General features: G+C 48.7%; 397 protein-coding genes and 3 tRNA genes (1 of these 400 cut by a window edge). 231 read left to right on the top strand and 169 right to left on the bottom strand.

The window, feature by feature from the left end:
- The first annotated feature begins 102 nt into the window (after positions 1-102).
- Together BLU99_RS03780 and guaA are read left to right on the top strand one after the other, a co-directional pair.
- Positions 103-840, top strand: a complete 738-nt coding sequence (locus BLU99_RS03780; RefSeq protein WP_091899814.1) for a nucleotidyltransferase family protein — start codon at positions 103-105, stop codon at positions 838-840.
- A 1-nt stretch (position 841) separates the two neighbouring features.
- On the top strand, positions 842-2,452 hold the full coding sequence (gene guaA, locus BLU99_RS03775) for a glutamine-hydrolyzing GMP synthase (protein ID WP_091899813.1): 1,611 nt from the start codon (positions 842-844) through the stop codon (positions 2,450-2,452).
- Between the two features lie 8 nt (positions 2,453-2,460).
- On the opposite strand, the gene BLU99_RS03770 is transcribed toward guaA, so the two are convergent.
- From BLU99_RS03770 to mscL, 10 genes are all read right to left on the bottom strand, one after another.
- Positions 2,461-2,829, bottom strand: coding sequence for a hypothetical protein (locus BLU99_RS03770; RefSeq protein WP_143065707.1), 369 nt, complete (start codon positions 2,827-2,829; stop codon positions 2,461-2,463).
- Entirely contained in the window at positions 2,826-4,283 is a 1,458-nt protein-coding gene (locus tag BLU99_RS03765) for a hypothetical protein (protein WP_091899811.1), read from the bottom strand. The genes BLU99_RS03770 and BLU99_RS03765 overlap by 4 nt, the downstream gene beginning before the upstream one ends.
- Positions 4,284-4,301: 18 nt before the next feature.
- Positions 4,302-6,005 (bottom strand): SLC13 family permease, encoded by a 1,704-nt coding sequence (locus tag BLU99_RS03760; protein ID WP_091899810.1) that lies wholly within the window; start codon positions 6,003-6,005, stop codon positions 4,302-4,304.
- A gap of 85 nt (positions 6,006-6,090) precedes the next feature.
- Positions 6,091-6,561: a CYTH domain-containing protein gene (locus BLU99_RS03755; RefSeq protein WP_091899809.1), complete on the bottom strand. Its 471-nt coding sequence runs from the start codon at positions 6,559-6,561 to the stop codon at positions 6,091-6,093.
- A 4-nt stretch (positions 6,562-6,565) separates the two neighbouring features.
- Positions 6,566-7,210: a hypothetical protein gene (locus tag BLU99_RS03750; protein WP_091899808.1), complete on the bottom strand. Its 645-nt coding sequence runs from the start codon at positions 7,208-7,210 to the stop codon at positions 6,566-6,568.
- Positions 7,211-7,255: 45 nt separating this feature from the next.
- Positions 7,256-8,095 (bottom strand): lamin tail domain-containing protein, encoded by an 840-nt coding sequence (locus BLU99_RS03745; RefSeq protein WP_091899807.1) that lies wholly within the window; start codon positions 8,093-8,095, stop codon positions 7,256-7,258.
- A gap of 37 nt (positions 8,096-8,132) precedes the next feature.
- Positions 8,133-9,494: an OprO/OprP family phosphate-selective porin gene (locus BLU99_RS03740; protein WP_091899806.1), complete on the bottom strand. Its 1,362-nt coding sequence runs from the start codon at positions 9,492-9,494 to the stop codon at positions 8,133-8,135.
- Between the two features lie 64 nt (positions 9,495-9,558).
- Positions 9,559-11,121 (bottom strand): helix-turn-helix transcriptional regulator, encoded by a 1,563-nt coding sequence (locus tag BLU99_RS03735; RefSeq protein ID WP_091899805.1) that lies wholly within the window; start codon positions 11,119-11,121, stop codon positions 9,559-9,561.
- 15 nt (positions 11,122-11,136) lie between these two features.
- On the bottom strand, positions 11,137-11,784 hold the full coding sequence (locus BLU99_RS03730) for a DUF47 domain-containing protein (protein ID WP_091899804.1): 648 nt from the start codon (positions 11,782-11,784) through the stop codon (positions 11,137-11,139).
- Between the two features lie 310 nt (positions 11,785-12,094).
- Entirely contained in the window at positions 12,095-12,478 is a 384-nt protein-coding gene (gene mscL, locus BLU99_RS03725; RefSeq protein ID WP_091899803.1) for a large conductance mechanosensitive channel protein MscL, read from the bottom strand.
- A 279-nt stretch (positions 12,479-12,757) separates the two neighbouring features.
- Between mscL and gap the strand changes: the two genes are divergently transcribed.
- The 7 genes from gap (at position 12,758) to BLU99_RS03690 (ending at position 21,757) form a co-directional block, all read left to right on the top strand.
- Positions 12,758-13,783 (top strand): type I glyceraldehyde-3-phosphate dehydrogenase, encoded by a 1,026-nt coding sequence (gene gap, locus BLU99_RS03720; protein WP_027451058.1) that lies wholly within the window; start codon positions 12,758-12,760, stop codon positions 13,781-13,783.
- 521 nt (positions 13,784-14,304) lie between these two features.
- Positions 14,305-14,883, top strand: coding sequence for a DUF5025 domain-containing protein (locus BLU99_RS03715; protein ID WP_091899802.1), 579 nt, complete (start codon positions 14,305-14,307; stop codon positions 14,881-14,883).
- Positions 14,884-15,034: 151 nt separating this feature from the next.
- Positions 15,035-15,967: a tRNA (adenosine(37)-N6)-dimethylallyltransferase MiaA gene (gene miaA / locus BLU99_RS03710; RefSeq protein WP_176771025.1), complete on the top strand. Its 933-nt coding sequence runs from the start codon at positions 15,035-15,037 to the stop codon at positions 15,965-15,967.
- 44 nt (positions 15,968-16,011) lie between these two features.
- Complete coding sequence (locus tag BLU99_RS03705) at positions 16,012-16,947, top strand: diacylglycerol/lipid kinase family protein (RefSeq protein ID WP_091899801.1); 936 nt, start codon at positions 16,012-16,014, stop codon at positions 16,945-16,947.
- A gap of 168 nt (positions 16,948-17,115) precedes the next feature.
- The gene (locus tag BLU99_RS03700; protein WP_176771024.1) at positions 17,116-19,065 is read left to right on the top strand and encodes a glycogen debranching enzyme N-terminal domain-containing protein; all 1,950 of its coding nucleotides are present in this window, start codon (positions 17,116-17,118) and stop codon (positions 19,063-19,065) included.
- Between the two features lie 12 nt (positions 19,066-19,077).
- Positions 19,078-20,346 (top strand): glycosyltransferase family 4 protein, encoded by a 1,269-nt coding sequence (locus BLU99_RS03695; protein ID WP_091899799.1) that lies wholly within the window; start codon positions 19,078-19,080, stop codon positions 20,344-20,346.
- 28 nt (positions 20,347-20,374) lie between these two features.
- Positions 20,375-21,757, top strand: a complete 1,383-nt coding sequence (locus BLU99_RS03690; RefSeq protein WP_091899798.1) for a glycoside hydrolase family 57 protein — start codon at positions 20,375-20,377, stop codon at positions 21,755-21,757.
- Positions 21,758-21,778: 21 nt separating this feature from the next.
- On the opposite strand, the gene BLU99_RS03685 is transcribed toward BLU99_RS03690, so the two are convergent.
- Complete coding sequence (locus tag BLU99_RS03685; RefSeq protein ID WP_091899797.1) at positions 21,779-22,579, bottom strand: tRNA threonylcarbamoyladenosine dehydratase; 801 nt, start codon at positions 22,577-22,579, stop codon at positions 21,779-21,781.
- Between the two features lie 983 nt (positions 22,580-23,562).
- Between BLU99_RS03685 and BLU99_RS03675 the strand changes: the two genes are divergently transcribed.
- On the top strand, positions 23,563-24,063 hold the full coding sequence (locus BLU99_RS03675; RefSeq protein WP_091899795.1) for a hypothetical protein: 501 nt from the start codon (positions 23,563-23,565) through the stop codon (positions 24,061-24,063).
- A gap of 228 nt (positions 24,064-24,291) precedes the next feature.
- Here BLU99_RS03675 and BLU99_RS03670 read toward each other — a convergent pair whose 3' ends face one another.
- Genes BLU99_RS03670 through BLU99_RS03650 form a run of 5 tightly spaced genes read right to left on the bottom strand, consistent with a single transcriptional unit; the run spans position 24,292 to position 29,342 of the window.
- Positions 24,292-24,888, bottom strand: coding sequence for a response regulator transcription factor (locus tag BLU99_RS03670; protein ID WP_091899794.1), 597 nt, complete (start codon positions 24,886-24,888; stop codon positions 24,292-24,294).
- Between the two features lie 10 nt (positions 24,889-24,898).
- Positions 24,899-26,056 carry a sodium ion-translocating decarboxylase subunit beta gene (locus tag BLU99_RS03665; protein WP_091899793.1) on the bottom strand — a complete coding sequence of 386 codons (1,158 nt, stop codon included), beginning with the start codon at positions 26,054-26,056 and terminating at the stop codon, positions 24,899-24,901.
- A gap of 22 nt (positions 26,057-26,078) precedes the next feature.
- Positions 26,079-26,531 (bottom strand): biotin/lipoyl-containing protein, encoded by a 453-nt coding sequence (locus BLU99_RS03660; protein WP_091899792.1) that lies wholly within the window; start codon positions 26,529-26,531, stop codon positions 26,079-26,081.
- A gap of 42 nt (positions 26,532-26,573) precedes the next feature.
- Positions 26,574-27,593: an OadG family protein gene (locus BLU99_RS03655; protein ID WP_091899791.1), complete on the bottom strand. Its 1,020-nt coding sequence runs from the start codon at positions 27,591-27,593 to the stop codon at positions 26,574-26,576.
- A gap of 57 nt (positions 27,594-27,650) precedes the next feature.
- Complete coding sequence (locus tag BLU99_RS03650) at positions 27,651-29,342, bottom strand: putative transporter (RefSeq protein WP_091899945.1); 1,692 nt, start codon at positions 29,340-29,342, stop codon at positions 27,651-27,653.
- 228 nt (positions 29,343-29,570) lie between these two features.
- On the opposite strand from BLU99_RS03650, the gene mutA reads away from it, so the two are divergent.
- The 4 genes from mutA to BLU99_RS03630 are packed head-to-tail and all read left to right on the top strand — an operon-like array spanning position 29,571 to position 35,693.
- Positions 29,571-31,436 (top strand): methylmalonyl-CoA mutase small subunit, encoded by a 1,866-nt coding sequence (gene mutA / locus BLU99_RS03645; protein ID WP_091899790.1) that lies wholly within the window; start codon positions 29,571-29,573, stop codon positions 31,434-31,436.
- Between the two features lie 19 nt (positions 31,437-31,455).
- Positions 31,456-33,621: a methylmalonyl-CoA mutase gene (gene scpA, locus BLU99_RS03640; RefSeq protein WP_091899789.1), complete on the top strand. Its 2,166-nt coding sequence runs from the start codon at positions 31,456-31,458 to the stop codon at positions 33,619-33,621.
- Positions 33,622-34,650, top strand: coding sequence for an NAD(P)/FAD-dependent oxidoreductase (locus BLU99_RS03635; RefSeq protein ID WP_091899788.1), 1,029 nt, complete (start codon positions 33,622-33,624; stop codon positions 34,648-34,650). It abuts the gene before it with no gap.
- Positions 34,647-35,693 (top strand): NAD(P)/FAD-dependent oxidoreductase, encoded by a 1,047-nt coding sequence (locus BLU99_RS03630; protein ID WP_091899787.1) that lies wholly within the window; start codon positions 34,647-34,649, stop codon positions 35,691-35,693. The genes BLU99_RS03635 and BLU99_RS03630 overlap by 4 nt, the downstream gene beginning before the upstream one ends.
- 148 nt (positions 35,694-35,841) lie before the next feature.
- On the opposite strand, the gene pgk is transcribed toward BLU99_RS03630, so the two are convergent.
- A complete protein-coding gene (pgk, locus tag BLU99_RS03625; protein WP_091899786.1) occupies positions 35,842-37,113 on the bottom strand; it encodes a phosphoglycerate kinase in 1,272 nt (423 codons plus the stop codon).
- A 180-nt stretch (positions 37,114-37,293) separates the two neighbouring features.
- Here pgk and queC point away from each other — a divergent pair, with 180 nt between their 5' ends.
- A complete protein-coding gene (queC, locus tag BLU99_RS03620; protein WP_091899785.1) occupies positions 37,294-37,950 on the top strand; it encodes a 7-cyano-7-deazaguanine synthase QueC in 657 nt (218 codons plus the stop codon).
- On the opposite strand, the gene radA is transcribed toward queC, so the two are convergent.
- On the bottom strand, positions 37,947-39,371 hold the full coding sequence (gene radA / locus BLU99_RS03615; RefSeq protein WP_091899784.1) for a DNA repair protein RadA: 1,425 nt from the start codon (positions 39,369-39,371) through the stop codon (positions 37,947-37,949). The two genes, queC and radA, sit on opposite strands and share 4 nt — an antisense overlap.
- A 127-nt stretch (positions 39,372-39,498) precedes the next feature.
- On the opposite strand from radA, the gene BLU99_RS03610 reads away from it, so the two are divergent.
- Together BLU99_RS03610 and BLU99_RS03605 are read left to right on the top strand one after the other, a co-directional pair.
- The gene (locus BLU99_RS03610; RefSeq protein WP_091899783.1) at positions 39,499-40,419 is read left to right on the top strand and encodes an ABC transporter substrate-binding protein; all 921 of its coding nucleotides are present in this window, start codon (positions 39,499-39,501) and stop codon (positions 40,417-40,419) included.
- The gene (locus BLU99_RS03605; protein WP_091914727.1) at positions 40,416-42,605 is read left to right on the top strand and encodes a tetratricopeptide repeat protein; all 2,190 of its coding nucleotides are present in this window, start codon (positions 40,416-40,418) and stop codon (positions 42,603-42,605) included. The genes BLU99_RS03610 and BLU99_RS03605 overlap by 4 nt, the downstream gene beginning before the upstream one ends.
- Here the strand turns inward: BLU99_RS03605 and BLU99_RS03600 are convergent.
- The 6 genes from BLU99_RS03600 to BLU99_RS03575 form a co-directional block, all read right to left on the bottom strand.
- Positions 42,565-43,731, bottom strand: coding sequence for an acyltransferase family protein (locus BLU99_RS03600; protein WP_091899781.1), 1,167 nt, complete (start codon positions 43,729-43,731; stop codon positions 42,565-42,567). The two genes, BLU99_RS03605 and BLU99_RS03600, sit on opposite strands and share 41 nt — an antisense overlap.
- Positions 43,732-43,734: 3 nt before the next feature.
- A complete protein-coding gene (cls, locus tag BLU99_RS03595) occupies positions 43,735-44,973 on the bottom strand; it encodes a cardiolipin synthase (RefSeq protein ID WP_091899780.1) in 1,239 nt (412 codons plus the stop codon).
- Between the two features lie 67 nt (positions 44,974-45,040).
- Positions 45,041-48,814 (bottom strand): two-component regulator propeller domain-containing protein, encoded by a 3,774-nt coding sequence (locus BLU99_RS03590; protein WP_091899779.1) that lies wholly within the window; start codon positions 48,812-48,814, stop codon positions 45,041-45,043.
- A 16-nt stretch (positions 48,815-48,830) separates the two neighbouring features.
- Positions 48,831-49,778 carry a KpsF/GutQ family sugar-phosphate isomerase gene (locus tag BLU99_RS03585; protein ID WP_091899778.1) on the bottom strand — a complete coding sequence of 316 codons (948 nt, stop codon included), beginning with the start codon at positions 49,776-49,778 and terminating at the stop codon, positions 48,831-48,833.
- 21 nt (positions 49,779-49,799) lie between these two features.
- Positions 49,800-50,561 carry a 3-deoxy-8-phosphooctulonate synthase gene (kdsA, locus tag BLU99_RS03580; protein ID WP_091899777.1) on the bottom strand — a complete coding sequence of 254 codons (762 nt, stop codon included), beginning with the start codon at positions 50,559-50,561 and terminating at the stop codon, positions 49,800-49,802.
- Positions 50,562-50,618: 57 nt separating this feature from the next.
- The gene (locus tag BLU99_RS03575) at positions 50,619-52,955 is read right to left on the bottom strand and encodes a mechanosensitive ion channel family protein (RefSeq protein ID WP_091899776.1); all 2,337 of its coding nucleotides are present in this window, start codon (positions 52,953-52,955) and stop codon (positions 50,619-50,621) included.
- Between the two features lie 132 nt (positions 52,956-53,087).
- Here BLU99_RS03575 and BLU99_RS03570 point away from each other — a divergent pair, with 132 nt between their 5' ends.
- The 20 genes from BLU99_RS03570 (at position 53,088) to BLU99_RS03475 (ending at position 75,159) form a co-directional block, all read left to right on the top strand.
- Complete coding sequence (locus BLU99_RS03570) at positions 53,088-53,954, top strand: hypothetical protein (protein ID WP_091899775.1); 867 nt, start codon at positions 53,088-53,090, stop codon at positions 53,952-53,954.
- A gap of 149 nt (positions 53,955-54,103) precedes the next feature.
- Positions 54,104-55,405 (top strand): glycoside hydrolase 5 family protein, encoded by a 1,302-nt coding sequence (locus BLU99_RS03565; protein WP_369807692.1) that lies wholly within the window; start codon positions 54,104-54,106, stop codon positions 55,403-55,405.
- Positions 55,406-55,442: 37 nt separating this feature from the next.
- Positions 55,443-56,114 (top strand): hypothetical protein, encoded by a 672-nt coding sequence (locus BLU99_RS03560; protein WP_091899774.1) that lies wholly within the window; start codon positions 55,443-55,445, stop codon positions 56,112-56,114.
- A 181-nt stretch (positions 56,115-56,295) separates the two neighbouring features.
- Positions 56,296-57,621 carry an acetylxylan esterase gene (locus BLU99_RS03555; RefSeq protein ID WP_091899773.1) on the top strand — a complete coding sequence of 442 codons (1,326 nt, stop codon included), beginning with the start codon at positions 56,296-56,298 and terminating at the stop codon, positions 57,619-57,621.
- A 35-nt stretch (positions 57,622-57,656) separates the two neighbouring features.
- Entirely contained in the window at positions 57,657-58,772 is a 1,116-nt protein-coding gene (locus BLU99_RS03550) for a glycoside hydrolase family 26 protein (protein WP_091899772.1), read from the top strand.
- 24 nt (positions 58,773-58,796) lie between these two features.
- Positions 58,797-59,990, top strand: coding sequence for a glycoside hydrolase family 130 protein (locus BLU99_RS03545; RefSeq protein ID WP_091899771.1), 1,194 nt, complete (start codon positions 58,797-58,799; stop codon positions 59,988-59,990).
- Between the two features lie 39 nt (positions 59,991-60,029).
- Positions 60,030-61,424 carry an MFS transporter gene (locus BLU99_RS03540; RefSeq protein WP_091899770.1) on the top strand — a complete coding sequence of 465 codons (1,395 nt, stop codon included), beginning with the start codon at positions 60,030-60,032 and terminating at the stop codon, positions 61,422-61,424.
- Positions 61,425-61,440: 16 nt separating this feature from the next.
- Positions 61,441-62,718 carry an AGE family epimerase/isomerase gene (locus tag BLU99_RS03535; protein WP_091899769.1) on the top strand — a complete coding sequence of 426 codons (1,278 nt, stop codon included), beginning with the start codon at positions 61,441-61,443 and terminating at the stop codon, positions 62,716-62,718.
- Positions 62,719-62,779: 61 nt separating this feature from the next.
- Positions 62,780-64,294 carry an alkaline phosphatase family protein gene (locus BLU99_RS03530; RefSeq protein WP_091899768.1) on the top strand — a complete coding sequence of 505 codons (1,515 nt, stop codon included), beginning with the start codon at positions 62,780-62,782 and terminating at the stop codon, positions 64,292-64,294.
- Positions 64,295-64,433: 139 nt separating this feature from the next.
- Positions 64,434-64,784 carry an NADH-quinone oxidoreductase subunit A gene (locus BLU99_RS03525; protein WP_091899767.1) on the top strand — a complete coding sequence of 117 codons (351 nt, stop codon included), beginning with the start codon at positions 64,434-64,436 and terminating at the stop codon, positions 64,782-64,784.
- Entirely contained in the window at positions 64,775-65,542 is a 768-nt protein-coding gene (locus BLU99_RS03520) for an NADH-quinone oxidoreductase subunit B (RefSeq protein ID WP_255397427.1), read from the top strand. The genes BLU99_RS03525 and BLU99_RS03520 overlap by 10 nt, the downstream gene beginning before the upstream one ends.
- On the top strand, positions 65,539-67,149 hold the full coding sequence (locus BLU99_RS03515) for an NADH-quinone oxidoreductase subunit D-related protein (protein ID WP_091899766.1): 1,611 nt from the start codon (positions 65,539-65,541) through the stop codon (positions 67,147-67,149). Before BLU99_RS03520 ends, BLU99_RS03515 begins: the two co-directional genes overlap by 4 nt.
- Positions 67,150-67,190: 41 nt before the next feature.
- The gene (nuoH, locus tag BLU99_RS03510; RefSeq protein ID WP_091899765.1) at positions 67,191-68,279 is read left to right on the top strand and encodes an NADH-quinone oxidoreductase subunit NuoH; all 1,089 of its coding nucleotides are present in this window, start codon (positions 67,191-67,193) and stop codon (positions 68,277-68,279) included.
- 9 nt (positions 68,280-68,288) lie between these two features.
- Positions 68,289-68,834, top strand: a complete 546-nt coding sequence (locus BLU99_RS03505) for a 4Fe-4S dicluster domain-containing protein (protein WP_091899764.1) — start codon at positions 68,289-68,291, stop codon at positions 68,832-68,834.
- 4 nt (positions 68,835-68,838) lie between these two features.
- On the top strand, positions 68,839-69,357 hold the full coding sequence (locus tag BLU99_RS03500) for an NADH-quinone oxidoreductase subunit J family protein (protein ID WP_091899763.1): 519 nt from the start codon (positions 68,839-68,841) through the stop codon (positions 69,355-69,357).
- A 3-nt stretch (positions 69,358-69,360) separates the two neighbouring features.
- A complete protein-coding gene (nuoK, locus tag BLU99_RS03495; protein WP_091899762.1) occupies positions 69,361-69,669 on the top strand; it encodes an NADH-quinone oxidoreductase subunit NuoK in 309 nt (102 codons plus the stop codon).
- Between the two features lie 32 nt (positions 69,670-69,701).
- Complete coding sequence (nuoL, locus tag BLU99_RS03490; protein WP_091899761.1) at positions 69,702-71,693, top strand: NADH-quinone oxidoreductase subunit L; 1,992 nt, start codon at positions 69,702-69,704, stop codon at positions 71,691-71,693.
- Between the two features lie 4 nt (positions 71,694-71,697).
- Positions 71,698-73,218: a complex I subunit 4 family protein gene (locus tag BLU99_RS03485; RefSeq protein ID WP_091899760.1), complete on the top strand. Its 1,521-nt coding sequence runs from the start codon at positions 71,698-71,700 to the stop codon at positions 73,216-73,218.
- Between the two features lie 18 nt (positions 73,219-73,236).
- Entirely contained in the window at positions 73,237-74,667 is a 1,431-nt protein-coding gene (locus BLU99_RS03480) for an NADH-quinone oxidoreductase subunit N (RefSeq protein WP_091899759.1), read from the top strand.
- A 51-nt stretch (positions 74,668-74,718) separates the two neighbouring features.
- Entirely contained in the window at positions 74,719-75,159 is a 441-nt protein-coding gene (locus BLU99_RS03475; protein WP_091899758.1) for a DUF5362 family protein, read from the top strand.
- A gap of 175 nt (positions 75,160-75,334) precedes the next feature.
- Here BLU99_RS03475 and uvrA (BLU99_RS03470) read toward each other — a convergent pair whose 3' ends face one another.
- Positions 75,335-78,199 (bottom strand): excinuclease ABC subunit UvrA, encoded by a 2,865-nt coding sequence (gene uvrA, locus BLU99_RS03470; protein ID WP_091899757.1) that lies wholly within the window; start codon positions 78,197-78,199, stop codon positions 75,335-75,337.
- A 3-nt stretch (positions 78,200-78,202) separates the two neighbouring features.
- On the bottom strand, positions 78,203-78,892 hold the full coding sequence (locus tag BLU99_RS03465) for a gliding motility-associated C-terminal domain-containing protein (RefSeq protein WP_091899756.1): 690 nt from the start codon (positions 78,890-78,892) through the stop codon (positions 78,203-78,205).
- Positions 78,893-79,621: 729 nt separating this feature from the next.
- On the opposite strand from BLU99_RS03465, the gene BLU99_RS03460 reads away from it, so the two are divergent.
- Genes BLU99_RS03460 through BLU99_RS03440 form a run of 5 tightly spaced genes read left to right on the top strand, consistent with a single transcriptional unit; the run spans position 79,622 to position 85,759 of the window.
- On the top strand, positions 79,622-80,983 hold the full coding sequence (locus BLU99_RS03460; protein WP_091899755.1) for a PBP1 and LysM peptidoglycan-binding domain-containing protein: 1,362 nt from the start codon (positions 79,622-79,624) through the stop codon (positions 80,981-80,983).
- 31 nt (positions 80,984-81,014) lie between these two features.
- Positions 81,015-81,863, top strand: coding sequence for a porin family protein (locus tag BLU99_RS03455; RefSeq protein WP_369807691.1), 849 nt, complete (start codon positions 81,015-81,017; stop codon positions 81,861-81,863).
- Positions 81,864-81,870: 7 nt separating this feature from the next.
- Positions 81,871-83,400, top strand: a complete 1,530-nt coding sequence (locus tag BLU99_RS03450; protein ID WP_091899754.1) for a peptide MFS transporter — start codon at positions 81,871-81,873, stop codon at positions 83,398-83,400.
- On the top strand, positions 83,394-84,809 hold the full coding sequence (gene nhaC / locus BLU99_RS03445) for a Na+/H+ antiporter NhaC (protein WP_091899753.1): 1,416 nt from the start codon (positions 83,394-83,396) through the stop codon (positions 84,807-84,809). The genes BLU99_RS03450 and nhaC overlap by 7 nt, the downstream gene beginning before the upstream one ends.
- A 20-nt stretch (positions 84,810-84,829) precedes the next feature.
- A complete protein-coding gene (locus BLU99_RS03440) occupies positions 84,830-85,759 on the top strand; it encodes an endonuclease/exonuclease/phosphatase family protein (protein WP_091899752.1) in 930 nt (309 codons plus the stop codon).
- A gap of 59 nt (positions 85,760-85,818) precedes the next feature.
- Here BLU99_RS03440 and BLU99_RS03435 read toward each other — a convergent pair whose 3' ends face one another.
- The 6 genes from BLU99_RS03435 to yidC form a co-directional block, all read right to left on the bottom strand.
- Positions 85,819-87,600: a phosphoethanolamine transferase gene (locus BLU99_RS03435; protein WP_091899751.1), complete on the bottom strand. Its 1,782-nt coding sequence runs from the start codon at positions 87,598-87,600 to the stop codon at positions 85,819-85,821.
- A 3-nt stretch (positions 87,601-87,603) separates the two neighbouring features.
- Positions 87,604-88,965, bottom strand: a complete 1,362-nt coding sequence (locus BLU99_RS03430; protein ID WP_091899750.1) for an MFS transporter — start codon at positions 88,963-88,965, stop codon at positions 87,604-87,606.
- A gap of 8 nt (positions 88,966-88,973) precedes the next feature.
- A complete protein-coding gene (locus BLU99_RS03425) occupies positions 88,974-90,437 on the bottom strand; it encodes a DUF1846 domain-containing protein (RefSeq protein WP_091899749.1) in 1,464 nt (487 codons plus the stop codon).
- A gap of 37 nt (positions 90,438-90,474) precedes the next feature.
- On the bottom strand, positions 90,475-92,133 hold the full coding sequence (locus tag BLU99_RS03420) for an MFS transporter (RefSeq protein ID WP_091899748.1): 1,659 nt from the start codon (positions 92,131-92,133) through the stop codon (positions 90,475-90,477).
- Positions 92,134-92,254: 121 nt separating this feature from the next.
- Positions 92,255-94,426 (bottom strand): dipeptidyl-peptidase Dpp5, encoded by a 2,172-nt coding sequence (locus BLU99_RS03415; protein ID WP_091899747.1) that lies wholly within the window; start codon positions 94,424-94,426, stop codon positions 92,255-92,257.
- A 1-nt stretch (position 94,427) separates the two neighbouring features.
- Positions 94,428-96,317 (bottom strand): membrane protein insertase YidC, encoded by a 1,890-nt coding sequence (gene yidC, locus BLU99_RS03410; protein WP_091899746.1) that lies wholly within the window; start codon positions 96,315-96,317, stop codon positions 94,428-94,430.
- Positions 96,318-96,440: 123 nt separating this feature from the next.
- On the opposite strand from yidC, the gene BLU99_RS03405 reads away from it, so the two are divergent.
- Positions 96,441-97,619: a DUF3078 domain-containing protein gene (locus BLU99_RS03405; protein ID WP_091899745.1), complete on the top strand. Its 1,179-nt coding sequence runs from the start codon at positions 96,441-96,443 to the stop codon at positions 97,617-97,619.
- Positions 97,620-97,668: 49 nt separating this feature from the next.
- Here the strand turns inward: BLU99_RS03405 and BLU99_RS03400 are convergent, their stop codons facing one another.
- The gene (locus tag BLU99_RS03400) at positions 97,669-98,058 is read right to left on the bottom strand and encodes a DUF1573 domain-containing protein (protein ID WP_091899744.1); all 390 of its coding nucleotides are present in this window, start codon (positions 98,056-98,058) and stop codon (positions 97,669-97,671) included.
- Between the two features lie 141 nt (positions 98,059-98,199).
- Between BLU99_RS03400 and aspS the strand changes: the two genes are divergently transcribed.
- The 3 genes from aspS to BLU99_RS03385 all read left to right on the top strand — a co-directional run bounded on the left by aspS (position 98,200) and on the right by BLU99_RS03385 (position 100,809).
- Positions 98,200-99,978 (top strand): aspartate--tRNA ligase, encoded by a 1,779-nt coding sequence (gene aspS, locus BLU99_RS03395; RefSeq protein WP_091899743.1) that lies wholly within the window; start codon positions 98,200-98,202, stop codon positions 99,976-99,978.
- 118 nt (positions 99,979-100,096) lie between these two features.
- Entirely contained in the window at positions 100,097-100,411 is a 315-nt protein-coding gene (locus BLU99_RS03390) for a winged helix-turn-helix domain-containing protein (RefSeq protein ID WP_091899742.1), read from the top strand.
- 59 nt (positions 100,412-100,470) lie between these two features.
- The gene (locus BLU99_RS03385) at positions 100,471-100,809 is read left to right on the top strand and encodes a hypothetical protein (protein WP_091899741.1); all 339 of its coding nucleotides are present in this window, start codon (positions 100,471-100,473) and stop codon (positions 100,807-100,809) included.
- Here the strand turns inward: BLU99_RS03385 and BLU99_RS03380 are convergent, their stop codons facing one another.
- Genes BLU99_RS03380 through BLU99_RS03360 form a run of 5 tightly spaced genes read right to left on the bottom strand, consistent with a single transcriptional unit; the run spans position 100,810 to position 105,864 of the window.
- Positions 100,810-101,934, bottom strand: a complete 1,125-nt coding sequence (locus BLU99_RS03380; RefSeq protein WP_091899740.1) for a glycosyltransferase family 4 protein — start codon at positions 101,932-101,934, stop codon at positions 100,810-100,812. It lies immediately after the preceding gene.
- Positions 101,931-102,521, bottom strand: coding sequence for an acyltransferase (locus BLU99_RS03375; protein WP_091899739.1), 591 nt, complete (start codon positions 102,519-102,521; stop codon positions 101,931-101,933). Before BLU99_RS03375 ends, BLU99_RS03380 begins: the two co-directional genes overlap by 4 nt.
- A gap of 12 nt (positions 102,522-102,533) precedes the next feature.
- A complete protein-coding gene (locus BLU99_RS03370) occupies positions 102,534-103,718 on the bottom strand; it encodes a glycosyltransferase (RefSeq protein ID WP_091899738.1) in 1,185 nt (394 codons plus the stop codon).
- Positions 103,715-104,830: a glycosyltransferase family protein gene (locus tag BLU99_RS03365; protein ID WP_091899737.1), complete on the bottom strand. Its 1,116-nt coding sequence runs from the start codon at positions 104,828-104,830 to the stop codon at positions 103,715-103,717. The genes BLU99_RS03370 and BLU99_RS03365 overlap by 4 nt, the downstream gene beginning before the upstream one ends.
- A complete protein-coding gene (locus BLU99_RS03360) occupies positions 104,827-105,864 on the bottom strand; it encodes a glycosyltransferase family 2 protein (protein WP_091899736.1) in 1,038 nt (345 codons plus the stop codon). The genes BLU99_RS03365 and BLU99_RS03360 overlap by 4 nt, the downstream gene beginning before the upstream one ends.
- A 135-nt stretch (positions 105,865-105,999) precedes the next feature.
- On the opposite strand from BLU99_RS03360, the gene BLU99_RS03355 reads away from it, so the two are divergent.
- From BLU99_RS03355 to BLU99_RS03325, 7 genes are all read left to right on the top strand, one after another.
- Complete coding sequence (locus BLU99_RS03355) at positions 106,000-107,151, top strand: glycosyltransferase family 4 protein (protein ID WP_091899735.1); 1,152 nt, start codon at positions 106,000-106,002, stop codon at positions 107,149-107,151.
- 3 nt (positions 107,152-107,154) lie between these two features.
- Positions 107,155-108,180, top strand: a complete 1,026-nt coding sequence (locus BLU99_RS03350) for a glycosyltransferase family 2 protein (protein ID WP_091899734.1) — start codon at positions 107,155-107,157, stop codon at positions 108,178-108,180.
- 10 nt (positions 108,181-108,190) lie between these two features.
- The gene (locus BLU99_RS03345; protein ID WP_091899733.1) at positions 108,191-109,045 is read left to right on the top strand and encodes a glycosyltransferase family 2 protein; all 855 of its coding nucleotides are present in this window, start codon (positions 108,191-108,193) and stop codon (positions 109,043-109,045) included.
- Positions 109,042-110,166, top strand: a complete 1,125-nt coding sequence (locus BLU99_RS03340; protein ID WP_091899732.1) for a glycosyltransferase — start codon at positions 109,042-109,044, stop codon at positions 110,164-110,166. Before BLU99_RS03345 ends, BLU99_RS03340 begins: the two co-directional genes overlap by 4 nt.
- 95 nt (positions 110,167-110,261) lie before the next feature.
- Complete coding sequence (locus BLU99_RS03335) at positions 110,262-111,023, top strand: glycosyltransferase family 32 protein (RefSeq protein ID WP_091899731.1); 762 nt, start codon at positions 110,262-110,264, stop codon at positions 111,021-111,023.
- A gap of 12 nt (positions 111,024-111,035) precedes the next feature.
- Positions 111,036-112,100 carry a glycosyltransferase gene (locus tag BLU99_RS03330; RefSeq protein WP_091899730.1) on the top strand — a complete coding sequence of 355 codons (1,065 nt, stop codon included), beginning with the start codon at positions 111,036-111,038 and terminating at the stop codon, positions 112,098-112,100.
- Positions 112,097-113,248: a glycosyltransferase family 4 protein gene (locus BLU99_RS03325; protein ID WP_091899729.1), complete on the top strand. Its 1,152-nt coding sequence runs from the start codon at positions 112,097-112,099 to the stop codon at positions 113,246-113,248. Before BLU99_RS03330 ends, BLU99_RS03325 begins: the two co-directional genes overlap by 4 nt.
- Positions 113,249-113,252: 4 nt before the next feature.
- Here the strand turns inward: BLU99_RS03325 and BLU99_RS03320 are convergent, their stop codons facing one another.
- Together BLU99_RS03320 and BLU99_RS03315 are read right to left on the bottom strand one after the other, a co-directional pair.
- On the bottom strand, positions 113,253-114,554 hold the full coding sequence (locus BLU99_RS03320) for a sialate O-acetylesterase (protein WP_091899728.1): 1,302 nt from the start codon (positions 114,552-114,554) through the stop codon (positions 113,253-113,255).
- A 27-nt stretch (positions 114,555-114,581) separates the two neighbouring features.
- Positions 114,582-115,322 carry a polysaccharide deacetylase family protein gene (locus BLU99_RS03315; RefSeq protein ID WP_143065705.1) on the bottom strand — a complete coding sequence of 247 codons (741 nt, stop codon included), beginning with the start codon at positions 115,320-115,322 and terminating at the stop codon, positions 114,582-114,584.
- Positions 115,323-115,474: 152 nt separating this feature from the next.
- Between BLU99_RS03315 and BLU99_RS03310 the strand changes: the two genes are divergently transcribed.
- Positions 115,475-116,191: an IspD/TarI family cytidylyltransferase gene (locus BLU99_RS03310; protein ID WP_091899726.1), complete on the top strand. Its 717-nt coding sequence runs from the start codon at positions 115,475-115,477 to the stop codon at positions 116,189-116,191.
- On the opposite strand, the gene BLU99_RS03305 is transcribed toward BLU99_RS03310, so the two are convergent.
- The 4 genes from BLU99_RS03305 to BLU99_RS03290 are packed head-to-tail and all read right to left on the bottom strand — an operon-like array spanning position 116,183 to position 119,813.
- On the bottom strand, positions 116,183-117,205 hold the full coding sequence (locus BLU99_RS03305) for an acyltransferase family protein (protein ID WP_091899725.1): 1,023 nt from the start codon (positions 117,203-117,205) through the stop codon (positions 116,183-116,185). The two genes, BLU99_RS03310 and BLU99_RS03305, sit on opposite strands and share 9 nt — an antisense overlap.
- A complete protein-coding gene (locus BLU99_RS03300; protein ID WP_091899724.1) occupies positions 117,202-118,113 on the bottom strand; it encodes a hypothetical protein in 912 nt (303 codons plus the stop codon). The genes BLU99_RS03305 and BLU99_RS03300 overlap by 4 nt, the downstream gene beginning before the upstream one ends.
- A gap of 1 nt (position 118,114) precedes the next feature.
- Complete coding sequence (locus BLU99_RS03295; RefSeq protein ID WP_091899723.1) at positions 118,115-119,572, bottom strand: MBOAT family O-acyltransferase; 1,458 nt, start codon at positions 119,570-119,572, stop codon at positions 118,115-118,117.
- Position 119,573: 1 nt separating this feature from the next.
- Positions 119,574-119,813, bottom strand: coding sequence for an acyl carrier protein (locus tag BLU99_RS03290; protein ID WP_091899722.1), 240 nt, complete (start codon positions 119,811-119,813; stop codon positions 119,574-119,576).
- Between the two features lie 108 nt (positions 119,814-119,921).
- On the opposite strand from BLU99_RS03290, the gene BLU99_RS03285 reads away from it, so the two are divergent.
- Positions 119,922-120,947, top strand: coding sequence for an acyltransferase family protein (locus BLU99_RS03285; RefSeq protein WP_091899721.1), 1,026 nt, complete (start codon positions 119,922-119,924; stop codon positions 120,945-120,947).
- On the opposite strand, the gene BLU99_RS03280 is transcribed toward BLU99_RS03285, so the two are convergent.
- The 3 genes from BLU99_RS03280 to BLU99_RS03270 are packed head-to-tail and all read right to left on the bottom strand — an operon-like array spanning position 120,934 to position 123,768.
- A complete protein-coding gene (locus BLU99_RS03280) occupies positions 120,934-121,821 on the bottom strand; it encodes a UbiA prenyltransferase family protein (RefSeq protein WP_255397426.1) in 888 nt (295 codons plus the stop codon). The genes BLU99_RS03285 and BLU99_RS03280 overlap by 14 nt on opposite strands.
- A 16-nt stretch (positions 121,822-121,837) precedes the next feature.
- Positions 121,838-123,019: a glycosyltransferase family 4 protein gene (locus BLU99_RS03275; RefSeq protein WP_091899720.1), complete on the bottom strand. Its 1,182-nt coding sequence runs from the start codon at positions 123,017-123,019 to the stop codon at positions 121,838-121,840.
- Positions 123,020-123,024: 5 nt separating this feature from the next.
- The gene (locus BLU99_RS03270) at positions 123,025-123,768 is read right to left on the bottom strand and encodes an alpha-1,2-fucosyltransferase (RefSeq protein ID WP_176771022.1); all 744 of its coding nucleotides are present in this window, start codon (positions 123,766-123,768) and stop codon (positions 123,025-123,027) included.
- Positions 123,769-123,993: 225 nt separating this feature from the next.
- Here BLU99_RS03270 and BLU99_RS03265 point away from each other — a divergent pair, with 225 nt between their 5' ends.
- Complete coding sequence (locus BLU99_RS03265) at positions 123,994-124,917, top strand: SGNH/GDSL hydrolase family protein (protein WP_091899718.1); 924 nt, start codon at positions 123,994-123,996, stop codon at positions 124,915-124,917.
- Positions 124,918-128,001: 3,084 nt separating this feature from the next.
- On the opposite strand, the gene trpA is transcribed toward BLU99_RS03265, so the two are convergent.
- Genes trpA through trpB form a run of 7 tightly spaced genes read right to left on the bottom strand, consistent with a single transcriptional unit; the run spans position 128,002 to position 134,644 of the window.
- Positions 128,002-128,781, bottom strand: a complete 780-nt coding sequence (trpA, locus tag BLU99_RS03260; protein ID WP_091899717.1) for a tryptophan synthase subunit alpha — start codon at positions 128,779-128,781, stop codon at positions 128,002-128,004.
- Between the two features lie 9 nt (positions 128,782-128,790).
- Entirely contained in the window at positions 128,791-129,474 is a 684-nt protein-coding gene (locus BLU99_RS03255; protein WP_091899716.1) for a phosphoribosylanthranilate isomerase, read from the bottom strand.
- Positions 129,471-130,277, bottom strand: a complete 807-nt coding sequence (gene trpC / locus BLU99_RS03250; RefSeq protein ID WP_091899715.1) for an indole-3-glycerol phosphate synthase TrpC — start codon at positions 130,275-130,277, stop codon at positions 129,471-129,473. Before trpC ends, BLU99_RS03255 begins: the two co-directional genes overlap by 4 nt.
- A 23-nt stretch (positions 130,278-130,300) precedes the next feature.
- Complete coding sequence (gene trpD, locus BLU99_RS03245) at positions 130,301-131,299, bottom strand: anthranilate phosphoribosyltransferase (RefSeq protein ID WP_091899941.1); 999 nt, start codon at positions 131,297-131,299, stop codon at positions 130,301-130,303.
- 38 nt (positions 131,300-131,337) lie between these two features.
- Positions 131,338-131,901 (bottom strand): anthranilate synthase component II, encoded by a 564-nt coding sequence (locus BLU99_RS03240; protein WP_091899714.1) that lies wholly within the window; start codon positions 131,899-131,901, stop codon positions 131,338-131,340.
- Positions 131,902-131,959: 58 nt separating this feature from the next.
- The gene (locus BLU99_RS03235; protein WP_091899713.1) at positions 131,960-133,381 is read right to left on the bottom strand and encodes an anthranilate synthase component I family protein; all 1,422 of its coding nucleotides are present in this window, start codon (positions 133,379-133,381) and stop codon (positions 131,960-131,962) included.
- A 54-nt stretch (positions 133,382-133,435) separates the two neighbouring features.
- Entirely contained in the window at positions 133,436-134,644 is a 1,209-nt protein-coding gene (gene trpB, locus BLU99_RS03230; protein ID WP_091899712.1) for a tryptophan synthase subunit beta, read from the bottom strand.
- Positions 134,645-134,922: 278 nt separating this feature from the next.
- Between trpB and BLU99_RS03225 the strand changes: the two genes are divergently transcribed.
- Positions 134,923-135,336, top strand: coding sequence for a PaaI family thioesterase (locus BLU99_RS03225; protein ID WP_091899711.1), 414 nt, complete (start codon positions 134,923-134,925; stop codon positions 135,334-135,336).
- Between the two features lie 22 nt (positions 135,337-135,358).
- Here BLU99_RS03225 and BLU99_RS03220 read toward each other — a convergent pair whose 3' ends face one another.
- On the bottom strand, positions 135,359-136,345 hold the full coding sequence (locus tag BLU99_RS03220) for an ROK family protein (RefSeq protein WP_091899710.1): 987 nt from the start codon (positions 136,343-136,345) through the stop codon (positions 135,359-135,361).
- Between the two features lie 148 nt (positions 136,346-136,493).
- Here BLU99_RS03220 and BLU99_RS03215 point away from each other — a divergent pair, with 148 nt between their 5' ends.
- From BLU99_RS03215 to rpe, 9 genes are all read left to right on the top strand, one after another.
- Entirely contained in the window at positions 136,494-137,159 is a 666-nt protein-coding gene (locus BLU99_RS03215; protein ID WP_091899709.1) for a LysE family translocator, read from the top strand.
- Positions 137,160-137,188: 29 nt separating this feature from the next.
- Complete coding sequence (locus BLU99_RS03210; protein WP_091899708.1) at positions 137,189-137,734, top strand: DUF4924 family protein; 546 nt, start codon at positions 137,189-137,191, stop codon at positions 137,732-137,734.
- Positions 137,735-137,736: 2 nt separating this feature from the next.
- Positions 137,737-138,597 (top strand): dTDP-4-dehydrorhamnose reductase, encoded by an 861-nt coding sequence (rfbD, locus tag BLU99_RS03205; RefSeq protein ID WP_091899707.1) that lies wholly within the window; start codon positions 137,737-137,739, stop codon positions 138,595-138,597.
- Positions 138,598-138,642: 45 nt separating this feature from the next.
- Positions 138,643-140,232 (top strand): peptide chain release factor 3, encoded by a 1,590-nt coding sequence (locus BLU99_RS03200; protein ID WP_091899706.1) that lies wholly within the window; start codon positions 138,643-138,645, stop codon positions 140,230-140,232.
- Complete coding sequence (locus BLU99_RS03195) at positions 140,232-140,840, top strand: L-threonylcarbamoyladenylate synthase (RefSeq protein ID WP_091899705.1); 609 nt, start codon at positions 140,232-140,234, stop codon at positions 140,838-140,840. The genes BLU99_RS03200 and BLU99_RS03195 overlap by 1 nt, the downstream gene beginning before the upstream one ends.
- A gap of 6 nt (positions 140,841-140,846) precedes the next feature.
- Entirely contained in the window at positions 140,847-142,652 is a 1,806-nt protein-coding gene (locus BLU99_RS03190; RefSeq protein WP_176771021.1) for a chloride channel protein, read from the top strand.
- A gap of 14 nt (positions 142,653-142,666) precedes the next feature.
- Entirely contained in the window at positions 142,667-143,674 is a 1,008-nt protein-coding gene (gene fmt, locus BLU99_RS03185; protein WP_091899703.1) for a methionyl-tRNA formyltransferase, read from the top strand.
- A gap of 105 nt (positions 143,675-143,779) precedes the next feature.
- A complete protein-coding gene (locus BLU99_RS12245) occupies positions 143,780-143,917 on the top strand; it encodes a hypothetical protein (RefSeq protein ID WP_176771020.1) in 138 nt (45 codons plus the stop codon).
- 4 nt (positions 143,918-143,921) lie between these two features.
- On the top strand, positions 143,922-144,575 hold the full coding sequence (rpe, locus tag BLU99_RS03180; protein ID WP_091899702.1) for a ribulose-phosphate 3-epimerase: 654 nt from the start codon (positions 143,922-143,924) through the stop codon (positions 144,573-144,575).
- 28 nt (positions 144,576-144,603) lie between these two features.
- Here rpe and BLU99_RS03175 read toward each other — a convergent pair whose 3' ends face one another.
- A complete protein-coding gene (locus BLU99_RS03175) occupies positions 144,604-145,200 on the bottom strand; it encodes a sigma-70 family RNA polymerase sigma factor (RefSeq protein ID WP_255397424.1) in 597 nt (198 codons plus the stop codon).
- A 177-nt stretch (positions 145,201-145,377) separates the two neighbouring features.
- On the opposite strand from BLU99_RS03175, the gene BLU99_RS03170 reads away from it, so the two are divergent.
- Positions 145,378-147,312 carry a sugar phosphate nucleotidyltransferase gene (locus tag BLU99_RS03170; RefSeq protein ID WP_091899700.1) on the top strand — a complete coding sequence of 645 codons (1,935 nt, stop codon included), beginning with the start codon at positions 145,378-145,380 and terminating at the stop codon, positions 147,310-147,312.
- Positions 147,313-147,349: 37 nt separating this feature from the next.
- On the opposite strand, the gene rfbA is transcribed toward BLU99_RS03170, so the two are convergent.
- The gene (gene rfbA / locus BLU99_RS03165; RefSeq protein WP_091899699.1) at positions 147,350-148,222 is read right to left on the bottom strand and encodes a glucose-1-phosphate thymidylyltransferase RfbA; all 873 of its coding nucleotides are present in this window, start codon (positions 148,220-148,222) and stop codon (positions 147,350-147,352) included.
- 109 nt (positions 148,223-148,331) lie between these two features.
- Here rfbA and BLU99_RS03160 point away from each other — a divergent pair, with 109 nt between their 5' ends.
- The 8 genes from BLU99_RS03160 (at position 148,332) to eno (ending at position 157,912) form a co-directional block, all read left to right on the top strand.
- Positions 148,332-148,952 (top strand): hypothetical protein, encoded by a 621-nt coding sequence (locus tag BLU99_RS03160; protein ID WP_091899698.1) that lies wholly within the window; start codon positions 148,332-148,334, stop codon positions 148,950-148,952.
- Positions 148,953-149,065: 113 nt separating this feature from the next.
- Positions 149,066-149,362: a hypothetical protein gene (locus tag BLU99_RS03155; protein ID WP_091899697.1), complete on the top strand. Its 297-nt coding sequence runs from the start codon at positions 149,066-149,068 to the stop codon at positions 149,360-149,362.
- 11 nt (positions 149,363-149,373) lie between these two features.
- Positions 149,374-149,679 carry a cell division protein ZapA gene (locus tag BLU99_RS03150; protein ID WP_091899696.1) on the top strand — a complete coding sequence of 102 codons (306 nt, stop codon included), beginning with the start codon at positions 149,374-149,376 and terminating at the stop codon, positions 149,677-149,679.
- A gap of 51 nt (positions 149,680-149,730) precedes the next feature.
- Entirely contained in the window at positions 149,731-151,272 is a 1,542-nt protein-coding gene (gene rny, locus BLU99_RS03145; protein WP_091899695.1) for a ribonuclease Y, read from the top strand.
- A 222-nt stretch (positions 151,273-151,494) separates the two neighbouring features.
- Positions 151,495-151,896, top strand: a complete 402-nt coding sequence (locus BLU99_RS03140; protein ID WP_091899694.1) for a heavy-metal-associated domain-containing protein — start codon at positions 151,495-151,497, stop codon at positions 151,894-151,896.
- Positions 151,897-152,094: 198 nt separating this feature from the next.
- Positions 152,095-155,064: a SusC/RagA family TonB-linked outer membrane protein gene (locus tag BLU99_RS03135; protein ID WP_176771019.1), complete on the top strand. Its 2,970-nt coding sequence runs from the start codon at positions 152,095-152,097 to the stop codon at positions 155,062-155,064.
- Positions 155,065-155,085: 21 nt separating this feature from the next.
- Positions 155,086-156,504, top strand: coding sequence for a RagB/SusD family nutrient uptake outer membrane protein (locus BLU99_RS03130; protein ID WP_091899692.1), 1,419 nt, complete (start codon positions 155,086-155,088; stop codon positions 156,502-156,504).
- Between the two features lie 100 nt (positions 156,505-156,604).
- Positions 156,605-157,912: a phosphopyruvate hydratase gene (gene eno, locus BLU99_RS03125; RefSeq protein WP_091899691.1), complete on the top strand. Its 1,308-nt coding sequence runs from the start codon at positions 156,605-156,607 to the stop codon at positions 157,910-157,912.
- 100 nt (positions 157,913-158,012) lie between these two features.
- Here eno and BLU99_RS03120 read toward each other — a convergent pair whose 3' ends face one another.
- From BLU99_RS03120 to BLU99_RS03100, 5 genes are all read right to left on the bottom strand, one after another.
- Positions 158,013-159,158: a Rid family hydrolase gene (locus tag BLU99_RS03120; RefSeq protein ID WP_091899690.1), complete on the bottom strand. Its 1,146-nt coding sequence runs from the start codon at positions 159,156-159,158 to the stop codon at positions 158,013-158,015.
- 65 nt (positions 159,159-159,223) lie between these two features.
- Positions 159,224-159,889: a hypothetical protein gene (locus BLU99_RS03115; protein WP_144006082.1), complete on the bottom strand. Its 666-nt coding sequence runs from the start codon at positions 159,887-159,889 to the stop codon at positions 159,224-159,226.
- Position 159,890: 1 nt separating this feature from the next.
- Positions 159,891-161,660: a di-heme oxidoredictase family protein gene (locus BLU99_RS03110; protein ID WP_091899688.1), complete on the bottom strand. Its 1,770-nt coding sequence runs from the start codon at positions 161,658-161,660 to the stop codon at positions 159,891-159,893.
- An 84-nt stretch (positions 161,661-161,744) separates the two neighbouring features.
- Complete coding sequence (locus BLU99_RS03105; RefSeq protein WP_091899687.1) at positions 161,745-163,073, bottom strand: imelysin family protein; 1,329 nt, start codon at positions 163,071-163,073, stop codon at positions 161,745-161,747.
- Between the two features lie 26 nt (positions 163,074-163,099).
- The gene (locus tag BLU99_RS03100) at positions 163,100-164,404 is read right to left on the bottom strand and encodes a hypothetical protein (RefSeq protein ID WP_091899686.1); all 1,305 of its coding nucleotides are present in this window, start codon (positions 164,402-164,404) and stop codon (positions 163,100-163,102) included.
- Between the two features lie 205 nt (positions 164,405-164,609).
- On the opposite strand from BLU99_RS03100, the gene BLU99_RS03095 reads away from it, so the two are divergent.
- Together BLU99_RS03095 and BLU99_RS03090 are read left to right on the top strand one after the other, a co-directional pair.
- Entirely contained in the window at positions 164,610-165,572 is a 963-nt protein-coding gene (locus BLU99_RS03095; protein WP_091899685.1) for a LuxR C-terminal-related transcriptional regulator, read from the top strand.
- Between the two features lie 649 nt (positions 165,573-166,221).
- Positions 166,222-167,241, top strand: coding sequence for a glycoside hydrolase family 18 protein (locus tag BLU99_RS03090; RefSeq protein ID WP_091899684.1), 1,020 nt, complete (start codon positions 166,222-166,224; stop codon positions 167,239-167,241).
- 278 nt (positions 167,242-167,519) lie between these two features.
- Here BLU99_RS03090 and BLU99_RS03085 read toward each other — a convergent pair whose 3' ends face one another.
- From BLU99_RS03085 to BLU99_RS03020, 13 genes are all read right to left on the bottom strand, one after another.
- The gene (locus BLU99_RS03085; protein WP_255397423.1) at positions 167,520-169,058 is read right to left on the bottom strand and encodes a carboxylesterase/lipase family protein; all 1,539 of its coding nucleotides are present in this window, start codon (positions 169,056-169,058) and stop codon (positions 167,520-167,522) included.
- Positions 169,059-169,312: 254 nt separating this feature from the next.
- A complete protein-coding gene (locus tag BLU99_RS03080; protein ID WP_091899683.1) occupies positions 169,313-170,311 on the bottom strand; it encodes an acyltransferase family protein in 999 nt (332 codons plus the stop codon).
- Positions 170,312-170,321: 10 nt separating this feature from the next.
- Entirely contained in the window at positions 170,322-171,872 is a 1,551-nt protein-coding gene (locus tag BLU99_RS03075; protein WP_091899682.1) for a hypothetical protein, read from the bottom strand.
- A 19-nt stretch (positions 171,873-171,891) separates the two neighbouring features.
- On the bottom strand, positions 171,892-172,884 hold the full coding sequence (locus BLU99_RS03070) for a glycosyltransferase family 2 protein (protein WP_176771018.1): 993 nt from the start codon (positions 172,882-172,884) through the stop codon (positions 171,892-171,894).
- The gene (locus BLU99_RS12240; protein WP_176771017.1) at positions 172,881-174,431 is read right to left on the bottom strand and encodes a lipopolysaccharide biosynthesis protein; all 1,551 of its coding nucleotides are present in this window, start codon (positions 174,429-174,431) and stop codon (positions 172,881-172,883) included. The genes BLU99_RS03070 and BLU99_RS12240 overlap by 4 nt, the downstream gene beginning before the upstream one ends.
- Positions 174,432-175,604: a glycosyltransferase family 2 protein gene (locus tag BLU99_RS03055; RefSeq protein ID WP_091899678.1), complete on the bottom strand. Its 1,173-nt coding sequence runs from the start codon at positions 175,602-175,604 to the stop codon at positions 174,432-174,434. It lies immediately after the preceding gene.
- The gene (locus BLU99_RS03050) at positions 175,601-176,743 is read right to left on the bottom strand and encodes a glycosyltransferase family 2 protein (protein WP_091899677.1); all 1,143 of its coding nucleotides are present in this window, start codon (positions 176,741-176,743) and stop codon (positions 175,601-175,603) included. The genes BLU99_RS03055 and BLU99_RS03050 overlap by 4 nt, the downstream gene beginning before the upstream one ends.
- A 6-nt stretch (positions 176,744-176,749) precedes the next feature.
- The gene (locus BLU99_RS03045) at positions 176,750-177,640 is read right to left on the bottom strand and encodes a glycosyltransferase family 2 protein (protein ID WP_091899676.1); all 891 of its coding nucleotides are present in this window, start codon (positions 177,638-177,640) and stop codon (positions 176,750-176,752) included.
- Between the two features lie 26 nt (positions 177,641-177,666).
- Positions 177,667-179,196, bottom strand: a complete 1,530-nt coding sequence (locus BLU99_RS03040) for an O-antigen ligase family protein (RefSeq protein ID WP_091899675.1) — start codon at positions 179,194-179,196, stop codon at positions 177,667-177,669.
- Positions 179,197-179,201: 5 nt separating this feature from the next.
- The gene (locus BLU99_RS03035) at positions 179,202-181,379 is read right to left on the bottom strand and encodes a GumC family protein (protein ID WP_091899674.1); all 2,178 of its coding nucleotides are present in this window, start codon (positions 181,377-181,379) and stop codon (positions 179,202-179,204) included.
- Positions 181,380-181,399: 20 nt separating this feature from the next.
- Positions 181,400-182,353, bottom strand: a complete 954-nt coding sequence (locus tag BLU99_RS03030; RefSeq protein WP_091899673.1) for a TolC family protein — start codon at positions 182,351-182,353, stop codon at positions 181,400-181,402.
- A 23-nt stretch (positions 182,354-182,376) separates the two neighbouring features.
- Entirely contained in the window at positions 182,377-183,585 is a 1,209-nt protein-coding gene (locus tag BLU99_RS03025) for a sugar transferase (protein WP_091899672.1), read from the bottom strand.
- 16 nt (positions 183,586-183,601) lie between these two features.
- The gene (locus tag BLU99_RS03020; RefSeq protein ID WP_036912994.1) at positions 183,602-183,967 is read right to left on the bottom strand and encodes a response regulator transcription factor; all 366 of its coding nucleotides are present in this window, start codon (positions 183,965-183,967) and stop codon (positions 183,602-183,604) included.
- A 194-nt stretch (positions 183,968-184,161) separates the two neighbouring features.
- On the opposite strand from BLU99_RS03020, the gene BLU99_RS03015 reads away from it, so the two are divergent.
- Together BLU99_RS03015 and xylA are read left to right on the top strand one after the other, a co-directional pair.
- Complete coding sequence (locus BLU99_RS03015) at positions 184,162-185,655, top strand: xylulokinase (protein ID WP_091899671.1); 1,494 nt, start codon at positions 184,162-184,164, stop codon at positions 185,653-185,655.
- 32 nt (positions 185,656-185,687) lie between these two features.
- The gene (xylA, locus tag BLU99_RS03010) at positions 185,688-187,010 is read left to right on the top strand and encodes a xylose isomerase (protein WP_091899670.1); all 1,323 of its coding nucleotides are present in this window, start codon (positions 185,688-185,690) and stop codon (positions 187,008-187,010) included.
- A gap of 105 nt (positions 187,011-187,115) precedes the next feature.
- Here xylA and BLU99_RS03005 read toward each other — a convergent pair whose 3' ends face one another.
- The 7 genes from BLU99_RS03005 to mltG form a co-directional block, all read right to left on the bottom strand.
- Entirely contained in the window at positions 187,116-188,303 is a 1,188-nt protein-coding gene (locus BLU99_RS03005; protein WP_091899669.1) for a GDP-L-fucose synthase family protein, read from the bottom strand.
- A complete protein-coding gene (gene gmd / locus BLU99_RS03000) occupies positions 188,300-189,385 on the bottom strand; it encodes a GDP-mannose 4,6-dehydratase (protein WP_091899668.1) in 1,086 nt (361 codons plus the stop codon). Before gmd ends, BLU99_RS03005 begins: the two co-directional genes overlap by 4 nt.
- 9 nt (positions 189,386-189,394) lie before the next feature.
- Positions 189,395-190,462, bottom strand: coding sequence for a mannose-1-phosphate guanylyltransferase (locus tag BLU99_RS02995; RefSeq protein ID WP_091899667.1), 1,068 nt, complete (start codon positions 190,460-190,462; stop codon positions 189,395-189,397).
- 80 nt (positions 190,463-190,542) lie between these two features.
- The gene (locus BLU99_RS02990) at positions 190,543-191,181 is read right to left on the bottom strand and encodes a DedA family protein (protein ID WP_091899666.1); all 639 of its coding nucleotides are present in this window, start codon (positions 191,179-191,181) and stop codon (positions 190,543-190,545) included.
- Complete coding sequence (locus BLU99_RS02985) at positions 191,178-192,605, bottom strand: tetratricopeptide repeat protein (RefSeq protein WP_091899665.1); 1,428 nt, start codon at positions 192,603-192,605, stop codon at positions 191,178-191,180. Before BLU99_RS02985 ends, BLU99_RS02990 begins: the two co-directional genes overlap by 4 nt.
- Positions 192,606-194,384 (bottom strand): glutamine--tRNA ligase/YqeY domain fusion protein, encoded by a 1,779-nt coding sequence (locus BLU99_RS02980; RefSeq protein WP_091899939.1) that lies wholly within the window; start codon positions 194,382-194,384, stop codon positions 192,606-192,608.
- An 87-nt stretch (positions 194,385-194,471) separates the two neighbouring features.
- Entirely contained in the window at positions 194,472-195,497 is a 1,026-nt protein-coding gene (gene mltG / locus BLU99_RS02975) for an endolytic transglycosylase MltG (RefSeq protein ID WP_091899664.1), read from the bottom strand.
- 103 nt (positions 195,498-195,600) lie between these two features.
- On the opposite strand from mltG, the gene BLU99_RS02970 reads away from it, so the two are divergent.
- Together BLU99_RS02970 and BLU99_RS02965 are read left to right on the top strand one after the other, a co-directional pair.
- Positions 195,601-198,267, top strand: coding sequence for a 4-alpha-glucanotransferase (locus BLU99_RS02970; protein ID WP_091899663.1), 2,667 nt, complete (start codon positions 195,601-195,603; stop codon positions 198,265-198,267).
- A 17-nt stretch (positions 198,268-198,284) separates the two neighbouring features.
- Positions 198,285-198,932 (top strand): HAD family hydrolase, encoded by a 648-nt coding sequence (locus tag BLU99_RS02965; RefSeq protein WP_091899662.1) that lies wholly within the window; start codon positions 198,285-198,287, stop codon positions 198,930-198,932.
- Here the strand turns inward: BLU99_RS02965 and BLU99_RS02960 are convergent.
- Positions 198,927-199,526: a riboflavin synthase gene (locus BLU99_RS02960; RefSeq protein ID WP_091899661.1), complete on the bottom strand. Its 600-nt coding sequence runs from the start codon at positions 199,524-199,526 to the stop codon at positions 198,927-198,929. The two genes, BLU99_RS02965 and BLU99_RS02960, sit on opposite strands and share 6 nt — an antisense overlap.
- A gap of 419 nt (positions 199,527-199,945) precedes the next feature.
- Between BLU99_RS02960 and wecB the strand changes: the two genes are divergently transcribed.
- Positions 199,946-201,004 (top strand): non-hydrolyzing UDP-N-acetylglucosamine 2-epimerase, encoded by a 1,059-nt coding sequence (wecB, locus tag BLU99_RS02955; protein ID WP_091899660.1) that lies wholly within the window; start codon positions 199,946-199,948, stop codon positions 201,002-201,004.
- A 59-nt stretch (positions 201,005-201,063) separates the two neighbouring features.
- On the opposite strand, the gene rbr is transcribed toward wecB, so the two are convergent.
- The 3 genes from rbr to BLU99_RS02940 all read right to left on the bottom strand — a co-directional run bounded on the left by rbr (position 201,064) and on the right by BLU99_RS02940 (position 204,148).
- Positions 201,064-201,606 carry a rubrerythrin gene (gene rbr / locus BLU99_RS02950; RefSeq protein WP_091899659.1) on the bottom strand — a complete coding sequence of 181 codons (543 nt, stop codon included), beginning with the start codon at positions 201,604-201,606 and terminating at the stop codon, positions 201,064-201,066.
- Between the two features lie 104 nt (positions 201,607-201,710).
- Positions 201,711-202,322 (bottom strand): response regulator transcription factor, encoded by a 612-nt coding sequence (locus BLU99_RS02945; RefSeq protein ID WP_091899658.1) that lies wholly within the window; start codon positions 202,320-202,322, stop codon positions 201,711-201,713.
- Between the two features lie 56 nt (positions 202,323-202,378).
- Positions 202,379-204,148, bottom strand: coding sequence for a tetratricopeptide repeat-containing sensor histidine kinase (locus BLU99_RS02940; protein ID WP_176771016.1), 1,770 nt, complete (start codon positions 204,146-204,148; stop codon positions 202,379-202,381).
- A 357-nt stretch (positions 204,149-204,505) separates the two neighbouring features.
- Here BLU99_RS02940 and BLU99_RS02935 point away from each other — a divergent pair, with 357 nt between their 5' ends.
- The 4 genes from BLU99_RS02935 (at position 204,506) to BLU99_RS02920 (ending at position 207,853) form a co-directional block, all read left to right on the top strand.
- Positions 204,506-204,895, top strand: a complete 390-nt coding sequence (locus BLU99_RS02935; protein ID WP_091899656.1) for an outer membrane protein — start codon at positions 204,506-204,508, stop codon at positions 204,893-204,895.
- 248 nt (positions 204,896-205,143) lie between these two features.
- Positions 205,144-206,451, top strand: coding sequence for an OmpA family protein (locus BLU99_RS12385; RefSeq protein ID WP_091899655.1), 1,308 nt, complete (start codon positions 205,144-205,146; stop codon positions 206,449-206,451).
- 28 nt (positions 206,452-206,479) lie between these two features.
- Positions 206,480-206,896 carry a magnetosome magnetite crystal formation protein family gene (locus BLU99_RS02925; protein WP_091899654.1) on the top strand — a complete coding sequence of 139 codons (417 nt, stop codon included), beginning with the start codon at positions 206,480-206,482 and terminating at the stop codon, positions 206,894-206,896.
- A gap of 39 nt (positions 206,897-206,935) precedes the next feature.
- Positions 206,936-207,853 (top strand): hypothetical protein, encoded by a 918-nt coding sequence (locus BLU99_RS02920; RefSeq protein WP_143065704.1) that lies wholly within the window; start codon positions 206,936-206,938, stop codon positions 207,851-207,853.
- 3 nt (positions 207,854-207,856) lie between these two features.
- On the opposite strand, the gene BLU99_RS02915 is transcribed toward BLU99_RS02920, so the two are convergent.
- Positions 207,857-208,894 carry an asparaginase gene (locus BLU99_RS02915; protein WP_091899652.1) on the bottom strand — a complete coding sequence of 346 codons (1,038 nt, stop codon included), beginning with the start codon at positions 208,892-208,894 and terminating at the stop codon, positions 207,857-207,859.
- A 96-nt stretch (positions 208,895-208,990) separates the two neighbouring features.
- Between BLU99_RS02915 and uxaC the strand changes: the two genes are divergently transcribed.
- Together uxaC and BLU99_RS02905 are read left to right on the top strand one after the other, a co-directional pair.
- Complete coding sequence (gene uxaC, locus BLU99_RS02910) at positions 208,991-210,397, top strand: glucuronate isomerase (protein ID WP_091899651.1); 1,407 nt, start codon at positions 208,991-208,993, stop codon at positions 210,395-210,397.
- Between the two features lie 6 nt (positions 210,398-210,403).
- A complete protein-coding gene (locus BLU99_RS02905; protein ID WP_091899650.1) occupies positions 210,404-211,300 on the top strand; it encodes an RluA family pseudouridine synthase in 897 nt (298 codons plus the stop codon).
- Between the two features lie 145 nt (positions 211,301-211,445).
- On the opposite strand, the gene BLU99_RS02900 is transcribed toward BLU99_RS02905, so the two are convergent.
- The gene (locus BLU99_RS02900) at positions 211,446-212,081 is read right to left on the bottom strand and encodes an HD domain-containing protein (RefSeq protein ID WP_091899649.1); all 636 of its coding nucleotides are present in this window, start codon (positions 212,079-212,081) and stop codon (positions 211,446-211,448) included.
- Positions 212,082-212,152: 71 nt separating this feature from the next.
- On the opposite strand from BLU99_RS02900, the gene menA reads away from it, so the two are divergent.
- Positions 212,153-213,064 (top strand): 1,4-dihydroxy-2-naphthoate octaprenyltransferase, encoded by a 912-nt coding sequence (gene menA, locus BLU99_RS02895; RefSeq protein WP_091899938.1) that lies wholly within the window; start codon positions 212,153-212,155, stop codon positions 213,062-213,064.
- Between the two features lie 4 nt (positions 213,065-213,068).
- On the opposite strand, the gene BLU99_RS02890 is transcribed toward menA, so the two are convergent.
- The 4 genes from BLU99_RS02890 to uvrB all read right to left on the bottom strand — a co-directional run bounded on the left by BLU99_RS02890 (position 213,069) and on the right by uvrB (position 218,322).
- The gene (locus BLU99_RS02890) at positions 213,069-215,402 is read right to left on the bottom strand and encodes a putative porin (RefSeq protein ID WP_091899648.1); all 2,334 of its coding nucleotides are present in this window, start codon (positions 215,400-215,402) and stop codon (positions 213,069-213,071) included.
- Positions 215,399-215,572: a hypothetical protein gene (locus BLU99_RS12235; RefSeq protein ID WP_176771015.1), complete on the bottom strand. Its 174-nt coding sequence runs from the start codon at positions 215,570-215,572 to the stop codon at positions 215,399-215,401. Before BLU99_RS12235 ends, BLU99_RS02890 begins: the two co-directional genes overlap by 4 nt.
- Positions 215,569-216,183: a DUF4468 domain-containing protein gene (locus tag BLU99_RS02885; protein WP_176771014.1), complete on the bottom strand. Its 615-nt coding sequence runs from the start codon at positions 216,181-216,183 to the stop codon at positions 215,569-215,571. The genes BLU99_RS12235 and BLU99_RS02885 overlap by 4 nt, the downstream gene beginning before the upstream one ends.
- Before the next feature lie 111 nt (positions 216,184-216,294).
- Positions 216,295-218,322, bottom strand: a complete 2,028-nt coding sequence (gene uvrB, locus BLU99_RS02880; RefSeq protein WP_091899646.1) for an excinuclease ABC subunit UvrB — start codon at positions 218,320-218,322, stop codon at positions 216,295-216,297.
- Positions 218,323-218,440: 118 nt separating this feature from the next.
- Here uvrB and BLU99_RS02875 point away from each other — a divergent pair, with 118 nt between their 5' ends.
- The 5 genes from BLU99_RS02875 (at position 218,441) to BLU99_RS02855 (ending at position 222,616) form a co-directional block, all read left to right on the top strand.
- A complete protein-coding gene (locus BLU99_RS02875; RefSeq protein ID WP_091899645.1) occupies positions 218,441-219,268 on the top strand; it encodes an outer membrane protein assembly factor BamD in 828 nt (275 codons plus the stop codon).
- Between the two features lie 35 nt (positions 219,269-219,303).
- A complete protein-coding gene (locus tag BLU99_RS02870; RefSeq protein ID WP_369807690.1) occupies positions 219,304-219,429 on the top strand; it encodes a hypothetical protein in 126 nt (41 codons plus the stop codon).
- On the top strand, positions 219,386-219,721 hold the full coding sequence (locus BLU99_RS02865; protein ID WP_091899644.1) for a DNA-directed RNA polymerase subunit omega: 336 nt from the start codon (positions 219,386-219,388) through the stop codon (positions 219,719-219,721). The genes BLU99_RS02870 and BLU99_RS02865 overlap by 44 nt, the downstream gene beginning before the upstream one ends.
- 11 nt (positions 219,722-219,732) lie before the next feature.
- Positions 219,733-220,194, top strand: a complete 462-nt coding sequence (locus tag BLU99_RS02860; RefSeq protein WP_091899643.1) for a DUF4293 domain-containing protein — start codon at positions 219,733-219,735, stop codon at positions 220,192-220,194.
- A gap of 115 nt (positions 220,195-220,309) precedes the next feature.
- On the top strand, positions 220,310-222,616 hold the full coding sequence (locus tag BLU99_RS02855; RefSeq protein WP_255397421.1) for a glycoside hydrolase family 3 C-terminal domain-containing protein: 2,307 nt from the start codon (positions 220,310-220,312) through the stop codon (positions 222,614-222,616).
- Positions 222,617-222,702: 86 nt separating this feature from the next.
- On the opposite strand, the gene BLU99_RS02850 is transcribed toward BLU99_RS02855, so the two are convergent.
- Positions 222,703-225,408 carry a valine--tRNA ligase gene (locus tag BLU99_RS02850; RefSeq protein WP_091899641.1) on the bottom strand — a complete coding sequence of 902 codons (2,706 nt, stop codon included), beginning with the start codon at positions 225,406-225,408 and terminating at the stop codon, positions 222,703-222,705.
- Positions 225,409-225,519: 111 nt separating this feature from the next.
- Here BLU99_RS02850 and mazG point away from each other — a divergent pair, with 111 nt between their 5' ends.
- The 8 genes from mazG to BLU99_RS02810 all read left to right on the top strand — a co-directional run bounded on the left by mazG (position 225,520) and on the right by BLU99_RS02810 (position 231,326).
- Entirely contained in the window at positions 225,520-226,377 is an 858-nt protein-coding gene (gene mazG, locus BLU99_RS02845) for a nucleoside triphosphate pyrophosphohydrolase (protein ID WP_091899640.1), read from the top strand.
- A 19-nt stretch (positions 226,378-226,396) separates the two neighbouring features.
- Complete coding sequence (locus BLU99_RS02840) at positions 226,397-227,089, top strand: lipocalin family protein (RefSeq protein ID WP_176771013.1); 693 nt, start codon at positions 226,397-226,399, stop codon at positions 227,087-227,089.
- Between the two features lie 8 nt (positions 227,090-227,097).
- Positions 227,098-228,012 (top strand): ribonuclease Z, encoded by a 915-nt coding sequence (locus BLU99_RS02835; RefSeq protein ID WP_091899638.1) that lies wholly within the window; start codon positions 227,098-227,100, stop codon positions 228,010-228,012.
- A 121-nt stretch (positions 228,013-228,133) separates the two neighbouring features.
- Positions 228,134-228,403 (top strand): T9SS type A sorting domain-containing protein, encoded by a 270-nt coding sequence (locus tag BLU99_RS02830; RefSeq protein ID WP_143065703.1) that lies wholly within the window; start codon positions 228,134-228,136, stop codon positions 228,401-228,403.
- Between the two features lie 2 nt (positions 228,404-228,405).
- Complete coding sequence (locus BLU99_RS02825; RefSeq protein ID WP_091899636.1) at positions 228,406-229,923, top strand: L,D-transpeptidase family protein; 1,518 nt, start codon at positions 228,406-228,408, stop codon at positions 229,921-229,923.
- A gap of 14 nt (positions 229,924-229,937) precedes the next feature.
- On the top strand, positions 229,938-230,489 hold the full coding sequence (locus BLU99_RS02820; RefSeq protein ID WP_091899937.1) for an RNA polymerase sigma factor: 552 nt from the start codon (positions 229,938-229,940) through the stop codon (positions 230,487-230,489).
- Between the two features lie 31 nt (positions 230,490-230,520).
- Positions 230,521-230,868 (top strand): hypothetical protein, encoded by a 348-nt coding sequence (locus tag BLU99_RS02815; RefSeq protein ID WP_091899635.1) that lies wholly within the window; start codon positions 230,521-230,523, stop codon positions 230,866-230,868.
- 11 nt (positions 230,869-230,879) lie between these two features.
- Positions 230,880-231,326 carry a hypothetical protein gene (locus BLU99_RS02810; RefSeq protein WP_091899936.1) on the top strand — a complete coding sequence of 149 codons (447 nt, stop codon included), beginning with the start codon at positions 230,880-230,882 and terminating at the stop codon, positions 231,324-231,326.
- Positions 231,327-231,329: 3 nt separating this feature from the next.
- Here the strand turns inward: BLU99_RS02810 and nth are convergent, their stop codons facing one another.
- Positions 231,330-231,980 (bottom strand): endonuclease III, encoded by a 651-nt coding sequence (gene nth, locus BLU99_RS02805; protein ID WP_091899634.1) that lies wholly within the window; start codon positions 231,978-231,980, stop codon positions 231,330-231,332.
- A 185-nt stretch (positions 231,981-232,165) separates the two neighbouring features.
- Between nth and BLU99_RS02800 the strand changes: the two genes are divergently transcribed.
- Complete coding sequence (locus tag BLU99_RS02800) at positions 232,166-235,279, top strand: glycoside hydrolase family 2 TIM barrel-domain containing protein (RefSeq protein WP_091899633.1); 3,114 nt, start codon at positions 232,166-232,168, stop codon at positions 235,277-235,279.
- Between the two features lie 205 nt (positions 235,280-235,484).
- Positions 235,485-235,958, top strand: a complete 474-nt coding sequence (locus BLU99_RS02795; protein WP_091899632.1) for a hypothetical protein — start codon at positions 235,485-235,487, stop codon at positions 235,956-235,958.
- A gap of 73 nt (positions 235,959-236,031) precedes the next feature.
- Here the strand turns inward: BLU99_RS02795 and BLU99_RS02790 are convergent, their stop codons facing one another.
- On the bottom strand, positions 236,032-236,922 hold the full coding sequence (locus tag BLU99_RS02790; protein ID WP_091899631.1) for a glycosyltransferase family 2 protein: 891 nt from the start codon (positions 236,920-236,922) through the stop codon (positions 236,032-236,034).
- A 69-nt stretch (positions 236,923-236,991) separates the two neighbouring features.
- Between BLU99_RS02790 and BLU99_RS02785 the strand changes: the two genes are divergently transcribed.
- From BLU99_RS02785 to BLU99_RS02770, 4 genes are all read left to right on the top strand, one after another.
- Positions 236,992-238,413, top strand: a complete 1,422-nt coding sequence (locus BLU99_RS02785) for an MBOAT family O-acyltransferase (protein ID WP_091899630.1) — start codon at positions 236,992-236,994, stop codon at positions 238,411-238,413.
- Positions 238,414-238,428: 15 nt separating this feature from the next.
- The gene (locus BLU99_RS02780; protein WP_144006081.1) at positions 238,429-239,280 is read left to right on the top strand and encodes a hypothetical protein; all 852 of its coding nucleotides are present in this window, start codon (positions 238,429-238,431) and stop codon (positions 239,278-239,280) included.
- A gap of 134 nt (positions 239,281-239,414) precedes the next feature.
- Complete coding sequence (locus BLU99_RS02775) at positions 239,415-239,993, top strand: 30S ribosomal protein S16 (protein ID WP_091899628.1); 579 nt, start codon at positions 239,415-239,417, stop codon at positions 239,991-239,993.
- A gap of 66 nt (positions 239,994-240,059) precedes the next feature.
- Positions 240,060-241,217, top strand: a complete 1,158-nt coding sequence (locus BLU99_RS02770; RefSeq protein ID WP_091899627.1) for a glycosyltransferase — start codon at positions 240,060-240,062, stop codon at positions 241,215-241,217.
- On the opposite strand, the gene BLU99_RS02765 is transcribed toward BLU99_RS02770, so the two are convergent.
- Together BLU99_RS02765 and BLU99_RS02760 are read right to left on the bottom strand one after the other, a co-directional pair.
- Entirely contained in the window at positions 241,176-242,141 is a 966-nt protein-coding gene (locus BLU99_RS02765; protein WP_091899626.1) for a glycosyltransferase family 2 protein, read from the bottom strand. The genes BLU99_RS02770 and BLU99_RS02765 overlap by 42 nt on opposite strands.
- Before the next feature lie 10 nt (positions 242,142-242,151).
- Positions 242,152-243,129: a glycosyltransferase family 2 protein gene (locus tag BLU99_RS02760; RefSeq protein WP_176771011.1), complete on the bottom strand. Its 978-nt coding sequence runs from the start codon at positions 243,127-243,129 to the stop codon at positions 242,152-242,154.
- 260 nt (positions 243,130-243,389) lie between these two features.
- Here BLU99_RS02760 and BLU99_RS02755 point away from each other — a divergent pair, with 260 nt between their 5' ends.
- Positions 243,390-244,892, top strand: coding sequence for an oligosaccharide flippase family protein (locus tag BLU99_RS02755; RefSeq protein ID WP_091899625.1), 1,503 nt, complete (start codon positions 243,390-243,392; stop codon positions 244,890-244,892).
- Position 244,893: 1 nt separating this feature from the next.
- Here the strand turns inward: BLU99_RS02755 and BLU99_RS02750 are convergent, their stop codons facing one another.
- From BLU99_RS02750 to rlmD, 3 genes are read right to left on the bottom strand one after another with little or no spacing between them, the layout of a single operon-like run.
- Entirely contained in the window at positions 244,894-246,045 is a 1,152-nt protein-coding gene (locus tag BLU99_RS02750) for a porin (RefSeq protein ID WP_255397420.1), read from the bottom strand.
- Positions 246,046-246,075: 30 nt separating this feature from the next.
- Entirely contained in the window at positions 246,076-246,558 is a 483-nt protein-coding gene (locus BLU99_RS02745) for a pyridoxamine 5'-phosphate oxidase family protein (RefSeq protein WP_091899624.1), read from the bottom strand.
- A gap of 23 nt (positions 246,559-246,581) precedes the next feature.
- On the bottom strand, positions 246,582-248,015 hold the full coding sequence (rlmD, locus tag BLU99_RS02740; protein WP_091899623.1) for a 23S rRNA (uracil(1939)-C(5))-methyltransferase RlmD: 1,434 nt from the start codon (positions 248,013-248,015) through the stop codon (positions 246,582-246,584).
- 207 nt (positions 248,016-248,222) lie between these two features.
- Between rlmD and ppdK the strand changes: the two genes are divergently transcribed.
- Positions 248,223-250,943: a pyruvate, phosphate dikinase gene (gene ppdK, locus BLU99_RS02735; protein WP_091899622.1), complete on the top strand. Its 2,721-nt coding sequence runs from the start codon at positions 248,223-248,225 to the stop codon at positions 250,941-250,943.
- Between the two features lie 376 nt (positions 250,944-251,319).
- Positions 251,320-252,660, top strand: a complete 1,341-nt coding sequence (locus tag BLU99_RS02730; protein WP_218128531.1) for a tyrosine-type recombinase/integrase — start codon at positions 251,320-251,322, stop codon at positions 252,658-252,660.
- Between the two features lie 59 nt (positions 252,661-252,719).
- On the opposite strand, the gene BLU99_RS02725 is transcribed toward BLU99_RS02730, so the two are convergent.
- Positions 252,720-253,181 (bottom strand): helix-turn-helix domain-containing protein, encoded by a 462-nt coding sequence (locus BLU99_RS02725; RefSeq protein WP_255397419.1) that lies wholly within the window; start codon positions 253,179-253,181, stop codon positions 252,720-252,722.
- A 511-nt stretch (positions 253,182-253,692) separates the two neighbouring features.
- On the opposite strand from BLU99_RS02725, the gene BLU99_RS02720 reads away from it, so the two are divergent.
- From BLU99_RS02720 to BLU99_RS02675, 9 genes are all read left to right on the top strand, one after another.
- Positions 253,693-256,836, top strand: a complete 3,144-nt coding sequence (locus BLU99_RS02720; protein WP_091899620.1) for an efflux RND transporter permease subunit — start codon at positions 253,693-253,695, stop codon at positions 256,834-256,836.
- A complete protein-coding gene (locus BLU99_RS02715; RefSeq protein WP_091899619.1) occupies positions 256,833-258,047 on the top strand; it encodes a TolC family protein in 1,215 nt (404 codons plus the stop codon). Before BLU99_RS02720 ends, BLU99_RS02715 begins: the two co-directional genes overlap by 4 nt.
- An 18-nt stretch (positions 258,048-258,065) precedes the next feature.
- A complete protein-coding gene (locus BLU99_RS02710; protein ID WP_091899618.1) occupies positions 258,066-259,211 on the top strand; it encodes an efflux RND transporter periplasmic adaptor subunit in 1,146 nt (381 codons plus the stop codon).
- 58 nt (positions 259,212-259,269) lie between these two features.
- Positions 259,270-260,217, top strand: coding sequence for a GNAT family N-acetyltransferase (locus tag BLU99_RS12380; protein ID WP_255397418.1), 948 nt, complete (start codon positions 259,270-259,272; stop codon positions 260,215-260,217).
- A gap of 1,107 nt (positions 260,218-261,324) precedes the next feature.
- Complete coding sequence (locus BLU99_RS02700) at positions 261,325-262,107, top strand: PhzF family phenazine biosynthesis protein (RefSeq protein ID WP_091899617.1); 783 nt, start codon at positions 261,325-261,327, stop codon at positions 262,105-262,107.
- Positions 262,108-262,441: 334 nt separating this feature from the next.
- Positions 262,442-263,305, top strand: a complete 864-nt coding sequence (locus tag BLU99_RS02690) for a hypothetical protein (RefSeq protein ID WP_144006080.1) — start codon at positions 262,442-262,444, stop codon at positions 263,303-263,305.
- Between the two features lie 54 nt (positions 263,306-263,359).
- Positions 263,360-263,965, top strand: coding sequence for a GNAT family N-acetyltransferase (locus tag BLU99_RS02685; protein WP_091899614.1), 606 nt, complete (start codon positions 263,360-263,362; stop codon positions 263,963-263,965).
- On the top strand, positions 263,962-264,294 hold the full coding sequence (locus BLU99_RS02680; RefSeq protein WP_091899613.1) for a DMT family transporter: 333 nt from the start codon (positions 263,962-263,964) through the stop codon (positions 264,292-264,294). Before BLU99_RS02685 ends, BLU99_RS02680 begins: the two co-directional genes overlap by 4 nt.
- A gap of 21 nt (positions 264,295-264,315) precedes the next feature.
- Positions 264,316-264,816 (top strand): GNAT family N-acetyltransferase, encoded by a 501-nt coding sequence (locus BLU99_RS02675; RefSeq protein ID WP_091899612.1) that lies wholly within the window; start codon positions 264,316-264,318, stop codon positions 264,814-264,816.
- A gap of 71 nt (positions 264,817-264,887) precedes the next feature.
- Here the strand turns inward: BLU99_RS02675 and BLU99_RS02670 are convergent, their stop codons facing one another.
- Positions 264,888-265,088, bottom strand: coding sequence for a helix-turn-helix transcriptional regulator (locus BLU99_RS02670; protein ID WP_176771009.1), 201 nt, complete (start codon positions 265,086-265,088; stop codon positions 264,888-264,890).
- Positions 265,078-265,581: a hypothetical protein gene (locus BLU99_RS02665; RefSeq protein ID WP_144006079.1), complete on the bottom strand. Its 504-nt coding sequence runs from the start codon at positions 265,579-265,581 to the stop codon at positions 265,078-265,080. Before BLU99_RS02665 ends, BLU99_RS02670 begins: the two co-directional genes overlap by 11 nt.
- Before the next feature lie 472 nt (positions 265,582-266,053).
- Between BLU99_RS02665 and BLU99_RS02660 the strand changes: the two genes are divergently transcribed.
- The 5 genes from BLU99_RS02660 (at position 266,054) to BLU99_RS02640 (ending at position 270,325) form a co-directional block, all read left to right on the top strand.
- Positions 266,054-266,509 carry a GNAT family N-acetyltransferase gene (locus BLU99_RS02660; protein WP_091899610.1) on the top strand — a complete coding sequence of 152 codons (456 nt, stop codon included), beginning with the start codon at positions 266,054-266,056 and terminating at the stop codon, positions 266,507-266,509.
- A gap of 922 nt (positions 266,510-267,431) precedes the next feature.
- Positions 267,432-267,893: a VOC family protein gene (locus tag BLU99_RS02655; RefSeq protein WP_091899931.1), complete on the top strand. Its 462-nt coding sequence runs from the start codon at positions 267,432-267,434 to the stop codon at positions 267,891-267,893.
- Between the two features lie 115 nt (positions 267,894-268,008).
- Positions 268,009-268,818 carry an MBL fold metallo-hydrolase gene (locus BLU99_RS02650; RefSeq protein ID WP_091899609.1) on the top strand — a complete coding sequence of 270 codons (810 nt, stop codon included), beginning with the start codon at positions 268,009-268,011 and terminating at the stop codon, positions 268,816-268,818.
- 139 nt (positions 268,819-268,957) lie between these two features.
- Positions 268,958-269,452 (top strand): flavodoxin FldA, encoded by a 495-nt coding sequence (gene fldA, locus BLU99_RS02645; RefSeq protein ID WP_091899608.1) that lies wholly within the window; start codon positions 268,958-268,960, stop codon positions 269,450-269,452.
- A 180-nt stretch (positions 269,453-269,632) separates the two neighbouring features.
- Positions 269,633-270,325 (top strand): class I SAM-dependent methyltransferase, encoded by a 693-nt coding sequence (locus BLU99_RS02640; protein WP_091899607.1) that lies wholly within the window; start codon positions 269,633-269,635, stop codon positions 270,323-270,325.
- A gap of 101 nt (positions 270,326-270,426) precedes the next feature.
- Here BLU99_RS02640 and BLU99_RS02635 read toward each other — a convergent pair whose 3' ends face one another.
- The 5 genes from BLU99_RS02635 to BLU99_RS02615 all read right to left on the bottom strand — a co-directional run bounded on the left by BLU99_RS02635 (position 270,427) and on the right by BLU99_RS02615 (position 275,830).
- Positions 270,427-271,593 (bottom strand): DUF1302 family protein, encoded by a 1,167-nt coding sequence (locus BLU99_RS02635; RefSeq protein WP_255397417.1) that lies wholly within the window; start codon positions 271,591-271,593, stop codon positions 270,427-270,429.
- Positions 271,590-272,366, bottom strand: a complete 777-nt coding sequence (locus tag BLU99_RS02630; protein WP_091899606.1) for an outer membrane lipoprotein-sorting protein — start codon at positions 272,364-272,366, stop codon at positions 271,590-271,592. The genes BLU99_RS02635 and BLU99_RS02630 overlap by 4 nt, the downstream gene beginning before the upstream one ends.
- Positions 272,367-272,389: 23 nt before the next feature.
- Positions 272,390-274,744 (bottom strand): efflux RND transporter permease subunit, encoded by a 2,355-nt coding sequence (locus BLU99_RS02625; protein ID WP_091899605.1) that lies wholly within the window; start codon positions 274,742-274,744, stop codon positions 272,390-272,392.
- Positions 274,745-274,748: 4 nt separating this feature from the next.
- A complete protein-coding gene (locus tag BLU99_RS02620; protein ID WP_091899604.1) occupies positions 274,749-275,381 on the bottom strand; it encodes a TetR/AcrR family transcriptional regulator in 633 nt (210 codons plus the stop codon).
- 230 nt (positions 275,382-275,611) lie between these two features.
- Positions 275,612-275,830: a hypothetical protein gene (locus BLU99_RS02615; protein WP_091899603.1), complete on the bottom strand. Its 219-nt coding sequence runs from the start codon at positions 275,828-275,830 to the stop codon at positions 275,612-275,614.
- A gap of 164 nt (positions 275,831-275,994) precedes the next feature.
- On the opposite strand from BLU99_RS02615, the gene BLU99_RS02610 reads away from it, so the two are divergent.
- The 3 genes from BLU99_RS02610 to BLU99_RS02600 all read left to right on the top strand — a co-directional run bounded on the left by BLU99_RS02610 (position 275,995) and on the right by BLU99_RS02600 (position 277,953).
- On the top strand, positions 275,995-276,774 hold the full coding sequence (locus BLU99_RS02610) for a ZIP family metal transporter (RefSeq protein WP_091899929.1): 780 nt from the start codon (positions 275,995-275,997) through the stop codon (positions 276,772-276,774).
- Between the two features lie 120 nt (positions 276,775-276,894).
- A complete protein-coding gene (locus BLU99_RS02605) occupies positions 276,895-277,392 on the top strand; it encodes a hypothetical protein (protein WP_091899602.1) in 498 nt (165 codons plus the stop codon).
- Between the two features lie 36 nt (positions 277,393-277,428).
- Positions 277,429-277,953, top strand: a complete 525-nt coding sequence (locus BLU99_RS02600) for a hypothetical protein (RefSeq protein ID WP_091899601.1) — start codon at positions 277,429-277,431, stop codon at positions 277,951-277,953.
- A gap of 19 nt (positions 277,954-277,972) precedes the next feature.
- Here the strand turns inward: BLU99_RS02600 and BLU99_RS02595 are convergent, their stop codons facing one another.
- The 3 genes from BLU99_RS02595 to BLU99_RS02585 form a co-directional block, all read right to left on the bottom strand.
- Positions 277,973-278,656 carry an alpha/beta fold hydrolase gene (locus BLU99_RS02595; RefSeq protein WP_218128530.1) on the bottom strand — a complete coding sequence of 228 codons (684 nt, stop codon included), beginning with the start codon at positions 278,654-278,656 and terminating at the stop codon, positions 277,973-277,975.
- Between the two features lie 18 nt (positions 278,657-278,674).
- Entirely contained in the window at positions 278,675-280,342 is a 1,668-nt protein-coding gene (locus tag BLU99_RS02590; protein WP_218128529.1) for an ATP-binding protein, read from the bottom strand.
- Between the two features lie 766 nt (positions 280,343-281,108).
- A complete protein-coding gene (locus BLU99_RS02585) occupies positions 281,109-281,687 on the bottom strand; it encodes a hypothetical protein (protein ID WP_091899599.1) in 579 nt (192 codons plus the stop codon).
- Positions 281,688-281,993: 306 nt separating this feature from the next.
- Here BLU99_RS02585 and metE point away from each other — a divergent pair, with 306 nt between their 5' ends.
- Complete coding sequence (metE, locus tag BLU99_RS02580; protein WP_091899927.1) at positions 281,994-284,264, top strand: 5-methyltetrahydropteroyltriglutamate--homocysteine S-methyltransferase; 2,271 nt, start codon at positions 281,994-281,996, stop codon at positions 284,262-284,264.
- Positions 284,265-284,267: 3 nt separating this feature from the next.
- Here the strand turns inward: metE and BLU99_RS02575 are convergent, their stop codons facing one another.
- Genes BLU99_RS02575 through BLU99_RS02565 form a run of 3 tightly spaced genes read right to left on the bottom strand, consistent with a single transcriptional unit; the run spans position 284,268 to position 286,840 of the window.
- Entirely contained in the window at positions 284,268-284,999 is a 732-nt protein-coding gene (locus tag BLU99_RS02575; protein ID WP_091899598.1) for a hypothetical protein, read from the bottom strand.
- A complete protein-coding gene (locus BLU99_RS12415) occupies positions 284,996-286,057 on the bottom strand; it encodes a redoxin domain-containing protein (RefSeq protein WP_091899597.1) in 1,062 nt (353 codons plus the stop codon). Before BLU99_RS12415 ends, BLU99_RS02575 begins: the two co-directional genes overlap by 4 nt.
- A gap of 27 nt (positions 286,058-286,084) precedes the next feature.
- Entirely contained in the window at positions 286,085-286,840 is a 756-nt protein-coding gene (locus BLU99_RS02565; RefSeq protein WP_091899596.1) for an SDR family NAD(P)-dependent oxidoreductase, read from the bottom strand.
- A 459-nt stretch (positions 286,841-287,299) separates the two neighbouring features.
- On the opposite strand from BLU99_RS02565, the gene BLU99_RS02560 reads away from it, so the two are divergent.
- From BLU99_RS02560 to BLU99_RS02535, 6 genes are read left to right on the top strand one after another with little or no spacing between them, the layout of a single operon-like run.
- The gene (locus tag BLU99_RS02560) at positions 287,300-288,802 is read left to right on the top strand and encodes a 2-isopropylmalate synthase (protein ID WP_091899595.1); all 1,503 of its coding nucleotides are present in this window, start codon (positions 287,300-287,302) and stop codon (positions 288,800-288,802) included.
- A gap of 4 nt (positions 288,803-288,806) precedes the next feature.
- Positions 288,807-290,195, top strand: a complete 1,389-nt coding sequence (gene leuC / locus BLU99_RS02555; protein ID WP_091899594.1) for a 3-isopropylmalate dehydratase large subunit — start codon at positions 288,807-288,809, stop codon at positions 290,193-290,195.
- Between the two features lie 7 nt (positions 290,196-290,202).
- Positions 290,203-290,799 carry a 3-isopropylmalate dehydratase small subunit gene (gene leuD / locus BLU99_RS02550; RefSeq protein ID WP_091899593.1) on the top strand — a complete coding sequence of 199 codons (597 nt, stop codon included), beginning with the start codon at positions 290,203-290,205 and terminating at the stop codon, positions 290,797-290,799.
- Positions 290,778-292,352, top strand: coding sequence for an alpha-isopropylmalate synthase regulatory domain-containing protein (locus tag BLU99_RS02545; RefSeq protein WP_091899592.1), 1,575 nt, complete (start codon positions 290,778-290,780; stop codon positions 292,350-292,352). Before leuD ends, BLU99_RS02545 begins: the two co-directional genes overlap by 22 nt.
- Positions 292,349-293,416 carry a 3-isopropylmalate dehydrogenase gene (leuB, locus tag BLU99_RS02540; protein ID WP_091899591.1) on the top strand — a complete coding sequence of 356 codons (1,068 nt, stop codon included), beginning with the start codon at positions 292,349-292,351 and terminating at the stop codon, positions 293,414-293,416. The genes BLU99_RS02545 and leuB overlap by 4 nt, the downstream gene beginning before the upstream one ends.
- Positions 293,413-294,090, top strand: coding sequence for a tetratricopeptide repeat protein (locus BLU99_RS02535; protein ID WP_176771008.1), 678 nt, complete (start codon positions 293,413-293,415; stop codon positions 294,088-294,090). Before leuB ends, BLU99_RS02535 begins: the two co-directional genes overlap by 4 nt.
- A gap of 12 nt (positions 294,091-294,102) precedes the next feature.
- On the opposite strand, the gene BLU99_RS02530 is transcribed toward BLU99_RS02535, so the two are convergent.
- Genes BLU99_RS02530 through BLU99_RS02520 form a run of 3 tightly spaced genes read right to left on the bottom strand, consistent with a single transcriptional unit; the run spans position 294,103 to position 296,174 of the window.
- On the bottom strand, positions 294,103-294,747 hold the full coding sequence (locus tag BLU99_RS02530) for an MBL fold metallo-hydrolase (RefSeq protein WP_091899589.1): 645 nt from the start codon (positions 294,745-294,747) through the stop codon (positions 294,103-294,105).
- A gap of 2 nt (positions 294,748-294,749) precedes the next feature.
- Positions 294,750-295,376 carry a 16S rRNA (guanine(527)-N(7))-methyltransferase RsmG gene (gene rsmG / locus BLU99_RS02525; RefSeq protein ID WP_091899588.1) on the bottom strand — a complete coding sequence of 209 codons (627 nt, stop codon included), beginning with the start codon at positions 295,374-295,376 and terminating at the stop codon, positions 294,750-294,752.
- 6 nt (positions 295,377-295,382) lie between these two features.
- Positions 295,383-296,174, bottom strand: a complete 792-nt coding sequence (locus tag BLU99_RS02520) for an RsiV family protein (RefSeq protein WP_091899587.1) — start codon at positions 296,172-296,174, stop codon at positions 295,383-295,385.
- 105 nt (positions 296,175-296,279) lie between these two features.
- Here BLU99_RS02520 and BLU99_RS02515 point away from each other — a divergent pair, with 105 nt between their 5' ends.
- Together BLU99_RS02515 and BLU99_RS02510 are read left to right on the top strand one after the other, a co-directional pair.
- Entirely contained in the window at positions 296,280-296,945 is a 666-nt protein-coding gene (locus BLU99_RS02515) for an HAD family hydrolase (protein ID WP_091899586.1), read from the top strand.
- On the top strand, positions 296,942-298,117 hold the full coding sequence (locus BLU99_RS02510; RefSeq protein ID WP_091899585.1) for an MFS transporter: 1,176 nt from the start codon (positions 296,942-296,944) through the stop codon (positions 298,115-298,117). The genes BLU99_RS02515 and BLU99_RS02510 overlap by 4 nt, the downstream gene beginning before the upstream one ends.
- A gap of 14 nt (positions 298,118-298,131) precedes the next feature.
- Here the strand turns inward: BLU99_RS02510 and BLU99_RS02505 are convergent, their stop codons facing one another.
- The 8 genes from BLU99_RS02505 to BLU99_RS02470 form a co-directional block, all read right to left on the bottom strand.
- Entirely contained in the window at positions 298,132-300,906 is a 2,775-nt protein-coding gene (locus BLU99_RS02505) for a PD-(D/E)XK nuclease family protein (protein WP_091899584.1), read from the bottom strand.
- A 36-nt stretch (positions 300,907-300,942) separates the two neighbouring features.
- Positions 300,943-304,170 (bottom strand): UvrD-helicase domain-containing protein, encoded by a 3,228-nt coding sequence (locus BLU99_RS02500; protein WP_091899583.1) that lies wholly within the window; start codon positions 304,168-304,170, stop codon positions 300,943-300,945.
- Positions 304,164-306,185 carry a DUF5686 family protein gene (locus BLU99_RS02495; RefSeq protein WP_144006077.1) on the bottom strand — a complete coding sequence of 674 codons (2,022 nt, stop codon included), beginning with the start codon at positions 306,183-306,185 and terminating at the stop codon, positions 304,164-304,166. Before BLU99_RS02495 ends, BLU99_RS02500 begins: the two co-directional genes overlap by 7 nt.
- Positions 306,186-306,187: 2 nt before the next feature.
- Entirely contained in the window at positions 306,188-309,067 is a 2,880-nt protein-coding gene (gene uvrA, locus BLU99_RS02490) for an excinuclease ABC subunit UvrA (RefSeq protein ID WP_091899581.1), read from the bottom strand.
- A 32-nt stretch (positions 309,068-309,099) separates the two neighbouring features.
- The gene (locus tag BLU99_RS02485; RefSeq protein WP_091899580.1) at positions 309,100-310,539 is read right to left on the bottom strand and encodes a tagaturonate reductase; all 1,440 of its coding nucleotides are present in this window, start codon (positions 310,537-310,539) and stop codon (positions 309,100-309,102) included.
- A gap of 625 nt (positions 310,540-311,164) precedes the next feature.
- Complete coding sequence (locus tag BLU99_RS02480) at positions 311,165-312,751, bottom strand: mannitol dehydrogenase family protein (protein ID WP_091899579.1); 1,587 nt, start codon at positions 312,749-312,751, stop codon at positions 311,165-311,167.
- A 34-nt stretch (positions 312,752-312,785) separates the two neighbouring features.
- Positions 312,786-314,039 carry a mannonate dehydratase gene (gene uxuA / locus BLU99_RS02475; protein WP_091899578.1) on the bottom strand — a complete coding sequence of 418 codons (1,254 nt, stop codon included), beginning with the start codon at positions 314,037-314,039 and terminating at the stop codon, positions 312,786-312,788.
- A 75-nt stretch (positions 314,040-314,114) separates the two neighbouring features.
- Positions 314,115-315,578, bottom strand: a complete 1,464-nt coding sequence (locus BLU99_RS02470) for a glycoside hydrolase family 10-like protein (RefSeq protein WP_369807689.1) — start codon at positions 315,576-315,578, stop codon at positions 314,115-314,117.
- A gap of 110 nt (positions 315,579-315,688) precedes the next feature.
- On the opposite strand from BLU99_RS02470, the gene BLU99_RS02465 reads away from it, so the two are divergent.
- The 24 genes from BLU99_RS02465 to BLU99_RS02350 all read left to right on the top strand — a co-directional run bounded on the left by BLU99_RS02465 (position 315,689) and on the right by BLU99_RS02350 (position 340,793).
- Positions 315,689-317,146: a carbon starvation CstA family protein gene (locus tag BLU99_RS02465; RefSeq protein WP_091899576.1), complete on the top strand. Its 1,458-nt coding sequence runs from the start codon at positions 315,689-315,691 to the stop codon at positions 317,144-317,146.
- A gap of 26 nt (positions 317,147-317,172) precedes the next feature.
- Positions 317,173-317,667 carry an outer membrane beta-barrel protein gene (locus BLU99_RS02460; protein WP_091899575.1) on the top strand — a complete coding sequence of 165 codons (495 nt, stop codon included), beginning with the start codon at positions 317,173-317,175 and terminating at the stop codon, positions 317,665-317,667.
- A gap of 38 nt (positions 317,668-317,705) precedes the next feature.
- On the top strand, positions 317,706-318,554 hold the full coding sequence (nadC, locus tag BLU99_RS02455) for a carboxylating nicotinate-nucleotide diphosphorylase (protein ID WP_091899574.1): 849 nt from the start codon (positions 317,706-317,708) through the stop codon (positions 318,552-318,554).
- 8 nt (positions 318,555-318,562) lie between these two features.
- The gene (locus BLU99_RS02450; RefSeq protein WP_091899573.1) at positions 318,563-320,284 is read left to right on the top strand and encodes a C69 family dipeptidase; all 1,722 of its coding nucleotides are present in this window, start codon (positions 318,563-318,565) and stop codon (positions 320,282-320,284) included.
- Between the two features lie 26 nt (positions 320,285-320,310).
- The gene (locus BLU99_RS02445; protein ID WP_091899572.1) at positions 320,311-321,123 is read left to right on the top strand and encodes a hypothetical protein; all 813 of its coding nucleotides are present in this window, start codon (positions 320,311-320,313) and stop codon (positions 321,121-321,123) included.
- Positions 321,124-321,258: 135 nt separating this feature from the next.
- On the top strand, positions 321,259-322,125 hold the full coding sequence (gene map, locus BLU99_RS02440) for a type I methionyl aminopeptidase (RefSeq protein WP_091899571.1): 867 nt from the start codon (positions 321,259-321,261) through the stop codon (positions 322,123-322,125).
- Positions 322,126-322,139: 14 nt separating this feature from the next.
- Complete coding sequence (gene tsaD / locus BLU99_RS02435; protein WP_091899570.1) at positions 322,140-323,165, top strand: tRNA (adenosine(37)-N6)-threonylcarbamoyltransferase complex transferase subunit TsaD; 1,026 nt, start codon at positions 322,140-322,142, stop codon at positions 323,163-323,165.
- 22 nt (positions 323,166-323,187) lie between these two features.
- Positions 323,188-323,703 carry a CinA family protein gene (locus BLU99_RS02430; RefSeq protein ID WP_091899569.1) on the top strand — a complete coding sequence of 172 codons (516 nt, stop codon included), beginning with the start codon at positions 323,188-323,190 and terminating at the stop codon, positions 323,701-323,703.
- Between the two features lie 117 nt (positions 323,704-323,820).
- Positions 323,821-324,084 (top strand): 50S ribosomal protein L28, encoded by a 264-nt coding sequence (gene rpmB / locus BLU99_RS02425; RefSeq protein WP_013063140.1) that lies wholly within the window; start codon positions 323,821-323,823, stop codon positions 324,082-324,084.
- Positions 324,085-324,088: 4 nt separating this feature from the next.
- The gene (rpmG, locus tag BLU99_RS02420; protein WP_091899568.1) at positions 324,089-324,280 is read left to right on the top strand and encodes a 50S ribosomal protein L33; all 192 of its coding nucleotides are present in this window, start codon (positions 324,089-324,091) and stop codon (positions 324,278-324,280) included.
- A gap of 12 nt (positions 324,281-324,292) precedes the next feature.
- A complete protein-coding gene (locus tag BLU99_RS02415; protein WP_072289871.1) occupies positions 324,293-324,451 on the top strand; it encodes a DUF4295 domain-containing protein in 159 nt (52 codons plus the stop codon).
- Between the two features lie 103 nt (positions 324,452-324,554).
- Positions 324,555-325,514, top strand: coding sequence for a signal recognition particle-docking protein FtsY (ftsY, locus tag BLU99_RS02410; RefSeq protein WP_091899567.1), 960 nt, complete (start codon positions 324,555-324,557; stop codon positions 325,512-325,514).
- Positions 325,514-326,812, top strand: coding sequence for a 30S ribosomal protein S12 methylthiotransferase RimO (gene rimO / locus BLU99_RS02405; RefSeq protein ID WP_091899566.1), 1,299 nt, complete (start codon positions 325,514-325,516; stop codon positions 326,810-326,812). The genes ftsY and rimO overlap by 1 nt, the downstream gene beginning before the upstream one ends.
- A gap of 5 nt (positions 326,813-326,817) precedes the next feature.
- A complete protein-coding gene (locus tag BLU99_RS02400) occupies positions 326,818-327,105 on the top strand; it encodes an HU family DNA-binding protein (RefSeq protein WP_091899565.1) in 288 nt (95 codons plus the stop codon).
- On the top strand, positions 327,105-328,697 hold the full coding sequence (locus BLU99_RS02395; RefSeq protein WP_091899564.1) for an HU family DNA-binding protein: 1,593 nt from the start codon (positions 327,105-327,107) through the stop codon (positions 328,695-328,697). The genes BLU99_RS02400 and BLU99_RS02395 overlap by 1 nt, the downstream gene beginning before the upstream one ends.
- A gap of 140 nt (positions 328,698-328,837) precedes the next feature.
- Complete coding sequence (locus BLU99_RS02390; RefSeq protein WP_091899563.1) at positions 328,838-329,833, top strand: AAA family ATPase; 996 nt, start codon at positions 328,838-328,840, stop codon at positions 329,831-329,833.
- 32 nt (positions 329,834-329,865) lie between these two features.
- Positions 329,866-330,735 carry a DUF58 domain-containing protein gene (locus BLU99_RS02385; RefSeq protein WP_091899562.1) on the top strand — a complete coding sequence of 290 codons (870 nt, stop codon included), beginning with the start codon at positions 329,866-329,868 and terminating at the stop codon, positions 330,733-330,735.
- Entirely contained in the window at positions 330,735-331,805 is a 1,071-nt protein-coding gene (locus tag BLU99_RS02380; protein ID WP_091899561.1) for a BatD family protein, read from the top strand. The genes BLU99_RS02385 and BLU99_RS02380 overlap by 1 nt, the downstream gene beginning before the upstream one ends.
- Before the next feature lie 9 nt (positions 331,806-331,814).
- Positions 331,815-332,813 carry a vWA domain-containing protein gene (locus BLU99_RS02375; protein WP_091899560.1) on the top strand — a complete coding sequence of 333 codons (999 nt, stop codon included), beginning with the start codon at positions 331,815-331,817 and terminating at the stop codon, positions 332,811-332,813.
- A 1-nt stretch (position 332,814) separates the two neighbouring features.
- On the top strand, positions 332,815-334,500 hold the full coding sequence (locus tag BLU99_RS02370) for a VWA domain-containing protein (protein ID WP_091899559.1): 1,686 nt from the start codon (positions 332,815-332,817) through the stop codon (positions 334,498-334,500).
- A gap of 116 nt (positions 334,501-334,616) precedes the next feature.
- Positions 334,617-337,157: a BatD family protein gene (locus BLU99_RS02365; RefSeq protein WP_091899558.1), complete on the top strand. Its 2,541-nt coding sequence runs from the start codon at positions 334,617-334,619 to the stop codon at positions 337,155-337,157.
- Between the two features lies 1 nt (position 337,158).
- A complete protein-coding gene (locus BLU99_RS02360) occupies positions 337,159-337,881 on the top strand; it encodes a phosphatase PAP2 family protein (RefSeq protein WP_255397413.1) in 723 nt (240 codons plus the stop codon).
- Positions 337,878-339,140 carry an S-adenosylmethionine:tRNA ribosyltransferase-isomerase gene (locus tag BLU99_RS02355; protein ID WP_091899557.1) on the top strand — a complete coding sequence of 421 codons (1,263 nt, stop codon included), beginning with the start codon at positions 337,878-337,880 and terminating at the stop codon, positions 339,138-339,140. The genes BLU99_RS02360 and BLU99_RS02355 overlap by 4 nt, the downstream gene beginning before the upstream one ends.
- A gap of 180 nt (positions 339,141-339,320) precedes the next feature.
- A complete protein-coding gene (locus BLU99_RS02350) occupies positions 339,321-340,793 on the top strand; it encodes a hypothetical protein (protein ID WP_144006076.1) in 1,473 nt (490 codons plus the stop codon).
- Positions 340,794-340,849: 56 nt separating this feature from the next.
- On the opposite strand, the gene BLU99_RS02345 is transcribed toward BLU99_RS02350, so the two are convergent.
- The 4 genes from BLU99_RS02345 to BLU99_RS02330 all read right to left on the bottom strand — a co-directional run bounded on the left by BLU99_RS02345 (position 340,850) and on the right by BLU99_RS02330 (position 342,957).
- Positions 340,850-340,921 (bottom strand) — tRNA-Glu (locus BLU99_RS02345).
- 30 nt (positions 340,922-340,951) lie between these two features.
- Positions 340,952-341,038, bottom strand: a tRNA-Ser gene (locus BLU99_RS02340).
- 108 nt (positions 341,039-341,146) lie between these two features.
- Positions 341,147-341,473, bottom strand: coding sequence for a hypothetical protein (locus BLU99_RS02335; protein ID WP_144006075.1), 327 nt, complete (start codon positions 341,471-341,473; stop codon positions 341,147-341,149).
- Positions 341,474-341,496: 23 nt separating this feature from the next.
- On the bottom strand, positions 341,497-342,957 hold the full coding sequence (locus tag BLU99_RS02330) for an aminoacyl-histidine dipeptidase (RefSeq protein WP_091899554.1): 1,461 nt from the start codon (positions 342,955-342,957) through the stop codon (positions 341,497-341,499).
- 88 nt (positions 342,958-343,045) lie between these two features.
- Here BLU99_RS02330 and BLU99_RS02325 point away from each other — a divergent pair, with 88 nt between their 5' ends.
- Together BLU99_RS02325 and BLU99_RS02320 are read left to right on the top strand one after the other, a co-directional pair.
- Positions 343,046-343,252, top strand: a complete 207-nt coding sequence (locus tag BLU99_RS02325; protein WP_091899553.1) for a hypothetical protein — start codon at positions 343,046-343,048, stop codon at positions 343,250-343,252.
- Between the two features lie 22 nt (positions 343,253-343,274).
- Positions 343,275-343,895: an OmpH/Skp family outer membrane protein gene (locus tag BLU99_RS02320; RefSeq protein WP_091899552.1), complete on the top strand. Its 621-nt coding sequence runs from the start codon at positions 343,275-343,277 to the stop codon at positions 343,893-343,895.
- 169 nt (positions 343,896-344,064) lie between these two features.
- Here BLU99_RS02320 and BLU99_RS02315 read toward each other — a convergent pair whose 3' ends face one another.
- From BLU99_RS02315 to BLU99_RS02305, 3 genes are all read right to left on the bottom strand, one after another.
- Positions 344,065-345,921: an endo-1,4-beta-xylanase gene (locus tag BLU99_RS02315; protein ID WP_091899551.1), complete on the bottom strand. Its 1,857-nt coding sequence runs from the start codon at positions 345,919-345,921 to the stop codon at positions 344,065-344,067.
- A 148-nt stretch (positions 345,922-346,069) separates the two neighbouring features.
- Positions 346,070-349,642, bottom strand: coding sequence for a pyruvate:ferredoxin (flavodoxin) oxidoreductase (nifJ, locus tag BLU99_RS02310; RefSeq protein WP_091899550.1), 3,573 nt, complete (start codon positions 349,640-349,642; stop codon positions 346,070-346,072).
- Between the two features lie 83 nt (positions 349,643-349,725).
- Positions 349,726-350,916 carry an ATP-binding protein gene (locus tag BLU99_RS02305; protein ID WP_091899549.1) on the bottom strand — a complete coding sequence of 397 codons (1,191 nt, stop codon included), beginning with the start codon at positions 350,914-350,916 and terminating at the stop codon, positions 349,726-349,728.
- Positions 350,917-351,041: 125 nt separating this feature from the next.
- Here BLU99_RS02305 and BLU99_RS02300 point away from each other — a divergent pair, with 125 nt between their 5' ends.
- Positions 351,042-352,091, top strand: a complete 1,050-nt coding sequence (locus tag BLU99_RS02300; RefSeq protein WP_091899548.1) for a hypothetical protein — start codon at positions 351,042-351,044, stop codon at positions 352,089-352,091.
- Between the two features lie 97 nt (positions 352,092-352,188).
- On the opposite strand, the gene BLU99_RS02295 is transcribed toward BLU99_RS02300, so the two are convergent.
- From BLU99_RS02295 to BLU99_RS02270, 7 genes are all read right to left on the bottom strand, one after another.
- Positions 352,189-354,873: a glycosyl hydrolase gene (locus tag BLU99_RS02295; RefSeq protein WP_091899547.1), complete on the bottom strand. Its 2,685-nt coding sequence runs from the start codon at positions 354,871-354,873 to the stop codon at positions 352,189-352,191.
- An 89-nt stretch (positions 354,874-354,962) separates the two neighbouring features.
- Positions 354,963-355,394, bottom strand: a complete 432-nt coding sequence (locus tag BLU99_RS02290) for an acetyl-CoA carboxylase biotin carboxyl carrier protein (RefSeq protein ID WP_091899546.1) — start codon at positions 355,392-355,394, stop codon at positions 354,963-354,965.
- A 5-nt stretch (positions 355,395-355,399) separates the two neighbouring features.
- Complete coding sequence (locus tag BLU99_RS12220; RefSeq protein WP_176771007.1) at positions 355,400-355,549, bottom strand: hypothetical protein; 150 nt, start codon at positions 355,547-355,549, stop codon at positions 355,400-355,402.
- Between the two features lie 31 nt (positions 355,550-355,580).
- A complete protein-coding gene (locus BLU99_RS02285; protein WP_091899545.1) occupies positions 355,581-357,146 on the bottom strand; it encodes an acyl-CoA carboxylase subunit beta in 1,566 nt (521 codons plus the stop codon).
- A gap of 24 nt (positions 357,147-357,170) precedes the next feature.
- Positions 357,171-357,581 (bottom strand): methylmalonyl-CoA epimerase, encoded by a 411-nt coding sequence (gene mce, locus BLU99_RS02280; protein WP_091899544.1) that lies wholly within the window; start codon positions 357,579-357,581, stop codon positions 357,171-357,173.
- A gap of 149 nt (positions 357,582-357,730) precedes the next feature.
- Entirely contained in the window at positions 357,731-360,049 is a 2,319-nt protein-coding gene (locus tag BLU99_RS02275) for a TonB-dependent receptor (RefSeq protein ID WP_369807696.1), read from the bottom strand.
- A 171-nt stretch (positions 360,050-360,220) separates the two neighbouring features.
- Positions 360,221-361,006, bottom strand: a complete 786-nt coding sequence (locus BLU99_RS02270; RefSeq protein ID WP_255397412.1) for a flavodoxin family protein — start codon at positions 361,004-361,006, stop codon at positions 360,221-360,223.
- A gap of 271 nt (positions 361,007-361,277) precedes the next feature.
- On the opposite strand from BLU99_RS02270, the gene BLU99_RS02265 reads away from it, so the two are divergent.
- The 7 genes from BLU99_RS02265 (at position 361,278) to BLU99_RS02235 (ending at position 366,295) form a co-directional block, all read left to right on the top strand.
- Positions 361,278-361,925: a hypothetical protein gene (locus BLU99_RS02265; RefSeq protein WP_091899542.1), complete on the top strand. Its 648-nt coding sequence runs from the start codon at positions 361,278-361,280 to the stop codon at positions 361,923-361,925.
- An 11-nt stretch (positions 361,926-361,936) separates the two neighbouring features.
- Positions 361,937-362,404 (top strand): NfeD family protein, encoded by a 468-nt coding sequence (locus BLU99_RS02260; protein WP_091899541.1) that lies wholly within the window; start codon positions 361,937-361,939, stop codon positions 362,402-362,404.
- A 61-nt stretch (positions 362,405-362,465) separates the two neighbouring features.
- Positions 362,466-363,419 carry an SPFH domain-containing protein gene (locus BLU99_RS02255; protein WP_091899540.1) on the top strand — a complete coding sequence of 318 codons (954 nt, stop codon included), beginning with the start codon at positions 362,466-362,468 and terminating at the stop codon, positions 363,417-363,419.
- Positions 363,420-363,537: 118 nt separating this feature from the next.
- Complete coding sequence (gene dapA, locus BLU99_RS02250) at positions 363,538-364,425, top strand: 4-hydroxy-tetrahydrodipicolinate synthase (RefSeq protein WP_091899539.1); 888 nt, start codon at positions 363,538-363,540, stop codon at positions 364,423-364,425.
- 5 nt (positions 364,426-364,430) lie between these two features.
- Positions 364,431-365,312, top strand: coding sequence for an AraC family transcriptional regulator (locus BLU99_RS02245; protein ID WP_091899538.1), 882 nt, complete (start codon positions 364,431-364,433; stop codon positions 365,310-365,312).
- 120 nt (positions 365,313-365,432) lie between these two features.
- Positions 365,433-365,506 (top strand) — tRNA-Arg (locus tag BLU99_RS02240).
- Between the two features lie 78 nt (positions 365,507-365,584).
- Positions 365,585-366,295 (top strand): sigma-70 family RNA polymerase sigma factor, encoded by a 711-nt coding sequence (locus tag BLU99_RS02235; RefSeq protein ID WP_091899537.1) that lies wholly within the window; start codon positions 365,585-365,587, stop codon positions 366,293-366,295.
- Positions 366,296-366,312: 17 nt separating this feature from the next.
- Here the strand turns inward: BLU99_RS02235 and BLU99_RS02230 are convergent, their stop codons facing one another.
- The 6 genes from BLU99_RS02230 to BLU99_RS02200 form a co-directional block, all read right to left on the bottom strand.
- Positions 366,313-368,217: a glycoside hydrolase family 97 protein gene (locus BLU99_RS02230; protein WP_255397411.1), complete on the bottom strand. Its 1,905-nt coding sequence runs from the start codon at positions 368,215-368,217 to the stop codon at positions 366,313-366,315.
- Between the two features lie 217 nt (positions 368,218-368,434).
- Positions 368,435-370,489, bottom strand: a complete 2,055-nt coding sequence (gene htpG / locus BLU99_RS02225) for a molecular chaperone HtpG (RefSeq protein WP_091899536.1) — start codon at positions 370,487-370,489, stop codon at positions 368,435-368,437.
- Between the two features lie 118 nt (positions 370,490-370,607).
- Positions 370,608-372,389, bottom strand: coding sequence for a 30S ribosomal protein S1 (gene rpsA, locus BLU99_RS02220; RefSeq protein WP_091899535.1), 1,782 nt, complete (start codon positions 372,387-372,389; stop codon positions 370,608-370,610).
- Positions 372,390-372,618: 229 nt separating this feature from the next.
- Entirely contained in the window at positions 372,619-373,956 is a 1,338-nt protein-coding gene (locus tag BLU99_RS02215; protein WP_091899534.1) for an NADP-specific glutamate dehydrogenase, read from the bottom strand.
- 292 nt (positions 373,957-374,248) lie between these two features.
- Positions 374,249-375,175 carry an NAD(P)H-dependent oxidoreductase gene (locus BLU99_RS12335; protein ID WP_218128528.1) on the bottom strand — a complete coding sequence of 309 codons (927 nt, stop codon included), beginning with the start codon at positions 375,173-375,175 and terminating at the stop codon, positions 374,249-374,251.
- An 86-nt stretch (positions 375,176-375,261) separates the two neighbouring features.
- Positions 375,262-377,565 (bottom strand): NADP-dependent malic enzyme, encoded by a 2,304-nt coding sequence (locus BLU99_RS02200; RefSeq protein WP_091899533.1) that lies wholly within the window; start codon positions 377,563-377,565, stop codon positions 375,262-375,264.
- A 118-nt stretch (positions 377,566-377,683) separates the two neighbouring features.
- Here BLU99_RS02200 and BLU99_RS02195 point away from each other — a divergent pair, with 118 nt between their 5' ends.
- The gene (locus tag BLU99_RS02195) at positions 377,684-378,304 is read left to right on the top strand and encodes a TetR/AcrR family transcriptional regulator (RefSeq protein WP_218128527.1); all 621 of its coding nucleotides are present in this window, start codon (positions 377,684-377,686) and stop codon (positions 378,302-378,304) included.
- A 44-nt stretch (positions 378,305-378,348) separates the two neighbouring features.
- On the opposite strand, the gene BLU99_RS02190 is transcribed toward BLU99_RS02195, so the two are convergent.
- Entirely contained in the window at positions 378,349-379,848 is a 1,500-nt protein-coding gene (locus BLU99_RS02190) for a DUF4301 family protein (protein ID WP_091899531.1), read from the bottom strand.
- 215 nt (positions 379,849-380,063) lie between these two features.
- Between BLU99_RS02190 and BLU99_RS02185 the strand changes: the two genes are divergently transcribed.
- Both BLU99_RS02185 and BLU99_RS12135 read left to right on the top strand, forming a co-directional pair.
- The gene (locus BLU99_RS02185) at positions 380,064-382,160 is read left to right on the top strand and encodes a RelA/SpoT family protein (RefSeq protein WP_091899530.1); all 2,097 of its coding nucleotides are present in this window, start codon (positions 380,064-380,066) and stop codon (positions 382,158-382,160) included.
- A 20-nt stretch (positions 382,161-382,180) separates the two neighbouring features.
- The gene (locus tag BLU99_RS12135) at positions 382,181-382,459 is read left to right on the top strand and encodes a hypothetical protein (protein WP_144006074.1); all 279 of its coding nucleotides are present in this window, start codon (positions 382,181-382,183) and stop codon (positions 382,457-382,459) included.
- 7 nt (positions 382,460-382,466) lie between these two features.
- Here the strand turns inward: BLU99_RS12135 and BLU99_RS02180 are convergent, their stop codons facing one another.
- Positions 382,467-383,444, bottom strand: a complete 978-nt coding sequence (locus BLU99_RS02180) for a GNAT family N-acetyltransferase (RefSeq protein ID WP_091899529.1) — start codon at positions 383,442-383,444, stop codon at positions 382,467-382,469.
- A gap of 85 nt (positions 383,445-383,529) precedes the next feature.
- Between BLU99_RS02180 and BLU99_RS02175 the strand changes: the two genes are divergently transcribed.
- The 7 genes from BLU99_RS02175 (at position 383,530) to BLU99_RS02145 (ending at position 390,839) form a co-directional block, all read left to right on the top strand.
- Positions 383,530-384,057, top strand: a complete 528-nt coding sequence (locus BLU99_RS02175; protein WP_091899528.1) for a nitroreductase family protein — start codon at positions 383,530-383,532, stop codon at positions 384,055-384,057.
- A gap of 6 nt (positions 384,058-384,063) precedes the next feature.
- Positions 384,064-384,582, top strand: coding sequence for a KdsC family phosphatase (locus tag BLU99_RS02170; RefSeq protein ID WP_091899527.1), 519 nt, complete (start codon positions 384,064-384,066; stop codon positions 384,580-384,582).
- Positions 384,583-384,602: 20 nt separating this feature from the next.
- Positions 384,603-385,184: a Maf-like protein gene (locus tag BLU99_RS02165; protein WP_369807688.1), complete on the top strand. Its 582-nt coding sequence runs from the start codon at positions 384,603-384,605 to the stop codon at positions 385,182-385,184.
- A gap of 9 nt (positions 385,185-385,193) precedes the next feature.
- Complete coding sequence (locus BLU99_RS02160) at positions 385,194-386,828, top strand: NAD(P)/FAD-dependent oxidoreductase (RefSeq protein ID WP_091899526.1); 1,635 nt, start codon at positions 385,194-385,196, stop codon at positions 386,826-386,828.
- An 87-nt stretch (positions 386,829-386,915) separates the two neighbouring features.
- Positions 386,916-387,536 (top strand): cytidylate kinase-like family protein, encoded by a 621-nt coding sequence (locus BLU99_RS02155; protein ID WP_091899525.1) that lies wholly within the window; start codon positions 386,916-386,918, stop codon positions 387,534-387,536.
- Positions 387,537-387,627: 91 nt separating this feature from the next.
- Entirely contained in the window at positions 387,628-390,075 is a 2,448-nt protein-coding gene (gene pheT / locus BLU99_RS02150; protein ID WP_091899524.1) for a phenylalanine--tRNA ligase subunit beta, read from the top strand.
- Positions 390,076-390,113: 38 nt separating this feature from the next.
- On the top strand, positions 390,114-390,839 hold the full coding sequence (locus tag BLU99_RS02145) for a YebC/PmpR family DNA-binding transcriptional regulator (protein ID WP_091899523.1): 726 nt from the start codon (positions 390,114-390,116) through the stop codon (positions 390,837-390,839).
- Between the two features lie 35 nt (positions 390,840-390,874).
- Here the strand turns inward: BLU99_RS02145 and BLU99_RS02140 are convergent, their stop codons facing one another.
- Positions 390,875-391,264 carry a hypothetical protein gene (locus tag BLU99_RS02140; protein ID WP_255397410.1) on the bottom strand — a complete coding sequence of 130 codons (390 nt, stop codon included), beginning with the start codon at positions 391,262-391,264 and terminating at the stop codon, positions 390,875-390,877.
- Between the two features lie 103 nt (positions 391,265-391,367).
- Here BLU99_RS02140 and lepA point away from each other — a divergent pair, with 103 nt between their 5' ends.
- Together lepA and BLU99_RS02130 are read left to right on the top strand one after the other, a co-directional pair.
- The gene (lepA, locus tag BLU99_RS02135; protein ID WP_091899522.1) at positions 391,368-393,149 is read left to right on the top strand and encodes a translation elongation factor 4; all 1,782 of its coding nucleotides are present in this window, start codon (positions 391,368-391,370) and stop codon (positions 393,147-393,149) included.
- Positions 393,150-393,213: 64 nt separating this feature from the next.
- A complete protein-coding gene (locus tag BLU99_RS02130; protein ID WP_091899521.1) occupies positions 393,214-393,816 on the top strand; it encodes a Crp/Fnr family transcriptional regulator in 603 nt (200 codons plus the stop codon).
- A gap of 49 nt (positions 393,817-393,865) precedes the next feature.
- Here the strand turns inward: BLU99_RS02130 and BLU99_RS02125 are convergent, their stop codons facing one another.
- The 15 genes from BLU99_RS02125 to BLU99_RS02060 all read right to left on the bottom strand — a co-directional run bounded on the left by BLU99_RS02125 (position 393,866) and on the right by BLU99_RS02060 (position 412,438).
- Complete coding sequence (locus BLU99_RS02125) at positions 393,866-395,329, bottom strand: ATP-binding cassette domain-containing protein (RefSeq protein WP_091899520.1); 1,464 nt, start codon at positions 395,327-395,329, stop codon at positions 393,866-393,868.
- On the bottom strand, positions 395,316-395,894 hold the full coding sequence (gene ruvC, locus BLU99_RS02120) for a crossover junction endodeoxyribonuclease RuvC (protein ID WP_091899519.1): 579 nt from the start codon (positions 395,892-395,894) through the stop codon (positions 395,316-395,318). The genes BLU99_RS02125 and ruvC overlap by 14 nt, the downstream gene beginning before the upstream one ends.
- Positions 395,895-395,897: 3 nt before the next feature.
- Positions 395,898-396,911, bottom strand: coding sequence for a hypothetical protein (locus BLU99_RS02115; RefSeq protein ID WP_144006073.1), 1,014 nt, complete (start codon positions 396,909-396,911; stop codon positions 395,898-395,900).
- 17 nt (positions 396,912-396,928) lie between these two features.
- Positions 396,929-397,063, bottom strand: coding sequence for a hypothetical protein (locus tag BLU99_RS12375; protein WP_255397409.1), 135 nt, complete (start codon positions 397,061-397,063; stop codon positions 396,929-396,931).
- Between the two features lie 125 nt (positions 397,064-397,188).
- Complete coding sequence (gene feoB / locus BLU99_RS02110; RefSeq protein WP_091899517.1) at positions 397,189-399,609, bottom strand: ferrous iron transport protein B; 2,421 nt, start codon at positions 399,607-399,609, stop codon at positions 397,189-397,191.
- Positions 399,610-399,707: 98 nt separating this feature from the next.
- Positions 399,708-400,640 (bottom strand): SGNH/GDSL hydrolase family protein, encoded by a 933-nt coding sequence (locus BLU99_RS02105; protein ID WP_091899516.1) that lies wholly within the window; start codon positions 400,638-400,640, stop codon positions 399,708-399,710.
- A gap of 1 nt (position 400,641) precedes the next feature.
- A complete protein-coding gene (locus BLU99_RS02100) occupies positions 400,642-402,108 on the bottom strand; it encodes an MBOAT family O-acyltransferase (protein ID WP_091899515.1) in 1,467 nt (488 codons plus the stop codon).
- 4 nt (positions 402,109-402,112) lie between these two features.
- The gene (locus tag BLU99_RS02095; RefSeq protein ID WP_091899514.1) at positions 402,113-402,355 is read right to left on the bottom strand and encodes an acyl carrier protein; all 243 of its coding nucleotides are present in this window, start codon (positions 402,353-402,355) and stop codon (positions 402,113-402,115) included.
- A 45-nt stretch (positions 402,356-402,400) separates the two neighbouring features.
- On the bottom strand, positions 402,401-403,120 hold the full coding sequence (locus BLU99_RS02090; protein ID WP_091899513.1) for an SDR family NAD(P)-dependent oxidoreductase: 720 nt from the start codon (positions 403,118-403,120) through the stop codon (positions 402,401-402,403).
- Between the two features lie 4 nt (positions 403,121-403,124).
- The gene (locus tag BLU99_RS02085; protein ID WP_091899512.1) at positions 403,125-403,547 is read right to left on the bottom strand and encodes a MaoC/PaaZ C-terminal domain-containing protein; all 423 of its coding nucleotides are present in this window, start codon (positions 403,545-403,547) and stop codon (positions 403,125-403,127) included.
- Positions 403,544-405,280, bottom strand: a complete 1,737-nt coding sequence (locus tag BLU99_RS02080; protein WP_091899511.1) for an HAD-IIIC family phosphatase — start codon at positions 405,278-405,280, stop codon at positions 403,544-403,546. The genes BLU99_RS02085 and BLU99_RS02080 overlap by 4 nt, the downstream gene beginning before the upstream one ends.
- 68 nt (positions 405,281-405,348) lie before the next feature.
- On the bottom strand, positions 405,349-406,077 hold the full coding sequence (locus BLU99_RS02075; RefSeq protein WP_091899510.1) for an ABC transporter ATP-binding protein: 729 nt from the start codon (positions 406,075-406,077) through the stop codon (positions 405,349-405,351).
- Between the two features lie 110 nt (positions 406,078-406,187).
- Positions 406,188-409,577, bottom strand: a complete 3,390-nt coding sequence (gene secA / locus BLU99_RS02070) for a preprotein translocase subunit SecA (protein ID WP_091899509.1) — start codon at positions 409,575-409,577, stop codon at positions 406,188-406,190.
- A 124-nt stretch (positions 409,578-409,701) separates the two neighbouring features.
- Positions 409,702-411,231, bottom strand: a complete 1,530-nt coding sequence (locus BLU99_RS02065) for an alkaline phosphatase family protein (protein WP_091899508.1) — start codon at positions 411,229-411,231, stop codon at positions 409,702-409,704.
- Entirely contained in the window at positions 411,221-412,438 is a 1,218-nt protein-coding gene (locus BLU99_RS02060; RefSeq protein WP_255397408.1) for an Lnb N-terminal periplasmic domain-containing protein, read from the bottom strand. Before BLU99_RS02060 ends, BLU99_RS02065 begins: the two co-directional genes overlap by 11 nt.
- A 104-nt stretch (positions 412,439-412,542) precedes the next feature.
- Here BLU99_RS02060 and BLU99_RS02055 point away from each other — a divergent pair, with 104 nt between their 5' ends.
- The 34 genes from BLU99_RS02055 (at position 412,543) to BLU99_RS01890 (ending at position 446,008) form a co-directional block, all read left to right on the top strand.
- Positions 412,543-413,823 carry a hypothetical protein gene (locus BLU99_RS02055; protein ID WP_091899507.1) on the top strand — a complete coding sequence of 427 codons (1,281 nt, stop codon included), beginning with the start codon at positions 412,543-412,545 and terminating at the stop codon, positions 413,821-413,823.
- A gap of 6 nt (positions 413,824-413,829) precedes the next feature.
- Positions 413,830-414,483, top strand: coding sequence for an LPS export ABC transporter periplasmic protein LptC (lptC, locus tag BLU99_RS02050; RefSeq protein ID WP_091899506.1), 654 nt, complete (start codon positions 413,830-413,832; stop codon positions 414,481-414,483).
- Positions 414,483-415,775 carry a hemolysin family protein gene (locus BLU99_RS02045; RefSeq protein WP_091899505.1) on the top strand — a complete coding sequence of 431 codons (1,293 nt, stop codon included), beginning with the start codon at positions 414,483-414,485 and terminating at the stop codon, positions 415,773-415,775. Before lptC ends, BLU99_RS02045 begins: the two co-directional genes overlap by 1 nt.
- Before the next feature lie 99 nt (positions 415,776-415,874).
- On the top strand, positions 415,875-418,010 hold the full coding sequence (locus BLU99_RS02040; RefSeq protein ID WP_091899504.1) for a SurA N-terminal domain-containing protein: 2,136 nt from the start codon (positions 415,875-415,877) through the stop codon (positions 418,008-418,010).
- A 352-nt stretch (positions 418,011-418,362) separates the two neighbouring features.
- Positions 418,363-420,855 (top strand): SLBB domain-containing protein, encoded by a 2,493-nt coding sequence (locus BLU99_RS02035; RefSeq protein WP_091899503.1) that lies wholly within the window; start codon positions 418,363-418,365, stop codon positions 420,853-420,855.
- 319 nt (positions 420,856-421,174) lie between these two features.
- The gene (locus BLU99_RS02030) at positions 421,175-422,254 is read left to right on the top strand and encodes a GumC domain-containing protein (RefSeq protein WP_091899502.1); all 1,080 of its coding nucleotides are present in this window, start codon (positions 421,175-421,177) and stop codon (positions 422,252-422,254) included.
- 126 nt (positions 422,255-422,380) lie between these two features.
- Positions 422,381-422,602: a DUF2188 domain-containing protein gene (locus BLU99_RS12420; protein ID WP_091899501.1), complete on the top strand. Its 222-nt coding sequence runs from the start codon at positions 422,381-422,383 to the stop codon at positions 422,600-422,602.
- Between the two features lie 5 nt (positions 422,603-422,607).
- Positions 422,608-423,201: a hypothetical protein gene (locus BLU99_RS02020; protein ID WP_091899500.1), complete on the top strand. Its 594-nt coding sequence runs from the start codon at positions 422,608-422,610 to the stop codon at positions 423,199-423,201.
- A gap of 219 nt (positions 423,202-423,420) precedes the next feature.
- A complete protein-coding gene (locus BLU99_RS02015; protein WP_091899499.1) occupies positions 423,421-424,902 on the top strand; it encodes a lipopolysaccharide biosynthesis protein in 1,482 nt (493 codons plus the stop codon).
- A gap of 11 nt (positions 424,903-424,913) precedes the next feature.
- Positions 424,914-425,318, top strand: coding sequence for an FAD synthase family protein (locus tag BLU99_RS02010; protein WP_091899498.1), 405 nt, complete (start codon positions 424,914-424,916; stop codon positions 425,316-425,318).
- 7 nt (positions 425,319-425,325) lie between these two features.
- Positions 425,326-426,153, top strand: a complete 828-nt coding sequence (locus tag BLU99_RS02005) for a LicD family protein (protein WP_091899497.1) — start codon at positions 425,326-425,328, stop codon at positions 426,151-426,153.
- An 18-nt stretch (positions 426,154-426,171) separates the two neighbouring features.
- Complete coding sequence (locus BLU99_RS02000; protein ID WP_091899496.1) at positions 426,172-427,356, top strand: EpsG family protein; 1,185 nt, start codon at positions 426,172-426,174, stop codon at positions 427,354-427,356.
- A gap of 35 nt (positions 427,357-427,391) precedes the next feature.
- The gene (locus tag BLU99_RS01995; protein ID WP_091899495.1) at positions 427,392-428,111 is read left to right on the top strand and encodes an IspD/TarI family cytidylyltransferase; all 720 of its coding nucleotides are present in this window, start codon (positions 427,392-427,394) and stop codon (positions 428,109-428,111) included.
- Between the two features lie 8 nt (positions 428,112-428,119).
- Positions 428,120-429,151 carry an NAD-dependent epimerase/dehydratase family protein gene (locus BLU99_RS01990; RefSeq protein ID WP_091899494.1) on the top strand — a complete coding sequence of 344 codons (1,032 nt, stop codon included), beginning with the start codon at positions 428,120-428,122 and terminating at the stop codon, positions 429,149-429,151.
- Positions 429,151-429,975 (top strand): LicD family protein, encoded by an 825-nt coding sequence (locus BLU99_RS01985; protein WP_091899493.1) that lies wholly within the window; start codon positions 429,151-429,153, stop codon positions 429,973-429,975. Before BLU99_RS01990 ends, BLU99_RS01985 begins: the two co-directional genes overlap by 1 nt.
- A 9-nt stretch (positions 429,976-429,984) precedes the next feature.
- Positions 429,985-431,298: a phosphoenolpyruvate mutase gene (gene aepX / locus BLU99_RS01980; protein ID WP_091899492.1), complete on the top strand. Its 1,314-nt coding sequence runs from the start codon at positions 429,985-429,987 to the stop codon at positions 431,296-431,298.
- Between the two features lie 15 nt (positions 431,299-431,313).
- On the top strand, positions 431,314-432,255 hold the full coding sequence (locus BLU99_RS01975) for an alkaline phosphatase (protein WP_091899491.1): 942 nt from the start codon (positions 431,314-431,316) through the stop codon (positions 432,253-432,255).
- Positions 432,256-432,262: 7 nt separating this feature from the next.
- Positions 432,263-433,402: a phosphonopyruvate decarboxylase gene (gene aepY / locus BLU99_RS01970; protein ID WP_091899490.1), complete on the top strand. Its 1,140-nt coding sequence runs from the start codon at positions 432,263-432,265 to the stop codon at positions 433,400-433,402.
- Positions 433,402-434,133, top strand: coding sequence for a metallophosphoesterase family protein (locus tag BLU99_RS01965; RefSeq protein WP_091899489.1), 732 nt, complete (start codon positions 433,402-433,404; stop codon positions 434,131-434,133). Before aepY ends, BLU99_RS01965 begins: the two co-directional genes overlap by 1 nt.
- Positions 434,130-435,128, top strand: coding sequence for an NAD-dependent epimerase/dehydratase family protein (locus tag BLU99_RS01960; protein WP_091899488.1), 999 nt, complete (start codon positions 434,130-434,132; stop codon positions 435,126-435,128). The genes BLU99_RS01965 and BLU99_RS01960 overlap by 4 nt, the downstream gene beginning before the upstream one ends.
- Entirely contained in the window at positions 435,125-435,880 is a 756-nt protein-coding gene (locus BLU99_RS01955) for a DUF6564 domain-containing protein (protein WP_255397407.1), read from the top strand. The genes BLU99_RS01960 and BLU99_RS01955 overlap by 4 nt, the downstream gene beginning before the upstream one ends.
- Complete coding sequence (locus tag BLU99_RS01950; RefSeq protein WP_091899487.1) at positions 435,877-437,055, top strand: hypothetical protein; 1,179 nt, start codon at positions 435,877-435,879, stop codon at positions 437,053-437,055. Before BLU99_RS01955 ends, BLU99_RS01950 begins: the two co-directional genes overlap by 4 nt.
- An 18-nt stretch (positions 437,056-437,073) precedes the next feature.
- Complete coding sequence (locus tag BLU99_RS01945) at positions 437,074-437,871, top strand: LicD family protein (protein WP_091899486.1); 798 nt, start codon at positions 437,074-437,076, stop codon at positions 437,869-437,871.
- 24 nt (positions 437,872-437,895) lie between these two features.
- Positions 437,896-438,522, top strand: a complete 627-nt coding sequence (locus BLU99_RS01940; protein ID WP_091899485.1) for a PglD-related sugar-binding protein — start codon at positions 437,896-437,898, stop codon at positions 438,520-438,522.
- Between the two features lie 52 nt (positions 438,523-438,574).
- Positions 438,575-438,805, top strand: a complete 231-nt coding sequence (locus BLU99_RS01935) for a phosphopantetheine-binding protein (protein ID WP_091899484.1) — start codon at positions 438,575-438,577, stop codon at positions 438,803-438,805.
- Positions 438,805-439,845: a ketoacyl-ACP synthase III gene (locus BLU99_RS01930; RefSeq protein ID WP_091899483.1), complete on the top strand. Its 1,041-nt coding sequence runs from the start codon at positions 438,805-438,807 to the stop codon at positions 439,843-439,845. Before BLU99_RS01935 ends, BLU99_RS01930 begins: the two co-directional genes overlap by 1 nt.
- A 1-nt stretch (position 439,846) precedes the next feature.
- Positions 439,847-440,599, top strand: a complete 753-nt coding sequence (locus BLU99_RS01925; RefSeq protein WP_091899482.1) for an SDR family NAD(P)-dependent oxidoreductase — start codon at positions 439,847-439,849, stop codon at positions 440,597-440,599.
- Complete coding sequence (locus BLU99_RS01920) at positions 440,599-441,357, top strand: SDR family NAD(P)-dependent oxidoreductase (protein WP_091899481.1); 759 nt, start codon at positions 440,599-440,601, stop codon at positions 441,355-441,357. Before BLU99_RS01925 ends, BLU99_RS01920 begins: the two co-directional genes overlap by 1 nt.
- Before the next feature lie 14 nt (positions 441,358-441,371).
- On the top strand, positions 441,372-442,775 hold the full coding sequence (locus BLU99_RS01915) for an AMP-binding protein (RefSeq protein WP_091899480.1): 1,404 nt from the start codon (positions 441,372-441,374) through the stop codon (positions 442,773-442,775).
- 147 nt (positions 442,776-442,922) lie between these two features.
- Entirely contained in the window at positions 442,923-443,162 is a 240-nt protein-coding gene (locus tag BLU99_RS01910; RefSeq protein WP_091899479.1) for an acyl carrier protein, read from the top strand.
- A gap of 13 nt (positions 443,163-443,175) precedes the next feature.
- A complete protein-coding gene (locus BLU99_RS01905; protein WP_091899478.1) occupies positions 443,176-444,234 on the top strand; it encodes a ketoacyl-ACP synthase III in 1,059 nt (352 codons plus the stop codon).
- 65 nt (positions 444,235-444,299) lie between these two features.
- On the top strand, positions 444,300-444,443 hold the full coding sequence (locus BLU99_RS12410) for a LicD family protein (protein ID WP_091899477.1): 144 nt from the start codon (positions 444,300-444,302) through the stop codon (positions 444,441-444,443).
- 101 nt (positions 444,444-444,544) lie between these two features.
- The gene (locus tag BLU99_RS01895) at positions 444,545-444,907 is read left to right on the top strand and encodes an acyltransferase (protein WP_091899918.1); all 363 of its coding nucleotides are present in this window, start codon (positions 444,545-444,547) and stop codon (positions 444,905-444,907) included.
- 9 nt (positions 444,908-444,916) lie between these two features.
- The gene (locus BLU99_RS01890) at positions 444,917-446,008 is read left to right on the top strand and encodes a sugar-transfer associated ATP-grasp domain-containing protein (RefSeq protein WP_091899476.1); all 1,092 of its coding nucleotides are present in this window, start codon (positions 444,917-444,919) and stop codon (positions 446,006-446,008) included.
- Between the two features lie 69 nt (positions 446,009-446,077).
- Here BLU99_RS01890 and BLU99_RS01885 read toward each other — a convergent pair whose 3' ends face one another.
- From BLU99_RS01885 to BLU99_RS01860, 6 genes are all read right to left on the bottom strand, one after another.
- A complete protein-coding gene (locus BLU99_RS01885) occupies positions 446,078-446,524 on the bottom strand; it encodes an N-acetylmuramoyl-L-alanine amidase (RefSeq protein WP_091899475.1) in 447 nt (148 codons plus the stop codon).
- A 516-nt stretch (positions 446,525-447,040) separates the two neighbouring features.
- Entirely contained in the window at positions 447,041-447,517 is a 477-nt protein-coding gene (locus tag BLU99_RS01880) for an HU family DNA-binding protein (RefSeq protein WP_176771005.1), read from the bottom strand.
- Between the two features lie 361 nt (positions 447,518-447,878).
- Positions 447,879-448,058: a hypothetical protein gene (locus BLU99_RS01875; protein WP_143065693.1), complete on the bottom strand. Its 180-nt coding sequence runs from the start codon at positions 448,056-448,058 to the stop codon at positions 447,879-447,881.
- A 174-nt stretch (positions 448,059-448,232) separates the two neighbouring features.
- Positions 448,233-448,943, bottom strand: a complete 711-nt coding sequence (locus BLU99_RS01870) for a DUF6371 domain-containing protein (protein ID WP_091899473.1) — start codon at positions 448,941-448,943, stop codon at positions 448,233-448,235.
- A gap of 37 nt (positions 448,944-448,980) precedes the next feature.
- On the bottom strand, positions 448,981-450,093 hold the full coding sequence (locus BLU99_RS01865; RefSeq protein ID WP_176771004.1) for an AAA family ATPase: 1,113 nt from the start codon (positions 450,091-450,093) through the stop codon (positions 448,981-448,983).
- Positions 450,086-450,421, bottom strand: a complete 336-nt coding sequence (locus BLU99_RS01860; RefSeq protein WP_144006072.1) for a hypothetical protein — start codon at positions 450,419-450,421, stop codon at positions 450,086-450,088. The genes BLU99_RS01865 and BLU99_RS01860 overlap by 8 nt, the downstream gene beginning before the upstream one ends.
- Before the next feature lie 388 nt (positions 450,422-450,809).
- Here BLU99_RS01860 and BLU99_RS01855 point away from each other — a divergent pair, with 388 nt between their 5' ends.
- From BLU99_RS01855 to BLU99_RS01790, 14 genes are all read left to right on the top strand, one after another.
- Entirely contained in the window at positions 450,810-452,120 is a 1,311-nt protein-coding gene (locus BLU99_RS01855) for a glycosyltransferase family 4 protein (protein ID WP_091899470.1), read from the top strand.
- The gene (locus tag BLU99_RS01850; RefSeq protein WP_091899469.1) at positions 452,117-453,079 is read left to right on the top strand and encodes a glycosyltransferase family 2 protein; all 963 of its coding nucleotides are present in this window, start codon (positions 452,117-452,119) and stop codon (positions 453,077-453,079) included. The genes BLU99_RS01855 and BLU99_RS01850 overlap by 4 nt, the downstream gene beginning before the upstream one ends.
- A 76-nt stretch (positions 453,080-453,155) precedes the next feature.
- Positions 453,156-454,433, top strand: coding sequence for a glycosyltransferase (locus tag BLU99_RS01845; protein ID WP_144006071.1), 1,278 nt, complete (start codon positions 453,156-453,158; stop codon positions 454,431-454,433).
- A 119-nt stretch (positions 454,434-454,552) separates the two neighbouring features.
- Complete coding sequence (locus BLU99_RS01840; RefSeq protein WP_091899467.1) at positions 454,553-455,161, top strand: sugar transferase; 609 nt, start codon at positions 454,553-454,555, stop codon at positions 455,159-455,161.
- A 332-nt stretch (positions 455,162-455,493) separates the two neighbouring features.
- Positions 455,494-456,585, top strand: a complete 1,092-nt coding sequence (locus BLU99_RS01835; protein WP_091899466.1) for a nucleotidyltransferase family protein — start codon at positions 455,494-455,496, stop codon at positions 456,583-456,585.
- Positions 456,586-456,646: 61 nt separating this feature from the next.
- Entirely contained in the window at positions 456,647-456,991 is a 345-nt protein-coding gene (locus BLU99_RS01830; RefSeq protein WP_091899465.1) for a hypothetical protein, read from the top strand.
- Entirely contained in the window at positions 456,972-457,472 is a 501-nt protein-coding gene (locus BLU99_RS01825) for a DUF2335 domain-containing protein (protein ID WP_091899464.1), read from the top strand. The genes BLU99_RS01830 and BLU99_RS01825 overlap by 20 nt, the downstream gene beginning before the upstream one ends.
- A gap of 301 nt (positions 457,473-457,773) precedes the next feature.
- Positions 457,774-457,998: a DUF3791 domain-containing protein gene (locus tag BLU99_RS01820; protein ID WP_091899463.1), complete on the top strand. Its 225-nt coding sequence runs from the start codon at positions 457,774-457,776 to the stop codon at positions 457,996-457,998.
- Positions 457,995-458,474, top strand: coding sequence for a DUF3990 domain-containing protein (locus tag BLU99_RS01815; RefSeq protein WP_091899462.1), 480 nt, complete (start codon positions 457,995-457,997; stop codon positions 458,472-458,474). The genes BLU99_RS01820 and BLU99_RS01815 overlap by 4 nt, the downstream gene beginning before the upstream one ends.
- Positions 458,471-458,686: an RNA-binding protein gene (locus tag BLU99_RS01810; protein WP_091899461.1), complete on the top strand. Its 216-nt coding sequence runs from the start codon at positions 458,471-458,473 to the stop codon at positions 458,684-458,686. Before BLU99_RS01815 ends, BLU99_RS01810 begins: the two co-directional genes overlap by 4 nt.
- Before the next feature lie 265 nt (positions 458,687-458,951).
- Positions 458,952-459,479, top strand: a complete 528-nt coding sequence (locus BLU99_RS01805; protein ID WP_091899460.1) for a hypothetical protein — start codon at positions 458,952-458,954, stop codon at positions 459,477-459,479.
- A 51-nt stretch (positions 459,480-459,530) separates the two neighbouring features.
- Positions 459,531-460,394 (top strand): DUF2589 domain-containing protein, encoded by an 864-nt coding sequence (locus BLU99_RS01800; RefSeq protein WP_091899459.1) that lies wholly within the window; start codon positions 459,531-459,533, stop codon positions 460,392-460,394.
- Between the two features lie 25 nt (positions 460,395-460,419).
- Positions 460,420-461,199: a hypothetical protein gene (locus BLU99_RS01795; protein WP_144006070.1), complete on the top strand. Its 780-nt coding sequence runs from the start codon at positions 460,420-460,422 to the stop codon at positions 461,197-461,199.
- 47 nt (positions 461,200-461,246) lie between these two features.
- Positions 461,247-461,373, top strand: the 5' portion of a protein-coding gene (locus BLU99_RS01790; RefSeq protein WP_255397406.1) for a DUF2589 domain-containing protein. It continues 446 nt past the right edge of the window; only the first 127 of its 573 coding nucleotides appear in the window; its start codon is at positions 461,247-461,249; its stop codon lies off the right edge, out of view.

Below are 461,373 nucleotides of genomic sequence, written 5' to 3'. Positions count from 1 at the left end.
TACCATCAAAGATGGCGAAATTACTTTGTTTCAGAAAAAAAGAAAACGAGTTTCTTTGTTTTGCGCTCGACTTTTCGTAATTTTGCAGGCAAATTGCGGAAGATGAAGCAAGCGATGATTTTTGCGGCTGGGTTGGGCACTCGTCTCAAGCCCCTTACCGATGCGATGCCAAAGGCGTTGGTAAGGGTGGACGGACAGCCCCTGCTCTGGCATGTCGTTATGAAACTGAAAGCCGCCGGCTTTGAGCGGATCGTGGTCAACGTGCACCATTTCGCTCAGCAGATCATCGATTATCTGGAAGAGCAGAATCTCTTTGGGATAGATATCCGGATCAGTGATGAGAGCGACGGTCTGCTAGAGACGGGCGGGGGTATCAAGAAGGCTCTGCCGCTGTTCGACCCGTTAGAACCTGTTCTTATCCATAATGTCGATATCTTCAGCAATGTCGATCTGGCCGCGCTTTATGCGTTTGCCAAAGAGCATGAGCCCGATGCGCTGTTGCTGGTGAGTCGCAGGAAGACCAAACGCTACCTGCTCTTCGACGACGAGTATCTGCTGGATGGGTGGACGAACATCGAGACTGGTGAGGTGCGGAGCCCGTATCCGACTCTCGACACGACCGCACTCAAGCAGTTGGCTTTCTCGGGTATCCATGTGATTTCGCCGAAGGTTTTCTCTCTCTTCAGTGAGATGCCTGATCGCTTCGGCATCATTGATTTCTATCTGAAGTATTGTCACCAGCGCGCCTTCCTCGGCTGGGAGAAAAGCGACCTGCGTCTTCTTGATGTCGGCAAGCTCGACTCTCTGCATGAAGCAGAAATTTTCATTAACAACTTATAATATGACACAGAAGATTATTATTTTGGATTTCGGCTCACAGACGACCCAATTGATCGGTCGTCGTGTGCGTGAGCTGGACACCTTCTGCGAGATTATGCCTTACAACAAGTTCCCGAAGGACGATCCGTCGGTGATCGGTGTGATCCTGAGTGGTTCACCGTACTCGGTGCACGACCCGGAGGCATTCAAGGTGGACCTGAGTCAGTTTATCGGCAAGCTGCCTGTACTGGGTATCTGTTATGGCGCGCAGTTCATCTCCCATACGCTTGGCGGGAAAGTGGAGAAGGCCGACTCTCGTGAGTATGGTCGTGCGAACCTCCAGACGGTGGACACGACGAACCCTCTCTTCAAGGGCTTCGACCAGCACTCACAGGTATGGATGAGTCATGGTGACACCATCACCGCCATTCCCGAGAACTTCGAGGTAATCGGCTCTACGGCTGACGTCAAGAATGCGGCTTTTGCCAGTAAGCAGCAGCCAGTCTGGGCTGTGCAGTTCCATCCCGAGGTGTTCCACACCCTGCAGGGCACACAGCTGCTGAAGAACTTTGTGGTCGACATCTGCGGTAGTCGTCAGGAGTGGAGTGCAGCCTCGTTCGTCGACTCGACGGTGGCAGAGCTGAAGGCTCAGTTGGGTAACGATCGTGTGATCCTCGGCTTGTCGGGTGGTGTCGACTCCTCTGTGGCAGCCGTGCTGCTGAACCGTGCCATTGGTAAGAACCTGACTTGTATTTTCGTCGATCATGGTATGCTCCGTAAGAACGAGTTTACACAGGTGATGGACGACTACAAGGTGCTCGGTCTGAACGTGATTGGTGTCGACGCTTCGGCGAAGTTCTTCGGTGATCTGGCTGGTGTGACGGACCCTGAGCAGAAACGTAAGATTATCGGTCGCGACTTTGTGGAGGTGTTCAACGCAGAGGCGAAGAAGATTACCGACGCCAAGTGGTTGGCACAGGGTACGATCTATCCCGACCGTATCGAGTCGCTGAACATCACAGGAAAAGTGATCAAGAGTCACCATAACGTGGGCGGACTGCCGAAGGAGATGCATCTGCAGCTCTGTGAACCGCTGAAGTGGTTGTTCAAGGACGAGGTGCGCCGTGTGGGGCGTCAGCTCGGTATGCCAGAGCATCTGATCACCCGTCATCCGTTCCCAGGCCCGGGCCTGGCTGTCCGTATCCTCGGTGATATCACACCCGAGAAGGTACGTGTGCTCCAGGATGCCGACGATATCTATATCCGCGGTCTGCGCGATTATAAGGTAAAACTCTCTGGTGAGGAGGCCCGTAAGGTCCTGGCTGCAGGTGTACCTGCTCAGATGACTGATGGTGAGATCGAGGTGTCGCTCTACGACCAGATCTGGCAGGCAGGAGCAATTCTGCTCTCTACTGTACGCAGTGTGGGTGTGATGGGTGATGAGCGTACCTACGAGCATCCCGTGGCCTTGCGCGCTGTGACCTCGACTGATGCCATGACGGCCGACTGGGCTCATCTGCCTTACGACTTCATGGCTAAGGTGTCGAACGAGATTATCAACAAGGTGCGTGGTGTGAATCGTGTTTGCTATGATATCTCGTCGAAGCCACCCGCAACCATCGAGTGGGAATAGTCAACTGGCTATTTCAGTCTGACCTCGATGTTCCGTCGCCTGAAGGCAAAGAGATTCTGACGGAGTTGGGTATCGGACTTATTAATGGAGAAATTCTTCTGTGACCGTTGCTGGATGCTCGGAACACGGAATGAGATAGAAGACCGGTCTTTGCTGTAAGTATATGGCAGAGGCTGGTTTTTCTCGTTGAGTAGGATTAGTGTGTCGCTGATGCTGATATCGAGCCATTGACGGATGGTGTCAAGGGCGATGGTGACCTCTCTGTTCTCCAGGGGCTGGTCGCTGCTGTTGGAGATCAGAATATTGACAGAGTTTTGGTTGTCGCATGCCGCCAGCATGACGGCGGACAGTATGAATAGGAGTATCTTCTTTCTCATCTTATCTCTTTGATTTTGTGTATGCCCTTCCTGCTCATGCACACACGATAACGATAGAATCGGGTGGTGTTCTCGTACTTGAACTGGATGATGAGGTTCAGGTAATACACTTTGCGTCCTTCGGCCGGCACGTACTGGCCGTCGCCCTTGTTGGCACACAACGGGACCTTGGGGTTATCCATCTTACGCATGAACTCAGAGAGGTTGTAGCGTACGATATCGTTGATGCCACTGAGCGGATAGGGTGACAGACGGTTGACGGCCTTCTGGTTCAGGTGGATACGCTTACGATACTGGATGACCTGTTCTTCTGTTCCTCGGCCGATGACTAGCGGCGAGTGCCTGTTGCGCATCTTCCTCACAGGCGATGATATCTTCTCGGGTGTCAGGAAGTCGAACCCTTCCTTACACCAGCCCACCTTGATGTCGCCCACGCGGATGCCAATTTTATAGTCGAACAGACGACTGCTCAGACGGGTGGCGAAGTAGATTCGCACCAACTCCTTGATACGGTCCTTGAACATATAGCTGATGACGAGGGCGATGAAGAAGGGGAGGGTGAAGTTGCCATAGGTCTGTTGGAAGGCAAACGAGATGACTGTTGCAAAGACCATCGACAAACCAGCCGCCAGACTGAACACCATCTGCTCGAGGAAGACGGCATTGCGACGTTTGTGGGTGGGCAAGTAGAGGTTACTCTCGATATACTTCTTGAGTTGACCAGCGTGATAGACGAACTGGGTATTGCTCTCGTCGTCTTTCTCTTCGACGCAAAGATAGCCGACGCGCTGACGATAGCTGTGCTCGTTGTCGAGCACCTGACGGATTGAAGGCTCTAGTGTCGTGTAGCTCTCTGGGGCCTCGGAACGCAGTCGCTCGATAAGGCGCGACACATGCTGTTCCACAACGTTAGACATGAACTCGTCGCCGTAGTGGAAGTAGAGCATCTGCTGACTGGGTACTGGTCGTTGCTCCATCTCCTTGCCGAGTGTGCGATAGATATCGAAGATCTTCGATATGCTCTCCAGAGCATCCTTGCAGTGGGCCTCGCGGAGCGTCCCTTTCTCGTTGAGCGCGTTTCGGAACGTGTCGCGGATGCTGCTTTTGAAGATCGAGGCATACATCTTAATCTCGCGTTCGTAGTTCTTCTGCTCTTTCTCGTCGGGCTGCCGATGGAGCGCCATGCACACATCGCTCAGGCGACGGTAGGGCAGGCACGTGGTCGAAGCCAACTCGTCAAGATGGTAGAAAGGGGTAATCAGTCGTATATATGACAGTATGTCACGATAGAAATTCTCCTTCAGATAGGTGTGACGGTTTACACCCAGAGTCTCTGGGATATAGATCCATGTGTTCATCTCGAAGTCATTATATGTGGCTCCGTTAGAGGCCTTATAGCCCACCTTGAACTCGAGGGTATTCCTGTCGTGTATCTTTGGTTGAATATCTATCATGGCAAAACTGTTGGATGGTTAGAAAAATACGCCGCTGGTGTAGCCGAACCACTTCAGAACGGTCTCACCCCATAGGATAATGGTGAGCCAGCTGATGAACATCATGGTGATGCCGAACTTGAAGGTGTCGCTCCAACTATACTGATTCGTGGTGTAGAGCAGGGCGGCAGGCTTACTGTTGAACGGGAGCACATAGACATGGCCTACGAGCATGGCTACGGGAAAGGCGAGACTCATAATCGGATAACCGTTCTTCTGTGCCACGCCGATGGCTATCGGCACGAAAATAAGCGTGAGCATCGTCTTTGACTGGAATATCAGTGAGAAGAGCAGCATACCAGCGGTCAATATCAGGTAGAGTACCCAGAACGGTGTCTCGGCAGTGATGCCGAGACTATTAAACAGTGCGTCGATCAGAGTGCCGGGAAGTCCTGTGGCGTCGAGTCCGGCTCCCAGAGTATATGCTCCAGCGGAGAAGAGTAGCAGGTGCCAAGGGATATCCACGTCGTTCCATTTCACCACGCCAATGCCTGGTAGCAGCGCTACGACGGCGCCCATGAAGGCAACGGCCGTCTGGTTGATGCCGTGCTGCTTGTCGGTGGCCCAGAGGATAAGTACGACAACGAAGATGGCGACGGCTTTCCACTCGTCGGCGCGCATCTTACCCAACTTCTGCAGTTCCTCGCGCAGACGCTCCATGCCTCCTGCAATCTGAGGCACACGCTCCTCCTTTTTTAGAGGGAAGAAGATCTTTGCACCCATGAACCAAGCTACGAGGATGAGAAATACGCTCATGGGGAAGGCAGCCTTGAACCAATCCTGATAGCTGAACGAGCCGATGCCCATGGCGCCGGCGATGAGAGAGCCTGCCAGGAGGGTGGCGCCTGATCCTGTCAGAAAGGCGTTGGCGCCGAGGTTGATCTGGAACAGGTTCTGTAGGATGAGGTTACGGCCGAAGTTATTCCTGTGGTCTCCACCTGTGGCACCATAGATGGCTGCCACCACCATGAAGATAGGTAACAAGATAGCAGCCTTTGCTGTGGTGGCGGAGATGAAAGCCGAGAGCACCAGGTTGATGATGATAAAACTGATCATGATGCCTCCTGCATTCTTGCCGAACTTTAGCACGAACCACAGGGCAAAGCGTTTGGCAACCTGTGTCTTGACAAGCATGCTCGCCAGAATGAACGAGAGAATGTTCAGCCACATGACAGGGTGTCCCAACTGGGCATAGGCAGTCTTGTCTGTGGTGATGCCCGTGAGCACGATACCCAGTATCACCATCAGTGAGGTGAGGTAATTTGGAATAGCTTCTGTGATCCATAGGATGATGGCGGCTATAAAAACTGCCAGCATGGCATAGTTGATACGTATGAATTTCTGATGGGCTGTCTCTTGTGCCTGTTCCTTCAGTTGCGGAGAGACCTCTTGGGCGGTCTCGCCCATCGTGAGCTGTTTCATGGTGGCGTTAGCCAACTGGTCGTAACGGCTCATAGCCGATTCCGTTAGGGTAGTAGTAGTCTTGTTGGTGTCGATCCTGTCCACAAACGGGATATCCACCACCCAGTAGATGAGAATGAATGCCAGTAGGGCGAGTGGTGCGCCAATGCGCTGCAGCACCCGCTCGAAACCGGACTTCTGCATCTTAGGCAGTTTCTCGATGCGGTAGTTGTTCATGTCCAGCGGATCGAACGCTGTATGGGTTTGGATGTCGTTGTTCATAATTGTCAGTTGAAAAGAATAGAAGAGGGGTGGGCTCCAGCTTGAGAGAGCCCACCTCCCTCAGGTCGTTAGAAGAATCTGGTGCTTATTTCCAGTTCTTGTACGGGTTCTTCATGAGCATGGAGTTGTAGAAGCGTACATCGCCTGTTACCTCCTCGCCCAACCATGCTGGACGATTGAACTCGGCCTGCTCGTCGGGCAACTCGATCTCTGCCACCGTCAGTCCTTCGTTGTCACCGTAGAACTCATCCACCTCGAAGGTGAACTCACCGTTCTTTACCAGGTAGCGCGTCTTGTCGATGACACCTGGCTCACATATCTTCAGCAGTTCGCGGACCTCCTCCACGGGGATTTCCTTCTCCCACTCATAGCGGCTGGCTCCACTCTCGTTGCCGATACCTTTGATGGTGATGAATCCCTTCTCGCCCTTCACTCTGACACGAACGGTGCGCTCGGGTACTGAACTGAGATAGCCCTGAGTGATGCGAGTGCTCTTGAAAACTTCGCTTTTGAAATCACCTTTTACAAGGAATTTACGTTCTATTTCCTGTGCCATGATCTTAGTTTGCTAAAGGTTTCTTAATCATTCCAATCACTCGCTTGATAGCCTGTAGGTAGTTGATGTTCTCGACACCCTCCAGTCCTACGTCGGCAATGGTCTTCTTGATGTCCTCAATCTCGGTTGACTCCGAGTTGATGGTCTTCACCAGAGCACCGTTGATATAGACGTCGCCGGTCTCGCAGATGGTGTCGTTCACCATATAGCCAAAACGTACCTTCTCGACCTTCACAGCCTCGAGGTCGGGGTGAGCATCGATGATGCTGAGAAATTCCTCGAGAGTGTATGTAGGCTTGTCGAGCTTCGGCAGGCCATTCACCTTGAAGGCGGGGAATACATCGTTCTCCAGCACTTCCTTGGCGATAGGAAACTCACCCTTCATCAGCGGGTTCCACTGCTCCAGGCCGTCTACGCTCTGTACGAAGGTCTTGATGTCCATTTTTCCGTCACGGATCTTGGTGTTATTCACGTCATTGGTGCGGCTTACGATATAAGTCTCTGTGCTGTGACGCTCCCATACTTTCTCGGGAACAGGTACGCTGAGGCGTGCCATGCGCTTGGCGGCGTCGCAGAAGCAACGGCCGAAGCTGCGGAATTCAAAACGCGGTTTAGAGATCTCGCCGATCTTCAATTTGTCTTTTTCCATAATGTTTTTTAACTAATAAAATGTGATTTTGGTATTATGATAATTTTACTGTACTATAGTCGCATCGTCCTCTCCGGCAGTGGCGTTCTTCTCACCGCAAGTGGGATCGGCAATCTTCCATTTGCCCTCACCGTCGGGGATACGGCTCCAAGAGCCTTTCACCTTCTCAAGTGACTGACTGCCCCATTCGGCTTCCTTTTCTCCACGCTGGAACTTGTCGATCAACTGTCCGCTGGGGTCAAAGAGCTCGATCAATACAGACTTCTTGTTGGAGAAACCGCTGCTGATACCGCGCTCGGTGGTACCCTTGGCTCCGATGATGGCAAACACACCGTGTGCAGGAATCACTTCGCCCTCGATACCTGTCCATGACAGTTTCTCGTCCTTGTTGATGGTGATACCCTTCAACTTGATGGGGAACTCACTCATGTTATACAGTTCGATAAACTTACCCTCATCGGTATCGGCGGCTCCGTAGAGCTCGTTCAGACGCAGTTTTGTGAAGTCAGTGGGGGGATCGCCGACCACATACTCACGTTCTGGAGAGGTGGTAGCGTAACCAGCCTCGTTGACAACGGTCACGGTGTACTTGACGGTGGTACCGTCGGCCTGAGCTGGTATCACACCTGTATAGGTCGTGCCGTTGCCGGTCATGGCAACCTCATTGGCACTGCCGCCATTGAGCGTGTAGGACAGTGTTACAGTCTTCGGTGCCTGGAGACCAGAGAATGTGGCGCTCACGGTTACAGCATCGTTGGAGGTCGGTGCTGCCACATCGGCAGTTACCGAGTCAATATTTGAAGGGCCTTCATAGACCTCATCTTCTACGCATGCAGCCATCAGCGACATGGTGGCGAGCACGAGCATATATTTTATTGTCTTCATGATTTTCTCTTTTTAATGTTATTATTGATGTCATGACTTAGAAATTGATCTCGAAACGTACTGCCAGGGTGTTGTATTTGATACCTCCCTTGCCCTTGGGCTCTGTGACCTTGGTGAAGTCGGCGGTCGGTTTGCCGGCGGCATCATGACCGACAATCAGCTTACCCTTTCCGTTGGCATAGCGGTCATTAATTGAGCGCATGTAGTTCAGTACCATCTTGACAGAGTTTCCGAAGTAGAAGGTCAGACCTGCTGTATAGTTCTGGCCAGAGCCTCCGTAGATGTTCCGATCGTTCAGGTCGAGATAGTCGTAGCGCAGACCGAGTTCGATGTCACCCCATTTCTTACCTGGAGCGATTGATGTGAACTCACCCTCTGCCACGTTGAAGTGCTGCTGACCGCCGAGGAGCAGAAAACCTACTTGTGCGTAGTAACCGCCGAAATCATAACCCTCGCCAGGTACGGCTACGTGGGTGTTGATCCACTCAGTCTGGTATTTCATACCTTTGTAGTAGCCGGCCGACTCAATACCATAGAGCCACTGGTGGTGCACGTTAGGGATGACATCCGTGTCGATATACTTCTTACGGTTGATGCTTGTAGAGTTACGGGTGCTGAAACGCATGCCACCGTAGTCGGAAGCAGCCTCGTCGGTCTTAGGTGTACGGTAGGAACCTTTTCCTGCAAGGTAGACTCCCATGGTGCGCTCTTGGTTGTAAGGCATCCATCCGATCTTTGAGGTGATGGAGTAGCCCTGGCTGCGCCCGAAGTCCTTATTGTTGGTCTGTACATTCTCAGCTGCCTCTGCTCCTTCGATAGCCTGAAAGAAGGTTCCGATAGATGCACGGAAGTGGTCGCGCAGATAGGCAGCCTGGAAACCCAGATGGCGCGATGGCGCAAGTGCCTGTGCAACCATTGGACGCTCGATGAACTGCAGGTAGCGTGAGGTCGTAGTGCGCTCCATAGAGAAGTCTTCTTTGAAGTTACCCATCTTTAATTCGACGTTCTTCAGGCCGTCGTACTCGATGATAGCATCTTTGAGTTCAAAGACACCGTCGGCCATATCCATGTCGACTTCACCGTACCAGTCCTTTGTAATCTGTGCCTTAATGGCAAAACGCACACGACGGGTGCTCACGCCGTTTCCGATCTTGTCGAAATCGGAACCTGCGCCCCAGAAGGAGGCTCCGTCAACCTGTACGCGGTTGTCCATCCACAGTTTGTAGCTTTGGTCTTTAGACTCCATGACCAGAATGTTGTTGCGTGCTTCTGTATGCAACTCCTTCCTGTCGACCGCCACACCATACTGGTTGTAGCGTACTTCATCGTTCTCCTGAGCCGACATGCTGCCGCTTATCAGTAGCAAGGCTCCTAAAGTCAGAAATGCAGTTTTTCTCATAATTGTTGTTGGATTAGTGAAATAATATATATTTGGTCGTTAGATAAGTTTGACATTGGAATGATCACAGCATCTGCAGATAACTCACCAGGTTCTCCCCGCGGTCGAGTTGCAGTTTTTTCCGCAGGCGATAACGGTTTATTTCGATACTCTTCGTCTCCAGGTTCACAATACTGGCAATCTCCTTGCTCGAGAATCCCAGTCTGAGAAGGATGGCAAGTCTTCGCTCACGCTCTGAAAGATTCGGACAGCGCATCTGCAGACGGCATACAAAATCGTGGTGCATCTTCTCCACATCCTGATAGATCTTTTCCATCTCTGGTGGGTAGCGCAGCGTGTCTTTCAGGTCGCGATCGATATCGGTCAGCGACTTCTTGATGCTCTCTATGCTGTTCTCTTGGATGAGGCGTCTGAGACGGGTACCCACCTCGGTCATATATTCGCGTTGTTGTTGCACGAAGAGCGACAGATCAATGAGCTCTCTGTGCTTGAAATCAATCTCGCGTGTCATGCTGTCAAACTGTGAGGTGACAGCCATCACATCCAGACGGTTCATCTCATGACTTACCTCATCGCGGTGTCTTAGCTCATCGCTGAGCATCCGACTGACATACTTGTTCTTTTTATATTGTACGTAGTAGAGTCTGATCATCGAACAGACGAGCACGGTAAACAGCGACGCTGCCCAGAAGATGTAGGGACGGGCATAGAACCATCTCATGCCTGCTCCGATCAGGAAAGCCAGCAACGGTGAGGTGACGGCTATCGACACGATGTTCATCACACTCCGGCTTTCCTTCTCCCGTTCCAGAATGAGAGTGTTGCTCTCTTTCAGCAGGTTGGCCGACACAAGCACAGGGGGAAAGAATCCTGTGGTAAGTGGTAACAGGGTGTTCATGATGGTCATCACCAGAGTTTGTGCATAGAGCGATGATACGTGCCTGGACATTCCGTTGCTATGTGAGCGTTGGTAGACACATCTGACGATGGGACTCAGGCATACCACACTGGCGGCCACTACAAACAGCCACAGACACCAGTTGCCGGCATGACCTCGATACAGGGGCGTGAACAGTGAGTCGATAAACAGGCCGTAGTTACAGGCCAAGGCGATGCCTCCCAGAATCAGCCCTACATAAGCAATCCATTTGGTGTAGAGTTGTTTCATCAGAAGGTGCATGTTGCTCTCTTCGATATAGCTGCGTATCATCGAATGGAAAAGTACGGAAGCAGCCATACTTAGTAGGGGAGCGATGATGATGGATACCATGATGGTAGCCCAGATGATGCTGTCGGCATGCCCTTCTTGTGTGTATTTCATGGCCAGCAGCACACCCCAGAAGATGGTGACAGTGGAATACGGTCTGTTGATTGTCGACATGAGTACGAGAGTGAGCACCATAGATACTAGAACGGTGATCACCTCGCCCATGCCTGCCATAAAATAGCTGTTCTCATGCAGAATAATCAGTCCTGTACCTGTCGACATCGCCACGAGCAGACAGATTAGGAACGGCCACACCCTCAAGATATCTGCCACGTGGATGTCGGAGAAGCTGTTGGCAAGCTCCTTCCATCCGAGACAGAAGCATATCGATAATATGAGGATGATGGCAATGATCAGCATGAGCGAAAAGGATTTTTAGTAACGCTGTTTAACTGCCAGTACCGACAACAGGTCGGCGGCCTTGACGGCCTCCTCGGCTATTTGTTCTACATGGAGCGTGAAATAACGCAAGTGTATTTTCTGACTGAGTTTAAAGTTTTCCATCTCGTGGAACACCTTACGCTTGATGGCCTGAGCCAGTTTCTCCACCTCTTTTTCATAGAAATAAATGGTGTGAATCTTTTCCGTCAACTGCTGCGGCGAACGGAAATGATCGCGGATAGCCTGTGCCACGATTTCCACAGAGAGCGAAACCAACTCCACCAGCTTCAGGAACTCGATGTTCAACTCAGAGGGGAAGAAAGGAATCTCAATCTCATATTGCACTAGGTTCTTATAGAGCTGTCCTACAATCATGTCCATGTGCTCCAACAACTGCAGAATGTCGATACGGTTCTCGGTGATGAGGGCATAGGTGTAGAGACTGTTCTCTATACCGCGACGCATGTCTGTAGTGTTGTCGCGAATAGCGGTGATCGCCTGGATATTACCATTGAAAGCATCCTTGTTTCCTTCCAGGTAGTTCCTGATGCCGTTCTTATAAATCAGTACGCACTCGTCCATCTTATCAATGAACTGGTCGAGGTCTGCTACAATCTGTTTTACTTTGTTTCGTCCAAGCATATGCTGCTAAGTTGATGAGTTTGAAAAACGGTTTCTAATTACTGGGTACAAAGGTAGTGAATAGTTTTGAAACTACAAAATCTGATATAGAGTTCGAAAAATAGCTGTGTTAAGGAAATGGAGAGTTGTGGATATGTGCTAAATTATTAAGACTTAATGTTTTATAAATTTTGCATGTATTGTGTTTTGAGTGCCGTAAAAATGTGTTTGTAGAGTTTTTGTATAATTCAAACAAGGGTGGATGTGGCTAAAAAAGAAGGACTGCATCATCGCCATGATGCAGTCCTTGTGCTTATTGCTGTCCGACAACTTACTTGTTCTTCAATAGGTCGCGGATCTCAGCGAGCAGTTCCTCCTGAGATGGACCCTTCGGTGCCTCGGGAGCTGCAGGTTCTTCCTGCTTGCGGTTCAACTTGTTCATGCCTTTAATCATCAAGAAGATACAGAATGCGATGATGACGAAATCAATGACACTCTGAACAAACTGGCCATAGGTGATGTTGGCATCACCGATAGTTGCCTTCAACCCGGTAAAGTCAATACCGCCAGTCACGATACCAAGGATAGGCATCAGAATGTCGTTTACCAGACTCGTAACAATCTTTCCAAACGCGCCGCCGATGATGACACCGACTGCCATGTCCATCACATTGCCTTTAACGGCAAACTCCTTGAATTCTTTAATAAATCCCATAATTTAATAGTTTTAATGTTTAACGTATCGCTTGGCTTTGCCGGTTGGCTCGGCCAATAATGATTGAATTGTAATCTTCGTTTTGCAATCGTCCGTGTAAAAGCACCGATTTGGGAGCTTTTTACTTTTAGGTTTTCACTTTTTGCTTCTTTTTAGTTAGATTTCATGTGCAAATATAGAAAATATTTCGTAACTTTGTGCCCGAAAACGAGAAAAAGTGCAAAAATGCACTAAAATTAGTAAGGATTAGGTATAAACCCTTTAAATATTTAATGTAAAATGACAAAAGTAGCAATTAACGGTTTTGGCCGTATTGGTCGTCTCGCATTCCGTCAGATGTTCGAGGCTGAAGGTTATGAAGTAGTAGCTATCAACGACTTGACAAGTCCTAAGATGCTCGCTCACCTGCTGAAGTATGATACCGCTCAGGGTGGTTTCTGCGGCAAGTTCGGTGAGAACAAGCACACTGTTGAGGCTGGTGAGGATTTCATCGTAGTTGATGGTAAGAAGATCACTATCTATGCTATTCCTAACGCTGCTGAGCTGCCTTGGGGTAAGCTGGATGTAGACGTTGTTCTGGAGTGCACAGGTTTCTACACATCTAAGGAGAAGGCTTCTGCTCACCTGACTGCTGGTGCTAAGAAGGTTGTTATCTCTGCTCCTGCTGGTAACGATCTGCCTACTATCGTTTACAATGTAAACCACAAGACTCTGACTCCTGCTGACACTGTTATCTCAGCTGCTTCTTGCACAACGAACTGTCTGGCTCCTATGACCAAGGCTCTGAACGACCTTGCTCCGATCCAGAGCGGTATCATGACAACCGTTCACGCTTACACTGGCGACCAGATGATTCTCGACGGTCCTCAGCGCAAGGGTGATGTTCAGCGTGCTCGTGCTGGTGCTCAGAACATCGTTCCTAACTCAACTGGTGCTGCTAAGGCTATCGGTCTCGTTATCCCCGAGCTGAACGGTAAGCTGATCGGTGCTGCACAGCGCGTTCCGACTCCTACAGGTTCTACCACCATCCTGCACGCTGTTGTTAAGGGTGATGTAACTGTTGAGAGCATCAACGCTGCCATGAAGGCTGCTCAGAACGAGAGCTTCGGTTACACTGAGGAGAAGCTCGTTTCTAGCGACATCATCGGTATGAAGTTCGGTTCTCTGTTCGACGCTAACCAGACCATGGTAAGCAAGATGGAGGATGGTAACTCACTCGTACAGGTTGTTTCTTGGTACGACAATGAGAACTCTTACACTTCTCAGATGGTTCGCACCATTAAGTACCTCGCTGAACTCAAATAAGCAGCGAGAGCAAACGAAAGTTTGTTTTCAGTTTGCCGAGTCGCGTATTTGAGTCGATGAAGTCAACTGAAATAATCTCATAGAGATATCAAATCCTTAAGCCGTCCGATTCCGTCGGGCGGCTTTTTTTTTTGATTAGCTGTCTGTTAAATAGTACAAATTATAGGGGGGGGGTAATGTTAATTTGCTTTACTTTGTTTTGTAATTAGCGAATAGTTATTTAATTTTGCATAACAAAATAAAGAGGATAAACCTTTTTCATGAAATGGCGGGTAAACTGATGACGCTTTTTATGGTGGTCACATACATCAATGATGAAGTATAAACGGAGGTTATGCTGAAAATCCGGAGAAACAGAGTAAGCATATTGTATTATTAACAAACAATTATCAATCAAAAATGATGGGAAATTTAAGAACGGCTTTTGCTGTGCCAACTTTTAAAATACGTATACTTTATACAGGGATGATAGAAATGATGGTTGTTCCAGTAACTGTTAGATGATATAAATATTTCAGTCGATGAAGATAAAAGTTATATTATTGTTGATGGCTGTGGCGGTCATGTCGTCATGCCATAGTGATTTTGAAGATGATGGTAAGGTGAAATATCTCCGTTTCGGATATATTGAAGGGAATATAGGTGACTCTTATGTCAATCTATATAACACAGATGACGATTGCGATAGAGTAGGATGGTCATGGCGTGAGGAAAGGTCTAGTCTAGAATCTGCTAATTGGGGAGTTACACTTCAATCTTCTTCTTCGTCAGTATCACGTATATTCTTGCGTCTCTGTTCCTTGCATAGGGGAGAATACAATATTAAAAGGTCGTTTGACGACGTGTATAATGATTCATCCGAAGACAGATATCTTAATAGCGGTTTTGAATTGGAGATTATTAATAATGGTGACACAATAATCTATGGCCCCAAAAGGGAGAACCCTTTTCTCGTGTATGTCACTGATGTGAGATATGATCCGTATGGTTTTGGCTATGACCTGTCAATTGTAGAAGGTTATATGAACGGCGTTCTTTATAACAGAGAGAATCCTTCTGACAGTATTGTATTCGATCATGTAAGGTTTGGGTTTCACTGATGGCAATGCTTTCAGATAATCATTAACTTAAGCCGTCCGATTCCGTCGGGCGGCTTTTTTGTACTTTTTATTTGGTTCTTTCCTTGATTTCAGCTATCTTTGCATCCGATAGGCAGTGCCTGTAGTGTCGTAAATGATGAACGAGAAGAAAATGATAACGATATTAGGTCCGACGGCATCGGGGAAGACCACGGTGGCGGCTCATCTTGCGGCCCTCGTCGATGGCGAGATTATCTCGGCCGACTCACGACAGGTGTATCGGCGGATGGATATCGGCACGGGAAAAGATCTGGCCGACTATCGTCTGCCTGCCGCCGATGGACAGGAGCCAGTCGTCATTCCCTATCACCTGATTGACATACGGGAGCCTGGTACGAAATACAACCTGTTCGAGTATCAGCAGGATTTCTTCGATGCCTATCAGGATATCCGTAATAGAGGGAAGATGCCCATCCTCTGTGGTGGAACAGGACTTTATATCGAGGCCGTGCTGAAAGGCTACCACCTCTCGCCTGTGCCTCAGAATCCCGAACTGCGAGAACGTTTGGATGGGAAACCACTCGCAGAGCTTACGAAGATGCTTGTGGAACTGAAGTCGAAGACGGGCTCGAACATGCATAACACGACGGATGTGGACTCCTGTCAGCGAGCCATCCGCGCCATCGAGATCGAGACATACAACCTGCAGCATCCGACACCGCGACGCGAGTTGCCACCTGTTGAGTCGCTCATCATCGGTATCAGCATCGATCGTGATGCGCGCCGCGAGAAGATCACCCGTCGACTGAAAGCCCGTTTGGAGGAGGGAATGATCGACGAGGTACGTGCACTGCTCGATGAAGGCATCCCACCGGAGGATCTGGTCTATTACGGACTGGAGTATAAGTTCGTGACGGAGTATCTGACGGGTAAAACCACCTACGATGAGATGTTTACCCAACTGGAGATCGCCATCCATCAGTTTGCCAAACGGCAGATGACCTGGTTCCGAGGGATGGAGCGGCGAGGCTTCAAGATCAACTGGATCGATGCGACCCTTCCCATGGAGGAGAAGATGGCTCAGATCCTAAAGCTCAATGTTTAATCGACAATCATCAATGTTCAATCATCAATGTTCAATAGTATAACATGGCAGTAGAACCAACAAGATGGGCTATCCTGTATTGCCCGAAAGCAGGCATCTCCAACAAACGTAAGCGTTGGGAGAAGATCCAGAAGGTGCTCGACGAGCGCAAGGTGGAGTATGACTTTGTCCAGAGTGAGACGGCCAATAGTGTAGAACGCCTCATGCGGATGCTGATCAGCAACGGCTATAAGACCATCATCATCGTTGGCGGCGACTCCGCGCTCAACGATGCCGTTAACTGTCTGATGGCAGAGGAGAAGGCTGTGCGCGACAGTATCGCACTGGGCGTGATACCCAATGGCATCATGAACGACTTCGCCCGTTTCTGGGGTTTCGAGGAAGACAAGATCGAGCAGACCGTCGAATGGCTTCAGAAGCGTAGGATACGGACGATCGACCTGGGCTGTATCCGTTATCAGAACGCGAAGGGCGAGCGCTGTCACCGTTATTTCCTGAACTGTATCAATATCGGTATGACGGCCGACATCATGAACCTGCGTCGCCAGACCCGTCGCTTGTTCGGCTCACGCACGCTGTCGTTCATCTCGTCGCTGTTTGTCATGCTGTTCCATAGGATGGAGTACAAGATGAAACTGAAGATCAACAACGATGTGATTGAACGCAAGGTGATGACCATGTGCGTGGGCAGTGGTCCAGGCTATGGACAGACCCCCAACGCCGTGCCCTATAACGGCATGCTCGACGTGTCGGTGGTCTACCATCCCGAGGTGGTCCAACTGCTCGAGGGACTATGGCTGTTGGTCACTGGCCGCTTCCTCAACCACCGCAGTGTGCATCCCTATCGCACCAGGGAGGTGCTTGTCGACTATGCGAAGCGGGCGATGGTGGGTATCGACGGTCGTTTGATGAAGACACCGAAGGGCTCTTATCGCATCGATATCGAACAAGAGGTTATCAACTTCCTTATACCAGAGTAAAAACCAGAGGGCAGGCTGTGCCCTCTGGTTTTTACTTCATAGATACCCTCTGGTTTCTTAAAATAAGTGTTAAATCATATCGAACGCTTTGTCGACTGCGTAAAAATACCTACCTTTGGAAAATTAATGACTAATACAACAATAATTAAATACCTTTAGACAGGAGCTATGAGCTATTTACGATTAGAAAAGGCCGTGATGACCAACCTGCAGGAAAGTCTGCGTCGTGAATTCCTCCGGACTAACCGTTCCGGCGCCTATAGCAGTTCAACGCTTGTTGACTGCAATACGCGCAAATACCATGGTCTGCTGGTAGTTCCCGTACCCGAGCTTGACGACGAGAACCATGTGCTACTCTCCTCGCTCGACTGTACGGTCATTCAGCACGGAGCAGAATTCAACCTCGGACTACACAAGTATCAGGGCAACATCTTCAGTCCTAACGGCCATAAATACATCCGCGAATTCGATGCCACCATCGTGCCTACGACGACCTATCGTGTCGGAGGTGTCGTGCTGAAGAAAGAGGTGATCTTCCAGCACTACGAGGACAGCATCCTCATCCGCTATACCCTGGTCGAGGCCCATTCGGCCACCACCCTGCGCTTCCGTCCGTTCCTGGCCTTCCGTTCCGTGCGTCAGTTCACCCACGAGAATGCAACAGCCAGTCGTGAGTACAGTCAGGTGGACAACGGCATCAAGACTTGTATGTATGCCGGCTATCCCGACCTCTTTATGCAGTTCTCCAAGAAGAACGAGTTTATCTTCCGTCCCGACTGGTACCGCGGTATCGAGTATCCGAAGGAGCAGGAGCGTGGCTATGCCTCCAACGAGGACCTGTATGTGCCTGGCTATTTCGAGATGCCTATCAAGAAAGGCGAGAGCATCGTCTTCTCGGCCTCTACCTCGCAGATCAAGACCTCGACGCTCATGGCGCTCTTCGACAAAGAGGTGGCTCAGCGCGTGCCGAGAGATAACTTCTACCACTGTCTGGTCACTGCCGCCCATCAGTTCCATAACCGTCAGCCCAACAACGACCGTTACCTGTTGGCGGGCTATCCCTGGTTCAAGTCGCGAGCCCGCGACACGTTCATCGCCTTACCAGGACTCACCCTGTCGATTGGCGAGCGCGACTACTTCGAGTTGGTGATGAAGACCGCCGAGAAGGGGCTCCGTGAGTTCATGAAAGGTAAGCCCCTGACGGTGAAGATCTATGAGATCGAACAGCCCGATGTGCCCCTGTGGGCCGTGTGGGCTATCCAACAATATGCCAAGGAGGCTGGGCGCGACGAGTGCTTCAAGCGCTATGGCAAACTCCTGCAGGATATCATCCATTACATCATCGACGGCGGTCATCCGAACCTCCGCCTCGACGAGAACGGCCTGCTCTATTCGAATGGTCGCGACCGTGCCGTCACATGGATGAACTCCACAGCCAACGGTCGTCCTGTGGTGCCGCGCTCAGGCTATATCGTCGAGTTCAACGCCCTCTGGTATAACGCCCTGAAGTTCTGTGCCTCGATGGCAGCCGAGAGGGGCGATGCCGAAGGTGCTGCCGGCTTGGAGCAGCGTGCCGACTTGGCCAAACGCTCGTTTGTCGATACCTTCGTCAACGAATATGGCTATCTGCTCGACTATGTCGATGGTAACATGATGGACTGGAGCGTGCGACCCAACATGATCTTCGCTGTGGCGCTCGACTACTCACCGCTCTCACAGGAGCAGATGAAGAGTGTGGTCGATATCTGTACCCGTGAGCTGCTCACACCGAAAGGACTGCGCTCCTTGTCGCCTAAGAGTGGCGGCTATAATCCCATCTATGTGGGGCCGCAGACCCAGCGCGACTATGCCTACCATCAGGGTACGGCCTGGCCTTGGCTTGGCGGCTTCTATATGGAGGCCTGTCTGAAGCTCTACAAACGCAGTCGTCTGAGCTTTATCGAGCGTCAGCTCGTGGGCTATGAGGACGAGATGGACTATCATGCCATCGGAACCATCAGCGAACTGTTCGACGGTAACCCGCCGTTCAACGGGCGCGGTGCCATGTCGTTTGCCATGAACGTGGCCGAGATCCTGCGCACGCTGAAGCTCATGGATAAGTATTCATATCAAAAGTAAGGAGGAACGACGATGAAAGTATTGATGTTTGGTTGGGAGTATCCTCCTCATGTGTTTGGTGGACTGGCTACCGCGAACTACGGTATCTCTGAGGGCCTGAAGGCCCAAGGCGATATCGAGACCGTGCTCTGTCTGCCTCATCCCTTTGGCGACGAGAGTCAGCATGCCTGTCGTATTGTTGCCATGAACGCCGTTCCTATCGTATACCGTGATGTCGACTACGACTACGTGAAGCAGCGCGTGGGCAACATCATGGACCCCGATTATTATTTCAGGCTCCGCGAGCATATCTATGCCGACTTCAGCTACATGAACGTCAACGATCTTGGTGCCATGGAGTTTGCCGGAGGTTATCCGGGCAACCTGCACGAAGAGATCAACAACTATTCGATCATTGCTGGACAGGTGGCACGAACGGAGCAATTCGATATCATCCATGCCCACGACTGGCTTACCTTCCCTGCCGGCATCCATGCCAAGCAGGTGAGCGGCAAGCCTCTCTGCATCCATGTCCATGCCACCGACTTCGACCGCTCACGCGGTAAGGTGAACCCCACGGTCTACTCGATCGAGAAGAACGGTATGGACTGGGCCGACTGTATCATGTGCGTGTCGGAGCTGACCCGTCAGACGGTCATCCAACAGTACCATCAGGATCCGCGTAAGTGCTTTACGGTCCACAATGCCGTCTATCCCCTGCCGCAGGAGTATCAGGATATTCCGCGCCCCGATCATACAGGCAAGGAGAAGGTGGTGACCTTCCTCGGACGAATCACCATGCAGAAAGGTCCCGAATACTTCGTTGAGGCTGCTACGATGGTGCTCCACCGTACCCGTAATGTTCGTTTCTGTATGGCGGGCTCAGGTGATATGATGGACGCGATGATCCATCTGGCCGCCGAGCGTGGCATCGCCGACCGTTTCCATTTCCCCGGCTTTATGCGAGGCCGACAGGTGTACGAGTGCCTGAAAGCCTCCGATGTATATGTGATGCCCTCCGTGAGTGAGCCTTTCGGCATCTCTCCCTTGGAGGCCATGCAGTGCGGCACTCCCTCGATCATCTCCAAGCAGTCGGGCTGTGCCGAGATTCTCAACAACTGTATCAAGGTCGACTACTGGGACATCCATGCCCTGGCCGATGCTATCTACTCGATCTGCCACAACGACTCGCTCTTCCAATACCTCAAGGAGGAAGGGCAGCGCGAGGTCGACCAGATCACCTGGGAGAAGGTTGGCCGCTGGATACGTACCCTCTATCTCAGAACCCTGGGGTGGGAATAATTAAACATAGAATAAAGAATTAAGAGTTATGAAAACGATTTGTTTATATTTCGAGATACATCAGATTATTCATCTGAAGCGTTACCGTTTCTTCGATATCGGTACCGATCATTATTACTACGATGACTATGAGAACGAGCGTAGTATCACCGACATCGTAGAGCGTAGTTATATGCCCGCCCTGAATGCCCTTCACGAGATGATCCTCGAGAACGGCAAGTACTTCAAGGTGGCCTTCTCCCTCTCGGGCACAGGCATCGAGCAGTTGGAGATGCATGCCCCACAGGTGCTTGAGAAACTGCAGCAGATGAACGAGACAGGTTGCGTGGAGTTCCTTGCTGAGCCCTACAGTCACGGACTGTCGTCGCTCGCCAACGAGGAGACTTTCGCCCGCGACGTGAAGAAACAGGCTGCGAAGATCGAGGAGATGTTCGGTAAGAAGCCCACCGTCGCCCGTAACTCGTCACTTATCTACAGCAACGATATCGGTGCACAGATTGCCGCCATGGGCTTCAAGGGTATGCTCACCGAGGGGGCCAAGCACGTACTCGGCTGGAAGTCGCCCCATTATGTGTACCACTGTCAGAATGCTCCCAGTCTGAAGCTGTTGCTCCGTGATATCGAACTGTCCGATGATATCTCCCTGCGCTTCAATAACTCCGAGTGGGACGGTTATCCGCTCTTCGCCGACGACTATATCGACCGTATCGCTCGCATGCCCGAGGAAGAGCAGATCATCAATATCTTCATGGAACTCTCCGCCCTGGGTATCGCCCAGCCCCTGTCGAGCAACATCCTCGACTTCATCAAGGCATTGCCGGCCTGTGCCAAGGCCAAGGGCATCACGTTCTCCACGCCCACCGAGATCTGCAAGGCCTGCAAGAGCATCAGCGAGCTCGACGTTCCCGACACCCTGTCGTGGGTCGACGAGGAACGTGACGCCAGTTGCTGGCTCGGCAATGCCATGCAGCGCGAAGCCTTCGAGAAGCTCTACTCCGTGGCCGACCGTCTGCGCATCGCCGACGATCCGCGCATCAATCAAGACTGGGATTATCTGCAGGCTTCCAACAATTTCCGCTTCATGACTACTAAGCCCTCTAATGTGGGACTCGACCGTGGTATCTACAGTGGACCGTTTGATGCCTTCACCAACTATATGAATATCCTTGGCGACTTCATCAACAGGGTGAACGCTCTCTATCCGCTCGATATCGACAACGACGAGCTGGAGAGTCTGCTCACGACCATTAAGAATCAGGGAGATGAGATAGAGATGAAAGACAAGGAGATCACGCGCCTCAAGGCTCGTCTCGAAAAGCTCCAGTCCTCTGCCGCCAAGAAGCCTGCCGCTAAGAAAACCGCCGCTCCTAAGAAAGCTGTAGCTAAGAAGTCAGCCGCCAAGAAAGACTGACGCGACGGCGCTCAGGCGTTCCTATTGATTATTGATATCCTCCAGCACCAGTCCGCCCAGCATGAAGCCGAAGATGGCGGTGATGTGAGCCATCGTACCGTTGATCTGTGCCTTCGCCGAGCACCACTCGTGGTTGAGTAGGGTGGGGTCGCCAGGCCCCGCTTTCGTCTTCGGACACACACACTGCTCCGTGCCGCAGGTGCCGTTGTGACCGCGGTTGGTCAGCAGTTCATCGCTGTACACACACTGGAACTTACGCTTGGGATACAGCCCCTGACTCTTGAACTTCTTACGGAGGGCTCGCGCCAGTGGGTCGCCCTTCACCTTCCAGAACTCCGTTACCTTGATGCGTGTGGGGTCCATCTTCAGGGCAGCCCCCATCGACGAGAAGAACTTCGCTTGTGTCTGACAGGCTAGACGGATAAGCAGCGCCTTATCCTTTAGTGAGTCGATGGCATCGATGATATAGTCGTAGCTGTCGAGGTCGAACGCGTCGGCCGTCTCTTGGGTGAAGATTTTCTGCAGTGCGTTGATCTCTGCCGACGGGTTGATGGAGAGCAGTCGTTCTTTCAGGGCTTCCACCTTCACCTGTCCGATGGTCTTGGTCGTCGCCATCAGTTGTCGGTTGATATTGGTGATGCACACGCGGTCACTGTCCACGATTGTCATCTGTCGGATGCCGCTTCGCACCAGACACTCTGCGCACCACGATCCGACACCCCCCACGCCGAAGATGATGACCCGTTGCCGGGCGATCTTCTCCATGGTGTCGTCGCCGAGCAGCAGCTCACTTCTCCTGAATATCGCATTCTCTATTGCCATCGTTCTTGTATTTTGGCTGCAAAGGTACATCAAATCGTCTGAAAAACCAAAGACTTTTGTGCTTTTCCTTTCTCCCCGCCACAGCCCCAATGCCCTCCATGCTCCCTGAGCCCCCTCCCTCCGCGGTCCCTGAGCCTGTCGAAGGGCCGAAGAGGCACGTCAAATCATCGAAGGGCCGCTCCCTGTGCTTCGACAAGCTCAGCACCCGCATCGCATTCTAACGGTCCCTGAGCCTGTCGTAATCGACCTTTGGTCGCTTGGCTTGTCCAAGAAGGGACTATCACGATATATTTTTACAAATACTCCCTCATAACTCGCGTGGCGGTCAGAAACTTCATCTGAGCCCTGTACACGCGATTTTTGGGTTGTTTGTGTATTTGACTGATAATAAGCGAGTTAAGTTTATTCACGAAAGGGGTGGCATCTTTCGTTCAAAGAGATAGGCCCCATGAGTCATTCAGATAGGGTTTACGAGTGAAAGAGATAATCCCTTATAGGGTATAGAGATGATCCCTTTCTCTCGTAAGTGCCATTCCTTACAGTCGTGGAGATAATCTCCTTGACTGTAAGAAGCCGGGGCTACCCAGAATACCCCCTCTCTCTACACCGAACAGGGCAAAAAGGGACTAAAGAAGCCCCTTGTTTTTTCTAGTTTGCAACTTCAGACGAACACTTTTTTCGGCACTTTTTCAGGACAAAACGAAGGTTGTAACTACTCTAATTCAACAGACCTTGACGGAAATATGAAGACTTCTAGAGCCGCAACGGAATACTTTTCTTGTATCTAAAGTCCTATCACATAGGGTGATATATAACTTTTATCATCAAAGATTTGGTTCGATACGAGGAATTTGTTATCTTTGCGGAGTAGAACTTAAAACAATAGTCTGACATCAATAATAACTATATAACCAATCCCTTGTTGTTTTATACAATGAGAAATAAAATGAATAACTATGATTATAAATCGTGTTTGGACCGAGATGTATAAGGCAAAGAGCTACCTCTTGCAGATTGAATTGTATAACGATAAGAAACGCAGGTTTAACAGAGTTGCGTCGTTATTGATTGTGTTAGCTTCTGTTATTTGTGCTTCAACAGCATCGTTCTCTGAATGTAAATGGGCAACCATCATCTCAGCCGTCATAGCTGCTGTTTCTGCCATTATAAAAGAATGTTTGCCTCTTCTGATGCAGTCTGATGAAGAGCTAAAGAAGATGGATAATATATATGACTTTTATAAAGGTTATTTGCAGAAACTCGAGAAACTCTTCATGGAGCGGTACGATCCCAATACTGATGTAGATGATGTGAAAATGACTGCTCGATTTGACGAGATAGTAAAGACAGAAGGCAGCAACGAGTCTGAGCTAAACTGTTTGTGTCGTAGCTTAACAAAAAAAGAGGAAATGAAGATCCAAGAGCTTACTGATAGATATTTTGATCGGATTTATAATGATGTCTACGATAATAACATACAGTAAAAAGAAATATGGGAACAAGAACATCTGATTCGGAGAAACGCCCAACGCCTCCTAGAAGAAAGCTGGTGAATGTTGAGCCAAAGAAGCGACCTCCTGTAGCTCCTCAGAAGTAGTTGCTTGGGTTAAGAATCTTGGCTTTTATACAAGTAGTAGGCAGTTAGGAAACTGCCTACAACTACGTGTTATTTAAAACGATAGACTCTACTAAGAATGGTGGTAGACTTCGTTTTAGATCTTGTTGATGTCGACGTAGCCGTGCATGACGGCATAGATGGTAAGGGCGCTGACACTCTTCATGCCGAGCTTCTCCATGATGTTCTTACGATGGGTGATGACGGTGGACAGACCGATATGCAGACGGTCGGCAATCTCTTTGTTGATATATCCTTGTACGATGAGCGACATGACCTCGATCTCACGGTCGGAGAGGATCTTACGGGTGAGGATGTCGGGCATCGGCGGGAGGTTCTCACCGTGGCCGTGCGCGTGCTGCTCGAGCATGAGCAGCGCACGCACCAGGTCGGACTCAGGCACATTGATGCAGAGGCTGTGGAACTCGGACAGCTGTGACATACTGTCGAGCGAGAGCGTGAGCACAATGGTCTTCCGTCTGCGCTCGGCGAAGAACGCCTTGTTTTCGAGCACGATGTTCATCGCGGCAAAGTAGTGGAAGTAGCTGTCGGGACTGTTGGCCTCAAGCTCGGAGAACGAGCCGAAGGTGTCGACCGTCATGATGGGCATAACGGTCTGGAGCATCTGCTTCAGACCCATGGCCGCCAGAGTGTTGGGGTCGATGATTGCTATCTTCGGTCTACCTTGCATCATGGTGGTTATTCTATGAAAGGAAGCCGAGCAGAGCGCCGGCAGCTACGGCCGAGCCGATGACACCAGCCACATTCGGACCCATGGCATGCATGAGCAGGAAGTTGTGGCGGTCGTACTCGAGACCGAGGTTATTACTGATACGTGCGGCCATCGGCACAGCACTCACACCGGCATTACCGATCAGCGGATTGAGCTTCTTACCTTCTGGCAGGAAGAGGTTCATGATCTTGACGAAGCATACACCGGAGGCGGTGGCTATCATGAAGGCCATGGCACCGAGGGCGAAGATCTTGATGGTGTTCATCGTGAGGAACTCGCTGGCCTGGGTGGAGCAGCCGACGGTAAGGCCGAGCAGCATGACCACGATGTCGTTGAGGGCAGCGCCAGCGGTCTTGGCCAGACGGGTGGTCTTTCCACTCTCCTTGAGCAGGTTGCCGAAGAACAGCATACCCAACAGCGGCAGGCCGGAGGGCACAATGAACGTGGTGAGCAGCAGACCGATGATGGGGAAGAGGATGCGCTCGGTCTGTGACACCTCACGGCCGGGCTTCATCTTGATGACGCGCTCTTTCTTCGTGGTGAGCAGGCGCATGATGAACGGCTGTATCACTGGCACGAGGGCCATATACGAGTAGGCGCATACGGCGATGGCACCCATGAGGTTGGGCGAGAGCTTACTCGACAGGAAGATGGCGGTAGGACCGTCGGCACCACCGATGATGGCGATGCCTGCTGCCTGTGAGGGTTCGAAGCCCATGGCCAGCGCTACCATATAGGCACCGAAGATACCAAACTGTGCGGAGGCGCCGATGAGCATAAGCTTGGGATTGGCCAGCAGCGCTGAGAAGTCGGTCATGGCACCGATGCCGAGGAAGATAAGGGGTGGATACCACCCTTGTCGTACGCCCTGATAGAAGATGTTCAGCACGGAGTTGTCTTCGTAGAGACCGATCTCCAGTCCGGCATCAGCGCGGAAGGGGATGTTACCCAGGATGATACCCAGTCCGATGGGTACCAGCAGGAGTGGTTCAAAGTCTTTCCTGATGGCGAGCCAGATGAAGAAGGCTCCCACCACAATCATGATGAGGTTCCCGACGGTGGCATTGGCGAATGCCGTATAGGTGAGGAACTCATGGAAGTTCTGTATGATAAATTGTCCGAGATCCATGTGAGTAGACTATTGATTAATGCTATCCGATGGTCATGAGGACGGTGCCTTCCATGACACTCTCGCCCTGCTTGACGGTGATGGATGTGACTGTTCCCTCGTACTCAGACTCGATATTGTTCTGCATCTTCATGGCCTCGAGCACCAGCACGACATCGCCGCGCTTGACACTGTCGCCCACGGCTACCTTCACGTCGGTGATGGTGCCTGGCAGTGGGGCCTTGACAGCCGAGCCTGTACCTGCTGCCATCGGCTTACTGGCGGCAGGAGCCACCTCGGGAGCCACGGCCGGACGGGCCACGGGCTTGGGAGCCTCGACATGCACCTTCTTCAGGGTGCTGGCGGGGTTGATGGGCTGTTTCATCTCCACGTCAAAGAGGATGCCGTTGACATTCACCTTGGCGATGTTGCCCTCTACTTCTTCTATCTCAACGTCGTAGTCGACGCCTTGTACTCTATATTGATACTTGTTCATCTTTTCTGCTATAATCTGTAAAACTATAAAAACTGCGATACACTATCTCATATCCGGGGTCGTTGGAATCACCGGCGCCGTGTGATCCTGCGGTTGAAGCGGATCGTGGAAGTGGGTCATCTGGGTGTACTCATAGCTCCAGTCGGTTTCTTTCGACTTGATGGTGATGATGCCACTCTCCACATCGTGCACATCGTCCTGGTACTGCTTGAGTGCCAAGGATATGACAGCGATATAGACTTCTTTGTCGATACCCTTGGTTTTAAGACCATCCTGCAGGAGATTGCCCGTGGCATGTGCGAGGTCGTGGGTCACCTCGACGGTCTTCGTGACAGCCTTGATGGGCTGGGTGTTGACGACCTTGCGCGCCGTATCGATATGTCGCATGATAAGGCCGAAGAGCCAGAAGAACACGAAGAGTACAGCCAGACAGAAAAACACGATGCCCATGGCCAGCAGTGTGATGCCGAAGCCGTGGGGATCGTCGCGCTTCAGCTTGGCATCCTTGGTCTCGTCGGTCTTGATGAAGTTCTCAATGCCTGGAGTGACATTGTCGGCCGACTTCACGCTCCAGCCACTGGCATGGCGTGCGTAACTCTGGTCGGCGACCAGTGCCGGGATGCTTACCGAGTCGATAAGCTCGGTGGCGTTGCCGTTGTAAAGCGCCAACCATACGGGTTCGGAGATGGGCATTGGGAGTGAGAGATGCAGCTTACCCTGTGCAGGGTTGGAGTTGCAGAAGAAGACAAGATGCTGCCGACCGCCAATCTGTGTGCGGGGATCACCACTGGGGATGACGCTCATACGTTTGATGCGCTCGGGAACACTCATCTGCGGGTCTAGGACGGAGCGGTCGGTGGTGAAGTACATGCCACGGATGTTATAGGTGGTGAACGAGGTGTTCTCCAGCTCTATCCATGCTTCACGACTGCCGTATTCGTCCACGACGCTGGCAGTGTTATTGGTCAGCACCTCGTTGATCCGGATGTTCTTGGCTCCCTGAGCAAACATCCCCGAGACACTGAGCAGCGCACCGCCGAGCAGTAGTAATGTTTTTTTCATTCTGGTTTTTGTATTATTATATAAGTTATTGTTTTTTGTGTCAGTCTGTTCAGCACCCTAGCCACAGAAGAACAGGACGATGATCTGGGCGGTGAAGATGCGAAGGAACATAGCCAGCGGATAGACCGTGGAGTAACCTACGGCCGGGGCCTCCTTAGAGCAGATGCTGTTGGCATAGGCCAGGGCAGGGGGGTCGGTATAGGTACCAGCAATCATACCTGCGATGGTGAAGTAGTTGAAACGGTAACGGAGGCGTGCGATGGGGCCGATGATCAGGATAGGGATGATCGTGATCAGGAAACCTGTGAGTACGAACAGCAGTCCGTTGCCTTGGATGACCGTCTCGAAGAAGTTGGCACCTGCCTTGATGCCTACCGAGGCGAGGAAGAGTACCAGTCCGATCTCTCGCAGCATCATATTGGCCGAGGTGGTCGTATAGGTGACCAGGTGAATCTTATAGCCATAGCGGCCGATGAGGATGGCGATGATCAGTGGACCGCCAGCCAGTCCGAGCTTCACGGGCACAGGCATGCCGGGGATGACCAAGGGCAGGGAACCGAAGATCAGTCCGAGGAAGATGCCCACGAAGATGGTGGCGATGTTAGGTGCCTCGAGGCGGCGGATGCTGTTACCCATCTTTCCGGCTACGCGGTCGACGGCATCCTCGGGACCAACGACCATGATGCGGTCGCCCACCTGCAGGGGTAGTGCGGCTGAGGCAAAGAGATCCATGCCATGACGTGTCACACGGGTGACGTTCACACCATGCACACTTGAGAAGTGCATGGATGCCAGGGTCTTGCCATTCACCTTCGGGTTGGTAATAAGAATGCGCTTCGATACGAGCGGCTGGTCTTGTTGCTCGAAGTCGATATCGATGATAGGACCGATGAAGGCGACGATGGCCTCGTAGTCGGCCTCGGCGCAGACGATCAGCATCTGGTCGCCCACATGGAACACCGTGTCACGGTTGGGTATCGAGAGCTCACCGTTATGTACGATGCGAGAGCAAACGAAGTCACGGTTCAAGAAGTCATGTACCTGCAACAGGGTCTTGCCCTCCAGATATTTGTTGGTCACCTCGAGGTGCATCTTATAGGGCTTTCTGTTGACATTGGTCTCCTCCATGCATTTCAGTTGGGCTTCCTCCTTCTCGAGCTTCACCTTGCAGATGTACCTTATTAATATGGTGGCACCGATGATGCCCAGCACACCAAGGGGGTAGGCGCACGCATAGGCCGATGCGATCTGGGGTGCTCCTTGCGGGAACACAGAGGTGAGCGCCTCGTTGGCAGCACCGAGTCCGGGGGTGTTGGTCACAGCACCATAGAGCGTTCCAACCATCATAGGCAGGTTGGTCACGTCGCTGGTATCGAAGAACAGATAGTAACAGGCGAACATCACCACGATGTTCAGCAGAATGGCGATGGCAGCCAGTCCGTTGAGCTTGATGCCGGCCATGCCGAAACTCTCGAAGAAGCCCGGGCCTACCTGCATACCAATCATGAAGACGAAGAGGATCAGACCGAAGTCCTGTACAAAGGTGAGAATAGGTGTCGGGGCTGTGAAGCCGACATGTCCGGCGATGATACCGGCGAAGAGAACGAAGGTCACTCCCAGGGAGATACCGAACAACTTAATCTTTCCTAAATAAACACCGATGGCGATGACGATGGCGTAGAGCAGAACAATATGCGCTACGGAATCTGTGGCCGTAAACAGGTCCTTCAACCATTGAAAAGAATCCATATCCAATTACTAACTTTTACTAATCCCAAATTTGACTGCAAAGTTACTTAAAAAAATGCGCATGACAAGTATTTTATATATTAAATATTGAATAAAAACTGATTTTTTATTTCTTTCACAATTCATTGTGGTTAATTGCTTAAATATTTCGTAACTTTGTAGCCTAATAGTAATAGTAAGCAAGAACCAATTTAAAACTTAAAACAAACTTATATATAATTTATACGTATGATGGAAAACAAAGAGAAGCTCTTTACCGAGTTTACGGCGCCGACAACCCAAGAATGGCTCGACAAGATTGAGGTCGACCTGAAGGGTGCCGACTTCCAGAAACGACTGGTATGGAGAACAAATGAAGGTTTTAATGTGCAGCCCTTCTATCGCCGGGAAGACCTGGCGAACCTGAAGACCCCCGACGCACTCCCGGGTGAGTTCCCGTTCGTGCGGGGTAACAAGAAGGACTCTAACGAGTGGTATGTCCGTCAGAATATCGAGGCTAGTGACCCGAAGGCCGCCAATGCCAAGGCTCTTGACATCCTGAACAAGGGAGTCGACTCGCTAGGATTCCACATCCCTGGCAAGATCGTGTCTATGGAGACGGTATCAACGCTGCTCGAGGGTATCTATTGCGAATGTGTCGAGGTGAACTTCTCGACCTGTCAGCGTCACTCGCTCGAACTCGCTGAGATCCTGAAGACCTATTGGCAGAGGAAAGGCTACGACAAGGAAAAGATCGTTGGCTCTATCGAGTGGGACCCCATGAAGAAGATGGTACTGAAAGGAAAAGATGTATCCGCAGTATTGGCGTTCGGTCCTAAACTGGCAGAGTCGCTCAAGGAGTATCCTCATTTCCGTGGTATCGTAGTTCATAGTGATGCACTCAATAATGCCGGTGCCTATATCGTTCAGGAGTTGGGCTATGCACTGGCCTGGGGTAATGAGTATCTGCAACAGCTCACGGATGCCGGAGTCGATGTGGATCTGGCAGCTAAGAGCATCAAGTTCAATATGGGCGTTTCCGAGAACTACTTCATGGAGATTGCCAAGTTCCGTGCCGCCCGTCTGCTCTGGGCTCAGATCGTGAAGCAGTATGAGCCGAAGTGCGACTGTGCTTGTAAGATGATCATCAATGCGACCACCTCGACATATAATCAGACACTGTTTGATTCGTACGTGAACCTGCTGCGTTCGCAGACAGAGGCTATGAGCGCTGCCTTAGGGAGCGTGCACTCGATGGTAGTTACTCCGTTCGACGCGCCCTACGAAGAGGCCACGGATTTCTCGGAGCGTATTGCCCGCAACCAGCAGTTGCTGATCAAGGAGGAAAGTCATTTCGACCGTATCGTCGACCCGTCGGCAGGCTCTTATTATATCGAGCACCTTACTGATGCGTTGGCCACCGAGGCCTGGAAGATCTTCCTGAAGGTGGAAGATGAGGGTGGTTTCCTTGCCGCTGTGAAGGCCGGCACCATCCAGGATGATATTAACGCCACGAACGTGAAGCGTCATGGCGATGCTGCTAAGCGCAAGGAGTTCCTGTTGGGTACCAACCAGTTCCCTAACTTCACAGAGAAGAGTGAGGGTAAGCGCGCCTATCATCATGTGTGCGGTTGTGGTGGCGCTCATCATCATGGCGGGGATAGCGTTTCGCTGAAGACGATCGAGAGTACCCGTCTGGCGGCTGACTTCGAGGACCTGCGCATCCATACCGAGGAGACGAAGGTGCCTACAGCCTTTATGTTGACTATTGGTAATCTGGCCATGCGTCAGGCTCGTGCACAGTTCTCGTGTAACTTCCTCGCCTGTGCTGGTTACAAGGTCATCGATAATCTCGGTTTCAAGACCGTTGAGGAAGGTGTCGACGCGGCGCTCGAGGCTAAGGCTGATATCGTGGTAATCTGCTCTTCGGATGATGAGTATGCCGAGTATGCTATCCCAGCCTTTAAGTATTTGGACGGTCGTGCGATGTTTGTCGTGGCTGGTGCTCCTGCTTGCATGGAGGACCTGAAGGCTGCCGGCATCGAGAACTACATCCATGTGAAGTGTAATGTCCTCGAGACTTTAAAAGAGTATAATCAGAAACTTGGTATCTAAAAGAATAGGAGATTGAATGATGCGTAAACAATTTAAAGATATAGATATCTACGCGGGCATCAAGGCTCAGGATGGTGCCAAGTGGATTAAGGATAATGGGATCGTAGAGAACTGGAAGACGCCCGAGCATATTGAGGTGAGACCGGTCTATACGAAGGAAGACCTCGAAGGGATGGAGCACCTCGACTTCACAGCCGGTATCCCTCCCTATCTGCGTGGTCCGTACTCGATGATGTATCCGTTTAAACCGTGGACTATCCGACAGTATGCCGGATTCTCAACGGCCGAGGAATCGAACGCTTTCTATCGTCGTAACTTGGCTTCTGGCCAGAAGGGTCTGAGTGTTGCCTTCGACCTGCCGACCCATCGTGGCTATGACCCCGACAACGCCCGTGTAGTGGGTGATGTGGGCAAGGCTGGTGTGAGTATCTGCAACGAGGAGAACATGAAGGTGCTCTTTGGTGGCATCCCTCTCAACAAGATGTCAGTGTCGATGACCATGAACGGTGCCGTGTTGCCCATCCTGGCCTTCTACATCGTGGCTGGTCTGGAGCAGGGCGCACAGCTCGAGGAGATGGCTGGTACTATCCAGAACGATATCCTGAAGGAGTTTATGGTGCGTAATACCTATATTTATCCCCCTGCCTTCTCGATGAAGATTATCGCCGATATCTTCGAGTATACCTCACAGAAGATGCCGAAGTTCAACAGTATCTCGATCTCGGGTTATCACATGCAGGAGGCAGGAGCTACGGCAGATATCGAGTTGGCCTACACCCTGGCCGATGGTATGGACTACCTTCGTACGGGTGTGAATGCTGGCATCGACGTGGATGCTTTTGCACCGCGACTGAGTTTCTTCTGGGCCATCGGCATGAACCACTTCATGGAGATAGCCAAGATGCGTGCAGGTCGACTGCTGTGGGCGAAGATCGTGAAGAGCTTCGGTGCCAAGAACCCGAAGTCGCTGGCACTGCGTACCCACTCGCAGACATCTGGTTGGTCGCTCACCGAACAGGATCCCTTCAATAATGTGGGACGAACCTGTATCGAGGCCATGGCTGCCGTACTGGGACACACCCAGTCGTTGCATACCAATGCCCTTGACGAGGCTATCGCACTGCCTACCGACTTCTCGGCTCGTATCGCTCGTAATACTCAGATATACATCCAGAACGAGACAAAGGTCTGTAAGCAGATCGATCCGTGGGCTGGTAGCTACTATGTTGAGACCCTGACCAATGAACTCGTACATAAGGCTTGGGAGCATATCCAGGAGATCGAGAAGTTGGGCGGTATGGCCAAGGCTATTGAGACCGGTCTGCCCAAGATGCGTATCGAGGAGGCTGCAGCTCGTACCCAGGCTCGTATCGACTCTGGTGTGCAGACCATCGTTGGTACTAACAAGTACCGTCTGGAACATGAGGATCCAATCGATATCCTTGAAGTGGACAACACCGCTGTGCGTAAGCAACAGGAGGAGAGTCTGAAGGAGGTGCGCAGCAAGCGCGACGAGGCTGCCTGTCAGGCAGCCCTGAAGGCCATCACCGACTGCGTACGTGAGTTCAGCGAGGGTAAGAAGAGTAAGAGCAACCTGCTCGACCTCGCCGTCAAGGCTGCCCAGTTGCGCTGTACGCTAGGTGAGATCAGTGATGCCTGCGAAGAGATCGTAGGCCGTTATAAAGCAGTAATCAGAACAATTTCAGGTGTGTATAGTTCAGAATCAAAGAACGACAGCGACTTCGAGTTGGCTTGTAAGCTGACTGATGAGTTCGCAGAGAAGGAAGGTCGTCGTCCTCGTATCTTCATCGCAAAGATGGGACAGGATGGGCATGACCGTGGTGCTAAGGTTGTGGCCACCGGCTATGCCGACTGTGGTTTTGACGTGGATATGGGACCGCTGTTCCAGACGCCCGCCGAGGCGGCTCGTGAGGCTGTGGAGAATGATGTGCACTGTGTGGGTGCTTCTTCACTCGCCGCTGGTCATAAGACGCTCATCCCGCAGTTGATTGAGGAGTTGAAGAAATTGGGTCGTGAGGACATTATGGTTATCGCCGGTGGTGTGATTCCTGCCCAGGACTATGACTTCCTCTATAAGGCTGGCGTGGCTGCCATCTTCGGTCCTGGTACCTCTGTGGCGAAGGCTGCCGTCGAGATGATGAAGATATTGTTAGACAAAGAATAAATGAAGCATGTAGATGTACTGATTGTCGGAGCCGGTCCAGCCGGCTCCGTTTGTGGATACCTCCTTAAGAAGGCGGGGGTTGACTGTCTGGTGGTTGATCATGCGACCTTTCCTCGGGATAAGGTCTGTGGTGGTGGACTCAGTTCGAAGACGTGTCGTCTGCTCGACCAGTTAGTGCCGGGTCTCCATTATGATTATAACACAGTAGGACATATCCGTCTTTCTATTGACAACAAGGCGCATTGCGAGTTTGATACCAAGGAGCCCCTCCGTATCGTTCAGCGTAAGCATTTCGACCATGATTTGCTGAAGCAGTACATATCGGTTGGTGGCGCCTTTCAGCAGGCTGCGTTCGAGCGTTTTGAGGAACAGAACGGGCAGATTGTTGCCAGACTGAAATCGGGAGAGGAGATTGCCTGTCGTTATCTGGTGGGGGCCGATGGCTCGAACAGTCGTGTGCGCCGCTGTCTGAAGCCTGATACTGAGCGTGGTATCCTCGCGATGGAACAGTATGTCGAGAAAAGCGGAGACAATGGTGTCGATGTGGTTTTGTCGCAGTCGTATGACACTGGTGGTTATTTCTTCCGTTTCCCCAATAAGGCGTTTGATGTGGTGGGCTTCGGTGATGTGTCGACCACCCCGGAGAAATTCCGTAAGGTGATGCAACTGAACAATATCGCAGATGGAAAAGCGCGTGGTGCCTTCATCTATCTTTCCAACGATTATCCCATGCATGATCATGTGATCCTGATAGGTGATGCCGGTGGATTTGCAAACCGTTGTACCTGTGAGGGACTATTTGATGCCTTCAGAACCGCCCGGAATGCTGCGGAGGCTATTACCAGTGGACGGTCTTTCCGTGAGGTGAATGCTCCTATATTTAGGAAAATGAAGAAGGAAGAGCGATTGGGCAGGGTCTTCTTCAGTTCGTTTGGCTTCGCCATACTCAGGTGGTTGTGCGGTCATCCTGGATTGGTAAGGTGGGCCTTCGAGGCAAAGATGAAACGAGAAACTTTTTTTAAGAAATGAAGAATATAGACGTTTTGATTGTTGGAGCCGGTCCTGCCGGTTCGGTATGTGGTAGTCTGCTGAAGCAGGCGGGTGTTGATTGTGTGATCGTTGATCAGGCAACGTTTCCACGCGACAAGGTGTGTGGTGGCGGACTGACTGTGAAGGCTTGGCGCCTGCTCGACCAGTTGTTGCCAGGCATCAAGTATGATTACCGTCCTATCTACCGTATGCGTTGCCAGTTCGAGAACGATCCCGTGTGCGAGTTCCATTCTGAGTATGAGATCCGTATGACGCGCCGTAAGGACTTTGATTATACACTGCTGCAGTATTATATGAATCATGGCGGTGAGCTCATCAAGGGTTCCTTCGCCCGATTCGAGCAGCAGACCGATGGTCGTATTCTCGTCACCCTGAAATCAGGTGATCAGATCTCCTGTCGTTATCTGGTAGCCGCTGATGGTGCCAACAGTCTTATTCGTCGTCAGATGACCGGAGCGCCGAAGTTGCATGCTCTCTTTCTCGAGCAGTACAACGAGGGAGAGACTGATGACGATGTGTTCGTTCATTTCTCAAATAATTACAAGCCCGGCGTGTTCTATAAGTTCTCCAGTAAGGGGCGCGATATGTATGGTTTCGCAGCGTTGGAGTCGAACGAGGACTTCCCTCGTCATAGAGAGAAGTTCCGTGAGGCCCTGACAACCTTCGGCATACCTGTAGGACGCATCCGTGGCGCCTATATTCCTTTGAATACTGTACAGTCGACTGTTGATAATGTCATACTTATCGGTGATGCCGGCGGCTTTGCCAACAAGTTGACAGGTGAAGGACTCTACGATGCTTTCAAGACAGCCGCCAATGCACAGCGTGCTATAGTTGAGAATAAGCCTTTCACCGAGACCAATAAAGAGGTGTTCCGTAAGATGGAACACCAGGTGAATGTCTTTAAGTTCTTCTTCAGTCCTTGTGGCTGGCGATTGATCCGATGGGGTATGCATCATCCTCGTCTAATCAAATGGCTCTTCGATGCCAAGATGAAACGTGAGACATTCCGTAAGAAATGAGAACTCCGTTCATCATTCAAACTAAAAGATAAAGTATCTATAGGTGTACAGAACTCGGCAGTCGCCTTAGTTTCCCCCTTTTTAAAAGTATGATGGCTGCAAGCCATAAGCGCTGCAGCCATCATTATTGTTATTAAAGAGTTTCTTATTACTCGCCCTTAATAGCGGCTACGCCGGGGAGAACCTTACCCTCGATGGCCTCGAGCAGAGCACCACCACCAGTAGAGATGTAAGATACCTGGTCGGCCAGACCAAATTTGTTGACACAAGCTACAGAGTCGCCACCACCGATCAGTGAGAACGCACCTTCAGCTGTTGCCTTAGCGATAGCCTCACCGATGGCACGTGAACCTGCAGTGAAGGCGTCGCACTCGAACACACCAGCAGGGCCGTTCCATAGGATTGTCTTAGCACCCTTGATAGCCTCGGCAAATGCCTTCTGGCTCTCGGGACCAGCGTCAACACCCTCGAAACCTGCGGGAACCTGGTTTGCAGGGCAGGTGATGATCTGAGCACCCTCCTTGACACTCATCGTGCCGAAGTCGAGACCGTTAGTAGCGGTGCAGTCAGAACCCAGAACGAGCTCAACACCGTTCTTCTTAGCCAGCTCCTCAACACCCAGAGCTACATCCAGTTTGTCGAGCTCAACGATTGAATCACCAATCTCACCATTGTGAGCCTTAGCAAAGGTGTAGGTCATACCACCGCAGAGGATGAGCTTATCAACCTTACCGAGCAGGTTCTCGATGATACCGATCTTAGAAGATACCTTAGAACCACCCATGATAGCAACGAAAGGACGCTTGATGTTAGAGAGAACGGCATCAACAGCCTGAACCTCCTTCTCCATCAGCAGACCCAGCATCTTGTTGTCAGCGTCGAAGTAATCAGCGATAACAGCGGTAGAAGCGTGCTTGCGGTGAGCTGTACCGAAGGCATCCATTACGTAGCAGTCAGCGTAGCTGGCAAGCGTCTTTGCAAACTCTTTCTGGCTGGCCTTCATAGCCTTCTTAGCCTCGTCGTATGCAGGATCAGCCTTGTCGATACCTACAGGCTTACCCTCTTCCTCAGGATAGAAACGAAGGTTCTCGAGCAGCAGAGCCTCACCCATCTTCAGAGCCTTAGCAGCATCTGCAGCCTTAGCGCAGTCGGGAGCGAAAGCAACAGGGACACCCAGTGCCTTCTCAACAGCCTCGCGGATCTGACCGAGTGACTTCTTTGCATCTACCTTACCTTTGGGCTTGCCCATGTGGCTCATGATGATGGTAGCACCACCGTCGGCCAGAATCTTCTTAAGAGTGGGGAGGGCACCGCGGATACGGGTGTCGTCAGTGATCTTACCATTCTCATCGAGGGGTACGTTAAAATCTACACGTACGATTGCCTTCTTACCGGCAAAGTTGAATTCGTTGATTGTCATAGCTGTGTATAATTTAATTAATGTGAACTACTCAATTTTAATGCGCGTGCAAATTTACGACATTTAATTGATAATTAACGATTGATAATGGATTATTTAAGTCTTTTTTGCGTACCTATAATAATAATGTAAGGCGGAGTTGACAAAAACTAAGAAAAAAGCCGTAACTTTGCGGCCGGAATGAAAAAAGACACGATTATCATACTGAGTGGTGGCATGGATTCTGTGACACTGCTCTACGATCAACAGGAGCGTATCGCCTTGGCTGTTTCGTTCGACTATGGGAGTAATCATAATGCTCGTGAGATACCCTTTGCCAAGTTACATTGTGAGCGGTTAGGCATCAAACATGTGGTGATACCTCTCGACTTTATGGCGCAATATTTCAGAAGTTCGCTGCTGGAAGGTGCAGAGGCTATACCTGAAGGGCATTATGCAGATGAGAACATGCGTTCGACAGTTGTGCCCTTCCGCAATGGTATTATGCTTGCCATCGCTGTGGGTATGGCAGAAAGTAACGGACTTCGCTTTGTGATGATGGCCAATCATGGAGGAGATCATACGATCTATCCAGACTGTACGCCTCAGTTCGTGGAAGCCTTTGATGAGGCTTCTCGGGCTGGTACATTTGTAAATGTCGGATTGCTCACGCCATTTGTTAACTGGTCGAAAGGAGAGATTGCCCGTAGAGGTAAAGAACTCGGCCTTGATTACGCGGAAACGTGGAGTTGCTATAAAGGCGGCGAAAAACACTGTGGAAAGTGCGGCACATGTGTTGAGCGGAAAGAGGCCTTAGCCGATGCCGGCATTGACGATCCGACCGTATATGAAGGCTAGCCGAAGAGCAGGCGAAGGGCTTCCTCGACCTTGCGGACAGGGTGAAGGGTGATGTGGTATTTTTTTGCATCTATCCCCTGCATATTATACTTCGGAATAATCATATCGCTGAAGCCGAGTTTCTCGGCCTCGGCGATTCTTTGTTCGATACGGTTGACAGGACGGACCTCTCCAGAGAGGCCAACCTCACCAGCCATACACCAACCGCTTTCGATGGGTGTGTCAACATTCGAAGAAAGAACGGCAGCGATGACTGATAGATCAATGGCCAGATCTGTCACCCTAAGGCCACCTGCGATGTTGATGAACACATCCTTTTGCATGAGCTTGAAACCCACACGTTTCTCGAGGACAGCCAAGAGCATGTTCAATCTTCGTTGATCAAAGCCTGTGGCAGAACGTTGGGGAGTACCGTAAGCTGCTGTGGAGACGAGGGCCTGTGTCTCTACTAAGAAAGGTCTAACACCTTCGATGGCTGAGGAAATGGCGATTCCTGATAATCCTTCGTGATCTTGTGTGAGCAGTAGCTCGGAAGGATTGCTGACTTGCCTTAGTCCGTTCTGCTGCATTTCATAGATGCCTAGTTCGGAAGTTGAGCCGAAACGGTTCTTCATAGAACGGAGGATACGGTACATGTAATGCTGGTCGCCTTCAAACTGAATAACGGTATCGACGATATGTTCCAGAATCTTTGGACCAGCCAGTGTGCCTTCCTTCGTGATGTGTCCGATCAGGATGACGGGTACACCACTTGACTTTGCAAAACGGAGTAAGGCAGAAGCACACTCACGCACCTGGGCGATGGATCCAGCTGAAGATTCCACATCTTCGGTCATGATGGTCTGGATGGAGTCTATAACGACAATCTCAGGTTGTTCTGCTTTGATATGATCGAATATATGCTCAAGGGAGTTTTCACAGAGAATGAGGAAGTTGTCAAGACCATTAGACAAATTGTCGGCAGATGTCCTGTTTGTCGTAAGACGATTGGCGCGCATCTTTAGTTGGTGTGCACTCTCTTCTCCGCTGACATAGAGAATTCGCTTATCAGGCATGCTGAGCATCGTTTGGAGGGATAGGGTGGACTTACCGATGCCTGGTTCACCACCCAGAAGGATAATACTCCCAGGAACGAGTCCCCCACCGAGTACACGATTTAATTCTTCGTCATGCATGTCGATTCGAGGATCGTCATGATTGGAAATGTCCTTCAGACGAAGCACGTGGTTCCCTTGTGTATGGGACTGTACACCGCTTCGGAGCGAGGCTGCAGCAGAACGTGCAGCCTGCGTACCCGTATCATTGGCTATCCGGATTTCCTTGAACGTGTTCCATTGTCCGCATGATGGACATTTGCCTATCCACTTTTGCGACTCTTGGCCGCAGTTAGAGCATACGTATGCAATCTTGTCTTTTGCCATAGTATTGCAAAGATAGATATAAAAGTGAAGACAGAACCATAAAGATATGATGTTTTTCTCCTTTTTAACTTTTCTTTGTGTCTTTGTGTCTTTTTGTTCCATATAAATGTTGTATCTTTGCAAACTAATGAAGAGACTTGTTATAGGTATTTTGACAGTATTGATGCTCATAGGTTGTGGGCAGTCATATGAGGAGACAAAGCGTCTGTCACGGCAGCAGCGTCTTCAGTTGGCGCGTGAGGACTCAGCTGCGTTGAAGATTGCTGTGATGCCTACACTTGACTGCCTGCCTGTTTTTGTCGCCAAAGAGTGTCATCTTTTTGATTCGGCTGTGGACATTCGTTTGAAGCGGTTTGCTGCTCAGATGGACTGCGACACAGCGCTTTTGCGAGGTAGGGTGGAGGGTGCTTTCACAGATTTGGTCAGAGCCGAGCGGATGATTAAAAGCGGGATGCCCTTGAAGTATGTTTCTTCCACAAATGCCTATTGGCTCTTGATTGGCAACAGACAGTCACGTGTGACCCAATTGAAACATCTTGATGATAAGATGCTTGCTATGACACGCTATTCTGCCACAGATATGTTGGGCGATCTGGCGGTCGATAGTGCCAGACTAAAGAGCGAGCGTGTTTTCCGTATACAGGTCAATGATGTGAATGTTCGTCTGAAGATGTTGGAGAATAATGTGATGGATGCCTTGTTGCTGACGGAGCCTCAGGCCACGCAGGCGTTGTTAGCTAAACATAAGGTATTGCTTGATACACGAAAACTTGACTTTCATCTTGGCGTTGTCGCCTTCCGCAAGGAGGGTATGGATCATCCGAAACGGAAACAGCAGATAGAAGCCTTCATGAAAGGCTATCGTGCAGCCTGTGATTCCATCAACCGAATGGGAATTGGTCATTATAGACAAATCGTAAAGAAATACTATGGTATTTCCAATCAAACCTTGAAAGCCCTTCCAGATACTTTGAAATATACATATGCTCTTCCTCGAGAGAAGGATGTTGAGAAAGTCAGGGAATGGCTTCATAAAAAACAGCTATGATACAGAATGAAGCGCTCAACTTGGTTCTAGACCGTTTGATAGAGAGAAATCTCGGTGAAGCAATACAGGCAATGGAGTCTTTTCTTTCCGTTCATCCTCATCAGGTGAACACTGATAGGCTTTTCGCCATTAAGACCGATTATCAGACGATGGTTGACTATTGGCGAAAGGGTTTCAAAGATCCACAGTTGAATTCCCTTTATGATAAACTGTTGCAACGGATGTATGTGCTCTATACAAATATAGCCATCAGCTATGCTATTGGTCATTCCTCATTCTTGTCATCAATCCATATGCGTGTGCATATATCAGCTAGAGATTGGTCTCCTCAGGTTATTAGGGAAGAATTGGAGTCGTTTGTGTCGGATGTTGCCATGCTAAGTCTGGAGACAGGTCGCATGTCACAAGATAGTCGTAGGGAGATATATGTACGGCATCAGCAGTTGATGGCGGGACTCTTTGATTTCATTCTGACATCCTCGGTGTGGTCTGACGGTTTTGCCGGAGCCATGGAGGGTATTCTTCTTTCACCGACTGTCGACACGAATGATCAGCAGTTGATTGTTAGTGTAATCATGCTTTCTCTCATAGAGCATTTTGATATGGCGAAATTCCGTTTGTTGGTGCATGTCTATCAGCAGACAACGGATGAGGCTGTCAGACAGCGTGCTCTTGTCGGATGGGTATTCGCCTTAAATGAAGAGATCGGACGGGAAATATACCCAGAGCAAATATTTTTGGTAAAGGAGTTGCTTAAGGATGAGAACTGTTGTCGGGAGTTGACGGAGTTGCAGGAACAGATGATCTACTGTATTAATGCTGAGAAAGACCATCAGACGATTCAGCAGGAGATCATGCCAGACCTGTTGAAACAACAGAAGATACAGGAGTCTATCGGTGGAGTTGATCATATTGATGATGAGGCTCTCCATGATATTCTTTACCCAGAAGAAGCCGAGCAGACCATTGAGAATATAGAAGCCAGTTTCCTAAAAATGCAGGAGATGAAACAACAAGGATCGGACATCTATTTCGGTGGATTCTCGCGAATGAAACGATTCCCCTTCTTCCAGGAGCTCTCAAACTGGTTTGTGCCGTTCTATATTGATCATCCGGATATTGCCTCTGCTGCAGAGAAAATGCAAGGACTTCGATTCCTACAAGATATGATGACGAAAGGCACGTTCTGTAACAGTGATAAGTATTCTTTTATGCTTGCATTTGAACAGGTGATGGGACAGATTCCACCACAGGTGCGTAAGATGATGGAGCGTGGCGAATTACCTTTAGATGATTTTGGTGAGGAAGACATTCATAGTTCTGCGTACATCCGTCGTATCTATTTGCAGGATCTTTATCGTTATTCCAGAATATATCCGAAACGTAGTGAGCTTACTGATGTTTTCGGTCAGGACAGTGGAGGGTATCTTTTCTTCGCTAATCGACTGTTCTCGAATACCCCATTAGAAGAACACTTTAGTGAAGTGGTTTCTTTCTTGATCAAGAAGAATAGAAACTACGATGCTTGTCGTTTGCTGAAGAATTATGGAGAGCTTCGCCGTGATTTCCGATATTATATGATGGCAGGCTATCTTGCCCAGAAAGGCTATGATGTGGTTGCAGGAAGTAAAGTAAAGAAGACTGATCCGGCGGAATATTATGCGAAAGCTCTGCTACAGAAACCAGACCACGAGCGTGCGCTTTTCGGGTATATGCGTGGGCTGATAGCATCGGAGCATTTTGTGGAAGCGTTGGATGTCTGCAATAGACTGTTAGAACTCCGATCAGATAAACGTATCTATCTATCCTTTAGGGCCTTGTGCCTTTTGCGACTTCAACGCTATGAAGAAGCTCAACAGCAGTATTTCCGTCTGAACTATGAGTATCCAGATGATCTAGAAGTTCGTAGGTCATTGGCATGGGCTCTGACATGTAATGGAAAGTATGATCAAGCTGATAAAATATATGATCAACTGATATCTACAGATGATTATAAGCATGTCGACTTGTTGAATTATGGCTATTGCTTATGGTTTGGGGGGCATGTAGACAAAGCTGTTGATTGTTTTCGTCGTTATTTGAAAGAGACAGAAAAAAGTTCGGATGCGATCCTTGAGGAGCGTCCGCTGATACTGGCCAAGGGTATCACAGAGGCAGAGATCCAGATGATGCTCTACTTGCTTTGATTTTCTCTCTTATGATCTCGCTAAGTTTAGTGAAAAAAAGAGGTATTCCAACACCGGCAATCGTGTAGAGAATCCAGAATAAATCTTGTTGTGAATAATCATGAATGACCATGTGACATCCAATTTGTTGGGTGTCTAGGTGGTAATACCATATTTTGATGAGACTAACTGTTTTATAGGCGACGATATGGAAGATGAAGATGTTGAGTGTATGGTCTCCGGTATACACTAGAAACCGTTTCAGCCATCCTTCATGCCTATCAAGCCAACGGCTGATATTATATGTCATAAGGAAACCGAGGATGGCGGGGATCGGAAGGGAAAGAAATTGAACGTAGGTAGATCGCCAGTTCATATTTGCTGTCAGGTGTTTTGAGAACATAAAGACGATGAGTGCAAACAGAAACGTAGAAAGAACGGACATGTAGTGTCTGTCCATAAACGTCCGATATCTGCTTACATATTGTCGGAAGATAAACCCGCAGCCGAAGAAGAAGCACCCCATCATGTCACGGTAGCCGCCTTGTACAAGTGTTACAATCTTCAAACCCTCGTATGTCTTCCATCCACAGAGAAATAGTAATACCAGACAAACAATATATGGAGTCAGGTCGGACATCTTAATTCTTCCGAACCAACGGGATAGTTTGGTGAGTCCTGCATCTGTCACCTTATATATAATAAGATAGAGAATGCTGGCAACAAATAATCCTCGGAAGAACCAGAAAGCGCCGCAGAGGAACTGATCGTAACCTCCCATGGATGAAATAATATGCCATAGATTTTGTTGCATCTGATGCCATGTATAGGGATGAGTGACACCCCCCATCTCATTGCCGAATTTCTCATTGAGGATACCAATGTCGAACATCCAGTTATGAATAATCAAGAAGAATACCGACCACTTGACGAAAGGCAAGTACAATCCTTTGATACGCTTCTTGATAAATTCCGCTTCATTATTTAAGTATTTCAATGAAAAGAAGAAACCGGCAGTGATGAAGAACAACGGCATGTGGAACTCAAAGATAAACTTACAGAGCGCTCCAGGGGCCTCGGCATGCGCAACGACCATAAGGATGATAGCGACGCCTTTACAGATGGATATGGTGGTATCGCGACTCATATGTTATAGAAATGGTGTTAGCATATGACCAAGCCATCCGCGGATTTTCTGCCATCTCGTGCGGCATTTCTGCCACTCATCTTCTGATAGATAGACACTTTTACCCGTGTCTTGTATGAACTTATCCTCAAGTTCACGGGTAATTGCTTTATCGATAATGAGGGCGTTTATCTCATAGTCGAAACGCAGACTACGTGCGTCAAGGTTGGTGCTTCCAACTGTGCAGAAGAGACCGTCAACCATCATAATCTTGGAGTGGTGAAAGCCAGGTTGGTAACGCCATATATGTGCGCCTTCCTTGATAAGCTTGTGAGCATTATATAAAACAATATCCGGTACGAGTGGAATATCATTTTTTGCGGAGATGAGAATATCTACCTTAACCCCTCGTTTAACTGTGCGCTTGAGTGCCTTCATAATCGATGGCGTAGGGACGAAATAAGGGTTGATAATCTTAACGGAGTCTTTTGCCTTATCCAGAGCGTCGATGTAAAAACGACGCATGATCTTGTTTGAGATGTGCGGCTCACGGTTGGCAATGCCCACCATCTTATCTCCTGCAGCCTTTCCTCGGAAATACTGCTCATCAGTAATATCCTCTTTGGTCACTTTCTTCCAAATGCGACAGAAAATGTCTTGTAATTCATTGACAGCTGGTCCCTCAATGCGACAGTGCATGTCACGCCATTCACCTACTTGTTCTGTACCCACGATGTAATAGTCGGCCACATTCATACCGCCTGTATAGGCAACCTCACCATCGATAACAACAATCTTCCGATGGTCGCGCGGCCATATGTGATTAAACCACGGGAAACGAATAGGGTCGAATTCGTAGATGTTGATGCTGTCTGCATGTAATTTGCGTAGGTGCTCTTTCCTTAACGGTTGGTTATTGGAATCGTTTCCGAAACCATCGAATAGGGCACGTACTTCCACTCCTTCCTTGCGTTTCTCTTTTAAGATGTCGAAGAGCAGATTTGCAATGGAGTCGTTGCGAAAATTGAAATACTCCAGATGGATGCTTTTCTTTGCCTGTCGTATGGCGGTGAACATATCATCGAACTTCTCTTTTCCAGACATCAGAAGATGTACGCTGTTATGATGTGTAAAGACAATACCTTGTTGGCGCATCTTCTCTACTATGAGGGAGTCGCTACTTTGTGCATTCGCTATGTTATAGGAAAAAAGAAGAACGATGAATGATAGACAAATCCTCTGTGTCAGCTTTTCTCCTCGCATTCTAAAAAAACAATTATCATTCATTTCCCTTCATTGACGGTGTTGTCTGTGACAGACCAGAACCGTATTATTTCCTATGCTTTAGTCTGTATTCGAGTGGTGTCATACCAAACTTCTCCTTGAAGATATTGATGAAGTTCTCGGCAGTCATGAAACCTATGTTCGAGGCTAATTCACTCATATTGATATTTGTACGTTTCAGCAATATACATGCATGCTTTAGACGCATATCACGCACCAATTCCGCAGGTGTCTTGCTAGTTAGGTTACGGACTCTGTGGAAGAAAGGTACACGTCCCATGCCCATAGCAGTAGCCATTTCCTCAAGGCTAATCTGACCACGGCTCATATTTTGCATCACATACTGCTCGATGTTCCTTAGCAGTTGCTGATCCATGGCATCCAGCATGGAGTAATCTGACAACGTCTGTTCCTCTCCATACTCCTGTTCCTCAGTGACTTGGGTGACTAATTGACTTTCTGTTCGTTTAATGATTTTGGTGTCAACCTTGTTCATAGGATCGTCAGCATCTGCTTCACCATCGTCTTGGGGAGAGTATTCCCCAATGCTATAACTTTCTGTCGCAGTAGTCATACTTGAGTTCCTATCTTCCAACATACGGGTCTCTGCTCCTTCAATCAGGTTGCTATTCATCTCTATGGGACCAAGACCAAGGAGTTTGTTCAGACGAATAGAAGCCTCCTGTAGATTAAAAGGCTTGGCTAGATAATCATCAGCAGAGAGGGTGATATTCTGAGAACGCATATCTTGCGGTGTGAGAACACCTTCTGTCATCAGTACGAATTTGATATTCTGGGTTTTCATGTCCATCTTCAACTGATTACAGAGATCGCTACCAGTCATTCCTTTCATGTCTTGTTTGCAGACAACGATGTCACAACGCATTTCATCTAAGTCGGTGGCTGCTTTCTCAATGTCATCGTATGCGTGGAAGTCGTAGACATACTGTAGACGTGCGGTGGCAAACTTCAGAAACTCTTCATTGTCGTCAATCATCACCACAGTGAACTTCATTGTTGGCGTGTCAAGGGCGGCACGTGATCTGCCGGCATCTGACGTGAGCGTCTGATTGATAATCTCGGGTAATTCGATCTCTCCTCTGCCGTTAAGTTCCAAACGGTCTTGAACAGTATTCTTGGCTCTCTCCTCAGGATTCTCAAGGTTGGTTTGCATATCACTTACGCGGGTGATGATTTGTAACATCTGGGAGTGAAGCGCATTCAACTGCTCTTTCTCCTCTAGCGATTTCTCTTTTTCTGAGAGGTTGCCGATAATAGAGGTCATTCGCGCCATCGGTTGTCGTAGATCCTCGCTAGCTGCCTTAATCTCCTCTCTCTGTAGGGTGAGTTCGCGGATTACTGCTTTTTTCCTGGCCTTGATGACTGCCAGTTGTTTGATGCCAATACGCCAGAAGTAGATAACGACTAGAGCAAGGATGATGTATGCAAGAATCATCCACCATGATAATAGCCAGTGTGGTTCGATAATTATTTCCAGTCTGCGTTCCTGGTTGCTGACGGCACCTTCTGCGCTGATGGCCTTTACATGGAGGATATATTTGCCACTTTTCAGGTTTTTGAAGGTAACGCCATGTGTTAAAGCGTTTCCATTGCGCCAGTCCTCATCTTTACCTTCCATCCAATACATGAACTGGAGACGCTCGCTCTGGTTGTAGTTTCCTGCAGCAAATTTTATCGTAAACGTGTTCTGGTTGTGCCCAAGAACAAGTTTATTGGTCTCGTTAAGTGCCTGGGGCAAGACAATCCTTTCATTGTATTCGTGACCAGTAAGGATCTCTTCTTCACCGATGAATAATTGTGTCAGCATGACGCGTGGAAGGGCATCGTTATCATCAGATGTTTTCTGAAGCACCCAGTTTACACCATAGAGACCGCCCAGAAGCACATTGCCATCTTGTCTCGTAAGTATAGATCCCGGATTGAACTCGTTGCTTTGCAGACCATCTGCCGTAGTATAATTATATAGGCCGTAGTTATTCGAACCATCTTCATGGTTACGTTGTACGACGATACGGCTGACACCGCTGCTTGTCGTTACCCATATACTATGGTTCTTATCTTCTGCGATACCACAGATGTTATTGTTACATAACCCTTGCTTTTCAGTCAGGTAGTTCAGAGTATCATTCTCCAGATTCAATATATTCAGACCTTCGCGAGTGCCAATCCAAATCAGTCCACGTGAGTCTTGGAGTACTTGTGTGATAAAATTGTTTGTAAACGATTTTGTGTTTGTTGTATTTCCTGTAAGGACTGTCTTATCGGTTGTGGAGAGGTTCAAAATAACCAATCCTTCAGATGTGCCTATATAAAGATCGTTAGATTTTCCATGATGGTTGTAGTACAAACTCGTGATGTTATTCGTGTTGAGTTTACCGTTCTCCCGAGTATATGAGGAGAAAGTGTTCATCCGAGGATTATATACCTGAAGACCGCCGTTAGTGGCAATCCATAGGTTGCCAATTTTGTCTGTGCAAAGTGCATTGATATGATCATCAATCAACGTGGAGGTACTGTCTTTTGCCAGAGAATAGATAGTGGACGTTCCATTCTTGATTCGAGTCAGACCATTACGTTTCGAACCCACCCATAGACTTCCGTCTGGAGTCGTTGCCATAGTGGCCACCTTTTTGCTGGCCATTACACCCTCATAACCTATAACGCCTTTGTCGCTTGTTCCATACCAGATGGTTCCATTCGCATCTTGTGCAATGGCTGTGATATCACCGTTCAGGTTTGATCCAAATCGGTAGATGTAGTTGCCAGAGTATGCCACACCTGATTTTTCTGTACCGACCCATATTAGGTCCGTATCATCTACATATACACTCTGGATGCTAATCTTCTCCTTGATCCACTGACTGTCATTAATGTTCCGTGGTTGTACCGCTTCCACAACGTGGGTATGAACATTCATTTTAAGCAGTCCGAGTTGATCGGAGCCAATCCAGATGTTTCCGTTACGATCACCGGCCATACCATTGATATTACGATCTACTCCGACTCCGGTCAGTCCTAACTGGTCACCGATAGAGGTGTCCCATGAATCTGTACCCTTATTGTACATCGCCAAAGTGCCTTGTCCGTAAAGCCATATATTATCCATTTGGTCGGCATATGCCCTCAGCGACTTGTTTTTACGTCGTTTGAGTGATGCAAGCCCTTGAGTGGCCCAGACAGTATGTTGTTGATGCATGACATCGCAGCATACCATGCGTCCATCATCGTAGACAATAATCGCTCCGTCGCGGCATTCGCTAATAGAGCAGATGACACCTTGCGGAACACCATGAGCATCGTCGGTATAGCCAAACTCATAAAGAAGTTGTTGTTGTTGGTTATAGCATACAACACCTTTGTTGGGGATGGCTCCCCATAGGTTCTTGTGTCGGTCGATAAAGACAACGCTAGGGATAGTTTCAATACCCATTCTTGCGAAAGACTGTTTCATGTCACGCTCAAAGCTTTCGGTTTGCGGGTGATAGATACAATAGCCAGAAGAAGTTTCTACTAATAGGTTCCCGTCGAGAGTTTCTTGAATGGAATTAATATAACTATCGTTAAGCGAAGAGCCGTCCTGTGAGTCGCTTTGAAAGTTCTTGAACGTATAACCGTCGAAACGATATAAGCCTGCCGGCGTTCCGAACCAGACATAGCCTCGTGAATCTTTCAATATGCAGTTTACTTGACTAGAAGTCAGACCGTCATGTGCGTCTAGCGTTTTGAACAGATGGTCGGCTATAACTGCCAAGGGCAGGAAAAGTAAAAGGATTAATAATATTTTCTTGGTTGTTTTCATAAGGCTCGTTTTCGTGTTATATCATACAAGAGTAGTGGTCGACGACTCCAAGCAAATGTTCGTCGTTGTCGGTGACCAGTACAGAGTGTACTTTATATTTGTTCATGATTTGCTGTATCTCTGTAATCTTTGTGTCAGGTCTGACTGTCTTTGGTGTGCGTGTCATAATGTCCTCAACGGTACGGCCAAAGAATTCTGCCTGCCATTTCTCCATTGCACGACGGATATCACCATCGGTAATCAGACCAACGATCTTGCCGTTTACCTCAGCGATTCCAAGTCCAAGTTTCCCCTTGCTGACCAGAATGATAGCCTCTCCGAGATGCATCTCGGGAGGAAGTATGGGCATGTCGTCTGAACGCATCACGTCTTGCGCAGTTGTCAAAAGTCGTTTCCCCAGTTCTCCTCCGGGATGGAATTGGGCGAAGTCATGCGGTTGGAAGTTTCTTTTTTCAATCAAGGCTACAGCAAGCGCATCACCCATGGCCATCTCTGCCATAGTAGAACTTGTAGGCGCAAGGTTAAGAGGGCATGCTTCCTTTTCCACGCGGACGTTCAGATGACAGGTGGAGTATTTGGCTAATAACGATTCGGAATTTCCACTCATGCCGATGATCGGGATATGCATGTGTAAAACCATCGGAATGAAACGCAGCAACTCATCAGTCTGTCCGGAGTTTGATATGGCTAGAACTACGTCTTCGGGTGTCATAACACCTAAATCACCGTGAAATACATCTAATGGATTAATGAAGAATGAAGGAGTACCGGTACTTGATAGGGTAGCAGCAATCTTAGCTCCGATATGGCCACTTTTGCCGACACCTGTTACGATTACCTTGCCTTTGCATTCGTACATTAGCTGTACAGCCATGTCAAAACTGTCACTGAGTTGCTCAATCAGTCCTGTTACGGCTGCTGCCTCATCCTTAAAACACTGTATCGCGTACTCTCTAGTTGTCATCTTCTTCGTCTTCCCTTTTTGTTACTCTACAATCTTTGTAATCAAATCCTCTAGTTTGTCCAATTCCAACATGTTAGCAGCATCACTTAATCCTTCGTCAGGAGAGGGATGTACCTCAAAGAACCATCCGGTCGCCCCAAAAGCCTTTGCTGCTAACGCCATCTGTGGCACAAATCTGCGGTCGCCACCAGTCTTTCCGTTGCTCCCTCCTGGCCGCTGTACGCTATGGGTACAATCCATAATGACAGTTGGTACAATCTCTAACATATCGGGTATATTACGGAAATCCACCACAAGGTTATTGTAGCCCATCATGTTACCACGTTCTGTTAACCATACCTCTTGAGCTCCAGCGTCTTGTGCTTTTTCTACGGGGTATCGCATGTCCTTTCCACTAAGAAACTGTGCCTTCTTGATGTTGACCGTTTTCCCAGTTTTTGCAGCGGCCACAAGCAGATCAGTTTGCCGGCAAAGAAAAGCTGGTATCTGTATGACATCGCAAACCTCGCCTGCAAGTTTGGCTTGCCAACTCTCGTGAATATCGGTGAGAATCTTTAGGCCATATCTTGATTTGATATCAGCCAACATCTGCAGCCCACGCTCTATGCCGGGGCCCCGGAAAGAATGAATAGAGGTTCGATTGGCCTTGTCAAAGGAGGCTTTAAATATGATGTCAGTGCCCAATTTGGCATTGATATCCTGAAGCTTGCGCGCCACAGTGCTCAGTAGCTCAGCCGACTCGATGACGCATGGTCCTGCAATAATCGTTCTCTGATTACTCATAATGATGATGCAAAAATAAGTATTTTATCTAAATCTACCAAACAAATTGACTGTTTTTTAATCTTTTACCAGATGGATGTCACGTTGTGGGAACGGGATGCTGATGCTGTTTTTGTTCAATGTCTCGTAGACACATTTCAGTACATCACTCATCACGTGTGTTTTTTTCGTAGCCTCGGCCCAGACTAAAAGTTTGAAGTTGATGCTCGAATCGGCCATCTCTGATACAACTGCTTTTGTTTCCTTAGAGGCATCCATCCAAGGGTGATTCATCGTATTGACGGCATCCTCGACCAATTGAGTCACTTCCTTTAGGTTTGAACCATATGCGACACCGAAAGGAATGACTGCAAGTACATACCCATGGTTACGAGTCAGGTTCTTGTAGTTCTTCGCAAACAGTTGGGAATTCTGAAAGGTGATAACCTCTCCGGATCGTGCTTCCACGACAGTTGAGGTATAGCTGATAGAACTAACTTTCCCCATAGTTCCATCGACCTCAATCCAATCACCTACTTTGATACGACCTGCCATGAGTGAGGCGCCGTAATAGATGTTTTCGATGATATCCTTGGATGCGAAACCTATACCGGTTGATAGACCTCCAGAAATAGCGAGTAGCCATGCGACACTAATATGCAGGACGGAGAGTGAAATCATCAACCATATTCCCCATACGAGTACTTGAATCACATTTCTCCCCATTACTTCTTTCGAGGCAGCTGTTGACGGGTCATCTGTTTCATAATGGATACGTAATAAGGCGAGGATGGTGTGGGCAATGTAACGGAAGAGAAACCACAACGTGATGACCATCGAGAGTTTTAGGATGCTCACTTGCAAATTCGTCATGTCTATAAAACTGTATTTGAAGATCTGCCAGCAGAGCTCACTCAGATTGAACACCTTCGCTGCCCAGTAGATACTTAACATAATAGAATTCACGCTCAAAGCAGGCATTACTACCTTTTCGACAAATAGATAGGCCCATGTCTGTGTGATGGGTTTCTTGTCATATCCTTTGCGTTTTGCAAAGATTTCAATGTATTGGCTGACACAGGTAATAGTTAGGATACAGGTTAACTGCATGATCCACCATATCAGTAATTGTACAGCCAGTAATGTATATCCGGCCCAGGAGCAACATACAGATGCAATGAAGACAACGAGGGAGATATAAGTATAGAAAATGTCCGACTTGGGAATGTTTTGATTGTGTTTTCTGATGACCAACCATTGCCAGACTGCACACGCGAGCAATATTGGAGGTAATGCAATGTTTACTAACTCGTTGGGAATAAGAATGATGCGGCATCCGATAACGATAAACCCTACAGCGATTAAAGGCGCATAGATACGAAAGGCGCTACCTATCTGTTCACCTTTTACACGGAGTAGCAATGAGATAAGAATTACACCAAGCAGCCATGCGTATTCCACCAATAGGTTTGATGCCATAAGAATGAAGTTTTGAGTGGAGTTGCTCATTAGTAATCCTTGTATCACCGCGAAGGTGATGGTGGTGGTAGCCATGATGATGGCGGCCTGCTTCTTCTTAAACTCCTCAGTCTTAAACCGCTTTGGTAAGAGAAAACGGAAAAAGAGCTGGTTGAGGACTATGGCAACGATGACATAAAAAGCTATGGCGATAAATAGTCCGAATATCCACCGTGAACTCCATTGAGAATTGTCATCGTTATTGATTGTATATTTCTTTTTGACAGTTTCTGTCATAGAACTCCAGCGCCGTCCGAGGTTGTTTAATAGCGTGGGATAGCTATCGCTACCATTGATGAAGATGCTCCGCTGAATATCTGTGTAACGGTTTCTGGCATAATCATTCAGTTCGCTGAGGCGCCGCTCTGTCTGTTTGTAGAAGTGGATGTTGCGCTTTAGTTGTTGCTCGCCATCAGCTAGCATCGAACGGATGTTTTTGGCTAGAACTAGACATGAATCACGCCGCTTAGAGCCGTAGGCAGTTGTCATCATCTCTGGCATCGCCTCCAAACGTTTCACAAGACTATCGTATCGCGCAAGTTCTGCTCCGCTTTTCTCTAAGAAGGAAGTGAAGGGAATCTGGTTTTTGTGAAAGTCCTGATACTGTTTTGTGGCTTCGTGACAAGCGTATGTCATGTCGAATACGTTATCCTGTTGCTGTGAATAGAGCATTAGCGCATTCTGGTCTGCTTGTTTCATCGTTAACAGCAACTGGGTGATAAGCTGCTTGGCACGTACCTTTCGTACAGCACTCCGAGCGGTCAGCTCGTCGTTGTATTGTTCCAGTTCTTTCTGTAAGATTGATAGCGTCTGTTCGAGATCTTTCTCTTTCAGAACGGCATGGGTCTCTATACCGATAGACAATAGAAGTAGTAATATGGCTAAGAAACGTTTCATTTGATTAAAATGTTGTTTAGTTATGCAAAGATACGAAAAAAACTTCTTAATTCTGAAAAATAAGATTATTTATGGGGGAATTTAATGTATTTTTGATTACTTTTGCATCATAATCCTTATAATAGATTGAAAATGATACTGATTGCAGACAGTGGAAGTACAAAGACGGACTGGGCATTCGTACCTTCGGATGCGGACAGCCTTGAGATGTCATATCGCGTCTTTAGTACGCAAGGCATTAATCCATTTCATCAATCACAGGATGAGATATCTTCTATTCTTCAGGAAGAGTTGGTTCCTCAACTTCCTGAAGGAAAGGAAACCGTGACGAGCGTAAAATTTTATGGTAGTGGTGTGAGACCAGAATTTGAGATGCCGATGGTGCGACTTCTTCGTCAGTCGTTTTTATGTGCAGAGGATATTGAGGCACATAGTGATTTGTTGGGTACTGCTCGTAGCTTGTGTGGATGTAATGAGGGGATTGCGTGTATTTTGGGAACGGGTGCGAATTCCTGTTTGTATGATGGAAAGATTATTGTTAAGAACACTTCGGCTCTTGGTTATATCCTTGGCGACGAGGGAAGTGGCGCTGTGATTGGAAAGCATTTTTTGCATGCACTTTATATGGGCCTGTTGTCAGAAGAAATTAAGTCCCAATTTGAAAAACAGACAGGACTATCTTTGGCCTCGATTATTGATCGTGTCTATCGCCAACCTATGGCGAATCGTTTCTTGGCCAGTCTTTCAACGTTTATTTATGATCATCTTGATAATCCCGACATACGTTCACTTGTCGTTACGAGTTTTACAGACTTCTTCCGTTATCATATCTCACCATATAATCGTCATGATTTGCCTGTTTCATTTATTGGTTCAATTGCATGGTACTATCAGAAGGAATTATGCGAGGCGGCAGCCAGTCAGGGTTTCGTCGTAGGACAAATTCAAAAGAGTCCGATGGCCGGCTTATTGCGTTACCATAGGAAAACTCTTTCATGAAATGCCATCTGCTCGTTTTTCTAATGTGGTTTATAATACTCTTTGAGCGATTTCTGACACTCAATGCTCATTTGTCGTAAGTTTTATTATAATTATTTGGTTTTCTGAAGAAAAATGTGTATCTTTGCCATTGAATTAACCAGCCAATAATGATGAAACTGAAACTGTTCGTTACAATACTCTTTTTTATGGCGTTTGTGGCCTGTCGTGGACAACAGGGAGAACGTAGTGATTTCGTACGTGTGGCGAATGGACATTTTGTGAAGAACGGAAAACCCTATTATTACGTGGGTACTAATTTCTGGTACGGGGCAATTCTTGGCTCCGAGGGGCAAGGCGGAGATCGCGTGCGGCTCTGTCGGGAACTCGACTTTATGAAGTCTGTGGGAGTCGATAATCTTCGTATTCTTGTTGGAAGCGATGGGGAACGTGGGGTAACAACGAAGGTAGAGCCGACACTACAGGTGAAGCCTGGGGAATATAATGATACGATCCTTGCAGGTCTCGACTTCCTATTGCAAGAAATGGCTAAACGTGATATGGTGGCGGTTCTTTATTTGAATAACTCATGGGAGTGGAGTGGTGGTTATAGTTTCTATTTGGAACACGCGGGCGAAGGGCGGCAGCCACGCCCCAATGAAGATGGCTATCCTGTTTTTATGAATGCGATGACAAAATATGCAACCAACCAGAAAGCGCACGAATTGTTTTATGATTATGTGCGTTTTATCCTTGGTCGGACGAATCGCTATACAGGAGTGGCTTATAAGAATGATCCAGCCATTATGTCGTGGCAGATTGGTAATGAGCCGCGTGCTTTTTCTAGGGAGGCGTTGCCTGCTTTCGAGAAGTGGCTTGCCGAGGCTTCTTCTCTCATCCGTTCGCTTGATTCAAACCATCTGATTTCTATCGGTAGCGAGGGCGCGTGGGGCTGTGAAGGCGATTTCGATTGTTGGGAACGTATAAGTTCGGATGCCAATATTGACTATTGTAATATTCATCTGTGGCCTTACAATTGGGGCTGGGCGAAGGCTGATTCTTTAATTGAGAACTTGCCAAGGGCAAAAGAGTACACCCAGAAGTATATTGAACGTCATTTGGAGATATGTGCACGAATAGGGAAGCCTTTGGTGATGGAAGAATTTGGTTATCCACGTGATGATTTTCAATTCGCGTTGGGCACACCTACTAAAGGGCGTGATGGATTCTATGAGTACGTATTCTCACTGGTGGCTGATAATGCAGAAAAAGGTGGCTATTTCGCAGGCTGCAATTTCTGGGGGTGGGGTGGATTTGCTAAGCCCCAGCATTATGAACAGTGGCAGGTTGGTGATGACTATACGGGAGATCCTGCGCAGGAGGCTCAGGGACTGAATTCTGTTTTCACAGGTGATACTTCTACGTTGTCGGTTATTAAGTCACAAGCAGATAGGATGAAAAAGATAGAATAGTTATCAACTATAATTGTATTACATAAAGCAACTGCGTATGAAAAAATTATTTACCCTGATCGTTGTTGTGTGTCTTGCGACATATGCAAATGCACAGGAATGGGCTGAACAAGCTAAAGTGGAAGATACTCCGTTTGGTCTGATATCAGATCAGAATGTGAAGAAGAAAGCCACTCGTTCATTTGATGGGATTATATCTGCGGTTCTATGGGAAGGAGAATGCGTGTTTAATAATTCCCCGAATGAGGTTGGTATATGCATTGATGCAGAGGAATTCTCTCATGTTGCGGTTGGTGATGCTTTGGAGCTTGTATATTCTACATCATCTGTCGACATGGAGAATTGTTGTCAGATCAAGATGGTCAGTGCTAGTGTGGATGATGCCTTGGAAGGCAATGCTTCTGAGTTGAATGACAGAGGGTATGTCGTTGTTGAGGAGGGTTCGACGTTGTATGATATCATATTAACAGAGACCGATGTTGCCAATTTGAAGAAGAATGGATTGCGTGTAAGTGCCGACAATCTCGTGGTATCTCAAATCAATCTGATTAAATTGACTTCTTCTATTAAGGTTGCAGCCTCGGAATTTATACCGGCGAAAAAGAAAAAGAAGAAAACAAGTGTCAGTTATAATATGTCGGGTCAAGTGGTCGACGAAAATTATAAGGGTATAGTTATCCAGGATGGTGTAAAAATGGTAGTAAAATGAAATCCTTTAGTTCTTTGAGGTAGTTGAATACTATAGGCAAAAGACGAAGAAAACCGACTCTCTTTGTCTTTTGCCTTTTTAGTAAAAAAGTACTATAAATAGATAATATATTATTCTGCGTTTCGCTGTTTTTTGCGTAACTTTGCACCCGACAATTTGAAAGCTCAAAACTGTACATATAATGAAAAGACTGCTTGCTATTTTTCTTTGTTTAGCGACGTTGGGGAATCTGTATGCTCAGATTCGTGGTAATAATATTGTTGTGACTGTGCAACCAGACCATAGGGACTGGACTTATCAAACTAATGAGAAGGCAACATTTGTGATTAATGTGCTCAAATCTGGAACGTTACTTGATAATGTGAGTGTCGATTATGCTACCGGACCAGAGATGTATCAGAATGTCAAGAAGAACGTTGTCTTGAAAAATGGAACATTGAAGTTGACCGGCTCCATGAAGCAGCCTGGCTTTTTCCGTGTTGACGTGGTGGCTCATGTCAATGGCAAGAATTATAAAGGAGCCTGTAGCGTAGCCTTCTCACCAGAAAAACTGCAGCCGTCGACAGTCTTCCCACGCGATTTCTGCGATTTCTGGGAGAGTGCCATCCGTGAAGCACGTAAGACAGACCTGAATCCAACGAAACGGCTATTACCAGAGCGTTGCACAAAGGATGTGAACGTATATGAAGTTTCCTTCAATAATGAACGATGGGGGGTGCGTACCTATGGTATTTTATGTGTGCCCGTTAAAGAAGGCCGTTATCCTGCGTTGCTTAGAGTTCCTGGAGCAGGCGTGCGACCATATGCAGGCGATATTTATACGGCCTCTCAGGGAGCTATTACGCTCGAAATCGGTATACATGGCATCCCGGTAACAATGGAACAAGGAGTTTACGATGATTTGGGAAACGGTGCTCTTCAGGGGTACTGCGAGTATAATATGGAATCGCGTGAAAAACATTACTATCATCGTGTGATTATCGGTTGTATTCGTGCTCTTGATTACATTGCCGAATATACGCCGTGGAATGGACAGGAGCTGGGTGTGACAGGCTCCTCTCAGGGAGGTTTCCTGACATTGGCAACTGCAGGATTGGATCGACGTGTGACCTTTTATGCCCCTGTGCATGCGGCTCTCTGTGATCATACTAATTCGTTGCGTGGTATCGCATGCGGTTGGCCTCATTACTTTTATGGGAAACCCAATATTAAAGGATATCGATTACCCAATGAGCGTGACATAAGAACTACGCTTGACGACCAGATAGAGACCTCACGTTATTATGATGGTGTCAATTTTGCCCGTTTGATTACTGACAAACAGAAAGGATGGTTCTCTTTTGGTTATAATGATGACGTTGTGCCGCCTACAACGGCATGGGCCACTTATAACACAGTAAAAGGGCCCAAAGAAATCTCACCATATCAGGCCACATGGCATTTCTGGTATCAGGAACAATGGGATGAGTGGGAAGAGTGGCTATTGAAACAGATGAAGTTAAGATAGTATGTATATTCGTGGATTTATGAAGTAAGAATGATATGAAAAAGATTTATGTTATATCGATTATAGCGTTTGCTGTGACAGCTTGTTCTGCAGCGAAGCAGTCTGAACAGGAGAAGACAAAGGGTCAGCGGTTAATGGAACGCCTTGATACCCTTCGTCAGAGGGGATATATGTTTGGTCATCAGGATGATCCCTTTTATGGTCTGACATGGGAATACCAAAAAGACTCAAGTGATGTAAAAAATGTTTGTGGCGATTATCCTGCAGTGATGGGATTTGAACTGGGTGGTATCGAAATGGGTGACAAGAAAAGCCTTGATAGCGTTCCTTTTACGAAAATCACAGAGGAGATCATCAATCATTATAATCGTGGGGGCATCATTACTATTAGCTGGCATCCACGTAACCCGTTGACCACGATAGATGGAGGTGGTTTGGCTGGACAGAAGTTTCCTGAGGGTACTGCATGGGATATCAGTGATACAACTGTTGTGAGAAGTATTCTGAAGGGAGGAGAAAAATATGATCTTTTCCAGATCTGGATGCAACGCTTGTCTGATTTCCTTGCCACACTAAAGACGGAAGATGGTGAGAGAATACCCGTTATATTCCGCCCATGGCACGAGAATACCGGCTCTTGGTTTTGGTGGGGTGAGAGACTTTGTTCTGCGGAGGATTATAAGGCTTTGTGGAATATGCTTCAGGATAAACTAGATGCTGACGGATTTGATAATCTACTTTGGGCATACTCGCCGGGTATGGCTCCAGATCTCACGCAGGAGAAGTATTTAGAGCGTTATCCTGGCGACGATCGTGTCGGCTTGGTTGGTATCGATGGCTACCAGTGGGGTTCCAAGAAAGATTTTATAGCCCAACTGGATATGAATCTTACGATGCTCACGAGGTTTGCTGCAGAGCACGGTAAGGTAGCCGCTTTAACGGAATGTGGTTTGAAAAATCTCACTGACCCGACGTGGTGGACATCAACGCTTACTCCTGTACTTGATAAGCATCAGATAAGTTACTTCCTCGTGTGGCGTAATGCACGGCATGAGTGGTTCGGACCTTCACCGTCGAAGCCTGATGCAGTCTTTTTTAAGGAAATGTACGATAAGAAGAACGTTCTTTTCTTAAAGGATATTACAGAATAATCAATAGAAAATAGAGATAAGGAAATGACAGAATTTGAAAAGAAAGTAGCAGCCCTGCGAAAGCGTCATGAGGAACTCCTGAATCGTAAAAACGAGGTTATGGAGTGGGACTGTTCGAATTCACCATTCTGCTATGCGGAGAATGGCATTTATGAGAAGTATAAGAACCCTGTTTTGACAGCTGCACATATCCCCTTGGAGTGGAAATATGATTTTAATGAAAAAGATAATCCGTATCTGATGCAGCGTATTATGTGTAATGCGACATTAAACTCGGGTGCCATCAAGTGGAACGACAAGTATCTGCTTATCGTCCGAGTGGAAGGAGCGGATCGTAAGAGCTATTTTGCGGTTGCAGAATCGCCCAATGGCATCGATAATTTCCGCTTTTGGGAGGAACCTATTACCATGCCAGACGACGTGATTCCTGCAACCAATATTTATGATATGCGCATAACAAAGCATGAGGACGGTTGGATTTATGGCGTATTCTGTGCAGAACGCCATGATGATTCACAGCCAGGCAATCTCAGTGCTGCCACTGCCACTGCTGGTATTGCTCGTACAAAAGACTTGAAGACCTGGGAGCGCCTGCCAGACCTGAAGACAAAGAGTCAACAGCGTAATGTGGTACTCCATCCAGAATTCGTAGATGGCAAGTATGCCTTCTATACTCGTCCGCAAGACGGTTTTATTGATACCGGTTCAGGTGGAGGCATTGGGTGGGCACTGATCGATGATATTACCCATGCGGAGGTGAAGGAAGAAAAGATTATCAATGCGCGTCACTATCATACGATTACGGAAGTGAAGAACGGAGAAGGCCCGCATCCCATCAAAACCCCGAAGGGTTGGCTTCACTTGGCTCATGGTGTACGTGCTACGGCTGATGGTCTGCGTTATGTGTTGTATATGTATATGACCTCGTTGGACGACCCCACAAAGGTTATTGCACAACCGGGTGGCTATTTCCTTGTACCAGAAGGTTATGAGTATCTCGGTGATGTGATGAACGTGGCTTTTGCAAATGGTTGGATTGCTGATGAGGATGGACGGGTATTCATTTACTATGCCTCTGCTGATACACGTATGCATGTGGCAACATCAACAATCGATAGGCTAATTGATTACTGTATGAACACACCAGAGGATGGCTTGACGACCGCCGCTTCTGTTGAGACAATCAAAAAACTGATTGCCAAGAATCGCAACTCGTAAATTCAAATCATAAACTGTCAATCAAAACACATTATCAAAATGGCAAAGTCTAAGTTAATTGAAAAAATCGGTTATGGCTTCGGCGATATGTCGTCGTCGACTTTCTGGAAGATCTTTTCCTATTATCTTCCTTTCTTCTATTCGAATATCTTCGGGCTGTCGCTCTTGGATGCCGGTGTCCTCGTGCTAATTACTCGTATATGGGATGCGGTCTCAGATCCGATGATGGGTATTATCGCCGACCGTACCAATACCAAGTGGGGTAAGTATCGCCCCTTCCTGCTTTGGGTGGCTCCGTTGTTTTCCATCTGTGGTATTCTCTTGTTTACGACTCCGGACTGGAATTACGGTGCGAAACTCATCTGGGCATATGTTACTTATATCATGATGATGACTGTCTATACGGGCATTAATGTACCATACGGTGCTATGCTTGGTGTGATGACCGACGACTCAAATGAGAAGACCGTGTTTTCTTCTTTCCGTATGTTCTTTGCCTATGGCGGATCGTTCCTCGCCCTGTTTCTGTGGGAGCCGTTGACGAATATGTTTGGTGGCTACAATACTGCTAACGGGTGGTTCTGGGGAATGGTTGTTGTCGCCTCGGCCTGTTTCGTGATGTTCATTCTGTGTTTCCTCCTGACTAGGGAACATCTGAAGACCATCTCGACAGTGAGCGTTGGTTCAGACTTTAAGTCGCTTCTCTCTAATAAGCCGTGGTGGTTGTTGATAGGTGCCGCCTTGTGCTCTAATCTTTTCAATACAGTCCGTGGAGCCACGGTTGCCTATTTCTTCCAGGATATCATAGGCCCGGATGTTAATTTGGTGTTCTTCACGATTTCCTTCCTCTTCTACGCAGGCCTGTTCCTTGGTATCGGTGAGGTGTCTAATATGGTTGGTGTGGCACTCTGTGTCCCCATCGCTAATAAATTAGGAAAGAAGACAACCTTTATCTTTGTGAACGCAGCCTTGGTTGTGCTCAGTATCGCTTTTTTCTTTGTACCATGTACACCTGGCGGTTTCTGGACAATGTTGATTTTGCAGATTGTCATAAGTGTCTTTACTGGTATCATGTCGCCGCTGATTTGGAGTATGTATGCTGACGTCAGTGACTATGCAGAATTGAAGAATAAGACAGCATCTACGGGCCTGATTTTCTCTTCTGCTTCTATGGCGCAGAAGTTTGGTGGTGCCATCGGTGGTGCGGCTGTACTCTGGTTGCTTTCTGCCTTCGGCTATGTTACAGATGTAGATCAAGTGGCAGCCTCTGTGGCGCAACCCGAAAGTGCTTTGATGGTACTTCGCTGGCTGATGAGCTTTATCCCTGCTGCTGTCGCACTGATTGCAATCCTCGTAGCCTGGTTCTACCCATTAACGACGGAGCGTATTGAAGAGATTAATACGGAACTGAAAAAGGTCCGTTCCATAGAATAAATATAAAAGCCAAACAATGTGTTTTAAAATGATGAGCGTGGAGATGCAGGATGTTCTACAGCAGAACATCCTGCGCTTCTGGCTCGATAAAATGGTTGATATCGAGAATGGCGGCTTCTATGGCCGTATTGACGGACATGGTATACTACACCCTGAGGCAGAGAAAGGTGCTATCCTCAATGCCAGAATCTTATGGTCGTTCTCTGCTGCTTATCGGGTGATGGGCTGTCCGGAGTATTTGGAGGCTGCAACGCGCGCCAAACGGTATTTCATCGATCATTTTATTGATCCAGAGTATGGTGGGGTGTATTGGAGCGTGGATTATAAGGGACAGCCTCTTGATACAAAGAAACAGTTCTATGCCATTGGCTTCGCCATTTATGGCTTGTCGGAATATGCTCGTGCAACTGGTGATCAGGAGGCGCTTGACTATGCGCTTCAACTTTTTGACTGTATAGAAGAGCATGCATACGATCCTGTTTATAATGGTTATATTGAGGCATGTACACGGGAGTGGGCTGAGATTGCCGACATGCGGCTCTCGGAATATGATGCCAATTATCCGAAGTCCCAGAACACACATCTGCATATTATTGAACCGTATGCCAATCTTTATCGCGTATTGAAGAGCCAGTATCCTGATAACCCCGATACATTAGGGGGCAGTGTTTTCGCACCGCAATACGGCCCTATGGCTTATTACGAGGATGTTATCCGAGTCGGACGCGCATTGCGAAACATTATAGGCATCTTCACGGATAAGATTCTTAATCCAGAGACACATCATTTAGACCTTTTCTTTGATATGGACTGGACGCGTGGTGCTGGGCATTTGGAGAGCTATGGACATGATATCGAGTGCTCATGGCTGTTGCATGAGGCGGCCATTGTACTTGGCGACTCGGAGGTCCTGGCAAAGGTTGAACCCATTGTGCAGATGGTCGCAAAAGCATCGGAGAAAGGTTTGCGCCCTGATGGTTCGATGATCCATGAGGCAAATCTTGATACTGGACATGTCGATGATGATCTTCATTGGTGGGTACAAGCAGAGAATGTGGTCGGTTGGTTTAACCTCTATCAGCATTTCGATGATCAGGATGCCTTGGAAAAGGCACAGCGTTGTTGGGATTATATCAAGAAACAACTGATTGATTACGACAACGGTGAGTGGTATTGGAGCAGGCATGCCGATGGTTCACTTAATACCGATGATGATAAGGCTGGCTTCTGGAAATGCCCATATCATAACAGTCGTATGTGTCTGGAGCTGATTGAACGTACTGCGGAGATGTAGAAAAGTTTTTCTCGTAAAGAAATTGTTTTATAGAAGAATTCTTCGTATATTTGCACTCGTTATGAAAAAGTTACTACTATTAATTGTGATGATGTGTGCGGCAGCTCAGCTACCAGCACATAATGAATTCGGAGAACGACCGAAACTTGTTGTTGGAATTGTAGTGGATCAGATGCGATGGGATTACCTGTCGCGGTATTACGACCAATTTCAAGATGATGGTTTCCGAAGGCTGATAGACAAGGGCTTCTCTTGTAATAACTGTCTTATCAACTATGTGCCGACGGTGACAGCTATCGGACATACAAGTGCTTATACGGGAACGACACCGGCATTCCATGGTATCTGCGGTAATAATTTCTTTATAGATGGCGAACCCGTCTATTGCTGTGCTGATCAGACCGTGGAACCTGTGGGAACTGATAATGCAAAGCGTGGTAAGATGTCACCACGTAACCTGCTTTCTACGACCATTGGTGATCAACTTAGGATGCATACCGATTTCCGTTCGAAGGTTATAGGTGTCAGTTACAAGGACCGTGCGGCAATTCTTCCTGCCGGTCGCTCGTCGGATGCCGCTTTTTGGCTTGACATAGACAATGGCCAGTTTATCACCAGTACTTACTATATGGGGGAGTTGCCAGAGTGGGCGAAATCCTATAACCGGGAACTGAAAAAGAATAAGCGTATGCAGGAACTTGGAAAGAGAATCGGTTATGATCCGTTGTGCGGTACGATAACAACGGAGATGGCGATTGCGGCTCTGCAGGGAGAAAAGCTCGGTAAAGGTGAGGTGACGGACATGCTCTGCGTGAGTTATTCGCAGACGGATGTGATTGGTCATGAATGGGGCACACGCGGAGAGCATACCGATGGCGCTTATCTGCAGCTTGACAGAGATATTGCCCGCCTATTGAAAGCTCTTGACGATCAAGTCGGTGAGGGTAATTATCTTGTATTTCTGACCGCTGATCATGGTGCTGCGCACAACTATCAATATATGGAGGATCATAAGATGAATGGCGGTGCGTGGAAAGGTGACATCGAGATGTTTGGAAGTGGCCTGGAAGGGTATCTTAAGGAGACGTTGGGTGCTGACTTATCCGTCATCAACAGTGTCAACAGTTATCGCGTATTTCTAAACAAGAAACGTATAGTAGAATTAGGTTTGGAAGTACAGAAGGTTAAGGATGCTATTATTGGTTATGCGCGCCAGATGCCCCATGTGCAGTTTGTGATGGACTTTGAGAAGGTGAATACCTGGAGTGTACCCGATATTATCCGGAGCCGCGCCCTGCTCGGTTATCATCCCCGTCGTTCAGGTGATATACTGCTGGTGCTTGAAGCAGGATATTATGAGTTCTGGTCGAGTTCCTCTAAGACAGGTACAACGCATGGCGAATGGAATCCGTATGACGCACATATACCTCTGTTATTCTATGGCTGGAAGGTAGATCATGGATCAACAAGTCGTGAGGTGCATATCACGGATATTGCACCGACTGTATGCCAGATGTTACATATCCAGCAACCGAATGCGTGTATCGGTGAGGCAATTCCGGAAGTGGTAAGATAAGAAGAAAGATTTTTATAAATATTCGGAAGATTTACAAATATTATTTGTACCTTTGCAGCGATTTTGCGGCAAAGGTACTTTTGTATCTGTGTAACTGCTTAAGAACGAGGACAATATTGTTATAATAGTATAATTACTTATGAATTTTACTTTGTTGATTACCGTCTTGTTGACGGCTTTAACATTGGTGGTAGGGGCTTACGTTGTTGCCAAATTGATAGGACCACGATCCTACAATAAGGTGAAAGGTGAGCCCTACGAGTGTGGTATCCCCACACGAGGCACGTCATGGTTGCCTCTGAGCGTGGGATTCTACCTGTTTGCCATCCTATTCTTAATGTTCGACGTGGAGACAGTCTTTCTGTACCCGTGGGCAGTAGTCGTAAAAGACTTCGGTGCTCTTGCATTATTGAGTATTGGATTCTTTATGGTAGTATTGGTGTTGGGCCTGGCATATGCTTGGAAGAAAGGAGACTTGGAATGGAAGTGAGAAAGCCGAGAATCAAGAGTATTCCCTATGAGGAGTGGAACGACAATGCCTCATTGGAGAAGATCATCGAAGAACTCCATGAGGGAGGCGTTAACGTCGTTACAGGTTCTCTCGACCAATTGATTAACTGGGGACGAGCAAACTCGCTGTGGTCATTGACCTTTGCCACCTCTTGCTGTGGTATCGAGTTCATGGCCTGTGGCTGTGCCCGCTATGACTTTGCCCGATTTGGTTTTGAGGTGACTCGTAACTCTCCTCGTCAAGCTGACTTGATTATGTGTGCCGGAACGATTACTCATAAGATGGCGCCTGCTTTGAAGCGTCTATACGATGAGATGGCCGAGCCGAAGTATGTGATTGCTGTCGGTGGCTGCGCTATCAGCGGTGGCCCCTTCAAATCGAGCTATCATGTCGTAAAGGGTATCGAGGAGATCGTACCCGTTGATGTCTTTATCCCTGGCTGTCCTCCACGTCCTGAAGCTATTATGTATGGCATGATGCAGCTTCAGCGTAAAGTGAAGATTGAGAAGTTCTTTGGTGGTGCCAACCATAAGCAGACTCAGGAAGAGCGTGAGCTTGGCGTATCCAATGAAGAGCTCACATTCCGTCATAAGCTTGGTGATCATCGTCGTGAACCAATTGTGGTAACCGATGTCCCCCAGGATTTTGTTGAAGAGATGAAAACTGCGAGTGAGCAGGTTCGACCAGAGGTCAACCCTGCCCCGACAGAAGTAAAAGTAGAGGAGGACAAGGCATGAAATTAGAATTTCTATCATTCGATTTTGACAAGTTCGCCTCTGAGATGCAGAACTTGAAAGAGAAGAAACACTTCGACTACCTTGTTACCATTGTCGGAGAAGACTTTGGTGAAGAGGGACTCGGATGTGTCTATATTCTCGAGAATACTGATAACCATGAGCGTTGCTCGGTAAAGATGCTTGCCAAGACACAGATCTGTGGCGATGGCATGTCTTCCAATGGTACTGGTGTGACCGATGGTCAGTTGATCCCGTATATTCCTACTGTGTCAAACATCTGGCATGTCGCTGATCTGTTGGAACGTGAGGTCTATGATTTCTATGGGATAGTGTTCCTTGGGCATCCCGATATGCGCCGTCTGTTCCTTAGGAGTGACTTCAAGGGCCATCCTTTCCGTAAGGATTGGCAGTTTAATGATGAGTACACCCTGGAAGATGACGTTGAACCGGATTATGGCTTGGAGTATTATCTTGACAAGGATGGCCATCTCCAGTCTAAGCAGAATAAGCTTTTCGGTCCCGATGACTATGTTATTAACATCGGTCCGCAGCACCCTTCTACTCATGGTGTACTCCGTCTGCAGACAGTGCTCAACGGTGAGACGGTAAAGCGTGTATATCCACATCTTGGTTATATCCATCGTGGAATCGAGAAGATGTGTGAGAACATGACTTATCCCCAGACACTGGCATTGACCGATCGTCTGAACTACCTCTCTGCTATGATGCACCGTCATGCTTTGGTCGGTGTTATTGAGGAGGGCATGGGTGTCGAACTCACAGACCGCATCAAGTATATCCGCACCATCATGGATGAGCTTCAGCGTCTTGATTCGCATTTGCTGTATGTCGGTTGCTGTGCTCAGGATATGGGTGCTCTTACTGCATTCCTTTACTCTATGCGAGACCGTGAGCATGTGCTCAACTGCATGGAAGAGACGACGGGTGGACGATTGATACAGAACTACTACCGTATTGGTGGTCTTCAAGATGATATTGATCCGAACTTCGTGAAGAACGTGAAGGATCTGGTGAAATACATGAAGCCTATCATTCAGGAGTATGTTGATGTGTTCGGTGATAATATCATCACCCATAACCGTTTTGAGAAGGTCGGTCCTATGTCGCTTGAGGATTGTATCTCATATGCCGTGACGGGTCCTGCCGGACGCGCTTCTGGTTGGAAGAATGACGTTCGTAAGAACCATCCGTATGATATGTACAGTCAGGTGGAGTGGGAGCAGATCACGATGACCGGTTGTGACACGATGGATCGTTACACTTGTCACATTCAGGAGATGTACCAGAGTCTCCACATCATCGAGCAGCTCATCGACAATATCCCCGAGGGCGACTTCTATGTAAAGCAGAAGCCTATCATCAAGGTACCTGAGGGACAGTGGTATTTCTCGGTAGAGGGTGCCAGTGGTGAGTTTGGCGTATATCTCGATAGTCGTGGTGACAAGAGTCCATACCGTTTGAAGATGCGTCCGATGGGACTCTCGTTGACGGGGGCGCTCGATCCGATGTTGCGCGGACAGAAGATTGCCGACCTCGTGGCTACGGGTGCTGCTATTGACTTTGTTATTCCTGATATTGACAGATAGTCGGAGGATTGAAGAATTAAGAATTGAAAAATTGAAGTAATATGTTCGACTTTTCTATAGTTACACAATGGTTCGACGCTCTCCTTCGCGATACACTCGGTCTGGGAGATTTTCTGTCGATATTGATAGAGTGCGTACTGGTAGGTGCTGGTATCCTTGTGGGATATGCCCTCATCGCCATCGTACTGATATTCATGGAGCGTAAGGTATGTGCCTATTTCCAGTGCCGTCTGGGCCCGATGCGAGTTGGTTACTGGGGTTTGCTTCAGGTATTTGCCGATGTCTTGAAGATGCTCATTAAGGAGATCTTCTTCGTTGACAAGGCCGATAAGTTGCTTTATGCCGTGGCTCCGCTCTTGGTGATCATCGGTTCTGTTGGTGCCTTCTCGTTCCTTCCGTGGAATAATGGTGCTACAGTGCTTGACTTTAATGTGGGTATATTCCTGCTCACTGCCATTTCTTCGATTGGTGTGGTTGGAATCTTCCTTGCTGGCTGGGGTTCAAACAATAAATACTCTGTGGTCAGTGCCATGCGTGGTGCCGTACAGATGATTTCTTATGAAATGTCACTTTGCCTCTGTCTGATTACAGCTGTAATCCTGACGGGTACGATGCAGATGTCTGGTATCGTAGAGGCACAGACCGGTCCTTTCAAATGGCTGATCTTCCAGGGACATATTCCCGCTATCATCGCCTTCCTCGTGTTCCTCGTGGCAGGTAACGCAGAGGCAAACCGTGGTCCGTTCGATATGGCTGAGGCTGAGAGTGAGTTGACCGCTGGACACCACACCGAGTATTCGGGTATGGGCTTCGGCTTCTTCTACCTCGCAGAGTTCCTGAATCTCTTTATCATCGCAGGTATCGCTGCTACGGTATTCCTTGGTGGTTGGGCTCCTATTAACATCGGTGTTGATGCTTTCGACACTGTCATGAACTACATTCCTGGCATTGTATGGTTCATGGGTAAAGCCTTTGCTTTGGTTTGGGTACTGATGTGGATTAAGTGGACGTTCCCTCGTCTGCGTATTGACCAGATCCTGAAGTTGGAGTGGAAGTATCTGATGCCGCTTGGTCTTGTCAATCTTGTGTTGATGACTGTCATCGTGGCTCTTGGATGGTATATTAAATAAGGTATAGCAATGGAAGATAATAAATCATATTTCGAAGAAATCGGACATGCTGTCAAGACGTTGGCTACAGGCATGAAGGTTACTTGGAAGGAATATTTCAAGGACTTCTTCACCAACAAGTCAACAGAGCAGTATCCCGAGAACCGCAAGACCACACTTCACGTGGCTAAGCGTCATCGCGGTCGTTTGGTGTTCAAGCGCAACGAGGATGGCAGCTACAAGTGCACGGCTTGCACATTGTGCGAAAAGGCCTGTCCTAATGGAACCATCAAGATTACTGCTCACATGGCAGAGGATCCGGAGACGGGTAAGAAAAAGAAGGTGCTTGACGACTATCTGTACGATCTGGGCGACTGTATGTTCTGTCAGCTTTGTACGAACGCCTGCAACTTCGACGCAATCGAGTTTACAAATGATTTCGAGAATGCTGTGTTCAATCGCAACAGTCTGGTGCTCCACCTCGACAAGGAAGTCTATGAGGGTGGGTCTCTGCCCAATCTGCTTGACGGTGGTGCACCGCTGACAATCGGTAAGTTTAACACCAAAACGAAGTAACGATATGGCAAACTATGTAATGTTTCTCATTCTCGCCGTTGTCATACTCGGTTCTGCCGTGATGTGTGTGACGACGAAGCGTATCATGCGAGCCGCAACATTCCTGTTGTTTGTGCTCTTTGGCGTGGCAGGTCTTTATTTCCTGCTCGACTATACGTTCCTTGGTGCTGCTCAGATATCAGTATATGCCGGAGGCGTGACAATGCTCTATGTCTTCGCCATCCAACTGGTGGGTAAGCGCTCTCTTCAGGGACTCGTTGAACGGATGAAGGGCAGTCGTGTCATCTATGGTGCGATGCTCTCGCTGGTAGGTCTGGCTACCGTCCTGTTCGTACTGCTTAAGAACAAGTTTATGTATGCTGCCTGTCAGGTAGCCGATGTGGAAGTGCCGATGAAGGAAATCGGTATGTCGCTGCTCGGTACTGACAAGTACCAATATGTACTCCCCTTCGAGTTCATCTCAGTATTCCTGCTGGCATGTATTATTGGTGGTTTGGCAATCGCAAGAAAGGAGGAGAAGTAAGTTATGGTACCCGTACAGTATTATTTTATTCTCAGTGCACTGCTGTTTTTCATCGGTGTCTATGGCTTTATCAGCCGTCGTAATCTGATTGCGATGCTCATCTCTGTGGAGTTGATCCTCAATGCCGTAGAGATTAATTTCACTGCATTTAACCGTCTGTTGTTCCCCGGACAGCTCGAGGGCTTCTTCATGTCGCTCTTCGGTATCGGTGTGGCTGCAGCGGAGACGGCCGTGGCCATCGCCATTATTATCAATGTGTATCGCAACTTCAACAGCGATAATGTGGATAGTATTCAGAATATGAAACGATAGTTAAGGAGTTAAGAAGTAAAGACGTTAAGATTATGTTTAGTTACACGATATTTATTATGCTTCTGCCCCTGCTCTCGTTCATCGTTCTGGGCTTGGCTGGCATGAAGATGAAGCACAAGGTTGCTGGTCTGATCGGCACCTGTTCGCTTGCTCTCGTAACGATACTCTCTTATCTCACGGCTTTCCAGTATTTTGGAATGGATCGTGTGGATGGGGTTTATCAGACGGTTGTTCCGTATAATTTCACTTGGCTGCCGTTGGGCAAATTACATTTCGACTTGGGAATCCTGTTGGATCCAATCAGTGTTGTGATGCTGATCGTCATCTCTACGGTATCGCTGATGGTTCATATCTATTCATTCGGCTATATGCACGGTGAGAAGGGCTTCCAGCGTTACTATGCTTTCCTGAGTCTGTTCACGATGTCAATGTTGGGCTTGGTGCTTGCCACGAACATCTTCCAGATGTATATGTTCTGGGAACTTGTGGGTGTCAGCTCGTACCTGCTGATAGGTTTCTATTATCCGTTGAAGCCTGCTATTGCAGCCTCAAAGAAGGCCTTTATCGTGACTCGTTTTGCCGATATGTTCTTCCTGATCGGTATTCTGATGTTCGGCTATTTCACAGAGTCGTTCAGCTTCTCGTTTGCAGGGCATGGGGCAAATGTCGTTATGGGTGCGGGCACCACACCGTTTATTCCCGTGGATATCGTAAGGGCCCTGAGTGCAGGAGCCTTTATCCTTCCGACAGCTCTTACGCTGATGTTCATTGGAGGTGCTGGTAAGTCTGCCATGTTCCCGTTGCATATCTGGCTGCCTGATGCCATGGAAGGTCCGACACCTGTGTCGGCACTCATCCACGCTGCAACGATGGTGGTGGCAGGTGTGTTCCAGATTGCCCGTATGTTCCCGCTTTGGATCACCTTTGCGCCTCAAGCGCTGAGCATTGTGGTTTGGGTCGGTGTATTCACGGCGTTCTATGCAGCAGCAGTAGCCTGCGCGCAGAGCGACATCAAACGTGTGCTTGCCTTCTCGACCATCTCTCAGATCGCATTTATGATGGTGGCTCTGGGCGTGAGTCTGCCAGGCCATGGAACCATCTTTGACGATCATGCTCAGTTGGGTTATATGGCAGGTATGTTCCATCTGTTCACGCATGCCATGTTCAAGGCCTGTCTGTTCCTTGGTGCAGGATGTATCATCCATGCTGTCCATTCGAACGAGATGGCGCTGATGGGCGGTTTGCGTAAGTATATGCCTATCACTCATGTGACCTTCCTCATCTCCTGTCTGGCTATTGCAGGTATCCCGTTCTTCTCTGGTTTCTGTTCGAAGGATGAGATTATCACAGCCTGCTTCAGTTACAGTCCGGTGGTTGGTTGGATCATGACGGGTATCGCAGCCATGACAGCTTTCTATATGTTCCGTCTGTACTATGGTATCTTCTGGGGTACGGAAAACAAAGAGGCTCATGCACATCATACACCACATGAGGCTCCTTCATGTATGACTATACCTCTGATTGTGCTCAGTGTGATCACTGTTGGTGTCGGTATCTATTCCACGTTGGCAGGTTTCCTCGGATGGGGTGGCTCCTTCGGTAGTTTCGTATCTTCGACGGGAAAGGATTACACCATCCACTTTGATACACAGATCGCTGTTACCTCAACGGTTATTGCCATCCTGAGTATATGTCTCGCTACTTATATCTATAAAGGGGAGAGTCAGCCGATTGCTGACCGTCTGTATAAACAGTTCCCAAGATTGCATCGCGCAGCCTATAAACGCTTCTATCAAGACGAGATATGGCAGTTCGTTACGCACCGAATTATCTTTGCGCTCGTTTCTACGCCTATCGCCTGGTTCGACCGTCATATCGTTGATGGTACGTTCAACTTCCTGGCATGGGGTGCTAACGAAGCCGGTGAATCCATCCGTCCTTGGCAGAGTGGCGACGTGCGCCAGTATGCCGTCTGGTTCCTCACGGGTACGGTTGCATTATCATTAATCCTTTTATGCATCTAAAGATATGAGTATATTAAGTGTTTTCGTATTGATTCCCGCCCTGATGCTTCTGGGATTATGGCTTGCCAAGAATCTCAATCAGGTGCGTGGCGTGATGGTGGCAGGTGCATCGTGTCTGCTTGCCCTCTCCATATGGCTGACCATCTATTTCGTTCAGCAGCGTGCGGCAGGTAACTCTGCAGAGATGTTGCTGACATATAGCGTGTCCTGGTTCAAACCACTGAACATTGCTTATTCGGTGGGCGTCGATGGTATCTCGGTAGTGATGTTGCTGCTGTCGAGCATTATCGTGTTCACAGGAACCTTTGCCTCATGGCAGTTGAAGCCCATGACTAAAGAGTATTTCCTTTGGTTCACCCTTCTCTCGACGGGTGTGTTCGGTTTCTTCATCTCAACAGACCTCTTTACGATGTTCATGTTCTATGAGGTGGCCCTTATCCCGATGTACCTCCTGATAGGTGTCTGGGGCTCTGGTCGTAAGGAGTACTCTGCCATGAAGTTGACGCTGATGCTGATGGGAGGTTCTGCTCTGCTGATCCTCGGTCTGCTGGGCATCTACTTCTTTAATGGCCAGTACAGTGGCTCATACACCTTTGAGTTGACCACGATCGCAGCCAATCACTGCATCCCCGGTCACATCCAGAACATCTTCTTCCCGTTTATCTTTATCGGCTTCGGTGTGCTGGGAGCTCTGTTCCCGTTCCACACATGGTCACCCGACGGTCATGCCTCTGCGCCTACCGCCGTGTCCATGCTCCATGCTGGTGTGCTGATGAAGTTGGGAGGTTACGGCTGCTTCCGTGTGGCTATGTATCTGTTGCCTGAGGCTGCTCAGGATCTCTCGTGGATCTTCCTGATCCTGACCACTATCTCGGTCGTCTATGGTGCACTGTCTGCCTGTGTGCAGACCGACCTGAAGTATATCAATGCTTACTCTTCAGTGTCTCACTGTGGACTGGTGCTCTTCGCTCTTCTGATGATGAGTCAGACGGCTGTGACGGGTGCTATTCTCCAGATGCTCTCCCATGGTCTGATGACAGCCCTCTTCTTCGCACTGATCGGTATGATCTACGGTCGTACTCATACTCGTGATATCCGTGAACTGGCCGGCTTGATGAAGATTATGCCTTTCCTCTCTGTCGGCTATGTGATTGCCGGTCTGGCCAACCTCGGTCTTCCCGGTTTCTCTGGCTTTATTGCTGAGATGACTATCTTCGTCGGCTCGTTTGGAGCTCATCCGCTCTCTGGCGATCCCAACACGTCGTTCCGTATGGTTGCCACCATCATCGCCTGTATGTCGATTGTCGTTACGGCTGTCTATATCCTGCGTGTGGTTGGTAAGATCCTTTATGGTGAGGTAGAGAACAAGCACTACCTTGAGCTCACCGATGCTACATGGGATGAGCGCGTCGCAGTGATCTGCCTGATCTTCTGTGTGGCTGGTCTGGGTTGTGCACCTTTCGTGTTCAGCGATATGATCTCACCGGCTGCTGGTACGATCCTTCAGTCAATAGGTGTAATGTAAAAAAAGGAGGACTAAGATATGAATTATAGTGAATTCCTGAAAATGATGCCTGAGGCCTTCCTGGTTCTCTCGCTGATCATAGTTTTCTTTGGAGACTTCTTCCTGACGAAGGTAAAGGTTAAGGGATACCTCCTGCAATACCTGACGGTAGGCATGCTGGCCGTTACGGCAGTGGCAACGCTGGTATGTTCAGATCCTGTCACAGCATTTGGCGGATTGTATGTCAGCTCGCAGGCTGTCAATGTCATGAAAGTCATTCTCGCTTTTGGCACGATCATCGTCTGCATCATGGCCCAGCCATGGATTGTCAAGTCGGCCATGAAATTGGAGGGCGAGTTCTATATGCTGGTGCTGAGCACCCTGCTGGGTATGTTCGTCATGATGTCGAGCGGCAACTTCATGCTGTTCTTCCTCGGACTTGAGATGGCTTCGGTGCCCATGGCCTGTATGGTCGCTTTCGATAAGTGGAAGAAGGATTCTGCCGAGGGCGCTGCGAAGTATATCCTGACCGCCACATTCTCCAGTGGTGTGATGCTCTATGGCATCTCGTTTATCTATGCTGCTACAGGCACTCTCTATTTCGACGATGTGGCTGCAACGATCACCGCTTCTCCATTGGCGATTATCGGTCTTGTGTTCTTCTTCAGCGGATTGGGCTTTAAGATCTCACTCGTACCTTTCCACTTCTGGACGGCCGACACCTATCAGGGAGCGCCGACGCCTGTGACTGGTTATCTGAGTGTCATCTCTAAGGGTGCCGCTGCTCTCACGCTGTGTATCATCCTGATGAAGGTGTTCCAGCCGCTGGTAGCTTATTGGGAGTATCTGCTCTATATCGTGATCGTGCTCTCTATCACCGTGGCCAACCTGTTTGCCATCCGTCAGAGTGAGCTTAAGCGCTTCATGGCGTTCAGCTCTATCTCACAGGCCGGCTATATCATGCTTGCTGTGGTGGGCAACGGACAACTTGGTGTGGCTGCGCTGACCTATTATGTGCTTGTCTATATCGTTGCCAACATGGCGGTCTTCACCGTCATCAATGTTGTTGAGAGCAATCACAACGGACGTACTGATATGGCTGCTTATAACGGATTCTACCAGACCAACCCCAAGCTGTCGTTCCTGATGACACTGGCCTTGTTCTCTCTGGCAGGTATCCCGCCGTTCGCAGGTATGTTCTCGAAGTTCTTCGTGTTCATGGCTGCTGCTCAGCAGGGTAGTGCCGCTGCCTATTTCGTGGTGTTCATCGCACTGATCAATACGGTAGTGTCACTCTACTACTACCTGCTCATTGTGAAGGCCATGTATATCACCAAGACCGACACACCGCTGCCCGCTTTCCAGAGCGACCTCAGCACCAAGACGGCCCTGGCCCTTTGTACTGCGGGCATCGCCCTCTTTGGTATCGTCAGTTGTATCTATGAGTGGATTGCTGCCGCAGGGATTTAACCGCGAAAGTGAGTTGTCAACCATTAATATTAACAACTAGACATTAAGACTATGAATGAAGAGACGATGAATCCTGGAATGACGGGAATGTTCGTGAACCAAAGTATGAAGGACGACCTGCTGTGCTCTGCCAAGTGGATGGCGTTCCTTTGCATCATTGGATGCATTGGCGTTGTGCTGATGATCATCCTCGGCATTATCATATTAGCTGTTGGCTCTGCTAATTCAGTCATCGGGGCAGGCGCGGGTTTCCTCTACTTGATTCTCGCCGCCATCTACATCTACCCCCTCATCAAGGGCTTCCAGTTTGCCAACGGCACGAAGGCTGCCTGCCTCACTGACAATGCCAGTCAGTTGGCCCGTGGCTTCTCTGGCCTGAGCGCCATGCTGAAGTTCTTCGGCATCATCACGATTGTCATTCTGATTATCTACGCGATCGTGTTTATCGGTGCCTTGATCTTTGGCGCAGCCTTGATGAAGTCGTCTATTTAACGTAAGATACATCTTGTCCACGCCGAGGAACGCTAGTTCCTCGGCGTGACTTATATTCATCTCTAAAAGTAAAACAAGTTGTTTTTCTTTTGCAATCTAGTATCCTTTGTATCGTTAAGCAGATTCTTTAGGTTCTCATCCCTATAAAGTAATGCTTTCAATAGGCTTTTGTCTATTACTTAAGGAACTGCGGGGTGTAGCCTTTCTTCGACTTGGCAATCTGTTCCGGGGTGCCGACAGAGAGAACCTGTCCACCCTTACGACCGCCTTCCGGTCCCATGTCGATGATCCAGTCGGCCAGCTTGATGACATCGAGGTTATGCTCGATGATGATGACGGTGTTACCACGGTCCACCAGTTTCTGGAGCACATCCATCAGAATACGGATATCCTCGAAGTGGAGACCCGTCGTCGGCTCGTCGAGGATGTAAAGGGTCTTGCCGGTATCCCGCTTCGACAGTTCGGTGGCGAGCTTCACGCGCTGGCTCTCTCCGCCGGAGAGGGTGGTGGACGACTGCCCGAGCTTGATGTATCCCAGTCCGACATCCTGTATGGTCTTGATCTTACGGAGGATATCCGGTACGTTCTCGAAGAACTCCACGGCCTGGTTGATGGTCATGTCGAGCACGTCGGCGATCGACTTGCCCTTGTAGCGCACCTCGAGCGTCTCACGATTATAGCGTTTGCCATGACATTCCTCGCAGGGCACCTGGATATCCGGAAGGAAGTTCATCTCGATGGTCTTGTAACCGTTACCGCCACAGGCCTCGCAGCGCCCACCTTTCACGTTGAACGAGAAACGACCAGGCTTATAGCCTCGTATCTTGGCTTCGGGCAGGTTGACGAAGAGGCTCCTGATATCTGAGAAGACACCCGTATAGGTCGCCGGGTTGGAACGCGGCGTGCGCCCGATGGGCGACTGGTCTACGTTCACCACCTTGTCGATATGCTCCAAGCCCTCGATGCGATCGTAGGGCATGGGACGTTTCAGGGAACGGTAGAAATGATGTGAGAGGATGGGCTGCAGCGTCTCGTTGATAAGTGTGGACTTACCCGAGCCGCTGACACCTGTGACGAGGATGAGACAGCCGAGAGGGAACTCCACGTCGACGTGCTTGAGGTTATTGCCCGTGCATCCCAAAAGACGGAGACGCTTGCCGGAGCCCTTACGACGCTGCTGTGGCAGTTCGATCTTCTTCGTTCCGTTGAGGTATTGTGCCGTGACGGTATCGGTCTGCAGCATCTCCTGTGGGGTGCCTTGGAACACCACCTCACCGCCCTTGCGCCCGGCACGGGGACCGATGTCAACGATATAGTCGGCATTCAGCATCATGTCCTCGTCGTGTTCCACCACGATGACGGTGTTACCTAAGTCGCGGAGTTCCTTGAGCGACCTGATGAGTCGCTCGTTGTCGCGCTGATGCAGACCGATCGAGGGCTCGTCGAGGATGTAGAGCACGTTGACGAGTTGTGAGCCTATCTGTGTGGCAAGACGGATGCGCTGACTCTCACCGCCTGAGAGCGAGGCCGACTGGCGGTTGAGCGCCAGATAGTCGAGTCCGACCTCAAGCAGGAAGTCGAGTCGTGTCCGTATCTCCTTCAGTATCTCTGTCGCAATCTGCTGTTGCTGGTGGTCGAGGTGCTCCTCTACATGGTCAAGCCACTCACGCAGTTCGGCGATATCCATCGAAGCGAGCTCGGCGATGTTCTTGTCCCATATCTTATACGACAGTGCCTCTCTGTTCAGACGCTGACCGTGGCACTCGGGGCACTCGCACTCGGCGAGGAACTGGTCGGCCCATTTCTGTCCGGCGGCGGAGTCGTCGTTGTCCATGACGTTGCGCAGGTATTTGATGATACCGTCGAAGGCCACGAAGTAGTCGCTGGACGTGTGTACCAGTTCTTTGTCGATGCGTACGTTCTCGATAGCACCGTAGAGCACCTCACTGAGTGCCTCGTCAGAGATATCCTGAATAGGAGTCTTGAGACTATAGTCGTATTTCTTCAGAATGGCGTCGATCTGCCAGAAGATCATCTGGTTCTTGTATTTGCCCAGTGGAACGATACCGCCGTCGTGGATGTTGACCTTGCGGTCGGGGATCACTTTCTTCAGGTCGATCTGGTTGATGACACCCAGTCCTTTGCAGTGAGGACAGGCGCCCTGTGGTGAGTTGAAAGAGAAGTTATTGGGGGCGGGGTCGGAATAGCTGATGCCTGTCGTAGGACACATCAGTCGTTTGGAAAAGTACTTCACCTCTCCCTGTCCGCTTCCCTTGGAAGCAGCGTCGGTGACATCGAGGATCATGATCAGACCGTCGCCCTGTTTCATGGCGATGGCAACAGACTTCTTGAGGCGTTCCTCAGACATCTGAGCTCCACCTCCTTCGGAAGAGATAGCGGGGAGGCTCAGCTTATCGATGACCACCTCGATATCATGGTTCTTGTAGCGGTCCACCTTCATGCCTCTGACAATCTCCTTCATCTCGCCGTCTACCCGTATGTTCAGGTAGCCCTTGCGGCGCATGGCCTCGAAGAGCTCGCGGTAGTGTCCCTTACGACTGCGGACGAGTGGGGCCAGGATAAAGATCTTCCTACCGGCATAGTCGTGGATGATCATGTCGAGCACTTTCTCCTCCGTATATTTCACCATCTCCTCACCGGTGGCGTAGCTATAGGCCTTACCGGCCCTGGCGAAGAGCAGACGCAGGTAGTCGTATATCTCCGTCGTCGTGCCCACCGTGGAGCGCGGGTTCTTGTTGGTGGTTTTCTGCTCGATACTGATGACGGGCGACAGTCCTGTGATCTTATCCACGTCGGGGCGCTCCAGTCCTCCGAGGAAGTTACGGGCATAGGCAGAGAAGGTCTCGATATAGCGCCGCTGTCCTTCGGCATAGATGGTGTCGAAGGCCAGTGAGGACTTGCCGCTTCCGCTGAGTCCTGTGATGACGGTGAGAGACTGGCGCGGAATCTCTACGTCGATATTCTTCAGGTTATGTACACGGGCACCGTATACGTTGATCTTATCGTCTTCTCTTCTCATGTCTTAGTTCGTCGTCGTTCTTTCAGTATATCCCCTCAGCAGGTTCACGTCTCTGCGGATATGATAGGTCCGTCCGTCGGCCCCCTTGGCCTTGACGAGTACAAAGTATACGCCGTCTTTCACATCCTTCCCGTGGTAGGTGCCGTCCCATCCGTCGGCAGGGTCGGTCCACTCGTAGAGTTTCTGTCCCCAGCGGTTGAAGATGTAGGCATGGAACTCCACGAGACTCTGGTAGTCCTTAGCCTTGTAGATGTCGTTGATGCCGTCGCCGTTAGGTGAGAAGGCGTTGGGGAACGAGAGCTTACTCTCGCTGACGGTGACACGTATCACGACGGAGTCGAGACGCTCACCGGTGTCCCCCTTACTGACCAGGAGGGTGACTCTTGTCGTACCCGAGGTGGTGAAGGTGTATTGTGTGTTCTCCTCGTAGCGTACCATCAGATCCTTGGCCTCTCCCTCCATGCGGAAGTGCCACTCATAGGTGGGCGAGTAGTCTTCCATGGCGGTCGGATTGGCGCGGAAGGTCACCGTCAGCGGCGCCTGTCCTGCGAAATCCGTCGTTGTCTCCGTCTCCGTCCCGTCATCGTCGGTATAGATGGCCGTTGGGGCCACGGAGGGACGACTGCTCTGAGCTGGGCAGACGAAGGGGATCATAGCCGCGAAGAGGGGTAGGATGATCTGTCTTATTCTCATGTTTATGATAGTCAATTGAACGGCAAAGATACGAAGAAATGTGGGAATATGGAAGGATTTTTAGTTTTTTTCGCCCGACTATTTGATAAATAGGTGGACGGTTGTGGTGTCTGTGGCAACGACCAGACAGTTGCGGGGTGATGCCGCCTGCTCGTTACTCGTCGCCTGATTGTCAAGAAAGAATGCCTAAAAAAGTGCCCGTCTGAAGTTGTAAACCAGAACAGCCAGGGGGCCTCTTTTATCCTCTTTTTGCCCTGTTTTGGCGTATCCGGAGTGGAGAAGGGGACTACTTGGGGTACCCCCGGCATCTTACAGTCAAGGAGATAATCTCCACGACCGAAAGGAATGGCACTTACGAGAGAAGGAGATTATCTCTTATAGGGTATAGGGATCATCCCTTTCACTCGTGAACCCTATCTCCACGACTCATAGGCCCTATCTCCTTGACTGTAAACTCCTACCTCTGTGCGGTATTTGTGTAACTGGCTTATTTTCAGTCGAATACGGAAATGGTTCAAAACTCGCGCCTACGACCCGCACTTCGCCGTTGATGACCTTGGCGCGAGTTATGAGCGTCGATTTGTCAAGATAATTACTGTTGTCGTCAAGCGATATGATGGCCTGTGGGAACACTGTTTGGTCAAAAGATGCTAAATAATTCCTAATTCTTAATTCTCAATTCACAATTATTTTGTACTTTTGTAGGCGGTAAGGATAAAACTTGGATTTATGACTCGACTATTAAGATATTGTTTGCTGTTGGTGACTTTCTTCCTGGCTGTCGGCATTGCGTCGGCACAAGTGACGGATTCCATACGTGGCTTGCACAAGGTGAAGAAGAAGGAGACCATCTTCGGCATCTCACGGATGTACGGTCTTTCTATCGAGGAACTGATCCAGGCCAACCCTGAGATGAAGACACCTGGCTACGAACTGAAGAAGGGAACCGTCTTGCAGATTCCATATCCCGGTAAGGCGGCGGTCGCCTCCCAACCAGTCCAGTCGACCTCTAAGAGTCGAGCCGACGATGTGCGCGATCGTGCCATCCGGTTGGGCGTGATGCTCCCCTTGCATGATCTCAATGGCGACGGCAAGCGGATGACGGAGTATTACCGTGGTGTGTTGATGGCCTGCGACAGTCTGAAGAAATTGGGTATCTCGGTGGATGTGCATGCATGGAACGCGGCCGAGGATGCCGATATGCTGAAGATCCTGAAGGACAAGGCGGCAGCGGAGTGTGACCTGATCATCGGTCCGCTCTATTCCAAACAGGTGGCCCTCCTGTCGGATTTCGTCCAGGAGCATGATATCCGTCTGGTGATTCCGTTCTCGATCAATGCCCCACAACTCGCGACCAACCGCAACATCTTCCAGGTGTGGCAGTCGCCGACGGAGATCAACGAGACGACGATCACCCGTTTCATGGAGCGCTTTAAGAAATACCATCCCGTCATCATCGACTGCAACGATTCGACGAGCAGGAAAGGGACGTTCACGACAGGACTGCGCCGACAACTTGAACAGCGTGGCATCGTCTATTCCCTCACGAGCCTGAAGTCGGGCGAGGAAGAGTTCTCGAAGGCCTTCAGTCGTAAGGAGCGTAATGTCGTCATCCTGAACACGGCCCGCTCGCAGGAGTTGGGTGTCGCCTTCGCCAAGCTCAACGGTCTGAAGCATACCTATCCGGAACTGGAGATCTCGATGTTCGGCTATACGGAGTGGCTGATGTACAACCGTGCGCATCTGGAGAACTACTACAAGTTTGATACTTATATCCCCTCGGTATTCTATTATAATCCAGTCTCGCCGGCCACACAACGGTTCCAGCAGAAATACCGTTGGAACTTCCATGCCGACATGCAGAGCGTGCAGCCACGCTTTGCCATCACAGGCTTCGACCATGCCTATTTCTTCCTGAGAGGACTGAACAAGTATGGCATGAAGTTCAATGGGGCAAAGGGTATGTTCGGCTATCTGCCTATTCAGACAGCCTTACAGTTCGAGCGTTATGGCAATGGTGGTCTGCGCAACAGGACATTCCTCTTTGTTCACTATACGCCAGACCATGTGATCGAGACGATTAACTACTAACTGACGGGAGTCAAGGAACGCATTCTGTTTTATGAAGATAGTATTTGAGAAAATGATAGTGGGAAGATGGAAGCTGGTCATGCTGACGTTGGTCTTCGCTTTCCGCTCTTCACTCATCACGTCGTATGCCCAGGTCGGCGAGTATCGTACCGACTTCGCCCTGGGTGTGAACGGCGGATATGTGATGAGTAATGTGTCTTTCGTTACGAAGGTCCCACAGGGATTGTTAGGGGGCCTGACCGGCGGACTGACCGCCCGTTATACGTGTGAGAAATATTTCCATAGCATCTGTGCCGTCGTGGCGGAGGTGAACTATGCGCAGATAGGCTGGAAGGAGAAGATCCTGACGATGGACGACATGCCTGTGCCCTTGCATACGGACGAGACGCAGTCGCTGAGATACTCACGGAAGATGACGTACGTGCAGGTGCCCCTCCTGGCTCGTATGGGTTGGGGACGTGAGCGGAACGGTTTTCAGGGCTTCTTCCAGATAGGACCGCAGATCGGCTTCTATATAAAGGATGAGGTGGATGCCAATTTCGATGTGCGCCAGCCGGCGTTCGATCCAGGCAGGGACTACCCCAGGGAACAGAATCCGGAGTACCAGTACTATGGCAAGCGCGCCTCGCAGGTCGTGGCGCAGGATACCATGACGGTGAAGAACAAGTTTGACTACGGCATCGCCGTAGGTGCTGGTATGGAGTACAGTCATCGTCATCTGGGGCATTTCCTCATCGAGGGCCGTTATTACTATGGACTGGGGAACATCTATGGTGATTCGAAGCGTGACTACTTCGGACGGTCGAACTTCGGCAATATCGTCATCAAATGTACCTATCTGTTTGATATCGTCAGAACAAAAAACACTAAAATAAAATAATTAAAACATGTTCGAAAATCAACCAAAAGGTTTATTCGCGTTGGCATTGGCCAACACAGGTGAGCGCTTCGGCTACTACACGATGCTCGCCGTTTTCGCATTGTTCCTCCGTGCAAACTACGGACTCGATGCTGGTTGGGCAGGGGAGATCTACAGCGACTTCCTAATGCTCGTCTATTTCCTGCCTATCGTAGGCGGTTGGCTGGCCGACCGTTACGGCTTTGGTCGGATGGTGACCATCGGTATCCTCATCATGTTCGCAGGCTACCTGTTGCTCTCAGTGCCCTTGGGCGGTGATACGCTGGCACTGGTCGTGATGCTGGCCGCATTGGTGCTCATCGGTCTGGGTACTGGTCTCTTCAAGGGAAACCTCCAGGTGATGGTGGGCGATCTCTATAATGATCCGAAGTATGCCTCGCAGCGTGACTCGGGCTTCTCGATCTTCTACATGGCTATCAACATCGGTGCACTCTTTGCTCCGACGGCGGCCGTGCGCATCATGGAATGGGCCCAGCAGAACCTCGGCACAAGCGTCAACGACTCTTATCACTTTGCCTTTGCCGTGGCATGTGCCTCACTGATCCTCTCTATTGCCATCTACTATATCTTCCGTGGAACCTTCCGTCATGTGGAGGGCGGCACGAAGAAGGAGGGGGTGCAGGCTGAGGTCGAGGAACTGTCGAAGGAGGAGACGAAAGCGCGTATCGTGGCTCTCTGCCTGGTCTTCGCGGTGGTTATCTTCTTCTGGATGGCTTTCCATCAGAACGGTCTGTCGCTGACCTATTTCGCCGATGAGTTCACGGCTAGGACGTCGACAGGTGTCGAGAGTATGGCCTTCAGCGTGTGGAACCTCGTGGCCATCATCTTTATCGTCTATGCCCTGTTCTCACTGTTCCAGTCGAAGACTGCTAAGGGTAAGGCCATCTCTTTCGCTGTCATCGTGGTGGCTGTGGCCTTCCTGTTCTTCCAGTACGATGCGACGACGGGGCAGATCGTTGCTGTCTCGGCGCCTATCTTCCAGCAGTTCAACCCCTTCTATGTGGTGGCTCTGACACCTGTCAGCCTCGCCATTTTCGGCAGTCTGTCGGCCAAGGGTAAGGAGCCCTCAGCACCGCGTAAGATCGCTTATGGTATGGTTGTGGCCGGACTGGCTTACTGTCTGATGGCTGTCGCCTCGTTCGGACTGCCGATGCCGCAGACGACTGTTGGTGCCGACGGTGAACCCGTGGCCGTGCATGTGGCTGATGTCACACCGCAGTTGCTCATCTATACTTATCTGATCCTGACATTCGCCGAGCTGTTGCTATCGCCGATGGGTATCTCTTTCGTCTCGAAGGTGGCTCCTCCGAAGTATAAGGGTCTGATGATGGGTGGCTGGTTCGTGGCTACCGCCATCGGTAATAAGCTGGTTGGTGTGGGTGGCTATCTGTGGGGTAATATTCCTCTCTGGGCCGTATGGAGTGTCTTTATCGCACTCTGTCTCATCTCCGCCGTCTTTATGTTCTCCATCATGAAACGACTTGAGAAGGTGTGCTGAGCCTGATACCCTTTTTAGTGCTCGTCGCACTCATAACATGTTGCGTTGCCGTTTTCGGTAACGCAACATTGGATGGTGCCAGTCAGGTATCCCTGCTGGTAGCCTCGGCTGTCAGCGTGCTCGTAGGTCATTTCTCCAAGCGACTGGAATGGGAGAACCTGGAGAAGGAGGTGACGGACAAGATTGCCAGTTGTACACCGGCGATCATCATCCTCCTGCTGATTGGTGCCATCGGTGGCACGTGGATGGTATCGGGCATCGTGCCTACGATGATATACTATGGTATGCAGTTGATCCGTCCTGAGGTGTTCCTCGTGAGCAGCAGTGTGCTCTGTGCCTTGGTCAGTCTGATGATAGGCTCGTCATGGACCACTGTCGCCACAATCGGTGTCGCACTGATGGGCATCGGCAAGGCGCATGGCTTTGATGACGGATGGATAGCTGGCTCGATCATCACTGGTGCCTACTTCGGCGATAAGCTCTCGCCGCTGTCGGATACTACCGTACTGGCTGCGAGCGTGTCGGGGACACCGCTCTTTACCCATATCCGGTATATGCTCTATACAACGGTTCCCACCTTCTGTATATCTCTCTCCGTCTTCCTGATAGCTGGTCTGACGATGGATGTCTCCGGACATGGAAACGTGTCAGAGTTCATGGATGGTCTCCAGCGTACCTTCATCATCTCTCCGTGGCTTCTGGTCGTACCTGTGTTGACAGGTATCATGATCGCACGTCGCTGGCCGTCGATGGTCGTGCTCTTCCTGGCTATCCTTCTCGCTGTCGTCGTCGCCTTGATCGTCCAGAGACCGCTCGTCCATTCCATCTCCGGATCGGTTGATGGTGGTCTGCTGGCTTCGTACAAGGGTATGATGCAGGTGTGCTATGGCAGCACAAGCATCGAGACGGGTGTGCCGATGCTTAATGATCTGGTGCATACAAGTGGTATGGCGGGTATGATGCCCACGATATGGCTGATTATCTGTGCCCAGACCTTTGGTGGTGCTCTCACGGCTACGGGACAGTTGCAGGATCTGATGCGGAGGGCTTTACGTTTCGTCAAGGGGGCAGCCTCGCTGGTGGCCTCCACAGTGGGTACGGCGCTCTTCTGTAATATCGCCACGGCCGACCAGTATCTGTCGATCATGCTCTCCAGTTCTATGTTTAAGGATACCTATCGGGAGAGGGGGTATGAGTCGCGTCTGCTGAGTCGTAGCTGTGAGGATGGTGCGACGGTCACTTCCGTACTTGTACCATGGAATACCTGTGGTCTGACGCAGAGCACGGTGCTGGGTGTGGCCACACTGACTTATCTGCCTTTCTGCTTCTTTAATTATCTTTCTCCTCTGACGAGCATCGTCGTTGCCGCCTGTGGATGGAAGATACGTCGGACGAATAATAATCATTAAAAACGATATCGAGTATGTCAATGTTTCTTGGTCTTCTTCTTTCTTCATTCCTCACATTGGTGGAGTATAATGTGGAGAACCTCTTCGATACGCATCATGACGAGGGAAAGGATGATACGGAGTATTTGCCGGATGCCACCCGACAGTGGACGGAAAAGCGTTATTGGAAGAAGTTGGACTGTATAGGGAAGGCTATCCTCTCTTGTTCTGAAGAGGGCATACCCGACCTGGTGGCCTTATGCGAGGTGGAGAATGATGTGACGATGCACGACCTGACTAAACGCTCTCTCCTTCGGAATGCGGGGTATGAGTATGTGATGACTTCGTCGCCCGATGCCCGAGGCGTGGATGTGGCACTGCTCTATTCGCCTTTCACGTTCTCTCTGATCAACTCGTACGGCATCGGTGTGCCGACGATAGAGGGCATGAGACCGACTCGTGATATCCTCTATGCCTGTGGCCAGTTGGTCTCGGGTGATACCTTACATGTGTTCGTGGTCCATGCGCCCAGTCGTCATGGGGGAGAGAAGGCCAGTCGACCGTTCCGACTGCATGCTGCTGATTGTCTGTTGCAGTCGGTGGATTCTATTCGTGCTCTCTCTCCGAATGCTTCAATCGTCATTACAGGCGATTTCAATGACTACCATGATTCTCCTGCTTTGCAACGACTGTATCAGCACGATCTGAGGAACATCAGTAAGGGGGCTTCTGCCCGTTACGGTGTGGAGGGTACCTATCGTTACAAGGGGGAATGGAACAGTCTGGATCATGTGGTGGTATCTCCTGCCGTAGCGGCTAAGGTGGATGCGGCATTCATCCAGTCGGAGAAGTTTTTGTTGGAAAAGGATAAGTTCTATGGCGGTTATCTGCCACGTCGTACCTACAAGGGCATGAAGTATCAGAAAGGGTATAGCGACCATCTGCCACTGGTTACACGATTCCGCTGGTAGCAGACGATCACATAAGATACAGACGAATCAAGGCCCTATGAAGTAGGGCCTTGATTCGTTTATAGTGACAGCATGTTATACGCTTTCGTCTGTGGAATGAAATCCGGACTCAGCAGGTCGCGCTCTGCTTGGTATGACTTGGTCTTGATACCTGCCAGATGGAATAGCATATGACAGACATTATCGGTTGTGAACTCCCGGTCGGCTGCCTGCATGATCGTCTCCCACTCGGTCTTGTGTGACTGCTTCCATTTCTCTGAGCACCATACGATGAAGGGGATCTCTATCTGGTTCCGGATCAGTTCGGGGGTTATCTTGTCCTGACTGAGGATTTGTCGACCGTAGAAGTCACGGTAGTCATAGATCTCTTCACCGTGGTCGGGGAAATAGACCAGCAGTGCGTTGGTCTCCTTCACCATGGTCATGATCTGATGGATGACCGCATCGTTATAACGTGTGGCATTGGCGTATTCGGCGATACGCTGACGACTCTCGTCGTTGAGGTAGGGCGCATCGTCTTTGACATCCTTGGCCGTGAACACCTGATATTCCGGCACGTGAGGATACTGTGTGGTAGCGAGGAAATGCTGACCTCCCAGATGGAAGATGATCAGGTTCTGTTTCCCCAGTCTGCCTTTGGTCTTCTTCTCGAAGTCGGTGATGAGTCCTCCATCATAGGGCGCCCCCGAATCGTTGATAGCCGTATAGGATAACTGTTGGATACGCTCGTTGAACATCACGGAGTTCAGGGTAAAGGCCCAGGCTGCGTCGGGATTCCACTTGTACTGGTTGTCCCAGAGCCACACGTCGTATCCTGCATTCTTGAAGATGGCAGGGAAGTACGGGAAGTCATACCAGCGTTCAGCCTCATGGACATTGTTGCAGCAGAGCACGTTCTTGATGACGATACTGGTCATGTTGTGTGGTGACTTGACACGGTTGAAGGCACAGAGTCTGTCGTTAGCCTGTTCTTCGCATTGATACGGTGTCGTGTCAAGGGGGTATCCGTAGAGTGAGGCATGGTGCTTATTGTAGGACTCGCCGATGACGACGATGATGTTCAGGGAATCCCCGTTCTCACAGCTGACATCCTTGATGGCGTTCTCTGTTGCGGCAATCATATTGTCAAGGTCCTGTCCTGCCAGATGGATGGCATTCAGCGAATAGCACAGATTGGGCATGGGCATACCATAGCGGAAGGGGATGTTCATCAGCCATCGTTCTGCCTCATAGGTGTTTCTGCATCTTATAAGACCGGCATATCTCCCGATGGCTGTGGCTCCGCAGATAACGCCTGTGAGCAAGAAAACAGTCAGCAGACATCTGACGACAGGCAGGTCCAGTCTCTTACTGATCACTTTCTTGAAACGCTCTCCGATGATGATCATCGTCAGCACAATGACGAAAGCGCCAACGGTCTTGAGCATGCCGTCAGTCATCATATAGGTCTTGAAAAAGCCTGAGACCTCCTTCGTGTTCGTCTCAAACATCAGAAGAAGGATCTTTGGCGAGATGTCTGTTCCAAAGGAATACCTCAGGTAAAAGTTCACGATATAGACAACGAACAGTATGACGTACAGGAGAAGATGGATACGGGTCTTCCTGAGAAGGTAACATACGACGTTGATGAGGTATGCCATGAAGATCATCTCCGCATAGCCCGACAGAATGTCGCAAGTCTTATACTCGTGGTAGAGGTGCTGATAGTAGAGAAGGTCGAAACCGCCCAGCATCAGGATGGAAAGAACAAAGAGGGTGATATTCCAATAGACAGGGGTCGTAATACTGGTGATTCCTTTTGTACAGATTTGTTTGATGGTTTGTATGAGCTGATGATTCATGATTCAAATTTGTTTCTGGATGTTAGGCTGTTGTAGACCATATCCTTTCTTTCTATCGACAAACAGCATGGTCACGGCTGTAAGGGCAGCACCAAGTGCTGTGAAACCGAAGATAAGCATCGAAGTCGTATATGTCGGATCGGTCTCGTTGGCGCGTCCTACACAGACAGGGATGATTGTTCGTCCGAAGTTCTGGATGAAGAAGATCATCGAATAGGCGGTGCCGAGACATTTCATGGGGATGATCTTTGGTACACATGGCCAAAGCGCAGCGGGAGCCAGTGAGTAGCCGATGGAGAGAATCACCATCAGTGTGATGGCGATGGCGCTGCTGTGCATGGGGAGCGAGAAGCCGAAGTGGACGGCGGTCAGCATGAGGGCACCTGTGATGACAAGTGTCACGCCTTTTCCATAGCGGTCGTAGATGAGTCCGAAGAGGGGTGTCATCAGGATCGTTCCGAAGGGGGCTATTGATGAGAAGAAACCAGCCAGATCTGCGTCCACGCCATACTTGATCACCATCAGTTTGGTGGAGAACTTCAAGAACGGTGATACGGCGGAGTAAAAGAGTACGCAGAAGAGTGTGATCAGCCAGAATCCCGGATTACGCAAGGTCATGCCGATATCGGAGAAATGGAACTCGTCGCTGCTGTCCTCGGATCTGACAGATAATCCGGCATCGTCGGATCTGTCGAGTCGACGGTCCATCACACAGAACACAAGGAAAGCCAGTAGTCCGATGATCAAAAAGGCCAGACTGATCAGCAAGGGCATCGAGAGCGTGAAATGGCGCGCTATCGGAGCAGAGATGCTGAGCGCGGCGGCCGTTCCCAGTCGGGCCATCGCCAGTTGGATGCCCATGGCCAGGGCAAGCTCATGACCTGTGAACCAGCGTACCATCGCCTTGGCGACAGTGATGCCTGTCATCTCGTATCCCACTCCGAAGATTGCGAAGCCGAGACTCGCCACCATCACGGAGAGCGGAAAGGTAGAATGGAAAAAGGTGAATTGTGCCTGACCGAAGTCGACCGTCACCGCATAGATCTTGATGATGGTACCGATGGCCATCAGACTACAGGCGAGGACACCAGTAAAGCGGATGCCCATCTTGTCGAGAATCAATCCCGAGAAGAACAGCATGAGCAGAAAGACGTTGATCAGTCCGCTCGATCCGGAGAAGAATCCGTAGTCGCTAGGTGTCCATCCAAGACCGCCTGCCTCTTTCGGTAATTCCAACAACGTTTCCAGTGGCGACATGACGTCGTTTACGAAATAGCCCATCATCATGGCTGTTGCTACAATGAGCAGGACAGTCCATCGTGCCATGGGCGAGTCGTTGAGTCGTTGTCGGATTACCTCGGTCACGGTTGTCGCTATTTCTTCTTAACGGGGTCGCAAGTCAGATTACAGCCAAGCTTCTTGAAGATCTTGCGATCTACCTCTGAAAGCATGACCGTGGTGTGTACTTGACAATTGCGAAGCTTCGGCAACTGAGCCAAAGCCTTACGGCAATTCTCATCGTGAGTGGAGAGGACACTGAGTGCTACCAACACCTCGTCAGTATGCAAACGCGGGTTCTTACCACCCAGATATTCTATCTTCGTCTTCTGAACGGGTTCGATGAGACTCTGCGGAATGAGTTTTGCCTCGTGGTCGATCTCTGCCAGATACTTGGTGGCATTGAGTAGAAGAGCAGCACTGCAACCAAGAAGTGGCGTCGATTTGGCGGTGATGATGGTACCGTCCTCAAGTTCGATGGCTGCTGCCTGCAGACCAGTCTCCAGTTTCTTCTCGTAAGCAGCTGTCGTGACAGGGCGGAAAGCAGTGGTTATCTTCGCCTGATTGAAGAGCATGCGGATCTTGTTAACCTCACTCTCGTTGTCTGCGCCATCAGCCATCTTGTTGGTCGCATCGTAGAAACGACGGATGATTTCTTCCTTGGAGGCTTTGCAGCACACTTCATCGTCGCTGATGCAGAAGCCGATCATATTGACACCCATGTCTGTCGGCGACTTGTAGGGATTCTCACCATAGATACCCTCGAAGAGCGCATTCAGTACAGGGAAGATCTCAATATCGCGATTGTAGTTGACAGCCGTCTTCCCGTAGGCTTCCAGATGGAAGGGGTCGATCATGTTCACATCGTTCAGGTCGGCAGTGGCTGCTTCATAGGCGATGTTCACAGGATGCTTCAGCGGCAGGTTCCATACAGGGAAGGTCTCGAACTTGGCATAGCCGGCTCGGATGCCGCGCTTGTTCTCATTGTATAGCTGCGAGAGACAGGTTGCCATCTTACCGCTACCAGGACCAGGAGCAGTCACGATCACCAGCGGACGGGTGGTCTCTACATAGTCGTTCTTTCCAAAACCTTCATCAGATGCGATGAGCTCCACATTATGCGGGTAACCGTCGATGGGGTAGTGGATATACGACTTGATGCCCTCGCGCTGCAGACGGTGACGGAACTGGTCGGCAGCATGCTGACCGTTGTAGTGGGTAATGACAACTGAGCCTACCATGAAGTTACGACTCATGAATTCATCACGCAGACGGAGCACATCCTCGTCATAGGTGATGCCCAAGTCGGCACGTACTTTGTTCTTCTCAATATCCTCTGCACTGATAACAATGAGGATTTCGATGCTGTCGCGTAACTGAGCCAGCATGCGTAGTTTTGAGTCGGGCTTGAAACCTGGTAATACGCGTGAGGCGTGATGGTCGTCGAAGAGCTTACCACCTAACTCCATATAGAGCTTGCCGTCAAACTGAGCAATGCGCTCTTTGATATGCTCAGATTGTATCTTGAGATATTTGTCGTTGTCGAAACCTATTTTCATAATAGCAGTGTATCTATGTGTTGATGTATTCCCTTGTTTACTCCGTGATGTTCGGAAGCTCCAGACCGATGCCTTTCTTACGGTCCACTACCTTAAGGACCAGCCCCAGGAGCAGGGCTGCCACACCCAGTGAGGCGAGCATGACGAGTGGAGCCGTATAATCGTAGCTGACAGCTGCCACATCGGGAGCAATCGTACCGTTCTTCACTCCCTCGACAATCTGCGGGTTGGTCTGGTCGAGCACCTTGCCGATGAGCAGGGGGAACAACCACAGACCGATGTTCTGAATCCAGAAGATCAGGGCATAGGCAGAGCCAATGACCTTAGCGTCAACCAACTTAGGCACTGAGGGCCACAGAGCGGCAGGCACCAGAGAGAACGAGGCACCCAATACGAGTATCGTCGTGTAGGCGATGATGATACCTCCCACGGCACTGTCCTTGAACATCGGCAGTACGAAAGCAAAGGTGAGGTGGCAGGCGATGAGCAGGAGCGATCCCAGTACCAGCATGGATGCAGCCTTTCCGTGATGATCAAGGTAGCTGCCCAGAATCGGGGTGATGAGCACGGCCAGCAGTGGGAATACTGCGAAGATGCTCTCTGCCGACTGGCGCATGAAGCCCATATAGCAATAAGTGATAAGTGCTGCGATTGACAAACCTAGCAAACCGTACTTCAGGTTGGCTTTCTTCTGGAAGTTTGAGGCGAAGCCGGCTGCGGCCACGACTAGCATGATCACATACTGGAAGATTGTTACGCTCGATGAGGCCCAGAACGAGTCGGCGTCAGGTGCCGTGAGTGTGAGGTTACACTGAAGCATATTCACGGCGTACTTCTGGAAGGGGAAAATAGCGGAGTAGTAGAGCACACAAAGCAGTGCCACGATCCAGAAGCCCATGTCGGTCAGTATCTTGCCAAGGTCCGAGATCTTGAAGGGGTCGTCCTTCTCTTCGGCCTCACCAGTCTGAGCGTCAAGTTTCTTGTCCATGAAGAAATAGACGATCGACATGATCAGAGCAATGCACATCAGTACGACACCGAAGGCGACGCTGCGGCTGACGCTGACCTCACCGCCCAGACGGGCAAAGAACGGAGAGAAGATCATACAGGTGGCTACACCCAGACGGGCCAGAGCCATCTCGGATCCCATGGCCAGAGCCATCTCACGGCCTTTGAACCATTTCACGATACCGCGGCTAACGGTGATGCCTGCCATCTCACAGCCACATCCGAAGATCATGAAGCCACAGGCCGCAAACTTAGCTGAGGCAGGCATACCCTCGTAGAAGGGCGATACACCCAACTCATCGAAGACGGGGATGTAGTTGAGGTTGTTGTTAAACCATGTCTCAAGTCCACTTCCCATGAACGCCTCCGTCACCGCATACCATTTCACGCATGCACCAACGAGCATCACTGCGGCAGAGAGTACGGCTGTAAAGCGCACACCCATCTTGTCGAGGATGATTCCTGCGAAGATCAGGAAGAATACGAATACGTTGAGGAAAACCTCTGAACCCTGCATGGTTCCAAAGGCAGTGGAGTCCCAACCGCGAGTCTCTTGCATCAGGTCCTTGATGGGTGAGAGGATATCCATGAAGATGTAGGCACAGAACATGGCTAGTGCCAGAAGAAGTAGCGCTGTCCAGCGCATGGCTGCAGAGTCGCGCAGTGTTTTTTGAATTGCTTGAGTCATTATTCTATTACTTTATATTTTGCATCTATCGGTTTGCTCCGGGGAAACTCCCACTTTGCTCCGGGGAAACTCCCACTTTGCTCCGAGGAAAGTCCCACTTTGCTCCGAGGAAAGTCCCACTCTACTTTAACCAACGATCGAGCCAGTTGAAGAACGTGCGCTGCCAGAGTATACCGTTCTGTGGCTTCAGCACCCAGTGGTTCTCGTCGGGGAAGATCAGCAACTCTGCCGGTATGCCACGCATACGGGCGGCATTGAAGGCACCCATTCCCTGGTTGTAGACGATACGATAGTCTTTCTCGCCGTGGATACACAGGATAGGCGTGTCCCATTTGTCGACAAACTTATGGGGTGAATACTCGTAGGTACGTGTGGCATTAGCGGTCTGATCCTGGTTCCAATAGGCATCGTCGTATTCCCAGTTGGAGAAGAATACCTCTTCTGTGTCGGTATACATCGACTCCAGATTGAAGGCACCGTCATGGGCGATGAAAGCCTTGAAACGCTTGTCGTGGTGACCAGCGAGATAGTAGACGGAGAACCCTCCGAACGAGGCACCCACGGCACCCAGCTTGTCTTTGTCGACATAGGGCAGGTTGTTAGCCGCATCATCGATGGCAGCGAGATAATCTTTCATGCACTGACCTGTCCAGTCGCCAGAGATCTGCTCCAGCCATTCCTGGCCGAAACCAGGTAGTCCGCGACGGTTAGGAGCTACGACGACATAGCCGTGGGAAGCCATGATCATGAAGTTCCAGCGATAGCTCCAGAATTGTGATACGGGACTCTGTGGACCACCCTCGCAGAAGAGCAAGGTGGGGTATTTCTTAGACTCGTCGAAGTTGGGTGGCAGGATAATCCACGTGAGCATGTCTTTGCCATCGGTAGTCTTCACCCAACGCTGTTGAACGGTGGGCTTGCCGAGTTGGTCGAGGATATGCTTGTTCTCGAAGGTGAGTTGCGTGACAGTGGTCTTCTCTGGCTTCTTAAAGGATGGCGTTACCACATAGAGGTCGGCAGGTGCTGTGTAAGAGTGGCGCTCCATGAGCAGCTGACGGCCATTGTTCATCAGGTGGATGGATCCGAAGTCGGCCCAAGTGTTGGTGAGTTGTTTCATTTCACCTTTCCAGTTGACGGCATAGAGATTCTCTGTGGCATGCCATACGCCGATGAAGTAGATCATCGCATCCTTAGAGTCGCTCCATACGAACTCATCGACGTTTGAGTCGAACGATTCCGTGAGATAGCGCTTTTCACTTGTAGCGAGGTTATAGCAGCACAGACGGTTACGGTCGGCCTCATAGCCGTTGCGCTCCATCGACAGCCACGCGATATACTTGCCGTCGGGCGAGAACTGGGGGTTGGTATCGTAGCCTACATTGTTCTTCAGGTTCTCCTCCGCATTGACCTTCTGGTATTTCATCGTCTTGGTAGGGTCGATCTCCGGCTCTACATATCCCTCCGGCTTGCAGAGGTTCTTTGTCTCTCCTGTACCTATATTAAATAGGTAGATGTCGGAGTCGGTGGAGATGGCGTAGTTGATGCCTGTCTTTTTGCGGCAGGTATAGGCGATGGATTTCGAGTCGTTGCTCCATGCCAGTTGCTCAATCCCTCCGAAAGGCTCCATCGGGCACTCGTAGGGCTCGCCCTCAAGGATGTCTATACCGTCTTTGATGCCTTCGGCAGTCACGTCAGCCACAAAGGGGTGTAGAATACTTTCCACATAGTGGTCCCAGTGACGGTACATCAGATCGGTTACCAGTCGGCCCGACGCCTTGGGCAGATCATCCGGGTTCTTCTTGATGATCTCGTTGAAGTCGATCGAGTGGAGCAGAATGACCTTACTGCCATCGGGTGAGAACTTGAAACCTTCGATGTCCTTGGATGTGTTGGATATCTGCTTGCGTTCAGAGCCGTCGGCATTCATCACCCAGAGCTGGCCATCGCACAAGAAGGCAATCTTGCCCTGATACCATGTGGGATCGGTCTCGCTCTTAGAGCCCGTGGTCAGCGTGGTGTTACCTGTACCATCGGCATTGATAACTGCAATCTTCTGTTGGCTCTTGTTGGCCTTGACGCTGTAGTAACCGATCTGGTATACAATCTGCTTACCGTCGGCACTTGCCTCTGCACTACCGATGCGCCCCATCGCCCATAGGGCCTCGGGGGTCATCAGGTCAGTTGACAACTTGATATTCTGTTTTCCGATTTTCACGTCGTCTTTTGCTTTTGAGGTGAGAGGGTGTAGTGTGAGTAATGCGAACAGAACTACGAGGGTTGATATCTTTTTCATGTTATTTTTTCTGTTGGTTCATGCGTTGGCGCTGCATCTCTTCGGCCTGCTTCTGCATGGCTTCGAGGCGAGCAGCGAGTCCGCTGGTTTTCTTTGTCGGATTATTCTTGTTCTTCTGATAGTTGGCTTCCAGAATGGCAAGTAACTTCTCGTCGTTGGTCGTCTTGCGGAGCACCCACATGATGGCTGCCGAGAGGAACAGCGAGATGAAGTAGTAGAAGTTCAGACCAGAAGAGTAGTCGTTAAGCAGGTAGAACATGAAGAGGGGCATGAGGTACATCATCCACTGCATCATCTTCATCTGCTCGGCTTGCTGACCAACCATCTGGTCTCTCTGCTGGCGCATTGTCATATAGCTGTAGAGCACGTTGGCCACACAGAAGAGAATACAGGTCAACGACAGATGGTCGCCAATACCCCAGATATGGGTGCCCCATTCCACGATAGGATCATAGGTCGAGAGATCATCAATCCAAAGGAAGGACTGACGACGCAGTTGGATGGCGTTTGGCACGAAGTTGAACATCGCAATCCAGATGGGCATCTGGATGAGCATGGGCAGACAGCCACTCAGGGGCGAAACACCATACTGAGAGTACATCTGCATCATGGCCTGTTGCTTCTTCATCTGGTCTTCGGGCTTGTCGTACTGCTTGGTTGCCTCGTCGAGTTTCGGCTTCAGCACACGCATCTTGGCGGATGACATATAGCTCTTCTTGACCATTGGGAAGGTAATAGCCTTCAGCAACAGGGTAATCAGAATCAGTACGATACCCATCGAGAAGCCCCATGAGGTCAGCCAGTCAAACACATAGATCGTGAAGAAACGGTTGATATAGCGGAAGAGTGGCCATCCGAGATAGACAAGTTGTTCCAGATCGAGGTCTTTGCCGAAGGCACTCTGTTCCTCTACATCCTTGATCAGACGGAAGTCGTTAGGACCAAGATACATCTCAAACTCAGACGGACGCACGCCAGAGGGGTCGAAGGCGGTTTTCATTTTAGCGCAGAACTGCTTCAGATAACCTGATCCCTTTTCCTGGGGAATACTTGTCATCAGTGAGTTGGCTGCGAAGTCGTCTTTTGCAATCAGGGCGGCAGAGAAGAACTGATTCTTGAAGGCTACCCAATCGAGCGACTTCTCGATCTTCTCGTCGATCTTCTCTGACGTCTCGCTCAGATAGTCGGTTCCTCCCTTACTTTCTTTATAGGTGAGGGTAGAGTAGCGGTTCTCGAACGTGAAACCTTTTTCCTGTTGACGTGCGAGGTCAGTCCACTCAATATCCATCTCTTTGTAATTAGGTGCAAAGATGCCGTTCAGTCCCTTAACCTGTAGGGAGAAATGCAGCAGATAGTCTTTGCCAAGCGTATAGTCGAGCACAAGACTGCCACCGTTGCCTGTCTGTGCCGTCATCGTTACCGTTGAGTCGGAAATGTTTGAGGGTGTGAAATATAGATCTTGTGTGATGATGTTCTCCGACTTGCCAGCCAACATGAAATTCATCTGCTGGGTCTTCTCGTCGAAGAGGGTTACATCCATTTTATTGTCACGGTCTTCGAAGCCTTTGATGACTGCCTTCGAGATGGTGCCGCCCTTGGTGCTGAAAGTCAGCTCAACCTTGTCGTTCTTGAGGATGACAGGCTGGTTGGTACCTTTAAGGGCAGAGAAGAAGATGGCCGTGGAATCGTCCGTGATTTCGGCCTCAGCCTGCGCTTTGTGCTCGGCCTCGCTGGCCTTCTGCTGCTTGACTGCGTTATCCTTGATGGCTGCTGCAATACTGTCTTGTTTTCGTGCGGCCTCGATCTCCTCGGCCGAGGGCTGGTTGTACCAGCTGAACCCGATTAATACCAAAGCGATGAGCACGAACCCGATAATGGTGTCTTTATTCATTGTTTATTCGTTTATGTTTTGCTTAATTTATATATTTACACAATAAATCAAGGTGCAAAATTACGAAAAAAATGCGAAAAGTATGCAATCGATAAAGAAAAAAATGTAACTTTGCAAATAGTTATGCGAAAACTAATATTATTCTTTGCGGCAGTCTCTGTGCTCAGCGCAGACGCCGCGCAGCCAAACGACACTCTGGACGGACGTTATTACCGTCTGTTCGCACCGTTGACGTTTTATCACAATGTAGCCGACAAGACGTTGGCTTTGAACTCGGAGTCGGCAGGTAAGGATGCTGTCATTGATGAGGTTGACGCTGCCCTGCTGAACATCTATCTGAATCGTCCGGATCTGGTAAGTACCACTGAAACGGAATTGCAAGAGACTGGTAATATCCGTGAAGATGTGTATACACCGATAGAGAATCAGGTTGAGTTTGTGGAGAAGGTCGAGGCTCCTGTTATTGATGCGCCAGAAGAGATTCTTGACACATTGATGGTTCAGAAACCTAAATTCTGGACCAAGAAGGGTGACGGGTTCCTTCAGTTCATGCAGAACTATGTATCTGGCAACTGGTATAAGGGTGGTGAAAGCAATTACTCTATGGTTGGCGCCCTAACGTTGGAGGCAAATTACGATAATAAGAATAAATGGAAGTGGGATAACAAACTGGAAATGAAGCTTGGCTTCCTCCGTTCTCGAACAGACTCGCTCCACAAGTTTAAGGCTAACGAAGACCTGCTTCGTTTTACAAGTAAATTGGGACTTGAGGCCGCTAAGAACTGGTATTATACGCTCCAACTGCTGGCGTACACGCAGTTTACCAGGGGATTGAAATCTAACGATCCCTTTACCTACTCGGATTTCATGTCACCATTCAACCTGAACCTGGGTCTTGGTATGGACTACAAAGTTGAGAGCAAGAACAAACGACTGACGGGAACGATCAACCTCTCTCCGCTTGCTGTTAACTATCGTTATGTGGGACGTCTCCCCCTTGGACCTAGTTATGGCCTGAAGGTTGGTAAGCATACCTTGCTTGATTTCGGTTCTCAGTTGACGGCCGACTTGGTATGGAAGATGAATGAGAATGTCACATGGAAGTCAAGACTCTATGCCTTCACTTCTTACAAGCGAGCAGAGATCGAGTGGGAGAATACCTTTGAGTTGCGCGTCTCGAAGTATATCACAGCCAATCTGTTCCTCTTCCCGCGCTTTGACGACGCAGGCGTGTATGACAGTGATTTAGGCTATTGGCAGTTTAAGGAGTACAGTTCGTTAGGTTTCACCTATGCGTTCTGATGCTAAGTAGATAAGCAAACAGCCCACCAGTTGGTGGGCTGTTTCTAATTTATTTGGCTTCTGTCATATCGCCTTCAATGTAGAGCCTTGTCATCTCAACGGCTCCGTTGGTTCTCACCGTGATGGATTTCTTAAAATGACCTGGGAATTTACCCGTTCCGTTGTATGTCACTTTGAGCTTTCCTTGTTCTCCGGGTTTGACGGGAGTTTTCGTGTATTCTGGTACTGTACATCCACAACTGGCAACAGCCTGATTGATAACAAGAGGCTGTTCGCCTACATTGGTATAGATGAAGGTGTAGGTCACGACAGGATTTTTTTCAGAGAAAGTTCCGAAGTCGTGAGTTAACTTTTCGAATTTGATCTCTGCAGGTTTCTGTGCAAATGCGGCTGTCATTCCGCATAAGAACATCATTGTCAATACAATTAGTTTCTTCATCTCTGTATGGTTTTTTAATTAAATTCGGTGGCAAAGATAATAAAAAATTGAGAAATAAGAAATAAGAATTAAGAATTATATTTGCTACTTATCATTTTTTTATGTAATTTTGCACCTCAAAAGAATAAAAATAGTTTAAATATGTATAGAAGCAAGACGTGTGGAGAGCTACGGCTTTCCGATGCAGGTAGTGTCGTGACACTCGCTGGCTGGGTACAGCGTAGTCGAAAGATGGGAGGTATGACATTTGTCGACCTTCGTGACCGCTATGGTATTACGCAGCTGGTTTTCAACGAGGCCGTAGATGCAGAGCTTTGTGAGCGCGCGAACAAACTTGGCCGTGAGTTCTGTATTCAAGTAAAGGGAGAGGTCAGTGAGCGCCAGAGCAAGAACCCAAAGATGCCGACGGGCGATGTGGAGATTCTAGTGAAAGAACTGAATATTTTGAGTGAGAGTCTCACACCCCCCTTTACGATTGAAGATAATACCGATGGCGGAGACGATATCCGGATGAAGTATCGTTATCTCGATCTTCGTCGTGCTGCTGTCAGAAAGAATCTCGAGTTGCGTCATCGTATGACAATCCTGATTCGTAACTTCTTGGATTCAAAGGATTTCATTGAGGTTGAGACTCCGATTCTGATTGGTTCTACACCAGAAGGTGCACGTGATTTCGTAGTGCCTTCTCGTATGAATCCTGGGCAGTTCTATGCTTTGCCACAATCACCGCAGACATTAAAGCAGTTGCTGATGGTGAGTGGTTTTGATAGGTACTTCCAGATTGCCAAATGCTTCCGTGATGAAGATTTGCGTGCGGACCGTCAGCCTGAGTTTACACAGATCGACTGTGAGATGTCTTTCGTGGAACAGGAGGACGTGCTCCAGTTGTTCGAGGATATGGCTCGTCACCTGTTTAAGGAGGTTCGTGGTGTCGAACTGCCGCCTTTGCAGCGTATGACATGGCATGAGGCGATGCGCCGTTTCGGCTCTGACAAACCAGACCTCCGCTTTGGTATGGAGTTCGTCGAGCTGATGGATGTTCTCAAAGGAACGGGATCATTCCCAGTATTCAACGATGCTAATTATATCGGTGGTATCTGTGTGCCTGGTTGTGCGAACTATACCCGCAAACAGTTGGATCAGCTTACTGACTTTGTGAAGCGTCCGCAGGTCGGCGCCAAGGGACTCGTATATGTGAAGTTCAATGAGGATGGCTCTGTCAAGTCAAGCGTAGAAAAATTCTATGAGCCGGAAGTATGGGCAAGATTGAAGGAGGTGATGGGTGCCAAGGACGGTGACTTGGTATTGATTCTTAGTGGTGATAATGCCAATAAGACCCGAGTGCAGCTCTGCACGCTGCGTTTGGAGATGGGTGACCGTCTTGGACTTCGTGACAAGAATCAGTTCGTCTGTCTGTGGATTGTAGATTTCCCGCTCTTTGAGTGGAGCGATGAGGAGCAGCGTCTGATGGCTACGCATCATCCGTTTACGATGCCGAACCCCGATGATATACCTCTGCTTGATACGGCTCCGGAAAAAGTACGTGCTGTTGCCTACGATTTCGTCTGCAATGGCGTGGAGGTCGGCGGAGGATCACTTCGTATTCATGATGGAAAGTTGCAGGAGAAGATGTTCCAGATCCTTGGTTTTACACCAGAACGCGCGATGGCTCAGTTCGGTTTCCTTATCAATGCCTTCAAGTATGGCGCACCTCCTCATGCAGGTCTCGCTTTCGGCCTTGACCGTTTTGTCTCATTGATGGCTGGTCTCGATAGTATTCGTGACTGTATCGCCTTCCCGAAGAACAACAGCGGACGTGATGTGATGTTAGATGCTCCAGGCGAATTGGACCCCAAACAACTAGAAGAATTACAACTGAAATTGGATCTGCAATCGTCGGTTGACATACATCAAGAATAGGCTGCGTTTTGCTAAAAAAGCCTAAATATCAATAACTTGTCTGAAATAATAGTGGTATTTTTGCACACGAAAAATTTATGAGGAGTATTCACTTCAATACGAATTAATTTTTTTAACTATGGCAGAAAAGAAAGCAACAGCTAAGAAGGCTACTGAGACAAAGGCAGCCGCAGCTAAGAAAACCACAACTGTAAAGAAAGCAGCTGCTCCTAAGGCAGCAGCCAAAAAGTCTGTTCTCGCAGTGAATGCGGAGAACATCGGTTTCAAGGCAGGAGATGTTTATCAGGCACTGGCAGCAGCAGGAAAAGCACTTACCGTGAAGGAGATTGCAAAGGCTGCGAAGATTTCAGAGGAGGAGACTCTTCTCGGTCTGGGTTGGCTCTTTAAAGAGGGCAAGCTCGTTAACGCCGGGGAGAAGGTTACATTAGCTTAATCCGTTAACGTACTATAGAAAAGGTCGGTAAGTTCGTGTTACCGGCCTTTTTTAATCACATGACATACGACAGACAGATACTTCAAATCCTTACCGATGTTGGTGACAAGGGCATTAGCGTACAGCTGTTGGCCAAGCATGTTTATAACCTGAACTCTTCCTTGTTCTATACCCCGGATTTGGAGAATATCCATTCTTATGTCCAACAGTATCTTCTCAAGAACTCAAAATCTTCTTTATCTCTGATTGAGAGCATGGATCGTCGTGGATATTACCGCCTGAACATCCAGAATAATCAGGATGCTCGACAGTTGATGATTGATTTTAAACGGGAATCAAGTTCAGAGGAAAAAGAGGAGAACTCGCCGAAAGACCTCTCTTTGGATCTGTTCCTCTGATTATAACTGCTTATATACCTTTTCGTAGACACTCAGAAGCATCTCTGCCGTTTGTCGCCAAGAGAACTGTTCCGCACGTCTGATACCTATATCTTCTTGCTTTCTGTAAAAAAGGTCATCCTCTTCTAACTGTATCATCTTATTCGCAATCTCATCGGAATCTTCTGGATTGACGAGAATAGCATCAGGGCCTCCGATCTCTGGCATGGATGAAGTGTTGGATGTTATGACAGGAGTACCACAGGCCATCGCTTCCAGAAGGGGAATCCCGAAGCTTTCTCTGAGAGAGGTGTAAAGGAATGCAAAAGCATTATTGTATATATACGGCAGGTCATTGTTGACAATGTAGCCAGGAATGACTACTCTTCGCCAGATATTCTCGATATGGTTTTTCTCAATAATTGCCTTCAAGTACTCATTATCTAGGTCGGCCATCAAAAGTTTGCGTTTAACATTCGATCTCTCCAGATATTTGGAATAAGCGATTAGTGTCCTTTCGGTGTTCTTCTTAGGGTCTGTATTGCCAAGGAAAAAGAAATAACCTTGAACGTCAATATACTTCTTGTATACCTGATTGAGGTCCTGAATAGGTTTGAACCAATCATTATAACCATTATATATCATCACCATCTTTTTCTGAGGAATACCCAGTCTTGATACAATATTGTTCATCTCGTAGTTTGATACGGTGATGATACGCCTGCATTTTTTGAGAATGCGAGGTACGACCAATCGTCTGTAAAGCCATCCCATATTCTGATAGAAGGACTTGTTCGACTTGTCACGAGGCTCCATGAAAATGATATCATGAAGCGTGAGTATGAGAGGTATACGACACCAGATCGGAGCAGTGTTGCTTGTACAGTGTAATATGTCTAGGTTCCACTCCTTGACTGCTCTTGGTAATGAAAACTGTTCCCATAATGGATAGAAGCTGCCACCTATCTCAATGATATGAACATGCTTCGATTCTTCCAAGCATTTGTCTTCGCCAGGCGCGACAAACACGAAATATTCATTCTGGGTGTCTATTTTCTGTAGTTCCTTGATTTCTTGCAGAACCACATAATCCATCCCGTGCTTGTTCTTCCTGAAGATACGTTGCGCTTCAATACCTATTCTCATATCTGTTTGATGATTTTTGCAGGGATACCAGCTGCTAGTGAATGTGGTGGAATATCCTTCGTTACAACAGCACCGGCTGCAATGACAGAGTGTCTGCCGATTGTCACTCCTGGCAGAATAACTGCATTGGCACCAATCCAAGTATCGTCTTCTATTATAACTTGATTAGTGCAGACTCCTTGTTCATCGATTCTTTTCTGTGGATCTGAAAAGATGTGGTTGAGAGCTGTGACGGTAATCCCCTGGGCCAAATTAACGTGACTGCCAATGATGACGGGGCCAATGATGGTATTATGCAGACCGATACGAGAGTAATTGCCGATATTCACGTCACCCACGGCGTTGTTAATGCATGCGAACGACTCAATGACAGAATAATCTCCCAAACTGAACCTCCGATAAGGAGGGGTGTCCATTCTGACGGAGCGATGGATCACGGAATGTCTGCCTCGGTGCTGATATAAGGGCGCGAACAGTCTGATATACCATCGTGGACGGGTTTCAACCTGATTCATGATGAACCAGGTCATTAGCTTCTTGAGTTTCGGACTAGCTTTCAATCTCTCTCTGATTCGCTTGTTGTCCATAGGCATATGTTATTAGTTGTTGATATTTTCGATGAGTATTTTCCACTGTCCAATAATCTGGTCGATGTTAAATTGCTGGGCAATCTTGATGGCCTCTTCTGATTTTGATGGCCAGTCAATATGTGTGGCTTCTTCTAGTTGCTGTGCCAAAGAATCAATATCTCCATTTTTAAAATAGAGACCGAAATCACCCATGATTTCCAGACTTGTTGGCAGGTCTGAGGACACGACTGGTAGTCCGTGCGCCATGGCTTCAACGAGAACAAGTCCGAAGCCTTCCCATCTGGAACTGAGCACATAGATTTGAGCCTGGCTATAATAATCTTGTATGCGGTTCGTGAAAGGATGGATGGTGACTCTATCTTCTAAGTGAAGTTCTTGGATTAGCTCTCTGTACATTTCCTCTTCAACACCCTCGCCAACCAGATCTAGATGCCACTCTGTATTCTTTTGGGCAAACAGGTGAAAAGCTTTGATCAGTAGGTCGTATCCTTTATGTCGTCGTGAGAAGCGGCCAACAGACAGGAAGGTCTTAGAGTTTCCTACAGAACGCTTGTCAGGTATCAATGTTAAGGGATTATAGATGACGGTTGGCCGGAATCTTCTATCATATCGCTGATACGAGTCGGCATCATGATGGCAAAGCAGGATTACATCATCCAACTCTCTGAACTGGTATACATAGTGGCGTTTCCGCTTTGCTCCGATGTAGATAAATGTATCACCGAATAGAGCCTCGAAAGAGTTGTGAATCCAACCGATAGTCTTAACTCCTGGCAGTTCCTTCTTGATGGTTGCCAATCTTCCTGCTAAAGGCGCATGGACACCGATAATAACTTGATAGTTGCCTTGTCTTAACTCTTCTGTCAGTGCTTGGCGGAGTTCATAAGGGAAAGAACTTCTGGCATAAAGATTGGATGCCCATTTGGAACTGGGACGGAGTTTCATGTAAAGTCCGCTATATGCTTTGCAAATTATATTCTTGTATCGTTTGACAGTCGGATATGTGAAGAAACGAAAGTGAATGTCAGTATCATTCAATTCATAGAGCGACAGGTCTTTGGCTTCTGGCTTGTCGAACGTGACGATAGTCACATCGTAGGTTTTTGCCAATTCTTTGGCAATCACAGCAGTAACACGTTGAACACCTCCGATACTGAATATGCTGTCGACTAGAAAACAGATTCTCTTTCTCATCCAAATATCTCCTTAATTACGTGTCTCATCTGATTCTCCCACGATAGATCTTGGATAGAATCGCGAATGGCCTGAGGCGACATTCTTAACTGACGATAGAATCGAACAAGTTCATTGATGTCAATAGCAGACTCGTCGGCAGGCGCTTTCATAACGAACGGCTTGCAGTCAAAGTCTTGATCTGTTTCGGAATAAACAAACGGGATTCCTCTGGCTGCATATTCCCGATTCTTAAGTGTTTTGATGCTCTGGATTCCAACACGATGTCGTCCAAGACTACCGATGCCGAAGTCGCATGAGTCAAAAATACGGTCAAGTTCCTCTCCATGTTTCTTTCCGTGCAGAATCACATATTCATCCATCTGTAAGTCGGAGACTGTCTTCCTGAATTCCTTTTCTCCCTCAGCAGAGTAGAAGTATCCAACCACATGGAAGCGGACGATATAAGCAGGCTGTTGTGCGTAATAAACGGCAAGTCCTTTTACGACCCTATCGAAACCATGCCATCCGTGGATCTCAGCAACACCTATCAGATTCAATGATTTATTTGTGTCGTTTTCTGCTGTCTTAACCTTTACATTGCGGAAGTCAATGCCATTGGAGATTCTGATCGTCCGCTGTCCAAAGATCCTCTCATCGTCAGAGAATGTGATGATGGCATCCAAATGCCTGGCCAGTGAATGACGGAAAACCTTGTCAAGGAAGATCAGATTGTCCATTCCTTGTGCATGGTACTCTGTGTCATAAGGATATGTCGGAATCTCCAAGACAACCTTCATGCCAGCCTGCTTCATACGCTTCACCATTTTGATGGTGAATGGATTCGCATTATGATTCGAACGAATGTAGACAAAGTCGATATGTGAGTTGATAGCATATTTTACAATTGACGCGAACTCCGTTCTTTTAAGGATCTTGCTGATTGTACTATTGCCATAGTCTGCAATGACCGTATTGTCCACTATTCTTTTCTTAGAAGATGACTCGTCCATATAGCAGAGATGTACTTCCATGCCGCATGTCCTAAGTGCATCGACCTGGTACGAAACCTTTTTACTGATTCCATTATTGGGGTCAAATCCGTGGAATATGAGAAACAGGACTTTTTTCATAGCAGGTGTTTGTATTTGGCAATGACAGTGATGATGAAGACGGTAAGCCATCCTGGCAGGACTCCTAGTACGTAGAATGCGAGATTGGCCATCTTATATCTCTTGAAGGTCATAATCTCTAATAGAGAGGCAGGATGTTTCATCGCGTCTTTGATCGTTTTGTTTGTCAGAGCAGGGGTGATGATCTTCCTGTTTTTGATAAGTCCGGAAACGATATATAGCATCTGCGTCATACTCCTGGCGCATCTGGCTTCATAGTAGGGTTTCCCCTTCAAGGATTGGTTTTTGTTCTTGACGTAAGTGTAGATATCTATGAACTCCATAATCTCTTGCAGATTGATGGTATTTCTTCCTTGAAGGTTCGATAGGGAGTTATTTCGGATTACGTAATAGTAGGTGACATCAGGGAGTAATATGGCTTTAGTTACTAACGGCACCATGTCAGTACTGAAAATCACGTCTTCATGGAAACGACTTTGAGGAAATTCAAGCTGTTGTTCTTTTAAGAAACTGACAAGAAATAACGTGTTCCAGATATAATTCCGCAGGTTCTCATGGAGATTCTGGAATGCATAGGAGGCCAGTTCGTCGGTTTTGTTGAAAACCTTATATGGCTGTGAGAGGTAGCTGAGTTCAACGTTAGTGTTTATCGTCTTGACTGAACCATAAACGACCTCTGCCTGATTTTTTTCTGCTTCTGCATATAGCTTCTGTATACAGTCTGGGGTGATATAATCGTCGGAATCCACAAATAGCAAATACTTGCCTTGTGCTTTCTTGATAATCAGGTTTCTGGACATGCCAATACCCAGATTCTTTGATTGGGTGTGACAAAAGATCTGCTGTCCTTTGGGATGGGTCTCTTGTAGTTCTCTGATGATCTCCATCGTTTTGTCTGTGCAGCAGTCGTTGACAACCAGAATTTCCAGATTGCCGTCAAATGTCTGATTCAATATCGATAGCAAGCATTTCTGGATGTAATGCTCAACATTGTAGACGGGTATTCCGACTGTTACATCGTAAGTTGTTCCCATTTTAGACAGTAGCCGTTTTGATTTTATTGTGCTAAGGTAGCCATTTTTTTGATATCCCCCAAATAATCTGCCTGATTTTTTTGTTTTTCCGATAATAATTAGTACATTTGCGATGTATTCATAATCTGATGGAGGATGAAAAATCCCAAATATAAGATCGTATATTGTACACCTGCCTTGTATTCTGCTGGAGGGGTAGAGCGAATTGTTTCATTCAAGGCAAGCTACTTCGCGGAGCATCTCGGACACGATGTGACGATAATTGTGACGGAAGGGAAGGGACGTTCGTCATTCTTTCCTCTATCTGATCAAGTAAAGGTCGTTAATCTGGAACTGGGTTTTGAAGAACTTTGGACGGCTTCGTTCTTCAAGAAGGTTATTCTATATCTCCATAAACAGTGGAAGTTCCGACGCATGCTGAGGGCAGAACTGATGCGTATCAGACCTGATTTTACGATTAGCATGCTTCGTCGTGAGATTAATTTCATAACAGGTATCCATGATGGCAGTAAAAAGATTGGAGAACTGCACGTCAACAGATCGAATTATCGTAACTTTGAGGCAAATGATACGAATCTTCTTAAGAAAGTCTTTGCCAGAATATGGATGGGTAGTTTGGTTGAAAAGCTGAAAAAATTGGACAGACTTGTCGTTCTGACAGAGAAAAATAAGGACGCATGGCCGGAATTGTCAAATGTTGTAGTTATTCCTGATCCTTTGCCCATTCAGTCTAAAACTTCAGCAGATGTGCATACAAAGAGGGTGATAACCATCGGACGCTATGCCTATCAGAAAGGCTACGATATGCTGATTCGTGCCTGGGCGGAAGTTGAGAAACGGTTCCCGGATTGGCAATTGTCTATTTATGGCATGGGAGATCAGTCGTCGTGCCGACAACTGATTTCTGATTTAGGAGTTGATCCCCAGCGCTGTCTGTTGAATGGTGCTGTTTCTGATGTGTGTCAGGAGTATATGAATAGTTCTGTCTTTATTTTGAGTTCTCGCTTCGAGGGTTTCGGTCTAGTCTTGATTGAGGCGATGTCTTGTGGGCTTCCTGTCGTTTCCTTTGATTGTCACACAGGACCTGATGAAATTATTTCTGATGGTCATGATGGTTTCCTTGTGCCAGCCAATGATATTCATGCATTGTCGAAGAAACTGATGGCTCTGATGGGGGATGAAGAACTGAGACGTCGTTTTTCGGAGAATGCTCGTTTGAGCTCCAGGAAGTATGATGCGGATAAAATCGCATCTCAGTGGACTTTATTATTCTCTCAGTTGAAATAGAAAATGAATTACGACGTGACCATAGGAATCCCAGTCTATCAGGCAGAGGCATATTTGACTCAGTCTTTGTTGTCTGCCTTGAATCAGTCGTATGCCTCGATAGAGTTCTTGGTCGTAGATGATGGTTGTACGGATCGTTCGATGGATGTCGTTCGTAAGTTCCAACGAGAACATTCCCGGGGGGATGATATACATATCCTGTCACATAAAACGAACAGGGGGGTGGCAGTCTCAAGGAACAGGATTATTGAGAAGGCCCAAGGTATTTTCCTGTATTTCATGGATGCCGATGATACTATCGACGAGAATTGCATTTCACTTTTGATGAGTCAGGTCCGGAAATATGATGCAGAGGTTGTTTTCGGTTCATATGAAAAGATAGAACTGTCAGGCCATAAGTCTTTATATTTGTATCCTTCACTTCTGTTGCTTGAGAAAGATCAGTTGGCCGATTATGCCTATCGCCGGTATGGGGGAATCCAGGCTTCTGCGTGCAACTTCGTGGTGAAATTGGCGTTGTTGTGTGAGAAACGACTTCGCTTTATCGAAACGAATTATTGGGAGGATATGGCATTTGTTCTTGATTTGATAACAGAAGTCTCCCGTGCAGTCTTGCTACCTAATGTTACCTACTGCTATCGTTGTCGAGAAGGTTCTCTTTCGCATTATCAGAAGAGAGAGATGATAGAGAAACGAGAGATTATACAGAATATGGAGACGATTGACTATCTGAAGAGATCCTCCCTACGCTTATGTGATAAAGAATATTATCCCCGTCGGTGCTATTATGTCGTGATGACGGACTTGTATATGGCTTGTCACATTATCAGGTATCGAAGACATATAAGTCCTTCGGTCTCAAATCGTGAGGTGAGGGATATGCTTTCACATCCGGCTTCTTTTCGCCAGATATGTTCTTTTCGTCAGATGCGCATGCGTAATCTGCTATTATATGTGTTGGGTAAACTTCCGCCCTCTCTATGTGTGGCTACTGTATGGTGTATAAATCAATGTAAGAGACAATCTTAATTTTTTTTGTATGGCGTGGTATGATAAATATCTTTCAATTTACGGGAAGTCTTTTGACAAAATGCCTGACGATGTGCTTGACGATATCAAGACTCGTCTAGCCCAGAAGCAGAGCGAAAATCCTCTCGTATCGATAGTGGTCATTGCCTATAACGAAGAGAGACGACTAGCCGCCTGTCTGTGGTCTTTGAGTGAAATGACATCCCAATATCCAATAGAGATTCTTGGTGTAAATAATAATTCTGGAGACCGGACAGAGGAAGTCTATCAGCGTGTAGGACTGCCTTATTTCAACGAGACCCGACAGAGTCCAGGCTTCGCTCGACAATGCGGGTTGACGCATGCCCGTGGAAAGTTTCATTTCTGTATAGATGCGGATACACTCTATCCGCCTCGATACATTGATCTGATGATGTCGAAGCTGATAAAACCAGGTGTTTCCTGTGTCAGTTCTTTCTGGAGTTTCTTCCCAGATGAGAACCATTCCTCATTTGGACTGTTCCTTTTTGAACTGGTTCGGGATGCTTTCTTATATGTGCAGCATTTTAAACGTCCAGAGCTATGTGTCCGTGGGATGGTTTTTGCCTTTAATACGGAGTATGCCAGAAGTGTCAAAATCCGAACTGATATCCGCCGAGGTGAAGACGGATCCTTGGCGTTGTCATTGAAACCGTATGGAAAAATTGCCTTCCTTTATCACCGAAAAGCCCGTCCTGTGACTGGATACGGCACGATAGGTTCTCATTCGTTATGGCAGAGTTTTGTCCAACATGTCAGAATACAGAGTAGAGGTATTACGCGCATTTTTTCCAAACAAGACCATTATGAGGATAGAGAGGATAATCTACTAAATCCGCAACCATGAGAATCATGTATGTAAACGATGCTCTTGCCATCTGGGGAGGATTGGAGAGAGTGTTGATAGAGAAAGCAAATCTCCTGGCAACTCTGGCGGACTATGAGGTGTGTCTTGTAACCTTGAACCAAGGAAGCCACCAATTGCCTTATCCGATAAATCCTAAGGTCCGTTTCTATGATCTTGGAATACAACTCCATCGGCAGTACCAAAATCATGGACTGGTGAGACTTATCAAACGGTTAAGACTAAACCGTATGTACAAGCAACGTCTGCGTCAGAAAATACAAGAAGTATGTCCGGATGTTATTGTGTGTACAAGAGCAGAGTTGGTAAGCACTATTGTCAAGGTAAAGGGTGATATACCTTTGGTGTATGAGTCACATACCTCTCGTCGTGCCCATGAATTTCTTGGCTCAGATTTCTATACCCGTTTCAAGGTGGCTTGTAACAATCGTGATGTCAAGGCTGCTCAGATGGTGGTCGCCTTGACGGAGGGTGATGCAGAAGACTGGCGGGAGATCAATCCTCGGGTTTGTGTGATTCCGAATATGGTGACGCTTAATAATACGGATTCATATAGCGATTGTCAAGCGATGTCTGCAATCTTTGTGGGACGTTTTTCTACCCAGAAGGATATATCAACTCTTTTGCGGATATGGAAGAAGATACATCAACGATGTCCCTACTGGCAACTGCATTTGTATGGAGGATATGGAGAGGAGCAGGACAGATTGTTGCCTGTGATAAAAAAGATGCAAGCGAACATTGTCGTTCATGATCCTACTCCGGATATCTTTAATCGATACAAGGAGAATTCAATCCTTTTGTTGACCTCCCGCTTTGAGCCTTTCGGTTTGGTCCTTCCTGAGGCCATGAGTTGTGGCCTGCCTGTTGTCGCCTTCGATTGTCCGTACGGTCCGGCAGATATTATCTCAGACCGTATTGATGGTTTCTTGGTTCATGACCGTAGTGAAGAGGAATTCGTTGAAAAGGTTTGTTTGTTGATGGAGAACTCTGGCTTGAGACAGAGGATGGGACAAGCGGGGATCTTGTCTTCTCAACGGTATAAGGCCGATCGTATTTTGCCACTTTGGAAAGAGCTGTTTGAACACCTGTCTCGGAAATAGTGGTATTTGGCTTAGTAAAATTTGCTTGAATAAAAAAATGTTTGTATCTTTGCCAGTAGAATTAGAAAAGGAATGATACTTTAACTGAAAGCCTTATGATACCGAAGATCATACATCTCTGTTGGTTAAGTGGTGACCCATATCCTGCTAAGATCGCTAGATGTCTCAAAACGTGGGAGCAACATCTCCCAGATTATGAGGTTATCCTATGGGATACGAATCGGTTTGACCTGAATTCTTCTATTTGGGTGAAACAGGCTTTTGAGAAGAAAAAGTATGCTTTTGCGGCAGACTATATCCGTTTCTTTGCTTTGTATCACATGGGTGGAATCTATTTGGATTCCGATGTGGAGGTGCTTAAGAGTTTTGACGACTTGCTTGATCTCCCTTATTTCATGGGAGCAGAGAAAGCGCAGACCCCAGAAGCGGCTATCATGGGCGCCGAGAAGGGATGCGACTGGATAAAGGCTTGTCTGGACTACTATACAGATCGTCCGTTTATCAATGAAGATGGAAGCCTGAATATCCAGACTGTTCCTGATATCATGATCAGGCAGATAGAGCGGATCAAGCCAATACGTGTGCTCTCATTGGGCGATAGTTTGAACATCCGCAAATTGGATATGCAGAGGGAGGTGTTGGAGTTTAACGACGCATTCTTCTCACCGAAGGTCTTTGATTCTCGTGAGGTAGAGATAACTCCTTATACTTATGCCATCCATCATTATCAGAACTCTTGGTTCTCACCAAAGGCGAAAGCCTATTATCGTGCTCGTGCTTTCCTTGTCAAACTGTTTGGGCAGCGTCTCGTCCGTAAGGCGGAAGTTTTCTTGATGCCGTGGAAGTTCAAGAAATAATCTCATAATTGTATGGAAGAACAATATGACAACTCAAAGAATAGCATGCCTCTAGTTTCTATAGGTATGCCGATATACAATGTGTGCTCCTTTATAGAAAGGAGTTTGCTTTCTGTTTTAGATCAAACATATGATAACATAGAGATATTGGCCGTGGATGATTGTGGGTCTGATAACTCTATGGATATTGTAAAACATTTGCAAATTGAACATCCAAGAGGATCGGCCATAAGGATAATTCGTCATAGTGAGAATAAGGGACTCGGGGAGGCTCGTAATACCGCGATTGACCATGCAAGTGGTAAGTATTTGTACTTTATTGATTCTGATGATTATATTGAACCCGAGACCATCAGTATTATGGTCCCTGAGGCAGAGAAACATCATGCAGATGTAGTGCATACGGTTGCTAGGACTGTGTACGATAAGACGCATCGAGTTGAACATTCTTTCCCCGAACAACCATATAGAGTGTTAAAAGGGAAAGATGCTTTCGCAGATTTTGTCTGTCAAGATCATAGACGCCATGTAAGTTTTACGTCATGGAATATATTATTCAGCATAGAGTTCATAAGGAAAAATAATCTTCATTTCTACCCTATAACATGTGAGGATATCCTTTTCTTTTATGATTATTATCCATTAGTGGAAGTAGCTGTCTTAATGCCAAATGTTACATATAATTATTTAAAACGAGAAGGATCTATCATGGATAGCGCTAGAGGGGGACGGATACCTGTAAAAAGTATAAAAAAGTGGTTTGAAGCAAATCGTATTATGCTAGAACACTCTTTTCAATATGTTGACCGTCCTTTCTATTGTGTCCATTGTGCAAGGATGCTTAAACAAGATTTCCGTGCTGTCTGTATAGCTCTAAGACATCGTAAGCGATTTGATGGGAAACTAACAGATAAAGAAATTTGCCAAAACCTACGTCATCCTTCCAATTACGCGCAAATCCTCAAATTTAAGCGTTATCGGCTTGTCAATTTGTTCTTCAAGATTCTGGGTTCATTGCCTGTCTGGATGTGTGTACGACTATCTTATATAATCGGTAAGGCAATTCGCTGGATATGAGGTTGTTGATTATACATCGGTCATTTGCACTGGTCGGTGGCGCGGAACGCGTGATTATCGACAAGGCGAACTACATGTCTAATCATGGACATCAGGTCATGTTGGTGTCGTATGAGCAGGGAACACATCTTGTGCCATTTCAGCTAAACCCTTCGGTCCTGTTAAAGGATCTGGATTGCCGTTTCTTTACCTTATCTAGATTCCCGATTCCTTTACGATTATACCATTTCTTTCATCTGAAGCATCAGTTGAGGAACGCGTTGAGGGAGACCTTCAAAGATTTTCAGCCAGATGTTGTGGTGTTGGCGTCTGATTGGCAGTTCCTGATAAATGTGGTCTTGGATGCAGCACAGTCGATACCTGTTATCGCTGAATTCCATAATGCATATGATTTTATCACTAAAAAGATTGGTAATACAGGTAATGGTATTATTGTAAAACTGACAAGGTTCTATTATCGACATTTCTTGGATCAGTTCCGAAAGTGTGCCCATCTGGTGGTACTGACAGAGAATGATGCACAGCATTGGAGAAAACATTCTGACCATGTAACGGTTATCCCTAATCCTGTAACACATTATCCGGAAGTGGTAGATGATGTGCCAAAAGAGGAGGGACGTATCATCTGTGTGGGACGATTGAATGGACAAAAGAGAATCGACAGACTCATTAGCGCTTTTTCAATGATAGCCGACAAATATCCGAAGTGGCATGTGGATATATACGGTGAGGGTGATCTGAAAGCGGCCTTGGAAAGGCAGATTCAAGAAAGTCATCTCCAGGGACGTGTGGTCATACATGAACCCGTGAAGACCATATATGAGGAGTATAAGAAGAGTCAGATGCTGGTTCTTAGCTCAGAGTATGAGGGGCGCCCGCTGGTATTGATAGAAGCGATGGCATGCGGTGTTCCTTGTGTCTCTTTTGACTGCCCATCTGGTCCGAGGGAGATCATAGAGGACGGTGTGACTGGTTTGTTGGCTGAGAAGGGGCATGTGGCGGATCTTGCGAAGAAGATAGAATGGATGATAACCCATGATCAAGAGCGTAAGGCGATGGGTGAGAAAGCTTATGCGGCAGCAACGGTATATAAACCGTCTGTCATCATGAAAAAGTGGGAGGTCTTTTATGAGAGTGTCGTGAAATAGTCTGTCACTTTTTTTGTTTACCCATTATCTCAAACTGGTAGCACCAGTGATGTTGGGGGTATCGTTTCCCTTGGATGCTGATGGAGTCGTTATCGCCTTGCGAGTCGCGTAGATTTCCTCTTGGTCCAATCTTCCAACCACTCTTGTTACGTTCACCATTGATAGCGTATCGGATCTTACACCCAATAGGCGACTCTTTGCATTTGATGACGATTGTGTCGCGATCCAATCTGACTTCAGAGATGATGTCCGTATTGTCATTTCGTATAACATTGAAACCATAGTTGGCTACTTTCGTGACGTTATTTGTGTCTATGCAAAGTGGGGGATGGGGTACCTGAAAAAGAATGCGGATGTCATGACCATTGATAATTGCTTCGGTGGGAACCACACCTGTATTTCTTTTCTCCTTGCGTAGAATACCCAGGACCGATCTGGCCGCAAGGTTGCCGAGTCTCTTCTGACCTATGGCGTCGATATGTAGCACATCCCTTACGAAAGAATATGGGTAGGTTGGTCCACTTGCCCATACGAGCGTGTCATCCCTGACAAGTTCCATGAGTGCTTCTGGCGTACGCGCCTCTGTACCCTCATAGTGATTGGGCATGTATCGCTCTCCCTTGGTGATGACATTTGTTTGGTAACAGATCATACGTACATCTTCTTTCTGCTGGGTGATATGCTTAATATCTGTGTTAAGGTTATGGTACATCTGTCTGAACACTTTCTTATAGTCGTAATCGGGGTAGTTGGCAATATCCGACTCTCCCTGCATCCAACAGATGGCAGGAACAAAGAACTCCCATCCCTTTTCCTTCGCTTTCTTGTAGGCATGTGCAACTTCACTAATGAACTTGTTGTAAGGTTCAGATGGTTTCATCAGATCCGATATGGTGTTCATTCCATGGCCTCCCGGGAAGATACAGATAAGAGTATCTACCCCTAGCTGACGGACCAATGTCTCTGCCATGCCATATACAGATAACTCAAAGGCTTTCTTGTCATAGTGGAGAAGCCTTTTGATGTTTTGCTTTAATATACTACTGTGGTCATAATAGCCGAACGCATGGTCCAGGTTCTCTGTGACGATTCTTCCGTTGTTTCTAATTCTTAGACTGTCAAAGTCTGTTATTCTGACGGCCTCTTCTCCCAAAGCGAGGCTCTGCCCATATACAGGAATACATAGGACAACACGCTGTATGTCGTTTGTCTCTTTCCTGTTGAAATGTTGATAGACGAGGAATCCTATAAGGATTATGCTTGCAGTTATGAGGAACTTGTGGACGTATCTTGTGTTAATGTGCATCGGAGTTATGTTGTTAAATTATGTATGTTATTGGAATCCCATATCTTGTGCCATCTTCAGAATGGTCTTGGTCTTCTCCTTTGAGAACTCCTCCGGATGTGATGAGTGTGTCCCTATGACCGCAAAGGCTCTGCCTTCTTTGGCGCGAAGCAGGAGGCGTTTTACCTCCAAAGGATCCGTGTCTTTTGTAATGAAGATGCGCCCTATCTGGAAGACGCTTGTATCAGGGTTGATGATATGAGCCCCAGTAACCATCTGATAGCCTTTTCTCTGAATAGCTTCCCTGATATTTCTTGTGTTACAACCATATGGAGGGACAACAATCCTGATCTTCTTCATGTCAAAACCTCTCTGTTTCATATACGACTCGCAGAGGCCTATATCGGCCAGTATGCTGTCTACAGACCATTCTTTCCATCGATGGTGTTTGTAGCCGTGAATGGCTATTCCAAACCCTTCCCGCTGCCAAGCAACTAAAGTGTCGCAGATGGCCCGACTCGTCTTCATTGGAATCATAGCGTATGTCGCTTTCATACCAAGTTCATCGCAGATGTCTTTGATCTCATATATCCCATCTCCTGCATCGTCATCAATGAGTAGAAGCTTTGGACTTGCGTCCGCTATCTGACAATGTATATAATTGATGGCAGAAAGATATACTGTTTGCTTGGTCCAATCACCCATGATGATAGGAGCACGCAGATAGAGAAATGCTGCTATGAGAATGATTCCTCCTGTTGTGAGGATTGTCCAATGCTTGGGTTTCACTTTCTGATATGTGGTATGTCTTTACGATTCATTTTCCTGCAAAAATAGGGATTAATATTGAATCTTCCAAATGGTTTTATATGTTTTTCCCCGTATCTTATGGAGAAACAAAGAAAAATGCGTATCTTTGTCGCGACAAAAGTCAAACGGTTATGAATATAGGACTTATAATTGCTGGCGGATCAGGTAATCGGATGGGGCAGGAGATTCCCAAACAGTTTATGCATGTCGATGGTGCCCCAATCATTATCCATACATTGTTGTGTTTCCAACAACACCCCGATATAGGAAAGATCGCTGTGGTATGTCTGAGAGGGTGGGAGACGGTGTTGCAGAGTTATGCAAACCAGTTTAACATCACGAAACTAGCTCATATATTTCCTGGCGGAAATTCCGGTATGGAGTCCATCCATAATGGTATCTATGGTTTGAAGGAGGCAGGTTATGACGATAATGATCTTGTGTTGATTCATGATGCAGTCCGTCCCCTGCTCTCCCAGGAGATTATTAGCAGCAATATCGCTACCTGCAAGGCCTATGGCTATGCCGTGACAGGTATCAGATGTCGGGAGGCGATTTTGGAGAGTTCTGATGGCTTTTCTTCTATGACCACTATTCCTCGCGATACACTCATCCGTACTCAGACCCCTCAGACTTTCAGTCTGAAGAATATTATTGCGGCACATGAAGAGGCTAAGGAAAAGGGTATCACCGATTCTGTTGCCTCATGTACTTTGTGTGCGGAATTAGGTGGCCGGGAGATGCATATTGTCCCAGGATCGGAGAAGAACATTAAGGTTACGACTATTGAGGATTTGGAGATTCTCAAGGCTTTGATGCACACGTCGAAGGACAAGTGGTTAAAATAATCCCTTTGCGTCTTTTTTCCCCAATAATATGGGGAAGTGTCGCTTTGCAATCACGATAATGGGATAGAGCACTGCCAAGATAATGATGGTGACAGGAAGGGCTGTATACCAGTGATAGCAGATGTTTCCAGAAAGCCCGAGCAGATGTTTGAGAATGAGATTGGTCAGACTGACAAGTGGGTAATGGAGACCAATGATGACCAATGTACCGATGGAGAGATTGATGACGATATTTGCTTTGTACCTATCCAGAAGCAAACAGCCGTAAAGGGTCCCGAACAGAAATAGTAGGTTCACTGGGTAGAATAGGACGATATGCAACAGAAAGTTGCCTTCATGCAGGTGCCAGAAGAAAACAAGGAAACTTAGTGAAAAACAACCCAGACACATCAGTAGATCCCTCTTGAAATGACACTGACGGAACATCTTTCTTTGTCCCATGACATAGCCGATATAGTAATAGGGCAGTCGACTGAAGATGCCAATGGGTGTGAGGTTCGGTAAAAATTCGTATCTCTTATTAGCGGCGTAGAGAATAACGGAGAGAAAACATAGCGTGATCATAATCGCATGTAGATGCCGTCCTTTCCTGCACCAGTCGATTAGAAGATGCATGAATAGGATAGCTGGCAGGTACCAAAGAGAACCGTTCAAGGGTTCTGTAAAAGAGTTTTCGTGTTGGAACAGCAGGGCGCCGAGGATGGGACGCATAGCATGGAACAGATCAGGCATCCCTCCATTTTGCAGATAGAATCTGACCAGCCAGAAAGGGTAGACGAGTGCATTATACAGGAGGTAGGGGAGAATAAGGCTTATCCAGTATTTGTGCCAACGATCTTTCGTACTCTCCCTGTCCTTCTTTAAGTAGCCTGATGCCCAGAAAAATACGGTAATGATGGTTGCCTGGAGAAAGCGATAGTAAAACCACTCTTGAGACTGGGGCAAATGACAGAATACGACGGTACATACAGCCATGCATTTTCCCCAATCAATCCAGTTGATGCGCTCCCTCATAAGTTGTCAGCCCTTAGTCGTTCCTTCAATTCATTGCATAGTTGTTTGGAGAATTTCTCCGCACCTTGTCTGTTGAGATGACCAAAATCATAGAATAGTTCTGCGTGTCCCACGTATGCACTATCCCTAAAGTGGTCTATGATGGGGATGCCGTTTGCCTGCGCCAGTTCCTTAGGGAAACGATATATATCTTCCTGCGAACATATATACATGGGCGAAACGGTTATAAACAGCTTGATATCCTTTGACTTACAGTCTTGAATAAACCTTTTCATCAGTTGTGCTTTCTCTGAACTGATAGGGTATGGGTATTCTTCTGCTTTAACACCAGTGGTGTCGAGTGTTCCGTCCAACGGTTTCCAACCTTTCAGACTCCTGTCCATGGAACCATGACTGCCAGTAATTAGGTTAGGCAGGCTTCCAGTATATCTGTAGACCATAGACAGACGGTAAGGCCAATAATTCCCAGAGAGTTTCAGCATCTCGTCACAGGTTTCACTCATCCCACAATATGGGGCCAACGATCCAGCCCGCTCTTTTCCCGAGTAGGGCGTGTTCAGCCAGTCGCAGGGATGAATCTCGAAGACGATGATCTTGGGGGTATAGCGAGATAGGATATTCCCCAGCAATCCATAATGATAGTAGATATTTTTAATGCCCCAGTCGGCGGCATTGTAACATGACATCTGGAGTCCCTTCTCAAAAACCGAAGGTATGAAATGGTGCAGACATCTCGAACTGCCGATGAAGAGCAACGAGTCGTAGGTGCTCTCGTTCGAATAACTAATCTTGTACTCGTCTGTCGCATTCGATTGCCGATACAGATATCCCAACGCAGTTCCCAACGCACGATCCATAATAAAGAACAGACAGGCGATGATGACGATATGTATGAGTAGCTTTTTCATTTTAGAACTGGAAATAAATGAACTGGTTATTGTCGAATACACCGAAGAGCAGGATACAGACGATCTCAAAAGCCATCGTTAATTCATACTTCCATTGGTCCATCACTCGCGGAAGGGGAATTGTCGTCTTGGGGAACCATTCTTCTTGGATATCTGTATATATCAGGGCGATTGTGCAAAAGGCTGCATTGCACATTGTGGCCATATCTATAAATAGACCACCCGACCAGTGTGAGAAGATACAACTCCAAATGTTGAAGAACTCAGAGAGGGTCGACGAATGGAAGAACATTAAACCAAAGGCAACGATCAGGTATAGTCCTGCCATCTTCAACACGTATGGCTGAGTGGGCCAGCCATGTGAGTTGACCTCAATTTTCCTTTTTTTGAAAAATGCACCGTTTCTCATCAGAGGGATATACCAGAGTCCTTGGTAGATACCGAAGATGAGAAAGGTCCAGTCGGCACCGTGCCACATGCCAATAAATGCCATGTTAAGCATAATGGCGATGATGGTGCCGTTGACACCCAGTTTTCTGTATTTAATGTTCAAAGGCAGGAACACATAGTCTGTCAACCAACTCGTCAGTGACATGTGCCATCTGCTCCAGAACCCTGCTATGTCTGTGACGAAAAATGGCCGTTTGAAGTTCTCTGTCACCTTGAATCCCAGTATCAGTGCGACACCAATAGCCATCTCACTGTATCCGCCGAAGTCGGCATACATTTGGAGCGGATATAGTAATGATGCAAAGATGATGGATATCGTAGAATGGTGCTCGTAGTTGTTCCAGATAGCGCTCACATAAATGTCCAGCCGGTCGGCGATACACATTTTCAGAAACATTCCCCATAGGACTCGTCTGAAGCCAAGTGTGAAGTTGTCCGGGTTAAAGACTCGTACCTGATTAAGTTGCTTGAGGAAAGGCTTGGGACGGTCGATAGGGCCGGATAGGATTGTCGGAAAGAAAGCGATGAAGTTCGCGAAGCATATGAGGTCTTTTTCCTGATGAATCTTACCGTTGTATATGTCCAGCACGTAGCTCATCAACTTGAAGGTGAAAAAACTTAGACCTATGGGGACAACCAGGTGTAGCGTTGTCCAACTAAGGTGTAGTCCTACGGCTGAGGATAATGATACAATGGACTCTGCAAAGAAATTGAGGTATTTGAAATAGAACAGAGCACCGATGCCGATGACTACTCCCGCGTTGGTCAGTATGGCAGCCTTACGCTCGTCTTCCTTGTCAAGATAATGACTGACGCCCTTGCCGAGAAACCAGAATGCAAGTGTCAGAGCTGCTAGTCCTCCTGCCATCTTGATGCCCACCTGTGAATAGAACCAATACGAGCAGCCCAAAAGAAAAAGATTCTGCAGACTTCTCTTTGTCTGGCATATATAGTAGATGACCAGAATAATCAAGAAAAACCACAAGAAAGACAGAGAGTTGACTACCATCTTAGATTCTCTTCATGATACTGTCTATCAAGTCACCAACGTTTTCCCATGAGAGGATTTCGCGTGAGCTGAACTCAATGCCGAATACATTTTCAATGGCAGCAACCAACTGAACATGACTGAGCGAATCCCAGCCTTCTACGTCTTCAGCTGTCGCCTCGTCGTATAGTTCGATATCGCTCTGTCCCAGCTCTTCACGGAATATCTCTTCCACACGTTTTAATACTTCATCTCTTTCCATATGCTTGTTGGGTTAATATGAGTAAGGAAATCTTTTGCCATGCAAAAATAATATTTTTTGGTGAATTAACCAAATCTTAGATGTCTTATTTGTATCTTTGCAGTCAGAATGGCAACGCAACGGATAAGGTATATTGATGCAATGCGAGGGTTCACGATGATCCTCGTCGTGTTTGCGCATGTCTGCCATTTCTGCTTGGGCGATTCTAGAATGGGCTATAACACGGTATTCATCCTCTTCCGTTTGCCGTGTTTCTTTATGCTAAGTGGTTGGCTGTTTGAACCTGTTGCCCGTTATCCTTTCATGACGAATGTCCGCCATAAGTTCATGGTTCAGATTGTTCCTACGTTTATCTTCCTCATGCTCTTGGCCCCTCCGCCCTTGTTCTTCCATCAATTGGGTGCATTGAAGGGTGGCTATTGGTTCACGTTTGTGCTCTTCGAGTTTTTCATTCTGTATATGCTTTCAATTCGATTGGGCAGAAGGTGCAGTCTCCTAATGCCTTTGGCAATCAGTGTGGGAGCATACTGCTATGCTCGTTATTATAGCAGTATACAGTCATCGGCCGTTGGCATCCAAGCCTCTATGGTCAGTGTTCTTGGTTTCTTGAGTGTTGTCTTGTGGCGCTTCTTCTTCTTTTTCGCCATCGGTGCATGGATGAGGCGACATTTCGATGCTTTTATCTGCTGGACAAACAAGCCCGTTGTCTTTCTGACTATTGCGGTTGTATTCTGTGTCGTTGCCTCTTCGCCACATCTGTCAGATATGTGGTACGAAATGCTCCGATTCTATGTCGGAGGTATCTCGGGCATGTGGCTAGTGTTCACCTGTTTCCGTCTTACCTGTTCATGGCTTGAGCGTATACGTCTATCCAGGCCATTGCAGTATGTGGGACAACGGACGCTTGACATCTATCTGCTTCATTATTTCTTCCTGCCTCGATTCCTAATGCCATATGCAGATCGACTGCAAGCCTTTGATAGCCGACTTGTCGAGTTCGTGGCGATCATGGTCATCTCACTTGTAATTTTGGCACTCAGTCTACTGGCTAGCCGCATCATTCGCCTCAGTCCTTTTCTGGGGCACTATCTCTTCGGAGTGAAGTATGCGAAAGAACAGCCTATAGGTAAATGATGATGAAGAACGACGCAATCCAACCGATGATGCAGAATTGAATGAAATGATCTTTCACCAGAGCCTTCGTCGGACTACCGCTTAATCCATAGACAATCATGTTCTGCAGGTAGCGTAGCAGTCCTGCCAGCACCCATCCGCTTGTCAGATAGACATAGCGAGTTCCCATTCGTGCGATTACTTCTTCCGACATGGTATACATGATGTAGCACACCATCGTAATTGCGGCGATGATTGCTGTTGCCTCGTTGATGAATGTCTTGTTATAGCCTGTAATGCTAACCCTCGGCTTTGTGCCCGTCTGCTCGAAGATACGATAATCGTCGTTACGTTTGGTAAAAGCGAGGAACAGTGTGACGAGGAAAGTCATCATCACAAGCCAGTGCGATACCCAGATGTCAGTTGCCAGTCCTCCGATGAGTACGCGCATCACGAAACCGATGGCGATGATTGATACATCGACGATGGCATACTGTTTCAGACGAACACAGTAGGCGATGTTCATGAGCCAGTAGGCGATGATGATACCATAGAGAAATGGGGCATTCTGACTCTGTATGAGTGTCAGCAGAGCAAAGGCGCTGATAGTGCAGAGAATCATCATCGTATATCCGCCGCTTGTCGATACAGCTCCCGAGGCTATCGGACGCTTACATTTCTTAGGATGCTGACGGTCGGCCTTTACATCCTGCAGGTCGTTGAAGCAGTAGATGGAACTGGAAATAAGGCAGAACGAAACGAACACGATGAACGTGGGCCAGAAGAATGCTTCTTTCAGCAGGTTACTACTAAAGAAAATAGGTGCGAACACGAACCCGTTTTTGAGCCACTGCAGAGGCCGAAGCAGTTGAATATAGGATTTGATTTTTTTCATGTCAGGTGGTCATTTGTCATTTTTCTATTGCAGTGAAGAATTGTTGGGCGAAGGTGTCCTTGTCGAAGAGCCTGGCATGCTCAATGGAAGCCTGCGCCATTGCCGCCCGTTTCTCAGGATGGTCATAGAGATCGAGAATGGCTGAAGTTAGGTGATCGACGAACTGATCGTCTGTGTCGAGCAGTATGGCATTATGTTCTGTTACTTCCTCTGGGATGCCGCCGCGTCGTGTAGCGATGATAGGCAGTCCCATCGCCTGTGCCTCCAGAACGGTAGTTGGGAAAGGGTCGTCCCAGACAGAGGGGATGACTGCCGCGTCAGCCAGTCGGATGTAATCCGGCACCTGCGAGTAGGGTATGAAACCCGTAAAGATAATCTGATTCTCAATATCCTTCGTCTTCTTCTGCAACAGGTTGATATATGAATCGTTGATGCCCGTATTGCCATAGAACGTGCTGCCTAGGACAAGCAGTCTGATATGCGCATACTCCTTCAGTCTGAGCATGGCATCAACTAATTCACTGATTCCCTTCTCTTTGTTGATCCGTCCACTGAACACAATGACGAAATCGTCATCGGAGAGTCGAACATCTTTCCTGCTGATTTCTCTTTTCGTGATTGGAGAGAAAGCCTTCAGGTCGATGCCGTTATGCACGGTGACACACTTGTTGTCTCCTGGAAGGATGGCCTGGACACACCTTGTGATATGGTCAGACACAGATACAATCACAGATGCCGCATCGTAGATCTCTTTGGCTTTAGGAGAGTTATAGCTTAATTTCTCGTTGTGAAGGTGGTAGACTAGCCTTGCTGTCGTCTCATCCTTTAGTTTAAGCGCATAACCAGGTCGGTTCTCTAGAACGATGAGGTCGTAGTGTCGCTTCTTGAGATGTCGCAGGGCCTGATCAAGGAAATATTCGATGGCGTAGTGGTAGTATTCCTTACCATGCGTTTTCTGGTAGATTTTCTTTCTGATCCTTGCAAAGAGGGAACGAACCTTGATATACACATAGTGGTTCACTTCTGATTTCTGGGCGGGATGCTTCTTTACATCAGGATGCCACACACTGTAGATGGTGATATCGTGAAGCCTATGCTGATTGTTATATGCCAGATAGAAGTCTATCAAGTTCTCTACAGCTCCTCCTTGTACGGCAGGAACGGGTAGGATGCCAGATGTCAGGATCGCGATTTTCATATGATCTACCAGTCTAAGATCTCTTTGCCGTTTTCAAAATGGAAGAAGTCGATAATTTTCGAAAAACTGTCCTCCGTGAACTGCTGTTCTCTGGTCTCCAGAAAACAAAGAGGTACTTCACCGATAAATGAAGCCCAACGGGAGTAGCTGCTGAAGGGACCGATGATACGGTCGCATATCGAGAGCGTATATAGATCAAGGATGGCGCCAGACGGCTCTTTACCGAAGCGACGACAATAGCAGTCCGGGAACATATCCATCGCGAAATCTTCATTGCTGCTAATGAAGAAGGCGACCTTTTTATTTTTGTATAACTTTTGAAGTCGTAGCATGAACTGGTGATAATCCTCCAATTCGTAGAAAAATCTTCCCTGGTTCCATGTCGCATAGTCTCCACGACGGATATGTACGCCAACGACCATATCGGCGGATTGCCTCATCTCACTCATCAGCCATTCCGCCTTGCTGGTGATATCGTCGTGAGGACGGAAAATGTGCTGAAGTTCATGTTTTGTCTGTTCTAGATAATGGGTGTCAGTTCGTGTACTCCATCCCTTGGTGCATCCGAAGAATTTGAATATCCGGTCCCATCGCTCGTTGTGCGTTACCTTCCAGGTCAGTCCCTTGTAATTATTCCAGCCATTGCCTCTCTCGAGATACCACTTATGGTATAAGGGGAAGTAGATGAATGGGCAGTGAAGCAGGTTGGGAAAGTCCTCGATTGTCCAGTCGAAGAAAAGAATAACCATTCTTTTCCTCTCGGCAATGCATCGTGCAATGGAGGTTACATATGTCCAAAGCCTATTGCACGTCTGTCCTGGAGCATCACAGATAATTCTCATGACCGTTGTACATTCTTTACATTTTCTGCAGTGCAAATATAGGATAATCTGTTGGATTATACAAGAAAAAGTAGTGTTTATTTGGGATATATAGAAATAAATCACTATTTTTGCAGTCAAACATCAGATGACATGAAGACATGTAGGATCTTCGCCGTTGTGATCTGTGCTGTCGTGGCTTTGGTACTCATCTTTGGCCTTCTATATCTACGATGGCGACATCTTTGGGCTCTTGACGAAGCTCGTCCTGCCTATGAGATGATCCGTCACCACGACGATACGTTGAGGGTAGTCATGATAGGGGATAGCTGGGCTGGACTGCATCAGACGATGATGGGCGACACTGTTTTTCAGGCTCTTTTGTCTCGTGAGGTTGGCAGACCTGTCCTGTTCCGCTCATCAGGCAAGGGAGGTGAGAAGAGTCGTGGCATCTATCATCTGATGTTTCAGGATGATGGCTATGGCACCCGTCCGTTGTTGGTTGAGCATCCCGACTTCTGCATTATCTCTGCCGGCATAAATGATGCAGCTGCCAATCTTGGGCCTCGTCAGTACTGCCATTATTATCGTCTGATACTCACTTTTTTATTGGATCATCAAATCCGTCCTGTCGTCTTGGAAATGCCAGATGTCGATATCTGGCATATCTATGGGGGAAAACCTATGAAGGATAGGGTGGGCGACTTCCTGAAATCCGTGATGACGGACTGTCGTATGTACAGTGTCACGGCATATCGCGAAGCCCTATTCCAGATGCTTAACGATGAGGCTCTGATGGATCAGATCGTTTATATTCCTGTGTCACGATGGAATAGAAATGGTCTGGGCATCAATCAATCGCTATTCATGGACGATCTGATTCATCTGAACCTCCGTGGTTACGAATTGCTCGATCTCTCTATCGCCAATGCAATAAAAGAATCTATTCTGAGGTTACTATGTACCAGTCACCATCGGGAACAGACTTGTAGCCTGTCAGCACGTAGTTGGTGCCAGCACCCTCTGCAGCATTGTTGGCAGGATCGAACTTGTAGAACCGGCCCCCCAGTACGGTAATCTTCGCAGCACCAGTATTCTGGTTCGTATCTTTATTGGTGCGGTTGGCATCAAAGCAGTTGAGGGTGAACTTGCTGCCGTCGGCATTGAACTCGCCACCATTGATGGTCAGATTGCCAGTATATACGTAGAAGAGCTCACCCTTTTCCAACTGACTGAACCTACCTCCGTTGACAACGCATGTGGGAATGCCGTCGTAGAGGGAACCGCTGGATTTCTTACCGCGCTCTGTCCAGACCATACGCGTTGGCGCGACATATTCTGCATTCCCGTTGAATGTCAGACTGGTGTTCGTGGCACTGGATGTCTTCATATAGCACATCGCATCTGTCGTCACATCGGAGGTCACCTTACCATTGCCTGTGAATGTCAGTCTACCACCATTGAAGAGATAGATGTTACTATAGAGCTTGGACTTGTCAGCAGAATTGGTGCCGAAGTTGTAACGTCCAGTAAACTTCAGATGATAACCGTTTAGGTTGATAGTCACATCATAGCCAGAGCCAAAGGAGAGATAGTCCTTACTGTCGATGTCGTTGTTCAGTTTGATGTTTATGACAGTATTCTTTTTAATGTAGTAGGCATAGTTATATGCCGCCTTGATGTTAGGGAAGGTATAGTATGTTCCAGTCTCTCCGTCGAGAGATAAAGAAACACGGCCTTCTTCAGGGTCAGAGGTTGGTGAAATTTGGTAGATACAGTCATATGTACCTCCTATGGTATTTATCTCTCCCCACCGAAGACCTTCATCGGCTGTCAGGAACACATTGATGTCTTTTTCCAACTTAATATTGTCAATGTTTCCTCCTGGGACCAGATTGAACACCTGGGCATTCGAACTGCTGGTTTTGATAGTCAGTGTCTTTGTCTTGTAGCTTACATCTGAGAGGATGCCTTGGTTTAGGGTACTCCAGATAATCTCCTTTAATGGCTCGTTGGTGGTTAAGGACTTGATGCCACAACCTGAACTGCCATATTTGCAATCGATGATAGCATTATCTGTGTTAACAACGAGATCGTCGACCATACCGTAGATCTCAGCACCGGCAGAGCCAGAGGAGAGATGAAGTTTTTTGATACTGTTACTGCCGCTATAGGTCATCTTTAGCATCGATGGGGAGCTATGTGTCACTGAGCCTGTTACTTTACATTTCGTCATGGTGGTCGTTCCACCTGTAATGATCATTGTACCGACGGTGACAACTTCCGCTTTGGAATCTTTGCTGCCAAGGGTGATGTCGTGGGCGGTTGTGATGACATCGATAAGGTTGTCCTTGTTGGTGGCGGTGATTGTTGTACCCATTGTGGAGTTGTTGATGATATTGTCCACCTTGCCACCATCAATGATGATGTTACCACCGTTAATGCTTAGGTTCTCCACTCTTACACCATGGCCAATGATTAGTGTATTGGTGGCGGTGGTGGCAGTGATTGACTTGTATACCGTGGTCGAGCCCGATGATTCCAGAGCCACAGTTGTCTTAGGCAGACTGATATCCAGACTGACGTCAGAAGCATCGGGCTGTGTAATGGTCAGACTATTCTGTGCCTCGCTAGAGTCGCTGGAAGAGTTGTCCGTGATAACCAATGGACTGGTAACGGATGTGCCGACAATCGGTTGAGCGAAGTTCAGTCCGATAGATGCGTTCCCGCCGATGTTTGGTATGGCGATGGTGTTGTCTCCATTTCCAGATTCTATACCACTTTCGGAGGCGCTGGTGATATTTACCTCAATCTTCTCACCATTTCCTATGGTACTGATTTTATCGCTGATCTCAGAAGGATATCCTGCTGTTATATCCACGTAATTCACTTCTGCGCGATAGAGTTTGCCACGTGCGAACTCACGGCTTGTCCACGACTTGATGTCTCTGATCTCACCATGAACCTTTGCCTGTAGCTTCAGATCATAGGTGTTGGCAGGGATTGGTATGAACACTATACGGTTCTCCTGACTGGTCGTCTCTGGAAAGGTCACCTTCACTTGCTTAGCACCTCCGGAGACATAAGATAGCTTGGGCAGGGATGTTTCCGACAGACTGCCCGAGGTAAACGTACCTGAGAGGAACTGTGTGGATGACGATAAAATAATGTCCGATGTCCCCACAGGGAGGTTCTTGAATTTAATCCTGATCATAGCTGCCAGATGGTGGAACGCTAGGGAAGTATTCCACGATGCCCACATTGGAATGACTGTCTTCATCAGTTCTTTTTCGTCAACCGTCTGCGAACTGTAGGCGATTTCATTGGGTAGCGTCATGGTCAACTTCTTCGATGACAAAGCATCGACATTAGAGGCTGGGAAGACGGCATATGCCTCTGTGCCGTTTTCAATCACTGGTGCCCCTGCATAGGTGAAGCTGGCGCTCTGCTTGCCACTGTCTTTCGCTTTAATGTTCCATGTCTCGTCCTTAGAGCCGTCGCTGTTGAACACTTTAATAGCATCCTCACTGGTCCACACGATATTAACATCGTCGACAGCGGCACGAGTGGTACTCCCATTGTCGATAGTTGCTATGATACTCTTACAGATTAGAGACTCTTTAGAGAGTCTATCTTCGTTTGCGCATGCTGTTGCTAGCATGGAGATCGCAATTGTGAAAATGATTTGTGCGTATTTCCTCATGTCGTTTGTGGTTGGCGTTGTTTAGATATCTTCTGGATCAAAAGGATCGGCCGTACCGCTACCAGCTAATAGCTGCGGGTAGTTCTCTGTCTCATAAACCTTCATGCAAGGTCTTTCGTACTTTTTCTTTATCTCTTTCATTTTAATGATGTAGGTTTATTAATTAGCATAATGAATGATCAGATTTTAGGTCTTTTAAAGGACTGATGCAAAGGTATATAAATAATTTCTAATAGCCAAAACATATGGGTCTTTTTTGAGAATAAATGCATAACAACATATATTCAAAGGTTGCTGATGGCTTTCTGATTCCCGATGGACTCCATTCTGTCCAGAATTCAACTCCGACAAAAATATTTCTAACGGTGCTCCAGTGTCGTAGCATGGTTGTAGATTATAGAAAGGATACTCCAACTGAAGATATGAAATAGTTGTAGGCAGTTTTTTACTGCCTACAACTATTTCTCGAGGGCTTCGAATAGACGATCGAGGGCCTCATCGGCATTGCTGCTCTCATTCAGCAGAGTGACAAACTTCGAACCGATGATGGCACCATTCGCATTCTGTTGGGCAGCCTCGAGGGTCTGCTTGTTGGAGATTCCGAAGCCAATCATACGGGGGTTGCGCAGATCCATTGCATTAATACGACGGAAGTAGTCTTGCTTGGCATCGTCGAAGCTCTTCTGAGCACCCGTGATGGCAGCTGATGAGACCATATAGATGAAACCGTCGGTGTGGTTGTCGATGAAACGGATACGATCCTCGGTGGTCTCAGGAGTGATGAGCATGATGACGCGCAGGTCGTACTTATCGGCGATGGGCTTCACAATATCTTGATAGTCTTTGAAGGGCAGGTCTGGGATGATCATGCCACTGACACCACTTTCGACGCAGCTTTGGCAGAAGGCCTCGAAACCGTATCGAAGGATGGGGTTGAGGTAGCCCATCAGCACCAGAGGTATCTCCACCTCGTCTTTGATGGCCTTCAGTTGGGCGAAGAGTGTCTTGAGGTTCATTCCGTTCTTCAGGGCCTGAGTAGCGGCTCCTTGGATGACGGGACCGTCGGCAAGAGGGTCACTGAATGGAATACCCACCTCAATCATTGCGATACCACGGCGCTGCATGGTCTTAATCACCTCGCCAGTACCCTCGAGTGTGGGACATCCGGCGCAGAAATAGAGCGAGAGAAGCTTGCGATTCTTGCTGTTTGCGAAGAGTTGATTGATCTTGTTTGTCATATTTTTTATTTACTTTCTTATTTCTTCAACGAATGTTTTGAGCTTGTTGATGTCTTTGAGGCCTGGGACAGTCTCAAAGCGTGAGTTGAGGTCGATACCGATGCAGTGCCCTATGTTTAACTTCCCGTGTTCCAAAAAGCTGTCACTGACGTGATTGTCGTGGAGGAATGAATATACTCGTTCGGCGTCTTTGGGACCGATGCCGCCACTGAGGATATAGGGCGTGGTACCGTGGTAGTGGACGAGTATGCTCCAGTCGAATTGCTCACCATTGCCGCCCACCATCTTTCCTTTTGTGTCGAAGAGGAAATAGTCTGCGAGACCGGCATAGGACTCCGTGAGTAGAAGATCATCGACCGTGGCGATGTTGAATGCCTTGATGATCTTGATGGTAGAAACACTGCCACAAGTGTTACGGAGGTCGCGAAGGAACTCGGGATGCTCACTACCATGCAACTGGATGATGTCCAATTGGTAGTTGTGTATGTGCTGACAGATATCTTCGAGACTGGCGTCGACGAATACACCCACCTTCTTGACATCCGTAGGCAGGTAACTCGGCGGGGTCGCCACATAGCGCTTCGACTTCGGCCAGAAAATCATTCCGAGCCAGTCAATGCCGAGGGCCTCGACCTCGCGAATATTCTCGGTCTCGCGCATGCCGCACACTTTGATGATGGGTCTGCTAGTCATAGCTGTGAGATGAAATTGCTGAGTGACTGTCCCGGATCGACGGTCTTCATGAAGGTCTCTCCGATAAGGAAACCACGGAAGCCCGCAGAGCGGAGAGCGCGGACGGTAGTAGGATCGGAGATGCCACTCTCACTGATGAGAACGGGGGCAGAGGTGCCATCGCATGCAGTACAAAGTTTATCGGCAAGACGGAAGGAGGTCTGCACATCAGTGATGAATGTGCCGAGATGGCGGTTGTTAATGCCGCACATGTCGGGCTCCAACTCGGCATACTCCAACTCGGCTTCGGCGTGTGTCTCGAGTAATACTTCGAGTCCCAACTCGTGGGCGATGGTGAGCAGTGATCTGCACTCCAGCTTTGTCAAGTCGGCTGCAATCAGTAGTACGGCACTAGCTCCGCAGAGACGTGCCTGAAATAACTGGTACTCGTCGATGATAAAGTTCTTGTAGAGGATGGGGATGGTGACACCGGCTGTCCGGGCTGCCTTAATAAAAGCGTCGCAGCCTCCGAAGAATTGCTCGTCGGTGAGTATGGACAAGGCTGCAGCACCATGCTGCTGATAGCTTAGGGGGATGATTTCGGCCTTCCCCTCTTCCTTAATCCAGCCCTTTGACGGTGAACGACGTTTGAACTCGGCGATGATGCCGGATGAGGACTCCCTGAGGGCGGTTGCCATTGATGCGGGACGGAAGTCGAGCAACGGTTCTACCATACGGTGTATATCGTGCTCGCTTAATTGCTCTTTGAAGCGCTTGACCTCCTCACGTTTGTGGGCTATGATTTCTTCTAAGATATCTGTCATGATACTTTCTTGTCTGTGATGGGTTATGAGTTCAACTCAACGAATTTCTTGAAGGTCCTGAGGGCTGAGCCGCTGTCGATAGACTCCTTAGCGATGGCAACACACTCCTCAATGCTCTTCTGCCCCTTTTCGAGCACTTGAATGGCAAAGGCGGCATTGGCAAGCACAATATTCTTCTGGGCAGGCAAGGCACGGTTCTCGAGCACACTGTCGAAGATGGCGGCTGCCTCTTCCTCTGTAGCACCACCAACCAGTTCCTCTGGCTTAGCGATGGCGAAGCCTAGATCCTGTGGTTTGAAGATACGCTCATACTGATTGGTGGTTACCTTGAAGTCGCCGGTGAGAGAGATCTCGTCGTAGCCGTCGATGGAGTTAACAATACCGTAGTCGATGCCAATCTTTTGGTATACCTGATGATAGAGGCGCATCTGGTCGAGGTTAGCTACGCCGAGTAACTGACATTGCGGCTGACTGGGGTTAACCAGTGGTCCCAGTAGGTTGAAGATGGTGGGGAATTGCAGAGCCTTGCGGATAGGTCCAACGAACTTCATGGCCTTGGCGAAGAGCTGTGCATGTAGGTAGACGATACCAGCCTCGTCGAGACTACGGTTCAGACGGTTCACGTCGTCTGTGAACTTGATGCCGTGGTGCTGGATTACGTTTGAGGCTCCGCTGACGGAGGTGGCAGCGTAATTGCCGTGCTTGGCCACCTTGTAGCCAGCGCCAGCGATGACGAAGCAACTCGTCGTGGAGATGTTGAAGGTGTTTTTACGATCTCCACCTGTGCCTACGACGTCGATGTAACGATCGGCGTTCAGAATAGCGGGCACACCCGTCTCGAGGATGCCGTCGCGGAAGCCGAGAAGCTCGTCGACCGTCACGCCACGCATCTGCAGGGCTGTGAGCAGTGCTGTAATCTGTTCTGTGGGATACTCACTCTGTGTGATGCCAATCAGAATGTTCTTCATTTCTTCACGAGACAGTTCCTCGTGGTTTAGCATCCTGTTCAGGATGTCTTTCATTGTCTGTGCCATATCTTTTATTTTTATTTCTTTTTCTTTTACAGGAACAACCAGTTTTGGAGCATTTTCCGTCCGTCTGGGGTGAGCACACTCTCGGGGTGGAACTGTATGCCTCGTATGTTTAGTGTCTTGTGACGTAGTGCCATAATCTGTCCCTCGTCGCTCTCAGCGGTCACTTCCAGACAGTCGGGCAGTCCATCCTTGGCCACCACCCACGAATGGTAGCGGCCCATCGTGATGCGCTTGGGCAGTCCGCTGAAAATCTCGTCGTTGCCAAATTGGGTGCCTTCGGTGGCTACACCATGGTACACATCGGAGAGGTTTTCCAGACGTGCACCGAACACCTCACCAATGGCCTGATGGCCGAGGCAGACGCCGAGAATGGGCTTCTTGCCAGCATAAGTGCGGATGACATTGAGTAGCAGGCCTGCCTCGGATGGGATACCAGGACCTGGCGAGAGGATAATCTTACTATAGGCCATAAGGTCGGAGAGCTCGAACTGGTCGTTGCGTACAACGGTCACCTCGGCTCCCAGTTCCTTGACCAGATGACTCAGATTATAGGTGAATGAGTCGTAGTTGTCTATAATTACTATCTTCATATTGGTTCGTTTTTTCTCTCACAGATTATATTAATCGCAATCTTTTGCCTTTTGTTTTTTAAAGGTTTTCTGCTTTAATAATCGCATTCCTTAATGCTCCTAGTTTATTGTTAACCTCTTGTAGCTCGTATTCTTCGTTGCTTTTGGCCACGATGCCACCGCCAGCTTGGAACCATAGTTCTCCGTTGCGTGATACGAACGTGCGGATGGTGATGGCTTGGTTCAGAGAACCATCCAATCCGATGTATCCGATGCAGCCACCATAGGCACCACGGTTGTGTGGCTCGTATTCTGAGATAAGTTGCATAGCGCGCACCTTAGGTGCGCCAGAGAGCGTGCCGGCAGGGAAGGTGTCGATGAAAGCTTTGATAGGATCGGCGCCCTTGTCGAGTTCACCGCTGACACGACTCACGAGATGAATGACATGAGAGTAGTACTGCAGATCCTTGTAAAAGTCAACCTTTACGTCGTGGCAGTTTCTTGAGAGGTCGTTGCGGGCCAGGTCGACTAGCATGACGTGTTCGGCATTTTCCTTTGGGTCGTTACGCAGAAACTCAGCTCCTTGACGGTCGGCCTCTGCGTCACCTGTACGCTTCGTTGTACCAGCGATGGGGTCGATGTAGGCTTTGTACATTGAACATTGATCATTGCTCATTGAACATTTCTCGATGCGACAGTGGGTCTCGGGCGAAGAGCCGAAGATGCGGAAGCCGCCAAAGTCGAAATAGAATAAATAAGGTGAAGGGTTAATACTGCGCAGAGCTCGGTAGAGCTTGAAATCGTCGCCCTCGTACCTTTGAATGAATCGTCGTGAGAGTACAATTTGGAAAACATCGCCTCGTAGACAATGTTTGATGCCCTTGCGGATATTGGCCTTGTGCTCTTCGTCGGTTAGTGGCGAGGTGGTCTCACCTATGGGGTGGAATTCATAGGCTTGTACGTTGGTCTTGTTCATTTGTTTGTAAATGGTGTCGAGTTCCTGCTCATCGCCCAACGTGACGATAGTAAGCTGGTTGTTGAAGTGATCGAACACGATGATATCCTTGTAGAGAATATATAGCATGTCGGGGGCATCGTTCTTCTGCTGGGTCTCGTCTTTTACGGCGATGTTCTCAAAATAGCGTACGGCATTGAATGAAGTGTAGCCATAGAGCCCGCAGATGTTGGCATGATCTCCCTCTACGTGGATGGTGTCAATGAGTGCGTGGATGGCTTTGTCAGAGCGGTATTCTGCATCTACGTGGTGTTGCTCGGTATGTCCGTCGGGGAAGGTGATGGTCGACTCTCCATGACCGATGGCGACACTAGCTATCGGGTTGATGCCGATAAACGAGCGGGAGTTGTTGGAGTCGTGGTAGTCGGAGCTCTCCATCAGGGCACTCTGGGGGTAGATGTCGCGGAGTCGCATATACACACCTACTGGGGTATAGAGATCCGCAAGGATGGTCTTCGATGTTGTGGTATAATGAAAAGTACTCATAGTCGTCTTTTTTCTTAGTATCTCAGTTTCTTCTGTTGAATGATTCTTTATTCATTAGAAATTGCCGTATTCTTTCGCCATAGCCTTGTTGCTGAGGTAGGTCTGTACATCCTTGTCGCCACGCCCGCTGACAGTAAGCACGACCAGATCGTCGGGCTTGAAAGTCAGTTTCTTCAGGGCTGCGATGGCGTGTGCACTTTCGATGGCAGGTATGATACCCTCCATGCGAGTCAGTTCATAGCCACCGTAGACAGCCTCGTCGTCGTTGATGCTGAGCACTTTCGTACGGCCTTTCTTCGCCATGTTACAATGCATGGGACCAACGCCGGGGTAGTCGAGGCCGGCCGAGATTGTAAAGGCCTCCTGTATTTGACCATCCTCATCCTGCATGACAAGCATCTTCGCACCATGCAGGATACCTGTTACCCCCTTGTGGATGGTAGCAGCCGTGTGGTCTGTCTGCCAACCGTGTCCGCCCGCCTCTGCTAGTACAATCTTCACACGCTCGTCGTCGACATAGTGGTAAATTGTGCCAGCGGCATTACTGCCGCCACCGATGCAGGCGATGAGATAGTCGGGATAGTCACGACCTTCTTTCTCTTCCAACTGCCATTTGATCTCTTCGGAGATGACGCTCTGCATCTGTGCCACAAGGTCGGGGTATGGGTGTGGTCCCATAGTCGAACCCACGATATAAAAGGTATCGGCAGGATGACAACACCAGTCGCGGATGGCAGCGCTACAAGCATCAGAGAGTGTCATGTTACCAGTGCGGACGGGATGAACCTCGGCTCCCAGCATCTTCATGCGTTCCACATTTGTGTGTTGCCGTTCCACGTCTGTCGCGCCCATGAACACTTCGCACTTCATATTCATCAGCGCACAGACGGTTGCTGTGGCTACACCGTGCTGTCCAGCACCTGTCTCTGCGATAATACGCGTCTTCCCCATCTTTTTAGCCAATAATATCTGTCCGATGGTGTTGTTGATCTTGTGCGCACCAGTATGGTTCAGGTCTTCACGCTTCAGATAGAGTTTACAGCCATATTTCTCACTCATTCGCTTGGCATAGTAGAGTGGTGAGGGACGCCCCACATAGTCTTTTAACAGGGCGTGGTACTCTTTCTTGAACTCCTCTGACTCGATGATGGGGCGATAGGCCTCCTGTAGGTCGTGTACGCACTTGTAGAGAATCTCTGGCACATAGGCACCACCGAACTCTCCGTAAAACCCTTTCTCATCTACAAGATAATTCTCTTTCATATATTTGGTTGTTTTTGTGATTGACATTAAAAAAGCTCGCCGCTGTCGCGACGAGCCTTTTGTATCTGTGGTTGAATAACATATACGGCTATCAGCCTCGCGACGTTTTTGATCTCGAGCTCTGCCACCACCAATAGTTATTCATCATTTTCATTTCAGAATTTCTTTTTTCTGGCTGCAAAGGTATATATATTTCTGTTTCTGTGCAAACTTTTCTGCGTTTTTTTTAATAAAATGAAAGAAATAGCTTAATTTTGCCGACAAATTCTTAGTTGACGATGACTTTAAAAGATTTTTTGGTACAGGGTGACCGTTTCGCAGCGGACAACGGCTGTATATTAAAAGAGGTTCGTGAAGGGTATGCTTGTGCGGAACTCATCGTGACATCACATCATCTGAACGCAGGAGGTGTTTGTCAGGGGGGAGCATATTTTACATTGGCTGATATTGCACTTGCCGCTGTTATGAACAGTCGGGGCGCGATGACCTTCGGTATAGAGAATCATATCGTGTTCCTGAAAAGTGCCAAGGAGGGTGATACGCTCATTGCTGAGGCCACGGAGATCTTCAACCATCATAAGATTCCCTATGTTGAGGTACGCGTCACAAACCAAAACGGTGATCTCTGTTGCGTACTTACGGGATTAGCCTACAGAAAAGCCGTCGACTTGAATGTCGACGGCCTGAAGTAATATCGGAATGTCCAGATGATTCCTATTGGATTTCCCAACCAATGGCGGAAGCACCAAGCACAGCAGCGCTGGCACCGTCTAGGCCACTCACGAGGAACTGTGCCTTGTTCTTAAATATCTTCAGCACATGCTCGTTATATGCCTCCCGGATAGGTTTCATGATGAGTTCACCTGCCTTCACCATACCTCCAAAGAAGATGAAAGCCTCTGGTGATGAGAAAGCAGCGAAATCGGCACAGGCCTCACCAAGCATATGACCCGTGAAGTCATAGATTTCCTTGGCCAGTTCGTCGCCCTTGCCAGCAGCAATACTTACATCGAGAGAGGTAATCTTCTCTGGATCAAGTTCGCGGAGTAGACTGGGGCGCTCTGTCTTCGATAATAACTCACGAGCCGTGCGAGCCACACCTGTAGCGGAGCAGTAGCATTCCAGACAACCCTTACGGCCACAGCCACACATGCGACCTTCCTCGCCGCGTACCATCGTTACATGCCCCAACTCACCAGCAAAGCCGTCGTGACCATAGAGCAGTTGGCCGTTGACCACAATACCTGATCCTACACCTGTTCCGAGGGTAATCACGATAAAGTTCTTCATGCCACGAGCCACACCGTATACCATCTCGCCGATGGCGGCAGCATTTGCGTCATTGGTCAATGCTACAGGGATTCCATTCAATCGTTCGCTGAACATCTTGGCCAAGGGCACTACACCGTCGTGAGCCCAAGGTAGGTTGGGGGCGAACTCGATAGTACCGTTATAGAAATTGCCATTAGGAGCGCCGATACCCATCGCCTTAATCTTCTCGATGCCGCCAACCTGGTCTATAATCACCTGCAGCACATCTACGCAGGCGTCAACATATTCTTCCACCTTCTCGTAGCTGCCCGTCTTGATGGCTGTGGTCGCCTTGATATCTCCACGCGCGTCTACAATACCGAATACAGAGTTTGTGCCTCCCAGGTCTAAGCCGATGACATACGGCTTCATAACAGTTTGATCATTCATATGTATTTTAAGTTTTATTGTTTATTGATTGTCTCTTCACGATTTCTATCGCAAAGTTACGTAAAATCTGTCAAACTCTGTGATATTTTACGGAAATTAACCATGAAATTTGTTTTTTCGGGCATTTCTTTGTATCTTTGCACTCGTTATGCCGTTTCATGTACCAATTAACATATTGGACTTTATTTTCAAGGGGATGATGATTGGCGTGATTGCCTCTGCCCCGATGGGTCCTGTAGGTATCCTTTGCGTACAGCGTACGCTGAATAAAGGACGCTGGTTTGGTCTTGCCACTGGGGTGGGAGCCGCAGTCAGTGATATCATCTATGCCGCCTTCGCAGGATTCGGCATGTCGTTTGTCATGGATCTGATCAATAACGATCAGAATCGTTTCTACCTACAGATCGTGGGAAGTGTGATGCTACTCTGCTTCGGTATCTATACCTATCGCACTGATCCGACGCGGAAGATGCACCAGTCGGGACAACAGAAGGGTACGCTCTGGTATAATACATGGACTGCCTTCCTCGTCACGTTCTCTAATCCACTGATTATCTTCCTCTTTTTGGCGATGTATGCACAGTTTGCGTTTGTGCTGCCGAATCATCCGTTCGAGATGCTCGTGGGGTTTGCCAGTATCGTGTGTGGTGCCCTCCTTTGGTGGTGGGGCCTGACGTGGTTGGTAGATAAGATTCGTACTAAGTTTGATACCAATGGCATCAAGATCATCAACCAAGTTATTGGCGTGGCTGTGATTATCGGAAGTGTTATCATGCTGCTTGGTACGACCACGAATCTTGTGAGATTCTTTTAAGAAATAATAAGAAAGTAAAAAAGAAAAAAGTGTTTATTGCACAGGAACTGAGGAAAAAGAATATTGCCGAATATCTGTTGTATATGTGGCAGATTGAGGATACGATACGTGCATTTGACTGTTCATTGCGCAGGGTTCGTGATGAGTATGTGGCTCGTTTCGACTATAGTGACGAGCAGAAGGAGGAGGAGACCGACTGGTTTGGAAACTTAATTAGGATGATGAATCAGGAAGGTTGCCGTGAGAAAGGTCATCTGCAGATCAACAAGGTGACAATGCAGATGCTGACAGACTTGCATAACCAACTGCTACAGTCGACGAAGTTTCCATTTTATAATACTGCATATTATAAGGTCCTACCGTTTATTGTCGAGTTGCGCAATCGCGGGGCCGACAAGGAGGAAAATGAATTAGAGACCTGTCTAAATTCATTATACGGTGTGATGATGCTACGTCTGCAGAAGAAGGATATCTCGCCCGACACACTACATGCAGTGAAGGAAATATCGACATTCGTGGGCATGCTCTCTGACTATTACAAGAAGGACAAAGAGGAAGGACTGAAGTTCGAATAGACATGAAGATACTGGTGACGGGCTGTAAAGGCCAACTGGGAAACGAAATGCAGCTGCTGGAGGAAAAGAACCCCCAGCACCTCTATTTTAATACGGATGTTGAAGATCTCGATATTACAGACGAGGTGGCAATTGAACGTTATGTTGACGAGCATGAGATAGATGGTATCGTTAACTGTGCTGCCTATACTGCTGTCGATAAGGCCGAGGAGAATCCTTCCATTTGTCGTATGTTGAATGCGACCGCTCCAGGTTTTTTGGCTGCAGCGGTGGAGCGACGCGGTGGATGGATGATACAGATATCTACCGATTATGTGTTTGATGGCACAGGTCATCAGCCTTATGTGGAGACTGATCCGACATGTCCTGACAGCATCTATGGCACCACGAAGTTGGAAGGAGAGCAAACCGTGATGGCAACATGCCATCGAACGATGATTATCCGTACGGCGTGGCTCTATTCCGCTTTTGGCAATAACTTTGTAAAGACGATGATTCGTTTGGGCAAGGAGCGACAGGAGTTGGGCGTGATCTTCGATCAGGTCGGGACACCGACCTATGCGCGCGACCTGGCGGTGGCTATCTTTGCTATTATCAATCAAGGAGTTGTGCCTGGCATCTATCACTTCTCGAATGAGGGCGTGATTTCCTGGTATGACTTCGCGAAGGCGATACATCGTATAGCTGGCATTACTGACTGTGAGGTCCGGCCGTTGCATACAGTCGATTATCCCACACCAGCCAGACGACCGCATTACTCTGTGCTTGACAAGACGAAGATCAAAGAGACCTATGGCATCAGCATTCCTTATTGGGAAGAATCACTTGCTGACTGCATGAAAGATATAACGAGAGAATTATGAATCAAGTTCCGAGCTTGCTCGTCTGAACATATATAAAAAGAAAAAATGCGTGAAGAAATAGGAAGAAGAAGGACATTTGCGATTATCTCGCACCCTGATGCAGGTAAGACAACGCTGACGGAGAAATTCCTGCTGTTTGGTGGACAAATACAAGTGGCTGGAGCTGTCAAGAACAACAAAATCAAGAAGACGGCTACTAGCGACTGGATGGATATTGAAAAACAGCGTGGCATCTCGGTTTCAACCTCTGTGATGGAGTTCGATTATACCCCTCAGGGCTCGGATATCGAATATAAGGTGAATATTCTCGACACTCCTGGACACCAGGACTTCGCGGAGGATACCTTCCGCACGCTGACTGCCGTTGACTCGGCTATCATAGTGGTCGACGGTGCCAAGGGTGTGGAGACGCAGACTCGAAAGTTGATGACAGTCTGTCGTATGCGTAAGACTCCTGTCATCATCTTTATCAATAAGATGGACCGTGAGGGACGTGACCCCTTTGATTTACTTGATGAGCTGGAGCAAGAGCTGGAGATCAAAGTGCGACCGTTGAGTTGGCCGATTAATCAAGGCGCAAAGTTCAAAGGTGTGTATAATATCTACGAAGAGAAACTCGATCTCTTCACACCTGATAAGCAACGTGTGACTGACAAGGTTGAGGTGGATATCAACAGTGTGGAGTTGGACGAACGGGTAGGTGAGGAGAATGCAGCCAAACTGCGTGAGGACTTGGAACTGGTAGAGGGGGTATACCCCACATTCGATGTGGAGTCATATCGTGAGGCGGAGGTTGCCCCTGTATTCTTTGGATCGGCATTGAACAACTTCGGTGTGCAGGAACTGCTGAACTGCTTCGTGGAAATTGCACCGAGTCCACGGCCAACAAAGGCCGAGGAACGTAATGTGCAGCCTGAGGAACCGAAATTTACTGGCTTTATTTTCAAGATTACCGCGAATATTGACCCGAACCATCGCTCGTGTATCGCTTTCTGTAAGGTCTGTAGCGGACAGTTCCGCCGCAACCAGCCTTATCTACATGTGAGACAGGGTAAGACGATGCGTTTCACCTCGCCTACGCAGTTTATGGCGCAGCGTAAATCGACAGTCGATGAGGCTTGGCCTGGAGATATCGTAGGACTCCCAGATACTGGTGGAATATTTAAGATCGGTGACACACTGACGGAGGGAGAACAGTTACATTTCCGCGGTCTGCCCTCTTTCTCTCCGGAACTGTTCAAGTATATCGAGAACGACGATCCGATGAAAGCCAAGCAGCTTCAGAAGGGTATTGACCAGTTGATGGACGAGGGCGTAGCACAGTTGTTCGTCAACCAGTTCAGTAATCGAAAGATCATCGGAACGGTAGGACAATTGCAGTTCGAGGTTATCCAGTACCGACTAGAGAATGAGTATAATGCCAAGTGTCGTTGGGAACCTGTGCACCTGTATAAGGCTTGCTGGATCGAGAGCGACGACGAGGCGGAACTGGAGAATTTCAAGAAACGGAAGTACCAGTATATGGCTAAGGACAAGGAAGGACGTGATGTGTTCCTTGCTGACTCTGGATATGTGCTTTCTATGGCACAGGAGGACTTTAAAAATATTAAGTTCCATTTCACAAGTGAATTCTAATGAAGATAGAAGAAGATATCAAAAAAGCAGTAGAGACGATGCGTAAGGGTGGAGTGATACTCTATCCGACAGACACAGTCTGGGGCATTGGTTGTGATGCGACGAATGCAGAAGCTGTCAAGCGGGTCTATGAGATCAAACAGCGTGACGATTCGAAGGCTCTGATCTGTCTGGTAGACAGCGATGCTCGTATGCAGCGCTATTTCAGACATGTACCTGATGTAGCGTGGCAGTTGATCGACAGTCTGAAGGATGATACTCCAATGGCAAAGAACGCTTCTCCGTCGACGAAGCCAACGACACTGGTGCTCGATGGAGCTATTAATCTGGCTGAGAACCTGATTGCGGATGATGGTAGCGTGGGTATCCGCATCACTAACGAGCCATTCTCAAAGGAACTCTGCTATCGTTTTCAAAAGGCTATCGTGTCGACCTCGGCAAACATCAGTGGGGAACCTGCTGCCCAGAACTACTGTGATATCGATCCTCATATTCTGGAGGCTGTCGACTATGTGTGCTGGAGTCGTAGACAGGAGCATAAGCCTCATACACCATCGTGTATCATCAGACTGCGTGAGAACGGTGAGGTTACAGTCATAAGGAAGTAATAGAACGTGGATGCAACGATAAGTGACAGAAGACCCAAGTGGCTTCAACGACTGCATGAGTGGCGTGTGGAGCATGTCAGTGAGAAGATGTTTATGATCATCCTCGCACTTGTTGTGGGTTTCTTTGCTGCCGTTGCCGCTTTCTCCTTGCATTGGATTATCAACCAGATAGTGCTCTTGCTGACGAGCTCGTTCGAGAAGTCGCATGCCAACTGGCTCTATCTGGTCTACCCCGTGGTGGGTATCTATCTCACATCACTCTTCGTGAGGTATATTGTTAAGGATAATATTTCACATGGAATCACGAGAATACTCTATGCCATATCGACCAACAAGTCGCGACTGAAGTCACATAATTGTTGGTCGTCGGTGATTGCTTCGGCCATCACCATCGGCTTTGGCGGTTCTGTTGGAGCAGAGGCCCCGATTGTACTGACGGGTTCGGCCATCGGGTCAAATCTTGGACAGTTGTTCCATCTTGATCGTAAGATGTTGATGACCTTGGTGGGATGTGGTGCGGCTGGTGCTATCGCAGGTATTTTCAAAGCGCCTATAGCGGGATTAGTTTTCACGCTTGAGGTGCTGATGATTGATATGACGATGTCGGCTTTGTTGCCAATCCTCGTCTCATGTGTGACAGCCACATGTTTTACCTACATCTTCAGTGGTGATGCATCTCTGTTCACCTTCCATCTCGACAACGAATGGTCCATACAACGTGCTCCTGCGTATATTCTGTTGGGCATCGCCTGTGGAATTGTATCACTCTACTTTATTCGGATGATGGGAGCCTGTGAGGATGTGTATGCTCGATTCAAGGACCATCCGCATATCAAACTGGCCATCGGCGGAACGATGCTGAGTCTGTTAATTTTCCTATTCCCTGCTCTGTATGGTGAGGGTTATAGTAGCATTAATCTGTTGTTAAATGGACAGACTGAGGCCGATTGGGATAGAATACTGAACAACTCACTCTTTTCTGGACAGGGATCGTTGCTGATTCCTTACATTGCATTGGTACTTCTGACGAAGGTGTTTGCCACCTCGGCTACGAATGGTGGTGGTGGCTGTGGTGGTACGTTTGCCCCCAGTCTTTTTATAGGTTGTTTTACTGGTTTCCTATTCTCCCGCCTGTGGAACATGCAACAGATTGGCGTTTATATTCCGGAGAAGAATTTCTCACTATTGGGTATGGCTGGCGTGATGTCGGGTGTGATGCATGCACCCTTGACGGGTATCTTCCTGATAGCGGAACTTACAGGTGGTTATAGTATGTTTATGCCGCTGATGATCGTCAGTGTGTGTGCTTATCTGACCATTATTATTTTTGAGCCTCACAGCATCTATGGCTCGCGTTTGGCCAAACAGGGAAAGTTGCTCACTCATCATACCGACCATGCAGTACTGACGCTGATGAACCTTGACAGTGTTATTGAGCGCGATTATCTGGCTGTCAGTCCTGATATGGAATTGGGACAGATTGTGCATAAGATCAGTCGCAGCCATTCCACTGTACTTCCCGTGATTGATGGGGCGGGGACACTTCTGGGCGAGATTGATATCATGAAGATTCGCAATGTTGTGTTCCGTATAGAATTGTATCATCATTTCACGGCCTCCCAGTTGATGAGAGACCCTAAGGCTACCTTGAGCGATGATGCTCCGATGGTCGATGTAATGCGCATCTTCGATCGGACAGGAGCCAATTGGTTACCTGTCTTCGATGCACAGGCTCACCTGAAGGGTTATGTCTCGCGGCAGCGTATCTATACGATGTACAGGAAGATGGTGGCCGATATGAGTGAGGATTGATAAAGGGAAATAGAATGGAGAAGAAGGATTTACGAATAGTGTTTATGGGAACACCAGAGTTTGCGGTGGAGACACTGAAGGCTCTGGTGGAGAACGATTATCATGTGGTGGCAGTTGTGACTCAGCCCGACAAACCTGTTGGTAGGCATGGTAGCGTTTTACAACCATCCGCTGTGAAGCAGTATGCCGTGGAGCATGGAATACCAGTGTTACAACCAGTGAAGATGAAGGATCCTGCATTCGTGGAAACTCTCCGCAGTTTTCATGCCAACCTTCAGGTGGTCGTAGCCTTCCGTATGCTACCTGAGGTGGTATGGGATATGCCGGAGTATGGCACTTTCAATGTGCATGCTGCGTTGTTACCCCAGTATCGAGGGGCGGCGCCTATCAACTGGGCTGTCATCAATGGTGAGACCCAGACAGGTGTCACAACCTTTTTCCTCGATAAAAATATAGACACTGGTCGTGTGATTATGCAGAAGCCTTTCGATATTCCTGATACTGCAGATGTCGAATATGTCTATGATGGACTGATGCACCTTGGTGCGGAGATATGTCTGGATACCTTGGAACGACTCTTGGTTGCCGACGGTCATCTCGAGAGTATACCACAGGAGCAGTTGATCACTGCAGGTCAGGTGCTTCGGCATGCTCCAAAGATCTTCAAGGAAACCTGTGATATCGACTGGAATTTGCCCGCCAAGCAGATCTATGACTTTATACGTGGACTTTGTCCTGTACCATCAGCATGGACCACGTTATGCGATAGCACTGGCAGGCAGACTACGCTGAAAGTTTTCAAGGCAATGGTTTCGGATATCGTCCGTCCTGTTGATCCAGGAACTGTTGTTGTTGAAGGAAAGAAACTCTATATTGCAGCCAGGACAGGAAAACTCTTGCGCATTGACGAACTTCAGTTAGCAGGCAAGAAGAGGATGACGGCTATGGACTTCCTGAATGGCAACAAAAACATTACCGAAGCCCGCTGTATCCATACTAGTTCTGAGACTGAGACTGTATAATAGAACTTTCCCGTTTGATCTGTGACATAAAAAAAGAGAAATATATAATAAAGTAGGTGGTGTGTGCGTTTGTAGGATAGAGAACATCATATAAAGTGATTGCCTATGAAGCATTTTACTCCCGATGACGCGCTGTTGAACTTCGGAGGAAACCTGAAGCCTAGGGAACAGACGCTTATGCTAATCCGACAGGTTGCATACACCTATCGTAAGAACATTAAACAGGCATGTAGCCTAAACTGAGAAAATGGCATTAGTATCACCTTCATTACTCGCTGCCGACTTCCTGCATCTCGACCGCGACATCGACATGATTAACAGGAGTGAGGCCGATTGGCTTCACCTTGACGTGATGGACGGCTCGTTCGTCCCAAACATCTCCTTCGGTTTTCCTGTGCTGGAAGCTGTTGCCAAGGTTTGTAAGAAACCGCTTGATGTACATTACATGATTGAACGCCCAGAACGCTATATCAGTCAGACTGCTAAGTTGGGGGCAATGATGATGAATGTTCACTATGAGGCATCCACCCATATCCATCGTACGATACAGGAGATTCATGATGCTGGTATGAAGGCTGGCGTGACCCTAAACCCTTCGACACCTGTATGTGTGCTCGAGGACATTATTGGTGATGTGGATATGGTGCTGCTGATGAGTGTCAATCCGGGGTTTGGCGGACAAAAGTTTATCGAGAATACTATCGATAAGGTGAAACGCTTGCGTCAGATGATTACCGAGCAGCAGTGCCAGACGCTGATTGAGGTCGATGGTGGTGTACAGGGCGAGACTGCTCCCCGGCTGGTTGCAGCGGGTGTTGATGTGCTCGTCAGCGGTAGCTATGTCTTTAAGGCTCAGAATCCTGAGCAGATTATTCATGATCTAAAGGCTTTTAGACGTTAGCCTTTGCTTTTGCGATTTACCATTGGTTTTATTCCAGCGTTAGATTCATACCATACTGGTGACTGAGCTTGCGAAGGTTCATCAGTGCATAGCGCATGCGACCTAACGAGGTGTTGATGCTGACATGGGTCTGCTCGGCGATTTCTTTGAAAGACATCTCTTGGAAAAAGCGCATGAAGACCACTTCGCGTTGTGGCTCCGGAAGTGCTTTCATCAGTCGGCGAACATCACTTAGTACCTGAGCATTGCTTATTTGTCCCTCTCGGTTTCCTTCCAGTATTGAACTGCTATTTAGGTTGCTAAGGTCGTTCTCTTTATTCAGATCCACGACCTTACGCCCCTTCTGGGCTCGATAATGGTCGATAATCACGTTGTGTGCTATCCGCGTGACCCACCAGATGAATTTTCCCGACTCGGCATATCTTCCGCCCTGCATCTTTGTAATCACCTTCAGAAAGGTCTCCTGAAAGAGTTCATTGGCCAAATCCTCGTCTTTCACCACATACATGATGTAGTTGAAGACCTTGTCTTGGCTTCTGGAAAGCAACTCGTCGAACGCACTATTATTACCATCGATATAAGCTAATGCCAACTCTTCGTCGGACATCCTTTTTGTTGTACTCATACGAAATCATTTTGTATTGAGTAGAGTTGTTTCGATAGGCAATAATATTTTGTATAAATGGTGTTTAATGGCAGCAAAAGTATGCATTTTTGTCGAAACAGCCAAGAAAAAACAAAAAAAAGTTGTTATTTTACTCACTTATTATTACCTTTGTGACATAAATAACCCAACAAACATATGATAAAGCTTTTTGTTCCAGGTCGCTTGTGCCTGTTTGGAGAACACACAGACTGGGCAGGACATTATCGTACGATGAATGCCGACATCAAGCCAGGTGCTGCTATTGTGACAGGTATAGAACAGGGTATCTGTGCTGAGGTGGAGAAATCGAGTATCTTTGAGATGTACAGCACTGCAGGAGAGATTGATGACGTATGGCAGGACTTCTCATGCCGAATGGACGAAGGGGAGTTGAAGCGCATCGCCAAGTCGGGTTCCTTCTTCTGCTATTGTGCTGGGGTCGCCTCTTATATGCTGGAATGGTATAAGGTGGGGGGCGTGCGCATCCGTATCACCTCAATGACTCTTCCCATGAAGAGTGGGCTGTCTAGTTCTGCGGCCATCTGTGTGCTCGTCGCTCGCGCCTTCAATCTTTTATATAATCTCAACCTGAACACGTTGGGTGAGATGAATATCGCTTATTTAGGTGAACTCCGTACCAGTAGTCGTTGTGGTCGTCTCGATCAAGCCTGTGCCTTCGGTGTGAAACCCAACCTGATGACTTTCGATGGAGACGAGATTGAGGTGCGCTCATTGAATGTTAAGAAACACCTCTATTGGGTGTTCGCTGATCTCTGTGCCGAGAAGGATACAATCAGGATTCTGTCGGACTTAAACAAAGCCTACCCATTTCCGAGTAACGAGGCGGAAAAGGCAGAGCATGAGGCTCTCGGGTCGCGTAACTTGGAGATTGTCAATCGGGCTGTCAATTATATGGCAGAAGGCAAGGCCGAAGAACTCGGACGACTGATGACCGAGGCAGAGGCTTTGTTCGATGCCCAAGTTGCTCCGATGTCAGTTGCTCTTTGGTCACCAAAACTCCATGCTGTGTTGAACGATCCTGTTATTACACCGATGGTGTGGGGTGGCAAGGGTGTTGGTTCACATGGCGATGGGTCGGTGCAGTTCCTGGCTCGTAGCGAAGAAGACCAGTTGCGGTTGGCCGACTATCTGAACAAACAAGGGATGAAGGCTTATACGCTGACCCTTAAACCTGTACATACCGTGCGTCGTGCCATCATTCCAGTAGCAGGTTTTGGTACTCGCCTCTATCCTGCTACACGTGCCCTGAAGAAAGACTTTTTCCCGATACCATGTCCTGATGGTATGGTGCGTCCGGTGATTCTGATCTTATTAGAGGAGCTGGTGCAGAGCGGCATTGAAGAAATCTGTCTGGTACTGGGCTCCGAGGAAGAACGCAGACAATATGCCGACTTCTTTGAACATCCCCTGTCCGATGATCATCTACAGAAGCTCAATCCCGAGGCTCAGGAGTACGAGAATCGCATTCTTGATATAGGCAAACGCCTCCGTTATGTGTACCAGCGAGAGAAGCGTGGCTTCGGTCATGCCGTCTATCAGGCCGCACAGTTTGCTGGCAACGAGCCTGTGCTGTTGCTGTTGGGAGACACCCTCTATCGTAGCGACAGCAATAAACCTTGTGCCTTGCAGATGGTCGAGGAGTATGAACGCTACAACTCGCTTTTGGTCAGTATCCACACGGTTCCTTTGTCGGAGGTCAGCCACTATGGTATCCTGCACGGAGTATGGGAAGACAAGGAACGTACAGCCCTGAGTGTCGATGTCATCAATGAGAAACCGAAGCCAAGCTATGCCGAGGAATTTTTGGGTGTTCGCAATAATAATGGTGAGAAAGAATATTACAGTGTGTTTGGACAATACATCCTCACTCCGGAGGTGTTTGAGCAGTTGCATTTGGATATCATGAAGGCTGAGATGGACAAGGATTATTCCCGTGAAATCGAACTTACATCGGCTCTCGAAGCAGTGCGCCAGCATAGTGGGATGATGGGCGTTCGCTTGAAGGGACGTATGTATGATATGGGTAATCCTGCAGCACTTGTCCGTGCTGTCACGGAGTTCTCCAAATAAAGATAAAGGCTCATCAATTGGTGAGCCTTTATCTTATCTACTTGATCAGATTCAGGAGATATCTGCCATATTCGTTCTTGGTCATCGGCTGGGCTGTCGCCCGAAGTTGTTCTTCTGTGATCCATCCCGACTTGTAAGCAATCTCCTCTAAACATGCGACCTTTAGTCCTTGGCGCTTCTCGATGACCTCGATGAAAGTCGATGCTTCCGAGAGTGAGTCGTGTGTGCCAGTGTCGAGCCAGGCAAAGCCTCGCTGTAGTGTCTGTACCTTCAGTATCTTCTGTTCCAAATAGGCCTGATTCACTGTTGTGATCTCCAGTTCGCCGCGAGCACTTGGCTTAATGTGCTTGGCTATCTCAACGACACTGTTCGGATAGAAATAGAGTCCTACCACAGCGTAATTCGACTTCGGATGCTCAGGCTTCTCCTCGATGCTAAGACAGTTCCCCTCGTCATCAAACTCAGCCACACCATATCGCTCGGGATCGTTCACATAGTAACCGAAAACAGTCGCCAGTCCTTTCTGCTCGGTTTGTCGCACACTCTCACGAAGGAGTCCTGTAAAACCGGAACCATAGAATATATTATCACCTAGCACCAGACAGACACTGTCGCTGCCAATGAAGTCCTCACCGATGATGAATGCCTGTGCCAGTCCGTCTGGCGAGGGCTGTTCAGCATATTCGAAGTGCACTCCAATCTCATGGCCATCACCTAGCAGACGCTTGAACCCTGGCAGGTCGTATGGGGTGGAGATGATGAGGATCTCACGGATACCAGCCAACATCAGAACCGAGATGGGGTAGTAGATCATCGGCTTGTCGAAGATAGGAATCAGTTGCTTACTGATTCCTTTTGTGATGGGATAGAGGCGTGTACCGGAACCCCCAGCTAATACGATTCCTTTCATGTGTAAAGATGTTTATGGCGCAAAGGTAATAAAAAATAGGAATCAAGAGATAAGAATTAAGAAAAAAGTTGTACCTTTGCAAGTGTATTTAATATCTAATAGAGATTATATGGGACTTTTTAATAAATTATTCGGAAAGAAAGATGAACAGAAGGCCGGTGGCATGGAAGACTTCATGACCCTGATTCGCGTGTACTTCCAGGCTGCTATGGCTGCTGATCTCGGCATTACGAACATGGCTGCGCTGCCAGACCTGCGTGTGTTCAAGACCACGTTGAAGGTACCTACAGTGAACAATAAGCTTGGCGTGGGCGAACGGAGTCGTTGTAAGAACATGCTGAAGACCATGTATGGCATGGAAGATGAGTTTTTCAAGGAGATCGACCAGAGCCTGCGCAAACACTGCAAGAAAATTCAGGATGCACAGACATACTTGTTGCAGTTCCAGGGTTTTACGCAAGATATCATGATGCTTACCGGTAACTTGATGAAATTCAAACTCCGTTTGCCGGGCTTCATGAAGAAGGCTCTTTACAGTATGACAGAGAAGACCGTCAATGATATCTTTAACAAGAATAACTTCTCGGACGCTGGTGTTCTCAAGGCTGTGGTCGCTGTTCGCGAGTACAACCGCCGATTGGGTTTTTCGCAGAAGTGGGTCACTGATTTTGTCTATAAAGTGGTGATGTTGGCAAAGAAAGAGCCAAAACCATCGACCACTGAGCAATAAAGAGTGGAAAACGGAGTGAAAAGTTAAAAAAAGGAAAATATTGTATACTTTTCTCTTTTCACTTTTTACTTTTCACATTTTCTTCATAACTTTGTATTGCAAATAGTTACGTGATGAGCCAAAATGAGAACACTTTGACAACGTTCGAGACGCGCGTGCGACAAATGATCCTCCGTTTTCAAGAATTGAGAAAGGAGAATGAAGAATTGCATACGCTCATCGGTAAAAACGAACAGGACATCCAGGAACTGCGTGCCAAGTTGACTCAGGCGGACAATGACTATAACTCACTGAAGATGGCCAAGATGATGGAAATCACCGATGGCGATTTGGAGCACGCAAAGGCGCGACTAGCTAAGTTGATCCGTGATGTGAATAAGTGCATTGCAATCCTCAGTGACGAACAGTAAAGGCGTAAGCAATGGCAGAAGTAAACAATGAGAAATTAAATATCCGGCTGCATGTCTACGATGAAGAGATTCAGGTAGCAATCAAGCGTTCCGATGAGGAACTCTATAGAAAGGCAGCTAAGCTCATTACTGACCGATATAATGCCTATGCACAGGCATATAATGGTCGGAAGGGTGAACATACGATCGCGTTGATGACGCTGATTGATATCGCCTTGATGTATGAGCGGGAGCACGGAAAGAATGATACAGCTCCTTATGACGGTATTCTCGAAAAGTTGACTTCTGAGATTGAGGAAGCGCTGAAAGACAAGTAGTGGGTGAGCCTACCTTGGAGAAGAGAATATCGTATTAACAATATATTTTATATGGACCTAATTATTACATTATTGATTGCTGCCGGCGCTCTTGTTTTAGGAGGAGTCGGTGGATATCTGGTTTTCCGTTATGTCATTAAGGGAAAATACAATGAGATGATTGACGCTGCTGAGAAAGAGGCGACGGTTATCAAAGAAAAGAAACTACTCGAAGTGAAAGAGAAGTTCCTGAACAAGAAAAGCGAATTGGAGAAGGAAGTGCAGCAGCGCAACCAGCATATCCAGCAGAGTGAGAACAAACTGAAGCAGCGCGAGATTTCACTGAACCAGCGTCAGGAAGAACTGGGTCGCCGCAAGGGTGAGCTCGACAACCAGCAGGTTCGCATCGACAACGAGAAGAAACTGTTGGCTGTGAAAGCCGAGGAGCTGGAGAAGATGCAGCTCAAGGAGCGTGAGAAGCTCGAGGAGGTTTCAGGTCTGAGTGCAGAGGAAGCCAAAAACCGTCTGGTTGAGGCCATGAAGGATGAGGCTAAGACTGCTGCTGCCAGCTATATTAATGAGATTATGGACGAGGCTAAACTCAATGCCAATCAGCAGGCCAAGAAGATTGTAATTCAGACTATCCAGCGTGTGGCAACTGAGACAGCCATTGAGAACTCCGTCAGCGTGTTCCATATTGACAACGACGAGGTGAAGGGTCGTATCATTGGTCGTGAAGGAAGAAATATCCGTGCTCTCGAAGCTGCCGCTGGTGTTGAGATCGTAGTAGATGATACTCCCGAGGCTATTGTCATTTCAGGCTTCGATCCTGTTCGCCGTGAGGTTTGTCGTTTGGCTTTGCATCAGCTGGTCAGCGACGGACGTATCCACCCCGCACGTATTGAGGAGGTGGTCGCCAAGGTAAAGAAACAGCTTGATAACGAGATTATCGAGACAGGTAAGCGCACAGCCATCGACCTTGGAATCCATGGCTTGCATCCTGAACTCATCCGCATCATCGGTAAGATGAAATACCGCTCTTCTTATGGTCAGAACCTCTTGCAGCATGCCCGCGAGACAGCTAATCTCTGTGCTGTGATGGCCTCAGAGTTGGGCTTGAATCCGAAGAAGGCTAAGCGTGCAGGACTGTTGCACGATATCGGTAAAGTGCCCGATGAGGAGAGCGAGTTGCCTCATGCTATCTATGGTGCTAAGATTGCAGAGAAGTTTAAGGAGAAACCCGATATTTGCAATGCCATTGGCGCTCACCATGATGAGATGGAGATGCAGACCCTGCTGGCTCCGATTGTTCAGGTGTGCGATGCTATCTCAGGTGCTCGTCCAGGTGCCCGTCGTGAGATTGTAGAAGCATATATCAAGCGACTCAATGATCTCGAGGCAATCGCCATGAGCTATCCTGGCGTGACGAAGACCTACGCCATTCAGGCTGGTCGTGAGCTCCGCGTTATTGTTGGTGCCGACAAGATGAACGATGCCGAGTCGGAGGCTCTCAGCGCCGATATCGCAACGAAGATACAAAACGAGATGACCTATCCTGGACAGGTAAAGATTACGGTGATTCGTGAGACGCGTTCGGTGGCTTATGCGAAATAAAAGGACTCATCCTATATAATTTTAAAAGCGGAATCTGCAGTGATTCCGCTTTTTTTGTTTCTTTACCTTATAATGATTAATAACAACTTGTGATACAGTCTATTTTATGCCTACCCAAAACTGATGATTTTGATATCTAGCTCTTGTGTCACTGATTTTTTCTGTTTAACTTTGCGGCCGATTTAATCAACCCAGTTAGTTAATTATCTAATTTATTTTGAGATGAGAAAGATTGTTTTAATGATGTTTGCCAGCATGCTCGTGGGGAGTATGATGGCTGGTAATGTGAATTTCAAGGTGACCAACATGCATTGTGGCAACTGTGCTAAGCGTGTTGAGAAAACACTGAAGGCCAACGAGGCTGTCAGTGAGGTCAAGGTCAATTTGGAGAAGAAGGTTGTTACAGTCGCTTTTGATGAGCAGAAAACGACAACAGATGATTTGCTAAATGCATTGACCGATGCCAAATTCCAAGCTGAAGTTGCTAAAGGTGGTTGTAATCATCACGCTAACAATGCTCAGCAGGAAGGTAAGGGCGGTTGCGGTCATCATGGTGGCGAGGCTCAACAAGGAGGAAAAGGTGGTTGTGGGCATCACGACAAGAAGGCTGAAGGCGACCAATAACTCTTTCCTTTATTCACAAATCAAGGCACCATCCTATTACAAGCTACGCCAATAGAACGCAATAGTGATGGTGCCTACTTAATTGATATAAGCATGGCAAAAGTAAATGTTTTTGCTGAGGTAATAAACTGTTTACCTCAGAAATCATCGCTATTTTTGATATTATTAACGACGCTTTTCTTTTTTTGTCCTAATCTGATGGCTAGGACAATCGTCGGCACTATTGTTGAGAGTAGTGAGAAACCATTGGTGGGAGCAACCGTTATGGTGATTAATTCCAAGAATGGCACGGTGACAGATATTGCTGGAAACTTCCATCTGAATCTGGAAAATCAGAATACTCCAGTAATATTAGTTATTAGGTATCTGGGTTATAAGACCCGTGAGATACGAATCTCTAATACTGCGGTGAAGGATCTGGGAATGATTGTGTTGGAGGAAGAAGGCTATTCGCTCAACGATGTGATGGTGATAGGATACGGACAGCAGTCGCGTAAGAAACTGACAGGCGCTGTTTCGAAAGTGAGGGGCGAGGAGGTCGCAACTTCCACCCAGGATGCCCCGATTCTTGGTCTCCAAGGTAAGGTCGCCGGTGTGTATGTGGAGCAAGCTTCTGGTGTTCCTGGAGGTGGTAATTCAGATTTTCATATCCGAGGTCAGAACACGTTATCAGGCGTAAAGAAACCGTTATATGTCATCGATGGAGTGCCCTTTAACTCCTATCCGAAAGATAATTCTGTGGTAGCTTATACCGGTACAGGTGTACTGGGTACTCCCGATGAGCTGGCTTTGCTGAATCCAGATGATATCGAGAGTATCGATATCCTGAAAGATGCTGATGCGACTGCCATCTATGGCACGCGTGGTTCCAACGGTGTGGTACTGATTACAACGAAGAAAGGTAAGGAAGGTCGCGTGAAAGTAAGCCTTAACATGAGCACCACCGCCCAGTTTGTCTGCAAGCGTCTCGACTTTCTCAGTACAGAGGAACTTCTGGATTTGCGTCGTAAGGCATTCGAGGCCGACAAGGCCAAGGGTTATGTGACAGATGCCGATTTGACACCAGCAAAGTTTCCTGATCTGACACTCTGGGACCAGCATGCCGATTACGACTGGCAGGAAATCCTGATGGGGGATACAGCTTGGGGCACGGATATTCAACTGAAAGTGTCAGGTGGAAATAAGAATACAACATTCCTCGTCAGTGGCGCCTATTATAACTCGGGTACAGTTGGAATTGGTGATGATGACTATACGCGTTGGACAGGACGCTCGAACATCCAGCATCACAGTGAAGATCGGCGTTTCACTCTCGATACAGACTTCTCTGTTACGAAACTGGCGATGAAAGCTGATGCTTCTGGAAATGGTTTCTCATATCTGAATACGATACCCAATACACCACCTTATGATGAAAACGGTGAGCCATATTGGTTACCTGACAATTCTAATTTCTCTTCACCGCTCTCAATGCTTAATTACGATGGAAGAAACGATGTCACCTCAATGAATGCCAGTTTTAATAGTAGCTACCGTTTCTGGAATCAGTTGACTGCCAAGGTGTCACTGGGCTATAGCTATAATTCGGGCAGTCAACACAACCTGTATGAGCGTACGTATTATCATCCGACGAAGAATAATCAGTATAATCAAGCACGATACTTTGACCAGAATAGCAGTACGTTTATCATAGAGCCGCAACTGACATACGGATGTAATATCATAAAGGGTAAGGCCGACTTCTTAATAGGGGCTACCTATCAGCGTTCTGATACGCATGTGCTGTTTTTCTATGGTCAGAAGTATCCTGGTGATATCTTTCTAAAGGATGCAAATTCTGCTTCCCTGATCAATATGCACAAGAATCCAGCGACACAGACAAAAAGTGCTTCACTGTTCGGTCGTATCACTTACGACTATAAGGACCGCTATCTGTTTAATGGCACTTTCCGCCGCGATGGAAGCTCTCGTTTCGGCGTCAATCATCGCTATGGCAATTTCTACTCTGTCGGTCTTGCCTGGCTATTCAGCAACGAGGCAATTATCAAGAACAAACTCAATTGGTTTAGCTATGGAAAACTGCGAGTATCGCAGGGGAGGACGGGTAACGACGGTATCGGCGACTATCAATACATGACCAAGTATAAATCCAGTCAGTATCCTTATGAGGGTAATGTGGGAATTAAGCCTGAAAATCTGGCCAACAAAAACTTGCGATGGGAGACTACCGATAAGTTTGATGTAGGTTTAGAACTTGGATTCTTCGATGATCGTTTCTTGCTGACTGTTAATTATTACAAGAATACGAGTAAAGATCTGCTCACGCGTGAATATCTTCCTACGCAGACAGGCTTTACTTACTTCATGTCAAACCTTAATGCGGAGATCGTGAATAAAGGATGGGAGTTTGAACTGAACACCCAGAACATCAAAACAAAGAACCTCCGATGGACCACCCAGTTGACGCTGACCATCCCTCGTAATCGACTCGCTAAATTTGAGAATTTAGAGAACTCTGGCTATTATAATACCTATGCTATCGGCCAATCCGTTAATGTCATTCGTGGTTATAAGTATCTCGGTGTGAACAACCAGAACGGAATGCCAGAGGTGGAGGACGTGAATCATGATGGTAAGATTACCAGTGCTGATGACTATCAGAATTTGGGCGATAAAGATCCGCGTTATTATGCAGGATTGAACAATACCCTGCAGTGGAATGGTTTTACGTTGGATGTCAACTTCTACTATCGTAACAAACCGCTCCAGACAGGATACCTTTGGCGCTTCTATTATCCGATAGGTATGGGATATAATGTGACTCATGAGATGGCAGAGAACTACTGGACCACACCAGGTGTAGATGCGAAATACCCAGGACTGACCACCAGTAGTGCCAGCGATATCTACAATGCCTATTACCGTTACCTTTCCTATAGCGATGCGGCCTATAGTAATGCCAGTTATCTGCGTCTGCAGAATGTGCGATTATCCTACGACTTCCCCCAAAAAGCGATTCGCTCACTGGGCATGAGTGCGCTGCAGTTCTATGTGCAGGGGAAGAACCTATTGACCATCACCGATTACGATGCATACGATCCTGAAACGGGTGATGCATCTATGCCGGCAGTCCAGTCGGTCGTATTCGGTCTGAATGTCACTTTCTAATCCAATAAAACAGAAAACGTTATGAAAAAGAAAAGTATAGCACTATTGTTGCTTGCTGCAATGACAATGATATCGTGTGAGGATATTCTCAACATTGACTCACCAACAGATTCTTTGACTGCCGATGTAACATTCAGTACACCAGAAGGTATCCGTACAGCAGCGATGGGGTTCTTCACTAGCAACTATCACACAAACATAATGTACTATCAGGCGCTGGAACTCTATGTCAGCGAGTTCTGCGATGAACTGAAGGCCCGTGATGTCACAATGGCCGAGTATTATCAGTCTTCCTATAGTGCCTCGACGTCGAATATTGAGAGCATGTGGACAAAACTCTATGAGAGTATCTATATTTCCAACGACTTCCTTATTCATGTGGAGGGTTCGACTGTTATTCCTCAGAAGGAGTTGGATATCTACCAAGGTGAGGCACTCTTCTTCCGTGCTTTAGATTACTTTTATTTGGTGAATCTCTTCGGTGATGTGCCTTTGTTGACAACCAGCGATGTGAGCGTGACGAGTGCGGCAGGACGAACACCGAAGGCCGAGGTCTACCAGCAGATTATTACCGACTTGCAGAATGCCCAGCGTATGTTACAGGGCTCGACCAATGGCAATACCCGCATCACGGTAGATGCGGCCACAGCCTTGTTGGCACGTGTCTATCTTTATCTTGAACAATGGGATAAGGCCATTGCAGAGGCAAATCGTATCCTGCCTGTCGTCGATGGTGGACAGAGTAATAAGTATCAGTTGGAAACGATTGATCGTGTGTTTAAGTCAAATAGTAGTGAGACGATTATGCAGTCTAATCAAGAGGGCTTCAGTGGTACGGGAAGCTATATCGGATATACCAGCATTGGTAATCTCTTTCTGCCTAATCCGCGAGTCACCTATACTAATTACTATTTCAGTGATGAGCTGGTGAATGATTTACGCTCGGTGCCCGAGGATCTGCGAAATGATTGGATAGGCGAGTTGCCGGGCAGTGGTGGTGTCATCTATTATTACCCCTATAAGTATAAGAACCTGAATACTCCAGGTTCTTCCGCAGACTATGAGTCTTATGTCATTCTGCGCCTGGCTGAAGAGTATCTTATTCGTGCTGAGGCTAACGCTCATCTTGGTAAGACCGGGGCTGCCATTAGTGATATCAACAGAATCCGTAAGCGTGCGGCCCTCTCCGACTATACGGGAGGCACATCGCAGAATGATGTACTGAAGGAAATTGAGGTACAACGCCGCAAGGAGTTTTTCCACGAACAGGGTCACCGTTGGTTTGATCTGAACCGTACAGGTCGTACCGATGAGGTGTGCAGGAACATCGGATACAAAAAGGCCAACTGGAAAGCGTATAAGTCGCTGTTGCCTATCCCCGAGCATCAGATAGGACGCAATCGTAACCTGACTCAGAATCCTGGTTATGAGGATATATAAAATGGTCATTTCTAGGTATTTCGCATGTCATATATTATCTGTACCTTTGCAACCGCGAAAGCGCATTGTGTAGTTATATATAAATAAGGTATAAAAGATTATGAAGATTGAAAAGATTCATGCAAGAGAAATCCTCGACTCAAGAGGTAATCCGACTGTCGAAGTAGAAGTAACACTTGAGAATGGTGTGATGGGCCGGGCCGCCGTGCCTTCTGGCGCATCAACAGGTGAGAACGAGGCTTTGGAGCTTCGTGATGGTGACAAAGGACGCTATCTTGGAAAGGGTGTACTGAAGGCTGTCGAGAATGTGAACACGGTGATTGCACCTGCTCTGAAGGGCGATTGTGTATTGGAGCAGCGTGCCATCGACTATAAGATGCTGGCTATCGATGGTACACCTACGAAGTCGAAGCTGGGGGCCAATGCCATTCTTGGCGTGTCACTGGCTTGTGCTCAGGCAGCTGCTCAGGCATTGAATATCCCCCTTTATAGGTATATTGGTGGCTGCAACGCCTATACGCTTCCTGTTCCAATGATGAACATCGTAAATGGTGGCGCTCACTCTGCAGCTCCCATCGCATTTCAGGAGTTCATGATTCGTCCGGTAGGAGCTAGCACAGAGAAAGAGGCTATCCGTATGGGTGCTGAGGTTTTCCACAATCTGGCTAAGTTACTAAAGGCTCGTGGTCTCTCTACTGCCGTGGGCGATGAAGGTGGCTACGCTCCTAACTTCGATGGCATTGAGGATGCGCTTGACACCATCGTCGAGGCTATTAAGAAAGCAGGATACGAGCCGGGCAAAGATGTGAAGATTGCCATGGACTGTGCTGCTTCAGAGTTTGCTACCTGTGAGGATGGCAAGTGGTTCTACGACTATCGCCAACTGAAGAATGGTGCCAAGAAGGATCCTAACGGCAAGAAGCTCTCTGCCGATGAACAGATTGCCTATCTGGAGCAACTTATTACAAAGTATCCTATTGATAGTATTGAGGACGGTCTTGACGAGAACGACTGGGACAACTGGGTGAAGCTGACAGAGAAGATCGGCGACCGTTGTCAGTTGGTGGGGGATGATCTGTTTGTAACCAACACCAAATTTCTGGAGAAAGGTATCAAGATGGGGGCAGCCAACTCTATTCTGATCAAAGTGAATCAGATTGGTTCGCTCACGGAGACACTGGAGGCTATTGAGATGGCTCACCGTCATGGTTACACCACAGTGACCTCTCACCGTTCTGGCGAGACAGAAGATACCACGATTGCTGATATCGCTGTGGCCACCAATAGTGGTCAGATTAAGACAGGTTCGTTGAGTCGTACAGACCGTATGGCCAAGTATAACCAGTTGATCCGTATCGAGGAGGAGCTTGGTGAGCAGGCTACCTATGGTTATCAGCGTCTGAAGTAGAATAAGATATAAACAACTTTTTTTGTATAAATCATTGACAATGAAAAATGCGGATAGGCTGTGAAGTCTGTCCGCATTTATTATTGAATGATAAAGGATGTTAGAACTTAGGCAAGGTAGGAATGTCAACCGCCTTCACGGCCATGCATTCCATCTCAATGAGCCAACCGGGACGACATACGGGTGCGTGGACGATGACGTAGGGCGTGCCATGGAACCGCTCCTCGAAGAGTGCCTTCACCACTTGGTAGTCTGCCGTGTCACGTAGGTAGACCACCATCTCGCTCACCTCCTCGAAGGTGCAATCAGCTTCGGCCAACAGAGCCTCCACATTCTCCCACATTCGATGGGTCTGCTTCACGATATCCTTCGGGTACATGATCTCGCCTTTGTTGTTGATGCTTGCCGTACCAGAGATAAAGACCTGTCGGCGGTCGGCATAGTCGATATAGGTGCCGCGCTCAAACGACACTCCATAGTCGCTGGTGCGGTTCAGATGCGTGGATGCATAGAGAAAATGACGCTGCTCGGGTTGCAGTCCGGCGATGGCGTAGTTGTCCATCTGCGAGAGCACGTTCGGATCCTGTTGACGTCCGCCGATGCCTGTTGACGAGATAAAGTGCGTGTTCACTGTCAGTCCCTGCGTGAAGAAGAACTGGTTGCGTGCGCGCACCACACCGCCGTAGTTCAGGTCGATATCGTTGACGAAGAACCATGTGCGGATACAGTTGTCTTTCAGCGTGCACCCCTCTTGTAGCAGTTGCATGTTATATTCATTGAACAGCAGTCGGGTCTGATACTCCGAGTTGGCAGCCATGTTATGGGCGCTACCGTTCCACAGGTGTCGGAAGTCTCCATGCTTAACTTCATAGAGCCCGCTCTCTCCGATGCAAGTCTGCACACCCGTCATTAAGTATACCCACAGTGCGATCTTCGTCCCGTCGAGGGGAGCCTGTTCGATGATACTTTTGGCACAGTCAGTCACGTCACCGATGATCACAGCATCGGCCTGATTGGCTGCGTCGCTGAGGAAATAGCGTTTAAACACAGCCTGTGCGCCCTTCATGGGTCCGTCAAGTAGTTGACTATAAGCATTGAATATCTCCTCCAATTGTTCGCTGAATGGCAAACATGGTGAGCTCACGTGTATCATCGCATGATACTCCTTTACCTCTGTCCCGTTGTCGAAACAGAAGATATCGGTCGTCGTATGCTTATCAGTGATATGAGTTAGGTTTTGATTCATTGTTTTGTCTTTGGGGTGCAAAATTAATAAAAAAAGAGGGAATATACAAATTTTATTTGTACTTTTCAGTTTGTGCATCGTTTGTGATGCTTATGACGGACCGATATGACAAGCGGTAGGGCGAGAAAAAGAGCGATGAGTACAATCAGGTAAGGCGAGGTCAGACTGACCTTCCGACCGTTGCCTCCATACTGGCATTGGTACTGTATCATGCGGTCGATGCACTGGTCGGCATATTCCCAGTTACCTGCCTGTACCTCTCCGTTGAGGCGAGCAAACACCTCGTGCATGTACTTCCTGTGCTCCATACCCACTGTCTCTGGAATCGAGTCGGTGGGTGCATACCATACGGTCTGTCCGTTGGCGCTCAAGTGGGGGAACACCCGCAGTGTCCGTCCGCTGTGCAGTTCTTCCACGAGCATCTGTCCCTGTGCGTTGCCATAGAGCAGAGGTTCCCCCGACCAGTCGTCGTAGAAGAAAACGAGTCCTGAGAACACCTGCTCGGCTGTATAGTCGCCATATCTTGTCTCGCCACATAGCATCGTGGTGAGATGTTCTGCGTACAGACTCAGAGGGTAGATGCTGCCCTTGCCATCGTTGACGAGCAGGCGGCAGAACCGTTTTGCTTGTTCCTTAGGCATGACCCTTGGTGCTGCATTCATGACAACTGACCCTGCTAGAAGCAGGGCCAGTATCAGGAAATGTCGTATGATGTGTGTCTGTGTGTGCATATCAGATCGACTCGAGGAATTTCACGACCGCGTTGCGGTCGGCCTTAGGTAGGTTATAGAACTTCTCTGTTGCACGATAGGCATCCGATTGCTTGCTGTACCCGTGCCACATGATGGCCTCGATAAGTGTGCGTGCCCGACAGTCGTGCAGACGGTCGTCGGCACCAGTTAACTGACGTGACAGTCCGCGTCCCCAGAGGGGTGTCGTACGGCACCAGCCTGTTCGTATGTCGTTTTTCATGAATAGTCGGTGCTGTACCATGTCGGTGTATGGCCAGATGGTCTGGTTTGCATATTTCGGCAATAGCTTGGTGTAGTCGCCATCCGCCGCCAGACGGTTTGCGTCGGCATACGCTTTGATGCTTGCGTCTACCCACATGTTGTCGGCACCTGTTTTCCAAGACGGACGGTGGCACTGGGCGCAGCCTATCTCCGAGAACAGTTTCTTGCCCCGTTTCACGGCCTCGTTGTTCAGGTTGCGTGCAGCAGGCACAGCCAGTCCGCGATGCCATACCATGAACTGATAATACTGCTTGTCGTTCATCTCTTCCTCACCGTTATAGGGCGCTCCGTTGAGCAAGAACTTCTCAAAGGTGTCCTTGAATCCTATCGACGAGGCACTCAGAATCTCGTAGATACGAGCAGAAATGCCCTCGTCGGTGCCGTCGGCATAGTAGGGGTGCAGCATACTCACCATAGACTCACCATGCTCCTTGATATACTTAATCACCTCAGGATCCTCGCTCTGAGCCTTTGCCCATGCGGCGGTGGTGTAGAGCCAGTGGCGGTCGCTGCGTGTCACGTTCGTGATGTTCCAGATGGCGTTCGCTCCGGCACCGTCTTGCAGTGTGCCGCGTGTCATGGCATAAGTGAAGCGCTTCAGGGGTCCGCGTGTGCCATGGAATGATCCCGTGTTGTTGTAAGGTGCACTGTAATAGGCTGAGGCCTTGAAGGAACCTGCCTCCTTATCCCACATGGCGGGGTTCAGTTCGACGAAGCGCGACTCTGATTTCCACTGTGCCTCGATATCCTCGTCGGCGATGGCGTCGAGCAATCCTGTGCCGTAGACACCGATGGTTGACTCCAGACGTACGTCGTAGTTGTCGGGCTTGGGGTTGGTGTTGAAGGCCGACTGCGGTATGCGCACCTCAGGGTATATCAACTCGTAGCTCTCGCCGTCGGGGAAGGTCATGGCTAATCCGCTCTCCATCTCGTTGACAGTCTTCCAGTCTATCTGTATCTGACTCTCGTCAATCGGTGCCTTAAACGGACTCATGGCCGCCGTCTGCGGCATGCCCGTCACCTCCGATATATAAGCGTTGTTGTCGGGATGGTAGATCACGAGCAGATAACCGTTGCCGATGGTGTTGGCACGATATTCTGTCTGGCGCTTGCCGTGGCCGTAGTTTGGGTGACAGGCGATACAGCTATTACGCACCCAGGCCGGACCGAGTCCTTTACGTGGTGCTACATCGAAGGTGTACAGATGCTCGAAGAAGTCCTCGCCCGTGTTGAAGTCACTCTCCATACCTCTGATGTTTTCTACGGCAGGTGCAGGTGCCGAGTAGCTTGCCTTCGTGGTCGTTCCCAGTTCTCCGCCAGGGAACCACTCCTCGGCGCTGAAAGTGTCGTTGGCCTTACCGAACTCCACGTCCTCGGGCACCAGTGGCCCCAGTTCGGTACCGTTGTCATCGTCGGTGCAGCTTGTCATGGTGAACATCGCCACCATCGCCATGAGGGCCAGTCTGGTAAATCTTAGATCTCTTTTCATAAAGTTTGTTTTGTTTTTATTCTAACCGTGAAAGCGTCTCACCCTTTCAGGTGAGGCGCTTCGTGATATTTCATGCTTAGTGGTTTACTCCTCTACTTCCCAGTCCTCGTCGTCCTCGAAGGCGATGCCCCAGATGGAGCTGCAGTACTTCACGAACGGTGACGGCATGTTGCTGATAGCCTCGATGGCACCTACATATGCGTTTTCCACCTTCTGGTTGGTCGTCTCATTCTTCACGCTGGCGAAGAAGGTGTGGAAACTGTAGTCGTTGGCAGTCTTGTCGGTCGATCCCAGCCAGATGTTACGGATGGAACGGATATTATCGCGGAAGTCAGCGATAGAGTTGTAGCTATAAGGCGATTCTACATATGAGATGTCACCGGCAGCAAACGGGTTGGCAATCTTCGCTGTACCCACCTCATTGGCGATGCCCACACAACTGCCCTCATCATCGGAGAGGACTTGAGCGATGGCGGCCTTCAGGGTGGGGAAGGTGCTCTTGCTTCCTTCGAGACCGGCAGTGATCAGGTTGTCGCCGAATGACAGACCAGCCTCGGTTGTGTAATCAAGATTGGCAGCCTTGACGACGGCCACACGACTGGCGTTGGCGCTGGTCTCACCCTCCCAGGCCACCTGTAGCTGGAAGGTGCGTTGCTTCAGCAGAGTGCAGATAGTCTGTGCGTAGGCCAGTTCCTTGACACCGCTGATCTTCTCAAAGTTCTTATAGGTATCGTTAGCCTGTAGCTCAGCTACCTTACGAGGCTGTCCGTCGCGGAACAGGATGAACTCCAGCGCGTGGAAGCCCAGGATGGTAGCATCCTCGAGCATCTCGTCGTTCATGCCGTTGTTGAAGTAGCTCAACAGCAGTGAACGGTTCAGTGGCCATGAGTCGATGGTCGGGTCGATGTCGAAGTCGCCTGCGGCACCCATGAGGAATGCCTCACTACGCTCCCAGTATTTACGAGCCTCCTTGAAGTCCTCGCAGGCTGCGTTGATCTGAGCCTGGGTGATTGTGTTCACGGTCAGACCGTTCAGTGTGCTCTCCAACTTCTCCGTCTCATTGGCGAGTTGTGTGTAGGTCGGCACGATCACGTTGTCAACGAGGTTCTTCAGCACCTTATAGAGATACGCCTCCTGTGCCTCCGACAGATGTGACTGTTGGATGACGGCATTGGCTGCAGTCAACTGATCCACGAGGTCGCCACAGTTGTCGATGGCATCTTCACCGAAAGATTTCTTCGCGTAGTTCTCGGCCGTCGTATTGGCCGTGTAGGCATCCTGATCGACAACAGGTGTTGTCTTGACCAGTTCAAACGTTGTCTCCTCATTCTCATTCTTGTCATCATCATCGCATGATGTCAGTGTCAGTGCGCCCAAGATCAGCGCGACCGGCAGGAATTTCAATTCTTTCATTTCTTTTTATTTTTTAATGTCAGATATCATAAGAACCATCCCTCATACGTCACGGCGATATTCACTGCCGGCTCGTTATTATAGAGACTCTTCAGGAACCGTTTCGTATACTCCGCCTTGATGGCAATCTGTGGTACGGGGTGGTAGTTCACTCCCGCGGCCATGCGCTTTACTGCCGTGTAGTCGTAGGCCGTACCCTTTGTGTTGCTCGCATAAGGATTGTACTGTTCATAGCGACCGAATACATACATCTTCTGCTGGTCTGCATGCAACCGCTGTATCTGTGAGAAGATGTCATAGCCAGCCTCGATTCCTACGGCGTAAGCGTTCTTGCTCACAAAGGCCGAGTGCTTGTAGGGCGACTTCGAGTTCAGACGGTTATATACATATTTCAGTTGGTCGGCATCACCCAGATAACCATAGTCTGCCTGTCCGCGTACGATCCAGTTGTGGCCCTTGTAGGTAAAGTCGATAGCCCCTACGGCCACCTTGCCTTTGAACTCCGCATCCACACCGTTGGCATTCCTGGGGTAGCTGTTGCCGATGCTGTGTCCGTAGTAACCGCTCAGACCGATACGTAGTCCTTTTACAGAATAATTATCTATGCGGAGGGCCACACCGTATTTATTCGCTACATCGAATTCCAATGGCGACATATGTCCCTTGTTGATCCAACCCGTGTTTGTGAAGTTGTCTGCATTCAGTCCGGCGAGGAACTGTGCCTCATAACGGAAGTCGCCCGTGCGTCCCCAGAAGCTCACACCCGTCTGGTGCCATGTCGATGGCAGCATCGCACGCTCGCCCTCCGGACGGTATGCTGTGAAGAAGTTCAGTGGTTCATGATACGCATTGGTCAGTCCCACGGGTACCACGATATGTCCGAACCTCAGATGGGCTGCCTTCGAAAACGTCTTCTGTATCCAGAGTTGTTCCATTTCTACCTCACCGCCTTTCTCTGTCTCCTGTTCCCATTCGCCGCCTTCCTCGTCCTCTTTCTCGTAGGCGATACCGGCACCACCATGCTCGAACTCTATCTCTGTGCCGAATGACCATCCCTTACCGAAGTCGTAACCTATGTATATGACGGCATGCGGCATGTCGAACCGTCCGTGGCTCGGGTCGTCCTTATGCGACTCTGGCTGACTGTACCGGCTCACGTGGTCACTAAAAAAGTTGCGGCCATAGACGATCTCGCCATAGCCGCCAACGGAAAGTTTTTTGCCGGACGCGTGTTGCATCACACTATCACCGGCTACTTCCTGTGCTCCTGTGCCTGTCGTGCATAGACAGGCCAGGGCACATATAGATAATCTGCAAAATTGTTTTTTCATTACCTTTCGTATCACTTAATTTCCTGAAATCGGCTGCAAAGGTACGGCGATTCGGGGGAACCCGCAATACCTAAAAATGATGAAATAGCCTGATAACGCCTCTGTGACCGATGACAGGTAAGGGTAAAATACCTAGATATGATTATTGTGTATATCGGAAATAATGTATAATTTTGCAGCCGTAATCATAACTAGGTAGCAGACGATGAAAAATCAGAAAATGTACGAGGCCGATGATAAGATGATCTCTCTTATCCGCGATAATTACGACCTCCTGCAATCGCTGGGCAGTTTCGGTATCAGTCTGGGCTTCGGCGACAAGACCGTGCAGGAGACCTGTGACGACAATCATGTCGACACCTACACGTTTCTGGCAGTGGTTAACTTCACCATCAATGGGTATGGTGATTTTGAGACCGACGAGCGCATCTCCGTACAAACGCTTCTTCACTATCTTGAGGCCAGTCATGCCTATTTCCTCGACTTCCAGTTGCCCTATATCCGTCGCGAGCTCACCGAGTCGCTCGATGCCAACGATTCCTTGGCGCAGCTGATCCTGAAGTTCTATGATGAGTATGCCCATGAGATACGCCGTCACATGCAGTATGAGCAGAAGACCCTCTTCCCTTATGTCGAGAGTCTGCTCGACGGTCGTCCTGGTAATGATTATAATGTGGAGACTTTCTCGAAGCATCATGGCGCTGCCGATAAGAAACTGCGAGAGCTGAAGCTCCTTATCATCAAGTATCTGCCGTCCGACGGTCTGCACAACAACCAGCTGACAGCTACCCTTCATGATATCTACGACAACGAGGCCTGGCTGCGACAGCATGCTTTGGTCGAGGATCATATTTTCGTGCCGGCTATCCGTCGTTTGGAGCAAACCACCAAACAGAGCGATGTCTCTCGTAATATCTCTGATATGGTGTTCAAGGGTGGAAGCGGTCAGAACAGTGATGCCCTCAGCGACCGAGAGAAAGATGTCGTGGTGTCGTTAGTTCAGGGTATGTCCAACAAGGAGATCGCCGACCATCTGTGTATCTCCATCAATACCGTCATCACTCACCGTCGTAATATCGCCCGTAAGCTGCAGATCCATAGTCCTGCCGGCCTTACCATCTACGCCATCGTCAATGGTCTCGTCGACATCTCCAGTGTCAAGTTGTAGTTTACATGAATGAGTATAACATGTATTCTACCGTTTCTTAGTAGGGTGTCATCATCTATTGGATGCCAGGTTACAACGTAACATGACGTTTCATATGGTAGTGGCATTGGCTTTCCTGACAGTAAAACAACTTGTTTTACTGTTGAAGGGATGCCTCCTTCGACTCATAGAGATACCTTCTATGAAGGTAAAACAAGTTGTTTTACTTTTACGTTCTACCTCTCTTTCTTCGTAAGGGCCTATCCCTTTGTGGGATGCCGATGTTTGTTTTTATCATGGATGTGCTTTGTTGTTCGCATCAGATATAATACTTTCTTTGCAATCTCTTCATCATTCTTTTTCTTTCACGTAAATTTTATCCCGTTTTTCTTGCGTATTCTGCTGATATACGTATATTTGCAGTGTTGTTAACATAATAATTGGTTTTTGTTATATAAGAAGTTGACAGTTTATTGGGGTGCGGCGGCGCCCCATTTTTTGAGGGCCTGTTTTCATGAAACAATTGGTGTTTTCACTCGAAAAGACTCAAATCTATTAGACTGATCCTTCGATTTACGTATCTTTGTCGTCCTGACGAAAAAAAGGAAACCCTTTCCTTTGTTCTGCACTTGTTTTTTTGTATCTTCGCAGACAAGAAATACCTATAACAATGAAACAGATTACTAACCGTATCCTGATCCTAACGATGATGGGACTGATGTGGGCATTGCAGAGCATGGCACAGGAGTCCCAGATGGTGATTACCGCTTATGTGACCTCGTGGACTGACGAGGTACCAGACCCTAACGTGATGACTCACATCAACTACTCGTTCGGCCATGTGAACAGGGAGTTCAATGGCGTGACTATCAGCAATCCCGACCGCCTGAGAATGATCGTACGACTGAAACAGCAGAACCCGAAATTGAAGGTGTGTCTGTCAATAGGCGGATGGGGCAGCGGACGGTTCAGTGAGATGGCAGCCTCGAAGGAGAACAGAGAGGCATTTGCCAATGACTGCAGACGGGTGGTGGAGGAATACGGGCTCGACGGCATCGACATCGACTGGGAATATCCCACCCAGAGTACGGCCAACATCTCCTCGTCGCCTGACGACACGGCAAACTTCACGCTGCTGATGCGTGACCTGCGGAGCGTACTCGGACAAGAGAGACTGTTGACGGCAGCGACGGTCTGCGATGCCTTGTATATCGACTTTAAGGGGTGTATCGACTATCTGGATATGGTGAACGTGATGGCTTACGATATGAGCGATGATGCCAGTGCACACCATGCGGCACTCTATCCCTCGGCGATATCGGGCGACTGTACCTCGAGCGAGGCGGTGGAAGCCCACTTGAAGGCCGGTGTGCCCAAGGAGAAGCTGGTGATGGGCATGCCCTTCTACGGCAAGGGTGACAGGAAAGATACCGGCATAAGGGAGTTCTGGAGGACGGGTGTGCTGCCTCTGGGCTATGAACGTCGGTGGAGCGAGGAGAGTCAGGTGCCGTATGTGGTCAACGAGAAGGGCATGTTTGTGTGGGGCGGCGAGAACGTGGAGTCGCTGACAGCGAAATGCCAGTATATCCTTGACCAAGGTCTCAGGGGTGGCATGTACTGGGATTACGCCAGCGACACCCCCCAGCATGAGTTCAGTCATACCCTCTCTCGCATGCTGTTGAATAGATAGAGACAAAAATCCTTCGCTCTATAGGCAGAAACTAGATTAGCTTTATAGCCACGTAACAAAACAATAGGTACACTACAGCTATTTTTCCTGTTTTATCTCAGGAAAAGGGGATGTGCTATCTCTTTTGTGTTTCCAATAATGCTAATCCTTTTGCCGTCAGAAGATTCTTATGATGTAACAAGTGATTATATGTCTGGTAACAATAAAAAGGGGGCGCTTGTTGGCGCCCCCGGGACTTAGTAAAGAATGGCGGCATCACTGCCACTGAAAAGAATAATTTAAGGCTTGATCGTTCGCTGGGAGCGTGTCCAGTCGAAAAGGCGCTCCATGAGTCCGACCGACTCCTGATTGGGGTTGGCGATGAGGGTGGCGCCGTTCCTGAACTGCATCACGCACTCCTCTTTGGGATCGAGGCTGAAGGCGGGCCAGTATGGCAGTCCTTTGCCGTTGGGGTTCATGTGCTTCGCGAAGTTCGTCCAGTACTGCTGTATCATCTCAGAGACAGCATATTCGTGAGGGTACTTCTCGGGCTCATCGTCGAAAGCGCCACCCACATAGAGACAGTCGTCGGCATGGGCGGCGCCGCGCAGGTTGCCACTGCCGATGATGGTACGCTCCGACTTCTGGGCGAAGTAGGCATAATAGACGGGACTCTTGCCTGTCTTGGTCTGCATCTTGGCCCAGCTGTCAATGTCGGCGGCATAGTTCAGGTCGCGAACCATGTCGCGGATGGCGAAGAGCGCCTGCTCTTCGTTCTCGGCAGGATAGCAGATGAACATACTGTCGACAAACTGTTCGGGATAGTCTCTGAGCTCCTCCTGATACTCGTCGAGCGTCACACTTTCAATTCCTGCGCCCCCCTCGTCGTTGTTGTACATGACGATCACAGGCACATCGTTATACTCGCCACGCTCATAGAGGTCGAAAAGCTCGGCATTGAGCACATAGCCGTCGAAGACGGGAGTGCAGGGAGGGTAGACGCCTTCGCCTGTGAGCGAACGACTATTCATCTGGCGCAACTCCTCGACAGACTTCTTGCCCAACCGCTCCTGGTATTTCACGCCCCATGTCTCGGCATCTCTCTGGGTGAGGGGATGCATGGGCGTGAAGAAAGCACCGCTCTGACTGATGCAGGCGCGGAAGAGGCCCTTGGCGAGAGGTGAGGCACAGAGAATGTTACAGCTCATGCCACCCGACGACTCGCCGAAGATGGTGACCTTCGAGGGATCGCCGCCGAAGTTCTTGATGTTACGCTGTATCCACTGCAGCGCGTAGATCTGGTCGAGAATGCCGTAGTTGCCAGAATGACCGTCGGGCGACTCCTTCGAGAGCTCAGGATGAGCGAGGAAGCCAAGGGCACCGACACGATACGCAATGGATACGGTGATGACACCACGACGGGCCAGGTTCTGCCACAGAGTGGCACTGTAGTGCTCAGTCATGAAGCCCCCGCCATGGATATACACCATCACGGGCAGGGCCTCGTCGACCGTCTTGGCAGGAGTGACGACACTGAGGTAGAGGCAGTCCTCGCTCATCATGTCGTAACTCACGTCGCCACGTTCAGGCTGTGGGGGCCACTTGGCACACTCCTCAGCCTTCAGCACGCCCTTCCAGGGCTTGGCGGGCTGTGGTGCCTTCCAGCGCAGGTCGCCTACGGGAGGTGCTGCAAAAGGGATCGCCTTGTAAACGGCGAGGTCGCCTTCGAGTACACCCTCCAGATCGCCTGTCTCCACATGGGTTCTCAGCAGCGGCTGGGCTTGAACGGTCATCGCACCCAACAGTCCGCAAATCGCAATGAATAGTTTCTTGTTCATGTTGCTTGTCATTTTAATATATCGTTTATACTTCTCTCTGCTTAACGTCATAGGCAGAATATCACGACGAATCCATCAAACGCCGTACCAGAAGTGTAACGTACTGATAATCAATATGCTGTTAAATCGACGAACCAACGCCATGTCCAGAAATTAGACACTCCTTGTCTAACTTCTGGACATACCACAGGATTGATACGATGATATGAGCCGACAGATAAATTGAGAAACGCAAAAAACAATAATTGTCTTGTCTACCTCTTGGGGAGGCACTTGTCAATGAGGTGGTGGGAGATGATGCCAAGCAGTGTGCAGAGGAGCATGAGCCCAAGGGTGATGGCATCGTGCCATGGGGCGGGAATGGCGACCAGATGGTGCACGATGGCGTAGAAGAAGATGCCCTGGATGAGGAAGATCTCCAGACTGGCATTGCCCACTCGCGCCATGATGCCGTTCAAGGGCTTGGTGATCCTGCAGAGGAGGATCAGACCGTAGACAAAGACTGGCAGCAGGAAGGCAAGGGAGAGGTATTTGTAGTTGTATATGTCGTGATGTCGGGGGAAGAGCACAAGGAAGAAGGGAATGCCGATGAACATGATGATATAGAAGTATCTGATCGGCGCCTTGGTCTTCAGCCAGTAGGCACAGGTCATGCCGAACAGGAAGGCGGGAATCCTGTAAAGCAGGAAGAAATGGGGCTCCTTCTCGTAAATCAATTCTCTGTCGACAAGCAGGTAGGCGACAAGGTAAATGGCGATGACGGTCAGCGAGAGGATGACGGCCCAGCCTTTCTTGTCGAAAAGGACCTTCAGACAAGGTGACAGGAGATAGAGCAGGACGAGTGAAGGGATATACCAGTCGCAATACAGGCTGTCAGTCCAGAACCCCAGTGTGGTGTAGCGGAACAGGTAGTCGATGATACCATCGTTGAAGACAAAGAAACTGTAGAAGGCACCAATGATGTAATAGGCGGGGAAGATACGCAGCCATCTTCTCTTATAGTATGAGCGCAGGCTGGTGCTTTTCTCCAGTGCGAAGAAGAGACCATAGCCAGAGACAAAGAGGAAGATGTCGACACCCGCGATGCCATATTGGGCCACAAACCCCAGCGGCTTCAGTTGGGTGAAGGTGAAATGCAACATCATCACCCATACGATAGCCCATCCCATCAACTCCGAACGGTAGCGGGAGATGTCGTGGTAGTCGTTCATGACGACATGCTTTCTCAGTAGACCAAAGATGGATGCGATCATGCGGCATTTGTTATTTGAAAATCTTTCTCTTCAGCAGTACATCCCAGCTGCTGACCCTGAAGTCCTGGGGGAGCGGACGAAGGGCGTGTTTGGAATAGAGCACCTGGTGGGTGTTGTTGAATTCGTGCTCATGCACCTGGTGGTATCCTGCCGCTTGCAGGATACTGTCGGTCATGGCAAGGGGCTGCGCGAAGTCGGAGGCCAGCACAAAGTCGGCTGTCCCCTTTCTGACCCCGTCCAACTGTGAGTCGAGCATCTCCTGGGTCGCACCCATCTGTGACGACCAGTACCGTGTTCCTGGTAAGGCGTCGACGGGGGTGCCGATACCTTTCTCCATGCTGGTGTAGTAGATGATGGTAGGCTTTTTAACCTGCGACATGTAATAGGCTGCCTCGTAGTACCACTGACGACCGTCGTTATTCATGAAGAACAGGTCCTGGTTGACATACCCTTGTGTGAACATGTTGGAGAAAAGGGTGTACAGGATAAGGACAGACGAGGTCATGCATAGGATCCTGCGTGATGAGGCGGCATATTTCTCCTGAAGATAGCCCACGGAGCCGATGCACAGCCATATCGGAAAGAACAGGCAGATGCACATGTACTGGATGCGGTAGGAGGAACTGTGGTGGATGGCAATCGCATAGAAGGCGAGGAAGGACAACAGGAAGAAGTACTTGTATCGTCTGACCCTGTGGGCCATCATCAGCGCACCTGCACAACAGACCGTGAAGAGCACGACGTATAGGGGATCGTAGGTGAGGAAGAGCCACTCCTTGACATACATGGATGAGTTGTTGAACGAGTCGATGGTCTGCATCGTGTTCAAGAAATACTCTCGGATGAAGGCATCGAGATTACCTGCGCTCAGCATATAGAGGTAGAAGGGAACCATGACAAGCAACAGTCCCGCGACAAAAGTCAGGACGGCAAGGAGGATGTTCTTCCGTTCTCGGATGAGGGCATAGAGGACATACAGGGCCAGCAGTCCGAGCATGACGGTGATGTTATACTTGATGAGCAGGGTGGCGGCCATGCTGACACCATAGAGGAAGCAGGTGAGGAAGACATGTCTGTCGCTCTTCCCCTCGTCAGTATACAGGAAACGACACAGATGGTAGAACAGGAGTGCAATGAAGAGATGGGCCCAGTCTTCCGCCCTGATCTCATAATGGTACCACTTACAGAAGAAAGCGGCGATCATCAGGAGTACAACGAAGAACGCGTGCCTCGTGTCCTTGAGGAAGATGAAGGCGGTCTTGTAGACATAGTAGAAGATGAAGGCATATAACACGACACTGAGCCAGAACATACCGAGGTAGTTGTGGGGCGAGAGCAGATAGCCTATGCCATAGATAAGCCATAGGAGCGGTCCCTTGCTGTCGGCGAAGTCGATATAGGGAATCATCCCGTTCATCCATGCCTTTCCGCAGGTGAAGAACCAGGCGGTGTCGATGCGGAAGAACAGGTCGTGTGTATACGAGTCGGGAGAGATGATGAACAGCACGCCCAATGCCAGTATGAAGAGTAGGCCGAATAGCTTAAACGGTGATGTCTGCATCGTGGGTCTCTTTTTGGGGTTATACAAAGGGAATGATACGCTGTTGTATGCGCCATCTGATCTTGTCCTTGCTGGCAAGGAAGCAGACGGGGGGCATCAGACAGATAAAGAGCAGAAGCCTGTGCCAGGTGGTCTTGTGAATGATGGAGAGTGACATGCGGCATACCCTGCTCCAGAACCTGAGCCATTGGGCGACGGACATGATGTTTGCCAGTTCCACCAGACAACTGAGGAGGTTGACGGCCAGATACTGGCGTTGGTACTTGTTGGCGTTCCCCTTCCTGATGTCGGCCAGGTAGACCCCACTGGTCCACAAGCGTGATGTGAACCATTTCATGCGTGTACTCTTCTTGGGCGAGGTCATCATGCTCCCCTCATTAATATAATAGGTGTATAGACCCTTGTGGGTGAACGACACGGCCTTGACATGCTTGGCGATGAAGTAGCCCCAGTACATATCCTCTGTGAAATAGCCCTCAGGGAAATAGAGCTTGTGAGTCAGCACGAAGTCTCTCCGGATAAGACGGTTCCATGCTACAGTGGTGATCTCGCTGAGCATGATCCTGTAGATGACTGCTGTGTCGGCAGTGTATTCCGGCATCTCGCGCTGGAAACCGTAAGAGCTGATGGTGCCATCTTCGGCCAGGATATTCCCTTGGGCAAAGTCGATGTCGGGGTATTTCCCGAAAAGAGCCAAAAGGCTCTCGATACAGTCGTCGACGATTGTGTCGTCGCTATCTAGGAAAAAGAGATAGTCGCCTGTCGCCGCATCGATGCCCGTATTCCTGGCAGCGGCCAGTCCGCGGTTCTTGGTGTGGTGCAGGAACTTGAAGACGATAGGACCCTGATAGGCTTGGATGTAGTCCTCGGCTATCTGCACACTGTGGTCGTTGCCGCAGTCGTCGACAAGGATACACTCGATATCCTGACAGGTCTGGGCTGTCACGGAATCAAGACATCTGACGAGATAGTTCTCTACGTTGTATACGGGGATGATGATGCTTACCTTCATAGCTTGTGGGTCGTGATTCTGATCATGCGACGGGCAAACATACGCATGCCTGCCGTTAGGATGTATAGCGTGATGAATGTGGTGACGATGAAGAAGAGTAGGGAGACGGTCAGCCATACCACGAGCATGAGCCAGTCGGAACCATCCTGCCAGACGTAGAAGTGCTGATACAATGCCTTGGCGAGACAGGCGAAGACAAGTAGTACGGCGCAGTGGACAACGAACTGGAGATAGTAGGACAGAGGTGATGCTCCCAGTCCTTTACGGAAGGTATAGTAGGGCTTCCATATCAGTACGATGATGATCTGACTGAGGATGCCGCCCAGGAGGATACCGTTCAGTCCCCAGAAATAGCCTAACAGGATGGCGCCTCCCAGATGGATGGCGGCCTCGGCGATGGGTGCCCACACATCCGCGAATAGCTGATAGGCGTTCTTGAAAGAGTCGACGACGGAACGCGTGATGCGGATAAACATCGTTGCCACGAGCAGTAGTAGGGTGGTCTCGCCCAACAGGTATCTGCTGCCGATCCACAGGGTGATGAAGGGACCGATAAAGAGGTACAGTCCATAGCAGGCGATGCCCGCGATCCAGATGCGTGACGTGAACAGTTCCCAGAAGACATCGAGCGTATGTGCTCTGTTCTTCTCCGCCACGAGGTTGCCGATAGAGGCTCCCATTCCCTCGAAGACCACGTTCATGAGGGTGACCACATAGCCGATGAGTATCATGTAGTTACCATAGAAGGTCACCATCGTGAGGGATACGAAGGCATAGATGATCAGAGGGGCTGTCTGCTCGATGACGAACAGAGCGATCTTATGAACGAAGACCTGCTTGGTCTTGACGATCAGTCCGTGGTACCTATGGATCAGGTCCTTCGTGGATGTCTTCTCGGCATAGAGCCACGGATACTCTTTCCGCATGACATAGTTGATGGCGAGGACGGTGGCCACATTGCCAATAAACTCGATGATAATCCATCCCCAGATACCCCAACTGAAGAAGATCAGGACAAAGATCTGCAGCAGGATCTTCACATACCTCAAACCATGAACCCAAGGCATCAGCTTGTAGTTCTTCTGGTCGGCCTGTATCAACACCTGTCGGTAGTTCCACAGATAGCCGAAGATGGAGCCGCTCAGGAAGACGATGTAGGCCACATAGACATAGGCGATGCCACATGCTGTGGAGGGGAAGATAAAAGGAAGGGCGATGATGATCGGGATGCTCAGCAGGCACAACAACAGGGCGATGCGCTTGTATAGGAAACCCTGTACACCGAGGATCTCACGGATGGTGTGACGGTCCTGATCGTGGATAGGCTGATACAGCGATGTCGCCATGGCGATGCCGATGCCCAGTTCCGCGAGATTCAGGAATCCCAGGATATTACCCAGGGTGGTGTTCAGACCGATCACCTCGTCGCCAAGGTGGTCGAGGAAGACCTTACGAGAGTAGAACCCGATCAATACCTGAATCAGGAATAGCAGCAGTGACATCTGACTATTCTGAATGGTCCGTTTTGTACGACTCCCTTCCATCATCTATGAATTGTGCTCCGTATGAATAAAGTCAGTACTCTTCCTGTCCATGTGCAGGATGTTCGTCAGCATCCTGAATACCAGTCCAGGGATGGTGAAGACCTTTGTGATGGTTCGAAGGCGCAACTGACAGGGAAGGGCGATGAACAGGGAAAGGACAAGCAGTCCTAAAAGGAGCCACCATTTCTCGCACCAGACGGGTACCAGCAGCGTCACCAGTATGGAGATGACTGTCAAGAGAACGATCAGAATGGAACGAGGAATCAGGGCCTGTTGGATGGTCTTGTCGATGAAGTTGATGTTGCCATGGAAGATGGCGCGAGGGAGCTTGGGGAGATTGCTGAGCAGACTCTGTACCTGTGCTGTCATCCAGCGCATACGCTGCCGTTGGAAAGTGTCCTGACTATTCACCTTCTCGTCGTAGACATGGATCTCGGGGGCATACTTGATATAGACATCCTGTTGGAGCAGTAGGGCTTCCATCTCACGGTCTTCGCCAGCCGTGGACAACTGGAACACGTTCTGTTTAAACAGATCATAGCTGAAGCACATGCCTGAGCCGATGAGCGCTGACGACAATCCCAGACGGTTGTGGGCTTTGCGGAAGATGGTGTTGTTGATCTCCTCACTGGCTCCGTCGAGCACAGCCACATCGTTGTCAGCGTTCTTGGCACAACGGTGGCACTGGACGGCATCGTAGATCGTGCAGAGCACATTCAGCTTGGAGAGAAAGTCTGGACGTACGATATTATCGGCGTCGAGGATGACAACGTGGTCGAAGTCGCCCTTGACTTCATTGATGGCATACTGCATGGCTTTCGCCTTGGAGCTTTTCTCGAAGGTGGGCGTCAGCAAGGTGATGGGGAGCTTCCCAAGTGCCTCGTTGGTCTCGGGCTGCATGTGATCGGAGATGACAGCCACCGTGTAATGGTCCTGGGGATATTCCTGTTCCAGGAATGTCTCGACGGCGTTGGTGATGACCGCATCTTCCTGATAGGCAGGGAAGAGAATCAGGAATCTGTTCATACGACCACTGAGAGAGGCCGCATGGATGGCCAACTGGTCTTCTTTGTCGTAGAAGAGGGAGATGAAAGTGAAGAATACCACATATGCGACAGACCCTAAGATCAACAACCAGAGGGCGATATCGATGATATGTAGGATTGTCCACATCATTTACGCTTTCCTAACAGTCTGACATTAATTAATCCCCATAGACTCACGAATGGCGAGCGAAGGAAGGTCTTGTCCCACATCTCATCAACCAGATAGTCGGGGGTGGCTAGCGCGAAGAAGAACAGAGCCAGTGCACCTAGTATCCACCATTTGATGACGAGTGTGACGTAGATAAACGGCAGGACGATGCTCATCACCATGATGATGCCCATCAGCGTTGTTCTCGGAACGAGCATCCATTGTATGATCTTGTCCGCGAGGTCATATTGCTTCCTGAAGATCGCGCCTGGCAGGAAGCGGATGTTACGGATGAAATTATGGAGCTGTTGTGAGGCCCAGCGTCCGCGCTGTTCGTTGAGTTTAGCCGTGCTCCGTTTCTTCTCGCCATAGACGTAGATATGGTCGAAATAGTCGATGAAGATCTCCTGACGCAGCAGCAGCGCCTCAAGTTCCTTATCCTCGCCAGAGGTCTTCGTTCGCATGACATTGGTCTTGAACCATGTGAAGTCGTAGGCTGTGCCAGAACCCGCTATGGCGGATGACAGTCCGAGGTTGATATGTCCTTTACGGAAGATGGCGTTGTTAATTTCTTCAAAGATAGCATCCATTCGAGCGGCTGCCGTGTCTCTGTTTCTGGATATACGATGCAGTTGAATAGCCTTAGTAGCTGCTACGTCAAAAGCATTGTTGACATTCTCCAGGAAATCTTGTTCCACGATATTGTCGGCATCCAGTACGAGTGCGATGTCGTAGATTTTGAACTCTGGCAGGTTCAGGATGGCGTATTGCAGGGATTTGGCCTTCGTGCTCTCTTCGAAGTTGGGTGTCAGCAGTGTGATGGGATATTGTGCCAGACGCATGTTGGTCATCTCGTCCTGATGGTCGGAGATCACCGTGACATCGAACATGCGCTGGGGGTAGGCCTGTCCCAGGATGGAGATGACCGTATGCTCAATGACTGCATCTTGCTTGTAGGCAGGGATGAGTACCACGATGCGCTTCTGCTTCTTGGCTTTCTGGAGCACGCTTGTTCGATTGAATAACGATGCAATCGAGAAGATGCCCAGATAGAGTACTGTGCCAGCTGTTGCGATAAACAGAATTCCGTCGATGATGTATAGTAGTTGCCAAAAATCCATATGCTTTTACGATTTCATTGATGATGATACGTTGAGGCTGAAGTCTCGTAATCCTTTATAGGTTGCCTTGGCGAGATTGAATCGGCCTTTTGTGATGTGTCTGAGCATGTCGCGGGGTGCGACGACTGCAGTGAGATAGGCGTAGGATAGTCCTCTGAGGATGCCCCGCCTGTTACGTCTGACGAACAGCAGTCTGTTACGAGTAATATAATAGGTGCGCAGAGGACTGTCTTGTCCTGTGGCCTGACTCTCCTTGTGATAGATGGTGCACTTCGGCTCGTACCATATCTGGTAGCCTGCTCTGGTGAACATCATCGACCAGTCTATCTCCTCGTAATAGAGGAAGTAGCATTCTGGCATCAGTCCCACCTTGTCGATTGCCTCTCGCTTGACGAGCATCGCAGCCCCGTGGGCATACGGCGTGGGGTGGGCTGTCTCATATTGTCCATGATCATCCTCGCCATAGCCGATAGACCGATTCCGCATCGTCACCTTGCTCAGCATGGTGTAGCCAGCAAACTGAATGGGGTTCTTGTCCCAGGCAAAGCGTATCTTGGGACAGACAATCCCAATGTCGGATGAGGACTCCAGTCTGTCGATCAGGGCAGAGATGTTGAAGTCCTTGAATACCGTGTCGTTGTTGACGAGAAAGAGGTATGTGCCTTGGGCGGCCTGGATACCGAGATTGTTTCCTCCTGCGAAGCCTACGTTCCTCTCGCTCTTGATAACCTTCACCTGAGGAAATCGCTCTGCGATGGTGTCTGCTTCCTGATGGTCTGAGGCATTATCTACCACGATCACCTCCATGTCTTCATTGAAGGGAATCGTCTCAATCAATGCACAGGTATCTGCCAGCCCATTGTAATTGATTGTGATAATAGATGTCTTGATGCTCAACGTTCAATTATCAGTTTTCAATCTCTTTATACTCGTGATGCTAATTTCTTTTCCCGTTTGATTCGTTTCTTCTCTTCCTGTCTCTCGTACATCTTGTTCTCCATCTCAATCCATGCCGGCTCGAGGTAGGGCAGGACATAGACGATGGCCAGACCTCCATAGAAGGTCAGACAGTTAGGCATCTGCATCAAGATCTGGTTTCCATAGCCTCCTAACTGGATGGCGACAAAGGCACCGCATAGTCCACCTCCGATACCTATAAGCGACTTGTTCTTGAGTTTGAAGAGTACCACCCTACAGGCACCTCCCAGCATGATGAGCATGGTGATGACGAAGATCGTGATGCCTATAGGTCCTGTTCTCAGCCAGATGAACACATACTCGGAGTCGGGGGGGATCGTAGCCAGTCGCCAATACTTATTGTTAGCAGGCACATGCTCCATGCCCATACCCAGTCCGATACCCCATGGGGCGTCCTTGATATGTTTCTTCATGACCTCCTGGTTAATCTCACGCACACTCGCAGACGCGTCGTCCTTGTTGAACGCCGATCGCATTCTTCGGATTTGCTGGTTGCTGTTTCCGATATTGGTGAACATCAGTATAAAGGCGAAGATACCAAAGACGATGGTGAACGGAATGGCAATCTTAAACGACTTCGACAAGAAGATATATACCAGCAGTCCGGCTGCCAGACAGAAGATGGCTGTTCGAGTACCCGATTGGAACATGCCCCATATCACTGCAATGGCAATAATACCGAAGAACAACTTGAATTTCTTGATCTTATTGGTGATGGCAAAGATGATAAAGGCGGCCGATGTCGCTGCGGCATAACAACCATAACAGGCAGCATCATTAAAGGTCGACCAGTATCGTATCAGTGTACCAGCATTCAGCAAGTGCGTCGTATATCCGCTTGTCTGCAGCCAGACATTCTCCTTGACAGTCAGACCGAGGTAGACCTGCTTCCATGTCCAGAAGGCGGAGAATAACGATAGTAATGCCCATAGTATCAGGTAGTTCTTCAACGTCTCGGGTGTCGAGATGTATAATGAGAACACAATAAAGATATATAGGAGCTGGAAAGCCATCAGTCGGGCTCCATTATACCATCGTGCGATGCTGATGCCCAGGTTACAGGTGTCGTTGAGAATCTCTAATAAGCAGAAGCCGCACCAGATTACCAGGGCGAAGAACATCAGATTACCGATTCGTCCAAAGGGTGAGGTCTGACGGATGTCGATCACGGCGATGGCCATAAGGATGATCTGCAGCATCTCGTTGGGCAGTGACACCGGGATAGGCAGTGTGACATCCTTCATCTGTACAAAGAAGTTGATGATGATCAGTGCCCAGAACGTCGACATCCTCCATCGGAATGCGACATAGACACAGAAGATCAGCACTGGTATGATACAAATGGTCGCAAAGGCAGAGAAGCCGGCAGTAACGAATTCGTATATGGCAAGTAAAAACAGGAGAAAGAGTAACAGGACTCTTCCTCCGTTTTCATGTGAGTATTCTGATAGTCTATTTGAAGAACTACTTGCCATTTATTTTATTTCGCGTGACTGTTTTCAATTGCAGTGAGACCCATCTGCGACATCCGATATACGAAGTTGTTGAACCTGGTATATGGTGGCAACTGTCCCACGAACTCCTCTACCGCATAGCGCTGAGCCTCGGTCAGATACATATATAAGGTGTTCTGGTCTTCCAGCTGCGACTGAAGTTCCTTCAGGGCTTTCTGGTCAACGTCTTTCCAAGTACGGTTGGCGCGTGTTACCATGAGGTTCACTGTACCCATGTTCAGCAATGCTGGTGGGATAGAGTGGTCGTCGAGGTTAGGATATTCCACAATGGCAATCTCGTTGGGCAGGATGTCGGCGCAGATGTCCTTGATATCCTTGGCCATGATAAAACGACTGTCTTCGGCGAGGAAGTCCTCATCGTATGTCAGGCGACGTACCTGCAGACCGATAGAGATCCAGTAGTTCTCCAGTTCCTGCGCCAGATAACTCTTTCCGTTGGCGGCGTCTGTAGAGAGCAGGTTCAGCACATTCTGCTGTCCCTCCTTGAAGTGCGGCAGCAGGGCCTTACTCAACTGGCGCAGTGCCATATCGGCGATGGTCTTGTTGAAGCGGCGATAGCGCAGGGTACTCTCCTTCGGGAAGCAGCCCATGACAGGAATCTTGGTGATACGTTCCGAACGCATACGGTCACGTAGCGTGCGATCCAACAGCTCGATGATGAAGAAGTACATGGCTGTGAGCACGAAGGTCAGCATGAACGCACCCAACAGGATCATCAGACGGTTGGTGGGCTGGGCGTTCATGGGGAACATCGGCGGATTCAGCACGCGCAGGGTGGCTGTCGTCATCTGGAGGTTCTTCTGACGGAGACGGGCCGAGTTCAATGCTTTCAGCATCTCCATATAGTTACCCTCGATGAAGCTGATATGACGGTCCTTACGGGCGATGGTCGCACCGATAGGAGCGTAGTACAGAATCTGCTTGTCGAGCTTCTGGCGCATGATATCCTGAGCGCTCAACTCAGCCTTGGTCTTCTCGAGCAGCAACACCTGATCCAGCCATTTGCTGATCATCTCGTTGGCCTTGACACCAGTCTCGGTGCTATAGGTACCAGCCTCGATATCCTTCACAAGACTGCGTACGTTATTAGAGGCATCTTGCAGCATTCTCTCGGCTTTGGCGAGCTCCTGCTGTGATTCGATACCACTGCCACCGCCTTCACTATTCATGAGGCGTAGGTTAGATATTCTGGACTGGATACGTGAGATATCTGTTACCTGGTTGGTGAACTCCTTGTTGGCCTTGATAATCTTGGCACGGTCACCCAACTGCCGCTCCAGATAGTCCATCAGCGCACGTGTCGTCGTCTGGTTCTTCAGCAGGTCATTGTCGGATGTCTGCTGAGTGGCATCAAGTCCTGTAAGGGCCTTGGTCTGCTCACCGTAGTTGATGATACGCTTCTCTACATTGTAGCGGATCAGGTCATCCTCTGCGCCAGTCAATATACGATACAGACGGGCAACCTCGCGCTCAAAGAACTTAATCACATTATTGGTCTCACCATAACGAAGCTGTGCATACTGACGGGCGAAGACCTCGTTCAGGATGTCCAGTGTGTTGTAGGCGATACCTGCGTCGTTGGTGGTATAGCTGATATCAATGATATCACTCTTTTGGAGCTGTTGTACCTTCAGACGACTGGTGATGCTGTTGATGCCAAACCACTGGTTGTAGTTCAGGAGTCCGAAGATATAGTTGTCCTGCGACGGACGCTCATATGCCTTCAGGTTCGCATAAGTGGCATTCTCACTGTTGTGATTGATCAGCGCCTTGACATCTGTCGGCACACTGTTGTTAAGCTGACGGAAGTGCTCTGCAGAGATGTAGTTATTGTCTTTGTTGGCGTTACCATACATCATACAACGGGCAAACAGGCGTAGTGACACCTCGTGGATCGTTGCGTCAGTGGTAATCAGCAACATCAGGTTCGTCATATTCGTCTGCGACTGTCCTCCAGCCGTTCCCACCGTTCCTTCAATATTGTATCCAGTGATCATACCTGTATAGATCGTGGTGTTGGTGTCATAGACCCTCTCCATGTTACGAGTCATGAACCAAGCAACTACCAGAGCTATGAGTGGTAGGATAATGAGAAACCAACGAATCTTGTATAAAAACCGAACTATATACCTAAATAAATCCATCGTTGTATTGTTTTTGCGTTCTACATTTGTTTTTTAGCCGCTTTCGCAGCAGCCCGTTCAGCCTTCAGCTCTGCTTTCTCAAGAGCCTTCATCTTCTTCTCGCTCTCTTCAACAGATTTCTTGATACGCTTCTCTACTGCCTTGTTTTCCTTGGCAATCTCCTTCTCCGACTTCTGAATGGTTCTGTCGAGCGTGATCTCTGTTGTCGAGTTCGTGATAATAGGCGTGTGTGTTAGAATTTCCAAGGTAATAATATCCGTCGTGATCTCCGTCTGCAAGGCCTGATAGCTTGTGACCTGACCACTCTCATACAATTTTGTATGTGCGTACGACTGGATATCCAGATTACCGTTCTCAAAGTCCTCTCTGTTCAATGCGCCAGCACCTTGATAGGCGGCAGCAGCCTCACCGAGGGTCTTCAGGGACACGAGGTTATTCGTAATCTTGACGAACAACGATGCGATCTGTAATTTTAATTGATCGTATGCAATATCTTTGGCGATAATCGCCTGATCGACCTCCAGCTTCTTACGCTTGACAGCTGCTGTCAGGTCGAGGATGTCCTCTACAGGGATGGCCAGATGAACACCAACGTTCCAATAGCTTTGTTCTGTTCCCTGATACTGATAGATCATCTGATTGTACGAGGAAGAGTTGTTTCCCCACATGTCGGCCATACCATAGCTATAGCTTGCATGACCAGTCAGATACGAGAAGATGTGACGCTTCTGCTTGGCGACCTCTGCCTGAGCGATCTGCCTTGCTTTCTCCAGCGTCATGATCTGCGGAGTAGACTTCGCATTCTCAAATAATATGGACAATGGCGGTAGGTGGAACTCAGAATAGTTGATATCCTTCTCCTTACTCGAGTCGAAGAATCCTGCCGCAATACCGCTCTCGTCAAACTGAGCGAAAGCAGTGGAACCGATGCTTGTTGTTGTTATAATTAATAACAGTCGTCTTAACTTGTTCATCGTTAGAAAACTATCTATATTGTCTATACATTATCTTTCTGTATAAAAGCCGTCAAAGTGCGGAATATGATTTTCATATCCAGAGCGAAATTGTAGGTCTGGCCATAGATGATGTCGAGCTGCTTGCGCTCTTCTGCCGACATCATGCCGCCCTTGCCGCGTTCCTCCACCTGCCAGAGACCTGTCAGTCCGGCTGGTGCCATGAACCTGTCGATGCTGGAGTCGACAGTGAGTTTCTCCGCCTCGTAGAGTGGAAGCGGACGGTTACCAACGATAGACATGTCGCCTCGCAGGATGTTAAAGAGCTGCGGCAACTCGTCGATGCTGTATTTGCGGATGAAGCGGCCCACTTTCGTGATGCGTGGGTCGTTCTCGATCTTCACGAATGCATTATTGTTCTCTACCTCTTTCTCTTTGTTGAAGTCGGACTCGGCCACCACGTAGTCGTCGCCAACCAACATGACCTCGTCGTCGCTGATCATCATGTCGGACTCCATGCCGAGATTCATCATCATCTCCTCAGCCTCCTCACCTAAAGGAGCTGTGATGACGCTCTTCGGGTCTTTGTCATCTTCCCTCTCTGCATATTGGTTGCCCGACTCTTTCGTGACTTCCTTCAGACGTTGCTCGGCATCTGCGTACATTGAACGGAACTTCAGGAAATCAAAGATCGTGTAGTTGGTACCCACACGCTTGGACTTGAAGACGATAGGACCCTTGCTCTCCAGTCTGATGGCAATGGCTGTCAGAATGAAAATAGGGGATAGGATGATGATACCTAAGGCAGAGAAAACGATATCGAACAAGCGTTTCCAAAGGGGTATCTTAAAACGAAGAATACGATGCTTAGAAGGAGCATCGTCGAACAGCATCCCTTCACGGTCTGCAATAAACTGTATCTTCTTATTCAACTCGGTGATGGAGGCACCGACGTCGATCGTGTCGTTGATTCCACATTTCTGGTACATCTTCCTGTCATCGATCGTCAACTGATGTGTCAGCAGGATGATGTATACGTTCTTACATCTTTTCTTAATGTAGGTGATGGCGGTGATATCTTCTGTCTGAACATTCTGTTCATAGAACATGATGAAATGCTCATTGCGAACATGCGGGGCGCAGACAGCGGCTGCGTCCTTGTAGTTCTTTGTGTATTGTACCAATCGACCGGGAATGTATTTCAGGCGCTCCTCGGTTTCTGGATTGCTACCAAGATATACAACACCTATCATAATCTAAACACTCCCGTCAAGGGATAATCTTCTTTACGCGTATCTTCAATTCCATCGGGTTAAACGGCTTCACGATATAGTCTTCGGCTCCAATCTCTAGCAGACGGATGCGCTCACTGGTAGAGTCCTCACTGGAAAGCATGATGACTGGAATATGCTGAAACAACTCGTTCTGCTTAATCCACTCAAGAAAGTCGTCGCCTCGCATACCGGGCATACGTATATCTGAAATAATTAGGTCGGGCGTGTTTCCTGCTTGGAGCCATTTGACTCCTTGCAATCCGTCAGGCAACCACTGTACGTCGTAGTCGCTCATCAGGTAGATTGAGAGGACCTTGGCAATGGTCTCTTTGTCGTCAAGTATTAGTATTTTCTTCTTCATATATGAATAATATTTATCCTTCGGTTACGTTATTCTGCAGGCAAAGGTAAAAAAAATATTTTAATTCAACACAAAATATGGTAAAAAAATCATTTTTTTTTGAAAAAAGATTGTGTGATTGAAAAAAAATGGGGAAATTTGCAGTTAATCCGTATTATAAGATAGATATATAATCGAATTGTAATAAAATAGTTATGGCAAATAGATATCTATTGGGTTTTGATGTCGGTAGCTCTTCAGTGAAGGCATCTCTTGTTAATGCCGATAGCGGCAAGTGTGTGGCAACGGCTTTCTATCCTGAGAAGGAGGCGCCGATCCTGGCCGTTAAGGCAGGATGGGCCGAGCAGGATCCCCAGATGTGGTGGGAAAATGCGAAGTTGAGCCTTCAGAAGATCATGGCAGAATCAGGTGTTACTGCTGATGAGATTAAAGCTATCGGTATTTCTTACCAGATGCATGGTCTTGTCTGTGTGGACAAGAATCTGAACACCTTGCGTCCTTCCATTATCTGGTGCGACTCCAGAGCTGTGCCTTATGGCGAGAAAGCCTTCAAGGATCTGGGTGCAGACCAGTGTCTGGGACACCTGCTGAACTCTCCTGGCAACTTCACAGCCGCCAAGTTGGCTTGGGTCAAGGAGAACGAGCCAGAGCTCTATAGCCAGATATATAAGATTATGCTGCCTGGTGATTATATCGCCATGCGTCTGAGTGGTGTTGCTAACACAACTGTCAGTGGACTGAGTGAGGGCATGTTCTGGGATTTCAAGAACAATCAGGTGGCCGACTTCCTGATGAAGTACTATGGCTTCGATAGTTCTCTGATTGCAGATATCGTTCCTACGTTTGCAGAACAGAGCGTTGTCAGTGCCGAGGCTGCTGCTGAGTTGGGTCTGAAGGCAGGCACACCTATTACCTATCGTGGTGGTGACCAGCCCAATAACGCCCTCTCGCTGAATGTGCTGAATCCTGGTGAAATCGCTGCTACAGCAGGTACGTCAGGTGTCGTATATGGTGTGCTGGGCGACGTGAACTACGACAAGCTGAGTCGTGTGAACACCTTTGCTCATGTGAACCATACGGCCGAGCAGACCCGTCTGGGTGTGCTGCTCTGTATCAACGGAACAGGTATCCTGAATGCATGGACACATCGTAATATCACGCCTGAGATCGGCTACGCTGAGATGAATGACTTGGCAGCCTCAGTGCCCATCGGCAGTGAGGGCGTCACCATTATTCCTTTTGGAAACGGTGCCGAGCGTGTGCTTGAGAACAAGGAGACAGGCTGCTCGATTAACGGCCTGAACTTCAATAAACATAATAAGGCTCATCTGGTGCGTGCAGCCCAGGAGGGTATCGTCTTCTCATTCTGCTATGGCATGGAGATCATGCAGCAGATGGGTATGGACATCAAGAAGATCCATGCAGGTAAGGCCAATATGTTCCTCAGTCCGCTCTTCCGCGACACGCTGGCTGGCGTAAGTGGCGCAACAATCGAGTTGTACGATACTGACGGCTCAGTGGGTGCTGCCAAGGGTGCAGGTATAGGCGCTGGCATCTACAAGAATAGTGATGAGGCCTTCGCTACTCTGGACAAACTGCAGGTTATCGAGCCAGACGAGAAGCATCGTCAAGACTATCAGAACGCATATGCGGCCTGGAAGGAGACTTTGAAAAGAATCAAAGAGTAATAATATAGTTTAAAACTTCAAAAACAAAAACAATTATGGCAAAAGAGTATTTTCCGTTTACCGGTAAAATTCCTTTCGAGGGAAAGGACAGTAAGAATGTAATGGCTTTCCACTATTACGAGCCTGAGAAGGTCGTGATGGGAAAGAAGATGAAGGACTGGCTGAAGTTCGCTATGGCTTGGTGGCATACACTGGGTGGCGCTTCTGCTGACCAGTTTGGTGGTCAGACTCGTTCTTATGAGTGGGATAAGGCTGCTGACGCCGTTCAGCGCGCAAAGGATAAGATGGACGCTGGTTTTGAGATCATGGACAAGCTGGGTATCGAATACTTCTGCTTCCACGATGTTGACCTCGTTGAAGAGGGTGAGACGATCGCTGAGTACGAGCGTCGCATGAAGGAGATCACAGACTACGCTCTGGTGAAGATGAAGGAATATCCCAACATCAAGCTCCTCTGGGGTACAGCTAACGTATTTGGCAACAAGCGCTATGCAAATGGTGCTTCTACCAACCCTGATTTCGACGTTGTGGCTCGCGCCATCGTTCAGATCAAGAACGCTATCGATGCTACCATCAAGTTGGGTGGTACCAACTATGTATTCTGGGGCGGTCGTGAGGGTTATATGAGCCTTCTGAACACTGACCAGAAGCGTGAGAAGGAGCACATGGCAACCATGCTGACCATGGCTCGCGACTACGCTCGCGCTAAGGGCTTCAAGGGTACGTTCCTGATTGAGCCGAAGCCCATGGAGCCTTCAAAGCACCAGTACGATGTTGACACTGAGACCGTATGCGGTTTCCTCCGTGCTCATGGTCTGGACAAGGACTTCAAGGTGAACATCGAGGTAAACCACGCTACTCTGGCAGGTCACACCTTCGAGCACGAGCTGGCTTGCGCTGTCGACAACGGTATGCTCGGTTCTATCGACGCTAACCGTGGTGATGCTCAGAACGGTTGGGATACTGACCAGTTCCCCATCGACAACTTCGAGCTGACACAGGCTATGCTGGAGATCATCCGCAATGGTGGTCTGGGCAATGGCGGTACCAACTTCGACGCTAAGATCCGTCGTAACTCTACCGACCTCGAGGATCTCTTCATCGCTCACATCAGCGGTATGGATGCTATGGCACGCGCCCTGATGAATGCTGCTGCTATCCTGGAGGAGAGCGAGCTGCCGAAGATGAAGAAGGAGCGTTATGCTTCATTCGACAACGGTATTGGTAAGGACTTCGAGGATGGCAAGCTGACTCTCGAGCAGGCTTACGAGTACGGTAAGAAGGTTGAGGAGCCCAAGCAGACTTCTGGTAAGCAGGAGAAGTACGAGACCATCGTAGCTCTCTACACCAAGTAAGTATCGGTACTCTCTATAAAAAGAATGCCTCCTACGATTGGTAGGAGGCATTTCTTTTTGACCAAATCCGGCGGTTTTGCCAACCAAATCCGGCGGTTTTGGTTATCAATTTCGGCGGTTTTGGTTCAGACTCTGCTGATACCATTCGAAGAGTCTACGTACGCCATCCTCTATCTCAACCTTGTGTGTCCAACCCAGGGAGTGGAGTTTTGAGACGTCGATGAGCTTGCGCATGGTGCCATCGGGCTTGGATGTGTCAAACTCGACTGTTCCCTCAAAGCCAACGGCCTCAACCACCAATTCTGAGAGTTGGCGGATGGTCAACTCCTTGCCAGTGCCTACGTTGATATGACAATTGCGGATCTCGCCCAGAGATGGAATCGCTCCGCCACGGCCTGCTGAATGGTTGCGATCGACGGCACCATTGGTGGATGCACCATAATGAACACTACTATATTTCTCGATGCCGATGATATCTGAGAAGTTCACATTCAGAAGCACATGCACACTGGCGTCTGCCATGTCCTCGCTCCAAAGGAACTCGCGCAGGGGAGTACCAGTACCCCAGAGCACGACCTTATTGTTGAAGATGCCGTATTTGGCCAGAATCTCAAGAATCTCGTCGTGGGTGGCCTTGCCTGTGACACCTTCAACAGGGCGTTTGTCGAGGTCGACCGCAATCTTTTCCCAATCACCATCATGGATGAGCTTGGCCAGATATACCTTACGCATCATAGCTGGCATGACGTGGCTGTTCTCTAGATGGAAGTTGTCGTTGGGACCATAGAGGTTGGTTGGCATCACGGCAATATAGTTGGTGCCATATTGCAGGTTGTAGCTCTCGCACATCTTCAGGCCAGCAATCTTCGCGATAGCGTATTCCTCGTTGGTGTACTCCAGTGGTGATGTCAGCAGACAGTCTTCCTTCATGGGTTGTGGCGCATTCTTCGGATAGATGCAGGTTGAACCAAGGAAGAGTAATTTTTTGACACCATGGGCATACGATTCGGAGATGACATGACACTGCATCTTCATGTTCTGCATGATGAAGTCGGCGCGATAGAGCGAGTTGGCCATGATGCCACCAACAAAGGCAGCGGCTAGCACCACAGCATCAGGACGCTCCTCATCGAAGAACTTTCTGACAGCCAACTGGTCTGTCAGGTCCAACTCCTGATGACTGCGGCCAACAAGATTGGTGTAGCCACGCTGCAGGAGATTATTCCAAATAGCGGAACCCACAAGGCCGTGGTGTCCCGCTACATATATCTTGCTATTCTTATCCAGACTCATTCTGCTACCTGTGCTTTGATAAACAACTTCTTGACAAACTTCATGTCGTGCTGTACCATAATTTTCACCAGGTCGTGGAAGGATGTCTTCTGTGGATTCCAGCCTAACTTCTCTTTAGCCTTTGTCGGATCGCCAAGTAACTGGTCAACCTCTGCAGGACGGAAATACTTGGGGTCAACTTCTACCAAAGCCTTGCCGGTGGCTTTGTCGTATCCTTTCTCGTCGATGCCTTCACCCTTCCATTCCAGTTCGATACCTACTTCCTTGAAAGCGAGGGTTGCAAACTCGCGGACGGTGTGGTAGGTGCCAGTGGCAATGACGAAATCGTCAGGCTCTGGCTGCTGGAGGATGAGCCACATACACTCGATATAATCCTTGGCATATCCCCAGTCGCGGAGCGAGTTCAGGTTGCCGAGATAGAGCTTATCCTGATAGCCCTGGGCGATACGTGCGGCAGCCAGAGTGATCTTCCTCGTTACAAAGGTCTCGCCACGACGCTCACTCTCATGATTGAAGAGGATACCATTACAGCAATACATGCCGTATGACTCACGGTAGTTTTTCATGATCCAGAAACCGTAGAGCTTAGCCACGGCATAGGGAGAGCGGGGGTAGAACGGTGTCGTCTCGCGTTGGGGCACCTCCTGAACCTTTCCATATAGCTCGGATGTGGAGGCCTGATAGATGCGACACGACTTCTCCAGTCCGCAGATGCGGACAGCCTCAAGCAGGCGGAGCACACCAACGGCATCAGTGTCGGCAGTGTACTCAGGTACGTCGAAGGATACCTTGACGTGACTCTGTGCTGCCAGGTTATATATCTCAGAGGGTTTCGTTTCGCCAATGATACGGATGAGCGATGAAGAATCAGTCATGTCTGCCCAATGAAGGTTTACAAGACGCTTCTTCTTCATGTCGCGTACCCACTCATCGAGGTAGAGGTGCTCAATACGTCCTGTGTTAAAAGAGGACGAGCGGCGCAGAAGACCGTGTACCTCATAACCTTTTTCGATGAGAAATTCTGCCAGGTATGAACCGTCTTGTCCTGTGATACCTGTAATAAGAGCAACTTTTTTATCCATAAAATCTAATTATTCGTTTCCTGAAAATTGTTTGATACGCTGTTCCTCGGAGAGCTTGCAGATCAAGAGTGTGTTGTCATTCTCCGCCACGATATAGCCGTCGAGACCTTGGATGACGACCTTCTTCTCTTGTGTGGTGTGAATAATGCAGTTGTGGCTCTCAACGATATCAATCTGCGGGCCGATACATGCGTTTCCATAGAGGTCCTTTTTACTCTGCTCGTGCAGTGATCCCCATGTGCCAAGGTCGCTCCATCCGAAGTCGGCAGGACAGACGAAGATCTCTTCGGCCTTTTCCATGATGGCATAGTCGACAGAGATGTTCTCGCATTCTGGGAAAAGATGGTTGATCTCTTCCTGTTCCTTTTCCGTGCCATAGACTGGGAGCATAGACTCGAAGATTTTCGCCATCGACGGCTGGTATACTCGGAATGCATTAACAATGGTGTTGACATTCCAGATGAAGATTCCTGCGTTCCAAAAATAGTTATTCTTCTTGATGTATTCCTGAGCTGTCTGGAGATTGGGCTTCTCACGGAAGGAGTCTACTCTGAAGACCTCCTTGTTGCGTAGAGAACTCGTGCTGAGGTCTGCCTGAATATAGCCATATCCAGTCTCTGGACGGTTGGGCTTCATGCCTAAGGTAACGATGGCATCTGTCTCGCTGGTGAACACCATGCATTCTTTGATAACGCGCTGGAACTCCGTCTTATCTGTGACGATATGATCGCTGGGCGTAACAACAATATTGGCTTTAGGGTCCTGCGACTTAATCTTCCAACTGACGTAGGCTATACATGGGGCCGTATTTCGGCGACAGGGTTCACACAGAATATTACCCTCTGGCATCTCTGGAAGCTGCTCTCTGACGATTGATGCGTATTTCTGGTTTGTGACAACCCAGATGTTCTCTGGCTTGACCAGATTGCCAAAGCGCTCAACCGTCAACTGAAGCAATGTCTTCCCAATCCCGAGGACATCAATAAATTGCTTCGGATTCTCTGACGTACTCATAGGCCAGAAACGGCTTCCTACACCGCCTGCCATGATCACCAGATGATTGTTTGTTCTCGCCATATGATATTATTGCTGATAATAATATGCAAATATAGATAAAAAGAATGAAAATAAAGAAGAAACGAACAAAAAACAACGTATTATGCCTGCTTTTCCTGCTTTTTCTTAACCCATGCCTTGAACGAGAAGTATACGATTGCTGCAACGATCAGGGCTAATATGACAATCTTAATGTATTCGGCATATTCATTGATCTTGTCGTTCAACTGATCCTCTGGAACAATGGCATGCAGATACCAACCTAATGCAGCAAGCACACTATGCCAGCCTCCTGCTCCAATGGTCGTGAATAGAATAAACTTCCCATAGTTCATACGAGCGAGTCCGGCAGGAATAGATATCAGGTGGCGAATAACAGGCACAAAACGGCCTGTAAGCGTTGCTGCAATACCGTGATCGTCAAAATATTTCTCGCTACGTTCGACCTTCTCTTGGTTCAGTAGGCACATCTTTCCCCATTTGCTGTTGGCAAAACGATAAACGACGGGGCGCCCCACATATAAGGCTACAAAATAATTGATGCTTGCTCCGATATCGGCTCCTAAGGTCGCAAAGAGAATGACTAGGAAAACATTCAGTGAGCCACTGGCTGCGTGGTAGGCTGCAGGCGTGACGACAAACTCGGAAGGTACAGGTACGACAGTACTTTCCAAGAGCATAAGAAAGAATACCGTAGGATACCAGCCGAGACTGTTTAATATATTTGTTATGAAGTTCATACTTCGTTTTGCTTGATTTTGTTCAACATATACTCATAATACTCCTCAGGAGCCATTCCTTGTGGGAAATACGGGGAGAGTACAAGTTTCGCCTCTTTAGGGTTCTTTTCTGCTGCAATCTTAATGAACGAAAGGAATTCGTCAGTCTTTTTCATCTCCAGACAACAGATGGCCATGTAGGAATATCCCTCATTCCAATCGTCACTGACATGCTGTAGGAAGATTTTAAACAGATGGTAGGATGAGTGAAGGTAACCATTATCGAATAAGGATACAATGATGCGAAGCATGGTTCTCTCAGAGTTGCTTGAAAGCTGAAGTGCCTTTCTGAAAGCTCTTTCTGCCTCTTCCAGTCTCTCGTCGGCTAAGAGGATATGACCTCTGGCAACTTCAAGGTTGACATGATCGCATGGCATGCTCTGGGCCTTATCAATGTAATAGAGTGCAGCCTCTGTCTTGTGGAGCTCACAATGGGCAAACGCCTGTTCCTGATAGATCTCCGAGAGGTAGGGAGAAGCGTCTCCTGCTGCTTTTTCTCCTTCGAGCAAAGCCTGTATGGCCTCTTCGTATCTTCCGAGATTGATCAGACACATACCTTGGTGCAGATAGCCGGCCTCGTCGTGAGGGACCTTGTCGCTATACTTCCTGTAAAACGATAAAGCGATATCGTAGTTCTCTAAGTTGTATAAACTGTTTGCCTTGGAGAGCAGCCCTTCCGTATCATCAGGATTGATAGCGATAGCATATTCGCTACTCGTGATGGCTGCACCATAGTCCTCACTCATGTATTGCGCATTTGCCAGTGCATTCCAATAACGGGATGAGTAGGGGTTATGGTCAATCAGCTCATTAAAGATACGTTCGCTATCCTTATATTTCCCGAGTCCGAAAAGAGTATGGGCCAACAGTTCCTTGAAGTCATCAGAACCGTCTCCCTTCGTGCGCATAATCCACTCAAAGGCCTTTTCGAATGCATCGTAATCGGAGAAGATGTTGGCTACGTCATAGGCATAGTCTGTATGCTCATCGGCCATCACATCTTTTTGGTGCTCCCTAAAGAATTCGTCGGCCTCTTCTATGTGACCTTCGCAAATCATCATCTCTCCTTGAAAGTACAAACCTTCCAGATAATCGGCAGCCAGGATACGTTCAGCATAGGTCTTTGCAGTGTCGAAGTCATTTTTGAATAGGGCTTCGCGACCTTTGAAAAGCAAGGGACCAACAGCGTCAGGATTGAATTCCAATGCCAGGTTTACAGCCTGACAGGCCTCTTCCTGACGATTATGGTATTGATAATAGTCTGCAATGTCTGCCAGGTCGTCGGCATCCATATAAATAGCATGTCCTGACTCGACAGATTCTTCGTATTTTCTCAGGATATCCTTGAACTCCTTGCTCTCAAAATATGCTGTGTCGTCTGTCATTTACTTATTGATCTTCGCCCATGTGTCTTTAAGTCCGACAGTCTTGTTGAAGACAGGCTTATCAGGGGTGGAGTCTGTATCTGGCGTGAAATATCCAATGCGCTGGAACTGCAGATATGTCAACGGCTTCATGGCGGCGGCATAGGGCTCTATGTAACAGTTCTTTATGACGGACAGAGAGTCGGGATTGATCATCTGCTTCATGGCTGTCACGGCATCGCAATTCTGCTCTTCACGGATACGAGCCAACTCATCGCGAGGATTCTCAACTTTCCATAGACGCTCATAAAGTCTCACCTCAGCCTTAACAGCATGCTGACAGCTAACCCAGTGGAGGGTCTTACCCTTGATCTTGCGGTTGGAACCAGGCAGTCCGCTACGCGATTCTGGGTCAAAGGTGCAGTAGATGGTGGTGATACGGCCATTCTCGTCTTCATCGCAGGGATGCTCTTCGTCGCATTTGATGATATAGGCGTTCTTCAGACGAACCTCCTTACCCGGAGCCAGACGCATGAACTTCTTCTCTGCTTCTTTCATGAAGTCGTCACGTTCGATCCATATCTCACGACTAAACTCAACAGTGTGTGTGCCATCGGCCTCGTTTTCTGGGTTGTTAACAGCAGTCAGCTGCTCAACTTGTCCTTCTGGATAGTTAGTGATAACCACCTTTACAGGGTCGAGCACGGCGCTGACACGGATGGCCCGACTGTTCAAATCGTCGCGGACAGCACTCTCCAGGAGAGCCATCTCATTCAGAGCATCGTATGTGGTGTATCCGATCTTATCGATGAACTTGATGATACTCTCAGGACTATAGCCACGACGGCGGAATCCGCAGATGGTCGGCATACGAGGATCGTCCCATCCGTCAACAAGTCCTTCGTTGACAAGTGCCAGGAGGTTACGTTTCGACATCAGTGTATAGCTGAGGTTCAGCTTGTTGAACTCCGTCTGACGAGGACGGTTATCCTCTATATTCTCTGTCTCACCTTTGTATTCCTTCATCCATGTGACAAACAGATCGTAGAGGGGGCGGTGCTCCACAAACTCCAATGTGCACCATGAGTGAGTAACCCCTTCAAGGTAGTCGCTCTGTCCATGCGTGAAATCGTACATCGGATAAGCATTCCACTTGTTTCCTGTCTTGATGTGGGGGATGTTCAGAACACGATAGATCAGCGGGTCGCGGAACAGCATGTTGGGATGGGCCATGTCGATCTTGGCTCGCAATACGAGTGTTCCTGGTTCGCACTTGCCACTGTTCATATACTCGAAGAGCTTCAGGTTCTCCTCAACAGAACGGTCGCGATAGGGACTGTTGGTGCCAGGACTGGTCGTCGTACCTTTCTGCTGGGCGATGACCTCAGAACTCTGCTCGTCTACATATGCTCTGCCTTGTTTGATGAGCCACACGGCAAAGTCCCACAACTCCTGGAAGTAGTCGCTGGCATAGTAGATATTAGCCCATTTGAATCCCAGCCATTCGATATCATGCTTGATACTCTCGATATACTCTGTATCTTCTTTGATGGGATTGGTATCGTCGAAGCGGAGGTTGCAGATACCTCCATATTTCTTGGCGAGTCCGAAGTCAATGGCAATAGCCTTGGCATGGCCGATGTGCAGGTATCCGTTAGGCTCTGGTGGGAATCGCGTCTGTAGTCTTCCGCCATTCTTACCTTCTGCCAGATCGTCTTTCACCATCTGCTCCACAAAACTGAGGCTTTTCTTCTCCTCTGTGTCGCCATTCTTTCCTTCGGCTACTGATCGTATGTTCATATTGTTCTCTTCCATATAATCGTCATATTATTATTTGCGGCTGCAAAGTTACGAATTAATTCTCAATTATCACCTCTTCACCTTGATTTATTTAATGCCGCGGTCGTTGAGTGCTTGCGCATATCTAGCTGCATTCTTCAAATGATCTTGGTAGTTGCTTGCGAAGTTGTGTGTGCCAGAGAAGTCTTCCTTGGCGCACATATACAGATAGTCGTGCTCGACCCTGTTCAGAACAGCATCGATACCAGCGACGGATGCAATTTTAATAGGACCTGGCGGAAGACCCGTATTCTTGTAAGTGTTGTACGGACTGTTGTAATTCAACATGTCGTGATAGATCCGGCGGAGGGCAAAGTCCTTGAGCGCGAACTTGACGGTCGGATCGGCCTGTAAGGGCATTCCCTTTTTCAGGCGGTTGAGGTACATACCCGCTATCATCGGCTTCTCTCCGTTGTTTGCAGTCTCTTCGTCGATGATACTGGCCAAAGTGCAGACCTCGTTCTCTGTCAGTCCAAGGGATGTGGCCTTCGCAACGCGTTGCCCGTTCCAGAAATGGTCATGTTCTTTTCGCAGTCTTTCCATCAGGAGGTCGAGTGGGGTGTTCCAGTAGATCTCGTAGGTGTCAGGAACGAAAAGACAGGCGATGGTAGCTGTGTCATAGCCCAGATGTGCGCAGAAGGCAGAGTCTTGCAGGCTAGTAACCAGTGTCATGCTGTCAAGCATCAACTTTCTGGAGAGGGCACCGGCCAAGCGCTCCATGGTCCTGCTTTCAGGGATCGTCAGTCTGACCGGACTCTGATGCCCGTTCTTTAGATGTCTGAATACGGTGGTTGTACTCTCATCGGGTGTGATCGCATAGCGCCCGCTTCTGATGTGGTCGGTATATCTCCAGTATTTGGAGAGTATGCGGAAGGCCGAGATCGTCTGTTCCGAACCAATTGGTTTCAACTTGACGCACACGGAGTCTAAATCGTCGTCGTCGTCGATAAAAACGTACTCCGTCTCATCCGACTTGGAGAAACTACCTAAGAAAAAAACGAATGTTAAGGCTGTCAACCCCAACAGACAGATAATGAGAGGTATCAGATAATACTTTTTCTTTATGATATTCATGTCTTTTGGCGATGATAAATCGTCTGCAAAATTAATAAAAAACTCTTAACTCATCACTTAATATCCTAACTTTTTTATATCTTTGCTCCTAAATATACAAGATATGAAGCTGAAGTTTGCCATTAGATATGGAACGCAGTGGGGAGAGAGCCTCTATGTGATAGTCACTTATAGGAGTCTCGATGGCACGGAGAAATCCAGTAGACTGGCTATGACGACCACTGACGGATGGCAGTGGGAGTTGGAGACCTCAGCTCTTGAGTCACGACAGCATCCGATCGATTCGTTTGTCTATTATTATCAAGTGGAGGATGCCGAAGGCACTGTTCTCCGCAAAGAATGGACGATGGTGCCGCGATGCTACCATTTCGATTCGTCAAAGAATTATGTGTTGGCAGACCAATGGAGGGATATCCCATTGCAAAATCATCTATATAGCAATGCCTATCGTACGACGGCAGGTCTTCCACTAGATGATGAGGTTAAGACCTTACGAGTACCATTATACCGAAAGACACTTCTGTTCCGTGTCTCCGCGCCTCAGTTGAGTAAAGGACAGTCGCTGGCTGTGATTGGTGATCATCCCGCTCTTGGCTGTTGGAATACGGCACGTTATCTGAAGATGGCGTATGCTGGTGGCTATGACTGGCTGTTGTCAGTTGATGCCGATGCCATCCCTTTTCCTCTGGCGTATAAATATGTTGTGGTGGATGACCATACACATGGACTATTGGCATGGGAAGAGGGAGATAACCGTGTGATTGATGAGACCTTTCTTATGGGACTTGCTTCAGCGCCCTATGAGGAGGTGCCAATGTCACAGGCTCAGATACGCGACGGGGCTGTGCTGGTGGTCTATGGCGAGACCTTACGTCTCAAGGAACAGACATGGCGTGCCGCAGGGGTTGCTGTTCCTCTGTTCTCATTACGTAGCACCCATTCCTATGGGGTCGGTGATTTCGGTGATCTGCGCAGGATGGTCAGTTGGGCGGCGGCAACAGGCATGAAATTGATTCAGCTTTTGCCTGTGAACGATACATCCTTGTCGCATACTTGGAGCGACTCCAATCCTTATCGCATCATTTCTGCATTCGCCCTTCATCCTCAGTACATGGACTTGGAAGCCTTAGGCAGCCTGAGAAAGAAGAGCCGGATGACCATGTATTATCGACAGCGGCAGGAGTTGAATGCTCTTCCCTACAGCGATTACGAGGCGGTGGAACGGGTCAAAGGGGCGTACATTCGTGAGATCTATGATGAGAAAGGGAAGGCAACCATAGAGTCCAAGGAGTTTAAGCGGTGGCTTGAGGAGAACAGGGAGTGGCTGGAGCCGTATGCCCTGTGGTTGAACCGCCGTTCCGCTCATGATGATGATACGTTGTTTGTATATTATGTGCAATACCATCTACATCTGCAACTGAAGACTGCTGCAGATGAAGCTCGTTCGAAGGGTATCTTTATCAAGGGGGATCTTCCTATCGGGGTCAATCACGAAAGTGTAGAGACATCTCTCCATCCGGAGTTCTTCAACCTTGACTGTCAGATGGGGGCTCCACCGGATGCCTTCTCTCAGAACGGGCAAACCTGGTGCTTCCCGACATATAGATGGGATCAGAAGGTCCTGACGACGTGGTTCCGTCGTCGCCTCCGTTGGATGGCGCAGTATTTCGATGCCGTCCGCATAGATCATGTGCTGGGCTTCTTCCGCATCTGGGAGATTCCTGAGGATGCTGTGTTTGGACAGATGGGGCATTTCTCTCCGGCGCTCCCGATGACCGTAGGAGAGATTGAGTATTTCGGTCTTCCCTTCCGTAAGGACCTCTTCACCCGTCCGTTCATCAACGACCAAGTCCTTGACCGTCTGTTCGGCATGCATGCTCCTTATGTTCGTGAGCATTTCCTGGCGTCCCGTCCATATGGAATGTATGATCTGAAGTCAGCATACGATACCCAGAAGAAGGTTCGAGCTTATTTCGAGGGGAAGGTTGATGAGAACAGCCTATGGATCCGTGACGGATTATATCGTCTTGTCAGTGGTGTGTTGTTTCTGGAGGACCCCCGTCAGCCAGAGATGTACCATCCCCGTATCGGTGCTTACCATGAGCCGGTGTTCGACGCACTTACGGCTGAGGAAAAAGATGCATATATGCGACTGTATAATAACTATTATTATCAGCGTCATCATGACTTCTGGGCATCAATGGCCATCCGTCGCCTACAAGGAATCATCGGAGAAACCAGAATGCTGTGTTGTGCCGAAGATCTGGGTATGTTGCCGGATGGGGTTGGTCATGTGCTTGACCAGCTCCGTATGCTGAGCTTAGAGATTCAGTCGATGCCCAAGCAGAACAGTTTCGAGTTCGCCCATCTCGGTGCAAATCCCTATCGTTCTGTTGCCGCCATCGCTACGCACGACATGTCACCGTTGAGGTTGTGGTGGGAGGAGAGCCCGGAGCGTACACAGCGCTACTATGTGACGATGCTCCAGAAACAAGGGCGGGCGCCGGAACATCTGCCAGCTCATCTGGCAGAGGAGATCATCGCGCGGCACCTCTATTGTCCGTCGATGCTCTGCGTCCTTTCCCTTCAAGACTGGTTAGCCATGGATGGTGAGCTCCGCTCGAAGAATCCACGCGAGGAACGTGTTAATATTCCGGGAGATACACATCATCGTTGGATGTATAGGATGCATCTGACCATTGAAGAGCTTCTCGAAGCGTCGAAATATAATAATAAGGTGCAGACCATGATCACACGAAGTAAACGATGAACAAACAGGAATAACGAATGATGTATTCAACTTATATATTCGATCTTGACGGTACTCTGTTAGATACCCTTGAGGATTTGGCGGCGGCTGTCAATTACGCCTTGCGGCAACATGGTATGCCTGAGCATTCCGTTGATGCCGTCCGATGTTTTGTGGGCAATGGTGTCCGTTTACTGATGGAACGTGCCACACCAGATGGTGCCGCTAATCCGAGTTTCGAGAAAGTCTTCGAAACATTCCGTCAGTATTATATGGCACACTCGCTTGATACCACAAAACCTTATGAGAACATTCCCCAGGTCTTGGCTTCGCTGAGAGCCCGTGGTTGTCGTGTCGCAGTGGTCAGTAATAAGATGATGGCTGCCACGCAGGAACTCTGCCGTTACTTTTTTTCTGATACGGTCGAGGTGGCTATTGGTGAGGATGAGGCTTCTGGTATCCGTAAGAAACCGGCACCAGACACGGTCGAGGTGGCCTTACAGTCTCTTGGAGTAGGAAAGGAAGGGGCTGTCTATGTGGGTGATAGCGACGTCGATATCATGACAGCCCGGCATGCCGGACTACCTTGCATCTCTGTCCTTTGGGGATTTCGTGACAAGGCGTTCCTCCAAAGTCATGGGGCCACGACCTATATCACTCATCCCGATGAATTGCTAAAACTATAACTGTTGTAGTCTGGCGATGTATTTGCCGAGAATGTCGAATTCCAGATTGACAACGCTACCAACTTTAATGTCACAGAAGTTTGTGTGCTCGAGTGTGTAGGGAATGATAGCTACTTGAAATGTGTTGTTGGTAGGATTACATACTGTCAGTGAGACACCATTAACGGTTACGGATCCCTTGTCAACAGTGAAGTAGCCTTTCTTGGCCATTTCGCGGTTCTCAGGATATTCGAAAGTGAAATAGGTGCTGCCATTTGCATCCTCCACGGCAATGCAACGAGCAGTTTCGTCGACGTGTCCTTGTACGATATGACCATCAAGTCGGCCGTTCATGAGCATGGAGCGCTCGACGTTCACCTTGTCGCCAACCTTCAGCAAACCCAGGTTCGTTCTGTCAAGTGTTTCCTTCATGGCAGTGACTGTGTAGGTATCGTTGTCGATACGGACAACTGTAAGGCACACACCGTTATGAGCGACGCTTTGATCGATACCCAACTCGTTGACGAAAGAACACTGAAGGGTGAGGTCGATATTATCGCGGTCGTTCTTAACAGCCACAACAGTGGCGAATTCTTCGATGATTCCCGAAAACATAATGATTAATTATCGTATTATACATAAATAAAAAAGCGGGTTCGTGCCGATGATTTGGTGAAAACTCCTGTTTCACACGATATGGGGGCTCCCTGCTGTTGTAATCCACCGGCATTGCTGCTCTCCCGTAAGGGATGACTGTGGCCCGCCATTGGCAAGGGAAACGGTCCCGATGATTATTTTAATGTAGAGTATCCCGATCTATGCGGCACGACCCGTGTTTCTGTGTGCAAAGGTACAAAAAAGAACTGAAGGAGCGAAGTGCAAGAGATGAAAAAGTGCAGTGCCTTGTCTTTTTTTAACTCTTCACTTCCAGAATTGTTTTGAATCAGTTGTTCTTTTGAATGCAGATATTTTTCTCGTAAATTGCTTCCCATGTCAGAAGAAATCGTTATCTTTGCAATATCAATTCATATGGTATGGCGAAGAGAATATGTATTATTGCTGGTGCAAGACCAAATTTTGTTAAGGTTTCACCACTAGTCCGGGCTATTGAGAGACATCCTAGTGCTGAATGTATGCTTATTTATGCCGGACGGGCTGATGACCCAACTCTGGAAGATTCTCTTTTTGATGATCTTCAGATGCCGCGACCACAATATTTCTTGGATGTAGACAGTACGAGTCTCAACGAGATTACGAGTCGTGTGATGGCTACCTTCGACAGATTTCTTGATGAGCATCCTGTTGATGTAGTAATTGTTGTTGATGATCTTGCCTCTACGATGGCCGCCGCTATCGTTACAAAGAAAAGAGGCATACGTCTAGCCCACCTGGTCGCCGGCACCCGTTCATTTGATATCAATATGCCTAAAGAGATCAACCGTCTGGTTATTGATGCGCTCAGCGATGATCTTTTCACTGCAGGTGTCCGTAGTACAGGTATCGCTACTCGAGAACAGTCGGAGAATTCGCAAACCTACTTGGTGGGAAATATTCTTATGGATACGTTGCGATACAATTATGATAGATTCAAGAAACCAGTCTCTCTGCCGGATCTGTCGGAAGGACAATACATTGTGTTTACACTCAATCGGCGTGCGTTGATAGCTGACAAAGAGAACCTCGCAAGAATGGTTCATGCGATGGTGGCTGCTGCCGGAGACGTACCTGTTATAGCGCCATTACGAGGAAATGCTCGTAAGGCAGTTGAGGAAATGAATGAAAAAGTTCGTATTGTCAATCCGTTAAGTTACTTGGAGTTCGGATGGCTTACTTCCCATGCAAAAGGCGTTATCACGGATTCTGGTAATGTGGCAGAAGAAGCAACATTCAACAGCGTGCCATGTATCACGCTCAACAACTATACGGAACATCAGGAGACGGTAACTATTGGTTCTAATGTGTTGGTCGGCGAAGATGCAGAGAAGCTCCGTGAATCTGTGGGTCAGATGGTTAAGGGTGAGTGGAAGAAATGTGCTCTGCCAGATCGATGGGATGGACGTACCGCAGAACGTATCGTACAAATATTGGTATAGATAATATCTGAAAAATTAGAGTTGATAGTTGTTATAGCTATCAACTCTAAAAATATAATTCAATAATTCTCTGCCTTAACCTGGAAGTAAGCTTGGGCATGGTTGCATACAGGGCATTCCTCTGGTGCTTTCTTACCAATAACGATATGTCCACAGTTAGAACACTGCCAAATAACGTCATGATCCTTTGAGAACACACACTCGTTCTTGATGTTATCAAGTAACTTGCGATAGCGCTCTTCGTGCTCTTTTTCGATTTTACCAACACCTTCGAACTTATCGGCTATTTCGTCGAAGCCTTCCTCACGAGCTTCCTTGGCCATCCGGGCATACATGTCTGTCCATTCAAAGTTCTCACCATTGGCGGCATCTTCCAGATTGTCGATGGTACCACTGATTTTTCCACCATTCAGATACTTATACCACAATTCGGCATGTTCCTTTTCATTGGCTGCTGTCTCCTCAAATATCTTGGAAATCTGGACATAGCCGTCTTTTTTGGCCTTTGAAGCGAAAAAAGTGTATTTGTTACGTGCTTGTGACTCACCTGCGAAAGCCTCCTGCAGGTTCTTCTCTGTCTTTGTTCCTTTCAAACTCTTCATAATTGTACTCCGTTTAATTTTAGTAAATGATGTGTCTACAAAGATACAAAAAGAAAACGAAAAACAAAATGAATTAAAGTTTTTTTTGATAGTTAAACTCCCTTCTATATCAAATGGCGTTCAATAGCTGTGCGTACCATTGCTGCACTATTGCTGCAGCCAAGTTTTTGACGGATGTACTTGGTGTAGCTGTGTATGGTCTCAAAGCCAAGACAAAGTCTATCTGCAATTTCTTTTTGGGTCAGTCCTGCCACAATCAGACGTAGGATTTCCAATTCGCGTTTGGTTAGCTCAGGTGGCGCCTCGCCATGACCTATCATCAGTTCCTGTGCTTCCTTGCAAATGTAGATGTCACCTTTGGCAACGACCATGATCCCATCTGTCAATTCGTCTGCTTCGGAATTTTTTAGAATGTAGCCATCTGCTCCATTATCCATAGCACGTTGTATGACTGCTGGTTCAGCATAACTTGTGACAACAATGATGCGCATTGACGGGTGAACATCTGTAAACATCTTGATCGCGTCAATGCCGTCGCCATCAGGCATGGCCACGTCTACCAGAAGAATGTCGGGTTTATGAGTGGCCAATAGCGATATGGCCATGCTGATACTATTGGCGATGGCTATGACCTCGATCTTTTGGCATGCACCGATAATCTTTGCTACACCTTCGGCCACTAACTGATGGTCGTCGACAATGATGACGCGGATCATACTATGTTATTATTAATGTCGTTTAACGGGGGCAAATATACTTTATTTTTTTCAATTTAGCAACCCCCCAATTGTGGGTTTTTACAAGTTTGTATCTCAATGTTGATCTCTGTGCCTTCTCCAGGCTTTGAGTAAATGTCAAGTTTTCCGCCAATGGCATCTACACGCTCTCTGATATTACGGAGCCCACAGCCACCATTACATTCATCTGTTGATAATCGTCCATTGCCATCGTCGCTGACGTTAATTGCAGTATAGTCTTCATCTGCAATGAGTTGTACGAAAATATGTTCGGCGTTGGCACTTTTCACGGCATTGTTCACCAATTCATAAACGATGCAGTAGATCACCTCTTCATACATCTTGTCAAGACGTTGTTCTTCCCCAGAGAAACTGAATTTGACGTTTTTCAACGTCCTACAGTAATCGCGCAGTGCGGTGCGCAAACCGTATCGACTGAGAGAGTCGGGTAGTAAGTGGTGTGAAATGTTGCGCATCTCCCGAATTGCATCATCTGTGAGCTTGGCACCGTTGGAGTCAGGTGACAATGTATGCTTGATACTTGTCAGAACGCCCCCGAGCCGATCATGTAAATCTCTTGCAAGTCGTACGCGTTCACCGATTTCTCCGTTGAGCTTTGCTTGAATGAGAGCGGTTCTCCGTTTCAGTTTGAGTCCTCGCCAGAGAAGGAAAAAAGTCGTGGCTGTAAGCAGTAGCACAAGTGTCGTCAGAATACCTCCCCAGAGAAACCATCGTTTCTCTCGTGTCAATTGCAGAATCTCTGATTCCTTCTTCTTAGTCTCATAGAGTACCTCTGTCTGACTAAGGGCGCTCTGATAATGCTCTGTGGCGAATCGTTCCATAGTAGTACGTACCTTTTTTATATAAAGGCAGGCTTTTTCCTTGTCTCCGAGTTGTGTGTATATATTAGCTAATGTCTCATAACCGTCAGCATCGGAATAGGTCGCCTCGCTATCATTCTCATGTATAGACTTTAGAGCATAATCCAGAGCCTGTTGCCATCGCTTTTCTTTCATAGCCACCATCGCGGCGGCACCATAGACATCGCATCGTGTTTCTGTGCCAACTCTGTCATTGATGAGACTGAGGGCTTCATGAGCATATTTTCTTGCCAGATTAAGATTCTCATGTCCCTCCATTAAATACATCTTAACCATCGAGGAAAGAGTCTCAGGGTAATCGTTTGTCTCTTCGTAACTGTGAGCATGATAATAACGATAGGCGGGTAATAGCGTTTCCTTGGCCTTATCGTAAAGGCCTTTGCCTATATAAATCTTGACCAACCCCTTTCTAGGCAAGAACATCATCAAAGAGTCGCCAGACTGTGTGCCTTTTTCTATGGCAAGTAAGTATTCCTTTTCTGCTTTCTCATCGTTGCCCATTGACAGCCATAATTCCGCAGAATTATGGTGGAGTATGCATTGGCTCTGCAACCATCCGTTTTTCTCGAAAATCGTCAGCGCCTTTTGATACCATTCAATAGCTATCAATGCTTGGTCCTGTATATTGTATAGATTACCAAGTGCACCATAAATCTGTGATCGATTATCATCGATGGTACTTGCTGTATAGCGTTTGTCATTGACCATCGAGTCTGTCAGGGATAAAGCCCATTTGAAGTATTGCTCTGCTTCCTTCCATCGGTCCTGCCCGTAATATTGTAATCCTAGGTGATAGAGAACTCTCTCTCTGGCATTCTTGCTGTCAAGTTGATAGGAAAGCGCTAATGCCTTACGACAATAATCATTGTGCATTCTCGTATCTTTTCCCAGATAACCACGTATCAGTTCCATGTAACAACTCATTAGATCGTTACCTTTTGGAGGGGTCTTGCTATTAAGTAGTGCCTCTACAGAATCTACTTTTGTATAGCGATGATCTGTGTAAGCAGCAGCAGACAGTGTTGACAATAGGCACAGCAACCACATAGTCGTTGCTGTTTTGATGGTTGTTAAGGTAATTGATTTTGTCATAGGCATATAGTCATAATTATGTTCTCACATATTTCATTTGCAAAGATATTCTTTTTTTTCAATATAAAATCTACTTTATATGAAAAAACCCCAATTGGGGTGTTGCGATTTCTAAAATAATTGTTTATATTTGCACCCAGAAGAGAAAGAGAACAAACAATTTATTAATCCTTTTAAAACAAATAGCTTATGAAGAAACTATTGATGATGGCATGTATGATGCTGTGTAGTACCACTATGTTTGCAGAACAGGGCGACAAGGCATTTGGCGTAAATCTGAACTACGGCCTGCATTCTGACTATAAGAATCTTGGCCTGGGCGTGAAAGGCCAGTATGAGTTTATTGATAATGTCCGCGGAGAGGCATCTTTCAACTATTATCTGAAAAAGGACAATGTCTCGATGTGGGAACTTAATGCCAATGTGCATTATCTGTTCCATATAACAGATCAGGTGACACTTTATCCGTTGGCAGGACTGACTATGCTTACAGCGAAGGTTGAGGCGGCAGATTTTGGAGGCATCAAGACGAGCGCTAGTGATACGAACATAGGCTTGAATCTCGGTGCTGGTATTTAGTATCCGCTGAGCGATACTGTCAAACTGAATGGCGAGATCAAGTATCAAATCGTCAACGACTTTGACAGACCGGTAATTTCTGTCGGTCTTACGTTCGCATTATAAGTTTAGTATTGTTATTATAGGGGCGTGTCTGTTGAGATACGCCCCTATCTGTTAAAATTCCCCCATTTGGGGAATTGCATAATTCAGATGGATTGCGTAACTTTGCCCTTAGATTTGTTTATTCACTTAAAACCAACAATCATATGATGAAAAGATTAGTATTTTTGTTGATGGTGATGGCGTCATTTGCTGTCAACGCCGATGCGCAGGGATTCCTGAAAAGATTGAAGGAAAAAGCAATTAATGCTGCAGAAAATGCTGTGGAACGTAAGGTGGAACGTAAAGTTGACCGTGAGACTGAGGATGCAATGGATGAGGTGCTTGATGGAAAGAAAACCAAGTCGAGCAAAAAGTCAGATAGAACAAGGAATGACGATGTAGATGATGGAGTCGATGATTATCAGAATGACACAAAAAACGTCAAGAGTGATTTCGTGCGTGGCTCAGTGATTATGTTTGAGGATGACTTTGCAAATGAGCAAGTTGGCGAGTTTCCTTCGAAGTGGGATCTCGTTAGAGGTAGTGCTGAGGTGGCTGTCATCAATGGTACAAAATGTATTGAGATGGATAAGCACGACTGTTGGTTATCTCCGCTAGTCAAAGGAGGTGTTAAGAACTATCTGGGCGATGTTTTTACCATTGAATATGATATGTTGTATGATGACAGGCAGAAAGATGGTGCATCTTCTGTAGAACTTGACATTATGCATGAGACATCGTCTCGTGATAATGAATTGTTTACAATTGAGTATTGGTTAGGAGACGATAAACAGACTTTTAATTGTAATTACTGCCTGACTTCAGAACAGAGTTTTACGCACAAAGAAGGCCATGCAAGTTCTCAGGGGGGGACGTATAATGACGGACGCTGGCATCATTATGCTCTCTCGTTCAACAAGCGTGCCGTTAAGTTCTATGTTGATGGTAGACGTGTAATCAATGTCCCGAATGCCAAACCTGGTGCAGGATGGATAACATGGTTCAGTAGAGGAGGAAGTCATCATACCTATATGAAGAATGTTGTTATTGCTAAAGGTGCTGTTGAACTTTATGAACGTAATGCAACTGATATTGATGCAAAGATCGCTGCCGTCGAGAAAGCCATTGCGGAGACGGGCAAGTTTGTAACAAACAACATCTTGTTTGAAACTGGCAAAGCGACGTTGATGCCAGAGTCGTTGGCAGAAATCCAGAAGATAGCTGATTACATGAAAAAGAATCCTTCTGTGCGCTTCGAGGTGCAGGGGCATACGGACAATCAAGGTTCTGACAAGGTGAATGACCCTCTTTCTCAGCAACGTGCCGAGGCAGTTGTTAAGGCTCTTGAGGGAATGGGCTGTGATGCCTTTAATCTTCGTGCAGTTGGTAAGGGCTCACATGAACCTGTCGCTGATAATTCAACTGATGTTGGGCGTGCCAAGAACCGCAGAGTAGAGTTTATTAAAAAGTAATATCTGGAATCAAATAAATTAATAGACTATGAGTAATCTGCAAGAGAGTTTTGAGGAGAAATTCTCAACCATTAACAACACTGTGGATACGACCTCAGAGTATGATCCGCAGGACATCGAGGAAAACAAATTCATGGCTATCCTTGCCTATTTCGGCATTCTGGTCATTATTCCCATCTTGGCTGCCAAAGATTCGAAATTTGCGCGTTTCCATTCTAACCAAGGACTAATCCTCTGTATTACTGCCATTCTTTATTCTTTGGCATACCAAATCTTTGCAGGTGTCATTATTTCCATCTCTTATCATCTATCATGGATGGTTGGCATCGTGGGATTATTGGGAGTCGTTCTCCTCATTTGGTTCATCATTGGTATTGTCAATGCCAGTAAAGGGCGCGCCAAAGAATTACCTTTCATTGGCCATTTCAAACTTCTGAGAGTGTAATGATACCTTGCTATGTATAATTAAAAACTGAGATTTTATATGAAAAGAGTATATTTTTCTTTAATGGTAATAGCTGCTGTATTTAGTAGTTGTGGTTCAAAGCCCGGAGGAAATACCTCAAGTAATGATTCTAACGATTCAGGCCTTGCAGAAGGTAAGTGGCCTGCAGCTATATATGATAAGTATGGTATCCCGGAGATAGAGACGAAGGGCAGAATCGTATATACAAATTTCTCAGGAGATGACGATTCTTACCAGTATCAGGTTTTTTATAATGGTGTGACCAAAGAAGAGATGCAAACCTGGGTGAAGGTGTTGAAGGAAAAAGGCTTTAGAGTTCCGAAGTACACGCAGGAACGCATCGATGCCGGCCACAGAGATTATGATGCCTTCCTATATCAGAAAGAGCCGCAGAAAGATAAACGTCTGAGAATGCAGTTCGATTTTGATACCCCAATGTCATTCGAATACTATGCTGATGAGCCTAATCCTGCCTATGAGGTGGTGGAGCGTGATGGCGAACAGTACATTGATTATAATTTCACGGTATCGCTCAACCCATTGAAGGACAAGGTCGAGATGGCAGGAGCCATTGAGGCATTAACCTTGAAGGCTGATGAAATGGCAGGCATTCCTGGAGTTAGGGTGGTTCGTATGTCAGATAGTCAGATGGGACCAAGCATGGATGTGAGCTTCTATAGCGACCATCAGTTGACGAAGGAGAGCATTGAGGGCGTGCATAAAAAGGTGCTTGAAGTGCTGACGGCTAAAGGGTGCAAGTTCCAGCATGCATTTAGTGGCAAGGAAATGACTCCGGAAGAATTGGCTGCCAATGGTATTCACAGCTATGGTGTGACGTTAAACGATCAGAAGTTCCTCATGATGACCATCTCCGATGATCGTGTTGGCGACTTCGGCGGTAGCATCAAATTCATGTTCAACAAATCAAGAAAATAGGAATTAAACCGTAATCTCGCCACGTAGACTCTGGCCCATCAAACGTCGTACAGTGTCTGGATCGTCAGGATAGTGCGATTGCAGGAACATTAGTTTTGTAACGGCTGATTCAACGGTCTGGTCGTAACCGCTCACGACTCCGGCTTCCTGTAAATGGAAGCCGCAGTCGTATCTGCTCATTTCAACTGCTCCCTGCATGCATTGGCTGATGTTCACAATTACCTTGCCGTTGCGTGTTCCTTCTCGAAGGGCTTTCAACAGCCACGGTGATTGCGGTGCATTACCACTACCGAAGGTGCGCATGACAATGGCCTTCAGGTTGGGGGTGTGGATGATATGACGAATCAGGTCTTCACGGATACCAGGGAAGAGCGAGAAGATAATCACGTTGTTGTCGAGTCGGAAGTGGGGTTTCATCGGCTTCTTCCAGTCGGGTTTCAGTATCCGTTCACGGTGATAGGTGATGTTCACGCCGGCATTGACGAGGTGCGGATAGTTGTACGACTCGAAAGCATTGAACTCTTCCGCGCTTTGTTTGGTGGTGCGGTTACCACGCAGCAGATGACCGCCGAAGTAGATTCCTACTTCTGGTACCATGGCGTGCCCCTCCTCATCTCTGGCAGTGGCAATCTCTACCGCTGTAATCAGATTCTCTTTTCCGTCTGTCCTCAACTGACCGATAGGTAGCTGTGATCCCGTGATGATGACAGGCTTAGTCAGATTCTCGAGCATATAGGAGAGTGCCGATGCTGTATATGCCATCGTGTCTGTACCGTGGAGTACGATAAAGCCGTCATAGTCGTTGTAGTGGTCGGCAATGCAATGACTGAGGTCTGTCCAATGACGTGGTGACATGTCGCTGGAGTCAATCGGCGGGTCAAACTGATAAGTGTCTATCTGTGTGTCGAACTGCTTGAGTTCTGGTACGTTATATAGGAGGTGCTCGAAATCGAAAGGCTCTAACGCACCAGTGTGGGGGTTGCGGTTCATGCCGATGGTGCCTCCTGTATAGATGAGAAGGACTTTGCTGCGGTATGTCATTGTTTTCGTTATTTTTCTGCAAAGATAGAGAAAGTTTCGGAGAATTATTCGTAACTTTGCAGAAAATTTTAAAAACGAAATCTAAAACAAAAGAAGATGAAACAGTTCAATGACGATAATTTCGTGCTAGAGACTCAGGTCGCTCAGGACTTGTACCACAACCATGCGGCAAAGATGCCAATTATTGATTACCATTGTCACCTTAATCCGGAGATGGTGGCCAACGATCATCAGTTCAAGAGTATCACGGAACTATGGCTTGGAGGCGATCACTACAAATGGCGTGCCATGCGTACTAATGGTGTTGAGGAGCGCTATTGTACTGGCAAGGATACCAGCGACTGGGAGAAGTTCGAGAAATGGGCTGAGACAGTACCTTATACTTTCCGTAACCCTCTTTATCATTGGACGCATCTTGAGCTGAAAACAGCATTCGGCATTACCAAGCTTCTCTCGCCGGAGACCGCTCGCGAGATCTTTGATGAGTGTAATGAGAAGCTGAAACAGCCCGAGTTCTCTGCCCGTGGTCTGATGAAGCACTATCATGTAGAGTGTGTATGTACCACGGATGATCCGGTGGACGACCTGCATCATCATATTGCTTATGCCAAGAGCAAGGCTGCTGATGATCCTGTCATGCTTCCTGCATGGCGGCCTGACAGGGCAATGAATATCGAGAAGGCCGACTTTTCGAAATATGTAGAGCAACTGTCTGAGGTCAGTGGTGTGAGCATCGTGCATTTCAATGATATGATTGATGCCTTGCAGAAACGTCATGATTTCTTTGCAGCCCATGGCTGTAAGCTCTCCGATCATGGTCTTGAGGAGTTTTATGATGAGGACTATACCGACTCTGAGATTGAGACGATCTTCGAGAAAGCCATGCGTGGTCTGTCCCTGTCGGACCTGGAAGTGCGGCAGTTCAAAAACTGCTTCCTGACGGTGATGGGCGAGATGGATGCTGATGCCGACTGGACACAGCAATACCATTACGGTGCCATCCGTGACAATAATACCGCGATGTACAACCAGATAGGCGCTGATACAGGCTTCGACTCTATCGGTGAGTTCAATACAGCCAAGGCCATGTCCGCGTTCCTGAATAAGTTGAATACGAAGGGGAAACTCACACGTACCATCATTTATACGTTGAATCCGTGTGCCAATGAGATGATTGCCACGATGCTGGGCAACTTCCAGGGCGGTGAACCCGGGAAGATCCAGTTTGGTTCCGGCTGGTGGTTCAATGACCAGATGGATGGAATGGTACGGCAGATGAATGCCCTCTCCGTACTTGGCTTGCTGAGCCGTTTCGTAGGTATGCTCACTGACAGCCGCTCTTTCCTGAGTTATCCGCGTCATGAGTATTTCCGCCGTATCCTCTGTAACCTTCTTGGTAATGATGTAGAGAAAGGTCTGCTGCCAAATGATCAGAAGATCCTGGGACGTATGGTAGAGGATATCAGTTATCATAACGCACGACGTTATTTTAAGTTCTACTAAGATCATATGAGATATAATAGTGGGTATAACCGTGAAGGCGACTATGAGCATCTGACCGTAAAGGAACCGATGCCGTTGCTGGATTTCCTGTTGGTAAATGTGAAGCAGTCGAGATCGAAGATCAAGGCTACCCTGCAGGGTAGGGGAATTAAGGTCGATGGGAAGACCGTCAGTCAGTTCGATTTCCCTTTACAGCCTGGCATGAAGGTCGCAGTGAGCAAGACGAAACGCAACCAGATGGGATTCAAGAGCCGCTATGTGAAGATTGTCTATGAGGATCGTTGGTTGATCGTCGTCGAAAAGGCTATCGGCATTCTGTCGATGGCTGCAGGGCACTCCTCGCTGAACGTGAAGTCGGTGCTTGATGATTACTTCAAGAAATCGCGTCAGAAATGTACGGCGCATGTGGTGCATCGTCTGGATAGAGACACCAGTGGATTAATGGTCTATGCGAAGGATATGGAGACGGAGCAGATTCTTGAGCACAATTGGCACGACATCGTCTATGATCGCCGTTATGTTGCTGTTTGTTCCGGTGAGATGGAGAACGATGAGGGAACGATTGCCAACTGGTTGAAAGACAATAAGGCATATGTTACCTACTCGTCGCCTGTCGACAATGGTGGAAAGTATGCGGTGACCCATTATCATGTGATGGATCGAACGACAGAGCACTCACTCATAGAGTTCAAGTTAGAGACGGGCCGGAAGAATCAGATTCGTGTTCATTCGGCAGATATGGGACATCCTGTATGTGGAGATCCGAAGTATGGCAATGGTGACGACCCACTGCACCGCCTTTGCCTGCATGCTTGGCTCCTTTGTTTCCACCATCCGGTGACGGGTGAACCGATGGAGTTTGAGACACCCGTGCCGACCGCATTCAGAAAACTATTTAAGTAAATGGAGGGTATCGGATTCTATTTGTTTGTCCTAGCAGCGATTATCGTGGGCTTCTTGGTTGTGAAGAAGGTCGCGTCGTGTCTTATCAAGACGGCTGTCATGATATTGTTGGTAACTGCGTTGGCTGTGATTTACTATCTGTATTTCAGGTAGACTCCTCGGTAAAGATTCTCTCGAATGCTTCACGCAACTTGTCGGGTTGTGCAATTAGATTGCGCAACTCGTTGAGTTTTATGGCATTGGGTGAATTCGGAATCCAAAGGCGTATGTACCCGTCTTTTGAATACTTGTTGTCCAGATGTTCCTTGAATCGCTGCCATTGCCCCTCCTTGTCCAGTTCAGGGTAGTTGCTCAGCCCGTATTGGATGGTGCGACGAATGACAATCTGTGTGTCAATGTCACGGTCGGCCTCAGCAACAATCTTTCCGTAGATGCTTCTGGGAGCACGACTGGCAGAGGCTCGATGGTCCTCTACTGCCTCTTTCATGATCTTAATCTGTTCTGGGGAAAACCATTTTCTTAGTCTGGTATCAGCAGCTAGGATTTTTCCACCACGTATATGGTGGTCTGCCCGATGCCCACACATCCCCAGGTCATGATAAGCTGCAATGGCGTAGGCCATATTAATGTCTGCTCCAGTGGTCTTCACCAGTTCCATGGAACGTCGGATGACACGCGTGACATGTTCCATGTTATGGGCACGGTCGAAGGAAGCATACTGGGGGAGAATCTGAGTTTCAATAAACTCCACAAGATCCAAACTTGGTGTGTTTGCGAGCATAAAAAGTAATGATTATTTTTGCAAATGTACGATTTTCTATTTACTTTTGCAAGAAAAAACAGAAAATAGTGATGGAAGAGACACGAATAAAGACCAATTCCGTGAGAGCGTGGCTACTTGCTGCTCGTCCGAAAACTCTCTCAGGCGCTGCCGTACCCGTGATGATTGGTGGAACCCTTGCATATGTTGATGCTCCTTTATATGGGGATGATGTGTTCGGATGGTCGGCTGTGATTCTGTGCCTTTTGTTCTCTTTTGCTATGCAGATTGATGCTAACTTCATCAATGATTTCTTTGACTTTGCCAATGGTACTGATGATGTGGAGACTCGCTTGGGACCGCGACGTGCCTGCGCCCAGGGATGGGTGACGCTTGACATGATGAAAAAGGCGATAGCGATTACGACATGCCTGGCATGTGTGATCGGTTTACCGTTGGCTTGGTATGGTGGTCTGGAGATGATACTTGTCGGGATACTGTGCGTTGTGTTTGCTTTCCTGTATACGACATTCTTTTCTTATCAGGGATTAGGTGATATCCTAGTACTGCTTTTTTTTGGGATCGTACCCGTTTGCTGTACATACTACGTACAGTTACATACCCTTACATGGGAGGTCTTTCTTGCATCTGTGGCATGTGGCTTGGTGATAGATGCATTACTGATCGTGAACAATTTCCGTGATCGCGATAATGACCAACAAGTTGGGAAGAAAACCCTGATCGTACATCTTGGACCTGATCTTGGTCTTCGCTTGTATTTGGGCGTGGGTCTTGGAGCCTTGATTCTGGGGACAGCGTTTTGGGCGAACGGTCATCTGCTGGCATTCCTATTCCCTTTCTTCTATTTCATCCTTCATGTCTTCACCTTCTTAAAGATCAAGCGTATCTATCAAGGAAAAGCGCTGAATCTCTGCTTAGGAGAAACAGCGCGTAATATCTTTATTTACGGATTATGTGTGTGCGTCGGCCTACTACTGGTCTGATGCTTTAATTGTAGAAATTCCAAGAGACTCCGAAGTGGAGGACGGAACCATTGGTAGGGTAGTGGGGAGTAAGGAACTTCATGTGGTTACCAGAACCGTTGTTCACGTGACTCATCATCACGAAGAAACGTACACCTTTAAGTACCATGTTCGCATAGACATCCACAAAAGGATATCCGCCTAGTTCCACCCGGCTGTTCTTGTTTTGCTGTATAGCAAACTGATTGATGGTTGGGCAGAAGTCTGGTGCAAAATATTTACTGAAGTAGGTCGCATCGGCTCCAAGTTCCACACCCAGTACTTTCGCTATCTTGAACTTCAAGTACAGGTTGGAGAAGATGTTCCAAGTCGGCAAGGGCAGAACCTCTGACTTGTTGCAGTCCTGATAGGTGATGATGTTTTCCCAATGAACGGGACCAATATGGAAGTCCTGATGCAGTTGAGCGGTAATCAGGTTGATATGGTCGGACTCCTGATATATTCCAGCCGTCATGTTAGTACGTTTGTCCTTGGTGGCATCATAACTCATCCCATAGTAGGTGTAGTCTTTTATCTCATCGATGGCTACGCGAAGCTTGGTGTTTGTCTTCGGATAGCTGAAGACGCCTTCCAGATGGGTACGCTTCTCGGCGGACAAGTCATCCTCTTTATCCCACCAAAGATGTTTGGAATGGTATTTGGCTTGGAAGAAGGCTGGGTAAATCTTATGGAAATAAGCATTGGCAGCCAGTTGCACGGTATCACCAAAGAGTGGGAAATTCAGGTCGGTACTGAAGTCAAGCGTTAACTGCTTGGCATTGGGGCCGGCAATCCACGCTTCTAGGCCTGCGTTGAAGTGTAAAGTCTTTCCTTGTGTCTTACTAAGTTGGGCTCCAATACTGAGGTCACCTTCCGTCCATTTACTCTGGCTGATAATGCCGTTGACGGTGTCGGGGAGTTGATAACTACAATAATCGTAGGTGATGAATCCTTTGAGGCCTGCTTTCACATATTTGTTGAAACCTTCTAACAGGGCTAAAGCGAAGGTGTTCTTCGCCTGCATGTGCTTTGTTTGATCATAGATGGAATCGTTACCGTATCTGATTCCTCGTTCATAATATCTGTTGAGATAATAGTCGGTAGGCGTGTCGTATGCTTGGTAGATATGGCGATAGTTGTGCCATTCTAACGTGTGAATGAAACTGGTGACGGGTACATACTCCCGTTTCATGGTGGCATCAATGGAATCTTGCATGGCCTGTAAACGGTTCAGACTGTCAATGGCTGCCTGGCCTTCGACTTTGATACGGGTACTGTCAACCGCCACAGCTATAGAGTCTACCTTCGGCTCTGCTCCCATGATGCGGGCACCGTCCGGTCGACCACTATGACGCTTTTCCTGTTTTGTTCCGCCCTTCCTGTTCTTGTCTTCTCCTCTGTCTGCCATCTTGAGTTCCTTTTCCTGCTTTGATTCCATGGCGAACAGTCTGGCTTTCAGCTCCTCGTCAGTCATCTTTACTTTCCGGTAGAAACCAATGTTATATCGGTGACTCAAGAAAAGATGTTGGTGGTCGTTACGGTTCCAGTTCTGTGACAGGATTGTCGGGATTTCATTTTCAGAATAGCTGTCTTGGAAAGACTCTGGATGAGTGATATATTCGTCGTTGGTGATACCGCCATTCTCTGCCGCCTTCTGATGACTGGTCGTGAACAGTGCATGCATTTGGTATCTGTCACCGATATAAGAGCTAAAGAGCGTACTGTTGAAATGTGAAATGTTCTGGTTGCTGAAATAGCCCCTTGCGTACTCGTAGTCCAGGTCAAAGCCGAAACTAAGGCGCTTGTTGGCATTCACAGCAAACTTTGCATCGATGTGATCCTCACCATTGGTTTTGTCACCACAGTTGTCATAGAGGATGTTTGTAAATGGCGATAATGTATTGATGAATAAAAAATCTTCTGGACGTTTAAGCGCAAAACTGTATGGCTGGGTGAAGACAAAGTTCTCGGTGTCATGGCGGTTGATGAAGATACGACTCAGGCGCGGGGTATAATTGCTTCCTGTGCTGTTGTATTCTCCATACATGCCGCTATTGAAGGTGGAATTCATGAATAGATGAGGCACTGTGTCGGGAGTGGCAGGTATGACATCACCAAACCTCCTGTCAACGGTCCATACATATAGTCCCTTGGGAATTTCCTTGTGTTGCGTCGTGTCGTTATTGTGCTTGTTGAAGTTCCTGTTTTCGCTGCGTTCTGTGATATTACCCATCTCGTCAATCTGGTTGTAGGTATCCTGGGCCATGACGTGTGTCAGTGCCGGCAGCATCAGAAGTATGAGTGTCAGTCTTGCTTTCATTTAATCATCCTCATCGCAGATTCCGTAATCTTGACGCACATGGCCAAAAGGATGATGTACAACCCTCTCATGTGTGTCATTTCGTTTTTCGATAGGAACATAATCACTCCGATCACAGCCATGACCATGAAGATAATGTTCAGCCAGTTGCGTATTTGTTTTTTGTTCATTTGCTTTCGTTTAGTATGGTCTCAAATTTGTTGAATATGAAATCTTTACGGTCAATTGTCTTGCGACGGAACTTGCCCGAGATGGGATAAAGTTTTGTGCGCTTCTTGTTCACGGCATACTTGTCTGTAATCCACTCTTCTGCACGGTAGCGGATGGGCTTTCTTTCAACGTCATAATCGTAGAAGATATTTGTCATCTTGATTTCTGCCTTCCCGTCAGTGCAGTTTACGAGAATTCGGAAATTGAACTTTGTCTGGTCTAGGGAGAGAGACACACTTTTGAAAACCAACCATTCATGGAAGACAGCTCCTAACTGGTGAAGAACAGAGTCCTGCAATGCAACTCTGCTGTATTCTAATTGATTGGCCTCTTTGGTCATCTTTGTCAACTGCTTGAGTAGAATGTGATATATCTGATCTGCAGTTTTCCCTGGAGCCTCGATAATGGTCTTAAAGCATACTTTTCCATCGCTGACGGGAATCGCATCGGGATTCAGGTATTTCGCATCTGGATTTTCTACGGGCTCTTGCTCGATTTTCTCCCATGTGTTGTCTTGCGCTGAAGCAGCCAACGGCACTAGCATGATGATGACAAAGAATAATTTTCTCATATTTATCATGATTATCTCGATTTTCTCGGCAAAATTACGAATTCTTATTCGATATCTTGGTACCTAATACTTATTCTTTTGATTTTTTCACTTTTTTACTTTGTTTCTTCCCTACTTCATCTCCAGTTCTTTCTGTAGGCGAATAACCTCATCACGGTATTGTGCGGCCTGGAGGAAATCGAGGTTCTTGGCAGCCTCCTTCATGAGACGCGTGACCTCCGCAATGCTCTTTTCCAGTTGAGGCCTGGTCATCCGCTCAATAATAGGATCTGCAGCGATGTCCATGTCAGTACCAGAAACTAACAGGGCTCGTCGTAATTCCCTGACATCCGGTCGATTCTCCTGTGTCAAAGACATTTCACTGGTATTCTTTACAATCTGTTTTGGGGTGATGCCGTGTGTCTCGTTATAATGGATCTGCTTCTCTCGGCGACGAAGGGTCTCGTCAATAGTCTGCTGCATGGATGCCGTGATGGTGTCAGCATACATGATGACCTTACCATTTACATTACGAGCAGCTCGTCCCGCTGTCTGTGTAAGACTGCGGTGACTGCGCAGGAACCCTTCCTTGTCAGCGTCGAGAATTGCAACGAGGGATACTTCTGGGAGATCAAGACCTTCTCGGAGAAGATTGACACCAACAAGAACGTCATATTCGCCTTTTCGTAAACTTGCTAGAATCCTAACTCGGTCGAGCGTTGCAACGTCACTATGTATATACGCTGTCTTTACACCATGGTTTAACAAATACTCGCTCAGTTCTTCTGCCATGCGCTTGGTGAGTGTTGTCACCAAAACACGCTCATTCCGATGAGTACGCGTCAGTATCTCGTCCATCAGATCGTCAATCTGATTTTCGCTGGGGCGTACTTCTATCTCTGGGTCAAGTAGGCCGGTGGGACGGATCACTTGCTCAACAACGATACCCTCTGCCTCGGCTAACTCAAAGTCGGCGGGGGTGGCACTGACGTAAATCACTTGGTTGATTTCCTGTTGGAACTCTTCGAAACGGAGTGGACGATTATCAAAAGCAGCAGGTAGTCTGAAACCGTATTCGACTAGATTGCTCTTTCTGCTGCGGTCACCGCCATACATGGCACTTAGTTGTGGTACACTGACATGACTCTCGTCGATGAACAAAAGATAGTCTTTGGGGAAGAAATCAAGCAAGCAGTAGGGGCGTTCTCCAGCTTTTCGACCATCAAAATAACGACTGTAGTTCTCTATACCTGAACAATGCCCCAACTCTTTAATCATTTCCATGTCGTATTCGACACGTTCCTTGATGCGCTGAGCCTTAATCGGGTCACCGATGCTCTCGAAGAATTCCACTTGTTTCGTGAGGTCATCTTGAATATCATGTATAGCGATATTCGTCTGTTCTTGGGATGTCATGAAAAGATTAGCTGGATAAAGCTTATATTCTTCGAAACGGGCAAGATGATCGTAGCTGACGGCATCCACTTCTTCGATGGCATCTATTTCGTCATCCCAGAATGTGATTCGTAATACGACTTCGCTGTAGGCCATGAAAATATCTACGGTATCTCCCTTCACCCGAAAATGGCCACGTTGCAGATCAAGATCGTTTCGAACATAGAGAGACTGTACTAGTTTTCTTAACAAAGCGTTGCGATCTATCTTCTGTCCGACATGTAGCTCAATCACATTCTCTTGCAAAGCAACAGGGCTACCCATACCATATATACACGAAACAGACGATACAACAATAACATCGTTTCTTCCTGAAAGTAAGTTTGATACGGCTGACAATCTGAGACGATCTATTTCGTCATTGATAGCAAGGTCTTTCTCAATATAGGTGTCTGTGGTCGGCAGATATGCCTCAGGTTGGTAATAGTCATAATAGCTGACATAATACTCGACTGCATTTTGTGGGAAAAAGCCTTTCATTTCCTCATACAGCTGGTGTGCTAATGTCTTGTTGTGACTGAGGATCAGAGTAGGACGGTTGCGATTGGCAATCACATTGGCCATTGTAAAGGTCTTGCCTGATCCGGTTACACCCAGCAATACTTGTGAACGGTCACCACGCTCAAGGCCTTCCGTTAGTTGACGAATGGCTTCGGGCTGGTCGCCCGTTGGTTGGTAACTGGATTCTAATATGAATTTTCCCATAATAAAGTGCAAAGATAGTTAATTTTGCTCATAAAGGACGCAAAGAACACGAAAAATCAATAATTTTTTGTATCTTTCGTATCCTGAGTGGATTTTTTTTATTAATTTTGCACCCCGTATGAAGAGATGTGTCGTTATACTGTCATGTGCAGCTATGCTGATGTGCGGCTGTGCCTCGGAATTCAACAGCGTTTATAAGTCTGCTGGTACGGACTACAAGTACGAGTATGCTAAAGAGTGCTTTGCTCGTAATAAGTTCCAGCAGGCCATCACGCTACTGGAAGAATTGGTTACTATCAAAAAAGGTTCCGATGAAGCGCAGGAGTGCCTGTACATGCTAGCGATGGCACAATACTGCAATTCTGATTTCGAGGCTGCATCTGAGACTTTTAAGAAGTATGGTTCAAGTTATCCTCGGGGCACTTATGCAGAATCGGCTGCCTTTTATGTCGGACAGTCACTCTATCAGAGTGCGCCGGAACCGCGTTTGGATCAGTCACCGACCAATGGCGCTATTACAGCGTATCAGCAGTTCATGGATCAATACCCAGATTCAAAGCTTCGTCCTCAGGCTCAGGAACGTCTCTATGAACTATATGATAAACTCATTCAGAAAGAGTATCTGTCTGCAGAGCTTTATTACAATCTGGGTGGATATTTTGGTAATATCAATTCCAACGAGGAGAGCAACTATACGTCGTGCATTATTACTGCGCAAAATGCGTTGAAGAATTATCCTTATTGTAGTTTGCGTGAGGATTTCATGTTGCTGATCATGAAGAGTAAGTTTGAACTTGCGGAGAATAGTTCTGAGGAAAAGCGACTGGATCGCTATCGTGAGGCGGAGGATGAGTGCTATGGCTTCCTTAACGAATTCCCAGAATCCAAGAATGCTGCTATAGCAGAGAAGTTTATTGCAAGATGTAAGAAAGTTATTAAGGACTAATATAGAGAACAGTAATTGTAAATAGTAAATACGCAATGGATTACAAGAAATCAAAAGCACCGGTGAATACCGTGACCCGTAACATTATGGACCTCTGCCGTGATACAAATAATATCTATGAGAGTGAAATCAAAAGCACCGGTGAATACCGTGACCCGTAACATTATGGACCTCTGCCGTGATACAAATAATATCTATGAGAGTGTAGCTATTATTTCTAAGAGGGCTAACCAGATTAGTGTTCAGATCAAGGAAGACCTGAGCAAGAAGTTGGCAGAGTTCGCCTCATATAACGACTCTCTGGAGGAGGTGTTCGAGAACCGTGAGCAGATAGAGATCTCTCGTTATTACGAGAAGTTACCCAAGGCAACACTTCTGGCTACACAGGAGTTTGTTGAGGATAAGGTCTACTGGCGTGATCCGTCTCGTGACAATGTTGTTGCAGAGAGCTAATTCCAGAAGTGATGATACAACGTAAGCAAACACTTTATCTTATGGCGGCCATTGTGATGACCGTCATTTGTCTTTGTATGCAGATAGGTTCATTCCGAGTGGCAGGCATTGAAGTGGCTCGAGTATACAATCTATGGTTTACTGATCCTATTGGAAAACATCATTTTGATACGTGGCCTCTGATGGCGGTTCTGCTCCCAACGGCAGCCCTCGCGACCTATACCATATTCATTTATCACAATCGGAAGGTTCAAGCGCTTTTCTGTGCGCTGAATGCGTTACTGATTGTTGGGTGGTATGTGTGCTTCTTTGTCGTTTCTCAGATGGTCGGTGACAAATCGTGGGGGACAGTGAATTTCCGTCCTTTGTGGCCTGCCGTCTTTCCGGCAATAGCACTGATCTTTTATTTAATGGCCCGTCGGGCTATTAAGGCAGATGAGAAGTTAGTTCGTTCTATGGACAGAATCCGGTAAGATTCTGCTCTCGCGTCTGCAGATGTTTTACATAGCCAATAAATAAAAACGAATGAAAGTATACTCATTGATGTGCATGGCAGTTTTTTTTGCTGGATGCACATCTGCTATTAGTGTGGATCGACAGGTAGACGAGTTCTATGAGAAACTGTCGCAGGAAGAACGCATTGCTCAGTTGAGAAGTATGTACATGGATATGCTCTTCGATGAGCAGGGACGGTTAGATACGGTGAAATGCCATGAATTGATTCCCAATGGTATTGGGCACTTTTCGCAGTATGCCAGTCAGAAACCCCGTGATCCTAATGAACTGCGTGATCGCGTCGCTGCTGTGCAAGACTGGCTAATGCATCATACACCTCATGGCATTCCTGCGCTTTTTCATGAGGAGGTCCTGTCAGGAGTTAATACAAGTGGAGCTACGATTTATCCCCAGCAGATAGGACAAGCCTGCTCGTTCAATCCGGAATTGGCAGAACTGAAGACCCGTCAGACGGGCATCGTGATGCGTAAGATGGGGGGTGTTCTTTCACTCTCACCGATGGTAGACGTTTGTCGTACACCAAGTTTTAACCGTTTGGAGGAATCGTATGGTGAAGATGCTTATCTGTCGGCGGTGATGGGAGTGGCTTTCGTTAAAGGATTACAGCAGGGAGATCTGAAGAAGGGCACAGGAGCCTGTTCAAAACATTACCTTGGTTATGGTGGTGGAGGCAACGCTGATGAGAAAGAATTGATGGAAGAGATTCTACTGCCTCATGAGACGATGATCCGACTAGCAGGAAGTAAGGTTGTTATGCCTGGTTATCATGCGATGTTGGATGAAAACGGAGAGTCTACCAACTGTGTTGCTAATGGTAGGATCCTGAAAGATATCCTGCGGGATTATATTGGTTTTGACGGTATGATCGTCAGCGATTATACTGCGATTGATCAGTTGCCCGGTATTGATGATCCTGTGCGTAAGGCTGCAGCTGCCATCAACGCAGGCAACGATGTTGATTTCCCTACTGGCGCAAATTATAAGTATCTGCAGGAGGCTGTCGAACAAGGACTCGTGAAGTCTGAGGCGCTTGAACGTGCTGTGAAGAATGTGTTGCGATATAAGTTTCGTGCAGGTCTGTTCGATAAAGATGCTTATCTGTATAGTCGCCAAGACATCGTGCTCGATACACCAGATGAGCGTCAGACAGCGTATCAGATTGCTACGCAGTCGGTGGTACTCTTGGAGAATAATGGTGTTCTGCCCTTGAATGCTTCTTCCCCGAATATCTTTGTCACTGGTCCAAACGCTAATTCTATGTGGGCGATGTGTGGTGACTATTCTTTCCCCTCCATGACTTATTTCTGGAAAAAGATAGAGAATGATTTGGATCATCCGCATGTGATAGGATTGCTGGAGGGTATGAAGGCGCACAACTCTGGTAATTTCAACATCATGTATTCTCGTGGCTGTGACTGGACTGAGGACATCGAGACTAAGTATACTAAGGGAGGAGATGAACGTGCCTGGGAGTATGCTCTCCTGCATCGTAAGGTTGATTCCGGTGAGAAAGTTGATAGGAAAGAGGCTCTTGAGATGGCTCGGAAAAGCGATGTTATCATTGCTGCCGTAGGTGAAAACGTCATGCTTTGTGGAGAGAACCGTGACCGTCAGGGGCTTCGTCTGCCCGGTAAACAGGAACAGTATGTAGAGGAACTTTTGAAAACGGGAAAACCTGTCGTCTTGGTTGTATTTGGAGGACGGGCTCAGGTTATCTCTGGTATTGCTGAGCGCTGTGCAGCCGTTATTCAGGCTTGGTACCCAGGTGAGGAAGGTGGAAATGCCGTGGCTGATATCCTATATGGAAACGTAGCGCCGTCAGCAAAACTTTCTGTCAGCTATCCGAAGACAGAGGTGTACGAACCGCTATGTTATAACTATTCTGCGGAGATGGATGCACGTGTGCAGTGGCCCTTTGGTTACGGTTTGAGTTATACCACGTTTGATTATCAAAGCTTGCAATTGCCTCAGGAGGTTTCAACAACTGATGAAGGTATAAGCCTGGCATTCGAAGTGAGAAATACAGGGAAGATGGCTGCTGATGAGATTGCGCAAGTTTATATCTCTCCCGGAGATGACGATTTGCCAATCCGACCGATACAGTTGCAGGGTTTTGCTCGCATATCACTGCAACCCGGTGAGACGAAGACTGTAAAGATGAAACTCTATACAGAGCAGTTGGGCTTCTATAGTCACTCTGACTCGGATGCCTCTCAAGGTAATACTAAACAACAGCGTCAGTGGAATGTGCGTCCTGGTAAGTATGTCGTAAAGGTTGGATCTTCATCCACAGATATCCGCTTGCAGCAGGAGATTGTTTTAAAGGGGGAATCGTTACGTAAACCGTTGCGTACATACTATTTCTCAGAAGTCGAGTAAAGTCAGGATAAGTGATATCAATCATAAGGGGCGAACCATTTGGTTCGCCCCTTATGATTTTATAAATAGTGTCAGATATGTCGTTGTTATTTCCCACGAAGGGCGGCAATAGACTCTTTCAGAGCTGCAATCTTTTCTTCTGAATCGCTCTGTTTTTTGCGCTCAAGGGCAACAACCGCCTCTGGTGCATTGGCAACGAAACGCTCGTTGCTAAGCTTCTTCTTAACACCAGCGAGGAAACCTTCAAGGTGTTGTAACTGGGCTTCCATCTTTGCAATCTCTGCCTCCACATCGATCATGTCACCGACAGGCACTGCAAATTCGTCGGTGCCAACCATGAAGGCAGAAGCAGTCGCATCTTTCTCTGCAACGACATTGATGACTTTCAAATTAGCCATTTTGATGACAACAGCATCAAATGCCGCATAGGCATTTTTGCCAACTACTTGAAGCTCGAGTTGTTCCTTGGGTGCGATATTCTTAGAACTGCGAACCATACGAACACCTGATACAATCTGCTTAACACTCTCAATCTGAGCAGAAAGCGTGTTGTCAGCAGCTGTAGGAGCAGAAATCTCAAGTTTGTCTCGCATGATACTTTCTCCCTCCTTGCGATCGTAGAGATGCTGCCAGAGCTCTTCAGTAATGAACGGCATAAATGGATGAAGCATCTTCAATAGTATTTCGAAGAATTCGAGGGTTTTATCATAGGTCTGCTTGTCAATAGGCTGTGCCTCACCATTGACATAGGCAGGTTTCACCATCTCAAGATACCATGATGAGAATTCGTCCCAGAAAAGTTTGTAAACAGCCATCAATGCCTCAGAGATACGATATTTTTTAAAGAGATCGTCGACCTCAGCATTGGTTTGGCGGAGCTTTGCTTCGAACCATGAGGTGGCAATCTTGCCAGCTTCCGACTGTTTGATATCTGCGACCTTCCAACCCTTCACCAGACGGAAGGCATTCCAAATTTTATTATTGAAGTTACGGCCCTGTTCACAGAGAGATTCGTCAAAGAGAATATCGTTACCTGCAGGCGCAGAGAGCATCATACCCATGCGAACACCGTCGGCACCGAATTTCTCGATGAGCTCGATAGGATCGGGTGAGTTTCCTAATGACTTAGACATCTTACGACCCAACTTGTCGCGAACGATACCAGTGAAATAGACGTTCTTGAATGGGAAGGTGCCCATATACTCCTCACCAGCCATAATCATACGAGCTACCCAGAAGAAAATGATATCGGGAGCTGTTACAAGGTCAGAGGTGGGGTAGTAGTATTTAATTTCCTCGTTGCCGGGATTGTTGATGCCGTCGAAGAGCGAGATTGGCCACAGCCATGAAGAGAACCAAGTGTCGAGGGCATCCTCATCCTGACGCAGATCAGCATCCGTCACCTTCGGATCCTTCTGCTGAGCCAGTTTCAGGGCCTCATCACGTGTCTCGGCCACAACGTAATCGTCGTTATTATTGTAATAGTAGGCGGGAATACGATGTCCCCACCATAACTGACGCGAAATACACCAGTCTTGGATGTTTTCCAACCAGTTCTTGTAAGTGTTCACGTACTTCTGGGGATAGAACTTCATCTCACCATTGAGCACTGGTGGCAGAGCAATGTCGGCAAAATGCTGCATTTTAAGGAACCATTGCAGTGAGAGACGTGGTTCAATCGCCGTATCAGGATTACGCTCAGAGTATCCGACTTTATTTGTATAATCTTCTATCTTTTCCATTAAACCTGCCTCCTGCAGATCTTTGGCAATCTGCTTGCGGCAGTCCATACGGTCCATCCCCACGTAGATAGGTGACTGATCTGAGATGGAACCATCAGGGTTGAAGACGTCGATAGTCTCGAGATTGTGGGTTTTACCCAACATATAGTCGTTGGTGTCGTGGGCAGGTGTTACCTTCAGACAACCTGTACCAAACTCGATGTCAACATATCGGTCTTCAATAACAGGGATGACACGGTTTACGAGTGGAACGATCACCTTGCGGCCTTTCAACCACTGGTTCTTTGGATCTTTCGGGTTGATACACATAGCGGTATCTCCCATGATAGTTTCAGGACGTGTGGTGGCAACAACGGCATAATAGCCTTTTTCATCCTTGTGGATGATGTTACCTTCGGCTTTCAGAGTCTCTTCGTTGTCGATAGCTGTTAATCCATCAACATAATATTTCAGATGGAACAAATGGCTTTGCTCTTCTTTGTAGATAACCTCTTCTGTAGAGAGGGCTGTGAGTGCCTTCGGATCCCAGTTTACCATGCGCAGGCCACGGTAGATAAGTCCTTTGTTATAGAGGTCAACAAATACCTTGATAACGCTTTCCGAACGCTTTTCATCCATGGTGAATGCTGTGCGATCCCAATCACAACTGGCACCCAGACGGCGCAACTGCTTCAGGATAATGCCACCATGCTCGTGAGTCCAGTCCCAGGCATGCTCCAAAAATTGCTCACGGGTAAGATCATGCTTTTTGATGCCTTCGCTGGCGAGTTTTTTTACCACCTTAGCTTCGGTGGCTATTGAGGCATGGTCGGTACCAGGCACCCAGCAGGCATTCTTGCCTTCCATCCGGGCTCGACGCACAAGAATATCCTGAATCGTATTGTTCAGCATATGTCCCATATGAAGTACCCCCGTTACATTAGGCGGTGGAATGACGATTGTATAGGGCTCACGTCCGTCAGGTTTGCTGGAAAAAAGCTTGTTGTCAAGCCAGTACTGATACCATTTCGCTTCGACCTCTTTGGGGTCGTATTTACTTGCAAGTTCCATGTCTTTTTGATGTTATTCTCTAAAATTCGGTGCAAAATTATAAAATAATTGTGAATTATGAATTATGAATTATGAATTATTTTGTATCTTTGTCCCATTAATTTGACGATTATGCACACAAAAGAGGAAAAAATGCAGGCTTTCGGTCGTTTTCTTGACGTGCTTGATGCTTTGAGGACTAACTGTCCATGGGATAAGAAGCAGACGAATGAAAGCTTGCGTCCGAATACTATAGAGGAAACATATGAGCTTTGTGACGCTCTGATGAAAAGCGATACGCACGAAATCTGCAAGGAACTGGGTGATGTCTTGTTGCATATTTGCTTTTATGCTAGGATTGCTCAGGAAAAAGGCGATTTCGATATTGCTGATGTCTGTGATGCGTTAACTCGTAAGATGATTGTTCGTCATCCTCATGTTTATCACCCCTCACAGATCGATGCGGTGGAGCCTAAGCCGTTACCATATGTGCCGGAAAATGTTGGAGAGGCCTCCCAAACTGATAAAGTGACCACTGTTTCTCAGGTCTTGGATAATTGGGAACAGATCAAATTGAAGGAGAAAGATGGTAATAAAAGTGTTCTTTCTGGAGTCCCAGATGCACTACCTTCCCTCATAAAAGCTTATCGTATTCAGGATAAAGCACGTCATGTGGGATTTGATTGGGAAAAGAAACAGGATGTTTGGACGAAAGTCCGTGAAGAACTGGATGAGTTGGAAACAGAGTTGAACAAAGAAGACAAGGAACGTTCCACGGAAGAACTTGGTGATTTCCTTTTCAGTGTGATTAATGCTGCAAGGCTTTATAAATTGAATCCTGATAATGCATTAGAGAAAACGAATCGTAAATTCATTGATCGCTTCAATTATATCGAGGCACATAGCATTAAGAAGGGTAAGCCTTTGACGGAGATGAGTTTAGGTGAGATGGATCAACTTTGGAATGAAGCAAAGGAAAAACTGGGATAATAACAAAACACAGATTGATATGAAAAAGATTACTTGGATCGGAATGTTTTTTGCCGGTGTGGTGACCTTCGGCAGTTGTGGCGGAAACAGGCAACAATATGTCTCTGCAGACGATGATTCTACTTCTACGATGGATCTCGTACCTCGTGATCAGACCATATATGGACTTTGCGGAAATGGTACCGCTATGAACACGCTGGAGCTGATCACTGATAGCGGAGACACATTGACGTTAAGTCTGACAAAAGCCCAAGAGAATGGAAAGGTGTTTGGTGGCATGGCGGTTGCAGACCGTATGGCTGTCGTGGCTGACAAAGCGAGGAAAGAGGCTCAGGTCGTCATCAATCTGAATACGCTGATGGGCGACTGGGTGATGCCGAACCCTATCGATGGGAGTGACGAGGTCGGAATCCGTATTAAGGAAGGTGGTGTCGCAGAGAGCATTGAACAGAGCGTGATTATCTACAGAACGTGGAAGATTTTTAATGGCGATCTGATTCTCGAACTGGTTCGTGAAGGTGGCGGCGATGAGCAGGAGACCAACCGCTATGAGATCTTGACGCTCGGTGCCGACTCGTTGGCTTTCAGAACCATTGATAAGCCGCGCGACGAAACGGAGACATTCGAATATAGTAGATGGAAGGAGAAACCGAAAGCCGACCTCCATGGTTTGCAGCTCGAGGAGACTAGCGATGAGTTTAATAAGATCTGATATTTTTTGTGGAACCGTTTAAGATTCATATACTAGGGTGTGGAAGTGCGCTTCCCACCCTTCGTCATTACGCATCCTCACAGGTTGTTGAAATTCGTGAGAAGGTCCTTATGCTCGACTGTGCAGAAGGGGCACAGATGCAACTCCGTAAATGTCGTGTGCGTTTTACGAAACTAAGTCATGTCTTTATTACCCATTTGCATGGCGATCATTGTTTCGGACTTCTTGGTATGATTTCTACCTTCGGTCTTTTGGGGCGCACAGCCCCTCTTCATATTCATGCACCGAAAGCACTCGGACCGGAACTGGATCGACAGATAAAGTTCTTTACCCACGATCTAGGCTATGAGATTGTTTTTTATCCTGTCGACACAACCGAACGCCAGGTCGTCTATGAGGATAGGAGTATGATGGTGGAGAATATTCCCTTGGAACATCGGGTGCCGTGTTGTGGGTATCTAATCACAGAAAAGCCGTCTCTCCCTCATATCCGTAGGGATATGATGGATTGTTATGGGATACCCATGAGCCAGGTCGGGAATATCAAGAATGGCGCTGATTGGGTGACAGATGATGGAGAGATTATTCCGAACGCCCGTTTGGTGCGACCTGCAGATCCTCCTCGTAGCTATGCATATATGACGGATACTCGATATATGCCAAATCTGCATGAGCAGTTGAAAGGGGTTACCACACTTTATCATGAAAGCACTTATGGAATGGATAACCTTCTACAGGCTGAGAAGTATTACCATTCGACAGCTCGACAGGCGGGCACTGTTGCACGTGATGCAGGGGTTGGAAAACTTCTACTGGGACATTACAGTTCGCGATATGAGGATGAGGAAGTCTTGTTGAAAGAAGCAAAGGAGGTATTTGACAATACTTTTCTAACCTCAGAGATGGCTGTGTTTGATGCCTGATGATAGAAAGAACAGCTTTTTTGTGCAAAATATTTTGTAGTTTCAACGGAAAGACTTATCTTTGCAGCATCTATTGATGTGGATCATGCGGAGAAATCTGACTATATTCGTTGTGATGACTATGCTGGCAATTCCTAGCATGGCAGAGCCGTTTCTTTTGGAACGGACTGCTTCAGAGCAGGTAGACGACAGGGTGACCGTCACAGTCGAAGGTGGTGCTGTCATGGTTTGTGGCGCTCAAGGAAAAGTTTTAGAGGTTATCTCCTTGACAGGTCGGCAGGTCGCCCAGTTCCGTATTGATAGTCCGGCACAGCGTGTAGAACTTAATCTGTCAAAAGGGTGTTATGTCCTCAAGGTAGGCAAGCTTGTGCGCAAGGTGTCTATACGTTAGCATTGCTGCTTGCGAGTGCCTGTGCGTTTCTGGCTTCCTGTACGGAGGGAAGCCACAATCCGTCTGAGACTGATCTTTCTGCCTTTGGCGAATATGTTCTTGCATTGGATACACCTCAATTAGGACAGAATTATGCAAGGATCCTTAAAGCAGACTCGTCGGAATGGGAAGGGGATGCGGCAATCCGGCGGCGATATGCTGATGTGGCTCATGTCGAGGATACTCCCTTATGGTTTTCGCGAATGGGTGTGTCATCACAGGCTGATTCCCTACTGGCGCTTATGCGTCGTGAACTGCCATATAATGGTCTCGATAGTACAGCATTCTATCTTCCACAGATTGCGGAAGATCTGGATATCGTTCATCATCTCGCTTTTGATTCTGTGGGTAGGAGCATCAATGAAGTGTTACCTCATCTGGATTATTATCTGTCGAAGGCTTATCTACGTTATACCGTTGGACTTCGTTACGGGTTCATGCAACCGCAGCGTTTCCTGAACCGAATGGATTATAAGCCTACAGGTGATTACGCTCGCCTCTTTGATTATGAGGTGGAGGCTCCAGACTATGGGAGTTCTATTCGTAGATTGGAATCATCTGAACGGATGTCTTTCTTGGAACAGTCACAGCCAACTGGTCATGTGTACAGAGCACTTCAGGAACAGATGAAAAGGACTGCTGATAAAGGAGAACGTCATCGATTGGCAGTTAACATGGAACGGTGCCGCTGGCGGATGAAGCATCCGGGTGAGAACGAAAGAATGGTCTTGGTGAATATCCCGGCTTTGCAGTTGTGGGCTGTAGGCGGTGATTCTGTCCTGTCTATGCGGATCTGTTGTGGCGCGACTGCCACAAAAACACCTCTGCTGCATAGCGCAATCAGTTATATGCAGGTCAATCCGGAATGGATTATTCCTCAGAATATCATTAATACAGAAGTGGCGCAACATGGCGGCGATTCTGCCTATTTCGCGCGTCACCGTTATTATATTATAGATAAAAGCACGGGCGACACACTTAACCCGATAGATGTGGGGGCATCGCAGATGAGAACAGGTAATCTGCGTGTCGGACAAAAAGGCGGAGCGGGCAATTCCCTTGGACGTATAGTCTTCCGCTTTCCGAATAACTTCTCAGTCTATCTACACGACACGAACAACAGAGGGGCATTTAATAGCGACCGACGTACACTTTCGCATGGATGTATTCGAGTGCAGAAGCCTTTTGAGTTGGCTTGCTTCCTTTTGCCTGATGCCGATGACTGGAAAAGGGATTGTTTGCGGATATCTATGGGTATGCGGCCTGAGACAGATCGTGGACAGAGTTTTCTGCAGGAACATAATGGCGTCTCGCAGCCATTTCGTCTGCTGACATATCTGGACGTGTCGCCTCGCGTACCATTATATATTGTATATTATACAGCTTATCCTAATCCAAAAACAGGAATGGTGGAGACATGGCCTGACCTCTATGGCTACGATAAGGTAATTAGTCGTGAGATTAAGTCTTTTTTGCTTTAGGTTGTACGATGGATATGGATAAATTCGATGATAAGCATATCAAAAAGCTACTCTCTGACACTCGGACTCAGCGTAAGGGGTTTGAGTTGTTGGTACGGCAATATAGTGAGAAACTGTATTGGCAGGTAAGACGTATCGTACTCACCCACGATGATGCCAACGATGTGCTACAGAATGTCTATATCAAGGCGTGGAATGGCCTCGACACATTTCATGGCGATTCCAGATTGTTCACATGGCTGTCGCGCATCGCTATTAATGAGAGCCTGGACTTCGTACGTCGTCAGAAAACGATGAATGCCATGAGTGCTGATGATGGAGGACAGAGTATTGCCAGTATGTTGATGGCCGATGAGTATTTCGATGGCGACAGAACGGTCGCATTGCTGCAGGAAGCTGTAGCCAGTCTTCCGGATGTACAGCGCACAGTGTTCTGTCTTCGTTATTACGACAATATGAAATATAGTGAGATAAGTCAGCTATTGGATACCTCGGAAGGTGCGCTGAAGGCCTCCTATCATATTGCTGTGGGGAAAATTACGCAATTTTTTAAAGAGCACGATTAAACCTTTTGAATGTCAATACGTCATATATACGATGAAAGAAGAAAAGTACATAACAGACATGGTCGGGAACCAGAATCCGTTCCGGGTTCCAGAAGGGTATTTTGACGGCCTTACCGAACAGGTGATGCAGTCACTACCAGAACGCAGACAACGGGCGAAGTCCGTATGGATGCGTCCTGTATTCTATGTCGCAGCCTCTGTATGTGCGTTGCTTATCTGTGGCGCTGCCTACTTGTTCCTGTCGGGCGTTGGACACCAGGATTCCCTGCAGGCGCAGGTCCCAGCTATGCAGGAGTCTAGTGATGTGTCCTTTGACGAGGCAGCCGATTATATGATGCTTGATAATCAGGACATCTATGCCTGTTTGGCAGGTTTTTAATGAAGGAAGTGATGAAGAAGTTTTTTGTTACAATGGTGTTCGTATGCATGTGTATGCTTAACGTTCATGCAGAAGAACCACAGAGGTTCTCCCCAGAGAAGTTTCAGACGGCCATGGAGCAGTTTATTGCCCATGAAGCTTGTCTGACACCTGAGGAGTCCGCAAATTTTTTCCCTCTTTTCCGTGAGATGCAGAATAAGCAGCGTAGCGTCTTCGCTCGCATTAAGAAAGAATGTAGTGTGAAACCTGTTGATGCTGCGGAATGTAAGAAGATGGTGCAGAAACGTGATATGTATGAACTGGAATTGAAAAGTATCCAGCAAACCTATCATAATAAGTTTTTCAGTGTGATTCCTCCCTCGAAGGTCTATGATGTTATTAGGGCTGAAGACAGGTTCCATCGCCATGCTTTTAGGAATTGGGGACATGGCGGTTGGATGAGACCACAGGGAAGGTAACCGTTATTCAAGTTTTGAGCCCTCGATCAGTTTGGGGCAGAGTTTTTCCAGTTCACATTTCTCACAGTTTGGCTTGCGTGATGTGCAGACATATCTGCCATGCAGTAAAAGCCAATGGTGCGCGTCAGGCACATCCTCTTCAGGGATGTGCCTGATGAGTGCTTGCTCCACCTTATATGGCGTGTTCTCTTGTTTTGAGACAAGTCCCAGCCGATGGGCTACACGGTAGACATGAGTGTCTACTGCCAGTGCCGACTTCCCGAATGCGACGCTCCTGATCACGTTGGCGGTCTTCCGTCCAACACCTGGCAGATCGAGAAGTGCATTCATGTCGGAAGGCACTTCACCGTTATGTTTTTCCATGAGTGCGCGCGCCATCTTTACAAGATGGGCCGCTTTGGCATTCGGATACGATACGCTACGTATGTATTCTAACACCTCTTCCTCTTCTGCCTCGGCCATCGTTCTCGCATCAGGATATCGACGGAACAACGCTGGTGTCACTTGATTGATGCGCTTGTCCGTGCATTGTGCACTGAGGATGACAGCTACAAGCAGTTGAAACACACTGCCGAATTCCAGCTCGGTAGTGACATGGGGCATTTGCTCACGGAAATGATCTAATACCCTTTTATATCTTTCTTCTTTTCTCATGGCTGATGTGTATCTAGATGCAAAGGTACGAAAAACCTAAGACTAAAATGTAGGAAATGGTTTCTTTTTTGAAAAGGTCCTATTATAGGACAAGTCTTTCAAGATAGAAACTTATATTTTCTTTCTTTTTTCTCACGAATTCTTCGTATCTTTGTGCCATCAATGTCATTTTTATTATACAAAATATGAAAAAACTACTACTATCTGCTTTTTGTGTTATGTCTGCGATGACATACGCAGACAACTCACCTGTATGGAAGAATCCCAGTGTGAACCAACAGAACCGTGAGGCACGTCGTGCCGACTTCTTTGCCTTTGAGAGTGTTGAGAAGGCGAAAGGAGAGAAAAGTGCTTCGGACCGGTATCTCTCAATGGAGGGAATGTGGAAGTTCAACTTTGTCAGAAACCACCAAGAGGCTCCAAAGGACTTTTATACCTTGAAGTACGATGACTCATCATGGACTGATTTTCCCGTGCCAGGTCTCTTTGAACTGAATGGCTATGGCGACAAGACTTATGTGAATGCGGGGTATGCGTGGAATACAACCTTTAAGAATGACCCTCCTTATATTGGTGAGACGAATAATTATACCGGTTCGTATCGTCGGGTCTTCGACCTGCCTACCGGTTGGAAAGGACAGGAGGTCTTTTTCCATGTCGGTTCTGCAACGAGTAATCTCATGCTTTGGGTGAATGGTAAGTATGTAGGCTACTCGGAGGACTCGAAAGTGGCTGCCGAGTTTAACATCACCAGGTATCTTAAACCTGGCAAGAACCTGATTGCCATGCAGGTGATGCGCTGGTGTGATGGAAGCTATCTGGAGGATCAGGACTTCTGGCGTTTCACTGGTATTGCCCGCGAGGTGTATCTTTATGCCACGCCGAAATGTCATATCAAGGATATTACAGTCGGTCAAGACTATCTGGATGGAAAAGGCTTGCTCGATGTGAATGTTGAAATAGTCAGCGGTAAGGGAGCATCCGTGGAGGCACAACTGTTCGATGCCGACGGGAAAATAGTGGCTGAAGGTCTGAAGACCACAGTAGAGAATGTGAAGCCATGGACTGCCGAGACCCCCCATCTTTATACATTATATATAGTATTAAAGAAAGACAACAAGGTTGTCGAGGCTATCCGTAAGAAAGTGGGCTTCCGTCGCATTGAGATTAAGAACGGTCAGTTGCTGGTAAACGGTCAGCCTATCTTGATCAAGGGCGTCGACCGTCATGAGCTTGATCCGGATGGCGGCTATATCGTCAGCGTAGAACGGATGATACAGGACATCCGGATTATGAAGCAGTTGAATATCAACGCTGTCCGTACCTGTCATTATCCTGATGATCCCCGTTGGTATGACCTTTGTGATGAATATGGTATTTATTTGACGGCCGAGTCGAATCTGGAAAGTCATGGAATGGGCTATCATGAGAAGACATTGGCTAAGAATGCTGCATTCGAAAAGATGCATATCGAGCGTCAGGAGGGAAATGTTATCTCGTTCAAGAACCATCCGAGCATTATCGTTTGGTCGTTGGGAAATGAGGCTGGTTACGGACCAAACTTTGAGAAGGCATATGATTGGGTGAAGGCATACGATAAAACACGTCCTGTGCAGTTTGAACAGGCTGGTCAGAACGGTAAGACGGATATCTTCTGTCCGATGTACTATGGTTATGAGGGTTGTGAGAAATATGCACAGGGTGATAACCCACGTCCCTTGATCCAATGTGAGTATGCTCATGCCATGGGCAATTCTATGGGTGGCTTCAAAGAGTACTGGGATATCATCAGAAAGTATCCGAAGTATCAAGGAGGTTACATCTGGGATTTCGTTGATCAAGGACTCCGTGACAAGAGCCCTGTCACTGGTAAGGAGATCTTTACGTATGGTGGTGACTATGGGCGCTATCCGGCCAGTGACTATAACTTTAATTGCAATGGTATTATCGCGCCCGACCGTCGGTTGAATCCGCATGCTTACGAGGTGGGCTATTATTATCAGAACGTCTGGGTAACAGACTGTGGTCTGAAAGATGGTCGCCTGGAGATCTACAACGAGAATTTCTTTAAGTCGCTCGATGACTTGGAACTGACTTGGTTTGTGGGCGGTGCCTCTGGTATGCATCATCATGGCGGTGACCGTCCGACTGGTATGACCTTTGGGCATGGTGGTGTCATCAATATCAGTGGGATTGGACCGCAGCAGCGGAAAACGATAACGGACGAGACACTGAAGAATACCATCGCCCGTGTGTTGGGACATCATGGCGATCAGGAGATCTTCGTCATCTTCCAATTTAAATCTCGCGAGGCTCAGCCTCTGATAGAGAAAGGACAGGTGTTGGCTCGCCAACAGTTCGTGCTGAATCCATACCAATTCCCTGAGATATCGGATAAGAACAGTGTGTCAAGGGAAACCGGAATCCATAAGGAGGAAACGGAAAGCTATGTGAAGTACGAGGCTGCCGGCACCTCACTGACTATCGGTAAGTGGAGTGGATGGATCGACTATCTTGATGTTGATGGTGAACCGATGCTGATTGACCGTCAGTCTGTTACCCCTGAGTTCTGGCGCGCACCAACGGATAATGACTATGGCGCACAGTTGCAGAACCGTCTTTCTGTATGGCGGAATCCGCAGATGAGGCTCAAGACGATTGACGTTAAAGATAATCAGACGACAGCTTCTTTTGATCTCCCCGACGTGAAGGCAGCGCTTACAATGACCTATACGCTGACGGCCGAAGGACGTGTCATCGTAAGACAGCAGCTTACCGCTGATAAAGAATCACAAGTGAGCCCACTTTTCCGTTATGGCATGCAACTGCAGATGCCGAAGGCGTTTGACCGGATTTGCTATTATGGACGTGGACCTGTGGAGAACTATATCGACCGCAACTCGTCTGAGTTCTTGGGCGTCTATGAGAACCTGGTAACCGACGAGTATTTCCCGTATATCCGCCCGCAGGAGTCAGGCAATCATACTGATGTCCGCTGGTTCCGTGTATATAATGCAAAAGGTAAAGGACTGGAGTTCTATAGCAATGCGGCGATGGAGGTTAGTGCCTTGAATTATCTGACAGCAGACCTGGATGACGGACCGGTCAAAGATAAGGTCTGGGGACATCACTCTGGCGACCTCGTGGAGCGCCCGGTCACACAGGTACATATCCAACAGCGACAGATGGGACTTGGTTGTGTGAACTCATGGGGGGCATGGCCACGACGGGAGTATCTTCTGCCATATCAGAACTACGATTTTACCTTCGTTATAAACCCCTATAAATCAGAAAAGTAGGTTATTTAGCCTCTTATTGAACAAAATGATACCGCTTACGGCTTGACTTTAATCAAAAAGAAGGCCGTAAGCGGATATTTTATGAATTTTTTGCCAAAAAGTGTTGGTGGGGTACTTATAAATTGCTAACTTTGCACCCGAAAAAGAAATGATTTGAATAAAAATCGGAAAATGTAATAACAGTTTTTTAAGAAGATTGAAAGGGATGAAGAAGATGTATGAGATGAAGAAAATGGTACTCGTAGGAATGATGATTCTTATGGGTGGTATGTCTTATGCTGAAGAAACACAGATTACTAATGAGATTGATACTACTTATATCAAGCTCGATGAGAACCTGGAGCCTGTCAACTTTGTCAATTCGACATTTGAGGACCTTCAGGAGGCTGTCGGCGAACTTGAGACGATCCTTGAAACGGAGTCGTTCCAGTTGTATGGCGCAGGCGACTATACTTATAAGGTAGAGAATGGCATGGTAACCTCTATGGCCATTCAGATTGCTGACGAGAAAAATGATAAGGTCATCTATAACAAGATCCTGAATGCTCTGGCAAAGAGTAATTCTATCAAGGATACTCATAACACTGGTGGTAACTATTATCAGTATGCTAGCTTCCAGGTGCAGTTTGATGATTTTGAGGGATATGAGAAACTGACCTTCTCAGTGATTCCTGAGTAAATGACAGAATAAGGGTTTTTTGGTATGGATAACGGGAGATCCTCAGAGATGAGTCTCTCGTTATTTTTTTGTATTATAAAGAAAGGAAATAGCCGAGACGATATAACTTGAAGACTAAAAGACAAGGACGTGTGCCGCAGAGGTTCTTGCGTTCCAGATGACCCAATAGATGGTGCCACAGACGAATCGTTGACAGAATGACAGGAATATGTATGTTCCCGACAAAAGTGAGTAGTCTGGAGTAACCACGTAGATCCTCACGGAACTGGTGGAGCGTGCGCAATCCTTCCTCGGTCTTGGCGACATACTCGGGATTGGATTCAAAATCGCAGAACAGAACAGGATTATCAATGTGTGAGATGGCGATACGATGCTGTCGCAGTGTCTTTCCTAATAACACATCTTCATAGCCATAATGGCGGAAGCGCTCGTCAAAAGGATACTGGAGCATGATATCACGACGGATGAGTAGGTTGGCAGTGTGCAGATGCTGATACGGTGTCTGGCATCGTTGTTCCGCAGTGTGTCGTGCCTCTTCGGATTTCTCATATAGATAGCGAAGCGTTCCTTTTAGCAACTTGTCGTCTCCACAGATGGCCACTCCGCCGTCAATGACGGTATCACAAGGGCTTTGCAGATAGTTGCTCAGGAACAGCGGATCTCCGATTCTCATATCGCTGTCGATAAACAATAGATAATCGTATCTTGCCGTCTTGGCGAGGATATTGCGGATGGCTGCTCGCCCCACATTCTCCTGCCTGACAATATACTGACAATTGGGGATTTCTGCAATGGATTGGTTGGTGCCGATAGCCTGAGTGTCGGTAGAACCGTCGTCTGCCACGATGATCTCATAGGTCAGAGACAGCTTCACGGCCTGCTCATAAAGCGTCCGTACCAAGTCCACACAGATGGTGTTATAGGTAGGGATGAGGATTGATAGTTCCGTCTTAACTTGTTCCATGATGGCAAAATTACGAAAAAAAAGGGAACTATCTATAGTATTTGGAAGAAAAAACAGTAACTTTGCAGCATGCTTTTTAATTCTTGGATATTTGTCGGTCTGGTCATCGCTACGACACTGGTATACTATCTGCCGTTCATAAGACGTTGGCAGGTATATGTTCTGTTGGTATCAAGTGCCTTGTTCTATGCCTATGATAGTATAGGTCTCTTACTGTTGCTGATCGCGTCGGGAATGGTCAATGCTATCGCCAGTTACGGTGCCATGTTTCGTAGGCACTCCCGTACCTATGCGACGGTGGGTGTCGTTATGAACCTGTGTCTGTTAGCGCTATTCAAGTACGGTGGCCTGATTTCTACTTCTTTCCTCGACGTTAGTGCAGGTGTCGGACAGTTTCTTTGTCGACTGCCCCTGCCGTTGGGTATATCGTTCTATACCTTTAGTGGTATTAGTCTGATTGTCGATGCATACAGAGGGCGTTATGATGGAGAGCAGGTGTCCTCGCCTCCTTCTTTTCTGCAACATGTCAGGAAGACGCTTCTTTATATATGTTTCTTCCCCAAGCTTTTAGCTGGTCCTATCGCTAAGTCTAAGGAGTTCTTCGGTGAGATAGCTCCTAAACAGTTCTCTCTGATTGATTGGACGTTTGTCTTTAAGTCACTTGTCGTGGGCTATTTCCTGAAGATGGTCATCGCCGATAACCTGAAGGACTTTACCTTTTGGATGACGTATCCGTATTTTGTGCATCGTGGTACGGGGAGTCTGTTGCTGATGGTGTTTGGCTATTCCATTCAGATGTTTGCCGACTTTGCCGGCTATTCCTTGATAGCTATTGGCGTGGCGGCTATCTTCGGCTATCGACTGCCTACGAATTTCAATTTCCCGTATATCGCCTCGTCCTTCCGTGAGTTCTGGAAACGGTGGCATATTACCCTGTCTCAGTTCCTGATGGAATATCTGTATATTTCTTTGGGCGGAAACCGGAAAGGAAAGGTGAGAACCTATCTCAATCTCTTGCTTACGATGATGCTAGGCGGCTTGTGGCATGGTGCGGCATGGAGTTATCTGGTGTGGGGAACCTATCATGGTCTTTGTCTGGTCGTAGAAAGGGCCATATGTGGTAGGAGAGAAAACTGCATATCTGTCATGCGTTGGCAGAAAGTCTCACATGGACTGTCGGTGACGTTGGTATTTGTCATGGTATCGTTCGGCTGGCTGTTGTTCATGTTACCTGATTTCAGTGAGGCGGTCTTGTATGTTAAGTGCATTTTCTGTAACTATGACTCAGGAGCATTGATCGATATGAAACTTCTGCCTATTGCCATCTATGCTTTGCCGGTAGTGATGTATCATGCCATATATTGTCTGAGAGAGAGAGCATGGGTGCAGAGATATATCTTGCGCTTTGACTATATCCTTTATGGCATCATGCTATTCCTAATACTGACCAATAGTGGTAGTGCCAGTTCTTTTGTATATTTTCAATTCTAAGGTTCTGCTGATAGTATGATCAAAAAAAGTATTCTTTGCTTTGCCGTCTTATTTGGCCTACATCTTTCGATAGTGTTGCTGAATCCTACGATGGGTATGGCCACTCATCAGTGGCAAGATAATGTTATTAAGGCCCAGCAGTTCATATATGCTGAGGAGTCAGATACCGTGATGGTTGGGACCTCCCTTTCTGCAAGGATTATCCGCGACAGTATCCCTACCGTCAGGTCCGTGTCGTTTGGCGGCTGCGCCGTTGAGGACGGTTTGAAGATCATCCTCTCGAAAGGTAATTTCCCCAAGTATATTCTGGCAGAGACCAACCTATTCTTTCTTGACGGTAATCCGGAATTGGTTTCGAAGATGACGGAAGGGGTCCTCCCTGTGCTCAGACGATGGATACCGTCTTTGCGTGAACAGTATCAGCCCATTTGTCTATTCGCTTCCATGATGGCGAGCGCGGCAGACATCAACCCACAGGCTGGCACATCGACGGTTGATATGGACCTGTTGAATGAGAGTATTGAGCATCATATCAAGTATGACTGGCAGATGCCGGAGCCGCAGGCAGAGACCCGAATGGGTGACATGAAACGACTGGTTGAGATGTTTGAGGCTAAAGGTACGCGGGTGCTATTCTTTGAGATGCCCGTCAACGAACGACTGACGCATTTGAAAAGGTATGATCAGACGAGAGAGCTCATGCAGAAGACTTTCCCTGCCGACAGATACACCTATCTGCCTTTCGATACAACCCGTTATGTAACGACCGACGGTGAACATCTTGACTATGAGGGACAACAGGTGTTCTCTCATTATTTTAAAGGGGTTCTGTCTGATTTAGGTCGTTCGGCGCAAGACCGGAATTAGAAAAAAATCGTGAAAAAAGAAAAGATAACGAAAAATATATTTGGAGAATCCGCGGAAAAGTAGTACCTTTGCAGCCGCTATTACGAGATAATAGCATGAAATTCAATTAATAACAACAAATTATCATTTAAAAAATGGCAACAAAAATCAGATTGCAGCGTGGTGGTCGTAAAGGTTATGCTTTCTATAGCATCGTGATCGCTGACGCTCGTGCACCACGAGATGGTAGATTTACTGAGAAGATTGGTACTTACAACCCTAATACCAATCCTGCCACAGTAGACTTGAATTTCGATCGTGCACTCTATTGGGTTGAGACTGGTGCTCAGCCAACAGACACTGTACGTAACATTCTTAGCCGTGAGGGCGTATACCTGATGAAGCACCTTCGTGGTGGCGTGAAGAAGGGCGCTTTCGACGAGGCTGCAGCTCAGAAGAAGTTCGATGCCTGGAAGGCTGACAAGCAGAATGGCTTGAACAAGATCGCTGAGGCTGACGCAAAGGCAAAGAAAGAGGCTGCTGCTAATGCACTGAAGGCAGAGAAGGCCGTCAACGAGGCTATTGCCAAGAAGGTAGCCGACAAGAAGGCCGCCGAGGCTGCTGCTAAGGCAGAGGAAGAGGCTGCAAAGGCTGCTGAGGCCGCTGCTGCTGAGGCAACTGAGGCTCCTGCTGAAGAGGCTGCTCCTGCTGCTGAGGCTCCTGCAGAGGCATAAAGCTTCAAGGAAAAAGACTATTGAAGCCGGGTATCTACTGATATCCGGCTTTTTTACTAAGAGACAATGCATATACTGGAGATTCCTTCGTTCTTCATCCCCTATGGTGGGGGGTTCTGTCTCGATCAGGCCAAGGCTTTGAAGGGACAGGGGCATCAGGTGCGTATCCTGAGCAACATACAGTTGTCGGTGAAGAAAGGTGCCAGATCCTTCTTGTCTCTTCCTTATACCACGAAAGAAGAGATGATGGACGATATTCTGGTCGTCCGGCATTTCCAGCGTGGTATTCCCCTGGTCATACGTCCCAACGTCAATGGGTGGGTAAGAACCGTACAAAGGATGTTCCGTGATTATGTTGTCAGATATGGCAAGCCCGACGTGATTCACGCCCATTGCGCTAAGTGGGCTGGTTATGCGGCTATGCTCATCAGTGAGGCGTATGATATTCCCTATGTCGTGACGGAGCATCTCTCGCGGATGAGTCTGGAGACAGAGTTCGGAAAACCGCCCTCTGATGCATGGCAGGTTGCCATGCTGCGCAAGACTTATCAACGTGCCAGTCGGGTGCTGCCGGTGGCAGAGGAGGTGGTGACTGATACGGCATGTTATTACGGTGCAGACTACCGGTGGGAAGTTGTGTCGAATGTAATAGACACTGCTCTCTTTCATTATCAATCCAGGAAACCCCTAGCTGACCGACCGTTCGTGTTCTGCTGCTTGGCTAACTATGATTATCGGAAGGGCTATGATGTGCTGGCATCTGCATTTCGTGAAGTGAAGGCCAGAGAAAGTCGGGTGGAACTATATGTGGCGGGTGATGGTACAGACAGTAAGGCCTGTCGGCGTTTGTTGGATATGGAAGGCGTTAAGATCTTCGGTCTGCTTGATAAGCACGAGGTGGTACAACTGCTTTATCAGAGCGATGCTTTGGTTCTGGCCAGTAGAGATGAAGTGCAGCCGTTGGCTGTGTTGGAGGCTATGAGTACGGGCATACCTGTCGTTGCGACGGAGACGCTGCCTAAGAACCTGAAAGATGCAGATGGTTGTCGCATTGTTCCTGTGGGGGATGTGGAGGCTTTGGCGTCGGAAATGTTGGATGTATGCCGGCATGCCGGTGTCGATGGCAAACCCCTTTCGGAATGGGTCAGGATGACAGCTTCTCCCGAAGTGGTTGGCGCAAGACTATCTGAGATTTTTACGGAGGTGCAACAGCAGACGCCATAGAGGACGACACTGCATCATGAGACGTATCATTCGGATACTGTTGGTGCTTTTGACAGCCCATCGCTTCTGGCATTCGATGGCCTCGTGGCAGAGACGGATGTCATATGCACGGAAAGCATGCATTAAGAGGGCAAAGACTCGTTTTTGGAAAAAGACTTTCGTGATGTCGGATTTTATGTTGTATTCGTTTGATAACCAAAAACTTTGCTCTGTGACCTTTTCGTAAAACGCGAACAATTTTCTTTCGTCTTTTGAAGCGGAAATCGTTTCTTCTCCCTGACTGTAGCAGAGTGTGCTATCTGGCAGATAAGCAATATTTCCAGCATGTGCCAGGTGGAAAGCAATCGGCAGATCTTCGCATCCGCCTTTCCGGAACAGATCCGTATTCTTCTCATAGGCTCGGCGGATGGTGTCGGCACGGTAGAGTGCAGTACACAGATGGATGATTGGCATATGGGTTTGTGTGAGGATGGCTTCGAGCATCTGTTCGCCATCTGTCAGTAGGGCGGGGAAGGGCTGTGGTGGTGATGCACTTTCTTTTTTCGTTTCCTCGTCATAATAGTGCCATCCCGTGTGTACAAGAGTGATGCTGTTGTCGGCTTCCATCAGCCTTGATGCTTTCTCCAGCTTCTGATCATCTGTCCAGAAGTCATCTCCTGCACAGTCTGCGATATAATCTCCCCGACAGGCGAGCAGGCAGTCGAAGTAATTGTCTACAATCCCTTTGTTGTGATCATTGCAGAACAAACGGATCTGTGGATAGCGTGTGGCATACTCCTGGCAGATCTCGCGGGTATGGTCTGTGGAACAGTCTTCGCCGATGATGATTTCCACAGGCAGATGGCACCGTTGACAGAGCACGGAGTCGAGGGCGCGACCGATGGTCTTCTCCTGATTATATGTCGTTACAATGACCGATATCATAGCCTGTTGTTCAGCGCTCTTGTGGAAGCATGGGAATCAGTCGCATCAGCAAGGACCGTCCTTTCTGACTATTGGACAGACGCCTGAACCATACATACTTCTGTGTATAGTTACGGTCGGGTAGAGGAAAGAGCCCCTGCCGGCGCAATTCGTCAATGCGCCTATCCAGATAGTGACGTGAATGGGTCTGAAGGATGACGTTGTAGAGATAGTCCATCGTCAGTTGGGCAATGCGACGCTGTAGGGCGATTCGATCCTCAGCAGGCAGTCGATCGGCCATCGCGTTTAGTCTGCCAATGATACCCTTCGCATCGTTTAGTCTTTTTAGCCTGTTCCTGATATGTGAGCTGGTCATGATCGATTCCCGTTGCCGACGATAGTAGTAGGCCTTGGCACTGGTGACGCAGACGCGTTCGGCACGTAGCAGTAGAAGAGGTGTGAACTCCTCGTCTTCATGCCAGATGCCTGGTGTGAACCTGAGGTCACCGAGGATACTTCTCTGAAAGAGATAACTACAGGCCGATCCATAAATGTTGTGATGACGCATGTATTCCGCACCCGTCTGGTTGTCGGTGACATCAAAGCTGACAATTGCCTTTTTGCTATTGGTGAGGTGGAACGTCACCATCTCGGGCTTGTTGAAACGAACTTGATCGAGACAGTGTTCATAGGGAACAGTCAAGAGCAGGTCGTCAGCATCAACAAACTGAATATAGGTACCTTGCGCCATACGGATTCCTGTGTTACGTGCCTCACTGAGTCCAAGGTGCTGCTGGCGCAGGTAGAGCACTTGATCTGTCAGGTCGCTTAGCGTGGAAACCGGACTGGTGGGCGAACCGTCGTCAACGATGATAATCTCTCGCTCAGAGGGACGAAGGGATAGGGCGAGAATACTCTCCACGCATTCTCGTAACAGTCTGACGGGTAACTCATAGTAGGCAATGATGAAGCTCACTATAGGTCTTGAGGTCTGAGGATTTGTCTGCATACAGATGGCAAAGTTACGAAAAAACGAGCGCAGAACAAAATAAGTTCACTTATTTTTTATGCCGAGTACAAGTAACTTCGCGATTTCTATCGCAAAGTTACATAAAAACGAGTGAAGAACAAAACAAACTTGTTTGTTTTTTCTTCCGAGTGTCCGTAACTTCGCGACGAAAGTCGCAATGTTACGGAAAAGTAAGGGATTTTCCAAATATATTCGTCATTTCGAAATAAAAACTGTATTTTTGCGTTAGAATTATAATCATGAAGAAAGAGATGGACGATAACTATGGTCATGTCCTGAAGTATACGGGCATTTTTGGAGGTGTACAGGGACTGAATATAGGCATTGGTCTGGTACGCACCAAATTGGTCGCGCTTTTGCTCGGTCCTTCGGGCATGGGGCTCGCTTCATTGTTCAACACTACCGTCAACATGGTTTTCCAGGCCACAAACCTCGGCCTCCCGTTCAGTGCCGTCCGACGTGTTTCTGAATTATACCAGGAAGGAGATGAGGCGGGATTGGCACGTTATGTGAAGGTGGTACGTGGATGGACGTTGCTGACAGCCTTGCTAGGAATGTTTGTCTGTATCGTTATCGGACCGTTCCTGAGTCATTCGACATTCGCATGGGGAGACCATACCTTGCATTTTGTGTTATTGGCACCGGCAGTAGGCATGATGACGATAACAGGAGGTGAGACGGCGATCTTAAAAGGTATTCATCGGGTCGGTGCTTTAGCCGTCATTCAGGTGATTTCAATTCTGGCAGCATTACTCTTCTCCGTTCCTGTATATTACTTCTTCGGTGCTTCTGGTATCGTTCCAGTCATTGTCCTGATGGCTTTAGCTACCATGCTCGCCACCATCCGGATTTCTTTTCGTGTGATACCTTTGCAACTGGCAAGTGCAGGACGAGCGATGAAAGAGGGAACGGGGATGATACGTTTAGGGGTGGCTTATACGTTGGCGATGGTTGTCGGTAGCCTGACAGAACTGGTTATCCGCTCGTATCTGAATGTGACAGGTGATCTTGATATACTGGGTCTGTATAATGCGGGTTATATGCTGACCATCACATATGCAGGTATGGTGTTCTCGGCAATGGAGACCGATTATTTCCCTCGTCTGGCGGCGGTGCAGGGAGATGTTTTTGCCACGAACGAGACAGTCAACCGTCAGACAGAGGTGTCGCTGCTACTCCTCTCACCGATGCTTGTGACCTTTATGGTCACTCTTCCAGTCCTGATTCCTTTGTTGTTCAGCCTAGAGTTCGTTCCTGTAATAGGAATGGCGCAGGTGGCTACTCTTGCCATGTACCTGAAGGTTCTGACGATGCCGGTGGCATATGTCACTCTGGCTCGGGGACAGGCGCTGGCATACCTCATATTGGAGAGTCTCTATTGTGTTGCCCTGATCTTGCTTATCATCTTCTGTTACCAGCGATGGGGGCTTTATGGAACGGGTGTGGCGGTTACTCTGGCTTATCTGTTCGACTTCCTGATAGTTATAGGGTATGCCTATAAGAAAAACGGCTACCGATGTTCGGCAACCGTTTTCCGTTATGCGCTTGTGCAGGTGCTGTTGGGACTGTTTTCTTATATCACAGTATGTGTCTTGTCAGGGATTGCCTATTGGCTGGTGGGAGGAATACTCATCTTGTTAAGTACGTGCTATTCCCTCCGGATCCTTCGTCGTAAGACGCATCTGTGGCAGGCGCTGATGCGCCGCTTCCGCTCTTCAACTACACAGCCTGTATCTGATTGATCTAGAATCTGAAATCAAGTTCCACGTCAACGAAGTTGTAACTGTCGTGGGTGGCACGCTCGTTCACACGGGCATACTCCATATTCAGTTGCAGGTTCTTCGTGAAGAAGTAGTTCACACCAACTTCGTACATGGTCTTTGAGGTGCTCCACTCCTTCGATTGGCGGTAGAGGTTGTAACGGGCCTTGGCATGTAGCTTCGATTTGATGACGGGCACGATACCGAAGGCATACCAGCCATCAGCCTTGTCGCCCTTACTGTAGTCGATCTCACGCACGTTGTTGGCGGCCTTTGCAGCGCCCCAGCCCTGACTGTGGATATACTCTGTACGGAATGTCCACTCGTCCTTGTCATACTCGGCTGAGATGGCGTAACGGTTTTTTTCTACGCTGCGTTTGGTACCTGTCACAGGGTCAAGCATGCCACCGCGACTGCCTGTCCATCCGAAGGCGCCGATACGCAGGCCCTTGATTGGCATCACCCAGGCACCGCCGATGATATCCTTGCGGTTGTCCTTGTCCTTCTCGTTGATACCTTCACCGTTGTACACACCCAACTGGTAGTGGAACAGACGGCGACCAGCAGCATTCGGGAAGAGGTCACCCTGTACTTGGATGCCAATGTCACGTCCGCCCGAAGATTTCTCTCCAGTACGGTCGCCGAACCCCGACAGGTTGTTGATCACCATTGCATAGCTATACCATCCCTGTGTGATGGGGTGGGTGGGGTTCTCGTAAGTGAAGGCGCGCTTGAACTGACCGACCTTAACGCGGAACGCCTTGTGTTTTACCCACTCTGCATAGAGGTCAACGAGCTGTACGGTGGGCTCACCCGGACCTTTTACGTTGGTTCCCTGAATCTGTGCACGCCAATCAAAGTCGCCAATCTTGCCGTCGAGGATAAAACGGGCCAGACGAAGGTTGAATGTATTGGTATGGGCACCTTCTTTGTCCTCACCCTGATATTGAAGCATGCCATAACCACTGAACTTGATGTTCTTAACCCACTGCGGAACTTCTACAACTGCCTTTTTGTCTTGTTGCGTTTCCTGAACCTCTTGAACGTTTGCATTAAGCAACTCGGGCTCTTCTGCATTCATGGTGCCTGCAAAACCTGTCATCAGCACGATGAGTAAAAAAAACTTCTTTATCATAAATTCCTTGTCTTAGATTATATATTTCCTTTACATATTTTCATCTGCAAGCCTGTCGTAGTTATCCACATATTCTGTATTTTGATCAAATATATCCATTTCCTGCTTTGTGATATTCCCAATGCCGTCGTACCGATAATACCGTCCACTCTCAGCCGTAAACTCAATTATACAGTAATTATCATCTGTAACGCCCTTGGGATAGTACTGTTCATCACCCTCTTTCCAACACTTCTCTTTATATTCTTTTTCAAAATGAACGATAGCTTTTCCTTGAAAACAAACACCCTCAAAAACTTGGCTGTTTTCAAAATAAAGACATGCTGAAGGATTCAATAAAAGGGCTTGTACATGCATTGAGGAGGTATTTGTAGAAATCAGATGCTTTCCCACCCCTTTATGCCATGTACAAAATACTCTTCTGATGCTTGGACTTCCATTCGCATCAATAAACCCGATATCTGCAAACATCGAATCTGCAATAAGTTTGTTAATTTCTTCTATTGTCATCATGATTCATCCTCAATTATACTATTTTATCGTTGCTCAAGTAATACTACGTTTTCCACATGCGGTGTATGTGGAAACATATCTACGGGCTGTACGGCTGCAACCTTGTAGGCCTCGTCGAGGTCTTGTAGGTCGCGCGCTTGGGTAGCGGGATTACAACTGACGTAGACAATACGCTTGGGTGCAGCACGTAATATGGTCTTCACAACATCGGGGTGCATACCGGCACGTGGAGGATCAGTGATAATCACATCGGGACGGCCGTGTTCCGCAATGAAGTCATCGGTTAGGATGTCTTTCATGTCGCCAGCATAGAAAAGTGTGTTGTCGATATGGTTTACCTCAGAGTTTATCTTAGCATCCTCGATAGCTTCTGGTACATACTCTATACCAATAACCTTACGTGCCTTTTTGGCAACAAAGTTAGCTATTGTACCAGTACCGGTATAAAGGTCGTATACGAGCTCGTCACCTTTTAAGTTTGCCAACTCGCGAGCCACGCAATACAGATGGTAGGCCTGTTCGGTGTTTGTCTGATAGAAACTCTTCGGCCCAACTTTAAACTTCAGGTCTTCCATCGTTTCAAAGATATGGTCATTACCCTTGAAAACAAGAATTTCCTGATCTCCTATCGTATCATTGCATTTCTGGTTGTTCAGATATAGTAATGCGCTGATATTGCTAAATTTATCGGCTATATGCTGCAGTAATCCAAGAGCCTCTTTCTCGCCTCCGGTCTCGTCATAGTGGAACTGGATAATAACCATCCATTCACCAGTGTTCGAATTACGGATAATAACATCGCGAAGAAGACCTTTTTGCTGTCTGAGGTCAAAGAATGACAGACCATTCTTCATGGCGTAGTCGCGGATTTCGTTACGAATCTGATTATGCAGATCATCCATCAACCAGCATTTCTCGATAGGCAGAATCTTATCGAAGGCCCCCGTGATATGAAAGCCGATGGCAGGTATGTCTTTCAGACTCTGACTCTCATCATTGGGCAAGGTCGCTATCTCCTGTTTCGTCAGGTAGCGTTTATTCGCACAACCAAAGTCGAGCTTATTGCGGTAGGCCTGTGTCTTTACACTGCCGAGTATAGGACGAAACTCCGGCAACTCAACCTTTCCAATACGAGTCAACTGGTCGTGCACCTGTTTTTGCTTGTTCTTCAACTGTTCCTCGTATGGCAGATTCTGCCATTTACATCCACCGCAGACACCGAAATGCTGACAGAAAGGAGTTGCGCGTACATTACTATATTTTATAAAGCGAATCACTTCTGCCTCCATGAAACTGTGCTTCTTGCGACGCACCTGCAGGTCAACCACGTCACCTGGAACCGTCCAGGGTACGAACACCACCATATCGTTGACCCGGGCAAGGCTCTTACCTTCTGCGGCCACGTCTGTGATGGTTACATTTTCTAGAATTGGCAATGGTTTCTTTGTTCTACTCATATTGTTTTCATTCCTTATTGAGCGCAAAATTACGAAAAAAAACGGTAAAAAACTATCAAAAGGCTTAAAAGAGTAACTAAAAATCGTAAAATGTAAGGTCGACTTAGCAATTTTTCCTTCATTTTTTTGGGATTATCTTCGTTTTTCATTATCTTTGCAGAATTGAAAAAATACAATTAATTACAATTAATATAGTTATACTGACTTATGAGTACAAAGAGAGTCTACACCTTCGGTAATGGTAAGGCTGAAGGAAATGCAAAAATGCGTGAGGAACTCGGTGGTAAGGGAGCAAACCTGGCCGAGATGAACCTGATCGGCGTTCCCGTTCCTCCTGGTTTTACAATCACCACCGACTGCTGTAATGAGTATTATCAGGTAGGACAGCAGAAGATCATGGAGTTGTTGAACGACGACGTGATGGCAGCCGTGAAACACATTGAGAATCTGATGAATTCAAAGTTCGGCGACAAGGAGAATCCGTTGCTTGTCTCCGTCCGTTCCGGTGCCCGTGCTTCCATGCCAGGTATGATGGATACAATCCTGAACCTCGGTCTGAACGACGAGGTGGCTGAGGGAATGGTTAAGAAAACCAACAATCCTCACTTCGTTTACGATAGCTATCGTCGTTTCGTACAGATGTACGGTGACGTGGTGCTTGAGATGAAGCCAGTCAACAAGACCGATATCGATCCGTTCGAGGAGATTATCGAGGGCGTGAAGAAAGAAAGTGGTGTCGTGCTTGACAAGGATCTTTCTGTTGACGACCTGAAGAAACTGGTGAAATTGTTTAAGGCTGCTATCAAAGAGCGCACCGGCAAGGACTTCCCCGACAATCCTATCGAGCAGCTGTGGGGTGCCATTTGCGCTGTGTTCCGTTCTTGGATGAACGAGCGCGCTATCCTCTATCGTAAGATGGAAGGAATCCCCGACGAGTGGGGAACAGCCGTATCAGTGATGGCCATGGTATTCGGTAACATGGGCGACACCTCTGCTACTGGTGTCTGCTTCAGCCGTGATGCCGCTAATGGTGAGAACCTGTTCAACGGTGAGTATCTGGTGAACGCACAGGGTGAGGACGTTGTGGCTGGTATCCGTACGCCGCAGCAGATCACGAAGATCGGTTCTCAGCGTTGGGCCGAGCGCGCAGGTATCAGCGAGGCTGAGCGTGTTGCCAAGTATCCTTCTATGGAGGAGGCCATGCCTGAGATCTATAACGAGCTGAATGATATCCAGGATAAGCTGGAGCACCACTATCACGATATGCAGGATATGGAGTTCACCGTACAGGAGGGCAAGCTCTGGTTCCTCCAGACCCGTAACGGTAAGCGTACAGGTGCTGCTATGGTGAAGATCGCTATCGATCTGCTCCACGAGGGTATGATCGACGAGAAAACAGCCATCATGCGCTGTGAGCCTCAGAAGCTCGACGAGCTGCTGCATCCTGTGTTCGATAAGAAGGCACTCTCTGCCGCTAAGGTGATTGCTCAGGGTCTGCCCGCATCTCCAGGTGCTGCCTGCGGTCAGATTGTGTTCCATGCCGACGACGCTAAGGAGTGGCACGAGAACGGTCACAAGGTTGTGCTCGTACGTATCGAGACCTCTCCTGAGGATCTGGCCGGTATGGCTGCTGCCGAGGGTATCCTCACCGCTCGTGGTGGTATGACCTCTCACGCTGCCGTTGTGGCTCGTGGTATGGGTAAGTGCTGCGTATCGGGTGTAGGTGCTCTGAATGTAAGCTATAAGAATAAGACCGTCGAGATCGACGGCATCGTATATAAGGAGGGCGACTATATTTCTCTGAATGGTACCACTGGTCAGGTATATGCCGGTGAGGTTCCCACAAAGGCTGCCGAGCTTTCTGGCGACTTCAAGGAGTTGATGGACCTCTGCGACAAGTACACCAAGCTCCAGGTTCGTACCAATGCCGACACACCGCACGATGCACAGGTGGCTCGTGCTTTCGGTGCCAAGGGTATCGGTCTGACCCGTACCGAGCACATGTTCTTCGAGGATCAGAAGATTGTTGCTATGCGTGAGATGATTCTGGCCGACAGCGTTGCCGGACGTGAGAAGGCGCTCGCCAAGCTGCTGCCTTATCAGAAGGCCGACTTCAAGGGTATCCTCGAGGCCATGGACGGACTGCCCGTTAACATCCGTCTGCTCGATCCCCCTCTCCACGAGTTTGTTCCCCACGATCTGGTTGGTCAGCAGACCATGGCCAAGGAGATGGGTGTCAGCCTGGAGGAGATCCAGCGTCGTGTCGACTCACTCGCTGAGAACAACCCCATGCTGGGTCATCGTGGTTGCCGTCTGGGTATCACCTTCCCTGAGATCACCGCTATGCAGACCAAGGCTATCCTCTCTGCAGCTTGCGAGCTGAAGAAAGAGGGTAAGAACCCCATGCCAGAGATCATGGTGCCACTGATTGGTACTATCAACGAGCTCAAGCAGCAGAAGGAAGTGATCCAGTATGCCGCTAAGGAGGTATTCGCCGAGTACGGTATCGAGGTAGAGTTCGAGATCGGTACGATGATCGAGATCCCACGTGCTGCCCTCACAGCCGATCTGATCGCTTCAGAGGCACAGTACTTCTCATTCGGTACCAACGACCTCACCCAGATGACCTTCGGTTACAGCCGCGACGATATCGCATCGTTCCTGCCTGTATACCTCGACAAGAAGATCCTGAAGGTCGACCCGTTCCAGGTACTCGACCAGAAGGGTGTTGGCCGTCTCATCAAGTTCGCCGTGAAGGAAGGTCGCGAGGTTCGTCCAGAGCTCCGTTGCGGTATCTGTGGTGAGCACGGTGGTGAGCCCAGCTCAGTGAAGTTCTGCGCCAAGATTGGCATGAACTACGCGTCTTGCTCTCCGTTCCGTGTGCCCATCGCCCGTCTCGCGGCCGCGCAGGGTGCTCTGGAAGAATAAGACAACATAAAATAGAACTTTAACTAATTGGGGTAAGTCTTTAATTATAAAAGGCTTATCCCAATTTTATTTATTTTTCAAAAAATCTAGGATTTGGCAAAAAAGTGCAGAAAATCAACATTTGTTTAACACATTCTGCACGTGTTTTACGCAAAATGTGCTTGTCTATTCCGTGTGCCAATAGGTAAAAGAATACTGCCGTTTATCTGTTTTTGTTATTATATATTATAAGGTTTAACTTTAATAAAACAGATTTATGGCATTTTTCAAAGCAAAGGTATTACGTCAAAGAAAGGACGGAATGTATGTGGTATACATACGAGTCACACAAAACCGCAAAAGTCAATACATCAGGACTTCATGGATTGTTGATGACATGGGACTGAGCAAGGACAAACAAGATGTAATTGATCCTTTTGTAGCGGAACAGACTTCCAAAGTTATTGCTAGATACTACAACATCCTGAATAGAATTGACACGCAGAACTGGACGGTCAAGGAAATTGTGGACTATATTCAGAAAGGGAAAGATGGTATATCGTTCTCAATGTACGCTCGTAAGCATATAGAGAAGATGAAAGCCAGAGGCCAGGAAAGGACTTCACGCGACTATAAGTGGGCACTTTATAGCCTGGAGAAGTTTGCTGGTGATAATGAGATCATGTTTTCCCAATTGACATACTCATTCCTTTCCCGATGGATAGACTCTCTTTCCCAGACGGCAAGGTCTAAAAACAAATACCCAATCAACATCAGACAGATTCACAAAGCTGCCATGTTGGAATATAACGATGAGGAAAGAGGTATTCAGTTAATCACAAACCCTTGGCCCAAGATTACAATACCCAAGGAAGATACACCAAACAAGAGAGCAATAAGCCCCAATATGCTTCGCAGGTTCTTCGCCGTTGTTCCCGACTTCAGTAGATTCACGCATCCGCTCCAGGAACTTGGACAGGATATTGCGCTGATAAGCTTCTGTATGTGTGGCATCAACAGCATTGATTTATTCTATGCGAAAAAGAGTCAGTATCACAATGGCATCTTCCACTATAACAGAAGAAAAACATGTAAGTCCCGTTCAGACAACGCATACTTTGAGATAAGAGTGCCACAGTTTATAAAGCCCACATTCGAGAAGTACTTGTCCAAAGATATGGAATCTCCTTGGCTGTTTGACTTTCAAGACCGCCTAAGCACATCAGACTCATTCAATGCCAATGTGAACGCAGGTATCAGCCAAATCTGTAAGAAAGTCTCTCCAGACTTCCATGCCAGTCTGTATTCCTTCCGCCATTCATGGGCAACAATAGCACAGAATGGATGCGGTGCGTCCCTTGGTGACGTTGACTTTGCACTTAATCACTCTACATACAAGATGGCAAGAGTATATACAAAGATAGATTACTCACCGGCATGGGAGTTGAATGAAAAAGTCATAGACTATATTTTCTTCAGCAACGAGGATATAGATAATCGTGAAGATTCCAGTCATTCCTTTGAAAGAATGTCGAAGTACAATCTTATCCGCGGAGAGGCATTCATAAGCGGTGAATGCGTATCTGTAATCGAAGATTCTGGATTTACAAATGTAGAACAGGTAATAGCAAAAGTACTTATGTCTATGCATGATGACGTACCACGCCCGACCATGGTTCAGATTAAGATTACGAATCTTGACAAGAGGCAAATACAGTTATATCAGAGAGTTTTCTGAATTTACTCGAACTTTGGCTGCAGGCTAAGCCTGTAGTCGCTTGGCGACTGGCCAAGATGCTAGGTGCAGTAGCGGCTGAAGTAAGAGAGCGACGTGAAATTCATTGCATCGGCTATCTGGGTGAGGGACAGACGTTCATCATTCAGATAGTCTTTTAATATAGGTACGGTGTGTCGGTCGATGTATGAGGTGACACTGTGTCCTGTCACGCGTTTGATGGTGGCAGAAAGATATTTGGGTGAAACATTCAGTCGCTCTGCATAGTAGCTCACATCACGCTCTGTTCGGCTGATGCCAGTAGCAAGCAGAGCCATTAGTTGTTTTACGATGTAGGCTGTGCGGTCAGTATGCGAATCTGTAGATTCTCGTTGGGCATGGGCCTCGAAGATGTCGTACATCATCGTCAGGCAGAGGCTGCCCATCAGGTTGCTGTCGAGGAATAATCGAAAGATGCTGAAAACGGACAAATTGAGTGCAACTCTTTGTGAGAACAGGGGTTGCACCCAATCTTTTTGAATCATTATTTCAAAAGAAATCGACGGTATGAGAAGTTTGCAACAGAGTTGCAAGTGAAATGTCGTATCTTTGCAGCGCAAATTGATATTATATCATAATTAGATGTGATGAAACCGTTATTGCTGCTGTTGTCCATATCTGTTTTGTTGCTATCTGTCGTGCCGTGTAATTGGGATGACATGATAGAGCATTTGGATGCAGCACAGTGCCATCAGATGCATAGAAATGACGGCTCTCATCATGATCACACTTCATGTCCAGAAGGGCATTGCTGTTGCTCGCCTTTCTCCAGTTGTTGCGGATGCGCAAACGTCGTCAAGGCGAAAAAAGTGACGGAAATATGCTTGAAGCCCTTATCTTGCCACAAGGTCTTCACTCCTTATTCCAATGGATATGTGCATACGGTTTATGCATCTATCTGGCAACCGCCTCAATAGTATCAATTCATTCTTTTAGTGTATTATTGACCTGCGGTCAATGTAGTTTACTTTATTGAATTGATACTAAATATAAGTTATGTTTCAACGTATCATCAAGTTCTCTATTGAGAACAAATTGGTGGTCGGGGTATTTACCTGTGCATTGGTGGCGTGGGGCCTATGGTCCTTGCTTCATCTGCCTTTCGATGCCACACCCGACATCACCAACAATCAGGTGCAGATTATCGTGACGTCTCAATCTACCGGTGCTGAGGAGATGGAGCGGAACGTTACCACACCTATCGAAATGGCACTGGCCAATATTCCAGAAGTGAAGGAACGGAGGAGCATCAGCCGTAGCGGTATGGCGGTTATCACGATGGTCTTCAACGACGCAACTGACAACTATTGGGCGCGTGAACTGATAGACCAGCAGTTGGGGGGCGTCAAGGAAAAACTGCCTGATGACGTAGATGTGGAATTGGCACCTATCTCTACCGGTTTGGGTGAAATATACCATTATACCATCCGTGCCGAGAAGGGGTATGAGGATAAATACTCGCTCACCGACCTGCGAACCATTCAAGATTGGATCGTGAGAAAACAGTTGTCGGGTACGTCAGGTATTGCCGAGGTCAGTGGCTGGGGCGGTTATGTGAAGCAATATGAGGTGGATATAAACCTGGAGCGCCTTAATGCAATGGGCGTGACGATTGCCGAACTCTATACTGCTCTGAACGAGAACAATGAAAATACTGGCGGCGGTTACATAGAGCGTCTTTCCAATCAGTATTATATTCGAGGACTCGGATTGGTGAAGACGTTGGATGACATTGAGAAAATCGTGGTGAAGACGCAGGGCGGTGTGCCCGTTCTGGTGGGTGATGTGGCGAAGGTGCACTTCGGACATGCCACACGCTACGGTGCCGTGACCCGTAATGGTGAAGGCGAGGTAGTGGCTGGTATCACGCTGATGTTGAGAGGCGAGAATTTCCAGGAGGTCATCAAGAATGTGAAGTCTCGCATTGCCGATATTCAGAAGAGTCTTCCCAAGGGTGTTGTCATTGAGCCATTTATTGACCGCACCTTGTTGGTTGACCGTGTTACTAACACCATTGCACGCAACCTGTTGGAGGGTGGTCTCATTGTCATCTTCATTCTCATCTTTTTCTTGGGAAACTATAGGGCCGGACTTGTTGTGGCTTCGGTCATCCCGTTGTCGATGCTGTTTGCCTTCGGTATGATGTGCGTGTTTGGTGTCAGCGGTAACCTGATGAGTCTTGGTGCCATCGACTTTGGTATGATTGTTGACGGTGCCATCATCATCGTAGAAGCCGTGGTGGCGAGGATTGCGTCTCAGGATGACACGCAAATCCGTAATTTCGACAATCTGGTGTATGAATCGTCGAGTAGAATACGTAAGTCGGCAGCCTTCGGAGAGATAATCATCATGATTGTCTATTTGCCGATGATGACCTTGGTGGGTATCGAGGGAAAGATGTTCCGTCCCATGGCTATGACCATTTTCTTTGCCATCCTCGGCGCCTTTATTCTCTCGCTTACATATGTCCCGATGATGTCGGCTGTATTCTTGAAGCGGAAAACCACCAACAAGGTCATGCTGCGTTTGGAGCACGCCACGACGTCACTCAGTGCGCGTATGATGGCTCGGCTGCAATCATGGTATCTGCCTCTGGTGGATAAATGCATAAATCACGGCAGGGTTGTCATTGTCGGTATGATGGCACTCTTTGGGGCCTCGCTGTTCCTGATGAGTCGGCTTGGAGCTGAATTTGTACCCACGCTCGAAGAAGGAGATTTCGCTGTAGAATTGAGTATGGCGCAGGGCACGTCGCTCACCCAGATGGTGGAGACCTGTACCAAGGCTGAGCAAATTCTTAAGCAGGAGTTCCCCGAAATCAAACAGGTGGTGACGCGCATCGGTTCTGCGGAGATTCCCACCGACCCGATGCCCGTGGAACGCGCCGATATGCTTGTCGCCCTGAAACCAAAAGCGGAGTGGACTTCTGCTGAGACGAAAAATGATCTGCAAGAAAAAATGGAAGAAGCCCTTGGCGTGATTCCTGGTCTTGATGTGGAGATGTCGCAACCTATCCAGATGCGTAATAACGAGTTGATTACTGGTATTCGTCAGGATGTGGCAGTGAAAATCTACGGAGGTGACACGGAGGTGTTAGCGGACCTGGCCGACAGGGTGGAGCGTCTTATCAAGGATGTCGATGGCGTGAGTAGCCTGTTTGTGGAAAAGGTAAATGGACTGCCGCAACTGCAAGTGGAATACGACCGCCAGATGTTGGCCAAGTATGGTATTTCCATCCGTCAGGCCAACGATGTGCTGCAGTCGGCATTCGCAGGAAAAATAGCAGGGAGCGTGACGGAGGAGAATCGGCAGTTTGACATTGTGCTCCGCATTCACAATGACGGACGTGATGCCCTTTCCAATTTTGAGGAACTATTCGTACCCTCACCGTCTGGCATTTCCGTTCCCATGCGCCAGTTGGCCTCCATCAGTTATAAGGAGGCTCCGGCGCAAATCTCTCACGAGGATGGGGAGCGCAGTATCTTTGTAGGATTCAACGTGAAGGGGCGGGATGTCAGTTCCACGGTGGGGGATATCCAGCAGATTCTTGACGACCATCTGGAGATGCCTGCCGGATACCACTATGCCTTCGGGGGTGAGTTCGAGAATCTGCAGAGCGCCACAGACCGGTTGATGGTTGCCATTCCCGTGGCTCTCGTGCTGATTCTGCTATTGCTTTATGCCACTTTGAAGAGCGTGCGTGAGACGCTATTCGTTGCATCGGCTATTCCGCTTTCGGCCATTGGCGGTATCGTTGCCTTGTGGCTTCGCGGCATGCCAATGAGTATCTCGGCAGGAATCGGCTTTATTGCCTTGTTCGGTGTTGCCGTACTCAATGGTATAGTACTCGTGGGACAGTTCAATGCCTTGCAACATCATGGTGTCACGGATGTCCGTCAGCGCATACTCGAAGGATGCGAACACCGTCTGCGCCCAGTAGTCATAACGGCATTGGTAGCTTCTTTTGGTTTCCTGCCCATGGCCCTCTCTACCAGTGATGGAGCCGAAGTACAGCGTCCGTTGGCCACCGTCGTTATTGGCGGTCTGCTCACAGCCACGGTTCTTACGCTCTTCGTGATTCCTACCATTTACAAGACTTTTACAAAAAACGGAAGCAAATTCACATCAAACAGAAAATGAAAAGAATATATAGTACCTTATTAATATTGATATGTTGCCTGTCGTCAGTGGATGCACAGTCGCTGGCGAAGTGCATCGAGATTGCCCGTGCCAACAACATGGGCGTGAAGGTGGCCGACCTGCAAGTGCAGCGGGCAAAACGGATGGAAGGCTCCTATTTCGAGCTGGATCGGACGGAGTTGTTGCTGTCGCAGGACCCGACATCGGGCGGCAGTCCCGACAATGCACTGACGCTCTCGCAGATGATTGATTTCCCGACCGTTTACGGGAAGCGGCGAAAACTGCTGAAAGCAGAAACTTTGGTTGAAGAAAGCCGGCATCAACTTACGGAAAGTGAACTTACAAGGGATGTTTCCGTGGCTTATAGTCAGCTGCTCTTTTGGCAGCATGTCGAAGCGCTGCTTTGCGGAAACGACTCCGTGCTGGGTGAGTTTGTCAGGACGGCAGACATCCGATATAAAAACGGTGAGACCAACCGCCTGGAACTGATGAACGCCCAGCAGATGAAGGCAGAGAATGGTATCAGACTGCGTGAGGCACAGGATGAGAAAACGGCTGCCGCCATACAGTTGCAGCAGTTGATGAACACCTCGGAAACAGTTGTTGCCACAGACGGTTATCTGTGTGTGCAGCCTGCGGACGATGCCTGGTCGTTTGCCGCTACCCCGCAGGGACAACTATTGGAGAGTGAGCAGGTGCGCAGTGAAAGTGAATTGGAATACATCCGCCAGGGAATGATGCCATCGTTCAACGTTGGAATCCGTCATCAGTTGGTCATTTCCGGTATCAACCCCTACAACGTGGACAGGTCGCGCTTCGACAAGGGTAACTGGATGGGCTTTGAAGTCGGGGTGGCCTTCCCGCTTTTCTACGGCTCCCAGAAGGCTCGTAAATCTGCTGCAAAACTGGATGTGGATATCGCACGCACAAGAAGGGAACAGGCAGAGCGCAAGAGCGGTTCCGAACTGCTGATTGCCAAGAATGCCTTGGAGAGAGCCAGACGCTCATACGACTATTATCAGAGCGATGGCTTTCCTGCCGCCAAGGAGATGCGTCGTCTGTCGCGTATCGAATATGGAGCCGGAGAGATTACCTACGTGGAACACGTGCAAAACCTGTCGGCGGCACTTGCCGTTGAGATGGATAATGCCAAGGCCATCGATGCGTTGAATCAAGCCATCATCAAACTGAATTTTATCAACGGAAAGTAATTATTAACGATTAAGAAGATGAAGAAAATAATATATTCTATGATTGCCCTGTCGCTGCTGACCGTTTCTTGCAAGAACGAAGTGAAGCAGGCAGAGGAAGAAAAAGAGTCGCATGAAGAGAATGTCGCCCAACTGACCGAACAGCAGTTGAATACCATCGGTGTCGAGTTGGGGCATGTAGAACAACGCCAGCTTTCGGGCACCATCAATGCCACGGGAACGCTGAGACTTTCTCCGCAAGACCGAGCTGAGGTCACCTCTTTGGTCGCTGGCATCACCAAGCGCATCCTGGTGAAAGAAGGACAGGCTGTAAGGAAGGGACAGACGCTTGCCTTAGTGGAGAACACCGAGATAGTGGCTCTGCAGAAAGACTATCTCGTCGCTTCACGACAATTATCGCTGGCACAGCAGGCTTTGCAGCGTCAGCTGGACATTCATGCCCAAGGTGCTGGCGTGGGTAAGAACCTGCAACAGGCCAAGGCAGAATTTGACATGGCAAGCGTCACCGAGAAAGGCTTGCGCCTTCAGTTGGAACAACTGGGCATCAACTGTCGTCAGGTAGCGCAAGGGCATTTTTCGAATGCTGCTCCAGTGCGTTCGCCCATTACGGGCGTGGTGGGCGAGATATTGGTAAGTATGGGAAGTTATCTCGCCAGCGAGACCGTGCTGATGAAGGTCTATGACAACAAGGCCCTCCATGCTGACCTCCATGTCTTTGAAAGCGACATCGCCAGCATCCACATCGGTCAGAAAGTCACCATGCAACTCTCCGATCATTCATCAACACTCCTCACGGGTACAGTCTCGTTTATAACCGCAGTCTTGGACAATGAGTCGAAGTCGGCTTCTGTTCATGTCAAACTCGACAGCGCGGAAGGGGCAAAACTCTTGCCCAATATGTTCGTTTCGGCAGTCATCCACTGTGACGACCAGACCTGCAATGCCGTGCCCGATGAAGCCATTGTGATGAGTGCCAATCGCAAGTTCGTATTTGTCAGTCTTGGTTCCAACCGTTTCCGGAAACAGGAAGTCGTCACGGGATTCAGCCAGCAAGGCTACACGCAAATCACATTCACCGACAGCGTGTCTCCTTCCTCCGAAATTGTCATAGCCAAGGCCTTCTATCTGGAGTCCATGCTGACCGATCACGGTGAGGAGGAATAAGTAAATACCATTGTTATGGTATTGCCCAAATGCTAAGAAAGGTGTACTTTTGCAATTGATGATACGAATTGTCACATACGAGCAGCAATACAAGCAGGACTTTATCCAACTGAACAAGCAGTGGATAGAGACCTGGTTCAGACTGGAGCAGTCTGATCTTGACACATTTGCACATATCGATGACAACATCATCGGACATGGTGGGCAGATATTTCTGGCTATAGACGAAAGCAGACAGGTTGTGGGTTGCTGTGCGCTGAAACCGCATCCTGAATCTGACTGTCACGAGCTAGCAAAGATGGCAGTCTCTCCAGATGCACAGGGAAAAGGCATCGGTCGCCAACTGGGCGAGGCATTATTAGACTATGCCCGCAGTCATGATGTAAAACGAATCTTTCTCGAAGGCAACACCCGCTTGGAAGCCTCCATTGCTCTTTATCGCAAATTGGGATTCAAGGAGATACCGCTGAAGAATAATGCCTACGAACGTTGCGACATTCTGATGGAACTGTGTCTGGAGAATAAAACAGCGACCATCAGACCGATAGAACAGGAAGATCAGAAGCCGCTTGCCCGTGTGATACGTTCTGTGTTCGAGGAATATGGAGCACCATTGGTGAACACCGTCTATGATGATTCCCGCACATGGCATATATGGGAATCCTTGCAGGATGTGAATGCCGGATATTGGGTCATCAACGAAGATAGTGAGGTGATGGGAGGCTGTGGTTTCTATCCAACAGAAGGCTTGCCTGAAGGATATGTAGAACTGGTAAAATTCTATCTTTCCCCGAAAGTTCGTGGGAAGGGGTATGGCTCAAAACTTTTCTCGCTGGTCATCAATGAAGCACGGAAAGCAGGCTATACACATCTATACATTGAGTCTTTCCCGGAGTTTGCCGATGCAGTGAAGATGTATGCCCGTCATGGTTTTGTGAAACTGCCTTCTCGCCTTGGTCATTCAGGCCATACGGCAACTACAATTCACATGGTATTATCTCTATGACAAACTTCGAAACATTATCTAAATTTGATAATGTTGCTTGATTTGCCATAATCTCGATTTTTTTTATTTCCCTACTGTAGATTTCTCTACTTTCGGGAGTGATTAGAAATTATGTTGCTTCACAAGGTGTTGTGACCATCAGCACAAGGTTATGGCTCCAAATACAACCCGTATGGCGTGGAGATTTTGAGTCATACCATTGGTTCACCTTGGGTAGATGAAGGAACAACAGTTACCTTTGCAACCTAATTTCATCGTCTCTCGAAAGCAGAAACGTCAGATTTATATAGAGCTTTTTCTGTTAAAAGAAAAGTGGAATGAGAAGGGGAGAACCTAAATTGATTCATCTTCAGTAAAAAGAAAAATGTGAATTTTGGGAAACATCAAGTCGTTTCATTCTGCAAAGTTTAGGTTTACGTTTACCCATATATATACATGCCTCTCTAAACTTAAACATTAAACCTACAATCATCTGCTTCAGGTTTACCATACCTTATTATATATATAAGCATATCTAAACTTAAACCTAAACTTATGGCATTGAATTCTATCCATTTTTCTTTTAATCGAAACATAAAAATTGGTAAAAGGATGTCGTTTCCACCTTAATATATATTAAAATCATACACGTTCTGCAAGAAAAACGTGCTAAATGAACGTAAAGTCAGAAGAAATCATTAACTTTGCAAACAAAGTTTGCAGAGTGTTTCTGAGGGCTTTGGTTCTATAGAATACATGAAGCATTGACAGTTAACGATTGCAAGACAAAGGTTGAGCAATTTAGTGTAAAACCAAAATGGAAATATTTACATAGGAAAGAGAATCTCTGCCATTAAGCACGTTTTTGTCACAGTGAGCGTGTAAAAATGCGCAGAATGTGTCGAAAAAGAGTAGCCAGTACTTTACACTAACTCTGTAAGTCGCTGATTTTCAATACTTGTTAGCCGCCGCACAGGCGGCTGTTGAGGAGTAGAATACTCATATATAAACTGCAAAGGGACCTGTTCACTTGGCAGGTCCCTTTTTTTATATTTATGCCTGTACGAGCATATAGAGAACAGTATCATAAACAGATTAATCGTTATTAATTAAAGAAAGGAAAATCAAATGAAACAGTATGTTGTAGATGCTTTCACAGACTCAGTGTTTCACGGCAATCAGGCTGCCGTTTGTGTGATGGAGAAGTGGCCAAGCGAGGAAATGATGATGAACATCACTCGTGAGAACAATTTCTCCGAGACCGCCTTTACGGTCAAAGAGGGTGAGAAATGGCATTTGCGTTGGTTCACCCCTGGAGGTGAGATTGATCTTTGTGGACATGCCACCTTGGGCACAGCTTTCGTCTTGTTCAAAGATTATGAAAAGGAAGCAGATCAGGTTGTATTTACCACTTTAAGCGGCGAATTAATCGTGACACGCAAGGGTAACTTATATGAGATGGAGTTTCCTGCCTATGACTTGAAGCCGACAGCCGTAACGCCTGCTATGGAGGAAGCCTTGGGCGTTTCTATCCGAGAGGCTTATATTGCCCGCGACTTGCTATGTGTACTGGATGATGAGCAGGCTGTTTTGAGTCTGAATCCTGATTTGGAGAAAATTAAACAGATAGATGGTCTGCTAGTTCATGTTACGGCCAAAGGAGAGAAGGAAGATTGCGTTTCACGTAGTTTCGGTCCGAAGCTTAACATTCCTGAAGACCCTGTTTGCGGTTCCGGCCACTGCCACATCATCCCCTACTGGGTAGACACGTTAGGAAAAGAGGAGTTGGTGGCCTTCCAGGCATCAAAACGCGGTGGAACACTTTATTGCAGGAAAGAAGGCAACAAGATATTTCTTGCAGGCAATGCCGTTTTGTATTCTGTTGACGAACTATATGTAGATGTGGATTAATTGAGTAAAAACGTCGCATGATGTGCGATATATCGCGAGTTTACTTGGTGGTTCGACATTATTTTGCTATTTATCACTCTAACATAATGAAAGGGACCTGTCCGCTTGGGCAGGTCCCTTTTCTTTATGCTCAGATTTGATACAAAATATATGATGGTAAAACTGAATTATTCTTGGGAAATGTTTTGTGATCCTATTTATAATCTATATCTTTGCACTGAGTAAAATTTTGAACCATGTATTATGGATATAAGGAATCTTTTCAAATAATAACTTCATACTTATATCGTTGCAAGCAATAGAGAATAGTATAATAAACAGATAAATCGGAATTATGAAACAGATATTTGCCATATTCATATTGATTTTATCAAATGTCATATCCGTGAAAGGGCAATGTAACATGCTGATTGATTATTCTGTCAAAGAAATTCCATCAACTTCTCATGGGACATTGATAATGCTTCTTCCTGACGGAAAGAGTACCATTGTGCTTGATGACACTGTCAAACAGATACAAAAAGATTATTATTTGGAGCAACTTGGCGAATATCGACTGACAGCCATCTTTTCCAATCCCATATCGGGCAGGGATTCCATAGTGAGATCTTTCGCGCTGACAGGTAAAGAATACAAGGTGGAAACAATAGCTCATTTTATGAGAGAGCTAAAAGACTTGTCTGATTGGAAAAGCAAAGACTCTATTAACTCTGGTCGCTTCACCATCACCAAGTATTCCTCCCCATCTCCTTTGGTTAAGATTAAATACCTAGGTAGTTACACTGGTGAGAACGGTGAGTTTCCTGGCCCACATTTTCTTATCAAGAATGAGAGTTTAGACACCCTTTATGGAGAATGGCTTCCCGGTTATTTTTGGGGTAGACTCTCCAGATGGGTTGAAGGTGAATATGTGGGGAACCACACTGGTCCAATTTGCACTACGTGGTCTGACGAACCACCACTATACCCTGATTCCGTCAAATTCGCATGGGTATCAAGTTCCGGTGCAAGAGTCCCTCCTGGCAAGTACCGATTCAATTTGTATTATTCCACAAAGGATAACATAAAAGGCTCTGCGACAAAAATATATGAATCTGATACTTTCAGATGGTGGAGCTCCGTACAAAATTGGCATCTGTTGACTTGTGAGTTCGAAACAAAACCAAAGGAGGCATTCAACCCCTCTTCAAAACAGTAAATTCCAATTTTCAGAGTATTACATAACTTAATAAAGCATGAGGCAATAATAGAAATGAAAATAGAGAAATTCACGAATGATGACTTTGCTAAAGCAGCACCACTGGCTGCTGGCGCATGGGGCGAATTTTATGCCGACGAACGGCAGTGGTTTATCGATGCAGTGGCAGAGTATATCCTTCGCTATAACTATAGCAATCCCTCGCTTGCCTTGAAGGCCGTGGGCGATGATGGCGTGATTCATGGGGTGCTGTTTGCCAACTTCCATGACGACAAGGCAGATGTCAGCCAATGGCGCGAGAACATTGAGGCACAGATGACCGACCATGAGCTTGAGCGTTTCCGTCTATTGGCCGACTATATGCTGGAGGTTGACGGAAAAACGGTGCAGTGCATGAGTGACGGCGAAGTGAAACTATCGCTCTTCATCAGCAATCAGAAAGGCTGTGGGAAACTGTTGCTGCAGGAAATGATGGATGAGTTCCTGCACAGAGACCTGAGGCATCTATACCTTTGGACCGACACCAGTTGCACCCACGAATACTACCCACAACATGGTTTCACACTGGTAGGTCAGTTCCTCAGCGAGGTCTATGACTCCTACGCTCCTGGCTATACCACGTATATCTATAAGAAGGGCATATCATCAGAGAGCAAATGAAAGAATGGCTGTTTCTGATAGGTGCCATTGTCTTAGAGACATTTGCCACCACGATGCTCAAATACTCTGAGCAGTTCACCAAGATACTGCCAACTGTCGCAATGGCAGTAGGCTATCTGCTTTCGTTCTATTGCTTGAGCCATGCCCTACGCACACTGCCCATCGGCATAGCATACGCTATTTGGAGTGCTCTTGGAATTGTGCTGATTACTCTTATAGGTGTTCTCGCTTTCAAACAAGTACCAGACGTTCCTGCTTACATTGGACTGTCGTTAATAATTGCAGGCGTTATCGTAATCAACCTGTTTTCAAAAATAGAAGTACATTAAGATAAATCGGAATTTAGCGGTATGAAAGTAGAATTGCGGAAATGGTGTTTGGCTGACAAAAAAGAACTGAAGGAATTATGCAATGCCGTTGATAGAACATACTTGTCAGACAGATTGCCGAATCCTTATACAGAAGATGATGCTAATTGGTGGCTGAATATGGTTGCCAAAAGCGAAGGCATTGACGGAACTTTTCGCGCAATGGTCGTAGATGGGAAGATTGTTGGTAGTGTTTCCGTTGAACGAAAAGCAGATATATACAGGCTTGACGGCGAATTAGGTTACATGTTATTGAAAGACTATTGGAATCGTGGCCTGATGAGCCAGGCTGTGGGACAAGTGTGTGAGATTGCAATAAAGGAACTTGGTCTCAATCGAATTACAGCAAATGTCTTTCAGCCCAATTTCGCATCTCAGCACATTTTACTAAAGAATGGTTTTATACAAGAAGGAGTCATGCGCAAAGCGGTGATTAAAGGAGGCATTATTTACGATATATTCTTATATGGTTTATTGAAGTAAATTCCAATTTAGCGAAAACAAGTAATTAAAAAATCCCACCATGACAGAATAACATGGTGGGATTTTATTGTCTAGTCGGTTTCTTCAAGCATAAAAATGTCGTTGACCGATTTGTCAAAAACGGCCGCCATTTTCAATGCCAGAACCGTCGAAGGCACGTATTTGCCCGCCTCAATGGCATTGATGGTCTGCCTGGCCACGCCGATACGTTCAGCAAGTTGTTGCTGCGTCATCCTCAGCACTGCCCGCTCCACGCGAATGTTATTCTTCATCGTTTACCCCCTTTCTCATTTGGTGCAGTTCCAATTGGAATTTGGCGAGATAGATGAGGAAGAGCGAGAGGAACCAAAACAGTACGAACCAGAGGTAGAGACCGCCAAAGAAGAACCAAGTCCCAAGAATAAACAGAACGGTGTTCACTTTGATCGCCCATGCAAACGAGTGTAGCCGCAGATGCTCTACATACTCATCCTCATCGCGTTCGCGTGCAAATGCCACAAAAAGAAGCCCCACCGACATCGCTACGAGGCAAATCTCATCAAACATCCCTTGGCGACCCACCTCAAAAAGAAATCCTTTTGCTTCATGCCCCCCATGGAAGATGTTAAGCTCGCCCATCATGATCATAAGCGTCTTGAAACTGATGAAGTCGTCGTCAATCACGTGAAAACACCCATACGCCAGAAAGAAAAGGAGCGCAAACGGGATAAACAAGCTCCACCCAATCCACTTGAACTGATACGGAAATAAATAATCCTTTTTCATCTTCTTACTTTTTTTTAATGTTATCACTATCTTTGTCAGCATGCTGTGTGAATATGGCTGCTGCGCAATACAACCATTATCACGCTGCAAAAGTAATGATTGTTTTCCAAAAAGTCAAGTAAACGTAACAAAATGTATAGAATATTAGACTTAATTAACAGATGGACCTGCTAATATCAACGAGACCAAAAATAGGTACGAAGCTATTCGCTGTAGTTATGATCAACAACGATGGTCACCTGTATTCCAGGTACCAAGGGTTGAATCTCACTCGTGAGCCGGCATCCATAACGATAGCCACCGAACTGGCCAAGATACCTAGACTTTGTTCTTTACATTCTCATCTTTTTGTCAGGTGGTAGGTTTGCAAAGTTACGAATCTTTTTCTCATCTCAATATTTTTTCTGCAAGAAAAACGTGCTTGATGTGTGAAATGTCATAGAAAATCGTTAATTTTGCATGCAAAAAGTGTATGATGTGTTTATTAGAAATCAGAGATTGTGAGAACAAAGAGGTTGCCAAGGAGTTGATCCGTGAGTATGCAACAATCAAGGGAGCAGAGCAGTGTTTCGTGTCGCTCGACAAAGAGTTGGCCGACCTCGATGCCTATTATGAGGGTGGTGCCCTGCTGATCGGCTACGACCATGCCAACCCAGTGGCCACCATAGCTATTAGGAAGGTAGACGACACTGCTTGTGAGATCAAACGGCTCTATGTAAAACCCGATTATCGGGGTAAGGGATATGCCCGGAAACTGATTGAGGCCATCCTTGAGAGGGCAAAGAGGCTGGGGTTCGTCGAAGCCCGCCTTACAACCAAACCAGCCGTGATGGGCGTTGCCTACGACTTGTACAAACGTATGGGATTCGAGGAAATTGAGAACAAAGAGGGGACAGTCGCCATGAAGATGCCATTCAAGTGTATATAAAAATAGCAAGGAAGAAGAACTATTCCTGGCTCTCCTTTAGGAGAGCCACCGCACCCTTCTGGCGAGTGACGGATGACGGATGACAGATGGTTTCTGCAAAACCCTCGCGCGTGTACGCAGGAACTTCTGGCGGCTCGAAAGTTCCTGCGTACACGCGCGAGGAAATCTTATAACCTATCTGTCATCCGTCATCTGTCACAAATAACGACAGGAGAAAAAACAGAAGTTTACGGTCCCTGAGCTTGTCGAAGGGCTTGTTGAAGGGGAAAACGCAGGCTCAGAAATCGTGACCCATTGACGTCCTTCTGCGTCCTTCTGCGTCCTTCTGCGCCCTTCTGCGCCCAAGTAAGCCCTACTACGGAAAAGCACTCTTTGAAATGTTGTACCTTTGTAACCGATAACGCCAGCGGGCCGAGCACCCCCCAAGTAAGGGTGAAAGAGATAATCCCTTTCGGTGAAAGAGACGTCATCTACGACTGATGGAGATAATCCCTATAGGGGTATAGACCCTATCTCCATGACCCATAGAGCCTATCCGGATAGCTCATAGAAGGCATCTCCTTAAGCCAAAGATCCCCCCTCGGCATCAACGGCCTATGTTTAACTAAAAATTGACAAACAGAGACGGAGTAACTTTGGCTTCGCCGAAGATACAAAGCACTCGGAACCAACGGTCACTGTTCGCGGAGCGAGGTAAAGTAAATGAAAAGAAAAACCAGTTTTCCTTTTACATTTCACTCGTTTTTCGTAACTTTGCCATCTGAGATGGCGAAGTTACTCCGTCTCGGCAAAAAAAAGATTAAAATCTTTTGTTCTGCTCTCGACTTTTCGTATCTTTGCAAGCGACCGATCAGATTCATCAGTCAACCAAAATCAAAAAGTATGAAAAATGGCAAAGTTTAGATGTAAGAGATAGTTGAGTATGAAGATAGAGCATGTGGCATTATTTTGTCGCGACCTTGAAGCGATGCGACAGTTCTTCCTCGATTACTTCGAGGCTGTAAGCAATGAGCAGTACCATAATCCGCGGACTGGCCTAAGGACGTATATCCTCTCTTTCCCCAACGGGGGAGCGCGGCTGGAACTGATGAAGCAGCGAGAGCAGAGTGAAGCTTGCTTCGACTCTGCCGAGTCGCGCCAGAAGTCGACCGAAGGTCAGCTGATGCAGCGCCCTGACACGATCGAGGCAGACCCTTCGAAGCCTCATATCGGATTCATTCATGTCTCGTTTGCCGTAGGAAGCAAGGAGGAGGTAGATGCCAAGACCATCGAACTTCGTGATGCCGGCTATCAGGTTATTAGTGGCCCGCGAACCACAGGCGACGGGTATTATGAGAGTTGCATCCTCGGTCCAGAGGGAATTCAGATAGAGATAACCATATAACTTCATATAGATAGAAATGAAGAAGATCATGATGACAATGATGCTGGTCATCGCGGTGGTGGCGGCATCGGCCCATTGCCCACCGCCAGCCTAACACTGAAGAGCAAATAACCATATGCAGTGGACTGTTTTATCAGACAACCGGTCGTGCAATCCTGCGCTTGAGACGGAGCATGGACTGTCAATCCTGTTAGCAACAGAGCAACACAAGATTCTGCTTGACACAGGAGCGAGTGATGTGTTTATTCGGAATGCTGAGCTGTTGGGCGTAGATCTCAACGATGTGGACTCTGTTTTCATTTCTCATGGACATAGTGACCATGCAGGCGGCTTACGGTACCTCTTAGAGTCTAATCGTCAGGCTCGAACGGCGTTCAAGGTCATCGTCTCGCCCGATGCAATGAGTGGTAGATTCTTTTCCAAGCGGGGGAATCTGCACAGCATTACTACGGAGTGGCCGGAGATAGATGATAACAGACTCGTCTTGACTGACCAGACCTGCGAGATCGCTAAAGGCATCTATGTGATTGCCCATATCCCTCAGATGCATCCGATGCCCAAGGGGAATAAAAACCTCTATGTGCAGGATGCCCACGGTGATTATATCCACGACGATTTCCGACATGAGTTGGCTCTGTATGTCGATGGTCTGCTGTTTAGTGGCTGTGCTCACAGCGGTCTGGAGAACATCCTGGCAGCCTGTCCTTGGCCCGTTCATACCGTTGTCGGTGGTTTCCACTTACTTGACGGACAAGAGACGGATGAAGAAATAAAAGCTCTGGCTCAAAGACTGACAGAAAGATATCCTGAAACGCAGTTCTACACCAGCCATTGTACAGGTGACATGGTATATGAGGTGATGAAAGGCGTGATGGGTGAACAGCTACTGTCTTTCAGATGCGGAACCGTCATTTCGCAATTGTAATACCTATTTGTGATTAATCTGCTTCGGCAGGTTGGCGGTGGTGCGCAATACTTAAACACTCTGTTTTAGGTATTGCGCACTTCGTATAATCCTCGTACCTTTGTGCCCGAGAAACAGTTAATTAGATAAGAACATTAAAATGAACGCAACAATTGTTATCTATGGTTCCTCTACAGGAACCTGTGAGGCCATCGCAGAGAAGATTGCCTCGAAACTGGGCTGTGAGGCCGTTAACGTACAGGACCTGACGGCTGATATCATCAGTAATAACCAGAATCTGATTCTCGGTACTTCGACATGGGGTGCCGGTGAGCTGCAGGATGACTGGTACGACGGACTGAAGACCCTGCAGGGGGCTGATCTTAACGGTAAGACCATCGCTATCTTCGGCTGTGGCGACTGCCAGTCGTATGGCGACACCTTCGTTGGAGGCATGGGCGAGCTTTATAATGGCATCAAGGCCAGCGGCGCTCGTTTCATCGGAAGCGTTGAGACCGACGGTTATACCTACGATGACTCTGAGGCTGTCATCGACGGAAAGTTCATCGGTCTGCCTCTCGACGATATCAACGAGGACGATAAGACCGACGCTCGTATCGAGGCTTGGGTCGCCGCGATCACTCCAGACTTGTAATCATAGGTATAAATTCATAAAGTATTTGTTTAGTTTAGTATTGAGTAGGGGCCGACCACGGTGGTCGGCCTCTTTTTTCTTGTCTCTCGGACGACGGACGAACGTCGGGGGTGTTATATGCAACCGGGTTGCGTGATCTTTGTGGTACCTTTGCACTCGGATTAACAAACAATAGAGAAGATGAAAGATCAGATGAAGCGTTCTTCGCAGAACAAAACAACGGTACAGAAGGCTTATAGGTTTAGCAGGCATTTTTACGACGATGCCATCACACAGGGTAAGTGGTGGAGTCGTTTGTATTTCAAACTGCTCTGGGGTGGGGTAGACGACAACGAGATAGCCCGCAGGGTACTGGGTTGGATTCCTGACGATTTCGCGGGCAGGATGCTCGATGTACCTGTGGGAACGGCAGTGTTCACTACGGAGAAGTACAGGAGGATGAGACAGGCTGATATCACTTGTGTGGACTATAGTCTGGATATGCTGGAACAGGCTGAATACCGGTTTCGTGGCACTGGCGTCACTCATATCAAGACGATGCAGGGTGATGTCGGTGCACTGCCTTTCGGGGATGAGGCGTTCGACCTCATACTCTGCATGAATGGGCTCCATGTGTTTCCCAACAAGGAGAAGGCTTATGCCGAGATCCTGCGTACGCTAAGGGCTGGCGGCGAACTTCTTGCCTGTTTCTATGTTGCCGGTGAGCGGAAATCTGCCGACTGGCTCGCTAAGACCGTGATGGCGCGTATGGGGTGGTTTACACCGCCTTTCGATACGGCTGGTGATGTGCGTCAGCGACTAGAGCCTTATTATGATATCCTCGACTTCCATGTGGAGGGCGCCATGGCTTATTTCAGAGCCAGGAAACGATAAGACCTGTTTCTGATCGACGATCAATGAAGGGGGGATGCAAGTGCGCAATGCTTATAACCGAAGGGCTAGAGCATTGCGCACATCATTACTAACCAGAATGTCTAGAAACTGTATTTTAATTTAAGGAATACCTCCGAGTTCTTGTCGTAGACGGTAAACATGCCGCGGTCGGCCTGGAACAGGTCGTAGCCCATGATGGCGTGCAACTGGTCGTTCAGTGCATAGTCGGCACTCAGACGGTTGTAGATGCCGCCGTTGGTCACGTCGATATAGGCAAAGCTCTGGAGCGCCAGTGTGTTGTGAAGCAGTTCCTTGGAGATGCGAAGGGTGGCCAGTCCCGTATGGCGGTGATCGCCCCATGCCACATATTTGTGGGCATATTGGGCTGAGAGCGACCAGTCGTTGCCAGCATACCAGTCTATGCCCAGGAGCGCATTCGTAGAGGCTGCTCTTGGCATCTCCTCGACGTCCATGGCCGTCTGGGCCTCGTCCAGATACTCGGCCACCTCACCTCTGACGACGAACTTCCCCACAGGCACCGACAGGTCGGCTCCCAGCATGGTCATCCGCCGGTATTCGCCGACACCATTGCAGACGACCGGCATCTTGTTCCAGGTATGGAGGGCCGACAATGAGATATCGATGCCGCTGTGGAAGAACGACAGACGGGCACCATATTCCATATTACATAGCTTATGACGGGGTTCTGCCTGGATGGGAACAGGTCCGATGGACCATGGGTTCTCTCCATCGGTCGGGAGCTCGAAGAAGGCGCTGACTGGTATGGCTACCGCCTCGAGACTCCATTTCTCACGTGAGTAGCGCAGTCGCAGACCTCCCACAGGAATGCGGATATCGTCGTAGTCCTGTGCCAGGAACTCCGTATAGTCCATGGGCGATATCACATCCGTCAGTCGTAGACCGTCGGCCACGCCCCAGGCAATGATCTGTCTGCCGGCGCGCAGGTCCCAGTTGTCGTCGGAGTAGTAGGCGTAGGCCTCACGCACCTGCAGACCTGTCCGGTCTTTCAGGATGGCGTTGTGCACCAGGTTGGCCGAGACGAAGGCTCCCGCAGGTCCTTTCTCCAGAGATACCTCGCCACGCACCCGGGTTCTTGACGACATCCAGTCGTTAGGTCGTTCTGTACGCAAGGCGTGATAGGTATCGACAAACCCCTTCACACCGACACGCAGGGAATCCTCGTCCTGCGCAAGGGCAGGACGAGGAAGTGCGCACCAGAGGAGCGCCATGATGATTACAGATCTCATAAGCCTTTTTCCAGTTTGGCGACGGTGAAGAGGGCCTTGTCGATGGAGATGTCATACTTAGGGTTCTTCACCAGGATCACGGTACTGTGTTCGGTCTGCACGTTCTTCATCTCCATCTTGTGGATGGTCCAGAATCCCTGTACCTTCTTAACGTCTGATATGGTCAATACGCGATGCAGCTTGTTCAGCTTGTCGTAGTACTCCACATAGGCGGCTGTCAGACAGTCCTGTCTGATCCATGACACCTTCCGACTGTATATCTCGTGCTTGTCGACGGGTACCGACTCGACCACCCAGCACTTGTGCCCGTTCTTCACTTCCTCACGGAGCAGTTTATGCTTGTCTTCATCGACATGTCGTGAGCCCATATCATCATAAGTGAAGTCGGTACCCATGAAATAGTCGGTCTTCGACGAGGAACCGCTGATGCGTCGTGTCTTCTTCATGGCAGGCAGATAGAGCCATTTCGCATCTTCCTTACCGATCTGGTCGTAGTCCCAGGTCAGGAAACCTGTTCCCTTCACGTCGCCTGGATAGGTGAAGAACATCATCTTCTTGGTGTCCTTACCCTCATCCATCGCCCACGAGGTGATCTTGCGCTGTCGGGTCGTACCGTTCTTCTTCTTCAGTGTCAGTTCCATCTCGCCATAGCGGGTGTTACCGTCAGGACGGTCTTTTACTTTCTGTATGATGTCACGCCCCGTCAACTGTTGGGCGCTTATCTCTCCCGCAGCCATCAGGCAGGCGGCCAAAACTAATACAATCTTTTTCATAATCTATTCAGTGATCTTAATTCTTAATTCTTAACTTTCTCCTTTCCAAACACCTTACACTTGCTGACCAGGATCGGGGTTACCAGGAGGTCGGCAGCGAGGGCCGACATGATACCGATGATAGCCGTCAGTCCGAAGTTGATACACATGGTACAGGCCGAGGTGCAGAAACTGGCGAACACGGCCGAGGTGATGATTGAGGTGATGACGATAGCCACACCTACCACACGGAAGGTCCTTTGGATAGCACTTTTGTAGTGACCGGTACGATCGTATTCCAGTTTTGAGTGGTTGATGAAGTGGATGGTGTCATCGACAGCCATACCTAGCATCATCGGCAGTAGCGTAGCCGTCATCATGTCGAGGGGGATACCCATCCAACCCATATAGCCGCCTACAAACACGGCTGGCATCATGTTCGGTATCAGTCCGATGAGACCCACACGGATGCTCTGGAAGGCGATCATCAGAATGATACCGATGATCAGGATCGAGATGACGAACGACAACATCTGTCCTCTCACCAGATACTGCATCATCGTGACATACTGCGGGATGTTACCCACCACGGTGATCTTGGCATCGGGGAACAGCGCTTCGGCGTCTGCCTGGATCGTTGCTATCTCGCGCTCCACCTGAGCCGAGTTGAAGTCGGAGATCTCCACCATCAGGCGCAGGCGGCGATAGTCGTAGTCCACCCAGTATTCCGACTCGGTACCACCGGCATTCTCATAGAGCAGAATCTCTTGTGCCACTTCCTCTTCCGTGTCGGGGATACGGTAGTAAGCACTGTCACCGTCGTTCAGCGTCTGGTTCAGGTCTTTCAGGATGTCGAGGATCGAGGTGGTGCGTTTGGTCAACTTATAGCCTGCCACTTTCTGTTGCAACTGGTCCAGCAGCTTCAGGTTCTTGGGCTCCTTGGCCTCGTCGTCGTTGGCCAGCTCCACGATCAGGTCATACGAGTAGAGCGATCCCAGCTCCGAACGACCCACGTCCATCACCTCTTTCACATACGGCACATTGATACCCATGGTCCGTTCGATATCGAAGGCGGCCTCGATCTTCCAAAGACCGATACACAACAGGATGCAGATGACGAGGAACGAATAGCCGATCTTCTTGGGATTGCGCAGTACGACGTCGCAGAGGTTCACCATCACCTTGGTCCATCGAGTATCGCTCTCCTCGGTGAAGCCCTCTATGGGGCGTTTGTTCTTACCGAACGACAGGAGTACGGGCGAGATGATGAGTGAGGTGAGCAGTACAAACAGTACACTCATTGAACTGATGACACCGACACAGTGCATCGGACGGATGGGGATGACGAGGAACGACAGGAGTGACACCAGGGTGGTGAAGCCGCAGAAGAATACCGACCAACCGATCTCCTTCAAGGTCTCCACGATCGCCTTTCGACGCTCACCGTGGATACGCATCCGTCCTTTGAAGTAGGAGAAGATATGGATGTTATAGGCGATGGCCACTGCAAACGACAGGATAGTGGGAATCATCAGTACCGTCGAGTCGACATACATCTGCGTGAAGCCTGCGATGCCATAGGTGATGAACAGACCGCCAATCACGGAGATGATTGGTGCCAGGATGCCCCTTAGTGAACGGGTCATACAGAGCATCACCACGATACAGATCAGAGTGGCGATCATCATCAGCCTTCCCATCTCCTTACCGATATACTCTGTCTTACAGTTGGTGACATACGGCATGCCTGTTCCTTTTGGACTCAGTGAGGCATATTCTGGCTTCTTGATGATACGCTCCACCTCCTGACCAGTGATGATATCCGGTGACACGTTACCCTGTTTCTTCCATACACTGTCTTCTGGAAAGGCGCGCAGCTTCACCATGATCCACGACAGGTTGCCATCCTTTGATATCAGTTTCTTGGCTACGTGGGGTTTGCTGTAGGCTCTGGCCTTGATGCTATCCATGGCGGGCGTACCGTCGTCAGGAATGTCGTCGGGCACGATCTGCTCGATGGTCATACCGTCATCGCTGCCTACCATAAACTCGATGTCGGTCAGCGAGGTCACCTTGTCGGCGTACGACAGACTGTCGAGCAGTTCGTTGGACAGGGCACGTAGTGTCGACAGGTTCTCTTTGGTGAAATGGTTGTCGCACTGTGTCAGCACACCGACGTAGTAGTCGTTGCCGAAGTGTGACTTAAACTCCTCTGTCTTCACCAGCATGGGATCATCCTCGATGAAGTAGTCGTCGAACGAGGTCTCCTTCACCATACGTCTCATGCCTATGACCGACAGGACTATCACCAGCGCGAAGATGCCTAATGTCATCCAGCGCATCTTCAGCAGTCGTTCGGCAAACCTGCCGAACAGTTCATTGATCTTTTCAATTTTCATTGTCTTATATGTTATTTGGGTTCATGATTGCTCTCCATCCTGAGAATTCAAACTGTATGTAGTCCTCAATGGCTTTTTTCATCTCCCGGGGCTTCAGGTCGTGCTTGATGACCTCCGAGATGAAATTAAACATCCATACCATATGTACGTGATAGGTGAACGGACTGAGGTCTACACGGAAATCCGGATAACTGTGCTTAAACGCTTTCATAAACTTCAACACCTCTTTCGTACATGCCTCAGTATATACATCAATATAGGTCTCGAGTGTTGACCCCTGTGACTTGTACAGGATCAGTTTCAGTTCGTCACGATGATTGTTGATCAGACTCAGGTATTCCTGCACGTGATTCATCATCATCTCGTTGTTCTCGCCACGGGCATATTGCAGAAACTGCTCATGGTCCTTCACGTTGTGATGGTCGTGCATCATCCTTTCCAGTTCCGTCGTGAGGGGTGTCACGATATGTCTGAACAACTCGTCCTTGCTGTTGAAGTAGTTGTATATGTTACTTACGCCAATGCCACAGCCCTTGGCGATGTCGCGCATGGATGTCTTGGCAAAGCCCTTCTTGAGGAAGACTCCTTTGGCCACCGTCACAATCTGTTCACGTGTGTATTCCTTTTTTATCTGCATAGTCTGACGCTTAAAAACGAACAATACTCTAATTTGTTCACAAAAAAAAGAGGACTCACACCTATATGAGTCCTCTTCTTAGTCATCGTTATATCCTGATGTCTGTTGTACCTTATCATACTATTCCATTTTCCGGGTGCAAAGGTATGACGAAAAAATGAGGCGCACAATACCTAAAACAGAGTGTTTTAAGCACCGTGCACCTCTCATGACCTAATCAGATGTAGGTATTACTCCGACAGCATGGTCACCTCGATACAACGCTTGGCGGCCAACAGCCGTTGGGCCATGCGCTGCACATCCTCGGCCGTCATCTCCTGTACCATCTTACAATAGTCGCGGTCGAAGTCGGCATCATCGTCGAGCTCATGCCAGATGATGTAGCTCCAGTAGTCGTTGGTGATGGCCACTTGGGCATACTGCTTCACAAGAATCCTTTTAATCTTCATCTGTTATTAAACGAGGTACGAAGGTACGGAGATTCTGTCATGTGTGCAATACTCAAAAATGAGGATTTCTCAATAAAAGAAGGCGTATTCTCGTATTATTTGCGTATTTTTGCAGCGGGTTTCAGTCATGAGACCTCATGGTGATATATACAATAGGTAGGAGAATGACGGTGATTGTCATAGGATTGTTGATTCCCCTGTTGGGAACGATGCTTGGCTCGGCCTTTGTCTTTCTGATGAGAGATGAGATGTCGGTACGCATGCAGAAGTGGCTGTTAGGCTTTGCCTCTGGGGTGATGGTGGCCGCCTCGGTATGGTCGTTGCTCATCCCGTCGATGGAGATGGAGGCGAGCAGTGGCAAGTGGAGCGTGGTGCCCGCGGCCGTGGGCTTCCTGTTGGGCATGGGCTTCCTGCTGCTCATCGACGTGCTGACGCCACACCTGCATATCGGTACCGACAAGCCCGAGGGTCTCCGCGCCCATCTCTCCCGTACGGCCATGCTCGCTCTGGCCGTCACCATCCACAACCTGCCCGAGGGCATGGCTGTCGGTGTGGTCTTTGCCGGTGCCAGCAGTGGTGCCACGACCATCACGATTACCAGTGCCTTGGCCGTGGCTGTGGGTATCGCCATCCAGAATATCCCCGAGGGGGCCATCATCTCCATGCCGATGCGGGCCGCCGGCAACAGTCGCCGTCGCTCGTTCCTCATCGGCTCGCTGAGTGGTGCCGTCGAACCGGTAGGTGCTGTCGCCGTCGTCTTGCTGGCCTCATTGCTCATGCCCGTCCTTCCCTATATGCTGGCCTTTGCCGCAGGCGCCATGTTCTACGTGGTCGTCGAGGAACTGATACCCGAGGCCTCTAGTGGTCAGCACTCGAACCTCAGCACCATCGGCTTCTCCGTGGGGTTTGTGCTGATGATGGTGCTCGACGTGGTGATGGGCTGACGCTTCCGATTGTTATTTTAAGCTAAAGTTGACATGGAGTTTTGCAATTTCATGAGATTGTTTTATAACTTTGTAACCGAATAACTTAATTAACGAAATCATAAATAGGTATTATCACAGATGGATACTTTTTCTGAAGCACTATTAAGCACCAAAGCTTACAAGATTCCCGAGGATTACGACTGGTTCGCGCCGCTGATCGGCGACTGGGACTGTGACTATTACGACGGTCCCGACGACCAGAAACGTCATGTGAAAGGCGAGTGGATCTTCCGGTATATCCTGGAGGGAACGGGCGTACAGGATATCTTTATCTTCCCTTCCAGAAGCACCAAGGAAGAGCACCCCGAGCCGGATGGCGAATATGGCACATCGCTGCGTATGTTCAACAAGGAGCAGAAGTGGTACGACGTGGTCTATACCTGCGATCATAGCATGAAACGACTGTGCTTTACCCGCGAGGGCGACAAGCTGGTGGGTAAGGTTCTGGCCGAGGCGTGTACCTACTGGATCTTCTCGGATATCACGGCTGATAGTTTCCATTGGGAGAATGTGCAGATTTTCGACGACGGTCGTCGGAACCTGATCTGTGAGATCTTCGGGAAGCGCGTCAGATAACTTTTTTTGGGGGGTGGATGTTGAATAATAGAAGGTATGGAAGAGTATAATAAGCGAATCGGCGTCTTTGAGGATGATATCCCCTATGAGGTCCGGATGAAATATCTCATTGCTGCCTACCGCAGAGATCTGCGTCGTCTGGAGGAGCTGAGCAGCTATGCGAAGGGTTTGGAGGAGGAGAATGTCCTCTTGCAGAAGCGACTTGAGAAGGCCGAGGCGGGGGCGCAGGACAATCCCGACAAGGATGCCACCATCAAGAGACTGATGAGTGAGATCAAGGCGCTGAAGACGAAGATCACCGTGACCTTCCCCAGACGAGTGGTCAAGATGCGCGACCTGCGTAAGCGGATCACCCATCTGGAGATCTATATCCGTGAGCTACAGTCGTTGCTGATGTCAAAGGGCATCCCCTACGAGGAATGGAAGCGCCGCCCGTCTAAGTTAGACGGTCTCGACATCAGCAAGTTGAACATCTATGCCGTACGAAGCACCAAGGAATGCCTTGACCTCGACAACCCCGACGAGCTCGACCTCGTCGAAGATGAGGATGACGGCTTATGATGCTCTCTATGAGCCATGACTACGCTTGGAGGAAGTGGAGGACGGCGTGGTTGAAGGCCTCGGACTGCTTGTTAGCGATGAAATGATTGCCTTGGATGATGACCAGTTGGGCATCGGGGATGTTGGCGGCAATCAGGCGTGTGTGCTTTCCCTTGATCATATCGTTGGTGCCGGCGATGACCAGTGTCTTAGCTTGTATGCGGGCCAGTGACTCGACGGGGATATTGGGATCGTTGACCATCAGTCCCAACAGGTCGGCATGTTGCTGGGCTGAGGTACTACGCTTGGCGAAGAGCCGGGCGATGCGATAGCCGATCTCGATGGGAATCTGGATGCGTCTCTTCACACCGGCAGTGTCGAGGTTGGCGCCGTCGAGAATCAGACGGTCGACACGCTCGGGATAGCGGAGGGCGAAGATGATGGCGATATTGCCGCCATCGGAGAAGCCTAACAGATGGGCACGCTCGATATGGCGGGCATCCATAAAGGCCAACAGATCGTCGGCAAACTGGCGGATGGTAAAGGGACGGGTGCCTCGTGGGGTCTGTCCGTGACCACGGGTGTCAAGAGCGTACACATGGTAGTGCTGGGCAAACACTTCGATCTGGTGGTCAAAATAGGTATGGTCCTCTCCGTTGCCGTGCAGTAGAATGAGGGGATCACCCTGACCCTTCTCTATATAGAAATGTGTGATGTCCATCATAGGCAGGGAGGTGTGCTGTTACTGCTTCCTGGCGAGGGTGACGATGAAGCGGGTGTGGGTGGTGCACGACGTGTCGAGCTTGACATCACCGCCCAGACGACGGGCCAGACTGCGTGCGACGGTCAGGCCGACACCAGTGCCGTTGTAGTACTCGTCTAACTGCACGAACTCGTTGAAGATACGCTCGGCCTCCTCGGGAGGAACTCCGATGCCAGTATCATCGACCGTGAAACGGACGGTGTTGCTACCAGAGCTGACGGTCATGGTGACCTGCTCTTTCTCCTCTGTGTCCTTCGACTGATAAGCCTCCGACGGGCGGGTGAACTTGATGGCATTGTCGAGCAGGAGCTCTACGATGCGAACGGCTGCGCGCTGGTCGGTATAGAACGAGCATTCGGCACCTACCTCTTGTCGCAGGATAAACGTCAGGTGGGCGGCCTGCTTGATGCCTGAGGCACTGATGGCCTGTTGGGCGATCTTCAAGGGCGTGGTCTTGTCGTTACGCGCCAGCACAACCTGACTGCTGATATCGGAGAGCTCGAGCATCTTGTTCACCAGACCCGTGATGCGGTCGGTGCTCTTGATGATCTGCTGCGAGGCTTCAGACTGATCCTTCTCGGAGAGCTTGATGCCCGATGAGGTGAGGATCTGGGTGAAGCCGCTGAGGATATTCAGAGGGGTACGTATCTCGTGGGATATCTGCTTGATGAAATTGCTCTTCATGCGTGTCGACTCCTCGGCACGGGCGTTGGCTATCTGCAGCTGCTCGTTCTTCTCGGCCATCTGGTCGTAGGCCGACTGCAGCTGCTGGTGAGCCTGCTGCAGCCGTTTGCTGTAACGGTGGCGGTTGATACTGTAGATGGCCAGATAGATAATGGTGAGCAGCATCAGCACGCCCCAGATCCACAGGGGCACCTTGATGGAACCGAACTGGGTGAGCACGTTGTCGCCATACACCTCGTCGATGATGCCTTCCTCGTCCATGCGGCGTAGCTCGGCATTGATGGCGTTGATCAGACGGGGGTCGTGACTGGCATAGCAGTACTCGCGCGGCTCCAGCGACAGCTCCTCTGTCTGCAACTGTTTCTCCAGGTGCAGCGTACTGATATTGTACTGGGCCTGGAAACGGTAGCAGATCAGTCCGTCGTACTTACCGGCGGCCAGATCGCGGAAGGCCTCACTCAAGTCGGTGATCGACACATCGTTGGCTTCGGCATTCTTGAGCATCAGTCCGATAGGGCGCGACTTCATATAGGCGATGGTCTTGCCCTTTAGGTGGCGGAAGTCGAAGTCGGTATAGTCTTTCTTGCGATAGACAATCTGATAGTACATGCGGAACACGGCATGCGAATAGTTCGTGAGTTCCTTGCGATAGGCCGAATAGACCAACATGCCTACGTCGTATTTGCCTTCGATGATGCCTGGCGACATGTTGTCCCAGATATTAGGGGAGAAAGTGTAGGGGATGCCCATGCGATTCATCAGGATCTTGGTGAACTCGACATCATAACCGCTCGGTACGCCCTTGTCGTCGACATATTGCAGGGGAGCATAGCTGGTGTTCATACCCATGACCAGAGGTCTTTCCTTAGAGAAACCCAGTTTGGTGGCCAGCGGACTGATGACTGGGGCCTTGTCTGACGGGTGGAAAAGCTCTTTCAGATTGTCGGCGCAGGCACTAATCATCCCAACAGACAGCAGGATGATAAAATAAGATAGTAGTCTTTGTTTCTTGCGTCGCAACATGTAATGGTTAATTATCGGTGGCTTTTTTCGGGTGCAAAGTTACGAAAAAACGAGAGAAATGCAAAATAAAAGCTTGTTTTCTTTTGCATTCCTTCATTTTCTTTTAGTTACGAGAAAGAAACCGACCCCTTAGAGTCCCTTTGTAAGGGACGGCTATAATGCAGGGTTGCACCCTGCAGAGACGTTCTTTTTCTTCGGCGCGAAGAAAAGAACCAAAAGAAGCATCCACCCCTACTAAATCTCCCCCTATATGGGGAGACTTAACCGCTCCTCCTGTCGCTCTTACATTAAGGTACGCTCAGACCATCAAAGGTCTGGCGTGATTTTTTATCGGCTGCGCAGAGCAAGACTCGAAAACACTCCGCACGAGGAGGTCTTTAGAGGGTGTCCTATTTTCGGAGCCATATTGAGTCTTGGCTCGAGGAGCGAGCCAAGGAACGAAATACGAAATGCTGTTTGAGCGGAGCGAGTTCTTGGACAAGCCAAGCGAGCAGAGCTCGAGCGCATTGAGTGGCTACTAAAATCGGACAACCGGCCTCCGAGCTCAGCGCTCGAGCTTTGCTCGCTTGCTACCAACGGGACGCAAGAACTTTTCGCACTCTTTCTTTTGCTTCGGTTTTCTTTCTGGTGGCAGAAAGAAAATGAAGACAACAGCAGGGTGGAACCCTGCAAAAAGCCCCCCTCTTGGCGAGGGGGGAAGGGGGCGTTAGAAGGCATATCCGACACTGACGTACGGCGTGAAGACCCTCTTGACACCATGCTTGTCATTGGGCTGTATGGAAGGGATCACACCGGCGCGGAACTGGAATCCTTTTTTGGACTGGTAGCGATACCCGATGTTACCATAGTAGTAGTAACCCCATGTGGAATGCGAGTCCTTCCCGATCAGTACGCTTTCATATACTGTTACTCCGTGATCCTCGCCAACGGGCACCATACCGTAATTGTTGTATTTCTCTTTGTAGTAGCCGAAATTGACACCGAGACCTAATTCGAGCTTGCTGCTTTTCTTTCCCAACAGATAGTTCAGTTCCAGAGGGATGTCGGTACCTTGTAGGGAACGGGAGTGAGCGAACATGTTGGAACGCTCGCTGTAGACGTAGCCGATACCCACACGATAGCCCCAGGGCGATCCGGTCTTGAAGCGTGAGTCGTAGTTGACGCCGACAAGGCCCGATGCACCGAGCACTTCGAGGTTGACACTACGTTTGGGATTGTACGTCTCGTTCTGTGCGGCCGCCTCCATGGAGATCATGGCGGCCAGGATCATAAGAATCTGTTTCATAATACTAATGGTTTATAATAGTTGAATTCGTTATTATGCTACGGATGTGATATCTTGATGATTCACACTGCAAAGGAACAACAAAATCTCTGATGTGGCAAAGGAATTTCCCTATACGGGGTGGGGGATTTCCCTATAGATGGTTCTTTTCTTATTAAGCAGAATAATATTCTGTGTTATTTGGTTATGTCGATACAAATGTAGTATATTTTCCCAAATTTAAAGGAAAGTCTTGTTGGTCTGCACGGAGTTACATATCTTTGCACCCGGAAAATGAAGATCAAGAATTTAAATCATAAACCGACTATGACAGTAAAAAAGACATCCGTGATAGGATTCCCACGTATCGGGAGAAAGCGCGAACTGAAGTTCGCATGTGAGAAGTTTTTCAAGGGTGAGATCTCTGAGGATGAACTCCAACGAGTAGGGGCCGAGATGCGCCGGTATGGTTGGCAGAGACAACAGGAGAGGGGTATCTCGTTGATTCCGTCGAACGATTTCTCTTTCTATGATAATGTGCTCGACACGGCATTCCTCTTGGGCGTGGTACCAGAGCGCTACCGCCAGTTGGGGCTCTCAGAGTTGGAGACCTATTTCGCCGCGGCCCATGGCTATCAGGGGGACAAGGGCGACGTGAAGGCTCTCCCGATGAAGAAGTGGTTCAACACAAACTACCATTATATAGAACCGGAGATCGACGATGCCACCGTGCTGACGTTACAGGGCGACAAGCCCGTGAGGGACTACGCGGAGGCGAAGGCACTGGGTATTGACACGGTGCCGGCTTTGATAGGTGCCTACACCTTCCTGCACCTGGCCCGTTACTGTGGTCAGAAACGTGCTGCTGACTTTGTGGAGGCGGCCGTGGAGGCATATGCCGGGATTGCCGGACAACTGGCGGCGGCGGGTGCCTCGTGGATCAGCATCGCTGAGCCCGCACTGGTGCTCGACGTGACCGCTGAGGAACGGGCATTGTTCAAGGCGATCTATGCCTCGCTCGTAGGACGACTGCATGCCACCGGACTGAAGGTGATCCTACAGACGTATTTCGGGGATATCCGCGATGTGTACAGTGATGTGGTGGCCCTCGGCTTTGATGGTATCGGACTTGATTTCGTGGAAGGACAGAAGTCGCTCGAACTGTTGCAGACGGGCTTCCCCAAGGACGCACTGCTCTTCGCTGGTGTCGTGAACGGCAAGAACATCTGGCGGGCCGACTATGCACAGAAGAATGCGCTGATCGCCAGCATCGAGCAGTTGGTGGCACCGGAGCGCGTGGTGATATCGACATCGTGCTCTCTCCTGCACGTGCCCTACACGGTGGCTGCCGAGGAGAGACTGTCAGACGAGACGCTCCGCTATTTCGCCTTTGCCGAGGAGAAACTCACGGAGTTGGTGGAAATCGCCAAGGACGATGCCGTGACTCTCGGACGTAACAAGGCTCTGTTTGCCGGGGTTCGCACTGTCGCTAATACGGAGGTGAAGGATGCCCTGGCACGGCTGGAAAAGGCCGATTTCGAGCGGCGACCCGCTCGACTCGTACGCCGTCAGGTGCAGAAAGAGGTGTTTGCCCTGCCTGCCTTCCCGACAACCACCATCGGCTCTTTCCCGCAGACGGCAGAGGTGCGTGCCGCCCGTACGGCCTTCAGAAAGGGTACGATCTCACGCGAACAGTATATAGACTTCAACAGAAACAAGATACTGGAGTGCATCAAACTGCAAGAGAGCATCGGGCTCGACGTGCTGGTGCATGGTGAGTTCGAGCGCAACGACATGGTGGAGTACTTCGGTTCGAAGATGGACGGGTATGTGTTTACGCAGAATGCCTGGGTACAGAGCTATGGTACCCGATGCGTCAAGCCTCCCATCGTCTGGGGCGATGTCAGTCGGAGTGCGCCGATGACGGTCGACTGGTCGGTCTTCGCCCAGAGTTGTACCAACAAGCCCGTCAAAGGTATGTTGACAGGACCGGTCACCATCCTCAACTGGTCGTTCCCACGTGAGGATATCTCTCTCAAAGAACAGGCACTACAGATAGCTCTGGCCATCCGCGACGAAGTGCTCGACCTCGAAAGCAACGGCATCAGGATTGTCCAGATCGACGAGGCGGCTCTTCGTGAGAAACTGCCCCTGCGCAAGAGCTGTTGGCACAGCGATTATCTGGACTGGGCTATACCGGCCTTCCGACTGGTGCATGCGAAGGTGAAGCCAGAGACTCAGATTCATACACATATGTGTTACAGTGAGTTCGGGGATATCGTTAGGGATATCGATGCGATGGATGCCGATGTCATCACGTTCGAGGCCAGTCGTTCCGACCTGAAGCTGCTCGATGCCCTGAATGCAGTGCGGTTTGAGACGGAGGTGGGACCGGGTGTCTATGATATCCACTCGCCGCGTGTGCCGTCGGTCGACGAGATCGTCGGGGTGCTACATAAGATCATCGCGAAGATCCCGAAGGAGAATGTGTGGGTGAACCCGGACTGCGGTCTGAAGACCCGTGGAGAACAGGAGACCACACAGAGTCTTAAGAACCTGGTCGAGGCTGCCAAGCGACTTCGCTCGGAGGTGTTCTAAGGCTTAATCGCCCATCAGGCAATCGAGCAATCCACCGAAGAACGATCTGCCATCGTCGGATGTGAACTTGAACGGGAAGGTTACCTTCAATCCTATCGAGAAGCAATGACGATGCAGGTCGCTCTTGGTCACAAAAGTCTCACCGGGCATGCGCTTGAAGGTGGACGTGGCGGTCATGTGAGAACCAACTCCCACCCGGAAACCATACTCCATCTGTATGGCGATGTGAGAGAAGACAAAGATATCCATGCCAATGACCGGAGCCACACTGAAGCGCGGCTGGTGGATGTCTGTCGTTCTCTGATATCCTTCTGAGGAACTGATTGAATAATGCTCGTTCAAACTGCTGATATTCAGATAGCCATCAAGTCCGACGAACGGTTGTATGTTCCATATCCAAGGTGCAGGATACCAGCGACCGCCCAACATCATCTCTTTCAGTTCTGTCTCGGCGTCGCCCGATAGGATGGAGAGTCGCTCGCGCTCGTAACCGCCTTTCACTGAGAAATGAGTGTTGGGCATATAGAGTTCTGCATGTAGCTTGTTGACTGTTCCATGGCATCCTTTTGTTGACCCCGTGAAATAGCCGGGGCCTGTCAGGTCGTTATGTCCTATGAGTGGTATTGCTCCTCCAAACTGGGCATCGACTGCCCAACGGGTAGGATCGTCGTAGTTCGTCTGGGCTGATGCCATCATACTGGCTGTCAGCAGTAGTGCTGTTATCAGTCTTTTCATTCTCCAAAGATCTCTGCTAGTTTGTTGTTAAGAGCCTCACCACGAAGTCCGCAGGCGAGAATATGGCCATCGGGGGCGAAGAGAACCATGTAAGGAATGCCATCGAAGCCATAGAGATGCGGTGTGATGTCTTGTGTGTTGAGTATCTGAGGATAGGGGATAGAATCCTGGGCGATGGCCTTCAGCGTAGCTTCAGGCTTGTCGTTCACGGCAACACCGACGATGGTGAAGTCACGATTCTTATATTTCTCATATAAGGTGATGAGGTTGGGAATCTCTCTTCTGCAGGGACCACACCATGAGGCCCAGAAGTCGACAACGACATATTTGCCGCGCCCTACGTAGTCGGAGAGACGGTGCGTCTTACCGTCATAGTCTACGGCAAAATCCTTGAACATATCCCCCTCTTTGGGTCTGTTCAGGATGGTGTTCGCATCTTCGATGCTTTTGATTATGGCAGGGTGCTGTCGAACCACGTTACCGCATTGCTCGATGAGTGCGAGTAGCTCTGCTGCCTCGTCGGGCGTATCAGGCTTCCCGTTAGCGGTCAGCATAAGGACGGCGCTGACGTCGTCTTTGTGCTGCAGGATATAATCCTTGGGTATTTGACGGACCTTCTCGAAGTCGTCTGCCTTATAAGCTTCTCGCAGTTCGTTGATCGCTTTGAACAAGGCTTCGTTCCTGGGGGTGCCTCCAACGGAGAAGGTCTTTGTGTCGATCGTGAACACGATATCACCTGGTTCAAGGATAAAGGGGAAGGACTTGGTTCTGACCCCACCGGGAATCTTCATCTCAAGACTGAGTTGTACCAGGCGCGGGGCATCGGTCTTGCCGCTGATGCTGATAACACTGTCCTTCCAGACCTGTTTCTTCGTGATGGGTTCTTTGCTCGCATAGTCCATGAGAAAGTACTTCTCAAGGGTGACATCGTCGTTGGCCATGTCCTTGATGATCTCCCTGATATCGCTTTTGAAGGTGTAACTGGTGTTGTTCTCTTGACTCTGTCCCACCACAGCGATGAGGGTGAGCAGAAGGGTGATGATGGTTTTCTTTTTCATATTCGGTTGGGTTGATTGATGCAATAGTTATTTCCTGACGATGACACTGCCGCTGGCCTGATGGGTGGCGAGGATGAGTACCTCGGCAATCTGGACATGGACCGGCGCATTAGAGGTATAGACGGCCACGTCGGCGATATCGTCGCCCGTCAGGGGCTTGATGCCCTTATAGACATTAGCGGCACGGTCGTTGTCGCCGTGGAAACGGATATTGCTGAAATTGGTCTCAACAAGTCCGGGCTTCAGGTTGGTAACACGGATGGCGGTGTCAGCCACATCGATACGCAGACCGTCGGACAGGGCCTTGACGGCCGCCTTGGTGGCACAATAGACGTTGCCGCCTGCATAGGCCGCATCGCCAGCAACAGAACCTATATTAATAATGTGTCCGCTATTGCGTTCCACCATACCCGGCACAATCAGGCGGGTCATGGTAAGCAGTCCCTTGATATTGGTGTCGATCATCGTCTCCCAGTCATCGAAGCAGCCTTCATATTCCGGTTCCAGTCCGAGGGCCAGTCCGGCATTGTTAACCAGCACGTCGATGGTCTGCCACTCAGAGGGTAGGGAAGCAACGGCTTCCTTGGCCTTGTCGCGGTCTCTCACGTCGAAGAGCAGCGTGAGTACCTCTGTGCCCTGGGCTTTCAGTTCCTTGCTGATGTCGTTCAGTCGTCGCTCGTTCCTTCCTGTCAAGATCAGTCTATCGCCGTTGGCAGCGAATTTCCTCGCGCAAGCCAGTCCGATACCGCTTGTCGCACCTGTAATCAATATCGTCTTATTCATATTTATGGTGTTGTTTTCTTGTTTAATGATCCTAATTATTCTCAAAACATGCAACAAAAGTACGAATTATTATCCATATTTCATCCGAATGTGCTATATTTGTAACATACTTTAGGGATTCGTACAAGGTACTAAGTGCTGAAAATGTGATAGTTTAAAGACTTGTGTGCGCCCAAACGTGACGGATTGAAAGATTTTTTATAAAAAAAGTAACGAATTATTTGTTTGAATGAGAGAAAATGTATAACTTTGCACCCGATTTCAATAACAAGAGGAATTATGATGAGTCTGAATCTACTTAACGGCCTTATTATTATTCGACTGCAGGGGGCAGGCGGAAGTGATAGGGTGTGTATATAGGTCAGATACATGAAACTGAATATTGAAGCCTTTCTCACTTCCGAGTGCGAAAGGCTTTATTTTTTGGATTGGGTAATAAAAGTAATATAATAAAGAAAGATGAGTGACAGATTATTTATTTTCGACACAACACTTCGCGACGGGGAACAGGTACCCGGTTGTCAGTTGAACACGGTAGAGAAGATCCAGGTGGCCAAGGCCCTGGAGCAGTTGGGCGTAGACGTGATCGAGGCAGGTTTCCCGATCTCAAGTCCTGGTGACTTCAATTCCGTGATAGAGATCTCTAAGGCAGTGACCTGGCCTGTGATCTGTGCGCTGACACGTGCCGTGGAGCATGATATCGACGTGGCCTTCGAGGCTCTGAAGTATGCCAAGCATAAGCGTATCCATACAGGTATCGGTACCAGCGACGAGCATATCCGGTTTAAGTTCAACTCCACCCGTGAGAAGATTCTCGAGCAGGCTGTGGCTGCCACGAAATATGCCAAGCGCTATGTCGACGATGTGGAGTTCTATTGCGAGGATGCAGGGCGTACAGATAATGAATATCTGGCACAGGTGGTTGAGGCTGTGATCAAGGCAGGTGCCACCGTGGTGAATATCCCCGATACGACGGGCTATTGTCTGCCACAGGAGTATTTTGAGAAGATCAAGTACCTGAAGGAGCATGTCGATGGCATCGACCGTGCCATCATATCCACCCACTGCCATAACGACCTGGGTATGGCTACAGCGAACACCTTCAGTGGTGTGATGGCTGGTGCACGACAGGTGGAGGTGACCATCAATGGTATCGGTGAGCGTGCCGGTAATACCTCGTTGGAGGAGATTGCCATGATCCTGAAATGCCATAAAGGACTGGGTATAGACACGAACATCAATACGACGAAGATATACCCGATATCGCGTATGGTGTCGAGTTTGATGAACATGCCCGTGCAGCCGAATAAGGCCATTGTGGGGCGTAATGCCTTTGCCCATTCCAGTGGCATCCATCAGGACGGGGTGCTGAAGAATGTGCATACCTATGAGATTATGGACCCGAAGGATGTGGGTATCGACGACAACTCGATTGTGCTCACAGCCCGTTCTGGACGTGCTGCGTTGAAGCATCGCCTGCATGTGAACGGTGTGGACCTTGAGGAGGATAAGCTCGACAGCATTTATGAGAAGTTCCTCGTGCTGGCCGACCAGAAGAAAGAGGTGACGGATGCCGATGTGATGATGCTTGCCGGTGCCGACACAGCCGAGGCTCACGCTGTGAAACTTGACTTCCTGCAGGTGACGACTGGTAAGGGCGTGAAGTCGGTGGCCAGCATCGGTCTCGACATCAGTGGACAGAAGTTCGAGGCTGCCGCCAGCGGAAACGGTCCTGTCGATGCGGCCATCAAGGCTCTGAAGAAGATCATCATGAAGCAGATGACGCTGAAGGAGTTTACGATCCAGGCCATCTCAAAAGGCTCGGACGATGTGGGTAAGGTGCACATGCAGGTCGAATACAACGGTGGTCTGTATTACGGCTTCGGTGCCAATACGGACATCGTGACGGCTTCCGTAGAGGCGTATATCGATTGTATCAATAAGTTTAAAGTCGAGGATTAAGAATATGAATACACTATTTGATAAGATATGGGACAAACATGTGGTACAGGTTGTGGAGGATGGTCCGACACAACTCTATATCGACCGTCTGTATTGTCATGAGGTGACTTCGCCTCAGGCTTTTGACGGACTGAGGGCGCGAGGATTGAGATGTTTCCGTCCAGAACGTATCTATTGCATGCCGGACCATAATACCCCTACGCACGATCAGGATAAACCCATCGAGGATCCGGTATCGAGAAACCAGGTGGACACGCTGGCCAGGAACGCAAAGGAGTTCGGACTGACGCACTATGGGATGATGGACAAGAACAACGGTATCATCCATGTGGTGGGACCGGAGAAGGGACTCTCGCTCCCTGGTATGACGATCGTGTGTGGCGACTCTCATACCTCCACACATGGTGCCATGGGTGCTGTGGCTTTCGGAATCGGAACATCGGAGGTGGAGATGGTGATGGCCTCACAGTGTATTCTCCAGCAAAAGCCGAAGTCCATGCGTATCAACATCAACGGTCAACTCGGGAAGGGGGTGACACCTAAGGATGTGGCACTCTACCTGATGGCTCAGTTGACCACCTCGGGTGCTACAGGTTATTTCGTGGAGTATGCCGGAGAGGTGGTGCGCGACATGTCGATGGAAGGGCGCTTGACGCTCTGTAACCTGTCTATCGAGATGGGTGCTCGTGGTGGTTTTATCGCTCCTGACGAGACCACCTTCGCCTACCTCAAAGGACGCGAGTTCGCACCGAAGGGTGAGGACTGGGAGAAGGCTGTTGCCTATTGGAAAACACTGAAGAGCGATGATGATGCTGTGTTTGATAAGGAGTTGACATTCAGGGCGGAAGATATAGAACCGCGAATCACTTATGGAACGAATCCGGGCATGGGCATTGGCATCACTTCTTCTATCCCTTCCAAGAATGGCGCCAGTGTGCCTGGAGAGGAGAAATCGTTGGAATATATGGGGTTCAAGGCCGGAGAGAAGTTGTTGGGCACGAAAGTTGACTACGTGTTCCTCGGTGCCTGTACGAATGGACGTATAGAGGACTTCCGGGCTTTTGCTTCTATCGTGAAAGGAAGGCGGAAGGCAATCAGCATCACAGCTTGGCTTGTGCCAGGCTCGTGGGCTGTCGATCGTCAGATCCGTGAGGAGGGACTGGACAAAGTCCTCGAAGAGGCAGGCTTTGAGATTCGTCAGCCCGGCTGTTCTGCTTGTCTGGCGATGAACGACGATAAGATACCTGCCGGCAAACTTGCTGTCTCAACCTCTAACCGTAACTTTGAAGGTCGTCAGGGACCAGGTGCTCGCACGATCCTGGCATCGCCACTTACGGCTGCTGCCGCTGCTGTGACAGGCGTGATCGCTGACCCAAGAGATTTAATGATGTGATAAGACCATGAAACAGAAATTTGATATCATAACATCGACGTGTGTACCCCTTCCATTGGAGAATGTGGACACTGATCAGATCATACCTGCACGTTTTCTGAAGGCAACGACGAGGGAAGAGCAGTTTTTTGGCGATAACCTGTTCCGCGACTGGCGCTATCATGCTGACGGGACGTTGAACAAGGACTTCGTGCTGAACGATCCTACCTACGGTGGATGTATCCTCGTGGCTGGTAAGAACTTCGGTAGTGGCTCGTCGCGCGAGCATGCAGCGTGGGCCATCGCCGGTTATGGTTTCCGGGTGGTGATCAGTAGTTTCTTTGCTGACATACATAAGAACAACGAACTGAACAACTTCGTGCTGCCCGTACAGGTCAGCGAGGTCTTCCTCGCAGAACTCTTCCAGAGTATCAGGGAAAACCCGAAGATGTTGGTGGAGGTTGACCTGCCCAACCAGACGGTGACCAATAAGGAGACAGGCCGCAGTGAGCATTTCGAGATTAACGGCTATAAGAAACACTGTCTAACCAATGGATTCGATGATATCGACTACTTGGTTCAGAACAAAATAAAGACGGAACAATGGGAACAGCAGAACAAGTAGGGCACTATAAAAAGCTCAGACCGTTTGTGGAGATTATGGACTCGACACTACGGGATGGCGAGCAGACAAGCGGTGTCAGTTTCCTGCCTCATGAGAAACTGATGATTGCACGTATGCTGCTGCGCGATCTCAATGTCGATCGTATAGAGGTGGCTTCGGCCAGGGTGTCGGAAGGAGAGAAGGAGGCTGTGACCATGATATGCCGCTATGCCGCTCAGATCGATATGTTGGACAGGGTGGAGGTGCTCGGCTTTGTGGATGGACAACTCAGTGTCGACTGGATCGCATCGTGTGGTTGTAAGACCATCAACCTGTTAGCGAAGGGGTCGTTGCGGCATTGTAGGGAACAGTTGCAGAAGACTCCCAAGGAGCATATTGACGATATCCTCGATACAGTGAGATATGCCCGTGAGAAGGGGCTCTCGGTCAATCTCTATCTCGAGGATTGGTCGAATGGCATGAAGGAGTCGCCTTCGTATGTCTATCAGGTCATGGATGCGCTGTGTGACACCGGCATCCGCCGTTTCATGCTGCCCGACACCTTAGGTATCATGAACCCTCTGCAGTGTATCGAGTATTTCCGGAAAATGGTGAAACGCTATCCGGATGCCCACTTCGATTTCCATGCCCACAATGATTATGACCTGGCTGTGTCGAACTCTCTGGCTGCCGTACTGAGTGGTGCCAAAGGACTGCATGTGACAGTCAACGGACTGGGAGAGCGTTGTGGTAATGCTCCACTGTCGAGTGTGCAGGTGATCCTCAAGGACCAGTTCCAGGCCAAGACGAACATCCAGGAGGATAAGTTGAATGATATCTCCCATCTGGTGGAGGGCTATAGCGGTATCGCCATCGCTCCCAACCAACCCATTATCGGTGATAATGTGTTTACGCAGGTGGCTGGTGTTCATGCCGATGGCGATAATAAGAACGGCTTATACCAGAACGAGCTTGTGCCGGAACGTTTCGGACGTAAAAGGGAGTATGCGCTGGGAAAGAACAGCGGACGGGCGAATATCGCCAAGAACCTTGAGGAACTGGGATTGGAACTGACAGCAGAACAGACGCGGCGGGTGACGCAGCGTATCACAGAACTGGGCGACAAGAAGGAGATCGTGACACAGGAGGACCTGCCGTTCATCGTCAGCGATGTGCTGAAGCATGACGCTCCGGAGGATAGAGTGAAGCTCATCAGCTATGTGGTGTCGACAGCCTACGGTCTGAAGCCAGGTGCCAATGTGAAGGTGGAGATCAACGGTCGGCAGTATGAGGCGAGTGCTACGGGCGACGGTCAGTATGATGCCTTCGTGAGATCGCTACGTTATATCTATAAGAAATACCTGGATCGCTCGTTCCCTCTCTTGCAGAACTATCAGGTGAGCATTCCTCCTGGAGGACGTACGGATGCGTTGGTGCAGACCACCATCACCTGGAACGACCAAGGGAAGATCCTCCGTACGCGTGGTCTTGATGCAGACCAGACCGAGGCGGCCATCAAGGCTACTTTTAAGATGTTGAACATATTTGAAAAAGAAAAGAATAACGAGTTATGAATCTGAGAATAGCAGTCCTTCCGGGCGATGGTATCGGACCGGAGATCATGAAACAGGGTGTGGCAGTGCTTGATGCTGTAGCTAAGAAGTACGGACACCAGTTCGAATATGAAGAGGCACTTGTCGGTGCTCATGCCATCGACGAGGTGGGCGATCCGTTCCCCGAGGAGACCTTCCAAACCTGCATGCGGGCGGATGCCGTGCTCTTTGCCGCTGTCGGTGATCTGAAGTATGACAATGATCCTACGGCCAAAGTGCGTCCCGAACAGGGGCTGTTGGCTATGCGTAAGAAACTTGGTCTCTTCGCTAATGTGCGTCCTGTGGCCACCTTCGACTGTCTGCTCCATAAGTCACCCTTAAAGGAAGAACTTCTGCGAGGTGCCGACTTTGTGGTGATCCGCGAACTTACGGGAGGCATGTATTTCGGCGAGAAATATCAGGATAACGACAAGGCTTACGATACCGATATCTATACGCGTCCGGAGATTGAACGTATCCTGAAGGTTGCCTTTGAGATGGCGATGCAGCGACGGAAGCACCTCACTGTGGTAGACAAGGCGAATGTGTTGGCATCATCTCGTCTGTGGCGTCAGATCGCCAAAGAGATGGAACCACAGTATCCCGAGGTGACGACCGACTATATGTTTATCGACAATGCCTCGATGCGAGTGCTGACCGAACCGCGTTTCTTCGATGTGGTCGTGACGGAAAATACTTTCGGTGATATCTTGACCGATGAGACATCTTGTATCACTGGTTCGATGGGACTCCAGCCGTCATCTTCTCTCGGCGAGCATACGCCGCTGTTCGAGCCTGTGCATGGCTCATGGCCACAGGCTGCCGGACAGAACCTGGCCAACCCGTTGGCGCAGATTCTCTCTGCTGCCATGCTGTTGGAGCATTTCGGACTTGAGCAGGAAGGGGCACTTATCCGTGAGGCCGTAAATGCTTCGCTTGATGCTCATGTACGTACGCCAGAGATTCAGGTCGATGGTGGTGCCCGGTACGGTACCCGTGAGGTAGGAGCATGGATCGTAGCATATATCGAGAACAAAGCATTATGAAAATGAATAGGGCGATTCTTGTTCTTTTACTGCTCCTGGGCGTGGGCTCTGCCGGGGCCCAGACCCCACAGCAGTGGCGTGATTCGGTATCCTTCCTGATTGAGGCTATCCGACAGGATCCGAAGAATACAGACCTGCGTTTGAAGAAAGCAGAGGCGAACATCAATCTTCAGCAATGGGAGTACGCGGTAGAGGAGTATGGTCATGTGCTCCGCATCGATGACCGGAACCTGGCTGCTCTATATTTCCGCGCCTATTGTCAGAGTAAGTTGCGCCATTATGATATGGCTAAGGCGGATTATGAGGCGTTCCTTGCGATGGAGCCCAAACATCTGGAAGCACGTCTGGGACTGGCGCATGTTCTGCAGAAGATGGGACGTAAGACCGATACGTTTGATGAATTGAACCGTATCGTGCAGCTGTTCCCTGACAGTGCCGATGCCTATGCTGCCCGGGCTGTCTATGAGATGGAGCAGCAGATGAATGATGCGGCACTCTATGATTGGGATGAGGCTATCCGACTACAGCCTGCGAATGTCGACTTCGTCGTGTCGAAGGTTGACATCCTACTTCGACAGGGGCGCCGTAAGGAGGCACGCGAAGCCCTTGATGCTGTGACGCATCATGGTGTAGCCAGGGGCATGCTGAAGGAATGGTATGACCGATGCAAGTGATTCTCTGTCTTCTTAACGAAGATAGGGATTCGAGCGTAGCTCTTCACCGACAGAGGTCTTGGGACCGTGCCCGCAGTAAAGGACGGTCTCTCCGGGCATCTTTGCGATGACCGTTTGCAGACTGTTCATCAGCTCTTCGTAACTGCCGCGTTCAAAGTCTGTTCGTCCGATGCTCATCTTGAAGATGGTGTCACCTGTAAAGGCCACATGTTCTTCCTCGCAATAGAATACGACACCACCGGGCGAATGGCCTGGAGTCTTCAGGACCTTGAACTGATGGCTCCCGAAGCGGATGGTCTCATCCTCACGGAAATACCTGCCGACCGGCGGGTATCTCCGTTTAAGGGTTCCACCTATCATGGCATGAAACTGTCCCGGCAGGTCTGCGATCAGGAACTCATCCTCGCGTGCAACCTCTACCTGTAGTCCGTAGGTATCGTAGATGGTGTCGATACCGAAGTTATGATCGAAATGTCCGTGTGTGCAGAGCAGGTGGACAGGCCGGAGATGATTCTCGTCGATATACTGTATGATGGCATTTCGCTCTTCCTGATAGTAGGCTCCGCAATCGATAATAACACACTCGCCTGTCTCGTCGTTCACCACGTAGGTGTTTTCTGCGAGCAGGTTACAAACAAAAGTCTTGATGTTAAGCATAATCAGATGGGTAGATAGACGACATGCTTGGTATCAAACCACTCCTCCTTGAAAAAACTGCTGATCTCAGCCGTCTCGACGATCTTGTTGAATGGCTGGGTCTCTGCCTGCAGGTCTCCGCCTTTTAGACAGATGAGACCATTAGGAAGCGCATTCTGTTGGGTCTTCGAGATATTCTTCCGAATCATCTTCACCAGATCGGGGAGAGGCATCACGGCTCGACTCACCACAAAATCATATTTCCCTTTCTCTTCCTCTCCGCGGATATGTTCCGGGTGACAGTTCTTGAGTCCGATGGCATGGCTGATCTCCTGTGCCACACGGATCTTTTTGCCGGTGCCGTCGATGAGTTTGAACTCACAGTCTGGAAAGAGAATGGCAAGGGGGATGCCGGGGAACCCACCTCCTGTCCCGAAATCCAGGATGTGCGTACCCTGTGTGAAGTGAATCATCTTCGCAATGGCCAGCGAGTGGAGCACATGATGCTCATACAGCATGTCGATATCTTTGCGTGAGATCACATTAATCTTTGTGTTCCAGTCGCGGTACAGGTCGTCGAGTGCCTCGAACTGTTGTTTCTGCTGTTCCGTCAGATGGGGGAAATATCTGTAAATGCAGTCTGCTTTCATATTCTGTTAATATTCGAATGAGTAATTGAGAATCTTACTTAACTGACTATATGGGAGAGTCAGTTCGGTGCTGCCTAAGGCATACGGTGCAATCTCATAGGGGTTATAGACAAAGGTGATGGTCTCATCGCCGAGGATGAAGTTTTCTGCCGGGAAGATATCCATCGAGTACAGGTAACCCTTCTCATGCAGCGCCGTCAGACTGTTCAGTCCCGTCTTCTCCATCAGCGCCTGCAACAGCATCTCTTGAAGAGGCTGCTCGTAGCCGGATGCAAAGATATCTTTCATGGTCAACAGTCGTCCGGTCCTTGTGTCAAAGTTCATTGTCAGCAACTGGTTGATGCCGTGTGCACCTCCCTCATAGTAGTCGATGGTGGCCAGATAGACCACACTGTTCTTGGAACCTTTCTGAGTGTTGGTGTCGATAATGTAATGATACTCATACCATTGGCGTTTCAGTGTGTCGGAACGGTCTTGATTGTATAACGGCAGCATATTGGTGATGTACGATTGTGTGTACTTGTCAGCAAAGGTCTCTGCTGCCAGTTTCATCGAACTGTCCTCAAGGTCGAGCAAGCGTCTCATCACTGTCGCGTTGATCAGCTCGCCGCGATGTCCACAGGCTTTTGTCGCCTGGTTCATGTGAAGATGTACCTGACACCGAGGTGAGGGATCATCATTGGAAAGAACGGCAACTTTGTCAACCTCAAAGGAGTCGAACTTAATGGCGTCCTCATCATTTCCTCCACAGGCAATCATCAGTAACGTGATCATGGAAAGTAGGTTAAAATTCTTCATACGCCTGTAGTTATATCATTTATTTAAGTGCAAAAATACAGTTTAATTAGTAAAAAAGCAAATTTCTCGCTAAAAAATATTAATTTTGCACCCAAATTTAATGAGATGAAGCAGAGAAAACTTAAAGCGGCCCTGTTTGACCTCGATGGTGTCGTCTTCGACACAGAACCTCAGTATTCGATATTCTGGGGAATGATATGTCGACAGTATCACCCGGAGCGACCTGGTCTTGAGCATGAGATCAAGGGACAGACGCTTACTCAGATCTATGAGCGTTGGTTCAGTGGTGACTTAGAGCCTGAGCGTGAGTCGATTACTAATCGACTTAATGCTTATGAACAGACGATGCATTATGATTTTATCGACGGATTTGAGACGCTTATCTCTGACTTGCGATCACACGGTGTCCTGACGGCTGTCGTCACAAGTTCCAACCAACCGAAGATGGAAAGTGTGAACAAGCACCAGCCGATTTTTCGTTCTCTCTTTGACAGAGTTCTCACATCCGAGGATTTTACCCGTAGCAAGCCTGATCCGGAATGTTATCTGAAGGCAGCAGAACTCTTTGGTGTGGATGCCGAGGAGTGTGTCGTGTTTGAGGATAGCTTTAACGGACTTCGTTCTGGTAGGGCTGCGGAGATGTCGGTAGTGGGCTTGGCCACGACGAATCCTGTCGAGGCGATAGCTCCCCTTTCAGACATCCAGATCACCGACTACAGAGGACTGACCTATGAATCGTTGATTGACACATTCAAATTCCTCCCTTTATGAACTCGCAGAACACGCCTGTACATATCCGCCTATGGCATCATGACTTCTGGCGTCTGGCTGTAGCAAACCTACTGCTTACGATGTCGGTCTATATGCTTGTTCCAGTCATGCCTCGTTGGCTCCTTCAGGGACAGGGTCTGTCGTTCCATGAGGTCGGTGCGGTCATGGGAGCCTTTGGCGTAGGCCTGTTCTTCTTCGGACTCTTCGTGTCCTTTCTCGTTCAGCATTACCGTCGTAATATGGTCTGCATCATCGCCGTACTGGCTGTCGTATGCCTGTTGGCCTTGTTGTATTATCTGGATGCGGTTTTGTGCCGCGATATGGAACTTCCTTTGCTGATGGGCCATCGTTTTGCCTTCGGTGCCTTCTTCGGATTGGCGCAGATGACGCTTACCAGTACGCTGATCATCGATACCAGTGAGTCGTTCCAGCGTACAGAGGCGAATCACTCCGCAGCATGGTTCAGTCGGTTTTCCCTTTCTCTGGGACCGTTGGCTGGTCTTCTGATAGAGCGCAGCTTTGGCTTTTCTGTCGTCATGCTCTGTGCAGCTGGTTGTGCGTTCGTTGCCTTGGTGCTCGTTGCCTTGGTGCATTTCCCCTTCCGCACCCCGTTGGATCATGTGCCTGTGGTCAGTCTTGACCGTTTTTTCCTGCCTCACGGATTTCCGCTCTTTGTGAATCTCCTGTTGGTGACGGTGGCGGTGGGCATCCTCTTTTCCGTCGATTTTTCTGAGCATTTCTATGCGATGATGATGATAGGGTTCCTGTTGGCCTTATTGGCACAACGCTTCGTCTTCCGCGATGCAGAAGTGAAGAGTGAGGTCGTCTCCGGACTGATCTTGCTGTTTGCCGCACTGCTGATGATGATTACCCGTACACAACCGATCGTATGGTATGCGGCACCTCTGTTTATAGGCTTTGGTATCGGTATCATCGGCTCCCGCTTCCTGCTCTTCTTCATCAAGCTGAGTCGTCATTGTCAGAGAGGCACCTCACAGAGCACCTTCCTGCTCGGTTGGGAAGGAGGCATCGCATGTGGTATAGGTCTCGGACTGGCACTCTTCCAGGGTGAGAAGATCTCATCACTGCTTATGTCGCTGGCTCTTGTCATCGTGGCCCTTGTCATGTATCACTTCACACACAACTGGTTCGTCAAGAACAAGAACCGATAGAGTCTGCATCGCCCTTATCTCCCACAGAGGGTCGCATAAGGACAGGTGTGGCAGCGCTTCATATCATTGGTTGGCATGAAGGTGATATCCGCATTGAAGATATCCGAGATGGTCTCGTTCAGCAGTTTCATGAACCGGGGAGCTTCTGTGGCTATATCCCGTACACGTTCTTTACCCAGCTTGAGCGTTGGGTCGTAGTCGTCAGTGCCTGCATGCTGGATGAACAGTAAGGCAGGACTTACGGCTGTGTCAGTCTCCCGACGGATGATATGACTATAGAGAAATGCCTGGAGGAAATAGTCGCTGTGCTCCTTGATGTTCTCTGGATCGAAGATCGCATCGACATCAGCCAGAGGCTTGATATGATAGGCACCGGTTTTGTAGTCGATGACGCGAATGCGTTCCTCGCCGGTCTCTGGGTCGACGACGCTGTCGAGACGGTCGATATACCCACCTATCTTAAGGGTTGTCTCGTGTGTATCTTGCGCATCAGCCGTATGGTCGTTGACACGAATGGCCAGAGGCATGGAAATCTCTTTCTCAAGACCGAGGATGGTGAACGGCGTGAGTCGTTTGTCTGTCTCGAGCAACTGTCGGATATACCTGATGATGACCTCGCGGTTGATGAGCTGAAGACCGTCGAGCGGAGGAAGGCGGCGCGTCGGGTCCTTGATCTGGAAGAGTTCACGCTTGAAGGCATTGTCGACGATGCGCTCGATCTCTATATTGTTCTTGAGCAGGTCGTCGATAGCTAATGCGGTGATGTGGTCACCCGTTAGTTGCATCAGGTACTCATAGACCTTCTGGGCTGACAGGTGGAAGATGTTTCCGAAGATCCGGTTGTCTATCAAGTCCTCGTCGTTATTGTCCGGCTCGGCCAGGTTGCTGACATATCGGTAGAAGAAACGGAGCTGACAACGCAGATAGTTGCTGATGGCCGTAGGACTGACAATACCGGTGTTCTGGAGGAACCGTTGCCGTAGGATCTCCATTACTGCTTCGGTCTTCTCAATAGGTTTGGGCATACGGAGTGACGACTGCTGTCCGGCCTTGAGCGTCTGGTACGTGATGGTCTGTCGACCGTCTACCATCAGTTGCAGCATGAAGCGCGACATCTCTCCAGTCTGACCGTCGTTGGTGGAGTTGTTATAGACGAGTGTCACATCACTGGCTCGCTGAAGCAGATGGTGGAAGTAGTTCGCGTAGATGGCCACCTTGTTGTCGACGGTTGTCAGACCATATGCCTTGCGGATGGAGTAGGGAATGAACGAGGTGTCGTTGATCCCGCGCGGCATGTTACCCTCATTACAGGATAGCAGCAGCACATGGTCGAAGTCCAGGTTTCTGGTCTCCAGCACACCCATGATCTGTATCCCTTCTATCGGTTCACCGTGAAAGGGGATGGTGGTGGTCTGGATAAGCTGCATGATAAGCCGCTGCAGGGTGATCACATCTACGGACAGCTCGCCGCTCACCACAAGCCCGTTGATACGGTTGAGCAACGTGTGCATCCTGAAGAGGCTCTCGGTGTCGAGAGGCCCCTCCACCTCAGTCTGTCTATAGCTGGTGGCGATATGTCGGACCAGTGAGAGCAGCCATTTGAGAATAGGGGTGTCGTGATGCTGGAAGAGCAGCGCCAGTCCTTCGTCAGAGGAGAGGAACCCTATCTCCGGATAATACATCCTTTTGGCGTTCATCTCTTGAACCAGATCCTGATATCTGGGAGAGATATATTTGGCATAGGGGTGACGGAGCACAGCGTTGATATGTCGCAGACGATAGCTTCCCGCCTTCGGGGAATAGCCTATAGTCTGCAGACTGATCAGCTGGGAGATCAGCGAAGCGATAGGTGTCTGGTAGAGCGGATAGCCCGTCGTGATGTTAGCCTTCTCCACCGTGTCGGGCAGACTGTGTACGACGGGCAGCAGCAGACTCTCGTCGCACAGGACGATGGCTGTGCGGTGTCCGGCGGCAATACGGTTTTTCTCCGAGAGCCACCGACTGATATAACGGGCCTGACTGTTCTCTGTGGGAGCGGAGATGAATGTGGTGCTCCGTGGAGGAATGTCTTCAGTATCCTGGTAGAATAATGCTTTGCCTTCGCGCTCTAACTGGCGGAAGAGCTCCTGTTCGACCGGATGGAGAAGATTAAAGCCAATGAAGACATACGTGTCGTATTCGAACTGGAGCGTCTTATCGGTAGCCACCTGTCGGTACAGTGCTCCCTCGTAGGCTAATTGTCGGTCGGCGAGTTTCCGGTTGAAGAGATGATAGATGTCGCCGATATGACTCCATAGTTTGAGGAAGCGTTCCTTGAGCTCTGTGTTATGATCGTCGGAGAAGTTACTGAAGAAGCGACGGATGATCTCGCGCTGCTCATCAGTGAGATACGACACATCGTCGAGCTCATGGATATCACGAAGAAGGGCGAACACCTTGTCGGCAGGTGCCATGTTCTTGTCCACATCATCGAAGTCGGCCAACAACAGCTGTCCCCAGCCATAGAAATGATCGAGCGTCTCGTCGATGCCTGTGCACTCGGTGAAGCAGCGGTGCAGTTCGCAGACCAGCAGGATGGGGTCGGCCACCTTTAATGGAGAGAGACTACGGAAAAGGTCGCTGATAGTGATATATGCCGGACTCCATAGCGGCTTTCCTGCCAGTCGGGCCAGATGCTCGTTGAGGAAGAGCGATGCACGTTTATTCGGGAACACCACCGCAATACGCGACAGGTCTGTCCCAAACTTCTCCAGCAGCTCTTCAGCGATATGTTCAAGGAAACTTTTCATGTCAACTATTTCGTGAGTGATATCATCTTAACGTTCTTACTTTACTTCTTCTATCTTGTTGCTGTAGACGTACCAGAGGTAGCCGGTGATGTGCTGGTGGCCCATGGAGGCAAGGAGACTCATGTATTCGCGTACCTGGTCGGGGTAGTCGGGCTTGGGTGAGCCGAACTTGAAGTCGACGACGACCCAGCGCTGGCCGTCGGTCATCACACGGTCGGGGCGGCGCTCCTTGACCTGTCCGTCTTCCGTCGTCAGGATCGTACACTCGTTGAAGAGTGTCCATCCAGGCGAGAACCACTCGGTCACCCGTGGATCGCTCAGTCGTTTCCTGATCATCTCTCCGATCTTCTCTGCCGTGATATGATCATCATAGAGCACCCCTTCGGACTGTAATCGTTGCAGGGCATCAGGGATGTCTGCGGTTGTCCTGATGGTAGAGAATATCTCATGCAGCACACTACCCGTCTGTATGAAACTCATCTGCTGGGCGCCCTCTCCGTCGTGTCCTTCCATGAACACACGACTGCGGTTGCTCTGACGGAAGCTGACCTTACGTCTGAAGCTCTTCATGCCAATATGGATGGGTGCGGGCGACTGCAGGAAGGGATTGGGCGATGGCGCGTCATGATCGTCGGACTGCCCGGGGGCGCCGAGAGCACCGTAATTGAAGACGATCGGCTGCTGCTCGTCATCCACACCTTCGAGCGTGGCCCCGGACATATCCTGTGCCACAAGCGGAAGACACTCTTGGATCAGAGCGCAACGGGAGTTCTTGGCATCTCTCTTGCCAATGACAAAGAGTCCTCGACGACTGCGGGTGAAGGCCACATAAAGCAGATTGAGATTGTCGACGGTGTTCTGCAGATGCTCATGCATATAGTCGCCTTCGTAGATGGTGCCTACCATCTGCTTCTGACTATAGTCGATCGGTGCGATAGGCAGGTCGGAGAACGGTGCTTCGGCCGGCCGGCACCAAAGGATGTTCCCCGACTTCTCCATCTGCCAGTCGCAGAAGGGGAGGATGACGTAACCGTATTCCAGTCCTTTCGACTTGTGAATGGAGAGAATACGCACACCGTCCGTCTCATCGCTCTGGATGGTCTTTCCGCAGATGGTCTCATCCCACTCGGTGAGGAAAGCCTCGATATCGGTGGTGTTCTCCTTGATATAGTCGGTGAGATAATCGTAGAACGTGTGGATATAGGCACTCTGCTCCTCCAACCGTTCCAGATCGAAGATGGTGAAGAGCGTTTCCACGAGATCGTAGATAGGCATAGTCAACAGTTCGTCGGTATGCTGGATGTAAGCCTCTGGCAGTAGCTTGTCGAGGTCGTTAGTGGCTAACAGCAGTTCCTGATCACGGACAGTTGTCTGCAGGATGTCGGTCTGGTAGCTTTTGATGATGGCAGCCTTGGTGAGGATGTCATCGGGATGGACAAGAAGACGAAGGGCATGAATGAGCAGGCGGACGGCACAGGAGGCGTCCAGACGGAATGCCTCGTCGGAGACGATGGTCACCTCCGGCATCTCCTCCAGGAAATGTCTGGCAATCAGTGGGATGTGAGCGTTAGAACGGACAAGGATGGCGATATCGCGCAGACTGACGCCCTGTGATTGCAGTTCCCTGACGGTCGTGGTCAACCGTTTGAATGTCTGGAGCTGATAGTCGTCGGCAGGTAACAGTTCGACGTGAACATACCCGTTGTCCTGCCGGTGGTCCGGCACCTGCTGTCTCACGTCAGCATAGGCCTTGTTCAGCTCTTCAGCCTCCGTCTTGCTGAGTTCGCTCTGTCCCTGATACTCCAGTTTGACGGCATGTTGGAAGAAGGTGTTGTTGAAGGTGATGATGTTACGTTCGGAGCGATAGTTCGTGCTGAGCGACCTGACTTCCATCTGTTGGTCAGAGAACTGCTGTTCGATACCGTTGAGCAGTCGCCAGTCGCCTGCCCGCCATCGGTAGATGCTCTGTTTGACGTCTCCGACGATCAGACTGCCATCTTCCTCATGACTGATGACATCGGACAGTAAGACCTTGAAGTTCTTCCATTGTACGGTAGAGGTGTCTTGGAACTCATCAATCATCACATGATGCAGCTGGGTGCCGATCTTCTCGAAGATAAAGGGCGAGTCGCTGCTGTCGATGAGCGAGTGGAGCAGCTGTTGGGTGTCACTGAGCAAAAAGCGGTTGGCGTTCTCGTTGATCTCATGCACCTTCCTCTCGATGCTACTCAGTAGTCTCAGCTGACTCAGGTGACGCAGGGTGAGGTCGGCCGACTTAAAGAGTCTCCATTGTTGGGAGCGCTCTTCTACGGCATAGCGCAGGATCTCACCCAACGAGGTCTCGGCCAGTGAGACGATATAGTCGTGCTGGGGGTGAGACTTAGCACACCATTTCTCAGGATTGTCCAGACAGTTGGCCACAGTGGCGTTCTCGATGCTTGGGTCGAAGATGCCCTTTCGCAGTTTCAGGAAGAAGCCGGCAATGCCTCGACTCTTATTGGCGAGATCATCGACGGTGAGTCCCTCGCCCTCAAGGGTGTCGAAGAAACTCTCTCCGATCTCTTTCATCCGGTCCTCAGCCCGTTGACGGATCTCGCGCAGCTGAGCGGTGTAGTTGTCGAAGAACCCCGGTTCTGCCAGTTTCTTCTCCAGATCATCACTCACCTCCTTGTACTCGTCGCGGAAGATGGTACGTCCGAATTTCTTGATCTGCGAGATCACATTCCACGACTTGTCGTCAGAGATGCTCTCCAGAATATACTTCATGATCCATTGGAGCACGATGTCGGTGGTACTGAGATCCTCGATCATCTGGTCGACGGCCATCTCTTCCACCTGTGTGTCGTTGAGGCCGATGCGCAGGTTCGTGGTCAGGTCGAGTTCCCTCGCCATATTCCGGAGGACACTCTGGAAGAAGGTGTCGATCGTCTGAACCTGGAAATAGTTGTAGTTGTGTATCAGGTTGTTGAGGGAGATGCCTGCCCGCTCACTGATCATCTTCGTTCCGAAGCCAGTGCTCTTCTGCACGGCATCCATGTATTTGGCAGAGTCGGGCAGCTGTTTCCAGATACCGTATAGCTGACTGAGGATACGGGTCTTCATCTCCTCCGTCGCCTTGTTGGTGAAGGTGACGGCAAGGATCGTACGGTAGCTCTGCGGATTCTCGATGAGCAGTCGTATGTACTCGGTGGCGAGGGTGAAGGTCTTTCCGCTGCCCGCACTCGCCTTATAGACGGTCAGTGGCTTTCTTTTGTTGGTTACCATCTTCTGAAGAGTTCAAATTCAAATTCCACACCGATCCTGTCGAAGTGGGTGTTCCGGAAACTGGCAAAGGCCCCTACGGAGATATAGCGGTTGGTGAAGCCGTAGCCGAGTTCGAAATAAGGGCGCGACTTCTCCAGGAGCACGGAACTGATATATAAGCGTTCTTTCTCGATGAACTTTCCCAGATAGGGAATCCAGGTGCCGATGAGCATCGGTGTCTCGTAGGAGACATGGCCGCGGAGGTAGTAGTCCGACTCGTTGTACTCCCGGCTCCTGAGCAGTTGGAAGTCGCCACTCCAGTCGTCATCCCATCCTTCCGGCAGGTTCCTGTCGCGGAAGTTGACGAAGTCCACGAAGAGGTTCTTCTCCTTACTGGTATAGAAGCCGCCGCCGGCACGGAGGTTCAGGATCCGGAGTCCAGGTATATGATGCTTCCATGAGGCGTCGAACTCCCATCTCTCATAGTTCAGGTCGGAGTGGTTGATGCCCTTGATACCTCTCTCCCAGTCGACGGAGAGGAGCGGACCGTATGTCCAAGGCTGGATCTTCACGCCGAGCATCGGTGCAAAACTGCAGTATTCGTCGGGCATGCCATACTGGCGCATCAGAGCCTTGTTGACGGCCGAGCGCCGGTGATAGACGAAGCCGCTCTCGATGTCAAGCCATGGGAAAATCATGATGTTATTGAACACCCGGAAGTGGTTGTCACGGAACTTGTCCATATCCCGTTTGTTCTCGATGAGCGAGTCCTGATAGATCTCGTCGATGACTTTCTGTACGCAGGAGTTACTGATACGGTTCCCGTTGCCGTAGACGATCTCCGCATATCCGTTACGTTTCGGGTTGTAGGTCATGCGCAGCGGCGCGGTGAAGTAGAGCTGTCGCTGTTTGAAGTTATAGCCGACGGTGGGGTCGAAGGTCAGGTAACGGTGTGGCGAGAAGGTGTATCTGGAGCGCAGTCTCATCTTATAGCGCAGACCATGATGCTCACTGTAGCTGAGGTAGAGCGGGTTGATGATTGGCGAGAGACGGAAGGAGGCCGGTCCGTTCTCTGCTGCGATGGGTGTGAAGAGATTCTCACCGATAGTATCCCAGAAAATCTTTTTCAGCAGACGCTGGTGACGCGACACGGTGTCGGGCGCGACGGTATCCTTCTCATGCTGTCGGTCATAGGCCTTGTATATCTGCCGGTCGGTCTCTGTCAGGGCTATAGGACGCAGGTCGCTCATCAGTCTGCGGCTCGACACCCTCTGGATGCTGTCGGGCAGAGGCTTCTGACAGTCGTAGTTCGCATCGAAGATAGCCGATATGCGGTTCCCCAGAAAACGGAAGGTGGCGGCGGTATTGCATTTTCTGGGAATCCCACTATCCGTCTCTTGTATGATCTCTGTGCGGAACGTGATCATATCGAACTCTCCGTTGAGTATGGTGCGGATGATACGGCCCGTCTCTGTCTCTACGATCGCATAGCCGTTGAGCAACTGTGTGTTGTACAGCTTCGGACGGAAGTCGATGCGTGTGGTGCCGTCGTTCAGTGTCCTTTGTCTGAACCGGTAGAACCTGTGGTTCACCTTGTTGAATGGCGACAGCATATGTCCGTCGTACAGATCGATGTCGTAGATGTTGGGTGTGATGAAGTTCAGCAGGGGCGACATGGCGTTTCTGTTTCTGCGGACGGTGCCGGCGAGCACCTGTCTGTTGATGGTCATGTCGTGGGCACTGTTGATGGTTACCCTGCTGTACGACTCACGGATATACTCCCGTGGATCTCTTGCCAGTGCGTACATAGACGGGATGAGCCAGAGGGTCGGATTGCGCTTCTCGACATTGTAGCGGCATTTCACGTAGATATTGTCCTCGAGTCCCTTGATGTCCTTCTTGTGCTCTTTCTGGTAGCTGTAGATACGGTTCAGGATGAGTGTGTCGGTCTTTTCCCAGGCCCACAGTGTGGCGGGCATGCTTGTGAGGAGAATGCCCATCATGACTGTGCGGATGGATGGTCGACCGTGTTTCACTGCTATTCCAGTTTTTCTTTCAGATAGTGCCCGGTGATGCTCTCTGGACAGGCGGCCACCTCCTCGGGTGTTCCCGCTACCACCAGACTGCCACCCCTGTCACCGCCGTCGGGACCGAGGTCAATCACGTGGTCGGCACATTTGATGATCTCCATGTTATGTTCGATGATCAGTATTGTGTGTCCTCGTTCGATGAGGGCATTGAACGCCTGTAATAGTCGTTGGATATCGTGGAAATGGAGTCCTGTCGTCGGCTCGTCGAAGATGAAGAGTGTCGGATCCTGTCGCTCCTGTCCGATGAAATAGGCCAGTTTTACGCGCTGGTTCTCACCGCCGGAGAGCGTGGATGAGTTCTGACCGAGTCTGATATAGCCGAGACCCACATCCTCGAGCGTCTTCAGGCGCTTCACGATCGTCTCTGTCGTTTGTCTTGTCTCCTTGTCGCCCTGTGCTCCCGACTCCCTGAAGAACTCCACGGCCTCAGAGATCGTCATGTTCAGTACGTCGTCGATGTTCTTCCCGTTGAAGGCCACATCGAGGATGTCTTTCTTGAAACGGTGACCATGACAGGCCTCGCACTCCAGCACAAGGTCGGCCATGAACTGCATCTCTACCGTGATCACACCGGCGCCCTTACATTCCTCGCATCGTCCGCCGTCGGCATTGAATGAGAAGTACTGTGGCGTGAAACCCATCTGCTGGGCTAATGGTTGCTTGGCAAACAGCTCTCGGATGGTGTCGTAGGCCTTGACATAGGTGGCGGGGTTCGAGCGTGTGGACTTACCGATGGGGTTCTGGTCCACGAACTCCACGTGTTTGATGGCACTGGTGTCACCGGCCAGACCCAGGTACTCGCCTGGCGCATCGCATACCTCACCGATATGACGCTTCATGGCAGGGTAGAGGATACCCTTGATGAGGGTCGACTTCCCGGAGCCGGAGACACCGGTGACGACGGTCATCACGTTCAACGGGATCTTGACGTCGATACCCTGGAGGTTGTTCATGCGGGCCCCCTTGATGTCGATATGCCGGTTCCACGGTCGCCGACTCTTCGGCATGGGTATCTTCTCGTCGTGGAGCAGATACTTCACCGTGTAGCTCTTCGGCCATCTCTTCAGGGCCTCATCGTCACCCAGTCTGTTGGTCTCCAGAATATCCTTTGTCTCACCTTCGAAGACGATCTCTCCGCCCAGTCGGCCGGCATCAGGACCGACATCGATCAGATAGTCGGCAGCGCGCATGATCTCCTCGTCGTGCTCGACGACGACGACGGTATTGCCCAGCGACTGCAGTTCCTTCAGCACATGAATCAGTCGGTCAGTGTCGCGTGTATGCAGGCCGATGCTCGGCTCGTCGAGGATATAGAGCGATCCCACCAGTGAACTGCCCAGTGAGGTACAGAGGTTGATACGCTGACTCTCGCCGCCGGAGAGGGTGTTGGAGAGACGGTTAAGGGTCAGATAACCCAGTCCTACGTCGAGGAGGAACTGCAGACGGTTTCTGATCTCCGTCAGCAGGCGACGGCCTACCTCCGCGTCATGTTCCGACAGTTCCAGACGGTCGAACCATTCCTTCAGTCGGACGACGGGCATCTGCACCAGGTCGGTGATGCTCCGTCCGCCGATCTTGACGTAGTTGGCCTCTGGCTTCAGTCGTGTCCCATGACAGACCGGACAAGTGGTCTTACCCCTGTACCGACTGAGCATCACCCGGTACTGTATCTTATACTGGTTCTCCGTCAGCATCTGGAAGAACGTGTCGATGCATGGTTTCTCCTTCTTCCCCTTGTCCGAGGGCAGACCGTGCCAGAGCCAGTCTTTCTGTTGCTGGGTCAGCTTCATGTATGGCTCGAAGATGGGGAAGTCGTCGTTGGCGGCATGCCGGCAGAACCAGTCTTTCCACTCCTTCATCTTCTCACCGTGCCAGCACACCACACACCCCTCATAGACCGACAGGGTCGTGTTGGGGATGACCAGTCGCTCGTCGATGCCGACGATACGACCGAAGCCCTGGCACTCCGGACAGGCACCTGCCGGGGAGTTGAACGAGAACATGTTGTCGTTGGGCTCTTCGAAGGTCATGCCGTCGGCCTCGAATTTCATGGAGAAATCATAGAAGATGTTCGAGGGCGGGAACAGCAGACGCAGCTCCCCATGTCCTTCAAAGAAAGCGGTCTCGGCAGAGTCCGTCAGTCGGGCGATGGCGTCCTTCGTGTCGTCCGCCGACAGACGGTCGATGACCAGAAAAAGTTCCTGGTGGTCGGGGTCGCCCATCGCCTCGGGCTTCTCCAGATAATCGTCGATGCGTACGACATCACCTCCCTGGGCTGGTCCCGGCGATACCCATATCCTGGCATATCCCTCTTGGAGGTATGCCTTCAGTTGACGCTCGAGTGTCCGTCCCTCCGGGAGGTGTATCGGGGCCATGACCATGAAACGGGTGCCCTTTGAGTATTCCAGCATCTTCTGTACGACATCCTCCGTAGAATGCTTCTTCACCTCCTCGCCGCTGATGGGGGAGTAGGTGCGCCCGATACGGGCATAGAGCAGTCGCAGGTACTCGTAGATCTCCGTCGAGGTGCCGACGGTACTACGAGGATTGCGCGAGATGACCTTCTGCTCGATGGCGATGGCAGGGGGGATGCCCTTGATGAAATCGCACTCAGGCTTGTTCATTCTGCCGAGGAACTGCCGGGCATAGCTCGACAGGCTCTCCACATAACGGCGCTGTCCTTCGGCATACAGTGTGTCGAAGGCTAAGGATGATTTTCCGGAGCCACTGACGCCGGCTATCACTACAAACTTGTTACGGGGAATCCTGACGTCAATGTTCTTCAGGTTATTGACTCTCGCCCCTTTGATTTCTATGGTGTTACTCAATGTCTTTATTCGGTATCTCAGTGTGTGAATTCTTACAAGACGCTCTTGACGGCCTCGAGCATGCCTACGCTCTGGATCAGGTCGAGGAACTGCTTGACCATCGTGTTCAGGCCGCTGATCTTGTTCAGGTCCTCCTGCCAGATAAACTCAGCACCAAGCACGCCGTCGGTCACCTGCTGCGTGTCGCCCGTCGCCCACAGCTCGTTCAGCAGATTCAGGATCTTCTCGTCGTCGTTGGGTGTGATGTCCGTACCATCGTCACGCTTGCCACCTTTGTAGTAAGTGATGATGGCCGCAAGACCGAACACCAGTCCTCGGGGCAACTCACCCTTGCGCTCCAGATAGGTCTTCACCCCAGGAAGGTCGCGGGCCTGGAACTTCGGGAACGAGTTCAGCATGATACTCGTCACCTGATGGTCGACATAGGGGTTGTCGAAGCGCTCCAGCACGTCGCCGGCAAACTTCTCCAACTCGTCCATCGGCAGGTCGAGGGTCTGCATCAGCTCGTCGAACTGCACCTTGTGGATGTACTTACTGATCACCTCATGGTTGCAGGCATCGCGAACGATGTCCACGCCGCTCAGGAAGGCCACGGGCGAGAGAACGGTATGCGGACCGTTGAGGAGGGTCACCTTACGCTTATGGTAGGGCTCCTCGGAGGGCACGAACAGTACATGCAGTCCGGCCTTGTCGGCAGGGAACTCGTTGGCCACCTCCTTCGGGGCCTCAATCACCCACAGGTGGAAGTTCTCGGCCTGTACGACGAGGTTGTCGCGATAGCCGATCTTCTCCTGGATCTCTGCGATCTCCTTACGAGGGAAGCCCGGAACGATACGGTCGACGAGGGTGGCATACACGCCGCAGGCCTCTTCGAACCAGGTCTTGAAGTCTTCGCCAAGGTTCCAGAGCTCGATATACTTATAGATACAGTCTTTCAGCACATGACCGTTCAGGAAGATCAGCTCACAGGGGAAGATGATGAGGCCCTTGCTTCTGTCGCCTCCGAACGTCTGGTAACGACGGTACAGCAGCTGCACCAGTTTGCCGGGATAGCTACTGGCGGGTGCATCGTCGATCTTACAGCTGGGATCGAAGGTGATACCGGCCTCGGTGGTATTGGAAATCACGAAGCGTATCTCCGGTTGGGCGGCCAGTGCCATGAAGGCGGCATGCTGGGTATAGGGGTTCAGCGCACGACTGATGACGTCGATGCGCTCCAGTGTGTTCACGGGTTGACCGTTCTCACGCCCCTGCAGGTTCACATGGTACAGACAGTCCTGACCATTGAGCATGTCTGCCATACCCTTCTCGATGGGCTGTACGACGACGACACTTCCGTTGAAGTCGGTCTTCTGGTCCATATTCCAGATAATCCAATCGACGAAGGCACGGAGGAAGTTTCCTTCTCCGAACTGAATCACCTTCTCAGGCATCACACTCTTAGGGGCAAATTGTTTGTTTAGTGGTTTCATTTTTAATTGATTGTTTTTTAGTTGTTCTTTTCTCGTTTTCTTGTTTTTTCCCTTTCGGGAAATATGCGAGTGCAAAAATACGGAAATAATACGAGACCGCCAAATCTGGAGTGTCATATTACGTTAAAATAATCGTAATCCCATACGGTCATCCGAGGACCCGGTGACGGGGTGTCTGACAACGGTAGAGCACGGTTATCTGTCGTGTCATGAAAAATGGCCTAAAAAAGTGGTGGCCGTATAACGTGAAAGAGAAAGGACTGGGAGGCTTAAAAGGGGCTTTTTAGGACTGATGACGACGATGTATGGGTCTGTGACCGTCAGACCCGTCTCCTTTCACTCAAAGAGATAGGCTCTACGACTCAAAGGGATGGCACTTACGAGTGAAAGGGATAATCTCTTATAGGGTATAGGGATTATCTCTTACACTTGTGGGCCTTATCTGAATGACTCTTAGGCCCTATCTCCATGACTGTAAACTGGGGGATGCGAAAAAGAGAATGTAACCGCCATAGTATCAGACGGTTGCGCTGGATACTTAAAACTCGCATATTCGTGCCCCATCAGAGGTGGGATGACGAATATGCGAGTTATGAGCGTCTATTTGTAAAGATAAATACTTCTATTATCTGGCCGATACGTATTTGTGGAGCGTCTGGCGAACGGCACCGGGACCGGCATAAAGCTCCTTCACCATACCCTCGATCTGTTCACCGAGACCGGCCTCGTAGAGGTCGACACCGAAGACGTCCTTACGACTATAGAGCTGCTTCAGCGGACTCCAGTCCTGGTCGGCCTTGCCAATCTCGAGGGGGGCGACGATGGCCTGCATCTCCGCCAGCATGGGGTCGGGAGAGGGCTCGAACGCCGTGCCGTCGTCCTTGATACCTTTCAAGTAACGGGCATAGCCTGCCAGGGTGAGAGGGATGAGCACGAGGTTCGACATGTCGAGACCACGGGCGATATACTTCTTGATGGTCTCACCGAAGCGGATAGGCAGCTTCTGTGAGGTGTCGCAGGCGATGCGCTGCGGCGCGTCGGGCATGAACGGGTTGGGCAGACGACGGTTGATGACGGCACCGATGAACTCGTAGGGGTTCAGTACACCGGGGTCGGTGACCACCGGCATGGCCTCCATGTAACCGATCTTCTGGATGAACGGGCGCAGATCCTCGTCGGCCATCTCGGCAGAGATGAGCGTGTAGCCCAGCATACAACCGTAGATGGACATCGCTGTGTGGAGCGGGTTCAGACAGGTGGTCACCTTCATCGTCTCAACCTTATCCACCGTCTCACGGGTGGTGTAGAGGGCACCGCCGAGGTCGAGCGGGGGACGACCGTTGGTATAGTGGTCCTCGATGACGAGGTACTGCACTTCCTCTGCGTTCACGAACGGAGCGGTGAAGGTGTGCTTCTCGGTCTCGATATAGTCGTTGTCGGCGAAGCCGTCGGCGGCCAGCATCTCCTTGACCCTCTCGTGAGGACGGGGTGTGATCTTGTCGATCATCGACCAGGGGAAGGTGATCTTCGTCTCGTCCTTCAGGTAGTCGAGGAAGGCTTGGTCTGTCAGACCATCCTGCACCCAGCGCTCGGCATAGGCGAAGACGCCGGCCTTCACCTTGTCGCCGTTGTGCGAGCAGTTGTCCATCGACTGGATGGTGAGGGGCAGCTGACCGGCTTTCCAGCGCTCGTAGAGCAGGGCGCAGACCTTACCCATGGCGAAGAGGGGCTTCAGACCTCGGGCGAGATCGGCCTCGTTGTAGGTATAGCCTTTCTCGGTGATGGTGAACGAGATCATCTGCAGACTCGGGTTCCGGAAGATCTCTACCAGACGGTTCCAGTCGTCGAACTGCGGATCGGCCTTCAGGGCCTCGGTCACTGATGCTATCACCTTTTTCTCGATGGTGCCGGTCGACTGCAGACTGACTAGCAGCGAGAGGTTGTTGTAAGGCGCGTAGGCCTTGTCGATAACCTCGAAGTCGAAGGTCTCGGCCACGATGACGCCACGATCGTACTTGCCTGTGTTCAGGGCATCGTTGAGGATGGCGGCAGGGAAGGCGCGGAAGATGTTTCCACCCCCGAAGTGTACCCATGTAGGCTCCTTGGCGGTCTTCTCACGAACCTTTGCGATGTCGAATTTCGGAAGCTGATATCCCTTGGCTTCCCATTCCGCGGCATTAAACTGTCCGCTCAGTATGTCATTCAGTTTCATAACTTCAATCTTTCAATTCTTCAATTCTTCAATCCTAATCAAAGAATCCGGGTTGTTTGTATTCAATTCCTAATTCACGGTCGACGGTGGCGAGGATGCCCTGCACCTGTCCGAGGGCGAACATACGTCCCAGGAGGGTGTAACCGGCATTATGACCGTGACTCGACTCATCCATGATACCACCGGGCTCGTCGGTGAAGGTCATGCCGTGATCGACACGCATCGGCAGGGAGGGATTCTCCTTTTCGAAGATGCGGCAGAGCTCGATGAGGTCGGCACGACCACCCAGGTGCGAAGCCTCGGTGAAGTCGCCATTGGGGAAGATATGGCAAGAGCGCAGATGCACGAAGTGGGTTCGTGACGCGAACTTCTTCGCCATCTCCACCACCTGATTATAGGCGCCTGCAGAGAGTGAACCGGCACAGAAGGTGAGACCATTGTGCTTGTTGGGTACGGCATCGAGGAACCACTGGATATCCTCCTCGGTGCGAACGATACGCGGCAGACCGAGCACCTCGATGGGGGGGTCGTCGGGATGTACGCACATATTCATATTGTATTCCTCGCATGTCGGCATGATGGCCTCGAGGAAGTATTTCATGTTAGCACGGAGCTGGGCCTTGTCGATGCCTTTGTAGAGATCGAGGAAGTCGCGGAACTTCTGGATCGGCGCCTCGTCGTTCTCACTGAAATTACCCGACACGAAGCCCTGTGTCTTGATGATGATGGTGTCTACCAGCGCATGATCCTTCTCCGGGGTCATCGTCTTGGCGAGCTCGTCGGCCTCGGCCAGTACGTTACGCCCTGCACCGACACCTTCGGGGAACTGGAACTTCGCCCATTCCTCACGGGCTCCCTCACGCTTCAGGATATAGATGTCGAAGTAGGCGAACTCGGCATAGTTGAAGTAGAGGTTGGTGGAGCCGTTGGGATTGTTGTGGAACAGATCGGTGCGCGCCCAGTCGAGCACAGGCATGAAATTGTAGCAGATGCAGTGGATACCCTCTGCGGAGAGGTTACGCAAGGACTCCTTGTAAACCTCGATCTGATGGTCGCGGTCTGGTCCTCCGTATTTGATCGTCTCCACCACGGGCAGACTCTCTACGACGCTCCAGCGCATGCCGTAGCTTTCAATGTATTCGCGCAAGTCGCGGATCTTCTCACGCGTCCATACTTCTCCGAGGGGAACATCGTGCAAGGCTGTGACGATGCCCTCTACACCGATTTGCTTGAGCATGGCAAGTGTGATCTTGTCTTTCTTGCCAAACCATCTCCATGTTCTTTCCATATCTGATTTGTTTTATATTTGTTAGAATGGGTGCAAAATTAGTCATTTCCCGGTAAAAGCAGTTGTCTTTTTAGCTCATTTTCTTTTGTATTTGTTCATTCCGGGTGATTTCCCGACGATGAGCTGACGGGTGTCCAGAGGTTTATGCGCTTTATCGATATCCTTCCCATGATCCAGTGGGGCGCTCTCGTTGCCGTATCTGTCGACGGCGGTCACGGCATAGTAGAGGGTGCGCCCTTGGTGGGGCACATGGAGTGAGCATGCTCTCTGTCGGGTGACAAGGAGGTTGCGCGCCTCACGGGTGTCGACGGGATAGGTGTCGGAGGCATATACATTATATAATAGGTAGTCGGCTCCGGAGTGGTCCTTGGCCCCATACCAGGACAGTTGGTCGGTCGTCATGCCTCGTTTGACCTGAAGGACCTTGACCGGACTAGGCGCCTGGCGACGGGCCCATGTCATAGGTGGGATGAGGGAAGGGTATTGGTTAAAGTGTCTCGTGAACGAATAGACGCCTTTCGTATTGTCAGTAAAGAACTTAGAACGGAAGAACGTGTATCCGAGGCCTTGCGCCCTCAGCACACTCATCTCTCGCTGGACGATGTCGAGACTCCAGTCTTTCTCCCTCGGATGAAGCATATAGATGGCCAGTCCGGGAGCCACGATACGTCCGTAGCTATGTTCTTTCCAGTCAACAGTGAACGGGAAGAAGTGATTGCCCTGGAAATACATCATCGGGAAGAGCGCATCCATCAGTCCGTCGCGCAGCCACCCTTGGGCATCCTGGCAGACCGTCGTGTAGGCGTTCCAACCGGCACTCTGGTAACGACTCAGGTCGTCGAACTTGCCGACAGGTGAACAGGACACTTTCACCCAGGGTTTCTCGGCTTTGACTTGTGCGCTAATTTTTCTGACAATATCAGTGATGTACTGGCGCCCCTGCTGCCGACTTACCTTCAGCTTCCATGTCTCCGGATAACGGATATAGTCGAGGTGGATGCCGTCGACATCATAACGACGGGTGACCTCGCGGCAGAACTGCGCCAGATAGTCGCCTGTCTGTGGCATCTCCGGATTCATGTAACCCTCCTCGCCAATCTTCCGGATCAGACGAGGGAACTTCGCCCGTAGCTGTTTACAACCGTCCGTGTTCCATTTCCCCACAGGGATGGTGACAATCCAGGCATGGCACTCCATGCCGCGCTTGTGGCACTCGTCGATACAGAACTGCAACGGGTCGTATCCCGGTGAGGTGCCCGGTCGACCAGTGACGCAGACGTCCCACGGCTCCATGGCGGAGGGGAAGATGGTGGTCGCTCGGACACGGGTCTGTATGAGTACGGTGTTGATATGGGCACGCTGCAACTGGTCGAGAATGCCGATGAGCTCCTGCCGCTGTTGGTAGGGGTCGTATGTGTGGGGCCAGTCAATACCGCCGATGGTCGTGAGCCAGACGGCTCTTACTTCGTGTTTGGGGGGCTGTGCGAGCGTGGTCTGCACAAGCAGAAGAAGGAGGGTAATACGTATGATCGTTTTCAAAATAACAGTGCTCAATAAAAATTTTGGTGCAAAGTTAGCAGATTTTTTCCATTTCTCAAATAAAAACATTACTTTTGCAAGCAAAAGATTCATAAAATAATTTTCAGACAATGATTTCTTTTGTGTTGAGCCTTGTTGCTCTTGTGTTGGGCTATCTCTTATACGGACGCTTCGTGGAACGGGTGTTCGCGCCTGATGGCCGTGTAACGCCTGCCGTTGCCAAAGCCGACGGGTTGGATTATATCGTGCTTCCCAACTGGAAGATCTTCATGATTCAGTTTCTGAACATTGCTGGTACAGGACCAATCTTCGGTGCCATCATGGGTGCGAAGTTCGGACCTGTGGCCTACCTGTGGATCGTCTTCGGATGTATCTTTGCCGGAGCCACCCACGACTATCTCTCAGGTATGCTCTCCATGCGTCATGGCGGAGCCGGTCTTCCGGAACTGATTGGTCAGTATCTGGGTAAGACCACGAAGAGCGTGATGCTGGTGTTCACGGTCTTGCTGCTTGTCATGGTAGGTACGGTGTTCGTATATTCACCGGCAGAGATCCTGCATTCCATCGGCGGTGAGACGATGATGTGGGTCATTATCATATTTGCCTATTATATCATTGCTACGATGCTGCCTATCGATAAGATCATCGGTAAGGTCTATCCGCTGTTCGCCTTCTCACTGCTGTTTATGGCAGGCGCCCTGATGATATGGCTCTTCCTGCATTGGCCCACGGTACCAGAGCTCTGGACGAACCTCTATAATATGGGGGCTGCCACGGAACCAGATAAGTGGACAGACCAGATATTCCCCTGTCTGTTTATCACCGTTGCGTGTGGTGCCATCTCCGGTTTCCACGCCACACAGAGTCCGCTGATGGCTCGTTGTATGAAGAGTGAGCGGATGGGACGTCCGATCTTCTATGGTGCCATGATCACGGAGGGTATGGTGGCTCTGATATGGGCGACGGTATCGGCCTGGTTCTTCTACGGTGATCCTGCACCGGGCTATGAGCTGATCGAGGCTGCTACCAACGGCTTTCATACGTCGGCTCCCGCCGTGGTGAACCTGGTATGCAACGACTGGTTGGGTGTGGCAGGCGCCGTCCTGGCGATGCTGGGTGTCGTGGCTGCTCCTATCACCTCTGGAGATACGGCCTTCCGCTCTGGTCGTCTGATCGTAGCCGAGTGGCTTAAGATGGACCAGCGTCCTATCCCGAAACGACTGTATATCTGTGTGCCGATGTTCGCATGCTCTATCGCCATGCTCGTCTGGCAGATCGAGAACCCGGACGGCTTCAATACTATTTGGCAGTATTTCGGTTGGTCGAACCAAGCCCTGTCGGTATTCACGCTCTGGACGCTTACCGTCTATCTGGTACGGCAGAAGAAGCCTTTCTGGATCACCTTGATTCCGGCACTCTTCATGACGACCGTCTGCTCCACGTTCCTCTTCGTGTCGAAGCAGGCCTTCCATCTGCCGGCTTGTGTGGGTTATGGACTGGGACTGGCGTGTCTTGTCGTGGCCGTCGTGTGGTTTACCGTATGGTATAAAAGAACAATCAAAAGTTAGTAATAAATAAAAAAAGGAAAAGGTTTATGAAAAAGTTAGCAATGACAGTTGTCGCCCTGGTCATGGCGATCAGTGCGAATGCACAATACCTGAATGATCCGCAGAATGTGTTTTACGAAGGAAAATGGTATATCGGCGCTTCGGCCTCTGGTCTTGACCTGAGTTGGCATAAGTCGACAGAGATGTCGTTGAACGTGGATGCGAAGGCCGGTTATTTCTTCACAGACGACTGGATGATTACCGGTACATTGGGATATAATGCTCAGACAGATTGCTCAAGTTCTATCAAGGTCGGTGCCGGTATCCGATACTATTTCGAGAGCTGTGGCGTCTATGTGGGAGCCTTGTGCAACTATCTGCATAGGGGTGGTGATGACTTCCGTCCTGAACTGAACGTGGGCTATGCCTACTTCCTCTCGCGCCATATCACCATTGAGCCGGAGGCGTATTATGAGTACAGCACAGAGAGTCATGGTAATCGCGGATTTGGTGTCCGTGTGGGCTTCGGACTGTATTTCTAAAAATAAGAAGGTAAATAAAGTAAAAAGTATAAAGGTATATGCTGAGTGTAGAAGAACTTGTTGACAGACTGATTGATCTGTCGTTTGCTGAGGATATCGGTGATGGTGATCATACCACCCTTTGTTGTATCCCTGATGACGCGATGGGAAAGTCGCGCCTGCTCATCAAGGAAGATGGTATCCTCGCAGGTGTGGAGATTGCCAAGGAGGTGTTCCGCCGCTTCGATCCCACCATGCAGGTGGAGGTGCTGATGCAGGATGGGGCACGAGTGAAGAAAGGCGATGTCGCCATGATCGTTACTGGAAAGATACGTTCTCTGCTTCAGACAGAACGCCTGATGCTGAATATCATGCAGCGCATGAGTGGTATCGCCACGATGACCGACAAGTATGTGCAGCGCCTGAAAGGAACTCGTACGAGGGTGCTTGACACCCGGAAGACCACCCCGGGCATGCGTATGCTTGAGAAGCAGGCCGTGAAGATCGGCGGCGGTTGTAACCATCGTATCGGACTCTTCGATATGATCCTGCTGAAGGATAACCATGTGGACTTCGCCGGTGGTATCACCAACGCCATCGATCGTTGTCATGCTTATCTCAAGGAGAAGGGCCTCGACCTGAAGATCGAGATTGAGGTGCGTAGCTTCGACGAGTTACAGCAGGTGCTCGATCATGGTGGTGTGGACCGTATCATGCTCGACAACTTCTCTGTGCCCGACACGAAGAAGGCGGTGGATATCATCGGTGGTCGGTATGAGACCGAGTCGAGTGGGGGAATCACCTATGATACCATCCGCGACTATGCCGAGCAGGGCGTCGATTATATCTCTGTGGGAGCCCTTACTCATTCGGTAAAGGGACTTGATATGTCATTTAAAGCTTGCTAAACAAAAAGATGAAGAAGATATTACTGATGGCCGGTCTGGTGCTGGTGAGCGCCAGTGCAGTTGCCTGTACAAATTTTATCGTAGGAAAGAAGGCTTCGGCCGACGGGTCGGTGTTCGTGACTTATAATGCCGACTCATATGGTGCTTTCATGCCTCTCTATCATTATACGGCAGCCAAGCATGCTGCTGGCGACATGCGTAAGGTCTATGAATGGGACACCAATAAATACTTGGGTGAGATTGCGGAAGCACCTGAGACATGGAACGTTATCGGCAATAGTAACGAGTGGCAGGTAACGATCGGTGAGACCACCTTTGGCGGACGTGAGGAGATGGCCGACTCGACAGGTATCATCGACTATGGTTCGCTGATCTATATCACCTTGCAGCGTGCAAAGACTGCTCGTGAGGCCTTGCAGATCATGACCTCGTTGGTAGAGCAGTATGGTTACTATTCCGAGGGAGAGACCTTCTCCGTGGCCGACAAGGATGAAGCGTGGATGCTGGAGATGATGGGCTGTGGTCCTGACCGCTCGAAGGAGGCCGGTCGTACCGTCTGGGTGGCTGTGCGTATTCCTGATGATGCGATTGCCGCTCACGCCAATCAGAGTCGTATCACGAAATTCCTCGATGGTCGTTATGTACAGGTGAAGATGAAGGACCTGCAGAAGAAGTATCCTGTGAACGGTAAGAAGGCCGTCCCTAACCTTGTGGTGTATAGTGACAATGTGGTCAACTACGCCCGTAAGATGGGTTGGTTTGAGGGTAAGGATGCCGACTTCAGTTATAATGCCGCCTACGCGACACCCGACTTCTCCGGTCGCCGCTATTGTGAGGCTCGTGTCTGGAGCTTCTTTAACCGTTTCAGCGACGACTTCTCCGAATACCTGCCTTATGCTGCCGGTATCGAGAAGGACACCAAGGAGATGCCGCTATGGATTATCCCGAACAAGAAGGTGGGTCTTCAGGACCTCCGTGATGCGATGCGCGATCATTATGAGGGAACACCGTTCGCCTTGGACACGAATATCGGTGGCGGTATCTATCAGATGCCTTACCGTCCTTCTCCGCTCTCATTCAAGGTCGACGGTAAGGAGGTGTTCAACGAGCGCCCCATCTCTACCCAGCAGACAGCCTGGTCGTTCATCTCACAGATGCGCAGCACAATGCCCCGTGAGGTAGGCGCCTGCTTCTGGTTCGGCAACGACGATGGCAATATGGTGGCCTATACCCCGATGTACTCATGTATCACCCGTCGCCCGAAGTGCTTCGCTGGGGAAGGTGCCGACGATGTCACCTTCTCGATGGATAACGCCTTCTGGGTATGCAACTGGGTGAGCAACATGGTCTATCCTCGTTACTCGATGATGTTCCCCTCGCTGAAGGCCGTGCGCGATTCGCTCGACGCTTCTTATAGTCAGCTGCAGCCCGAGATCGAGGCCAAGGCCCTCGCTCTGCCCACGGCCGAGGAGCGCGTCAAGTTCCTCACCGACTATAGCTGTCAGAAAGGCGACGAGATGATCGCCCGTTGGCAGCAACTCGCCTTCTTCCTCATCGTGAAGTACAATGATATGGCCGTGAAGCCTACTGACGAGAACGGAACCTTCAAGCGCAACCAGTATGGTGGCGGTGCCCGTGTCCAGCGTTCCGGCTTCCCCGAGTCATACGCCCGTGAGCTGCTGAAGCAGACCGGCGACAAGCTCCTTGTTCCCGTCGAAGAGAAGAAGTAGTCTTTACGTTATCATTGACGACAACCATGGACAATAGTAAACCAGACTTTTGGAAAGAATGCCCACAAATATTAGGTAACTGGCATAATATTCTTTATATATTATCAGGTTTACCTGTATACTATATAGCTGAAAAAGCTAAATCAGGCTATTCTGTATTAATTGCTTTGTTTGTGGTTGTCGTATCATATGCGGTTAGTTATATTGTTAGATATTATCGTTATTCGAGAGAAAAGAATCTACCGAAAACAAATGATCAGGACTCAGACCAAGACTACCATACCCTATCTGTAGTTTACGATCGTCGTGATAACAATGGGAAGAATTATTGTTTATTTACAAGAACTATCGAAAGTAAAGTTTATAAATTAAAATACATTAAGTATAGATACAGCGTTTTGGGACAAAGTGATAAACCAAATGTAAGCTCTTCGACACACGACATCTCATATAAGATATTGCCTAAGAACGAAGACGGATGGGATGTCATTCTGATTCTTTTCAAGAAACCATTACGGAAAGGTGAAATAGCGGAGTTCTCGATAGAAATGAACGGAACGAACTGTAGAGATTTGCAGTTTTGTCGAGTTAACACACCTATTAAACAGGTGGTCTTTGATATCAAATTGATAGGTAAGCAGTCAGCCCCTGATGCTGAACTCATCATGATTCCCATTGATGGGAAAACAGTGAATGTGGTTGATAAGAAAGAGACGGTGAGATTTCAAAGGAAAACGAGTCGTTATTATATTGAAATACCAAACCCGCAATGTGGTTATACCTACCAACTGAACTGGGGTGAAGAGATCAAGAAAAAGAAATCGAGGAAAAAGATATAAGGTTAAGGGGAGTGGCGATCCCCTTTTCTTATGTCTGACAGTGTGATACGACGACAAAATATATTTCGTTTTATTTGGTTTTTCGCTTGATTTGAAGTAACTTTGCACCCACTTATTTAATAATAAGGTGAGAGAATGACTGTAAGGAATCAAAAAAGGCGTTGGCACTGTTTGTCAGGACAGGAACCCACGGAGATGGATAAGACCATCATGTACTGGGAGAACAAAGGAAAACTGGTGCCTACACGTGACCTGATCAAGACGCCAGAGCAGATAGAAGGTATCCGCAAGGCAGGCGTCGTAAATACCGCTGTGCTCGACACGGTGGCCAAGGAGATTAAGGCTGGCATGAACACACTGGAGATAGACCGGATATGCAGACAGGTTTGCGAGGAAAACGGGGCTATCCCAGCCTGTTTGAACTACGAAGGTTTCCCTATGTCGGTGTGTACATCGATCAATGAGGTGGTGTGTCATGGTATCCCTAAGGAGGAGGATGTGCTGGAAGAGGGCGACATTATCAATGTGGACTTTACGACGATCCTTGATGGATATTATGCCGATGCTTCGCGAATGTTTATTATCGGAAAGACAACTCCCGAGAAGGAACAGTTGGTACGTGTGGCGAAGGAGTGTCTGGAGATCGGTATGGAGGCCGCTAAGCCCTACGGTTTTGTGGGGGATATCGGTCATGCGATAGAGAAACACTGTAAGAAATATGGCTATGGTATCGTGCGTGATCTGGCTGGTCACGGTGTGGGTCTGAAATTCCATGAGGAGCCCGACGTGAACCACTACGGTCATCGGGGAACGGGCATGCTGCTTGTGCCTGGAATGGTCTTTACGATTGAACCGATGATCAATATGGGCACATGGCGTGTGTTTATCGACGCTGACGACCCATATGGCTGGGAGGTGATCTCTGAGGATGAGCAGCCGAGTGCGCAGTGGGAACATACGCTGGTGATGACGGATCATGGTGTGGAGGTACTGACGTACTAACTTTGAAGTTTGAGATGAGTGATATATATATATTAGGTATAGAGTCGAGTTGTGACGACACGTCGGCAGCCGTTCTGAAGAATGGTGTGCTACTCTCGAACGTGACGGCCTCGCAGGCTGTGCATGAGGCGTATGGTGGGGTGGTGCCTGAACTGGCATCGCGTGCCCATCAGCAGAACGTGGTGCCCGTGGTGGATCAGGCGATCAAACGGGCTGGAATCACGAAGGAACAGTTGTCGGCGGTGGCTTTCACGAGGGGACCGGGCCTGATGGGCTCGTTGCTTGTCGGCGTGAGCTTTGCTAAAGGCTTTGCACGTTCTCTTGGTATTCCGATGATCGACGTGAACCACTTGCAAGGACATGTGATGGCGCATTTCATCAAGGAGTCGGAGGACGATCAGCATCAGCCGCCCATGCCGTTCTTGTGTTTGCTCGTGAGTGGCGGCAACTCGCAGATCGTGAAGGTGAATGCCTATAACGATATGGAGGTGCTGGGACAGACCATCGACGACGCGGCTGGTGAGGCCATCGACAAGTGCTCGAAAGTGATGGGACTGGGGTATCCGGGTGGTCCGATTATCGACCGTCTGGCGCGTCAGGGAAACCCGAAGGCGTTTAAGTTTGCTGAGCCGAACATCCCGAATCTGGACTATAGCTTCTCGGGACTGAAGACCTCGTTCCTCTATTCCATGCAGAAATGGGTGGCTGAGGATCCTGACTTCATCGAGCACCACAAGGAGGATATCGCTGCCTCGCTGGAGTGGACCATCGTGGACATCCTGATGAAGAAACTGAAGAAGGCCGTGAAACAGACGGGGCTGACGCATGTGGCTGTGGCTGGTGGCGTGAGTGCGAACAACGGACTCCGCAATGCGTTCTATGACGCTGAGAAACGATACGGTTGGACGATCTATATACCGAAGTTTAGTTATACGACAGACAATGCTGCCATGATCGGTATCGTGGGGTATTACAAGTATCTGGATCAGGTGTTCTGTGGGATCGACGCACCGGCCTTCTCGAAGGTCACGTTCAAATAGCAGACAATAACAAGTTGGAGATATGGATTTTGGAAGTAAGATAACCAGTAGGGAGATCAGTGAGATCCTCTGGGAGACTGAGAGAACGGTAGGTACAGCGGAGAGTTGTACGGGTGGACGTATCGCAGAGGCTATCATCGCCGTACCTGGTGCGTCGAAATATTTTAAGGGCGGCATCATCTCGTATGTCGACGAGATCAAGGAACGTCTGCTGGGTGTGGATCCGCAGGTGCTGGAAGAGAAAACGGCTGTGTGTGAGGAGGTTGCCATCGCTATGGTGAGGGGCGCCTGCAAGGCTCTGGAGACCGACTACGCCATCGCCGCCACAGGATTCGCAGGTCCTACGGGGGGTACAAAGGATATCCCTGTGGGGACCATCTGGTTGGCTTGCGGTACACCTGATCATGTGGTGACCAAGAAGGTGGAACAGGACTTCGGACGCGACATTAATCTGGCCATCGCGACCAACAACGCGATGGAGATGTTTTTGCAGTTCCTCAAAGACGAAGATGCCCCCAGACCCGTCCGAGAAGGTTAAAAAACATTAATTCTTTGTTTTTCCAATCGGGCAATGAATTGAATATCAATTAAAATGTGTAATTTTGCACCCTGTTTGGAATAAGTAAGTGTAAACAACAAGAAAAAGTAGATAGAAATGTCTAAGATTTGTCAAATTACAGGAAAGAAGGCACAGATAGGTTGCAATGTGTCTCACTCAAAGCACCGCACGAAGAGAAGCTTTGACGTAAACCTTTTCAGCAAGAAATTCTACTACGTAGAAGAGGGCTGCTGGATTCAGTTGAAGATTAGCGCTGCTGGTCTTCGTATGATTAACAAGGTAGGTCTTGACGCCGCCCTGAAGCAGGCTGTTGCCAAGGGATTTGTGGACTGGAAGGACATTAAAGTGATAGGAGACTAAGAACATGGCAAACAAGAAAGCAAAGGGTAATCGCGTACAGGTGGTTCTGGAGTGCACTGAGCATAAGAGCAGTGGCATGCCGGGTACAAGCCGCTATGTGACTACAAAGAATCGCAAGAATACGCCGGAGCGTATGGAGCTGATGAAGTATAACCCCATCCTGAAGAAGATGACTCTTCACAAGGAAATTAAATAATACGACTGAAGTATGGCAAAGAAAACCGTCGCTACCCTCCATGAAGGCTCTAAGGATGGTCGCGCTTACACAAAGGTAATCAAGATGGTGAAGAGCCCGAAGACGGGTGCTTACGTCTTTGATGAGCAGATGGTTCCCAACGAGGCCGTTAAGGACTTCTTCAAGAACTAATTATTTTTTTAGATAAAATAAGAGGTCGCAAGTCAATTTGCGGCCTCTTTTTTTGTACATATCACTAAAATCTATTATCTTTGCACACGTAATATATTGTGACATGGGAATATTTGGAATCTTTGGTAAGAATAAAAAAGAGACCCTAGACCGAGGACTTGAGAAGACGAAGACCAGTGTCTTCGATAAACTGACACGTGCGGTAGCAGGAAAGTCGAAAGTCGACGACGACGTGTTGGACAATCTGGAAGAAGTACTTATTACAAGCGATGTCGGCGTGGATACAACGCTGAAGATTATTCAGCGTATTGAAGAGCGCGTGGCGCGTGACAAATACGTCAGCACGTCAGAGTTGAATGCAATCCTGAGGGATGAGATCGCCGACCTGTTGGCAGAGAACCATACGGAAGATCATGACAACTGGGATCTGCCGGGCGATCATAAACCCTATGTGATCTTGGTTGTCGGCGTGAATGGTGTTGGCAAGACAACTACCATCGGCAAGCTGGCGTGGCAGTTCAAGCAGGCCGGCAAGAAAGTCTATCTCGGTGCAGCCGACACGTTCCGGGCGGCTGCTGTGGAGCAGCTCTGTATATGGGGCGAACGGGTAGGGGTTCCTGTCGTAAAGCAGCAGATGGGAAGTGACCCGGCTTCTGTGGCATTTGACACGCTTTCCAGCGCTAAGGCAAATGGTGCCGATGTAGTGCTGATAGATACAGCTGGTCGTCTGCACAATAAAGTGGGTCTGATGAACGAGTTGAAGAAGATCAAGGATGTGATGAAAAAGGTGCTGCCCGAGGCTCCTGACGAGGTGATGCTCGTGCTGGATGGCTCTACGGGACAGAATGCTTTTGAGCAGGCAAAGCAGTTTGCTGCCGTCACACAGATTACCTCGCTCGCTATCACCAAACTCGATGGAACGGCAAAGGGCGGCGTGGTCATCGGTATCTCTGACCAGTTGAAGGTGCCCGTGAAGTATATCGGCTTGGGTGAGGGTATGGAGGATCTGCAACTCTTTAACAAGCGACAGTTTGTGGATTCACTATTTGACATAAAAGATTGATGGCGAAGACGATTGATATCATATCACTCGGGTGCTCCAAGAACCTCGTCGACAGTGAGGCTCTGATGGGACTGCTGGAAGCTAATGGCTATCAGTGTACACACGATAGCGATGACCCTCAAGGAGATATCGTCGTTGTCAACACATGTGGTTTTATCAACGATGCGAAGGAGGAAAGCATCAATACGATTCTGGAATTTGCACAGGCAAAGTCCGAAGGAAGGATAGAGAGACTCTACGTGATGGGATGCCTGTCAGAGCGCTATCTGGCAGATCTGGAAAAAGAGATCCCAGAGGTGGATGGCTGGTATGGGAAGTTCAACTATCGGCAGCTGCTCAACGACCTGAAGGGTGAGGATTTCGTCGCCTGTGAGGGTAAGCGTCACATTACGACACCGCGCCATTATGCCTATCTGAAAATCAGTGAGGGCTGTGACCGCCACTGTGCCTATTGCGCTATCCCGTTGATAACAGGACGTCACCAGAGTCGTTCGATGGAAGAGATCCTCGATGAGGTGCGCCAACTCGTGGCGGATGGTACGAAGGAGTTTAATGTGATAGCTCAGGAATTGACCTATTATGGCGTGGACATCGATGGTAAGCAGCATATCGCGGAACTCATCGAACGGATGGCTGATATCCCAGGAGTGGAATGGATACGACTGCACTATGCCTATCCTGCTCATTTCCCATGGGATCTACTCCGAGTGATGCGTGAAAAGAAAAACGTATGTAAATATCTGGATATCGCTCTTCAACATATCTCCGATCATATGCTTCTGCGCATGCAACGTCATGTGACGAAAGCGGAAACCTATGAACTGATCGAGCGCCTGCGTCGTGAAGTGCCTGGTATCCATATCCGCACAACACTGATGGTTGGCTTTCCTGGGGAGACAGATGAGGATTTCGAGGAACTGAAGGCGTTCGTCAAGTGGGCACGCTTTGAACGTATGGGTGCTTTTGCCTATTCGGAGGAAGAGGGAACACCCTCGGAACGTGATTATGAGGACGATGTACCCGAGGAGATAAAACAGCGACGACTGGACGGTCTGATGCGTATTCAACAGAATATCAGTGCGGAACTCGAGGCGGAGAAAGTTGGAACCATCCAGAGAATTATCGTTGACAGAAAAGAGGGCGCTTATTATGTCGGGCGCACAGAGTATTGTTCCCCGGAAGTGGATCCGGAGGTGCTGATTCCCGCATCGGAACGGGATCTGACGATAGGTGAGTTCTATGATGTCGTGGTGACTGACTCGGAAGAATTTGATTTGTATGGCTCAACAATCAACTAAAGGTTATGACTAATAAAGACTTTATCTCAGAATTATCGCAGCAGACGGGCTATAACCCCGATGACACGCAGCGGATGGTTAACGCCATTGTGGAGGCGATGGGTGATCATTTCCAGGAGAATGATGCGGTCCTTGTTCCGACATTCGGAACCTTTGAGGTTAAGAAGAAGATGGAACGCATCATGGTGAACCCTTCTACGGGTCAGCGTATGTTAGTTCCACCCAAGTTGGTGCTGAACTTTAAGCCGAATGTAAACTGGAAAGAACGTGTAAAGAATGGAGGAACTGAGTAATGGGAAAGGTGACAATACAAGATATCGCTGTGATACTCAGTGAGCGTCATGGTCTGACAAAGAAAGATGCTTCTGGTTTTGTGGGTGCCCTGTTTGATGTGGTAAGACAGGCCTTGGAGCGGGATAGGATTGTTAAGATCAAAGGATTCGGAACCTTTAAGATCATTGATGTTGATGCACGTGAGAGTGTGAATGTCAACACAGGCGAGCGCGTATTGATAGAAGGGCACAATAAAATCACCTTCACTCCGGATGCCTTGATGAAAGAACTGGTTAACAAACCGTTCTCTCAGTTTGAGACGGTCGTGTTGAATGATGGCGTGGACTTCGAGGACACGCTGAAGACGATGGAGACTGCGAGTGACGAGGTCGAGCTGGAGGAAGTGGCCCCTGCAGGGGAGGCGGTTGCTGAGCCTGTCGAAGCGCAGGAGGCTGTTGAAGCACAGGTTCCATTGGAAGAGGCTGAGCCTGTTGGCGATGTGACACTTGATCCTGCGGCCATGCCGTTGGTCGATTTTGCCTCGGATGCTGAGGAGAATGGCGATGATGCTTCGTTGAACGAGATTGAGGATGAGGATATACCAGAATGGGTGATTGAGCCCTATGTTCCAACGGAGAAGGAAAAGGCTGATGACGAGGCCCTTCGACAAGCGGTTGCTGAGCCCGTCGAAGCACAGGGTCCGTCGGAAGACACTCTTCAGGAAACGGTTGCTGAGCCTGTCGAAGCACAAGAACCTGTCGAAGCTCAGGAGGCTGTTGAGGCTGTTGTTGATGATGGCGAGGCCCTTCGACAAGCGGTTGCTGAGCCCGTCGAAGCACAAGAACCTGTCGAAGCACAGGAGCCTGTCGAGGCACAAGAGCCAGTCGAGGAAGAGCCTGAGGAGGAGTTTGACGCGGATGCTATTCTGGCTAAATATGACTCTGACGGATCGTCCAGTGGTAAGAAATGGCTGATCGGTATTCTGGCCGCTCTGTCGGGTCTTGCTGGCGGTTACCTGTTGGGTAATTTCCTGCCGCTCTCGAACGTGTTCCCTGAATATCGTCTTGTGTTTGAACGTGTGGATAACGAGAAGGCGAAAGATGAACAGACATTGGAACAGGCTGAGCCTGTGGTTGTCGAAGAGCAGGCTCAGCCTGCGTCAGAGGTACCATCGTTATCTACTGCAGAGGAGACGAAGGCAGAGAAGTCTGTTGCTCCTGTCGCACCGGTCGCTAAGCCTGAGCCCAAGCCGGCGGCACCTGTTGCAGAGAAGAAAACTGTAGTGCCCTCGGCATCTCAGACGGTTGCCGCGAAGGCACCTGAGAAAAAGGCGGATACTCCTGCTGCCGACAAGACGCATGATCAATACGCTGCCATGGATGCCCGCGTGAGACTGGGTGCCTATCGGATTGTGGGTACAGACCATATCGAGAAGGTCAGAGAGGGTGATAACCTGGCTAAGATCGCTCGTCGAACTCTAGGGCCAGACATGGAGTGTTATATCGAAGTTTACAATGGACTGAAAGCCTCTTCACAACTGAAAACAGGGCAGGCTATCAAGATTCCGAAGTTGGAGTGGAAGAAGAAAAAGAAGGCTCAGACTGTGAACTAATAGAGAAAGAATGAAAAAGTTTCTTAAAACTTAGGTTTTAGGGAACTTTTTTAATATTATTTAGATAGGCAAATGAGTGGAAAATCCTTTTATTTCACTACTTTTGCGGTCAAATTAGGAATTTGTAAAGAGTAATTATTATGGCAGAAGCTATTGACATCCGTGAGTTGAATATCCGGATAGAACAACAAAGCGCATTCGTGACAAATCTGACGACGGGCATGGACCGTGTTATCGTAGGTCAGAAGCATCTGGTGGACTCGCTCCTGATCGGATTGCTGAGCGACGGACATATCCTGTTGGAAGGAGTGCCTGGTCTGGCAAAGACCTTGGCTATTAAGACACTCTCGCAACTGATAGCTGCCGACTATAGCCGTATCCAGTTTACACCAGACCTCCTCCCTGCTGACGTGATCGGTACGATGATCTATTCACAGAAGGATGAGAAGTTCCAGGTGAAGAAGGGCCCCGTGTTTGCAAACTTCGTGTTGGCTGATGAGATCAACCGTGCCCCAGCAAAGGTGCAGAGTGCATTGCTTGAGGCCATGCAGGAGAAACAGGTGACCATCGGCAGTGAGACTTTCACGTTGCCCAATCCTTTCCTTGTGATGGCCACTCAGAACCCCATCGAACAGGAGGGTACCTATCCCTTGCCAGAGGCACAGGTGGACCGTTTCATGCTGAAGGTCGTCATCGATTATCCGTCTCTGGACGAAGAGAAGAAGATCATCCGTGAGAATATTGCCGGTGAGATGCCGAGCGTGACACCTGTGACAACTGCTGATGAGATTTTGAAGGCTCGTTCTGTGGTTCGCGAAGTGTATATCGACGAGAAGATTGAACAGTACATTGCTGACATCGTCTTTGCGACACGCTATCCAGAGCGCTATGGCCTGAAAGATTTGAAGGATATGATTTCCTTTGGTGGTTCGCCGCGTGCCAGCATTAACCTTGCCAAGGCTGCCCGTGCTTACGCTTTCATCAAGCGTCGTGGGTATGTGGTGCCTGAGGATGTGCGTGCCGTGGCTCATGACGTGCTGCGTCATCGTATCGGTCTTACCTATGAGGCAGAGGCCAGCAATATCACCAGTGAGGAGATTGTGTCGAAGATAATTAATAAGGTCGAAGTGCCCTAATTGTTAACAGTTGACGGTTTATAGTTTACAGGATGGAAACATCTGAGATCATCAAGAAAGTCCGTAAGATCGAGATCAAGACCCGTGGCCTGAGCTCAAATATCTTCGCAGGTCAATACCATTCAGCCTTCAAGGGCAGAGGTATGGCGTTCAGTGAGGTGCGCGAGTATCAGTTCGGTGATGATGTGCGTGATATAGACTGGAATGTGACGGCGCGTTTTCATCGTCCTTACGTCAAGGTGTTTGAGGAGGAGCGCGAGCTGACGGTGATGCTGCTGATTGACGTCAGTGGTTCGCTGGATTTTGGTACGCAGAAACAGATGAAGCGCGACATGGTGACAGAGATAGCAGCTACGATTGCTTTCAGTGCCATCCAGAACAATGATAAGATCGGTGTCGTGTTCTTCTCAGATAAGATAGAGAAGTATATACCTCCCAAGAAAGGTAGGAAGCACATCCTCTATATCATCCGTGAGATGCTGGACTTCCAACCGGAGTCGAAGCGTACGGACGTGAAGCAGGCTGTGGAGTTCCTGTCGAGTGTCCAGAAGCGTCGTACCACGGCCTTCATCCTCAGTGACTTCTACGTGCGGAATGATTTCCAGCAGTCGTTGCAGATCTGCAACAGGAAGCATGATGTCGTGGCTATTCAAGTGTATGACCAACGTGCAAAGGAATTGCCTGATGTCGGATTGATGAAGGTGGTAGATGCCGAGACGGGCTATGAGCAATATATCGATACAAGTTCCAAGCGCTTGCGCCAGGCATACCGCCAGTACTGGATGGGTCGTCAGGCGGAGTTGCAGGAGACCTTCAACAAGAGTAATGTGGACAATGTGAGTATTGCTACGAATGAGGATTTCGTCAAGTCACTAATGCTGTTGTTTAAAAAGAGAAGCTGATGAAGAAGGCGTTGATTCTAATCATAGGCGTTGTGTGTGCGCTCAAGGTGGCGGCACAGGTGTCTGTAGAGGCCAGGATCGACTCTATCGAGATGTTCGTGGGTCAGCAGGTGCATGTGACGCTGACAGCGAATGCCCAGGAGAGCGCAAAGGTGGAGTTTCCACAGTTCCAACCGACACAATATATCACGCCTGGGGTAGAGGTGCTTGGCAGTAAGGAGTTGGAGAAGCAGGAGTTGGACAACGGGTTCGTGGCCCGTTCGATGGTCTATACCCTGACCTCTTTCGATGATACGCTGTACTATCTGCCGCCGATGACCGTGAAGATCGATGGTAAGCCCTATGCCAGCAAGAGTCTGGCCCTGAAGGTGCTGACGATGGAAGTGGACACTGTGCATGCCGATCAGTTCTTCGGCCCTAAGGGCGTGCAGGATAATCCTTTCCAGTGGAGCGACTGGCGTCTTCCATTCTGGTTGAGCGTACTGCTCTTGGTACTGTTGGTGTTCTGCTATTATCTGTATCTCCGTCTGCGCGACAATAAACCCATTATCTCGCATATCAGGATCGTCAAGCATCTGTTGCCGCATCAGAAGGCCATGAAGGAGATCGAACAGATCAAGGCCGACAAGATGGTGACATCGGAGAACTCTAAGGAATACTATACCAAACTGACGGACACGATTCGTAAGTATATCGAGGAGCGTTATGGTTTCAGTGCGATGGAGATGACGAGTAGTGAGATCATCGCGAAACTGGTGGAGGTGCAGGATGAGGGTGCACTCAGTGAACTGCGTCACTTGTTCCTGACGGCCGACCTCGTGAAGTTCGCCAAATACTCGACGCTCATCAACGAAAATGATCAGAATCTGGTCAGTGCCATCGCGTTTATCAATCAGACGAAGTTGGAGAACATGCCAGTGGAGGAGACCGTAAAACCACAACTCTCCGAGGAAGACCAGCGCTCACAGAAGGCACGTAGGATCCTTAAGACGGTCATCACACTGATCTCCGTAGTCTGTGCCCTGTTGTTCGCGTATGTGATGTATGCTTTTTATCAGTTGTTGAACTAAAGGAAACAAATGAAATTTGCCAATCAAGAATATCTGCTTCTGCTCCTGTTGATCATCCCATATCTGATCTGGTATGTGATGTACAGGAAAAAGACTGAGCCGACGATGCGGATGAGCGATACGTTCGTGTTCCGTTATGCGCCGAGAAGTTGGAAGGTGACGCTGATGCCGCTCTCCCTGATGCTCCGTCTGCTGGCCTTCACGATGATCGTGCTGGTGCTGGCACGTCCGCAGACGCAGAACTCATGGAAGAGTAAGACCGTAGAGGGAATAGATATCATGTTGGCGATGGATGTGTCTACCAGTATGCTGGCCGAGGACCTGAAACCCAATAGAATCGAGGCGGCCAAACAGGTGGCTGCGGAGTTTATCATTGGTCGTCCGAATGATAATATCGGCTTGACCATCTTTGCGGGAGAGTCGTTCACACAGTGCCCCATGACCACCGATCACGCCTCTCTGTTGAATCTGCTCCAGAACGTGCGTACGGATATCGCGGCCCGCGGACTGATCGAGGATGGTACGGCCATCGGCATGGGACTGGCTAATGCGGTGACCCGTCTGAAAGATTCCAAGGCCAAGAGTAAGGTGGTGATTCTGTTGACTGACGGTAGTAACAACCGTGGTGACATCTCGCCGATGACGGCTGCGGAGATCGCCAGGAGTCTGGGTGTCCGTGTCTATACCATCGGTGTGGGAACCAATAACGTAGCACCATACCCGATGCCTGTAGCAGGGGGCGTTCAGTATGTGAATATTCCAGTGGAGATTGACAACAAGACGCTGAGTGAGATCGCTGCTGCAACGGAAGGCGATTTCTATCGTGCCACGAATACAAAAGAACTGCGAAATATCTATAAGGAGATTGACCAGTTGGAGAAGAGTAAGTTGAACGTGAAGAATTTCAGCAAGCGATATGAGGCCTATCAGCCCTTTGCACTCATCGCTGTTCTGGCGTTGCTGCTTGAGATCCTGTTGCGTATAACCATATTCAGGAGGATACCGTAGTATGTTTAGATTTGAAGATCCCACATATCTCTATCTGTTGGTGCTGATTCCCATATTGGCACTGGTCAGGTATGTCTCATATCGAAACCAGAAGAAACGACTTCGTCGTTTTGGAGAACCGGCTTTGTTGAAAGAGTTAATGCCGAACGTGTCGTTTCTCCGTCCCCTCACGAAGTTCTGGATGCTTCAGGGGGCACTTGCCCTACTGATTGTCATGCTTGCCAGACCGCAGATGGGTACGAAGATCAGTCATGAGAAACGCATGGGCATAGAGACCATTATCGCCATGGATATCAGTAACTCGATGCGGGCAGAGGATATCATTCCTAGCCGTCTGGACAGGAGTAAGATGATGGTGGAGAACTTAGTGGATCATTTCACGAACGACAAGATAGGTCTGCTTGTCTTTGCAGGAGATGCTTTCGTACAGTTGCCGATCACGAGCGACTATGTGTCGGCGAAGATGTTCCTGAGCAGTATTGATCCGTCGATGATAGCCACACAAGGTACGGATATCGCTAAGGCCATCAGTATGGCTTCAAACAGTTTTACTCAGGAAGAAGGCATCGGTAAGGCTATCGTGGTTATCACTGATGGTGAGGATCATGAGGGTGGGGCCATGGAGGCTGCCAAGGCGGCCAAAGACAAGGGGATGCGTGTCTATGTGCTTGGTGTCGGTTCTGTCAACGGCTCACCAATACCTCTGCCAGGGACGGGCGAATATATGAAAGATAATACAGGCAACACTGTGATGTCGGCTCTGAATGAGGAGATGTGTAAACAGGTGGCTCAGGCAGGTGGCGGTGCCTATATCCATGTGGAGAATAACAGCGCAGCCCAGGAACAGTTGGACAGGGAACTGGATAAACTTTCCAAGAAGGAGACTTCCTCAACCATCTATAGTGAGTATGATGAGCAGTTCCAAGCTTTTGGTGTCTTGGCATTGCTGCTGCTGATTCTCGAGGTCTTTATCATGGACCGTCAGAGTCCATTGTTGAAGAGTCTTTCTCTCTTTGGGAGTAAGAAGAAGGTGACGGTCATGCTTCTTCTTCTTTTGATGACATTGACTGCCTCTGCGCAGACCGACCGTCAATATGTGCGTCAGGGAAATAAGTTGTACCGTGGCGGAGACTATCCTAATGCGGAGGTGTCTTATCGCAAGGCTGTCGAGAAGAATGCTCGTAATCCTCAGGCTGCCTTTAACCTAGGTAATGCGTTGATGGCACAGAAGAAAGATTCTGCTGCCATTGAACAGTTCGAGCATGCAGCCAAGTTGGAGACCAATCCTCTTCGAAAGGCACAAGCATATCATAACATGGGGGTTATCTGTCAGACTCATAGGATGTATGGTGAGGCGATAGAGGCTTATAAAAACGCATTGCGCCTGAATCCGAATGATGATGAGACTCGTTATAATCTGGTACTCTGTAAGCATCAGCAACAGAAGCAGCAACAGAAGCAGGATCAGAACAAGCAGAATGAGAATCAGAAAAACGACGATAAGAAAGACCAGCAAAAGAATGAAGAGAATAAGCAGAAGAAACAGGAGCAGCCTAAGCCGCAGATGAGTAAGGAGAATGCGGAACAACTGCTGAATGCTGCTATCCAGAACGAGAAGCAGACCCAGGATAAGATGAAGAAGGCCCAACAGAAGCCGCAACGTCGCGCTATTCAGAAGAATTGGTGATCTGTAGTGAGAAGGAGAATTGAAAAATTGTAAAGGAATAGAAGATGGAAAGATATATAAACATGAAGGTTCAAAGGTGGGTGAAATGGTTTTTACCTTTTTACCTTCTTACCTTTATGCCTTTTAGCTTGCTTGCTCAGACGCTTACAGGATCGGCCCCGTCGCATGTCGCCGTGGGCGAGAATTTCCGTCTGACATACACGGTCAATACCATGAATGTCAGCGAATTCAGGGCCGGCAATATTCCTGAGGAGTTGGAGGTCTTGATTGGCCCGAACAGTTCTACGCAGTCGAGTTATCAGATGATAAACGGACATACGAGCTCTTCTTCGTCTGTGACCTATACTTATATGGTTGTGGCCACGAAAGCTGGTACGTTCACGATTCCTCCTGCTGTTGCCGTGGTAGGTGGTAAACGTATCACTTCGAAACCTCTGACCATCCGTGCGTCGGGATCAGCACAAGGAAGTAGTTCCCGTCATCAGCGTCAGAGTAACGATGATGAGGGAGGAGAGCTACGGGATGTCGGAAGCAGGATCTCGGGCTCGGATCTCTTTATCAAGGTAAGTGCTAACAAGAAGAGGGTCTATGAGCAGGAGCCGATTCTGCTGACCTACAAGGTATATACGTTGGTCTCGTTGACTCAGTTGCGGGGTGACATGCCGGATCTGAAGAGTTTCTATACGCAGGAAGTGGATTTGCCACAGCAAAAGAGCTTCTCTATCGAGACAGTCAACGGGCGCCCCTATCGTACCTGTACATGGAGTCAGTATGTGATGTTCCCCCAGATGACGGGTAAGTTGGAGATTCCCAGCATCACCTTCGAAGGAATCGTAGTACAACAGAATCGAAATGTTGATCCCTTTGAGGCATTCTTCAATGGCGGTTCCGGCTATGTGGAGGTGAAAAAGAAGATCCAAGCCCCAGGCATTGATATTCAGGTCGATCCCCTGCCTGCCCGTCCGGCGAATTTCTCTGGTGGCGTGGGTAAGTTCAATATCACTGCTCAGTTGAATAAGACAGAGACGAAAGCGAATGATCCGGTCTCTCTGCGTATCATCTTGAGTGGTACCGGAAACTTGAAGCTTATCAAACAGCCGGTAGTCAAGTTCCCCAAGGATTTTGACAAGTATGAGCCGAAGATTACGGATAAGACAAAGCTGACAGCTCATGGTATTGAGGGGTCAATGATTTTTGATATTCTGGCCGTTCCACGCCATCAAGGCAAGTATGAGATACCACCGGTAGAGTTTACTTATTTTGATGTTTCGACGAAGAGTTATAAGACAATCCAGAGTGATGCCTTGACTCTTGATGTAGCCAAAGGATCCGGTGCTGCATCCGTGAATGATTTCTCAGGTCAGGATGTGCAGGAGCTGAATAAGGATATCCGTTATATCAAGATGGGTGACGTGCGCCAGCAGGGACTTGACCGTTTCTTCTTTGCCTCCACCGGTTACTGGATATCTTTGGCCGTACTTGCTTTGATATTCATCTCTCTGTTCATTGTATTCCGTCAGCGTGCTATCGACAATGCCAATGTGACGAAGACGCGTGGAAAGAAAGCTAATAAGGTGGCGACAAAACGGCTGAAGAATGCGGCCAAGCTGATGGCGGACGATAAGCCGGGAGAGTTCTATGATGAGGTGCTCCGTGCACTATGGGGCTATGTAGGTGACAAACTGAATATACCAGTCGAACAACTCTCTCACGACAATATCAGTCAGCGACTGACGGAGCGTCAGGTAGATGGGAATATCATCAGTCAGTTTATCGGAGCTCTTGATGAGTGTGAGTTTGAACGTTATGCCCCTGGTGATCCGAAAGGAAATATGAACAAAGTGTATGAAAAGGCGATGACTGCCATTGAGAAGATTGAGGAGACGATGAAGAAGAAGGGGCGCAGGGCAGCAACGATGAAGTTGTTGTTGGTTGTGCTTGTCATCCATCTCCCGTTACTTGCCGGTGCTACGACCAAAGCTGAGGCAGACAGTGCCTATGTACGTGGACAGTACCAACAGGCCATCAAGGATTATGAGGAGCTGCTGAAGCAGGGCGCAAGTGCTGATCTCTATTATAATCTTGGTAATGCTTACTACCGGACGGAGAATATCACGCGTGCAGTCTTGAACTATGAACGTGCCCTTCTGTTTTCTCCCGGTGACCGTGATATCCGTTTCAACCTGCAGATAGCACGGTCAAAGACCATCGACAAGATTGTCCCTGAATCTGAGATGTTCTTCTTTACTTGGTATCGTTCGGTGGTCAACCTGATGAGCGTTGATACGTGGGCTTGTCTGTCTCTGCTGTCTTTGGCTCTGGTGATTGTCCTTCTGTTGGTCTACCTCTTCTCGGAACGTTTGTGGCTCCGTAAGATCGGTTTCTTTGGCGGAGTTGTGTTGCTTATCCTGTTCGTGATGGGTAATGTCTTTGCTTGGCAACAGCGTCAGAACCTAATGGAACGGAAGGGGGCTATCGTGATGGTTCCTTCCATGGCAGTCAAGAGCACACCAGCGAAGAGCGGTACCGATCTCTTTATTCTTCATGAGGGTACGAAGGTCTTGATTTCCGATAGGGCGATGAAAGGATGGAAGGAGATCCGTGTGGCTGATGGTAAAGAGGGCTGGGTTGAGAGTCATCAGATAGAGGAGATATAGTATGTTCCAGGAAATACTCATGTCGGCAGACGGCTTTCTCTCCGCACTGGTGGAGTATGATAAGGATTTGTTATTGTCTTTGAATGGCAGTGACTCTCTTTATCTGGATCGTGTCATGCGTGTCCTGACGGCTACCGTCACATGGGTACCTCTGTACATTAGTCTTTTCTATGTGGTACTTAACAATAATGATAACTTCCGTAAGGTCATGATGATCTTGTGCGGTGCTGGTCTGTGCGTGTTGTTGGCGGGGACGGTCGATGATATGATTGTCAAGCCGATGGTAGGACGCTGGCGACCTACACATGACCCCGAGATTGGCTTGCTGGTTGATATCGTTGACGGCTATCGGGGGGGGCGCTTCGGTTTCTTCTCCGCCCATGCCTCTAACACTTTCAGTATTGCGGTGTTCTTCTGCTGGTTAGTCAGAAGTCGTCTGCTGTCGCTGGCACTCATACTCTGGTCGTTCACGAACTGCTGGACACGTCTGTACCTTGGTGTCCACTTCCCAGGTGACATTCTGGTTGGACTGTTGTGGGGAGGTCTGGTGGGATCGACCGTCTATTTCCTGTATTATCGCCTATCCAGAAATATGACGTCAAGAAGACGTTTTATTTCTTCACAATATACATCTACGGGCTTCCAGCGCTCCGATTGCGATGTTCCTGTCGCAGTCTTGGTATTTACGTTGGTCTTTGCTCTTATCAAATCTTGTCTTATATGAGTTGTTCTATAAAGGAATCAGATCCCAGACATATCCATATCAGTGACTATAACTATCCGCTTCCCGATGATCGCATCGCCAAGTTTCCCATTGCACGGCGCGACCAGTCTAAGCTCTTACTCTATCGTAACGGTGAGGTAGGGGAGGACGTCTTCTGTCATCTGCCCGACTATCTGCCGAAGGGTGCTCTGATGGTCTTCAATAACACGAAGGTAATACAGGCACGAATGCATTTCCGTAAAGCTAATGCGAATGGTGAGCCTCTTGGTGCGCTGATAGAGGTCTTCCTCTTAGAGCCTGCCGATCCGTCAGACTATGAGCTGATGTTCCAGACAACGGGGCATTGCGCTTGGTATTGTCTTGTCGGCAACCTGAAGAAGTGGAAAGAAGGCACCCTGTCACGCGAGATTGATATCAAGGGAGAGAAGGTTCTCGTGATGGCAACCCGTGGTGCCATCCATGGTACCTCCCATCGGATAGACTTTGAGTGGAAGGCCGCCGATAACTCTCGAATCTCCTTTGCAGAAATTATCGATGCGATGGGAGAACTGCCGATTCCTCCCTATCTGAACCGTGAGACGCAGGAGAGCGACAAGACGACCTACCAGACGGTCTATTCGAAAATCAAGGGAAGTGTGGCTGCACCAACGGCTGGACTTCATTTTACGCCAGAGGTACTGGCTGCTCTTGATGCCCATGGCATCGATCGTGAGGAACTGACATTACATGTTGGTGCCGGTACATTCAAACCCGTGAAGAGTGAGGAGATAGAAGGACATGAGATGCACACGGAATATATCAGTGTACGTCGTTCGACCATAGAGAAACTGATTCGGCACGATGGCAAGGCTATTGCTGTGGGTACCACGAGTGTCCGTACGTTGGAAAGCCTATATTATATGGGAGTGAAAGTGATGCGGAATGCGAATCTGACGGAAGAGCAACTTCATGTGTGTCAATGGGAACCCTATGACAGTCCTTGCGATGTTCCAGCTGTTGAGGCACTGAGAAGTCTGGCCGCATGGATGGATGTCCGCGGTCTTGAGGTACTGCATTCGAGTACGCAGATTATCATTGCTCCTGGCTATAACTATAAGATTGTGAAGATGCTGGTAACCAACTTCCACCAGCCACAGTCTACGTTGCTGTTGCTTGTGAGTGCATTCGTTAAGGGCGACTGGCACAAGATCTATGACTATGCCTTGTCTCACGATTTCCGCTTCCTGAGCTATGGCGATTCCTCTCTCCTGATACCATAGGTAAAGGTCACTTAGCTGTATCACAGACCATCTGTTTTTGTATTATAGATGCACTTTTTTTAGAAAATACTTGTTTTTTTAATCTTTATTTCATATATTTGCACTGAGTATTAGCTAGTAACATAAAGACTTAAAGATTAGGGGGAATTCCCTATTGGTGCTATTAACAAAATGTGTAATATGATGAAAAGGAGTATTTTTAGTTGTTTTCTGATGGCAACAGTGATTGTTTCCATGGTATCTTGTTCCAAAGATCATGATGTCTATAATAATTCTGCCGTGGAACAACAGCACAAAAGTGAGTTTGAATCCAACTTTATCAAGAAGTATGGAGCTGTGGACCCAGAACAAACGTGGGATTTCGCAAAAATGTATCCTACCTATTCTCTCTCGGGAAACACCATTCTGCCAAGAAACCTGACACGTGCCGTCATCGATGGTGGTAGCGAATATATGTCGATAGGTGATTGGTACGAGGTGGACGCCAAGACTATTGAATGGATGAAGAAGAAACTGCCCGATGGCCGTAACCATGAAGACCTCGGAAACCCCTTCTACATGATCGTACCTCAGAATGAGTTCAGCATTGTTCCTATCTATCAGGGAACGGGCGACTTCGTATGGACCCTGCATCTCGTTGTCGAGGATTTCAACGATCAGCAAGACGATCTGGACATCACGGTGTGGACGAAGAATGAGAATATCCAGAAGAATGAGTCGGGCAATGAAGGCGACTGGCAGGATGTCGGTCCTGTCGACCCTAATACGAACTACCGGACCAGTCGTACTCATAATACAAAGACTGCCAAGTTCGTGCGGGCAAAGCCTATCACGTTCAAGAACCTGCCTGCAGGCAAGAGCATGTATCTCTATCTGTCGAACCTTAAGTCGGGCGTAACTCGTGCTTCTGCATCATCACTGGCTCACCAGATGTTGGCATTAAACATCCATCCTGATTCTGTGCCTAACCTGGACGACGACTACAAGAAGATGATTATCGGTTGTGAGGATCAAGCCGTCTACGAGAAGAGTGACCACGACTTTGAGGATGTGGTGTTCATGATGTACGGTAAGCCCGATGTGCCGGAGATTAAGGAAATCACGGAGCCTGTCAAGGAAACGGTTTCCAAGCGATATATGGTTGAAGACTTGGGCGAGACTGACGATTTCGACTTTAACGACATCGTGGTCGATGTGTTGCAGACCACTACGAAGACTGCTGTCTATAAGATCAACGAGGATGGAACGAGGACGTTCCTGCGCTTCGAGGGAGATCCCACAGTATCGCAGAAGGCTGTGATACGGGCTATGGGCGGAACGCTTGACTTCGAACTGACCATAGGTAATATGAAGTGGAGTAAGAGCGGAAGTGGCTATGCGGTTGGTACTATGGTGAACACTGGAGCCGATGGACAGGCCATCGATTATAATGCTAAGCTGGCTGAGTTTGAGGTGACAGGTTGGAATTCAGAGACCAATAATATCTCAGTGAAAGTTGGTAGCAAGGGAAGTGGTAATGTCATGACGATCGTGTTCCCAAAGAAGGGTGAGGTGCCTATGATTATCGCTGTGGATACCAACTGGATGAAGGAACGCGTATCTGTGCCTTCTTCATGGTTCACGATTCCCGATGACGATGATGAAGAAGAATAAACCGACGGGTTTAAGATAACAAAAAAAGAGTGCTGAATTTCAGCACTCTCTTTTTGTAGTCGATAGGGGAATCGAACCCCTATGCCAAGATTGAGAATCTTGTATCCTAACCATTAGATGAATCGACCATCTTCGCACTCTTGGATCAGTCACCCCTGCGGAAGGAGGGGGATTCGAACCCCCGGTACGGGAACCCGTACGGCAGTTTAGCAAACTGCTGGTTTCAGCCACTCACCCATCCTTCCAGAATGCTTCGTGTTAGAAACCGAGGGGCTATCTCCTCAAATGCGGATGCAAAGGTACGGCTATTTTTTCATTCCTGCAAATTTTTTGGCACTTTTTTTTGAAAAAAGTTATTTAAAGGCGACAACCTCTGTCAGTTCCTTGTTTAGATAGAACGTGTTCTGCAGGGTGTCTGTGCCACGTACGTAGCTCATTCTCAGATAGAAAAGATCGCCAGAGTGCTCCTCTGGATAGCTGATGCCTTTCTTGAACGATTCTGCTCCACGATGGCGCATCAGATGAATGAGGGAGTCATTAACATACCTCGTTGTTCCCAGGTCGGCAAACTCACGGTCGGTCAACAACTCCGGATTCTCCGCGTTAGCCTCGATGAATGCCTTGACGGTCTTCTCAGCATGATACTGCTGTCCGCATGAGGCGAACAGCAGTACAGTCATACCTATAATATATTTGCCTGACTTCATTGTTGCGGGATATTTCTGAGAACGTCAAGCAGATGATCCCATACCATCTGTACGGTCGGGATGAGTAAACGCTCGTCGGGTGTATGTACGAACCGAAGGGTAGGACCGAAGCTTACCATATCGAGGTTGGGATAGCGCTCGGAGAAAAGACCGCACTCCAGACCCGCGTGGATACCGCGAACCACGGGCTCTTTCTTAAACAGTTTCTTATACGACTCCACCACGATCTCGGTCAACTTAGAATCAGCCTTCATCTTCCAGGCCGGATAACCGTCGCCTGATACCACCTCGGCTCCTGCGAGCTCAAAAGCAGCTCCGACAGTAGCGCACATATTGTCAAGGTTGGACATCACGTTGCTTCGCTGACTTGACAGAATATCGATCGTGGTCTCTGTGGTGTGGATGCTGGCCAGGTTGCTTGATGTCTCCACCATGCCTCCCAGTGCTTCATCCTGACAGATGGCATATATGCCGTTGTCGACGGCCTGAACAGCCCAGATGAACTTCTTGGCGACAGCAGGTGCAATGACAGGCTCTGCCTCTGTGCTCTCCATGAACCACACCATCTGCGGGTCGGTCACATGGAACTCGTCCTGCACGTCAACGGCAAAGACATTCCAGTCGGCACGTACGTTCTCTTTCACATCGTTGGGCACGGCTATCACGAAATAACCGTCACGAGGAATGGCGTTGTGGAGTTTTCCACTGTGGAACTGTGCCAGTTGTACGCCCTCATAGCGCTTCATGGTCTGCTGTACGAAACGGGCAAGTATCTTAATGGCATTGGCGCGTTTCTTGTTGATATCATCACCAGAGTGGCCGCCTACAAGGCCTTTGATCGAACCTTTCAGGAAGAAACTTCCCTGGGGGGCTGCCTCCCGCTTGAACGTGAACTGAGCCGTGGTGTTACGTCCACCAGCACAGCTGACGAAGATTTCTCCTTCATCCTCAGAATCGAGGTTGATCAGGTAATCGCCAGTCATGAATCCGGCTTTCATCCCCTCTGCTCCTGTCAGACCGGTCTCCTCGTCACGGGTGAAGACGCACTCGATAGGACCGTGCTCGATATCATCGGACGCAAGGATGGCCAGTTCGATGGCACAACCGATACCGTCGTCGGCTCCCAGCGTCGTACCTTCAGCCGTCAACCACTCTCCGTCAACGTAGGTCTTGATGGCATCCTTGTCGAAATCGAATTCCACATCAACGAGCTTATCGCATACCATATCCATATGACTCTGCAGGATGACCGTCTTGCGGTTCTCCATACCAGGCGTAGCACCTTTGCGGATAATCACGTTACCGGTTTCGTCGACCTTTGTGTCAAGACCATGACGCTCACCCCAGCTCTTCAGATACTCAATCATCTTCTCTTCGTGCTTCGAGGGACGAGGAATAGTGTTAATCTTCGCAAATTCAGCGAAGACGCTTGCGGGTTTTAAATCGTTTTTATTCATTATTAATGATATTTTTTACTGATTTCTTAATAAATTGCTTATCTTTGCACCCGAAAAGGCGTGTTTTGCAGCGCAAAATTACTAAAAAATGATTGAATTACTACTCGTCAGCACGTTAATAATTGCTATAGGAATGGCATTTTTATGCGTTAAACTGATTTTCAGGAAGAACGGTTCTTTCTCCTCTCAGCATATCCATGACTCCGAGGCAATGAAGGAACGGGGAATCCACTGCGTGATGGATCAGGACCGTGAGATGCGTGCGAAGAGCAGGTTCGCCGTTAATGAACGATAAACATTAAACATTAGATAAACAAATGAAAAAGTACATTCTTAGCACACTGGCCATCGCAGCCATGATGGCTTCGTGCAACAATGCAAGTCCTAAGATGGACGAGCAGCCGGCATCGGATGATGCGTCTGCCTCTGGTTTCAAAATTGCCTTTGTCGAGGTCGACTCTCTCATGACGCAGTACGACTTCGCCAAGGACTACAGCGTGACTCTCCAGAAGAAGTCGAACAATGCCCGTAACACACTCAACCAGAAGGGTACTGCCCTTCAGGCCGCTGTGAACAACTTCCAGCAGAAGTTGAATAACAACGGATTCCAGAGCCGTGAGCAGGCTGCAAGTGTTCAGGCTGCCCTTGAGCGTCAGCAGCGCGACCTTCAGGAGCTCCAGGCTCGTCTGGAGAACGAACTCGCCAATGAGACCGCTAAGTTCAATGAGGCACTCCGCGATTCTCTGCAGAACTTCCTTAAAGCATATAACAAGGACAAGAAGTTTGACCTGATCCTTTCGAAGGCTGGTGATAATATTCTTCTTGCCGAGAAGAAATACGATATTACCATGGATGTCATCAATGGTCTGAATAAGCGCTATAAGCCAGCCGCAAAGTCGGCCGCTGCTGACACGAAAAAGACTGAGGATAAAAAGTAAGTTTTTTGGGCTAACATTTATGAGAGGTATCAGAGTCCTTCAGATACCTCTCTTCTTTTATCCCCTTCCTGTTCGTCTGTGTCTGCCCAATATCTCTATGGTGACATATATCATAAGAGGTGAAACCATATGGTTTCACCTCTTATGATATGATAGAATCCGGATGATGCTATTTGACCACCTTCTTACCGTCTACGATGTAGATGCCGGCAGGAAGTTCGCTAAGTGTCTTGGCAGACTGGCGCACACCGTTGAGGTTGTAGATTCCTTTCGAGGTGTCGATCGTCTTGTCGGCCTTGATCCTGTTGATACCGGTAGACTCACCTCCAGCAAGTCCGCGCACGAAGCCGGCGTAGACATGCTTACGGTAGAAGTCAAGGTCCCAGATACCTACAGGCTCGCCACCGCGCCAGCCGCTGTTGACAGGTGCATCGGTAGGACACCACTGACAGATACCCCACTGCTGGGCTGCTGGTATAAGGCGGAAGTACTCCTTGAAGATCCACTCGTAGAGATCGGCCATCTTCTTGTGCTCGTCTTCGGTCAACTGATCGGTCTTGACTGATCCTCCCCATTTGTTTGAACCGCGAACATAGCCCATGTCCATCTCACTGACGCGACAGAGTTTTCCACTTGCGGCTATAATCTCAAACATCTTAGTGATATGTTTTTTTGCATTCTCCTGAAGGTTGAAATCTTCATAGCAACTGATATGCATCTGCGTACCGATACCGTCGATTTTGGTTACACCGTCAGCCTCCCATTTCTTGATCCAGTTGACAAGACTCTTCACCTTCTTATTATCGTCCCAATCGGACTCCAGATTGTAGTCGTTGATGAAGAGTGTCAGATCCTCAGGACCATACTTGCGGGCGAGGCGACAAGCCTGGCGCACGTAGTCGAGATCGCCAAGATGATCCTGCCAATAGAATGTATCGCCACCAACATCCCATGTGCCACTCTTATAGCCCGATGAGTGTTGCAGCTCATAGTTGCCTTCGCCATCATCACCGTCGCCGGAGAGAGCCTCATTGACGAGATCCCATGCCTTTACCTTACCGTCGCAGGCTTCCATCATGCCCTTAATCCAAAGGTCCATAGCATAGACGAGGGTATCGTGACGCTCCTGTGCTGTCTGGGGAATGGTACTACTTGCATAACCCTCAAACTTGATGCTCTTGATATAGATGTCACCCACGAAGTCGCCGCACTGCAGCAGAAGGAAGTTGTTGTCCATCACCGGTGTGTAGTCGATTTCTACGTCCTTCCATTCTTTGGTGAAAGGTATGTCGATAGCTGTTTCCGGAGTGTATGAGAAGTCTCCCAGTTTGCTATGTAGATTACCAGCATCCGAGCCTTTTAAGGTAATGGTCATCTTGTAAGTCTCACCAGTCTTGAGCATGATATCCGTCACGGCCTGGAACTGTGCATCCCATGAGTTCTCGCACATCTTGGTCGTATGAATAACCAGACCATTTGTTGTGTCAAACTTGATGGAGTAGCCGTACGTTGCTTCGTCCGACTTCCAGCCAACGGTCTTGTTGGTGAGGAAGTCTTTGTTAACGATCTCGGTAAAGGTCTCTTCCGAATTTGGATCGGGCTTATCGGCAATGAGCTTGCGAAGCCATGCGTTGGGCTGCTGTGAGTGCCAGGCGAGGGTGTGACCATAGATGCTGAGTCCAGCCTCAGTGGCTGCTTCAACATACTGCTTCACGGTGGTGAAATTCATGTTACCATTACCATCCACGCAACTTGCCATCTTCATGGCATTGCCGGCGACAGTCTCGGTGAAGTTCTCGTTGGTCAAGTTCTTAACCAGAGGATTGTTGAGATAGTCGTTCACGGTCGTGCCAATACCCAGTTTGAAATTGGGGTACTTCGAATAGTCAATGTAACTTTTGAGCGCCCGATACTCGTCTAAGTACCTGTAGTTGTCGTTGTTAGGTTTGCCCGTCTCAAATTTCTCCTGTGCCATAGTCGGGGTTAAAAGACTGGCAGCAAGCACGCACATTAATACTTTCTTCATTGTGATGTAAATGTAGATTATTAGTTGATTGGTTATTTGATATATTTAGGTTGTAAAGGTACAATAAATTTTTGATATAAAAGAAGCAATGATAAAAAAAGAGGCGAAACTTTGCAGTTTCACCTCTTTAATATAGTTAGATAGGGTATTACTCTGCCCAATCCTCCTTAGACTTACGGATGTAGGTCTTGTAACGGAGCTGTGCCATACGCTGAGCCTCAGCGAAGAGCTCTTCTGCCTCGTTAGGATAAGCCTTCTTGACAGAGAGGTAACGAACCTCACCGAGCAGGAAGTCGTGGAAATTCTCCCAGTTCGGCTCCTTAGAGTCGAGTGAGAACGGATTCTTGCCTTCCTCTGCGAGGGCGGGGTTGAAGCGCCACAGGTGCCAGTAACCGCACTCAACAGCCTTCTTCTCCTCAGCCTGGCTCTTACCCATACCGCCCTTGGCCTTCAGACCGTGGTTGATACATGGAGCGTAGGCGATGATGATTGAAGGTCCGTGCCATGCCTCAGCCTCGCGGATAGCCTTGAGGGTCTGTGCATGATCGGCGCCCATAGCAATCTGAGCAACGTATACATAACCGTAGGTGGTAGCGATCATACCGAGGTCCTTCTTGCGGATGCGCTTACCCTGAGCAGCGAACTGAGCGATAGCACCGAGAGGAGTAGCCTTAGAAGCCTGACCACCAGTGTTAGAGTAAACCTCAGTATCGAGCACGAGGATATTCACATCTTCGCCAGAAGCGATCACATGGTCGAGACCGCCGTAACCGATATCGTAAGAAGCACCGTCACCACCGATGATCCACTGTGAACGCTTCACCAGGTAGTGGTCGAGTGTCTGAAGTTCCTTACACTTCTCGCAACCGGCAGCAGCGCCAGCAGCGATAGCCTCTTTCAGCTTCGGAGCAATCTCCTTCGTCTTGTCGGCATCCTCCTTGTTGGCGATCCACTCGTCGGCGAGAGCCTTGAACTCAGCGGGAGCACCCTCAGAGGCCTCAGCGAGCAGCTTAGCTACGCGCTCCTTCATCTTCTTGTTACCAAGAGCCATACCCAGACCGAACTCGCAGAAGTCCTCGAACAGTGAGTTGTTGAAGACAGGACCCTGACCCTTCTCGTTCTTGGTGTAAGGTGTAGAAGGAATAGAAGCTGAATAGATTGAAGAACAACCAGTAGCGTTGGCAATCATCTGACGATCACCGAAGAGCTGTGAGATGAGCTTCACATATGGAGTCTCACCGCAACCAGAGCAGGCGCCAGAGAACTCGAACAGAGGCTGTGCGAACTGTGAGTTCTTCACGTTGCTCTTGATGTCGACGAGGTTCTGCTTGCTCTTCACGTTCTTAACCAGGTACTCCCAGTTCTTAGCCTCCTGAACCATATCGGCAGCATCGGGATTGAACGGAGCCATGGTGAGGGCCTTACCGGTCTTCGGATTGCCCGGGCAGATGTCGGCACAGTTACCGCAACCCAGACAGTCGAGTACTGAGGTCTCAATGCGGAAGCGCATACCCTTCATGGCGGCGGGAGCCTTCATCTCGATGGTATCGTCGGCAGCAGCGAAGCCCTTGATCTCGTTCTCGTCGAGAACGAACGGACGGATAGCTGCGTGAGGACAGATATATGCACACTGGTTACACTGGATACAGTTGTCCTTGTTCCATACAGGAACGAAGGCCTCAACACCACGCTTCTCGTAAGCGGCTGTACCAACCTCCCAAGAACCGTCAACGGTGTTGTGCTTCACGAAGTCAGAAACCTTCAGCAGGTCACCGGCCTGAGCGTTGATAGGACGAACCAGCTCCTTAACGAATGCGGGAGCATCGTCCTGCTTCTCTGCATCATCAGGCAGATTAGCCCACTCGGGCTTCACTGTGAGCTGCTGGTACTCACCACCGCGGTCGATAGCGGCGTAGTTCTTGTCAACCACGTCCTGACCCTTAGCACCGTAAGACTTCAGGGCAGCTGCCTTCATCTTCTCAACAGCGAGCTCTACGGGGATCACGCCGGTGATACGGAAGAAGGCTGACTGAAGGATCGTATTGGTGCGGTTGCCCAGACCGATCTCCTGTGCAATCTTGGTTGCATTGATGGTATATACGGTGATGTTGTTCTGTGCGAAGTAACGCTTGACCTTGTTAGGCATGAACTTCTCGAGCTCGTCGGCATCGAAGATGGTGTTCAGCAGGAACTGACCGTTCTTCTGCAGACCGCGGGTCACGTCGTACATGTGCAGGTAAGCCTGTACGTGGCAAGCCACGAAGTTAGGTGTGGTCACCAGATAGGTAGAGCGGATAGGTGTATCACCGAAACGCAGGTGAGAGCAGGTGAAACCTCCTGACTTCTTAGAGTCGTATGAGAAGTAAGCCTGACAGTACTTGTCAGTGTTGTCGCCAATGATCTTCACAGAGTTCTTGTTGGCACCTACGGTACCATCGGCACCCAGACCGTAGAACTTAGCCTGGAACATGCCGGCACCGCCGAGGGCGATTTCCTCAACCTCAGGCAGAGAAGTGAAGGTCACGTCGTCTACGATACCAATCGTGAAGTGGTTCTTGGGCTCTGGCATAGCGAGGTTGTTGAACACGCTGATGATCTGAGCAGGTGTGGTGTCGCGGCTACCAAGACCGTAGCGACCACCAACGATAACAGGACGATCCTTCACATCGAAGAAGGCATCCTTCACGTCGAGGTACAGAGGCTCACCGTTGGCACCGGGCTCCTTTGTACGGTCGAGGACAGCGATCTTCTTGACCGTCTTGGGAACAGCAGCCAGCAGGTGCTTCACAGAGAACGGACGATAGAGGTGTACGCTGATCATACCAACTTTCTGACCATTAGCGTTCAGATAGTCGATAGCCTCACGGGCAGCATCGGTAGCCGAACCCATCAGGATGATCATGCGGTCAGCATCCTCGGCACCGTAATATGAGAAGAGGTGATACTCACGGCCAGTGATCTTAGAGATCTCGCCGAGATACTTCTCTACAACCTCGGGCACTGCATCGTAGTAAGGATTGCTTGCCTCACGGTGTGTGAAGAAAGTCTCGGGGTTCTCAGCGGTACCGCGGGTGATAGGACGCTCAGGGCTCATAGCACGATCGCGGAAACGCTTGATGTACTCTTCCTTAACGAGAGGACGGATATCCTCCTGGTCCATCATCTCGATCTTGTGATATTCGTGAGAGGTGCGGAAACCATCGAAGAAGTTAACGAAAGGCACGCAGGTCTCAAGTGTTGCCAGATGGGGAACGGCAGTCAGGTCCATCACCTCCTGTACAGAGCCAGAGCAGAACATGGCGAAGCCTGTCTGACGGCAAGCCATCACATCCTGATGGTCGCCAAAGATACACAGAGAGTGAGAAGCAAGCGTACGGGCAGATACGTCGAATACGCAAGGGATCAGCTCACCTGCAATCTTGTACATGTTAGGAATCATCAGGAGCAGACCCTGAGAAGCTGTGAACGTAGTGGTCAGCGCACCAGCCTGCAGTGAACCGTGAACGGCACCAGCGGCACCGGCCTCCGACTGCATTTCCTGAACTGATACGTTCTGCCCCCAGAGGTTCTTACGACCACGGGCAGCCCACTCGTCAACGTGCTCCGCCATCGGAGATGACGGTGTGATGGGGTAGATAGCTGCTACCTCAGAGAACATATAGCTCACGTGAGCTGCAGCCTCATTACCATCACAGGTGATAAATTTCTTTTCTTTAGCCATTTTTGATAAATATAAATATAAAAACTACTTTTGTATTTGTTTAATTACCTAATTATTACTAACTGTCTTTCTCTTGTCCTCTGCTAGTAGAGGAATCCCAGAAGCCATAGTGGAATCTGGTTGTCCTTGCCGATCTCCGTATTGTAACGGGCATAGATGGTATCGGGGGAGAACCTGATCTTTCCGGGCGACTTCGCGTCGACAATGCGGAACTTGAGCTTCTCATCTACCAGGTAGTTACAGTCGCGCCCGCCTGTGTTTACCTTGTGATCCTTCCATAGTGAGTTAACAAAGAAGGTCTCCATGGCTTCCTGTCGGTCTACTTGGATCGGATAGATCGCGTACATCAGGTTGGAGTTGTGAAGCATGATCTTGGCAGGTTTCTTTGGGAAGTCCTGTCCGACAGGATAGATGAGGTTGAGCAGACGTGCGTCGGTGAGGTACTTGATGTAGTTCATCACGGTGGCACGACTGGTCTCTATGTCTTGTGCCAGCTTACTGACGTTCGGAGCCTTGGCCGGTCCCTCTTCAGCAATCTGGTAGAAGAGTTTCTTGATCTTCGTGAGGTATTTGAGCTCGATCTGCTTGATCAGCAGGATATCCACCTCGGTCATCATGTTCATCGTCTTCAGCAGGTTCTCCGAGTAGTTGCGATGCTCCTGGAAGAAGGGATAGAATCCATGATGGATGTAATCCTGGAAATAGCGGTTGGGCGACACCTTCGGCAATATCTGCTTGATGATGCGCTCATGGTCTTTCAGGATCTCTTCCAGTGTGTAGGGGCGGAAACTGTTGCCTGTGAGCAGGTTGACGAATTCGCGGAAGGAAAAACCGCGCAGGTTATAGCTCTTGACAATACCATTGAGTTCCGGGTTCTCGTCTTTCAGGCGCATCACACTGCTGCCTGTAAACACAATCTTCAGGTTCGGATAGAGGTCGTAGCATTTGCGGAGCTCGGAACTCCAGTCGGGCTGTTTGAACACCTGGTCGATGAGCAGCACTCGTCCACCATGCTTGTAGAATTTGCCGGCAAAGTCGGCAATGCCCTGTCCCTGGAAGTAGAAGTTGTTCATGTTGATATACAGACATTGCTTGTCGAGTATATCAAAATGCTCTTTAGCGTATTGGAGGAGGAAGGTGGTCTTTCCGATGCCGCGTGTACCTTTGATGCCGATCATACGGTCGCTCCAGTCGATCTCGTCCATAAGGGTGCGACGTACTGGAGCGTTGACATGCTCGACAAGGTATCTATGCGTCCTGAAGAAAGCTTCCATCCTGCCTGAATTGTTATCTTTTACTCTCTAAAGTGGTGCAAAGGTAACACTTTTCTTGTAAATTGCAAAGTCTAAGTTGCAAAAACTCAAAAAAAAATGGTAATTTTGCACCAAAATTGAATAAAATGGTAACATTATACGTGTTTAATCCAGAACACGATCTGGCATTGGCCTCAAACCTTAGTAATTTCACGGCTCCTCATGCGGGACGTAGACTGAGAAGCGACCTGGGCTACCTGCCTGCCATCTGGGCCGATGAGAACGATTATATCCTGGTGGATCATGTCGGTTTGGCCCGGAAGGCGTATGGACGTCTGAGAGCCAGGATCGGAGGAGGTCCGCGCCAGTTTGTCGATAAAAATCAGTTGCCCCATCTTGCGATTGATGAGGTGAGACCCTGGGGATGGGACCCGGCCATTCGTAGCTTCCTGCTGCGCCATGGTGTCGGGGCTGTACCCTCGGAACAGGATATCCGACAGATACGTGACTTGTCGCACAGGGAGCATGCAGCCGCCGTGCTGGCACGACTCCAGTGTGAGGGTACGGTGGGGCAATCTGTAAAGGCAGATGGTCTGGATGTCGTTGTGGAAAAGCTCAACGAGTGGCGCCGTGTGGTCGTGAAGGCTCCTTGGAGCAGTAGCGGTCGTGGCATCCGTTTTGTCGAAGGCACACTGAACGACTATCATCGTGGTTGGATCCGGAATGTCATCCAGCATCAGGGAAGTGTCATGGTCGAACCCTATTATAATAAGGTGAAGGATTTTGGTATGGAGTTCTGCATCGACGAGCAGGGTGGTGTGCACTATCTGGGGCTCTCTCTCTTCCATACGAGAAACGGGGCTTATACGGGTAACCTGATTGCGACGGAGGAGGAGAAAACGGATATGCTAAGTCATTATATACCAGTCGATTCACTTGTGAACGTTAAAGAGAACATCATGACGTCATTCGGCTCCATGTGTCAGAACCGGTATCGTGGACCTTTCGGGGTGGATATGATGATTGTGGCACGCCCGGATGGCGATGGATTCCTACTGCATCCGTGTGTGGAGATCAACCTGCGTCGGACGATGGGACACGTGGCGTTGGCCATTCCTCCATTCGCTGACGGTTATGCCCGTGTGATGCAGATAGCACTGACAGACAAGTACCGGATAAGGGTCCGCAAGGCTTAGCATCATCTCCCTTATAGTAAAACAACTTGTTTTACTTTCAAAGAAACCATCTCCACGACCATAGGAGATAGGCTTTACGAAGGTAAAACAAGTTGTTTTACTTTTTAAGATGACGTCTCTCATATCGTAAGAGACGTACTTCGGAGTTGAGACCGCTGGGTACCGGCTCCCACGAATCATAGGTGGTACGATTGTAGTTGATATCGACCACGTTGATCTCCTCCATCTTCCGCCATCTGATGCCCCGGCGGTCGTAGTCGGCGATACGGTTGGCTGGAAGGTTGGTCACCTCGATGCGGATCACATTGTCACCGCTTTTCAGGGTGTTCCTGCAATCAAGGACAAAGGGCACCGACCAGGCGCAGCCGATAAACTGACCGTTGATATAGACACGGGCCGACTCGCGCACATCGCCGAGGTCGATCGTCCAGTGTGCCTTCGCCTCGGTCTTTGACAGTCGGAGATGGGTGGTATACACGCCTGTGCCCATGGTTACCTTGATACTATCGTCGTCAAGCGTCTCCCAGGACTGTGGCTTAGCGAGCGTGAAGGTCTTGTTCACCTTGGGTGCTTCTTCTGTAAACGACAAGGTCCAAGGACCAGGAAGCGTCTTGGTCTCCGTGTGACATGCGTTATCATCCATGTACCTCCTGTTGTTATCCAGGGCCTGCGGCTCGTTATACGTCTGCAGGATCATCGACTCGCCACTGCGCAGGTGGATGGCGATACCGTCGCTGTCGAAGGAGGCCGGTGTGATATCACCATTCAGCGGATTGAACCATACGGCGTCCTTGAAGTCGACAGCCAGCGGCTCGACGGTCTGGATGTCGTTGGGGGTGAGGTTGGCGATGAAGTAATGATAGCCCGTATCGTTGCGGCGACGGATGGCCTTGAGCCCGCACGCTGCCTTGATGGCCTCGGGTTGGGCGGCCGTCTGCAGGTCGGTGGCTCTGGTACCGTCGATCACATGTGCCCCCTGCGCCTTCAGTCGGGCGATGTGCTGTCTGACGTTCTCTGGCATCATCCGGCACTCTGGGATCACAAGTCCTTTGTATCTTGTGCCGGCCGCCGTCTCCAGCATACCGTCCTTGTACGTTGTCGAGAGCAGCAGACGGTCGGAGATATAGTCGCAGTCAAAGCCTGCGCGGTCGATGTCGAGGATAGAGCGGATGAACTCCGGTGCCAGCTTTGCCATCTGATGGATGGAGAACTGCATCAGCAGCTTGTCGGTCTGCTTCTGCCACATGTCGCGCACCGGGAGGTAGACAAGGAAGTCGTTGTCGGGCTCGCCCCACTGCAGGAAGCTCTGACAGCGTTCCACATACTGCATGAAGTAGGGCGCGTCACGCCAGATGCTGTTCGTGGGCGACATGTCGATGGAGGCATAGAACTTCCAACCTGGCCATGTGTCCTCCTTCGGAGAATAGCAGGTGCCATGGAAGAACATGTGGTTGACGCCGGCGCAGAACATCAGGTCGATGTCGGGCTTCAGTTGTGAGAGTGAGGTGCGGAAGTGCTCTGTCAGCCATGTGAAGGTCTCGCTCGACGTATAAGGCTTACCACAGATATGTGCGGCCGACGGGGCGTACTTCAGCATGGAGAAGTCGGAGTCGTTCTTACGGGTCTTGCCGGGATCCTGGCGCAGACCTTTGATGCCGAATTCCGAGAGACCGAACCCTTCGATCTCGGGTATGTCCACGGCGGCGTAGCAGTCGATGAGGTTGGCTGGCGATCCGTGTGCCTGGTTGCGGGTGATGGCACCGTGCTTGTGAGCCCAACTCGTCCACTGCTGTGTGAAGTTCTCCAGAAGCAGGTCGCCGAGCGTCTCACGGTAGTCGGACACGATCTTCTCGTCTCCTCTCTGCAGGAATAGCAGATAGTCTTCCAGCTTATAGCCGCGCCGTTTCTCGAATTCCTCGAGAAGCAGGGGAGTCCATGTGCCCTCGCTCACCTCATAGGAGTCGTTGAAGAAGGTATGGGGGTAGGGCGTCTGTGTGCGCTCGAAGGCGGCCTCGATATGACGAAGATAATTGGCCACGGCATGACGGTCGAAATGGTCGATGACATAGCCCTCGCCACCGGGGGCGGCACGCTTCACCTTCATCACACCATAGCGCACATAGAGGGCCGTGACCTGCCAACGGGCTGTCGCCATCTCCTTCAACTGCAGTCTCAAGGATTTCTTCAGTTGCTTATTGGTGGCCTGCTTGATGCGTTCTTTCAGCTGGTCTGCCGGTGACCATGACAGCCGACCGTTGGTCATATACCGGGTGACATCGTACGGTCGGCCACGCCAGTAAGCCATCACCTTACTGAGTCGACAGTATCCTGCCTCTTGCGCCGGCGCCGAGAGGTCGAGCGACTGTACGGAGCCACCGGTGAAGGTCTTGTTCACAAACACCGCCTTACATGCTGATTCCTCCAGCGGTACCCACGGACCGCCGAAGGGCCAGCCCGTGCCTGTCGCCATGTCTATTTCCATTCCCATCTGCTGACCGTTCTTCTGAACCTCGCGTAGCATCTCCATCCATTGGTCGGAGAGATAGGGGATGTTCCTGCTTTGGTTGCCCTGTACACCGTAGATCGGCGTGATCTCCAACGCCCCGATACCGTGGTTGGCATATTCCTGCATCGCCCAGCGCAGGTTCTCCTTGTCGACGGCAGAACCGAGCCACCACCAACGGCTACCGGCCTTGGCTTCTTGTCTTGTCTCGGGCCATTGCTGTGCCATGACGGGAGAGACGACGGATAAGAGTGCAGTGATGAGAATATTTCTGATCATCGTTTTAGTCTTTTAGTATGTAGTAGTCTTTTTGAAAAGAGAGAATGAGCCATTGCCCATTCTCTCCTGTCTGATTGTTGATGGATGTGTTACTCGATCACGATAAGGGCGTCGTCTTCCATGACGCTCTCACCGATCTTGACACATACGGCCGTCACCTTTCCGTTCTTCTCGGCAGTCAGGTTATTGGCCATCTTCATGGCTTCCAGAACGACAACGGTGTCACCGGCCTTCACCTCGTCGCCTTCGGCTACCAGGATATCGGTGATCACACCGGGCAGGGGAGCCTTCACGGCGTTGGCCTTGTTGACGGCAGCCTTGTTGGCTGTCGGAGCATCACTGGAAGAGGCTGCTGGTGCGGCGGCCTTCACGACGGGCTTCTTCTTCTCCGGCTCCGGCTGCTTTTCCATCTCTACCGTGTACTCTTCTCCGTTGACGGTCAGAGTGGCGATATTGTCATTGATGTCGCCAACAACTACCTCATACTTATTACCGTTGATGGTATACTTATATTCTTTCATACGATTCAGGGATGTTGAGTAAATGTTTGCGCATAGCCGTTCCACTGGGTGGGACGCGCATTGATTGTGATGATGCCGGTCTCCACGTCATGGACATTGTTGCCCAGGTGCTCATGGAGAGCCATGGCAATCGCTGCATATACTTCGTTGTTCATCTATAAATGTGAATTATAAACAATAATCTAATTACATGGGGATATTACCGTGCTTCTTGGCGGGCAGGGCATCACGCTTGGTAGCGAGCTGTGCCAGACCGCGACAGATGCGGAAACGGGTGTTACGCGGCTCGATCACGTCGTCGATATAGCCGTACTTGGCGGCCTGATACGGGTTGGCGAAGAGCTCGTTGTACTCGTCCTCCTTCTCGGCAATGAATGCCTTCACGTCCTCACCGGCCTCTTTCTTGGCCTTGGCCTCCTTGGCATAGAGCACGGCGGCAGCACCAGAGGCACCCATCACGGCGATCTCAGCAGAAGGCCATGCGTAGTTCAGGTCGGTGTGAAGCTGCTTAGAGCCCATCACGATGTGCGAACCGCCATATGACTTACGCAGGGTAACGGTGATCTTGGGTACGGTTGCCTCTCCATAAGCGTAGAGCAGCTGCGCTCCGTGCAGGATGACGGCATTGTACTCCTGACCAGTGCCCGGCAGGAAGCCCGGTACGTCGACCAGTGATACGATAGGAATATTGAAGGCATCGCAGAAACGTACGAAGCGAGCACCCTTACGAGAGGCGTTCACGTCGAGCACACCAGCGTAGCAGTTAGGCTGGTTGGCCACGATACCAACGCTCTGTCCGTTGAAGCGTGCAAAACCTACGATGATATTCTTGGCGAACTTGGGCTGTACCTCGAAGAACTCACCATTATCGGTAATGGCAGAGATCACCTTGTACATGTCGTATGCCTCGTTGGGGTTCTCGGGAATAATCTCGTTGAGGCTGTCCTCCATACGGTTGATGGGGTCGGTGCACTCCTTACGGGGAGCCGTCTCCATATTGTTGGATGGGATATAGCTCAGCAGGGTCTTCAGCATCTGGATGCCCTCTTCCTCGGTAGCAGCGGTGAAGTGGGTCACACCACTCTTCGTGGCGTGTACCGAGGCACCGCCAAGGTGCTCCTGGTCGATATCCTCACCAGTAACGGTCTTCACAACCTTCGGACCGGTCAGGAACATATATGAGGTGTTCTCCATCATCAGCGTGAAGTCGGTGAGGGCGGGTGAGTATACAGAACCACCGGCACATGGACCGAAGATACCTGAGATCTGGGGAATCACGCCCGATGCCAGGATGTTACGCTCGAAGATCTCTGCGAAGCCGGCCAGAGAGCAGATACCCTCCTGGATACGTGCACCACCTGAGTCGTTGATACCGATGACGGGGGCGCCCATCTTCATGGCCATGTCCATCACCTTACAGATCTTCTGACTCATGGTCTCTGACAGAGAACCGGCATGAACGGTGAAGTCCTGTGCGAAGACGAATACCAGACGACCGTCGATGGTTCCGCTACCGGCAACGACACCGTCGCCGAGGAACTGCTTCTTCTCCATGCCGAAGTTGTGGCAACGATGCTCCTTGAACATGTCGTACTCCTCGAACGATCCTTCGTCGAGCAGCATCTCTATACGCTCACGAGCAGTGTACTTACCACGGTCGTGCTGTTTCTGAATTGCTTTCTCACCACCACCGAGACGGGCCTGTTCGCGCTTCTCGATGAGTTGCTTGATTTTTTCTAGTTGTTTGCTCATTGTTGTTATTGAAAGTTTGGAAATTTACTCAGGATGTTCGCAAAGCTCTGTCAGGATGCCACAGGTCGACTTCGGGTGAAGGAATGCGATGTTCAGACCCTCGGCGCCTTTGCGGGGAGCCTGGTCGATGAGGCGCACGCCTTTCTCGCTCACCTCGGCGAGTGCATTGGCAACGCCATCCTCTATACAGAAGGCCACATGGTGGACACCTTTGTTGCCTTTGTCAAGCCATTTCTGGATGGTGCTCTCGGGGGATGTCGGCTCCAGAAGCTCCAGCTTCACTTCACCACACTTCAGGAAGGCCGTCTTTACTTTCTGGTCTTCCACCACCTCTGTCGCATAACACTCTAAGCCCAGCACTTCCGTGAAGTATGGCAGGCTTTCCTCGATGCTCTGAACAGCAATGCCCAGATGCTCAATGTGCGAAATCTTCATATCGTCTTAAATTAGATAGTTTGATTATTGATGTGCAAAGTTACAAAAGATAAATGAAATACCACCTTAATATTTCGTTTTTTTTAGAAAAAAGCGTTTGTTGCTGATTGTTCCGCAACAAACAGGATAAATATCCTTATAAAATGCACTTATTGGAGTTCTATTGTAACCTTTCCGTTGATGAGCCTGCCCGTCAGGTAGTTGGGTACAGCCCACTGACGACTGCTGACATCTGCCACCCAGTAGTAACTGTTCACGTTGGAGATGCCGAACAGATTGAGGCAGTCGAGACCGAGCCAGATGCTACGGATACCCTTCTTATCCTTGAGTGCTCGATAACTCATGCCGATATCGGCCCTTTTGTAGGCTGGCGCCCTGAACTGCTGTGCCTCGAGTCCACGGTGAGGAGCACCGAAAGGCAGTCCGTCGGCATAGGCCAGTCGGAGGGTCATGCGCCAACGGTCTGTACCAGGGAAATAGTCGGTGAAATGCATGTTTACCGCCCAACGCTGGTCGGTGGGCAGGGGGATGCTCGCTCCGTTGAGTCTCTGGCGTGTGTCCATCAGTGAAAGCGTGAGCCAGGAGTCTGTGCCTGGCACGAACTCACCATAGAGCTTCATGTCGAGACCTGCCGCACGACCAGAACAGATGTTTTCGCCGTCATAGGTCACCTTCACGTTCTGTACGTTATAGGGAATGAGATTGGACATGGCTTTGTAGTATACCTCTGCCGTGAACTTGAAGGGGCGGTTGAGCATCTTGAATCGATAGTCCATGGCGGCGATGAACTGAAGCGACTGCTGACTCTTGATCTTCTCGTTGAGCGTGGCCGTTGTCATCCCGTTCGTTGTCATCGTGTCGCGCATCTCCTTATAGAAGGGGGCCTGGTAATAGAGGCCTGTAGCCAGCCGGAAGGTACAGTCGCTGTTGAAGGCGGGGATGATGGCCAGTGAGGCTCGTGGTGAGACGATGGTCTCTTTGCTGAACGACCAATTGGCCAGTCTTATGCCGTAGTTCAGCGTGAAGTAGTTGTCGCCCCGACTGAAACGGTAGTTGTCTTGGATGTAAGCCTCTATCCTGTGACTCTTCACGTTGTTCCTGGCAGATAGCGTGTATATCAGATCCAGTCTGTCGGAGGAGTGGGGGATGGAGTAGCCGCTGGAGTCGCGCATCTCGTACTCTCGTGACTGTTCTCTGATATGCTCGGTCTTGTAGGTGATGCCTGTCTCTATGCTATGCTGGCGTGTTCGGTGTGTACCTGTCAGTTTCAGACTGACGACATCGGCCTTCAGGTAGTTTCTGGCATGTTCCATATAAGTACCTACGCCCAGACTCTCTTGCGTCTGTGCATCGTCAAGCCAATACTGTCCCATGATATCGTAGCATTCGCTCTCCTTGGTGTGAAAAGCAGATGTCAGGAATTTTATAGTTGTTGATGCCCCGATGTGGCGCGTGATTCCCAGGGCACCGAAAAAGGTGCGGAAGAGATCCTTCTCCTGACCGTCGAAGTAGACCTTGAACGACTTGACATCGGCTAGTGTACCAAAGCTGGTCTCACGGTCTTCCGGCTTGAAACGATAGCGGTTCTCTGCGATATTACCTATGAAATCCAGCGTCCATCTTTTGTTTGGATTATAAGTAATATATGTTTGATAGTCAATATAATTAGGTTTGTATTCTCCAGTTGTTTCTAATGAGCCTAACAGATAGCGGTTTGTTTTGTATCGGATGCCATGACTCATGGAGAAACGACGGTTGCCCATACCTACATAACCACTGGCTCCTAAGAGAGAGGCCGTGACGGTGGCTTCATACTGCCGAGGTTGACGGTAGGTGATGTCGAGTGCCGACGACATCTTGTCGCCATATTTCGCCTCGAAACCGCCCGTCGAGAATCCTACCTTCTCAACCATGTCGGCGTTGATGACGGAGAGTCCTTCCTGCTGTCCGCTACGGATCAGCAATGGACGGTAGATCTCGACACCGTTGATATAGACGGAGTTCTCGTCGAAGGAACCACCACGTACATTGTACTGTCCAGACAACTCGTTGTGAGTAGACACGCCAGCCTGTTGCTGTACCAACTCTTCCACAGCATTGCCCGTTGTCGAGGGCGCTTGTCGGATCTCCTTGGTGTCGAGCTGCTCCGTCTGTGAGGTCTGTCGTCGGCGCTCCGTGATGACCACCTCCTGCAGGGCTTCCATAGGTTGCATCACGATCTGCACCTTCATCTTCCCTCTCGGGTTACGGAACACCCGTTTGCGGGGCGCATAGCCAACCATCGAGAAACGTACTTCTACAGAGTCGGCCGACTGCAGGTCGATGGAGAACTCACCCTTGAGATTGGTCATCGTCACCTTCCCTTGTCTGGGACAGCTCACCGTCACCAGCTCCAGTGCGTGCTCCTCGTTGTCGACGACCCTGCCTCTCAGCGTAAAGTCATCGGCCATCACGACAGTACATGTCATGAACATGACTGCCAACAGCAGATATCTGGGAAATGTATGTTTCACTGGTATTATAACGCTCGAACCTTCGCTTTATTGTGTTCACCGTGAATTGCGAATACGATATGACATTTCCCGCCTCTGCTGGTTATGCGACCAAAAGGGACGGGAAATAGCGTTGCTGGACTGCTCCTATCTGATGAAGTTCATGAAGGTGTGCCTCTCCTCGCGGGTGGGCGCGGTCGGGCGGTCGGCATGGATCTTTTCCAACAGCCAGGCCATGTTATTGCCCAGGGTGCGCATGGTCTGCATACCCTCTGTATCGAGCTTTGCCTCGCCCTTGCCGGCGCCATAGGCAATATTCCAATACTGGGAGGTGACCACAGGCATGTTCATCATCTCGAACATCATGTTCATGGTCTGTAGAGTGGCCGTTGCACCGCCACGTCTGCATACTGCAACTGCTGCGGCTGGCTTGTTCTGTACCAGATGTCCCGACGAGAAGAACAAACGCTGCATCAGTGAAAGCACCCCACCATTGGGTTGTCCGTAATAGACAGGTGTGCCGACGATGAGGGCATCGGCCTCCACCATCTTCTGTGTGATCACCTGACAGAGGTCATCGTCGAATACACACCCCTTGCCGTTGTTCTGAAAACAGCCTCCGCAGTTGATGCACATGCGGATGGGCTTCCGTCCAATCTGAACGATTTCCGTCTCGATACCATGCTTCTGGAGTTGGCTCTCTATCTCTTTCAGACAACAGAAGGTGTTGCCGTCTGGTCTCGGACTTCCATTGATCATCAGTACACGGAGTGAACCGTTTGACTGCTTCGGAAGGGTCGACGGTGTGGGTGCGGTCTCGTCTTCCAGTAGTCCTGAGTTTTTGGCTCGGGTAATCATCGCTGCAACTGGTGCTGAAACGGCAGTGCCTGCTGTGGCATAAGCCGTTTTCTTCAGGAATTCTCTTCTGTTCATAGTTCAATCAAGTATTTTCTGCAAATATAGTCATTATTGTTCATATGTCAGAATGATTATGGCTTCTTTTGTTGTTTTTTCACTGCTGATATCGGGGACGGTCACCCCAGAGGGCAGATTCATTCGGATGGCCGCCGATTATAGCATGAATAGGCGTTTCCGGCGTTTGTCATGACATCGTCTGTGAACTTTTGCGAACTGAATGAACAATTGCAAACTATTGCGAACGAAAAACTTTGGATGTTTCGTTTTTTCTTCGTACATTTGCGCTATGATTTATGAACTGATCATAGGAATACTTGTTTATGCCGTGCTGCTTGTCGTGACTATACAGAGCAGTCGTCGTAGGGTACTGACCTTACAGGATAGAATAGATAAGGTACGCGCTTTACAGGAAAAGCAACAGGCTCAGAGCCGACAGAATATCGAACGAAACGAGAAGAAGATCAAGGAGCTGGAGTTGCTGTTGCGTAAACTGGGCGACGAGAATTCGCTGTTGCGACTGGAACTCGAGGAGAAGAAAGCCACCCTTGACTATCATAATAAGGTGGCGATCATCGAACAGGAGAAACGCGAGCAGGCCGAGACGGCCATCTTCTCTTCGCCGATTAGTCATAAGATACAGGAATGCCTGAACAGTGGACGGAGTCTTTCCCACCGGGAATGGGCCGAACTGGCGGAACTCGTGGACAGTATCTATACGGGTTTTACGGAGAAACTTTACAGTCTCTATCGCCTATCGGAACAAGACTATCACGTCAGTCTGCTGACTAAGGTACGCATCCAGCCGAAGGATATAGCGCAGCTGACGGCACACTCGAAGGAGAGCGTGGCCTCTACCCGCAGTCGACTCTATCAGAAGGTGTTCGGTCGGAAAGGTTCATCAAAGGATTGGGATGATTTTATATTATCACTTTAAAATAAGGTTATATGATTGATTATTTTGCACAACACTTATGGCAGATGTGGGCGGTGATAGCCGTCGTCTGTCTGATCCTGGAACTGACGGCAGGCGACTTCTTTATCATCTGCTTCTCCGTTGGTGCGGCCTTTGCTGCTATCGCGGCGGCCCTTGGCTGTAACATCTATATCCAGTTGCTGGCCTTTGCCGTATTCTCACTGATCTGTCTCTTCTGGGTGCGGCCTCTTGCCAAACGCTATCTGCACAAGGGCGAGGACCGTCGTGTGAGTAATGCCGATGCTTTGATGGGGCGTCATGGTAGAGTGGTGGAGACCGTCAAGGCTGATGGCTTTGGACGTGTGCAGATCGATGGCGATATCTGGAAGACTGTTACCAATGAGGCTCAGGATATCCCCGAGGGAGCGAACGTGCGTGTCGTCGGACGTGAGAGCACTATTATCACTGTTGAGACGCTGAAGACTGAAGGTCACGATTAAGCATGCTCAACAACAAAAAAATCATTCAAGATTATACTAAATCATTAAATAATTAAAAGCTATGGACATTATGACTTATGTATTTATTGCCATCGTCATACTGGTGATTATCTTCGCCAAGATGGCATTGGTGATCATTCCCCAGTCGGAGACGAAGATTATTGAGCGTCTGGGACGCTATTATGCCACGCTCCAGCCGGGTATCAACATTATTATCCCGTTTATAGACCAGGCTAAGTCGATCGTGGTACTCAGTCATGGCCGTTACATGTATTCGACAACCATCGACCTGCGCGAACAGGTCTATGACTTCCCGAAACAGAACGTCATCACGAAGGACAACGTGCAGACCGAGATCAATGCGCTGCTCTACTTCCAGATTGTGGATCCCTTCAAGGCTACCTACGAGATCAACAACCTGCCTAACGCCATCGAGAAACTGACGCAGACAACACTGCGTAACATTATCGGTGAACTGGAGCTCGACGAGACGCTGACGTCGCGCGACACCATCAACAAGAAACTGAGTGCTGTGCTTGACGATGCCACAGACAAGTGGGGTGTGAAGGTGAACCGCGTAGAGCTGCAGGATATCACTCCTCCCGACTCTGTGCTCACGGCCATGGAGAAACAGATGCAGGCCGAGCGTAACAAGCGTGCGCAGATTCTGACTTCTGAAGGACAGAAGGCAGCAGAGATCCTGGCTTCTGAGGGTGAGAAGACCGCCATCATCAACAAGGCTCAGGCCGCCAGAGACCAGGCTATCCTCGAGGCTGAGGGTGAGGCCCAGGCTCGTATCCGTAAGGCAGAGGCAGAGGCCAAGGCCATCGAACTGATCACGGAGGCTGTGGGCAAGTCGACGAACCCCGCTAACTACCTGCTGGCTCAGAAATATATCCAGATGATGCAGGAACTGGCTGAGGGCGACAAGACCAAGACGGTGTACCTGCCATATGAGGCCACGAACTTGCTCGGTTCGATCGGTGGCATCAAGGACTTGTTCAAAGCAGAATAGTTTTTGCATAAAATCGCAGATTCCGCGGATTATACAGAAAAAAAGAAAAATTATTCTGTGAAGCCTGCGGAATCTGCGGTTATTTTTGTATCTTTGCGCCCAATTAGATTTAGACTGTATGGTACATAATATCTTTAAGGGATTGGGCATTGCTCTTATTACCCCGTTCAAGGAAGACGGCTCCGTTGACTATGAGGCTCTCTTGAGACTTCTCGACTATCAGTTGAACAACGGTGCCGACTTTCTTTGTATTCTAGCTACAACCGGTGAAACCCCAACATTGAATGCTGAGGAAAAGCAGAAGATCAAGGATCTGGTTGTTGAAAAGGTACAGGGACGCGTGCCTATCCTCATGGGATGTGGAGGCTATAATACAGCCGCTGTGGTAGAAGAGCTGAAGACGGGCGATTTCCGTGGTGTGGATGGTGTTCTCAGTGTCTGTCCATATTACAACAAACCGTCTCAGGAAGGACTCTATCAGCACTTTAAGGCCATTGCTGCCGCAACGAAACTGCCTGTCGTGCTCTATAATGTACCTGGTCGTACGGGTGTAAACCTGAAGGCTGAGACTACGGTGCGCCTGGCTCGCGACTGTCAGAATATCGTGGCTATCAAGGAAGCCAGCGGTAACCTGGAACAGGTCGACGAGATCATCAAGAACAAACCGAACGACTTTGATGTGATCTCTGGTGATGACTCCCTGACGTTCCCGATGATATCGTGTGGTGCTGTCGGTGTGATTAGCGTCATCGGCAACGCACTGCCTAAGGAGTTCTCTAAGATGATTCGTCTGCAGATGCGTGGCGAGTATGATCCTGCCCGTAAAATCCATCATCGTTTTACCGATCTCTTCTCTCTGCTCTTCGTCGACGGAAACCCTGCGGGCGTTAAAGCGATGCTGAGTGAGATGGGCTTTATACAGAATGTGCTGCGTCTGCCGTTGGTACCGATGCGTATCAGCAATATGCAGCGTATGGTTGAGATTCTCAGAGAACTGAAAATATAATAACGATGGAGAACAAGGTCATTCATGAGATCACGCCCTTGATGGGTAAAGATGTGCTCTACATTGCTGACCGCCGCAAAAAAGAGTTTACTTATCCCATCCATAATCATGAGGTCTATGAGTTGAACTTCGTGGAGCATGCTGCTGGTGTGCGTCGTATCGTGGGCGACTCCAATGAAGTGATTGGAGAGTATGATCTGGTGCTTATTACCAGTCCTGATCTTGAGCATGTGTGGGAACAGAACAACTGCACAAGTGAGGATATCCGTGAGGTGACGGTACAGTTCGATATCGATTTCAGTGATAGTGGTATCTTCGCACGCAATCCCTTCAACTCCATGAAGAAGATGATGCTTGAGGCTCGGAAAGGTCTCTGCTTCCCGATGACAGCTATCATGCGTGTCTATCAGCAGATCGATTCCCTGAGTAGCATCAAGGACGGTTTTTATGCTTTCACGCAGTTCCTGACGATTCTGTATGAACTATCTAAGTGCGACGGCGCACGTACGCTCTCGTCTAGCAGTTTTGCCAAGGTCGAAGTGTCAAGCGACAGTCGTCGGGTGCAGAAGGTGAAGAACTTCATCGATCAGAACTATAAAGACGAGATACGCCTGTCACAGGTTGCCGACATTGCCGGCATGAGTCCGTCTGCTTTCAGTCGTTTCTTCAAACTCCATACGGGTAGGAACCTTAGTGAGTATATCATCGACCAGCGTCTTGGATATGCCAGTCGTATGTTGGTCGACAGTACCCACTCAATAGCGGAGATCGGTTTCAGTTGTGGCTTCAATAATCTGAGTAATTTTAACCGTATTTTCAAGAAACGAAAAGGGTGTAGTCCCTCTGAATTCCGCGAAAACTACCATAAAACAAGGATTATCGTATAGCTTTTCGGGCGAATATCAATTTTTTTTGAAAAAAGTTCAGAAAAGATTTGGCCAGTTCAGAAAAAGTGTGTACCTTTGCATCCGCAAATCAGAAATGATTGCGACAACAAAACGGAATTTGGTTCCGTAGCTCAACTGAATAGAGCATCTGACTACGGATCAGAAGGTTGTGGGTTTGAATCCCGCCGGAATCACAAAGAGAGGTTTTTACCTCTCTTTTTTTTGTATATCCGATTATTCTTTGTAACTTTGCAGCAATAGATACGGAAACAATGGAAGATTCAGCATTAAACAGATATTTGGACGAAATTGGTAAGGAGTCGCTGCTTTCCGATGAGGAGGAGCGTAAGCTCTCCGAACGAATCCAAAATGGCGACCAACGGGCACTCTCTAAGCTCGTGGAGGCAAACCTGCGGTTTGTCGTCTCTGTCGCTCGTCAGTATAAAGGCAAAGGTGTGGCGATGGAAGATCTTGTCAGTGAGGGAAACATCGGACTGATGAAGGCGGCTTCGAGATTTGACGCATCGAAAGGTGTGCGGTTCGTGAACTACGCCGTGGCTTATATCCGTCAGCAGATGGAGAGAGCCATTGATCAGCAGGCTGGTCTCTACCAGGTGCCGAAAGATGTGAAAGACGAGGTACAGGCCCGTCAGCAGAGTGTGCCACTCTCTGTAGATGCACCGCTCGGTCATCGTGCCAACATGAGCCTCCTGTCTGTTTTGGTGAATCAGGATGCGCCGTTGGCCGATGAGCGGGTACATTCAGAGACCGTTGAGGCTGCTGTGGAGTATGCCTTGGGGACTTTGGATGCAAGGGATAGGAGTGTGGTTAACGCTTTCTTTGGCATCGGACAAGAGCATGAGACAATGGCTGAGATTGCTGAAGACCTGAACATAAAGCGTGAACGTGTCCGTCAGATCCGTGACAAAGCCATACGTAAGCTCCGTAAAGCCTATAAGGACCGCTTGCGTGAACTGAAATAGCAAACCTCTTTATATTGTTATTTGATAATAGCACTCCAGCCACCGCCAGGAGCCAGACGAACGTTTATTTGTTTGTCTTTCATCACTTCTATCTGTGTCTTCACGTAATCTGTGGCATCACGGTCGGCATTCACTCCGTCGGCAAAGATTTCTGCCTGGTGGGTACCCTCGCTGAGCATAGACAGTGGGATGGTGAGTTCACGCGGTGTCCAGTTGGTCATAGCTGCAATATACCATGTCGAACCCTTGCGCTTAGCTATAACAGCGTATTCGCCTAACACTCCATCGAGTGCCACAACCTCATCGAAGATTGTTGGGATCTGACTGATAAAATCAGTGGTCGACTGTTCGCGTTCATACTTCGTCGGTGCATCAGCAAGCATTTGAAGAGGTGCGTCGAAGATGGTGTACATTGCCACTTGATGGGCACGAGTGCCCTGACTCATAGGATGGTCGTTGTTACCAAAGAACTCTGCGCGTGTTGCGTTGGTCATCGCGCCAGGGGTATAGTCCAACGGTCCAATCAACTGACGTAGATATGGAATCGATACATCATAGCGTGGTTGGTCGTGCAGTGGACCGTCACCGACTCTCGGTTCCCACTTTGAATTTTCCAATCCTTTTACCCCTTCAAAGTTGACAATATTCGGGAATGCCGTTTGTATGCCCGTAGGACGGTAGCCATGGAAGTCAAGCAACAAGTGGTTTTTTGCAGCACATTCGGCAATTTTCCATGCAGAGCGCATGACCGTCTGGTCATCACGGTCGAAGAAATCCACCTTAAAGCCTTTTACGCCCAATGAAGCATAGTATTTGAAATCGTCTTCAGTATGATTGATGCAGTTGCGCCAAGAAGTCCAGAGTATAATTCCAACGCCTTTCTTTTCTGCGTAGGGCAGAAGACTGAGTAGGTCGATGTCTGGATTCAATTCTGAGCGCAGGCTCTCGTCGGTGCTCCATCCTTCGTCGATAATAATGTACTCAAGATGGTTGCGGGCAGCAAAGTCGATATAATAACGGTAGGTGTCAGTGTTCATGCCAGCACGGAAGGGAACACCTGTCAGCATGGTGGCATTCCACCAGTCCCATGCTACCTTACCTGGACGGATCCATGAGGTGTCTTTAAGTTGACAAGAAGGACCAAACCGCTGTGGAAGACGGGCATTGAGCAAGTCCTTGTCCTGTTCTGTGACCATAACGATACGCCAGGGTAGTGAGCCTTTCACATCCTTGGCAATATAACTGGCTCGCGCTGTCGGCACCAGGTTTAGACAGGCATAGCCGCTTATCTCTTCGCGAGTTGGAACAGGGGCGAAACAGGCTTTCAGTCCGTGTTCTCCATTTCTAAGCAGGAACATGCCCGGATAGTCAACAGCTCCCATATCAGCGATGACAGCTAACTTGTTTTGCGGCAGTCTGACAGCTAAGGGGTTGATGGCCAAAGAGTCTTTGAACATGGCTGATAACGGCTGCTCATTGTAATAGGATTCAAAACTGAAACTATAGCGTTCTCCGCTTCTATTGTCGTTGATGTAAGGAATGAAAGCCGGATAGTCGGCCAAGAAATTGAACTCTGCAGTCTCGCTGTCGATCGTGATGGGGCGTTTTCCAATAATGTGGATGCGGTATGCCGCAGCATCGTTGTCGGCACGGAACTCCACGCGATATTGCCTGTTGCTTATCATGGCGGTGTTCTTCGTAACCTTACCATCCATTTTCTGGAGCGTACCGTTCAGACCGATTTCCGAAGGTGCTAGTACCTGTGTCGTGCCATGATTAACTTCCCATGTCAGTTTTTGTTGGTTGGCATGGATCTTGATAAATAATTTACCGTTTGGTGATGTAACGGTGAAATCCTTTGCTGCCGCACTCATGGTGAATGCGGTTACCATTAGTAGTGCAATTGTTTTGTTTTTTTTCATTATCATTTATGATTTGATATTATCTGCAAAATTACGGAAAAAAACTGATATTACCTCCTGGCATTGTGAAAATGTGCTCTATTTAATCATCTGTTACCATTGCCATTAGATGAACATGGCTATATTTCCTTCGGAAATGAGTGATGGAGATATTTCCTTATTGGACAAGGAAGATATCTCCATCATACATAGTTACTACCTATATGAAACGTAGAGCTTATTTGATCAGATCGACACTTCGTTTAAGGAAACGGTCGAGGGCTTCGCCCTTCAGCATGCCGTTCTGTAACAGAGCCAGGTCGATAAGCTGGTGAACGATATCGTTGTCTTTGGCATAATCGGCTATCACCTGCTGTTTCTTGTCTTTCTGCTCTTGTACAGCCTTCTCTGCTTCTGCCTTCTGATCTTTATCCTCCTGAGTCAGCTCGTCGTACTTTTTCTTATCCTGTGACTGTCGGATGGCGGCCAGGCGAGCCTCTTGCCCCTTCAGTTCACTGATGATAGGCTTCAAGGCCTCTGCTGTGGCACTCTCACTATCGCTGAGCACCTTCTTGACCAGCGGATGGTCGCTATTAAGTACGATATTAAAGGCATCAGGCATCTGACCGTAGAAGTTCATGCCTGACTGGAAGCGACTCATCTCCTTCATACGGCGCATATACTCGTTTTGCGTGATGATTACCGGACGAGCCTCTGTGCCGAGGGCGTCAACCTGTACCATGAACTCTGCCTTCTCGATCTTCGGCAACTGTGAGCGGAAAACGGCTGACAAATTGTCACTCTGCTCTTCTGTGAGATCAGACTTCGGTGCATCGGCCTTAACGATCAGACGATCGATGATATCTGAGTCGACACGTGTGAAGCGGCTTTTCTCGAACTTCTGTTCCAGGGTTTGGATGGTGGGAACGTCGAGCTGACCGTCGAGCAGCAATACAGAATAGCCCTTGTCTTGAGCAGCCTTAATATATGAGTACTGTTCCTCTTTGTCGGTGGCATAGAGGTAGACGAGCTGGTCGTCCTTGTCTTTCTGGTTGGCCTCAATGAGCTTCTTGTATTCCTCGAAGGTGAAATACTTACCCTCTGTATCTTTCATCAGGGCGAAGTCCTTGGCACGGTCGTAGAAGCCATCCTCAGAGAGAATACCGTAGTTGATGAAGAGTTTCAAGTCATCCCATTTCTCCTCATATTGCTTACGGTCTTCCTTGAAGATGCTCTGCAGACGGTCGGCCACCTTCTTGGTGATATAGGTGGAGATCTTCTTCACCTCACGGTCGCTCTGCAGATAGCTGCGACTGACGTTCAAGGGGATATCCGGTGAGTCGATGACACCATGGAGCAGTGTCAGGAACTCGGGTACGATACCTTCCACCTGATCGGTGACGAATACCTGATTGCAGTAAAGCTGGATCTTGTTGCGCTGCAGATCGATGTTAGACTTGATGCGGGGGAAGTAAAGGATACCCGTGAGGTTGAAGGGATAGTCGACATTCAGGTGAATCCAGAACATCGGTTCGTCGCTCATGGGGTAGAGTGTACGATAGAACTGCTTGTAGTCCTCGTCCTTCAGGGTAGAAGGTGTCTTCGTCCACAAAGGCTCAACGCTGTTGATGATATTATCTTCGTCGGTGTCGACCTGTTTGCCGTCTTTCCACTCCGTCTTCTTGCCAAAGGCGATGGGTACGGCCATGAACTTACAATACTTGTTCAGTAGGCCTTCCAACTTGTACTTGTCGAGGAACTCCTTGCAGTCGTCGTCAATATACAGGATGATATCTGAGCCATGGTCGGCACGCTCTGCATCGTCGATCTCGTAGGCAGGACTACCGTCGCAACTCCATTTTACAGCCTTTGAACCTTCCTTGTACGACTTAGTGATAATCTCCACCTTCTTTGATACCATGAAAGAGGAGTAGAAACCGAGTCCGAAGTGACCGATAATATTGTTGGCGTTATCCTTGTATTTCTCAAGGAAGTCGCTTACACCTGAAAAAGCAATCTGGTTGATATATTTCTCGATCTCCTCTTCTGTCATGCCGATACCATGGTCGCTGATGGTGATAGTGCCCTTGTCGGCATCGAAGTTCACACGGACAGTCAGATCGCCCAACTCTTCCTTATAGTCACCTTGTGCGGCGAGCGTCTTCAACTTCTGCGTCGCATCGACAGCGTTGCTGACCATCTCACGGAGGAAGATCTCATGATCGGAATAGAGAAACTTTTTGATGACGGGGAATATGTTCTCGGTTGTAACCCCGATGTTACCTTTTTGCATAAGTTTTATCTGTTTTTACTATTAGCAATTTGCTGTTGGCTATCCTTATGCAAATAGTGTGCCAAAAAAAGACTCCCGACAAATGCCGGGAGTCTATTATAGAGAGGAGTAGGGGATATTATTCGCCCTTCTCCATCTTAGCCTTCAGCTCAGCCAGTGCGTCGATGTCACCGAGTGTGGTGCTTGCTGCAACATTCTCGATCTTCGGAGCATCGTCCTTCTTAGCGCGGGCGGTCTTCTTAGCGGCAGCCTTCTTCTCCTCGCGAGCGGGATCCTCGAAGGTGCGGCTGTGAGACAGGATGATGCGCTTGCTGTCCTTGTTGAACTCAATCACCTTGAATGGCAGAGTCTCACCGAGAGTAGCCTGTGAGCCATCCTCCTTGACGAGGTGCTTAGGAGTAGCGAAGCCCTCAACATTCTCCTCGAGTGCAACAACGGCGCCCTTCTCGAGCATCTCGCTGATCTTACCCTCGTGGATTGAACCAACGGTGTACTTAGCCTCAAATACGTCCCAAGGATTGTCCTCGAGCTGCTTGTGACCGAGAGAGAGACGACGGTTCTCCTTGTCGATGTCAAGTACGATCACGTCGATCTGAGCACCAACCTGTGTGAACTCAGAAGGATGCTTAACCTTCTTGGTCCAAGAGAGGTCGCTGATGTGGATCAGGCCGTCAACACCTTCCTCGAGCTCAACGAATACACCGAAGTTGGTGAAGTTGCGAACCTTAGCGGTGTGCTTAGAACCAACAGGATATTTGGTCTCGATAGCCTCCCAAGGATCCTCGCGGAGCTGCTTGATGCCGAGAGACATCTTGCGCTCGTCGCGGTCGAGAGTCAGGATGACAGCCTCAACCTCTTCGCCAACCTTCAGGAACTCCTGAGCTGAACGGAGGTGCTGGCTCCATGACATCTCTGAAACGTGGATCAGGCCCTCAACACCGGGCTGGATCTCAACGAATGCGCCGTAGTCGGCAATCACAACTACCTTACCCTTCACGTGGTCGCCCACCTTCAGGTCGGCATCCAGAGCATCCCAAGGATGCGGTGTGAGCTGCTTCAGACCAAGAGCAATGCGGCGCTTCTCGTCGTCGAAGTCGAGGATAACCACGTTGATCTTCTGGTCGAGCTCTACTACCTTGTGCGGATCATCTACGCGGCCCCAAGAGAGGTCTGTGATGTGGATGAGTCCGTCAACACCACCCAGGTCTACGAATACGCCGTAGCTGGTGATATTCTTAACAGTACCCTCGAGGATCTGACCCTTCTCGAGCTTACCGATAATCTCCTTCTTCTGTGCCTCCAGCTCAGCCTCAATGAGAGCCTTGTGAGAGACAACAACATTGCGGAACTCCTGGTTGATCTTGACAACCTTGAACTCCATGGTCTTGCCTACGAACTGATCGTAGTCGCGTATGGGGTGAACGTCGATCTGCGAACCGGGGAGGAAAGCCTCGATACCAAATACGTCGACAATCATACCGCCCTTTGTGCGGCACTTGATGTAACCCTGGATGATAGCATCCTGCTCGAGAGCCTCGTTAACCTTATCCCAAGACTTGCTGAGACGGGCCTTCTTGTGAGACAGCAGCAGCTGACCCTTCTTGTCTTCTGCGCTCTCAACGTAAACCTCTACCTTGTCACCGATCTTCAGGTCGGGATTGTAGCGGAATTCTGAAGCGGGGATGATACCATCGCTCTTGTAGCCGATGTTGACAACCACTTCTTTCTTGTCAACAGAGATAACCGTACCTTCAACAACCTGATGGTCGGCCACCTTGTTCAGGGTTTCGTCGTACGCCTTGTCAAGCTCTTCCTTGCTGACACCGGCGGTCGTGCCATTCTCGAACTCGTCCCAATTGAAGTCGTCGAGCGGCTTTACGTTCTTTGTTAATTCTGACATAATAAATTAATAAATGTTTGTTTGTAATTAATAAAGTTGGACTTTATGTGAACTGTATGCTCGCGTACGTACACGCAAAGCGGGTGCAAAGTTACAACAATTAATTGATAATTAATGTATAACGGTAGATCTGGTCTTTCTGTTTTAAGGATTATTAACAAAAAGAAGGAGGCGAACCTCTTAAGTCCGCCTCCTTGATTATCCATTATTAATAACCGATGGTCAAGTCTTATACGATACCCTGAGCCATCATAGCATTTGCAACCTTCATGAAGCCTGCAACGTTTGCACCCTTCACGTAGTTGATGTAACCATCAGCCTGTGTACCATACTTCACACAGTTCTCGTGGATATCGTTCATGATACGCTTCAGGTAGTCGTCAACCTCTTTGGCTGTCCAAGACAGACGCTCAGAGTTCTGCGACATCTCAAGACCAGATACAGATACACCACCAGCGTTAGAAGCCTTACCAGGAGCGTAGAGGATCTTGGCATCCTGGAAGATCTTGATAGCCTCAGGCAGTGAAGGCATGTTGGCACCCTCAGCAACGGCGATTACACCATTGTCAATCAGAGCCTGAGCTTGCTCACCGTTGATCTCGTTCTGTGTAGCGCAAGGCAGAGCGATATCGGCTTTTTCGTGCCAAGGACGCTCACCTGCGTGGTAAACAGCGTTAGGATACTCCTCAGCATATTCCTTGATACGTCCACGCTCAACGTTCTTCAGCTCCTTCACATAAGCCAACTTCTCGAAGTCGATACCATCCGGATCGTAGATGTAACCATCAGAGTCTGAGAGAGTCAAGGGGATAGCACCCAACTGGAGGCACTTCTCAGTAGCGTACTGAGCCACGTTACCAGAACCAGAAATCAGCACCTTCTTACCCTTCAGTTCGATACCGCGTGTTGCGAGCATAGAAGTCAGGAAGTATACACAACCATAACCAGTAGCCTCAGGACGAATCAGTGAACCACCGAAGGAAAGACCCTTACCTGTGAGCACGCCCTGGAACTGGTGGGTGAGCTTCTTGTACTGTCCGAAGAGATAACCAACCTCACGGCCACCTACGCCGATATCACCAGCGGGTACATCCTCATCGGGACCAATAACACGATAAAGCTCGTTCATGAATGCCTGGCAGAAACGCATCACCTCAGCGTCGCTCTTGCCGCGGGGAGAGAAGTCTGAACCACCCTTGGCACCACCCATCGGCAGTGTGGTCAGAGAGTTCTTGAATGTCTGCTCGAAAGCGAGGAACTTCAGGATACCCAGGTTCACACTCTTGTGATAACGGAGACCACCTTTGTACGGGCCAATAGCGTTGTTGTGCTGGATACGGTAACCCATGTTCGTCTGTACGTTACCCTTGTCGTCTACCCAAGTGATGCGGAACTCACAAACACGATCGGGGATGCAGAGGCGCTCGATAAGGTTGGCCTTCTCAAACTCGGGGTGTTTGTTGTACTCCTCTTCGATGGTGGGAAGTACCTGAGATACTGCCTGGATGTACTCCGGCTCATTGGGGAATCTCTGCTTCAGATTCTCAACAACTTGTGCTGCATTCATAATCTTCTTACTTTTTTTGGTTGTTATAATGATTAAAATTAATGATTTCGTTGATTACGCTTGCAAAATTACATCAAAAATCTGAAATACCAAACATTTTATCAATTATTTTATTGAAAATCTTTCTTTTTGTCACATAATTGATATACGTCAAGCCAAATAGTTATTTATATACATTTATTATGTGTTCGATAACAAGTTGCTGTTTGCTCCTTGTTGCCCATTATCCGTATGCTTCCCGTTTTATGCTTATATATTAATATAGGTGAATTGTCTGCTCCATGCAGCCGTATCAGATTTCCTCTATAATAGAGGTACCTGATGGGCCGGATGTCCATTGCCATGATTCATAAAACCTTAGTTTGCCGTTTTCGGTTCTAGGTACAGAGTGACATGAGCCTGTCTTCAATTCGCCACAGGTGTTGATGTGTTGGTAAGTGAATTGTAGTTCGTTATCCGTATCAATCGTACCAACGAGGAACCCTTTAATAATGTTCCCACCCGAATATTCGGCCCAAATGATATTGTCCTTCTGATGATAGCAGAACACGGTCTGGATAGAAACTTCGCCAGTATCAGAATTGTCTATAGCCACAAAATGCCGCCCATCAAGAGAGAATACAGTTTCTGTAGGACTGAACAGAGTCAGTCCTCGGTTGTAGGCGGTAGTAAGATTCTTGTCCCAGTCGGTGCATCTTAATGGACAGGCTCTGGTCATGCCACCGAAGACCACAAAATCAGTGTACTTGACACGATTGAACAGACGATCGCCAAACATGATTTTTTTCATGCTGGGCAGTAGGCCGAACTGCTCAAGTTTATCTGTCGTGTTGCCTGCCGTGCAAAGGATGAGACCTTTCTCGAGCACTTTCATGGTTTTTGGACCATAAGCAAAACCGTAGGTAAGTACCCTGTCGAACCAACCTATAAGTTTGGCTGGTGCTTCAGTCCAGAATACGGGGTAAATGAATATAATGGCATCGGCAGCATTGATCTTCGCTTGTTCAGCAAGCACGTCGGCCTCTAAACAGGGCTTGGTCGAATAATGAGCGTCTCTGAGGTATTCTTTCTCCGACATGTCAGTCTTGAAATCCATCTGGTAGAGATCGGAAAGAATGTATTCGTTCCCTGAGTCTTCGATGCCTTTGATGAAGGCGTCACGCACATGACTGGTGAATGAGTCTTCTGATGGATGGCAATATACGATAAAAGCTTTCATTGTGTTGTAATAGTGTCTAGTTGGTGATGAAAATAAAAAAATCCCCAGCCTTTTTAGGCTGGGGATTATAAAGCTTCAGCCTATTGTTACTTACCGATGGCAGAGAGGCGATCCTTAATCTGACCTACGTATGCATCAATAGTCGCAATCGCAGTGATGTTTACGACGTCTCGAACAGATGCACCAAAGTCAATGAAGTGGATAGGCTTGTTCAGACCCATTTGGATCGGGCCGATGACCTCAGCATCAGAGCCAAGCATCTGGAGCATCTTATATGAGGAACGAGCAGAAGTCAGGTTGGGGAATACAAGCGTATTCACTTTCTTACCCTTTACGCGTGTAAAGGGATACTGCTCGTCGCGCAATTCATTGTCAAGAGCACAGTCAAGCTGCATCTCACCGTCGATGGGGAGTTCCGGATACTCGTTTTGCATCTCCTCAACGGCATATCTGACCTTTTGTGCGCCTTCGCTCCGATTACTTCCGAAATTGGAATGACTTACCAGTGCAATGACGGGCTTCTCGTTAAAGAAGCGTACTGCAGTCGCAGCCAGTTTGGCGATATCCTTAAGCGTATCTTTGTCGGGATTCTCATTGACCAGCGTATCGGCGAGGTAATAAGTTCCTTTGGGTGAGTTGACGATATGCATTGTTCCGAAATGATTGTATTCCGGACGGATTCCGATAACTTCTTTAGCCACTTTGATGGTGTTCGAGTACTTGGTGTAAAGACCGGTAATGAAGGCATCTGCCTCACCAGTCTCAACCATCATCATTCCAAAGTAGTTGCGCTCGAACATCTTATCATTGGCCTCTTGGAAGGTGTAACCGTCACGTTGACGCTTTTCCGTCAGGATACGAGCATAGCGTTCGCGGCGCTCCTGCTCGTTGGGGTGACGCAGGTTGACGATCTCGATACCTTCCAGTGATAGGTCAAGGCTCTTAGCGAGTTTCATAATTACCTCGTCGTTACCGAGCAGGATGGGTTGACAGATGCCCTCAGCCTTAGCCTGGACGGCAGCCTTCAGCATGGTGGGGTGAACCGCCTCGGCGAATACCACACGTTGTGGATGAGCGGCTGCGGTAGCATAAAGCTTTTGTGTGAGTTTGGTCTCCTGACCGAGAAGCACAGACAATGAGTCTTTATATTCATCCCAGTCTTCAATATTCTTGCGGGCTACACCACTCTCGATGGCTGCTTTTGCGACAGCTGCCGACACCTCCGTGATAAGTCGTGGGTCAACGGGCTTTGGTATGAAATACTCACGTCCGAAAGTCAGGTTGTTCACCTTGTATACATCGTTTACGACATCGGGGACCGGTTGTTTAGCCAGATCAGCGATGGCGTGTACGGCGGCCAACTTCATCTCCTCGTTGATGGCAGTGGCGTGTACGTCGAGTGCTCCGCGGAAGATGTAAGGGAAACCAATCACATTATTAATCTGGTTAGGATAGTCGGTTCGACCTGTTGACATCAGTACGTCTGGACGGGCTTCCATGGCGTCCTCGTAAGAGATTTCCGGTACAGGGTTGGCGAGCGCAAAGATCACGGGGTTCTTAGCCATGCTCTTGACCATATCCTTTGAGAGTACGTTACCCTTAGACAGACCGACAAAAACGTCGGCTCCCTTGATGGCTTCTTCCAATGTATGAATGTCCGTACGACTGGTTGCAAAGAATTTCTTCTGCTCGTTCAGATCCTGGCGGGTCGTGCTGATCACTCCCTTTGAGTCAAGCATAACGATATTCTCTTTCTGTGCACCGATGGCCATATAAAGTTTGGTACAGGAGATGGCGGCAGCACCAGCACCGTTGACGACGATCTTAACCTGACGGATATCCTTCCCGATTACTTCCATGGCATTCTTCAGACCGGCAGCAGAGATGATGGCAGTACCGTGTTGGTCATCATGCATAACAGGGATGTCAAGCGTTTTCTTTAAGCGCTCTTCAATATAGAAACATTCAGGAGCCTTGATGTCTTCAAGGTTGATACCTCCGAATGTGGGTGCAATCCTCTCAACTGCTTCACAGAATTTCTCGGGGTCTTTTTCGGCAACTTCAATATCAAAGACATCGATACCACCATAAATCTTAAAAAGAAGACCCTTTCCTTCCATAACAGGCTTACCGCTCATTGCACCGATGTCACCCAGACCGAGTACGGCTGTACCATTAGAGATGACTGCTACGAGGTTGCCTTTGTCGGTATACTTATAGGCTGCATCGGGATTCTCCTGAATCTCAAGACAGGGATAGGCAACACCAGGGGAGTAGGCAAGACTCAGATCGGTTTGCGTTCGATATGCCTTGGTTGGCTTAACTTCGATTTTGCCAGGGCGTCCGCTCTCATGATATTCTAAGGCGGCTTCTTTCGTGATTTTGACCATAGTGTATTATTTGTTTAGATGTCTTTTTGAAAATTCGCTCGCAAAATTACAAAAAACCATCGAAAATCATTTCGTTTTTTTTGTTTTTTTGTATCTTTGCAGTCGAAAATGTATGAATATGCAAGAAACCAAAGAGATTTCAGCGTATAAGCAAGGATTAAGAGGAAAGATTCTCGAAACGGCAATGAATGCTTTTGGTGAGAAAGGCATCCGTGCTGTGAAAATGGATGATGTCGCAGTGGATCTTGGCATATCCAAAAGGACGCTCTATGAGCTCTATGATAATAAGGAACAGTTGCTTTTTGAGGGCGTGAAAGTGTACAATGAGCAACGACAGATACTGATCAAAGAAAAAACCAAGAACTGCGGGAACGTGATGGAAATCCTACTGACTGTCTATCGGATAAAGGTGGAAGAATTCCGTCAGACGAATCCTCTGTTCTATGCCGATCTGGTTAAATATCCAAAGGTTGCCCGCTTCCTTCACCAGCAGAATCAGTATATTCATACAGAAATGCAGAAGTTTATTCAGAGGGGTGTCAGTGAAGGTTTTTTTAGAGAAGATGTGGATGAAGCATTGACAATGCACCTTTTCGACGCTTTGGGCGAATATGTGATGATGAATCAACTCTATCGGCGATACACCATCGAGGATATCTTTAAGAATATTATCTTTGTGTCTTTACGTGGTATCTGTACCGAGAAAGGTGTGGTTGCACTGGATCGTATCATCGGTTAGGATAAAAAGAATCCCTGTCGTATTTGGCAGGGATTCTTTAGTTTTTATTGATGCTGTTCGCGCAACAGGTCATTAACAGTCTTGACGGGGTTGAATGTGCCAAGTGGCACCTCAACAAAGATGGTGGACCAGTCGCTCATGGCTCCATTCCACAGACCTGGCAACTCTAATGCTTTCAGCTCTTTTCCCGCTTTTGACTTGGAGGAGATAAAGCCTGTTGTCTTATCAACGAAATCTGGTAGGTTGAATGGCTTACCTTGGTAGTCCTTAACAGCACAGACAAGATCCACAGGGTTGAAGTGTGTACCATTCGAGAACATCTTCATGTATTCCTTGTTCTTTGTGTCGATCTGACTACTTTCGAGAATCTGAGGTGAGACAGTGCCATCTTGGTTGTAGGTCAGGAACGGACCGCCGCCAGGCTCACCGACATTCTTTACAACACCACAGACACGCATCGGACGGTTCAGTTTCTTTCTGAGATAATCGACATCCACTTTGTTGCCTTTAGCGTCGATACAGAGTTCTTCCTCAACGAACTTGGCAATCTGTCCGACTTGTTCATCCGTGGGATTGCCGTCAAGGATGCGGAGATACTCAAAAGCTTGCTTCTGCAAAGAGACAAGTATACCGGCAATAACCTGTTTCCACTCGACGATCTCCGGTTTCAGACGATCAGGCACCACGTTGTCGATATTCTTGATGAAGATGATGTCGCCATCTATTTCATTAAGGTTCTCGATGAGCGCACCATGTCCTCCCGGACGGAAGAGTAACGAACCGTCGTCATTACGGAAAGGTGTGTTGTCGGGGTTGGCAGCAATCGTATCGGTAGATGGTTTCTGTTCAGAGAAAGTAATATCATATTGGATGCCATATTTCTTTGCATAGGAGTCGGCTTTCTCAGTAACCTTTGACTTGAAAAGGGCCATATGCTCATGGGAGACAGTGAAATGAACATGAGCCTCACCGTTTGAGGCGGCATAGAGCGCGCCTTCTACCAGATGCTCCTCCATCGGCGTTCTGGCACCATCAGCGTATTTGTGGAAGAGTAGGAGGCCTTTAGGGAGCTGACCGTAATTGAGTCCCTCAGTCCTTAACATGTTGGCGGCTACGGCCTTATAATTGCCATCGGCGATTAAACTCTTGATGTCTTTTCCCTCGTTTTTCTGACAGACGGCATCGAGCGCTTCGTAAAAGGCAAACTTCTCGATGGAGGCGAAGTAGTCCTTCTCGAAATCCGTTGTCGGTATGGTATAGTCTGCATCTACAAAGGCAAACATGTTCTTGAACATGCGACTGGCTGCACCGGAGGCAGGTACGAACTTCACGATCTTCTTTCCTTCTGCCTTGTAGGCCTTCCATATGGCTTCATACTGCTTGCGCTTTTCGGCATTAGGGGCGATGATGCCGTGACCAATGCCGGCGGCTGTCTCCAGTTTCAGGAAAGGGAATCCGGTTATAAACTCGTTGAGTTGGTTTTCTATTTGCTCTTGGGTGATACCCTTTTGAGCGATTTGCTGCAGATCTTGCTGTGATAACATATTATATAAGGTGTATTTGTCTTTTCTGCATGCAAAGTTACAACAAAAAAACGAGATACAAGGAAATAACCCTAAAAAAGGTTTCTGATTATTAGCTGTATGTTGACTCTTCTTTTAAATTATCAAGGTTTTTGTTTTTTTAAAGATATCTTTTATTTAAAAAGATGTTTTTGTCAGCGGAAAATCGTATCTTTGTCCCATCAACACGACGTATTATGGCTGATCTGTTTACATTCACATACGAAGAAAAAAAGCGGATGGCTGCCCAGACGGCAGAGATCCTTGAAAAGGAAACCGGATTAAAGGGCGATGCTATCCAGGCTGTACACTTGATACCTGAGATAGAGGAGGGACATCTGTCCGTTGAACAAGTCAAGGAGCAATATGGAGATCAGGTGGCTCGTATCTTGCACGGTTTGAACCGTATACAGCAACTCTATCAGAAAAACCCTGTTGTCGAGAGTGAAAACTTCCGCAATCTGCTGCTTTCTTTTGCAGAGGACATGAGGGTGATCCTGATTATGATTGCCGATCGTGTGAATCTCATGCGTCAGATCCGTGATACGGACAATACCGAGGCAAAGATGGCAGTTAGTCAGGAAGCTGCCTACCTCTATGCGCCGTTGGCTCATAAATTGGGACTCTATAAACTGAAAAGCGAACTGGAGGATCTGTCGCTGAAGTACATGGAGCACGATGCATATTATATGATTCGTGAGAAACTCAATGCAACGAAGGCTGCTCGTGATGCGTATATCCAGGCTTTTATAGGACCTATTGAGGAGAAACTGAAGGCGGCAGGCTTGAAGTTCCACATGAAAGGCCGTACGAAGTCTATCCATTCTATCTGGGAGAAGATGAAGAAACAGAAGTGTGGGTTCGAGGGCATCTACGACCTGTTTGCCATCCGCATCATCATCGAATGTGAAGACGAAGGCACTGAACGCCAGACTCATACCCGTGAGGTGATGCAGTGCTGGCAGGCCTATTCGATCGTGACCGATATGTATCAGCCTAACCCTAAGCGCCTGCGCGACTGGCTCAGTGTGCCGAAAAGTAATGGTTATGAGAGCCTTCATATCACCGTGTTAGGACCTGAACAGAAATGGGTCGAAGTACAGATCCGTACTGAACGTATGGATGAGATCGCAGAAAGGGGTGTTGCCGCCCATTGGCGCTATAAAGGTGTTAAGGGTGAGACAGGTCTTGACGAGTGGCTGACGGGAATCCGGAATATGCTGGAGAACGCGGAAGGGATGGAGGCGATGGATCAGTTCAAGATGGATCTTTATGAGGATGAGGTGTTCGTCTTTACCCCAAGAGGCGATCTCTATAAGTTCCCCGTAGGCGCCACTGTTCTTGACTTTGCTTATCATATTCATTCCAAACTCGGCAATCAATGCACGGGTGGACGTATCAACGGACGTGTTGTCAGTATCCGCCAGCTTCTGAAGAGTGGTGATCAGGTGGAGATATTAACCTCTGCTAACCAGAAGCCTAGGCAGGAGTGGTTGAATATTGTGAAGACTTCACGTGCCAAATCGAAGATACGATTAGCATTAAAGGAGACGCAAGTCAAGGAAGGCTTGTTTGCCAAGGAGATGTTGGAACGTAAGTTCAAAAATCGTAAGATTGAACAGGATGAGTCGTTGATGATGCACACCATCAAGAAGATGGGATTTAAGGAGGTTAGTGATTTCTATAAGCAGGTAGCAGATGGTGTGATTGACGTAAATGCTGTTATCGAGAAATATATAGAGGTTAAGGAGGGCGAGAAGACGGTGACAGGCGATAATATTGCACGTTCTGCCAGCGAATTCGAACTTGACGACTCGAAGATAGCCGGATTAAACACTCAGTATAATGATGATGTGTTGGTCATCGACCGTAATCTGAAAGGACTCGACTACCAATTGGCCCGTTGCTGTACCCCGATTTATGGAGATCCTATTTTCGGGTTTGTGACAATTAACGGAGGCATCAAGATTCATCGTACCGACTGTCCTAATGCTCCGGAACTCCGCAGACGTTATGGATATCGCGTCGTTAAGGCGAGATGGAGTGGAAAAGGTTCGTCGCAGTATTCCATCACGCTTCGTGTGGTTGGAACCGACGATATCGGTATCGTAAACAATCTGACGAGCATTATCTCTAAGGACGAAAGACTGGTCTTGCGCTCGATCAATATTGATTCGCACGATGGTCTCTTTAGTGGGAATATCGTGGTGATGCTTGAGGATACCTCCAGACTGGAAAGTCTGATCAAGAAACTACGCACTGTAAAAGGCGTTAAACAGGTGGAGCGAATATAATCCTAACATATCCAACTTATATGAAACGACTATTATACCTGACTTTGACATTTTTGCTGCTTATTACGACTGGATGTCGTCGCCACCGGACAATCCAGTATGTGCGAGTACCGGTAGACACGGCGGCAGCTAATGATATTCCTGGAATGGATGGCGACTCTTTGGTATTGGGAGCAGATGACGATGGTCTGGTCGCTATTCCCGATATCCCTGATGATCGTGGTGTTGACATGGCTGCCAACGACTACGAACTGAAGAAGATGATGATGGGAAAGCGTGATGAGGAATTCAGCTATTGAATGGTGCTCACTCCCTGTAGATCCATGATAACAGTGCATTGACCCACTTGATGGAAAAACGGAACCATCGGTAGGTGCTGACTTCTTTTCCGCCAAAATGGAGGATGAACTCGCGGAATGGATTCTTTGAAAATGGAAGTCCGACATCCATAAAGCACATGTGCTGATAACCTCTCTCATAGGCATCCTTCATGGCATCCCATACTGTTACGTCGTCAGGGTGGAGGGTCAGGTAGGTCTTTCGTCTGAAAGCAGAATACCAAAGATAGGCATTCCCTTCACTGTACACACACGCAGAACAGCCGACGACTTTCCCCTTATATTTTGTAACAAACAGTCGACCACTATCGCCCTCCATGAGCTGGTGGAAGAACATGTCGTCGGGGATATAGCGCTTGGGCTTTAGAATATGGTGCTTGCGTAGCAGTTTGGAAAATGCCCTAAAGTCTTCTTCGTTGTCTACCTCCACTGTTGTGACACCTTTCTGATGGACATGTTGTATACGTCTGAGCATCTTCGGCGTGATGCGTTCTTCCGGCGCATGACTATGTAGAGAATTGTGTATACTCATCCAGTGAACGGGGTAGTAGCCCAACTGGCGAAGCTGCCGGTAACCAAACATCTTCTGACTGAGATTACTTATCTCGATATAGAATACACGCTTATTCATGAGTCGGGTGATGGCCTTCAACATCTCTCCGAGCAATTCATCTCGCCGATGTTCATTCTCTTCATAGACACCTTCGCCGATGATACGACAATGGATGAGCAGAAACGGCGGTAGCCATATAGGACGGATACGTACGATACCCAACAAATGACTGAGGATTTTCCCGTTTTCGTCAGAGGTGACAACCATGTAAGGCTTCTGGCGCGGTGTCTGTTCCAGAATCTCAAATAACTGACGACTATGGAAGAAATTCTTTTCCTCCAGAACAGGTAGTTCACTGCTGGTACGGTAGATGGTTGTCGTCAGTCCTTTCATGCCGCAAAAATACGAATTATTTTAATAAAAGTGCTTTTTTTAGCAGAATTTCACTAACTTTGCAGCAAAATAACGCATATCGACAATGAAGGATTTTAAAGATTTGGCGCAGATGCGTCGTAGTCATCGGAAGTTCACAGACGAGGAGATCGACGCAGAAGACCTGAAACTGATTCTCAGGGCTGCTCTGATGTCGCCCACATCGAAAGGACAGCGTGCTTGGCAGTTCGTCGTGGTGGAAGATAAATTGGATATAGAGAAACTGGCGGATGCCAAGGATCTTGGTAGTCAGTTCCTCAAAGGTGCCCCGGTCGCAATCGTTGTCTTGGGTGATCCCATGCAGAATGATTGCTGGGTTGAGGACGGATCAATAGCCGCTATTTCCATGCAGTATCAAGCCGAGGATCTTGGACTGGGTACTTGTTGGATTCAGATGAGAGGACGCGGACTTGCTGATGGTACTACTGCCGATACGGTGATCCGCGGAATTCTCGATATCCCGGAAAATCTCAATTGCTTGTGTGTTCTTGCTGTAGGGCATTGGACGGATGAGCGTAAGCCTCAGGCGGAGGACCGTCTGAAATGGGAGAATGTACATCTTAATAAATTCTGACAACAGATGATTCAATACGATCTTAATAAGATTCGGGCAATAATCTTTGATATTGATGGTGTGCTCAGTGCCGAGACGATTACACTTAGTGCAGATGGGGTGCCACTGCGTACAGTGAATATCAAAGACGGCTACGCCATACAACTGGCCATGAAACTCGGCCTTCGTATCATCATCCTCACAGGTGCAACCACTCCTAGTGTCCGGGTACGATATGAGGGACTGGGAGTAGAGGATATCTATTTGGGTTGCTCGGTGAAGATCGAGACCTACCGTCAACTCCTGAAACAATATGATCTTACTGACGAGGAGGTGATGTATATGGGCGATGATATCCCTGATCTTGAGATTATGCGTTGTGTAGGCTGCCCGGTCTGTCCGAAGGACGCATGTCCGGAGATCAAGGAGGTGAGCCTGTATGTCAGCGATAGAAAGGGAGGCTATGGCTGTGGTCGTGATGTGATAGAACAGGTACTTCGTGCCCAGGGTAAATGGGTGATGAACGCCAAGGCTTTTGGCTGGTAGTCGATATATGCTTTTGATGCATGATGAAGAATCTTGATAAATATAGGATTGTACTGGCAAGTAATTCTCCGCGCCGAAAGGAACTCCTGGCCGGTCTCGGTCTCTCTTTTGAGGTGCGCGTTATGCAAGGCATCGATGAGTCATATCCCTCAGGTTTGCCTGTCGACGAGGTGGCTCTTTATATCGCAGGCAAGAAAGCAGAGGCTTATCGTGGCGCAATGTCTTCCGATGAGCTTATTATCACTGCAGACACTGTTGTGATTGTAGGGGATGAGATTCTTGGAAAACCTTCTGATGAGCACGATGCGGAACGGATGCTTCGTCTACTCAGTGGACGCACGCATCAGGTGACGACAGGTGTCTGTCTGTGTTCTCTTGATCAGGAGTCTCGTTTTTCGGTGACGACTGACGTGTCTTTTAAGAGTCTGACAGACGAAGAGATTGATTATTATATCACTCATTATCATCCGTTCGACAAGGCTGGTGCCTATGGTATTCAGGAGTGGATTGGATATATCGGTGTGACGGGACTTCATGGTAGCTATTATAATGTCATGGGCTTACCCGTGCAACGTATCTATAACGAACTTCTCAAGTTTTAGGAGATTAAGATGGTAAACGAATACCAGATAAGGGTAATACCTGAGGTTGCTGCACAGGAGGACCGACTGAAGGACTGGCTTGCTGACGAGCATGGACTTGATGTCAAGGCCATCTGGGGCGTGCGTATCTTGAAACGCAGTATCGATGCCCGTCAACGTCAGATCTATGTGAACTTGAAGGTCCGGGTTTATGTGAATGAACAGCCCAGTGATGACGAGTATGTGAGGACTGAGTATCCCCATGTTGAGGGTCGGCCTCAGGTGATTGTCGTGGGGGCTGGGCCTGGTGGTCTCTTTGCTGCCTTGCGACTGATAGAACTTGGTCTGCGGCCTGTTGTCCTGGAACGAGGTAAGAATGTCCATGACCGTAAGAGGGATCTGGCAGATATCTCTAGGACTCAACAGGTGGATGCGGAGAGCAATTACTGTTTCGGTGAGGGAGGGGCAGGTGCCTATTCCGATGGTAAACTGTACACCAGAAGCAAGAAACGGGGAAATATCGATAAGATCCTGAATGTGTTCTGTCAGCATGGCGCATCAACAGCTATTCTCGCCGACGCTCATCCACATATCGGTACCGACAGACTCCCTCAGGTGATTGAGGCCATGCGTAACACCATCATCAACTGTGGTGGTGAGGTGCATTTCCAGACAAAGATGACGCGGTTAATCCTGGAGGGCAACCGGGTGGTTGGTGTTGAGGCTGTTAGTCAACAGCCGACGACCTCTAGTCAACAGCAATATATGGGACCTGTTATTCTTGCTACAGGTCACTCTGCCAGAGATGTTTACAGATATCTTGCTGAAGCAAAGATTGAAATAGAAGGGAAAGGTATCGCTGTGGGTGTGAGACTGGAACATCCTTCTGCGTTGATCGATCAGATACAGTATCATTCCAAACAGGGTAGAGGACGGTTCCTGCCGGCGGCGGAATATTCTTTTGTGACTCAGGTCGCGGGACGGGGTGTCTACTCGTTCTGTATGTGTCCGGGTGGTTTCGTCATTCCGGCCGCTACCGACAAGGAACAGATCGTTGTTAATGGCATGAGTCCGGCCAACCGAGGTACGCGCTGGAGCAATTCTGGTATGGTCGTAGAGGTGCGTCCGGAAGATGTTGAATCAATGGGGCATAGACCATCGAACAAGCCAAGCACGGACTCGCAATCCTCAACTCTCGACTCTCAATTGAAAGTCCTCCGTTTCCAGGAAGAACTGGAGAAGATGTGCTGGCAACAGGGGAATATGCGACAGACGGCACCGGCTCAAAGGATGGCGGACTTCGTAAATGGAAAACTGAGTGGCGATCTGCCGAAGTCGTCGTATGCTCCGGGATTGATATCCAGTCCGTTGCACTTCTGGTTGCCAAAGATGATTTCCACCCGTCTGCAAGAAGGTTTTAAGGTGTTTGGTCGGAATGCGCATGGATTCTTGACAAACGAGGCAGTGCTGATAGCCGTGGAGACACGAACATCCTCTCCTGTTCGTATTGTTCGTGACAAAGACCGACTGCAACATGTTCGTATCCAAGGTCTTTTCCCATGTGGAGAGGGTGCAGGCTATGCGGGGGGTATCGTCTCGGCTGGCGTGGATGGTGAACGGTGTGCGGAGATGGCTGCTGAGTATGTTAAAAGTTTCATATGCTAAGCTAATATTTCTTTCATTTCTTGGATTTTCCGATTCTTTTTTTTATCTTTGCCAAAGGAAAAATGTTTAACTAATAAATGGCGCACTATGAACAGGGAGGAACAATTCGTTATTACGATCAGCCGCCAGTTCGGTACGGGCGGACATGAGATTGGAGCAGAATTGGCACGACGGTTGAATGTCAAACTGCTCGATAAGCAGATTCTGAATGAGGTGGCTAAGCGTACCCATGTGGTGGAGGAGGCCATGGAAAAGATTGAGACACGGAATCCGCTATGGCGCGATGATTTTACGGATTTCTATCGGAATTACATGAGTAAGGCAGAGTATGATGGCGCAGAGCATAGTCAGACCTCGCATGCCTTGTTCAATGCTCAGGCTGAAGCCATCCGTTCCATTGCAGCGAAGGAGTCGTGCGTGATTGTGGGACGCTGTGGTTTCCATATCTTTGCTGATCACCCGAATGCACTAAAGATTTTTATTCATTCCTCTGCGGAGTGTAGAAAACACCGTATTGCAGAGAGGTATGGACTTGACCTGCGCGATGCTGCGGCGATGGTGGTCGACAATGACTATAGTCGTGAGCTCTATACCAAGACCTTTACAGGGAAAGACTGGACCGATGCCCGTAACTATGACATTGCGATAGATGTGCGTAAGTTTGGTGTGAACGGAGCCGTTGACTTCCTAATGAAGTGTATCGAGTAGTTTTTAAATGAAAAATTTGTGTATATACCGATTTTTTAGTACCTTTGCGGTCGAAATTTCAAAAGACAGTAATTACTAAAGAATCGGTATAATGAATATTTCCTATAAATGGTTGAAGGAATACGTTGATTTCGACCTGACCGCCCAACAAGTGTGTGATGCACTGACATCGACAGGTCTGGAAGTCGACGCTTTGGAGGAAGTACAGACCATCAAGGGTGGCCTGAAAGGTCTTTATGTTGGTAAGGTCCTTACTTGTGAGGCACATCCTAATTCCGACCACCTGCATGTAACGACGGTGGATCTGGGTAAAGGCGAGCCTTCGCAGATCGTTTGTGGCGCACCTAACGTGGCAGCTGGTCAGAAGGTGATTGTGGCTGATCTGGGATGTGTGCTTTATGATGGTGATCAGGAATTCGTGATCAAGAAGTCAAAGTTACGCGGCGTTGAGTCGAATGGTATGATCTGTGCTGAGGATGAGATCGGCGTGGGTTCATCTCATGATGGTATCATCGTATTACCGGAGGATGCCGTGGTGGGTACACCTGCAGCAGAATATTATCACTTGGAGAGTGACTGGCTTATTGAGGTTGACATCACGGCCAACCGTGCCGACGCGTTGAGTCACTGGGGTGTTGCCCGTGATCTCTATGCCTGGTTGAAACGGAATGGTTATCAGACCTCTCTGCATCGTCCAGACTGCTCGAAGTTCAAGGTTGATCATTGCAATCTGCCTATCGATGTGGTCATCGAGAATCAGGAGGCTTGCAAGCGCTATGCTTGTGTGAGCATCTCCGATTGCGAGGTGAAGGAGTCTCCCGAATGGCTGAAGAACAGGCTGTCTACTATCGGCTTGCGTCCGATCAATAATATTGTGGATATCACCAACTATATCATGATGGCATACGGACAGCCTTTGCACTGCTTTGATGCCGACATGGTAAAGGGACATAAGATCGTGGTTAAGACGATGCCGGAGGGAACACCGTTCCAGACCCTCGATGGGGAGGAGCATAAACTGTCTGATCGCGATCTCGCTATCTGCAATGCCGAAGAACCGATGTGTATCGCCGGCGTGTTCGGTGGTAAGGGTAGCGGCACTTACGAGACGACGAAGAATGTAGTGCTCGAGAGTGCTTACTTCCATCCGACATGGATCCGTAAGAGCGCCCGTCGTCACGGTCTCTCTACCGACGCCTCTTTCCGTTTTGAGCGTGGCGTCGATCCTAATGGGACTATCTATGCCTTGCAGCAGGCAGCTATCCTCTGTCAGGAGTTAGCTGGTGGTAAGGTGGGCATGGAGATCTGTGATGTCTATCCAGAACCACTCAAGAACCCTGTGGTCGAGTTGCGTTTCGACTATGTAAACAACCTTATCGGTAAGGATATCCCTGCCGACACCATCAAATCCATCTGCGAGAGTCTGGAGATGCAGGTGCTCTCTGAGACCGTTGAGGCTCTCACGCTCGAAATTCCTGCCTACCGCGTTGACGTACAACGTCCTTGCGATGTTGTGGAAGATATCCTGCGTATCTATGGATATAACAATGTGGAGATTCCTACCCAACTGAAGGGCTCGCTCGTGATCAAGGGCGACGAGGATCAGAAGCATAAACTGGCTAACCTCGTGAGTGAGCAACTGGTTGGTGAGGGCTTCAATGAGATTCTGAACAACTCCCTGACCAAGGGTGCTTACTATGGCGAGAACGATACCCTCGTGCACATTATGAACCCCTTGTCGGCTGATCTGAATGTCATGCGACAGACATTGTTGTTCGGTGGTATGGAAAGCATTCAGCACAATGTGAACCGCAAGCGTCAGAATCTTCGTTTCTTCGAATTCGGTAATGTATATACATTCTCGCCCGAGAAACAGAACGACGAGGATCCGATGCAGGCCTATAAGGAACAGTATCATCTGGGTCTTTGGGTGACTGGTAAGCGTGTCGAGGGCTCATGGGCACACCAGAACGAGGACGCCACGTTCTATGAACTGAGTGCCTATGTGGAGAATATTCTGCGTCGTGTTGGTGTGAAAGCAGGTGTACTGGTTCGTAAGAAGTCTGATAATGCGATCTTCTCCGATGCGCTCACCATTGAGAACCGTGGCGGAAAGAAGATTGCCGAAATGGGAATCATATCCAAGAAACTGCAGAAGCAGTTCGGCCTCGATAATCCTGTCTATTATGCCGAGATCAACTGGACGGCTCTGATGAAGGTCATCAAGAAGAACCAGGTACTCTATACGGAGATTTCTAAGTTCCCCGCCGTGAGTCGCGACCTGGCCTTGTTGGTCGATAAGAATGTGGAGTTTGCCCAGATTGAGCAGATCGCTCGTCAGACGGAGAAAAAACTGCTGAAGAAGGTTGAACTCTTCGATGTCTATGAGGGAGATAAGCTCCCTGCCGGTAAGAAGAGCTACGCCGTGAACTTCATCCTTCAGGATGAAGAAAAGACCATGGGCGACAAGCAGATTGATGCGATCATGCAGAAGCTCATCGCAAATATCAAGAAGAATCTGAATGCCGAACTCAGGTAATGATTATTCTTAACTGTTAATTCAAAATTGTACAAGATATGGGAAGAGCATTTGAGTACCGTAAAGCAACGAAGCTGAAGCGGTGGGGCCATATGGCCAAGACATTTACGAAGATCGGAAAACAGATTGCCATCGCCGTGAAGGCTGGCGGTCCGGAACCCGAGAACAACCCGGCATTGCGTGCTATCATTGCTAATGCTAAGCGCGAGAACATGCCGAAGGATAATATCGAGCGTGCCATTAAGAACGCAATGGGTAAGGACCAGAGCGATTATAAGGAGGTGACATATGAGGGATATGGTCCTCATGGAATCGCCATCTTCGTTGAGACCCTGACCGACAACACCACTCGTACGGTGGGTGACGTCCGTTCTGTCTTCAACAAGTTTAATGGTAACCTGGGTACACAGGGCTCACTGTCGTTCTTGTTCGATCACAAGGCTGTCTTCACCTTTAAGAAGAAGGATGGTCTCGACATGGATGAGATGATCCTCGATCTGATTGACTATGGAGTGGAAGATGAGTTCGACGAGGACGAGGAGGAGAACAGCATCACCATCTATGGCGATCCCTCTTCATTTGGTGCTATCCAGAAGCACCTCGAGGAGAATGGCTTTGAGGTGACTGGCGCGGAGTTCACCCGAATCCCGAACGATCTGAAGGATGTGACTGCCGAGCAGCGTGAGACCATCGATAAGATGGTGGAGAAGTTGGAAGACTTCGACGATGTGCAGACGGTTTACACGAATATGAAGCCCGAGTAATAGCAAGCGCCTCACCAATCGGTGAGGCGCTTTTCTTATTGATAGTCCTTCTCAGTCAACGTTGCTTCGTATAGCACCTTCTTCGGGTCCTTCTCTGAACAGAAGGTATAGGCAAATTTGTATTTGTTGTCCTTGTAGACCTTCATGGATGTGGTGTTCTTTAATTCCACCTTCAGGGCCTTCGTCACCTCCGTGCCGTTGAGCAGTCCTTCCTGGTCGGCAACACCAGTCAGTTTATAATAATAGTGTAGGGTATGACTGTCTCGCTCGAAGGTCAGACTGTCAAGCGTCGTGTTGTCATCCAATTTCACAGGACAGTTCTTTTTCGTGTATTCTCTTGCTTCGCGCATGCATCTGTCTTCCAATGATTCCTGACAGGCAGACAGCATGAGAACCATCAGGCATAATCCACATAGTTTTTTCATAATGAATGCTATTTTTGGGGTACAAAGATACAAAAAAAAGTAAAATTATTCATTTCCAGATGATTTTTTTGTAACTTTGCACTTCAAAGTACACGTAAAAAACATGGACCATATAAGAAATTTCTGTATCATCGCACATATTGACCACGGCAAGTCAACCTTAGCCGATCGTATGCTTGAATTCACCAAGACGATTCAAGTTACTGAGGGTCAGATGCTTGATGATATGGATCTCGAACGTGAACGTGGCATCACCATCAAGAGTCATGCCATCCAGATGGAATACACGCATCAAGGACAAAAATATATTCTGAATCTCATTGACACCCCGGGACATGTTGACTTCTCCTATGAGGTCAGCCGTTCTATTGCGGCGTGTGAAGGCGCCTTGCTGGTGGTGGATGCCACACAGGGCGTGCAGGCTCAGACCATCTCTAATCTCTATATGGCTATCGACCATAATCTGGAGATTATCCCTGTCATCAATAAGATTGATATGCCGTCGGCTATGCCCGATGAGGTGGAGGACGAGATTATCGACCTGATCGGTTGCGACCGCTCGGATATTATCCGTGCCTCGGGAAAGACTGGTGAGGGTGTAGAGCAGATCCTCGATGCTGTCGTTGAACGGATACCTCATCCTGTGGGTGATGACAAAGCACCTCTACAGGCCCTGATCTTTGACTCTGTGTTCAACTCGTTCCGTGGCATCATCGCCTATTTTAAGATTACCAATGGCGTCATCCGCACAGGCGACCATGTCAAGTTTTTCAATACTGGCATGGAGTATGATGCCGACGAGATCGGTGTCCTGAAGATGGACATGATCCCTCGGAAGGAACTGCGTACAGGTGATGTGGGATATATTATCAGTGGTATCAAGAACTCCAAGGAGGTGAAGGTCGGTGATACGATCACGCATGTCGCCAACCCCTGCAATGAGGCCATTGAGGGCTTCCAGGAGGTGAAACCGATGGTGTTCGCCGGTGTCTATCCGATAGACCCGACCGACTATGAGAACCTGCGTGCCTCACTGGAGAAACTACAGCTCAACGATGCCTCACTGACATTCATGCCAGAGAGCTCCGTAGCACTGGGCTTTGGCTTCCGTTGTGGCTTTCTCGGTTTGCTCCACATGGAGATCATCCAGGAGCGTCTTGACCGTGAGTTCGATATGGACGTGATAACAACAGTGCCCAACGTGTCTTATCTGTGCTATACTAAGCAGGGTGAGGTGAAAGAGGTGCATAACCCCTCGGGACTGCCCGACCTGACGATGATCGAGCATATCGAGGAACCCTATATCCGGGCATCGATCATTACGGCTGCCGACTATATCGGACCGATCATGACCCTGTGCCTGGATAAGCGTGGTGAACTGATCGACCAGCAGTATGTGTCGGGCAATCGTGTGGAGCTTCATTTCATGCTGCCGCTGGGTGAGATCGTCATAGACTTCTACGACAAACTGAAATCCATCTCAAAGGGCTATGCCTCGTTCGACTATCATGTCGATGGCTTTCGACCCTCGAAACTGGCGAAGTTGGATATCCTGCTCAACGGTGAGCCGGTCGATGCCTTGTCTACGCTGACCCATCAGGACAATGCCGTTGCCTTCGGACGACGGATGTGTGAGAAACTCAAGGAACTGATTCCGCGCCAGCAGTTTGATATCGCCATCCAGGCCGCTATTGGAGCGAAGATCATTGCCCGTGAGACGGTGAAACAGGTACGTAAAGACGTCACGGCTAAGTGTTATGGCGGTGATGTCAGCCGTAAGCGTAAGCTGTTGGAGAAACAGAAAAGAGGAAAGAAACGTATGAAACAGATCGGTAATGTGGAGGTGCCTCAGAAAGCCTTCCTGGCCGTCCTGAAGCTCGACTGATGCAGTCGGCACTTCACTTAACTATAAACTAAAGGTCCCATTAATTAAGGAGGATAAAGATATTATGCCAAACATGAGTATTACGACGAGAGACGTGGCACGCGAACTTGCACGTCGTTACAGTACGATGACACACGACGAGCTGGATCTCCTGGAGAGCATCCTCGTGCCTATGAAGTTCGCCAAGAACGAGATGATCCTGAAAGAAGGTGAGATCTGTACTAATATATATTGGGTTGTGAAAGGACTCGTTCGTCAGTTCTATTATAAGAACGAGAAAGAGCTGACAGAGTATATGGCAACCGAGAATAGCATCGTGATGTGCATTGAGAGCCTGTTCCGGGAGCAGCCTGCGAAATTGCAGATCAAGGCCCTGGAGCCTACGATCCTGATAGCCATGCCGAAGGCCGACCTGGAGGCTGTGGCCATGAAGAGCGTGAACATCCAGATCCTCTTCAGGAAAATCCTGGAGGAGAGCTTGATCCTCAGTCAGCATCATGCCGACATGCTCCGCTTCGAGAGCGCCCAGGACCGCTATCAGAAACTGGTGAAGGACCAGCCTCAGCTCGTTCTCCGTGCACCGTTGGTCTATATCGCCAGCTATCTGCAGATGACGCCCGAGACCTTGTCGCGTGTACGTACGGCAGCCCTGCTGGAAGGAAAATAAAAGTATAAGAAAGAGATAGAGAGCTCTCCCGTCGGGAGGGCTCTTTTGTTTAATGGCGCTCGAGGAAAAGGGAGTGATCGACGACGCTGGGTAGCTCTTCCTGATAGTGGGTCACGAAGATCAGTGTCTTATTCTTACGCCGACAGAATGCTTCGATGATGTCCTTCACCAGTCGGCGGTTGGTATTGTCCAGACCATGGAGTGGTTCGTCGAGGATCAGCAGCGACGGGTCTTTTACGAAGGCTCTGGCAAGAAGCACCAGGCGCTGTTCTCCGCTTGACATCTTCAGGAAAGTACGGTCGGCCAGATGACTGATGCCGAAGATGTCCATCCACCAGCGACAGATATCGTATTCTTCCTGACGGGGCTTGACATAGAGTCCCACGGAGTCTTTCAGTCCACTGGCAACGATACGGATGGCTGGGATGTCCTGCTTGTAGCTACGGTGCATCTCTGGCGACACATAACCGATGTGTCGCTTGATGTCCCAGATACTCTCGCCGGAACCTCGTTGATGGCCGAAGAGCGAAATGTTACAGGCATAACCTTGTGGATTGTCTGCACACACCAGGGATAACAGGGTCGACTTACCGCTGCCGTTCTGTCCCGACAACGACCAGCGCTCTCCTTGTCTCACGGTCCAGCTCAGGTCTTTTAGGATGGTACGACTGCCATATCGTATGCTGACGTTATTAAAACGAATGACTTCCGATGAGTCTGGGCTGTCGCAATGCTCTGGCAGTGCCAGGATGGCCCGCTCTTTCTCTGGTGACAGAACACGGGTGGGGAAGGGCTCGCGATGCCTCAGGTAATCATCTAGCGCTACCTTTGGCAGTACATGCTTCTCTTTCACCTCCACGACATGGGTGATGAAGTCGGGTATCTCGTCAGTCTTGGACAGCATGAGGATAATCTGTAGCTGTTGCTCTTGGGAGAGCGTGGTAAGCAGCGTCTTCAGCTGGTCGCGTGTCTGGGCATCCAGACCGATGAACGGGTTCTCCATGATCAGGACACGTGGATTGGTGAAGAGTGAGGCGGCAAGCTTGTATTTGCGCAGTTCTCCACTCGACAGCAGGATGATGTATTTATCAAGCAGACTATCTAGATGGAACAGCTCATAGATATGTTGCTGCAGGCGTCGCCGTTCCGGGGTGTCCTCACCAGCCAGTCGGTAGGCCTCCTCCAGTCTCTGACCGACCGTCGGCGTCTCCTCGTCGATCTCCATCTGGTTCCAACGTTGCTGAAGGAAATAGGTACGGTCGTTATCACCACCGTAGGTGTCACGGAAGGAGATATGCTTCAGGTTGTTATAAGGCTCTGGAAAGGCATAGCTCACCATGTTGGGAAAGGCGGGATGGCGTCCGGTGATGAGATCCACGAGCATACTCTTACCAGCCCCGTTCCTGCCCACGATGGCGATATGCTCTCCCGCTTCCAGAGAGAAGTTCACGGGCTCGGCCATCGACCACTCAGGCTTCCGGGCTCTGGCATCCTTGATATCAATCGTTCTCATCCTTGGTTTTTCGCTTCGATACTTTTTCTTGGTTCTTGTTGACGAAATCCTTCCATCCCCGGTACTTCACGTCACTCTCCGGGCGCCCCATCTGCAGGTAGTGGCAGTAGGCGGTAGCCAGCGCGTCGGTGGCGTCCATGAATTTTCCCATCTCCTCCTGAGGAATCTTCAACAACCGTTGAAGCATCCCCGCCACTTGCTCCTTCGAGGCGCCGCCATTACCGGTCAGGGCCATCTTGATCTTCATTGGTGCATACTCATGGATGGGCACTCCGTGATGGATCGCAGCGGCGATGGCAGTGCCTTGGGCACGTCCTAGCTTCAGCATCGACTGCACGTTTTTCCCGAAGAAGGGAGCTTCGATGGCCATCTCGTCTGGCAGGTAACCGTCGATGATGCTGGTCACGCGCTCAAAGATATGGCCGAGTTTCAGGTAGGCATCAGGGAACTTACGCAGGTCGATGACACCCATGGTCATCATCTGCGCCTTTCCGTCCACCACCTTCAGCAGACCGTATCCCATGATCGTTGTGCCGGGATCGATACCTAATATCACTTTCTCCATGAGTTATATAGTCACCTTGAAACGGTAGATCTTGCCTCTTTCAAGTGGATATTTTTCTGTCAGTTTTATGGCCTTGTCGCCCACTTCAAAGACATCTATTCGCTCCCTTCTGTCCTTCGTCTCTATATAAGCGTTGCCTCCGAACTGGAACTTCAGCGTATAACCTTCTTCAAGATCTCCTTCGAAGAAGACGGGAGCATAGAAAGTCTGCGTGATCTCACCATCCGACATATTGAAATCACTATTGTGTCCACTATCGTTAAGATAATAGTCCAAAGAGCCAAATTCCGTCGCGAAGAAATTCCCGGTGTATGCTTCGGTCGTTACATGGAGCATGCCTCCCCTGGCAAATACCACATCATTATCATCATCTTCTTCGTCGTCATTGGGCTTGGCAGAAATCTTGATTGTATTGATTTTTTCACTTCTATCACTCCAACCCAGGTTCTTGCAGGTAGCTTCTATCTCGAATATGCTGATCTGGTGCTTCAGGTTCACGGAGGCGTAAGCTCCATGGATGGTCACCTCGCCAACCATCACGTCAGCGTCTTTAAGGGTGCTTGGATTCTCATGCTTCAGTGCCCCAAGAGCTATAGAAATTTGTCTCAGAATGATAAACGGAGAGCCGACATCCACATTGTCAAAGAGTGAAGTTCCTGCGTAACTATCGATGTTCGGATAGAGGCAGATGATCTGGTCGCCCTCATTTCCTGTCCACGTTCCGGAAAAGTCCGCCTTCTTACGGCCCTGCTCTCCTGTGGAAAAAAACTTATCTACGGCCGTGATGCCGTTTTCATCGAAGGATATCACTGTGATGGCTTCTTCTTCGTTCCAGGAGATAGTCATGCCAGTAGATGTAAGGTCGTAAGCGGTTCTGGTGTTTTGCGGTGTATCTATAGATGCGTGGATGGTCAGCGGGGTACCTTTTTTCTCCTCAGGAATCTGCGAGTCCTGACAACTGTTCAGAAACACGACCGCAAAGGCTGTCATTGTGAGGATAGTGATTATGCGTTTCATCTTTCGAGCGTTTTTAGTTAGAATTCTAGAGGATTACCATTCCAGCCATACGGCATGTCTGGGGCTTCTCCGCTGCCAGTCAGAAGTGGCTGTTGTTGATTAAACTGATAGGCCTTCATCGAAGGTTTCTCATACTTTAGTTTTTGTTTCATAAAAAATGTTCTGTTTTGTTGATTTGAGTGCAAAGATACGAATTATATCGATGATAATAAAATGAATAAGGAAAAAGTTTAAAATATTACTCTTTCCTTATTCATATACAGTTGACTGTGTGGGGTTATGCCATCATACAGCCTACCTGATAGACCAGCGCCGAAATGATCCATGCGACTGCTGTGGTGTATCCTGCGGCAAACAGTGCCCACCGCCATGATCCCGTCTCGTTCTTGATGGCCGCAATGGTGGCGATACAAGGGAAGTAGAGGAGGATAAAGAGTAGATAGGCATAGGCTGTCAACGGGGTGATGCCCTCTTGGAGCATCAACTGTCGCAGATGCGTATATTTCTCTGTATCGTCGCTGAAACTATCGTCGTCGCCGAACGAGTCATCACCACTGTAGAGTACACCGATGGTCGAGGCCACGATCTCTTTTGCGCCTACACCAGCCAACAGACTCACATCGAGTTTCCAGTTGAAGCCCTGTGGCGTGAAGATCGGTTCGATGGCCTTACCCATGCGTCCGATATAGCTCTGCTCCTGTTGCTGTTCCCGACTGAGCTCCTCATGGTGGGGGAAATACCCCAGCGCCCATACGATCACACTGGCTACAAGGATGATGCCTCCCATCTTCTTCAGATACTCCTTACCTTTTTCCCACGTGTGTCGCCAGATGGCCTTCGGTGTCGGCCAACGGTAGGGTGGTAGTTCCATCACGAATGGTGTGTCTTCACCTTTGATCACGATCGTCGAGAGGAGTTTACTGACGATCACCGACATCAGGATGCCGATGGCATAGAGCGACAGGAGTACCCACGAGCGGTATTGAAGCGAGAAGAAGGTACCTGCAATCATGATATAGATAGGCAGTCGGGCCGAACAGCTCATGAACGGTAGCACCATCATCGTGATAAGTCTGGACCGGCGACTCTCGATGGTTCGTGTGGCCATCACGGCCGGTACATTACATCCAAAGCCCATGATCAGGGGGATGAACGATTTTCCGTGTAGTCCCATCTTATGCATCAGCTTGTCCATGATAAAGGCGGCGCGCGCCATATAGCCCGAGTCCTCCATCAGTGAGATAAAGAAATACAGGATGAGGATCTGCGGCAGGAACACGATGACACTACCTACACCACCGATGACACCGTCGGTCAGCATGGCCTTCAGCGGACCGTCGGTCATGTTCGTGCTGACCTTCTCACCCAACCAGGCGATACCTTCCTCGATCCAGTCCATCGGATACTGTCCAAGCGAGAACGTCGTCTCGAACATGATGTAGAGCAACAGGAAGAAGATCGGGAAGCCCAGGTATTTATGCGACAGGATGGCGTCGATCATATGCGAGGTGCGGTACGTGTCTTTCTTCGTACCTGTCTTGAACTCTGCCTCCTTCAGGGCACCGTTGATAAAGCCGTACTTCGCGTCCATGATGGCTGTCTCTGAGTCGCTGTCCGTCTCCTCCTTGACACGGGCCGACGCCATATCACGTGCCTGCGTCAGTTCGTGGAAATCTTTCATACGGTCTTCCGATGCCATGTGCTTACCCAGATAGTCAAGCACCTGAGAGTCGTGTTCCAACAGCTTCAGGGCGAGGTATCGGGTGGAGTAGTGCTGACGGATATGCTCGTCGGCCTTCAGGTATTTCTGGATATGGGCGATGCCGTCCTCGATCTCATGTCCGTAGTTGATATGCAGGTGGCGCGACGACTTACTGGTGCCCTCATACACCTGGATCACAGCCTTGAACAGGTCCTTCACACCGTCACCGTTCTTGAACGAGGTGGGAATCATCGGGATACCGAACAGGGTACTCAGCGTGTCCAGGTTCACATGGTCACCACGACGCTTGAAGTCGTCAAACATATTCAGTGCGCATACCATCCGCACGTTCATGTCCACCAACTGGGTGGTCAGGTAGAGGTTACGCTCCAGGTTCGAGGCGTCGATCACGTTGATCACCACGTCGGGCATCTTCTCTGTCAGATGCTCTCTCACATAGAGCTCCTCCGGTGAGTAGCAACTGAGACTATAGGTGCCGGGCAGGTCAGTGAGGTTGAACTCATAGCCGAAGAACGAGGCATGAGCCTCCGAGGCATCCACCGTCACGCCCGAGTAGTTGCCCACATGACCATGGGCACCGCTGGCGAAGTTGAAGAGTGAGGTCTTACCGCAGTTAGGATTACCCACCAGGGCCACGTTGATCGTACGGCGCTCCTTCAGGGCCACGTGCTGTATATAGTCGTCCTCATGCTCCGAGGCCACAATCTGCGGTTCCAGCTCTGTCTGCTGCTGACCGTGCCGACGGGCTTCCTCGGCTGTCACCACTTCGATCATGTCGGCCTCCTGATGGCGTAACGATACCTCATAGCCCATCAGTTTGTATTTCACGGGATCTTGTAGGGGGGCGTTCAACAGCACCTCCACCTCTTTGCCTTTGATGAATCCCATCTCGATGATACGTTTCCGGAATCCGCCGTGACCGTACACCTTGACGATCACGCCTTTCTCACCAGTCTTCAGTTCTGATAATCTCATGTTTTCGTTTTCTTTCTTCTTGTCTTCTAAACGGCTGCAAAGATACGAAAAAAAAACTTGCAACCGGGTTGCATCTGGTCACAAGTCGCGATAAATACCTACAAATGAGGATAGATGATGTCCGCGAGCATCCGCGAGTATTTCTCCGCACCGGCATCATTGAGGTGACTCGCGTCCTGGAAGTCACTGGCCTCGAAGCCTTCGGCGAAGAGACTCTCATGGTACTCCACGTTCGGATACTTAGCCTGTAGCTTTGCCACGAACATGTGGATGTCGTTCAGCACCATCGGGTTGATATACTGTTGGTACGTCTTGTACACGGGCGGTGCCACGAGTACGAGCCGAACGCCTTTCTCATGGGTCACCTTCGCCACTCGTTCAAACTGGTCGAAGGCCTTGTCATACTGTTCTTGGTCAATCACCTTCGTACGGTCTATCAGGGCAGGGATAGCCCGCATGTCCCAGTCGGCAGGACGTTTCTGGATGTCGAGCTTCACGTAGCCCAACGAGTCGCATTCCTGCAGTGTCTCCCGGTCGTTCCAGAACCGTTGCATGAAGTTCAGCTTGGAGTTGAGGATCTCGGGCCAGTACCACAACGGATCCACCCGCACCCCCATGTATTTCATGTGCATGCAGCGACAGGTGCCCGACAGGTCCTCTGCCACCGATTTCGTGTTCGGGTTCTCGTACTGTCGCTCGAAGAAGAAGTTCGTGTAGTCCACCGGCATCACGAGGGCTTTCAGACTGTCCATCTTCGGCACGTACATCTCTGCCAGGGCCACATCGAAGATCCTCAGACGGGCCGAGATCGCCAGGTTGAAGGTGCCTTCGCCCACAAGTTGCGGCTTCACCGCCTCCTCGATGTGCGAGCTACCCAACAGAAGCACCTTGATCTCCTTGTAGTGCTCCTCCATATACTGACTCTTATAGGCGTAGATGTTCGGTCTGAACAACAGCGCCACCTCAATGATGGCACACATGATCAGCAGCAGTACGCCGAATTTCGCTATCGTCGTGAGAAATTGCTTCATATCAGAATTGGAAATAGATGAACGCCTGACTCTTGCCCGTGAAGGTGATGATCATCAGGATGATGAACAGATAGAGTCCGAACCTGAGGTACTGGTTGCGCAGCAGGGGGAAGGCCTCCAACTGCAGGGCATGCTCCTTCTGCCGCTGTATCCAGTCGATCGTCAGCAGCAGCAGTCCGAAGAGGATATACAGGATACCGTAGCGGTCGATGATCGATGCGCCGTCGAACCCGTTCGTTACCATCGCCCGGAGGAAGCCGAAGGCCTGTCCGATGTTGTCGGCACGGAAGACGACCAGTCCGAGACACACCAGCAGATAGGTGGCCACCATCTTACGGAAGTCCTTGAGGAACGGTAGACCGTGATCGTTTGCCTTGAGTTTCTTGTTCTTCCCGATACTACCGGAGAGAACCAGGGGAATGAACAGCAGACCGTGGTATAGTCCGAACAGACCGAAGGTCCAGTTGGCACCGTGCCACAGACCGATGAGGATCAGGTTGATCATCGCTGCCAGGATGATGCCCCACTTCCCGATATTCCTGAAGGCGATATTCAGGGGCATATACACGTAGTCGGTGATCCAACCCGTCAGTGAGATATGCCATCTGCGCCAGAACTCTGCCATGTTACGGGCCAGGAACGGACGGTTGAAGTTCCGGGTCACCTGGAACCCGAGGATCTTACCCACACCGATGGCCATATTCGAATAACCGTCGAAGTCGGCATAAAGCTGTATGGGGTAGAGCAGGGCAGCTGCTACCAGCATGGTCGTCGGCAGTGTGTCATAGCCGCCCCATGCCTGATTGGTGATCACGGCCAGGTTGTCTGCGATGCACATCTTCGTGAACATACCCCAGAGGATCTGACGACAACCGTCGGCGGCCAGACTGTAGTCGAGGGTGTGCACACGCTGCATCTGTGGCAGAAACTTGTTAGGACGGTCGATAGGTCCCGATAGAATGGTGGGGAAGAAGGCGATATACGCCGCAAACTCCGTCAGGTCACGGGAGGGTGTGATATGCTCCCGGTGTATCTCAATCACATAACTGATCAGCTTGAACGTAAAGAAGCTCACACCGATGGGCAGGATGATATGGAGCGTGCTCCAACTGACATGGAAGCCCACCGACTGCAACAGACTGGCAAACGATTCGGCGAAGAAGTTCAGGTACTTGAAATACAACAGAACACCGATGCCGAGAACAACGGCCAGCGTCGTGATTCGTGACGCTTTCTCCATGTGTCCTTTCTCCATCTCACGGTGCAGCCAGAGTCCCAGTAGCCAGAACACCACCGTCGATCCCAACAGCAGCGGGATCATCCTCAGGTCGGCATAGGCATAGAAGAAGTAACTGGCCAGTAACAACCAGGTGTTCTGGTATCGCGGATGATGCTTACATACCGGTAGGTAATAGCCGATGAAAACGACTATAAAGAACAGCAGGAAACTGAAGGAGTTGACGACCATGGTGTTATTTCAGCTTTTCCTCCATGGAATCGACCATTTCACCGACATTCTTCCACTTCATGATCTCCAGTGACGTGAACTTGATGCCGAAGGTCTTCTCGATGGCTACGATCAGTTGGATATGACTCAGTGAGTCCCACTCCTCAATATCGTTGGCACTCGTCTCGTCGGTCAGCTCTACCTCGTCCAGATCGAGCACGTCGATAAAAATCTCATTCAGCTTGCTAAATATTTCTTTTCTTTCCATAATGTATTGATATATTCTATCTTATGATTTGTTTTTTCAAGTCTATTATAGTATATGCTGAGCCGCATTGATGGGGATCTCGGCCCCATTCAACTGCTGACTGACTTTCAGCAACTGGCACACCACCTCTGCCACCTCCTGGGGCTTCAGCAGTTCTTTCAGCGGATGTGCTTCCTTCATCTGTTCCAATTGGAAATCCTCCACCTTCCCGAAGTCCGTCAGCATATAGTCGGGTAGGATACAGTTCGATGTGATATGAAACCGTCCCAGCTCCTTACTGATGCTCTTCGACAACTGTCGGATGTAGGCCTTCGTGGCGGTATATACAGAGAAACCTGTCGGTGGCACGTCGATCACATACGAGGTGATGATGTTGATGATCTTACCGAACTTCCGTTTCCGCATGCCCTTCACACAGGCCTGGGTGATCTTGACCATCGGCATGACATTACAACGGAAAGCCTCGGCAAAGGCCTCCGGCTCTGTCTTGTAGAAATGGGTACCCTGCGCGCTGCCGGCATAGGCGTTGTTGATGAGCACATCAACAGCCTCGTTCTCCAGACGCTCGACAAAGCGGTCCACACTATCCTCGTCGCAGAAGTCCACCTGTACGGCCTCTACGTTCTGGAACCTGCCGACGAGTGCCTGTGCCTCGTCTTCATGTCGGCAATAGGTAAAGAGTATCTGGTCGTCCGCATTGGCGGCACAGGTCTCTACCAACGCCTTCCCTAATCCTGAGGATCCTCCTGTTATCAATAGTCTCATAGGCTTAATGGGGTAAGAGTCCTATCTGCACATGACCCTTGGCAACCAGTTTTCTGCCGGTTTCAACGGTCTTGTAGAACTTCAGTTTGTAATTGATGATGTTCACGGCTTCGGATACGGTGTCGACGCTGGCCTGCAGGGTGATCTCGTCGTTCAGGAACACCGGTTGATGGAAACTGATGTCCTGCGACTGGATCATGACATGCGGTGTCGGCAGACACATCCCCACGAAATGGGAGATGAATGCATTGAGGATATTCCCGTACATCACACAGCCCGGGAATCCCTTCTCACGGGCAAACGATTCATCCGTATGCAATGGGTTCATATCCTCACTGCACCGTTGGAAACTGTCATATACCACTGGCGTCACATGATAGACATGCGACAGCTGGGTGGTCTGTTCTGCTAGTTCTGTAATCGTCATTTCTTAACCTCGATATAACACTCTTTGGGCTGGTAAGTCTCGACATCCAACACGTACTGGGCTGTCGTTGCACCCGTCACCACTTGGAAGCCGAGATCGGGATAGTGTTGCTCCACCATCTTGTTCTTCGGGGTGGGCAAGTACTCACCGATGATACGCTTATAGCCTGCCGCCTTGGCACGTTCCACCATCGTGTTCAGTGTGAAGTTCTCCATGCCGCGTTTCAACACACGACAACTCATCAGCCAGGTGTCGACGAACAGGGTCTCTGTATCCTGTTTCCTCATGATGATGACCGCGATCAGTCCGTTGTCACCGAACTTATCCTCGAGCGTGAAGCTCAGGTCGATGACATCAGGATCCTGTGCCAGTGCCTCGATGTCGGCCTCGGTATATCTCACCGTACGTAGGTTAAACTGGTTACTGCGTTGTGACAACTGCGCCACACGGGGTGTATTGAACTTCGTGAAACCGCTCACCGTCGAGACCATGTCCAATGACTTCAGGAAGTCGGCCTCATTGGCGAAGGTTTTCTGTAGCGATACGCGCTTGGCCTCCACCTGGTACTGCTTTGTACGGTCTTTGTCGGCATTGCTGTAGGAGGCCGTCTCGAAGAGGTTCTGCGAATAGAGGAACTCCAGATAGTCACCGGGATCTTCCGGCAGCTCCGGCACGGTGATGCCGGGGATGTTCTCTCGGACGATATTCCGTTCGAAGGGATTGTCATCGAGGAACACCATCGAGTCGAAGCCGATATTCAGGATACTCTGGATGGTACGGATATTATCGACCTTCGTCTCCCAGTTGGCCTGGAACACAGCGATATCATCGAGCTTCAGCACCATGTCGGGATGCTTCTCGAAGGGCTCCTTGGCAGTGTCCTCGTTGTTCTTCGAGGCCACGCAGATGATGATACCACGCTGCTTCAGCTTCTTCACCCACATCTGGAACTCCGTGAAGGCCTTCCCGATGCCCAGTCCATGTCCTAACTGGATACCCTCCAGTCCGTCATCACCGATGACACCTCCCCAGACGGTGTTGTCCAGGTCGAGGATGAGACATTTCTTGAACTGTCCCTTGATGGCGCATACGATATCCATCACCCGTGAGGCCACATGGGGCAGGGCATCCACGCTGAGCACCATCTCCGTACTGACGTAGATATTGGTCGAGAACAGGAAGTCGCGCCCCAGCTTGTTCTGCAGGGCGGCGATGTCACAGATAAACAGGTTCGCATACTGCTGCGACAGGTCCATCAGGGCCGTGTTCAACTTCCTCACTTGGTAGGTCAGCGAGCTCCGCACCTTATTGGCGTAGCTGCCGAAGACCGTATCCTCGATCTCGGGGTAGTTGAAGTAGATGATCTTCTTATTGGCAAGTGCGGGGTTCTCACAGATCGAGGCGATGAAAGCCAACCGGTCGTCGGCCAACGACTCCTGCTGGACTGTGTCCAGCATACTGTGCTTCTCTCCGAGCTTATGGGTTGACTGGAAGACGACGATGAAATCGGCGTCAAACTGATACAGTTCACTCCCGGGATCCAGGAACTGGCGTTCCACCTGGTTGTACTCTGCCTCATAGAGATGGATATGGTAACCACGCTCCAGACCGACCCCACGGATGGCGGTAGCCAGGAACTGTGTCGCTGTGTCTCCGACGAGCGCCACCTTACATACCGGCAGCCCCTCGGGCATCTTCTTCAGCATTCTTTTCAGTTCATTAAACTCCTTCATATATCAGTCCTCCATGTTTTTCAACCTACGTTCATTAACTCCCGCTAACTCCCATTAACTCCCGTCAATTAACTCCCGAAATAATCCTCCAGCTCTGTCTGCGCACTACCGTTGCTGTTGGGCATATCCTTGATGATACGTCCTTTCTCCAACAACGTGATACGTGTGGAGATATCGATGGTATGTGCCAGGTTATGACTGGAGATGAGGATGGTGGCACCCGTCTGTCGGTTATATTCCACCAGCTCATGCTTCAGGATGTTCTGACTCGATGGGTCGAGGAAGTTGAACGGTTCGTCGAGGATGACCAGCTGTGGCCTGTTAAACAGGGCCGACATGATGCCCACCTTCTGTTTGTTACCAGCCGAGAGGTTACGGATGAGTTTCTTCTGTCCGAAGATCTCACCGCCAGCCAGACGCTCGAAATCCTTCATACGGTTGTCGACCTCCTCTGTCGTCATGTTCGTGATCTTCCCGATGAAAGCGAAGTATTCCTCCGGCGTCAGGAAGTCGATCAGGAACCCGTCGTCGATATAGGCACCCGTCCATTCCTTCCATTGTTCCGAAAGGGCAGGGTTCACGACAACAGCCTCACTCTCAGCAGTTGCGGGGCAGGAGAGTGTCACCTCTCCCTCGTCGGCCTTCAGCAGGTCGAGCAGCATTCGGAAGAGCGTGGTCTTACCAGCACCATTGTTACCTACCAGTCCGAGGATATCCCCGTCGTTGATGGTCAGCGACGGAATGTCACTGGCCACCGTCTCTCCAAACACCTTCTTCAGATCCTTTATAGTAATCATAACTCTCTATTCAGAACTCCTAACTCTTAATTCTTAATTCTTAATTCTTAACTCTTAACTCTTAACTCTTAATTCTTAATTCTTAACTCTTAACTCTTAACTCTTAACTCCTACACAATCCCCTTTCCGTGGCAGTTCTTGAACTTCTTACCACTTCCACAGGGACAAGGATCATTGCGACCAGGCAACTTATCCTTGACAATCGGACTATGCGGCTGCTGGGCGCGTGTGTCGTGAGCGGCAGCGGCAGCCTGGTTCGGGTCCGTCAACTGCTCCTCGTTGAGCTGTTGCTTGCTCTCCGTGTACTGCTGGCGCTGGGTGCGCTGCTCGGGAGCGGCCTCCTGCACCTGCTGCATCTCAGGAATCTGACCGCGAGTCAGGATCGAACAGATACGGTTGTACATCTCGTTGATCATGTCATCCCATACCTTAGCGCTCTCCAGTTTGAAGATCAGGAGCGGATCCTTCTGCTCGTACGAGGCGTTCTGTACGGAGTGCTTCAGCTCGTCGAGCTGGCGCAGGTTCTCCTTCCACGAGTCATCGATGATATGCAGGAGGATCGACTTCTCGAACTCCTTCACGACCGACTTCGACTCGGTCTCGTAAGCCTCCTTCAGGTTACAGGGGATATTATACATACGACGACCGTCGGTGATGGGCACCATGATACGCTCGTACATCTGTCCTTGGTTCTCATACACCTGTTTGATGATCGGTGCAGCCACGGTCTGTATGCGCTCCGTCTTACGGTTGAAGTTACCGATGGCAGCCTGGAAGGCGTTCTCGGTGAGCACGTCACGAGGCTGGTCGATAAACTCCTCTTCGGTGAAGGGCACCTCCATCGACAGGATATGGAGGAACTCCTCCTTACAACTCTGGTAGTCGGCCGCGTTCTCGATGATGTTCACCACACGGTCCCAGATGATATTGGCGATATCCATGCCGATACGCTCTCCCATGAGGGCGTGACGACGCTTCTCGTAGATGACGGTACGCTGTTTGTTCATCACGTCATCGTACTCGATGAGTCGCTTACGCACACCGAAGTTGTTCTCCTCGACCTTCTTCTGCGCGCGCTCGATGCTCCTCGAGATCATCGGACTCTCGATCATCTCACCGTCCTTGAAGCCCAGACGGTCCATGACGGAGGCGATACGCTCCGAGGCGAACAGACGCATCAGCTTGTCCTCGAGCGACACGTAGAAGACAGAGCTTCCCGGGTCACCCTGACGACCGGCACGACCGCGCAGCTGACGGTCCACACGACGGCTCTCATGACGCTCTGTACCGATGATGGCCAGACCGCCTGCGGCCTTCACCTCCGGCGACAGCTTGATATCGGTACCACGACCGGCCATGTTCGTGGCGATGGTCACGGCACCCTTGCCGTTGGTCGATTGTCCGGCCAGTGCCACGATGTCGGCCTCTTTCTGGTGCAGCTTGGCGTTCAGCACCTGATGGGGGATACCCTCACGCTTACCGGTCTCGGGATCCACATACATGTCGAGCATACGGGAGAGCAGCTCCGAGATCTCCACCGAGGTGGTACCGATCAGCGTCGGTCTTCCGGCATTGCGCATCTTCACGATCTCCTCGATCACGGCCTTGTATTTCTCTCGGGCGGTCTTGTACACACGGTCATCCTGGTCGTTACGGATCACAGGACGGTTCGTGGGAATCTCCACCACGTCGAGCTTGTAGATATCCCAGAACTCACCGGCCTCGGTCGAGGCGGTACCGGTCATACCGGCCAACTTATGATACATACGGAAATAGTTCTGCAGGGTGATGGTGGCGAACGTCTGTGTGGCCGCCTCCACCTTCACGTGCTCCTTGGCCTCCACAGCCTGGTGCAGACCGTCGCTCCAGCGACGACCCTCCATGATACGGCCTGTCTGCTCGTCCACGATCTTCACCTCACCGTCGATGACCACGTACTCGTCGTCCTTGTTGAACATACAGTAGGCCTTCAGCAGCTGCTGGAGGGTGTGTACACGCTCACTCTGGATGGCGTAGTGGTTCAACAGTTCGTCTTTCTTGTCGAGACGCTCCTGATCGGTGAGGCCGGCCTCCGCCTCCAGAGCCGAGAGCTCCGAGGTGATGTCGGGCAGCACGAACAGCTCCGCGTCGTTCACCTGCTTGGCCAACCAGCCCGTACCCTTATCGGTCAGGTCGCAGGAGTTCAGCTTCTCGTCCACCACGAAGTACAACGGCTCGATACACTCCGGCATACGACGGTTGTTGTTCTCCATGTAGATCTCCTCCGTCTTGAGCATGCCGGCCTTGATACCCTCCTCAGAGAGGTACTTGATCAGTGGCTTGTTCTTCGGCAGGGCCTTATGCGAGCGGTACAGTGACAGGAAGCCCTGGTCGAGCTTCTCCTGACCGTCTTTCTTGTTCCCTTCCTCTATCAGTCGGTTACCCTCGGTGATCAGGGTCTTGGCATCAGCCAGGTACTGGGTGGCCAACTGGCGCTGTACGCCTACCAGCTTCTCCACCAGTGGCTGGTACTCCTCGAACATCTGGTCGTCGCCCTTGGGGATAGGACCAGAGATGATCAGCGGTGTACGGGCATCGTCGATCAACACCGAGTCCACCTCGTCGACGATGGCGTAGTTATGGGCGCGCTGCACGAGATCCTGTGGCGAGATAGCCATGTTATCACGCAGGTAGTCGAAACCGAACTCGTTGTTCGTACCGAAGGTGATATCGGCCTGATAGGCCTTCCGTCGTGCCTCACTGTTAGGCTGGTGCTTGTCGATACAGTCGACGCTCAGGCCATGGAACATATACAACGGACCCATCCACTCAGAGTCACGCTTGGCCAGATAGTCGTTCACCGTCACCACGTGCACACCGTTGCCGGTCAGGGCGTTCAGGAACACGGGCAGGGTAGCCACGAGGGTCTTACCCTCACCGGTAGCCATCTCCGCGATCTTTCCCTGATGGAGCACGACACCACCGAACAACTGTACGTCGTAGTGTACCATCTCCCATTTCAGATCGTTACCACCGGCAGTCCAGTGGTTATGATAGATGGCCTTGTCACCGTCGATGGTGATAAAGTCCTTCTTCGGATCGGCTGCCAGCTCACGGTCGAAGTCAGTCGCCGTGACGATGGTCTCCTCGTTCTGTGCAAATCGGCGTGCAGTCTCCTTCACGATGGCGAACACCTCCGGCATCACCTCGTCAAGAGCCTTCTCGTAGATGTCGAGCACCTCCTTCTCGATCTTATCGATCTGTGCGAAGATGTCGGCACGCTCGTCGATGGGCGTGTCCTCTATGGTGGCCTTCAGTGCGGCGATCTTTGCCTTCTGCTCATTGGCAGAGTCTTGTACCTGCTGCTGCAGCGTCTTCGTACGCTGGCGCAGCGCATCATTGTCGAGCGACTCGATCTGTGGTGACACGGCCTTCACCTTCTCCACGAAGGGCAGGATGAGCTTCATGTCACGGGTTGACTTGTCACCGAACAATGTCTTCAGAATCTTGTTGAAATTCATGATGATATTTGTTATTAATTATTCGCAATATGATTTGTAGTAAAAAAACGTCGGCAAAGGTACAAATTTTATTTGTAATTGCCAAAGGTCTTGATATAAATCTGTCAAACAGACGGTCTGTGCTTCAGAACAATGGTTCCGAAGCACAGGCATTGGGTGCGCGAATGCGGATGGTCTTAGCCACGGTCGGGGCGATCCTGTCGACGGTGACAGGCGTCTGCACACGTTGGGCGGTAAGCCCGTTGCCGTAGATAAGGATAGGGAAGGTGATGGCCGAGGCCTGCGACAGCAGGTCCTCGCCGGTCTCTTCATTTTGTAGGTGCCAACCCGGAGCCACCTCGATCAACAGGTCGCCGTTGCGCTGCGGGTTGAAGCTGTTGCGTATCTTGGCAATCTGCTCATGGTAGCTGCCCAACAGCTGCAGACGAGTATAGACGTTCCTCACGCCGGCCATCTGTGCCACGAACTCCTGAGCCCGTTGGGTGGCGTCGGTCATACTGATACGCTTCGACTCCAGCAGTTGGTGGTTGAAGAATAACTGTCGTCCGTAGCAGCCCTCCACGTAGCGTCCCTGTCCCCAGAGTGCGCCGAAATACATGTTCAGCAGACTGGCTGTACGATTGATATAAAAGGTACCCGTAGGGATGCGATAAGCCGTGTAGTCGGTCTCTTCCGGATCACTGTAGCCGGTGCTGGTGACGATGAACAGGACCTGTCCTTGGCCGATCCTGGTTTCCAGTTGTGTCACCAGTGTGGCGATCTCTCTGTCCAGACGCAGGTAAGTGTCCTGCAGCTCCTTCTGACTGACCGGCACCGGTCGGTGCCCGTAGGTACCAGCATAATAGGTCAGGCATAGCAGGTCGGTCACACCGTCATATCCCATGGCGAGGTTCGATTGACTATGCAGCGCCAGCTCCGTGATGTCGGCATTGATCAGTCCCGAAGTCTGGTAGTCCTGATGCCGTCGGTCGCCCTTGAACGTATAACGGAAGTCGGGCTTCTGTTGAACAATCAGTGGCTTCCATTCCCGCTTCCTGCTCTTATCCTCGTACGAATATAACTCATTGAACGACAATAGCCATTGCGGCACTTCGTTCATGTAATACTGCGATGTTGTCCAGCGCCCTGTCTGGGTGTCCAGCCACACCGCCCCGTCGGCGGCATGACCGGCCGATAGGATGGCGGCATCCTCAAACGGGGCGACGGCAAATACCTTCGCCTCCCCGTGCGTGGCCACCTTCAGCTCGTCGCCCATCGTCGACACGGCCATCTGCACAGGCGAGGGCACACTGTCCTGCTTCTGACTGTCCGTGCAGAGCACCGGTCGCAGGGTGGCCTTGTCCAACCACCGTGTACCGACGATACTATGGTAATAAGGGGTAGTGCCTGTGACGACTGACGATATGGCAGAGGCCCTGTCGGGCTCGAAGAACGGATAGGTGGCATTCTCATAGACCACGCCCTCCGCCAACAGCTTCTTGAAACCGTTCGGCCCGTAGAGTGGGGCGAAGGTCTCCAGGTAGTCACTGCGCAGCTGGTCGATGGTGATGCTCACCACGAGCCGCGGTGCCTGTCGGGCACCGTCCTGCGCCAGTGACTCGGCATGCCAGCCAACTACCGCCAGTAGTGTGATATAAATATATTTATTTTTCATTTATACGGTCCCTGAGCTTGTCGAAGGGTCCATTCACTAGCCCCCTTAACAGCAAACATAGTGCCACAATCATCATGCCCTCGGCATAGTGCTGGAAAAACCGTCCTACGGCAAACAGCACGACCATCACGATCAGAAGAGTCCACCAGTGCGTGCGACGCCGTCTGAGAACGGCAGGCAGGAAGAACAGTGGCAACGGGTTCAGCAATAAGATCTGCAGGTTCAGACTCGTGGTCGGGTGCTGTGAGAAGATCATGACGAAGAGCACACAGCCCGCCAGTCCTTGAACCACCATCAACAGGGCATCCCAATACTTATAAGTCTTCTTCCTGCGCCATTCCATCGCAATGATGACCAGCGACAGCACCAGCAGCACACAGGCACAGGCGGTCGGCGACAGCGGGAAATCCTCCTCGATCACCTGTACCCCCGGTTTGACCGCCATCCGACGCTCCTTGACCAAGGGTCGACGAGTACCGTCGCTCACGATCTGAGCCCTGTCGAAGTCGTACATCAGGTTGCCTGGCAGGAACTCCTGTTCCCGGAGTGTCGTCCTTCGGTCGGCCTTCACGCCCAACAGCATGTCATTGCCGAAGGTAGCCCAGGGATGGTTCCTCGTACACACACTGATCATGTCCCGATGCGATGGTGTATAGTCTTCACGCTGAGCATATTCTATTTTTCCGTTTAAGCATTTCTCGATGATGTCCCGAGGCCGTGTCGAACAGTTGTCGAAGAAGAAGTTATACCGGTACACACGGTTCTCCGGCTGCATATTCTCCGACAGAGCCCGATACATCGCCTCCTTCTCCTCGGCAGTCAGGTCGAGCACCTGTTCGGTGACACTACTGCCACATTGTCTGTATTCTTCGAGGAAATACTGGTAGGGCACCACCCCCAGCTCATAGTCGGTCAGTCCGAACACGAACCGCAGGGCGAAATAAGGTTTCTTGAAGTTGAACATCCCCCAGTTGAACGCCAGGTCGGTGTCGTTCCGTTGGTCGTGCCATCTGATGGCGGCATGACCGTACAGACTGTATATCTCCTCATGCGGCGAGCAGGTCAGCAGACTCACCTCCACGGAGTCCATGGGGTGCTTGTCGATGGCATCCCCGTCAGCCGGCACGGTCTGTGCCTGTACGACGGAGGCCGACATCATCAGAATGATGCCTAAAAATGTACAAAAATCCTTTCTGAAATGTTTCACGATGCAAAAATAGCTTATATTTTGCAGTAAAAAGCCATTTATTCCATTTTTTTTCAATAATTTTGCACGCTGAATAGATTTTCAACAGAATAAACATAAAAGACATGAATAGAATCATAGGTGGTCTGGTCTTGTCGGCCATCACCGCAACCGCCTTCGCACAGAGTAGCACCAACTCCCCGTACAGCCAGTTCGGCTATGGCGATCTGACCGATCAGGGTGTCGGTTTCAATAAAGGTATGAATGGAGTCGGCCTGGCTTTCCGTAAGGGAAACGAGGTGAACCCCCTGAATCCGGCTTCCTATTCCGCTGCCGATTCCCTCACGATGATCTTCGATGCCGGTCTGTCGGGTCAGATCACGAACTTCAAGGAGGGCAGCACCCGTTTCAACGGCAAGGGAGGCGGCTTCGACTATGTGGTGGGCCTGCTCCGTGCTGCCAAGAACTTAGGCGTGTCGTTCGGTGTCCTGCCTTATTCTAATGTCGGTTATAAGTATAGCACCACATCGTCCATCCCCGGGTCGCAGGCCATACAGTCCAGCACCTACGAGGGCGACGGTGGCATGCATCAGCTGTTCCTGGGTGCCGGTTTCCGCATCTTCAAGCCCCTGTCGGTCGGTTTCAATGCCGCCTATCTCTGGGGCGAGTTCGACCGCTCGTTTACCGGAGTCACCAGCATCAGCTCGGCGAAATACCTGGTGAAACAGTATTCCGCATCCGTCAGGAACTACAAGCTCGACTTCGGTATGCAGTACGAGCAGAAGCTTGGCAAAGGTGATCTGCTGACGCTGGGAGCTACCTATAGTCCCGGTCACAGTCTCAAGACCGATCCCACCTGTCGTATCATCAGTGTCAACACCTCTGCGAGTCAGAACGATACCACCTCTTATGTGGTGCACGACGGTCTGTCTTTGCCCACCGCCTATGGTTTCGGTCTGGCCTACAGCCATCATGACAAGCTGCGTGTGGGTGCCGACCTTCAGGTGCAGAAGTGGGGTTCTGTTGATATGCCCTCCGACGAGGGTGGCACCTATGCCCTGCGGAGCGGTCTGCTGAAAGACAGTTACCGTGCCAACCTCGGTGCCGAGTGGATTCCCAACCCCCAGAGCACCCGTCATGTCCTGAGTCATGTGCGCTATCGTATCGGTGCCGGCTATGCCACACCTTATTATAATATAAACGGTCAGGACGGTCCTAAGGAACTGAGCCTCAGTCTCGGTTTCGGTATTCCCATCATGAATGCCTATAACAACCGTTCCTTCCTGAATATCAGTGGTCAGTGGTCGCACCGTTCAGCCGATAATCTGATTACGGAGAACACCTTCCGTATCAACATCGGTCTGACCTTCAACGAGCGCTGGTTCTCTAAGTGGAAAGTAGAGTAAACATCCATGTTCAATAAAAGAACCCTCCCTCTCGCTGCCATCGTGCTGCTCGTGGTCGCCTGTAGCGACGTACAAGAGCATACCGCCCCGGCCGTCCACGACCGCGATTCCGTGTCGGTGATGACCTCCTATGGCGTGAACACCCTGATCAGCGACTCCGGTGTCATCAAATACCGTATTGTCACCGAGCGTTGGGATGTGAACACGGCGAAGAACCCCTCACGCTGGTCGTTCGAGAAAGGCGTGTTCTTTGAGCAGTTCGACGAGAAGTTCCATGTACAAGGCTACATCCAGGCCGACACAGCCTGGTACTACGACCAGAAGAAGCTCTGGCATCTGCGTGGTCGTGTCCGCATCCGTAATGTCAACGGTATGCTCTATGAGAGTGAGGAGCTCTACTGGGACGGCGTGAACCATGAGTTCTATTCTAACGTCTTCTCGCGGGTCACCACCCCCGAGCGCACGATGGAAGGCACCTATTTCCTCAGCGACGAGAAGATGACCCACTATACGGTCAGCAACTCCAAGGGCTCTTTCGAGCGTGAGGACATGACAGGCGAGACGAAGGACGAGGCGTCGAAGGGCGCCGCTCCCGCCGACACCGCGCAGCACCTTGCTCCCCAGCGCCCCCAACTCACCAAACACGCCAAGCGCCAGTAATGACCGTCCTGCTCATCTCCCTCATCATCTCGATGCTCCTCTCCGCGTTCTTCTCAGGCATGGAGATCGCCTTCGTGTCCAGTAACCGCCTGTTGGCCGAGATGGACCGTGAGAAGAACGGCCTGTCGCAGAAGGCCCTGGCAGTGTTCTACCAGCATCCCAACAACTTCGTGTCGACGATGCTTGTGGGCAATAATATCGCCTTAGTCATCTACGGCATCCTCTTCGCCCGTCTCTTCGATGCCACCCTGTTTGCACCGCTCAGCGACGGACTCCGTGTGATGGCCGACACCCTGCTCTCCACGGTGGTCGTGCTCTTCACGGGTGAGTTCCTGCCGAAGACCATCTTTAAGAATAACCCCAACACCCTGCTCACCGTCTTCGCCATTCCGGCCTACGTGTGCTATGTCATCCTCTATCCGATATCCCGCCTGGCCACCCTGTTGGCCAAGGGCCTGCTCCGCCTCTTCGGCATCCGCATGAGTCGTCACGACGAGGAACACGAGTTCACGAAGGTCGATCTCGACTACCTCGTGCAGACCAGCATCGACAGTGCCGGCAATGAAGACGAGATCGGTGAGGAGGTACGTATCTTCCAGAACGCCCTCGACTTCTCCGAGACGAAGGTGCGCGACTGTATGGTGCCCCGTACCGAGATCGATGCCGTCGAAGATACCGCCACCCTCGAGACCCTCCGTCAGATCTTCATCGAGAGCGGTCACAGTAAGATTATCGTCTATCACGAGGATATCGACCATATCATCGGCTATGTCCACTCCTCCGACCTCTTCCGGCTCGATGCCGTGGCCGTGGCCGACAAGCCCCTGGCGTCGCTCCGTGGTCAGCTCTCCATCCGTGAGCTGAACTTCGTGCCCGAGACGATGCTCGCCTCGAAGCTCATGAAACTGCTCATGCAGATGAAACGCTCGTTGGCCATCGTCGTCGATGAGTTCGGTGGTACGAGCGGTCTGGTATCCCTCGAAGACCTCATGGAAGAGATTACCGGTGAGATCGAAGACGAGCACGATACCGATAGTGCCCTCGAGGCGAAGCAGTTGGGCCCCGACGAGTATATCCTCTCGGCCCGTCTGGAGATCGAGCGCGTCAACGAGCTCTACGACCTCGACCTGCCCGAGAGCGACGATTATATGACCCTCGGTGGTCTTATCCTCCATGAGTACCAGTCGTTCCCGAAGCTCAACGAGGTCGTCAGGGTAGGGCGCTACGAGTTTAAAATCCTGAAGAATACAGCTACTAAGATAGAGTTAGTGCGACTAAAGGTGATGGAATAGAATAATTTTAATGAAAAATTTCGCCGTTTCATTCCTTTTTTGTAATTTTGCACACGTTTGTTTTACAGAATTAAAAATTTAAAATTAAAATATTAGAAAATGGCAGCATTAGGAAAAATTAGAAAGAGGGGAATCACCCTCGTGATCATTATTGGTCTTGGCCTGTTTGCCTTCATTGCCGAAGAGGCGTTCCGTTCTTGCGAAGCAACCAAGAACCAGCAGCGCCAGCAGATCGGTGAGGTGCTGGGCAAGAAGGTCAACGTGCAGGATTTTCAGGCACTTGTCGATGAGTATCAGGATGTGTTGAAGATGACCCAGGGCATCGACAACTTCTCTGAGGATCAGCTCAACAGCATCAAGGACGAGGTATGGAACTCGTATGTCAGCGAGCAGATCATCAACCACGAAGCCGAGCAGATCGGTCTCACCGTCACCGACGAGGAGATGCAGACGATCATGAAGGAGGGTCGCGACCCCATGCTGCTGCGCTCACCGTTCGTGAACCAGCAGACCGGCCGTTTCGACGTGACCATGCTCACGAAGTTCCTGGCCGACTATAAGAAGAACGCCACCAACCCGCAGCTCACTGAGTCCTATCAGAAGATCTACAAGTACTGGCAGTTCATCGAGAAGCAGCTCCGCCAGCAGACCCTGTCACGTAAGTATCAGGCACTCATGGCCAACAGTCTGCTCTCTAACCCCGTATCCGCAAAGATGGCCTTCGAGGGTCAGAACCAGGAGAGTGATATCCTGCTGGCTTCTGTCGCTTATTCGAGCATCAACGATAACGACGTGAAGATCGACGAGAGCGACCTCAAGGCAAAGTACAATGCCGAGAAGGAGATGTTCAAGCAGAGCGTCGAGACCCGCGACATCAAGTATGTCAGCTTCCAGGTTGTCGCATCTGCCGCCGACCGTCAGGGTCTGATGACCACCATGCAGGAGGCTTCTAACAAACTCCAGAGTGGTGCCAACCCCGCCGAGGTCGTCCGCAAGGCCCAGTCGCAGTTCCCCTACACGGGCATTGCCGCTACCAAGCGTGCTTACCCCTCAGATATCGCCGCTAAGCTCGATTCGATGGCTGTGGGTCAGACCACCGCACCCTTCGAGACCAAGCTCGATAACACCCTTAACGTGGTGAAGCTCATCTCCAAGACGATGATGCCCGACAGCATCGAGTATCGTCAGATCCAGGTAGGTGGTGCTACCGCCGAGGCCGCCCGTAAGACCGCCGACAGCATCTACACCGCCCTTAAGGCAGGTGCCGACTTCGAGGCGCTCGCCAAGAAGTACGGTCAGACCGCCGGCAAGCAGTGGCTTACCTCTGCGATGTATGAGAACGCCACCACGATGGACGAGGAGTCGAAGAACTACCTCAACGCCATCAACAACCTCGGTGCCGGTGAGCTGAAGAACCTCGAGTTCTCTCAGGGTAACATCGTCATCCAGGTGACCGCCCGTAAGGCTATGGTCGAGAAGTACGACGTGGCTGTCATCAAGCATACCATCGACTTCTCTAAGGGCACCTATTCTGATGCCTATAATAAGTTCAGCCAGTATGTCAGCGAGAACAAGACCCTGGCCGACCTCGAGAAGAACGCCGCCAAGAGCGGTTTCCAGGTGCAGGAGCGCAAGGACCTCTTCAACTCAGAGCACAATGTGGCTGGCGTCCGCGCCACCCGTGAGGCCATGAAGTGGATCTTCGACGCCAAGGAGGGACAGGTGAGCCCGCTCTATGAGTGCGGTAACAACGACAACCTCCTCGTGGTAGCTCTCACCAAGATTCATCCTGTCGGTTATCGTTCACTCGACGACGTGAAGGATGCCGTCCGTCAGGAGGTGACACGTGACAAGAAATTTGACCAGATTAAGGAGAAGTTTGCCGGTGTGGCCGACATCGCTGCCGCCAAGGCAAAGGGTGCCCGTATCGATACCGTCAACCAGATCACCTTCTCTGCGCCTGTCTTCGTACAGGCAACAGGTGCCAGTGAGCCTGCTCTCGCAGGTGCTGTCGCTGCCAGCAAGCAGGGCGCTTTCAGCAAGACACCCGTCAAGGGTAACGGTGGAGCCTACCTGTTCCAGGTGCTGAAGAAGGGCAACCGTCAGGATGCTAAGTTCGACGCTGCTGTCATGGAAAAGCAACTCCAGCAGAAGGCCATGCAGGCCGCTGGTCGCTTCATCCAGGAGCTCTATCAGAAGGCCGGTGTGGTTGACAACCGCTACCTGTTCTTCTAAGCGAGAGAAGTATTAAATTTGTCATATAAAAGAGCAGACATCTCCGGGTGTCTGCTCTTTTTGTGTTTCAATCATCCTATATCAAAATCTTTCAAAATACGAAAATTAACCATTTTTCCTTGGTTGAATGGATAAAATGTCGTATTTTTGCAACCAAGTCATGCGCCATTCATTTCGAAGAAATGGGCTCCGTGCCTTTCAATCAAATGAGTGTCAGGCGTTTGCGATAGGCTTATTTGTCGCTGTATGTCAGTACAAATTCACCGAATCGTGCCAACTGTATCACTGTTTTGTGCGCCCCACCACGTGGTTGGGTGACCCTCTCCTTTGTCTTTTATAATTTTTAAACAATATGAAACGAATACTTTTTTCCCTGTCGTTTCTGGTCTTGGCCCTGACGGGCTCTGCCCAGAGCATGAGTGACAGTCAAGTGCTCCAGTACGTCCAACGCGAGATGAAAGCTGGAACGAGTCAGTCACAGATCGTTGTCAAGCTGATGCAGAAAGGTGCCACCGTTCAGCAGATCCAGCGCCTGCGTAACCAGTACGAGAAGGCCGGCGGCAGCGTGTCCGATCTCGACGGCGCCTCCGCTTCGTCGTCATCCCTGTTGAAGGGCTTCTCGTCCAGCCGTTCTTCTGCCGCCACCTCTACGGCACTGCGTCAGAACAACGGATCGGTGATGGTCGACGATGAGGGTAATCCGCTTTACTCGTCCACCAACGGTTTCATGTCAACCGACATGAGCGATCTCGACAGCCGTCCCAACGTATATATCCCCGACATGGTGGATAACACCGTCAACGGCAAGCCCGTCTTCGGTCGTGACATCTTCAACAAGCGTACCCTGTCGTTCGAGCCGAATATGAACATCGCCACGCCGACCAACTACATCATCGGCCCGGGCGACCAGATCGTCATCGATGTCTATGGCGCCTCTCAGAAGAGCGAGACCCTCTCTGTCTCTCCCGAGGGAACAGTCACCGTGACAGGCTACGGTCCCATCCAGGTGGCCGGTCTGACGGTTGCCGCCGCCCAGGCCAAGATCCGTCAGCAGCTCGGTCAGCGCTATAGCAGTTCGAAGATCCGCATGACCGTCGGTCAGACCCGCACCATCCAGGTCAACGTGATGGGCGAGGTCGCCGCCCCCGGTACCTATACGCTCTCAGCCTTCGCCTCGGTGTTCCACGCCCTGTATATGGCAGGTGGTGTCAACGCCATCGGTACGCTGCGTAGCATCAAGGTGTACCGTGGTGGTCGTCAGCTCACCGTGGTCGACGTCTACGACTATATCCTCAACGGCCGTCTCACCGGTAATGTGCGCCTGGCCGACAACGACGTCATCGTCGTCGGTCCTTACGACTGCATCGTCGAGGTCGCCGGTAAGGTGAAGCGCCCGATGCTCTACGAGATGAAGAAAGGCGAGAGTGTCGCCTCCCTGATCAAGTATGCCGGCGGCTTCACGGGCGACGCCTATACCAAGGCCGTCCAGCTCAACCGTACCAGTGGCGACAAGCACTCCGGCTATAATATCCAGGAGTTCGACATGACCACGTTCAAGGTCCAGGATGGCGACTCCGTCACTGTCAGCTCCACACCGTTGCGCTACGAGAACACCGTCACCGTCACCGGCGATGTGTTCTATCCCGGTAACTACGACCTCGGCAATGGCGTCAACACCGTGCGCTCCCTCATCGAGGCTGCCGGTGGACTCAATGAGTATGCCTTCATCGGTCGTGCCGTCATCCGTCGTATGAATGCCGACCGTACCCGCCGTACCATCTCCGTCGATCTCGACGGTATCATGTCCGGCACCACCGCTGATATCCCCCTCGAGAACGAGGACGAGCTGATCATCGCCTCCAACGCCCAGCGCACCGGTGCCTACACCGTGGCCATCCGTGGTGAGGTGTACCATGGCGGTGAGCTCGAGTACTCTGCCGACGAGACCATCGAGGACCTTATCGTCCGTGCCGGCGGTCTCACCGATGCCGCCTCCATGGCCCAGGTCGATGTTGCCCGTCGTATCGTCGATCCGAAGGCCACCGGTCAGTCCAAGGAGATAGCTAAGACCTACACCTTCCAGTTGAAGGACGGTCTTGTGGTCGATGGCGACCGTTCGTTCACCCTCCAGCCCTACGATGTCGTGACCGTTCACCGCAGTCCCGGCTATCAGGTACAGCGCGAGGTATCCATTGATGGAGAGGTGCTCTTCCGTGGATCCTACACCATGACACATAAGAACCAACGTATCTCCGAGATCGTCAAGGCCGCCGGTGGTGTCACCGACGAGGCCTTCCTCCGTGGTGCCCGTATCGAGCGCCTGATGACCGATGCCGAGAAGTTCCGTAACAAGCAGGTGCTCAAGCTCGTTGAGCAGCAGAAGGAGAACATGGGCTTCGAGGAAGAGCAGATCGACTCCGCCGAGGTACGTTACTCTGTCGGTATCGAGCTCGACAAGGCCCTGGCCAACCCCGGTTCCGACTATGATGTTGTGCTCCGTGAAGGCGATAAGATTATCATCCCCGAGTACAACGGTACTGTGAAGATCAACGGCAACGTGATGTTCCCCAACACCGTGGCCTTCAGCACTGGCAAGAGTTGGAAGTGGTACGTCAACCAAGGCGGTGGCTTCGGTGCCCACTCTAAGAAGAAGCGTACGTTCATCGTTTACGCCAACGGTATGGTGTCCAAGGCCAGCAAGGGCAAGGTAGAGCCCGGCTGTGAGATCATCGTCCCGAGCCGCACCACCACGCCGCAGGAGACCCTCTCGACGATCACCGGTATGGCTACCTCACTGGCAACCATGGTTACCATGATCGCCACCGTCACGAACCTCATCAAATAGCATGAGGTTCGTGCCCCCTCCGGGCACTCCCCCTCCGCGGTTCCTGAACCTGTCGAAGGACAGAAGCGTAAAGGCATTGCGGGTGCTGCACCATCATCAATGCGCCAGCCGAGAGCGACAAGCGGGACCTGTGATGGTCCCAGCTTACCTTAATGTAAGAGCGACAGGAGGAGCGGTTAAGCCCCTTGACAATGATTGGCGAGGGGTTTGGGGAGTGGTTCGAAGCCCCTTCTTAAGGACAAGAAGGGGTTGGGGTTGTTGGTGAACCTGCAGGGTGCAACCCTGCAAATAAAAAGAATTTTCTTAAAACTTTTCTTTAATGGAAGAAAACTTCAATAAAGAAATGATTGAGTCCGACGACTCAATCGATTTCGGCCAAATCTTTGGTGCTTTGAAGAAACACAAGCGTCTCTACTATAAGGTGCTCCCAGCAACCTTCATAGTCGCCTGTTTCTTTTTGTTCAGCATCCCCAACTACTACAGTTGCACGGTGAAGCTTTCCCCAGAGCTCTCCGGTTCGAAGTCCTCCAGTAGCCTGGCCTCCCTGGCCAGCTCCTTTGGTGTCAACCTTGGTGGAGCCCTCGGTGGCGGTACCGAGGCCCTCTTTCCGACGCTCTATCCCGACCTGATGAACTCCGTCGATTTCAAGACCTCGCTCTTCCCCGTGATGGTTCGTCAGAAAGACAGTACTGAGTGCATCTCGTACTACGACTACCTGAAGGATCACCAGCGTCTTCCTTGGTGGTCATCGGCCATCCGTGGCCTCTTCAGTCTGCTTCGCAGTCAGGATGAGAAGCAGCCCGACACCATCAACACCTTCGAGCTCACGAAGGAGCAGACCCGTATTGCGAAGCTCCTTGCCAAGAAAGTGTCGTGCGATGTCGACAAGAAGACCATGGTCATCACCATCGATGTGCAAGATCAGGATCCTCTGGTCTGTGCCCTGATGGCCGACAGTGTGAAGGAACGCCTGCAGAAGTTCATCACCGACTACCGCACCCGTAAGGCCCGTGTCGATCTCGAGTATAACAAGAAGCTCGCCCGTGAGGCCCGTGAGCGCTATGTCCATGCCCGTCAGCTCTATGTTCAGTTCGTCGATGCCAACCAGGCCCTGATCCTCGAGAGTGTCCGTGCCAAGCAGACCGATCTGGAGAACGAGATGCAGTTGCAGTATAATGCCTATAACACCGCCTCTGCCCAGCTCATCGCCGCCGAGGCGAAGGTGCAGCAGGAGACCCCTGCCTTCACCACCTTACAGAGTGCCACGGTACCCGTCAAGAAGGCCGGTCCCCATCGCGCTAAGATTGTGCTTATCTGGCTCTTCCTGGCTTTCCTCGGCACCTCAGTCTGGATTCTCCACAAGGAGAACCAGCTCAAGCCCTTATTAGGTCTGAGTTAACCATCGCATAACATAAGAGGGTTAAATCGCTTCCTAACAGAATTTGAATTAAAAATGCGTAATTTTTTTGTTCCTTCAAAATAAATAAGTATATTTGGAGCGGAGGAACTGAAAAAAAATAAGGCTATGTCAAAGAATGTACATGTTGTTCACTCACAGGGTGAGTGGAAGGTTAGGAGAGAAGGCTCTATGAGAGCTAGTAAAGTTTTTGAGACGAAAAAAGAAGCAATTGGGTATGGCTGTAGATTAGGGAAAAATGAACGTCTGGAGTTATATATCCACAATAAAGATGGAAGAATATCAGACCGCCGTAGTTATGGCAAAGACCCATTTCCCACTCGTGGATAAAGATAATGATAGATAACGCCATCTTTATTAACTGTCCTTTTGACAACGAATATCTGCCTCTTCTGAGAGCTTTATTATTCGTAGCAAAGTTTTATGGTCTTGATGTAAAGATAGCTTCCTTGGAATTAGACTCTAAATCAAATAGACTAACAAGGATTATTTCATTAATGAAGGAAGCAAAATATAGTGTTCATGATTTATCAAGAATGAAATCTGATAAAGAGGGTGAATACTATCGGATGAATATGCCATTTGAATTGGGGCTTGATTATGGAATTTCCGATGAAGGTAATGTTTTTCTGATTTTTGAGAATGAAGCATATGAGTTGAAAAAGGCATTATCTGATATTAATGGATGGGATGTGAGACCTCATAATAATGAGCCAGAAAGACTTATTAGTGAGTTCCGGCGGTGGATAGTGGCAAATAGAGAATTACCTGAAAATGTTAAGAATTATTCTCCATCTTATATTTGGTATAAATATAATGATTTCTATGCAAGCTTTTCTGATCACATGACAATGCATAAAATGAAGGACGATGAGATCTCGGTTAGAGAATATATGAATTTCATTGATAGATATTTAAGCTCGAAATAGTGTATGTTTCTTTTTTAGTAAGTGACATTAAGATTATAATTCGAGGATTCGAAGACTGACATCCTTTGTGAAGGATGTCATCCCCCCAATAATGAAGTTATTAACCAATAGTATAAGTGTTCTGTCTGTATATGACAGGATAGTGATTAATTAAATGTCAGAAAGTACAATGAATAATAAGCGCATATTTTGGGGTGCGATATATATGCCGTTTGAGAAATGAAGCAGAATAGTCTCAAACAAAAAGCCGTATCCGGAATAATTTGGGCAGCGTTGCAACGATACTCTGTGATGTTTATCGCGTTCATTTCGGGTATTATTCTTGCTCGCTTACTTTCACCTCATGATTATGGCTGTATTGGTATGTTAGCTATTTTTATGGCGTTGGCTCAAGCGTTTATAGATGGTGGCTTCGGTGCTGCGTTGATACAGAAAAAACACCCTACGCAGGAAGACTACTCAACAATCTTTTTTTGGAATATTGGGATGGCCTTTTTGATGTACGCAGTTATTTTTATCTCTGCTCCTTACATTGCTCATTTCTATGATATTCCGTTATTATCTAAGGTCTTGAGAGTACAAGCTTTAGTTCTATTCATCTATGCCTTTAATATTGTACAGCGTAATCAGTTACAAAAGAAATTGGACTTTAAGGTATTGTCCATTGTAACAATAATAACATCATTAACTACTCTGACAATAACAATAGTACTAGCTTATCATGGGTTTGGCGTTTGGTCTTTGGTAGCACAGAATATTTTGACAAGCCTTATCCCTGCTCTTGTTTTTTGGTTTTATATAAAATGGAGGCCTGTATTTCTTTTCTCTAGACAATCTTTTAAAGAATTGTTTGGTTTTGGCTTTTATATGTTTTTAACGAGTATTCTTAATCAGTTTAGTCAGCAAATTCAGGGCCTTTTAATCGGTAGATACTTCAATGCATCCATAATGGGGTATTATTCAAAAGCATATAAAACGGAAGAGTTAGCATCACAAAGTATTTCACAAGTAATGACACAAGTAACCTATCCTCTTTATGCGGAAATGCAGGATGATAGGGAAAGACTGAAGAGTGTTATTAAGAGACTTACGAGAGTCCTTTCATATGTAACATTTCCTCTGTTATTTATTCTGTTATTATGTGCAAAACCCCTTTTTGTGTTGCTGTATTCGGAAAAATGGCTTGATAGTGTCCCTTTTTTCCAGGTTTTGTGTTTAGCCGGTCTTGCAGTCTGTCTTCAAGCGATTAACTTGCAGGCTATTTCTGCAATTGGGAAAGGTCGGGTAATGTTTGTTGGAACTGTGATAAAGCGAACTGTTGGAATCTCTTTTATAGTTGGCGGTTTTTTTATCTGGGGAATGAAAGGCTTATTATATGGAGTTGTTTTTAACTCTTGGTTCTCCTATCTTTATAATATTTATCTGGTTTCAAAATACATTGGTTTTAAATGCACTGAGCAACTAATGGATTTATTTCCCGTGTTGTTTTTTTCTTCTCTAGTGGCACTCTTATGTTATATAATTACGAATCAGATGCAGTTAGGCCTTTACATGAACGGTGTTGTAATGGCATTACTTTATATTGTCCTTTATTGGATAGTATCTTTAATATGGAAACCTCAGGAGTTTATATATTGTAAATCACTTGTTTTTTCTTATTTGGGAAGAATTAAAGGATTATTACTAAAAGATAGAGTATAAGTAGAATAATAATGAAAACAGTATTGACAGTAGGAGTATATGATATGCTCCATATTGGACACATCTTACTATTTAAACGTGCTAAAGAGTTAGGCGATAAGTTGATTGTTGCAGTTCAGGATAGTGACGTGATTCTTAAGTATAAACCTGGTACAAATATGATATATACAACTGAGGAGCGTATGTACATGGTCAGTACAATTAAGTATGTTGATGAGGTTGTTGTGTATCGGGATGTCGACAAGGACATACAGAATATAGAATTTGATATTTTTGCTAAAGGGCCTGATCAAATACATGAAGGCTTCCAGAGGGCAATTAAATGGTGTGAAGATCATGATAAGGAGGTTGTCGTGATTCCGCGGACAGAAGGAATTTCTTCTTCCTTATTAAGAGAGTATTCAAAAGTCAAATGATTAAGTTATGCAAGAATTGACATTACAAGAAATACAGAGTGTTAGCCTTGATATGATGAAAGATATACATGCTTTTTGTGTCAAGAATAATATTCGATATACCTTAGCGTATGGTTCGCTTATTGGAGCTATCCGTCATAAAGGCTTTATACCATGGGATGATGATATTGATATATGGATGCCTCGTCCAGATTATGAAAGATTCTGCAAATCATATCACAGTGAGGTAGGGTATAAACTTCTGTCACCATATCGTGATGATAACTACTTCTATTTTGCCAAAATCTATGATGATCAGCGCACACAGGTTGAGATGCAGTGGTTGCATAGAGATGGGGATATAGGTGTTTGGATAGATGTTTTTCCAATAGATGGTATTGCTGATGATAGAAATCAATTTCTAGAAGACTATTCTAAGATTCATAGGGTCTTGTGGAAGATTAATAGTATTCGTTCTGAATATACCTCTTATCGTAAAAGTCGAGGGTTATCATCTGTAAGGCCAACGCTTAGACTCTTTCTTAAGCATTTATTATATGGCGGTTTACAGGGATTGAGAAAGAGATTTACGGATTTGTGCAGTAAATATCAGTTTGGATCGACGATAAAGTGCTCAAGTTTATGCTGTGTTGAAGCTTTCGTCAGAAATAACCCCGAGAGTTTTAATACGTCAGATTTCCAAGAATATGAGTTAGCTGATTTTGAAACAGAAAAGTTTTATATTGCTAAAGGATATGATTCTATTTTGAGGTCTATTTTTGGTGATTATATGGTTATGCCCCCAGAAGATAAAAGAAAAACTCATCAGAACAAAAATCATTTCTACAAGAAATAATAGACATGTAGATTGTAAATGATTTATTTCGTTATTTTAATTTTGCTTATAATACTATCTATCCGTTATGATATTAACGGAAAGATAAAATATCGTGACCAGTGGTATGGAATCATACTTGTGATTTTTGTTCTGGTGGCAGGGCTACGTTTTCGACTCGGGGAAGATACAATCAATTATATATATGAATTCTATCATGCAACTCCAGAATTATCTGATTTAAGTTTCGATACGTTCTTGTCAAGTTCATCCCCGCCATTATGGATATTACTCAACTCTATTGTTAAATCTATAGGAGGAAGATTCTTTTGGGTTCAACTTGTTCAAGCTACTATTGTAAATACGTTAATTCTTAAGTATTTTAGAAAACACAGTTCGTATCCGTTTGCTTGTACGGCCTTGTTTTTTTTGTGGAAGTATCAGTGGTATAATATGGTGGTGATGAAAGCTGCGATAGCCCTTTCCATTATTTTATTCGCAAATGATTATTTTTTGGAAAAGAAATACAAGAAAGGATTTCTGTTAGTGCTTCTTGCTACGGGATTTCATCAATCTTCAATAATACTGGTTATTATCCCATTTCTTACTTTTCTGAGATTTAACGGTCTTGGCATTTTTTTGTTAGTTAGTGCATACTTTATTGGTGCTTTCTTGCAGAGTAAATTAGGTAATATTTTCCAAATGTTAGAATTTGCAGGTGGCGTATCGAATAAGCTTGATAGTTACTTGGATACTAAATTCATGACACAAGAACATAATCTTAATTATTTCATCATTAGAATTCTGCCTGTTACAATATATCCTATATTATCTTTGTTATATATCAAAGTTAAATGCAAAGAATCACATATCCTTAGACTTGAACCTCTTCTTATGGTTGGTCTGTTTTTTCAGATGTTACGTTTAAATATAGATATTTTCTATAGGTATGTGTATATTTATCTAATATATTTTATTATTTTTATGGTTCATTTCTTCGTGGAATTCTCAAAAAATTCTGTGAGGTTGAAAAAATCACTATCATATGTTAGAACAATTATTATAGTTTTTCCTTTCTTTTTTACTATAGCCTTTTTTGAGCCATTATTACATATTGATTTTTACCCATATTCTTCAGTTATTGAAAGAAGTATTGACACCGCCAGAGAGAGATTCTATTCTGGAAAAGTCGCATATTATAACTTGAATATGGATGAGTATTAGTGTTTATGATGAATAAAGCATAATATTAAATATAGATGAATTTAGCTGTAATATTTGCAGGTGGCTCAGGTAGCCGGATGCACACGAAGTCAAGGCCCAAGCAGTTCTTGGAGTATAATGGTAAGCCAATCATTATCTATACGCTAGAACTCTTTGACAATCATCCTATGATAGATGGAATCATCGTGGCTTGTGTCAAGGACTGGATACCTTTCCTTGAAAAGATGCTAAAGAAGTTTGAAATCAATAAGGTTCGAAGAATTGTCCCTGGAGGGGATACTGGTCAAGACTCCATATTCAAAGGTTTATCGGCTGCTGGAGAAATATCGGAGAGTGATAAAGATGTGGTATTGATACATGATGGAGTGAGGCCTCTTATCACAGAACAGACCATAACGGACAATATAAACAAAGTACATGAAGAAGGAAGTTGTATAACCTGTGTTCCTGCAACTGAAACCTTTATTGTTAATCAGCCTGATGGTAGCCTGGAGATTCCAACTCGTGCAGACTCTTTGATAGCCCGAGCTCCGCAGAGCTTTTACCTAAAGGATATCCTTTCGATGCATAAGCGTGCGCGATTAGAGGGACGACATGATTTTATAGATTCCTGTTCTATGATGCACCACTATGGATATAAGCTAGGCAAAGTTATTGGGCCAATGGAGAATATAAAGATTACTACTCCAACGGATTATTTTGTATTTAAGGCAATGGTGGAAGTACACGAGAATCAACAGATTTTCGGTTTCTAGAGCTACATATGAACTACCAGATATTGCAAGAAGACCTAGAGCAATTTGCCAAGCAGTTTGAGTTATGGGAGCAACTGCGTGGTAAGGTATTTCTAATAACAGGAGCAACAGGTCTTATTGGCTCTGTGTTGACGAAGTGCCTATTAGAATTGAATCGAGAGCATAATCTCGGTATTAAGATTTTTGCGGTAGTACGAGACGTTGAAAAAGCGCGGAATGTATTTGCAGATGAGTTTTGTTCAATCAATTTCTTAGAATTCCCCATTACGGATATATCTAGTGAGACTGTAATTACTCCTATTAATTATATTATTCATCTTGCAAGTCCGACAGTAGGAAAATATATGGAAGAGCATCCTGTTGAGACTTTCAATTTGGCTTATCAGTCGACTTTTGCTCTTTTAGATTTTGCAAGACGCACAGATGTTGAGAGTATGGTCTATGTATCTTCAATAGAGTGTTATGGACAGATTCTAGATGATAGACTTATTACTGAGGATGTGCGAGGACATGTTAATCCCATGTCATCTCGTTCCTCTTATCCTATGGGGAAACGTGCGGCAGAATATTTATGTTTTTCTTACTCAGAAGAATATGGAACACCTGCTAAGATTGCGCGTTTAACTCAAACATTAGGAGCAGGTATATCAGAAAGTGACAATCGTGTATTTGCTCAGTTTGCTAGGAGTATTGTCAGAAGTGAAGATATTGTGTTACACACAACGGGTGAGTCTGCCAAACCATATTGTTATACAACGGATTGTGTATCTGCTATTCTTTACATTCTTTTGAGAGGTCAAAATGGTGAAGCATATAACGTAGCAAATCCTGATACATATATAAGTATCCGAGACTTGGCCTTTTTTGTAAAGCAGCATTTTAATCCTTCTATTAATGTTAGAATAGAGTTAAACGAAAATATGGGTTATGCTCCTGTTACAAAACTTCGCCTCTCAACCGAAAAATTAAGGAATCTGTGTTGGCAACCTCAGTATGACTTAAAAGGCATTTTTGACAGAATTATAAGGTATATATCATAATGAAAGAAATGACATTAAAAGATGTTCATGAAGTATTGTATGATATCTTGGTGGACATTCATGAGTTTTGTGTTGAAAACAATATAAAATATTCACTAGGAGGTGGTACCCTTCTTGGAGCAATCCGCCATAATGGTTTCATTCCATGGGATGATGATATTGATGTTCAGATGTCAAGACCTGAATACGAAAGGTTTATCCATAGTTATCGATCTAAACGAGGTTATCAGTTGTTCTCGCAGGAGTTGCCTGGGTGTGAAGATGTCGGTATCGCTTTTGCCCGTATTTGCGAAATGGAACGGACTTATGTGGATACTGGATTAATGCCATGGCAAAGATGTTCTACAGGCTTATTTGTAGATATATTACCAATAGATGGTGCTCCTTCTGACGAAATGACTGCAAGAAAGAAAATAAAGAAAATGACTTTCCTCTGGAAATTATCGAAGTTGGCTCGAGCAAGACTTCCTATCCCTTATTCTAAGGCAAAATATCGCAGGACAAAAGTCAGATTGCTTATAAAGAAAATCATCTCAAGATTTATTCCCTCCAATTTTATGATAAAATACATAAAAATGTGTCAAGAATATCCATTTGAAACGAGTGAATATTTGGCTAATTATACTACTATGCAAAACGGTTTTAGAGAATGGCAGCCCAAAGAATCTATGGACAAGTTTATTCTTCACCGGTTTGAAGATGGGGAATTCTACATCATGGAGGACTACAATACGAGTCTATCACACCTTTATGGTGATTATATGACATTGCCACCTATTGAAAAGAGAATAGCTCATATTGTAAATACATATTATTGGAAATAATTTTGAAAAATGAAAAATAAAATTGTATATTTAGGCATGATTGGTGATATCATGCATCCAGGATTGATTAACATTATTAATGAAGGTGCTAAATATGGTGACGTAATGATAGGCCTTTACACAGATAAAGCTATTGCGACCCATAAGCGTTTACCTTATCTTACATACGAACAGCGTAAGAATGTGATAGAGAATATCAAAGGAGTATCCTCTATTGTTCCTCAGGACGATTGGAGTTATGTGCCGAATCTTATGAGGTATAAGCCTGATTATATTATTCATGGTGATGATTGGGTATATGGTCCTGACAAGTATCTCCGCGATGATGTGTTTAAGACTATGGAGAAATTAGGAGGTGAAGTGATAGAGATACCATATACAAAAGGCATTTCTGCTTCTGGCCTAAAAGAGGAGATTGATTCTTTGGGTGTTACTCCCCAAGCTCGTCTTTCTACCCTCCGTCGTCTGATTTCTGCAAAGCCAGTAGTCCGGATACTGGAGTCACATAATGGTTTAACAGGTCTCATAGCTGAACATACAAGTTTTGAAGTGGATGGATATCATAAGGAGTTTGATGGTATGTGGGCCTCTTCACTTACAGACTCGACGTCAAAGGGTAAACCTGATATTGAGGCAGTAGACCTGACTACCCGTTTGCATGACTTGAATGATACGCTCGAAGTTACCACTAAACCTGTCATATATGATGGTGATACTGGTGGAAAGTTGGAGCATTTTGTATTCACGGTTCGTACTTTAGAGCGTTTGGGTATTTCTGCAGTTATTATTGAGGATAAGGTTGGACTGAAACAGAACTCTCTATTTGGCACAGATGCTATCCAAACTCAGGATACTATCGAGGGATTCTGCAATAAGATAAAGGCAGGTAAAGATGCACAAATTACCCGTGACTTTATGATTATTGCCCGTTGTGAGTCCTTGATAGCCGGTAAGTCTGTTGAGGATGCACTTGAACGCTGTCATTCCTATGTGGCTGCTGGAGCTGATGGTATCATGATCCACTCTAAAAACAATAGTGGTGAAGATATCAAGGAGTTCTGTCTGCGTTTCCGTGAGAAGGATGCCCATACGCCTATTGTGGCAGTTCCGACGACTTATAACCAGTTTACGGAGGAAGAATTAGCAGAGTGGGGTATTAATATTGTTATTTATGCCAACCACATGCTTCGTGCCGCTTACCCTGCTATGGTGAAGTGTGCAAAGAGAATTCTAGAGACTTCACGTAGTCTGGAAGCATCTGATGAATATTGTATGCCGATCAAGCAGATATTGAATTTAATCCCAGGAACAAAGAAGCAATAGAGACTGCGGTATAATATGAAAAGGAATGCCCTTTCAGTTCTCTTTATTGGGTTAATGTGCCTATTATTCTCTTTACAGGGATATAGTAAAGGCAAAAAGAATCCATTTCCGTCAGATATTCATGTCATTATAATAGGCTTTGATGGTTGGGGTAGCTATTGTATGCCCAAAGCGGAAATGCCTGTTGTAAAACGGATGATGGCACAGGGGTGTTGGACTCTGAAGAAACGCTCTGTTTTGCCCTCTAAAAGTGCTCCAAATTGGGCTTCCATGTTTATGGGGGCAAGTCCTGAAATACATGGCTATACACAAAATAATAAAAATGCCGAAATACCTTCTATGGTCGTTTCTGAAAATAATGTATTTCCGACTGTATCACAGTTGCTTCGTAAACAGAAAGAAAATGTGGAAATTGGCCTTTTTTATCAATGGAAAGGGTTAAATTATGTTGTTGATACTCTGTCGATTAATCATGCGTCTTATTTGCCAATACGTAGAAGAAAGGATTGGTATACAGAAATCAACGATTCTGCGTGTAAATATATAAGAGAGAAAAACCCATCGTTATGTACTATTATATATAATTATCCAGATCGTTATGGACATGCGAATGGATTTGACTCTAATGAATATTATGAATCGTTAAAAGTGTTGGATAAATGTCTTGATGTTATCATTCAAGCAGTCGATGATGCAGGTTTTTTAGATAAGTCCATTTTTATTGTGACGAGTGATCATGGGGGAATAGGCAAAACGCATGGTGGCAAAACACTAAAGGAAATGGAGACACCGTTCGTTATATTCGGAAATAATATAAAAAAAGGTTTTGAAATAAGTGATTCTATGATGCAGTATGATATTGCTGCGACAATTGCTTACATATTTGGTTTGGATGTGCCCCAAGCTTGGATAGGTAGACCAGTCAAAACTGTATTTGAAAAAATAAGAAAAAAATAGTCTTATTATGATTAGACCACAATTCTTTTATGATACGCTTGCAAGTTATGGAATTAATTTCTATGCCGGCGTTCCTGATTCGTTATTGAAAAATCTGTGTGCTTATATAACGGACCATGCTGACGCTGTTCATAATGTCATAGCAGCCAACGAAGGCGGCGCTATGGGCTTGGCAGCTGGTTATTACTTGGCTACAGGTCAAATCCCTGTCGTTTATATGCAGAACTCTGGTGAGGGTAATATTATTAACCCTTTAGCTTCGCTGACAGATTCTGATGTTTATAATATTCCTGTGTTATTAGTCATTGGCTGGCGTGGTAAACCTGGTGTGCATGACGAGCCTCAGCATGTCAAGCAAGGTAAAGTGACCACAGGCTTGCTCAATGTTATGGGTATTGACTATACGGTTCTCTCAAAGGAAGAAGAAAAGGCAGGAGCACAAATTAAGAAGGCTGTTGCCTATATGCAGGCCACCAATCAGTGTTATGCGATGGTTATCGAAAAGGATACGTTTGATGCTTATGTGCTTCAAAATGTAGAAAAGAATGATCTCGCTCTTTCTCGTGAAGATGCTATTCAGACCGTAGCAGCAGCTTTAGGCGAAAAGGATGTCATTGTTTCAACCACAGGTATGATCTCCAGAGAACTTTTTGAATACCGTACTGCAATGAATCAGGGACATGAACGTGACTTCTTGACAGTCGGCTCCATGGGGCATGCTTCACAGATTGCTTTGGGTATTGCGTTAGAAAAACAAGACAGAAGAGTCTGGTGCTTTGACGGTGATGGCGCCACTATTATGCATATGGGAAGTATGGCGATCGTGGCGCAAAAAGCACCGAAGAACTATATCCACGTGGTATTTAACAATGGTGCCCATGATAGCGTAGGTGGTCAGCCGACGGTAGGTTTGAATATCGACCTTTCTGCCATTGCCAAAGCAGTTGGTTACAAGACGGTTTATAGTATAGATTGTATGGAAGCCTTAGAAAACAAATTGTCAATTCTCAATTCACAATTGTCAATTAACGAATATCCAATTTTTATGGAAGTTCGTGTAAAGAAAGGTAATCGTAAGGACTTGGGAAGACCAACTACTACGCCTATTCAGAATAAAGAGGCTTTAATGGATTTTCTGAAAAAGTAATGAGATTAGTCCTTCTTTCAGATATTCATGCCAACGTTACTGCTCTTCAGGCGGTTCTTAAAGATATTGAGGGCATTGGAGAGTTTGATGCTTATGTATTACTTGGTGACTTTGTGAATTATGGCCCTAGACCCAATGAGGCTATAGAAATTGCAAAACAGCTGCCAAAGCCCGTGTTGGTAAACCTTTGGGGCAATCATGAGTATTCCATATTCGGTGGGAGCCTCGACCGGTTTTCTACCGATAGGGGAAGGGCTGTATTAAAATACACTAATGCCATTCTGACAAAGAAATCAAGAAACTATCTTGATACGTGTATGAATCATCAGGGATTCGAAGAAAAAGTAATAGAGCATAATACCATTCTTTTTGTTCATGGGAACATAGATGACCCATATTGGGGAAAGTTTGGAATTGATAAAATGAACGATGAGCGTTATGCAAAATATGACTATGTCATTTGTGGACATTCTCATATCCCTCATTATGTGGAGCATTTCTTCCCTTCAGAGAACCAAGTTTATCGTAACAAAAAAAGAACTATATTTATAAATCCAGGTTCAGTGGGTCAGCCTCGAAATCATAATCCATACGCTCAGTATGGCATTTTAGACACAGAGACGGGCAATTATGAACACAGAGGAGTATGGTATGACGTGGCTGCAGAACAGAGGTTGTTCAACGACAGCATTGATAAGTTTTACAAAGAAAGATTAATATTAGGGGTATGAAAAGTTTATATGTTCTAAGTGGCGCATCAGGAATGACGGGTAGTGAACTTGTACGCCAGATTTTGGAAGCAGAGAAGGATAGTCGTATTATCGGCTTCGACAATTTCTTTGCCAGTTCTATAGAAACGATCAAGGACTATCTTGATGACTCTCGTTTTGTGTTTAATGAGTACGACATCAATAATCTCTCTCAGATGAGAATCATTGAGGATGAGGTTGCGCGTGAAAAAACTTCATTTGACAGAACTGTCTATATCAACTGTGCTGCTGTTGTCCATACCGAGCATTTTTACGAAGTAGAGCATACTTGGGAAACGAATGTCATCTCTATGAAGAGTTTTTTGGAACAGGCTATCAGGGTAAAAGCTGATATCTATATCAACTGTTCTACCTCTGAAGTATATTCGATGCATTCGTGGAATGAGAACGGCGGGGTGCGTGAAAGCGATTACCTAATGATGTCAACGGCAGAGCACAGCCAACGTACCAGTTATGCCTGTGGAAAGCTTATGACCGAGTTCTTCATGAAGGATGCCGTGGATAAGGGTAAAATTAAGGGCTGTTCAATTCGTTTTGCTAATGTCTATAGCAAGCATGAGCGTTTTGCTAAGCATATCATTCCCCATATTATAAACGAACTGCTTGGGAAAGGTTCGGTAACGCTGTTGGAGAACTCGAAGAAAAATCGGCGTGCATTCTTGCACAATATTGATTCTTGTCGTTCGGTTATGGCACTTATTAACTCTGAAAAAGCCTTGGATGGTACTGTGTATAATGTGGCAACCGATGAGGAAATCACGATCATTGATCTGACCTATAAGATAGCAGAAAAGATGGGAATGCATAAGCCGGAGATTATTTTTAGTGGCTACCGTAGCTCTGATCCAGAGCGACGATTTCTGAATACAGAAAAGATTCGTACTCGCACCGATTGGACTCCTATCATTACTTTGGATAAAGGTTTGGAGATGTGTGTCGCTTCAATAGAGAAATGATGAAGAGCCTAATAATCACAGTGGCAGGAATGTCCAGCCGTTTTAATCGTGACACAAAAGAAGATGTTCTGAAGTGTCTCTATCACGAAGGAGCGACTTCCAAATCTCTGCTAAGTCAGCAGGTACACATGAGCTATGAACTGGTGGATGAAATCATTGTTGTCGGAGGTTACAAGTATGAGGACTTGGTTGATTTTATACGCAAAGAACTGAAGGATGTCAATTCTAAGATGAAATGTGTATATAATGAACATTATCATGATTATGGATCTGGATATAGTCTACTGAAAGGAATTGAAGTGGTATCTGAAAAGACTGATGAAATCATCTTTATAGAGGGCGACCTATTCTTTAATCAAGAAAGTCTTGAGTCTATCATTAATTCCCCTAAGAATGTGATTTCAATAAATAACGAACCCATCAAGTCTGACAAAGCGGTTGTCCTGTATTTTGACGAACAGCACTATCCTCATTATATTTATGATACTAACCATACCTGTTTAGAGATTCATGAGCCCTTCACTGCTATCTATAATTCTGGCCAGATGTGGAAATTCCAAGATCCCACTAGAGTTTGGGAGATTTGTCAGTTCCTAACGCCAGAACAGGAACAAGGTACTAATCTGGAAATCATTCAGAGGTATTTTGGTGCTATGAAAGAAAATTGGTTGGATATTGTTGAAATTAGAAAATGGTATAATTGTAACACTGTTGATGACTATCGAAGAGCAATAAAAGAGTTAGGAGTATGAAAGCAATAAATGAAAAATTGAATCTTCTTAAGACGAAGATTGAGAACAATGAAAAGATAACTATCTCCATCTTTGGCCTGGGTAGTGTCGGATGCTATTTGTTAGACTATCTTGTTTCGCTGGCTGATCCTCAATTACGACTGGTCGTGGTTGGACGAAATGCAGAGAAGATGACACAAGATGTGAATATCATTAAGACTGCAGCCACTATCCGCAGGCAGTTGCGTAGTGAAATCGTTATTGAAGGAGGTTGTGATTTCAAGGATGTTTCAAGTATTGAGAATACACTAAGAAAGATTCAGCCAGACTTTATTGTGAATAGCAGTCGCCTGTTTGCTGGTCTTAAATATGGCACAATCTCATGGTCAAATCTTCGTGCATATGGTATATGGTCTCCTATGTCAGTCTTATTGGGTAAGAACATCATGGAGGCTTACGAAAAAGCAGGATGCAATGCGATCAGTATCAATACTTCTTATTCAGATGCTGTGATTCCTTGGTTGAAGAGTGCTGGTATGGCTTATTTCGATTTTGGAAGTGGTAATCTAAATCACTTGATACCTCGTATGAAGTTCTATGTAGCAGAACAATGTGGAATTCAGAATTTGAACGATATAGACATAACTTTAGTCGCAAGCCATTTCCATGATGTTGTAATTAGTAAGGAAGGACACACGGAGGGTGTTAAGCTATTACTTAGTATTAAGTATCAGGGGAAAGAATTGAATATCAATCATGATGTTGTTTATAGGGCCTGTGGTATCCCTATGCCTACGGATCAGAAACGAAACATGATGAATGCCTCCAGCAATTTTGACATTATTCTTGGCATTCTGACTGCCATTCGCACAAAAACAACGGTCAAGATTCATACACCTGGCGTAGATGGTAATATCGGTGGTTATCCATATATAATAGACGCGGCAGGTGATACAGTCAAAGGTTACTTTACACCTCAATATGATATGGAAGAAATGCGTCAAGTGAACCGTAAGTCTATCTATTGCGATGGCATTGAGAATGTCGCAGATGGATACCTTATTTATACAGATGAACTCATTCGAAAAGTAAAAGATCGCTTTAAAGTTGACATTCCCAAGAGAGTCCATTTGTCTGAAGCAGAAAAGGTCGCAGATTTGTTGATTAATAGGATTATCATGGTAAATGGTAAATAGATAATAGATAGAAGAAGAATGAATACAATTTCATTTAAAGAATCAAGAGAAATAATGTTAGAGACACTAGATAGCATTGATAAGTGTTGCCGTGAAAATAACATAGAATATTCTCTTTGTTGGGGCTCCCTAATAGGTGCCATCCGCCATCATGGTTTTATTCCCTGGGATGATGACATCGACTTGATGATGTCACGTAAGGATTATAATCGTTTTCTTGAAGTATATAATGATGATAAGTTCAATATCTATACCCCACTCAAGGATAAAAATTGCGTACACCTTCTTACGAAGGTTTATCGAAAGGACACAAGAGTAGTTTTCAATAATTATAAGAAAAAAAGCCTTTGGGGGCTTTGGGTTACTATTTTCCCATATGATAATGTTCCAGATGTTGGACTTAAGAAATGGGAGATGAAAAGAACATTATTGACGAAACTTTATCTATTTAAAACTTTTCGTTATTTTAATAACGAAAAGTTGATTCTCAAGATTACTAAGTTCATCCTTCAAATTTCATTGGCTTTTTGTTCTTCTTTTACTCTTGCGAAAAAGATAGAAAAACACCTTTCAAAGTATAACCAAATAAAAACCAAAAAAATCTGTATTTGGGACTGTAGCTTTGGTTTTAGTCGTTTCTTCTATTTCCCCTCAGAGTTATTCGAAGAATATGTGGATGTGGATTTTGATGGTATAAAAAGCCGAATGATTAAGGGCTACGATACATTCCTTCGTATGTATTTTGGCGATTATATGCAATTGCCGCCAGAGGAGGAGAGGGTACCATCGCATGACTATGTCGCTTATTATGTATAATAGTATGATTGTATTGCTTAAATTATGAAACAACTGATTATTGTTGGTGCCGGTGGCATGGGACGCACGGTATATGGAATAGCCATGGAAAGTATTGGCTATGGTACTGAATTCATTGTAAAGGGCTTTGTAGATGACAACATTCATGCATTGGATGATTTTCAGAACTATCCACCTATCATTGGTACGCTATCTGATTATATACCCCAGGAGGATGATGTGTTCGTAAGTTCTGTTGGAACCGATTTTCGTCAAAAGTGTATAGAGAAGATACAAATGCATGGTGGCCGCTTTATTAATATCATCCATTCCACGGCGCGTGTCAGGACTAACGTGCAGATGGGTGTCGGTAATATTGTTTGTGCATATGCAATTATTGGTGCTGATTGTGTTGTTGGTGACTTTAACCTATTTCAAAATTTTTCCATCATCGGGCACGATGTCAGGGTGGGAAATTACAATCGAATTGACACCCATGTAACTTGCGTTGGAGGAATCACTATCTGCAACAACACAAATATCCATACCTCAGCTATCATTAATCATGGGGTGGTTGTTGAGGATGATGCTCATGTGGGAGCCGGCAGTTTTGTTATACGCAAGGTCAAGGCAGGAACCACAGTGTTTGGTAATCCTGCCAGAAGATTATAAGTATATTCTCTTTTTTATTTATAGGGATGTCCCGTAAAAAACAAAAAACATTATGGAATTAAAAGATTTTATTGAGAAATTTGCAGAACAGTTCGATGATACTGATGCAAGTGAGTTTAAGGGAGAAACAAAGTTTCGTGAATTGGATGAGTGGAGCTCTCTGATCGCTCTTTCTATTATAGCCATGGTGGACGAGGAATACGATGTAACCCTGAAGGGTGACGATATGCGTGCTGCCAATACTATTGAAGAGCTCTATCAAATCGTAAAGGGTAAACTCTAATGGCTTTGCTGACAGTAAAAGGAGTCCGGATTGCTGGCTTTTCTGCAGGTGTTCCTAAGCAGATAGTCTCAAAGATTGATTCAATCAATTCTTCCGACTATGATGCTTCTGAGTTTATAGAAAAGACAGGTATTAAGGAGGTTCGTGTATCTGATGATTTCACGGCCTCCGATCTTTGCCTTGCGGCAGCAGAGAAACTTCTGCAGGATCTCGGTTGGGAAAAGGATTCTGTTGAGGGCATATTTTTTGTTTCACAGCATCCTGACTATATCTTACCTGCAACCTCTTGTATTCTACAGGAGCGAATGGGACTCAGCAAGGAGTGTTATGCGATGGACATCTCTCTCGGTTGCTCCGGATGGGTTTATGGACTGAATGCAGCTTCTTCTGTTTTGGCTGGTCATGGTATGAAACGTGCCTTGTTGTTAGCTGGTGATGCCCGCAAACGGGCAAAGTGCGATTTTGACCCATTGTTCGGCTTTGCAGGAACTGTTACCGCATTAGAATATACAGGGCTTGAAGAGGACGTGATGCGCTTCCATTTAGGAACAGATGGTAGTGGCTATGATGCCATTATCATTCCTGATGGCGGTAGCCGGAATCCTGCCACTGTAGATTCCTTTAAAATGGAAGAGGTGGATGGTAAGATGATGCATCGTATGCAGACCCATATGAACGGTATGGATGTATTCTCTTTTGCCATATCAACGGCTCCTAAATCCATTAAGAAACTGATGGCAGAGGAGAAGAAAACAGCAGAAGACTATGATTATTTCGTTCTTCATCAGGCGAATACGATGATCAATGAGATGATTCGCAAGAAGATTAAGGCAACGCCAGAACAGGTGCCTTATAGTCTCCATGAGTTCGGAAATACTTCCATGGCCTCAATACCGCTCACCATCGTTACCCAACTGAAGGGGAAGGTGGAATCCAAACCAATAAGTTATATTGCTTGTGGGTTTGGTGTCGGTTTGTCATGGGGAACAGTTTCTTTTAGAACAGATGGACTCGTGATTTCTGATTTAGTAGAATTGTAGGATGAGTGCGTATTACAACCCGTTTTCATTAGAGGGTAAAACAGTCCTTATCACAGGAGCATCTTCTGGTATAGGTAGGGAAACAGCAATACAGTGTTCAAAGTTAGGGGCTACAGTGGTCTTGACTGCAAGGAATGAGGAGCGCTTGAACGAAACATACCGTCAGTTAGAGGGCTCTGGACATATACAGATCCTGGCAGAATTGACAGACCCGGAGCAAGTCATGTCTTTAGTTGACAGTCTGCCTGTTCTTGATGGTTTTGTCTTGTGTGCTGGCAAAGGAATGACTTTGCCTTTCCCTTTTTGTACAAGAGAAAAATATGATGAGGTTTTCGATGTGAACTTCTTTGCTCCTGTTGAGTTACTCAGACTATTGGTTAAAAAGAAGAAGACAGCAAAAGAATCCTCTGTCGTTTTTGTTTCCTCTGTTGGAGGAAATACTTCGTTTAATCTAGGTAATGGGGTGTATGGCGCTTCTAAAGCAGCACTTAATTCTACAATGAAATTCTGTGCCCGTGAGTTGGCTGCGAAAAAGATCAGGGTAAATAGTGTCAATCCAGGAATGGTTAATACCAACCTTATTCATGGTGGAGTTATTTCTGAGGAGCAGCATAAACTTGACATGGAGAAGTATCCTTTGAAGCGTTATGGTGAGCCTGCAGATATTGCGTATGGTATTATCTACTTGCTTTCTGATGCTTCATCATGGTTGACGGGACATGCTTTAGTTATAGATGGAGGTTTAACAATATAATGGAAAGACTTTTAGAGAATAAGGTTTGCATCATCACGGGTGCGGCGCAGGGTATCGGAAAGGGCATCGCAGAGCGGTTTGCCGCCGACGGTGCCATCGTCTATGCCTGTGATCTCCGTGAGGGCAGCATGGACGAGTGGGCGACGGTGTGCTCGGAGCAGAACAACACCCGTGTCATCCCGATGTACTTCGACGTGTCGGATGCGCCGGCCGTGAAGAACGCGCTGATGACGATCTTCAAGGAAGAGAAGCATATCGATGCCTTGGTGAACAACGCCGGTGTGGTGTTCAACAAGAAGATTGGCATGATCGTGCGTCAGGAGACGGAGCTGATGTTCCGCATCAACGTGATCGCGGTCATCGAACTGGTACAGCTCTGCTCCCGTCTGATGGCTCGTAACGGTGGTGGCTCGATCGTGAACATCGCCTCGGTGACGGCCGTGCTCGGCTCTCCGGGACAGTCGGCTTATTCGGCCACGAAAGGGGCTATCATGTCGTTCACGAAGTCTGCCGCCAAGGAACTGGCATCGCAGGGTGTCCGTGTGAATGCCGTGGCACCGGGCATCGTGAAGACAGAGCGTTTCGCCGAGCTCTATGAGAGCGACGGGGCGAAGATCGACCAGCGTATCGGACGTATCGCCTTAGGTCGCTTAGGAACACCCGAGGACATCGCCAATGCCTGTGCGTTCCTGGCCTCCGACCGTGCGTCGTATATCTCGGGTCAGATCCTGGGCGTTGACGGATGCGCCTCAATCTAATGGTTAGTTGATAGATGATATTGAATTTAGATAAATGGCTGCATGAGGCGGTGGCTGCCATCGATGCGCAGGGTAGCCAACTGACGTATGGCGGACTGCGCGACTTTGCGGTACAAGCCGGGATGCTGATGCCGGCCCGGTCGTTGTTCTTCCTGTTGGTGGAGAACAATGTGGGGGGCATCGCATGGACCATCGGGAATATCTGTGCAGGGAACGTGCCGCTCATCCTGAACGCACATCTGGACGAAGGATTATATAAGAGTCTTTTTGAGCTCTATCAGCCGCCTTTTGTCTGTGTGCCTGAGGCGATGGCCGAGCGATTCGGCTATGAGGTCGTCTTGACGTGTTTCGGTTATACGCTGATGAAGACAGGCTGTGAGGCGTGTCCGTTGCATGAGGATCTGTCTCACCTGTTGCCGACGAGTGGTTCTACGGGCAGTCCGAAGCTGGTGCGCCACCGATACGCGAATATCGAGGCGGCAGCCTTGAATATCTCCACGTTCTTCGAACTGACAGATAATGACCGTCCGTTGATGGTGCTACCGTTGTATTACACGATGGGCCTGTCGATGGTGTTCAGTCATCTCTATGTCGGAGCAACCATCCTGATTACCAATCAGAGCATGACCGACCGGAACTTCTGGCGGTTCATGAAAGAGGAGCATGCCACGAGCTTTACGGGTGTGCCCTATAGCTTTGAGATATTGAACCTCATGCGGTTCTTCCGCATGGATCTGCCCGATCTGACCCTCCTGACACAGGGTGGGGGCCGGATGACCAAGGAACTGAACCTGAAGTTCGCGGAGTTCTGCCGTGACAACGGCAAGCGGTGGATAGCTACTTACGGCCAGTCGGAGTGTACGGCTCGTATGGCCTGGTTGCCCGCTAAATGGGCCGTCGAGAAGGTGGGTAGCATCGGTATCGCCGTGCCCAATGGTGAGCTCTCGCTCATCGATATGGATAGTCAGCCCATCACCACCCCTCATACCGAGGGAGAGATGTGCTACCGGGGTAAGAACGTGACGATGGGCTATGCCCGGAAGCGTGACGACCTGCTCTTAGGTGACGAGCGCCATGGGTTTATCCGTACGGGCGACCTCGCTTATTTCGATGAAGACGGCTGTTACTATATCGTCGGTCGCATGGGTCGTTTCCTGAAGCTCTTCGGCATGCGTGTCGGCCTTGATGAGTGTGAGCGTATCGTGAAGGGCGCATTCCCCGGACTGGAGTGTGCCTGTGTCGGCACCGACGAGAAGATGCTGGTCTATCTCACCGACGAGAGCTACAAGGATCGAGTGAAAGAAGAGCTGGTCAACCGCCTGAAGCTCGTTGCCACCTCCTTCGAGGTCCGCATCATCCCAACCATCCCCAAGAACGAGGCCGGCAAAACCCTCTACGCCCAGCTCCCCGCACAATAACTGCGGTCCCTGAGCCACCCCCTTCTGCGGTCCCTGAGCCTGTCGTAATCGACCTCTGGTCGCTTGGCTCGTCCAAGAAGGGGAAACCGCGGATAAAGCATCGAAGGGAATACCACAAAGAAAAAACAAAAAACACAAAATAAGATAATGGAAAATATAGAGAAATACAACAATGCATTTGTTGAAGTCTTCGGCGCAAAGGTAGAAGACTTAAATGACAACTACAGCAAAGAGACTGTAGCAGAATGGGACTCCGTACATCAGCTGAGCCTGATCTCACAGATGGAGGATGCCTTCGACATCATGTTCGATCCCGAGGATATCATGGAGATGACCTCCTATGCCAATGGCAAGGCCCTCCTGAAGAAATATGATGTAGAGCTTTAACAGACTATAATAAATGGCAAAATGGGAAATTAAGAACGTCAACATCGCCGGCGTGGCCATGGCCGTACCGGAACACACGGTGAAGACGGCAGATATAGACCTGTTTACGGCAGAAGAGGCAGAGGTCTTCGACAAGACCGTCGGCATCAAGTCGCGTCATATCGCCCCTGATACGATGTGCGCCTCGGACATGTGCCAGGCGGCAGGAGAGAAGCTACTTGAGGAATTAGGGTGGGAGAAGGACAGTATCAATGCCCTGATCTTTGAGTCGGTGACTGGCGACTACCGCACACCGCCCACCTCTTGTCTGCTACAAGACAGGATGGGGCTGTCGGAAGACTGCTTTTGTGTGGATATCCCGATGGGTTGCTGCGGTTGTATGTACGCCATCACGGTGGCAGGCAACCTGCTGACCACAGGACAGATCCGTCGTGCCCTGCTGTTGGTCGGTGATACCGCCCTGCGTATGGGCTCTATGAAGGACAAGAGCCGTGTGCCCTTGTTCGGTGACGGTGGTACGGCCATCGCCCTGGAGTATGACGAGACCGCCCATGATATCATCATCGACTTCCATACCTTAGGTAAGGGTGCCGATGCCTTGATGACCCCTCATGGAGGCTTCCGCCATCCGGCCACACCCGAGAGCTTCGAGTATGAGGACTTTGGTAATGGCATTGTCCGTGCACCGATCCATACGCTCATCAACGGCATGAACGTGTTCTCGTTTGCCATCAGCCGCCCCCCGAAGTCGGTGGAGCAGTTCCTGGCCGACTACCATATCGACCGCAATACCGATATCGACTATTTCCTGATCCATCAGGCCAATAAGATGATTGTGGATAGAGTGGTGAAGAAGCTGAAGCTGCCGCTGGAGAAGGTGCCTTACAACCTCGAGGAGTTCGGCAACCTCGGTGGTGCCAGCATCCCGTCGCTGATGGTGACACGTATTGCCGATAAACTGAGAAAAGAAGAGACCACGATCCTTGGCTCTTCCTTCGGTCTCGGTCTGAGCTGGGGCACGATGCTCCTGAAGACCAAGCCGATGGTGGTGCCGGAGATGGTAGTGATGTAAGATAATAGAATCAAGATTATTTCAATAGAATGTAAGAGATTACTTTTGAGGAGTCAAAGTTAATCATGCTAGATACTTTAAAAAGTATTGATAAATGCTGTCGTGATAATGATATAAAGTATTCTCTTAGTTGGGGAACTATGATTGGTGCTATTAGGCATCATGGGTTTGTTCCCTGGGATGATGATATTGACTTAGTTATGTCATGACCGTGCATTAGTTGTTTTTTATTATGATAACAAATCTAAGGGAGTATTTGTGGCGTAAATTAGTAAGACTTTATCCATGTTACTTACGCAAAGTATATAAGATGGATATAGGAAGGGATGTTCAAATTTCTTGGAAAGCCCATCTGGATAAATCTGTAAATCCTCGTGGTATTCATATTGGCGATGGTACACACATCGTCAATGGTGCTATGATATTAGCTCATGACGCATGTAGAAGATTGAAAACAGATACTTATATTGGTAAGGATAGCCTAATTGGAGCTCGCTCTATCATACTGCCTGGAGTAACCATCGGAGACTCCTCGATAGTTGCTGCAGGAGCAGTTGTAACCAAGGATGTACCACCAAATAGTGTTGTTGCAGGTAATCCCGCAAAATTGGTCAAGAAAGGTGTCGTACTAAAGAAGGCCAAAATTATCAATGATGGTGAAAGAATCAAATGATATTTAGATATGGGTATAAATAATCGACGTATCAAGGCATTGGTGGCTAATCTCGCTTATTCTGTTGTTGGCGATAGAGTCGTTTCGTTATTAGGTATAACAAATTTATTTGCAAGATTAAAAGTTATTCTTTCAAAAAGGAGTTGTCTTCATATAGCGAAAAAAGAATTTAAGAAAGGCTCCGCGTTAGGCAACATTGAGGATTATAAACAGGCATTGAATAAGCACTGGTTTTCATATAATGAATATGCCAAGCAATATGAGATATATAAAAAGACTGAAGAGGAAAGAAATGAATATATCTCAAGACTGAAAATGGCTTACTTTCATCGTAGATATACTCCGGGGACAATAAAGGGGGTATTTAGAAACAAGAAGTTGTTCCTCACGGCATTTAGTAAGTATATTCATAGAAAGTGGATATATGCTCCAGAAACATCATATGTTATTTTTTCTGAGATGACTTCAGAATATGATTGTATTGTTAAACCATGTGATGGAAAACTAGGAAAGGGCATTTACAAGATTTACAAAGATGATGCTTCCAAAGACGTCAGAGGGTTGTACGATTCTTGTGTGAAAGATAGAATGTTGGTGGAACAATGTATTGATTCATGTGAAGAACTCAAAGCATTTCATCCCCAAAGCTTAAATACAATTAGGGTGGTTACTGTATCAAATAAGGAAAAATCGGAAGTATTTGGGAGCTTTCTTAGAATGGGTGTGGGAAATAGTGTCGTAGATAATGCGCATGCTGGTGGTGTTTTTGCTCAGATAAATATTAAAGATGGTACGATAGAAAGTGATGGAATTGATACAGATGGCAATAGGTATGAATGTCATCCGGATAGTAATATCAAACTGAAGGGCTATAAAATTCCTCAATGGGAGGCAATTGTTTGTACATGTTGTGAGGCAGCTAAGTTGTATGGAAATACATTAATGGGCTGGGATGTGGCGATAAATAGTAATTATGATGTTGAATTTGTCGAGGCGAACTACGGACCTGATTTTGATGTGATGCAATCTCCACTTCAGGTTGGCGTAAAAAAGAGAATCTGCGACAAAATTAAAGAGTATAGCGGTATTGAACTGAAATAGAAAATAGTGGATTGCAAAGAGATTAGTATAGAAGCATCCCCAGCCTACAACAAGGCTGGGGATGCTTGGTTAGAGGGCACTTTTTGGCTGGAGGGAGGCGTAGTAGGTGCTGGGGATAAAACAAGGGCAGGACTTGACGACGTGGGGGAGTTCGCAGTGACCGATGATACGGGCATCGGGATATTCCTCGCGAAGGTCCTCCAACAGTTCATACATCGCCTTCTTCTGGGCCTCAGTGCGGGTGTCGGCAGGATGGCCTTTGGCATCGAGACCGCCCTCGTAGCAGATGCCGATAGAACAGCGGTTGTATTTCCGGGCATGTGCCCCTCGGATATTCTCGGGCAGGATTGAGACAATCTCACCATCCATACGGATATAGTAGTGATAGGATGGTTGCCCGAAGCGGGCGTTGCCAGTTGCTATCAGTGATTCAGGGCTGAATGCTCTGTCACAGCGTGTGGCACTACAGTGGATGATCAGGAGTTTCACGTCCTCACGGTTTAACTTTCTCTTCATATGCAGCTTTGTATGAGGAACGTTGACACAAAGGCGGTGATCACCGTAATGATAAAATGGCCGATTTTATCAGCAGGAATATTTTTGAAAAGTTTCATTTTTATTAAAATTGAAATTTTAAAATATTTGCAGGGTTGCACCCTGCTTGTTTGTTCTCTTTCTTCGGCGCGAAGAAAAGAACCAAAAGAAGCATCCACCCCCACTAAATCTCCCCCTATATGGGGAGACTTAACCGCTCCTCCTGTCGCTCTTACATTAAGGTACGCTCAGACCATCCGCTCGACCTCTGGTCGCTTATATGAGCGAAGCGAGTCTTAAGAAAGGTCTGGCGTGTTTTTTTATTGGCTGCGCAGAGTGTTTATTGAGGGGGGGATAGTGTTTTTGGGGTGGAAATATAGAAGGGAACTGCTGGGAGCAGGCTGCATTCAAGGCTGTGTGTTGGATGGTGTTCCTGTGCATGGACAGGCTGAGTAGCCTTTGCATCACCCAGGACTGGCGGGCAGTTCCCTTCACTGATTAGTTGCCGGTGGAGGTGGCGGCGTTCACGGCGTTGTCGTGGGTCTCCTCGAAGACCACATCCTTGATGAGGGTCTTGGCCACGACGTACTTCTGCTTCACCTTGCCGTTCTTGTTCTCCTGACCGACGACGACACGCTCAGTCTCGGGCTGGAAGAGCACGCGGCGCGAGGTGATGGTGGCGGCACCGCAGTCCTCCTTCTTGGCGACACCGATGCTGGAGAAACCGACCTTGAAGATGCCGATGCCGGTGAGGTGGACCTTCTGGCCGAGCTCGAAGTAGTGCTTCATGGCCTCGCCCAGCTCAGTGAGCACGGCGATGATGTCGCTTCGCTTCACACTGGCCTGCGACTGGATGTAGTCGGCCAGGTCCTCGGTCTCGATGAACTTGCTGTCGTACACGGCCTGGGCGTAGTACTTGCCGTAGGCGACCGACTCGGGGTTCTTGTTCTGACTCTTGATAAACTTCTGTGACATGTGAATAAATGATTTAGTTAAACATAGGCCGTTGATGCCGAGGGGGGATCTTTGGCTTAAGGAGATGCCTTCTATGAGCTATCCGGATAGGCTCTATGGGTCATGGAGATAGGGTCTATACCCCTATAGGGATTATCTCCATGAGTCGTAGATGACGTCTCTTTCACCGAAAGGGATTATCTCTTTCACCCTTACTTGGGGGGTGCTCGGCCCGCTGGCGTTATCGGTTACAAAGGTACAACATTTCAAAGAGCGATTTTCCGTAGTAGGGCGTAGTAGGACGCAGAAGGACTTACTTTTCCTTACTTGGTCGTGGAAGGGTCACTACCTTGCTTCGACATGCTCAGCAACCGTGGCCATTCTAGGTGTCGCCGAGGTCGATGCAGAACTTGTCGCTGATCCACTTGACGATGACGGGGGGCAGTACGATCATGCCGGGCCTCAGACCCAGAGCTTCCAGCTCCTGACGGAAAGGACGGCACCAGTTGGTAAGGGTTTTTACAGAGACGCCGGCACGGTGGGCGATTTGTTGACGGGTCATGGACTTCATGAAGTTAAGAGTTAAGAATTAAGAGTTAAGAGTTAAGAGTTGAGAGGAGTTATGAGTTAAGAGTTAAGAGTTAAGAATTAAGAATTAAGAGTTAAGAATTAAGAGTTAAGAATTAAGAGTTAAGAGTTGAGAGGAGTTAAGAGTTAAGAATTGGGAGGGGTGGGGTTAGATGAAGGTTAGGAGGTCTGAGGGGGGATCAGCGGGGTGACCGAGGTCCAGGAACTCTATCAAGTCGATCTTGGCGGCTTTCTGGGCTGGGGTGGCTCGCTGCTCCAACAAGGAGCTGATGGTGACGGGATGACCGAACACGTCGCTGGCGGCCTCGGCGACCTCATGCCAACGGCGATAGGCTGTGCCCTCCGGATCGGTGTCGGGGAAGAGTATCAGCTGCAGGTCTTCCAGCGGCATCAGCTTCGAGACATTGAGCTCCGTCAGTCCGCCGGAGGCCATCCACAGATAATCGGGAAACAGCTCGGAACAGATGACGGCGGTCTTCTCGGCCTCGACAATCGCGACGGTCTTCGGGGCGTTTCCTACTTGTGGATAGAAGTCGGGCGACAGGAGGTGGAGACCGAAGAGACAGTGCTCTGACTTATGGTCGGCGGGGATGCTGAGGTGCTGCCGTCTCATACGACTGACAATCCAGTCGGGGGTATGGTCGTGGTCACGGTGACAGTCGTCTCGGTAGAACATGATCTTACCGTCACGCACCTTTCCTTGGCGGTCGGCCTGCCAGAAAATGACACCGCCGTCGTCGGAGGTGGTGAGCTGATAGCGGATGGCTGCATGGAGCATCTGGTCGTCGGTGAGATAACCGTTGGCGACGGCGGCCTGACAGAACAAGCTTGAGGTGTCCCCCTTTATACTGGCCCCCATTAGGGGGCTTAAGTATAAGGGGGCCTCGGCTAATCTGTCAGTCTGGGAATAGGGTTGATTGTACTGGTTCATGTTGATGGGGGGTGTTTTGACGTTCTGGATTTAGGGTGTAGATGATTCGGCCAACATGGTCGCGTGACTTGAGGATGATGCCGAGGTTAACCGCCAGTGCCATGATCTCATGGTACTGCTTGTAGTGGTTGATATGACCAAGTTTCATGACACGATCCTGCAGCTCTTTATACGACAGAATGGCTCCTTTGGCGAGGGCTTGGGAGTAGAGGTCGAGGATCTCGTCGGTCGACATCTTATGGGCCAGCTTCTCGTAGTCAACAGGCATGCCTACCTGTCTCGGCAGACCGTCGTCGCCGACGGTGAAATACAGGCGGTCGACGATGTCATACTTCCGGGTGTGGGTCTGCTCCAGGGCGAACGTACGGTTGGCATCTTTCTCACAGACATACACCTCGAAGGCTTTATTGGTCAGCTCGGTACCAATCCAACCACGTAGGTTGCGGTCTTCCGATGACTTGTTCTGGTGAAGCACACAGACGATGCAGCAGGCCGTCTTAGACGCCAGTCGCATGAGGCGCTCGACGATCTCCTGAGCCAGGACGCCGTCGTTGATGTCGTCGACAAGGTCGCGGATGCCGTCGACGATGACCATGTCGGGACGGTAATGCCCGACAGCCTGTTCCAAGAGTCCCATACGTTGCTTCCAACTGGTGGATCGTACGTTGAAAATATCAAACAGGTTGGCATGATAATTCTCCGGACCAACCATCGGGATGATTCGGTGACGGAGAATGTCTTGTGTCGACTCCTCGCTCTGCTCAGTATCATACCAGAGCACCCGCATCTGGGGCTCTGGCTGACGACTGAAGCTGAGCACATCTGAACGGGCACAGCAGCTCATTAGCATCGAGGTGACGAAGGTCTTACCCGACTTCGCCTTGCCGGTGATGGCCACCAGCTCGCCACGCGGGAAACAGGGTCGTCCGAACAGTCGGAAGAGGAAGTCCATGGTAGGCAGTTCCTTCTCAGGGGTGATGCGTAACTCCTCCAGGAGCAGCATCTCTGGTGTGAGACCGGACGTCTCGCCGGCATGCGAGAGCTCGATCTCCACCAGATGAAAGGCCTGACTATCCATTGGTCTCCTTCTTGGATTGTTTTTCGGGCTTCTTCTTGGCGTGGGCGGCGTTGATCTGGTCGCCATACTCCTCGGCTATCTGCAGGATTTGCACACGCATGGCCTCCCACAGACGGTTAAACTGCGACTCGTTGACCACCATCGCGAAGTTGATGATGATACGGAGCAGTCGGAGTCCCCTCATGTACGATAGCCGTTTGATAGTTAGCTCCTGACGGTTGAGACGACCGTTGCTTGAGATTTTCAACCTGAGGCCACGGCTTTCCTTGGCCTCGAACATCATGATCACGGGTTTAAAAGAGATAAGGAAAACATGAAAATCTTTCATAGTTTTCGTTTTTTAGTTAAAGGGTTTATTGGTTGGTATTATACAGAGGAGACTTTCTCCACTGCAACCTCAATGTTAGAACACATTGTATTGGTGGTGCAAAGATACACAATTTTGACATATAATTGTTAGAACATGTCTTAACAATTTGAGGTGTGATGATGCTCTTTTAACGTAGATTAACATAGTCCTGCGGTCTCTATGCCCCCATCTGCGGTCCCTGAGCCCCCCAATCTGCGGTCCCTGAGCCTGTCGAAGGGACGGAGCTTGTGCTTCGACAAAATTATAACGCCTTTTCTAACCTCTTTCTCAGATTTTATTTGTACCTTTGCAGGCGTTTTGAAAAAAAGGAGGATAAAAAAGGCTAATTTGCAGCAAAGAACGAGATATGAAAATTATCATAATTGCCAATTTTCCTTCTGCCCTTAATGGAAAAGAGATAAGTGGCCGTTTCCTCTATTTAGGGGAGATGCTATGTGAAAGGGGGCATCAGGTTGAGATGATTGTCTCTGATTTTAATCATACGTTGAAGAGTCATAGAGCTGAAGGCAGTATTAATCATCAAGCTTATCAGACCAAGATTACTGTATTGCATGAGCCTGGATATCCTAACAATATCAGTATAAAACGGTTATGGAGCCACTATCAGTGGGGACTGAACGTAGGACGTTATCTGAAAAGCATAGAGAAACCTGACGTGATCTATTGTGCGCTGCCTTCGCTGACAGCAGGCGTCATGGCTGCAAAGTATTGCCAAAAGCATGGTGTGAGGTTTGTCATTGATGTGCAGGACATCTGGCCGGAGGCATTCGAGATGGCCATCAGAAACAAGTTGTTGCAAAAGGTATTCTTGCCCATCAGATGGTATGTGAATAAGGTGTATCGTGCTGCAGATACGGTCGTGGCCGTCAGTGAGACTTATGCGGCACGTGCTCTGTCTGTTAATAAGAAAACGGATAAGGGTGTGATCGCTTTCTTGGGTAAGGATAAGGAGTTGTTTGATGAGTTCAAACAGTCGGGGAAGGTATATCATGCTGCGGTTCCCCCCTCAGCGGTATGCCCTTCGACAAGCTCAGGGACCGCTGATGGGGGCTCAGGGACCGCAGAAGGGAATTGCTCAGAGACCGCCGCGGATGCTGAGCCTGTCGAAGCACCTGTAAAGATCGCGTATGTCGGATCGCTGGGCTATAGCTATGACCTGCCTGGCGCCATCCGAGCCATCGATATCTGCCAACGGATGGACAACATGCCACATCTCCAGTTTGTCGTGATGGGCCGTGGGCCGCTCCAAAAGAAATTTGAGGATTATGCCCGTGAGGTCGGCATCGACTGTGTGTTTACAGGATTCATGCCTTTCTGCGACTTGGTGGCTACGATGTGCAGTTGTGACATCGTCGTCAACCCAATCCTTGAATGCGCTGCGCAGAGTATTACCAACAAGGTCGGAGATTATGCGTTGTCGGGGCTACCTGTTGTCAATAGTCAGCTGAATCCTGAATATCGCCAGTTGGTGGATGACTATCATTGTGGTATCAACTGTAAGGTGGCTGATGCTGAGGATATGGCCAGGGCGCTTGCCACGCTCATCAAGGATCCTGCCCTACGAAAGGAGATGGGGGCTAATGCCCGCAAGCTTGGCGAGGAAAAGTTTGACCGTCGTACTGCTTACCAGAAGATTGTTAAGATGTTGGAGTCATGAGAATATCTGTTATCATACCAGTCTATAACGTGTCGGCCTATATCGAACGATGCGTCAGGTCGGTCATGGACCAGACTTATAGCGACATTGAATGTATCATCGTGGATGATTGTACGCCGGATGATAGCATCACGAAGTGTGAACAGCTGATAACGGCATATGATGGACCGATATCGTTCTCTATTGTGCGTCATGAAAGGAATAGGGGCTTGTCTGCTGCCAGGAACACGGGCACGGAGGCGGCTACGGGCGATTATGTGGTCTATCTAGACAGTGACGATTCTATCACGGATGATTGTGTCGAGAAGCTTGTACGGCCGATCGAGAGGGATGCGTCGATAGAGATGGTGATAGGCAACAATATGAATGACTCTAACGGCCATCGGTCTCATCGTCAGCAACAGGAGCGTGAACTCGGTTCCCGTGACGCAATCCGGGATTTCTTTTTCTGTCAGAGGGGCTTTATCGTGCATGCTTGTAACAGACTGGTGAAAAGGGATTTCCTGATCCGGAATCATATCCAATTTGCTGAAGGACTGTTGTGGGAGGACAATCTGTGGACGTTCTATCTACTGAAGCATCTCAGTCATATCTACATCATTCCCGACCTGACGTATGTGTATTACTGCCGTCCATGTTCCATCACTACAGGGACAGCCAGTGATAAGAAGGCTCATCATTGGCAGTTGGTATATGGGGATATCGCTCAGCACTTCACAGAAGGGGAGAGTGGGAAAGAGGCCAGGTACTTCATCAGGTATATCTGTCTGCAACTGATTCGTATCCAGAGAGGACAGGATATCTATCAGATCTCTCGTCCTTATCTGAAGGCTTTGCGTCATGACCGCTATTGTAAGGAATACATCGTTTATTCCATCATCGTTTTTATGACAAGGTTCGGCTTTGGACGGTCTCTCCTTTCTTATGCCGTCCAAAAGATGTTGAATCGCCGTTCATAGCTTTCAGCGGTCCCTGAGCCTGTCGCGCTCGAGCTTTGCTCGCTTGGATCGTCCAAGAAGGGAAAAATTCTACGCCATGCAAAACCGCATGGCGTTTTTTTTTTGCTCAAAATTTGATAGTTACAAAAAATTACATTATCTTTGCCAACAGTTCCAGGTGAAACACTTCATGCACTCGAACATACAAATGAGAATATTGTTTGTTACCCGCGGTTTCCCTTCAAAGGAGAATCCTATGCCTGGCAATTACGAGGCCGTTCAGGCTCAAGCGATTGCCGCGAAGGGACATGACGTGTCTGTGATCGCCATCAAATGGAAGAATCCTCTCCATATTCTTGAGCGCAACAGGGTGAACCATCGGGTGGTAGATGGCATTCATATTTATGAGTGCATAAGAATAAAGATGTCAATCCCGCATATATATATCCCAAAATTGGAACGATGGGTTAGACAAAGGCAGTTTCTGAGTGTGTTCCGTCAATATGTGAAAGAAAGAGGCATGCCTGATGTCGTGCATGCTCATATGATTCTTTATGCCTCACCTGCTATGGTATTGAAAAAGAAATATCATTTGCCTGTCGTGATTACGGAGCATTGGAGCCAGATGAAGGAAGAAAGGACGTATAAACGAGTTATGAATGATACATCAGCTTATAGCCAAGCAGACCAAACGATATGTGTTTCTGATGCTTTGGCTGAGAGCGTTAAAAAGAAGTGTCATGTAGATAGTATTGTCATTCATAACATGGTGAGTGATCTGTTCTTCAAATCTCGCAAGATAGATTATCTGAATGGCACATTTCGGTTTATGGCAATTGGTGCTATGCGTAGAAATAAGAGGTTTGATTTGCTGGTAGAGGCATTCTATCGATGCCGTTTCCCCGATCATGTGACTTTGCAGATTGTCGGAGATGGAAAGGAACGGCCTTTGATAGAAAGTATGATTAAGCAGTATCATCTTGAACAACAAGTGAGGCTGGTGGGGCTGAAGACACCTGAAGAGGTCAATGAGCTGCTTGGTCATTCTGACTGTTTGGTTCTGTCCAGCCGTATAGAGACATTCGCCATCGTGCTTATAGAGGCGATGGCAAAAGGCCTTCCTGTCATAGCCACGAGATGCGGTGGGCCGGACACCTTCGTCCGTCCGGAAGACGGCCTCCTTGTTCCTAATGAAGACGCGGAGGCGTTGGCCGGGGCCATGACGTATATGAAGGATCATTATCAGGAATATGATGCGGAGGAGATCCGACAACATTGTCACGACAATTTCTCTCAGGATGTCATCGCGGATAAGATAATTGAGGTATATAAACAAGCAATGTCGTCTCCACGACAAGATCCGGTTGGGGGCTAAATCTACGTCATGCAAAACCGCATGGCGTTTTTTTTTGCTTAAAATTTGATAGTTACAAAAAATTACTTTATCTTTGCCTGCAGTTACCACCAGTCTTTGGGGTTAAAATAATAAATAACATGTACAAACACTTTTTCAAGCGTTTTTTGGATTTCTGGATCTCGCTCTTTTTCGTGATAGTTAGCTCACCAGTATTACTGGTGGTTACGATATGGTTACACTTTGCCAATAAGGGCGCAGGGGCCTTCTTCCTGCAGGAGCGTCCGGGAAAGGATGCCAAGATTTTCAAAGTCATTAAGTTCAAGACGATGACGGATGAGCGGGATGCAGATGGGAATCTGCTACCTGATGAGGAACGACTGACGAAAGTGGGGCGGTTTGTCAGATCCACCAGCCTTGATGAGTTACCGCAGCTGATTAACGTGCTGAAGGGGGACATGGCGCTGATAGGACCGAGACCGTTGCTGCCGCAATACCTGTCGCTCTATTCACCAGAGCAGATGCGCCGTCATGAGGTAAGGCCGGGCATCAGTGGTTGGGCGCAGTGTCACGGGCGTAACGCCATCTCGTTTACGGAGCGTTTCAAACTGGATGTGTGGTACGTGGATCACTGCACACTCCTGACAGATCTGAAGGTGATATGGATCACACTGAAGAAGGTAGTGAGGCGTGATGGTATATCAGAAGAGGGCCAGGCCACCATGGAGCCGTTCAATGGGAAGAATTAATTACCCCGCAAAGAGATTAGCATAAACGCATCCCCAGCCTACAATAAGGCTGGGGATTTTTGATATATCATCTTTTAAGTGGCTATAGATGCAAGGTGGACAATGACAAATCGCAATATACTGCGATTTTTGCAAATTTCAATAGCCGCAGAGGATTAAAACTGCTAAAAATCGCATTTTCAGGGGCCGCAGACTCTGGGCTTGGGGAAAGAAAATATCGGTATTATGATGGCGTTTTCAAATCTTTTGCTTAAATTTGCAGCAATATTCTGTCCGGGATCAAATGGGACTCGGTCGTTTTATGTATTAGCACTTCATATGTTTCAAACATCATGGCAAAAGAATTTCCTGAGGATGTGAATGAGGGACTGGCGTGGCTCCGGTTCTCCTTGTCGCAGCAGGCGGAACAGCCTGTGGTGACCGACTGGGAGGCGCTCTATCAGTTTGCGAAGAAACAGCGGATTCTCGGGGTGTGCGCTCCTTTCCAGTATCAGGTGGAGATCGGACAGCAACTGCTCTTCCAGTGGCTTGCGGAGGTTCAGCAGATCAAAGGCTATAATGCGCTGCTGAACAAAAGGGTTATCGAACTGTATCGTGTCTTAGAGGGCGACGGGTTCCGGTGTTGTATCCTGAAAGGGCAGGGGAACGCGGAGATGTACCCTGAGCCGTCGTCAAGGATGTCCGGGGATATCGACGTGTGGGTGGATGCCGACAAGGAGACTCTCCAGCAATATGTGAGAAGCCGCTTCCCGGATGCGAAGGCGTGTTTTAAGCATATCAAGTTCCCGATATTTAAGGATGTGGAGGTGGACGTGCATCTGACACCGCTGAAACTGTATACTCCTTGGCTCCAGAAAAAGCTCCAGAGATGGATTAGCGAAAACAAGGAAGTGCAATTCAATCACGAGGTTATGCTGTCGGGCACGGACATGCCCATCCATGTACCGACGGTGCAGTTCAATGCGGTCTATCAGTTGGGACATATCATGATTCATCTGTTTGACGAGGGTGTTGGCTTCCGGCAACTGATCGACTACTATTATGTGCTGAAGAAGGCGAAGGAGCTCTCGGCAGAGGAGCGCCAGGAGATCGTTGACACATGGAAGCGTCTGGGCATGTACCGACTGGCTACGGCGGTGATGTGGATAGAGTATGAGATCCTCGGTCTTCCTGAGGATGCGTTGTTGGCCTTCCCGCATCAGTCACGTGGCAGGTTGCTCCTGGCGGACATCCTGGAGGGTGGTAACTTCGGCCATTACAGTGTCCGTCGGGAGTATAAGAGGAGTGGGAAGGTATTCTCGAAGCGGGTCTTGTCGCTGCTCCGCTTATTGCGGTTCTCACGGTTCTTCCCCAGCATGACGTTCTTCAGCATCATCTACAGAACGATTACCGTCCTCCGCCTTTCTGTCAAGAGAGTAATTTAGGAAAAATTAATTGATTTGTTATTTCTAAATCAATTAATTATTGTATCTTTGCAATAGGAATATGAGAATTGTAACAATAAAAAAAGGAGTATCCATGTCTGTGACAAAGAAGACGTCTTCGGAATCTCTAAAGGGGATGCCGGTTGTTTATAATTCCCCTAAGGCAATTAAGGGACTTAAATTAAGACGTCATCCAGTTCTTTCCACAAACATAAGACTTAGTCATCATCCTTTCCTGAAAGGTGTTGGCAGTCTTGGCAATTTGCTTGGAAAGAATCCTACTCTGGAGGAATACTTGCGTGGCTCTGATTTCCAGGACATGGTTGTTGATTGGAACTGTGTTGGAAATGATTTAAGTGTTGCTGTTGCTAAAGTAAGGGAGAGATATGGCAAAAAAAGAAAATAAGGATATATTAGAAAAGAAACCAGCAGATGTCGTTCAACAAGAAAATAAACCTGTTGATGTTTCTGAGTTTATCCAAAGCCTCCCTAAAGACAAAAGAGGAATCGCAACCCAGTTAATTGTGGGTATTGCCGAATCTCGTGTTTTCCAAGGTCCATTACCTGCTCCTGAGGATTTTAGGGAGTATGAAGCGATTATGCCGGGTATTTCTCGTGAGATAGTTGATATGGCCAAGAATCAGCAAGCTCACAGGATGGAATTAGAGAAGAATATCGTTCGTAACGAAATTATACAAAGTTCTCGAGGCCAGATAATGGGTTTCATATTAGGCCTGATGTGCCTGGTCGGAGCTTTGGTGGCCGCATATCTGGGCGTACCCAAGTTAGCGTATCTGTTGGGTGGCACTACCTTGTTAGGCGTGGTCGTCGTATTTGTTTTGAATAGACTGCCATGGACGTCTAAGAAAAAGGAAGAAGAGGAATAGAAAAGCATTTCCCCACAATAAGATAACAGTATCCCCCGGCTTTCTTGGCTGGGGGATACTGGTTTTAGAGGGTTGGGGCTAGAGAGACTTATTGCCGGGTCACTACCTTGCTTCGACAAGCTCAGCAACCGTGCCCCTATGCTCAGCAACCGTGACCCTCTCTGCGGTCCCAGAGCAATCTCCCTCCTTGCGGTCCCTGAGCCTGTCGAAGGGACTTTTCAGCAATGATAAAGTTAAAAAGGATTAATTCACAAACAGAATACTGGAAAAAAACGTATTTTTGCAGTGAACAACGAAAAATATGGAAGTAAGAATAGAAGACAAATTAGCTTATATCATTGCCATCGTGAATGATTTTGCTGCGAGATTCTCCTTGAATCCTCAGCAGGCGTATCGCTACCTGAGTCGTTTTAAGGGAATAGACTTCGTTGATGAGTTTTATGACATTGAGCATACACAGTCGTTTGAAGACGTTGTGGACGATCTGGCGTTGTATTGCAGAAAGAATGGAGGAGCACTGGCATGATATTGTATCACGGTTCGAACATTGAAATTGATACCATTGACTTTGACAAATCAAAGCCTGGTAAGGATTTTGGTATAGGTTTTTATTTGTCGGCAGATGAGAAACAGGCCCAGGAAATGGCAGCTAAGAAAGCTTTGCTTCTTGGGGGAACGCCGGTTGTAACTCGTTTTGAGTTTGATAAGGAAGGAGCTCTGATTGACTCGAACCTGGATTACAAGCAATTTGAAAAATATAGTATAGAATGGGGAGAGTTCATTAAGTCAAACAGAGACAATAAGACGAGGACGCAGATTCATAATTATGATATCGTATATGGGCCAATTGCCAATGATACGGTTGGCTTCCAGTTGCGTCGACTTAATGCTAAGATTATAGATATTCCGCAGTTCGTGAAGGAAATTCAACGTATGGGTGGTGAGACTTATCAGTTCTTCTTTGGTACAGAAAAGGCGATCCAATATCTTAAGAAGCTATGAACGAGACATTCATGATAGAAGAATTGGTGAAGGAACTGTCACTGAGATTGATGTCAGAACGTGGGATGTCAATGAGAGAAGCTTTGGATATGGTGTATAACTCTGAAACGTATGCGAAGATTCTGGATTTGAGAACAGGTTTGTTCTCGCAGAGTACTGTATATGTGTATAGTATCTTAGAAACAGAGATACTAACAGGAAAACTTGGATGACGTTTATTCTTTTACGTCAAAATACTTTGTTTTTTGGGGGGGAATATTGATTTACGCTCGATTTAAATGTCGAGCGTTTAGATTTGTATTCCTCAGCAACCGTGACCCCAATGTCGAAGGGAAATGGGTGTTGGGTGGATGAATCTGTCGTTGGGTGGATAGTGGGGGCGTTTTTGATGTAGTTCTTCTATATTCGCACTATCAACGTTGATAGGCGGAATCCGAAAAGCCTAAGAATGAGTAGGAGAAACTAAAAATCTTAATTATGGATGAATTGATTAAAATCCTGGAGGAACTTTATTCGGAAGTGATTAATGGGTCTTTTCAGGCGAAACTGAATGAACTTCATGAAACACAATTTGAATGTAGTCGTTTCTATCGTGGTGATAACCGAGATGAAAGTGTCATTAATGAGGTCGGCTTTGCTCCTATAAGTCAGGCCAGTGAGGCAGGCATCATTAATTTCCTGGGTGCTGTCGCATCTATCAAGAAAAAGAGCTTGGCACAGCAACTTGCCATGTGGAACCAATTCAGAAGCTCTTTGGAAACAGCAAAATTTGGCGAATTTTTTGTTTCAACCAGTTTTACGGATGCTCAGGAGGGGGAATACAGATACATCATATCATTTCCCGTGAATATTGTGTTCTATGATGTCATCAGATTGGCCAGTGGACCAATTTCCATTGGTATGTATGATCATGAAGGCATCCGAATACGCGTATTGAGGTTGAATAAGAATGAGGCAGTCTTTCTTGATCCAATCCCTGCGGCTTTTATCCAGGCAGATAAATGATAGAAGCCAACTATTTTCAAACAATAATTAATAACCTAACATTTTAAACTTATGGCATTAGATTCATCACCGTCGCAGGTGGCAACCAGTGCGTTGCAGGCGATACCATTTGGTTCTATTATCGGAGGACCACTGAAGGCTTGTATTGAAGCGCAGGCTATGGCTGCGCAGACATCATGGCAGTTTATCCAGGAGGTCGGACTGAATACGGATACTTCCGGCAGAAAGGAGGCTGTAAACGTGACTTTCGAATTCCTACAGAATGGCCGAAAGTCTAAATTGAACGTCCCTCTGCTGACAATCGTGCCGATTCCGTACATCGCTATCCAGACCATTGACATCAACTTCAAGGCGAATATCTCCGCTTCTGCTTCTTCGGTCTCGGAAACATCGTCTTCTGAGAATCTTGATGTGGGAGGAGAGATCACGGCTAAGTTTGGGAAAGGTCCGTTTAGCGTTGAGGCTAACATCAAAGCTAATTATTCGTCGAAGAAGGACTCTAAGGCGACGCAAGAATCACAGTATAGCGTGGAATACACGATGGACGTGGCTGTTCATGCTGGACAGGACAGTATGCCGGCTGGTCTCGCCAAGGTTCTCGAACTGCTCGGAAACACGCTCGATGTGGTTAATCCGGATGGTGAACTTGAGGTGAGTGATACCTCTCTCGTCGTGCCTGCCAACGGTTCTGTCAAGCTGATTGCTACCTATAAGAATCCTGACGGTCTCTACAAACCCGATGATATTACGTTAAAACCGGATTCGGCTTCTGGCAGTGAAATAAAAGGAACGGTTGACGGTACTAACATGGTATTCGATCTGAATGCTACCAACTGTGCTGATGGATACTACATCGTTTCTGCCGGTGACAAGAAGACGGTTAAAGTCAATGTGCAGATGGCCAAGACATCGTGATGTTTTAACTAAGTAATGTTATCTTATGGCTCAATTAAGTTCTATTATCAGCTCTGTCCTTCGGGATATGGTCTATGCGCAACATCAGGCAAACATGTACGCCGTGTCTCTCGAGGATCTGTACCGTAAGGATGAACGACTTGAAAACTTTGCCTTGCCTTCTGTGGCGATGGGCGAGATCGAGTTCTCTCTCCAGTATGGTGTGACGGATGCTGCCGTCAATGTCGAGCAGTATGAGATCAACTATCCTGTCATGCGTGGCATGATGAAGGACGTGTCAAACTCGTGTGCCGACTTGTTGCTAAGTAGTGCTATGCCTGTCTTCTATGATGCTCTTCCACCCAATAACGCTGAGGTGGACCTCGTGATGGGCTCATTAGGTGACGACATGAAGAAAAGGCGTGATTTTAGTGCTTTTTTGAGCCGTAAGATGATGAGGTCTCTGCAACAGGAGTCAACGGCCATCATCAATGACGACGGAACGTTGAACCAGTCAACCATATTGAAGGTTATCCTCGATGTAGGCAACAGGTATCTGCTGAACCAGGAGGATATCAAGGAGATCCTTGACCAACATGGTCATGATGACTTCAAGGAAAAGGCTTTGGATTCGATGAGGACGGCCGTGGAGAACGGGTTGCCTGCCTTGCTGAAGGATGTCAATGTGATGCGAAAGCGGATGGTACCGTCGGTGGATGTGTGCGTATCATCGGAGGAACTGTCGAAACTACCGGAAGAGGCTATCCACACCTTACGTTTCAAGGTGTCGCCGAACAATATCAATCTTTATATGAATGAGGAGTAATTTTTGTGCGTATGAAAACGGTTGTCAAAAATGCAAGTAGGCAGATCATGGAACTGAAAGATTTGATCTCAGGTCCTTTGGTCGCAACGATTGATGCGGATAGCATTTCTGCCAGAAGGTATCTCAGTTATTTCTATGAACTGGCTTTTGACTCCTATAACCACGTGACAGGCG

Origin of the sequence: Prevotella sp. lc2012 (assembly GCF_900107065.1) — a bacterium.
In the GTDB taxonomy this organism is placed as follows: Bacteria; Bacteroidota; Bacteroidia; order Bacteroidales; family Bacteroidaceae; genus Prevotella.
The sequence above is the reverse complement of the archived record's forward strand: the minus strand, read 5'-3'. Positions and strand labels throughout refer to the sequence as shown.

What these genes read in the sequence shown, in the direction of transcription:
- BLU99_RS03140 (WP_091899694.1), top strand. Translation starts at nt 151,495, where the DNA reads ATGAGAAAGATTGTTTTAATGATGTTTGCCAGCATGCTCGTGGGGAGT.
- BLU99_RS02680 (WP_091899613.1), top strand. Translation starts at nt 263,962, where the DNA reads ATGAAAGAATGGCTGTTTCTGATAGGTGCCATTGTCTTAGAGACATTT.
- BLU99_RS02375 (WP_091899560.1), top strand. Translation starts at nt 331,815, where the DNA reads ATGAAATTTGCCAATCAAGAATATCTGCTTCTGCTCCTGTTGATCATC.
- uvrB (WP_091899646.1), bottom strand. Translation starts at nt 218,322, where the DNA reads ATGGGAAAATTCATATTAGAATCCAGTTACCAACCAACGGGCGACCAG.
- BLU99_RS02605 (WP_091899602.1), top strand. Translation starts at nt 276,895, where the DNA reads ATGGATACTTTTTCTGAAGCACTATTAAGCACCAAAGCTTACAAGATT.
- BLU99_RS02320 (WP_091899552.1), top strand. Translation starts at nt 343,275, where the DNA reads ATGAAAAAGTACATTCTTAGCACACTGGCCATCGCAGCCATGATGGCT.
- BLU99_RS03110 (WP_091899688.1), bottom strand. Translation starts at nt 161,660, where the DNA reads ATGAAAAGAGATCTAAGATTTACCAGACTGGCCCTCATGGCGATGGTG.
- BLU99_RS03370 (WP_091899738.1), bottom strand. Translation starts at nt 103,718, where the DNA reads ATGAGAAAGAGAATCTGTTTTCTAGTCGACAGCATATTCAGTATCGGA.
- BLU99_RS02965 (WP_091899662.1), top strand. Translation starts at nt 198,285, where the DNA reads ATGATGTATTCAACTTATATATTCGATCTTGACGGTACTCTGTTAGAT.
- BLU99_RS01870 (WP_091899473.1), bottom strand. Translation starts at nt 448,943, where the DNA reads ATGGGGGCCAGTATAAAGGGGGACACCTCAAGCTTGTTCTGTCAGGCC.
- BLU99_RS03465 (WP_091899756.1), bottom strand. Translation starts at nt 78,892, where the DNA reads ATGAGAATAAGACAGATCATCCTACCCCTCTTCGCGGCTATGATCCCC.
- BLU99_RS02505 (WP_091899584.1), bottom strand. Translation starts at nt 300,906, where the DNA reads ATGAAAAGTTTCCTTGAACATATCGCTGAAGAGCTGCTGGAGAAGTTT.
- BLU99_RS03105 (WP_091899687.1), bottom strand. Translation starts at nt 163,073, where the DNA reads ATGAAAGAATTGAAATTCCTGCCGGTCGCGCTGATCTTGGGCGCACTG.
- rsmG (WP_091899588.1), bottom strand. Translation starts at nt 295,376, where the DNA reads ATGAAAGCAGACTGCATTTACAGATATTTCCCCCATCTGACGGAACAG.
- BLU99_RS01815 (WP_091899462.1), top strand. Translation starts at nt 457,995, where the DNA reads ATGATATTGTATCACGGTTCGAACATTGAAATTGATACCATTGACTTT.
- BLU99_RS12415 (WP_091899597.1), bottom strand. Translation starts at nt 286,057, where the DNA reads ATGAAAAAGAAAACCATCATCACCCTTCTGCTCACCCTCATCGCTGTG.
- BLU99_RS02140 (WP_255397410.1), bottom strand. Translation starts at nt 391,264, where the DNA reads ATGAAAAAACTATGTGGATTATGCCTGATGGTTCTCATGCTGTCTGCC.
- BLU99_RS02775 (WP_091899628.1), top strand. Translation starts at nt 239,415, where the DNA reads ATGGCAACAAAAATCAGATTGCAGCGTGGTGGTCGTAAAGGTTATGCT.
- BLU99_RS02595 (WP_218128530.1), bottom strand. Translation starts at nt 278,656, where the DNA reads ATGATGGACATCACACATTTCTATATAGAGAAGGGTCAGGGTGATCCC.
- BLU99_RS03560 (WP_091899774.1), top strand. Translation starts at nt 55,443, where the DNA reads ATGAAAAAATTATTTACCCTGATCGTTGTTGTGTGTCTTGCGACATAT.
- BLU99_RS02900 (WP_091899649.1), bottom strand. Translation starts at nt 212,081, where the DNA reads ATGCTCGCAAACACACCAAGTTTGGATCTTGTGGAGTTTATTGAAACT.
- BLU99_RS01860 (WP_144006072.1), bottom strand. Translation starts at nt 450,421, where the DNA reads ATGAAAGATTTTCATGTTTTCCTTATCTCTTTTAAACCCGTGATCATG.
- BLU99_RS01795 (WP_144006070.1), top strand. Translation starts at nt 460,420, where the DNA reads ATGGCTCAATTAAGTTCTATTATCAGCTCTGTCCTTCGGGATATGGTC.
- rny (WP_091899695.1), top strand. Translation starts at nt 149,731, where the DNA reads ATGGACCTAATTATTACATTATTGATTGCTGCCGGCGCTCTTGTTTTA.
- fldA (WP_091899608.1), top strand. Translation starts at nt 268,958, where the DNA reads ATGAACGCAACAATTGTTATCTATGGTTCCTCTACAGGAACCTGTGAG.
- BLU99_RS03215 (WP_091899709.1), top strand. Translation starts at nt 136,494, where the DNA reads ATGCCGTTTCATGTACCAATTAACATATTGGACTTTATTTTCAAGGGG.
- mce (WP_091899544.1), bottom strand. Translation starts at nt 357,581, where the DNA reads ATGAAGATTTCGCACATTGAGCATCTGGGCATTGCTGTTCAGAGCATC.
- BLU99_RS03335 (WP_091899731.1), top strand. Translation starts at nt 110,262, where the DNA reads ATGATACCGAAGATCATACATCTCTGTTGGTTAAGTGGTGACCCATAT.
- BLU99_RS02830 (WP_143065703.1), top strand. Translation starts at nt 228,134, where the DNA reads ATGCTGGCAATTCCTAGCATGGCAGAGCCGTTTCTTTTGGAACGGACT.
- BLU99_RS03025 (WP_091899672.1), bottom strand. Translation starts at nt 183,585, where the DNA reads ATGATAGGTGTTGTATATCTTGGTAGCAATCCAGAAACCGAGGAGCGC.
- BLU99_RS03735 (WP_091899805.1), bottom strand. Translation starts at nt 11,121, where the DNA reads ATGCTGATCATTGCCATCATCCTCATATTATCGATATGCTTCTGTCTC.
- pgk (WP_091899786.1), bottom strand. Translation starts at nt 37,113, where the DNA reads ATGACAATCAACGAATTCAACTTTGCCGGTAAGAAGGCAATCGTACGT.
- BLU99_RS02600 (WP_091899601.1), top strand. Translation starts at nt 277,429, where the DNA reads ATGGAAGAGTATAATAAGCGAATCGGCGTCTTTGAGGATGATATCCCC.
- yidC (WP_091899746.1), bottom strand. Translation starts at nt 96,317, where the DNA reads ATGAATAAAGACACCATTATCGGGTTCGTGCTCATCGCTTTGGTATTA.
- BLU99_RS01825 (WP_091899464.1), top strand. Translation starts at nt 456,972, where the DNA reads ATGGCAAAAAAAGAAAATAAGGATATATTAGAAAAGAAACCAGCAGAT.
- BLU99_RS03035 (WP_091899674.1), bottom strand. Translation starts at nt 181,379, where the DNA reads ATGGATTTATTTAGGTATATAGTTCGGTTTTTATACAAGATTCGTTGG.
- BLU99_RS03015 (WP_091899671.1), top strand. Translation starts at nt 184,162, where the DNA reads ATGGCAAATAGATATCTATTGGGTTTTGATGTCGGTAGCTCTTCAGTG.
- BLU99_RS03670 (WP_091899794.1), bottom strand. Translation starts at nt 24,888, where the DNA reads ATGATGCAAGGTAGACCGAAGATAGCAATCATCGACCCCAACACTCTG.
- BLU99_RS02985 (WP_091899665.1), bottom strand. Translation starts at nt 192,605, where the DNA reads ATGACAGACGACACAGCATATTTTGAGAGCAAGGAGTTCAAGGATATC.
- BLU99_RS03570 (WP_091899775.1), top strand. Translation starts at nt 53,088, where the DNA reads ATGATACTGATTGCAGACAGTGGAAGTACAAAGACGGACTGGGCATTC.
- BLU99_RS03135 (WP_176771019.1), top strand. Translation starts at nt 152,095, where the DNA reads ATGGCTAGGACAATCGTCGGCACTATTGTTGAGAGTAGTGAGAAACCA.
- BLU99_RS02175 (WP_091899528.1), top strand. Translation starts at nt 383,530, where the DNA reads ATGAAGGATTTTAAAGATTTGGCGCAGATGCGTCGTAGTCATCGGAAG.
- rfbD (WP_091899707.1), top strand. Translation starts at nt 137,737, where the DNA reads ATGAAGATACTGGTGACGGGCTGTAAAGGCCAACTGGGAAACGAAATG.
- ftsY (WP_091899567.1), top strand. Translation starts at nt 324,555, where the DNA reads ATGGGAATATTTGGAATCTTTGGTAAGAATAAAAAAGAGACCCTAGAC.
- BLU99_RS03115 (WP_144006082.1), bottom strand. Translation starts at nt 159,889, where the DNA reads ATGCACACACAGACACACATCATACGACATTTCCTGATACTGGCCCTG.
- rlmD (WP_091899623.1), bottom strand. Translation starts at nt 248,015, where the DNA reads ATGAGTAGAACAAAGAAACCATTGCCAATTCTAGAAAATGTAACCATC.
- BLU99_RS02080 (WP_091899511.1), bottom strand. Translation starts at nt 405,280, where the DNA reads ATGAAGGAGTTTAATGAACTGAAAAGAATGCTGAAGAAGATGCCCGAG.
- nifJ (WP_091899550.1), bottom strand. Translation starts at nt 349,642, where the DNA reads ATGGCTAAAGAAAAGAAATTTATCACCTGTGATGGTAATGAGGCTGCA.
- BLU99_RS02650 (WP_091899609.1), top strand. Translation starts at nt 268,009, where the DNA reads ATGCAGTGGACTGTTTTATCAGACAACCGGTCGTGCAATCCTGCGCTT.
- uxuA (WP_091899578.1), bottom strand. Translation starts at nt 314,039, where the DNA reads ATGGAAAGAACATGGAGATGGTTTGGCAAGAAAGACAAGATCACACTT.
- BLU99_RS02715 (WP_091899619.1), top strand. Translation starts at nt 256,833, where the DNA reads ATGAAAAGAATATATAGTACCTTATTAATATTGATATGTTGCCTGTCG.
- BLU99_RS02565 (WP_091899596.1), bottom strand. Translation starts at nt 286,840, where the DNA reads ATGAATAAGACGATATTGATTACAGGTGCGACAAGCGGTATCGGACTG.
- BLU99_RS02710 (WP_091899618.1), top strand. Translation starts at nt 258,066, where the DNA reads ATGAAGAAAATAATATATTCTATGATTGCCCTGTCGCTGCTGACCGTT.
- BLU99_RS02850 (WP_091899641.1), bottom strand. Translation starts at nt 225,408, where the DNA reads ATGGAACTTGCAAGTAAATACGACCCCAAAGAGGTCGAAGCGAAATGG.
- nadC (WP_091899574.1), top strand. Translation starts at nt 317,706, where the DNA reads ATGCTGAGTGTAGAAGAACTTGTTGACAGACTGATTGATCTGTCGTTT.
- BLU99_RS02460 (WP_091899575.1), top strand. Translation starts at nt 317,173, where the DNA reads ATGAAAAAGTTAGCAATGACAGTTGTCGCCCTGGTCATGGCGATCAGT.
- BLU99_RS02925 (WP_091899654.1), top strand. Translation starts at nt 206,480, where the DNA reads ATGAGTAATCTGCAAGAGAGTTTTGAGGAGAAATTCTCAACCATTAAC.
- leuD (WP_091899593.1), top strand. Translation starts at nt 290,203, where the DNA reads ATGAAACAGAAATTTGATATCATAACATCGACGTGTGTACCCCTTCCA.
- BLU99_RS03480 (WP_091899759.1), top strand. Translation starts at nt 73,237, where the DNA reads ATGAATTATAGTGAATTCCTGAAAATGATGCCTGAGGCCTTCCTGGTT.
- BLU99_RS02195 (WP_218128527.1), top strand. Translation starts at nt 377,684, where the DNA reads ATGCAAGAAACCAAAGAGATTTCAGCGTATAAGCAAGGATTAAGAGGA.
- gmd (WP_091899668.1), bottom strand. Translation starts at nt 189,385, where the DNA reads ATGGATAAAAAAGTTGCTCTTATTACAGGTATCACAGGACAAGACGGT.
- pheT (WP_091899524.1), top strand. Translation starts at nt 387,628, where the DNA reads ATGAATATTTCCTATAAATGGTTGAAGGAATACGTTGATTTCGACCTG.
- BLU99_RS03300 (WP_091899724.1), bottom strand. Translation starts at nt 118,113, where the DNA reads ATGAAAAAGCTACTCATACATATCGTCATCATCGCCTGTCTGTTCTTT.
- BLU99_RS02350 (WP_144006076.1), top strand. Translation starts at nt 339,321, where the DNA reads ATGATGAAAAGGAGTATTTTTAGTTGTTTTCTGATGGCAACAGTGATT.
- BLU99_RS02100 (WP_091899515.1), bottom strand. Translation starts at nt 402,108, where the DNA reads ATGGTCGTCAACTCCTTCAGTTTCCTGCTGTTCTTTATAGTCGTTTTC.
- BLU99_RS02800 (WP_091899633.1), top strand. Translation starts at nt 232,166, where the DNA reads ATGAAAAAACTACTACTATCTGCTTTTTGTGTTATGTCTGCGATGACA.
- BLU99_RS01935 (WP_091899484.1), top strand. Translation starts at nt 438,575, where the DNA reads ATGGAATTAAAAGATTTTATTGAGAAATTTGCAGAACAGTTCGATGAT.
- BLU99_RS03745 (WP_091899807.1), bottom strand. Translation starts at nt 8,095, where the DNA reads ATGAAGACAATAAAATATATGCTCGTGCTCGCCACCATGTCGCTGATG.
- BLU99_RS02045 (WP_091899505.1), top strand. Translation starts at nt 414,483, where the DNA reads ATGACCGTCCTGCTCATCTCCCTCATCATCTCGATGCTCCTCTCCGCG.
- tsaD (WP_091899570.1), top strand. Translation starts at nt 322,140, where the DNA reads ATGAGTGATATATATATATTAGGTATAGAGTCGAGTTGTGACGACACG.
- BLU99_RS03765 (WP_091899811.1), bottom strand. Translation starts at nt 4,283, where the DNA reads ATGATAGATATTCAACCAAAGATACACGACAGGAATACCCTCGAGTTC.
- BLU99_RS03585 (WP_091899778.1), bottom strand. Translation starts at nt 49,778, where the DNA reads ATGACAACTAGAGAGTACGCGATACAGTGTTTTAAGGATGAGGCAGCA.
- BLU99_RS02010 (WP_091899498.1), top strand. Translation starts at nt 424,914, where the DNA reads ATGAAAACAGTATTGACAGTAGGAGTATATGATATGCTCCATATTGGA.
- BLU99_RS02260 (WP_091899541.1), top strand. Translation starts at nt 361,937, where the DNA reads ATGATTGATTATTTTGCACAACACTTATGGCAGATGTGGGCGGTGATA.
- mutA (WP_091899790.1), top strand. Translation starts at nt 29,571, where the DNA reads ATGATGGAAAACAAAGAGAAGCTCTTTACCGAGTTTACGGCGCCGACA.
- BLU99_RS02810 (WP_091899936.1), top strand. Translation starts at nt 230,880, where the DNA reads ATGAAGAAGTTTTTTGTTACAATGGTGTTCGTATGCATGTGTATGCTT.
- cls (WP_091899780.1), bottom strand. Translation starts at nt 44,973, where the DNA reads ATGCGAGGAGAAAAGCTGACACAGAGGATTTGTCTATCATTCATCGTT.
- BLU99_RS02335 (WP_144006075.1), bottom strand. Translation starts at nt 341,473, where the DNA reads ATGACTGTACTGCTGTTCGCCTCATGCGGACAGCAGTATCATGCTGAG.
- BLU99_RS12220 (WP_176771007.1), bottom strand. Translation starts at nt 355,549, where the DNA reads ATGAACAACGAAGTATATGCAGCGATTGCCATGGCTCTCCATGAGCAC.
- BLU99_RS03695 (WP_091899799.1), top strand. Translation starts at nt 19,078, where the DNA reads ATGAAAGTATTGATGTTTGGTTGGGAGTATCCTCCTCATGTGTTTGGT.
- BLU99_RS02275 (WP_369807696.1), bottom strand. Translation starts at nt 360,049, where the DNA reads ATGACATGTACTGTCGTGATGGCCGATGACTTTACGCTGAGAGGCAGG.
- BLU99_RS02180 (WP_091899529.1), bottom strand. Translation starts at nt 383,444, where the DNA reads ATGAAAGGACTGACGACAACCATCTACCGTACCAGCAGTGAACTACCT.
- leuC (WP_091899594.1), top strand. Translation starts at nt 288,807, where the DNA reads ATGAATACACTATTTGATAAGATATGGGACAAACATGTGGTACAGGTT.
- BLU99_RS01850 (WP_091899469.1), top strand. Translation starts at nt 452,117, where the DNA reads ATGAGAATATCTGTTATCATACCAGTCTATAACGTGTCGGCCTATATC.
- BLU99_RS02790 (WP_091899631.1), bottom strand. Translation starts at nt 236,922, where the DNA reads ATGGAACAAGTTAAGACGGAACTATCAATCCTCATCCCTACCTATAAC.
- nuoK (WP_091899762.1), top strand. Translation starts at nt 69,361, where the DNA reads ATGGTACCCGTACAGTATTATTTTATTCTCAGTGCACTGCTGTTTTTC.
- rpsA (WP_091899535.1), bottom strand. Translation starts at nt 372,389, where the DNA reads ATGTCAGAATTAACAAAGAACGTAAAGCCGCTCGACGACTTCAATTGG.
- BLU99_RS03660 (WP_091899792.1), bottom strand. Translation starts at nt 26,531, where the DNA reads ATGAACAAGTATCAATATAGAGTACAAGGCGTCGACTACGACGTTGAG.
- BLU99_RS02075 (WP_091899510.1), bottom strand. Translation starts at nt 406,077, where the DNA reads ATGATTACTATAAAGGATCTGAAGAAGGTGTTTGGAGAGACGGTGGCC.
- BLU99_RS02215 (WP_091899534.1), bottom strand. Translation starts at nt 373,956, where the DNA reads ATGAATGCAGCACAAGTTGTTGAGAATCTGAAGCAGAGATTCCCCAAT.
- BLU99_RS01840 (WP_091899467.1), top strand. Translation starts at nt 454,553, where the DNA reads ATGTACAAACACTTTTTCAAGCGTTTTTTGGATTTCTGGATCTCGCTC.
- BLU99_RS03665 (WP_091899793.1), bottom strand. Translation starts at nt 26,056, where the DNA reads ATGGATCTCGGACAATTTATCATACAGAACTTCCATGAGTTCCTCACC.
- BLU99_RS03405 (WP_091899745.1), top strand. Translation starts at nt 96,441, where the DNA reads ATGCGAAAACTAATATTATTCTTTGCGGCAGTCTCTGTGCTCAGCGCA.
- BLU99_RS03675 (WP_091899795.1), top strand. Translation starts at nt 23,563, where the DNA reads ATGTATAAGGCAAAGAGCTACCTCTTGCAGATTGAATTGTATAACGAT.
- BLU99_RS03095 (WP_091899685.1), top strand. Translation starts at nt 164,610, where the DNA reads ATGAAAAATCAGAAAATGTACGAGGCCGATGATAAGATGATCTCTCTT.
- miaA (WP_176771025.1), top strand. Translation starts at nt 15,035, where the DNA reads ATGATAACGATATTAGGTCCGACGGCATCGGGGAAGACCACGGTGGCG.
- BLU99_RS03265 (WP_091899718.1), top strand. Translation starts at nt 123,994, where the DNA reads ATGAAGACATGTAGGATCTTCGCCGTTGTGATCTGTGCTGTCGTGGCT.
- BLU99_RS02780 (WP_144006081.1), top strand. Translation starts at nt 238,429, where the DNA reads ATGATCAAAAAAAGTATTCTTTGCTTTGCCGTCTTATTTGGCCTACAT.
- BLU99_RS02770 (WP_091899627.1), top strand. Translation starts at nt 240,060, where the DNA reads ATGCATATACTGGAGATTCCTTCGTTCTTCATCCCCTATGGTGGGGGG.
- BLU99_RS03415 (WP_091899747.1), bottom strand. Translation starts at nt 94,426, where the DNA reads ATGAAAAAGATATCAACCCTCGTAGTTCTGTTCGCATTACTCACACTA.
- BLU99_RS01805 (WP_091899460.1), top strand. Translation starts at nt 458,952, where the DNA reads ATGGATGAATTGATTAAAATCCTGGAGGAACTTTATTCGGAAGTGATT.
- BLU99_RS03050 (WP_091899677.1), bottom strand. Translation starts at nt 176,743, where the DNA reads ATGGATTTTTGGCAACTACTATACATCATCGACGGAATTCTGTTTATC.
- BLU99_RS02000 (WP_091899496.1), top strand. Translation starts at nt 426,172, where the DNA reads ATGATTTATTTCGTTATTTTAATTTTGCTTATAATACTATCTATCCGT.
- rfbA (WP_091899699.1), bottom strand. Translation starts at nt 148,222, where the DNA reads ATGAAAGGAATCGTATTAGCTGGGGGTTCCGGTACACGCCTCTATCCC.
- BLU99_RS01820 (WP_091899463.1), top strand. Translation starts at nt 457,774, where the DNA reads ATGGAAGTAAGAATAGAAGACAAATTAGCTTATATCATTGCCATCGTG.
- rpmB (WP_013063140.1), top strand. Translation starts at nt 323,821, where the DNA reads ATGTCTAAGATTTGTCAAATTACAGGAAAGAAGGCACAGATAGGTTGC.
- BLU99_RS03730 (WP_091899804.1), bottom strand. Translation starts at nt 11,784, where the DNA reads ATGCTTGGACGAAACAAAGTAAAACAGATTGTAGCAGACCTCGACCAG.
- BLU99_RS02035 (WP_091899503.1), top strand. Translation starts at nt 418,363, where the DNA reads ATGAAACGAATACTTTTTTCCCTGTCGTTTCTGGTCTTGGCCCTGACG.
- BLU99_RS01965 (WP_091899489.1), top strand. Translation starts at nt 433,402, where the DNA reads ATGAGATTAGTCCTTCTTTCAGATATTCATGCCAACGTTACTGCTCTT.
- BLU99_RS03425 (WP_091899749.1), bottom strand. Translation starts at nt 90,437, where the DNA reads ATGAAAATAGGTTTCGACAACGACAAATATCTCAAGATACAATCTGAG.
- BLU99_RS02145 (WP_091899523.1), top strand. Translation starts at nt 390,114, where the DNA reads ATGGGAAGAGCATTTGAGTACCGTAAAGCAACGAAGCTGAAGCGGTGG.
- BLU99_RS02725 (WP_255397419.1), bottom strand. Translation starts at nt 253,181, where the DNA reads ATGATTCAAAAAGATTGGGTGCAACCCCTGTTCTCACAAAGAGTTGCA.
- BLU99_RS03715 (WP_091899802.1), top strand. Translation starts at nt 14,305, where the DNA reads ATGAAGATAAAAGTTATATTATTGTTGATGGCTGTGGCGGTCATGTCG.
- BLU99_RS02755 (WP_091899625.1), top strand. Translation starts at nt 243,390, where the DNA reads ATGAAGAAAGAGATGGACGATAACTATGGTCATGTCCTGAAGTATACG.
- BLU99_RS02620 (WP_091899604.1), bottom strand. Translation starts at nt 275,381, where the DNA reads ATGCAGATAAAAAAGGAATACACACGTGAACAGATTGTGACGGTGGCC.
- BLU99_RS03605 (WP_091914727.1), top strand. Translation starts at nt 40,416, where the DNA reads ATGATACAGAATGAAGCGCTCAACTTGGTTCTAGACCGTTTGATAGAG.
- BLU99_RS01830 (WP_091899465.1), top strand. Translation starts at nt 456,647, where the DNA reads ATGAGAATTGTAACAATAAAAAAAGGAGTATCCATGTCTGTGACAAAG.
- BLU99_RS03380 (WP_091899740.1), bottom strand. Translation starts at nt 101,934, where the DNA reads ATGAGAATAGGTATTGAAGCGCAACGTATCTTCAGGAAGAACAAGCAC.
- BLU99_RS01925 (WP_091899482.1), top strand. Translation starts at nt 439,847, where the DNA reads ATGAGTGCGTATTACAACCCGTTTTCATTAGAGGGTAAAACAGTCCTT.
- BLU99_RS02560 (WP_091899595.1), top strand. Translation starts at nt 287,300, where the DNA reads ATGAGTGACAGATTATTTATTTTCGACACAACACTTCGCGACGGGGAA.
- trpB (WP_091899712.1), bottom strand. Translation starts at nt 134,644, where the DNA reads ATGAAAGAGAATTATCTTGTAGATGAGAAAGGGTTTTACGGAGAGTTC.
- BLU99_RS02325 (WP_091899553.1), top strand. Translation starts at nt 343,046, where the DNA reads ATGATTGAATTACTACTCGTCAGCACGTTAATAATTGCTATAGGAATG.
- guaA (WP_091899813.1), top strand. Translation starts at nt 842, where the DNA reads ATGACACAGAAGATTATTATTTTGGATTTCGGCTCACAGACGACCCAA.
- BLU99_RS12380 (WP_255397418.1), top strand. Translation starts at nt 259,270, where the DNA reads ATGATACGAATTGTCACATACGAGCAGCAATACAAGCAGGACTTTATC.
- secA (WP_091899509.1), bottom strand. Translation starts at nt 409,577, where the DNA reads ATGAATTTCAACAAGATTCTGAAGACATTGTTCGGTGACAAGTCAACC.
- BLU99_RS02065 (WP_091899508.1), bottom strand. Translation starts at nt 411,231, where the DNA reads ATGAAAAATAAATATATTTATATCACACTACTGGCGGTAGTTGGCTGG.
- BLU99_RS01975 (WP_091899491.1), top strand. Translation starts at nt 431,314, where the DNA reads ATGAAAAGGAATGCCCTTTCAGTTCTCTTTATTGGGTTAATGTGCCTA.
- rimO (WP_091899566.1), top strand. Translation starts at nt 325,514, where the DNA reads ATGGCGAAGACGATTGATATCATATCACTCGGGTGCTCCAAGAACCTC.
- BLU99_RS03500 (WP_091899763.1), top strand. Translation starts at nt 68,839, where the DNA reads ATGGCAAACTATGTAATGTTTCTCATTCTCGCCGTTGTCATACTCGGT.
- BLU99_RS02795 (WP_091899632.1), top strand. Translation starts at nt 235,485, where the DNA reads ATGAAGAAGATGTATGAGATGAAGAAAATGGTACTCGTAGGAATGATG.
- BLU99_RS03475 (WP_091899758.1), top strand. Translation starts at nt 74,719, where the DNA reads ATGAATGAAGAGACGATGAATCCTGGAATGACGGGAATGTTCGTGAAC.
- BLU99_RS02630 (WP_091899606.1), bottom strand. Translation starts at nt 272,366, where the DNA reads ATGAAAAAGATTGTATTAGTTTTGGCCGCCTGCCTGATGGCTGCGGGA.
- rpe (WP_091899702.1), top strand. Translation starts at nt 143,922, where the DNA reads ATGGCATTAGTATCACCTTCATTACTCGCTGCCGACTTCCTGCATCTC.
- BLU99_RS02575 (WP_091899598.1), bottom strand. Translation starts at nt 284,999, where the DNA reads ATGAAAAGACTGATAACAGCACTACTGCTGACAGCCAGTATGATGGCA.
- dapA (WP_091899539.1), top strand. Translation starts at nt 363,538, where the DNA reads ATGGTACATAATATCTTTAAGGGATTGGGCATTGCTCTTATTACCCCG.
- BLU99_RS03195 (WP_091899705.1), top strand. Translation starts at nt 140,232, where the DNA reads ATGAAGATAGAAGAAGATATCAAAAAAGCAGTAGAGACGATGCGTAAG.
- BLU99_RS02675 (WP_091899612.1), top strand. Translation starts at nt 264,316, where the DNA reads ATGAAAGTAGAATTGCGGAAATGGTGTTTGGCTGACAAAAAAGAACTG.
- BLU99_RS03055 (WP_091899678.1), bottom strand. Translation starts at nt 175,604, where the DNA reads ATGATGTGGACAATCCTACATATCATCGATATCGCCCTCTGGTTGTTG.
- BLU99_RS02530 (WP_091899589.1), bottom strand. Translation starts at nt 294,747, where the DNA reads ATGCTTAACATCAAGACTTTTGTTTGTAACCTGCTCGCAGAAAACACC.
- BLU99_RS03275 (WP_091899720.1), bottom strand. Translation starts at nt 123,019, where the DNA reads ATGAAAATCGCGATCCTGACATCTGGCATCCTACCCGTTCCTGCCGTA.
- BLU99_RS02415 (WP_072289871.1), top strand. Translation starts at nt 324,293, where the DNA reads ATGGCAAAGAAAACCGTCGCTACCCTCCATGAAGGCTCTAAGGATGGT.
- BLU99_RS02270 (WP_255397412.1), bottom strand. Translation starts at nt 361,006, where the DNA reads ATGAACAGAAGAGAATTCCTGAAGAAAACGGCTTATGCCACAGCAGGC.
- BLU99_RS12375 (WP_255397409.1), bottom strand. Translation starts at nt 397,063, where the DNA reads ATGAAACAAAAACTAAAGTATGAGAAACCTTCGATGAAGGCCTATCAG.
- BLU99_RS01990 (WP_091899494.1), top strand. Translation starts at nt 428,120, where the DNA reads ATGAACTACCAGATATTGCAAGAAGACCTAGAGCAATTTGCCAAGCAG.
- BLU99_RS03360 (WP_091899736.1), bottom strand. Translation starts at nt 105,864, where the DNA reads ATGGGAACAACTTACGATGTAACAGTCGGAATACCCGTCTACAATGTT.
- rbr (WP_091899659.1), bottom strand. Translation starts at nt 201,606, where the DNA reads ATGAAGAGTTTGAAAGGAACAAAGACAGAGAAGAACCTGCAGGAGGCT.
- BLU99_RS02465 (WP_091899576.1), top strand. Translation starts at nt 315,689, where the DNA reads ATGATTTCTTTTGTGTTGAGCCTTGTTGCTCTTGTGTTGGGCTATCTC.
- BLU99_RS03080 (WP_091899683.1), bottom strand. Translation starts at nt 170,311, where the DNA reads ATGATCGCATCCATCTTTGGTCTACTGAGAAAGCATGTCGTCATGAAC.
- BLU99_RS02510 (WP_091899585.1), top strand. Translation starts at nt 296,942, where the DNA reads ATGAACTCGCAGAACACGCCTGTACATATCCGCCTATGGCATCATGAC.
- BLU99_RS02160 (WP_091899526.1), top strand. Translation starts at nt 385,194, where the DNA reads ATGGTAAACGAATACCAGATAAGGGTAATACCTGAGGTTGCTGCACAG.
- BLU99_RS03515 (WP_091899766.1), top strand. Translation starts at nt 65,539, where the DNA reads ATGAAATTAGAATTTCTATCATTCGATTTTGACAAGTTCGCCTCTGAG.
- BLU99_RS02125 (WP_091899520.1), bottom strand. Translation starts at nt 395,329, where the DNA reads ATGAGAACGATTGATATCAAGGATGCCAGAGCCCGGAAGCCTGAGTGG.
- BLU99_RS02170 (WP_091899527.1), top strand. Translation starts at nt 384,064, where the DNA reads ATGATTCAATACGATCTTAATAAGATTCGGGCAATAATCTTTGATATT.
- BLU99_RS02380 (WP_091899561.1), top strand. Translation starts at nt 330,735, where the DNA reads ATGAAGAAGGCGTTGATTCTAATCATAGGCGTTGTGTGTGCGCTCAAG.
- BLU99_RS02020 (WP_091899500.1), top strand. Translation starts at nt 422,608, where the DNA reads ATGATAGATAACGCCATCTTTATTAACTGTCCTTTTGACAACGAATAT.
- BLU99_RS03705 (WP_091899801.1), top strand. Translation starts at nt 16,012, where the DNA reads ATGGCAGTAGAACCAACAAGATGGGCTATCCTGTATTGCCCGAAAGCA.
- BLU99_RS03755 (WP_091899809.1), bottom strand. Translation starts at nt 6,561, where the DNA reads ATGGCACAGGAAATAGAACGTAAATTCCTTGTAAAAGGTGATTTCAAA.
- BLU99_RS03390 (WP_091899742.1), top strand. Translation starts at nt 100,097, where the DNA reads ATGGCAGAAAAGAAAGCAACAGCTAAGAAGGCTACTGAGACAAAGGCA.
- BLU99_RS02655 (WP_091899931.1), top strand. Translation starts at nt 267,432, where the DNA reads ATGAAGATAGAGCATGTGGCATTATTTTGTCGCGACCTTGAAGCGATG.
- BLU99_RS03440 (WP_091899752.1), top strand. Translation starts at nt 84,830, where the DNA reads ATGTTTCTTGGTCTTCTTCTTTCTTCATTCCTCACATTGGTGGAGTAT.
- BLU99_RS02890 (WP_091899648.1), bottom strand. Translation starts at nt 215,402, where the DNA reads ATGAAAGCAAGACTGACACTCATACTTCTGATGCTGCCGGCACTGACA.
- BLU99_RS02915 (WP_091899652.1), bottom strand. Translation starts at nt 208,894, where the DNA reads ATGACATACCGCAGCAAAGTCCTTCTCATCTATACAGGAGGCACCATC.
- BLU99_RS02745 (WP_091899624.1), bottom strand. Translation starts at nt 246,558, where the DNA reads ATGATGACAATAGAAGAAATTAACAAACTTATTGCAGATTCGATGTTT.
- BLU99_RS03170 (WP_091899700.1), top strand. Translation starts at nt 145,378, where the DNA reads ATGATAAAGCTTTTTGTTCCAGGTCGCTTGTGCCTGTTTGGAGAACAC.
- BLU99_RS03330 (WP_091899730.1), top strand. Translation starts at nt 111,036, where the DNA reads ATGGAAGAACAATATGACAACTCAAAGAATAGCATGCCTCTAGTTTCT.
- BLU99_RS02370 (WP_091899559.1), top strand. Translation starts at nt 332,815, where the DNA reads ATGTTTAGATTTGAAGATCCCACATATCTCTATCTGTTGGTGCTGATT.
- BLU99_RS01940 (WP_091899485.1), top strand. Translation starts at nt 437,896, where the DNA reads ATGAAACAACTGATTATTGTTGGTGCCGGTGGCATGGGACGCACGGTA.
- BLU99_RS02330 (WP_091899554.1), bottom strand. Translation starts at nt 342,957, where the DNA reads ATGAATAAAAACGATTTAAAACCCGCAAGCGTCTTCGCTGAATTTGCG.
- BLU99_RS12135 (WP_144006074.1), top strand. Translation starts at nt 382,181, where the DNA reads ATGAAACGACTATTATACCTGACTTTGACATTTTTGCTGCTTATTACG.
- BLU99_RS03270 (WP_176771022.1), bottom strand. Translation starts at nt 123,768, where the DNA reads ATGGTTATTCTTTTCTTCGACTGGACAATCGAGGACTTTCCCAACCTG.
- BLU99_RS03555 (WP_091899773.1), top strand. Translation starts at nt 56,296, where the DNA reads ATGAAAAGACTGCTTGCTATTTTTCTTTGTTTAGCGACGTTGGGGAAT.
- BLU99_RS03235 (WP_091899713.1), bottom strand. Translation starts at nt 133,381, where the DNA reads ATGAGTACTTTTCATTATACCACAACATCGAAGACCATCCTTGCGGAT.
- BLU99_RS01880 (WP_176771005.1), bottom strand. Translation starts at nt 447,517, where the DNA reads ATGTCACAGAAGTTTATCAAGAGTCAGAACAAGAACCCCGAGTCGGTC.
- BLU99_RS01920 (WP_091899481.1), top strand. Translation starts at nt 440,599, where the DNA reads ATGGAAAGACTTTTAGAGAATAAGGTTTGCATCATCACGGGTGCGGCG.
- mazG (WP_091899640.1), top strand. Translation starts at nt 225,520, where the DNA reads ATGCACACAAAAGAGGAAAAAATGCAGGCTTTCGGTCGTTTTCTTGAC.
- BLU99_RS12385 (WP_091899655.1), top strand. Translation starts at nt 205,144, where the DNA reads ATGATGAAAAGATTAGTATTTTTGTTGATGGTGATGGCGTCATTTGCT.
- BLU99_RS03350 (WP_091899734.1), top strand. Translation starts at nt 107,155, where the DNA reads ATGAATTACGACGTGACCATAGGAATCCCAGTCTATCAGGCAGAGGCA.
- BLU99_RS03690 (WP_091899798.1), top strand. Translation starts at nt 20,375, where the DNA reads ATGAAAACGATTTGTTTATATTTCGAGATACATCAGATTATTCATCTG.
- BLU99_RS03005 (WP_091899669.1), bottom strand. Translation starts at nt 188,303, where the DNA reads ATGAGTCTGGATAAGAATAGCAAGATATATGTAGCGGGACACCACGGC.
- BLU99_RS03365 (WP_091899737.1), bottom strand. Translation starts at nt 104,830, where the DNA reads ATGAAAAAAGTCCTGTTTCTCATATTCCACGGATTTGACCCCAATAAT.
- BLU99_RS01835 (WP_091899466.1), top strand. Translation starts at nt 455,494, where the DNA reads ATGGCAAAAGAATTTCCTGAGGATGTGAATGAGGGACTGGCGTGGCTC.
- BLU99_RS03305 (WP_091899725.1), bottom strand. Translation starts at nt 117,205, where the DNA reads ATGAGGGAGCGCATCAACTGGATTGATTGGGGAAAATGCATGGCTGTA.
- BLU99_RS03530 (WP_091899768.1), top strand. Translation starts at nt 62,780, where the DNA reads ATGAAAAAGTTACTACTATTAATTGTGATGATGTGTGCGGCAGCTCAG.
- BLU99_RS02865 (WP_091899644.1), top strand. Translation starts at nt 219,386, where the DNA reads ATGAGAGTGAAATCAAAAGCACCGGTGAATACCGTGACCCGTAACATT.
- BLU99_RS03155 (WP_091899697.1), top strand. Translation starts at nt 149,066, where the DNA reads ATGAGCCAAAATGAGAACACTTTGACAACGTTCGAGACGCGCGTGCGA.
- BLU99_RS01895 (WP_091899918.1), top strand. Translation starts at nt 444,545, where the DNA reads ATGGATATAGGAAGGGATGTTCAAATTTCTTGGAAAGCCCATCTGGAT.
- nth (WP_091899634.1), bottom strand. Translation starts at nt 231,980, where the DNA reads ATGAGAAAAGAAGAAAGATATAAAAGGGTATTAGATCATTTCCGTGAG.
- BLU99_RS03435 (WP_091899751.1), bottom strand. Translation starts at nt 87,600, where the DNA reads ATGAATCATCAGCTCATACAAACCATCAAACAAATCTGTACAAAAGGA.
- BLU99_RS03255 (WP_091899716.1), bottom strand. Translation starts at nt 129,474, where the DNA reads ATGACTAGCAGACCCATCATCAAAGTGTGCGGCATGCGCGAGACCGAG.
- mltG (WP_091899664.1), bottom strand. Translation starts at nt 195,497, where the DNA reads ATGAATATCATAAAGAAAAAGTATTATCTGATACCTCTCATTATCTGT.
- BLU99_RS03385 (WP_091899741.1), top strand. Translation starts at nt 100,471, where the DNA reads ATGACATACGACAGACAGATACTTCAAATCCTTACCGATGTTGGTGAC.
- BLU99_RS02290 (WP_091899546.1), bottom strand. Translation starts at nt 355,394, where the DNA reads ATGAAAGAATATAAGTATACCATCAACGGTAATAAGTATGAGGTAGTT.
- BLU99_RS02090 (WP_091899513.1), bottom strand. Translation starts at nt 403,120, where the DNA reads ATGAGACTATTGATAACAGGAGGATCCTCAGGATTAGGGAAGGCGTTG.
- mscL (WP_091899803.1), bottom strand. Translation starts at nt 12,478, where the DNA reads ATGGGATTTATTAAAGAATTCAAGGAGTTTGCCGTTAAAGGCAATGTG.
- BLU99_RS02265 (WP_091899542.1), top strand. Translation starts at nt 361,278, where the DNA reads ATGATTTATGAACTGATCATAGGAATACTTGTTTATGCCGTGCTGCTT.
- BLU99_RS03325 (WP_091899729.1), top strand. Translation starts at nt 112,097, where the DNA reads ATGAGGTTGTTGATTATACATCGGTCATTTGCACTGGTCGGTGGCGCG.
- BLU99_RS02720 (WP_091899620.1), top strand. Translation starts at nt 253,693, where the DNA reads ATGTTTCAACGTATCATCAAGTTCTCTATTGAGAACAAATTGGTGGTC.
- BLU99_RS02115 (WP_144006073.1), bottom strand. Translation starts at nt 396,911, where the DNA reads ATGAAACGCATAATCACTATCCTCACAATGACAGCCTTTGCGGTCGTG.
- BLU99_RS02305 (WP_091899549.1), bottom strand. Translation starts at nt 350,916, where the DNA reads ATGGAAGCTTTCTTCAGGACGCATAGATACCTTGTCGAGCATGTCAAC.
- BLU99_RS02355 (WP_091899557.1), top strand. Translation starts at nt 337,878, where the DNA reads ATGAGTTGTTCTATAAAGGAATCAGATCCCAGACATATCCATATCAGT.
- BLU99_RS01910 (WP_091899479.1), top strand. Translation starts at nt 442,923, where the DNA reads ATGGAAAATATAGAGAAATACAACAATGCATTTGTTGAAGTCTTCGGC.
- BLU99_RS02685 (WP_091899614.1), top strand. Translation starts at nt 263,360, where the DNA reads ATGAAAATAGAGAAATTCACGAATGATGACTTTGCTAAAGCAGCACCA.
- BLU99_RS02995 (WP_091899667.1), bottom strand. Translation starts at nt 190,462, where the DNA reads ATGGCGAGAACAAACAATCATCTGGTGATCATGGCAGGCGGTGTAGGA.
- ppdK (WP_091899622.1), top strand. Translation starts at nt 248,223, where the DNA reads ATGAGTACAAAGAGAGTCTACACCTTCGGTAATGGTAAGGCTGAAGGA.
- BLU99_RS02520 (WP_091899587.1), bottom strand. Translation starts at nt 296,174, where the DNA reads ATGAAGAATTTTAACCTACTTTCCATGATCACGTTACTGATGATTGCC.
- BLU99_RS02970 (WP_091899663.1), top strand. Translation starts at nt 195,601, where the DNA reads ATGAAGCTGAAGTTTGCCATTAGATATGGAACGCAGTGGGGAGAGAGC.
- BLU99_RS02095 (WP_091899514.1), bottom strand. Translation starts at nt 402,355, where the DNA reads ATGGAAAGAAAAGAAATATTTAGCAAGCTGAATGAGATTTTTATCGAC.
- BLU99_RS03150 (WP_091899696.1), top strand. Translation starts at nt 149,374, where the DNA reads ATGGCAGAAGTAAACAATGAGAAATTAAATATCCGGCTGCATGTCTAC.
- BLU99_RS03290 (WP_091899722.1), bottom strand. Translation starts at nt 119,813, where the DNA reads ATGGAAAGAGATGAAGTATTAAAACGTGTGGAAGAGATATTCCGTGAA.
- BLU99_RS03020 (WP_036912994.1), bottom strand. Translation starts at nt 183,967, where the DNA reads ATGAAGAAGAAAATACTAATACTTGACGACAAAGAGACCATTGCCAAG.
- BLU99_RS02990 (WP_091899666.1), bottom strand. Translation starts at nt 191,181, where the DNA reads ATGAACTTCATAACAAATATATTAAACAGTCTCGGCTGGTATCCTACG.
- BLU99_RS02400 (WP_091899565.1), top strand. Translation starts at nt 326,818, where the DNA reads ATGACTAATAAAGACTTTATCTCAGAATTATCGCAGCAGACGGGCTAT.
- BLU99_RS02615 (WP_091899603.1), bottom strand. Translation starts at nt 275,830, where the DNA reads ATGAAGATTAAAAGGATTCTTGTGAAGCAGTATGCCCAAGTGGCCATC.
- BLU99_RS03460 (WP_091899755.1), top strand. Translation starts at nt 79,622, where the DNA reads ATGACTCGACTATTAAGATATTGTTTGCTGTTGGTGACTTTCTTCCTG.
- BLU99_RS03780 (WP_091899814.1), top strand. Translation starts at nt 103, where the DNA reads ATGAAGCAAGCGATGATTTTTGCGGCTGGGTTGGGCACTCGTCTCAAG.
- BLU99_RS01915 (WP_091899480.1), top strand. Translation starts at nt 441,372, where the DNA reads ATGATATTGAATTTAGATAAATGGCTGCATGAGGCGGTGGCTGCCATC.
- BLU99_RS02635 (WP_255397417.1), bottom strand. Translation starts at nt 271,593, where the DNA reads ATGAGATCTGTAATCATCATGGCGCTCCTCTGGTGCGCACTTCCTCGT.
- BLU99_RS02165 (WP_369807688.1), top strand. Translation starts at nt 384,603, where the DNA reads ATGATGAAGAATCTTGATAAATATAGGATTGTACTGGCAAGTAATTCT.
- radA (WP_091899784.1), bottom strand. Translation starts at nt 39,371, where the DNA reads ATGGCAAAAGACAAGATTGCATACGTATGCTCTAACTGCGGCCAAGAG.
- BLU99_RS02390 (WP_091899563.1), top strand. Translation starts at nt 328,838, where the DNA reads ATGGCAGAAGCTATTGACATCCGTGAGTTGAATATCCGGATAGAACAA.
- BLU99_RS03320 (WP_091899728.1), bottom strand. Translation starts at nt 114,554, where the DNA reads ATGCACATTAACACAAGATACGTCCACAAGTTCCTCATAACTGCAAGC.
- rpmG (WP_091899568.1), top strand. Translation starts at nt 324,089, where the DNA reads ATGGCAAACAAGAAAGCAAAGGGTAATCGCGTACAGGTGGTTCTGGAG.
- map (WP_091899571.1), top strand. Translation starts at nt 321,259, where the DNA reads ATGACTGTAAGGAATCAAAAAAGGCGTTGGCACTGTTTGTCAGGACAG.
- BLU99_RS02365 (WP_091899558.1), top strand. Translation starts at nt 334,617, where the DNA reads ATGCCTTTTAGCTTGCTTGCTCAGACGCTTACAGGATCGGCCCCGTCG.
- eno (WP_091899691.1), top strand. Translation starts at nt 156,605, where the DNA reads ATGAAGATTGAAAAGATTCATGCAAGAGAAATCCTCGACTCAAGAGGT.
- BLU99_RS02545 (WP_091899592.1), top strand. Translation starts at nt 290,778, where the DNA reads ATGGGAACAGCAGAACAAGTAGGGCACTATAAAAAGCTCAGACCGTTT.
- BLU99_RS02230 (WP_255397411.1), bottom strand. Translation starts at nt 368,217, where the DNA reads ATGAAAAAAAACAAAACAATTGCACTACTAATGGTAACCGCATTCACC.
- BLU99_RS02515 (WP_091899586.1), top strand. Translation starts at nt 296,280, where the DNA reads ATGAAGCAGAGAAAACTTAAAGCGGCCCTGTTTGACCTCGATGGTGTC.
- BLU99_RS03225 (WP_091899711.1), top strand. Translation starts at nt 134,923, where the DNA reads ATGACTTTAAAAGATTTTTTGGTACAGGGTGACCGTTTCGCAGCGGAC.
- BLU99_RS02785 (WP_091899630.1), top strand. Translation starts at nt 236,992, where the DNA reads ATGCTTTTTAATTCTTGGATATTTGTCGGTCTGGTCATCGCTACGACA.
- fmt (WP_091899703.1), top strand. Translation starts at nt 142,667, where the DNA reads ATGGAGAAGAAGGATTTACGAATAGTGTTTATGGGAACACCAGAGTTT.
- BLU99_RS03550 (WP_091899772.1), top strand. Translation starts at nt 57,657, where the DNA reads ATGAAAAAGATTTATGTTATATCGATTATAGCGTTTGCTGTGACAGCT.
- BLU99_RS01995 (WP_091899495.1), top strand. Translation starts at nt 427,392, where the DNA reads ATGAATTTAGCTGTAATATTTGCAGGTGGCTCAGGTAGCCGGATGCAC.
- BLU99_RS03750 (WP_091899808.1), bottom strand. Translation starts at nt 7,210, where the DNA reads ATGGAAAAAGACAAATTGAAGATCGGCGAGATCTCTAAACCGCGTTTT.
- BLU99_RS03505 (WP_091899764.1), top strand. Translation starts at nt 68,289, where the DNA reads ATGGAAGATAATAAATCATATTTCGAAGAAATCGGACATGCTGTCAAG.
- BLU99_RS02500 (WP_091899583.1), bottom strand. Translation starts at nt 304,170, where the DNA reads ATGGTAACCAACAAAAGAAAGCCACTGACCGTCTATAAGGCGAGTGCG.
- BLU99_RS02385 (WP_091899562.1), top strand. Translation starts at nt 329,866, where the DNA reads ATGGAAACATCTGAGATCATCAAGAAAGTCCGTAAGATCGAGATCAAG.
- BLU99_RS03540 (WP_091899770.1), top strand. Translation starts at nt 60,030, where the DNA reads ATGGCAAAGTCTAAGTTAATTGAAAAAATCGGTTATGGCTTCGGCGAT.
- BLU99_RS03090 (WP_091899684.1), top strand. Translation starts at nt 166,222, where the DNA reads ATGAAACAGATTACTAACCGTATCCTGATCCTAACGATGATGGGACTG.
- BLU99_RS03535 (WP_091899769.1), top strand. Translation starts at nt 61,441, where the DNA reads ATGTGTTTTAAAATGATGAGCGTGGAGATGCAGGATGTTCTACAGCAG.
- BLU99_RS03355 (WP_091899735.1), top strand. Translation starts at nt 106,000, where the DNA reads ATGAAAAATCCCAAATATAAGATCGTATATTGTACACCTGCCTTGTAT.
- BLU99_RS03520 (WP_255397427.1), top strand. Translation starts at nt 64,775, where the DNA reads ATGGAAGTGAGAAAGCCGAGAATCAAGAGTATTCCCTATGAGGAGTGG.
- BLU99_RS03545 (WP_091899771.1), top strand. Translation starts at nt 58,797, where the DNA reads ATGACAGAATTTGAAAAGAAAGTAGCAGCCCTGCGAAAGCGTCATGAG.
- BLU99_RS02670 (WP_176771009.1), bottom strand. Translation starts at nt 265,088, where the DNA reads ATGAAGAATAACATTCGCGTGGAGCGGGCAGTGCTGAGGATGACGCAG.
- BLU99_RS02235 (WP_091899537.1), top strand. Translation starts at nt 365,585, where the DNA reads ATGGAAGATTCAGCATTAAACAGATATTTGGACGAAATTGGTAAGGAG.
- BLU99_RS02485 (WP_091899580.1), bottom strand. Translation starts at nt 310,539, where the DNA reads ATGAAACCACTAAACAAACAATTTGCCCCTAAGAGTGTGATGCCTGAG.
- BLU99_RS03240 (WP_091899714.1), bottom strand. Translation starts at nt 131,901, where the DNA reads ATGAAGATAGTAATTATAGACAACTACGACTCATTCACCTATAATCTG.
- BLU99_RS01875 (WP_143065693.1), bottom strand. Translation starts at nt 448,058, where the DNA reads ATGACCCGTCAACAAATCGCCCACCGTGCCGGCGTCTCTGTAAAAACC.
- BLU99_RS02820 (WP_091899937.1), top strand. Translation starts at nt 229,938, where the DNA reads ATGGATAAATTCGATGATAAGCATATCAAAAAGCTACTCTCTGACACT.
- BLU99_RS02860 (WP_091899643.1), top strand. Translation starts at nt 219,733, where the DNA reads ATGATACAACGTAAGCAAACACTTTATCTTATGGCGGCCATTGTGATG.
- BLU99_RS02285 (WP_091899545.1), bottom strand. Translation starts at nt 357,146, where the DNA reads ATGAGCAAACAACTAGAAAAAATCAAGCAACTCATCGAGAAGCGCGAA.
- BLU99_RS02295 (WP_091899547.1), bottom strand. Translation starts at nt 354,873, where the DNA reads ATGATCAGAAATATTCTCATCACTGCACTCTTATCCGTCGTCTCTCCC.
- BLU99_RS02960 (WP_091899661.1), bottom strand. Translation starts at nt 199,526, where the DNA reads ATGTTTTCGGGAATCATCGAAGAATTCGCCACTGTTGTGGCTGTTAAG.
- BLU99_RS03740 (WP_091899806.1), bottom strand. Translation starts at nt 9,494, where the DNA reads ATGAGAAAAACTGCATTTCTGACTTTAGGAGCCTTGCTACTGATAAGC.
- BLU99_RS02255 (WP_091899540.1), top strand. Translation starts at nt 362,466, where the DNA reads ATGGACATTATGACTTATGTATTTATTGCCATCGTCATACTGGTGATT.
- BLU99_RS02155 (WP_091899525.1), top strand. Translation starts at nt 386,916, where the DNA reads ATGAACAGGGAGGAACAATTCGTTATTACGATCAGCCGCCAGTTCGGT.
- BLU99_RS03610 (WP_091899783.1), top strand. Translation starts at nt 39,499, where the DNA reads ATGAAGAGACTTGTTATAGGTATTTTGACAGTATTGATGCTCATAGGT.
- BLU99_RS01810 (WP_091899461.1), top strand. Translation starts at nt 458,471, where the DNA reads ATGAACGAGACATTCATGATAGAAGAATTGGTGAAGGAACTGTCACTG.
- BLU99_RS02430 (WP_091899569.1), top strand. Translation starts at nt 323,188, where the DNA reads ATGGATTTTGGAAGTAAGATAACCAGTAGGGAGATCAGTGAGATCCTC.
- BLU99_RS02105 (WP_091899516.1), bottom strand. Translation starts at nt 400,640, where the DNA reads ATGAAGCAATTTCTCACGACGATAGCGAAATTCGGCGTACTGCTGCTG.
- BLU99_RS12245 (WP_176771020.1), top strand. Translation starts at nt 143,780, where the DNA reads ATGAAGCATTTTACTCCCGATGACGCGCTGTTGAACTTCGGAGGAAAC.
- BLU99_RS03770 (WP_143065707.1), bottom strand. Translation starts at nt 2,829, where the DNA reads ATGAGAAAGAAGATACTCCTATTCATACTGTCCGCCGTCATGCTGGCG.
- BLU99_RS02700 (WP_091899617.1), top strand. Translation starts at nt 261,325, where the DNA reads ATGAAACAGTATGTTGTAGATGCTTTCACAGACTCAGTGTTTCACGGC.
- BLU99_RS03040 (WP_091899675.1), bottom strand. Translation starts at nt 179,196, where the DNA reads ATGGCAAGTAGTTCTTCAAATAGACTATCAGAATACTCACATGAAAAC.
- BLU99_RS03130 (WP_091899692.1), top strand. Translation starts at nt 155,086, where the DNA reads ATGAAAAAGAAAAGTATAGCACTATTGTTGCTTGCTGCAATGACAATG.
- BLU99_RS02015 (WP_091899499.1), top strand. Translation starts at nt 423,421, where the DNA reads ATGAAGCAGAATAGTCTCAAACAAAAAGCCGTATCCGGAATAATTTGG.
- BLU99_RS03685 (WP_091899797.1), bottom strand. Translation starts at nt 22,579, where the DNA reads ATGGCAATAGAGAATGCGATATTCAGGAGAAGTGAGCTGCTGCTCGGC.
- htpG (WP_091899536.1), bottom strand. Translation starts at nt 370,489, where the DNA reads ATGCAAAAAGGTAACATCGGGGTTACAACCGAGAACATATTCCCCGTC.
- BLU99_RS02870 (WP_369807690.1), top strand. Translation starts at nt 219,304, where the DNA reads ATGGATTACAAGAAATCAAAAGCACCGGTGAATACCGTGACCCGTAAC.
- BLU99_RS02940 (WP_176771016.1), bottom strand. Translation starts at nt 204,148, where the DNA reads ATGAGTTGTTACATGGAACTGATACGTGGTTATCTGGGAAAAGATACG.
- BLU99_RS02185 (WP_091899530.1), top strand. Translation starts at nt 380,064, where the DNA reads ATGGCTGATCTGTTTACATTCACATACGAAGAAAAAAAGCGGATGGCT.
- BLU99_RS02450 (WP_091899573.1), top strand. Translation starts at nt 318,563, where the DNA reads ATGAAGAAGATATTACTGATGGCCGGTCTGGTGCTGGTGAGCGCCAGT.
- BLU99_RS03400 (WP_091899744.1), bottom strand. Translation starts at nt 98,058, where the DNA reads ATGAAGAAACTAATTGTATTGACAATGATGTTCTTATGCGGAATGACA.
- BLU99_RS03760 (WP_091899810.1), bottom strand. Translation starts at nt 6,005, where the DNA reads ATGAACAACGACATCCAAACCCATACAGCGTTCGATCCGCTGGACATG.
- BLU99_RS02590 (WP_218128529.1), bottom strand. Translation starts at nt 280,342, where the DNA reads ATGATTAGTGCCTGCGCCGACAATCTGAAAGAGCTTTTCCACCCGTCA.
- BLU99_RS02980 (WP_091899939.1), bottom strand. Translation starts at nt 194,384, where the DNA reads ATGAACATACGATCAGTAGCCGAAGGAAAGAATGGCGACACAGAGGAG.
- lptC (WP_091899506.1), top strand. Translation starts at nt 413,830, where the DNA reads ATGTTCAATAAAAGAACCCTCCCTCTCGCTGCCATCGTGCTGCTCGTG.
- trpD (WP_091899941.1), bottom strand. Translation starts at nt 131,299, where the DNA reads ATGAAAGACATCCTGAACAGGATGCTAAACCACGAGGAACTGTCTCGT.
- BLU99_RS02585 (WP_091899599.1), bottom strand. Translation starts at nt 281,687, where the DNA reads ATGAAACAGATTCTTATGATCCTGGCCGCCATGATCTCCATGGAGGCG.
- BLU99_RS03635 (WP_091899788.1), top strand. Translation starts at nt 33,622, where the DNA reads ATGAAGCATGTAGATGTACTGATTGTCGGAGCCGGTCCAGCCGGCTCC.
- BLU99_RS02535 (WP_176771008.1), top strand. Translation starts at nt 293,413, where the DNA reads ATGAAAATGAATAGGGCGATTCTTGTTCTTTTACTGCTCCTGGGCGTG.
- BLU99_RS03375 (WP_091899739.1), bottom strand. Translation starts at nt 102,521, where the DNA reads ATGGACAACAAGCGAATCAGAGAGAGATTGAAAGCTAGTCCGAAACTC.
- BLU99_RS03070 (WP_176771018.1), bottom strand. Translation starts at nt 172,884, where the DNA reads ATGAAGGTAAGCATCATCATCCCCGTATACAACGTAGAGAACTATCTC.
- aspS (WP_091899743.1), top strand. Translation starts at nt 98,200, where the DNA reads ATGTATAGAAGCAAGACGTGTGGAGAGCTACGGCTTTCCGATGCAGGT.
- BLU99_RS03525 (WP_091899767.1), top strand. Translation starts at nt 64,434, where the DNA reads ATGAATTTTACTTTGTTGATTACCGTCTTGTTGACGGCTTTAACATTG.
- BLU99_RS03340 (WP_091899732.1), top strand. Translation starts at nt 109,042, where the DNA reads ATGAGAATCATGTATGTAAACGATGCTCTTGCCATCTGGGGAGGATTG.
- trpA (WP_091899717.1), bottom strand. Translation starts at nt 128,781, where the DNA reads ATGACAAACAAGATCAATCAACTCTTCGCAAACAGCAAGAATCGCAAG.
- BLU99_RS02885 (WP_176771014.1), bottom strand. Translation starts at nt 216,183, where the DNA reads ATGAGAAAATTATTCTTTGTCATCATCATGCTAGTGCCGTTGGCTGCT.
- BLU99_RS02085 (WP_091899512.1), bottom strand. Translation starts at nt 403,547, where the DNA reads ATGACGATTACAGAACTAGCAGAACAGACCACCCAGCTGTCGCATGTC.
- BLU99_RS02765 (WP_091899626.1), bottom strand. Translation starts at nt 242,141, where the DNA reads ATGATATCGGTCATTGTAACGACATATAATCAGGAGAAGACCATCGGT.
- BLU99_RS02690 (WP_144006080.1), top strand. Translation starts at nt 262,442, where the DNA reads ATGAAACAGATATTTGCCATATTCATATTGATTTTATCAAATGTCATA.
- BLU99_RS01960 (WP_091899488.1), top strand. Translation starts at nt 434,130, where the DNA reads ATGAAAAGTTTATATGTTCTAAGTGGCGCATCAGGAATGACGGGTAGT.
- BLU99_RS02660 (WP_091899610.1), top strand. Translation starts at nt 266,054, where the DNA reads ATGATGTGTTTATTAGAAATCAGAGATTGTGAGAACAAAGAGGTTGCC.
- nuoH (WP_091899765.1), top strand. Translation starts at nt 67,191, where the DNA reads ATGTTCGACTTTTCTATAGTTACACAATGGTTCGACGCTCTCCTTCGC.
- BLU99_RS01945 (WP_091899486.1), top strand. Translation starts at nt 437,074, where the DNA reads ATGAATACAATTTCATTTAAAGAATCAAGAGAAATAATGTTAGAGACA.
- BLU99_RS01950 (WP_091899487.1), top strand. Translation starts at nt 435,877, where the DNA reads ATGAAAGCAATAAATGAAAAATTGAATCTTCTTAAGACGAAGATTGAG.
- BLU99_RS02055 (WP_091899507.1), top strand. Translation starts at nt 412,543, where the DNA reads ATGAATAGAATCATAGGTGGTCTGGTCTTGTCGGCCATCACCGCAACC.
- BLU99_RS03590 (WP_091899779.1), bottom strand. Translation starts at nt 48,814, where the DNA reads ATGAAAACAACCAAGAAAATATTATTAATCCTTTTACTTTTCCTGCCC.
- BLU99_RS02030 (WP_091899502.1), top strand. Translation starts at nt 421,175, where the DNA reads ATGGAAGAAAACTTCAATAAAGAAATGATTGAGTCCGACGACTCAATC.
- BLU99_RS02005 (WP_091899497.1), top strand. Translation starts at nt 425,326, where the DNA reads ATGCAAGAATTGACATTACAAGAAATACAGAGTGTTAGCCTTGATATG.
- BLU99_RS03700 (WP_176771024.1), top strand. Translation starts at nt 17,116, where the DNA reads ATGAGCTATTTACGATTAGAAAAGGCCGTGATGACCAACCTGCAGGAA.
- BLU99_RS03655 (WP_091899791.1), bottom strand. Translation starts at nt 27,593, where the DNA reads ATGAAAAAAACATTACTACTGCTCGGCGGTGCGCTGCTCAGTGTCTCG.
- BLU99_RS02040 (WP_091899504.1), top strand. Translation starts at nt 415,875, where the DNA reads ATGGCAGCATTAGGAAAAATTAGAAAGAGGGGAATCACCCTCGTGATC.
- feoB (WP_091899517.1), bottom strand. Translation starts at nt 399,609, where the DNA reads ATGAGATTATCAGAACTGAAGACTGGTGAGAAAGGCGTGATCGTCAAG.
- BLU99_RS03310 (WP_091899726.1), top strand. Translation starts at nt 115,475, where the DNA reads ATGAATATAGGACTTATAATTGCTGGCGGATCAGGTAATCGGATGGGG.
- uxaC (WP_091899651.1), top strand. Translation starts at nt 208,991, where the DNA reads ATGAAACAGTTCAATGACGATAATTTCGTGCTAGAGACTCAGGTCGCT.
- BLU99_RS01855 (WP_091899470.1), top strand. Translation starts at nt 450,810, where the DNA reads ATGAAAATTATCATAATTGCCAATTTTCCTTCTGCCCTTAATGGAAAA.
- ruvC (WP_091899519.1), bottom strand. Translation starts at nt 395,894, where the DNA reads ATGGAGAAAGTGATATTAGGTATCGATCCCGGCACAACGATCATGGGA.
- uvrA (WP_091899757.1), bottom strand. Translation starts at nt 78,199, where the DNA reads ATGAGAAGAGAAGACGATAAGATCAACGTATACGGTGCCCGTGTACAT.
- BLU99_RS02840 (WP_176771013.1), top strand. Translation starts at nt 226,397, where the DNA reads ATGAAAAAGATTACTTGGATCGGAATGTTTTTTGCCGGTGTGGTGACC.
- BLU99_RS02245 (WP_091899538.1), top strand. Translation starts at nt 364,431, where the DNA reads ATGGAGAACAAGGTCATTCATGAGATCACGCCCTTGATGGGTAAAGAT.
- BLU99_RS01905 (WP_091899478.1), top strand. Translation starts at nt 443,176, where the DNA reads ATGGCAAAATGGGAAATTAAGAACGTCAACATCGCCGGCGTGGCCATG.
- BLU99_RS12235 (WP_176771015.1), bottom strand. Translation starts at nt 215,572, where the DNA reads ATGAACAAAAAACAAATACGCAACTGGCTGAACATTATCTTCATGGTC.
- BLU99_RS03030 (WP_091899673.1), bottom strand. Translation starts at nt 182,353, where the DNA reads ATGAACAAGTTAAGACGACTGTTATTAATTATAACAACAACAAGCATC.
- BLU99_RS01845 (WP_144006071.1), top strand. Translation starts at nt 453,156, where the DNA reads ATGCAAAACCGCATGGCGTTTTTTTTTTGCTCAAAATTTGATAGTTAC.
- BLU99_RS02665 (WP_144006079.1), bottom strand. Translation starts at nt 265,581, where the DNA reads ATGAAAAAGGATTATTTATTTCCGTATCAGTTCAAGTGGATTGGGTGG.
- BLU99_RS03455 (WP_369807691.1), top strand. Translation starts at nt 81,015, where the DNA reads ATGAAGATAGTATTTGAGAAAATGATAGTGGGAAGATGGAAGCTGGTC.
- BLU99_RS03600 (WP_091899781.1), bottom strand. Translation starts at nt 43,731, where the DNA reads ATGAGTCGCGATACCACCATATCCATCTGTAAAGGCGTCGCTATCATC.
- BLU99_RS03280 (WP_255397426.1), bottom strand. Translation starts at nt 121,821, where the DNA reads ATGAAAAAAATCAAATCCTATATTCAACTGCTTCGGCCTCTGCAGTGG.
- BLU99_RS02200 (WP_091899533.1), bottom strand. Translation starts at nt 377,565, where the DNA reads ATGGTCAAAATCACGAAAGAAGCCGCCTTAGAATATCATGAGAGCGGA.
- BLU99_RS02760 (WP_176771011.1), bottom strand. Translation starts at nt 243,129, where the DNA reads ATGCAGACAAATCCTCAGACCTCAAGACCTATAGTGAGCTTCATCATT.
- scpA (WP_091899789.1), top strand. Translation starts at nt 31,456, where the DNA reads ATGCGTAAACAATTTAAAGATATAGATATCTACGCGGGCATCAAGGCT.
- BLU99_RS02730 (WP_218128531.1), top strand. Translation starts at nt 251,320, where the DNA reads ATGGGACTGAGCAAGGACAAACAAGATGTAATTGATCCTTTTGTAGCG.
- BLU99_RS03450 (WP_091899754.1), top strand. Translation starts at nt 81,871, where the DNA reads ATGTTCGAAAATCAACCAAAAGGTTTATTCGCGTTGGCATTGGCCAAC.
- BLU99_RS02315 (WP_091899551.1), bottom strand. Translation starts at nt 345,921, where the DNA reads ATGAAGAAAGTATTAATGTGCGTGCTTGCTGCCAGTCTTTTAACCCCG.
- trpC (WP_091899715.1), bottom strand. Translation starts at nt 130,277, where the DNA reads ATGACAGATATCTTAGAAGAAATCATAGCCCACAAACGTGAGGAGGTC.
- BLU99_RS02920 (WP_143065704.1), top strand. Translation starts at nt 206,936, where the DNA reads ATGAAAAGAGTATATTTTTCTTTAATGGTAATAGCTGCTGTATTTAGT.
- BLU99_RS01885 (WP_091899475.1), bottom strand. Translation starts at nt 446,524, where the DNA reads ATGAAGAGAAAGTTAAACCGTGAGGACGTGAAACTCCTGATCATCCAC.
- metE (WP_091899927.1), top strand. Translation starts at nt 281,994, where the DNA reads ATGACAGTAAAAAAGACATCCGTGATAGGATTCCCACGTATCGGGAGA.
- BLU99_RS01955 (WP_255397407.1), top strand. Translation starts at nt 435,125, where the DNA reads ATGATGAAGAGCCTAATAATCACAGTGGCAGGAATGTCCAGCCGTTTT.
- BLU99_RS02640 (WP_091899607.1), top strand. Translation starts at nt 269,633, where the DNA reads ATGAAAGATCAGATGAAGCGTTCTTCGCAGAACAAAACAACGGTACAG.
- BLU99_RS02480 (WP_091899579.1), bottom strand. Translation starts at nt 312,751, where the DNA reads ATGAAACTGAATGACATACTGAGCGGACAGTTTAATGCCGCGGAATGG.
- BLU99_RS02445 (WP_091899572.1), top strand. Translation starts at nt 320,311, where the DNA reads ATGGACAATAGTAAACCAGACTTTTGGAAAGAATGCCCACAAATATTA.
- BLU99_RS02130 (WP_091899521.1), top strand. Translation starts at nt 393,214, where the DNA reads ATGCCAAACATGAGTATTACGACGAGAGACGTGGCACGCGAACTTGCA.
- BLU99_RS12335 (WP_218128528.1), bottom strand. Translation starts at nt 375,175, where the DNA reads ATGAAAGCTTTTATCGTATATTGCCATCCATCAGAAGACTCATTCACC.
- BLU99_RS02625 (WP_091899605.1), bottom strand. Translation starts at nt 274,744, where the DNA reads ATGAAAATTGAAAAGATCAATGAACTGTTCGGCAGGTTTGCCGAACGA.
- BLU99_RS02815 (WP_091899635.1), top strand. Translation starts at nt 230,521, where the DNA reads ATGAAAGAAGAAAAGTACATAACAGACATGGTCGGGAACCAGAATCCG.
- BLU99_RS03345 (WP_091899733.1), top strand. Translation starts at nt 108,191, where the DNA reads ATGGCGTGGTATGATAAATATCTTTCAATTTACGGGAAGTCTTTTGAC.
- BLU99_RS02905 (WP_091899650.1), top strand. Translation starts at nt 210,404, where the DNA reads ATGAGATATAATAGTGGGTATAACCGTGAAGGCGACTATGAGCATCTG.
- BLU99_RS03295 (WP_091899723.1), bottom strand. Translation starts at nt 119,572, where the DNA reads ATGGTAGTCAACTCTCTGTCTTTCTTGTGGTTTTTCTTGATTATTCTG.
- wecB (WP_091899660.1), top strand. Translation starts at nt 199,946, where the DNA reads ATGGCGAAGAGAATATGTATTATTGCTGGTGCAAGACCAAATTTTGTT.
- aepY (WP_091899490.1), top strand. Translation starts at nt 432,263, where the DNA reads ATGATTAGACCACAATTCTTTTATGATACGCTTGCAAGTTATGGAATT.
- queC (WP_091899785.1), top strand. Translation starts at nt 37,294, where the DNA reads ATGAAAAAAGACACGATTATCATACTGAGTGGTGGCATGGATTCTGTG.
- BLU99_RS03420 (WP_091899748.1), bottom strand. Translation starts at nt 92,133, where the DNA reads ATGACTCAAGCAATTCAAAAAACACTGCGCGACTCTGCAGCCATGCGC.
- BLU99_RS03650 (WP_091899945.1), bottom strand. Translation starts at nt 29,342, where the DNA reads ATGGATTCTTTTCAATGGTTGAAGGACCTGTTTACGGCCACAGATTCC.
- aepX (WP_091899492.1), top strand. Translation starts at nt 429,985, where the DNA reads ATGAAAAATAAAATTGTATATTTAGGCATGATTGGTGATATCATGCAT.
- BLU99_RS02190 (WP_091899531.1), bottom strand. Translation starts at nt 379,848, where the DNA reads ATGTTATCACAGCAAGATCTGCAGCAAATCGCTCAAAAGGGTATCACC.
- BLU99_RS03175 (WP_255397424.1), bottom strand. Translation starts at nt 145,200, where the DNA reads ATGAGTACAACAAAAAGGATGTCCGACGAAGAGTTGGCATTAGCTTAT.
- gap (WP_027451058.1), top strand. Translation starts at nt 12,758, where the DNA reads ATGACAAAAGTAGCAATTAACGGTTTTGGCCGTATTGGTCGTCTCGCA.
- BLU99_RS01930 (WP_091899483.1), top strand. Translation starts at nt 438,805, where the DNA reads ATGGCTTTGCTGACAGTAAAAGGAGTCCGGATTGCTGGCTTTTCTGCA.
- BLU99_RS02935 (WP_091899656.1), top strand. Translation starts at nt 204,506, where the DNA reads ATGAAGAAACTATTGATGATGGCATGTATGATGCTGTGTAGTACCACT.
- BLU99_RS03485 (WP_091899760.1), top strand. Translation starts at nt 71,698, where the DNA reads ATGAGTATATTAAGTGTTTTCGTATTGATTCCCGCCCTGATGCTTCTG.
- BLU99_RS01890 (WP_091899476.1), top strand. Translation starts at nt 444,917, where the DNA reads ATGGGTATAAATAATCGACGTATCAAGGCATTGGTGGCTAATCTCGCT.
- BLU99_RS02610 (WP_091899929.1), top strand. Translation starts at nt 275,995, where the DNA reads ATGACGGTGATTGTCATAGGATTGTTGATTCCCCTGTTGGGAACGATG.
- BLU99_RS03220 (WP_091899710.1), bottom strand. Translation starts at nt 136,345, where the DNA reads ATGAATGATCAAACTGTTATGAAGCCGTATGTCATCGGCTTAGACCTG.
- BLU99_RS03160 (WP_091899698.1), top strand. Translation starts at nt 148,332, where the DNA reads ATGGGACTTTTTAATAAATTATTCGGAAAGAAAGATGAACAGAAGGCC.
- BLU99_RS02875 (WP_091899645.1), top strand. Translation starts at nt 218,441, where the DNA reads ATGAAGAGATGTGTCGTTATACTGTCATGTGCAGCTATGCTGATGTGC.
- BLU99_RS03100 (WP_091899686.1), bottom strand. Translation starts at nt 164,404, where the DNA reads ATGAAAAAACAATTTTGCAGATTATCTATATGTGCCCTGGCCTGTCTA.
- BLU99_RS01985 (WP_091899493.1), top strand. Translation starts at nt 429,151, where the DNA reads ATGAAAGAAATGACATTAAAAGATGTTCATGAAGTATTGTATGATATC.
- BLU99_RS03075 (WP_091899682.1), bottom strand. Translation starts at nt 171,872, where the DNA reads ATGCAGACATCACCGTTTAAGCTATTCGGCCTACTCTTCATACTGGCA.
- BLU99_RS03565 (WP_369807692.1), top strand. Translation starts at nt 54,104, where the DNA reads ATGATGAAACTGAAACTGTTCGTTACAATACTCTTTTTTATGGCGTTT.
- BLU99_RS12420 (WP_091899501.1), top strand. Translation starts at nt 422,381, where the DNA reads ATGTCAAAGAATGTACATGTTGTTCACTCACAGGGTGAGTGGAAGGTT.
- BLU99_RS03120 (WP_091899690.1), bottom strand. Translation starts at nt 159,158, where the DNA reads ATGAATCAAAACCTAACTCATATCACTGATAAGCATACGACGACCGAT.
- kdsA (WP_091899777.1), bottom strand. Translation starts at nt 50,561, where the DNA reads ATGAGTAATCAGAGAACGATTATTGCAGGACCATGCGTCATCGAGTCG.
- leuB (WP_091899591.1), top strand. Translation starts at nt 292,349, where the DNA reads ATGAATCTGAGAATAGCAGTCCTTCCGGGCGATGGTATCGGACCGGAG.
- BLU99_RS02360 (WP_255397413.1), top strand. Translation starts at nt 337,159, where the DNA reads ATGTTCCAGGAAATACTCATGTCGGCAGACGGCTTTCTCTCCGCACTG.
- BLU99_RS02300 (WP_091899548.1), top strand. Translation starts at nt 351,042, where the DNA reads ATGGTAACATTATACGTGTTTAATCCAGAACACGATCTGGCATTGGCC.
- menA (WP_091899938.1), top strand. Translation starts at nt 212,153, where the DNA reads ATGGAAGAGACACGAATAAAGACCAATTCCGTGAGAGCGTGGCTACTT.
- BLU99_RS02945 (WP_091899658.1), bottom strand. Translation starts at nt 202,322, where the DNA reads ATGATCCGCGTCATCATTGTCGACGACCATCAGTTAGTGGCCGAAGGT.
- BLU99_RS03285 (WP_091899721.1), top strand. Translation starts at nt 119,922, where the DNA reads ATGGCAACGCAACGGATAAGGTATATTGATGCAATGCGAGGGTTCACG.
- BLU99_RS03630 (WP_091899787.1), top strand. Translation starts at nt 34,647, where the DNA reads ATGAAGAATATAGACGTTTTGATTGTTGGAGCCGGTCCTGCCGGTTCG.
- BLU99_RS03085 (WP_255397423.1), bottom strand. Translation starts at nt 169,058, where the DNA reads ATGAACAAGAAACTATTCATTGCGATTTGCGGACTGTTGGGTGCGATG.
- nuoL (WP_091899761.1), top strand. Translation starts at nt 69,702, where the DNA reads ATGTTTAGTTACACGATATTTATTATGCTTCTGCCCCTGCTCTCGTTC.
- BLU99_RS02395 (WP_091899564.1), top strand. Translation starts at nt 327,105, where the DNA reads ATGGGAAAGGTGACAATACAAGATATCGCTGTGATACTCAGTGAGCGT.
- BLU99_RS02750 (WP_255397420.1), bottom strand. Translation starts at nt 246,045, where the DNA reads ATGATAAAGAAGTTTTTTTTACTCATCGTGCTGATGACAGGTTTTGCA.
- BLU99_RS12410 (WP_091899477.1), top strand. Translation starts at nt 444,300, where the DNA reads ATGCTAGATACTTTAAAAAGTATTGATAAATGCTGTCGTGATAATGAT.
- BLU99_RS01865 (WP_176771004.1), bottom strand. Translation starts at nt 450,093, where the DNA reads ATGGATAGTCAGGCCTTTCATCTGGTGGAGATCGAGCTCTCGCATGCC.
- BLU99_RS01800 (WP_091899459.1), top strand. Translation starts at nt 459,531, where the DNA reads ATGGCATTAGATTCATCACCGTCGCAGGTGGCAACCAGTGCGTTGCAG.
- BLU99_RS12240 (WP_176771017.1), bottom strand. Translation starts at nt 174,431, where the DNA reads ATGATGGAAGGGAGTCGTACAAAACGGACCATTCAGAATAGTCAGATG.
- lepA (WP_091899522.1), top strand. Translation starts at nt 391,368, where the DNA reads ATGGACCATATAAGAAATTTCTGTATCATCGCACATATTGACCACGGC.
- BLU99_RS03575 (WP_091899776.1), bottom strand. Translation starts at nt 52,955, where the DNA reads ATGAAACGTTTCTTAGCCATATTACTACTTCTATTGTCTATCGGTATA.
- BLU99_RS03200 (WP_091899706.1), top strand. Translation starts at nt 138,643, where the DNA reads ATGCGTGAAGAAATAGGAAGAAGAAGGACATTTGCGATTATCTCGCAC.